Annotated in this window: 421 protein-coding genes, 5 tRNA genes, 6 pseudogenes and 1 riboswitch (2 of these 433 cut by a window edge); of the genes and pseudogenes, 215 read left to right on the top strand and 217 right to left on the bottom strand. The window is 59.5% G+C overall.

The window, feature by feature from the left end:
• Positions 1 to 1,661: the 3' portion of a DUF805 domain-containing protein gene (locus tag ACM6JQ_RS15690; RefSeq protein WP_414894149.1), read on the top strand. Its footprint begins 1,042 nt before the window's first position; only the last 1,661 of its 2,703 coding nucleotides appear in the window; its start codon lies beyond the left edge, outside the window; the stop codon is at positions 1,659 to 1,661.
• On the opposite strand, the gene ACM6JQ_RS15685 is transcribed toward ACM6JQ_RS15690, so the two are convergent.
• From ACM6JQ_RS15685 to ACM6JQ_RS15675, 3 genes are all read right to left on the bottom strand, one after another.
• Entirely contained in the window at positions 1,658 to 3,349 is a 1,692-nt protein-coding gene (locus ACM6JQ_RS15685; protein ID WP_414894148.1) for an Hsp70 family protein, read from the bottom strand. The genes ACM6JQ_RS15690 and ACM6JQ_RS15685 overlap by 4 nt on opposite strands.
• Before the next feature lie 86 nt (positions 3,350 to 3,435).
• A complete protein-coding gene (locus ACM6JQ_RS15680) occupies positions 3,436 to 6,714 on the bottom strand; it encodes a PAS domain S-box protein (protein WP_095111755.1) in 3,279 nt (1,092 codons plus the stop codon).
• 74 nt (positions 6,715 to 6,788) lie between these two features.
• Positions 6,789 to 7,673 carry a LysR family transcriptional regulator gene (locus tag ACM6JQ_RS15675; RefSeq protein WP_007913442.1) on the bottom strand — a complete coding sequence of 295 codons (885 nt, stop codon included), beginning with the start codon at positions 7,671 to 7,673 and terminating at the stop codon, positions 6,789 to 6,791.
• 140 nt (positions 7,674 to 7,813) lie between these two features.
• On the opposite strand from ACM6JQ_RS15675, the gene leuC reads away from it, so the two are divergent.
• The 23 genes from leuC to ACM6JQ_RS15560 all read left to right on the top strand — a co-directional run bounded on the left by leuC (position 7,814) and on the right by ACM6JQ_RS15560 (position 32,994).
• Positions 7,814 to 9,232 carry a 3-isopropylmalate dehydratase large subunit gene (gene leuC / locus ACM6JQ_RS15670; RefSeq protein ID WP_007913443.1) on the top strand — a complete coding sequence of 473 codons (1,419 nt, stop codon included), beginning with the start codon at positions 7,814 to 7,816 and terminating at the stop codon, positions 9,230 to 9,232.
• Positions 9,233 to 9,243: 11 nt separating this feature from the next.
• Positions 9,244 to 9,888, top strand: coding sequence for a 3-isopropylmalate dehydratase small subunit (leuD, locus tag ACM6JQ_RS15665; protein ID WP_007913445.1), 645 nt, complete (start codon positions 9,244 to 9,246; stop codon positions 9,886 to 9,888).
• 132 nt (positions 9,889 to 10,020) lie between these two features.
• On the top strand, positions 10,021 to 10,788 hold the full coding sequence (locus ACM6JQ_RS15660) for a class I SAM-dependent methyltransferase (protein WP_414894147.1): 768 nt from the start codon (positions 10,021 to 10,023) through the stop codon (positions 10,786 to 10,788).
• Between the two features lie 54 nt (positions 10,789 to 10,842).
• Positions 10,843 to 11,925 (top strand): 3-isopropylmalate dehydrogenase, encoded by a 1,083-nt coding sequence (leuB, locus tag ACM6JQ_RS15655; protein WP_123374813.1) that lies wholly within the window; start codon positions 10,843 to 10,845, stop codon positions 11,923 to 11,925.
• A 66-nt stretch (positions 11,926 to 11,991) separates the two neighbouring features.
• On the top strand, positions 11,992 to 13,104 hold the full coding sequence (asd, locus tag ACM6JQ_RS15650; RefSeq protein ID WP_007913448.1) for an aspartate-semialdehyde dehydrogenase: 1,113 nt from the start codon (positions 11,992 to 11,994) through the stop codon (positions 13,102 to 13,104).
• A 276-nt stretch (positions 13,105 to 13,380) separates the two neighbouring features.
• Complete coding sequence (locus ACM6JQ_RS15645; RefSeq protein ID WP_095111752.1) at positions 13,381 to 14,391, top strand: aspartate-semialdehyde dehydrogenase; 1,011 nt, start codon at positions 13,381 to 13,383, stop codon at positions 14,389 to 14,391.
• A gap of 208 nt (positions 14,392 to 14,599) precedes the next feature.
• Positions 14,600 to 17,245, top strand: a complete 2,646-nt coding sequence (locus tag ACM6JQ_RS15640; RefSeq protein ID WP_414894146.1) for a FimV/HubP family polar landmark protein — start codon at positions 14,600 to 14,602, stop codon at positions 17,243 to 17,245.
• A 244-nt stretch (positions 17,246 to 17,489) separates the two neighbouring features.
• On the top strand, positions 17,490 to 18,314 hold the full coding sequence (truA, locus tag ACM6JQ_RS15635; RefSeq protein WP_034152768.1) for a tRNA pseudouridine(38-40) synthase TruA: 825 nt from the start codon (positions 17,490 to 17,492) through the stop codon (positions 18,312 to 18,314).
• A gap of 65 nt (positions 18,315 to 18,379) precedes the next feature.
• Complete coding sequence (locus ACM6JQ_RS15630; protein WP_414894144.1) at positions 18,380 to 19,000, top strand: phosphoribosylanthranilate isomerase; 621 nt, start codon at positions 18,380 to 18,382, stop codon at positions 18,998 to 19,000.
• 227 nt (positions 19,001 to 19,227) lie between these two features.
• Positions 19,228 to 20,148, top strand: coding sequence for an acetyl-CoA carboxylase, carboxyltransferase subunit beta (gene accD, locus ACM6JQ_RS15625; RefSeq protein ID WP_007913458.1), 921 nt, complete (start codon positions 19,228 to 19,230; stop codon positions 20,146 to 20,148).
• A complete protein-coding gene (folC, locus tag ACM6JQ_RS15620; RefSeq protein WP_414894143.1) occupies positions 20,145 to 21,452 on the top strand; it encodes a bifunctional tetrahydrofolate synthase/dihydrofolate synthase in 1,308 nt (435 codons plus the stop codon). The genes accD and folC overlap by 4 nt, the downstream gene beginning before the upstream one ends.
• Positions 21,436 to 22,086 carry an SPOR domain-containing protein gene (locus ACM6JQ_RS15615; protein ID WP_007913460.1) on the top strand — a complete coding sequence of 217 codons (651 nt, stop codon included), beginning with the start codon at positions 21,436 to 21,438 and terminating at the stop codon, positions 22,084 to 22,086. Before folC ends, ACM6JQ_RS15615 begins: the two co-directional genes overlap by 17 nt.
• Before the next feature lie 98 nt (positions 22,087 to 22,184).
• Positions 22,185 to 22,745 carry a CvpA family protein gene (locus ACM6JQ_RS15610; RefSeq protein WP_007913461.1) on the top strand — a complete coding sequence of 187 codons (561 nt, stop codon included), beginning with the start codon at positions 22,185 to 22,187 and terminating at the stop codon, positions 22,743 to 22,745.
• Positions 22,746 to 22,786: 41 nt separating this feature from the next.
• Positions 22,787 to 24,292 (top strand): amidophosphoribosyltransferase, encoded by a 1,506-nt coding sequence (gene purF, locus ACM6JQ_RS15605; RefSeq protein ID WP_007913462.1) that lies wholly within the window; start codon positions 22,787 to 22,789, stop codon positions 24,290 to 24,292.
• A 73-nt stretch (positions 24,293 to 24,365) separates the two neighbouring features.
• Complete coding sequence (locus ACM6JQ_RS15600; protein WP_414894142.1) at positions 24,366 to 25,577, top strand: O-succinylhomoserine sulfhydrylase; 1,212 nt, start codon at positions 24,366 to 24,368, stop codon at positions 25,575 to 25,577.
• Positions 25,574 to 26,350, top strand: coding sequence for an SDR family oxidoreductase (locus ACM6JQ_RS15595; protein WP_007913464.1), 777 nt, complete (start codon positions 25,574 to 25,576; stop codon positions 26,348 to 26,350). The genes ACM6JQ_RS15600 and ACM6JQ_RS15595 overlap by 4 nt, the downstream gene beginning before the upstream one ends.
• Before the next feature lie 216 nt (positions 26,351 to 26,566).
• A tRNA-Val gene (locus tag ACM6JQ_RS15590) sits at positions 26,567 to 26,642 on the top strand.
• A gap of 56 nt (positions 26,643 to 26,698) precedes the next feature.
• Positions 26,699 to 26,775 (top strand) — tRNA-Asp (locus ACM6JQ_RS15585).
• Between the two features lie 94 nt (positions 26,776 to 26,869).
• Positions 26,870 to 26,946: transfer RNA gene (locus ACM6JQ_RS15580), tRNA-Asp, on the top strand.
• A gap of 473 nt (positions 26,947 to 27,419) precedes the next feature.
• Positions 27,420 to 30,251 carry a xanthine dehydrogenase family protein molybdopterin-binding subunit gene (locus ACM6JQ_RS15575; RefSeq protein ID WP_414894141.1) on the top strand — a complete coding sequence of 944 codons (2,832 nt, stop codon included), beginning with the start codon at positions 27,420 to 27,422 and terminating at the stop codon, positions 30,249 to 30,251.
• Complete coding sequence (locus tag ACM6JQ_RS15570; RefSeq protein WP_007913466.1) at positions 30,244 to 30,783, top strand: (2Fe-2S)-binding protein; 540 nt, start codon at positions 30,244 to 30,246, stop codon at positions 30,781 to 30,783. The genes ACM6JQ_RS15575 and ACM6JQ_RS15570 overlap by 8 nt, the downstream gene beginning before the upstream one ends.
• 2 nt (positions 30,784 to 30,785) lie before the next feature.
• Entirely contained in the window at positions 30,786 to 32,021 is a 1,236-nt protein-coding gene (locus ACM6JQ_RS15565; RefSeq protein WP_414894140.1) for a c-type cytochrome, read from the top strand.
• Between the two features lies 1 nt (position 32,022).
• Entirely contained in the window at positions 32,023 to 32,994 is a 972-nt protein-coding gene (locus ACM6JQ_RS15560) for an XdhC family protein (RefSeq protein WP_007913468.1), read from the top strand.
• A 42-nt stretch (positions 32,995 to 33,036) separates the two neighbouring features.
• On the opposite strand, the gene ACM6JQ_RS15555 is transcribed toward ACM6JQ_RS15560, so the two are convergent.
• Complete coding sequence (locus tag ACM6JQ_RS15555; RefSeq protein ID WP_414894139.1) at positions 33,037 to 34,320, bottom strand: NAD(P)/FAD-dependent oxidoreductase; 1,284 nt, start codon at positions 34,318 to 34,320, stop codon at positions 33,037 to 33,039.
• Positions 34,321 to 34,503: 183 nt separating this feature from the next.
• Between ACM6JQ_RS15555 and ACM6JQ_RS15550 the strand changes: the two genes are divergently transcribed.
• Both ACM6JQ_RS15550 and ACM6JQ_RS15545 read left to right on the top strand, forming a co-directional pair.
• Positions 34,504 to 34,580, top strand: a tRNA-Val gene (locus ACM6JQ_RS15550).
• Between the two features lie 579 nt (positions 34,581 to 35,159).
• A complete protein-coding gene (locus ACM6JQ_RS15545) occupies positions 35,160 to 35,615 on the top strand; it encodes a DUF2214 family protein (RefSeq protein ID WP_414894138.1) in 456 nt (151 codons plus the stop codon).
• 218 nt (positions 35,616 to 35,833) lie between these two features.
• On the opposite strand, the gene csrA is transcribed toward ACM6JQ_RS15545, so the two are convergent.
• Positions 35,834 to 36,028, bottom strand: coding sequence for a carbon storage regulator CsrA (gene csrA, locus ACM6JQ_RS15540; RefSeq protein WP_003179932.1), 195 nt, complete (start codon positions 36,026 to 36,028; stop codon positions 35,834 to 35,836).
• A 250-nt stretch (positions 36,029 to 36,278) separates the two neighbouring features.
• On the opposite strand from csrA, the gene ACM6JQ_RS15535 reads away from it, so the two are divergent.
• Both ACM6JQ_RS15535 and ACM6JQ_RS15530 read left to right on the top strand, forming a co-directional pair.
• Positions 36,279 to 36,647 (top strand): hypothetical protein, encoded by a 369-nt coding sequence (locus ACM6JQ_RS15535; protein ID WP_007913471.1) that lies wholly within the window; start codon positions 36,279 to 36,281, stop codon positions 36,645 to 36,647.
• A gap of 16 nt (positions 36,648 to 36,663) precedes the next feature.
• Positions 36,664 to 36,895, top strand: a pseudogene (locus ACM6JQ_RS15530) (SIP domain-containing protein); the annotation flags it as partial.
• A 57-nt stretch (positions 36,896 to 36,952) separates the two neighbouring features.
• On the opposite strand, the gene ACM6JQ_RS15525 reads toward ACM6JQ_RS15530, so the two are convergent.
• From ACM6JQ_RS15525 to ACM6JQ_RS15515, 3 genes are all read right to left on the bottom strand, one after another.
• Positions 36,953 to 37,642: an endonuclease gene (locus ACM6JQ_RS15525; RefSeq protein ID WP_095111733.1), complete on the bottom strand. Its 690-nt coding sequence runs from the start codon at positions 37,640 to 37,642 to the stop codon at positions 36,953 to 36,955.
• A gap of 4 nt (positions 37,643 to 37,646) precedes the next feature.
• A complete protein-coding gene (locus ACM6JQ_RS15520) occupies positions 37,647 to 37,916 on the bottom strand; it encodes a DUF1654 domain-containing protein (protein ID WP_090282667.1) in 270 nt (89 codons plus the stop codon).
• Between the two features lie 198 nt (positions 37,917 to 38,114).
• Positions 38,115 to 39,203, bottom strand: coding sequence for an asparaginase (locus tag ACM6JQ_RS15515; protein ID WP_095111732.1), 1,089 nt, complete (start codon positions 39,201 to 39,203; stop codon positions 38,115 to 38,117).
• Between the two features lie 348 nt (positions 39,204 to 39,551).
• On the opposite strand from ACM6JQ_RS15515, the gene ACM6JQ_RS15510 reads away from it, so the two are divergent.
• From ACM6JQ_RS15510 to ACM6JQ_RS15475, 8 genes are all read left to right on the top strand, one after another.
• Positions 39,552 to 40,001, top strand: a complete 450-nt coding sequence (locus ACM6JQ_RS15510; RefSeq protein WP_007913475.1) for a hypothetical protein — start codon at positions 39,552 to 39,554, stop codon at positions 39,999 to 40,001.
• A gap of 201 nt (positions 40,002 to 40,202) precedes the next feature.
• The gene (locus ACM6JQ_RS15505) at positions 40,203 to 41,159 is read left to right on the top strand and encodes a sugar ABC transporter substrate-binding protein (protein WP_007913476.1); all 957 of its coding nucleotides are present in this window, start codon (positions 40,203 to 40,205) and stop codon (positions 41,157 to 41,159) included.
• A 56-nt stretch (positions 41,160 to 41,215) separates the two neighbouring features.
• Positions 41,216 to 42,769 carry a sugar ABC transporter ATP-binding protein gene (locus tag ACM6JQ_RS15500; RefSeq protein WP_414894137.1) on the top strand — a complete coding sequence of 518 codons (1,554 nt, stop codon included), beginning with the start codon at positions 41,216 to 41,218 and terminating at the stop codon, positions 42,767 to 42,769.
• Positions 42,766 to 43,743, top strand: a complete 978-nt coding sequence (locus tag ACM6JQ_RS15495) for an ABC transporter permease (RefSeq protein WP_007913478.1) — start codon at positions 42,766 to 42,768, stop codon at positions 43,741 to 43,743. Before ACM6JQ_RS15500 ends, ACM6JQ_RS15495 begins: the two co-directional genes overlap by 4 nt.
• 3 nt (positions 43,744 to 43,746) lie before the next feature.
• Positions 43,747 to 44,766 carry a LacI family DNA-binding transcriptional regulator gene (locus ACM6JQ_RS15490; RefSeq protein WP_007913479.1) on the top strand — a complete coding sequence of 340 codons (1,020 nt, stop codon included), beginning with the start codon at positions 43,747 to 43,749 and terminating at the stop codon, positions 44,764 to 44,766.
• Positions 44,767 to 44,790: 24 nt separating this feature from the next.
• Positions 44,791 to 45,708: a ribokinase gene (gene rbsK / locus ACM6JQ_RS15485; RefSeq protein WP_414894136.1), complete on the top strand. Its 918-nt coding sequence runs from the start codon at positions 44,791 to 44,793 to the stop codon at positions 45,706 to 45,708.
• Positions 45,705 to 46,109, top strand: coding sequence for a D-ribose pyranase (rbsD, locus tag ACM6JQ_RS15480; RefSeq protein ID WP_007913481.1), 405 nt, complete (start codon positions 45,705 to 45,707; stop codon positions 46,107 to 46,109). Before rbsK ends, rbsD begins: the two co-directional genes overlap by 4 nt.
• A gap of 32 nt (positions 46,110 to 46,141) precedes the next feature.
• Complete coding sequence (locus tag ACM6JQ_RS15475; RefSeq protein WP_007949847.1) at positions 46,142 to 47,170, top strand: nucleoside hydrolase; 1,029 nt, start codon at positions 46,142 to 46,144, stop codon at positions 47,168 to 47,170.
• A gap of 32 nt (positions 47,171 to 47,202) precedes the next feature.
• Here the strand turns inward: ACM6JQ_RS15475 and ACM6JQ_RS15470 are convergent, their stop codons facing one another.
• Positions 47,203 to 47,415: a hypothetical protein gene (locus tag ACM6JQ_RS15470; protein ID WP_007913484.1), complete on the bottom strand. Its 213-nt coding sequence runs from the start codon at positions 47,413 to 47,415 to the stop codon at positions 47,203 to 47,205.
• 131 nt (positions 47,416 to 47,546) lie between these two features.
• Between ACM6JQ_RS15470 and ACM6JQ_RS15465 the strand changes: the two genes are divergently transcribed.
• Together ACM6JQ_RS15465 and ACM6JQ_RS15460 are read left to right on the top strand one after the other, a co-directional pair.
• Complete coding sequence (locus tag ACM6JQ_RS15465; protein WP_007913485.1) at positions 47,547 to 47,852, top strand: hypothetical protein; 306 nt, start codon at positions 47,547 to 47,549, stop codon at positions 47,850 to 47,852.
• A 169-nt stretch (positions 47,853 to 48,021) separates the two neighbouring features.
• Positions 48,022 to 48,339: an I78 family peptidase inhibitor gene (locus ACM6JQ_RS15460; protein WP_007913486.1), complete on the top strand. Its 318-nt coding sequence runs from the start codon at positions 48,022 to 48,024 to the stop codon at positions 48,337 to 48,339.
• 72 nt (positions 48,340 to 48,411) lie between these two features.
• On the opposite strand, the gene ACM6JQ_RS15455 is transcribed toward ACM6JQ_RS15460, so the two are convergent.
• Both ACM6JQ_RS15455 and ACM6JQ_RS15450 read right to left on the bottom strand, forming a co-directional pair.
• The gene (locus ACM6JQ_RS15455) at positions 48,412 to 48,624 is read right to left on the bottom strand and encodes a cold-shock protein (protein ID WP_003179963.1); all 213 of its coding nucleotides are present in this window, start codon (positions 48,622 to 48,624) and stop codon (positions 48,412 to 48,414) included.
• 288 nt (positions 48,625 to 48,912) lie between these two features.
• The gene (locus tag ACM6JQ_RS15450; RefSeq protein WP_095111728.1) at positions 48,913 to 49,215 is read right to left on the bottom strand and encodes a hypothetical protein; all 303 of its coding nucleotides are present in this window, start codon (positions 49,213 to 49,215) and stop codon (positions 48,913 to 48,915) included.
• Positions 49,216 to 49,586: 371 nt separating this feature from the next.
• Between ACM6JQ_RS15450 and thrS the strand changes: the two genes are divergently transcribed.
• The 10 genes from thrS (at position 49,587) to ACM6JQ_RS15400 (ending at position 58,021) form a co-directional block, all read left to right on the top strand.
• A complete protein-coding gene (gene thrS, locus ACM6JQ_RS15445) occupies positions 49,587 to 51,509 on the top strand; it encodes a threonine--tRNA ligase (RefSeq protein ID WP_007913488.1) in 1,923 nt (640 codons plus the stop codon).
• Positions 51,509 to 52,060, top strand: coding sequence for a translation initiation factor IF-3 (gene infC, locus ACM6JQ_RS15440; RefSeq protein ID WP_171057393.1), 552 nt, complete (start codon positions 51,509 to 51,511; stop codon positions 52,058 to 52,060). Before thrS ends, infC begins: the two co-directional genes overlap by 1 nt.
• A gap of 60 nt (positions 52,061 to 52,120) precedes the next feature.
• Positions 52,121 to 52,315 carry a 50S ribosomal protein L35 gene (rpmI, locus tag ACM6JQ_RS15435; RefSeq protein WP_002553160.1) on the top strand — a complete coding sequence of 65 codons (195 nt, stop codon included), beginning with the start codon at positions 52,121 to 52,123 and terminating at the stop codon, positions 52,313 to 52,315.
• Between the two features lie 28 nt (positions 52,316 to 52,343).
• Positions 52,344 to 52,700 (top strand): 50S ribosomal protein L20, encoded by a 357-nt coding sequence (rplT, locus tag ACM6JQ_RS15430; RefSeq protein WP_007913489.1) that lies wholly within the window; start codon positions 52,344 to 52,346, stop codon positions 52,698 to 52,700.
• Positions 52,701 to 52,809: 109 nt separating this feature from the next.
• A complete protein-coding gene (pheS, locus tag ACM6JQ_RS15425; protein ID WP_003226365.1) occupies positions 52,810 to 53,826 on the top strand; it encodes a phenylalanine--tRNA ligase subunit alpha in 1,017 nt (338 codons plus the stop codon).
• Positions 53,827 to 53,852: 26 nt separating this feature from the next.
• Positions 53,853 to 56,231 (top strand): phenylalanine--tRNA ligase subunit beta, encoded by a 2,379-nt coding sequence (gene pheT / locus ACM6JQ_RS15420; protein ID WP_414894135.1) that lies wholly within the window; start codon positions 53,853 to 53,855, stop codon positions 56,229 to 56,231.
• A 3-nt stretch (positions 56,232 to 56,234) separates the two neighbouring features.
• Positions 56,235 to 56,537: an integration host factor subunit alpha gene (gene ihfA / locus ACM6JQ_RS15415; protein ID WP_002553164.1), complete on the top strand. Its 303-nt coding sequence runs from the start codon at positions 56,235 to 56,237 to the stop codon at positions 56,535 to 56,537.
• Positions 56,518 to 56,874, top strand: a complete 357-nt coding sequence (locus tag ACM6JQ_RS15410) for a MerR family transcriptional regulator (RefSeq protein WP_003179985.1) — start codon at positions 56,518 to 56,520, stop codon at positions 56,872 to 56,874. Before ihfA ends, ACM6JQ_RS15410 begins: the two co-directional genes overlap by 20 nt.
• Before the next feature lie 89 nt (positions 56,875 to 56,963).
• A tRNA-Pro gene (locus tag ACM6JQ_RS15405) sits at positions 56,964 to 57,040 on the top strand.
• 519 nt (positions 57,041 to 57,559) lie between these two features.
• Positions 57,560 to 58,021 carry a hypothetical protein gene (locus ACM6JQ_RS15400; RefSeq protein WP_007913491.1) on the top strand — a complete coding sequence of 154 codons (462 nt, stop codon included), beginning with the start codon at positions 57,560 to 57,562 and terminating at the stop codon, positions 58,019 to 58,021.
• Between the two features lie 336 nt (positions 58,022 to 58,357).
• On the opposite strand, the gene ACM6JQ_RS15395 is transcribed toward ACM6JQ_RS15400, so the two are convergent.
• Entirely contained in the window at positions 58,358 to 58,633 is a 276-nt protein-coding gene (locus ACM6JQ_RS15395; protein WP_007913492.1) for a hypothetical protein, read from the bottom strand.
• A gap of 154 nt (positions 58,634 to 58,787) precedes the next feature.
• On the opposite strand from ACM6JQ_RS15395, the gene ACM6JQ_RS15390 reads away from it, so the two are divergent.
• On the top strand, positions 58,788 to 59,117 hold the full coding sequence (locus ACM6JQ_RS15390) for a hypothetical protein (protein WP_007913493.1): 330 nt from the start codon (positions 58,788 to 58,790) through the stop codon (positions 59,115 to 59,117).
• A 57-nt stretch (positions 59,118 to 59,174) separates the two neighbouring features.
• Here ACM6JQ_RS15390 and ACM6JQ_RS15385 read toward each other — a convergent pair whose 3' ends face one another.
• On the bottom strand, positions 59,175 to 59,588 hold the full coding sequence (locus tag ACM6JQ_RS15385; protein ID WP_007913495.1) for a VOC family protein: 414 nt from the start codon (positions 59,586 to 59,588) through the stop codon (positions 59,175 to 59,177).
• 223 nt (positions 59,589 to 59,811) lie between these two features.
• Between ACM6JQ_RS15385 and ACM6JQ_RS15380 the strand changes: the two genes are divergently transcribed.
• Positions 59,812 to 61,623, top strand: a complete 1,812-nt coding sequence (locus ACM6JQ_RS15380) for an ABC transporter ATP-binding protein (RefSeq protein ID WP_007913497.1) — start codon at positions 59,812 to 59,814, stop codon at positions 61,621 to 61,623.
• On the opposite strand, the gene ACM6JQ_RS15375 is transcribed toward ACM6JQ_RS15380, so the two are convergent.
• The 3 genes from ACM6JQ_RS15375 to ACM6JQ_RS15365 form a co-directional block, all read right to left on the bottom strand.
• Positions 61,620 to 62,564: an alpha/beta hydrolase gene (locus ACM6JQ_RS15375; protein WP_038364802.1), complete on the bottom strand. Its 945-nt coding sequence runs from the start codon at positions 62,562 to 62,564 to the stop codon at positions 61,620 to 61,622. The genes ACM6JQ_RS15380 and ACM6JQ_RS15375 overlap by 4 nt on opposite strands.
• Before the next feature lie 112 nt (positions 62,565 to 62,676).
• Positions 62,677 to 63,675, bottom strand: a complete 999-nt coding sequence (locus tag ACM6JQ_RS15370; protein WP_414894134.1) for an NAD(P)H-quinone oxidoreductase — start codon at positions 63,673 to 63,675, stop codon at positions 62,677 to 62,679.
• A 61-nt stretch (positions 63,676 to 63,736) separates the two neighbouring features.
• The gene (locus ACM6JQ_RS15365; RefSeq protein ID WP_414894133.1) at positions 63,737 to 64,936 is read right to left on the bottom strand and encodes a YbfB/YjiJ family MFS transporter; all 1,200 of its coding nucleotides are present in this window, start codon (positions 64,934 to 64,936) and stop codon (positions 63,737 to 63,739) included.
• 111 nt (positions 64,937 to 65,047) lie between these two features.
• On the opposite strand from ACM6JQ_RS15365, the gene ACM6JQ_RS15360 reads away from it, so the two are divergent.
• Together ACM6JQ_RS15360 and ACM6JQ_RS15355 are read left to right on the top strand one after the other, a co-directional pair.
• Positions 65,048 to 65,923, top strand: coding sequence for a LysR family transcriptional regulator (locus ACM6JQ_RS15360; RefSeq protein ID WP_007913506.1), 876 nt, complete (start codon positions 65,048 to 65,050; stop codon positions 65,921 to 65,923).
• Between the two features lie 177 nt (positions 65,924 to 66,100).
• A complete protein-coding gene (locus ACM6JQ_RS15355) occupies positions 66,101 to 66,565 on the top strand; it encodes a hypothetical protein (RefSeq protein WP_259740552.1) in 465 nt (154 codons plus the stop codon).
• 49 nt (positions 66,566 to 66,614) lie between these two features.
• Here the strand turns inward: ACM6JQ_RS15355 and ACM6JQ_RS15350 are convergent, their stop codons facing one another.
• On the bottom strand, positions 66,615 to 67,337 hold the full coding sequence (locus ACM6JQ_RS15350) for a pirin family protein (RefSeq protein ID WP_007913508.1): 723 nt from the start codon (positions 67,335 to 67,337) through the stop codon (positions 66,615 to 66,617).
• Between the two features lie 215 nt (positions 67,338 to 67,552).
• Between ACM6JQ_RS15350 and ACM6JQ_RS15345 the strand changes: the two genes are divergently transcribed.
• Complete coding sequence (locus ACM6JQ_RS15345) at positions 67,553 to 68,503, top strand: GlxA family transcriptional regulator (RefSeq protein WP_007913509.1); 951 nt, start codon at positions 67,553 to 67,555, stop codon at positions 68,501 to 68,503.
• 90 nt (positions 68,504 to 68,593) lie between these two features.
• Positions 68,594 to 70,051, top strand: a complete 1,458-nt coding sequence (locus tag ACM6JQ_RS15340; protein WP_414894132.1) for an ATP-binding protein — start codon at positions 68,594 to 68,596, stop codon at positions 70,049 to 70,051.
• Here the strand turns inward: ACM6JQ_RS15340 and ACM6JQ_RS15335 are convergent.
• Together ACM6JQ_RS15335 and ACM6JQ_RS15330 are read right to left on the bottom strand one after the other, a co-directional pair.
• Complete coding sequence (locus ACM6JQ_RS15335) at positions 70,028 to 72,916, bottom strand: ATP-binding protein (RefSeq protein WP_414894131.1); 2,889 nt, start codon at positions 72,914 to 72,916, stop codon at positions 70,028 to 70,030. The genes ACM6JQ_RS15340 and ACM6JQ_RS15335 overlap by 24 nt on opposite strands.
• A gap of 125 nt (positions 72,917 to 73,041) precedes the next feature.
• Positions 73,042 to 73,473, bottom strand: coding sequence for a helix-turn-helix domain-containing protein (locus ACM6JQ_RS15330; RefSeq protein ID WP_414894130.1), 432 nt, complete (start codon positions 73,471 to 73,473; stop codon positions 73,042 to 73,044).
• A 249-nt stretch (positions 73,474 to 73,722) separates the two neighbouring features.
• Here ACM6JQ_RS15330 and ACM6JQ_RS15325 point away from each other — a divergent pair, with 249 nt between their 5' ends.
• The 7 genes from ACM6JQ_RS15325 to ycaC all read left to right on the top strand — a co-directional run bounded on the left by ACM6JQ_RS15325 (position 73,723) and on the right by ycaC (position 80,423).
• Complete coding sequence (locus ACM6JQ_RS15325; protein WP_414894129.1) at positions 73,723 to 74,706, top strand: MBL fold metallo-hydrolase; 984 nt, start codon at positions 73,723 to 73,725, stop codon at positions 74,704 to 74,706.
• Positions 74,707 to 74,760: 54 nt separating this feature from the next.
• Entirely contained in the window at positions 74,761 to 75,684 is a 924-nt protein-coding gene (locus ACM6JQ_RS15320; RefSeq protein WP_095111654.1) for a LysR family transcriptional regulator, read from the top strand.
• A gap of 515 nt (positions 75,685 to 76,199) precedes the next feature.
• A complete protein-coding gene (locus ACM6JQ_RS15315; protein ID WP_414894128.1) occupies positions 76,200 to 76,559 on the top strand; it encodes a DUF6124 family protein in 360 nt (119 codons plus the stop codon).
• 255 nt (positions 76,560 to 76,814) lie between these two features.
• Positions 76,815 to 77,228, top strand: a complete 414-nt coding sequence (locus ACM6JQ_RS15310) for a DoxX family protein (protein ID WP_007913538.1) — start codon at positions 76,815 to 76,817, stop codon at positions 77,226 to 77,228.
• Complete coding sequence (locus tag ACM6JQ_RS15305; protein WP_123374833.1) at positions 77,221 to 77,847, top strand: antibiotic biosynthesis monooxygenase; 627 nt, start codon at positions 77,221 to 77,223, stop codon at positions 77,845 to 77,847. The genes ACM6JQ_RS15310 and ACM6JQ_RS15305 overlap by 8 nt, the downstream gene beginning before the upstream one ends.
• A 43-nt stretch (positions 77,848 to 77,890) precedes the next feature.
• A complete protein-coding gene (locus ACM6JQ_RS15300; protein ID WP_414894127.1) occupies positions 77,891 to 79,729 on the top strand; it encodes an amidohydrolase in 1,839 nt (612 codons plus the stop codon).
• A 70-nt stretch (positions 79,730 to 79,799) separates the two neighbouring features.
• Positions 79,800 to 80,423 carry an isochorismate family cysteine hydrolase YcaC gene (ycaC, locus tag ACM6JQ_RS15295; protein WP_007913541.1) on the top strand — a complete coding sequence of 208 codons (624 nt, stop codon included), beginning with the start codon at positions 79,800 to 79,802 and terminating at the stop codon, positions 80,421 to 80,423.
• A gap of 326 nt (positions 80,424 to 80,749) precedes the next feature.
• Here the strand turns inward: ycaC and ACM6JQ_RS15290 are convergent, their stop codons facing one another.
• Positions 80,750 to 82,177, bottom strand: a complete 1,428-nt coding sequence (locus ACM6JQ_RS15290) for a mechanosensitive ion channel domain-containing protein (RefSeq protein WP_414894126.1) — start codon at positions 82,175 to 82,177, stop codon at positions 80,750 to 80,752.
• A gap of 108 nt (positions 82,178 to 82,285) precedes the next feature.
• Positions 82,286 to 83,305, bottom strand: a complete 1,020-nt coding sequence (locus ACM6JQ_RS15285) for an alpha/beta hydrolase (protein WP_414894125.1) — start codon at positions 83,303 to 83,305, stop codon at positions 82,286 to 82,288.
• A 235-nt stretch (positions 83,306 to 83,540) separates the two neighbouring features.
• On the opposite strand from ACM6JQ_RS15285, the gene ACM6JQ_RS15280 reads away from it, so the two are divergent.
• Complete coding sequence (locus ACM6JQ_RS15280; protein ID WP_414894124.1) at positions 83,541 to 84,440, top strand: LysR family transcriptional regulator; 900 nt, start codon at positions 83,541 to 83,543, stop codon at positions 84,438 to 84,440.
• Between the two features lie 266 nt (positions 84,441 to 84,706).
• On the opposite strand, the gene ACM6JQ_RS15275 is transcribed toward ACM6JQ_RS15280, so the two are convergent.
• The 3 genes from ACM6JQ_RS15275 to gspG form a co-directional block, all read right to left on the bottom strand.
• Positions 84,707 to 85,285 (bottom strand): hypothetical protein, encoded by a 579-nt coding sequence (locus ACM6JQ_RS15275; protein WP_414894123.1) that lies wholly within the window; start codon positions 85,283 to 85,285, stop codon positions 84,707 to 84,709.
• Positions 85,286 to 85,359: 74 nt separating this feature from the next.
• Positions 85,360 to 86,547, bottom strand: a complete 1,188-nt coding sequence (locus ACM6JQ_RS15270; RefSeq protein WP_414894122.1) for a type II secretion system F family protein — start codon at positions 86,545 to 86,547, stop codon at positions 85,360 to 85,362.
• A gap of 14 nt (positions 86,548 to 86,561) precedes the next feature.
• Positions 86,562 to 86,990: a type II secretion system major pseudopilin GspG gene (gspG, locus tag ACM6JQ_RS15265; protein ID WP_007913548.1), complete on the bottom strand. Its 429-nt coding sequence runs from the start codon at positions 86,988 to 86,990 to the stop codon at positions 86,562 to 86,564.
• Between the two features lie 206 nt (positions 86,991 to 87,196).
• On the opposite strand from gspG, the gene ACM6JQ_RS15260 reads away from it, so the two are divergent.
• The 22 genes and pseudogenes from ACM6JQ_RS15260 to ACM6JQ_RS15155 form a co-directional block, all read left to right on the top strand.
• Positions 87,197 to 87,805 (top strand): lytic transglycosylase domain-containing protein, encoded by a 609-nt coding sequence (locus ACM6JQ_RS15260; RefSeq protein ID WP_053119059.1) that lies wholly within the window; start codon positions 87,197 to 87,199, stop codon positions 87,803 to 87,805.
• A gap of 199 nt (positions 87,806 to 88,004) precedes the next feature.
• Positions 88,005 to 93,839 (top strand): manganese-oxidizing multicopper oxidase MnxG, encoded by a 5,835-nt coding sequence (gene mnxG / locus ACM6JQ_RS15255; RefSeq protein ID WP_414894121.1) that lies wholly within the window; start codon positions 88,005 to 88,007, stop codon positions 93,837 to 93,839.
• Between the two features lie 640 nt (positions 93,840 to 94,479).
• Entirely contained in the window at positions 94,480 to 96,402 is a 1,923-nt protein-coding gene (locus ACM6JQ_RS15250) for a YncE family protein (RefSeq protein WP_414894120.1), read from the top strand.
• Between the two features lie 14 nt (positions 96,403 to 96,416).
• On the top strand, positions 96,417 to 97,067 hold the full coding sequence (locus ACM6JQ_RS15245) for an SCO family protein (RefSeq protein ID WP_095111645.1): 651 nt from the start codon (positions 96,417 to 96,419) through the stop codon (positions 97,065 to 97,067).
• Positions 97,064 to 97,684: an SCO family protein gene (locus tag ACM6JQ_RS15240; RefSeq protein ID WP_414894119.1), complete on the top strand. Its 621-nt coding sequence runs from the start codon at positions 97,064 to 97,066 to the stop codon at positions 97,682 to 97,684. Before ACM6JQ_RS15245 ends, ACM6JQ_RS15240 begins: the two co-directional genes overlap by 4 nt.
• Before the next feature lie 9 nt (positions 97,685 to 97,693).
• Positions 97,694 to 99,244: an ABC transporter substrate-binding protein gene (locus tag ACM6JQ_RS15235; protein WP_414894118.1), complete on the top strand. Its 1,551-nt coding sequence runs from the start codon at positions 97,694 to 97,696 to the stop codon at positions 99,242 to 99,244.
• A gap of 15 nt (positions 99,245 to 99,259) precedes the next feature.
• A complete protein-coding gene (locus ACM6JQ_RS15230; RefSeq protein WP_007919377.1) occupies positions 99,260 to 100,021 on the top strand; it encodes a SurA N-terminal domain-containing protein in 762 nt (253 codons plus the stop codon).
• Positions 100,022 to 100,240: 219 nt separating this feature from the next.
• On the top strand, positions 100,241 to 100,771 hold the full coding sequence (locus tag ACM6JQ_RS15225) for a response regulator (protein WP_007919379.1): 531 nt from the start codon (positions 100,241 to 100,243) through the stop codon (positions 100,769 to 100,771).
• 81 nt (positions 100,772 to 100,852) lie between these two features.
• On the top strand, positions 100,853 to 102,559 hold the full coding sequence (locus ACM6JQ_RS15220) for a GspE/PulE family protein (RefSeq protein WP_414894117.1): 1,707 nt from the start codon (positions 100,853 to 100,855) through the stop codon (positions 102,557 to 102,559).
• Positions 102,540 to 103,343 carry a hypothetical protein gene (locus tag ACM6JQ_RS15215; RefSeq protein WP_414894116.1) on the top strand — a complete coding sequence of 268 codons (804 nt, stop codon included), beginning with the start codon at positions 102,540 to 102,542 and terminating at the stop codon, positions 103,341 to 103,343. The genes ACM6JQ_RS15220 and ACM6JQ_RS15215 overlap by 20 nt, the downstream gene beginning before the upstream one ends.
• A 1-nt stretch (position 103,344) precedes the next feature.
• Positions 103,345 to 103,890 carry a PilN domain-containing protein gene (locus ACM6JQ_RS15210; RefSeq protein ID WP_007919382.1) on the top strand — a complete coding sequence of 182 codons (546 nt, stop codon included), beginning with the start codon at positions 103,345 to 103,347 and terminating at the stop codon, positions 103,888 to 103,890.
• Entirely contained in the window at positions 103,877 to 104,425 is a 549-nt protein-coding gene (locus ACM6JQ_RS15205) for a GspMb/PilO family protein (protein ID WP_095111640.1), read from the top strand. Before ACM6JQ_RS15210 ends, ACM6JQ_RS15205 begins: the two co-directional genes overlap by 14 nt.
• Entirely contained in the window at positions 104,425 to 104,937 is a 513-nt protein-coding gene (locus ACM6JQ_RS15200; protein ID WP_095111639.1) for a hypothetical protein, read from the top strand. Before ACM6JQ_RS15205 ends, ACM6JQ_RS15200 begins: the two co-directional genes overlap by 1 nt.
• On the top strand, positions 104,934 to 106,781 hold the full coding sequence (locus tag ACM6JQ_RS15195; protein ID WP_007919391.1) for a secretin N-terminal domain-containing protein: 1,848 nt from the start codon (positions 104,934 to 104,936) through the stop codon (positions 106,779 to 106,781). The genes ACM6JQ_RS15200 and ACM6JQ_RS15195 overlap by 4 nt, the downstream gene beginning before the upstream one ends.
• Before the next feature lie 2 nt (positions 106,782 to 106,783).
• Positions 106,784 to 107,257, top strand: a complete 474-nt coding sequence (locus ACM6JQ_RS15190; RefSeq protein WP_095111638.1) for a type II secretion system protein — start codon at positions 106,784 to 106,786, stop codon at positions 107,255 to 107,257.
• A 5-nt stretch (positions 107,258 to 107,262) separates the two neighbouring features.
• Positions 107,263 to 107,637 (top strand): type II secretion system protein, encoded by a 375-nt coding sequence (locus tag ACM6JQ_RS15185; protein WP_007919395.1) that lies wholly within the window; start codon positions 107,263 to 107,265, stop codon positions 107,635 to 107,637.
• Complete coding sequence (locus ACM6JQ_RS15180) at positions 107,612 to 108,151, top strand: type II secretion system protein (protein WP_095111637.1); 540 nt, start codon at positions 107,612 to 107,614, stop codon at positions 108,149 to 108,151. The genes ACM6JQ_RS15185 and ACM6JQ_RS15180 overlap by 26 nt, the downstream gene beginning before the upstream one ends.
• On the top strand, positions 108,148 to 108,540 hold the full coding sequence (gene csgE, locus ACM6JQ_RS15175; protein ID WP_095111636.1) for a curli production assembly/transport protein CsgE: 393 nt from the start codon (positions 108,148 to 108,150) through the stop codon (positions 108,538 to 108,540). Before ACM6JQ_RS15180 ends, csgE begins: the two co-directional genes overlap by 4 nt.
• On the top strand, positions 108,537 to 108,968 hold the full coding sequence (locus ACM6JQ_RS15170; protein ID WP_007919401.1) for a curli assembly protein CsgF: 432 nt from the start codon (positions 108,537 to 108,539) through the stop codon (positions 108,966 to 108,968). Before csgE ends, ACM6JQ_RS15170 begins: the two co-directional genes overlap by 4 nt.
• A gap of 29 nt (positions 108,969 to 108,997) precedes the next feature.
• Positions 108,998 to 109,858 (top strand): CsgG/HfaB family protein, encoded by an 861-nt coding sequence (locus tag ACM6JQ_RS15165; protein WP_095124770.1) that lies wholly within the window; start codon positions 108,998 to 109,000, stop codon positions 109,856 to 109,858.
• A 905-nt stretch (positions 109,859 to 110,763) separates the two neighbouring features.
• Complete coding sequence (locus ACM6JQ_RS15160) at positions 110,764 to 111,135, top strand: DUF6124 family protein (protein WP_414894115.1); 372 nt, start codon at positions 110,764 to 110,766, stop codon at positions 111,133 to 111,135.
• A gap of 156 nt (positions 111,136 to 111,291) precedes the next feature.
• Positions 111,292 to 111,477, top strand: a pseudogene (locus ACM6JQ_RS15155) (antitoxin); the annotation flags it as partial.
• Between the two features lie 160 nt (positions 111,478 to 111,637).
• Here ACM6JQ_RS15155 and ACM6JQ_RS15150 read toward each other — a convergent pair.
• From ACM6JQ_RS15150 to ACM6JQ_RS15120, 7 genes are all read right to left on the bottom strand, one after another.
• The gene (locus ACM6JQ_RS15150) at positions 111,638 to 112,066 is read right to left on the bottom strand and encodes a hypothetical protein (protein WP_081265249.1); all 429 of its coding nucleotides are present in this window, start codon (positions 112,064 to 112,066) and stop codon (positions 111,638 to 111,640) included.
• Positions 112,067 to 112,210: 144 nt separating this feature from the next.
• Positions 112,211 to 112,504, bottom strand: coding sequence for a type II toxin-antitoxin system RelE/ParE family toxin (locus tag ACM6JQ_RS15145; RefSeq protein WP_414894114.1), 294 nt, complete (start codon positions 112,502 to 112,504; stop codon positions 112,211 to 112,213).
• Positions 112,485 to 112,691 carry an antitoxin gene (locus ACM6JQ_RS15140; RefSeq protein ID WP_081265247.1) on the bottom strand — a complete coding sequence of 69 codons (207 nt, stop codon included), beginning with the start codon at positions 112,689 to 112,691 and terminating at the stop codon, positions 112,485 to 112,487. Before ACM6JQ_RS15140 ends, ACM6JQ_RS15145 begins: the two co-directional genes overlap by 20 nt.
• Positions 112,692 to 112,999: 308 nt before the next feature.
• Positions 113,000 to 114,451, bottom strand: coding sequence for a curlin (locus ACM6JQ_RS15135; protein WP_414894113.1), 1,452 nt, complete (start codon positions 114,449 to 114,451; stop codon positions 113,000 to 113,002).
• 26 nt (positions 114,452 to 114,477) lie between these two features.
• On the bottom strand, positions 114,478 to 114,942 hold the full coding sequence (locus ACM6JQ_RS15130) for a curlin (RefSeq protein WP_007919411.1): 465 nt from the start codon (positions 114,940 to 114,942) through the stop codon (positions 114,478 to 114,480).
• A 73-nt stretch (positions 114,943 to 115,015) separates the two neighbouring features.
• Complete coding sequence (locus ACM6JQ_RS15125) at positions 115,016 to 117,244, bottom strand: Ig-like domain-containing protein (RefSeq protein WP_414894112.1); 2,229 nt, start codon at positions 117,242 to 117,244, stop codon at positions 115,016 to 115,018.
• 35 nt (positions 117,245 to 117,279) lie between these two features.
• On the bottom strand, positions 117,280 to 118,626 hold the full coding sequence (locus ACM6JQ_RS15120) for a hypothetical protein (RefSeq protein WP_038364907.1): 1,347 nt from the start codon (positions 118,624 to 118,626) through the stop codon (positions 117,280 to 117,282).
• 424 nt (positions 118,627 to 119,050) lie between these two features.
• Between ACM6JQ_RS15120 and ACM6JQ_RS15115 the strand changes: the two genes are divergently transcribed.
• The 5 genes from ACM6JQ_RS15115 (at position 119,051) to ACM6JQ_RS15095 (ending at position 127,683) form a co-directional block, all read left to right on the top strand.
• A complete protein-coding gene (locus ACM6JQ_RS15115) occupies positions 119,051 to 120,499 on the top strand; it encodes a sensor histidine kinase (RefSeq protein ID WP_414894111.1) in 1,449 nt (482 codons plus the stop codon).
• 280 nt (positions 120,500 to 120,779) lie between these two features.
• A complete protein-coding gene (locus ACM6JQ_RS15110; protein WP_007950081.1) occupies positions 120,780 to 123,587 on the top strand; it encodes a multicopper oxidase domain-containing protein in 2,808 nt (935 codons plus the stop codon).
• Positions 123,584 to 124,687: an SCO family protein gene (locus ACM6JQ_RS15105; RefSeq protein ID WP_414894110.1), complete on the top strand. Its 1,104-nt coding sequence runs from the start codon at positions 123,584 to 123,586 to the stop codon at positions 124,685 to 124,687. The genes ACM6JQ_RS15110 and ACM6JQ_RS15105 overlap by 4 nt, the downstream gene beginning before the upstream one ends.
• 94 nt (positions 124,688 to 124,781) lie before the next feature.
• Entirely contained in the window at positions 124,782 to 126,272 is a 1,491-nt protein-coding gene (locus ACM6JQ_RS15100; protein WP_414894109.1) for a sensor histidine kinase, read from the top strand.
• A complete protein-coding gene (locus ACM6JQ_RS15095; protein ID WP_123374851.1) occupies positions 126,241 to 127,683 on the top strand; it encodes a sigma-54-dependent transcriptional regulator in 1,443 nt (480 codons plus the stop codon). Before ACM6JQ_RS15100 ends, ACM6JQ_RS15095 begins: the two co-directional genes overlap by 32 nt.
• A gap of 146 nt (positions 127,684 to 127,829) precedes the next feature.
• On the opposite strand, the gene ACM6JQ_RS15090 is transcribed toward ACM6JQ_RS15095, so the two are convergent.
• Positions 127,830 to 128,177, bottom strand: a complete 348-nt coding sequence (locus ACM6JQ_RS15090) for a hypothetical protein (RefSeq protein ID WP_322846658.1) — start codon at positions 128,175 to 128,177, stop codon at positions 127,830 to 127,832.
• 258 nt (positions 128,178 to 128,435) lie between these two features.
• Between ACM6JQ_RS15090 and ACM6JQ_RS15085 the strand changes: the two genes are divergently transcribed.
• Positions 128,436 to 129,233, top strand: coding sequence for a class I SAM-dependent methyltransferase (locus ACM6JQ_RS15085; RefSeq protein WP_123374854.1), 798 nt, complete (start codon positions 128,436 to 128,438; stop codon positions 129,231 to 129,233).
• Positions 129,234 to 129,358: 125 nt separating this feature from the next.
• On the opposite strand, the gene ACM6JQ_RS15080 is transcribed toward ACM6JQ_RS15085, so the two are convergent.
• The 16 genes from ACM6JQ_RS15080 to ACM6JQ_RS15005 form a co-directional block, all read right to left on the bottom strand.
• On the bottom strand, positions 129,359 to 130,051 hold the full coding sequence (locus tag ACM6JQ_RS15080) for an N-acetyltransferase (protein WP_414894108.1): 693 nt from the start codon (positions 130,049 to 130,051) through the stop codon (positions 129,359 to 129,361).
• Positions 130,048 to 131,238 (bottom strand): GNAT family N-acetyltransferase, encoded by a 1,191-nt coding sequence (locus tag ACM6JQ_RS15075; RefSeq protein WP_414894107.1) that lies wholly within the window; start codon positions 131,236 to 131,238, stop codon positions 130,048 to 130,050. The genes ACM6JQ_RS15080 and ACM6JQ_RS15075 overlap by 4 nt, the downstream gene beginning before the upstream one ends.
• A gap of 4 nt (positions 131,239 to 131,242) precedes the next feature.
• Positions 131,243 to 131,932, bottom strand: coding sequence for a GNAT family N-acetyltransferase (locus tag ACM6JQ_RS15070; RefSeq protein ID WP_414894106.1), 690 nt, complete (start codon positions 131,930 to 131,932; stop codon positions 131,243 to 131,245).
• A gap of 68 nt (positions 131,933 to 132,000) precedes the next feature.
• The gene (locus ACM6JQ_RS15065) at positions 132,001 to 133,920 is read right to left on the bottom strand and encodes a hypothetical protein (RefSeq protein WP_414894105.1); all 1,920 of its coding nucleotides are present in this window, start codon (positions 133,918 to 133,920) and stop codon (positions 132,001 to 132,003) included.
• Positions 133,917 to 135,224, bottom strand: coding sequence for an oligosaccharide flippase family protein (locus ACM6JQ_RS15060; RefSeq protein WP_007919435.1), 1,308 nt, complete (start codon positions 135,222 to 135,224; stop codon positions 133,917 to 133,919). The genes ACM6JQ_RS15065 and ACM6JQ_RS15060 overlap by 4 nt, the downstream gene beginning before the upstream one ends.
• A complete protein-coding gene (locus ACM6JQ_RS15055; protein WP_007919436.1) occupies positions 135,221 to 136,222 on the bottom strand; it encodes a polysaccharide deacetylase family protein in 1,002 nt (333 codons plus the stop codon). Before ACM6JQ_RS15055 ends, ACM6JQ_RS15060 begins: the two co-directional genes overlap by 4 nt.
• A gap of 13 nt (positions 136,223 to 136,235) precedes the next feature.
• Positions 136,236 to 137,372 (bottom strand): glycosyltransferase, encoded by a 1,137-nt coding sequence (locus ACM6JQ_RS15050; protein WP_007919437.1) that lies wholly within the window; start codon positions 137,370 to 137,372, stop codon positions 136,236 to 136,238.
• Positions 137,365 to 138,333 (bottom strand): glycosyltransferase, encoded by a 969-nt coding sequence (locus ACM6JQ_RS15045; protein WP_414894104.1) that lies wholly within the window; start codon positions 138,331 to 138,333, stop codon positions 137,365 to 137,367. Before ACM6JQ_RS15045 ends, ACM6JQ_RS15050 begins: the two co-directional genes overlap by 8 nt.
• Positions 138,330 to 139,697, bottom strand: a complete 1,368-nt coding sequence (locus tag ACM6JQ_RS15040; RefSeq protein ID WP_414894103.1) for an O-antigen ligase family protein — start codon at positions 139,695 to 139,697, stop codon at positions 138,330 to 138,332. Before ACM6JQ_RS15040 ends, ACM6JQ_RS15045 begins: the two co-directional genes overlap by 4 nt.
• On the bottom strand, positions 139,694 to 140,785 hold the full coding sequence (locus ACM6JQ_RS15035; RefSeq protein WP_414894102.1) for a glycosyltransferase family 4 protein: 1,092 nt from the start codon (positions 140,783 to 140,785) through the stop codon (positions 139,694 to 139,696). The genes ACM6JQ_RS15040 and ACM6JQ_RS15035 overlap by 4 nt, the downstream gene beginning before the upstream one ends.
• The gene (locus ACM6JQ_RS15030; protein ID WP_007919472.1) at positions 140,782 to 142,374 is read right to left on the bottom strand and encodes a GumC family protein; all 1,593 of its coding nucleotides are present in this window, start codon (positions 142,372 to 142,374) and stop codon (positions 140,782 to 140,784) included. The genes ACM6JQ_RS15035 and ACM6JQ_RS15030 overlap by 4 nt, the downstream gene beginning before the upstream one ends.
• Before the next feature lie 16 nt (positions 142,375 to 142,390).
• On the bottom strand, positions 142,391 to 143,413 hold the full coding sequence (locus ACM6JQ_RS15025; RefSeq protein WP_007919474.1) for a polysaccharide biosynthesis/export family protein: 1,023 nt from the start codon (positions 143,411 to 143,413) through the stop codon (positions 142,391 to 142,393).
• Positions 143,414 to 143,434: 21 nt separating this feature from the next.
• Positions 143,435 to 144,082: a CpsD/CapB family tyrosine-protein kinase gene (locus ACM6JQ_RS15020; protein WP_095111617.1), complete on the bottom strand. Its 648-nt coding sequence runs from the start codon at positions 144,080 to 144,082 to the stop codon at positions 143,435 to 143,437.
• Positions 144,082 to 144,828 carry a sugar transferase gene (locus tag ACM6JQ_RS15015; RefSeq protein ID WP_007919478.1) on the bottom strand — a complete coding sequence of 249 codons (747 nt, stop codon included), beginning with the start codon at positions 144,826 to 144,828 and terminating at the stop codon, positions 144,082 to 144,084. The genes ACM6JQ_RS15020 and ACM6JQ_RS15015 overlap by 1 nt, the downstream gene beginning before the upstream one ends.
• An 18-nt stretch (positions 144,829 to 144,846) precedes the next feature.
• The gene (locus ACM6JQ_RS15010; RefSeq protein ID WP_007919479.1) at positions 144,847 to 145,884 is read right to left on the bottom strand and encodes an NAD-dependent epimerase; all 1,038 of its coding nucleotides are present in this window, start codon (positions 145,882 to 145,884) and stop codon (positions 144,847 to 144,849) included.
• Complete coding sequence (locus ACM6JQ_RS15005; protein ID WP_095111616.1) at positions 145,881 to 147,233, bottom strand: UDP-glucose dehydrogenase family protein; 1,353 nt, start codon at positions 147,231 to 147,233, stop codon at positions 145,881 to 145,883. Before ACM6JQ_RS15005 ends, ACM6JQ_RS15010 begins: the two co-directional genes overlap by 4 nt.
• A 386-nt stretch (positions 147,234 to 147,619) precedes the next feature.
• Between ACM6JQ_RS15005 and ACM6JQ_RS15000 the strand changes: the two genes are divergently transcribed.
• The 7 genes from ACM6JQ_RS15000 (at position 147,620) to ACM6JQ_RS14970 (ending at position 154,982) form a co-directional block, all read left to right on the top strand.
• Positions 147,620 to 149,317 (top strand): sulfatase-like hydrolase/transferase, encoded by a 1,698-nt coding sequence (locus ACM6JQ_RS15000; RefSeq protein WP_414894101.1) that lies wholly within the window; start codon positions 147,620 to 147,622, stop codon positions 149,315 to 149,317.
• 199 nt (positions 149,318 to 149,516) lie between these two features.
• On the top strand, positions 149,517 to 150,170 hold the full coding sequence (locus ACM6JQ_RS14995) for an ABC transporter ATP-binding protein (protein WP_414894100.1): 654 nt from the start codon (positions 149,517 to 149,519) through the stop codon (positions 150,168 to 150,170).
• Positions 150,167 to 152,638 (top strand): FtsX-like permease family protein, encoded by a 2,472-nt coding sequence (locus tag ACM6JQ_RS14990; protein ID WP_414894099.1) that lies wholly within the window; start codon positions 150,167 to 150,169, stop codon positions 152,636 to 152,638. Before ACM6JQ_RS14995 ends, ACM6JQ_RS14990 begins: the two co-directional genes overlap by 4 nt.
• Positions 152,628 to 153,695 (top strand): lipocalin-like domain-containing protein, encoded by a 1,068-nt coding sequence (locus ACM6JQ_RS14985; RefSeq protein ID WP_414894098.1) that lies wholly within the window; start codon positions 152,628 to 152,630, stop codon positions 153,693 to 153,695. Before ACM6JQ_RS14990 ends, ACM6JQ_RS14985 begins: the two co-directional genes overlap by 11 nt.
• A 166-nt stretch (positions 153,696 to 153,861) precedes the next feature.
• A complete protein-coding gene (locus ACM6JQ_RS14980; protein WP_414894097.1) occupies positions 153,862 to 154,104 on the top strand; it encodes a hypothetical protein in 243 nt (80 codons plus the stop codon).
• A gap of 10 nt (positions 154,105 to 154,114) precedes the next feature.
• The gene (locus ACM6JQ_RS14975) at positions 154,115 to 154,312 is read left to right on the top strand and encodes a hypothetical protein (RefSeq protein ID WP_007919492.1); all 198 of its coding nucleotides are present in this window, start codon (positions 154,115 to 154,117) and stop codon (positions 154,310 to 154,312) included.
• Positions 154,313 to 154,397: 85 nt separating this feature from the next.
• On the top strand, positions 154,398 to 154,982 hold the full coding sequence (locus ACM6JQ_RS14970; RefSeq protein ID WP_042704991.1) for a hypothetical protein: 585 nt from the start codon (positions 154,398 to 154,400) through the stop codon (positions 154,980 to 154,982).
• A 341-nt stretch (positions 154,983 to 155,323) separates the two neighbouring features.
• Here the strand turns inward: ACM6JQ_RS14970 and ACM6JQ_RS14965 are convergent, their stop codons facing one another.
• On the bottom strand, positions 155,324 to 156,127 hold the full coding sequence (locus ACM6JQ_RS14965; protein ID WP_102902789.1) for a glycosyltransferase family 2 protein: 804 nt from the start codon (positions 156,125 to 156,127) through the stop codon (positions 155,324 to 155,326).
• A gap of 224 nt (positions 156,128 to 156,351) precedes the next feature.
• On the opposite strand from ACM6JQ_RS14965, the gene ACM6JQ_RS14960 reads away from it, so the two are divergent.
• Both ACM6JQ_RS14960 and ACM6JQ_RS14955 read left to right on the top strand, forming a co-directional pair.
• Entirely contained in the window at positions 156,352 to 157,170 is an 819-nt protein-coding gene (locus ACM6JQ_RS14960) for a VanW family protein (protein WP_414894096.1), read from the top strand.
• Positions 157,171 to 157,221: 51 nt separating this feature from the next.
• Positions 157,222 to 158,196 (top strand): tetratricopeptide repeat protein, encoded by a 975-nt coding sequence (locus ACM6JQ_RS14955; protein ID WP_414894095.1) that lies wholly within the window; start codon positions 157,222 to 157,224, stop codon positions 158,194 to 158,196.
• Positions 158,197 to 158,266: 70 nt separating this feature from the next.
• Here the strand turns inward: ACM6JQ_RS14955 and ACM6JQ_RS14950 are convergent, their stop codons facing one another.
• The 16 genes and pseudogenes from ACM6JQ_RS14950 to ACM6JQ_RS14875 all read right to left on the bottom strand — a co-directional run bounded on the left by ACM6JQ_RS14950 (position 158,267) and on the right by ACM6JQ_RS14875 (position 178,144).
• A complete protein-coding gene (locus ACM6JQ_RS14950; RefSeq protein ID WP_007919497.1) occupies positions 158,267 to 159,292 on the bottom strand; it encodes a hypothetical protein in 1,026 nt (341 codons plus the stop codon).
• Positions 159,293 to 159,416: 124 nt separating this feature from the next.
• Positions 159,417 to 159,791, bottom strand: coding sequence for an SMI1/KNR4 family protein (locus ACM6JQ_RS14945; protein WP_414894094.1), 375 nt, complete (start codon positions 159,789 to 159,791; stop codon positions 159,417 to 159,419).
• 235 nt (positions 159,792 to 160,026) lie between these two features.
• Positions 160,027 to 160,314, bottom strand: coding sequence for a barstar family protein (locus tag ACM6JQ_RS14940; RefSeq protein WP_081498759.1), 288 nt, complete (start codon positions 160,312 to 160,314; stop codon positions 160,027 to 160,029).
• A 6-nt stretch (positions 160,315 to 160,320) separates the two neighbouring features.
• Positions 160,321 to 160,587, bottom strand: a pseudogene (locus ACM6JQ_RS14935) (hypothetical protein); the annotation flags it as partial.
• A gap of 257 nt (positions 160,588 to 160,844) precedes the next feature.
• Positions 160,845 to 161,156: a hypothetical protein gene (locus ACM6JQ_RS14930; RefSeq protein WP_414894093.1), complete on the bottom strand. Its 312-nt coding sequence runs from the start codon at positions 161,154 to 161,156 to the stop codon at positions 160,845 to 160,847.
• 140 nt (positions 161,157 to 161,296) lie between these two features.
• Positions 161,297 to 161,716: a HEAT repeat domain-containing protein gene (locus tag ACM6JQ_RS14925; protein ID WP_007919503.1), complete on the bottom strand. Its 420-nt coding sequence runs from the start codon at positions 161,714 to 161,716 to the stop codon at positions 161,297 to 161,299.
• 13 nt (positions 161,717 to 161,729) lie between these two features.
• Positions 161,730 to 166,523, bottom strand: coding sequence for an RHS repeat-associated core domain-containing protein (locus tag ACM6JQ_RS14920; protein ID WP_414894092.1), 4,794 nt, complete (start codon positions 166,521 to 166,523; stop codon positions 161,730 to 161,732).
• Positions 166,523 to 167,260, bottom strand: coding sequence for a DUF4123 domain-containing protein (locus tag ACM6JQ_RS14915; RefSeq protein WP_414894091.1), 738 nt, complete (start codon positions 167,258 to 167,260; stop codon positions 166,523 to 166,525). The genes ACM6JQ_RS14920 and ACM6JQ_RS14915 overlap by 1 nt, the downstream gene beginning before the upstream one ends.
• The gene (gene tssI / locus ACM6JQ_RS14910) at positions 167,250 to 169,292 is read right to left on the bottom strand and encodes a type VI secretion system tip protein TssI/VgrG (RefSeq protein ID WP_414894090.1); all 2,043 of its coding nucleotides are present in this window, start codon (positions 169,290 to 169,292) and stop codon (positions 167,250 to 167,252) included. The genes ACM6JQ_RS14915 and tssI (ACM6JQ_RS14910) overlap by 11 nt, the downstream gene beginning before the upstream one ends.
• A gap of 131 nt (positions 169,293 to 169,423) precedes the next feature.
• On the bottom strand, positions 169,424 to 169,939 hold the full coding sequence (locus tag ACM6JQ_RS14905) for an Hcp family type VI secretion system effector (protein WP_007919523.1): 516 nt from the start codon (positions 169,937 to 169,939) through the stop codon (positions 169,424 to 169,426).
• 430 nt (positions 169,940 to 170,369) lie between these two features.
• Positions 170,370 to 171,749 (bottom strand): VOC family protein, encoded by a 1,380-nt coding sequence (locus ACM6JQ_RS14900; RefSeq protein ID WP_414894089.1) that lies wholly within the window; start codon positions 171,747 to 171,749, stop codon positions 170,370 to 170,372.
• Positions 171,750 to 171,837: 88 nt separating this feature from the next.
• Entirely contained in the window at positions 171,838 to 173,058 is a 1,221-nt protein-coding gene (gene glcF, locus ACM6JQ_RS14895; protein WP_123374873.1) for a glycolate oxidase subunit GlcF, read from the bottom strand.
• Between the two features lie 2 nt (positions 173,059 to 173,060).
• Positions 173,061 to 174,110 carry a glycolate oxidase subunit GlcE gene (gene glcE / locus ACM6JQ_RS14890; RefSeq protein ID WP_414894088.1) on the bottom strand — a complete coding sequence of 350 codons (1,050 nt, stop codon included), beginning with the start codon at positions 174,108 to 174,110 and terminating at the stop codon, positions 173,061 to 173,063.
• Positions 174,110 to 175,609: a glycolate oxidase subunit GlcD gene (glcD, locus tag ACM6JQ_RS14885; protein ID WP_414894087.1), complete on the bottom strand. Its 1,500-nt coding sequence runs from the start codon at positions 175,607 to 175,609 to the stop codon at positions 174,110 to 174,112. The genes glcE and glcD overlap by 1 nt, the downstream gene beginning before the upstream one ends.
• Before the next feature lie 132 nt (positions 175,610 to 175,741).
• On the bottom strand, positions 175,742 to 176,668 hold the full coding sequence (locus ACM6JQ_RS14880) for an alpha/beta fold hydrolase (protein WP_007919529.1): 927 nt from the start codon (positions 176,666 to 176,668) through the stop codon (positions 175,742 to 175,744).
• 21 nt (positions 176,669 to 176,689) lie between these two features.
• Positions 176,690 to 178,144 (bottom strand): flavin-containing monooxygenase, encoded by a 1,455-nt coding sequence (locus ACM6JQ_RS14875; protein WP_414894086.1) that lies wholly within the window; start codon positions 178,142 to 178,144, stop codon positions 176,690 to 176,692.
• Between the two features lie 177 nt (positions 178,145 to 178,321).
• Here ACM6JQ_RS14875 and ACM6JQ_RS14870 point away from each other — a divergent pair, with 177 nt between their 5' ends.
• From ACM6JQ_RS14870 to ACM6JQ_RS14860, 3 genes are all read left to right on the top strand, one after another.
• Positions 178,322 to 179,395: a diguanylate cyclase gene (locus ACM6JQ_RS14870; protein WP_414894085.1), complete on the top strand. Its 1,074-nt coding sequence runs from the start codon at positions 178,322 to 178,324 to the stop codon at positions 179,393 to 179,395.
• A gap of 210 nt (positions 179,396 to 179,605) precedes the next feature.
• On the top strand, positions 179,606 to 180,844 hold the full coding sequence (locus ACM6JQ_RS14865) for a M20/M25/M40 family metallo-hydrolase (protein ID WP_414894084.1): 1,239 nt from the start codon (positions 179,606 to 179,608) through the stop codon (positions 180,842 to 180,844).
• Between the two features lie 613 nt (positions 180,845 to 181,457).
• On the top strand, positions 181,458 to 181,760 hold the full coding sequence (locus ACM6JQ_RS14860; RefSeq protein WP_038369113.1) for a hypothetical protein: 303 nt from the start codon (positions 181,458 to 181,460) through the stop codon (positions 181,758 to 181,760).
• A gap of 132 nt (positions 181,761 to 181,892) precedes the next feature.
• Here the strand turns inward: ACM6JQ_RS14860 and ACM6JQ_RS14855 are convergent, their stop codons facing one another.
• From ACM6JQ_RS14855 to ACM6JQ_RS14820, 8 genes are all read right to left on the bottom strand, one after another.
• Positions 181,893 to 182,762 carry an isocitrate lyase/PEP mutase family protein gene (locus ACM6JQ_RS14855; RefSeq protein ID WP_007919546.1) on the bottom strand — a complete coding sequence of 290 codons (870 nt, stop codon included), beginning with the start codon at positions 182,760 to 182,762 and terminating at the stop codon, positions 181,893 to 181,895.
• 167 nt (positions 182,763 to 182,929) lie between these two features.
• Complete coding sequence (gene astA, locus ACM6JQ_RS14850) at positions 182,930 to 183,964, bottom strand: arginine N-succinyltransferase (protein ID WP_095111593.1); 1,035 nt, start codon at positions 183,962 to 183,964, stop codon at positions 182,930 to 182,932.
• A 61-nt stretch (positions 183,965 to 184,025) separates the two neighbouring features.
• Entirely contained in the window at positions 184,026 to 185,042 is a 1,017-nt protein-coding gene (locus ACM6JQ_RS14845; RefSeq protein ID WP_414894083.1) for an arginine N-succinyltransferase, read from the bottom strand.
• 118 nt (positions 185,043 to 185,160) lie between these two features.
• A complete protein-coding gene (locus ACM6JQ_RS14840; protein ID WP_007919552.1) occupies positions 185,161 to 186,510 on the bottom strand; it encodes an APC family permease in 1,350 nt (449 codons plus the stop codon).
• A gap of 81 nt (positions 186,511 to 186,591) precedes the next feature.
• Positions 186,592 to 187,344, bottom strand: a complete 753-nt coding sequence (locus ACM6JQ_RS14835; RefSeq protein WP_007919554.1) for an N-formylglutamate amidohydrolase — start codon at positions 187,342 to 187,344, stop codon at positions 186,592 to 186,594.
• Positions 187,328 to 188,659, bottom strand: a complete 1,332-nt coding sequence (locus ACM6JQ_RS14830; protein WP_414894082.1) for a glutamine synthetase — start codon at positions 188,657 to 188,659, stop codon at positions 187,328 to 187,330. Before ACM6JQ_RS14830 ends, ACM6JQ_RS14835 begins: the two co-directional genes overlap by 17 nt.
• On the bottom strand, positions 188,656 to 189,300 hold the full coding sequence (locus tag ACM6JQ_RS14825) for an isochorismatase family cysteine hydrolase (protein WP_007919558.1): 645 nt from the start codon (positions 189,298 to 189,300) through the stop codon (positions 188,656 to 188,658). The genes ACM6JQ_RS14830 and ACM6JQ_RS14825 overlap by 4 nt, the downstream gene beginning before the upstream one ends.
• A gap of 2 nt (positions 189,301 to 189,302) precedes the next feature.
• Entirely contained in the window at positions 189,303 to 190,157 is an 855-nt protein-coding gene (locus tag ACM6JQ_RS14820) for a MurR/RpiR family transcriptional regulator (protein WP_007919561.1), read from the bottom strand.
• A 329-nt stretch (positions 190,158 to 190,486) separates the two neighbouring features.
• On the opposite strand from ACM6JQ_RS14820, the gene ACM6JQ_RS14815 reads away from it, so the two are divergent.
• Positions 190,487 to 191,056, top strand: a complete 570-nt coding sequence (locus ACM6JQ_RS14815) for a histidine phosphatase family protein (RefSeq protein WP_414894081.1) — start codon at positions 190,487 to 190,489, stop codon at positions 191,054 to 191,056.
• Positions 191,056 to 191,811 (top strand): precorrin-6A synthase (deacetylating), encoded by a 756-nt coding sequence (gene cobF, locus ACM6JQ_RS14810; protein WP_123374884.1) that lies wholly within the window; start codon positions 191,056 to 191,058, stop codon positions 191,809 to 191,811. Before ACM6JQ_RS14815 ends, cobF begins: the two co-directional genes overlap by 1 nt.
• A gap of 223 nt (positions 191,812 to 192,034) precedes the next feature.
• On the opposite strand, the gene ACM6JQ_RS14805 is transcribed toward cobF, so the two are convergent.
• Genes ACM6JQ_RS14805 through ACM6JQ_RS14795 form a run of 3 tightly spaced genes read right to left on the bottom strand, consistent with a single transcriptional unit; the run spans position 192,035 to position 194,615 of the window.
• Positions 192,035 to 193,216: an acetyl-CoA C-acetyltransferase gene (locus ACM6JQ_RS14805; protein ID WP_007919564.1), complete on the bottom strand. Its 1,182-nt coding sequence runs from the start codon at positions 193,214 to 193,216 to the stop codon at positions 192,035 to 192,037.
• An 11-nt stretch (positions 193,217 to 193,227) separates the two neighbouring features.
• A complete protein-coding gene (locus tag ACM6JQ_RS14800; protein WP_007919566.1) occupies positions 193,228 to 193,893 on the bottom strand; it encodes a CoA transferase subunit B in 666 nt (221 codons plus the stop codon).
• A gap of 23 nt (positions 193,894 to 193,916) precedes the next feature.
• A complete protein-coding gene (locus tag ACM6JQ_RS14795) occupies positions 193,917 to 194,615 on the bottom strand; it encodes a CoA transferase subunit A (protein ID WP_007919568.1) in 699 nt (232 codons plus the stop codon).
• Positions 194,616 to 194,855: 240 nt separating this feature from the next.
• Here ACM6JQ_RS14795 and ACM6JQ_RS14790 point away from each other — a divergent pair, with 240 nt between their 5' ends.
• Positions 194,856 to 195,743, top strand: coding sequence for a LysR family transcriptional regulator (locus ACM6JQ_RS14790; RefSeq protein WP_007919570.1), 888 nt, complete (start codon positions 194,856 to 194,858; stop codon positions 195,741 to 195,743).
• Between the two features lie 332 nt (positions 195,744 to 196,075).
• Here ACM6JQ_RS14790 and ACM6JQ_RS14785 read toward each other — a convergent pair whose 3' ends face one another.
• Together ACM6JQ_RS14785 and ACM6JQ_RS14780 are read right to left on the bottom strand one after the other, a co-directional pair.
• Positions 196,076 to 196,918, bottom strand: a complete 843-nt coding sequence (locus ACM6JQ_RS14785; RefSeq protein WP_414894080.1) for an NAD-dependent protein deacetylase — start codon at positions 196,916 to 196,918, stop codon at positions 196,076 to 196,078.
• 54 nt (positions 196,919 to 196,972) lie between these two features.
• Positions 196,973 to 198,019, bottom strand: coding sequence for a class I SAM-dependent methyltransferase (locus ACM6JQ_RS14780; protein WP_414894168.1), 1,047 nt, complete (start codon positions 198,017 to 198,019; stop codon positions 196,973 to 196,975).
• A gap of 402 nt (positions 198,020 to 198,421) precedes the next feature.
• Between ACM6JQ_RS14780 and ACM6JQ_RS14775 the strand changes: the two genes are divergently transcribed.
• On the top strand, positions 198,422 to 199,261 hold the full coding sequence (locus ACM6JQ_RS14775) for a DUF692 domain-containing protein (RefSeq protein ID WP_414894079.1): 840 nt from the start codon (positions 198,422 to 198,424) through the stop codon (positions 199,259 to 199,261).
• On the top strand, positions 199,254 to 200,006 hold the full coding sequence (locus ACM6JQ_RS14770; protein WP_414894078.1) for a DUF2063 domain-containing protein: 753 nt from the start codon (positions 199,254 to 199,256) through the stop codon (positions 200,004 to 200,006). Before ACM6JQ_RS14775 ends, ACM6JQ_RS14770 begins: the two co-directional genes overlap by 8 nt.
• 1 nt (position 200,007) lies before the next feature.
• On the opposite strand, the gene ACM6JQ_RS14765 is transcribed toward ACM6JQ_RS14770, so the two are convergent.
• From ACM6JQ_RS14765 to ACM6JQ_RS14750, 4 genes are all read right to left on the bottom strand, one after another.
• Complete coding sequence (locus tag ACM6JQ_RS14765) at positions 200,008 to 201,036, bottom strand: NAD(P)/FAD-dependent oxidoreductase (protein ID WP_414894077.1); 1,029 nt, start codon at positions 201,034 to 201,036, stop codon at positions 200,008 to 200,010.
• Entirely contained in the window at positions 201,023 to 203,206 is a 2,184-nt protein-coding gene (locus ACM6JQ_RS14760) for a hypothetical protein (RefSeq protein WP_414894076.1), read from the bottom strand. The genes ACM6JQ_RS14765 and ACM6JQ_RS14760 overlap by 14 nt, the downstream gene beginning before the upstream one ends.
• A gap of 240 nt (positions 203,207 to 203,446) precedes the next feature.
• A complete protein-coding gene (locus tag ACM6JQ_RS14755) occupies positions 203,447 to 204,754 on the bottom strand; it encodes an ATP-binding protein (RefSeq protein ID WP_414894075.1) in 1,308 nt (435 codons plus the stop codon).
• A complete protein-coding gene (locus tag ACM6JQ_RS14750) occupies positions 204,751 to 205,491 on the bottom strand; it encodes a response regulator (protein ID WP_007919579.1) in 741 nt (246 codons plus the stop codon). The genes ACM6JQ_RS14755 and ACM6JQ_RS14750 overlap by 4 nt, the downstream gene beginning before the upstream one ends.
• Positions 205,492 to 205,788: 297 nt before the next feature.
• Between ACM6JQ_RS14750 and ACM6JQ_RS14745 the strand changes: the two genes are divergently transcribed.
• The 3 genes from ACM6JQ_RS14745 to ACM6JQ_RS14735 are packed head-to-tail and all read left to right on the top strand — an operon-like array spanning position 205,789 to position 207,585.
• The gene (locus ACM6JQ_RS14745) at positions 205,789 to 206,052 is read left to right on the top strand and encodes a DUF2790 domain-containing protein (RefSeq protein WP_095111580.1); all 264 of its coding nucleotides are present in this window, start codon (positions 205,789 to 205,791) and stop codon (positions 206,050 to 206,052) included.
• A 29-nt stretch (positions 206,053 to 206,081) separates the two neighbouring features.
• The gene (locus ACM6JQ_RS14740) at positions 206,082 to 206,336 is read left to right on the top strand and encodes a hypothetical protein (protein ID WP_007919581.1); all 255 of its coding nucleotides are present in this window, start codon (positions 206,082 to 206,084) and stop codon (positions 206,334 to 206,336) included.
• A gap of 37 nt (positions 206,337 to 206,373) precedes the next feature.
• Positions 206,374 to 207,585 carry a cytochrome c biogenesis protein DipZ gene (locus ACM6JQ_RS14735; RefSeq protein WP_414894074.1) on the top strand — a complete coding sequence of 404 codons (1,212 nt, stop codon included), beginning with the start codon at positions 206,374 to 206,376 and terminating at the stop codon, positions 207,583 to 207,585.
• Positions 207,586 to 207,602: 17 nt separating this feature from the next.
• Here the strand turns inward: ACM6JQ_RS14735 and ACM6JQ_RS14730 are convergent, their stop codons facing one another.
• Positions 207,603 to 208,064 carry a GNAT family N-acetyltransferase gene (locus ACM6JQ_RS14730; protein ID WP_414894073.1) on the bottom strand — a complete coding sequence of 154 codons (462 nt, stop codon included), beginning with the start codon at positions 208,062 to 208,064 and terminating at the stop codon, positions 207,603 to 207,605.
• Positions 208,065 to 208,289: 225 nt separating this feature from the next.
• On the opposite strand from ACM6JQ_RS14730, the gene ACM6JQ_RS14725 reads away from it, so the two are divergent.
• Both ACM6JQ_RS14725 and ACM6JQ_RS14720 read left to right on the top strand, forming a co-directional pair.
• Complete coding sequence (locus ACM6JQ_RS14725) at positions 208,290 to 208,562, top strand: DUF4242 domain-containing protein (protein WP_095111577.1); 273 nt, start codon at positions 208,290 to 208,292, stop codon at positions 208,560 to 208,562.
• Positions 208,563 to 208,595: 33 nt separating this feature from the next.
• Positions 208,596 to 209,408, top strand: coding sequence for a class I SAM-dependent methyltransferase (locus ACM6JQ_RS14720; RefSeq protein ID WP_414894072.1), 813 nt, complete (start codon positions 208,596 to 208,598; stop codon positions 209,406 to 209,408).
• Between the two features lie 124 nt (positions 209,409 to 209,532).
• On the opposite strand, the gene pcsA is transcribed toward ACM6JQ_RS14720, so the two are convergent.
• Entirely contained in the window at positions 209,533 to 210,255 is a 723-nt protein-coding gene (gene pcsA, locus ACM6JQ_RS14715) for a phosphatidylcholine synthase (RefSeq protein WP_007919592.1), read from the bottom strand.
• Positions 210,256 to 210,514: 259 nt separating this feature from the next.
• Between pcsA and ACM6JQ_RS14710 the strand changes: the two genes are divergently transcribed.
• A complete protein-coding gene (locus tag ACM6JQ_RS14710) occupies positions 210,515 to 211,288 on the top strand; it encodes a tellurite resistance TerB family protein (protein WP_414894071.1) in 774 nt (257 codons plus the stop codon).
• 92 nt (positions 211,289 to 211,380) lie between these two features.
• Here the strand turns inward: ACM6JQ_RS14710 and ACM6JQ_RS14705 are convergent, their stop codons facing one another.
• The gene (locus ACM6JQ_RS14705) at positions 211,381 to 211,839 is read right to left on the bottom strand and encodes an REP-associated tyrosine transposase (RefSeq protein ID WP_007919594.1); all 459 of its coding nucleotides are present in this window, start codon (positions 211,837 to 211,839) and stop codon (positions 211,381 to 211,383) included.
• 244 nt (positions 211,840 to 212,083) lie between these two features.
• On the opposite strand from ACM6JQ_RS14705, the gene ACM6JQ_RS14700 reads away from it, so the two are divergent.
• Genes ACM6JQ_RS14700 through ligD form a run of 3 tightly spaced genes read left to right on the top strand, consistent with a single transcriptional unit; the run spans position 212,084 to position 217,034 of the window.
• Positions 212,084 to 213,460, top strand: a complete 1,377-nt coding sequence (locus ACM6JQ_RS14700) for an iron-containing redox enzyme family protein (protein ID WP_414894070.1) — start codon at positions 212,084 to 212,086, stop codon at positions 213,458 to 213,460.
• A gap of 11 nt (positions 213,461 to 213,471) precedes the next feature.
• The gene (locus ACM6JQ_RS14695) at positions 213,472 to 214,425 is read left to right on the top strand and encodes a methyltransferase (protein WP_095111574.1); all 954 of its coding nucleotides are present in this window, start codon (positions 213,472 to 213,474) and stop codon (positions 214,423 to 214,425) included.
• 17 nt (positions 214,426 to 214,442) lie between these two features.
• Positions 214,443 to 217,034, top strand: a complete 2,592-nt coding sequence (ligD, locus tag ACM6JQ_RS14690) for a DNA ligase D (RefSeq protein WP_414894069.1) — start codon at positions 214,443 to 214,445, stop codon at positions 217,032 to 217,034.
• Here the strand turns inward: ligD and ACM6JQ_RS14685 are convergent, their stop codons facing one another.
• The 3 genes from ACM6JQ_RS14685 to sodC form a co-directional block, all read right to left on the bottom strand.
• Entirely contained in the window at positions 217,035 to 217,436 is a 402-nt protein-coding gene (locus tag ACM6JQ_RS14685) for a hypothetical protein (protein ID WP_176472264.1), read from the bottom strand.
• A gap of 80 nt (positions 217,437 to 217,516) precedes the next feature.
• The gene (locus tag ACM6JQ_RS14680) at positions 217,517 to 217,831 is read right to left on the bottom strand and encodes a DUF2388 domain-containing protein (protein ID WP_007919602.1); all 315 of its coding nucleotides are present in this window, start codon (positions 217,829 to 217,831) and stop codon (positions 217,517 to 217,519) included.
• Between the two features lie 160 nt (positions 217,832 to 217,991).
• The gene (sodC, locus tag ACM6JQ_RS14675) at positions 217,992 to 218,513 is read right to left on the bottom strand and encodes a superoxide dismutase family protein (RefSeq protein ID WP_123374893.1); all 522 of its coding nucleotides are present in this window, start codon (positions 218,511 to 218,513) and stop codon (positions 217,992 to 217,994) included.
• Positions 218,514 to 218,757: 244 nt separating this feature from the next.
• Between sodC and ACM6JQ_RS14670 the strand changes: the two are divergent.
• Positions 218,758 to 219,513 (top strand): annotated as a pseudogene (locus ACM6JQ_RS14670) (MCP four helix bundle domain-containing protein); the annotation flags it as partial.
• A complete protein-coding gene (locus ACM6JQ_RS14665) occupies positions 219,508 to 220,371 on the top strand; it encodes a methyl-accepting chemotaxis protein (protein WP_371857955.1) in 864 nt (287 codons plus the stop codon). The pseudogene ACM6JQ_RS14670 and the gene ACM6JQ_RS14665, both read left to right, overlap by 6 nt.
• 178 nt (positions 220,372 to 220,549) lie before the next feature.
• On the opposite strand, the gene ACM6JQ_RS14660 is transcribed toward ACM6JQ_RS14665, so the two are convergent.
• Positions 220,550 to 220,981 (bottom strand): nuclear transport factor 2 family protein, encoded by a 432-nt coding sequence (locus tag ACM6JQ_RS14660; protein WP_007919605.1) that lies wholly within the window; start codon positions 220,979 to 220,981, stop codon positions 220,550 to 220,552.
• A 470-nt stretch (positions 220,982 to 221,451) separates the two neighbouring features.
• On the opposite strand from ACM6JQ_RS14660, the gene mqo reads away from it, so the two are divergent.
• The gene (gene mqo, locus ACM6JQ_RS14655; protein WP_007919606.1) at positions 221,452 to 223,098 is read left to right on the top strand and encodes a malate dehydrogenase (quinone); all 1,647 of its coding nucleotides are present in this window, start codon (positions 221,452 to 221,454) and stop codon (positions 223,096 to 223,098) included.
• Between the two features lie 164 nt (positions 223,099 to 223,262).
• On the opposite strand, the gene ACM6JQ_RS14650 is transcribed toward mqo, so the two are convergent.
• Complete coding sequence (locus ACM6JQ_RS14650) at positions 223,263 to 223,694, bottom strand: nuclear transport factor 2 family protein (RefSeq protein ID WP_007919607.1); 432 nt, start codon at positions 223,692 to 223,694, stop codon at positions 223,263 to 223,265.
• Between the two features lie 98 nt (positions 223,695 to 223,792).
• Between ACM6JQ_RS14650 and ACM6JQ_RS14645 the strand changes: the two genes are divergently transcribed.
• Both ACM6JQ_RS14645 and ACM6JQ_RS14640 read left to right on the top strand, forming a co-directional pair.
• Positions 223,793 to 224,032, top strand: a complete 240-nt coding sequence (locus ACM6JQ_RS14645) for a hypothetical protein (protein ID WP_007919609.1) — start codon at positions 223,793 to 223,795, stop codon at positions 224,030 to 224,032.
• Positions 224,026 to 224,293 (top strand): annotated as a pseudogene (locus ACM6JQ_RS14640) (NUDIX hydrolase); the annotation flags it as partial. The gene ACM6JQ_RS14645 and the pseudogene ACM6JQ_RS14640, both read left to right, overlap by 7 nt.
• Before the next feature lie 36 nt (positions 224,294 to 224,329).
• Here the strand turns inward: ACM6JQ_RS14640 and ACM6JQ_RS14635 are convergent.
• From ACM6JQ_RS14635 to tssI (ACM6JQ_RS14620), 4 genes are read right to left on the bottom strand one after another with little or no spacing between them, the layout of a single operon-like run.
• The gene (locus ACM6JQ_RS14635) at positions 224,330 to 225,091 is read right to left on the bottom strand and encodes a PoNe immunity protein domain-containing protein (protein WP_414894068.1); all 762 of its coding nucleotides are present in this window, start codon (positions 225,089 to 225,091) and stop codon (positions 224,330 to 224,332) included.
• Between the two features lie 14 nt (positions 225,092 to 225,105).
• Positions 225,106 to 226,047 carry a PoNe immunity protein domain-containing protein gene (locus tag ACM6JQ_RS14630; RefSeq protein WP_414894067.1) on the bottom strand — a complete coding sequence of 314 codons (942 nt, stop codon included), beginning with the start codon at positions 226,045 to 226,047 and terminating at the stop codon, positions 225,106 to 225,108.
• Between the two features lie 7 nt (positions 226,048 to 226,054).
• Complete coding sequence (locus ACM6JQ_RS14625; RefSeq protein WP_414894066.1) at positions 226,055 to 227,605, bottom strand: hypothetical protein; 1,551 nt, start codon at positions 227,603 to 227,605, stop codon at positions 226,055 to 226,057.
• A complete protein-coding gene (gene tssI / locus ACM6JQ_RS14620; RefSeq protein WP_414894065.1) occupies positions 227,602 to 229,893 on the bottom strand; it encodes a type VI secretion system tip protein TssI/VgrG in 2,292 nt (763 codons plus the stop codon). The genes ACM6JQ_RS14625 and tssI (ACM6JQ_RS14620) overlap by 4 nt, the downstream gene beginning before the upstream one ends.
• A gap of 130 nt (positions 229,894 to 230,023) precedes the next feature.
• On the opposite strand from tssI (ACM6JQ_RS14620), the pseudogene ACM6JQ_RS14615 reads away from it, so the two are divergent.
• Positions 230,024 to 230,278, top strand: a pseudogene (locus ACM6JQ_RS14615) (helix-turn-helix domain-containing protein); the annotation flags it as partial.
• Between the two features lie 184 nt (positions 230,279 to 230,462).
• On the opposite strand, the gene ACM6JQ_RS14610 reads toward ACM6JQ_RS14615, so the two are convergent.
• On the bottom strand, positions 230,463 to 230,654 hold the full coding sequence (locus tag ACM6JQ_RS14610) for a hypothetical protein (RefSeq protein WP_007919624.1): 192 nt from the start codon (positions 230,652 to 230,654) through the stop codon (positions 230,463 to 230,465).
• A gap of 291 nt (positions 230,655 to 230,945) precedes the next feature.
• Between ACM6JQ_RS14610 and ACM6JQ_RS14605 the strand changes: the two genes are divergently transcribed.
• The 3 genes from ACM6JQ_RS14605 to ACM6JQ_RS14595 all read left to right on the top strand — a co-directional run bounded on the left by ACM6JQ_RS14605 (position 230,946) and on the right by ACM6JQ_RS14595 (position 234,004).
• Entirely contained in the window at positions 230,946 to 232,442 is a 1,497-nt protein-coding gene (locus ACM6JQ_RS14605) for a helix-turn-helix transcriptional regulator (protein WP_095111564.1), read from the top strand.
• Positions 232,443 to 232,578: 136 nt separating this feature from the next.
• Positions 232,579 to 232,836, top strand: coding sequence for a DUF1652 domain-containing protein (locus ACM6JQ_RS14600; RefSeq protein WP_007919628.1), 258 nt, complete (start codon positions 232,579 to 232,581; stop codon positions 232,834 to 232,836).
• A 1,003-nt stretch (positions 232,837 to 233,839) separates the two neighbouring features.
• Positions 233,840 to 234,004, top strand: coding sequence for a hypothetical protein (locus ACM6JQ_RS14595; RefSeq protein ID WP_414894169.1), 165 nt, complete (start codon positions 233,840 to 233,842; stop codon positions 234,002 to 234,004).
• Positions 234,005 to 234,127: 123 nt separating this feature from the next.
• Here ACM6JQ_RS14595 and ACM6JQ_RS14590 read toward each other — a convergent pair whose 3' ends face one another.
• Together ACM6JQ_RS14590 and ACM6JQ_RS14585 are read right to left on the bottom strand one after the other, a co-directional pair.
• Positions 234,128 to 234,895, bottom strand: a complete 768-nt coding sequence (locus tag ACM6JQ_RS14590; protein ID WP_414894064.1) for an SDR family oxidoreductase — start codon at positions 234,893 to 234,895, stop codon at positions 234,128 to 234,130.
• Positions 234,896 to 234,917: 22 nt separating this feature from the next.
• Positions 234,918 to 235,985 carry a phosphotransferase family protein gene (locus ACM6JQ_RS14585; RefSeq protein ID WP_007911073.1) on the bottom strand — a complete coding sequence of 356 codons (1,068 nt, stop codon included), beginning with the start codon at positions 235,983 to 235,985 and terminating at the stop codon, positions 234,918 to 234,920.
• 190 nt (positions 235,986 to 236,175) lie between these two features.
• Between ACM6JQ_RS14585 and ACM6JQ_RS14580 the strand changes: the two genes are divergently transcribed.
• On the top strand, positions 236,176 to 236,571 hold the full coding sequence (locus tag ACM6JQ_RS14580; protein ID WP_007911072.1) for a DUF4280 domain-containing protein: 396 nt from the start codon (positions 236,176 to 236,178) through the stop codon (positions 236,569 to 236,571).
• 217 nt (positions 236,572 to 236,788) lie between these two features.
• Here the strand turns inward: ACM6JQ_RS14580 and ACM6JQ_RS14575 are convergent, their stop codons facing one another.
• From ACM6JQ_RS14575 to tssB, 12 genes are all read right to left on the bottom strand, one after another.
• The gene (locus ACM6JQ_RS14575; RefSeq protein WP_007911071.1) at positions 236,789 to 237,331 is read right to left on the bottom strand and encodes a toxin-antitoxin system YwqK family antitoxin; all 543 of its coding nucleotides are present in this window, start codon (positions 237,329 to 237,331) and stop codon (positions 236,789 to 236,791) included.
• 12 nt (positions 237,332 to 237,343) lie between these two features.
• Positions 237,344 to 239,353 (bottom strand): type VI secretion system tip protein TssI/VgrG, encoded by a 2,010-nt coding sequence (tssI, locus tag ACM6JQ_RS14570; protein ID WP_414894063.1) that lies wholly within the window; start codon positions 239,351 to 239,353, stop codon positions 237,344 to 237,346.
• A gap of 57 nt (positions 239,354 to 239,410) precedes the next feature.
• Positions 239,411 to 239,911 carry a hypothetical protein gene (locus tag ACM6JQ_RS14565; RefSeq protein WP_414894062.1) on the bottom strand — a complete coding sequence of 167 codons (501 nt, stop codon included), beginning with the start codon at positions 239,909 to 239,911 and terminating at the stop codon, positions 239,411 to 239,413.
• A 17-nt stretch (positions 239,912 to 239,928) separates the two neighbouring features.
• Positions 239,929 to 240,462 (bottom strand): hypothetical protein, encoded by a 534-nt coding sequence (locus ACM6JQ_RS14560; protein ID WP_414894061.1) that lies wholly within the window; start codon positions 240,460 to 240,462, stop codon positions 239,929 to 239,931.
• A gap of 84 nt (positions 240,463 to 240,546) precedes the next feature.
• Entirely contained in the window at positions 240,547 to 241,161 is a 615-nt protein-coding gene (locus tag ACM6JQ_RS14555; RefSeq protein ID WP_414894060.1) for a hypothetical protein, read from the bottom strand.
• A gap of 28 nt (positions 241,162 to 241,189) precedes the next feature.
• A complete protein-coding gene (gene tssH / locus ACM6JQ_RS14550) occupies positions 241,190 to 243,730 on the bottom strand; it encodes a type VI secretion system ATPase TssH (protein ID WP_414894059.1) in 2,541 nt (846 codons plus the stop codon).
• A 2-nt stretch (positions 243,731 to 243,732) separates the two neighbouring features.
• Positions 243,733 to 244,758, bottom strand: coding sequence for a type VI secretion system baseplate subunit TssG (gene tssG / locus ACM6JQ_RS14545; RefSeq protein ID WP_007911053.1), 1,026 nt, complete (start codon positions 244,756 to 244,758; stop codon positions 243,733 to 243,735).
• Positions 244,722 to 246,515: a type VI secretion system baseplate subunit TssF gene (gene tssF / locus ACM6JQ_RS14540; protein ID WP_095111560.1), complete on the bottom strand. Its 1,794-nt coding sequence runs from the start codon at positions 246,513 to 246,515 to the stop codon at positions 244,722 to 244,724. The genes tssG and tssF overlap by 37 nt, the downstream gene beginning before the upstream one ends.
• Positions 246,499 to 246,942: a type VI secretion system baseplate subunit TssE gene (gene tssE / locus ACM6JQ_RS14535; protein WP_042704864.1), complete on the bottom strand. Its 444-nt coding sequence runs from the start codon at positions 246,940 to 246,942 to the stop codon at positions 246,499 to 246,501. Before tssE ends, tssF begins: the two co-directional genes overlap by 17 nt.
• Positions 246,943 to 246,957: 15 nt before the next feature.
• On the bottom strand, positions 246,958 to 247,455 hold the full coding sequence (locus ACM6JQ_RS14530) for an Hcp family type VI secretion system effector (protein ID WP_007911046.1): 498 nt from the start codon (positions 247,453 to 247,455) through the stop codon (positions 246,958 to 246,960).
• A 102-nt stretch (positions 247,456 to 247,557) separates the two neighbouring features.
• The gene (tssC, locus tag ACM6JQ_RS14525) at positions 247,558 to 249,039 is read right to left on the bottom strand and encodes a type VI secretion system contractile sheath large subunit (protein WP_007911038.1); all 1,482 of its coding nucleotides are present in this window, start codon (positions 249,037 to 249,039) and stop codon (positions 247,558 to 247,560) included.
• Between the two features lie 31 nt (positions 249,040 to 249,070).
• Positions 249,071 to 249,613, bottom strand: coding sequence for a type VI secretion system contractile sheath small subunit (gene tssB / locus ACM6JQ_RS14520; RefSeq protein ID WP_414894058.1), 543 nt, complete (start codon positions 249,611 to 249,613; stop codon positions 249,071 to 249,073).
• A 227-nt stretch (positions 249,614 to 249,840) separates the two neighbouring features.
• Here tssB and ACM6JQ_RS14515 point away from each other — a divergent pair, with 227 nt between their 5' ends.
• Genes ACM6JQ_RS14515 through tssA form a run of 5 tightly spaced genes read left to right on the top strand, consistent with a single transcriptional unit; the run spans position 249,841 to position 257,347 of the window.
• Positions 249,841 to 250,290, top strand: coding sequence for a type VI secretion protein (locus ACM6JQ_RS14515; RefSeq protein WP_414894057.1), 450 nt, complete (start codon positions 249,841 to 249,843; stop codon positions 250,288 to 250,290).
• A 45-nt stretch (positions 250,291 to 250,335) separates the two neighbouring features.
• Positions 250,336 to 251,667 (top strand): type VI secretion system baseplate subunit TssK, encoded by a 1,332-nt coding sequence (gene tssK / locus ACM6JQ_RS14510; RefSeq protein WP_007911031.1) that lies wholly within the window; start codon positions 250,336 to 250,338, stop codon positions 251,665 to 251,667.
• Between the two features lie 18 nt (positions 251,668 to 251,685).
• On the top strand, positions 251,686 to 252,450 hold the full coding sequence (locus ACM6JQ_RS14505; protein ID WP_414894056.1) for a DotU/TssL family secretion system protein: 765 nt from the start codon (positions 251,686 to 251,688) through the stop codon (positions 252,448 to 252,450).
• The gene (locus ACM6JQ_RS14500; protein WP_414894055.1) at positions 252,447 to 256,268 is read left to right on the top strand and encodes a type VI secretion system protein; all 3,822 of its coding nucleotides are present in this window, start codon (positions 252,447 to 252,449) and stop codon (positions 256,266 to 256,268) included. The genes ACM6JQ_RS14505 and ACM6JQ_RS14500 overlap by 4 nt, the downstream gene beginning before the upstream one ends.
• The gene (tssA, locus tag ACM6JQ_RS14495) at positions 256,265 to 257,347 is read left to right on the top strand and encodes a type VI secretion system protein TssA (RefSeq protein WP_414894054.1); all 1,083 of its coding nucleotides are present in this window, start codon (positions 256,265 to 256,267) and stop codon (positions 257,345 to 257,347) included. The genes ACM6JQ_RS14500 and tssA overlap by 4 nt, the downstream gene beginning before the upstream one ends.
• Here tssA and ACM6JQ_RS14490 read toward each other — a convergent pair.
• From ACM6JQ_RS14490 to ACM6JQ_RS14470, 5 genes are all read right to left on the bottom strand, one after another.
• Positions 257,344 to 258,312 (bottom strand): 2-hydroxyacid dehydrogenase, encoded by a 969-nt coding sequence (locus ACM6JQ_RS14490; protein ID WP_007911024.1) that lies wholly within the window; start codon positions 258,310 to 258,312, stop codon positions 257,344 to 257,346. The genes tssA and ACM6JQ_RS14490 overlap by 4 nt on opposite strands.
• A 171-nt stretch (positions 258,313 to 258,483) precedes the next feature.
• Complete coding sequence (locus ACM6JQ_RS14485; protein ID WP_038366244.1) at positions 258,484 to 258,912, bottom strand: hypothetical protein; 429 nt, start codon at positions 258,910 to 258,912, stop codon at positions 258,484 to 258,486.
• 15 nt (positions 258,913 to 258,927) lie between these two features.
• The gene (locus ACM6JQ_RS14480) at positions 258,928 to 259,410 is read right to left on the bottom strand and encodes a DUF4822 domain-containing protein (protein WP_095111555.1); all 483 of its coding nucleotides are present in this window, start codon (positions 259,408 to 259,410) and stop codon (positions 258,928 to 258,930) included.
• A gap of 344 nt (positions 259,411 to 259,754) precedes the next feature.
• Complete coding sequence (locus tag ACM6JQ_RS14475; RefSeq protein ID WP_007911018.1) at positions 259,755 to 260,279, bottom strand: cysteine hydrolase family protein; 525 nt, start codon at positions 260,277 to 260,279, stop codon at positions 259,755 to 259,757.
• Positions 260,280 to 260,497: 218 nt separating this feature from the next.
• The gene (locus tag ACM6JQ_RS14470) at positions 260,498 to 260,881 is read right to left on the bottom strand and encodes a tautomerase family protein (protein ID WP_007911017.1); all 384 of its coding nucleotides are present in this window, start codon (positions 260,879 to 260,881) and stop codon (positions 260,498 to 260,500) included.
• 973 nt (positions 260,882 to 261,854) lie between these two features.
• Between ACM6JQ_RS14470 and ACM6JQ_RS14465 the strand changes: the two genes are divergently transcribed.
• Positions 261,855 to 263,135, top strand: coding sequence for an HAAAP family serine/threonine permease (locus tag ACM6JQ_RS14465; protein WP_007911014.1), 1,281 nt, complete (start codon positions 261,855 to 261,857; stop codon positions 263,133 to 263,135).
• A gap of 303 nt (positions 263,136 to 263,438) precedes the next feature.
• Here the strand turns inward: ACM6JQ_RS14465 and acnB are convergent, their stop codons facing one another.
• Positions 263,439 to 266,048 (bottom strand): bifunctional aconitate hydratase 2/2-methylisocitrate dehydratase, encoded by a 2,610-nt coding sequence (gene acnB, locus ACM6JQ_RS14460; protein ID WP_038366279.1) that lies wholly within the window; start codon positions 266,046 to 266,048, stop codon positions 263,439 to 263,441.
• A gap of 468 nt (positions 266,049 to 266,516) precedes the next feature.
• Between acnB and ACM6JQ_RS14455 the strand changes: the two genes are divergently transcribed.
• Positions 266,517 to 266,987 (top strand): DUF1289 domain-containing protein, encoded by a 471-nt coding sequence (locus ACM6JQ_RS14455; protein WP_038366489.1) that lies wholly within the window; start codon positions 266,517 to 266,519, stop codon positions 266,985 to 266,987.
• 87 nt (positions 266,988 to 267,074) lie between these two features.
• Here the strand turns inward: ACM6JQ_RS14455 and ACM6JQ_RS14450 are convergent, their stop codons facing one another.
• A complete protein-coding gene (locus tag ACM6JQ_RS14450) occupies positions 267,075 to 267,938 on the bottom strand; it encodes a universal stress protein (protein ID WP_007911011.1) in 864 nt (287 codons plus the stop codon).
• A 159-nt stretch (positions 267,939 to 268,097) separates the two neighbouring features.
• Between ACM6JQ_RS14450 and ACM6JQ_RS14445 the strand changes: the two genes are divergently transcribed.
• The 3 genes from ACM6JQ_RS14445 to ACM6JQ_RS14435 all read left to right on the top strand — a co-directional run bounded on the left by ACM6JQ_RS14445 (position 268,098) and on the right by ACM6JQ_RS14435 (position 270,946).
• Positions 268,098 to 268,706, top strand: a complete 609-nt coding sequence (locus tag ACM6JQ_RS14445; protein WP_007911009.1) for a tRNA-(ms[2]io[6]A)-hydroxylase — start codon at positions 268,098 to 268,100, stop codon at positions 268,704 to 268,706.
• A 245-nt stretch (positions 268,707 to 268,951) separates the two neighbouring features.
• Entirely contained in the window at positions 268,952 to 269,659 is a 708-nt protein-coding gene (locus tag ACM6JQ_RS14440; RefSeq protein WP_095111551.1) for a response regulator, read from the top strand.
• Positions 269,660 to 270,946, top strand: a complete 1,287-nt coding sequence (locus tag ACM6JQ_RS14435; protein ID WP_414894053.1) for an ATP-binding protein — start codon at positions 269,660 to 269,662, stop codon at positions 270,944 to 270,946.
• Between the two features lie 184 nt (positions 270,947 to 271,130).
• Here the strand turns inward: ACM6JQ_RS14435 and ACM6JQ_RS14430 are convergent, their stop codons facing one another.
• The gene (locus ACM6JQ_RS14430; protein WP_007911003.1) at positions 271,131 to 271,619 is read right to left on the bottom strand and encodes a GFA family protein; all 489 of its coding nucleotides are present in this window, start codon (positions 271,617 to 271,619) and stop codon (positions 271,131 to 271,133) included.
• Between the two features lie 138 nt (positions 271,620 to 271,757).
• On the opposite strand from ACM6JQ_RS14430, the gene glsB reads away from it, so the two are divergent.
• On the top strand, positions 271,758 to 272,666 hold the full coding sequence (gene glsB / locus ACM6JQ_RS14425; protein WP_034152462.1) for a glutaminase B: 909 nt from the start codon (positions 271,758 to 271,760) through the stop codon (positions 272,664 to 272,666).
• A 199-nt stretch (positions 272,667 to 272,865) separates the two neighbouring features.
• Complete coding sequence (locus tag ACM6JQ_RS14420) at positions 272,866 to 274,368, top strand: aldehyde dehydrogenase family protein (protein ID WP_414894052.1); 1,503 nt, start codon at positions 272,866 to 272,868, stop codon at positions 274,366 to 274,368.
• A gap of 122 nt (positions 274,369 to 274,490) precedes the next feature.
• Here the strand turns inward: ACM6JQ_RS14420 and ACM6JQ_RS14415 are convergent, their stop codons facing one another.
• The 3 genes from ACM6JQ_RS14415 to cynS all read right to left on the bottom strand — a co-directional run bounded on the left by ACM6JQ_RS14415 (position 274,491) and on the right by cynS (position 275,948).
• Positions 274,491 to 275,150, bottom strand: a complete 660-nt coding sequence (locus ACM6JQ_RS14415) for a carbonic anhydrase (protein WP_093437106.1) — start codon at positions 275,148 to 275,150, stop codon at positions 274,491 to 274,493.
• 12 nt (positions 275,151 to 275,162) lie between these two features.
• A complete protein-coding gene (locus tag ACM6JQ_RS14410; RefSeq protein WP_007910995.1) occupies positions 275,163 to 275,399 on the bottom strand; it encodes a DUF2790 domain-containing protein in 237 nt (78 codons plus the stop codon).
• An 81-nt stretch (positions 275,400 to 275,480) separates the two neighbouring features.
• The gene (cynS, locus tag ACM6JQ_RS14405) at positions 275,481 to 275,948 is read right to left on the bottom strand and encodes a cyanase (protein WP_095111546.1); all 468 of its coding nucleotides are present in this window, start codon (positions 275,946 to 275,948) and stop codon (positions 275,481 to 275,483) included.
• A gap of 121 nt (positions 275,949 to 276,069) precedes the next feature.
• On the opposite strand from cynS, the gene cynR reads away from it, so the two are divergent.
• Positions 276,070 to 276,957, top strand: a complete 888-nt coding sequence (gene cynR / locus ACM6JQ_RS14400; protein WP_414894051.1) for a transcriptional regulator CynR — start codon at positions 276,070 to 276,072, stop codon at positions 276,955 to 276,957.
• A 536-nt stretch (positions 276,958 to 277,493) separates the two neighbouring features.
• Here cynR and ACM6JQ_RS14395 read toward each other — a convergent pair.
• From ACM6JQ_RS14395 to ACM6JQ_RS14385, 3 genes are all read right to left on the bottom strand, one after another.
• Positions 277,494 to 277,823, bottom strand: coding sequence for a hypothetical protein (locus ACM6JQ_RS14395; protein WP_007910633.1), 330 nt, complete (start codon positions 277,821 to 277,823; stop codon positions 277,494 to 277,496).
• Positions 277,824 to 278,333: 510 nt separating this feature from the next.
• On the bottom strand, positions 278,334 to 278,837 hold the full coding sequence (locus tag ACM6JQ_RS14390; RefSeq protein ID WP_123374914.1) for a GNAT family N-acetyltransferase: 504 nt from the start codon (positions 278,835 to 278,837) through the stop codon (positions 278,334 to 278,336).
• A gap of 48 nt (positions 278,838 to 278,885) precedes the next feature.
• Positions 278,886 to 280,829, bottom strand: a complete 1,944-nt coding sequence (locus ACM6JQ_RS14385; protein ID WP_414894050.1) for a DNA topoisomerase III — start codon at positions 280,827 to 280,829, stop codon at positions 278,886 to 278,888.
• A 277-nt stretch (positions 280,830 to 281,106) separates the two neighbouring features.
• Here ACM6JQ_RS14385 and ACM6JQ_RS14380 point away from each other — a divergent pair, with 277 nt between their 5' ends.
• Together ACM6JQ_RS14380 and ACM6JQ_RS14375 are read left to right on the top strand one after the other, a co-directional pair.
• Positions 281,107 to 282,513: a serralysin family metalloprotease gene (locus tag ACM6JQ_RS14380; protein WP_414894049.1), complete on the top strand. Its 1,407-nt coding sequence runs from the start codon at positions 281,107 to 281,109 to the stop codon at positions 282,511 to 282,513.
• A 676-nt stretch (positions 282,514 to 283,189) separates the two neighbouring features.
• The gene (locus ACM6JQ_RS14375; protein ID WP_414894048.1) at positions 283,190 to 283,558 is read left to right on the top strand and encodes a DUF427 domain-containing protein; all 369 of its coding nucleotides are present in this window, start codon (positions 283,190 to 283,192) and stop codon (positions 283,556 to 283,558) included.
• Between the two features lie 55 nt (positions 283,559 to 283,613).
• Here ACM6JQ_RS14375 and ACM6JQ_RS14370 read toward each other — a convergent pair whose 3' ends face one another.
• The gene (locus ACM6JQ_RS14370; RefSeq protein WP_007910646.1) at positions 283,614 to 285,236 is read right to left on the bottom strand and encodes an MFS transporter; all 1,623 of its coding nucleotides are present in this window, start codon (positions 285,234 to 285,236) and stop codon (positions 283,614 to 283,616) included.
• 170 nt (positions 285,237 to 285,406) lie between these two features.
• On the bottom strand, positions 285,407 to 287,053 hold the full coding sequence (locus ACM6JQ_RS14365) for a GMC family oxidoreductase (RefSeq protein WP_095111541.1): 1,647 nt from the start codon (positions 287,051 to 287,053) through the stop codon (positions 285,407 to 285,409).
• A 133-nt stretch (positions 287,054 to 287,186) separates the two neighbouring features.
• Between ACM6JQ_RS14365 and ACM6JQ_RS14360 the strand changes: the two genes are divergently transcribed.
• From ACM6JQ_RS14360 to arsH, 6 genes are all read left to right on the top strand, one after another.
• Complete coding sequence (locus ACM6JQ_RS14360) at positions 287,187 to 288,092, top strand: LysR family transcriptional regulator (RefSeq protein ID WP_414894047.1); 906 nt, start codon at positions 287,187 to 287,189, stop codon at positions 288,090 to 288,092.
• 75 nt (positions 288,093 to 288,167) lie between these two features.
• Positions 288,168 to 288,638: a GNAT family N-acetyltransferase gene (locus tag ACM6JQ_RS14355; RefSeq protein ID WP_007910652.1), complete on the top strand. Its 471-nt coding sequence runs from the start codon at positions 288,168 to 288,170 to the stop codon at positions 288,636 to 288,638.
• A 53-nt stretch (positions 288,639 to 288,691) separates the two neighbouring features.
• A complete protein-coding gene (locus ACM6JQ_RS14350) occupies positions 288,692 to 289,039 on the top strand; it encodes a metalloregulator ArsR/SmtB family transcription factor (protein ID WP_007910655.1) in 348 nt (115 codons plus the stop codon).
• A gap of 23 nt (positions 289,040 to 289,062) precedes the next feature.
• A complete protein-coding gene (locus tag ACM6JQ_RS14345; RefSeq protein ID WP_414894046.1) occupies positions 289,063 to 290,346 on the top strand; it encodes an arsenic transporter in 1,284 nt (427 codons plus the stop codon).
• A 28-nt stretch (positions 290,347 to 290,374) separates the two neighbouring features.
• Positions 290,375 to 290,845, top strand: coding sequence for an arsenate reductase ArsC (locus tag ACM6JQ_RS14340; RefSeq protein ID WP_007910659.1), 471 nt, complete (start codon positions 290,375 to 290,377; stop codon positions 290,843 to 290,845).
• Positions 290,846 to 290,854: 9 nt separating this feature from the next.
• On the top strand, positions 290,855 to 291,550 hold the full coding sequence (gene arsH / locus ACM6JQ_RS14335; RefSeq protein ID WP_414894045.1) for an arsenical resistance protein ArsH: 696 nt from the start codon (positions 290,855 to 290,857) through the stop codon (positions 291,548 to 291,550).
• A gap of 28 nt (positions 291,551 to 291,578) precedes the next feature.
• Here the strand turns inward: arsH and ACM6JQ_RS14330 are convergent, their stop codons facing one another.
• Entirely contained in the window at positions 291,579 to 292,505 is a 927-nt protein-coding gene (locus tag ACM6JQ_RS14330; RefSeq protein ID WP_095111538.1) for a universal stress protein, read from the bottom strand.
• Positions 292,506 to 292,754: 249 nt separating this feature from the next.
• Here ACM6JQ_RS14330 and ACM6JQ_RS14325 point away from each other — a divergent pair, with 249 nt between their 5' ends.
• Entirely contained in the window at positions 292,755 to 293,828 is a 1,074-nt protein-coding gene (locus ACM6JQ_RS14325; protein WP_134173893.1) for an NAD(P)-dependent alcohol dehydrogenase, read from the top strand.
• A gap of 48 nt (positions 293,829 to 293,876) precedes the next feature.
• Here ACM6JQ_RS14325 and ACM6JQ_RS14320 read toward each other — a convergent pair whose 3' ends face one another.
• The 8 genes from ACM6JQ_RS14320 to ACM6JQ_RS14285 all read right to left on the bottom strand — a co-directional run bounded on the left by ACM6JQ_RS14320 (position 293,877) and on the right by ACM6JQ_RS14285 (position 300,940).
• The gene (locus tag ACM6JQ_RS14320; protein ID WP_414894044.1) at positions 293,877 to 294,440 is read right to left on the bottom strand and encodes a GNAT family N-acetyltransferase; all 564 of its coding nucleotides are present in this window, start codon (positions 294,438 to 294,440) and stop codon (positions 293,877 to 293,879) included.
• A 157-nt stretch (positions 294,441 to 294,597) separates the two neighbouring features.
• Complete coding sequence (locus tag ACM6JQ_RS14315; RefSeq protein WP_414894043.1) at positions 294,598 to 296,013, bottom strand: ATP-binding protein; 1,416 nt, start codon at positions 296,011 to 296,013, stop codon at positions 294,598 to 294,600.
• A complete protein-coding gene (locus tag ACM6JQ_RS14310) occupies positions 296,010 to 296,672 on the bottom strand; it encodes a response regulator (RefSeq protein ID WP_007910671.1) in 663 nt (220 codons plus the stop codon). Before ACM6JQ_RS14310 ends, ACM6JQ_RS14315 begins: the two co-directional genes overlap by 4 nt.
• An 11-nt stretch (positions 296,673 to 296,683) precedes the next feature.
• Positions 296,684 to 297,328, bottom strand: coding sequence for a tetratricopeptide repeat protein (locus tag ACM6JQ_RS14305; protein ID WP_414894042.1), 645 nt, complete (start codon positions 297,326 to 297,328; stop codon positions 296,684 to 296,686).
• Positions 297,325 to 298,134 carry an SDR family oxidoreductase gene (locus ACM6JQ_RS14300; protein ID WP_095111533.1) on the bottom strand — a complete coding sequence of 270 codons (810 nt, stop codon included), beginning with the start codon at positions 298,132 to 298,134 and terminating at the stop codon, positions 297,325 to 297,327. The genes ACM6JQ_RS14305 and ACM6JQ_RS14300 overlap by 4 nt, the downstream gene beginning before the upstream one ends.
• On the bottom strand, positions 298,121 to 298,795 hold the full coding sequence (locus tag ACM6JQ_RS14295; protein ID WP_095047431.1) for a TenA family transcriptional regulator: 675 nt from the start codon (positions 298,793 to 298,795) through the stop codon (positions 298,121 to 298,123). Before ACM6JQ_RS14295 ends, ACM6JQ_RS14300 begins: the two co-directional genes overlap by 14 nt.
• Entirely contained in the window at positions 298,792 to 300,273 is a 1,482-nt protein-coding gene (locus ACM6JQ_RS14290) for an AMP-binding protein (protein ID WP_414894041.1), read from the bottom strand. The genes ACM6JQ_RS14295 and ACM6JQ_RS14290 overlap by 4 nt, the downstream gene beginning before the upstream one ends.
• Positions 300,263 to 300,940 (bottom strand): thermostable hemolysin, encoded by a 678-nt coding sequence (locus ACM6JQ_RS14285; protein ID WP_414894040.1) that lies wholly within the window; start codon positions 300,938 to 300,940, stop codon positions 300,263 to 300,265. The genes ACM6JQ_RS14290 and ACM6JQ_RS14285 overlap by 11 nt, the downstream gene beginning before the upstream one ends.
• Before the next feature lie 209 nt (positions 300,941 to 301,149).
• On the opposite strand from ACM6JQ_RS14285, the gene ACM6JQ_RS14280 reads away from it, so the two are divergent.
• From ACM6JQ_RS14280 to ACM6JQ_RS14235, 10 genes are all read left to right on the top strand, one after another.
• Positions 301,150 to 301,698 carry a cytochrome b gene (locus tag ACM6JQ_RS14280; protein WP_007910700.1) on the top strand — a complete coding sequence of 183 codons (549 nt, stop codon included), beginning with the start codon at positions 301,150 to 301,152 and terminating at the stop codon, positions 301,696 to 301,698.
• Positions 301,699 to 301,921: 223 nt separating this feature from the next.
• Positions 301,922 to 302,134, top strand: coding sequence for a DUF4287 domain-containing protein (locus ACM6JQ_RS14275; RefSeq protein ID WP_414894039.1), 213 nt, complete (start codon positions 301,922 to 301,924; stop codon positions 302,132 to 302,134).
• 13 nt (positions 302,135 to 302,147) lie between these two features.
• Positions 302,148 to 302,651, top strand: coding sequence for a GNAT family N-acetyltransferase (locus tag ACM6JQ_RS14270; RefSeq protein ID WP_414894038.1), 504 nt, complete (start codon positions 302,148 to 302,150; stop codon positions 302,649 to 302,651).
• Positions 302,632 to 303,450, top strand: a complete 819-nt coding sequence (gene dapF, locus ACM6JQ_RS14265; protein ID WP_414894037.1) for a diaminopimelate epimerase — start codon at positions 302,632 to 302,634, stop codon at positions 303,448 to 303,450. Before ACM6JQ_RS14270 ends, dapF begins: the two co-directional genes overlap by 20 nt.
• Before the next feature lie 568 nt (positions 303,451 to 304,018).
• Positions 304,019 to 304,381: a DUF6124 family protein gene (locus tag ACM6JQ_RS14260; protein ID WP_095111527.1), complete on the top strand. Its 363-nt coding sequence runs from the start codon at positions 304,019 to 304,021 to the stop codon at positions 304,379 to 304,381.
• A gap of 169 nt (positions 304,382 to 304,550) precedes the next feature.
• The gene (locus ACM6JQ_RS14255; protein WP_176472262.1) at positions 304,551 to 305,057 is read left to right on the top strand and encodes an excinuclease ABC subunit C; all 507 of its coding nucleotides are present in this window, start codon (positions 304,551 to 304,553) and stop codon (positions 305,055 to 305,057) included.
• Between the two features lie 391 nt (positions 305,058 to 305,448).
• On the top strand, positions 305,449 to 305,811 hold the full coding sequence (locus ACM6JQ_RS14250) for a DUF6124 family protein (protein ID WP_016982978.1): 363 nt from the start codon (positions 305,449 to 305,451) through the stop codon (positions 305,809 to 305,811).
• A 138-nt stretch (positions 305,812 to 305,949) separates the two neighbouring features.
• The gene (locus ACM6JQ_RS14245) at positions 305,950 to 307,491 is read left to right on the top strand and encodes a phospholipase effector Tle1 domain-containing protein (RefSeq protein WP_095111525.1); all 1,542 of its coding nucleotides are present in this window, start codon (positions 305,950 to 305,952) and stop codon (positions 307,489 to 307,491) included.
• Complete coding sequence (locus ACM6JQ_RS14240) at positions 307,491 to 308,150, top strand: DUF2931 family protein (protein ID WP_095111524.1); 660 nt, start codon at positions 307,491 to 307,493, stop codon at positions 308,148 to 308,150. Before ACM6JQ_RS14245 ends, ACM6JQ_RS14240 begins: the two co-directional genes overlap by 1 nt.
• A gap of 31 nt (positions 308,151 to 308,181) precedes the next feature.
• Positions 308,182 to 308,838: a DUF2931 family protein gene (locus tag ACM6JQ_RS14235; RefSeq protein ID WP_095111523.1), complete on the top strand. Its 657-nt coding sequence runs from the start codon at positions 308,182 to 308,184 to the stop codon at positions 308,836 to 308,838.
• Between the two features lie 189 nt (positions 308,839 to 309,027).
• Here ACM6JQ_RS14235 and ACM6JQ_RS14230 read toward each other — a convergent pair whose 3' ends face one another.
• From ACM6JQ_RS14230 to ACM6JQ_RS14215, 4 genes are all read right to left on the bottom strand, one after another.
• Positions 309,028 to 309,990 (bottom strand): hypothetical protein, encoded by a 963-nt coding sequence (locus ACM6JQ_RS14230; RefSeq protein ID WP_218222320.1) that lies wholly within the window; start codon positions 309,988 to 309,990, stop codon positions 309,028 to 309,030.
• 10 nt (positions 309,991 to 310,000) lie between these two features.
• The gene (locus ACM6JQ_RS14225; RefSeq protein ID WP_095111521.1) at positions 310,001 to 310,918 is read right to left on the bottom strand and encodes a hypothetical protein; all 918 of its coding nucleotides are present in this window, start codon (positions 310,916 to 310,918) and stop codon (positions 310,001 to 310,003) included.
• A gap of 480 nt (positions 310,919 to 311,398) precedes the next feature.
• Positions 311,399 to 312,505, bottom strand: coding sequence for a DNA alkylation repair protein (locus tag ACM6JQ_RS14220; RefSeq protein ID WP_414894036.1), 1,107 nt, complete (start codon positions 312,503 to 312,505; stop codon positions 311,399 to 311,401).
• A 2-nt stretch (positions 312,506 to 312,507) separates the two neighbouring features.
• Positions 312,508 to 313,113 carry a glutathione S-transferase gene (locus tag ACM6JQ_RS14215; protein ID WP_414894035.1) on the bottom strand — a complete coding sequence of 202 codons (606 nt, stop codon included), beginning with the start codon at positions 313,111 to 313,113 and terminating at the stop codon, positions 312,508 to 312,510.
• 364 nt (positions 313,114 to 313,477) lie between these two features.
• Here ACM6JQ_RS14215 and ACM6JQ_RS14210 point away from each other — a divergent pair, with 364 nt between their 5' ends.
• Positions 313,478 to 314,704, top strand: coding sequence for a hypothetical protein (locus ACM6JQ_RS14210; RefSeq protein ID WP_007910721.1), 1,227 nt, complete (start codon positions 313,478 to 313,480; stop codon positions 314,702 to 314,704).
• A 56-nt stretch (positions 314,705 to 314,760) separates the two neighbouring features.
• Here the strand turns inward: ACM6JQ_RS14210 and ACM6JQ_RS14205 are convergent, their stop codons facing one another.
• Positions 314,761 to 315,669, bottom strand: a complete 909-nt coding sequence (locus tag ACM6JQ_RS14205; protein ID WP_414894034.1) for a MurR/RpiR family transcriptional regulator — start codon at positions 315,667 to 315,669, stop codon at positions 314,761 to 314,763.
• A gap of 401 nt (positions 315,670 to 316,070) precedes the next feature.
• On the opposite strand from ACM6JQ_RS14205, the gene ACM6JQ_RS14200 reads away from it, so the two are divergent.
• The 3 genes from ACM6JQ_RS14200 (at position 316,071) to ACM6JQ_RS14190 (ending at position 318,624) form a co-directional block, all read left to right on the top strand.
• The gene (locus ACM6JQ_RS14200; RefSeq protein ID WP_003225981.1) at positions 316,071 to 316,475 is read left to right on the top strand and encodes a TraR/DksA family transcriptional regulator; all 405 of its coding nucleotides are present in this window, start codon (positions 316,071 to 316,073) and stop codon (positions 316,473 to 316,475) included.
• A 227-nt stretch (positions 316,476 to 316,702) separates the two neighbouring features.
• Positions 316,703 to 318,307, top strand: coding sequence for a methyl-accepting chemotaxis protein (locus ACM6JQ_RS14195; protein WP_414894033.1), 1,605 nt, complete (start codon positions 316,703 to 316,705; stop codon positions 318,305 to 318,307).
• A gap of 113 nt (positions 318,308 to 318,420) precedes the next feature.
• Positions 318,421 to 318,624 (top strand): hypothetical protein, encoded by a 204-nt coding sequence (locus ACM6JQ_RS14190; RefSeq protein ID WP_095111516.1) that lies wholly within the window; start codon positions 318,421 to 318,423, stop codon positions 318,622 to 318,624.
• 7 nt (positions 318,625 to 318,631) lie between these two features.
• Here the strand turns inward: ACM6JQ_RS14190 and ACM6JQ_RS14185 are convergent, their stop codons facing one another.
• Positions 318,632 to 318,868: a DUF2789 family protein gene (locus tag ACM6JQ_RS14185; protein WP_007910733.1), complete on the bottom strand. Its 237-nt coding sequence runs from the start codon at positions 318,866 to 318,868 to the stop codon at positions 318,632 to 318,634.
• A 48-nt stretch (positions 318,869 to 318,916) separates the two neighbouring features.
• A complete protein-coding gene (locus ACM6JQ_RS14180) occupies positions 318,917 to 319,168 on the bottom strand; it encodes a hypothetical protein (protein WP_127926808.1) in 252 nt (83 codons plus the stop codon).
• Positions 319,169 to 319,568: 400 nt separating this feature from the next.
• Between ACM6JQ_RS14180 and ACM6JQ_RS14175 the strand changes: the two genes are divergently transcribed.
• From ACM6JQ_RS14175 to ACM6JQ_RS14165, 3 genes are all read left to right on the top strand, one after another.
• Positions 319,569 to 320,039, top strand: a complete 471-nt coding sequence (locus ACM6JQ_RS14175) for a hypothetical protein (protein WP_038366424.1) — start codon at positions 319,569 to 319,571, stop codon at positions 320,037 to 320,039.
• Positions 320,036 to 320,230 carry a hypothetical protein gene (locus ACM6JQ_RS14170; RefSeq protein WP_007910742.1) on the top strand — a complete coding sequence of 65 codons (195 nt, stop codon included), beginning with the start codon at positions 320,036 to 320,038 and terminating at the stop codon, positions 320,228 to 320,230. The genes ACM6JQ_RS14175 and ACM6JQ_RS14170 overlap by 4 nt, the downstream gene beginning before the upstream one ends.
• Positions 320,231 to 320,360: 130 nt before the next feature.
• Positions 320,361 to 321,377 carry an ABC transporter substrate-binding protein gene (locus ACM6JQ_RS14165; protein WP_007910744.1) on the top strand — a complete coding sequence of 339 codons (1,017 nt, stop codon included), beginning with the start codon at positions 320,361 to 320,363 and terminating at the stop codon, positions 321,375 to 321,377.
• A gap of 115 nt (positions 321,378 to 321,492) precedes the next feature.
• On the opposite strand, the gene ACM6JQ_RS14160 is transcribed toward ACM6JQ_RS14165, so the two are convergent.
• Together ACM6JQ_RS14160 and ACM6JQ_RS14155 are read right to left on the bottom strand one after the other, a co-directional pair.
• Positions 321,493 to 323,625 (bottom strand): TonB-dependent receptor, encoded by a 2,133-nt coding sequence (locus ACM6JQ_RS14160; RefSeq protein WP_414894032.1) that lies wholly within the window; start codon positions 323,623 to 323,625, stop codon positions 321,493 to 321,495.
• Positions 323,626 to 323,718: 93 nt separating this feature from the next.
• Positions 323,719 to 324,108: a DUF2946 domain-containing protein gene (locus ACM6JQ_RS14155; RefSeq protein WP_095111513.1), complete on the bottom strand. Its 390-nt coding sequence runs from the start codon at positions 324,106 to 324,108 to the stop codon at positions 323,719 to 323,721.
• A gap of 94 nt (positions 324,109 to 324,202) precedes the next feature.
• Here ACM6JQ_RS14155 and ACM6JQ_RS14150 point away from each other — a divergent pair, with 94 nt between their 5' ends.
• Positions 324,203 to 324,643 carry a DUF3995 domain-containing protein gene (locus tag ACM6JQ_RS14150; protein ID WP_077573349.1) on the top strand — a complete coding sequence of 147 codons (441 nt, stop codon included), beginning with the start codon at positions 324,203 to 324,205 and terminating at the stop codon, positions 324,641 to 324,643.
• 96 nt (positions 324,644 to 324,739) lie between these two features.
• Here the strand turns inward: ACM6JQ_RS14150 and ACM6JQ_RS14145 are convergent, their stop codons facing one another.
• The 7 genes from ACM6JQ_RS14145 to ACM6JQ_RS14115 form a co-directional block, all read right to left on the bottom strand.
• Entirely contained in the window at positions 324,740 to 325,102 is a 363-nt protein-coding gene (locus ACM6JQ_RS14145; protein ID WP_016982998.1) for a Na+/H+ antiporter subunit G, read from the bottom strand.
• The gene (locus ACM6JQ_RS14140; RefSeq protein ID WP_007910754.1) at positions 325,099 to 325,377 is read right to left on the bottom strand and encodes a K+/H+ antiporter subunit F; all 279 of its coding nucleotides are present in this window, start codon (positions 325,375 to 325,377) and stop codon (positions 325,099 to 325,101) included. The genes ACM6JQ_RS14145 and ACM6JQ_RS14140 overlap by 4 nt, the downstream gene beginning before the upstream one ends.
• Entirely contained in the window at positions 325,374 to 325,862 is a 489-nt protein-coding gene (locus ACM6JQ_RS14135) for a Na+/H+ antiporter subunit E (protein ID WP_095111511.1), read from the bottom strand. The genes ACM6JQ_RS14140 and ACM6JQ_RS14135 overlap by 4 nt, the downstream gene beginning before the upstream one ends.
• Positions 325,859 to 327,538, bottom strand: coding sequence for a monovalent cation/H+ antiporter subunit D (locus tag ACM6JQ_RS14130; RefSeq protein WP_007910761.1), 1,680 nt, complete (start codon positions 327,536 to 327,538; stop codon positions 325,859 to 325,861). The genes ACM6JQ_RS14135 and ACM6JQ_RS14130 overlap by 4 nt, the downstream gene beginning before the upstream one ends.
• Entirely contained in the window at positions 327,535 to 327,879 is a 345-nt protein-coding gene (locus tag ACM6JQ_RS14125) for a Na+/H+ antiporter subunit C (protein WP_007910763.1), read from the bottom strand. The genes ACM6JQ_RS14130 and ACM6JQ_RS14125 overlap by 4 nt, the downstream gene beginning before the upstream one ends.
• Entirely contained in the window at positions 327,879 to 330,797 is a 2,919-nt protein-coding gene (locus ACM6JQ_RS14120; RefSeq protein ID WP_007910764.1) for a monovalent cation/H+ antiporter subunit A, read from the bottom strand. The genes ACM6JQ_RS14125 and ACM6JQ_RS14120 overlap by 1 nt, the downstream gene beginning before the upstream one ends.
• Positions 330,798 to 331,038: 241 nt before the next feature.
• Complete coding sequence (locus tag ACM6JQ_RS14115) at positions 331,039 to 331,980, bottom strand: DMT family transporter (RefSeq protein WP_414894031.1); 942 nt, start codon at positions 331,978 to 331,980, stop codon at positions 331,039 to 331,041.
• 85 nt (positions 331,981 to 332,065) lie between these two features.
• Here ACM6JQ_RS14115 and ACM6JQ_RS14110 point away from each other — a divergent pair, with 85 nt between their 5' ends.
• Complete coding sequence (locus ACM6JQ_RS14110; protein ID WP_150794648.1) at positions 332,066 to 332,629, top strand: helix-turn-helix domain-containing protein; 564 nt, start codon at positions 332,066 to 332,068, stop codon at positions 332,627 to 332,629.
• Entirely contained in the window at positions 332,630 to 334,030 is a 1,401-nt protein-coding gene (locus ACM6JQ_RS14105; RefSeq protein ID WP_414894030.1) for an FAD/NAD(P)-binding protein, read from the top strand.
• Positions 334,031 to 334,082: 52 nt separating this feature from the next.
• Here ACM6JQ_RS14105 and ACM6JQ_RS14100 read toward each other — a convergent pair whose 3' ends face one another.
• The gene (locus ACM6JQ_RS14100) at positions 334,083 to 335,024 is read right to left on the bottom strand and encodes a polyprenyl synthetase family protein (RefSeq protein WP_095111508.1); all 942 of its coding nucleotides are present in this window, start codon (positions 335,022 to 335,024) and stop codon (positions 334,083 to 334,085) included.
• A gap of 347 nt (positions 335,025 to 335,371) precedes the next feature.
• On the opposite strand from ACM6JQ_RS14100, the gene ACM6JQ_RS14095 reads away from it, so the two are divergent.
• On the top strand, positions 335,372 to 336,343 hold the full coding sequence (locus ACM6JQ_RS14095; RefSeq protein ID WP_221178395.1) for a terpene synthase family protein: 972 nt from the start codon (positions 335,372 to 335,374) through the stop codon (positions 336,341 to 336,343).
• Between the two features lie 58 nt (positions 336,344 to 336,401).
• Here ACM6JQ_RS14095 and ppnN read toward each other — a convergent pair whose 3' ends face one another.
• Positions 336,402 to 337,775, bottom strand: a complete 1,374-nt coding sequence (gene ppnN, locus ACM6JQ_RS14090) for a nucleotide 5'-monophosphate nucleosidase PpnN (protein WP_007910770.1) — start codon at positions 337,773 to 337,775, stop codon at positions 336,402 to 336,404.
• Between the two features lie 223 nt (positions 337,776 to 337,998).
• Between ppnN and ACM6JQ_RS14085 the strand changes: the two genes are divergently transcribed.
• Positions 337,999 to 338,526, top strand: coding sequence for a DUF3087 domain-containing protein (locus tag ACM6JQ_RS14085; protein ID WP_414894029.1), 528 nt, complete (start codon positions 337,999 to 338,001; stop codon positions 338,524 to 338,526).
• Between the two features lie 20 nt (positions 338,527 to 338,546).
• Here the strand turns inward: ACM6JQ_RS14085 and ACM6JQ_RS14080 are convergent, their stop codons facing one another.
• Positions 338,547 to 339,434: an NAD(P)/FAD-dependent oxidoreductase gene (locus ACM6JQ_RS14080; RefSeq protein WP_414894028.1), complete on the bottom strand. Its 888-nt coding sequence runs from the start codon at positions 339,432 to 339,434 to the stop codon at positions 338,547 to 338,549.
• 133 nt (positions 339,435 to 339,567) lie between these two features.
• On the opposite strand from ACM6JQ_RS14080, the gene ACM6JQ_RS14075 reads away from it, so the two are divergent.
• On the top strand, positions 339,568 to 340,008 hold the full coding sequence (locus ACM6JQ_RS14075) for an Rrf2 family transcriptional regulator (RefSeq protein ID WP_414894027.1): 441 nt from the start codon (positions 339,568 to 339,570) through the stop codon (positions 340,006 to 340,008).
• On the opposite strand, the gene ACM6JQ_RS14070 is transcribed toward ACM6JQ_RS14075, so the two are convergent.
• A complete protein-coding gene (locus ACM6JQ_RS14070; RefSeq protein ID WP_007910777.1) occupies positions 340,005 to 340,388 on the bottom strand; it encodes a DUF2784 domain-containing protein in 384 nt (127 codons plus the stop codon). The two genes, ACM6JQ_RS14075 and ACM6JQ_RS14070, sit on opposite strands and share 4 nt — an antisense overlap.
• 186 nt (positions 340,389 to 340,574) lie before the next feature.
• Between ACM6JQ_RS14070 and ACM6JQ_RS14065 the strand changes: the two genes are divergently transcribed.
• The 3 genes from ACM6JQ_RS14065 to ACM6JQ_RS14055 are packed head-to-tail and all read left to right on the top strand — an operon-like array spanning position 340,575 to position 341,784.
• Positions 340,575 to 341,273 carry an AzlC family ABC transporter permease gene (locus tag ACM6JQ_RS14065; RefSeq protein ID WP_016983007.1) on the top strand — a complete coding sequence of 233 codons (699 nt, stop codon included), beginning with the start codon at positions 340,575 to 340,577 and terminating at the stop codon, positions 341,271 to 341,273.
• Entirely contained in the window at positions 341,273 to 341,584 is a 312-nt protein-coding gene (locus tag ACM6JQ_RS14060) for an AzlD domain-containing protein (RefSeq protein WP_176472272.1), read from the top strand. The genes ACM6JQ_RS14065 and ACM6JQ_RS14060 overlap by 1 nt, the downstream gene beginning before the upstream one ends.
• 53 nt (positions 341,585 to 341,637) lie before the next feature.
• The gene (locus ACM6JQ_RS14055) at positions 341,638 to 341,784 is read left to right on the top strand and encodes a hypothetical protein (RefSeq protein ID WP_007910783.1); all 147 of its coding nucleotides are present in this window, start codon (positions 341,638 to 341,640) and stop codon (positions 341,782 to 341,784) included.
• A 47-nt stretch (positions 341,785 to 341,831) separates the two neighbouring features.
• Here the strand turns inward: ACM6JQ_RS14055 and ACM6JQ_RS14050 are convergent, their stop codons facing one another.
• The 4 genes from ACM6JQ_RS14050 to ACM6JQ_RS14035 form a co-directional block, all read right to left on the bottom strand.
• Positions 341,832 to 342,104 (bottom strand): hypothetical protein, encoded by a 273-nt coding sequence (locus tag ACM6JQ_RS14050; RefSeq protein WP_414894026.1) that lies wholly within the window; start codon positions 342,102 to 342,104, stop codon positions 341,832 to 341,834.
• 331 nt (positions 342,105 to 342,435) lie between these two features.
• Positions 342,436 to 343,116, bottom strand: a complete 681-nt coding sequence (locus tag ACM6JQ_RS14045) for an SOS response-associated peptidase (RefSeq protein ID WP_414894025.1) — start codon at positions 343,114 to 343,116, stop codon at positions 342,436 to 342,438.
• A gap of 29 nt (positions 343,117 to 343,145) precedes the next feature.
• Positions 343,146 to 343,988, bottom strand: a complete 843-nt coding sequence (locus ACM6JQ_RS14040; RefSeq protein WP_095111505.1) for an ABC transporter permease — start codon at positions 343,986 to 343,988, stop codon at positions 343,146 to 343,148.
• A gap of 60 nt (positions 343,989 to 344,048) precedes the next feature.
• Positions 344,049 to 345,029 carry an aliphatic sulfonate ABC transporter substrate-binding protein gene (locus ACM6JQ_RS14035; protein ID WP_007910797.1) on the bottom strand — a complete coding sequence of 327 codons (981 nt, stop codon included), beginning with the start codon at positions 345,027 to 345,029 and terminating at the stop codon, positions 344,049 to 344,051.
• Positions 345,030 to 345,323: 294 nt separating this feature from the next.
• Here ACM6JQ_RS14035 and ACM6JQ_RS14030 point away from each other — a divergent pair, with 294 nt between their 5' ends.
• From ACM6JQ_RS14030 to ACM6JQ_RS14020, 3 genes are all read left to right on the top strand, one after another.
• Positions 345,324 to 346,271 (top strand): ABC transporter substrate-binding protein, encoded by a 948-nt coding sequence (locus ACM6JQ_RS14030; protein ID WP_095111504.1) that lies wholly within the window; start codon positions 345,324 to 345,326, stop codon positions 346,269 to 346,271.
• Between the two features lie 131 nt (positions 346,272 to 346,402).
• Positions 346,403 to 347,302 (top strand): polysaccharide deacetylase family protein, encoded by a 900-nt coding sequence (locus ACM6JQ_RS14025; protein ID WP_095111503.1) that lies wholly within the window; start codon positions 346,403 to 346,405, stop codon positions 347,300 to 347,302.
• A 107-nt stretch (positions 347,303 to 347,409) separates the two neighbouring features.
• The gene (locus ACM6JQ_RS14020; protein WP_007910802.1) at positions 347,410 to 347,652 is read left to right on the top strand and encodes a DUF1652 domain-containing protein; all 243 of its coding nucleotides are present in this window, start codon (positions 347,410 to 347,412) and stop codon (positions 347,650 to 347,652) included.
• A 4-nt stretch (positions 347,653 to 347,656) separates the two neighbouring features.
• Here ACM6JQ_RS14020 and ACM6JQ_RS14015 read toward each other — a convergent pair whose 3' ends face one another.
• Entirely contained in the window at positions 347,657 to 348,019 is a 363-nt protein-coding gene (locus ACM6JQ_RS14015; RefSeq protein WP_007910803.1) for an NUDIX hydrolase, read from the bottom strand.
• A 225-nt stretch (positions 348,020 to 348,244) separates the two neighbouring features.
• On the opposite strand from ACM6JQ_RS14015, the gene ACM6JQ_RS14010 reads away from it, so the two are divergent.
• Positions 348,245 to 348,442 carry a hypothetical protein gene (locus ACM6JQ_RS14010; RefSeq protein ID WP_007910804.1) on the top strand — a complete coding sequence of 66 codons (198 nt, stop codon included), beginning with the start codon at positions 348,245 to 348,247 and terminating at the stop codon, positions 348,440 to 348,442.
• 66 nt (positions 348,443 to 348,508) lie between these two features.
• Here the strand turns inward: ACM6JQ_RS14010 and ACM6JQ_RS14005 are convergent, their stop codons facing one another.
• Positions 348,509 to 348,748 (bottom strand): hypothetical protein, encoded by a 240-nt coding sequence (locus ACM6JQ_RS14005; RefSeq protein WP_007910805.1) that lies wholly within the window; start codon positions 348,746 to 348,748, stop codon positions 348,509 to 348,511.
• A gap of 185 nt (positions 348,749 to 348,933) precedes the next feature.
• Here ACM6JQ_RS14005 and ACM6JQ_RS14000 point away from each other — a divergent pair, with 185 nt between their 5' ends.
• Positions 348,934 to 349,269, top strand: coding sequence for a hypothetical protein (locus tag ACM6JQ_RS14000; RefSeq protein WP_007910806.1), 336 nt, complete (start codon positions 348,934 to 348,936; stop codon positions 349,267 to 349,269).
• A gap of 200 nt (positions 349,270 to 349,469) precedes the next feature.
• Positions 349,470 to 350,075, top strand: coding sequence for a DUF6338 family protein (locus ACM6JQ_RS13995; RefSeq protein WP_414894024.1), 606 nt, complete (start codon positions 349,470 to 349,472; stop codon positions 350,073 to 350,075).
• A 139-nt stretch (positions 350,076 to 350,214) separates the two neighbouring features.
• Here ACM6JQ_RS13995 and ACM6JQ_RS13990 read toward each other — a convergent pair whose 3' ends face one another.
• Positions 350,215 to 351,114, bottom strand: a complete 900-nt coding sequence (locus ACM6JQ_RS13990) for a LysR substrate-binding domain-containing protein (protein ID WP_095111500.1) — start codon at positions 351,112 to 351,114, stop codon at positions 350,215 to 350,217.
• Positions 351,115 to 351,231: 117 nt separating this feature from the next.
• On the opposite strand from ACM6JQ_RS13990, the gene ACM6JQ_RS13985 reads away from it, so the two are divergent.
• Positions 351,232 to 352,599, top strand: coding sequence for an MFS transporter (locus tag ACM6JQ_RS13985; protein ID WP_095111499.1), 1,368 nt, complete (start codon positions 351,232 to 351,234; stop codon positions 352,597 to 352,599).
• 30 nt (positions 352,600 to 352,629) lie between these two features.
• On the top strand, positions 352,630 to 353,904 hold the full coding sequence (locus ACM6JQ_RS13980; RefSeq protein WP_414894023.1) for a glucarate dehydratase family protein: 1,275 nt from the start codon (positions 352,630 to 352,632) through the stop codon (positions 353,902 to 353,904).
• A gap of 97 nt (positions 353,905 to 354,001) precedes the next feature.
• Here the strand turns inward: ACM6JQ_RS13980 and ACM6JQ_RS13975 are convergent, their stop codons facing one another.
• Entirely contained in the window at positions 354,002 to 354,886 is an 885-nt protein-coding gene (locus ACM6JQ_RS13975) for a LysR substrate-binding domain-containing protein (protein WP_414894022.1), read from the bottom strand.
• Positions 354,887 to 355,043: 157 nt separating this feature from the next.
• Here ACM6JQ_RS13975 and ACM6JQ_RS13970 point away from each other — a divergent pair, with 157 nt between their 5' ends.
• Positions 355,044 to 358,070 carry an FAD-binding and (Fe-S)-binding domain-containing protein gene (locus ACM6JQ_RS13970; RefSeq protein WP_414894021.1) on the top strand — a complete coding sequence of 1,009 codons (3,027 nt, stop codon included), beginning with the start codon at positions 355,044 to 355,046 and terminating at the stop codon, positions 358,068 to 358,070.
• On the opposite strand, the gene ACM6JQ_RS13965 is transcribed toward ACM6JQ_RS13970, so the two are convergent.
• Positions 358,003 to 358,689, bottom strand: a complete 687-nt coding sequence (locus tag ACM6JQ_RS13965) for a paraquat-inducible protein A (RefSeq protein ID WP_007910821.1) — start codon at positions 358,687 to 358,689, stop codon at positions 358,003 to 358,005. The two genes, ACM6JQ_RS13970 and ACM6JQ_RS13965, sit on opposite strands and share 68 nt — an antisense overlap.
• The gene (locus ACM6JQ_RS13960; protein WP_414894020.1) at positions 358,686 to 359,282 is read right to left on the bottom strand and encodes a paraquat-inducible protein A; all 597 of its coding nucleotides are present in this window, start codon (positions 359,280 to 359,282) and stop codon (positions 358,686 to 358,688) included. Before ACM6JQ_RS13960 ends, ACM6JQ_RS13965 begins: the two co-directional genes overlap by 4 nt.
• 219 nt (positions 359,283 to 359,501) lie before the next feature.
• Here ACM6JQ_RS13960 and ACM6JQ_RS13955 point away from each other — a divergent pair, with 219 nt between their 5' ends.
• Positions 359,502 to 360,671 carry a DUF1624 domain-containing protein gene (locus ACM6JQ_RS13955; protein ID WP_007910823.1) on the top strand — a complete coding sequence of 390 codons (1,170 nt, stop codon included), beginning with the start codon at positions 359,502 to 359,504 and terminating at the stop codon, positions 360,669 to 360,671.
• 3 nt (positions 360,672 to 360,674) lie between these two features.
• Here ACM6JQ_RS13955 and ACM6JQ_RS13950 read toward each other — a convergent pair whose 3' ends face one another.
• Positions 360,675 to 361,565 carry a LysR family transcriptional regulator gene (locus ACM6JQ_RS13950; RefSeq protein WP_414894019.1) on the bottom strand — a complete coding sequence of 297 codons (891 nt, stop codon included), beginning with the start codon at positions 361,563 to 361,565 and terminating at the stop codon, positions 360,675 to 360,677.
• A 130-nt stretch (positions 361,566 to 361,695) separates the two neighbouring features.
• On the opposite strand from ACM6JQ_RS13950, the gene ACM6JQ_RS13945 reads away from it, so the two are divergent.
• Positions 361,696 to 362,526 (top strand): oxidoreductase, encoded by an 831-nt coding sequence (locus ACM6JQ_RS13945; RefSeq protein ID WP_123374965.1) that lies wholly within the window; start codon positions 361,696 to 361,698, stop codon positions 362,524 to 362,526.
• Between the two features lie 132 nt (positions 362,527 to 362,658).
• The gene (locus ACM6JQ_RS13940; protein WP_007910826.1) at positions 362,659 to 364,203 is read left to right on the top strand and encodes an MFS transporter; all 1,545 of its coding nucleotides are present in this window, start codon (positions 362,659 to 362,661) and stop codon (positions 364,201 to 364,203) included.
• Between the two features lie 249 nt (positions 364,204 to 364,452).
• Here ACM6JQ_RS13940 and ACM6JQ_RS13935 read toward each other — a convergent pair whose 3' ends face one another.
• Positions 364,453 to 365,844, bottom strand: coding sequence for an aldehyde dehydrogenase family protein (locus tag ACM6JQ_RS13935; RefSeq protein ID WP_095111491.1), 1,392 nt, complete (start codon positions 365,842 to 365,844; stop codon positions 364,453 to 364,455).
• 103 nt (positions 365,845 to 365,947) lie between these two features.
• On the opposite strand from ACM6JQ_RS13935, the gene ptrR reads away from it, so the two are divergent.
• A complete protein-coding gene (gene ptrR, locus ACM6JQ_RS13930) occupies positions 365,948 to 366,826 on the top strand; it encodes a putrescine utilization regulator PtrR (protein WP_007910829.1) in 879 nt (292 codons plus the stop codon).
• Between the two features lie 27 nt (positions 366,827 to 366,853).
• On the opposite strand, the gene ACM6JQ_RS13925 is transcribed toward ptrR, so the two are convergent.
• Both ACM6JQ_RS13925 and ACM6JQ_RS13920 read right to left on the bottom strand, forming a co-directional pair.
• Positions 366,854 to 368,419, bottom strand: coding sequence for an aldehyde dehydrogenase (NADP(+)) (locus tag ACM6JQ_RS13925; protein ID WP_414894018.1), 1,566 nt, complete (start codon positions 368,417 to 368,419; stop codon positions 366,854 to 366,856).
• Entirely contained in the window at positions 368,416 to 369,054 is a 639-nt protein-coding gene (locus ACM6JQ_RS13920) for an isochorismatase family cysteine hydrolase (RefSeq protein WP_123374968.1), read from the bottom strand. Before ACM6JQ_RS13920 ends, ACM6JQ_RS13925 begins: the two co-directional genes overlap by 4 nt.
• Positions 369,055 to 369,152: 98 nt before the next feature.
• On the opposite strand from ACM6JQ_RS13920, the gene ACM6JQ_RS13915 reads away from it, so the two are divergent.
• On the top strand, positions 369,153 to 369,650 hold the full coding sequence (locus ACM6JQ_RS13915) for a winged helix-turn-helix transcriptional regulator (RefSeq protein WP_007910834.1): 498 nt from the start codon (positions 369,153 to 369,155) through the stop codon (positions 369,648 to 369,650).
• A 6-nt stretch (positions 369,651 to 369,656) separates the two neighbouring features.
• Here the strand turns inward: ACM6JQ_RS13915 and ACM6JQ_RS13910 are convergent, their stop codons facing one another.
• Complete coding sequence (locus ACM6JQ_RS13910; protein WP_414894017.1) at positions 369,657 to 370,280, bottom strand: glutathione S-transferase family protein; 624 nt, start codon at positions 370,278 to 370,280, stop codon at positions 369,657 to 369,659.
• Positions 370,281 to 370,379: 99 nt separating this feature from the next.
• Positions 370,380 to 371,795: a purine-cytosine permease family protein gene (locus tag ACM6JQ_RS13905; protein ID WP_007910838.1), complete on the bottom strand. Its 1,416-nt coding sequence runs from the start codon at positions 371,793 to 371,795 to the stop codon at positions 370,380 to 370,382.
• Positions 371,796 to 372,030: 235 nt separating this feature from the next.
• On the opposite strand from ACM6JQ_RS13905, the gene ACM6JQ_RS13900 reads away from it, so the two are divergent.
• The gene (locus ACM6JQ_RS13900; RefSeq protein ID WP_095111486.1) at positions 372,031 to 372,942 is read left to right on the top strand and encodes a LysR family transcriptional regulator; all 912 of its coding nucleotides are present in this window, start codon (positions 372,031 to 372,033) and stop codon (positions 372,940 to 372,942) included.
• 18 nt (positions 372,943 to 372,960) lie between these two features.
• Here ACM6JQ_RS13900 and argE read toward each other — a convergent pair whose 3' ends face one another.
• The 6 genes from argE to ACM6JQ_RS13870 form a co-directional block, all read right to left on the bottom strand.
• Positions 372,961 to 374,109, bottom strand: coding sequence for an acetylornithine deacetylase (gene argE / locus ACM6JQ_RS13895; protein WP_414894016.1), 1,149 nt, complete (start codon positions 374,107 to 374,109; stop codon positions 372,961 to 372,963).
• Positions 374,106 to 374,783, bottom strand: a complete 678-nt coding sequence (locus tag ACM6JQ_RS13890) for a DUF1028 domain-containing protein (protein WP_414894015.1) — start codon at positions 374,781 to 374,783, stop codon at positions 374,106 to 374,108. Before ACM6JQ_RS13890 ends, argE begins: the two co-directional genes overlap by 4 nt.
• Positions 374,784 to 374,937: 154 nt before the next feature.
• Complete coding sequence (locus tag ACM6JQ_RS13885; protein ID WP_007910844.1) at positions 374,938 to 375,354, bottom strand: RidA family protein; 417 nt, start codon at positions 375,352 to 375,354, stop codon at positions 374,938 to 374,940.
• A gap of 58 nt (positions 375,355 to 375,412) precedes the next feature.
• A complete protein-coding gene (locus ACM6JQ_RS13880; RefSeq protein ID WP_414894014.1) occupies positions 375,413 to 376,732 on the bottom strand; it encodes a flavin-containing monooxygenase in 1,320 nt (439 codons plus the stop codon).
• 207 nt (positions 376,733 to 376,939) lie between these two features.
• A complete protein-coding gene (locus ACM6JQ_RS13875) occupies positions 376,940 to 377,206 on the bottom strand; it encodes a FecR/PupR family sigma factor regulator (protein ID WP_414894013.1) in 267 nt (88 codons plus the stop codon).
• A gap of 63 nt (positions 377,207 to 377,269) precedes the next feature.
• Positions 377,270 to 378,088 carry an alpha/beta fold hydrolase gene (locus ACM6JQ_RS13870; RefSeq protein ID WP_007910848.1) on the bottom strand — a complete coding sequence of 273 codons (819 nt, stop codon included), beginning with the start codon at positions 378,086 to 378,088 and terminating at the stop codon, positions 377,270 to 377,272.
• 180 nt (positions 378,089 to 378,268) lie between these two features.
• On the opposite strand from ACM6JQ_RS13870, the gene ACM6JQ_RS13865 reads away from it, so the two are divergent.
• A complete protein-coding gene (locus ACM6JQ_RS13865; protein ID WP_007910850.1) occupies positions 378,269 to 378,718 on the top strand; it encodes a winged helix-turn-helix transcriptional regulator in 450 nt (149 codons plus the stop codon).
• A 71-nt stretch (positions 378,719 to 378,789) separates the two neighbouring features.
• On the opposite strand, the gene ACM6JQ_RS13860 is transcribed toward ACM6JQ_RS13865, so the two are convergent.
• Positions 378,790 to 379,833, bottom strand: a complete 1,044-nt coding sequence (locus ACM6JQ_RS13860; RefSeq protein ID WP_007910852.1) for an LLM class flavin-dependent oxidoreductase — start codon at positions 379,831 to 379,833, stop codon at positions 378,790 to 378,792.
• A gap of 152 nt (positions 379,834 to 379,985) precedes the next feature.
• The gene (locus tag ACM6JQ_RS13855) at positions 379,986 to 380,471 is read right to left on the bottom strand and encodes a flavin reductase family protein (protein ID WP_007910854.1); all 486 of its coding nucleotides are present in this window, start codon (positions 380,469 to 380,471) and stop codon (positions 379,986 to 379,988) included.
• Between the two features lie 324 nt (positions 380,472 to 380,795).
• On the opposite strand from ACM6JQ_RS13855, the gene ACM6JQ_RS13850 reads away from it, so the two are divergent.
• Positions 380,796 to 382,202 carry a purine-cytosine permease family protein gene (locus ACM6JQ_RS13850; RefSeq protein ID WP_414894011.1) on the top strand — a complete coding sequence of 469 codons (1,407 nt, stop codon included), beginning with the start codon at positions 380,796 to 380,798 and terminating at the stop codon, positions 382,200 to 382,202.
• A 249-nt stretch (positions 382,203 to 382,451) separates the two neighbouring features.
• On the top strand, positions 382,452 to 383,552 hold the full coding sequence (locus ACM6JQ_RS13845) for a polyamine ABC transporter substrate-binding protein (RefSeq protein ID WP_007910859.1): 1,101 nt from the start codon (positions 382,452 to 382,454) through the stop codon (positions 383,550 to 383,552).
• A 116-nt stretch (positions 383,553 to 383,668) separates the two neighbouring features.
• Here the strand turns inward: ACM6JQ_RS13845 and ACM6JQ_RS13840 are convergent, their stop codons facing one another.
• Positions 383,669 to 384,643, bottom strand: a complete 975-nt coding sequence (locus tag ACM6JQ_RS13840) for a TerC family protein (RefSeq protein ID WP_007910861.1) — start codon at positions 384,641 to 384,643, stop codon at positions 383,669 to 383,671.
• 164 nt (positions 384,644 to 384,807) lie between these two features.
• Here ACM6JQ_RS13840 and ACM6JQ_RS13835 point away from each other — a divergent pair, with 164 nt between their 5' ends.
• Complete coding sequence (locus ACM6JQ_RS13835) at positions 384,808 to 385,752, top strand: Dyp-type peroxidase (RefSeq protein ID WP_038368027.1); 945 nt, start codon at positions 384,808 to 384,810, stop codon at positions 385,750 to 385,752.
• On the opposite strand, the gene ACM6JQ_RS13830 is transcribed toward ACM6JQ_RS13835, so the two are convergent.
• Positions 385,753 to 386,541, bottom strand: a complete 789-nt coding sequence (locus ACM6JQ_RS13830) for an AraC family transcriptional regulator (RefSeq protein ID WP_414894010.1) — start codon at positions 386,539 to 386,541, stop codon at positions 385,753 to 385,755.
• 84 nt (positions 386,542 to 386,625) lie between these two features.
• On the opposite strand from ACM6JQ_RS13830, the gene ACM6JQ_RS13825 reads away from it, so the two are divergent.
• Entirely contained in the window at positions 386,626 to 387,624 is a 999-nt protein-coding gene (locus tag ACM6JQ_RS13825) for a bile acid:sodium symporter family protein (RefSeq protein ID WP_414894009.1), read from the top strand.
• Between the two features lie 93 nt (positions 387,625 to 387,717).
• On the opposite strand, the gene ACM6JQ_RS13820 is transcribed toward ACM6JQ_RS13825, so the two are convergent.
• Positions 387,718 to 388,317 carry a LuxR C-terminal-related transcriptional regulator gene (locus ACM6JQ_RS13820; protein WP_414894008.1) on the bottom strand — a complete coding sequence of 200 codons (600 nt, stop codon included), beginning with the start codon at positions 388,315 to 388,317 and terminating at the stop codon, positions 387,718 to 387,720.
• Positions 388,318 to 388,432: 115 nt separating this feature from the next.
• Here ACM6JQ_RS13820 and ACM6JQ_RS13815 point away from each other — a divergent pair, with 115 nt between their 5' ends.
• Positions 388,433 to 390,061 (top strand): hybrid sensor histidine kinase/response regulator, encoded by a 1,629-nt coding sequence (locus tag ACM6JQ_RS13815; protein WP_007949861.1) that lies wholly within the window; start codon positions 388,433 to 388,435, stop codon positions 390,059 to 390,061.
• 116 nt (positions 390,062 to 390,177) lie between these two features.
• On the opposite strand, the gene yecR is transcribed toward ACM6JQ_RS13815, so the two are convergent.
• The 4 genes from yecR to ACM6JQ_RS13795 form a co-directional block, all read right to left on the bottom strand.
• The gene (yecR, locus tag ACM6JQ_RS13810) at positions 390,178 to 390,486 is read right to left on the bottom strand and encodes a YecR family lipoprotein (RefSeq protein ID WP_123374976.1); all 309 of its coding nucleotides are present in this window, start codon (positions 390,484 to 390,486) and stop codon (positions 390,178 to 390,180) included.
• A 32-nt stretch (positions 390,487 to 390,518) separates the two neighbouring features.
• The gene (locus ACM6JQ_RS13805; protein ID WP_414894007.1) at positions 390,519 to 390,833 is read right to left on the bottom strand and encodes a hypothetical protein; all 315 of its coding nucleotides are present in this window, start codon (positions 390,831 to 390,833) and stop codon (positions 390,519 to 390,521) included.
• Between the two features lie 234 nt (positions 390,834 to 391,067).
• A complete protein-coding gene (locus ACM6JQ_RS13800; protein ID WP_414894006.1) occupies positions 391,068 to 391,214 on the bottom strand; it encodes a hypothetical protein in 147 nt (48 codons plus the stop codon).
• Between the two features lie 18 nt (positions 391,215 to 391,232).
• The gene (locus ACM6JQ_RS13795; RefSeq protein WP_414894005.1) at positions 391,233 to 391,526 is read right to left on the bottom strand and encodes a hypothetical protein; all 294 of its coding nucleotides are present in this window, start codon (positions 391,524 to 391,526) and stop codon (positions 391,233 to 391,235) included.
• Here ACM6JQ_RS13795 and ACM6JQ_RS13790 point away from each other — a divergent pair.
• A complete protein-coding gene (locus ACM6JQ_RS13790) occupies positions 391,525 to 391,851 on the top strand; it encodes a hypothetical protein (protein WP_414894004.1) in 327 nt (108 codons plus the stop codon). The two genes, ACM6JQ_RS13795 and ACM6JQ_RS13790, sit on opposite strands and share 2 nt — an antisense overlap.
• A 570-nt stretch (positions 391,852 to 392,421) precedes the next feature.
• Here the strand turns inward: ACM6JQ_RS13790 and ACM6JQ_RS13785 are convergent.
• The gene (locus tag ACM6JQ_RS13785) at positions 392,422 to 393,594 is read right to left on the bottom strand and encodes a cystathionine gamma-synthase (RefSeq protein WP_007918059.1); all 1,173 of its coding nucleotides are present in this window, start codon (positions 393,592 to 393,594) and stop codon (positions 392,422 to 392,424) included.
• Entirely contained in the window at positions 393,591 to 394,967 is a 1,377-nt protein-coding gene (locus tag ACM6JQ_RS13780; protein ID WP_095111476.1) for a pyridoxal-phosphate dependent enzyme, read from the bottom strand. The genes ACM6JQ_RS13785 and ACM6JQ_RS13780 overlap by 4 nt, the downstream gene beginning before the upstream one ends.
• A 422-nt stretch (positions 394,968 to 395,389) precedes the next feature.
• Between ACM6JQ_RS13780 and metE the strand changes: the two genes are divergently transcribed.
• Both metE and ACM6JQ_RS13770 read left to right on the top strand, forming a co-directional pair.
• Positions 395,390 to 397,678 (top strand): 5-methyltetrahydropteroyltriglutamate--homocysteine S-methyltransferase, encoded by a 2,289-nt coding sequence (gene metE, locus ACM6JQ_RS13775; RefSeq protein ID WP_414894003.1) that lies wholly within the window; start codon positions 395,390 to 395,392, stop codon positions 397,676 to 397,678.
• 217 nt (positions 397,679 to 397,895) lie between these two features.
• On the top strand, positions 397,896 to 398,447 hold the full coding sequence (locus ACM6JQ_RS13770) for a GNAT family N-acetyltransferase (RefSeq protein ID WP_414894002.1): 552 nt from the start codon (positions 397,896 to 397,898) through the stop codon (positions 398,445 to 398,447).
• On the opposite strand, the gene ACM6JQ_RS13765 is transcribed toward ACM6JQ_RS13770, so the two are convergent.
• The 4 genes from ACM6JQ_RS13765 to ACM6JQ_RS13750 all read right to left on the bottom strand — a co-directional run bounded on the left by ACM6JQ_RS13765 (position 398,386) and on the right by ACM6JQ_RS13750 (position 402,490).
• Entirely contained in the window at positions 398,386 to 399,150 is a 765-nt protein-coding gene (locus ACM6JQ_RS13765; protein ID WP_414894001.1) for an ABC transporter ATP-binding protein, read from the bottom strand. The genes ACM6JQ_RS13770 and ACM6JQ_RS13765 overlap by 62 nt on opposite strands.
• Positions 399,147 to 400,151: a FecCD family ABC transporter permease gene (locus ACM6JQ_RS13760; protein ID WP_176472269.1), complete on the bottom strand. Its 1,005-nt coding sequence runs from the start codon at positions 400,149 to 400,151 to the stop codon at positions 399,147 to 399,149. The genes ACM6JQ_RS13765 and ACM6JQ_RS13760 overlap by 4 nt, the downstream gene beginning before the upstream one ends.
• A gap of 8 nt (positions 400,152 to 400,159) precedes the next feature.
• The gene (locus ACM6JQ_RS13755) at positions 400,160 to 401,173 is read right to left on the bottom strand and encodes an ABC transporter substrate-binding protein (protein WP_414893999.1); all 1,014 of its coding nucleotides are present in this window, start codon (positions 401,171 to 401,173) and stop codon (positions 400,160 to 400,162) included.
• 144 nt (positions 401,174 to 401,317) lie between these two features.
• Positions 401,318 to 401,512, bottom strand: a riboswitch (cobalamin riboswitch).
• Between the two features lie 42 nt (positions 401,513 to 401,554).
• Positions 401,555 to 402,490: a Ppx/GppA family phosphatase gene (locus ACM6JQ_RS13750; protein WP_095111471.1), complete on the bottom strand. Its 936-nt coding sequence runs from the start codon at positions 402,488 to 402,490 to the stop codon at positions 401,555 to 401,557.
• A gap of 8 nt (positions 402,491 to 402,498) precedes the next feature.
• On the opposite strand from ACM6JQ_RS13750, the gene ACM6JQ_RS13745 reads away from it, so the two are divergent.
• The 3 genes from ACM6JQ_RS13745 (at position 402,499) to map (ending at position 403,915) form a co-directional block, all read left to right on the top strand.
• On the top strand, positions 402,499 to 402,777 hold the full coding sequence (locus ACM6JQ_RS13745) for a hypothetical protein (RefSeq protein WP_414893998.1): 279 nt from the start codon (positions 402,499 to 402,501) through the stop codon (positions 402,775 to 402,777).
• 122 nt (positions 402,778 to 402,899) lie between these two features.
• Positions 402,900 to 403,127 carry a ParD-like family protein gene (locus ACM6JQ_RS13740; RefSeq protein ID WP_007918027.1) on the top strand — a complete coding sequence of 76 codons (228 nt, stop codon included), beginning with the start codon at positions 402,900 to 402,902 and terminating at the stop codon, positions 403,125 to 403,127.
• On the top strand, positions 403,124 to 403,915 hold the full coding sequence (map, locus tag ACM6JQ_RS13735; protein WP_414893997.1) for a type I methionyl aminopeptidase: 792 nt from the start codon (positions 403,124 to 403,126) through the stop codon (positions 403,913 to 403,915). The genes ACM6JQ_RS13740 and map overlap by 4 nt, the downstream gene beginning before the upstream one ends.
• A gap of 208 nt (positions 403,916 to 404,123) precedes the next feature.
• On the opposite strand, the gene ACM6JQ_RS13730 is transcribed toward map, so the two are convergent.
• Together ACM6JQ_RS13730 and ACM6JQ_RS13725 are read right to left on the bottom strand one after the other, a co-directional pair.
• On the bottom strand, positions 404,124 to 405,017 hold the full coding sequence (locus ACM6JQ_RS13730) for an alpha/beta fold hydrolase (protein ID WP_123374983.1): 894 nt from the start codon (positions 405,015 to 405,017) through the stop codon (positions 404,124 to 404,126).
• A gap of 31 nt (positions 405,018 to 405,048) precedes the next feature.
• A complete protein-coding gene (locus tag ACM6JQ_RS13725) occupies positions 405,049 to 405,846 on the bottom strand; it encodes a crotonase/enoyl-CoA hydratase family protein (RefSeq protein WP_122600158.1) in 798 nt (265 codons plus the stop codon).
• A gap of 148 nt (positions 405,847 to 405,994) precedes the next feature.
• On the opposite strand from ACM6JQ_RS13725, the gene ACM6JQ_RS13720 reads away from it, so the two are divergent.
• Both ACM6JQ_RS13720 and ACM6JQ_RS13715 read left to right on the top strand, forming a co-directional pair.
• Positions 405,995 to 406,570 (top strand): TetR/AcrR family transcriptional regulator, encoded by a 576-nt coding sequence (locus tag ACM6JQ_RS13720; protein WP_123374984.1) that lies wholly within the window; start codon positions 405,995 to 405,997, stop codon positions 406,568 to 406,570.
• Between the two features lie 81 nt (positions 406,571 to 406,651).
• A complete protein-coding gene (locus tag ACM6JQ_RS13715) occupies positions 406,652 to 407,377 on the top strand; it encodes a transporter substrate-binding domain-containing protein (protein ID WP_095111466.1) in 726 nt (241 codons plus the stop codon).
• Positions 407,378 to 407,648: 271 nt separating this feature from the next.
• On the opposite strand, the gene ACM6JQ_RS13710 is transcribed toward ACM6JQ_RS13715, so the two are convergent.
• The 5 genes from ACM6JQ_RS13710 to ribBA all read right to left on the bottom strand — a co-directional run bounded on the left by ACM6JQ_RS13710 (position 407,649) and on the right by ribBA (position 413,183).
• On the bottom strand, positions 407,649 to 408,803 hold the full coding sequence (locus tag ACM6JQ_RS13710; protein ID WP_099758787.1) for an ABC transporter ATP-binding protein: 1,155 nt from the start codon (positions 408,801 to 408,803) through the stop codon (positions 407,649 to 407,651).
• Between the two features lie 17 nt (positions 408,804 to 408,820).
• Positions 408,821 to 409,630 carry an ABC transporter permease gene (locus tag ACM6JQ_RS13705; RefSeq protein WP_007918021.1) on the bottom strand — a complete coding sequence of 270 codons (810 nt, stop codon included), beginning with the start codon at positions 409,628 to 409,630 and terminating at the stop codon, positions 408,821 to 408,823.
• A gap of 6 nt (positions 409,631 to 409,636) precedes the next feature.
• A complete protein-coding gene (locus ACM6JQ_RS13700) occupies positions 409,637 to 410,584 on the bottom strand; it encodes an ABC transporter permease (RefSeq protein ID WP_414894167.1) in 948 nt (315 codons plus the stop codon).
• Positions 410,581 to 411,606 carry an ABC transporter substrate-binding protein gene (locus tag ACM6JQ_RS13695; protein WP_007918009.1) on the bottom strand — a complete coding sequence of 342 codons (1,026 nt, stop codon included), beginning with the start codon at positions 411,604 to 411,606 and terminating at the stop codon, positions 410,581 to 410,583. Before ACM6JQ_RS13695 ends, ACM6JQ_RS13700 begins: the two co-directional genes overlap by 4 nt.
• A 467-nt stretch (positions 411,607 to 412,073) precedes the next feature.
• Positions 412,074 to 413,183, bottom strand: a complete 1,110-nt coding sequence (gene ribBA / locus ACM6JQ_RS13690; protein ID WP_414893996.1) for a bifunctional 3,4-dihydroxy-2-butanone-4-phosphate synthase/GTP cyclohydrolase II — start codon at positions 413,181 to 413,183, stop codon at positions 412,074 to 412,076.
• 68 nt (positions 413,184 to 413,251) lie between these two features.
• Here ribBA and ACM6JQ_RS13685 point away from each other — a divergent pair, with 68 nt between their 5' ends.
• Positions 413,252 to 413,548 carry a DUF1330 domain-containing protein gene (locus ACM6JQ_RS13685; protein WP_414893995.1) on the top strand — a complete coding sequence of 99 codons (297 nt, stop codon included), beginning with the start codon at positions 413,252 to 413,254 and terminating at the stop codon, positions 413,546 to 413,548.
• Between the two features lie 153 nt (positions 413,549 to 413,701).
• Here the strand turns inward: ACM6JQ_RS13685 and ACM6JQ_RS13680 are convergent, their stop codons facing one another.
• The 7 genes from ACM6JQ_RS13680 to ACM6JQ_RS13650 all read right to left on the bottom strand — a co-directional run bounded on the left by ACM6JQ_RS13680 (position 413,702) and on the right by ACM6JQ_RS13650 (position 419,029).
• Positions 413,702 to 414,265 (bottom strand): NUDIX hydrolase, encoded by a 564-nt coding sequence (locus ACM6JQ_RS13680; RefSeq protein ID WP_038368092.1) that lies wholly within the window; start codon positions 414,263 to 414,265, stop codon positions 413,702 to 413,704.
• Position 414,266: 1 nt separating this feature from the next.
• A complete protein-coding gene (locus tag ACM6JQ_RS13675; RefSeq protein ID WP_007918001.1) occupies positions 414,267 to 415,019 on the bottom strand; it encodes a GntR family transcriptional regulator in 753 nt (250 codons plus the stop codon).
• A 42-nt stretch (positions 415,020 to 415,061) separates the two neighbouring features.
• On the bottom strand, positions 415,062 to 415,466 hold the full coding sequence (locus ACM6JQ_RS13670) for a carboxymuconolactone decarboxylase family protein (protein ID WP_008088075.1): 405 nt from the start codon (positions 415,464 to 415,466) through the stop codon (positions 415,062 to 415,064).
• A gap of 131 nt (positions 415,467 to 415,597) precedes the next feature.
• Positions 415,598 to 416,083, bottom strand: coding sequence for a flavin reductase family protein (locus ACM6JQ_RS13665; protein ID WP_414893994.1), 486 nt, complete (start codon positions 416,081 to 416,083; stop codon positions 415,598 to 415,600).
• A gap of 12 nt (positions 416,084 to 416,095) precedes the next feature.
• On the bottom strand, positions 416,096 to 417,577 hold the full coding sequence (locus tag ACM6JQ_RS13660) for an aldehyde dehydrogenase (protein ID WP_123374988.1): 1,482 nt from the start codon (positions 417,575 to 417,577) through the stop codon (positions 416,096 to 416,098).
• Positions 417,574 to 418,407 carry an alpha/beta fold hydrolase gene (locus tag ACM6JQ_RS13655; RefSeq protein ID WP_414893993.1) on the bottom strand — a complete coding sequence of 278 codons (834 nt, stop codon included), beginning with the start codon at positions 418,405 to 418,407 and terminating at the stop codon, positions 417,574 to 417,576. The genes ACM6JQ_RS13660 and ACM6JQ_RS13655 overlap by 4 nt, the downstream gene beginning before the upstream one ends.
• A 31-nt stretch (positions 418,408 to 418,438) precedes the next feature.
• Positions 418,439 to 419,029 (bottom strand): amino acid synthesis family protein, encoded by a 591-nt coding sequence (locus tag ACM6JQ_RS13650; protein ID WP_007917992.1) that lies wholly within the window; start codon positions 419,027 to 419,029, stop codon positions 418,439 to 418,441.
• Between the two features lie 439 nt (positions 419,030 to 419,468).
• Between ACM6JQ_RS13650 and ACM6JQ_RS13645 the strand changes: the two genes are divergently transcribed.
• Both ACM6JQ_RS13645 and ACM6JQ_RS13640 read left to right on the top strand, forming a co-directional pair.
• Positions 419,469 to 420,512 (top strand): WD40/YVTN/BNR-like repeat-containing protein, encoded by a 1,044-nt coding sequence (locus tag ACM6JQ_RS13645; RefSeq protein WP_007917990.1) that lies wholly within the window; start codon positions 419,469 to 419,471, stop codon positions 420,510 to 420,512.
• A complete protein-coding gene (locus ACM6JQ_RS13640; protein WP_095111456.1) occupies positions 420,509 to 422,893 on the top strand; it encodes an efflux RND transporter permease subunit in 2,385 nt (794 codons plus the stop codon). Before ACM6JQ_RS13645 ends, ACM6JQ_RS13640 begins: the two co-directional genes overlap by 4 nt.
• A 277-nt stretch (positions 422,894 to 423,170) precedes the next feature.
• Here ACM6JQ_RS13640 and ACM6JQ_RS13635 read toward each other — a convergent pair whose 3' ends face one another.
• Positions 423,171 to 423,890 carry a FadR/GntR family transcriptional regulator gene (locus tag ACM6JQ_RS13635; RefSeq protein WP_064392969.1) on the bottom strand — a complete coding sequence of 240 codons (720 nt, stop codon included), beginning with the start codon at positions 423,888 to 423,890 and terminating at the stop codon, positions 423,171 to 423,173.
• 153 nt (positions 423,891 to 424,043) lie between these two features.
• Positions 424,044 to 425,780, bottom strand: coding sequence for an IlvD/Edd family dehydratase (locus tag ACM6JQ_RS13630; RefSeq protein ID WP_007917984.1), 1,737 nt, complete (start codon positions 425,778 to 425,780; stop codon positions 424,044 to 424,046).
• A 193-nt stretch (positions 425,781 to 425,973) separates the two neighbouring features.
• Here ACM6JQ_RS13630 and ACM6JQ_RS13625 point away from each other — a divergent pair, with 193 nt between their 5' ends.
• The 8 genes from ACM6JQ_RS13625 to ACM6JQ_RS13590 all read left to right on the top strand — a co-directional run bounded on the left by ACM6JQ_RS13625 (position 425,974) and on the right by ACM6JQ_RS13590 (position 432,840).
• Positions 425,974 to 427,296, top strand: a complete 1,323-nt coding sequence (locus ACM6JQ_RS13625; RefSeq protein WP_007917982.1) for an MFS transporter — start codon at positions 425,974 to 425,976, stop codon at positions 427,294 to 427,296.
• 145 nt (positions 427,297 to 427,441) lie between these two features.
• Positions 427,442 to 428,434, top strand: coding sequence for an AraD1 family protein (gene araD1, locus ACM6JQ_RS13620; RefSeq protein ID WP_414893992.1), 993 nt, complete (start codon positions 427,442 to 427,444; stop codon positions 428,432 to 428,434).
• 9 nt (positions 428,435 to 428,443) lie between these two features.
• Positions 428,444 to 430,024, top strand: a complete 1,581-nt coding sequence (locus ACM6JQ_RS13615; protein WP_414893991.1) for an aldehyde dehydrogenase (NADP(+)) — start codon at positions 428,444 to 428,446, stop codon at positions 430,022 to 430,024.
• 179 nt (positions 430,025 to 430,203) lie between these two features.
• Entirely contained in the window at positions 430,204 to 430,515 is a 312-nt protein-coding gene (locus ACM6JQ_RS13610; RefSeq protein WP_414893990.1) for a DUF5629 family protein, read from the top strand.
• Positions 430,502 to 431,677: a lactonase family protein gene (locus ACM6JQ_RS13605; protein WP_414893988.1), complete on the top strand. Its 1,176-nt coding sequence runs from the start codon at positions 430,502 to 430,504 to the stop codon at positions 431,675 to 431,677. Before ACM6JQ_RS13610 ends, ACM6JQ_RS13605 begins: the two co-directional genes overlap by 14 nt.
• A gap of 156 nt (positions 431,678 to 431,833) precedes the next feature.
• Positions 431,834 to 432,013, top strand: a complete 180-nt coding sequence (locus tag ACM6JQ_RS13600) for a hypothetical protein (RefSeq protein WP_095111451.1) — start codon at positions 431,834 to 431,836, stop codon at positions 432,011 to 432,013.
• A gap of 360 nt (positions 432,014 to 432,373) precedes the next feature.
• Complete coding sequence (locus ACM6JQ_RS13595; protein ID WP_007916539.1) at positions 432,374 to 432,586, top strand: hypothetical protein; 213 nt, start codon at positions 432,374 to 432,376, stop codon at positions 432,584 to 432,586.
• On the top strand, positions 432,583 to 432,840 hold the full coding sequence (locus ACM6JQ_RS13590; RefSeq protein WP_007916537.1) for a hypothetical protein: 258 nt from the start codon (positions 432,583 to 432,585) through the stop codon (positions 432,838 to 432,840). Before ACM6JQ_RS13595 ends, ACM6JQ_RS13590 begins: the two co-directional genes overlap by 4 nt.
• Before the next feature lie 134 nt (positions 432,841 to 432,974).
• Here ACM6JQ_RS13590 and ACM6JQ_RS13585 read toward each other — a convergent pair whose 3' ends face one another.
• The 3 genes from ACM6JQ_RS13585 to ACM6JQ_RS13575 are packed head-to-tail and all read right to left on the bottom strand — an operon-like array spanning position 432,975 to position 438,438.
• Positions 432,975 to 433,559, bottom strand: a complete 585-nt coding sequence (locus ACM6JQ_RS13585) for a glutathione S-transferase (protein WP_414893987.1) — start codon at positions 433,557 to 433,559, stop codon at positions 432,975 to 432,977.
• Positions 433,556 to 437,197, bottom strand: a complete 3,642-nt coding sequence (locus tag ACM6JQ_RS13580; protein WP_414893986.1) for an AAA family ATPase — start codon at positions 437,195 to 437,197, stop codon at positions 433,556 to 433,558. Before ACM6JQ_RS13580 ends, ACM6JQ_RS13585 begins: the two co-directional genes overlap by 4 nt.
• Positions 437,194 to 438,438, bottom strand: a complete 1,245-nt coding sequence (locus ACM6JQ_RS13575; protein ID WP_414893985.1) for an exonuclease SbcCD subunit D C-terminal domain-containing protein — start codon at positions 438,436 to 438,438, stop codon at positions 437,194 to 437,196. Before ACM6JQ_RS13575 ends, ACM6JQ_RS13580 begins: the two co-directional genes overlap by 4 nt.
• A 331-nt stretch (positions 438,439 to 438,769) precedes the next feature.
• On the opposite strand from ACM6JQ_RS13575, the gene ACM6JQ_RS13570 reads away from it, so the two are divergent.
• Positions 438,770 to 439,162, top strand: a complete 393-nt coding sequence (locus ACM6JQ_RS13570; RefSeq protein ID WP_163030195.1) for a hypothetical protein — start codon at positions 438,770 to 438,772, stop codon at positions 439,160 to 439,162.
• A gap of 178 nt (positions 439,163 to 439,340) precedes the next feature.
• Here ACM6JQ_RS13570 and ACM6JQ_RS13565 read toward each other — a convergent pair whose 3' ends face one another.
• From ACM6JQ_RS13565 to ACM6JQ_RS13535, 7 genes are all read right to left on the bottom strand, one after another.
• The gene (locus ACM6JQ_RS13565; protein ID WP_007916503.1) at positions 439,341 to 440,978 is read right to left on the bottom strand and encodes a BatD family protein; all 1,638 of its coding nucleotides are present in this window, start codon (positions 440,976 to 440,978) and stop codon (positions 439,341 to 439,343) included.
• The gene (locus tag ACM6JQ_RS13560) at positions 440,975 to 442,714 is read right to left on the bottom strand and encodes a tetratricopeptide repeat protein (RefSeq protein ID WP_414893984.1); all 1,740 of its coding nucleotides are present in this window, start codon (positions 442,712 to 442,714) and stop codon (positions 440,975 to 440,977) included. Before ACM6JQ_RS13560 ends, ACM6JQ_RS13565 begins: the two co-directional genes overlap by 4 nt.
• The gene (locus ACM6JQ_RS13555) at positions 442,711 to 443,790 is read right to left on the bottom strand and encodes a vWA domain-containing protein (RefSeq protein ID WP_007950106.1); all 1,080 of its coding nucleotides are present in this window, start codon (positions 443,788 to 443,790) and stop codon (positions 442,711 to 442,713) included. The genes ACM6JQ_RS13560 and ACM6JQ_RS13555 overlap by 4 nt, the downstream gene beginning before the upstream one ends.
• The gene (locus ACM6JQ_RS13550) at positions 443,783 to 444,280 is read right to left on the bottom strand and encodes a DUF4381 domain-containing protein (protein ID WP_007913911.1); all 498 of its coding nucleotides are present in this window, start codon (positions 444,278 to 444,280) and stop codon (positions 443,783 to 443,785) included. Before ACM6JQ_RS13550 ends, ACM6JQ_RS13555 begins: the two co-directional genes overlap by 8 nt.
• Complete coding sequence (locus tag ACM6JQ_RS13545) at positions 444,277 to 445,221, bottom strand: DUF58 domain-containing protein (protein WP_095111444.1); 945 nt, start codon at positions 445,219 to 445,221, stop codon at positions 444,277 to 444,279. The genes ACM6JQ_RS13550 and ACM6JQ_RS13545 overlap by 4 nt, the downstream gene beginning before the upstream one ends.
• Before the next feature lie 5 nt (positions 445,222 to 445,226).
• Positions 445,227 to 446,186 carry an AAA family ATPase gene (locus ACM6JQ_RS13540; protein WP_007913915.1) on the bottom strand — a complete coding sequence of 320 codons (960 nt, stop codon included), beginning with the start codon at positions 446,184 to 446,186 and terminating at the stop codon, positions 445,227 to 445,229.
• Positions 446,187 to 446,505: 319 nt separating this feature from the next.
• A protein-coding gene (locus tag ACM6JQ_RS13535; protein ID WP_007913918.1) for a hypothetical protein crosses the window boundary here: on the bottom strand, positions 446,506 to 446,645 show its 3' end. The gene runs 214 nt beyond the window's last position; the window shows 140 of its 354 coding nt (coding positions 215-354); the start codon falls outside the window, past its right edge — the gene reads right to left on this strand; its stop codon occupies positions 446,506 to 446,508.

Below are 446,645 nucleotides of genomic sequence, written 5' to 3'. Positions count from 1 at the left end.
ACCGTTGGCTGGGTGTCGGACGGTTGAAGCTTGAGAGCCTTGCGCAAAGCTTTGTCGATTGGCGCATGAGCGGTGATGAACTGCCATTGCTCGCGCAATTGCTCGGCGAAAATGCCGACAGCCGATTGCTGCATCTGTACCGCCACGCCTGGGCGTTGCATCGGGGTGATTCGGCGTTGTTGCAGCAGATTGTGGATGCACCGCTGCCGATCGATGCCCTCGAAAGCCTGGTGATGAGCGGATTCAAATATCAGGCCGCGCAACACCTGCGTTGGCTGGGCGGGGCACCGATTGCGCTGGCCATGAGCGCGTTCAGCGACGCAAATTCGGTTTCGCAGGCATTGCCGCAGGTACTGACGGAGGGCGAGCCGCACAAGGTCTGTCGTTTGTGGTTGCGTCGCTTGCGGCCTTACAGCGACGCTGCGCTGGAACGACTGGCAGACGCGTTCACGCTGGCCGCGGTCAAAGATGATTGCGACTTGTCCGAACTCGACTTGATTCTGCAGTTGAGCCGGCGCGGGATTCAGTTGCCGCCGGTCGGGCTCGGTGGGGTCACTTGGGAGTGGCACGCGCAGACCCTGTTTTTGCTGGCATTGCTGGAACAACCCGAACGCTGGCTGCAGATGATTGACGCGCAGTGCGTGGAGCGCCTGCCTTTCAATCCGGCCCATCCGTTGAGTCGCCTGCAACCGTTGTTGCGGCGCTTGCAGCGTGAGCAAGGCCATTGCGCCGGTTTGCTCGGATGGCTGCAAGGCAATGACCCGGTGCACGGTTTGTTGGTGCAGCAATTGTTCAGCGTGCAGCAGGCACTCGACAGCGTGCGGTTGCCGGCCAATAGCCTGCTTTACACCTGTCTCGAAAGTGATCGTGCTGCCTGCGGCGACGATTTGCTGGGTTTGATGATGTTCTGGGGCGTGCTCTATCACGATCCGAGCCTGAGTGCCGAGCAGCATCGCGCATTGTTGCAATCGATCGCGGCGATCAGTTGTGAGGACGATTGGTTCGAAGGCTTCCGCGACGGTTTGATCAAAGGCGAACCGGTGTGGCCGCCGCGCAAAGTGCTGACCGATTTTGGTGTCGACAAACTGCTGGCGTATGAAGCACTGGATGCACTCAAGGGCTTGATTCGCTATGGCGCTGCCGGGGTGCCGAAAACGCGCGTCCTGCGCCAACTGCAACAGGGCAAGGACGATGTGCAGAACAGCATCGGGCTGCGCCTGGCCTTGTGCGCATTATTGTCCTGGTCGGAACGATTACTGCTGGCGAAAAGCGATGTTCAGCCGGTACCGGCGACAGCGATCTGGCGTCTGGGATCGCGGTTGGGGCGTAAGGCTTTTATCGCTCAGGTCTTGGCCTGCGTGGTGATTGCGCCGGTGGCAGGGCTGATCAGTGGCACTACGGGCGCAGGCATTCTTATCCTGCTATTGGCTGTGCTGCTGTTGTTCGGCGCCATTCTGCGCCGTTTGCACGACATGGGCCGGGGCATTCCGACGTTGCTGATCTTCATGGTGCTGACGCCGGTTCTGCCATTCCTGCCTTTGGTGCTGTTCGGCTTTCCCGGTGACAAGTTGCCCAACCGCTATGGTGTGCCGCCGGACAGCGGCGATTCCGAAATGCTGTCCGGCGGCTTGCAGGCTGCCTTGCGGCGGCTCAACGGTTAGAGGCGCAGTTGATCCAGCGCCTTGTTCAGCTCTGAGCGATGGCTGGCAATCTCCGAGGGTTGCTGGCCGGCGAGCACGGTAGTGAAGTTGTGCAGCCATTCGGCAATGTGCTCGCGTTGCGTGCCGAGGCTTTGCATCCATGCCCGCTCCAGACGGGCGAGCAACGTGCGGTTGGGCAGCGCGTCGCGTGGATGGACTTTCAGAGTGGACAGCCGGTTATGGCTGTCTCGGCGTGCTTGCTCATCCAGACCCGTGGGGCTGCGGTCGATGCTGTGACTGTGACGCTCGCCGGTTTCGAGCAGGGTGACGTCGACTTCGAGCAGACCGTTGATGTCATAACTGAAGCGCACGTCCAGTTCCTGGATGTGTTCAGTGGGCGTCAACGTGACATCGAAAGCATCAATCAGAATGTTGTCGCAAACCCACGGCCGCTCACCCTGATAGACGGCGATGCGCAGCAGCGATTGCTTAGGCTGGGTGGTGTAATAACGCTCCACCCTTGACGTCGGAATGATGGTGTTACGTTCGATGATGGGCGAGAAGGCACCTTTGATGTCTTCTCCACGCATGGTCGCAATCCCCAGCGTATACGGGCAGACATCCGTCAGAATCAACTCTTCAACCGCCCCGTCACGCGCCTTGCACGCCGCTTGCGTCGCCGCCCCCAGCGCAACAATCGTGTCCGGATCAAGATGCCGGTAAGGCAGGCGCCCGAACAGCGTGGCAACCATTTGCTGCACCGCCGGCATGCGCGTGGCGCCGCCGACCAGCACCAGGCTGTCGAGGTCACGGGGCTTGAGGCGAGCGTCGCGCAGGGCTTGTTCGATCGGCGCGCGTAAACGGGCCAGCAACGGTTCCCAGATCTTTACTGCGGCGGCTTCGTCCAATGACCATTCGAAGGTCTTGTCGGCGTGGCGCCAGCTCAGGTGTTGAGTGCCTTCGCCCAGTTTGCATTTGAGCTGCTCAAGGGCATCACCGAGGCTGGCCATGCTTTGCGCATCGACCATGGCCGGGGTCAGTTGCCAGTGTTTCAGGCAGGCCTGCAACAGGGCGGCGGTGAAGTCTTCGCCGCCGAGAAAGTTGTCGCCGGTGGAGGCGTGCACTTCGATCAGTGGCAACGCGTATTCCAGCACCGTGACGTCGAAAGTACCGCCGCCCAGATCGAAGATCAGCGTGCGTTCGAATTTCTGTTCATGCAGCCCGTAAGCCATCGCCGCAGCGGTCGGCTCGTTGATCAGGCGTGTCACCGAGAGCCCGGCCAATTCGGCGGCAAACAGCGTGCGTTTGCGTTGCTCGTCACTGAAATACGCCGGCACGGAAATTACCGCTTCCGACACCGGGTGGCCGAGAAAGGCTTCGGCGTCCTGCTTGAGCGAACCGAGGACCAGCGCCGACAATTCTTCCGGGCTGAACTGACGTGCACCGAGCTGGACGCGTTTATCGCTGCCCATAAAACGCTTGAACGCTGCAGCGGTGCGCTCCGGGTGCGTGGTCAGGCGGGCGCGGGCGGCTTTGCCGACCAGAATCGTGTCGTCTTCATCGAGGCTGACCACCGAGGGCGTCAGCACATCGCCCAGAGCGTTGGGAATCAGGCGGGCCTGACCGTCCTGCCAGACGGCGATCAGACTGTTGGTGGTGCCAAGGTCGATGCCCAGCAGAGCCGGGCGGAGGAGGGTTGCATCCTGCATGAAAGATCTCGAAACGGCGCAAAAAACGCGACCCTACAGGTTGCCGCAAACCGTGGCAATTGCGCGTCTGTTGCAACGTGCACCGGTTATGGCAGGAGCTTTTTCAGATCCTCCAGTGCAACCGGTCGACTGTGCAGATAACCCTGATACAAATGGCAGCCCAAGCCTTGCAGGAACGCCAGTTGTTCCGGGGTTTCCACGCCCTCGGCAATCACCTCCAGCTCCAGACTGCGCGCCATGGCGACGATCGCGCGGATAATCTCGGCATCGTTCGGATCGGTCGTCGCATCGCGGATAAACGACTGATCGATTTTCAGTGTGTCCACTGGTAGCCGCTTGAGGTAAGTCAGTGACGAATAACCGGTGCCAAAGTCATCCATGGCGAAGCTCACACCGAGCTTTTTCAGCCGGCGCATTTTGCTGATGGTGTCTTCCAGATTCTGGATGACAATGCCTTCGGTGATTTCCAGTTTCAGCAGCGAGCAGGGCAGGCCGTGGCTGCTCATGCTGTGTTCGATGCGCTCGACGAAGTCATTCTGACGGAACTGTCGTGGGCTGATGTTCACGCACAGGCTGAAATTCAGCGGGTCGACCCGTTTCTGCGCGATCAGTTGTTTGAAGGCATTGCAGGCCTCATCCAGAATCCAGGTGCCGACTTCGAGAATCAGGCCGCTGTCTTCCAGTACTTTGATGAACTCGGTGGGTGACTGCGCGCCCAGTTCCGGGTGATTCCAGCGCACCAGGGCTTCGGCGCCGATGATGCGGTTGTCGCGGGCATCGACCTGCGGCTGAAAGTGCACGTTGAATTCACCGCGCGACAGCGCCAGGCGCAGGTCGGTCTCCATGCGCAGCCGCTCGCTGGCGGCTTTCTGCATGGTGTTGTGATACATCTGCGTGGTGTTACGCCCGGAATCCTTGGCCCGGTACAGAGCAATGTCGGCGCGTTTGAGCAGATCGGTCGGCGTCGAGCCATGATCGGGAATCAGCGCCACGCCGATGCTCGGCGTCACTTGCAGGCGCTGGCCGTCGAGGAACATCGGTTCCGAGAGCAATTCGCGCAGGGTGTCGGCCAGATTGCGCACTTGCGTGCTGACTTCGTTGCGCGAGCCTTCGAGACCGCTGAGCAGCACGACAAATTCGTCGCCGCCGAGGCGTGCGACCGTGTCTTCCATGCGCACACTGGCTTCGAGCCGCGCGGTGATGATCTTCAGCACCGTGTCGCCGACCGGATGGCCGAGGGAGTCATTGATGTGCTTGAAGTGATCGAGATCGAGAAACAGCAACGCGCCGCGCAGGTTGTGACGCTTGAGCAGGGCGATCTGCTGGCTCAGGCGATCCATCAGCAAGGCGCGGTTGGGCAGGTTGGTCAGCGGGTCGTGATAGGCCAGATGGCGAATTTGCGCTTCGGCGTTTTTCAACAGGCTGACGTCGCGCGCGGTCAGCAGCAGGCACGCCGTTTCATTGAGGGTGATTGGCTCGACCGAGACTTCCACCGTCAGCATCTCCCCGCGCTTGTTGCGCCCGAGCATTTCCTGATGGTGCACGCGACCCTTGATCTGCAATTCGGCGAGTAATGCCGAGCGCTGTTTTTCCTCAGCCCAAATCCCGACCTGATAAACCGTTTTGCCCACGACTTCTTCAGCGCGATAGCCAGTGAGACGGCAAAAACCGTCGTTGACCTCCAGATAACGCCCGGTGTCGCGCTCGGTGATGGTGATCGCGTCGGGGCTGGAGTGAAAGGCCTTGGCGAATTTCTCTTCACTGGCTTTCAGCGCCGCTTCCGAACGCTGTTGTTGGGTGATGTCACGCAGGGTGGTGACGATGCACGGTTGATCGCCGACGCTGATCTGCCGGCTGGAAATCACGCAGGTCAGTGATTGGCCATCCTTGTGCTGAACGATGATTGCGACGTTGCTCAGGCCCTGTTCGCGAATCACTCGTTCGATGCGTTGCAGGCTTTTCGCCGAGGCGTCCCACAGGCCGATTTCTTCGGCGGTGTGGCCGATGACGTCGGCGGCGCTCCAGCCGAACGTCTGGGTAAAGCTGTTATTGATTTCGATGAACTCGCCACTGTCCTGGCGGGTGACGCAGATCGGGTCCGGGCTGACTTGGAACAGCGTGGCGAATTTCTCTTCCGAGGCCACCAGCCGCTGTTCGCGTTCGACCTGATCGGTGATGTCGAGCAGCGTGCCGGCCATGCGCAGCGGCGCGCCGTTGTCGTCGCGGTAGAGGCGGGCGCGGCTTTCCAGATAGCGCGAGCTGCCGTCCGGCAGTTGCACGCGATAGGTCAACTGATAATTGCCCGCCGGGCCTTCGCGCAGGCTGCGGTAGGCGTCGCGCATGCTGTCGCGTTCCTCACCGGGCACGCCTTCGAAAAACTCTTCGAACGACTCATGAAACGGTTTCGGCTCCAGACCGTGCAGTTGCGCGGCCCGCGCCGAGCCGTAGAGCATGCCGCTGGGAATGTGCCAGTCCCAAGTGCCGAGCTGCGCCGAGTCCAGCGCCAGATCGAGGCGTTCCTGGCTGTCCTTCAAGGCGTGTTCGGCGGCTTTGCGTTCGGTGGTGTCGAGGAAGGTGCTGAGCAGATAGGGCTGACCTTCGAGTTCGACCTTCTGTGCGCTGAGAATGCCGTCGTGAATCTGCCCGTTACTGGCGCGAAACTGCACCTCCATGCTGATCAATTCGCCCTTGGTGTTGGTCTTCTTGACCAGTTCGCCGCGTTGCTCCGGATGCACCCACAAACCCAGCTCCAGAGTGGTGCGGCCGATGGCGCTCTGCACCGGCCAGCCGAACAGGCTTTCGAAATACTGATTGGCTTCGCTGATCAGGCCGTCTTCCTGACGGGTCAGCAGGACCATGTTCGGGCACAGGTGAAAAAGTGTCGCGAAACGTTTCTCCGAACTGCTCAGGGCCTGTTCGCGTTGGCGCTGGTGGGTGATTTCACGAATCACCCCGATCATTCGGGGGCGGCCGTTTTTATCCGGCAGCAGGCTGCCGCTGATCTCCAGCCAGTGCAGGCTGCCATCAGGCCAGCGGATACGGTGGTGCATCGCTTGTTCCAGCGGCGCCCCGGCAATCACCGCGTGGAAGGCGCGAACGGTTTTCGCCCGGTCTTCCGGCGGCAGCAGGTCGAGGTATTCCAGATCTTCGGGCAGCGGTTGCCGAGGATCGAAGCCGAACAAGGCCTGGGTGCCACGCGACCAACTGATCTGCCCGCGCTCGATGTCCCAATACCAGGCGCCGAGCCGCGCGCCGTTGAGCGCCGCCAGCAATTGCGGCGCGCTTTCCCAGCTCTGCTCGGAATGACGCGGGTCAATCGCCTGAATACGCGGCATCGGCGGAATTCGGTCAACAGATTTCGGCATCGTGGACAGGCCTTGAGCTGATGGTGGCGTTAGGCACAGGGGCAGCGGCTCTATAGGAGTAGCACAAGTTGGCCTCAAGTCCCTGGCAGATCGATTTGTGCATCCAGTAAGGCCATAAAGGCCCGTGCCGCATTCGAGAGCGTCCGTTCAGTGTGCAGGATATAGCCTAGCTGGCGACTGAGCTGTATGCCCGGCAATACGATGCTTGCCACCTGCTCATCGAGCATGGTGCGCGGCAAAACGCTCCAGGCCAGGCCAATCGAGACCATCATCTTGATGGTTTCCAGATAGTTGGTGCTCATGGCGATATTCGGCGTCAGGCCTTGGGCCTCGAACAAGCGTTGGACAATGTGGTGGGTGAAGGTGTTGCCACCGGGGAAAACCGCCGGATGACCGGCAATGTCCGCCAGATTGACCGGGCCATTGCTGATCAGCGAATGCTCCGGGGCAACCACGAAATCCAGCGGGTCGTCCCAGACGGGCGTGGCTTTGACCAGTGCGTGAGGTTCCGGCGCCAGGGTGATGACCGCCAGTTCGGCGCGGCCATGGAGAATTTCTTCGTAGGCCACTTCCGAATCAAGGAACTGAATATCCAGCGCAACCTGTGGGTAACGACGGGTGAATTCGCGCAATAGCGGCGGCAAACGGTGCAAACCGATGTGGTGACTGGTGGCCAGTGTCAGGCGCCCGCTGACTTCGCCGGTCAGATTGGTCAGCGCGCGGCGAGTGTCATCGAGCACGTTGAGAATCTGATAAGCCCGCGGCAGCAGGGCGCGGCCGGCCTCGGTCAGGCCGACTTCACGGCCCAGCCGATCAAACAACCGCACCTTCAACTGCTGCTCCAGCCCGGCGATGCGTTTGCTGATCGCCGGCTGCGTCAGGTGCAGGCGTTCGCCGGCGCCGGAGAAGCTGCCGGTCTCGGCAATCGCGATAAAAGCGTTGAGGTTGGCCAGATCCATGTTCGTATTCCAGTTGGTTATCCAAAGCATAAAAAATATGAATTTGAGTTATTTAATCTAACCCCATAGGATCGGCCTCACAAGCCAAAGGGTTATTGATAAGCCCAGGGCATAGAAACAAGCTGATGAGGAACCGTCTGATGGCCGGCAAAACGCTCTACGACAAGCTCTGGGATTCGCATTTGGTCAAGCAGCGCGACGATGGCTCGGCGCTGATCTATATCGATCGTCACATCATCCACGAAGTGACTTCGCCGCAAGCCTTCGAAGGCCTGCGTCTGGCCGGGCGCAAGCCTTGGCGCATCGATGCCAACATCGCGACCCCGGACCACAACGTACCGACCACGCCAGAGCGCAAGGGCGGCATCGCAGCCATTGCCGATCAGGTCTCGCGTTTGCAGGTTCAGACCCTCGATGACAACTGTGATGAATACGGCATCGTCGAGTTCAAGATGAACGACGTGCGCCAAGGCATCGTCCACGTCATCAGCCCGGAGCAGGGAGCGACCTTGCCGGGCATGACCGTGGTCTGCGGCGACTCGCACACCTCGACCCACGGCGCGTTCGGCGCTCTGGCCCACGGTATCGGCACTTCCGAGGTCGAGCACGTGCTCGCCACCCAGTGCCTGGTCGCGAAGAAAATGAAGAACATGCTGGTTCGCGTTGAAGGGCAATTGCCGTTCGGCGTGACCGCCAAGGACATCGTTCTCGCGGTGATCGGCAAGATCGGCACCGCCGGCGGTAACGGTCACGCCATCGAATTCGCTGGCAGCGCGATCCGCGACTTGTCCGTCGAAGGCCGCATGACCATCTGCAACATGTCCATCGAAGCCGGTGCCCGTGTTGGCCTGGTGGCAGCGGATCAGAAAACCGTCGACTACGTGAAGGGCCGTCCATTCGCACCGAAAGGTGAGCAGTGGGACATGGCCGTCGAAGCCTGGAAAGATCTGGTCTCCGACGCCGACGCCAAGTTCGACACCGTGGTTGAACTCGACGCTGCGCAGATCAAGCCGCAAGTCAGTTGGGGCACTTCCCCGGAAATGGTTTTGGCCGTTGACCAAAACGTGCCGGACCCGGCCAAAGAAATGGATCTGGTCAAACGCGACTCGATCGTCCGCGCCTTGAAATACATGGGTTTGACTGCCAATCAGGCGATCACCGACATTCAGCTGGATCGCGTATTCATCGGTTCCTGCACCAACTCGCGGATCGAAGACTTGCGCGCTGCGGCGGTAATCGCCAAGGGCCGCAAAGTCGCCTCGACCATCAAGCAAGCGATCGTGGTGCCGGGCTCGGGTCTGGTGAAGGCTCAGGCAGAAGCCGAAGGTCTCGACAAGATTTTCCTCGAAGCCGGTTTCGAATGGCGTGAGCCGGGGTGCTCGATGTGTCTGGCGATGAACCCGGACCGTTTGGAGTCCGGCGAACATTGCGCCTCGACCTCCAACCGTAACTTCGAAGGCCGTCAGGGCGCCGGTGGCCGTACCCACCTCGTCAGCCCGGCCATGGCGGCGGCGGCAGCGGTGAACGGTCGTTTCATCGACGTTCGTGAATTGATCTAAAGGAGCGCAGCATGAAAGCTTTTACCCAGCACACTGGTCTTGTCGCGCCTTTGGATCGTGCCAACGTCGACACCGACCAGATCATTCCGAAGCAGTTTTTGAAGTCGATCAAACGCACCGGTTTCGGCCCGAACCTGTTCGACGAGTGGCGTTACCTCGATGTCGGGCAACCGTATCAGGACAACTCCAAGCGCCCGTTGAACAAGGATTTCGTCCTCAACGCCGAGCGTTATCAGGGCGCCAGCGTATTGCTCGCCCGTGAGAACTTCGGTTGCGGCTCCAGCCGTGAGCACGCGCCATGGGCGCTGGAAGAATACGGTTTCCGCAGCATCATCGCGCCGAGTTATGCCGACATCTTCTTTAACAACAGCTTCAAGAACGGTTTGTTGCCGATCATCTTGAGCGACGCTGAAGTCGATGAGTTGTTCAAGCAGGTCGAGGCCGAGCCGGGTTATCAACTGCAGGTCGATCTGCAAGCGCAGACCGTGACCCGTCCGGATGGCAAGGTGTACAGCTTCGAGATCGATGCGTTTCGCAAGCACTGCCTGTTGAACGGTCTGGACGATATCGGTTTGACCTTGCAGGACGGTGATGCGATTGCGACGTTTGAGGCCAAACATCGGGTTAGCCAGCCGTGGTTGTTCCGCGACGCGTGATTTACCTATGACGAATGACGCCATCACGAGCAGGCTCACTCCCACAGGGGAACGCATTCCAAATGTAGGAGTGAGCCTGCTCGCGATGAGTCCCTCAAAAGCAACACAAGGCTTAAACAAAAGGATGTCCTCATGACCAGCTCCGCCCAGCACGCTCAGGTCGTACAGAAGCAATTCGGTGAACAGGCCGCTGCCTACCTAAGCAGCGCCGTTCATGCTCAAGGCACCGAATTCGCTCTGCTACAAGCTGAGCTGGTCGGGCAGGGCGACGCCCGGGTGCTGGATCTGGGTTGTGGCGCCGGTCACGTCAGTTTCCACGTGGCACCGCTGGTCAGGGAAGTGGTGGCTTACGACCTGTCGCAGCAAATGCTCGACGTGGTCGCCACCGCTGCTGTTGATCGCGGTTTCACCAACATCGCCACGGTCAACGGCGCCGCTGAGCGTTTGCCGTTTGCCGATGGCGAGTTCGACTTCGTGTTCAGCCGGTATTCGGCGCATCACTGGAGCGATCTCGGTGTGGCCCTGCGCGAAGTGCGTCGGGTGCTGAAGCCGGGCGGTGTGGCGGCATTCGTGGATGTGTTGTCACCGGGCAGTCCGTTGTTCGACACTTACCTGCAAAGCGTCGAAGTGCTGCGCGACACCAGTCATGTGCGCGATTATTCCGCCGCTGAGTGGCTGCGGCAGGTCAGCGAGGCCGGTTTGCATGTGCGCAGTACCACGCGTCAGCGCCTGCGTCTGGAATACACCAGTTGGGTTGAGCGCATGCGCACGCCTGAAGTAATGCGCGCGGCGATCCGCCAGTTGCAGCAGTCGATGGGCAATGAAGTGCGCGAATATTTTGAGATTGATGCCGATGGCTCGTTCAGTACAGATGTAATCGTGCTGATGGCCGAGCGATAAGAATTTTTCCGGGCGCGCCTAAGGTGGCGCACCGACTGAAGACACGAGGAAAGCATGAGCAAGCAGATTCTGATTCTCCCAGGTGACGGTATTGGTCCGGAAATCATGGCCGAAGCGGTCAAGGTGCTGGAGCTGGCCAACGACAAGTACAACCTGGGCTTCGAGCTGAGCCATGACGTGATCGGTGGCGCCGCCATCGACAAGCACGGCGTACCGCTGGCCGATGAAACCCTCGACCGCGCCCGCGCTGCTGACGCCGTATTGTTGGGCGCCGTCGGTGGCCCGAAATGGGACACCATCGAGCGCGACATCCGCCCTGAGCGCGGCCTGCTGAAAATCCGTGCGCAACTGGGCCTGTTCGGCAACTTGCGTCCGGCGATCCTGTACCCGCAGCTGGCCGACGCGTCGAGCCTGAAGCCGGAAATCGTTGCCGGTCTGGACATTCTCATCGTTCGTGAGCTGACCGGCGGCATCTACTTCGGCGCGCCGCGCGGCACCCGTACCCTGGAAAATGGCGAGCGTCAGTCCTACGACACGCTGCCGTACAGCGAAAGCGAAATCCGCCGCATCGCCCGCGTCGGTTTCGACATGGCCATGGTCCGTGGCAAGAAGCTCTGCTCGGTGGACAAGGCCAACGTGCTGGCGTCCAGTCAACTGTGGCGTGAAGTGGTCGAGCAAGTGGCCAAGGATTATCCGGAAGTCGAACTGAGCCACATGTACGTCGACAACGCCGCCATGCAACTGGTGCGCGCACCGAAGCAGTTCGACGTGATCGTCACTGACAATATGTTCGGCGACATTCTGTCCGACGAAGCGTCGATGCTCACCGGTTCCATCGGCATGCTGCCGTCGGCCTCGCTGGATTCCAACAACAAGGGCATGTACGAGCCTTGCCACGGTTCCGCTCCGGACATCGCCGGTAAAGGCATCGCCAACCCGTTGGCGACCATTCTGTCGGTGTCGATGATGCTGCGTTACAGCTTCAATCTGCATGACGCGGCCGATGCCATCGAGAAAGCCGTTAGCGTTGTGCTCGATCAAGGGTTGCGCACTGGCGACATCTATTCGGCCGGTTGTAGCAAAGTCGGTACGCAGGAAATGGGCGACGCAGTAGTCGCCGCGCTGCGGAATCTGTAATCTCTCGGGCCCGCTGCGAAATTCAATACAAAGCAGCGGCCCACTTTTCAAGAAGGTGTAGTTGCGATGAAACGTGTAGGTCTGATCGGTTGGCGCGGGATGGTCGGTTCCGTGCTCATGCAGCGGATGCTGGAAGAGCAGGATTTCGATCTAATCGAGCCGGTGTTTTTCACCACGTCCAACGTCGGTGGCCAAGGTCCGTCCGTGGGCAAGGACATTGCTCCGCTCAAGGATGCTTACAGCATTGATGAGCTGAAGACCCTCGACGTGATTCTGACCTGCCAGGGCGGCGACTACACCAGCGAAGTGTTCCCGAAACTGCGCGAAGCCGGCTGGCAGGGTTACTGGATCGACGCGGCCTCGAGCCTGCGCATGAACGATGACGCGGTGATCATTCTCGATCCGGTCAACCGCAAGGTCATCGACCAGCAGCTCGACGCTGGCACCAAGAACTACATCGGCGGCAACTGCACCGTCAGCCTGATGCTGATGGGCCTGGGCGGCTTGTTTGAGGCCGGTCTGGTCGAGTGGATGAGCGCCATGACCTATCAGGCGGCTTCCGGTGCCGGCGCGCAGAACATGCGTGAACTGATCAAGCAAATGGGCGCGACCCACGCCGCTGTCGCTGATCAACTGGCCGATCCGGCCAGCGCGATCCTCGACATCGACCGTCGCGTTGCTGATGCCATGCGCAGCGAAGCGTACCCGACCGAAAACTTTGGTGTACCTTTGGCCGGCAGCCTGATTCCGTGGATCGACAAGGAACTGCCGAACGGCCAGAGCCGCGAAGAATGGAAAGCTCAGGCTGAGACCAACAAGATCCTCGGCCGCTTCAAGAGCCCGATTCCGGTCGACGGCATCTGCGTGCGCATCGGCGCCATGCGTTGCCACAGCCAGGCGCTGACCATCAAGCTGAACAAAGACGTGCCGATCGCTGATATCGAAGGGCTGATCAGCCAGCACAACCCTTGGGTCAAACTGGTACCGAACCAGCGCGAGATCAGCATGCAGGAGCTGAGCCCGACCAAGGTCACCGGCACCCTGAATGTTCCGGTGGGTCGTCTGCGCAAGCTGAACATGGGTTCGCAATTCGTCGGTGCCTTCACCGTTGGCGATCAACTGCTGTGGGGCGCGGCCGAACCGCTGCGTCGCATGCTGCGGATTTTGCTTGAGCGTTGATCGTTTGCAGCAATGAAAGAGCCCGCGCCTTGTGAGAGGTGCGGGTTTTTTTATGCCTGTGGTTTCTCGGGTGTCTGGATTGGCCCCATCGCTGGCAAGCCAGCTCCCACAGGGATTTGTGGAGTACATAAAATCTGTGAATCGCACCGCCCATTGTGGGAGCTGGCTTGCCAGCGATGAGGCCGGTGCAGGCGCCGCAAATCCTCGGCAGAAATTGCCTGCATGGCGGTCACCCGGTAAAGTGCCGCTCCCCCCGTTTCGCCAGAGGCTCGCACCATGACCCAGACCCTAGATATTGCCGTGATCGGCGCCACCGGTACTGTCGGCGAAACCCTCGTACAGATTCTCGAAGAGCGCGACTTCCCGGTCGGCAACCTGCACCTGCTGGCGAGCAGCGAATCTGCTGGCAGTTCGGTGCTGTTTCGCAACAAGAACGTGCGCGTTCGTGAAGTCGATGAATTCGATTTCAGCAAGGTCAAACTGGTGTTCTTCGCCGCCGGCCCGGCCATCACCTTGAGCTACGCCGCGCGTGCCCACGCCGCCGGTTGCTCGCTGATTGACCTGTCCGGTGCGCTGCCGGCCGATCAAGCGCCGCAAGTGGTGCCGGAAGCCAACGCCGCAGTACTCGCCAGTTTGAAAGCACCGTTCCAGGTCAGCAGCCCAAGCCCGTCGGCCACTTCGCTCGCCGTGGTGCTGGCGCCGCTGCTCGACCTGATCGATCTGCAATATGTGAATGTCACCGCCAATCTGGCCGTTTCCGCCCAAGGTCGTGAAGCCGTGACCGAGCTGGCGCGACAGACCGCCGAGCTGCTGAACATGCGCCCGCTGGAACCGACCTTCTTTGATCGGCAGATGGCCTTCAACCTGCTGGCGCAGGTCGGCACGCCTGACGCGCAGGGCCACACGCTGCTGGAAAAACGTCTGGTGCGCGAGTTGCGTCAGGTGCTGGCGCTGCCTTTATTAAAGATTTCCGCAACTTGCGTTCAAGCCCCGGTGTTTTTTGGCGATAGCTTTAGCGTGACCTTGCAGTCAGCGTCGGCTGTCGACCTGGCAAAAGTCAACGCTGCACTCGAAGACGCGGCCGGTATCGAGCTGGTCGAAGCCGGTGATTACCCGACCGCAGTCGGTGACGCGGTAGGGCAGGATGTTGTCTATGTCGGTCGCGTGCGCAGCGGTGTTGACGACCCGGCGGAACTTAATCTGTGGCTGACGTCAGATAACGTACGCAAGGGCGCGGCCCTTAACGCTGTGCAGGTGGCTGAGTTGTTGATAAAAGACCTGCTGTAAAAGATACTTGGCAACAATTTGTCGACTGATTCTAGGTGAGCGCTATGCTTGCCCAGATCGCTTGATAACGTGTCACCCTCCGGGACATTCCGGGGCATCAAAGAAATGATCGCGCGCGGCATCTGTCGTCGTCGCGCGCAATGCCTTACGGCAGCGGTATTCAACATCTTCTCGCTGGCCGAGGAACGTTCAAACAAAGGATGAGGCTATGGTTCAAGTTCGCAAACTGGTGTTAGCAATAGCGGCCGCCTCGGCGCTGTCCTCCGGTATGGCGCATGCCCTCGGGCTCGGGGAGCTGACCCTGAAGTCGACCCTGAACCAGCCGCTGGTGGCTGAAATCGAGCTGCTCGACGTCAAGGATCTCACCGCTGCCGAAGTGGTGCCGAGCCTGGCTTCAACTGAAGACTTTGCCAAGGCCGGCGTCGATCGCCAGGCCTTCCTCAATGATCTGACCTTCACCCCGGTGCTCAACGCCAGCGGCAAAAGCGTGCTGCGCGTGACCTCGAGCAAACCGCTGTCGGAACCGATGGTGAAATTCCTCGTCCAGGTGATGTGGCCGAACGGCCGTCTGCTGCGCGACTACAGCGTGCTGCTCGATCCCTCGAAGTTCTCGCCGCAGACCGCTGATGCCGCCGCGCAACCGGCGCCGTCGCAGACCATCACTGCGCCGACCACGGGCGCCACGCACTCGACGCAATACACCACCACGCCGCGCGACACCCTGTGGGAAATCGCTGCGAAAGCGCGTACCGGCGGTTCGGTGCAGCAGACCATGCTGGCCATTCAAGCGCTGAACCCGGATGCGTTCATCGGTGGCAACATCAACCGCCTGAAGACCGGTCAGGTGCTGCGCCTGCCGGATTCCGTGCAAAGCACTGCGTTGCCACAGTCGAAGGCCATTGCCGAAGTCGCTGCGCAGAACGAAGCCTGGCGTCAGGGCCGTCGTTATGTGGCCAAACCGGGCACCGGTCAGCAGCAGCTCGATGCGACCAATCGTGGTCGCGGCAATACCGGTGCTGCGCAGAACGCTCAGGACAATCTGAGTCTGGTTTCTGCTGAAAGCGCCAAGTCCCGCGGCAAAGGCCCGGCGGGTGATGCTAAAGCCTTGAGCAACAAGCTCGCGGTCACTCAGGAAAGCCTCGACACGACCCGTCGTGATAACGAGGAACTGAAAAGCCGCATGTCCGATCTGCAAAGTCAGTTGGACAAGCTGCAAAAACTGATCGAGCTGAAGAACAATCAGCTGGCAAAACTGCAGGCCGAAGGGGCGGGCGCTGCGCCGGCCGCCAACGCTGCTGCACCGGCGGTGCCTGCGATCACGGCTGAACTGGCTGCCACGCCGCCAGCCACTCCGGCAGAAGCGGCGCCGACGCCAGAGTCCGCCATTGCGCCACCGGCTGAAACGCCAGTCGTCGAGCCAGTGGTGACGCCGAAGCCGCCTGTCGATGACGAGAAAACCTTCAATGAGCTGCTGACCAATCCGATCCTGTTGGGTCTGGTCGGTGGCGGTGTAGTGGTTCTGCTGCTCCTGCTGTTGTTGCTGGCACGTCGCCGCAAGGCCCAGCAGGAAGCCGAGAAACATCTGCGCATGGCCCGCGCTCTGTCGGAAGAGCAAGAGTTCTCCGCCGAGCAGGATCTGCCGGAAAGCAGCTTCGAAGGTCTGGAAACCCCGGCGGCGAGCGTCAAGCTCAACACCCCGGCACCTGCTCCGGCACCCGTAGTGGCTCCGGTAGTTGCCCCGATCGTGATGGCTGAACCGATTGCGGCGCCGCTGGTGGCGCCGGCCGCCGAGCGCTCGGATGACGTGCTCGACAAGGCGCAGTCGCACATCAACGCCGGTCGCCTGAATCAGGCTGCTGCACTGCTGGAAGAGGGCGTCAGCCTGGAGCCGCAACGCAGTGATCTGCGTCTGAAGCTGATGGAAGTCTACGGTCAGCAGGGCGACCGCGATGCGTTCGTCGGTCAAGAGCGTCAACTGGTGGCCAATGGTGACAACTTCGCCAAGGTCGAAGAGCTGAAAAGCCGCTTCCCGGCAATGGCCGTCGTCGCTGCGACAGGTCTGGCCGCTGCTGCCGTGGCCGCCGAACTGGACGCGCAATACGTCAAGGATTTGCTGCTGGATGAGCCTGAAGCACCGGCGCCAGCGCCTGTGGAAGACGATCTGGACAGCGCGTTTGATCTGAGTCTGGACGATCTCGACAACATCACGCCGGTTGAGCCGGCGCCGGTGGTTGAGCCTGAAGCGCCGGTCGAGCTGGATGAATTCCCGGCGGACGACGACCTGAGCTTCGAATCGGTGCTGCAACAGCAGACCGATATCAAAGAGAACCTGGATGATCTGTCGGACTTCGACCTCGATCTGGACCTGGGTGCCGAACCGGCGCCTGCGGTTGACCTGGCGGACGATGACTTCCTGCTGGATCTGGACGAAGGCGTGAAGGATCTGCCGCCAGTCGAACCGCCGGTGGTGGCTGACGTGCCACAAGATGATCTGGAGCTGCCGGCCGATTTCGATCTGTCGCTGGCCGACGAAATGGACAGCAATCCTGCGGCTGAGCCGGATGCGTTCGCTGCCGAACTGGATGACGTCAACGCCGAGCTGGATCGTCTGTCGCAAACCATTGCCGAGCCGACCTTCACCGAAGCCGATGCGGCAATCGGTGGTGATCTGGGTGAAGACGATTTCGACTTCCTCGCTGGCACTGATGAAGCCGCTACCAAGCTTGATCTGGCTCAGGCCTACATCGACATGGGCGACAGCGACGGCGCACGCGACATCCTCAACGAGGTCGCCAGTGAGGGGAGCGAGGCACAGAAAAAAGAAGCTCAGGAAATGCTTTCGCACCTGGCATAAATCCAGCGGTAAACAAAAAACGGCAGCCCTTTGAGGCTGCCGTTTTTGTTTGTCTTTTTTGAATCAAAAGATCGCAGCCTTCAGCAGCTCCTACAGGGGAACGCCATCTCATGTAGGAGCTGCCGAAGGCTGCGATCTTTTGATCTTGAAACTGGTATCCCCGGTCCACAGCCTTATAATGCCCGCCTTTGCACAAACAGCAGGCTGTCCCACCTTGGCAAACATAGATAACCCGGTCGCCGAAATGGCTCCCGACGGCTTTTACCGCGTCGCGTTGGGCGTTGAGTACAAAGGCTCGCGTTACAGCGGCTGGCAGCGTCAGTTGACGGGTGTGGCGACGGTGCAGGAAGAGCTGGAAAAAGCCCTGTCGAAAGTCGCCAACTCACCGGTTTCGCTACAGTGCGCCGGACGCACCGACGCCGGCGTGCATGCCTGCGGACAAGTGGTGCACTTTGATACAACGGTCGATCGTTCGCTGAAAGCCTGGGTCATGGGCGCCAACATCAATCTGCCCCATGACATCAGCGTCAGTTGGGCTCGGGTGATGCCGGCGCATTTCCATGCGCGGTTCAAAGCCATCGCCCGGCGCTATCGCTACGTGATCTACAACGATCAGATTCGCCCGGCGCATCTCAATGAAGAAATCACCTGGAATCATCGCCCGCTGGATGTCGAGCGCATGGCCGAGGCCGCGCAGTATCTGATCGGCACTCACGATTTCAGCGCGTTCCGCGCCGGTCAGTGCCAGGCCAAGTCGCCGATCAAGAAGATGCATCACCTGCGTGTGACCCGTCACGGCAAGATGATCGTGCTCGATATTCGCGCCAATGCCTTCCTGCATCACATGGTGCGCAATATCGCTGGCGTGCTGATGACCATTGGTGCTGGCGAGCGTCCAGTGGAGTGGATGAAGGAAGTCCTCGAAAGCCGCGAGCGCCGCTCCGGTGGGGTGACCGCGCATCCGTACGGCTTGTATCTGGTACAGGTCGAGTACCACGACGAATTTCCGTTGCCCGAGCGTTTTATCGGGCCACATTTCCTTACGGGTTTCTCCGAACTTGACGGCTGACGCCCTCGAACGCTTTTGTTACCATCCGGGACTTTCTCGGATTTTGCCTCGGAGTTTTTCTCGATATGTCAGCCGTTCGCAGCAAGATCTGCGGGATTACCCGCATAGAAGATGCGCTGGCCGCCGTTGAGGCCGGGGCCGATGCGATCGGGTTTGTGTTCTATGCCAAGAGTCCGCGTGCGGTAACCGTACAGCAGGCGCGGGCGATTATTCAGGCATTGCCGCCGTTTGTGACTAGCGTAGGGCTGTTCGTCAATGCCAGCCGTTGCGAGTTGGGTGAAATCCTCGACGCCGTGCCGCTGGATTTGTTGCAGTTTCATGGTGATGAAGTCGCTGAAGACTGCGAAGGCTGGCATCGTCCGTACATCAAGGCGTTGCGGGTCAAGGCCGGTGATGACATTGCGGCGGCGGTTGATGCCTATCCGAGCGCCAGGGGCGTGCTGCTCGACACTTATGTCGAAGGTGTGCCCGGCGGAACCGGTGAGGCGTTCGACTGGTCATTGATTCCGCAGACGTTGAGCAAGCCGTTGATTCTCGCGGGTGGTTTGACCCCGGAGAACGTCGCAGATGCCGTGGAACGGGTAAAACCGTATGCGGTGGATGTCAGTGGCGGGGTGGAAGCGAGCAAAGGCATCAAGGATCACGCAAAGATCCGCGCGTTCATCAACGCCGTAAAAGGAATGTAGGAACCTGCCGGTTCCGATATTGATGTGACGGCTGGCAGTCTGCCGCCGTCCATCAATGCACTTGCACAAAGCAGGCGCGGCTGAGGGTTTCTGGATCGCACGCAGGTCATGTTTCGCGCTGATCGTGGCAGTCCGGCAACCATCGCCACACACATGAATTTAGCTGAAGGGCATACGCGGGGCTGCGAACCAGAGCGTTCGGGCCGCCGGTACTGGAGAAAGAAAGCATGAGCAACTGGTTAGTAGACAAACTGATCCCTTCGATCATGCGTTCCGAGGTCAAGAAGAGCTCGGTCCCTGAAGGTCTGTGGCACAAATGCCCGTCTTGCGAGGCGGTGTTGTATCGTCCGGAGCTGGAAAAGACCCTGGACGTGTGCCCCAAGTGCAACCACCACATGCGCATCGGCGCACGTGCGCGCATTGACATTTTCCTCGATGCCGAAGGTCGCAATGAACTGGGCGCCGATCTGGAGCCGGTTGACCGTCTGAAATTCCGTGACGGCAAGAAGTACAAGGATCGCCTGACCGCTGCCCAAAAGCAGACTGGCGAAAAAGACGCGCTGATCTCCGTCAGCGGTACCTTGCTGGGCATGCCAGTGGTGGTTTCGGCCTTTGAATTCGCCTTTATGGGCGGTTCCATGGGTGCCATCGTTGGTGAGCGCTTCGTGCGCGCCGCCAACTACGCGCTGGAAAATCGCTGCCCGATGATCTGCTTCGCCGCCTCCGGTGGTGCGCGCATGCAGGAAGCGCTGATCTCGCTGATGCAGATGGCCAAGACTTCGGCTGTGCTGGCGCGTCTGCGTGAAGAAGGCATTCCATTCATCTCCGTACTGACCGACCCGGTCTACGGTGGTGTTTCGGCGAGTCTGGCGATGCTTGGCGACGTGATCGTCGGTGAGCCGAAAGCCCTGATCGGCTTCGCCGGTCCGCGCGTTATCGAGCAAACCGTGCGTGAAAAACTGCCGGAAGGCTTCCAGCGCAGCGAATTCCTGCTGGAGCACGGTGCGATCGACATGATTATCCACCGTCAGGAACTGCGCCCGCGTCTGGGTAACCTGCTGGCACAGATGACTGGCAAGCCGACGCCGAAATTCGTCGCCGCGCCAATCGAGCCAATCGTGGTTCCTCCGGTACCTGCTGGCCTATGACCGAGCGCACCCTTGGCGAATGGCTCGCCTACCTTGAGCAGTTGCATCCGTCGGCCATCGACATGGGTCTGGAGCGTTCGCAACAGGTAGCGTCCCGCATGGGGCTGGGCCAGCCGGCGCCTCGGGTGATCACGGTCACTGGCACCAACGGCAAGGGTTCGACCTGCGCTTTCGTGGCTTCATTGCTGCGGGCGCAGGGCCTGAGCGTTGGTGTCTACAATTCCCCGCACCTGCTGCGTTATAACGAGCGGGTGCAGATCAATGGCGTCGAAGCTACTGACGCACAGCTGTGTGAAGCCTTCGCGGCGGTCGAGGCCGGGCGCGGCGATACTTCGCTGACTTACTTCGAAATGGGCACCCTCGCGGCGTTCTGGCTGTTTCAACAGGCCGGGCTTGATGCGGTGGTGCTGGAAGTCGGTCTGGGCGGGCGTCTGGATACGGTCAATGTGGTCGACGCCGATATCGCGCTGGTCACCAGCATTGGCGTCGATCATGCCGACTATCTGGGCGACACCCGCGAGTCCGTGGCTTTCGAGAAGGCCGGAATTTTCCGTCAGGGCAAACCTGCTTTGTGCGGCGATCTGAATCCTCCGCAACCATTGCTGGACAAGGCGCGTGAACTGGCCTGTCCGTTTTTCCTGCGTGGGCGTGACTTCGACCTCGGTATTACTGATCAGCACTGGCAATGGCGCGGCACCGATGCGCAGGGGCAAGTGGTTGAACTGCGTGACTTGCCGCTGCTCGATCTGCCGATGGAAAACGCCGCACTGGCGTTGCAGGCGTATCTGCTGCTCGGTTTGCCGTGGGATTCGCAACAGATTGTGGCGGCATTGCAGGCGACGCGCGTGGTCGGTCGACTGGATCGTCGCTCGTTCGAGTGGAACGGCAAGCGTCTGAATCTGTTGCTGGATGTTGGGCACAATCCGCATGCGGCCGAGTATCTGGCCCGCCGGCTGGCCTCGCGACCACCGGTCGGCAAGCGCCTGGCGGTGTTTGGTCTGCTGGCGGACAAGGATCTGGATGGTGTTGTCGGCGAGTTGAATGCTAGTGTCGAGCATTGGGCGGTAGCGCCGCTGGATTCACCGCGCGCTCGGCCGGTGAGTGAGTTGCATGCGGCCCTGCAGAACCTTGGCGCGTCCGTCACGTCTTATGACAGTGTCGCCGCCGCGCTGGAAGGGCAGTGCGCGGTAGCCACCAGCGACGACGAGATTCTGTTGTTCGGATCATTTTATTGTGTCGCCGAGGCCCTTGAATGGTTAGCCCGGCGCTCCACGGAGGAAGCGGCAAATGGCTTTGCTGGATAAAGCGTACAAGCAGCGCATGGTTGGCGCTTTGGTGCTGGTTGCGCTGGCGGTGATCTTCCTGCCGATGCTGTTTTCCCGCCAGGACGAGCAGCGTCAGGTAACCGTTGAGGCGCCGGCAGCTCCGCAAGCGCCGGCCATGCCGCAAGTGCAAATGGAAACGGTGGCCGTGCCTGAGCCGCAAGCCTTGCCGCAGGAGCCAGTGCCAACGGATGAAGAAGTCGCCGAAGACACAGCGCCTGCTGCGCCCGTCGCACCGGCGCCAACAGCGCCTATCATGATCACCAAGCCTGTTGCGCCGCCCGCGGTGGCCAAGCCGATTCCGGCACCTGCTCAGCCGATCACTGCATCCTCGAGCAAGCCGGACACCACGCAAAGCCGCGTCGATGCCAACGGCCTGTCGGTGAGCTGGTCGGTGCAACTGGCCAGTCTGTCGAGCCGCGCCAGCGCCGAAAGCCTGCAGAAAACCCTGCGCAGTCAGGGCTATAACGCCTACATCCGCTCGGCCGATGGCAAGAATCGGGTGTTTGTCGGCCCGCTGATCGAGCGTGCCGAGGCTGATCGTCTGCGTGATCTGTTGGGTCGTCAGCAGAACCTCAAGGGTTTTGTTGTACGCTTCCAGCCTGAGCGCGGTTGAAAACTATCACCTCGATTGAAATGCACTGACAATCGCAGCTTACCGAGAGGCATGCGCTCTGCTAAAATGCGCCGCCTTATCCGTCTGTAGGCTGCACTGTGCCATTTACCTGGGTTGACTGGGCGATCGTTGCAATCATCGCCATCTCCGCTTTGATCAGTTTGAGCCGCGGCTTCGTCAAGGAAGCATTATCGCTGGTGACCTGGATCATCGCAGGAGTCGTCGCCTGGATGTTCGGTGGCTCATTGTCCGAGTACCTCGCCGGATACATCGAAACCCCATCGGCTCGCGTGATCGCGGGCTGTGCCATCATGTTTGTCGCCACACTGATCGTGGGCGCAATGATCAATTATCTTATCGGCGAGTTGGTACGCGTCACCGGGTTGTCCGGGACCGATCGATTCCTCGGCATGGCCTTCGGCGCAGCGCGTGGCGTGTTGCTGGTGGTCGTGGCGGTCGGGCTGTTGAGCCTGGGGCCGGTACAGCAGGACGGGTGGTGGAAAGAATCACAGCTCGTACCAAAATTTCTATTGGTCGCTGATTGGTCCAAAAACCTGATTCTCGGGTGGAGCAGTCAGTGGCTTGCCAGCGGAATCAGCGTACCCGCTGATATTCCGTTCAAGGAGCAACTCTTGCCGTCGGCGAAAACGCCTCAGTGAGTGTTGTTCAGTTCAGATCCATTAAGTAGGGGTTGCGTCGCATGTGTGGCATCGTCGGTATCGTCGGTAAGTCGAACGTCAATCAGGCGCTGTATGACGCGCTAACCGTGCTCCAGCACCGCGGCCAGGACGCTGCCGGTATCGTGACCAGCCATGATGGCCGGTTGTTCCTGCGCAAGGACAATGGCTTGGTGCGTGACGTGTTTCAACAGCGTCACATGCAGCGTCTGGTCGGCCACATGGGCATCGGTCACGTCCGTTACCCGACCGCGGGCAGCTCGACTTCGGCCGAAGCCCAACCGTTTTACGTCAACTCGCCTTACGGCATCACCCTGGCGCACAACGGTAACCTGACCAACGTTGAACAGTTGGCCAAAGAGATCTACGAATCCGACCTGCGTCACGTCAACACCAGTTCCGACTCGGAAGTGCTGCTCAACGTGTTCGCCCATGAGCTGGCCCAGCGCGGCAAGCTGCAACCGACCGAAGAAGACGTGTTTGCCGCCGTGACCGACGTGCACAACCGTTGCGTCGGCGGTTATGCGGTAGTGGCCATGGTGACCGGTTACGGCATCGTCGGTTTCCGCGACCCGCACGGCATCCGTCCGATCGTGTTCGGCCAGCGTCACACCGACGAAGGCGTCGAGTACATGATCGCCTCGGAAAGCGTTTCGCTGGACGTGCTTGGTTTCACCCTGATTCGCGACCTGGCACCGGGCGAGGCGGTCTACATCACTGAAGACGGCAAGCTGCACACCCGTCAGTGCGCGACCAACCCGTCCCTGACTCCGTGCATTTTCGAACACGTCTACCTGGCGCGTCCGGATTCGATCATCGACGGCGTTTCGGTCTACAAGGCCCGTCTGCGCATGGGTGAGAAGCTCGCTGAGAAGATTCTGCGCGAGCGTCCAGAGCACGACATTGACGTGGTTATCCCTATTCCGGACACCAGCCGTACCGCGGCACTGGAACTGGCCAACCACCTGGGCGTGAAATTCCGCGAAGGTTTCGTCAAGAACCGTTACATCGGCCGTACCTTCATCATGCCGGGCCAGGCTGCGCGCAAGAAGTCGGTACGCCAGAAGCTCAACGCCATTGAGCTGGAGTTCCGCGGCAAAAACGTGATGCTGGTCGACGACTCGATCGTGCGCGGCACCACTTGCAAGCAGATCATCCAGATGGCCCGCGAAGCCGGCGCGAAAAACGTCTACTTCTGCTCGGCGGCTCCAGCGGTTCGCTTCCCGAACGTCTACGGCATCGACATGCCGAGCGCGCACGAACTGATCGCGCACAATCGCTCGACTCAGGACGTGGCGGATCTGATCGGTGCTGACTGGCTGATCTATCAGGATCTGCCTGACTTGATCGAAGCGGTCGGTGGCGGCAAGATCAAGATCGAGAACTTCGATTGCGCAGTGTTCGACGGCAAGTACGTCACCGGCGACGTCGACGAGGCGTACCTGAACAAGATCGAACAGGCGCGTAACGACTCCTCGAAGATCAAGACCCAGGCGGTCAGTGCGATCATCGATCTGTACAACAACTGAGTTTCTACCGGCCCTGAGGGGCCGGTTTTGTATCTGACTTTCAATTTTCGCGAACAGGGCAAGGAGTGACAGCATGAGTCAGGAATGGGATGCCGGTCGGCTGGACAGCGATCTCGAAGGCGTAGCGTTCGATACCCTGGCCGTACGTGCCGGTCAGCACCGTACGCCGGAAGGCGAGCACGGTGATCCGATGTTCTTCACCTCCAGCTACGTGTTCCGCACCGCCGCCGATGCGGCCGCAAGGTTTGCCGGCGAAGTGCCGGGTAACGTTTACTCGCGTTACACCAACCCTACCGTGCGTGCGTTCGAAGAGCGCATTGCTGCGCTGGAAGGCGCCGAGCAAGCCGTTGCGACCGCCACCGGCATGGCCGCCATCATGGCGGTGGTGATGAGCTTGTGCAGCGCCGGCGATCACGTGCTGGTTTCGCGCAGTGTGTTCGGTTCGACCATCAGTCTGTTCGAGAAGTACTTCAAGCGTTTCGGCGTTGAAGTCGATTACGTACCGTTGGCCGATCTGTCGGCCTGGGATGCGGCGATCAAGTCGAACACCAAACTGCTCTTCGTCGAATCACCATCCAATCCTTTGGCGGAACTGGTCGATATCACCGCACTGGCTGAAATCGCTCACGCCAAAAGCGCGATGCTGGTGGTCGATAACTGCTTCTGCACGCCCGCTTTGCAGCAGCCGCTGAAAATGGGGGCTGACATCGTTGTGCACTCGGCAACCAAGTTCATCGACGGCCAGGGCCGTTGCATGGGCGGCGTGGTTGCCGGTCGCAGCGAGCAGATGAAAGAAGTCGTCGGCTTCCTGCGCACTGCCGGGCCGACCTTGAGCCCGTTCAACGCATGGATCTTCCTCAAAGGTCTGGAAACCCTGAACCTGCGGATGAAGGCGCACTGTGCCAATGCCCAGGAGCTGGCCGAATGGCTGGAGCAGCAGGACGGCATCGAGAAGGTCCATTACGCCGGTCTCAAGAGTCATCCGCAGCACGAGTTGGCCCGGCGTCAGCAGAAGGGCTTCGGTGCGGTGGTGAGTTTTGAGGTCAAGGGCGGCAAAGAGGGCGCGTGGCGCTTTATCGATGCAACCCGCTTGATTTCGATCACGGCCAACCTCGGTGACAGCAAAACCACCATCACGCACCCGAGCACCACGTCTCACGGCCGCCTGGCGCCGCAGGAGCGTGAAGCTGCGGGCATTCGTGACAGCCTGATTCGCATCGCGGTCGGTCTGGAAGACGTAGTCGACCTGCAAGCCGACCTGGCGCGCGGTCTGGCGGCGTTGTGATCGAGTTGTCCACTCCGTCAGCGGGTACCCATGGCCGCGTTGCGCTGGTCACGGGGGCCGCGCGTGGCATCGGTCTGGGGATTGCGGCGTGGTTGATCAGCGAAGGCTGGCAAGTGGTGCTGACGGATCTGGATCGTGCGCGCGGTTCGAAAGTGGCGAAGGTGCTGGGCGAAAATGCCTGGTTCATCGCGATGGACGTTGCTGATGAGGCTCAGGTTGCGCTGGGTGTCGCTGAGGTGTTGGGACAGTTTGGTCGCCTCGATGCACTGGTGTGCAATGCGGCGGTCGCTGACCCGCACAACATCACGCTCGAAAGTCTCGACCTGGCTTACTGGAACCGCGTGCTGGCGGTAAACCTCAGCGGGCCGATGTTGCTGGCCAAGCATTGTGCGCCGTATCTGCGTGCGCACAACGGTTCGATCGTCAATCTGGCCTCTACTCGTGCGCGGCAGTCGGAAGCGGACTCCGAGGCGTATGCGGCGAGCAAGGGCGGTTTGTTGGCGCTGACGCATGCGCTGGCAATCAGTCTGGGGCCGGAGATTCGCGTCAACGCCGTCAGTCCGGGCTGGATCGATGCGCGCGATCCTTCTGCACGTCGAGCGGAGCCTTTGGCGGATGCTGATCATGCTCAGCATCCGGCGGGCAGGGTAGGGACGGTCGAGGACGTGGCGGCCATGGTCGCCTGGTTGCTGTCGAGGAATGCCGGGTTTGTCACCGGGCAGGAGTTCGTCGTCGATGGCGGCATGACGAAAAAGATGATCTACAGCGAGTAGATCGCCTTTTTCTCTGAATTTGCGTTGAATCAACTGACGCCTTCGCGAGCAGGCTCGCTCCCGCATTTGGAATGCAGACCCCCTGTGGGAGCGGGTTCGCTCGCGAAAGCGGTTTTGCAGGATGGAAACAATTTCGTCTTTTTCAGAAAAACTTCAATCCTGCTATTGACTTAGGTCTGCTACCTGCGTAAATTTCGCGGCCTCGGAGATGCAAACGGGTGATTAGCTCAGCTGGGAGAGCGTCTGCCTTACAAGCAGAATGTCGGCGGTTCGATCCCGTCATCACCCACCACTCCCCGAGAAACTTGCGTAAGCAAGAACGTAGGCTGAAAGTGCCTGCACCGACGCGCAGCGGTAGTTCAGTCGGTTAGAATACCGGCCTGTCACGCCGGGGGTCGCGGGTTCGAGTCCCGTCCGCTGCGCCATATTTTACGAGTCAGGCATTGTCTGGTTCGCGATTGCAAGGCTCCGAAGCCTGCAGTCAAAACGAGTTACTTGAGCGCAAGCTCAAAGCGATACGCAGCGGTAGTTCAGTCGGTTAGAATACCGGCCTGTCACGCCGGGGGTCGCGGGTTCGAGTCCCGTCCGCTGCGCCATATCTGCTTCAAGGACCACTGAACGCCTTGAAGCACCGAAAGCAACCTTTGGTTGATTCGGAATCGATAGCAAAGACCCTGGTCGAAAGACCGGGGTTTTTTGTGTCTGAAATTTGCCTTCCGCTCCCATCACGCAACCCGGCTCCCTGTAGGAGCTGCGGCACGCTGCGATCTTTTGATCTTGATGGTAAAAAACAGGATCAAAAGATCGCAGCCTCGTTTCACTCGACAGCTCCTGCAAGGGATGCCTGTAAACATCCTGCGGTGCCACGTCGCATTGATTTTTTGATTCTTTAGTCAAATTTTCGTAACTGGTTGTTTGCTGCGAGCGCAGAAACCTTTAAAGTTAACCCTTCGGTCAGCTTTGCACTGTCAACACGCCCTTTGTTTCGCCAGAAAGGGCTTCTGCAAGACTCGAGATTCCCCAGTAGATAACCAGAAGGGCGGACACATAACCGCCCAGAGGATGATCCATGTCCAACCGTGAAATATCCCGGCGCTCGTTCCTCCAGGGCGGGCTGGTGGCGGGTGTGAGCGTCACGCTCACGCCGCTCAGCAGTCAGGCGCTGGCTGCCTTGATGGAAAACAGCGTCACCGTGCCGTCCGAGAAATGGCTCGGCAACAATGGCAAGGCGCGTCAGCGTAACGACGCACTGTCCAAAGTCTGCGGCAGCAAAGTCTTTGCCCGCGACATCCGCTCCAAGGACATGCCGGGCTGGCCCGAGCAGCAAGGCCACGCCATGCTGCTGAAAACCATCAAGGCTGACCGCATCTACGCCGGTTACGACCTGTCGTGGCTCGGCGCCGATTTGCAGCCTGATCGCATCGTCACTGCCGCAGATCTGGACAAGGACGGCATCGTCTTCCCGGAAGAGCACGCCCCGGATCCACTGCTGCCGGAAGGCAAGGTGCCGATGTTCATCGGTCATCCTGTGGCGATCCTGATCTGGAACGACTTCGAGCGTTTCCGTCAGGCCAAGAACAAACTCAAATTCAATGACAAAGCGATTCGTTACGGTGCAAAAGTGCCGTTCTACGAAGGCGATCCGTATGGCAGCTTCCGCTACGTACGTGTGGGCGGCGCGACCTCGGCAGACGAAGACGAATTCGCCAGCCTCAAGGACTCGATCCTGTTCCCGATGCTGAAAAACCGTCGTCCGGTATGGAATTCCCAGCCGAACCTGCACGGCAACCTGACCGAGCGTGGCCTGTTTTACGCCGACCGCATGAAGCAAGAGATCGATACGCCGCCGGACAACTGGCTGGTGTTCGACGAGCGCTACAAAACCCCGTCGATCGAACCGGCCGCCATGGAGCCGGACAACGGCAACGGCTGGTACGATCCGAAAACCAAGACTCTGCACTTCGTGGTAGCCACCCAGTGCCCACTGGAAGCTGCGACCGAGACCGCGAAAATGATCGCGCCGTCGCGTTTCGGCCTCGATAACCTGAACATGCACCCGGGTTACACCGTCGGTTACGGTTCCAAAGACCACAACATCTTCGTCTACTACGCAGCCCTTGCTGCGCTGTACGGCGCCGGTGTGCCAGTGCGTCTGGCCAACGACCGCTACGAGCAATTCCAAAGCGGTATCAAGCGTCACCCGTTCGACATCCGCTACCAATTGGCCGTGGACAAGAACGACTACAGCTTCAAGATTTTCCGCGCCGAAATGAGCGTCGACGGTGGTGGCCGGATCAACTACAGCCCATCGGTAGCCGCAGTTGGCGCCACGGCGGCGCAGTCGATCTACTACATGCCGCAGAACGACCTGCAAGTTACTGCCTACCACTCGCGTGGTGTTGAGGCCGGTTCGATGCGTGGTTACGGCACCCTGCAAAGCATGGCGGCGACCGAGATGATGGTCGACGAAATCGCCAACCGCCTCGGTGTCGATGCCATCGACTTGCGTCGCAAGAATGCTCTGCGTTCCGGTATGAAAAACACCCAGGGCGCGATCCCGGCCGGTGCCTTGCGTCTGCACGAAATCCTCGACAAAGCCTCGGTGCACGAAGTCTGGAAAAACCGCGACGCGATCAAGAAACAGCGCGAAGCCGCAGACCCGGATAACTGGTACGGCGTCGGTTTCGCCATCTGCCAGAAGGACTTCGGCACCGGTTCGGAAGCGCCGATGGCCAGTATCGAATTCACTGCTGACGGTCGCATCACCCTGCGCCATATCGGCATTGAAATCGGTACCGGCATGTCCACCTCGCAAGCCTTGGTCGTAGCTGATTTTCTTGGCAGCCCGGCGCACGAAGTGAAGACTGGCGAAACCGAATGGAAGGAAATGCAGCTAATCACCAGCGGCAACCCTTACATCATGAGCCAGGCCGAACAGGACAATCTGCTGCGCAACCCGCGTTGGGTCGGCAAATTGGCTTCGGCCTCGTCGGCGACCAACTCGGCGTACTACTTCAGTCACGCCACCCGTGAAGCGGCGCGAGTGCTGTTCAACAATGGTTTGTGGCCGGCGGCCATGGAAATCTGGCGTCAGGGTCCTTACGGCGGTCAAGCCAACCCTTACGTTGTGCGTCGCGAAGATGCGCATTGGGTCGACGGCAAACTCACGGCTAACGGCATGCAGCCGCTGAGCTTCGAAGAGCTGGCCAAGCGCGCTCACGAGCGTGGTCTGGTGACTGGCGCCACCGTTCACGCGTTCAACCGCTGGAGCTGGGCCGAGGCCGAATACAGCATCGATGGCGTGCGCGAGCGTCTGCCGCTCGATGGTCTCGCCGTGAAATACGGTGACGGCGCGCCGAAAGCGAAGAAAGCGTTGATGGCCACGTCTGGTTTCCACCTGCTGGATCGCCAGAACATCAATTACCCGGTTGTGCAGTTGAACAACGCTGCCGTGACTTATTACAGCCCGGTCGCCACGCTGGTCGAGCTGAAGGTCAACAAAGGCTCGGCGGAAGTCGAAGTGCTCAATCACCATTCGTGGGTCGAGTGCGGTCGTGTGCTGGTCGAAGAACTGGTCAAGGGCCAGCTCGAGGGCGGTATCGCCATGGGCATCGGTCACGCCTTGATGGAGGAGATGCCGCTGTACGAAGGTGGGCCGGGGGAGGGTGACTGGAACTTCAACCGTTACCGTCTGCCGATGGCGCGCCACGTTGCGGTGTGGAAGCAGACCGCGGAGATTCTGCCGCCGCTGTCGCCAAGCGATCCGTCCAAAGGCATCGCCGAAGTGGTGATGATCCCGATCGTCGGTGCCATCGGTAACGCCGTGGCGCACGCCATCGGTAAACGTGTTCGCGATCTGCCAATCACTGCTGCGCGCATCAAGGAGGCCCTCAATGGCTAACCGTCCGTTTCAACTGACCCTCAATGGTCAATCCGTCGGCCCGGTGGACATCCCTGATGACCTGCCGATGATCGACTACCTGCACGAATACAAAAACCTCACCGGTTCGCGTCTGGGCTGCGGTCAGGGTATCTGCCACGCCTGCGTGGTGATCGTCGACAACCCGGACGGCACCAGCGAGGAAGTGCGCACCTGCATCACCGGCGCGCATTACTTCGAAGGCAAGACAGTCCGCACCATCGAATCCCACGCCAAGCGTGACGAATCGGGCCAGGTCACCGAGCTGAACCCGATCCAGCAGCGCTTCGTCGACGAGTTCGCCTTCCAGTGCAGCTACTGCGCACCGGGCTTCGTCAACGCCGCGACCGTGCTGGTCGAAAAGCTGCAACGCCAGCCGACCGTGCAGAGCAAGCTCGAACAAGTCATCGAGGACAGCCTCGGCCATCACGTTTGCCGTTGCACCGGGTACGTGCGTTATTACAACGCCACCCGCAACGTGCTGACCGATCTCGGCCTGGTCAAGGAGGGTTAAGCATGAAGCTCTTTCTGACCCGCCTGACCCTGGCGGTCGGCCTCGCTGCGCCAGTGTTGTTTGCCCACGCCGATGATCAGGTCAAGCGCGGCGAGTATCTTGCCCGCGCGGCCGACTGCATGGCCTGCCACACGGCAGCGGGCGGCGCACCGTTTGCCGGTGGTCTGCCGATCGTTTCACCGTTCGGCACGATCTACGGCACCAACATCACACCGAGCAAAGAGCACGGCATCGGTCTGTACAACGATGACGAGTTCTTTGCTGCGCTGACTGAAGGCAAGCGTCGTGACGGCGCCAACCTCTATCCGGCGATGCCGTACACCTCGTATCACCTGATGCCGCGTGAAGATTCGGACGCGATCCATGCGTACCTGAAAACCATCGAGCCGATCGAGCGCGCAGCACCGGTCACCAGCCTGAGCTTTCCGTTCAACGTGCGTCCGGGCCTGATCGGCTGGAACATGATGTACGGCAAAGCGCTGAAGCTGGAGTCGGCCGAAGGCAAAAGTGAAGCCTGGAAGCGCGGCCAGTACATGGTCGAAGTGCTCGGTCACTGCGGCGAATGCCACACGCCACGCGGCCTGCCGGGCGCGATGCAATTGGATAAACGCCTGACCGGCGGCATCCTCAATGGCTACCTGGCGCCGAGCCTGCTGGCCACTGATCTGGCCGCGCGCGGCTGGAACGAGCAGGATCTCAGCACGTTCCTCAAGCACGGTATGAGTGCGCAAGGGACGATGTTCAACGAGATGTTCCCGGTGTTCCACAACAGCACGCAGGGCCTGAACGATACCGATCTGGCGGCGATGGCGACGTTCCTGCTCGGCGACAAACCGCCGGCAGCCAAAGCGCTGGTTGAAGTGCCGGTAGAGAAACTCAGCGCCAGCGCTCAGCGCGGCCAGCAGGAATACCTGAACGTCTGCGCCGGTTGTCATGCGGTCGGTGGCGAAGGCAAGCCGCACATTGCGGTGGCCATGCGCGGCAACACCACGCTGCGCCTGGAAGACCCACGCAACCTGTTGCGGGTGATCGAGGACGGTATCGGCGAGCAGAAGTTCTCCGGCTTCGAGCACATGCAACCGATGCCGGGTTTCGCCGGCAAGCTAAAGCCTGAACAACTGACCGACCTGCTCAACTACTTGCGTCAAGGTTGGGGCGGTCAGTCGGCTGAACTGGCGGTGAGCGATGTGCAGAAACTGCAGGCCGACGCACCGTCCATCGAGCACAAGGCGCACTGACATGCAGCATCTCGATCTACAAGTAGTGCGGCGAGCGCTGGAGTGGTCGGTGGCAGGGCGGCGCATCTGGCTCTGCACCGTGCTGACCACTTACGGCTCGGCACCGCGCGCGCCGGGTTCGCTGCTGGCGGTGAACGATGGCGGACAGTGGATCGGCTCGCTTTCGGGTGGTTGCGTCGAGGAAGATTTCCTTGAGCGCGTCGCCGAAGGTGCGTTTCTCGATGCAGTCAATGTCGTGCGTTACGGCGAAGGCGACGATCCGCGCTCGCGGGTCAGTCTGCCCTGTGGCGGCATTCTCGATGTGCTGGTAGAGAAATTTGACGCTGGCTGCGAGGTGCAGGCGCATCTGCGCGAATTGGAGTCGGCGCTGCTTGGTCAGCGTCGCTTGATTCGCGAGGTTGATCTGGCCAGTGGTGCGCGCACTTTGTTCGCTGATCGCGAGCAAGGTGCGCGGATCGAGCGCGAGATTGATCGGGTGCGCATTCGTGTCGGCGCGGCCCAGCGTTTGTTGCTCGCTGGGTATTCCAGTGTGGCGCAGGCGTGTGCCGAGTTTGCCGTTGGCCTCGGGTTTGAGGTGATTCTCTGTGATCCGCGCGATGAAGTGCTGGAAGGCGTGGTGCTGGATGGCGTGGAAATTCGTCGGCAATTGCCGTCGGTGTTTATTGCTGATGGTGGCTGTCATCGTGATACGGCGGTGGTGGCGCTGACGCATGACCCGCGCATCGACGATCTGGCGATGATGGAGGCGGTGCGCACCGAAGCGTTCTACATTGGCGTGATGGGTTCGCTGCAGACCTCGCAGAAGCGCTTCGAGCGGTTACGTCGGATTGGCGGCTTGGGCGAGGCTGAGCTGGCGCGGATTCATGCGCCGATTGGTCTGAACCTCGGCAGCAAGACGCCGGCGGAAATTGCCTTGGCAGTGTTGGCGGATATCTTGCGCATCCGCAGCGGGATTGCTCGGGATCAGCTCTGAGTGCTGTGTTCAATAAATAGGGCCGCGATCAGCGGCCCTTTTTTACATCCCGAATTTATCGCGTAGCCCGTAATACCATGCGCCCAGTGCGGCAAACGGCGTGCGCAACAGTTGTCCGCCGGGGAACGGGTAGTGCGGCAAGTCAGCAAATGCATCGAAGCGCTCGGCCTGACCGCGTAATGCTTCGGCGAGGACCTTGCCCGCCAAATGCGTGTAGGTCACGCCATGGCCGCTGCAGCCTTGCGAATAATAGATGTTGTCGCCCAGGCGCCCAACCTGTGGCAAGCGCGACAGAGTCAGCAGGAAATTTCCGGTCCAGGCGTAGTCGATCTTCACATCCTTGAGTTGCGGAAAGGCCTTGAGCATTTTCGGGCGGATGATCGATTCGATGTTGGCGGGATCGCGCGCGCCATACACCACGCCACCGCCGAAGATCAGGCGCTTGTCGCCCGTGAGGCGGTAGTAGTCGAGCAGGTAATTGCAGTCTTCAACGCAGTAGTCCTGCGGCAGCAGCGCTTTCGCCAGCTCGTCACCCAGCGGCTCGGTGGTGATTACTTGTGTGCCGCACGGCATCGATTTGGCCGCAAGCTCCGGCACCAGATTGCCGAGGTAAGCGTTGCCGGCGACGATAATGTACTTGGCCCTGACCTTGCCCTGCGGCGTGTGCACCACCGGGTTGGCGCCGCGCTCGATGCGTACGGCGGGTGACTGTTCATAGATCGTGCCGCCGAGTGACTCGACCGCCGCTGCTTCGCCGAGCGCAAGGTTCAGCGGATGAATATGGCCGCCACTCATGTCGAGCATGCCGCCAATGTACTGATCGCAGGCAACCACTTCGCGGATGCGGCGTTGATCGAGCAACTCGAGTTGCGTATGGCCGAAACGCTCCCAGAGGCGTTTCTGCGATTCCAGATGGCCCATCTGCTTGGCGGTAAGGGCTGCGAATACGCCGCCGTCCTTCAGGTCGCACTGGATGTTGTACTTGGCCACGCGCTCGCGAATGATCCTGCCGCCTTCGAACGCCATCTGCCCGAGCAGTTGCGCCTGTTTGGGGCCGACGCTGCGTTCGATGACGTCAATGTCACGGCTATAGCTGTTGACGATCTGTCCGCCATTACGCCCGGAGGCGCCGAACCCGACCTTGGCCGCTTCCAGTACGGTGACGCGAAAACCGTTCTCCAGCAGAAACAGGGCAGAAGACAATCCGGTATACCCGGCGCCGATCACACAGACGTCCGTCTCCACATCATCCTGCAAGGCAGGGCGGGGCGGTACGGCGTTGGCCGACGCAGCGTAATAGGACTCTGGGTAAAGGGTGTTCGCCATCCTGCAGCCTCTGTTTAATATATTTTACGAGTGCGTCGATCCTACCCGAGTTGAAAAACCTCCGCCAGCCACCGGAAAATCTTCGTCGGAGCCCCGAAATTAAATATTTTGCATATTCATAGGGTTAGGTGAAAAAAAGGTGTTGACACCCCTCCGGAATTCCGTAGAATGCCGCCTCACAGCAGGCACGTAGCTCAGTTGGTTAGAGCACCACCTTGACATGGTGGGGGTCGTTGGTTCGAGTCCAATCGCGCCTACCAAACAAAATCCGCTCTGCTGGGCGGTCTAGAAGGGCTCACCGAAAGGTGGGCCCTTTTTTGTTGTCTGCGATTTGCAAAACTTTTGCAAAGCCCTCATCAGGGCGCCTGCTCGACTTCGCGTTTAGACGATCTCAGGGCATTCGAATTTCCATAAGTAGACCTTCTCGGTTCTTACTGCTTCGCCAACGGTTCCTACGCCGAGGCAGGTTTTGCTTTTGGTGCAAATGATTCCGTCGGGCGCTTGAAAAATCGCCACTCGTCGCATGCATCCTTTGAAAAAGTGTGGATATTGAACAGCTTACGAGTGTTACTAACCAGCCAGTTATCAAAAAAACGTTGTTACTGTCCGTTGAATTAAGTAACATCCGCCCCGCGTTCACCACCACGGTTTATGCATTTTTAAATCCCAAGCTTCCATCAGCTGCTTGGGATTTTTTTTGCCTGCGATTTACCTCAACTGGCTGAAATCTCTCCTTTCGATCTCTCCTGAAAGCCTGGCGACACCCCGCAGGCAAATCCTTGTTTTTTCAACTACTACTGACTGGCCGATTTTCAACTCTTTCTGATGAGGGTGTATCGATGCTGGTTCATTGGTTTCTTGCAGCTGTTCATCTGCTGGCATTTGCCTTGGGTTTTTGGGCGGTACTGACGCGTGGGACGGCGTTCAGTCGCCTGGCGGCCGGGACGGGGGAGGCCGGTCGGATTCTGCTGGCTGACAATTTCTGGGGGATTTGCGCGCTGATCTTGTTGATCACAGGCGGGATGCGAGCCTTTGGCGGTTACGAAAAAGGCACTGACTATTATCTTCATCAGCCGCTGTTTCACCTGAAGATGACGCTGTTCGTTCTGATTCTGTTGATGGAGCTTGCGCCGATGATCACGCTGATCAAATGGCGGATCGCCAAGGCGCGGGGGACGGTACTCGATACTGGGAGAGCAAAGTTGTTTGCACGCATCAGTCACGTCGAAGCGCTGCTAATGGTGCTGATGATGGTTGCAGCCACAGGCATGGCACGTGGTGTGACGTTCGGGTAGGAGGGCGAATTCCCTTCGCTCTATCGGAAATGTCCGACAGCCAGCCTTGAGAATGCTCGGTAGTATCGATCAGCAGAAAGGGCGGGAGGATAGCGCGGAAGGATCATGTGTCAGGCGCCGTGCCCAAGGAGCTTGGGAAGCGGATGGCAAAACGGCGCGTGAATCTCTAGCCAGTCATTCCACGAGGTAAACGGACTGGCTACTGACTGCGATGCGGCTCAGGGAGTTTGTGGCTTGTCCGGGGCGGTCAGGCCAGCCTGAATGCGCTGGTAAATCTCTTCACGGTGCACGGCAACGTTTTTCGGAGCGTTGATACCAATGCGGACCTGTTGGCCGCTTACGCCCAGAATGGTGATCGTAATGTCATCACCAATGTTTATGCTTTCACCGACTTTGCGGGTGAGTATCAGCATGGTCTTCTCCTTGATTGCTTTGTAGGGCACCTGATTCAGACAGTGCAGAGGTCGGTGGTACGTATAGATTAGTGCGAAGTCTCACGGTTTGGGTGCCTCTTTCTGACGCGCAGAAGCGGCATTAATTCCCAGGGCGTAACTATACAGAGGCTGCAACCATCAATCTCGTTGTTTTGTGCCCATTTTGCGGGCCTCGCGAAGTATTTATGAATGATAAGATCGCGGCTTTGAGAATTTCGAGGAAAGCGTTGTGCGCAAATTGGTTTGGGTAGTCGCGGCACTGGTATTGGCAGGGTGTGGTGAAGGCAAGAGTGTAGACGCACCAAAACCACAATCGGCTGCAGTAACGGCGCCGTCGGCGGCTGTGGCACCACAATGGGATCTCGAAGTGCGCGGCGAAACGCCACAAGCTGTCAGCGACCTGAGTGGCTGGCTGATCGAGCACGCCTTTGTGCCTACGGTGATCAAGGACAGCAGCGGCAAAACGCGAATTCTGATTGGTCCGTTCAACTCTCAGGCTGAAGCTGAGGCGCGTAAGGTGCAGGTGGATGCGGCTTTGGTGAAGGCCAAGAAGCAGAACGTTGAATCGGTGTTGGTCGAGCATCCGCTCGCGCCGTAAACGTGCGCGCGTGTTTCTGCCCGTTCATGCGTCTTCAGCGGGACAAACGATTGAATTGGCTGACGTCGACATAGAAAAGGACATTCTCTGGGAAATCGCCGACACCGCCACTGAAGGCTTTTACGGCTGGATTGCCGGAGAGTCGGCAGCCGTGATGAGCTTGCGCAGATACCAGATCAAAGAGCGCGTTCATACCTCGTGAGACACTTAATCTGATGGGTTACTGGCGGCACAATAAGACGGCCAGCCAAGCACAAAATAAAAAGGCCTCGAACGTTATGTTCGAGGCCTTTTTCGTGCTGCAATCAACCGCAGGCTTTCATGTTCACCGGCCCGACAAATTCGTTGCCGCGCCCCATCACGCACGCCACGCTTTGATTGCGCTGACGCTCCCAGTCCTGCACCGGGTAAGTCTTGTCCCATGCCTCGTACAATTGTCGATCCTGTTTCGACAGGCGCAAGCCGTACTGCTTGCTCATGTAAAAGTAAGTACGGGCGATCATGCCGCGAATCGAAGGGCGGGGCATGACCTTCTTCGCCTTGAAGTCGACCTGGGTCAGGCATGAGCCGTATTGCCCGGATTGCACCGGCAACCAACCGTAGCTGAAGTTGCTGCGGTCTCCGTTGACCTCGCCAATGCTCGGTACCAGGTTATGCAAGTCTGCTTCGGCTTTCTGATAGCTTGGGTCGTAACGGGTGCAGTTCTTTCGTCCACCTTCCTGCCAGCACTGACGCTGATGGCCGAACTGCCAGGCCGGCACGATGTGCTCCCATTCGATGCGCGACGCACGCTTGGCGTTCTTGCGCGGTACGTAACCGCAGGCTTTCAGATCAACCTTGTTGCCGGTGTACTTGCACCCGCAATAAAACTCTGTGGACTGTGGCGCGTACAGCTTCCAGGCGACCTTCTTGGCTTCGGTAAATGTGCGGGGTGCACCAGCCTGGGCACCCATGGTGATGAACAGCAGCAGCAAAGCAAAACAACGGACACTCATTGAATCAATCTTCCTTCGGCACAACCCAAAAAATCTGCACGCCACCGTCGTCGCGATAGGCGAGGGTGACGTTGTCGTTCTCGTCGATTTCCTCGAGCAGGCGCTCCCAGTCGTCCATCGGCTCGTCGGGCAAGCGGAAGATCAGTGCGGCTTTGGCTTTTTGAGCGGTGGGCGAATTGATGATTTTTTGAACGCGCATACCCATGCGTTCGTAAGCGTCAGGAGCATCTGGGGAAGTGGCCACGAGGTTATCCTTATTAAGCTGTACGTGCATACAGTATTTAACTGTAAGCATTTTCGCAACTGCTTAAAATTCAAGAAAATCCTCTGACAGCGGTTTTCAGAATTTGGTGTAGGCCGTGTCGATTTTTTTGTGGGAAAAGTGCGAGAGAGTTGTAAGCGATGCACCACCCGCCCATTGGGCGAGTAGTGCGCAGGGTGCCCGATCGAGAATTGATCGGGCGAAGGTCAATCAGTATTCCCAGAACATCCGTTGCAGCTCTTTGCTGTCGTTGGTTTTGGTCAAAGCGACCATTGCCAGGATGCGGGCCTTTTGCGGGTTCAGGTCGTGTGCAACAACCCAGTCGTACTTGTCGTCAGGCTGCTCGGCGTTACGCAGAACGAAGCCGCCAGCGTTGACGTGGGACGAACGAATGATTTGCACGCCATCCTTGCGCAGTGCTTGCAGGGCTGGAACAACGCGGGAGGACACCGAGCCGTTACCGGTACCGGCGTGGATGATCGCCTTGGCACCGGACTGTGCGAGGGCCTTGTAGGCGGTATCGCTGACGTTGCCGTAGGAATAAGCGATTTCTACGTCAGGAAGGCTCTTGATATTTTTGATGTCGAATTCCGAATCCATGGTGTGACGCTTGGCTGGCAAGCGGAACCAGTAGGATTTGCCTTCAACCACCATGCCCAATGGACCCCAGGCGCTTTTGAACGCTTCGGTCTTGATGTTGATCATTTTGCTGACGTCGCGACCGGACTGGATTTCATCGTTCATGGTCACCAGTACGCCTTTGCCGTGCGCTTCTTTGCTGCTGGCCACGGCCACGGCGTTGTAGAGGTTGAGCATGCCATCGGCGGACATCGCCGTGCCCGGACGCATCGAGCCGACGACGATGATCGGCTTGTCGGTTTTTTCTACCAGGTTGAGGAAGTAAGCGGTTTCTTCCAGGGTGTCGGTGCCGTGGGTGATGACGATGCCGTCGACGTCTTTGCTGTCAGCCAGTTCGGCCACGCGACGACCCAGTTGCAGCAGGTTTTCGTTGGTGATGCTTTCCGAAGCTATCTGCATGACTTGTTCGCCACGCACGTTCGCCAATTTGCTCAGCTCGGGAATGCCGGCGATCAATTGTTCGACGCCAACCTTTGCCGCCTGATAGGTGGCGCTATTGGCGGCGCTCGCGCCGGCACCGGCGATGGTGCCGCCTGTTGCAAGTACCACGACGTTAGCGAGCTTGGTCTGGGTTTCGACTTCTTTCGCCTGAAGGGCGGAAGGCAAGAGCAGAAGCAGGGCCAAAGCGCCCGGAACCAAAGTGTTGAAAGCAGATTTCATTATTTTTCTCTCTAGTAGTGAGACGGTGCTGATGCAGGTTCATCTAGATGCGCCCCAAGCCGATCTGAATGCCTGGGGTGCGGTGAGGGGAGCAGGATCTGTACCAGCCGTACTTTGCGTCAGAGAAATGTTTAACTTGATGATTTACATCAAGATTTTATGGGTTTGAAAATATCGGGGTGAATCGTTTATCCGGTTTTCCGAACGATGGACACTTTCGCGTTCGGCTCTCCGAAAAGGACTACTGCTTTTGTCGAGTATTTCGAGTGGCCGGTTTCGGCTTTTCTGCTAAAGAAACTTTCGCGGGGGCCGATGGTTGTCCAAGGAAACAGAATCTACGGAGTTCACATGTCACTGACGGTCGGTTTATCTAATCCTGCGGCAGTCACCATCGGCGGCAAAACCGCAGCGACTATCAATGCATTGAGCGAGGCGGGAGCGGAGGCTTCCACCGAGGCGCTGGGCACTGAGAAGGAATCGAACAATCAGGTCAGGACCGGTGGCGCCGCCGCGCCAGAAGACAGCAAGGCTGAAAGCGGCGACAACCTGAGCGTCACGGTCAAGATGCTGCTCAAGCGAATGCAGGAACTGCAAAAGCAACTTCAGGAGCAGCAACAACAACTGGCGGCCGCACAAGCCAAGACCTATCCGACGCCTGAGGCCAAATCGCAAGCGGTGATGTCCATTCAGGGGCAAATCGCGCAAACCAGCGCTGCGATGGCAGAAGTGGCCGGTGCACTGGTCAAGGAAATGACGAAGAGTTCCACCAGCGGTAATCTGGTCAGCACCACGGCATAAGCAGTGAAGGGGCGAGTCCGACGATTCGCCCTACAACAAATGACGATTTCTGATTGTTGACAAATGTCGGCGGGATTCGCATAGTTCGGTCTACGCAAACGTTTGCGCGGCTTTCACGGCGCTGTATGGCCCGCAAGAAAGCCATGTAGCTTACGTCAGCGCAAGCGTTGCTCACAATAATCATAAGATCGGAGTGAACCCATGAAGCTGCCATTCGCTGGACGTCTTCTTGCTGTCGCTATGCTGGCTGCCACAGCCGCCGCACTACCTGTCTCTTCGGCATTCGCCGAATCTGCCGAGAAACCCAAAGTCGCGCTGGTCATGAAGTCACTGGCCAACGAATTCTTCCTGACCATGGAAGATGGCGCCAAGGCCTACCAGAAAGAACACTCCGCCGATTTCGACCTGATCTCCAACGGTATCAAGGACGAAACGGATACTGCCGGCCAGACTCGCATCGTCGAGCAGATGATCCTGGCCAAGGTCAACGCGCTGGTTATCGCCCCATCTGACTCCAAAGCCATGGTGCCGGTGATCAAGAAAGCCGTCGATGCCGGCATCACCGTGATCAACATCGACAACCAGCTCGATCCGGCCATCGTCAAAAGCAAAAACATCAGCGTGCCCTTCGTAGGTCCGGACAACCGCAAAGGTGCGCGTCTGGTCGGTGAATATCTGGCCAAGCAGCTCAAGGCCGGTGACGAAGTCGGCATCATTGAAGGTGTGTCCACGACCACCAACGCCCAGCAGCGCACCGCTGGCTTCAAGGATGCGATGGACGCTGCACAGATCAAGATCGTTTCCCTGCAATCCGGTGATTGGGAAATCGACAAAGGCAACAAGGTTGCCGCTTCGATTCTCAGCGAATACCCGGACGTCAAAGCGCTGCTGGCCGGCAACGACAGCATGGCAGTAGGCGCTGTCTCTGCTGTGCGTGCCGCCGGCAAGGCTGGGCAGGTGAAGGTCGTCGGTTACGACAACATCAATGCCATCAAGCCGATGTTGAAAGATGGCCGCGTGCTGGCCACCGCTGACCAGTTCGCTGCCAAACAAGCTGTGTTCGGTATCGAAACCGCGTTGAAAATCATCAAGGGCGAGAAAGTCGACAGCGGCGCCAATGGTGTGATCGAAACACCGGTCGAGCTGGTCACCCAGTAAGTCTTCTGGCGACACAACGGCGCTCGTCCGTCCGGGCGAGCGCATGGAGAGTTTTTATGTCAGTTTCCGCCCCGAACGCTGTCCTCTCGGTCAGCGGTATCGGTAAGACCTATGCGCAACCGGTGCTTACCGGCATCGACTTGACGCTGATGCGCGGTGAAGTGCTGGCGCTGACCGGCGAGAATGGCGCCGGCAAAAGTACCCTGTCGAAAATCATTGGCGGACTGGTCACACCGACCACCGGCCAGATGCAATTCCACGGCAAGGACTATCGTCCGGGCAGCCGTACCCAGGCTGAAGAGCTCGGCGTGCGTATGGTCATGCAAGAACTCAATCTGTTGCCGACCCTGTCGGTGGCGGAGAACCTGTTTCTCGACAACCTGCCAAGCAACGGCGGCTGGATCAGCCGCAAGCAGTTGCGCAAAGCCGCGATCGAAGCCATGGCGCAGGTCGGTCTCGACGCGATCGATCCGGATACGCTGGTCGGCGAGTTGGGTATCGGGCATCAGCAGATGGTAGAAATCGCCCGTAACCTGATCGGCGATTGCCACGTGCTGATTCTCGATGAGCCGACCGCGATGCTGACCGCACGTGAAGTCGAAATGCTCTTTGAGCAGATCACCCGCTTGCAGGCACGCGGCGTCTCGATCATCTACATTTCCCACCGTCTCGAAGAACTGGCCCGCGTCGCGCAACGGATCGCCGTGCTGCGTGACGGCAATCTGGTCTGCGTCGAGCCGATGGCCAATTACAACAGCGAGCAACTGGTCACGCTGATGGTCGGTCGCGAACTGGGCGAGCACATCGACATGGGCCCGCGCAAGATCGGTGCTCCGGCGCTGACTGTCACGGGTTTGACTCGCTCTGACAAAGTGCGCGATGTCTCGTTCGAAGTGCGTGCCGGCGAGATCTTCGGGATTTCCGGACTGATCGGGGCAGGGCGCACAGAACTGCTGCGCCTGATTTTTGGTGCGGACGTTGCCGACAGCGGCACCATCGCGCTCGGCTCCCCGGCCAAAGTGATCAGTGTGCGCTCGCCGGTCGATGCGGTGCGCAACGGTATCGCGTTGATTACCGAAGACCGCAAGGGTGAAGGCCTGCTGCTCAGTCAGTCGATCAGTGCCAACATCGCACTCGGCAACATGCCGGAAATTTCCAGTGGCGGTGTCGTCAACAACGGCGACGAGATCGCTCTGGCGCAGCGTCAGATCGACGCCATGCGCATCCGCAGCTCGAGCCCGACACAATTGGTTTCAGAGTTGTCCGGTGGCAACCAGCAAAAGGTCGTGATCGGCCGCTGGCTGGAGCGCGACTGTTCAGTGCTGCTGTTCGACGAACCGACCCGTGGCATCGACGTCGGCGCCAAGTTTGACATTTATGCCCTGCTCGGCGAACTGACGCGCCAGGGCAAAGCGCTGGTGGTGGTGTCCAGTGACCTGCGTGAGCTGATGCTGATCTGCGACCGGATCGGCGTGCTGTCCGCCGGGCGGCTGATTGACACTTTCGAGCGTGACAGCTGGACCCAGGATGACTTGCTTGCCGCCGCGTTCGCCGGCTACCAAAAACGTGATGCGTTGCTCAACGAAGCGGCGCCTAGGGATCTCCCATGAAAACTGCATCTCCTGCCGGCAAACGTAGTGGCAACTTCTATGGTCTGGGCACTTATCTGGGCCTGGCCGGTGCCTTGCTGGCGATGATTGCGCTGTTCTCGGTCTTGAGCAGCCACTTTTTGTCCTATAACACCTTCAGCACCCTGGCCAACCAGATTCCTGACCTGATGGTGCTGGCGGTCGGCATGACTTTCGTGTTGATCATCGGCGGCATCGACCTGTCGGTGGGCTCGGTGCTCGCATTGGCCGCTTCGACCGTCAGCGTCGCGATTCTCGGCTGGGGCTGGGGCGTTTTGCCGTCGGCATTGCTCGGCATGGCGGTGGCGGCACTGGCCGGTACCGTCACCGGTTCGATTACTGTTGCGTGGCGGATTCCATCGTTCATCGTCTCTCTGGGTGTGCTGGAAATGGCTCGGGGTCTGGCGTATCAGATGACCGGATCGCGCACCGCGTACATCGGTGATTCGTTCGCCTGGCTGTCGAACCCGATCGCGTTCGGCATCTCGCCATCGTTCATCATTGCCTTGCTGGTGATCATCATTGCTCAAGCGGTTTTGACCCGCACCGTATTCGGTCGCTATCTGATCGGCATCGGCACCAACGAAGAGGCGGTGCGTCTGGCGGGGATCAATCCGAAACCCTACAAGATTCTGGTGTTCAGCTTGATGGGCCTGCTGGCCGGTATCGCCGCGCTGTTTCAGATTTCCCGTCTGGAAGCCGCTGACCCGAACGCCGGTTCCGGTCTGGAGCTGCAAGTGATCGCTGCTGTGGTCATTGGCGGTACCAGTTTGATGGGTGGGCGCGGCTCGGTGATCAGCACTTTCTTTGGTGTGTTGATCATCTCCGTGCTGGCGGCGGGTCTGGCGCAGATCGGCGCGACCGAGCCGACCAAACGTATCATCACCGGTGCGGTGATTGTGATCGCGGTGGTGCTCGACACTTATCGCAGTCAGCGCGCCAGTCGCCGGGGCTAAAACATGGCAACGATCAAGGATGTGGCAGCCCTCGCGGGAATTTCCTACACGACGGTGTCGCATGTGGTGAACAACACCCGGCCGGTCAGTCAGGAGGTGCGGCTGAAAGTCGAGGCGGCGATCAAGAGCCTCGACTATGTGCCGAGTGCGGTAGCGCGCTCGCTGAAGGCCAAGACCACTGCAACCATTGGCCTGCTGGTGCCGAACAGTCTCAACCCGTACTTTGCGGAACTGGCGCGGGGTATCGAGGATTACTGCGAGCGTAACGGCTACTGCGTGATCCTCTGTAACTCCGACGACAATCCCGAAAAGCAGCGCAGCTATTTGCGTGTGTTGCTGGAGAAGCGCATCGACGGTTTGATCGTCGCTTCCGCTGGCGGTGACAGCGGACTGGCGCAGGGGCTGGCCGGGGTGAAAACGCCGATGGTCATCGTCGACCGTGGTCTGGACGGTGTCGATGCCGATCTGGTGCGTATCGACCATGAATACGGCGCTTACCTCGCGACCCGGCATTTACTGGAATTGGGGCATCGCGACATCGCCACCATTGGCGGTCCGGCGAGTACCAGTGTGGCGCAGATGCGTCTGGCCGGATATTGCCGAGCGCTGAAAGAGGCGGGCGTTGAAGTCCGCCCGGAGCGCATGCTGGAAAGTGATTTCACCAGTACGGGTGGATACAGTGCAGCGGCGATTCTGCTTGAGGGTAACCCGCCCAGCGCAATCTTTGCCGGTAACGACATGATCGGTATCGGCGTGCTGCGCGCCGCGGCAGAGCGCAATGTTCGTGTGCCGAGCGAGTTGTCGGTGATCGGTTTCGACGATATCCAGATGAGTCGTTACGTGTATCCGGCACTCACCACTGTGGGGCAATCGATCCTGCAGTTGGGCGAGATGGCGGCCGAAGTACTGCTGCGAAGGATCGCTACGCCGAATCTGGGCACTGATCAGCGGATCGTGACCCCGAGTATTGTTTTGCGCGAATCGACCGCACCGTTGTCCGGCGTGTTCACCGAATATCGCTGAAACCGAATTGACGAGTAATGATGTATGCCAGCAAATGTAGTGGTAATAGGCAGCCTGAACATGGATCTGGTGACCCGGGCGCCGCGGCTGCCCGTCGGCGGTGAAACGCTGATCGGTCATTCGTTTGCCACGGTTTCCGGCGGCAAGGGTGCCAATCAGGCGGTGGCGGCGGCGCGTTTGGGTGCTCAGGTCGCGATGGTCGGTTGCGTTGGCAATGACGACTATGGCGTGCAATTACGCAACGCCTTGTTGGCCGAGCAGATCGATTGTCAGGCCGTCAGCACAGTCGCTGATTCCAGTGGTGTGGCGTTGATCGTGGTCGATGACAACAGTCAGAACGCCATTGTCATTGTCGCCGGCGCCAATGGCGCCATGACGCCCGCAGTGATCGACCGTTTTGATGCGGTGCTGCAGGCCGCCGACGTGATCATCTGCCAGCTCGAAATTCCGGATGCGACAGTGGGGCATGCGCTCAAACGTGCGCGCGCGCTGGGTAAAGTTGTCATCCTTAATCCGGCGCCAGCCAGTCGTCCACTGCCGGCAGACTGGTTTACCGCGATCGACTACCTGATCCCCAACGAGAGCGAAGCGACCGTGTTGAGCGGATTATCGGTGGACTCGCTGGAAAGCGCAGAAAGTGCCGCCAGCCAGTTGATCGCCATGGGGGCGGGCAAAGTCATCATTACGCTCGGTGCTCAAGGTTCGCTGTTTGCCGATGGCCAACGCTTTGAGCATTTCCCGGCACCGAAAGTGAAGGCTGTCGACACCACTGCCGCCGGAGACACTTTTGTCGGTGGTTTTGCGGCGGCGCTGGCCAATGGCAAGTCCGAGGCCGAGGCGATTCGCTACGGACAGATTGCCGCCGCGCTGTCGGTAACCCGCGCCGGTGCGCAACCGTCAATTCCAACCCAGTCCGACGTACAGGCGTTTAAACCCGCATGAAAAAGACTCCTCTGCTCAACGTCGCATTGTCGCGGCTGATTGCTTCTCTGGGCCACGGCGACATGGTGGTCATTGGTGACGCCGGGTTGCCGGTGCCGCCTGGTGTCGAGCTGATTGATCTGGCGCTGACCCATGGCGTACCGGATTTCGTCAGCACCCTGAAAGTCGTGCTCAGCGAGATGCAGGTGGAAAGCCATGCACTGGCCAAGGAAATCTTCGACAAACAGCCGACCGCGTTGAATACGCTGGATGCGTTGAATGAGGAAGGTGCTCTCGGTCGTCGTGATCTGCTCAGTCACGAGCAATTCAAGGTTCTCAGCCGACAGGCTCGGGCGATTGTTCGTACAGGCGAATGCCAGCCGTACTGCAATATCGTGCTGGTCGCCGGAGTTACGTTCTGATTTTTCGATTCCACATGCACAAGGAATGCGCCATGCAACGCTATGCTCAGAAACTGCATCAATTCATCCGGAGCTTTCTGCTTTTGTCCGTAATCACTGCCACCGGCGCCCAAGCGGCGGAGAAAATCGACCTGATTATCGACACCGACCCGGGTGCCGATGATGTGGTTGCCTTGCTGTTCGCCCTGGCTTCGCCGGACGAGCTGAACATTCGCGCGCTGACCACCGTGGCCGGCAATGTGCGCCTCGACAAGACGTCGCGTAACGCACGACTCGCTCGCGAGTGGGCAGGGCGCGAAGATGTACCGGTTTATGCGGGTGCGCCGAAGCCGCTGATGCGCACCCCTATCTACGCCGAGAACATCCATGGCAAGGAAGGCCTGTCGGGTGTCACCGTGCACGAACCGAAAAAGGGTCTGGCTGAAGGTAATGCCGTCAACTATCTGATCGATACCCTGAAAAAAGCCAAGCCGCACAGCATCACCATCGCCATGCTCGGGCCGCAGACCAACCTGGCGCTGGCGCTGATCCAGGAGCCTGAAATCGTTCAGGGCATCAAGGAAGTGGTGATCATGGGCGGTGCGCACTTCAACGGAGGCAACATCACCCCAGTGGCCGAGTTCAACCTGTTTGCTGACCCGCAAGCGGCTGAAGTCGTGTTGAAAAGCGGCGTGAAACTGACTTACCTGCCGCTGGACGTGACCCACAAGATTCTCACCAGTGATGCGCGCCTGAAACAGATCGCTGCACTGAACAACAACGCGAGCAAGATTGTTGGTGACATCCTCAACGAGTACATCAAAGGCGATATGGAACACTACGGTATTCCGGGTGGCCCGGTGCATGACGCGACCGTTGTGGCTTATCTGCTCAAGCCGGAACTGTTCACCGGTCGTTCGGTGAATGTTGTGGTGGATAGTCGTGAAGGGCCGACTTTTGGTCAGACCATCGTCGATTGGTACGACGGCCTGAAGGCACCCAAGAACGCTTTTTGGGTTGAAAATGGCGATGCTCAGGGTTTCTTTGACTTGCTGACCGAGCGTCTGAAGCGTCTGAAGTAAATCATTCGCCCGCAGGTGCCAGCCTGCGGGTTTTATCCCTTCTCTGCGTGTTTATGCGCGACCTGTTCGGTCGGGTAACGCTCGAAAATCTGCTTGATGAAGTGCTTGGCCGCTTCAGTGCCCAACTCCTTGACCAATAGATCGATACCAATCAGCGCAAGCTCCTCGGTGGTTCCCGGGCTGTAAGAGCTGTGTCCGTCTGTCCATTTGGCATTAATGGCGGCGTCGATGCTGATGGTGGTCATGAGAGCGCTCGAAAAGTCGGAAGATCATGGATTCGAGTTAACCATTTTGTCGGGCATTTGGCACTGCGACTTAGGCATGAACGGAGCGCTATGCGACACTTGGTATTTCAAGGCTTTCCAAGGACCGTTCTGTGCAGATCGATTTGAATACCCCTGACGGCCTCACGCTCGATGCGGTGCGCCAGTTGCTCGCTTCGGCCAGCGATGACGAACACACGCAACTGCGCGTGACCAAGGGCGGTATCGCTTACATTTCTTCCGGCGTTACCGGTGGGCAGGATATCGACGGTTTGCTGTTTCGCCTGGAAACCTGGGCCAAGGGTTCAGGGTATGTGGGCAATGTCGCGGCCAGTGATGAGGTGTGGGTGATGCAGATTTTCAACGCGCTGAAGGACAACTGGCCGAATCCACCGTATGACTACATCGACGTCTACTGAGCGCCGTTAATATTCAGTCACGATTGATTGATGAATAGACGCATGCCGCTCAGGCACACTCGGCGTTTTTCCAATCGTGGGGCAGGGTGATGGCCTTGGCCGTGAAACCAAACGCCGGAATGGCGGTCGCACGATCTCAGCTTAACCATTTTGAAAACAAGGAGGCTTCATGCCTTTGAAGTTCGCGACACTGGGTGCACTTATGGCCGCCGCCATGTTGGCCGGTTGCAGCACGACCTCCAGCGAGTCGGCAAAGGAATCTGCGGCGACCGAAGCCGGTCACAGCCGCTGTGAAGCCACGGCGGCGGAGTTCGCCATTGGCAAGAAAGCTTCGCCAGAGCTGCTGGAGCAGGCGCGCAACAAAGCCGGGGCGCAGAATGCCCGCTTCCTCAAGCCGAATGACATGATCACGCTCGAGTACCGCTCGGATCGCTTGAATCTGAACACCGACAACAACCTGGTGATCACACGCGTCAACTGCGGCTGATCAGCGAAGGCTTTTGTTGCAGGCATAAAAAACCCCGTCACATGGACGGGGTTTTTTTAGTGCGCGCAGAAATTACTCTGGGCGAACCTGTGCAGCTTGCATACCCTTTTGGCCTTTCTCAGCCACGAAAGAGACGGTCTGGCCTTCTTTCAGGCTTTTGAAACCGTCGGATTCGATAGCTTTGAAGTGTACGAACAGGTCGTCACCGCCACCTTGAGGAGTGATGAAGCCGAAGCCTTTTTCATCGTTGAACCACTTAACGGTGCCGGTTTGGCGATTAGACATGGTGTATCTCCAAGAAACATATATTTTTCAGTACTGTGCTGCTCAGGCCAACTGGGCACACCCGGGTATCATAGTCGAAATGTTCGCTTTGGTAGCCCCCCGGACGTGCTGTTTGCCAATCAGTCGTGTTTTCTTTACTGCCTGATTCGGCTGAAAGCCCCGGTTTACAAGGCTTTTGGCAGAACGTAAAGACAATAAAAAAACCTGTAAAACCTGCATAAATCGTCTGAAAAGGCTCAAAATCAGCCCGTTTCAGGGGCGCTGAGCCGGGTCAGAAAGGTGTTTTGATCACTTTTTCGCCGGTGTATTTGCCTTGCATTTGGCAATTTGACCCAGTGCTTTTTGCTGCAGTTCTGGGGAGGCCTTATTGTCCATCAGCGCCTGAATGTCGGCGGCAGGATAGGACTTGATGGCATCAGCACCACAAGCACAGTGCGATTTGGCTGCAGCAGCGCCAATTTGCGGAGTTGCCGCTTGGGTGCACTGCGCCATGTACTTCTCACGCTCGCCCTTCGGCCAGTCGGCGTGGGCGCTCAGCGGTAGCAGCATAACGATAGGGGCGACGACGGCGAACAGGGTATTCAGACGCATGCGAGGATGCTCCTTGTGGGTCAATGTCTTGTTATCTGAGGGCTGAAGGGGCCATCAAGTTCAGCACTCTGGCATAAAAACGGACGATTTGCCTTCTGGCAAAACAGAGGCATAAGTGACCGCTCATCTGTGCTAGCATGCCGGGCTCAAGCGTTCTCAGGCTCCGGCAGACCTTCAGTCCCGGCAGCGGTCAACGTACGAATATTTCGATTTGAATCCCAGTCACTCTGGTTCGGTTTTCCGGTTGGCCGCAAGGCTCCTGCCGCTGTAAGGCAGGCGTTCGTCATTGAATGGCCTGGATCGGATCTTGTACTGGCTCATCCCAACCCACGTGACCTTTGGTAGGGGTCACCACTAGGAGAGGAGGCGCCATGCCAACTATTACTCTTCCCGACGGCAGTCAACGTTCATTCGATCACCCGGTTTCCGTAGCCGAGGTCGCCGCATCCATTGGTGCCGGTCTGGCCAAAGCCACTCTGGCCGGCAAGGTCAATGGCCAACTGGTCGACGCCAGCGACATCATCAGCAGCGACGCGACCCTGCAAATCATCACGCCAAAGGATGAAGAGGGGCTGGAGATCATTCGTCACTCTTGCGCCCACCTGGTTGGCCACGCGGTCAAGCAGTTGTACCCGACTGCGAAGATGGTCATCGGGCCGGTCATCGACGAAGGCTTCTATTACGATATCGCCTTCGAGCGTCCTTTCACGCCGGACGACATGGCTGCTATCGAGCAGCGCATGCAGCAGCTGATCGAGAAAGATTACGACGTCATCAAGAAAGTCACTCCGCGTGCTGAAGTGATCGAAGTGTTCAAGGCCCGTGGCGAAGACTACAAGTTGCGCCTGGTCGAGGACATGCCGAACGAGCAGGCCATGGGCCTGTACTATCACGAAGAATACGTCGATATGTGCCGCGGTCCGCACGTGCCGAACACCCGCTTCCTGAAATCCTTCAAGCTGACCAAACTGTCCGGTGCCTACTGGCGCGGCGACGCCAAGAACGAGCAGTTGCAGCGCGTTTACGGCACCGCTTGGGCAGACAAAAAGCAGCTGGCGGCTTACATCCAGCGCATTGAAGAAGCTGAAAAACGCGATCACCGCAAGATCGGCAAGCGTCTGGGCCTGTTCCACACCCAGGAAGAATCCCCGGGCATGGTGTTCTGGCACCCGAACGGCTGGACTCTGTACCAGGTGCTCGAGCAATACATGCGCAAGATCCAGCGCGATAACGGCTACCTTGAAATCAAGACTCCTCAAGTCGTTGACCGCAGCCTGTGGGAGAAATCCGGGCACTGGGCCAACTACGCCGACAACATGTTCACCACCCAGTCGGAAAACCGCGACTACGCCATCAAGCCAATGAACTGCCCATGCCACGTGCAGGTGTTCAACCAAGGCCTGAAGAGCTACCGCGAACTGCCGATGCGTCTGGCCGAGTTCGGTGCCTGCCACCGCAACGAGCCGTCGGGTGCGCTGCACGGCATCATGCGCGTACGTGCGTTCACTCAGGACGACGCCCACATCTTCTGCACTGAAGAGCAGATGCAGGCCGAATCCGCAGCGTTCATCAAGCTGACCATGGACGTTTATCGTGACTTCGGCTTTACCGATGTCGAGATGAAACTGTCCACTCGTCCGGAAAAACGCGTCGGTTCCGACGAACTGTGGGATCGCGCTGAAGCCGCACTGGCTGCAGCCCTTGATTCTGCGGGCCTGCCGTACGATCTGCAGCCGGGTGAGGGTGCATTCTACGGTCCGAAGATCGAATTCTCGCTGAAAGACTGCCTCGGCCGCGTCTGGCAATGTGGTACTCTGCAGCTCGATTTTAACCTGCCTGTCCGTTTGGGCGCTGAATACGTCTCTGAAGACAACAGCCGCAAACACCCAGTGATGTTGCACCGTGCGATCCTCGGTTCCTTCGAGCGTTTCGTCGGGATTCTGATCGAGCACTACGAAGGTGCGTTCCCTGCCTGGCTCGCGCCAACGCAGGCGGTGATCATGAATATCACTGATAAACAGGCAGATTTTGTTGCAGAAGTTGAAAAAACTCTCAACGAAAGCGGATTTCGTGCCAAGTCCGACTTGAGAAATGAAAAGATCGGCTTTAAAATCCGCGAGCATACTTTGCTCAAGGTTCCCTATCTTTTGGTTATCGGAGATAAGGAAGTCGAGATGCAGACTGTCGCTGTGCGTACTCGTGAAGGTGCTGACCTGGGCTCGATGCCCGTCGCCCAGTTCGCTGAGTTTCTCGCGCAAGCGGTTTCCCGGCGTGGTCGCCCAGATTCGGAGTAATTATTATTAAGCGTGAAATGAGACAAGATAAACGAGCTGCACCGAAAGCCCCGATCAACGAGAATATCTCGGCACGCGAGGTTCGGTTAATTGGCGCTGATGGCGAGCAGATTGGCATCGTCTCGATTGATGAAGCGCTTCGTATTGCTGAAGAAGCAAAGCTTGATCTGGTGGAAATCTCCGCAGACGCAATCCCACCGGTTTGCCGTGTGATGGATTACGGCAAATCGATCTTCGAAAAGAAGAAGCAGGTTGCCGCGGCGAAGAAGAACCAGAAGCAGATTCAGGTAAAAGAAATCAAGTTTCGTCCAGGGACGGAGGAAGGGGATTACCAGGTAAAACTGCGCAACCTGGTACGTTTCCTGAGTGATGGGGACAGGGCCAAGGTATCCTTGCGATTCCGCGGCCGTGAGATGGCCCACCAGGAGCTGGGGATGGAACTCCTCAAGCGGGTTGAAGCTGACCTGCTCGAGTACGGTTCGGTCGAACAGCATCCTAAGATGGAAGGACGCCAGCTGATCATGGTCATCGCCCCGAAAAAGAAGAAGTAATCAACAGGGCACGGCAGGCCTTCTGATTATGTTTATCAACTGAATGCGGAGTATCCGAACATGCCAAAAATGAAAACCAAAAGTGGTGCTGCTAAGCGGTTTCTGAAAACTGCTAACGGTATCAAGCACAAGCACGCTTTCAAGAGCCACATCCTGACTAAAATGTCGACCAAGCGTAAGCGTCAACTGCGCGGTAGCAGCTTGCTGCATCCGTCTGACGTGGCAAAAGTCGAGCGCATGCTGCGCCTTCGTTAATTTTAGTCAAGAATAGAGGAAGTAACTCATGGCTCGTGTAAAGCGTGGCGTCATTGCCCGTAAGCGTCACAAAAAAATTCTGAAACTTGCTAAAGGCTACTACGGCGCACGCTCCCGCGTATTCCGTGTTGCCAAGCAAGCGGTAATCAAGGCAGGCCAATACGCCTACCGTGACCGTCGTCAGAAAAAACGTCAGTTCCGCGCTCTGTGGATCGCTCGTATCAACGCTGGTGCTCGTGTTAACGGTCTGTCCTACAGCCGTTTCATCGCTGGCCTGAAAAAAGCGTCCATCGAGATCGACCGTAAGGTTCTGGCTGATCTGGCAGTGAACGAAAAAGCGGTGTTTGCTGCGATTGTCGAGAAAGCTAAAGCCACCTTGGCTTAAGTACCCCCGACAATCACCCGGCCTCACTTCCGTGGGGCCAGGTGGTAAACGTCTTAAATAGGGGAAGAGCCTTCAAGCTCTTCCCCTATTTTGTATCTGGAGTCTGTACATGGAAAACCTGGATGCGCTGGTCTCTCAAGCACTAGAGGCTGTGCAAAGCGCTGAAGATATCAATGCCCTGGAGCAAATCCGGGTTCAATACCTTGGCAAAAAGGGTGAATTGACTCAGGTGATGAAGACCCTGGGGAATTTGCCGGCAGAAGAGCGTCCGCAAGTCGGTGCGCTGATCAACGTTGCCAAGGAACGTGTTACAGGCGTTCTCAATGCGCGCATGGCTCTGTTTGAAGAAGCCGAACTGGCTGCCAAACTGTCTGCCGAATCCATTGACGTGACATTGCCGGGCCGTGGTCAGACCTCCGGTGGTCTGCATCCGGTGACCCGGACTCTGGAACGTGTTGAACAGTTCTTCACCCGCATCGGCTACGGCATTGCCGAAGGCCCTGAGGTCGAAGACGACTATCACAACTTTGAAGCGCTCAACATCCCAGGCCATCACCCGGCCCGGTCGATGCATGACACCTTCTATTTCAATGCCAACATGCTGCTGCGCACCCATACCTCGCCGGTACAGGTCCGCACCATGGAATCGAAGCAGCCGCCGATCCGCATCGTCTGCCCAGGCCGCGTGTATCGCAGTGACTCCGATATCACTCACTCGCCGATGTTCCACCAGGTCGAAGGCCTGCTGGTTGATCGCGACATCAATTTTGCCGATCTCAAAGGCACCATCGAAGAATTCCTGCGGGTGTTCTTCGAAAAAGAGCTGGCCGTACGTTTCCGTCCTTCGTACTTCCCGTTCACCGAACCATCCGCTGAAGTCGACATGGAATGCGTGATGTGCAGCGGTAAAGGCTGCCGTGTCTGCAAGCAAACCGGCTGGCTGGAAGTGATGGGCTGCGGCATGGTTCACCCCAACGTGCTGCGCATGTCCGGCATCGACCCGGAAGAGTTCTCCGGCTTTGCTTTCGGCATGGGCGTCGAGCGTCTGGCCATGCTCCGTTACGGCGTGAACGACTTGCGTCTGTTCTTCGACAACGACTTGCGGTTCCTCGCGCAATTTCGCTAGTCGTAACGAATTCTTAGGAGAGCAGGATGAAATTCAGTGAACAATGGCTGCGTGGCTGGGTTAGCCCGCAGGTAAATCGCGACGAGCTGGTTGCTCGTTTGTCGATGGCTGGTCTGGAGGTCGATAGCGTGACTCCGGCTGCCGGTGTTTTCAGCGGCGTGGTCGTGGGCGAGGTGCTGAGCACCGAGCAACACCCTGATGCCGACAAGTTGCGCGTGTGCCAGGTCAGCAATGGCGCGGAAACCTTCCAGGTCGTGTGCGGTGCGCCAAACGTGCGTCCGGGCCTGAAGATTCCGTTCGCCATGATTGGCGCTGAGCTGCCGGGCGACTTCAAGATCAAGAAAGCCAAACTGCGCGGCGTCGAGTCCAACGGCATGCTGTGCTCGCAAGCCGAGTTGCAGGTCGGTGAAGGCAACGACGGTCTGATGGAGCTGCCGGCTGATGCGCCGGTGGGCGAAGACTTCCGTGTGTATCTGGATCTGGAAGACGCCAGCATCGAGGTCGACCTGACCCCGAACCGCGGCGACTGCCTGTCCCTGGCCGGTCTGGCTCGTGAAGTCGGCGCGCTGTACGACGCGCCGGTGACCCGTCCGGTGGTCATGGCCATTCCTGCCGTGCACGACGAAGTGCGTTCGGTAGAAGTGCTGGCGCCTGCCGCGTGCCCACGTTACCTGGGCCGCGTTATCCGCAACGTTGATCTGTCCAGGCCGACGCCGCTGTGGATGGTTGAGCGTCTGCGTCGCGCCGACGTGCGCAGCATCGACGCTGCCGTCGACATCACCAATTACGTGATGCTCGAACTGGGTCAGCCGCTGCACGCCTTCGATCTCGCCGAAATCAATGGCGGCATCCGTGTGCGCATGGCGGAAGAGGGCGAGAAGCTGGTGCTGCTCGACGGTCAGGAAGTCAGCCTGCGTAGCGATACGCTGGTGATCGCTGACCACACTCGCGCGCTGGCGATTGCCGGTGTGATGGGTGGTGAGCACAGTGGTGTTTCCGCGACCACTCGCGACGTATTTCTGGAAAGTGCGTTCTTCGATCAGATCGCAGTGGCGGGCAAGGCCCGTTCCTATGGCCTGCACACCGATGCTTCGCACCGCTACGAGCGTGGCGTCGATTGGCAACTGGCCCGTGAAGCCATGGAGCGCGCCACTGGCCTGCTGCTGGAAATCACTGGCGGTGAAGCCGGCCCGATCATCGAGACCGTCAGTGCGCAGCATCTGCCGTCGATCGCGCCGATCACTCTGCGTTCCCAGCGCATCACTCAGATGCTCGGTATGGAAATGGATTCCGCCCAGGTTGAGCGTTTGCTCGGCGGCCTGGGTCTTGGCATTGCTGCCGACGGTGAAGGCCAGTGGCGAGTAGAAGTGCCAAGCCATCGCTTCGACATCAGCCTGGAAGTCGATCTGATCGAAGAGCTGGCCCGTCTGTACGGCTACAACCGTCTGCCGGTTCGTTACCCGCAAGCGCGTCTGGCGCCGCAAGCCAAGGCTGAAGCGCGTAGCGATCTGCCGGAACTGCGTCGTCTGTTGGTAGCGCGTGGTTATCAGGAAGCGATCACTTACAGCTTCATCGATCCGCGTCAGTTCGAACTGTTCAACCCGGGCGTCGAGCCGCTGTTGCTGGCCAATCCGATCTCCAATGACATGGCCGCCATGCGTTCGTCGCTGTGGCCGGGTCTGGTCAAAGCGCTGCAGCACAACCTCAACCGCCAGCAAGATCGCGTGCGTCTGTTCGAAAGCGGTCTGCGCTTCGTTGGTCAGCTGGAAGGTCTGAAGCAAGAGCCGATGCTGTCCGGCGTGGTTTGCGGTAGCCGTCTGCCGGAAGGCTGGGCACAAGGTCGCGACACCGTCGATTTCTTCGATGTCAAAGCTGACGTGGAGGCCGTACTGGGCTTTGCCGGTGCACTGGATTCGTTCACCTTCGCACCGGGCAAACACCCGGCGCTGCACCCGGGTCAAACCGCGCGCATCGAGCGCGAAGGGCGTGAAGTCGGCTTCATCGGTGCCATCCACCCGGAATTGTCGAAAGCCTTGGGTCTGGATCGTCCGGTCTTCGTTTTCGAACTGGTTCTGGCAGAAGTGGCACTCGGTAAAATGCCGAAATTCCATGAGTTGTCGCGCTTTCCTGAAGTGCGTCGTGACCTTGCACTGATTGCGCACAAAGACGTCGCGTCTGCAGCCGTACTGGACGTAATCCGTGAAAATGCAGGCGAATGGCTCACAGATCTCAGGCTGTTTGACGTGTATCAGGGTAAAGGTATTGATCCTGATAGAAAAAGCCTTGCAGTTGGCTTGACCTGGCAGCATCCATCGCGCACTCTTAATGACGATGAGGTGAATTCGACGACGCAAAATATCCTCACCTCGCTCGAACAAAGGTTGAACGCCACGTTAAGGAAGTGACGTATGGGGGCTTTGACGAAAGCTGAGATGGCGGAACGTCTGTATGAAGAGCTGGGCCTGAACAAGCGGGAAGCCAAGGAATTGGTAGAACTGTTTTTCGAGGAAATCAGGCACGCTCTTGAAGACAACGAGCAGGTCAAATTGTCCGGTTTCGGCAATTTCGACCTTCGGGACAAACGCCAGCGGCCTGGCCGCAACCCGAAAACGGGGGAAGAAATCCCGATCACGGCTCGCCGTGTGGTCACCTTTCGTCCAGGGCAGAAGTTGAAGGCCCGAGTTGAGGCTTATGCTGGAACCAAGTCATAACGACGAACTACCCGTCATCCCGGGCAAACGCTACTTCACCATCGGTGAAGTCAGCGAGCTGTGTGCCGTAAAGCCACACGTGCTGCGCTACTGGGAGCAGGAGTTTCCTCAACTCAACCCCGTCAAACGCCGCGGAAACCGCCGGTATTATCAGCGCCAGGACGTGCTGATGATCCGGCAGATCCGCGCGCTCCTTTACGATCAGGGTTTCACCATCGGCGGCGCACGCCTGCGTTTGTCCGGCGACGAAGCCAAAGACGACACGACCCAATACAAGCAGATGATTCGGCAAATGATTGCCGAATTGGAAGATGTACTGGTGGTTCTCAAGAAATAAAAAGCAGCGTTTGAATACTTCCAGTTTTCAAACGCTTGCGCTATATTCTTGAGCGTTCTTCGAGATGAAGAACGAGTTGCAAGACCAGTCGGGGCGTAGCGCAGTCCGGTAGCGCACTAGCATGGGGTGCTAGGGGTCGAGTGTTCGAATCACTCCGTCCCGACCATATAATTCAATGACTTAGCCCAATCTGAAAAGGTTGGGCTTTTTCATGCGTGGGGAATTTGCGGGGGGCATCTCGTTTTCTCCTCAAGATGATCAGAGCCGGTCCTCGCGAACTGATTGACCTCGATGCCGACTCAGCCAAAAGCTGCGACATCGGGTTGCGTGGGTCATGCGGTCGTATTCGCCACGACTGCACCAATGCATGCTCAGCGAGTAACCTCATCACCAACGCGGACATCCGCAGACTCATTGCGCTTCAGGCAGGCAAGATGTCGATGAAAGCCATTATTTCCGATGTCAGACGACATTACTTCCAGCGTGTCGCGTCTTTTGGGGGTAATCAAGTCTCTTGCTTTAACAACTTAACACTTTCGAAATAGCGCCATAGTGCTGATGTTGCTTTATAGCTCTGGTATATAGAAGTGTATAGGTCGTAAGTTTATTTGACGCCAAAAAATATCGAACTATAGTTTTTTTGCTGCAGGCAGAATTCTATTCTTTGTTGATGAGGTGTTGCTAAATGGAAAGTAAAATTCATGCGAATAAAGGCTGGCAACGTATCGGGAAAATCCCTTCGGCAGGCAATCTTTATGCAGATGGTACATGGTGCTTCAATACTCGCGAGCGAGACGCCAGAACCTGTGATGCTAAAGGATATGGTGTAGGCAAGGGCAACTACTACATTATGAATATTGATAAGGGGGACAAGAAATATCCTTATAGCGGCGAGAAGGCAATAGTGGGGCAGGCAATATTCAGAGTCGGTGAGCATGGATCGCCAGAGGCGCTGGGTCTGCGAGGGGCGTTCAGCGGTGGTGAGGATGTGTGGATGATGATCAATGACACGTTTGACGGTCTTGATGACAATGACGGTTCCCTCCAACTTAGGTTTGTTTCTGCAGGAGGACGGACACTAACACCGACAAATTCTCTTGGTGATCCCATTGGTACTCAATATACAAAGGACAAGTTCACGAACTAAGAGTGGTTCTTGGCGTTTCTATTTGTGCGGGATTATGATGGTCTCATGTTTCGTTCGATTTTAATTTTGGCAGCTGTGCTGTCGGTGGGTTTTTCTGGTACTACAAATCAATAAAGGGTGGGGCTTGGGGCGAGCACAAACAGGAGGTGCCACTGGGCGACTATCAGAGTTACTCTGTCCCGGTCGTATAATTCATTTAAAAAGGCCAATGCATTCAGTATTGGCCTTTTCAGTACGTGTCCCTTTATGCGATGCCAGCGCGGCTAGCGTGTATTCATGGTGCCAGGCTCGCTAGTTGCAATGTTTGGAGCTCACCGCGAGACGGAAAAAGAGCGGCTATTGTGCAGGCTTCTTCTTGATGTCATCCGAGTCACTCGAAGTCGCAGCGTCCTTTTCCGTTTCGTGCGATTGCGCGCCTGCGTTGCCGCCTGACGATTCCTCGCCTTTCTTGTTCGCCTTTTCTTCATTGGATTGTTTGCTGCCGGAATTGACTCCTGGCAGGGCGGTCGGCGGGGCAGCAGACCCAGCGTTAGTCTCCTCGGCAGCCAATGTGCAGGCAGGGCCAATGAGCAGCAGACTGGCGAGGGACAGGGCAGCAATATTCTTGTTCATTATCTGTACGCTCCACTGAGGGGTGTTCAGTTTGGAAGTGCTGAGAGGCGAAAGGTGCGGGCCACCGGACGAGTGGCGAGAAGGCAAATTGCTGGCCCCCGGACTTTCGCTTCCCCGGCAAAATCGCCTTTTTTCAAAAGGTTAGGTTGGCTATATGCGGACGATTGTCATAACCGTTGCAACGCTTTCCCTGGCTGTCATCGCCTGTGGGGTTCAGGCGAAAGAGTTGAGCAAGAGTCATCGTTTTGCCTGTGTATGGGGTTCGGACATCGCCGCCGGCGCGCAGCAGTCGAAGCTTGCGGGGATTTCGCTGTATGGCGCGCGCAAACGCCTGCAGGTGCGCAAGTTCCAGCAGCCGTGGATGCGCATGACTGCGATGGGGATCACCGAGCAGACCTACGACAGTCCATCAAAGCTCAAACCCGCAGCGGTCAAGCAGACCTATTATGAACAATGCGTACGCCACGAACTGGCCCAGCGCTGAAGCAAAAAGCCCAACCTGAACCGGTTGGGCTTTTTCATGCCTGGCGAAAAGTTTGTCTCATTTTTCGCTTTCGCAATTGACCATCCACGATACGCCAAAACGATCCACCAGCATGCCAAAGCGCACCGCCCAGAAAGTCGCCTCCAGCGGCATATCGATGCGACCGTCCTTGGCCAGAGCGTTAAACACCTGCTCAGCTTCAGCGATGCTGTCGACATTCAGCGAAATCGAGCAGCCGCTCATGCCTTGAGTCGGGCGGTCGGGTGTGGTGTCCGAGGCCATGATCATCTGATCACCCACTTTCAGACAGGTGTGGATGATCAGATTGTGGTGTTCTTTGGGCACATGTTCGGCGGCGGGTGTCTCGCCGAATGTCATCATCGCTTCGAGCTTTCCTTGCAAGGCTTGCTGGTAAAAGGTGAAGGCCTCGCGGCAGTCACCGTTGAAGATCAGGTACGGGTCGATTCTCATGTCTCTGCTCCCGGCAGTCAGGCGCGGAGCATGGCGGGTGTTCGCCGGGTTCCGCGTTAGGCGGTTAAAACATAGCAGAGCGTTGGACGCCGGAAAGGCCTGAGTCTTCCAGATGTTTTTGTTCTGAAAAGCGCTTCGACGATAACGCGGTCGTTGTGTGAAATTCAGTCCAAGCGCTGGAGTACCATGACGCATCACCATCACCTGCAGAGTCCAACGCCCCATGCCTGATCTATCACGCTTCACGTCCTTGTTCGATCAGGCGCAGCGCGCCTTGCGCCTGGTCTGGGGGACATCGCGTGGCTTGTTTCTGGGGCTGGTGCTGGCAACGTTGGTGGCCGGGCTGCTGCCGGCACTGGCGGCGTGGTTGGGGCAGCGAATTGTCGATGCCGTGGTCGCAGCGATGCAGTTGCACGCGCAACACGGCAGTGCGCCGTTGTGGCCGGTGTTGCGTTACGTTTTGTTGGAGGCCGGGGTGTTGGCGCTGTTGTCCGGCACGCAACGGGCGCTCTCGGTGCAGCAGTCGCTGTTGCGGGTGCAGCTAGGGCAGAAGGTCAATACGCTGATCCTGGAAAAAGCACAGACCCTGTCACTGGTGCAGTTCGAAAACTCCGAGTTCTACGACAAACTGGTGCGTGTCCGTCGCGAGGCTTCGACCCGGCCATTGGCGCTGGTCATGAAGTCGTTGGGCTTGATTCAAAACCTGATCATGCTGATCAGCTTTGGTGTGCTGCTGGTGCACTTTTCCCCTTGGGCGCTGGTGCTGCTGGTGGTCGGAGCATTGCCGGTGTTCTTTGCCGAGGCGCATTTTTCCGGTGACGCCTTTCGCCTGTTCACCCGCCGCGCGCCGGAGAGTCGGCAGCAGAATTACATCGAAACCTTGCTGTCCCACGAAACCTATATCAAAGAGGTCAAGCTGTTCGGTTTTGCACCACTGTTGCTGCAACGCTACCGCGACACGTTCGCCAGGTTGTATGCCGAAGATAGACGCCTGACGTTGCGGCGCGACGGCTGGGGTTTCGGCCTCGGTCTGCTCGGTACGGCGGCTTTTTACGTGGCCTATGCCTGGGTGGTGATTGATGCTGTGCATGGCCAGATCAGTCTTGGCCAGATGACCATGTATCTGGTGTTGTTCAAGCAAGGCCAAAGCGCGGTGAGCAGCAGCCTGAGTGCAATCAGCGGCCTGTACGAAGACGGCCTCTACCTGACCAGTCTTTATGAATATCTAGCCGAACCGGTTCAGGTCGATAGCGGCCACCTGACGGTCGGTGCCTGCCCGGGCGATGGTTTGCGTTTCGAAAACGTCGGTTTCCGTTATCCGGGTGCCAGTCGACCGGCACTGGAAAATATTGACCTGCAACTGGTGCCAGGCCAGAGCATGGCGTTGGTCGGAGAGAACGGTTCAGGCAAGACCACGCTGATCAAGTTACTGACCCGGCTCTATCGTCCTGATCAAGGGCGCATCCTGCTCGACGGCAGTGATTTGCAGGATTGGCAGGAGACCGCGTTACGTCGACGTATTGGCGTGATTTTTCAGGACTACATCCGCTATCAGTTCAGCGTCGGAGAAAACATCGGCGTCGGCGATACCTTGGCGTTCAACGATTCGCAACGATGGAAAGAGGCGGCTGCCCAAGGGATGGCGGCGCCCTTTATCGAAGGACTGGACAAGGGATATGCCACGCAATTGGGACGCTGGTTTGCCGGTGGCCAGGAATTGTCTGGCGGGCAGTGGCAGAAAATTGCCTTGTCCCGCGCGTACATGCGCCGTGAGGCCGACATTCTGATCCTCGATGAGCCGACTTCCGCCCTTGATCCGGCGGCCGAAGCGGCGGTGTTCGAGCATTTCAGCCAGCACAGCGAAGGGCGCATGACCTTACTGATTTCCCATCGTTTTTCCAGCGTGCGCAATGCCGACCACATCATCGTCCTGCAACAAGGCCGGATTCTGGAGCAGGGTGGCCACGATCAACTGGTCGCCGCTGCGGGGCATTACGCGCAACTGTTCGATTTGCAGGCGCGCGGTTACCGTTAAGTGTCCCGCCCGCTGCGCACGGTCGCCGGTCCGGCCATCCGCGGCGCTGGTTTGCTCTGCATCAGGCTGTCGAGCGCCTTGCGATAATTCTGCCCGCCGAGCGCCATGCTGTTGTTGTGCGTCGCTCCTGGCACCAACAACAGGCGCTTGGGCTGTTGCGCGGCGTTGAACAGTTGCTCGCTGAAGCGCGGAGGAACGAAAGCATCAGCCAGACCGTGAACCACCAGCAGCGGCATGTGAATGTCGGCGATCTTGTCGATCGAATCGAATTTTTGCGACAGCAGCCAGCGCACCGGCAGTGAAGTATTGGCCACGGAGGCGGCGACATCGGCCAGCGTGGTGAAAGTCGACTCGATCACCAGCCCGCGCACCGGTAACGCGGAATGATCGCGGGCGGCGGTCTGCCCGAGTTCTGCGGCCAGATCGATCGCCACAGCACCACCGAGGGAATGCCCGTAGATCAGGCGTTTGGCCGGGTCCGGTTGCAGCAGTTTGAAGCGCTCCCACGCCACGCGTGCGTCTTCGTAGACACTGCTTTCCGATGGCAGATCACCGTGACTCTTGCCGAAACCGCGATAGTCGATGGCCAACACCGAATAACCCGCCGCGCGCAATTGTTCGATGCGGAACAACTGCCCGGTGAGGTTCCAGCGCACGCCATGCAGATAGAGAATGGCCGGCGCATTGGCCTTTTCCGCCGGCCACCACCAGGCATGAATGTTTTCCCCGGCCTTGAAGCTCTTCGGTTGCAGGTCGAGTTCCTGCACGCTGCCGGGCAAGCCGCGATACCAACCGGCAGTGCCCGGTTCGATGCGAAACAGCAGTTTGCGTTCGGTGTGTTCGAGTACGGCACAACTGGTCGGCACGCCGATAATCAGCGCGGCCATGCAGGCAAACGCCAAACGGCGGCGTCGCAGACGCGTCATGAAGGACAGGAACATTAAACGTTTCACCCAGGCGCAGACAAAGAAGGCTTTTTACCAGATGCCTCGGTCTGCGCGTGAGTTTTTCGACCACCGCCCCGGCGCAACGATTACCAAATGCTGCAAAGACTTACACGACCTGCAGCACGATCTTGCCGATATGGTCGCCAGCCTCCATGTGTGCGTGAGCCTGAGCCGCGTCGTTGAGTGAATAAACCTTGTCGATCATCGGCAGGCAGCGCCCGGCAGACAGTGCTGGCCATACGTGCTCGCGCAGTTGATCGGCAATCGCGGCTTTTTCGGCAGCGGTACGGGCACGCAAGAGGGAGCCGGTGATCACCGCGCGTTTGGCCATCATTGCCAGCAGGTCAAAGTCGTTGGCCCGTGCGCCGCCGAGGAAACCGAGCATGACCAGACGGCCATCCATCGCCAAAGAGCTGACGTTATCGTTGAGATACGAGCCGCCCATGATGTCGAGGATCACATTGACGCCCTGGCCTGCGGTTTTATCGGCGATGACCTTGGCGAACTCCTCCTCGCGATAGTTGATCGGCAAGCCGCCAAGGTTGCTGATCGCTGCGCATTTGTCCGGGCTGCCGGCGGTGGCAAACGCTTCTATGCCGAATTCTCGGCACAGCATCAGTGCGGTAGTACCGATGCCGCTGGTGCCACCATGAATCAATGCGCGTTGACCACGGCTGGCGCCACCGAGGCCGAACAGGTTGGCCCATACGGTAAAGAAGGTTTCCGGGATCGCGGCGGCGTGCACCCAGTCCAGGCCGTCGGGAATCGGCAGGGTCTGGCCGGCGGGGACGGCGCAGTATTCGGCATAACCGCCGCCATTGGTCAGCGCGCAGACTTTGTCGCCCACGGCGAACTGATTGACACCCGCCCCGAGCGCCACGACTTCACCGGCGACCTCCAGCCCGGGAATCGGGTTCATGCCGGGTTTCATCGGGTATTTGCCGGCGCGCTGCAAGGCGTCCGGCCGGTTGATTCCGGCGGCGTGTACGCGGATCAACACCTCGCCCTCTGCGGCGACTGGCAGCGGTACGCGGCGGGGTTGCAAGACCTCGGGTCCACCGGGCTCGGTGATTTCGATTCGGGTCATTTCGCTGGGCAGGGACATATCGATTCCTCTTGGCTTGAGTTGTGTAAGTGGGAGCGTGCTGCGCAAGCAATGATTCCCTTCAATTTGCGCAGCAGCGCGGCTCAACCGGGGCGGGCAGCCATTTCATGGCTTGCTCCAGCAGCAGCGCCACGACGATCGCGCCAGCGGCAATAACGAACAACAACGCGTGATGCCCGCTGCTGGCATTGAACAGCGCCGAATAGGCAAACCCGGCCAGCGCCTGAAACGTGGCGAATGACACCGTGGCACGGCTCCAGGCGATTTGCTGGCGATGGTGCTCCGGCACCAATTCATGCACCCGAGCCAGCGCCAGCGGCACAATGCCCGGCGGAAATGAACCGAGAATCACCGCCAGCAACGCCAGCGCGAGAAACGAGTGGGAGATCGCCAGCAGTCCTAGGGCAATCGCCTGCACCACCAGCACCAGACGAATGCCGGACCGTGCGCCCAGTTGATCGGCGAGAAAGCCATAACTCACCGGGCCGACAATCGCGCCCAAGCCGTACATCACCCAGATCAACGCGCCGATATGCGCCCCGGCACCGAGTCCACGCGCCACGTAATCCACCAGAAACACCATGGCGGGCACTAGGCCGGCTGCCATAAAAGCGTATTGAGCGAACAGCAAGTACACACCACGCGGTGTTGGTTCTACGGGCACTATTTCTTGCGCAACGACCGGGTGCAGGAAATCAGACGGCCAGGCAAACCAGCTCAGCACCGTCAGCAACAAGGCCAAAGCCCCCAGGCCCAGCCACGTTGCCTGCAAGCCAAGGCTCAACAGCGGTGGCACCAGTGTCCCGGAACCGGCAATGCCGAGACCGATACCCAGAAAAATCGCGCCACTGGCCAGCCCTTTACGCGCCGCCGGGACATGCGGCAGTACTGTCGCGGCCACTAGAACCATGATCGCGCCGCCGGCAATCCCGGACAGCAGCCGCCAGCCGAAGAACCAGCTCACCGACAACGGAAACGCGCAGGCAAAAAATGCCGCCGTGACCACCAGCATCATCAGCCGCAAGGCATTTTTATTGCCGAGTTGGCGTGCTGCAGGCCGGCCGAGCAGGGCGCCGATCAGATAACCCACCAGATTGGCGGCTCCGAGGTAGACCACATCATTGGTGCTGAACCACTGCGCCTCAATCAGCGAAGGGATCAACGGGGTGTAAGCGAAACGCGCCAGTCCGATGCTGACCAGGCTGGCGCAGAGGCCAGCGAAGATCGACAGCCAGATGCCGGTGGAGGTTGAAGTGCGCATGATAGCGATCTCGCGGAAGGTTTATGGCGTTCAGCATATCGGCTATCGTTGCTGCGTTAATGCAGCGATTAAGCGGCACGCTGATGCGAATTTGCATCGCCTGGAGACAGCATGAATTGGGATGACGCACGGGTATTTCTTGCCGTTTGCCGCGAATCGACGCTGCGCGGTGCAGCGAGGGTTTTGGCGGTGGATCAGGCAACCGTCGGGCGGCGCATCACGGCACTGGAAAAGTCCCTGAGCGCGACGTTGTTCCTGCGCACCTCTGACGGGTACGCGTTGACGGCGGTCGGCGAAGCAGCGCTTAAAAGCGTGGAGAAAATGGAGCATTCGGCGCTGGAGCTGGAGCGGCAGATTCAAGGCTTGGACGATCGTCTGACTGGCACGGTGCGCGTCAGCACCACGGATTCGCTGGCCATCGATTTTCTGATTCCGGCGATTGCCCGCTTGCACGAGCAGCACCCGCACGTGCGCGTGCAACTGGATGCGTCCACACAGATTCTCAGCCTGGCCAAGCGTGAGGCGGATATCGCCGTGCGCAACACCCGGCCGGACAACCCTGACCTGATTGCCCGGCGCATTGCCCGATGGCCGGTGGGGCTGTTTGCTTCCCAAGCCTATATAGATGCCAATGGAGTGCCGCCGCCGGGCACGGCATTTGAAGGGCATGATCTGGTGGTTTATCAACCGTATCTGCAAGGCAAAAAGGACCTGACGTTGGTATCGGAGCCGTTGAGTCGCGGTCGGATCGTCGCCAGCCTCAGTTCCAGTTTGCTCGTCCGTCGTTCGATTGCAGCAGGGTTGGGTGTAGGAGAAATCCCGGTATACATGGGTGAGCGCGATGGCTTGATCAGGCTATGGCCGGAGCGCACTACGCCGCTCCCGTATGAGGTATGGCTGGTAACCCACGCGGACCTGCGCCACACCGCGCGGGTGAGGGCGGTGATTGAGCAGATTGTCGATGTGTTCGCGTCGGAGAATGAATAGGTAGATGCTGTTTTGGCAGGGCTACAACCTCTGACGAAACGGCCTACACCAGAGGCAGAATCGCCCGGCTTGTCAGCATTCTGGATGGGGCCTATCGTTTCTTCAGCTCGGTGAGGGGCGTTGGAAACTCACCGACTTAATACCAGGGACGGTATGTAGACCCAGGAAGGTGTCGAATTGAAAACCTCGGAATTCAGTCAAAATCCAATCAGTGATCTATCGAGTAAAACCCGGAATACTCAAGCCATGAACGCAATAAGCCGTGAAGAATTCAATGCCCGGATCGAAACCATTGAGACCAGGATGGACGCTCGGTTCGAGGGTGTGTCGGCAAAAATCGATGCTTATCTTTTGACTCAGGCGGAGAGGGACAAACGATACGATTTGATGTGGGACGGTGTACAACAAATCGCCGAAGATTCAAAAGAAGCCATCAAACAAGCCTCGACAGTGAAGGCGCATTACTGGGCGACGACAGCCGTCCATTTTCTCGGAATGATCACCATCGTCGTGGGGGCGCACTTCGCCAATCAGGCAGCGGTGTTAACCACCTTGCAGACGACACTCGCGGCGATCCAGGTAGGTAAAGATATAGGCGCACCCAGACCTGCTTCGCAACAAGCACCCGAATCAGCACAATAGAAAACGGCCTTCAAAGAAGGCCGTTTTTCGTGAGTATTGAAACACCGCGTCATGGCATCTCTGGCAACTCCTGCGGCCGCAAGTCGAACACCAGCACTTCGGCATCGACACCGTTGCTCAAGGTCAGCAACTGTTCTTCGCGAACCCGGACGCCGTCACCTTCGTGCAATGGCTGGCCATTGAGTTCAACGCTGCCACGCGCGACATGCACATAGGCATAGCGGTTGGCAGCCAGTTCCAGTGTGGCGCTTTCCTTGCCGTCGAACAGCCCGGCGAAGACCCGTGCATCCTGACGCACCTTGAGCGAACCGTGCTTGCCGTCCGGCGAAATGATCAACTGCAGGCGACCGCGTTTTTTCTCGGCGCTGAAATGCTCTTGTTGATAGCGCGGTTTGGCTCCGGCAACCTCCGGCACAATCCAGATCTGCAGGAAGTGCACCGGTTTGATCGCTGAATGGTTGAACTCGCTGTGCGCCACGCCGCTGCCTGCGCTCATTAATTGTACGTCGCCTGGACGAATGACCGAACCGGTGCCCAGCGTGTCCTTGTGTTCCAGCGCACCTTCCAGCACATAGGAAAAGATCTCCATGTCGCGATGCGGGTGCTGGCCGAAGCCTTTGCCCGCGGCAACGCGGTCATCGTTAATCACCAGCAGGTCGGAAAAACCCTGTTCGCGAGGGTTGCGATAGCTGGCGAAGGAAAAGGTGTGAAAGGACTTCAACCAGCCATGATTGGCGAGGCCACGATCGGAGGCTTTGCGAAGAGTCAGCATGATGAAATCTCCTTGCGGGACGTGAATTCGTCCGAGTGAGGAGAAGGTTACTGTTTACTGGATTGCGCAATAAGTAGATGAAAATTGAAAGACTGTCCCTTTCAGGTTGACAGTTTTGCGATAGCCGTCACACAAAACTTTTGCGCTCAAACGGCTACAGTTGGCCATAATGTCTGGCCTGTCTCATGTTTCTTTGATTGAAGTGATGTCCTCCCATGAAAACCGTGGCAATGGTGCTGTTCCCCGACTTTCTCCTGCTCGACATGGCCGGGCCATTGGAGGTTTTTTCGGTTGCCAATCGGTATCTGAAACCCGATGCGCATTATCAATTGATCACGCTTGGCACCGAAGATGGACCGCTGCGGGCCTCCAATGGTGTGATGGTGCAGGCGGACCGGACCATTGGCGGCGACACCGAACGTTATGATTTGCTGCTGGTGCCGGGAGGCCCCGGTGCCTACAACCAGCAGTTTCCGTCGTTGTTTGCCTGGCTCAAAGACGCCGTCCGGCGCGTTGAATATTACGGTTCGATCTGCACCGGCGCGTTTGTGTTGGGGCATGCCGGATTACTTGATGGCTACCGTGTGACCACGCACTGGAACTACACCGAACGCCTGATCAAGGGATTCCCCAAAGCCCATGTCACGACCGATCAGATCTATGTCGAGGATCGCAATCTGATCACCTCGGGTGGCGTCACTGCCGGCATCGATATGGCGCTGGCCGTGATCGCCCGCGATCACGGCAAAAAACTCGCCCAGGATGTCGCCAAAGTCCTGCTGGTGGTGATGAAGCGGCAGGGCGGTCAAGCGCAGTTCAGTCCGCTGATGGCTGCCGTGGCGCCACAGGAAACGCCGATCACCCGCGCACAAAGCTATGTGCTGGAGCATCTCGACGAAGCCTTTACGGTCGAGCGCATGGCCGCCATTGCCAACATGAGTGCGCGGCATTTTGCGCGGGTGTTCACCCGCGACATCCACATGACGCCGATGGAGTTTCTGCAAAGTGCGCGCATCGACTGCGCGCGCAATCTGCTGGAAACCAGTGATCTGCCGCTTAAAACCGTGGCTTACAAAAGTGGGTTCGGCAGTGTGCGGCACATGCGTTCACTGTTTGCCGAAAAGCTCGGCCTGACTCCCGCGCAATACCGCGAACAGTTCAGCTAGAGCGCTTGTGTCCGTCTGGCGCACTCGGATGTCCGTGCTGCGCCTCGTGTAGCGGTTGTCGCGTCATCTGAGGCTGCCAAGATAGTTGGCATGGATAGCCTCAACGATTTGAACACGGCGTCGGTGCTGCATTTCGGCCCTTACGCCTTCCATCTGCGGCAACGGCTGATACTCGATGGAGATCGGCCCTTGCGCATGGGCGGTCGCGCGCTGGACATTCTGCAAGTGCTGGTCGAGCGTGCCGGTCGAGTGGTCAGAAAGGAGCAGTTGATCGCGCTGGTATGGCCGACGTCGGTGGTCGAGGAGATCAACCTGCGCGTGCACATTGCGGCGCTCAGGCGAGCGTTGGGTGACGGCGAGAACGGTCAGCGTTACATCGTCCATGTACCACAATGCGGTTACAGCTTTATCGCCCCGGTCCGCTGCGACAGCGCCGCGCAAGTGGTTTTCGAGGGCTTGCAGACACCCCAGCATAATTTGCCAGCGCGACTGACCTCGGTCACCGGTCGTGACTCGCTGGTTGGCGGGTTGGTGCGACAGATGCCGCTGTGTCGGTTGATGACCATCACCGGAGCGCCGGGCGTAGGTAAGTCCACCGTGGCGCTGCGGGTCGCGGAACTGCTTTTGCAGTACTACAGAGACGGTGTATGGCAAGTAGATCTGAGCTTGATCGACGACCACACGCCGCTGCTCGACCATGTGCTGCGCACCCTGAAGAGCGATTTGACCGGGCTGTCGACTCGCCATGCGTTGCTGCTGCTGGATAACTGTGACCACCGCCGCGATGCTTGCAGATTAGCGGTTGAAACGTTGCTCGAAGCCGCGCCTCGACTGTCGATCCTCGCCACCAGTCGTGAAGCCTTACAGGTCAGTCTGGAAACCCTGCAGCGTGTTCCAGCGCTGGCCATTCCGAAGCGCTCGGCAGCCAATTGCATCACTGAAGCCATGGGACATTCCTCGGTGCAGTTGTTCGTCAGCCGTGCGCGGGCGCGACAGCATGATTTCCGCTTGCGCGAGCAGGATGTCAGTGCCGTGCTTGAGATCTGTCGTCAACTCGACGGTTTGCCGCTGGCGATCGAACTGGCGGCGGCGCAGATCGATGCGCTGGCGCTGGTAGGTTTGCAAGCGCAAATGGCCAACGGCCTGCAAGTACTCAGCCATGGCCGGCGCACTGCAGTGGCGCGGCACCAATCCATGCAGGCGGCACTCGACTGGAGCTATCAATGCTTGAGTGAGCAGGAACAACGCGTGCTGCAACGCCTATCGGTGTTCAAACTGGCGTTTACGCTGGAGGCTGCGTTGGCGGTGATCAGTTGCCCGCGACTGGCTGTGTCGGAGTTGGCCGCGATCATCGAAGGCCTGGCGCAGAAGTCTTGGCTGTCACTGGAACGCGGCGCGAGTGCAGGCCGGTACCGGATGCTCAATACCACCCGGTGCTATGCCCGCACGGAACTTGAGCGCAGTGGTGAGGGGATTGATCTTGAACGCCGGCATGCACGTTACATCAAGCGGATTCGCCGGGCTTCAGAAGTGCGCGCTCTCGCGTAATTCGTCGATCAGCAAGTGCACCTTGCGCAGGTCCGGGGTCGCGTAGCCCTCGGTGAAACGTTGATAGATCGGACTGAGCAAATCCAGCGCCTCGCGACAGCGTGACTGACGCTGCCAGAGTTGCGCCAATGAAGTGGCGCTGCGCAGTTCCCAGGCGAGCGCGCCTTGAGTGCGGGCGATGGTCAGGGATTGTTGCAGGAGTGCTTCGGCTTCCTGAATGGCCCCTTCGCGAGCAAGCTCGCTCCCACAGGAATTCTGGATGTACTCGGAACCAGTGTGGGAGCGAGCCTGCTCGCGAAGAGGCCCGCCCAGACAAACCATCCCTCCCTTCAATAACGTATCCGCCCGAGCCCGCAGAATCTCCGCCGTGCTCCACCCCGCATCACCACTCTGCGCCCGCTCAAGCAGCGCGTCGTCGACAAAACGGTCATCCAGAGTCACCATGATTTCCCCGATCAGCCCGCCGCTGCCTGTCGACACAGGCGCACTGACTTGTGGTTCGATCACCTGCGCGTAGTGCCGCGCCCAAGTGTTGAACAGCAGCACCGAATGTTTCTGCGACTGCTCGAGCAGCAACTGCAATAGCGCCCGGGCGTTTTGCTGATCGCCGTTGTAATGAGCGATCAGGCAACTGGCCAGCGCCAGGGTGTAGCAAATCGAAGTGCCATGGTCGATTTGCACGGCAATGTCCAGTGCCTGCCGCGCCGTGCGCCACGCTTGCTCTGGCAGACCCTGCATCCACAACACCCGTGCCAGCACCGTCAGCGACGCGACGCTTTGGTCGTACTGCACGCCAAAGCCATGAGTGAAGCGGTTGACATGACCACTGTGCGCCATGCGCTGGAGGACCTGTTCGGCGTGGATGCGCGCCTGCAATTGGTCGCCGGCATAATGCAGAGCCAATACGCGCAAGCGGTGGGTACTCAGTGACAACAGCGGGTCGCCGTGCAGGCCGAGGCGGTCGAAGTGCTCGCTCTGTGCCAGCGCCATGCGGTAGTGCCCGCAACTGAGGTTGACCGCCATGTGCCCGGAGACTGCGCGCAATTGTCCGGCAACGTCGTCGTGCTCGTGGGCCAACTGGCGGGCTTCGGCGAAGGCCTGGATGGTTTCCGCCGTGCCACCCCACGTGTGGTAGCAGGCACTGCCAAGGGCCAGTTTGAGGGCGACTTTCAGGCGCGGGCAGGGTTCGTGCAGTTCATCAAACAGGCTCAGCGCCCGGCGCACATAGGCGCCGTACTCCTTGAGCAGCGACAACTCCTGCCACAAGGGTGCCGACGCCGCCGTCAGCCGAATCCCCAAACCACCAGGGCCGACACCGTTCAGGCTCCAGTCCAGTGCTGCGCGCAAATCTTCCAGCCCTCGGGCGTAGCGATCGATCCATAACAAGGTCGGCGTGTTTTCCCAATCGTTCTGCGCCTGCTGCATCAACGCCAGACAGCGTTCGGCATGGCGTTCGCGGGTTTCCTCGCATTCGGCGGCGTGATCGAGTTTTTCCAGCGCGTAACGTCGGGTGGTGTCGAGCAAGCGGTAGAACACGTCCTCGTCACCGACCTCGACGGCGAGCAGGGATTTGGCCACCAGTTGCGTGATCGACACAAACACCATGCCGGGGTCGATCTGCTGACCGACGATAACGGCTGCCGCCGACTCGAGGGTAAAACCACCACGAAACACGCCCAGACGACGCAGGCAGGTTTGTTCGCAGCGATCGAGCAGATTGAAACTCCAGTCCAGCGTTGCGCGCAGAGTGAGATGACGCTCCAGACTGCTTTGATTGCCCGCTGCCAGCGGCGGTAAACGGCCTTGCAGTTGGCTCAGCAGACCATCCAGTCCGAGTTCGGTGACCTGCGCTGCCGCCAGTTCCAATGCCAGTGGAATGCCGTCGAGCCGATGGCAGATCTCGATTGCCTGTGGCAACTGGGCATCGTTCAGTTCGAAGCTTTCCTGCGCGGCCGTCGCTCGTTCGACGAACAACTGCAGCGCCGAAAAATTCAGCGTTAGCTCACGATCCAGCATCGTCGTCATCGGCGGGTATTCGAGGGAGTCCAGACGCTGTACGTACTCGCCTTCGGCCCGCAGACTTTCGCGGCTGGTGGCGAGGATATGCACGTGCGGCGCCCCACGCAGAATGCTTTCACTAAGCGCTGCGACGGCATCGATCAAATGCTCGCAGTTGTCGAGCAACAACAGCATCTGCCGTTGTTGCAGGCCTTTGACCAGTGCTGTCTGCGGGTCGCCTTCGAGAAGTGCCAGATCAAGCAGGGCGGCCAGGTGTGAACAGATCAGCCGGGGATCGCTCAGAGGTGCCAGATCCACCAGACGAATGCCGTCGCGATAGTGCCCGATCAACTGTTCGGCTACCCGCAGGGCCACCGTGGTTTTACCGATCCCGCCGGGGCCGACCAGGGTGATGCAGCGTTGGCGCGGCAGTTGCGTCATCAAGCTGTCGACCAGCGGCTGGCGGCCGATCATCCGCGTGCGCCGCAAGGGCAGATTGTGTCGACCGCCAGCATTGCCCACAGGGCGCTCCTCCATGGATTTCAGCAAAACCGGTGCGACGAAACTGTAACCCCGCTGCGCCACGGTGATGATGTAACGCTGGCCGGCCTGACCGTCACCGAGCGCCTTGCGCAGCGCCGCCATGTGCACACGCAAGTTGATGTCTTCAACGACAGTGTCCGGCCAGACCCCTGCCATCAATTGTTGCTTGCTCACCACTTCGCCGGCATGCGCCAGCAGAATCAGGAGGATGTCCATCGCCCGTCGGCCCAGACGCAACGGCTGCTCGCCTTCGAGTACCAAACGTTGCCCGGGATGAATCCGATAAGGGCCAAAACCGAGGGCCTGATTCGGTGAAAGACTCAACGGCTCACTCCTGCGGTGCTGCGGCGGACAGAGCGGAGTAGTGCCGGGCGCGTGCGCAGGCCTTCTAATCCGGGGTGTCCCGGCATAATCCTCAGGTTTGAGCGTCAGTGCAACGGGGGCCGCGATCAAAACACGGCAGGCTGTGCACGGTGAGCTTTGGGTTCACGCATGATCTGGCAGCGCCAGGCAAACGGATTGATGCCTTCGCTGCGGGTGAACATATGGCAGAAATGCGCCTGATCGCAGAAGCCGCATTCCAGGCTGATTTGCGTCAGGCTCAGGTTGGTGTGCTGGATCAACAGCTTGGCCCGCGCCAGGCGCTGGGTGCGAATCCAGTCCTGCGGCGACAACCCGGTGCTGCATTTGAAGGCGCGGGAAAAGTGACTGCGCGACAGCGAGCAGGCGCGGGCCAGTTCGGTCACTTCCAGGCTTTCGCCCAGGCGTTCGAGGATCAGTTGTTTGACCTGCCGTTCGCGCTGCGGACTGAGCCCGCCGATCCCGGTCTTGCGTGGTTCGTTGGCAGGGGCGAGGGCGACGCTGTGCTGTAAATGAGCCATGGCCAATGTCCGTGTCGATGGGGAATGCACGGTCGGCGCATCCCCTCAGGTCAAAAAAACAACGCTGCGCAGAGAGTTTCATTGTTGGGCGATAGCGGCAGGCTGACGAGTTAATCGTTGTTAATTCCCGCGCATTGATCTGAACTCAGCACATCTCTGCAAGTCTGCGCCCCACGGTTTGCGGCACGATGACAGCAAGCGTGGCGAGCCGATGGGGGCGCCGCAATCGGCAGGTCCAAGGGGAATCAGATGAAAGGCATTTTCAACGCAGCAGCGGCGCTGACGTTCGCGCTGGTCACTTCCAGCGCCATGGCACAGGCACCCCAGCAGGGCACTCAGGCGCCGGGCTATTTCCGCCTGGCCTTGGGCGATTACGAGGTCACCGCATTGTTCGATGGGTACAACGACTTGTCGCCGAAACTGTTGCAGGGCATGAGTCAGGCGCAGATTCGGGCACTGCTGGCACGCCGTTCGATTGAAACTCCGGGGGTTCAGACGGCGTTCAATGCTTTCTTGGTCAATACCGGCAAGCAACTGATTCTGGTCGATAGCGGCGCCGGGCAATGCATTGGCGCCACCGCCGGACAGCTTCTGGCGAATATGCGGGCGGCCGGCTACCAGCCAGAGCAGGTCGATACGATCTTGCTGACGCACCTGCACCTCGATCATGTCTGTGGTCTGGTCGATGCACAGAAACAAGCGTTGTTCACGAATGCCACGGTGTACGCGGCCAAGGCTGAAGCGGATTACTGGCTCGATCCGGCCGCGCTGGCCAAAGCTCCGGCCGGCGCCAAAGAGTTTTTCAAGATCGCCCAGGACTCCACCGCGGCCTACGTCGCCGCCGGGCGCTTCAAGACTTTTGCCGCTGGCCAGTCACCGTTGCCGGGATTAGTCGAAGCGACACTCGAAGCCGGCCATACGCCGGGCAGCACTACCTACCGTTTCACCTCGCAGAATCAGAGCATCGTTTTCATGGGGGATCTGGTGCATAACCTGGCTGTGCAGTTTGAGCATCCAGAAGTGTCCATCGGCTTTGATGTCAACAGTGCGCAAGCGATCAACGCGCGTCAGGCAGTCTTCAGCGCGGCGGTGGCGAGCAAGACGTGGGTGACGGCGGCGCACCTGCCGTTCCCGGGCATCGGTCACATCACCGCGCAAGGCAAGCACTTTCAGTGGGTGCCCGTGGAATATGGCCCGTACAAGCGCGCGGCCAAAGTGCCGTTAATCGAGTAAAGTGCGCGGCGCCCACCCGCAAAAGCAGCAGACACCGAAAAGGAAAACATGCCTATGAACCGTAACGATCTGCGTCGCGTCGACATGAACCTGCTGGTGATTTTCGAAGCGCTGATGTTCGAAAAGAACCTGACCCGCGTCGCTGAAAAACTGTTCATGGGTCAGCCTGCAGTCAGCGCGGCGCTGGGCCGGTTGCGCGATCTGTTCGACGATCCGTTACTGCTGCGTAACGGTCGGGGCATGGAGCCGACCGCGCGGGCGCTGGCGATTCTCAAGGAGTTGCAGCCGGCGATGGACGTCATCTCTGGTGCGGTGAGCCGGGCCAAGGAGTTCGAACCGGCGAGCAGTTGCGATGTGTTTCGCATCGGCCTGTCGGATGACGCCGAATTCGGCCTGTTTCCACCGCTGCTGCGCCAGCTTCAGCAAGAGGCGCCGGGGATTGTCGTGGTCGTGCGCCGTGCCAACTACCTGCTGATGCCGGCACTGTTGGCCTCCGGGGAAATCTCCGTAGGCGTCAGTTACACCACTGAATTGCCGGCCAACGCCAAGCGCAAAAAACTGCGCGACATTCCCTGTAAAGTCCTGCGCGGCGATGACCGCCCAGGCCCGCTGACGCTGGACGAATACTGCGAGCGGCCGCACGCGATGGTGTCGTTCTCCGGCGACTTGAGCGGCAACATCGACATGGACCTGGCCAAGGTCGGACGCAGCCGCCGCGTCGTCCTCGGCGTGCCGCAATTCAGCGGCTTGCGCGCCTTGCTGGCCGGCACCGAGATGATCGCCACCGTGCCGGATTACGCCGCCTGCGCGTTGGTTGAAGGTTGTGCCTTGCGTGCCGAAGATCCGCCATTCCCGATTGATGCAGCGCAATTGTCGATGGCCTGGAGCGGGGTGCATGACAACGACCCGGCGGAAAAATGGCTCAGAGCGCGGATCAGCCAGTTCATGGCGGCGCCGCTGGATATCCCGGCTAGCTGAATCCCTGCGCAAATCTCAAATACAGCACTGATCCCCTGTGGGAGCGAGCTTGCTCGCGAAGGCGTCGTGTCAGTCGATAAATACTTCGAATGACACACCGCTTTCGCGAGCAAGCTCGCTCCCACATTGGGACGGCGTGATCCCTGAGTTGTTGGTGGTTTAAACATCGCCGTTTAAGCAACACCCACAGACACTCTTTCAGGCTACGCAACCTTGCGCCTTTGCCTACAGCTACGCCAGAATCCGCCGGCTTGTGCGCTTTTGGTCGGGTCTCTATCGTTTGGTGGTCGCTGAAAACTCAGCGATCGGGTTTAGCGACTCGGACCAAAAAAAGTGCATCAGCGCTCCATGCTTCGTTGCAGGCTATCGTCTGCACTTCGCTATGGCGGCTGTATGCGGGAGACCTTCGGGTCTACCGGGTTGCCTTTTACCGGTTCGCTAACCTGCATACGGTCGCCCCCCATCCTGTTTAGCGACAGGACGTGGTGATCTCGGCTCTAAAAAGGAGATTCACCATGTTCAAAGTCACACCCAACCCGCCTGACATCGACCCCACATCGCCCTACGAATCCATCGACTCCCGAAAACTCCACGAAGCTGCCGACCGCGCCCTCGACCATTACCTCCTGCCACCCGGCTCCACGCCACCGCCACGCAGAACTCGCGGCATGTATGCCGTAACCGCCGACACCAAAGCCGAAGAACTGCTGACCGATGCCAGCGAAACACTTGCCTCGGCCAAAACCATCGCCCAGGACGTTGCCCACCTGTTGCCCGCGCCGCAGCGTCGGGCGTTGTTGGGGATTGCGCAGTTGATCATGCTCGGCGAGTTGGCGGTGAATCGGGTGCTGGATAACCTGGAGTTTCCAGGCTAACCCGGACCACTGATCGTTCCCACGCGGAACTTGGGGCGCTCAGAAACCCTGTGGGAGCTGGCTTGCCAGCGATGGCGTCAGCTCAGCCAACAGCGACGTCGCCTGACACTCCGCTATCGCTGGCAAGCCAGCTCCCACAGAGTTCTTCGGCGTTCCCGGCAACCTGGTTGATCGCAAGAACTGAGCACATCTATCCAATTTCCTCCCGACCATCATTGGCATGATTCCAGCCAATGACATTTCAAGGGTCGGGTCATGAATGCCTCAACAGATGAACAGGCACGCGACATCGGTTTGCTGTTCCTGCGGGTCAGTGGCGGGTTGTTTCTGCTGTGGGTCCACGGCTTGCCCAAGCTGCTCGACTTCACCGCGCAACTGCAACTGATCGAAGACCCGTTCCACCTCGGATCTCACCTCACTTTGATCCTGGCGATCTTCGCCGAAGTCCTCTGCCCACTACTGATCGTCGCCGGGTTACTGGCACGATTGGCCTGCGTGCCTATTCTCTTTGTGCTGCTGGTGGCGTTGCTGGTCGTGCATCCGCAATGGAGTGTGGCCGAGGGGCAGTTCGGCTGGTTGCTGCTGATCCTGTTTAGCACTGTGTTGATCGCCGGGCCGGGACGGCTGGCGATTTCTGTTCGTTTGCCCGGAGTGTTGCGTTATGCCTGAAGTCCTCAATCCACAGTCACCGGGGGCCGATGAGACGGTCACGTTGATCATCAAACACCGGGTCAAGGCCGGTTTCGAGTCAGCGTATGAGGCCTGGCTGCGCAATATCGTCCGCGTGGCGGGGCAGCGTGAGGGGCATTTGGGTGTGGACGTGGTGCGCGGCAAGCGCGGCCGCCTCGACTTCTACACCTGTGTGCTGCGTTTCAGCAGCACCGAAGCGATGCAAGGCTGGCTGGAATCGCCGCAGCGTCAGGCACTGGTCGCCGAAGCGGCGCCGATGCTGGCTGACGGCGATCAGACTGAAGTCGCGCCGATCAATGAATTCTGGTTTACGCCACTGGCCGATGCCGCTTCGCCGCCGCCGCGCTGGAAGCAAGCGGTGGTCACGCTGCTGGTGATTCTGCCGCACACCTTGCTCGTGCCACTGATCTGGGGGCCGCTGCTGGCGCTGCATCCGCTTCTTTCCAACTATGTGGTCGCTACTTTCCTGATCACCCTGACCATCGTCCTGTCGGTGGTGTACGTGGTGATGCCGCCGGTCACCCGTTTGTTTTCGCCATGGCTCGAAGCCAGCCAGGCCCATGAACACCTCGATTCCCAAGACACCTCGCCGCGTTGAGCGCGCGAGGTTCGCTCCTTTTCACTTTGCTTGAGGAACTGCGATGAGCGCCGATCTGATTTTATTCAATGGCCAGTTTCATACCGTAGACCGCACCAAACCGCTGGCCAGTGCCGTGGCCATCACCGACGGCCGCTTTGTCGTCGTCGGCAACGACAACCAGGCCATGGCCCTGCGCGGGCCGAACACGCAAGTGGTCGATATGCATGGCCGCTGTGTCATCCCGGGTCTCAACGACTCGCACTTGCACCTGATCCGTGGCGGTTTGAACTACAACCTCGAACTGCGCTGGGAAGGCGTGCCGTCGCTGGCCGACGCGCTGCGCATGCTCAAGGATCAGGCTGACCGTACGCCGACCCCGCAATGGGTGCGCGTGGTCGGTGGCTGGAACGAATTCCAGTTCGCTGAAAAGCGCATGCCGACTCTGGAAGAAATCAATCAGGCCGCGCCGGACACCCCGGTGTTCATCCTGCACCTGTATGACCGTGCGCTGCTCAATCGCGCCGCACTGCGCGTCGCCGGTTACACCCGCGACACGCCGAACCCGCCGGGTGGCGAGATTGTCCGCGACAGCAACGGCAACCCGACCGGCATGCTCGTTGCGCGGCCTAACGCGATGATTCTCTACTCGACGCTGGCCAAGGGGCCGAAGCTGCCGCTGGAATATCAGGTCAACTCGACCCGCCAGTTCATGCGCGAACTCAATCGCCTCGGCCTGACCAGTGCGATCGATGCCGGCGGCGGTTTCCAGAACTACCCGGACGATTATCAGGTGATTGAGCAACTGGCCAAAGACGACCAGTTGACCGTGCGCATCGCCTACAACCTGTTCACCCAGAAACCGAAAGAAGAGCTGAGCGATTTCCAGAACTGGACCGGCAGCGTCAAGTTGCATCAGGGCGACGACTTCCTGCGTCACAACGGCGCCGGCGAGATGCTGGTGTTCTCGGCGGCGGACTTCGAGGACTTCCTCGAACCACGCCCGGACCTGCCGCAGACCATGGAAGAAGAGCTGGAGCCGGTGGTGCGCCACCTGGTCGAGCAGCGCTGGCCGTTCCGTTTGCACGCGACCTACAACGAATCGATCAGCCGTATGCTCGACGTGTTCGAGAAGGTTAACCGTGACATTCCGTTCAACGGCTTGCCGTGGTTCTTCGACCACGCCGAAACCATCACCCCGCAAAACATCGAGCGGGTGAAAGCGCTGGGCGGCGGCATCGCGATCCAGGATCGCATGGCGTTCCAGGGTGAGTACTTCGTCGACCGCTACGGCAAACATGCCGCCGAGGCGACCCCGCCGATCAAACGCATGCTCGCCGAAGGTGTGCCGGTCGGTGCGGGCACCGATGCCACGCGCGTTTCCAGTTACAACCCGTGGACTTCGCTGTACTGGATGGTCAGCGGTCGCACCGTCGGCGGTCTGGCCTTGTACGAAGAAGGTCTGCCGCGCACCACCGCACTGGAACTGTTCACCCACGGCAGCGCCTGGTTCTCCTCGGAGCAGGGCAAGAAGGGCCAGATCAAGGTCGGGCAACTGGCGGATCTGGCGGCGCTGAGCGCGGACTTCTTCCATGTCGAGGAAGAAGCGATCAAGTGGATCGAATCGGTCATGACCGTGGTCGGCGGCAAAATTGTTTACGCCGCCGGCGACTTCGAAGACCTCGGCCCGCGCTCGATTCCGGTGTTGCCGGACTGGTCGCCGGTGGTGAAAGTCCCGGGCCACTGGCGGCCGAATTCGCCGTTGCAGGCGCAGGTGCACCAGTGCAGCGGCCCGTGCGCGGTGCACACCCACAGCCATGAAAAGGCGCGGATGTCGAACGCGCCGGTCAGCGACTTCGCCGGTTTCTGGGGCGCGTTCGGCTGCTCCTGCTTCGCTTTCTGATTTCCCCTGAAGCGCCGGTCATCCGGTCGGCGCTCAACGCTTCATCCATCCGTCCATCAGGAGTTTTCCCATGAGCGTTCCTTACACACGTCTGAACAAAGATGATGCGGTCGTACTGCTGGTCGATCACCAGACCGGTCTGATCTCGCTGGTCCAGGATTTCACCCCGAACGAATTCAAGAACAACGTGCTGGCGCTGGGCGACATCGCCAAGTTCTTCAAGCTGCCGACCATTTTGACCACCAGTTTCGACGCAGGTCCCAACGGCCCGATCGTCCCTGAGTTGCGCGAGCAGTTCCCGGATGCACCGTTCATTCAGCGCCCGGGCCAGATCAATGCCTGGGACAACGAAGATTTCGTCAAAGCGATCAAGGCAACCGGGCGCAAGCAACTGATCATTGCCGGTGTGGTGACGGATGTTTGCGTAGCGTTCCCGACCTTGTCGGCGATTGCTGAAGGCTACGAAGTGTTTGTGGTGACGGACTCGTCGGGCACCTTCAACACTACCGTGCAGCAAGCGGCGTGGGCGCGGATGTCGGCGGCGGGTGCGCACCTGCTGAACTGGTTCTCGGTGGCGTGCGAGCTGCAGGGTGACTGGCGCAACGACATGGAAGGTTTGGCGCATCTGCTGTCGGAGCGTCTGCCTAACTACCGTAACCTGATCAACAGCTATACCAAGTTCACTGCCAAGTAATCGGCTGATCCTGAAAAGCCCCTCATCGGAACGCCGCCCGCCTAACCCTCTCCCGGAGGGAGAGGGAACTGACCGAGGGGCTCTTTCGAGGTACGCCGACGTGCAATACCGAGCCGAACCCGGGTCATGAAAAGCCCGAAGATCGGCTCCCTTTCCTTTCGAGGTCTTGGGGATAGGGAACTGACCGAGGGTGTCTTTCGGAATACACCGACCTGGGGAATCGAGTCGAACTCCGGACTTGAAGCAAACGGAGATCGGCTCCCTTTCCCCCTCGCCCCCCTGGGAGAGAGGGCTGGGGTGAGGGGGAGGCTTTTGATCTTGCCGCTTCAACGTTTCTGCAGCCAACCGAGAAACCCACCTTTCCTCACCGCCACCGGTTTGGCCATCAACGCGAGGCGACTGTTCTGCTGACGCACCGCCTGCAACTTGTTCAACGCCCGGCCCACCTCCGTGCGCTGTTCCATGCACTCACGAGTGAGATTCTTGTCGAGCCGATAAATGATGCTCGACGTCAACGCCGTGAACGTCGCCTGCGACGGCGTATCCGCCAGAATGCTCTGTTCACCCATGACCTCACTCGGCCCCATCCGCCCGGCCTCGACCTTGCTGTCGCCATCCGCCACAGTCGCACTGACGACGCCGGTGGCAATCACGAACAGACTGTCCGGCACTTCATCCAGATCCAGCACCACCTGGCCTGCGGTGTATTGCTGCGCAACCATCGATTCCGCCAGGCGATCACGCTCCTCACTGCTCAGCGAGCGGAAGATTTTCACTTCATCGAGCAACGCGCGGGCGCGGGTCGACGGTTCGATCACGCCGTCCGGATGCCGCGAAATGCCGGCTGCTTCGAGATGCCGGTGGGCGAGGTCGAACAGTTGGTTGCGCACTTCGCTTTTCTTGCCGAGCTCGGCGATGAAGCCGCTGGCGACGTATTCCGACATGGTTTCACCGGCCTCTTTCAACACGGCTTTCGGCGCCGGGCTGAGGAGCAAACTACTGCTGCCTTGCAAGGTGCGATCAAGCGCATCCAGAACACGACGCGGGCGGATGTGATTCGGTACCTGAATGCTGATCGACACGCCATGCATGTTGTTCGGGCGACTGAGGTTGACGATCTTCGCCTTGGCCGCGACCGAGTTCGGCACCACGGCCATGGTCCCGGCGCTGGTCAGCAGGTGGGTGGCGCGCCAGTCGATGTCGAAGACTTTGCCTTCAACGCCGTCGATCACCACGAAATCATCCACCTGATACGGCTTGGTGGTGTTGAGCACGATCCCGGAAAACACGTCAGCCAGGGTGCTTTGCAGCGCCAGACCGACAACGATGGCCACCACCCCCGAAGTCGCCAGCAAGCCTTTCACGGGCAGTTCCAGCACGTAACCGGCGGCCGCAACGATGGCCACCAGAAACACCAGTGCACCAATGACGTCCTGCAGCAAACGACCGCTGTGGCCGATACGGCGCATCAGCGCCAGCCCGATGACTTCGGTCAGCACCCGCGCCGCGTACAGCCACCAGAGAATCCCCAACGCCGTCGCACCCAACTGCGCCACGCGGTCATCGGCAAATTGTGCTGCTTGCAACGGACTGACGCCGGCGTTGATCACCAGCGCGGTGAACGCCAGAAACAGCACCAGCCGCACAGCGACTCTCGGGGCACGATGGCTGAAGGGCGAGAAGTGCCAGAGCACGGCGTCGAGCAACAGCAGGGCGGCGCTCCAGGACAGCAGATGGGTGTAGAAAAATGTCATGACCTTGGCTCCGTGGTGTCTGCAAGTGAAAAGATCGCAGCCTGCGGCGGCTCCTACAGGAGAACGTATTCCAATGTAGGAGCTGCCGCAGGCTGCGATCTTTTGCCGTTATGGATTCAGATGAGTTTTCAGCTCAGCTGCCGCCTGACGCACCGCCGCTTTCACCTCAGGAATCTGACTCAGCGGATTGAGCAAACCGAAGTCATGAATCATCCCGTTGTAGCGCACCGAGGTCACCGCTACACCGGCCGCATCAAGGTGTCGCGCATAACCTTCGCCTTCGTCACGCAGCACGTCGAATTCGGCGGTCTGCACCAGGGCGGCGGGCAAGCCTTTGAGCTGTTCGGCGCTGGCATTCAGCGGCGAGGCATGGATCTGCGCACGTTCGGCCGGGTTGGTGGTGTAGTTGTCCCAGAACCACTGCATCATGCCTTTGGTGAGGAAATGGCCCTCGGCGAATTGCTGGTACGAACCGTCGTCGAACTGCGCGTTGGTCACCGGCCACATCAGCAACTGGAAGCGCAGCGCCGGGGCTTTCTGTTCCTTGGCCATCAACGCCACGACCGCTGCCATGTTGCCGCCGACGCTGTTGCCCGCTACTGCCAGGCGCTTGCCGTCGACACCGATATCTTTGCCGTGCTCGGCCACCCATTTGGTTGCGGCGTAAGCCTGGTTGATCGCGGTCGGGTACTGCGCTTCCGGCGACGGCGTGTAATCGACGTACACCGCGACGGCGCCAGAGCCCACCACCAAGTCGCGAATCAGCCGTTGGTGCGTCGGGAAGTCGCCGAGCACCCAGCCGCCACCGTGGAAGAACATGAACACCGGCAACTCGCCCTTGACCTGGGCCGGACGCACCACTTTCAGGTTGATGGTCTGGCCATCGACCTTGATCGCCTTGTCGCTGACTTCAACACCCGACAGATCTACTTTTACCGAAGCCTGCGCACCGGTCAGCACCGCACGGGCGTCTTTCGGGCTCAGTTGCTCCAGCGGTTTGCCACCACCGGCGGCGAGGGCGTTGAGGAAGGCTTGGGTGTTGTGTTCGACACCGGAGGTCTCGGCGGCGAATGCGTTGCCGATGGACAGGGCGAGGAGGGAAGCGGTCAGGGTTTTCTTGATGTTCATGTTCAATTCCATTTTTTGATTGGTATTCAGTTGTGTAGGAGCTGCCGAAGGCTGCGATCTTTTGATCCTGTTTTTGCCTTTTTCCCGCGTCACCTCAGATCAAGATCAAAAGATCGCAGCCTGCGGCAGCTCCTACTTGTTCAGGGTTGTTTTCAAACCGTGAGCACAGATTAATGGGCTGCTGAAAAGTGAAAAAGCGGCTATAAAGCGTTTAACTGTCCACCAGAGAGTGACAATGAACCCGTTCGAAGACATGCGTATTTTTTGCCAGGTCATGGACTCCGGCAGCTTCACCTCAGCGGCCGATCAATTGGGCCTGTCCAAGCAGTTCGTCAGTCGGCGCTTGATGCAACTGGAAGAGCGCCTCGGCGTGCGCTTGTTGAACCGCTCGACGCGGCGCCTCGACGTCACACCGCTGGGGCAGAGTTATTACGAATCGGCGTTGCGCCTGTTGGGCGAAGTCGAACAGGTCGAGCAGGGCATCGCCGGGCAGACCGCCGAGCCACGCGGGACGATTCGCCTGAGTGCGCCGCTGTCGTTTGCCGTGGCGCATCTGGGGTGTCTGCTGCCGATGTTTTTGCAGCGCTATCGCGAGGTCACGGTCGAGGTGGATTTGAGTGACCGCCCGGTGGATTTGCTCGGTGAGGGCTACGATCTGGCGCTGCGCATTGGCGTACTGGAAGACTCGACGCTAATTGCCCGGCGTATCGCGTCGATCGAGCGGGTGTACTGCGCCAGCCCGGTGTACCTCGCCGAGCGTGGCACGCCGCAGCAACCCGAAGACCTGCACAGCCATGACTGCCTGCCGTATGGGCATGGGCGTTCGGTGCAGTGGCGGTTCAATGCGGGGCAGGGCAAGCCTGTGTTGGTCAACGTCACCGGGCGCATGCGCGTGAACAACGGCGAGTTGCTCAGGGATGCGGCGGTGCAGGGGATGGGCATTACTTATCTGCCGACGTTCATTGTCGGCGCGGCGTTGAAGGATGGCCGGCTGGTGCCGGTGCTGGATGATTTGCGGCCGGAACCGCTGACACTTTCAGCCGTTTACCCACAGCATCGCCAGGCCTCGAGACCGGTGCAGGCGTTGGTCGAGTTTTTGCGCGAACGCCTGAACGAGAGCCACGTCGCCCTCTGAGCCGTACGCGAATCAAACTGTAGGAGTGAGCCTGCTCGCGATAGCATTCTGTCTGTCACAGCTTCAGTGTCAGAATGACCGCTATCGCGAGCAGGCTCACTCCTACATTGGGATTATGGTTGTCTGCGGAATATGTAAACGCCACAAAACCCTGTGGGAGCTGGCTTGCCAGCGATGGCGGTGTGTCAGGCAATACAATTTTGCCTGACCCGGCCTCATCGCTGGCAAGCCAGCTCCCACAGGGGGTGTGGTGTTTTCAGGATGGATCAGTTGGCGCGCTTGTCATCGCCCGGCTCGCCGCCGACATGTACGCCACGATCATCGCCGACTTCGCCTGCAGCATGCACGCCACGATCATCACCGACTTCGCCCGCGCGGTGGACCCCGTGGTCATCACCGACTTCACCAGCGCGGTGGACGCCATGGTCATCTCCTGCTTCAGCATGGGCGCCGCTGCGACCGGATGAGCCGCTGTCGCCCGAGTGCCCCGAGCCGTGATCGCTGCCGCTGTGGCCACTGTTGCCACCGCCACTACCACTGTTGCCGCCCCCGCCGTGACTGCCTCCGCCCCCACCATTTCCACCACTGCCCCCACCATTTCCACCACTGCCACCGCTGCCACCGTGACCGCCGCCGCCCCCGCCACTTCCTCCGCCTCCGCCTCCACTTCCGCCTCCACTTCCGCCGCCGCCCCCTCCGCTACCACCCCCACTGCCTCCACCACCACTCCCACCATCCTTGGCCTGAGCACTGGACACCCCGGACAAACTGTCCGGAATGAGGACCGTAGACGCCGACAGAACTGCGCCGATGGCCATTGCGAGCACGAGCTTTTTAACGTGCATATCGTTCTCCGTCTTTGTGGTTTTGTTGGGAACGTAAAAGTGCGTTTTTGCAGGGATCGGACCCGTTCCCGGAGTCAGTGAATACTCGAAGCCAGTTCGAAAATCGGGATGTACATCAGGATCACGATGACCCCGATGAGCAGGCCGATGAAGGTCATCAGCAGCGGTTCGAACAACTTCACGAACCACTCCAGCCAGCGACTGATTTCCTCGTCGTAGAAATCGGCGCTGCGTTCCATCATTTGCCCGAGGTTGCCGGACTGTTCACCGGCCCGCAGCAGTCGTAGCGAGACCGGCGTGACCAGGTGATTGAGCTCCAGCGCGGTAGACAGCGACTGTCCCTCGCGCACCCGCTCGCAGGCCTGATCCAGCCGCGTCCGCGAAGCGACGGTGAGCAAACCGCGCACCATGGCCATGGCGGTCACCAGCGGAATCCCGCCTTGCAGCAGAATCCCCAATGAGCGGTAAAACCGCGCCAGCTCATACATGAAAATCCGTTGATGCACGGCCGGCAGTTTTTCCACCAGTCGATCCAGCCCACGGCGAAACGCCGGTTGCTTTTGCAGCACGGCAAGGGCGATGACCAGCGCTGCCAATGCACCGAAAAATTCAGCCTGATGCGCATGCAGAAACATCCCGCTGCTCATCAACACCTGCGATAGCCATGGCAGGTTATTGCCCAGCCCTTCAAACACCAGACTGAAGCGCGGCACCACATAACCCATCAGGAACAGCACCACGCCACCGCCGACGATCAGCAACAGCATCGGGTAGATCGAGGCGCTGATGATCTTCTGCCGCACCTCGTCCATGCGCTGGCGATAACTGACGTAGCGCCCCAGCGCATCGCCGACCGCGCCGGTCTTCTCGCTGGACTGTACCAACGCCACGTACAGCGGCGGGAACACCGCCGACAACTGGCCCAACGCCTGCGAGAAGGATTTACCCTCGTAGAGCAGGCGCACCAGCTCACTCAAGGTTTTCCGGGCCGCGGGGGCGGTTTCTTTTTCGGCGAGGCTTTCCAGCGCATCGATCAGCGGTAGGCCGGCATTGAGCAGCGTGGTCAGTTCCTGGCTGAATAACACCAGGTTGAAGGTCTCGCGTTGGCGCAGTTTCAGCGAGCGCCAATGCTTGTAGGCATGCGAGCTGAGCACCCGCAAACCTTGATCCTCGGCGATCCGCCGTGCTTCGCTGTCGCCGGGTGCTTCGACGCTCAAGGACACCACCCCAGCCTTGCCGACCGCTTTCAAATGAAATCGCATGGGCCGCGCTCCGCTTACTGCCAGTTGGTCACTTCAGCGTTTTCACCTTCGCCACCGGGCTGGCCGTCCTTGCCCATCGACAGCAGGTCGTACTCACTGTTTTCGCCGGGATAGCGGTAGGCGTAATTACGCCCCCACGGATCCTGCGGCAGCTTTTTCTGCAAGTACGGCCCGGTCCATTTCGCCTCGTCACTCGGTGCGGTGACCAAGGCTTGCAAGCCCTGTTCGGTGGACGGGTAGTGACCGACTTCCAGTCGATAGATATCCAGCGCTTTGCTCAGTCCTTCGATCTGTGCCTTGGCCACCTTCACTTCGGAGCGACCGAGTTGGGCGAAGTATTTCGGCGCGACGATCCCGGCCAACAGGCCGAGCACCACCAGCACCACGAGCAATTCGAGCAGGGTAAAACCGCGTTGGCCACGCGGACGAAATTGCAGCTTCATGATGACCTCCCGTGAGTGGCAGCCGTGTCGCCTGAAGGGCTTATGCAATTGCCATGCTCAGGCCCCACTGAAAACCCGCTTGTACGCTGAAACCCTTGAAATACGGGCCTCTCAAGAGTCGGCACAGTGCTTGCGTATGGCTCAAACGTGATCGGCCATTGGGGCATTTCCCCCAATTTATCGGGGTCGATCCGGGGAGGCCCGACATGAAATTCCTTGCCAGCGGATTGCTCGGTTGTGTGCTGCTCAGCGGCGCCGCGCAGGCCGATGTATTCATCTCGGTGGACGCCAAGGGCAGCTATGTACTGTCCAACGTTCACCGGCCCGGACGTACCTACGAGCGGGTGATCCACGAGGCTGAAATGCCTGTGGCAAGTCTCGATCAACAGCCGCAAATGATCGCCAACCAGCCCTACGCGGAACTGGTCTCGGCGGCAGCCAAGGTCAATCAATTACCCGAAGCGCTGTTGCATGCAGTAATCAACGCCGAGTCGCATTACAACCCCGGCGCCACGTCCCCCAAAGGTGCCGGCGGGCTGATGCAGTTGATGCCCGACACCGCGCGCGAGCTGGGTGTGACCGACGTCTACGACCCCAAGGCCAACATCCAGGGCGGGGCCAAATACCTCAAGCGCCTGATGACCCTGTTCGACAACGACATCGCCCTTGCCGTGGCGGCTTACAACGCCGGGCCCGACGCGGTGCTCAGCCGTGGCCGGGTGATTCCGCCGTTCGCCGAAACCCAGCGCTACGTGCCGAACGTGTTGCGTCAGTACCGGCGTCTGCAAGGCCTGGCGATGGATGCGCCGTTGTGACCCCAACCCGGTTTCCCCACTTTCGGGGCAAACCGGATACACCCGAAAAGTGGGGAAAAGGGGTGGGGAATATTCCCCGGATTCTCAAGTGGTCGCGGTAACTGATTGAACACTAATGCAATTTTTTGTGGCACGCGGATTGCTCCGAGGCATTTGTCGAGAAGTGTTCCCACGAACACCCACTACGAGGTTCCTGATCATGGCTGGCTTTCCTCACGCTCCGTCCCTGATTAACTGGCTGCTGATTCTGGCCTCGATGCTCAGCGTCGAGCTGGCCGGCGCGGCCGTACGTTGCGAGCGCAACCTGGTGGCTAACGTCGTCGCCTTCGATCAACCGCTGATGTTCAACCGCCTCGGCGCGCAGAACATCAACGGCATGATGTTCGCCCTGCGCCGCGATGTCGTTGATGAACATGAGCAGTCGCTGGCTTACGGCGGCGCCGCAGTGCCGGGCAAAGTCTCGTTGCGCCCGGACAAGCGTCCACGGCCATTGGTGTTGCGCGTGGCCGCCGGCGATTGCCTGACGATCAATTTGCAGAACCTGCTCGACTATCAGGCCAACCCGAACAAGCACTTTGAAAACGAGGGCGAAGAGGAGGGCGTGGAAAACGCCAACGGCGCCGAAGACTTCAAAGTCGACGAGCAGGTCGCCGACCGTCACGTCGGCTTTCAAGTCAACGGCCTGCAAGCGGTAAACAGCATCGATGACATTTCTTCGTTCACCGGGCGCAACGCCAACACTCTGGTGCCACCCGGCGCGAGCCGCTCCTACACCTTGTTCGCCGAACGTGAAGGCGCGTTTGCCGTGAGCAGCCGTGGCGCAACGTTTGGCGGCGAGGGCGCGGCCGGCAACGTTGCCAACGGACTGTTCGGCCAGGTCGTCGTCCTGCCCAAGGGCGGTCGCACCTATCGCAATACCCTCACCGAAGAAGAAATGCGCCTGGCCACTACGGGCCGCGCACCCACCGGTCAACCCATCGTCGACTACCAGGCGCGCTACCCGCAGCGCGAACCGTGGTTGCGTGAAGGCAAGGCTGGCACGCCGATCATCGGCATGGTCGATGGCAATGAAATCATTTCCAGCGAAAGCGACGCGATTGTCATGGGCAGTAACGCCGACGGCAGCTTCCCGTCCAGCACCTACCCGTTGGAGTCGGTGGGAAAACGTAACCCGGCAATTCCCAACCGCCTCGAAGCGTTCCGCGATTTCGCTTCGCAATTTCAGGATGAAACCGCCGCCACCCAAGCGTTCCCAGCGTACTGGGCCGACCCGGTGATGGCCCATGTGCTGGAGCCGACCCGCGACTCGTTCATGATCAACTACGGCTCCGGCGGCATGGGCGCCGAAGTGGTCGCCAACCGTTTGGGCGTGGGGCCGATGCACGACTGCCTGTCGTGTGCCTATGAAGAATTCTTCCTCAGCTCGCACACCGTCGGCGATGTGGCGATGCTGGTGGATGTGCCGGCCAACACCGGGCTTGAGAACATCGCCCCGGGCCAGACACCGCGCGCCGATCAGATCGGCGTGAAAGCGACCATGGCCCTGTATCCGTCGGAGCCGTCGAACGTCAACCACAGCTACATCGGTGACTTCGTCAAATTCCGCAACACCCACAATGGCCACGAGCAGCACATCTTCCACCTGCACGGCCATCAGTGGCTGTTCAACCCCAACGACGACAACTCCGATTACGTCGACGCCCAAGGCATCGGTCCAGGCGCCGGTTACACCTATGAAATCGCCAACGGTGGTTCGGGCAACCGCAACCGCGTGGCCGGCGATGCGATCTATCACTGCCATTTCTATCCGCACTTTGCCCAAGGCATGTGGGCCATGTGGCGGGTGCACGATGTCTTCGAAGAGGGCACCCGCCTGGATGTTTCGCAACAGGGCGCCGACGGCTATCACAGCGAACCGTTTGCCTTGCGCAGCGGCAAACCGGCGGCGGGTGCACGGGCCTTGCCCGATGGTGAAATCGTCGCCGGTACGCCGATTCCGGCCATCGTGCCGCTGCCCGGCAAAGCCATGGCACCGATGCCGGGCAAAGTCGTGGTGGTGCCGAAAATCGGCGAAACCCTGGTCGCCGGCAATGATGACGACGATGACGAAGAAGAGGGCGATGACGACGGCGAGCACCATGGCGGCAACGCCGGCGGTCAAGCCATCGGCTCGCTGGCGCTGGTCGATCGCAGCGAAGCCAACCGCAATGCCGACGGCAGCCTGAAAAACCCTGGCTATCCGTTCTGGATCGGCGGCATGGAAAGTTCGGTCGGCCAACGGCCACCAACTCCGCCACTGGACATGCTCGACGCGGCCACCGCGCAATCGCTCAAGGCCAGCGGCAAAGCGCTGTGGGCCAACCTCGACCCGGCGCAGTCCGGCGGCTGGGATGGCGGCTTGCAACGGCACGCACTGGATGGCGTTGCGGCGGGTGGCGAAGCGCACACCGTGACCACTTCGCTGGATTTCTCCAAGGAAGTCACTCGCGCCAAACCTATTTACCTGCCGGAAGAAGGCACTGAAGTCGAACAGGCCGCGATGGCCTTCCACGCGAAAAAAGATCACCCAAGCTACGCCTTGCTGCCCGGCAATCAAGTGGTGGCCAAGGCGTTCCGCACCAACGGTGCCTTGCCGATGGCCGGCGCGCCGTACTACGAACCGTGCATGGATGACCGGCAAAAACGCCTGACCGCCAGCGCCGGTAGTGGTGAATTCGCCAGCGGTGAACGCATCGACGGCATGTCCTTCGTCGGCGCCTCGAGCTTCACCGCCGACCGCCCACGGATCTACAAAGCCGCCAACATCCAGTTCGACGCGGTGTACAACAAGGTCGGTTATCACTTTCCGCAGGCGCGCATTCTGGCGCTGTGGGAAGACGCCTGGCCGGTGATCACCAAGCAGCGTCCGCCAGAACCGCTGGTGATGCGCATGAACACCTTCGATTGCGTGCAATACCAGCAAACCAACCTGGTGCCGGCCACCTACGAGATGGACGACTATCAGGTGCGCACGCCGACCGATGTGATCGGCCAGCACATTCACCTGCCGAAGTGGGATCTGACCTCGGCGGACGGCTCGTCCAACGGCTGGAACTATGAGGACGGCGTGCTCTCGCCCGGCGCCGTGCAGGAACGCATTCACGCGATCCGCGAGTTCAACCAGTGCGCCGGTACTGATCCGCGTGACGGCACTCAAGCCTGCCCGAAAGCCAAGAACCATCCGTTCTTCGGCCAGTACGGCCGCGCCGACTGGCTGGGTGCGCGCACGGCGATGCAGCGCTGGTTCGTCGATCCGGTGGTCAACGCCAAAGGCGTCGATCGCGGCCTCGGCACCATCTTCACCCACGACCACTTAGGCCCATCGACGCACCAACAAATCGGTCTGTACGCGACTGTGCTGGCGGAACCGGCCGGTTCCACCTGGTTCCACGCCGAAACCGGCGAGCCTCTGTACAGCGGCGCGCGCCAGGACGGCGGACCGACGTCGTGGCAAGCGGTGATCAACACCGGCGACCTCGACGGCGATGGCAAGAACGACAGCTTCCGCGAGTTCTTCCTCGAATACAGCGACTTCCAGCACGCCTATGAAGCCGGCGTCTACGTCGGTGCCGGCCCTAACGGTGTGCCGAATGCGCAAGCGTTCCCGGCCACCGCCGACAGCTTCCGCTACGCAATCAACCCGCCAGTGCGCAACAACGCCAGCAACTTGCTTGAAGGTGTACTGGAAGTGCAGGGCGGTCAGGTACCGGGCTGCCCGAGCCGGCCATGTCCGCAGGCGATTTCGGTGGATGATCCGGGCATGTTCGTCGTCAACTATCGCAACGAACCGCTGGCCCTGCGCGTGTACGACCCGAACAAGGTCGGCCCCGACGGCAAGCGCGGTATGCAGGCCGACGGCCTCGGCGGCGATCTGTCGTTCGCCATGCAAAGCCGTACCGACCGGGCGATCCCGGCGATGAACCTGGCGCCGAATCTGCTCACCTCGGCGACCGGCCCTACCGGCGGCACCACGCTGTTCCCGCCGCACATCAACAAGGGCGGCGCCGAACCGGGTGATCCGTTCACGCCGATGCTGCGCACTTACACTGGCGACAACGTGCGGCTGCGGGTGCATGCCGGCGGCCATGAAGAAGAGCACAACGTCACCCTGCACGGTGTGAAATGGCTGCAGAGCGGTTCCGGTTTCGGCAACAGCTCCAACTCTGGCTGGCGTGCGTCGCAGATGATCGGCATCTCCGAGCAGATGGGCTTTATTGCGCCGGTGTCGATGCTGTCCAGTTCGGCGGCGACCACGGGCGATTATCTGTACTCGATGGACGCTTCGATCGAAGGCTACTGGAGCGGTATCTGGGGCGTGATGCGCAACTACACCGCCAAACGCGCCGACCTGTTCGCCATCCCGAACAACCCGAGCCCGGCGGGCATGCGCAACACCGTGGCGTTCGAGGGCAGTTGCCCGCGCTATGGCGCCAACCCTAACGGCATTGGCACCCGGCCCACTGTGCAGCGCAACTATGAAGTGGTCGCGGCGCTGGCCAACGACATCCTCGGCAATACGCTGGGCCTGACCATCGGTGATCCCGAAGGGCTTGGTCAACATGTCGGCGGGCCGCTGAACCCGGCGGGCGGCACCCTGGTGCTGAACTCGCGCACGGTGAGCATTCCACAAGTCACCGTGACCGATCCGGAGGATGGCGAAACCATCACCATTGGCGGACAGAGCGGGCCGCTGCATGACCCGACCGCGATCCTCTATGTGCGTAAATCCGATCTCGATCCGGTGAGTGGCAAGCTGAAACCCGGCATTCCGGTCGAGCCGCTGGTGCTGCGTGCAGCGGCGGGGGACTGCATCAACATCACCCTGGAAAACCGTCTGCCGAGCGTGATGCCTGACCTGACGCAAACCGCTGTGATGCAAGGCATGGTCAAGCGTGATCGCAACAGCGGTCTGGGCTCGACCACCTTCAGCAACAACCTGATGCGGCCGTCCAGCCACGTCGGCCTGCACGCGCAATTGCTGGCGTATGACATCACTAAATCCGACGGTGCCAACGTCGGCGCCAACCCGATCCAAACCGTGCCACCGCGTGTCGGCAGCAGCGGCGCGTACCCGACCCGTACCTATCAGTACTACGCCGGGCATCTGGAGCGTGAAGGTAAACCGGTGACGCAACTGGGCCGCAGCGTCGACAACATTAACGCCACCGCGGTGGAGTTCGGCGGTTTGAACATCACCCCGGCGGACGTGATCAAGCAGCCGCAAAAAGGCCTCGGTGGTGCGATGAGCATTCTGCCGATCGGCGCGACCTGGGTTGACGATGCACGCAAGGTCAACGCCACGGTGACGGCGCCAGGGCAAACCAGCTACCGCGACTTCGCGATGGTCTGGCACAAGGCGCTGAACACCCGTTGGGCCAATGGCCGGCCGGTGGAAGGGATTGCCGCCGAAGGCTTCGGCGTGCCGACCGATCCGCAGGACAACTCGAGCATGGCGATCAACTACAAGACCGAACCGCTGTGGTATCGCTTCGGCCTCGCTCCGGATGCACCGTTCGGGCATGCCGACGGCGCGGGTTACGGCGACATGACCAATGCGCACATGGCTTACAGCAATGCGCTGGTCGGTGGCGATCCACAGACGCCGGTGCTGTATGCCAAACCGGGGCAACCGTTGCGCACGCATATTTTGATGCCGAGCGGTGGCAGTCGCGGCACCACGTTCCAGCTCGACGGGCATGTCTGGTCGGTGAATCCGTTCCAGGCCGAGAAGAGCGATGTCGGTGGTTATCCGATGGGCTCGCCGGGCGTGGGCTCGGTGCGCTTCGGCTACAACCCGATGTCGATGTACATCGGCGCCCACGAAAGCATCCTGCCGGCCGCGCACTTCAGCTTCATGATCCCCAGCGCCGGCGGTAGCAATGCGATCCCGGGGGACTACCTGTTCCGCGACTACGGCGCCTACGGCAACACCTCCGGGTTATGGGGATTGCTGCGGGTGACCAACGAACCGGAACCGGCGCCGCAGGGGCAGTAGAAGCAGGTGCAACGACAACATGCCTGTGGATGCAAATCCTTGTGGGAGCTGGGGTGCCAGTGAGTTTGACGGGCTGGATAAAAAACCTGTGGGAGCTGGCTTGCCAGCGATGACGGCGGCGCAGGCGCAATTGATGTGACAGGAAGGACGCCATCGCTGGCAAGCCAGCTCCCACAAAGGGCCAGGTGTGGCAATGAGATTGCGGCATGAATGCAAAACCTGTGGGAGCTGGCTCTCCAGCAATGACGGCGGCACAGGCGCAATTGATGTGACAGGAAGGACGCCATCGCTGGCAAGCCAGCTCCCACAAGGGGCCAGGGGGGCCAGTGAGATTGACGGGATGGATACAAAACCTGTGGGAGCTGGCTTGCCAGCGATGACGGCGGCACAGGCGCCATTGATGTGACGGAAAGGACGCCATCGCTGGCAAGCCAGCTCCCACAGGGTCTGCGGTGGGCAGTGAGGTTGGCGGGATGAATGCAAATCCCATGTAGGCCTTCGCCTGCTCGCGATCGGGACAACTCGGTTTCGGATGGTGAGGCGGATGACGCCATCGCGAGCAGGCTCACTCCTACAGAGGGGTGAGGGTAGGCAGTGAGGGCAGCAGTGGTTGGAAGTGAATGTTACAGGGGAGGGTGGTATGAACAGGATCATCAACATCGTCGGTATTTGCACCCTGGCCATGGCCGGGGCGTTGTTGACGCTGAGTGAGATTGCGCTGGCGCAAACCGCTGGCGAGCAGACGCTGAACCGTGACGGCGTGGCGGTGGATTTCGACCTCAAGCCGCTGGCCGCCGACGGCAAGCTGCGCGAAGGCGAATTCGCCGATGTGCAGTTCCGCGTCACCGACAGCGCTTCCGGCCAGCCGTTGTCCGGGGTGGCGCCGGGCGCCTGGGTCGATCCGCAGACCCTCGCCGCCGATCAAGCCCAGGGCCGCGACCAGAGCTGCAAAGCCCGGGTCGGGGTGTTCCTCAAATCCAACATCGGCGCGCGGCCGTTGCTCGACCTCAACAGCTATTTCCTGCTGGTGATGAACCGCGACGCCAGCATCGCCGTGGTCGATCCGTCGGTGTCAGTGGGCGGCATCACCAGCACCCTGGCGCGCATCGAACTCAAGCAACCACCGATGGATTGGGTCACGCCCAAAGACAACAAACGTGTGTTCGTCTCGATGCCAACGGCGGGCGAAGTGGCCGTCATCGACAGCGAGCAATTCAAAGTCCTCGACTCGATCGCCGCCGGCAGCCAACCGGTGCGCGTGGCACTGCAACCGGATGAACGCCTGCTCTGGGTCGGCAACAACGCCAGCAAAGCCGAAGACTCCGGCGTGACGGTGATCGACAGCCAAAGCCTCAAACCTCTCAAACACTTGCAGACCGGGCGCGGCCACCACGAAATCAGTTTCAGCAAGGACAGCCGTTTTGCTTTCGTCAGCAACCGCGACGACGGCACCGTCAGCGTGATCGACATCGCCAGCCTGAACATCGTCCAGCAGATCAAAACCGGCTCGCATCCGCTGTCAGTCGCCTATTCGGCGCTGTCCGGCGCGGTCTACGTGGCCGATGGTAAAGACGGCACCGTCACCGTGATCGACGCCAGCAGCCACGCCATCCGCCGGGTGATCAAACTGCAACAAGGCCTCGGCCCGATGGGCTTCAGCGCCGACGGCCGCTTCGGTATTGTGCTCAACACCTTGGAAAACCGCGCCACGGTTATCGACGCCTCCACCAACAGCGCGATCCACGACCTCGACGTCAGCGCCGAACCCTACCAAGTGGTGTTCACCCAGGCCTACGCCTACATCCGCGGACTCGCTTCGCCGAAAGTCACCATGATCAACCTGTCTTCCCTCGGCGAAGGTCGCCAGCCGATCAGCCAGGGTTTCGAGGCCGGCCCGCAAGCGCCGCGCCTGGCCGGGGATTTGCCGCTGGCCTCAAGCCTGGCGGTGTCGCGTGACGACAACGCGGTGTTCGTGGTCAATCCGGTCGACAACACCACCTATTTCTACGCCGAAGGCATGAACGCGCCGATGTCCGGTTACCCCAACCGTGGCCAGATCGCCCGCGCCGCCATGGTCATCGACCGCAGCCTGCGCGAAGTCTCGCCGGGCCTCTACAGCGCGCGGGTGAAGCTGCCGGCAGCGGGGCGTTTCGACGTGGCGTTCCTGCTCAACCAACCGAACATCATTCACTGCTTCACTGCGCAGATTGAGCCTGACGGCAAACCGCAAAAACACCTCGGCCAGCCGAAAGTCGAGTTCCTCCTCGACAAGACTGCCGTGGCACTCAACGACCCGTACGTCGTGCGTTTCCGCATCGTGCAAGGCAAAGACAAAAGCCAGCGCAGCGGCGTGAAAGACGTGCAACTGCGCTACTACCTCGCGCCCACTTCGCACCCGCGTGAAGTGGCGGCGCTGGAAGTCGCCGACGGCGTGTACGAGGCGCCAATCACCCTCGACCGCAGCGGCGCCTGGTACCTGCATGTGCGTGCGGCCTCGCTGGGCGCCGGTTTCGATGACAAGACCTTTGCCAGTGTTCGGGTCACCCCCGGCCAGGCCCGTTGAAGAGGAGTTTCGACATGAACCGATTTGCATCCAGTGGCCTGCTGACCCTGTGCCTGTTGAGCTTTGGCATTCAACAAGTCCACGCTCATTCGGCCGACGAACACGCCGGGCACAAAGCCCCGGCCAGCAACACCCAAGAGCATGCCCAAGTGAAATTCGCCAATGTGCCGCTGCTCGATCAGAACGGTAAAACCGTGCGCCTCGAACAAGACCTGGTGCAGGGCAAAATCGTCGTTATGAGCTTTATCTACACCAGTTGCACCACGGTGTGCCCGGTGGTCTCGTCGATCATGGGCAAGGTGCAGAAGCAGCTCGGTGCGCGCGTCGGCGAGGAAGTGCAACTGGTGTCGATCAGCATCGACCCACAGCGCGACGACCCGAAACGCCTGCAGGATTATGCCCGCACCTTCCAGCGCGGGCCGGGCTGGAGCTGGTTGACCGGTTCGCCGCAGTCGATCAATGAAACCCTCAAGGGCCTCGGCAGTTTTAGCGGCGACCTGAAGAGTCATCAACCGCTGATCCTCGTCGGCGACGGCGACAGCCGCCACTGGATGCGCTACTACGGCTTCACTGATCCGGCGCTGCTGGCCAAGGAAGTGGAAAAACTCAGCGGCCTGCGCACCCACGCCAAACACACCGCCATCGCCATGGAGCAACAGCCATGAGACTGCTCGACTGGATCTCCCTGACCGTGTGCTTCTGGATTCTCGGTAACGTCGCGTTCGCTCACGAAGGCCATGTCTCCGAGCCGCCAGTCGCTGTGGCTGCCGCGCCGGCCAAAGGCACCCACGACGCGAAAACCTGGTTCACCGACACGCCGTTGCAGGATCAGAACGGCGAGACCCTGCGCTTCTACAGCGACGCGCTGCAAAACCGCATAGTGCTGCTCAACGTGATCTTCACCAGTTGCAACGACGCCTGTCCGCTGATCACCCAAAAGCTCAAGGAAGTCCGCGAGCTGCTCGGTGACAAGGCGCAGGACATCACCTTTATTTCCCTTACCAGTGACCCGCTGCGCGACACGCCAGCGGTGCTCAAGGCTTACACCTTGAAGCAGGGTTCCGATGACCCTCATTGGCTTTTTCTTACTGGCGACAAAGCGCAGATGGACCTGGTATTGAGCCGCATCGGCCAGATCGTGCCGACGCCCGAGCAGCATTCCACGCAGTTGATCGTCGGCGATGTCGCCAATAAACGCTGGAGCAAGATCCGTCCCGACGCCCCGGCCGCCGCCATTGCCCAGCGCTTGCAGTTGCTGACAATGCCCGTGGCTGGCCGTTGAGTCCGCGCCATGAACCTGAGCCGCGTCCTCGCCCTGATCCTGCTCGCTGGCGTCAGCCTTGGCGCGAGCGCTGCGCCGCTGAGCCCGGAAGAGGCGGCGGGCAAGCGCCTGTACCGCCTGGGTCTGTCGGCCAGTGGCGAGGCGATCATGGCGCGGGTCGGTGCGGCAGATGTGTTGCTGCCGGCAACCAGCCTGCCGTGCGCCAATTGCCATGGCGCCGATGGCCTCGGTCGACCGGAAGGCGGGGTGCGTCCGCCGCCGCTGAACTGGGCGCGACTGACCAGCACGTATGGCCAGCAACAGGTCAATGGGCGCAGCTATCCGGCCTACACCGAGAGCAGTCTGGCGACCGTCATCGAGCAGGGCCGCGACCCCGGCCACAATCGCCTCGACCCGAGCATGCCGCGCTTTCTGTTGTCGATGAAGGATCAGCGCAACCTCACCGCCTATCTCAAACGCCTCGCCGATGAACGCGACCCCGGCCTCGATGCCGAGACTTTGCACCTGGGCACCTTGCTGCCCAGCCAAGGCCCTTTGGCCGAGGAGGGCGCGACAGTGGCAGCGGTGCTCAACGGCAGTGTCGAGCGGATCAATCAGGCCGGTGGCATACACGGCCGGCAGTTGCGCTTGACGGTGATCGATCCCGGCCCGGACCGCGCCAGTGCCGAGCAGGCGTTGCAGCGTTTGATCGAGCAGGAGCAGGTGTTCGCCCTGATCGCGCCGCTGGCGCCGGCCCTCGACAGCGAACTGGCAAGTCGACTGGAGCAGTCTGGCGTACCGCTGATTGGCGCCTTGTCATTGCTCGGATCGATGCAGGCCAGTCCGCAGATTTTCGAACCGTTGCCCGGCCTGCGCGAGCAACTGATCGCGCTGGCCGACTACGCCACGGCGAGTTTGCGCGTGCTGCAAGGGCCGACGCTGATTGCCTATCCCGATGATCCTGCACAAACGCTGGCTGCGCAAAACCTCGGCCAGTATTTACAGGATCACGGCTGGCAAAAAGTCCAACTGCAAGCCTACGACCCGACGGCGGATGCGCTACCGCTGGGTTCGCGCTCGGTGTTTTATCTGGGTACTGGCGGCGGTTTCAGTCGTTTGGCGACGCGGCTGCAAAGCGCCGGGCAGGTGCCGTATCTGTTCGCCGCCTCCAGCCAGGTGGCCGGCGATCTGCTGCAAGTCCCCGACGGCTTTACTCGGCGGGTGTTTCTCGCCTATCCGTTCGTGCCCAGCGACTGGACCCAGACCGGGCGCATGGCCCTGACGCTGCTGCGCGAAGGCCAGGGCCTCGGCGCCCAGCATGCGGTGCTGCAAGTCGGCGCCTACGCCTCCATGTTGCTGCTCAGCGAAGGCATGAAACAGGCCGGCCGCGACGCCAGCCGCGAAAAACTGGTGACGGCGCTGGAAGGCCTGCACGACTTCGACACCGGCCTGACCCCGCGCCTGAGTTTCGGCCCCGGACGACGCCTGGGTCTGAGCGGCGCCCATGTGGTCACCGTGGACTTGCCGGATCAGCGCTTTTATCTGGTCGCCCCCTATAAACCGATTGTTGCCAGCCCCTGAATGGAGGGCCCGATCATGAAGCTCACAACGCTGATAATGCTGCTGACCTGCTGGCTGCCGCTGGCGTGGGCCAATAACGAGCCGGCCGTGGCGCGAGTCAACGGCGAGGAGATTTCCGGGTTTCGCTTTGAGCGCTTCTTCGCCGAATACCTGGAAGATCAGGGTCGCGCCGTGGCGAGCATTCGTAATCCCAAAGCCTATAAACAGCTGCGCCAGGCAGCACTGCAAGCGCTGATCGACAAAGAGCTGCTGTGGCAGGAAGCGCAAAAGCGCGGGGTGCAGATCGACGATCAAGTGGTGCTTCAGCAAGTCGAGCAGACCCGCAGTGCCATCGGCGGCACGGATAAATTCGTCCGGCGCTTGCAGGACGCCGGTTTCGACGAAGCGTCCTTCACCGAGTACACCCGCCGGGAAATGGCGGCGCAGCAGATGTTTGCCGAGCTGATCCGCGCCAATACCTTGCAACCCCGCCACCTGCTGATCCGCGTGCCCGCGCAAGCGGATGCAGCCACAGTGGCCGCAGCGCGTCTACGCTTGATGCAGATGCGCGCGCCGATTGCCGAGGCCGCGACGTTTGCCAGCCAACCGGTGCGCTCACCGTTCGGCTGGCATGTGATTTATTTGCCGAACCACCTGGAGGCCGCCGATGTCCCAGATTTGCAGGGGCTGGATACAGTCAGGGCAGAGCTCGCCCGACAGCAACAGACCCAGGCTCGTCGTCAGGTGCTCGCGCAATTACGGGTGCAGAACAGGATCGAACGAATTGACGACGACTGAAGGTTCCCCCCCAATAGTGGGGAATGGCTTCGATGCCCATTCAGGTGCTTCCCCGTTTCTGGGGAACGGGGTACCGGGACGAGCGGGCATTGTCATTAAATTCAAGGACATGAAGAGATAAAATTACCGGCGCTCAGCCTGGCATGAAGTGTGCGTTACCCCTGGTAAGGCGCACTCTCAGGGCGGGGGCATCGGACCTGCTGTTTCAAGGAGTCGACCTTGGTTAACAAAGTACTGGTTGTCGAAGACGAACAGCTGCTTGCACAGAACCTTCAGGATTATCTGTCGGCGCAGGGGCTGGACGTCCGGATTGCACATGACGGAGCGACGGGTATCGGTTTGGCCGAAACGTTTGCCCCCGACGTGCTGGTGTTCGATTACCGCTTGCCCGATATGGAAGGCTTTGAGGTGCTCGACGCGGTCCGCCAGAACAGGACGTGTAATTTTGTGCTGATAACAGGTCACCCCACCGCTGAAGTCTGTGAGCGGGCGCGGCAACTGCAAGTCAGCCACATCCTGTTCAAACCGTTTCCATTGGCGGAACTGGCCCGAGCTGTCTGCGACCTTCTGGGCATCAAGCGCGAAGCGAAACCCGGTGCGAGCCCTTCCGAGGGCTTCGTCGAACGACGCCAGAGCAGGACCGAGAGCTTCCCGTTGCAGTTGTACGATGGCAGTTGGGTGTTGGCGGATCGGCGACGGCAGTCGCAATCCATGGCGCCGGACGACGATCAAATGCTCACCGGGGAGTAATGGCGCGATCAGACGTTCCGGCACTTGCCGTCAAGGTTTGCCGCGCCGACAGGGCACTGAGCCCCGGTTGGAGAGCAAGCCATGGAACGTCTGTCCGTTGTCGTCGAACCTCTGCTGGCGCCGAGCGCGCCGGAACGCTTTTCCAGTGAACAGCTTGCCCAGGCCCGGGCGCGGGCCGCCACCTCCGGCGAACGCGTGCTTGAAGCCCTTGGCGTACTCTGTGAACTGGCGCCGATGCCGTTCATTCACACCCTCGGCGCCACCCTGCATTACCCGGTGCTCGACACCGACAGCCTGTTTGCGGCGACGCCGGTGTTCGACCGCGTCACCCTCGCACAATGCCTGAAACGTGAATTCATCCTGCTGCGCCACAACGACGAAGTCATCGGCGTATTTGCCGACCCCTTCGACCCGGCGCGGCTGGCCTGGATCGATGACTGCCTGCACGGAGCGCCGCTGCATCTGGTGCACGCCGATGACCTCAAGGCCTATCTGGCCCGTCACGAAGAAAGCTTCCACGCCGTCGAATCGCTGAACGCCCAAGGCGATACCCACCACGAAATCGACACCCTGCAAAGCCTGTCGCTGACCAGCATCAGCGAAGATGCCAGCAGCGTGGTGAAACTGGTCAACTCGACCCTCTACGACGCGCTGAAAATGCATGCCAGCGACATCCACCTCGGCACCACCGGCCACGGTCTGGTGATCAAGTACCGCATCGACGGCGTGCTCAACAACATCAGCAAAGTCCAGGGCAACGAGTTCGCCGAGCAGGTGATTTCGCGGGTCAAGGTCATGGCTGAACTGGACATCGGCGAAAAACGCGTGCCGCAGGACGGTCGTTTCAAGATCGGCATCAGTGGCCGTCAGATTGACTTCCGTGTGTCGATCATGCCGAGCATTTTTGGCGAAGACGCGGTGCTGCGTGTCCTCGACAAACAGGATCTGGCTGACAAGGTCTGCGGCGTGCAATTGCAGGCGCTGGGCTTTGAAGACGAAACCCTGCGTCAGTTGCGCCGGCTCGCCGCCGAACCCTACGGGATGGTCCTTGTGACCGGCCCGACCGGCAGCGGCAAGACCACCACGCTGTACGCGATGATCACCGAGATCAACCACGGCGTGGACAAGATCATCACCATCGAAGACCCGGTCGAATATCAACTGCCGGGGGTGCTGCAGATCCCGGTCAACGAGAAAAAAGGCCTGACCTTCGCCCGGGGTTTGCGCTCGATCCTGCGCCACGACCCGGACAAGATCATGGTCGGCGAAATCCGTGACCCGGACACCGCGCAGATCGCCGTGCAATCGGCGCTCACTGGCCACCTGGTGTTCACCACCATCCACGCCAACAACGTTTTCGACGTGATCGGCCGCTTCACCCAAATGGAAATCGACCCGTACAGCCTGGTCTCGGCGCTCAATGCGATTCTCGCCCAGCGCCTGATTCGGCTGGTGTGCAGCAGTTGCAGCGCACCGGTCAATCCGAGTGATGAAGAGCTGCGCGCCTCGGGCCTCGATCCGCAGAAAGTCGATCACTACCACTTCGTCCACGGCAAAGGCTGCGGCCACTGCCGGGGCAGCGGCTATCGCGGGCGCACGGCGATTGCCGAGCTGCTGCACCTCGATGACGAACTGCGCCAGATGATCGTCGAGCGCCAACCGATCAAACAAATCAAAGCCCTGGCCTGTGCCCGTGGTTTGCGCCTGCTGCGCGAATCGGCGCTGGAGTTGGTGGAACAAGGTCGCACCACGCTGGAGGAGATCAATCGTGTCACATTTATCTCGTGAGCGTTTTGTCGCCGTGCTCGGCGCCAGCGGTGTTGGCCTCGGTCAGCGGCGCGGTAGCGACACCCTGTGGCTGGGCAGCGTCGGCTACATCGACGAAGGCTTCCAGAGCTACGCGGTGGCGCTGGACACCCTCGATCGCCTGCTCGGTGAACACGCCCGCGCGGGTGCCGAATTGAACGTGGTCATCTCCGGCCATTTCAGCCGCTTCTGCCTGGTGCCGTGGAGCGCGCAAATCAGCAGTCCTGAAGAGCTGCGCGGCTTTGCCCAACTGTGTTTCGAAGACTTGTTTGGCGCGCCGACTCAGCCGTGGAGTCTGGTGTTGTCTGCTGAGCCTGCCGGTTACGACCGCATCGCCAGCGCCTTGCCGCAGGACTTGCTCGAACGCCTGCGCACGCTGGTCAGTGGTCGTGGTTTGCGTTTGCGCTCGGTGCAGCCGTACCTGATGGCGGCGTTCAATCGCTTCGACAAAAGCCTCGATGCCGGCGACTTCCTCTTTGTCGTCGCCGAGCCGCAACGCAGTGTGTTGTTGCTGGCGAGGGAAGGGCGCTGGGCTGGCGTGCGTTCGGTGGGCGGCAGCGACAGCGACGCGGCGTTGAATGCCCTGATCGGTCGCGAACGGCAGCTGCAAGCCTCGACCAGCGAACGCGCCTTCAACGTTTATCTGCATGCACCGGCGCGCCTCGATGCGCATCCGGACGTGGCGGGCGTGCAACTGCGCACCCTTGAAGACGACTCGATGACCGTGCGTGACGGCTTGTACGTCATGTCCCGGGCGGTGGCCTGACATGCGCGCCCTTAACCTCGATTTTCAGCCACGGCCACGTTCCGGCCCATTGGGTTGGAGTTTGCTCGGTGGCGGTGTGCTGCTGGCGCTGCTGTGCTTCGGCGTGCAACAGCACCTCGGCGCGCACACCGAACAGCAACAAGGCCACCTGCAAACCACCCAGCGTCAGCTCACCGGCGACAGCGGCGCAAAGTCCACCCTGAGCCCGGCGGAAACCCGCGAGCAAGCGGCAAACCTCGCCGAAATGCGCAAGGTCTCGCAGCAACTGCGCCGGCCGTGGGAACGCCTGTTCGCCATGCTCGAAGCGATGCCGCGCGATGACGTCGCACTGCTGAGCCTGACCCCGGATGCCCGTAAAGGTCAGGTACGCATCAGCGCCGAAGCGCGAGATCTGCAAGCGATGCTCGACTTCCACAAACGTCTGGAAGCCAGCGACGAGCTGTCGGACGTGTCGCTGCTCAGCCACGAAATCGTCGTCAAATCGCCGGAACAACCGGTGCAATTCAACCTGTCGGCGACTTGGGAGATTGGCGATGCGAATCCCTAGACTGATCGTCCACGAATACCTGCAAGGTCTCGGTGTTCCGGGCCTCGCCGGGCTGGCGCTGCTGCTGATCGCCGTGGCTTGGGCACTCGGTGGTTTGCTGCCGGGTTGGCAATCATTGCAGCACCTGAGCCTGCAGACTCAGGAAGCCACCGCGTACTTGGCCAAGGTTGAAGACGGCAGCATCGCGCCACCGGTGGTGCCACAGCGTCAGCTCGACGACTTCCGCAACAAACTGCCGGCGCAGCCGCAAGCCACCGTCGCCATCGATCGCATCTACGCCCTTGCAGCCCAGGAGCACATCACCCTGGCGCGCGGTGAATATGCCCTCGGCGTCGACCCGAAAACCCATCTGGCGCGCTATCAGATTCTCCTGCCAGTGCGCGGTAGCTACCCGCAACTGCGCCGCTTTCTGCATGCCTTGCTCGGCCAATTGCCGGCGGTGGTGGTGGAAGACCTCGAGTTGCAACGCAAAAAGATTGGCGACACCGACCTCAACGGCCGGATCCGTATGACCCTTTACCTGTCGAGGTCGTGATGAATACCAAGCGCGTGACAGGTTGGTTGGCATTCTTCGGCGTAGCGGCCGCGCTGGCGTGGTTGCCGGAATATTTCTCGCCAAGCGAAGACGCCGATTCCAACGAAGTGGCCGTCGCTACGCCGGGGAAAACCCGTGGCGCGCTGCCGGCCAGCACCGCCAAGGCCAAAGACGCCCCGATCAAGGATTTGAGCCCGGCCGGCGACCTGTTTGCCGCCAAATCCTGGAAGGCCGCGCCGACTCTGGCCACGGTCACCGAAATTGCCATCAATCCAGCAACAGTGGTGCAAGCCCCGAGCCTGCCACCGGTGCCGTTTCAGTTCGTCGGCAGGCTGCATGACCGCAGCGACCTGCAAGTGTTTTTGCAGAACGGCGAAAAGATCTACGTCGTGCGCAATGGGGATGTGATCGACGACACCTGGAAGATCACCGGCATTTCCGATCTGGAACTGAGTCTGGTCTACCTGCCCTTGCATTTGTCGCAGACCCTGTCTGTGGGGAGTACGCAATGAACCGTTCCCGTTTGCTGATGAGCCTGGGCCTGTGTGCCGGGCTGGCCGCGTGCAGTTCTGCACAAGTGGCCAACAAGGAAGCCGCCGACCTGATTGAACAGGGTCAGTACGAAGCGGGGCTGGCCCGTGTCGAGGAAGGTCTGCGCGAAAACCCACGGGACACCGAGCTGCACTTGCTGCTCAACAGCGGTCGGGCCAAGGCCATCACGGCGTTGCTGACGACCGGCGACACCGACCGTTCGCGCCGCGATTTCGCCTCGGCGCGGGTGGCCTACAACCGCGCGCTGACCATCGAGCCGAACAACCGCCGCGCTCAGGATGCCCTGAAGCAGATGGACTACCTGCGCAGCATGGACGAAAAACTCGAACTGGCCCGTGGCGACCTGCGTCGCGGTGACATCTACGGCGCTGATCGGCAGGTCAAACAGATCCTCGAACTCGACCCCAACAACGAAGGCGCGCTGGCGCTGCAAGGCAACATTCGTCTGGTGCAGAGCCGCAACGTGATTGCTTATCCGCAACTGCGCACCAAGCTTGATCGGCCGGTGACTCTGGAATTTCGCGACGCCAACCTGAAGACCATTTTCGAAGTGCTGTCGCAGGTCGCCGGACTGAACTTCATCTTCGACAAAGACCTGCGCCCGGACATGAAAGCGACGATCTTCGTGCGTGACGTGCGCATCGAAGACGCCGTGACCCTGCTGCTGCAACAGAACCAGTTGCACCAGAAAGTGGTGAACGAAAACACCTTGCTCATCTACCCGGACTCGCCACAGAAAGTGAAGGATTACCAGGAACTGGTGATGCGCACGTTCTACCTGACCAGCATCGACGCCAACACCGCGCTGAACATGGTCAAAACCATGCTCAAGACCCGCGACGTGTTCGTTGATGAGCGCCTCAACACCCTGACCATGCGCGACACCGAAGACGCCGTGCGCATGGCCGAGAAACTGCTGCAGTCGCAAGATCAGTCCAACCCGGAAGTGGTGCTGGAGGTGGAAGTGATGGAAGTCGCCACCCAGCGCATTCTCGACCTAGGTCTGCAATGGCCGAACACCTTCGGCGTGGTCAACAGCGACGGTTCGGCGGTGACTCTGCTTGATCAACTGAAAGGCATCAATTCCAGCCGGATTTCGATCTCGCCGTCGCCGCAAGCCAAGATCAACGCCCAGGACAATGACATCAACACCCTCGCCAGCCCGGTGATTCGTGTGAGCAACCGTGAGCAGGCGCGGATCCACATCGGTCAGCGCGTGCCGATCATCAGCGCGACTTCGGTGCCGTCGACGCAAGGCCCGGTGATCACTGAGAGCGTCACTTATCTGGACGTCGGTCTGAAACTCGAAGTGCAGCCGACCGTGCACCTGAACAACGAAGTGGCGATCAAGATTGCTCTCGAAGTGAGTAACGCCACGCCGCTGGAGCCGACCCGTCAGGGCACGATCCCGGTGCAGGTCGACACCCGCAACGCACAAACCTCACTGCGCCTGCACGACGGCGAAACGCAGATCCTCGCCGGCCTGATGCGCAATGATCACGGCGCCACCGGCAACAAGATTCCGGGCCTCGGCGATATCCCAGGGATTGGCCGGCTGTTCGGCAGCAACAAGGACACCGTCGGCAAATCGGAACTGGTGCTGTCGATCACCCCACGGATCGTGCGCAACCTGCCGTACCAGAGCCCGTCGGACATGGAGTTCTCCACTGGTACCGAAACCAGCATGCACATCCAGGCACCGGATCGTTCGCAGAGTTACGTGATGCCGTCGCCTGCCGCGCAGCCGCGTACCGTCGGTGAGTCGGCCGTGGCCACCACCCGTGTCACCGTCGAGAAGCCTTGATCATGAACGCCTGCCAACGCGGTTTCAGCCTGATCGAAGTCGTGGTGACGCTGGCCCTGATCGGCCTGTTGGCGAGCATGGCCGCGCCGCTGACCGAGACTTTGGTGCGGCGTGGCAAGGAGCAGGAATTACGCAACGCGCTGTACCAGATTCGCGATGGCATCGACGCCTATAAACGCGCGTTCGATGCCGGCTACATCGAGAAGTCGCTGAACAGCAGCGGCTACCCGCCGAACCTGACAGTGCTGGTCGAAGGCGTGCGCGATGTGCGCAGCGCCAAGGGCGCCAAGTTCTACTTTTTACGCCGCATCCCACGCGATCCGCTGGTGCCGGCCAAACGTGATGACGAAGGGGGTTGGGGCGTGCGCGCCTACAACAGTTCGGCTCAGAACCCGCGCGATGGCGAGGACGTGTTCGACGTCTACTCCCACGCCCGGGGCAAGGGCCTCAACGGCATCGCCTACCGCGAGTGGTGAACCTCATGCGCCGGGAAAAAGGTTTTACCTTGCTGGAGCTGATGGTGGTGATGGCGATCATCGCCACGCTGATGACCATCGCGCTGCCGCGCTACTTCAACAGCCTCGAAGCGTCGAAGGAAACCACCTTGCGCCAGAGCCTGTCGGCAATGCGCGAGGCGCTGGATCACTTCTACGGTGACACCGGCCGTTATCCGGATTCCATCGAGCAACTGATCGAACAACGTTACCTGCGCAATGCGCCACTCGATCCGATCACCGAACGCAAAGACCAGTGGGTGCTGATTGCGCCACCGGACGGCGTCGCCGGTGGTGTGGCCGATATCAAGAGCGGTGCTACCGGGAGGGCGCGTGATGGCAGCCAGTATTCCGAGTGGTAACCGTGCGCAGCAGGGTGGCTTCACTTACCTGGGCGTGCTGTTCCTGATCGTGGTGATGGGCATGGGCCTGGCCAGTGCCGGCGAGTTGTGGTCGACCGCTTCGCGTCGTGACCGTGAACGCCAGTTGCTCTGGGTTGGCACTCAGTACGCACAGGCGCTGCGCAGCTACTACCGCAGTTCGCCGGGGCTGGCGCAGTACCCGAAAGAGTTGGCAGACCTGCTTGAAGATCAGCGCTTTCCAGAGGCGAAACATCATCTGCGTCAGCTCTATCCAGACCCGATCGGTCAGGGCGAGTGGGCACTGCAACGCGGTTTCGATGGCCGCATCACCGGCCTCAACAGTCCCTCGACCGAGCTGCCGTTGAAGCAGGCGGACTTCCCGACACAGTGGTCGGATTTCGACGGCATGCAGCGTTATTCAGACTGGCAGTTCGTCGCCGAAAAAGCCTTCCTCGACGGCACCAATGGCCCGGCGAAAGGCCAGTCGAATCTGCCGCAGGCGTTGCAGCCATGACTCGCCACTGGTGGTGCGCGCTGATGCTCACCGTGGCGGCGTGCTGCGCGCAGGCCGGTGAGGAAGACGAAATGATGGGCTTCATCGTCGATGACACGATCTCGCACATCGGCCACGACTTTTACTACTCGTTCAGTGAACGCCTGCGCGACACCAGCCCGATGGATTTCAACCTGGTGGTGCGCGAGCGGCCCGACGCGCGCTGGGGCAGCCTGGTGACCGTGGAATATCAGCAACGCCTGGTTTATCGGCGCTTCCTGCCGCCGAACACCGTGGAACTGAAGGACGAGGCCTACGCGGCCGCCGACTGGGTTCGACGCCAGGTTGTCCAGCGCAAGCTGGAGGCTCTGTTGCAGGACACCACCGACCTTGAGAAGGACGAACTATGAACAGCACAACGTTCTCACGGCGCAGCGGATTGTGGATCTCGGGGTTGTTGATCGGGCTCGCCAGCGCTGCCGCTGTCCAGGCCACTGAACTGGTCTACACGCCGGTCAATCCGTCGTTCGGCGGCAATCCGCTGAACGGTACCTGGTTGCTCAACAACGCTCAGGCGCAAAACGATCACGACGATCCGGACATCCAGAGCCGCTCGGCAGTGGCCGGGACGTCGGCGCTGGAGCGCTTCACCAGTCAATTGCAATCGCGGCTGCTAGGGCAGTTGCTGGACAACATCTCCACCGGCAACACGGGGAGCCTGTCCACCGACTCTTTTATCGTCAACGTCATCGACGACTCCGGGGCACTGAGCATTGAAGTGACCGATCGAGCGACCGGTGAGGTTTCGGAAATTCAGGTGAACGGCCTCAACCCATGACGGGCTGACGGTTCCGGGGAGTGACGGACATGAAAAAGATCATCGCGTTAGGGCTGCTGTTGGCGACATTACAAGGGTGCAGTCTGCGTGAGCCGATGTCGGCCGAGCAGGACACCGAAACTCCGACCCTGACTCCAAGGGCCTCGACTTATTACGACTTGCTAAAGATGCCGCGACCCAAGGGGCGGTTGATGGCGGTGGTGTACGGGTTCCGGGATCAGACCGGGCAGTACAAACCGACGCCGGCGAGTTCGTTTTCCACCAGCGTGACCCAGGGCGCGGCGTCGATGTTGATGGACGCGATGCAGGCCAGTGGCTGGTTTGTGGTGCTGGAGCGGGAAGGGCTGCAGAACCTGTTGACCGAGCGCAAGATTATTCGTGCGTCGCAGAAGAAGCCGAATACGCCGGTGAATATTCAGGGTGAGCTGCCACCGTTGCAGGCGGCGAACATGATGCTTGAGGGTGGGATCATCGCTTATGACACTAACGTGCGTAGCGGTGGGGAAGGGGCGCGGTATCTGGGGATTGATTTGCAGCGTGAGTATCGGGTGGATCAGGTGACTGTGAACTTGCGTGCGGTGGATGTGCGCAGTGGGCAGGTGCTGGCGAATGTGATGACCAGCAAGACGATTTACTCGGTGGCGCGCAGTGCGGGGATTTTCAAGTTTATCGAGTTCAAGAAGTTGCTTGAGGCTGAGGTTGGGTATACGACGAATGAGCCGGCGCAGCTTTGTGTGTTGTCGGCGATTGAGGCGGCGGTGGGGCATATGGTGGCGCAGGGGATTGAGCGGCGGTTGTGGCAGGTGGCGGGGGACGCTTCTGTGCCTTCGCAGGATGATGTTTTGAATCGGTATTTGAGCCAGAACAAGGTGGATCCGGAAGCGGAGTGAACGTGGCGGCCTTCGGGCCGACCAGGTTCTGGTTGGGCGGGTGCATATCCGTTGCTGCGGTAACGGCTGCTTAGGGTTCCGCCCTTACGGCGGGTCACCTTTTCCAAACGCCGAAAAGGTAACCGAAAAGGCTTGCTCCTGCGTGCGGCCCGCTCGCTAAAGCTCGGGGTTCCTTCGCTCCGGGATCGATCCGGGCGCAGCGCCTACGGTTTGCTTCGCTGCACCTCCTCTCGATGCATTTGGCTGCGCCAAACGGTCGCTGCGCTCCCACCCCCGGATCAATCCCTCCACTCAGCCTTCCGACGTCGCCCGTGGATCAAGATCAAAAGCAGGCGAGCTGACACTCGGCCTATTGAGTGGTGAGGAGCACAGCGTGGTCGGCTTTGGATTTGTGGTGGATTCCGCCCCTCATCGGAACGCCGCCCGCCCAGCCCTCTCCCGAGGGAGAGGGAGCCGATTTTTGGGCCTTTCAAAATCTGAGTTCAACGGGGTATCGCACGTCGGCGTACATTTCCCAAACACCACGGTCAGTCCCCTCTCCCTCCGGGAGAGGGCTAGGGTGAGGGCTGCGATCTGAAGTGTGTTTAAAGAAGTGTCTGAATCAGCGGAACCTTCCCACAAGGTTTTCAGGTTGTCCGTCGGACGTCCGGTCTCTAGCCTGTGTTCGTCGCTGCCAATTCAGCGACCGGGCATGGAAACCCGAAGACACGAGAGAGCAGATACGCCTTTCATAACGTATGCTTGCGCACTTTCATTGTGTGCACTCTGTTATGGCGGTTGTGCGCGGGAGACATTCGTGTCTGCCGGGTTGCTCTCTCCCGGATTTCCAGCCTGCGTACAGCTGCCACCCATTTTTCCTGGAAGTCGAATGGGCCAGCTGAAACTATCAATGAGAGAGAATTACCATGAAAAAACCAACACCCAACCCCCCAGAATCAGACACCAACACCACATCCCCCTACGCCTCAGTCGACAGCAAAAAACTCCACGAAGCCGCCGACCGCGCCCTCGACTTCTACCTCAACCCCACCGCCCACATCATGTCCAGCGCCAACGAGCCGGAATCCATGTACCTCGCCAATCCCAGGTACAACACCGAATCCCTGCTCGCCAACGCCAGCGAAACCCTCGGCTCGGCCAGCGAAATGCTCATCAACTTCGCCGCCTCGCTGGAAACCTCACAGCGCAAAACCGCACTGGGCATCGCTCAAGTCGTCATGCTGGGCGAACTGGCGGTGAATCAAGCGCTGGATCACGTCGAGTTGAAGGATGGCTGATTGATCGTTCCCACGCGCAGCAAAGGAATGCAGCCCTTGACGCTCTGCGTCAAATTCGCGAGTTGGAACGCGGAGCGTCCCGAGAGGCGTTCCCACGCAGAGCGTGGGAACGATCAATAACAGAGATTGCGTTTTTACCCTCGGTCCGGAGGCACCATGGATCCACTGTTTTCCACAACCATTGCAGAGTTCGAAAACGAAGAGCAGGCCGCCAGCTACGACCGCTGGTTCCGTGCCAAAGTCCAGAAATCGCTCGAAGACCCGCGCCCCAGCATTCCGAATGAGCAGGTAATGGCAGATATGAAGGCGTTGATGGCCGAGCTGCGGATCAAACATGAGGCTCGTGAGGCTTTGCGCGAAGAAGCCCCGACGCCCCACATTGATCGTTCTCACGCTCTGCACGGAAACGATCAAAACCCGAGACCTCGATCACGTAGAACTGCACGCTTAAGCGCCCTTGCCGCACGCTGGAACTCTTTTTACAGAAAATGACTGCAGGTTCTTAGAAAGAAACGCAGGTTCCAAAGTAAACCTCGTCATTGATCATGTAATTGAATGGCTTTTTTTCACCATCCACAAACTCCATTACATTCAGGGCAGTGACGAGTGTCCCAGGAAATTTTTGAGAGGCTGTAATTGCAGAGACAACCTTGAAGGAGTTTTCAGAGCTTCCGGGATCGATAACCTTTGGTTTTGAGTTCAATGAGTTTTTCAGGGTGCCGATGGTTACTCCTGAGGCTCGATCAACAGTGAATTGTCGACCTACGAAGACTTTGTTGAGTAGTTCGTAAGTAGATCCGACATCACCTGTGGCCTGCGAAACCCGCTCTATCGTGCAGATATAATCATCCGTATCAGTTCCGGCGTTAGCGTTGCTGCTCAGTGAAAATAGGAGCAATGGACAGAGTAGGGTGAGTAGAGGCGCTCTCATCTTTGCTCCTTAATATTTGGTTTGACGAGAATAGATCACCCAACCATTCCCCGTTTCCTTTTGAAAAGTAGCTGCACAACATTATCTGTTCCCAATAAAAAACCGCGCTCCTGAAGGCAGCGCGGTTTTTTGTTGATGAATGACTTAGAAAGAATCGCGTCTCGGATACTCCTGACGCGCATGCAGAACGTTCACGATTTCGATCCGATCTGTCACTCGATAAATGATCAGATAGCTGGAATTTACGACGATCTCCCGAGTGCCGGTGATCCGGCCTGATCGATAGAGATAGGGATGATCAGGAAGATAAGCTATGGCCTTTCCAACTGCCTTGAAGATCTCCTTGGCTGCTCCAACATTCCTTTCGACTATGTATTCGAGCACTGTTACCAGCTTCGCCCGCGCTTCGGGCCTCCACTCAATCGGCCTCGAAACCATTGTCTTTTGCCTTGATCAAGGCATGTATCTCGGCCATTACGTGTTCATGCGAAAGATTCGGGCGCGGATCATCGAGAGACGCTTGTACTTCCGCCCTGAACCAGCGGTCATAGCTCGCAGCCTGTTCTTCAGGATCAAGATCCGAGACGACTGGGCACAGCGGGTCAATCATCTTCGGGTCGATCATGGCACCTCCGGGATCAATGCCTGGAAGTCTATTCGGTAAGGGGAATGTTGTCGTGGTTGTCTGGATGAGTTGCACGTCGGTCGAGCTCCGTAGGGTTCAGGTTGTCCCAAAAAATCCTAGTCCTTGCACTTCCGACGGCCAACCGCCAGACGTGGTAGGAAAACGTGCAGCTTTTCCAGAAATCATTCCTTTTTCTGTAGGACGTGCCGGGTCTGAAGCTTTAAAGAGCGCGTGTCGTTGATCGGTCCTACGGAAAAAAAACCGCGACCCCCCTCACCAGAGAATCGCGGCCCATCAACACCCAACCCCTACTGCTGCAAAACCGTCGCCTGGTTAGCCGACCCGAACTGCTGAATATTCGCCGTCTGCGTGACCCCGCTCTGATCGACATTGGCAATGTTCCCCGTGCCGCCCTGGGTCACATACGCCACGTTCATCGTATCCGCTTGTTTCACGGTGATCATGTTGTCACTGCCATACAGCTGCGCGGTATACGCCTGGTTGCCAGTCCCGGATTGATCGAACTCAGCACTGTTGCCGGTGCCATTCGAAGAACCCTGAATCAGGTTGGTCGTCCCGCGTTGATCCGATATCAAAATGTTGTCGCTACCATTCTGATCAAAGTACAGCTCGTTATACGACTCAGCCTGACTGACCGTGGTCTTGTTGCCCGTGCCAGTCTGATGCGTGGTCATGACCTGCCCGACGCCATCCTGAGTGAAGCTGGCGATGTTGCCATTCCCCGCCTGAGTCACAGTCGCACGCTGGCCGCTGCCGAACTGGCCGCCGGATTGCGGGCCTTTCCAGTTGCTGGCGTAGACCTTGTTGTCGTTGCCCACGGAGGTGGCGTTGAGCACGTGGCTGTCGCCGTTCTGGTAGGTGAAGTGCACGTTGCCGTTACCGACCTGATACAGCGCCAGTGTCGAGTTGACCGATTCGAACTGGTCGGCGTAGATCGCGTTGGTGTTGCCGACCTGGGTGACGGCGGCGGTGTTGTTTTCGCCGAAGCTTTGATCGACCACGGTTTCGTTGCTGTCACCGTACTGGTTGACGGTGGCCTGGCTGGCCAGTTGCGCGTCCTGCCAGATTTCAGTGCCGTTGAGGTTGCCGAACTGGTTGATGGTGATGTTGCCGCCAGTGCCATTGCGCTGGTCGCCGTAGGCGTAGTTGCCTTCGCCGGCCTGGTTGATGCCGATCTGGCCGCCGTTGTGCAGCACTTGTTCGGCGGTGCCGTAGTTGGCCGTGCCGTATTGGGTAATCACTGAACTGTTGCCGCTGCCTTCATAGAGTTGTTCGATGTTGGCTTCGTTACTGTCGCCGAACTGGAAGGTTTTGCCTTCGCTGCCGTTCTGCGAATCCTGATAGATGAACGAGAAGTTGCCGGTGCCTTGCTGCTGTTGCAGCGCGTTGTTCGGTGCGCCGAAGCCAAGCGACTGGCTGGCGTGGGCGGTGTTGAAGGCGCCGATTTGTTGCTGGGTGATGGTGGCGTTGTCTTCGTAAAGCTGTTCGGCGTAACCGGCGTTGTAGTCGCCGACCGCGTCCTGGATGATCACGCTGCTGGCGTGGTCTTGCACGGCGGCGGCGTCGTTGCCCTGGCCCAGTTGGGTCTGGGTGGCGGTGCTGAATGGAGCTTGGGTCTGTTTCACATCCGCGATGTTGGCGGTACCGACCTGGCTCTGGTTGGACAGGCTGTCGTCGGCCATGGCCTGGGCACTGATCATGACCAGGATGGCGGCGGTGAGGGGCGTCAGTTTGAACATGATGAACTCTCCGATGATTGCAGTGCTTAGCGATATTGCTTGACCGAAACGCTCATGCCGTTGCCCGACTGGGTCACGGCGCTTTGCAGCCCCGCGCCGGCCTGCTCGATGCTGGCGTCGTTGTTGTTGCCGTTTTGCGAAATCTGCGCGCGGTTGTGGCTGCCGTTCTGAGTGATCGAGGCGGCGTTGCCGGAACCGTTCTGGTTGATCAGCGCCATCAGGTCGCTGCCCTGTTGCAGGATGTACGCCTCCTGATTGCTGCCCGACTGCACGATCTGCCCGAGCAGCGACTGACCGTTCTGTTGCAGCAGGGCGACGTTGGCCTGGCCGAGCTGGTCGATCAGGGCTTGCTGACCCACGGGTGGGGGCAGTTCGCCGAGGTCGCTGCTGGTCGCAACCAGGTCGTCGTTTTCCATCAGGTCGTCGGCGCGCACGCCTGCACTGCTGCACAGCAGGAGCAGGCAAAGCAGGGCGGCGGTCGACGTGTTCATGGTGAAAATCCTGTGTGGCGTTATCCGGTTGCGAAGCACGCCCCAGCCACCCGCAAGTGGCTGGGGCGCAGGCCTAGAGCGTGGTCACCGAGACCGTGCGCACGGTGCCCTGGGACGAGCGGATCGTCGCGGTCGGGTTGGCCGATGGCACCACCAGCGTGTTGTTCAGCGTCAGCCGCCAGCGTCCGGTCAACGGCACCGTGGTGGTGCCAAGGGTGACCAGCCCGGAAGGGGTGGTGACCTGCACGGTGATGGTGTTGCCGGTGGTCACTGACGAGGTGCCGGTGAAGTCCCAGTTGAAGCGTCCGCCAGAGCGTGCCTGCACCGTTGAAGCGGTGACGGCGAACGTTTCCGCTGCTGGCCGTGGCGACACTTGCACCGTGACTGTGGCCGGCGTCGACAGGGCACCGAAGGCGTCCCGGGCGATGTAGGTGAAGGTCGTGGTGAACGCCGTGGTCACGGTGGCCGGTGGGGTGTAGGTGATCACCGTGCCGTTGCTGCTAACCGTGCCTCGGCCGGCGGCCGGTTGGGTCAGGCTGTTGACGGCCAGTGGCACGTTACCTTCCGGATCGGTGTCGTTAGCCAGCACGTTGATCGGGATTGCCACACCGAGCGTGGCGACAGCGTCCGCGACGGCGGTCGGTGCCTGGTTTGGCGCGACGGTAATCGTCACGGTTGCCGGGTTGGCCGAGGCCAGGCCTTTGGCGTCCTGCGCTTTGTAGGTGAAGGTCGTGGTCAGTGGCGCGTTGACTACCGCTGGCGGCGTGTAGACCACCGATGTGGTGCCATTGAGCGCGACAGTGCCTTGGCCGGCGGCCGGTTGAGTCAACGCGGTGATGCCCAGCGGATTGTCACCATCAGGATCGCTGTCGTTGGTCAACAGACTGAGGGTGATCGGCACGCCGAAGCTGGTGCTGCCGCTGTCGGCGTTGGTGATTGGCGCCTGGTTTTCACCGGTGTCTGGCGCGCTGCCGACCACGACGACTGCCTCGGTGTCTCCACCGCCAGCGGCAGATTTCACTGTCACGGTGGCCGGTGGCTGGGTCAGGTCGGCGACGGTGATGCGCTGCAGGGTGCCGGTTTTCGACAGACGCCCGTAGCCCTGGGCAACCATGTCGGGGATCGCCACTTCATCGCTTGAGGTGGCCTCGATCAGCAGGCTGTGGTTGGCCCAGTTGTAGCGCGCGGTCTGCACTTTCACCACGTCGGTGAGCTTGGCTGATACGGCCGTCGGACGCGTGGTGCCGGCGGGGTTGGTGGCGGTCACGACGACTACCGGAGGTACCGCGCCAGTGCCCAAGCGGTGGCCGAAGAACAGACCATTGTTGTCGCCCAACAGACTGGTCTGGCACGGCGTCTGCGGTGGGCCAGGCAGCAGCGCCACGGTTTCACGGAAGCACAGGGTCGAGCTGTTACTGGCCTTGGCAAACACTTCGGCACGCACGCCAGCGGCGGTGCGGCGATAGGTGGCGCGGTCGATTTCAACCTGGGTTTGCTGACGGTTGTCGAGCACTTTGCCGGACAGGCTGAACACGTTCGACTGGATCGTTCCGGCAGGCCCGGTGATGCGCAGGAAGTTGGTGTTGAACGGGCTGCCGGTCACCGCTTCGTTGAGGTTCGGGTCACCGACGAAAGTTTCCGTGGCGCCGGTGTCGGGGTTCACTTCGGTGTACGGGCCGTTGACGCTGCGCAAAAACGGTCCGATGGCGCCATTGACGGCACCGGTGAAATTGCCCGGCGCGCCGATGCCGATGTCGCGGGTGATATTGATCGCGCGGCGCCCGGGTGCGGTGACATTGACCGTCTCGACGCCATACGGGTGCGTGATGGTGTAGGTGCCGGCAACGGGTACGTTTACCCGGATGCGAATCCGCGCAAAGCTTTGCTGATCACCGTCCGCCGGATTTTCCGAGGCGAATGCCGCTTCGATCCCGGCGACATAAGCGTCCACACCATAACCGGCAGCGTTGTCGGCAATCGTGGTTTCGGCCAGGAACCAGAAGGCTTCCGGCGGCCAGTTGTCTGGGAAAATCATCGGCTGGGCATCGTCGTAGATGCCTGGCTCGGCCAAGAGAATGCACATGTAGGCCGGCGGTGTGGTCGCGGCAACGCGCGAACTGGCGGCGCGCGACTGGCACAGTTCCATCGACAGCAGATTGTTGTCCTGATACCACATCGGGAATTTCCCGGTGGCGAAGGTGTAAGGGCCGGGGTCGACGGCGGCGAGTTGCGCATAGGCACTGCCGGTCAGCGAGAGAGCGAGCCCGAGCGCGTTTAGCGCAAAGCGTGGCCACTTGTTCATGATGCCTCCTGATGCGGATCTGGGCATGTGAGCGTTCATTGCACGATGACCACTTCTTCGGTATCGCTGCCGCCGTTGGACGACGTCACCCGAACCTTGGCCGGCGGTATCGGCGAGATCCCGGTGGCCAGGGTTTTCACCGCGCCGTCGCCACCGAGCGCGCCGATGGCGGCGCCGCTGCCGGAGGTGGCGGTGAGTACCGGCGGCGAGGTTTCGTCACTGGTCGAGGCGACCACGGTCAGTTGTCCGGAGCTCAGGCTGTATTGCGCGCTCTGGATTACCACCAGGTCGGTCAGGGTCATGGGCAGAGTGGTCGGCGTGCTGCTGGCGATGGCCAGGTGGTTGTCGGCGGTCACTTGCAAGGTGGTTGGCAAGGTCGGGTTGACCGAGGACTGTGCGTACCAGCTGCCGGTGCTGTTGGCTTCGGTCATGTTCAGCACCGGGGTGCTGCTGGTAACGGCGACGGTGCCCGGCGCTGGCGGCGCGAGGACGAACACATCCTGCTGGGCGACCGGCGCACTGGTTCCCGCAGTACGCGAGTAAGTGCTGCGCTGGGTGATCATTGGTGTAGGCCGGACCACCGTCGACAACTTGCCCGAAACGGCGAACACGTTCGTCCGCAGATCGAGGCCGTTAGGGCCTTCGATGCGTACGTAGTTAGTGTTGAACGGGCTGCCGGTGACTGCCTCGTTGAGGTTCGGGTCGCCGACGAATTGTTCGGCGGCACCGGTCAGCGGGTTGGTCTCGGTGTAGGGACCGTTGACGCTGCGCAGGAACGGTCCGATGTCACCCTTGAGCGCGCCGTCATAGGTTTTCGGCGTGCCGATACCAATGTCGCGAGTCATGTTGATCGCGCGCCGCCCGGGGGTGTCGATGTTGAACACGTCGACCCCATACGGGTGGGTGATGACATAGGTGCCGGCGGTCGGTACATCGACGCGAATACGGATACGGGCGAAGCTGACTTGATCGCCTTCAACCGGTTCCTCGGCAGCGAACGCGGCTTCGATGGCGCTGACGTAGCCCAGATCAATTCCCCGTGCGGCGTCGACGAGGGCCGTTTCGCCGGTGAACCAGAACGCTTCGTCGGGAAAGTTTGTCGGGAAGACAATCGGTTGCGCGTCATCGAACACGCCGGGGGTTGGCAGCAGCGAGCACATGTACGACGGCGCGCCGGGGGCGCTGGGTACTCGGGAGCTGAGCGCTTTGGACAGGCACAGATCCAGGGTGCGACCGTGTGAGTCCTGATACCAACTGGCGAAACCGCCGTTGGCCGGCGTGTACGGACCCGGATCAACAGCAAACAAAGCGGCCTGGGCGATGCCCTGGGCCAATGCGCTCACGACTAGGACAGTCGCGGTTTTGGACAGTAAAGGGTGCATGAGTTAATCCCTCTATCAAAGTACCTGCCCCTTGGGGATGGGTCAGTTGCACAGGGCCTGTACACCTTCCATGCCAAGGTGTAGTGGATGGGCGGGAGAGGGCCGGGGTAGAGGGCTTGACGCGCAGAAGGGTCAGGTTTTTGGCCAGCGGGAAAAGGGCGTCATTCCCCAGAATCGGGGACGGTGGGGATGCTCTTAGTGGCCCGTCGTACGCAGAACCCCTGTAGGAGCTGCCGCAGGCTGCGATCTTTTGATCTTGATTCACAAAAGCAGGATCAAAAGATCGCAGCCTCGTTTCACTCGACAGCTCCTACAGGGATTTGTGGTGGTTTGAGAGGTGTATATCGGGGCGATATCCCCGCAACCGGGCAAACCCCCACCCGTGGGCTATAACCCTATAGGGATGTATCGGGAAGTCGCCGCCATGAACATGCAGTCGAAATCGCTTCCGGTCGAGGAGGGCAATCTGCGCTTGGGCTCGCGCAAGCAGTCGTTCAACCTGCTGCGCTGGTTTTCGCTGATCAGCATGGCGGTGATCGGTACCGTGGCCATCGCGCTTGGCGCGGTGTCGACGCGGTTCGTGATCGATGAAAGCGTGCAGCGCGATGCCTTGCTCACCGCCCAGTTCATACAGGCCATCGCTTCGGCCGAGGTACGTCACGTTTCCATTCCCAATATCCGCACGATGGGTGAATTGCTCGACCCACGTCAGGACACGAATTTTCCCGACGTCAGTCCGCAAGCCCGGGCCGATGCAAGGGGCGAGTTTCTCGACCACATCGAACACCTGCCGGACGTGATTCTCGCCAACATCTACGCGCCGGACCGCCAGGTCATCTGGTCAACCAATCCCGCGCTGATCGGTACCAACATTCATGCCGATGAAGACCTCGATCGCGCCTTTAACGAAAAAATCCCCGTTTCTGCCAGTTACCACGATGTCGACAAGGCCCGTGAAGAACAGAAATTCATCACGCCGCCGGACTACATCTTCATCGAGAACTACATCCCGCTGTTCGACGCTGAGGGCAAAAACGTCACGGCGATGGTCGAGATCTACAAGGAGCCCAAGGATCTGATCGCACGCATGGAGCGAGGATTGGTTCTGATCTGGCTGGCGACTGCACTGGGTGGCGGGCTGATTTATCTGGGCCTGTACTGGATCGTACGGCGCGCGGCGATTCTGCTCGCGGCCCAGCAAAAACAACTGATCGCCAACGAAACCTTTGTCGCCTTGGGCGAGATGTCTTCGGCGGTGGCGCACAGTTTGCGCAATCCGCTGGCGACCATCCGTTCCAGCGCCGAACTGGCGCTGGAGTTCGATGCCGGCCCGGCAGAGAAGAACATCAAGGACATCATCGGCCAGGTCGATCGCATGTCGAAGTGGGTGCGCGAGCTGCTGCAGTCACTGCGTCCGCTCAACGATGATCCGGAACCGGTGAATCTGGTGGCAGCGCTGCACGAAAGTCTTGTCGCGTTTGAGCAGCAGATCACCAGAGCCGGCGTGCAGGTGGTGTTTCATCCGCAGCACACGCCCATGGTGCTCAGCCAACCGGTGCAACTGACACAGATCCTCAACAGCCTGCTGGCCAATGCGCTGGAGGCGATGGACAAGGGCGGCACGCTGACCGTCAGCCTGGAACCGAGCGAAGACCGTGGCGTGTGCGTGGTGCTCAGCGACACGGGTAAAGGCATGAACGAAGAGCAACGGACCATGGCGTTCCGGCCGTTTTTCACCACCAAGTCTGGCGGCCTCGGAGTCGGTCTGGTGCTGGTCAAACGCATCATGGAGCGCTTCGGCGGTGGCGTGACCCTCGACAGCCGCGAAGGTGAGGGCACCACCGTTCGTCTGGCCTTTCAACTGGTCCCCTGATTCGTCCATTCCTGCCGAAGCCTGCGATCTATTGACTGATCGTTCCCACGCAGAGCGTGGGAACGATCAGTCAATAGATCGCAGGCTTCGGCAGCTCCTACATGAGGTTTGCATTACCTCAAAAGATTTATGAACTTCCCCCATCACTGGGTGTCAGGCCCCGGTCACCGGGGAGTGGGGGAACCCACAGACTTTCCAAGTCCCTGTTACAACTAGAAATAATTTCTTGGCGCAGTAGTTGCAAAACACCATCACCCCTTCCTTGATGAGGCGGCTGGTGATGGACAGAGCAACGCGTGACCCAAGCAACACTTTCCTGCTGACGCCTCTGAGCGTCTTTCTGATGTTGACCCTCGGCAGCATGGCCGGCGTTCGCGCCAGTCCCATTGATGACGAGCGACAGCCAGAAGTCTCCGATCCCTCGGCGTACTACGACGAACCGACCGACCGCGCCGGCGCGCTCAATAACATCCTGACCCTGCCCGAGGCCAACGAAGATTCCTTCGACTTGCCCGACGGCGTGAAAGGCAGCCGCGACTCGACCCGCACGGAAAACATTCTGCCGCCGACGGTGCAGACCAGTTTCAACTACCCCACCAACGGCAAGCCGAGCCCGCTCTATGGCGCGCAACCGTTCACCCAGCAGTTGACCCTGTTCGAAGAGTTTGGCCCGGAAAAGCTCGACCCGACCACCCCGGCCGCGCCGTTGCCATTTCCGCCGGCCGCGATCGGCCCGGCACCGGCTCAGGACCCGAACAACGTCGCCCGCAGCGCGCCACCCGGCAGCGCCCTCGACGCGTTCCTGCGTCAACCGGGGCTGACGCCATTCCCCAGCCAGTTCGCCAATGTCGTCGACCGTAACCCGTGGCAGGCGCAGATCGAAGTGTTCCTCAACCGCCACATCGGCTCGTCCGCCGAAGGTCGGCCACCCGGAAAAGGCTGGGCGCACCAGCGCTGGAACGAGTTCTACCCGCAAGTCGCTTACAAAACCGTACAGACCGGCGCGCGCCTCAACGGTGGCCTGCGTGACAGCGTGCAAATGCACCATTACGCGGTGGGCGAATTCGGCCCCGGCGGTCTGTACCACAACGTCGCCGGTGTACCGCTGACCGACGGCACCTCGAAGGGCGTCGACCCGCGTTTCCATCCGGCGATGCCGGCGCAAAACCACAACTCGGTGTGGACCTTCGACGGCACGTTGCCGCCGAAACTGTTGATGGTGCGCTACGGCCAACCGGTGATGATGCGCCACTACAACGGCTTGCCGATCGATCCGTCGGCCAACCGTGGTTTTGGCCTGCACACCATCAGCACCCACGAGCACAACGGCCACGCGCCAGCGGAAAGCGACGGCTATGCCAACGCGTTCTTCTTCCCTGGGCAGTTTTACGACTATCGCTGGCCGATCCAGCTCGCCGGTTACGACAGCATCAACACCAAGGCCGAAGACCCGCGCGCGGCGTTCCCCTGCGCACCGGGCGAAACCCTGTGGGTCAACGACCTCGCACCGGCGAAGAAGACCTGCGACAACGGCACCATCAAGATCCGTGGCGACTGGCGCGAAACCATGAGCACCCACTGGTTCCACGATCACATGCTCGATTTCACCGCGCAGAACGTCTACAAGGGCAACGCGGCGATGATGAACTACTACAGCGCGCTGGATCGCGGCAACGAGTCGGTGAACGACGGCGTCAACCTGCGTCTGCCCAGCGGCAGCGCTTTGCCGTGGGGCAACCGCGACTATGACGTCAATCTGGTGCTCGCCGACAAGGCCTGGGATCAACAAGGCCAGTTGTGGTTCAACCCCTTCAACACCGATGGCTTCATCGGCGATCAGGTGCTGGTCAACTGGCAGTGGAAACCGACCCTTGACGTGCGTGCGCGCAGTTATCGCTTCCGCATTCTCAACGGCTCGGTGTCGCGCTACTTCAAACTGGCCTTGGTGCGGGAAATCAAAGGCAGTGGCGGCGAGTTTCAGGGGCCGAAAAACTCGGGTGTGACGTACAGCCGCGTGCCGTTCCACATGATCGCCAACGACGGCAACATCATGGAACACAGCGTGCCGTTCGACGGTTCGATGGACCTCGACGCCGATGGCGATAAACAGAACCACAACGCGATCCTGCCGACGCAAGGCATCGCCGAGCGCTTCGACATCATCGTCAATTTCTCGAAAAACGGTATCAAGCCCGGTGACAAGCTGTTCTTCCTCAACCTGCAGGCGCAGGACGACGGCAAAGGCCCGAAAGAAATGATTCCGCTGGCTGACGTACTTTCGGAGAAATACCTGCCAGTGATCAAGCAGACCAGCAATGGCCCGCAGTGGGACCGGGGAGATCCGGCGGTGGGCAAGGTCTTGCAGCTCAACGTCAAGGCCTACACCGGTCAGGATCTGGCGATGAACCCAGCGGCGTACGAGCCGGCCAAACCGGGCAAGGCTGAAGGGCTGGTGATGATCCCGCTGAAACTCCATCGCGACAACGCCGCCGATAAAGTCGTGCTGGCCAAGGCCCGCCACCGCACTTTCACCTTCGGCCGCTCCGACGGCACCGATGAGGCGCCGTGGACGGTCAAGACCGATGGCGGCTTCGGCTTCCACATGGACCCGCGTCGCTTGAATGCTTCGACTCAGCTGTCCAGCGGCCCGACCGATGCCGGTGTCACCGGGTTCGGCACCCTCGAAGTGTGGAACATCAAGGCCGGCGGCAAGGGCTGGAGCCATCCGGTGCATGTGCACTTCGAGGAGGGGATCATCCTCAGTCGCGGCGGCAAGGCCCCGCCAGAGTGGGAAAAATGGGCACGCAAAGACGTCTATCGCATCGGCTCCGAAGCCGATGGTCTGGACAGTGTGGAAATGGCGATCAACTTCCGCGAGTTCGCCGGGACCTACATGGAGCACTGCCACAACACTCAGCATGAGGACAACTCGATGCTGCTGCGTTGGGACCTGGAGAAACCCGGGCAACTGCAGTTGATGCCAACCCCACTGCCAAGCTGGGACGGTGTGCGCTACGTCAACTCCGCCGCGCTGCCAACTTTCCGCAGCGGCGACGGTATGGGCCCACAAGTGGTGGTCAAGCCATGAACCGCCGCCACGGTGACAGCCAACCCGTGCATACCCCGCGCTCCCGGGCGCTGGGCATGCACCTGGTGCTGATGCTGGTGGTCTGTGTGCTCGGCAGCCGCGTGCTGCTGGCACATCAGGCCAGTGTCAGCGAGCCGTCAGCGGCCAGTGAATCCGCCACCCCGTGGGGTGGCGACTATTTCCCCAACACCTTGCTGACCGATCAGGACGGTCAGCAGGTGCATTTCTTCGATGACCTGATCAAAGACAAAGTGGTGGTGATCAACTTCATCTTCACTTCGTGCAGCGATTCCTGCCCACTGGAAACCGCGCGCTTGCGCCAGGTGCAGAAACTGCTGGGGGATCGGGTCGGGCAAGACATTTTCTTTTACTCGATCAGCATCGACCCGCTCAGCGACACGCCCGAAGTGCTCAAGGCTTATTCGCAACGCTTCAAGGTCGGCCCCGGCTGGAAGTTTCTCACCGGCGAGTTCGAAGAGGTCACCGACCTGCGCAAAAAACTCGGGTTGTTCATCGAAGGCGTCGACAATGGCCGCAGCAAGGATCACAACCTCAGCCTGATCGTCGGCAACCAGAGTACCGGGCGCTGGATGAAAGCCTCACCGTTCGAAAACCCGTGGATCCTCGCCGATCAACTGGCCAACACCCTGCAGAACTGGAAACAGCCGAGCATCGAGGAAAGTTACGCCAACGCTCCGGACATTCGCCCGCCGAGCAATGGCGAAGAATTGTTCCGCACCCGTTGCGCCTCGTGTCACAGCCTCGGCCCGCAGGATGGCCAGGGCCTTGGCATGCGCAGCATCGGCCCTGACCTGATCGGCGTAACCCGCCACCGCGATCCCGAGTGGTTGAATCGCTGGATCCGCGAACCGGATCGCTTGCTCGCGGAAAAAGACCCGATTGCCCTGCAACTCTACGAACAATTCGAGCGAATCCCGATGCCCAATCTGCGCCTCGATGAGCAATCCGCGCAGTCGATCATCGACTTTCTCAGCGATGAAACAGAGCGTCAGCAACCGTCCACTGCGGCCATGACCGACGGTGCTTTGACGCCAGTAAAACCGGGCGATCCAGCCGCGACGGTGAGTCAGATGCGGTAGCGGCGAAATAGCATCATTGAACCGTGTGTCGCGGTCAGAGCCACCTACACTGATGGCTGTAAGCAGCGCGATATAAAACTCCAGGGCCACTCCCATGCAGCGACTGGAAGCACAAAAAACCTCTGCACCGAACGCATCGGTCGCATGCAAGGGCTGGCGCGAGCAGTTCAATTTGCTGCGCTGGTTCTCGCTCGCGAGTTTTTTCATCATCGCCGCCGTGGCGTTGGGGCTAGGTTATATCTCCACACGCTTCGTGGTCACCGAAAGTGTCGAGCGCGATGCGCTGCTGACCGCGCAATTCGTTGAGGCCATTGGCGCGGCGGAAATGCGTCACGCCAAAATCAATCCGAACCGGACGATGGGCGAAATGCTCGACCCGCGCCAAGACAACCAGTACCCCGATGTTGACCCGGCGTTACAGGCTTCGGCACGCACCGAGTTTCTCGATCACGTCGAACACTTGCCGGATATTTTGCTCGCGACCGTTTATGCGCTGGATCGCACGGTGATCTGGTCGACCAACGCTGAGCTTATCGGTGTGCACATCAAGGATGACGATGAGCTCGATGAATCATTCGAGATGAAAGTGCCGGTGTCTTCCAGCTACCACAAGATCGACGATGAGAAACCCGAGCAACAAATGCTGCGGGAACCGAAATACCTGTTCATCGAGAACTACATCCCGATGTTCAACGCCGACAAAAGCAAAGTCGTCGCCATGGTTGAGGTCTACAAGGAGCCGGCGGATCTGGTTGATCGCATCGACCGTGGTTTCGCCTCGATCTGGGCGGCGACCTGTTTTGGAGGCGCGGCGATATTTCTGGCGTTGTTCTGGATCGTCCGCCGCGCGGCGAAACTGCTGCAGAGCCAGCAGCAACAGTTGATCAGCAACGAAACCTTCGTCGCCCTCGGCGAGATGTCCTCGGCGGTGGCGCACAGCCTGCGCAATCCGCTGGCGACCATTCGCTCCAGCGCCGAACTGGCCCAGGAAGTCGCCAGCCCCGGTGCCCAGCGCAATATTGGCGACATCATCAGCCAGGTCGATCGCATGTCACGCTGGGTGCGCGAGTTGCTGGTGTCGCTGCGGCCGATGAATGACGACGGCGAGGCGGTGGACCTGGTGATGGCGGTCGAAGACACCGTTGGCGCCTTCGAAGCATTGATCAAACGCTGCAACGTCGAAGTGCGCTTCACTGCGCAGAATTGCGCGCCGGTCGTCAGCCAGAAGGTGCTGCTCACGCAAATCCTCAATAGCCTGTTTGCCAACGCTCTGGAAGCCATGCCCAAGGGCGGTGTGCTCAGTGTCGAATTCGAATCGCCGCAGCCCGACAGCGTGCGCCTGACCGTGAGTGACACCGGCAAGGGCATGAGCGCGCAGCAGCAACTGTTGGTGTTCAAGCCGTTTTTCACCACTAAACAGGGCGGCCTCGGGGTTGGCCTGGCGTTGGTCAAAAGAATCATGGAGCGTTTTCAGGGCTCGGTCGTTTTGACCAGCAAAGAGCAGGAGGGAACCCGCGTCAGTCTCAACTTCAAAGTGGCATCGGGAGGGGAATATGGAACACAGCATTCTGCTGGTCGAGGATGACGAACTGTTGGCCGAAAATATTCAGACCTACCTGGAGCGCAAAGACTTCGAGGTGACGGTCTGCCATTCGGCCGAAGACGCGTTAGGGCAACTGGAAACCTTCATGCCCGACATTGTGCTGACCGACAACTCGCTGCCGGGCATGAGTGGTCACGACCTGATCCAGAAGCTGCGCATCAGCGCGCCGGATCTGAAAGTGATCATGATGACCGGTTACGGCAACGTTGAAGATGCCGTGGTGGCGATGAAGGAGGGCGCCTTTCATTACGTCACCAAACCGGTCGCGCTGACGGAGCTCAAACTGCTGCTCGACAAGGCCCTGGCCACCGAAAGGATGGAGCGCACGCTGTCGTTCTATCAGGAACGTGAAGCGCAGAAATCCGGGGTGCAGGCGCTGATCGGCGACTCGGCGCCGATGCAGTATTTGAAGAACACTATCGGCCAGTTGCTCGATGCCGAGCGACGCATGGCCAACACCGATCTGCCCCCGGTTTTGGTGGAAGGCGAGACCGGCACCGGCAAAGAGTTGGTGGCCCGGGCGTTGCACTTCGACGGCCCGCGCAGCAAAGGTCCGTTCATTGAATTCAACTGTGCGTCGATCCCGTCGAATCTGGTCGAGTCGGAGCTGTTCGGGCATGAGAAGGGTGCGTTCACCGATGCCAAGGATCGCCGGGTCGGACTGGTGGAGGCGGCGGATGGCGGCACGCTGTTTCTCGATGAGATTGGCGAGATGGATCTGCTGTTGCAGGCAAAGATTCTGAAGTTGCTGGAGGACCGCACCATTCGCCGGGTTGGCTCGGTGAAGGAGCGCAAGGTCAACCTGCGGGTGATCAGCGCGACCAACTGCAACCTGGAGCAAATGGTGCAGCAGGGCAAATTCCGCCGCGATCTGTTTTTCCGCTTGCGGATCATTTCGATCAAGGTGCCGCGCCTGTACGCGCGGGGCGACGATATTCTGCTACTGGCCCGGCACTTCCTTGCCAGTCATGGCAAACGATACGGCAAACCGAATCTGCATTTCAGTCAGCAGGCGGAGGAGTTGCTGCTCAGTTACACCTGGCCGGGCAATGTGCGCGAGTTGCGCAATATGCTCGAACAGACCGTGCTGCTGGCGCCGAGTGACACGATTGCCGCGCATCAACTGAATGTGTGCATGAGTCTGTGCGACGAGCTGCCGCCGCAGCATCAGCATCAACATTACGAGGCTGCGCCGCACTATGAACCGCGTCCGGCGAGCAATATGGAGTCGATGAACCTGCCGGAAGTCGAACGCGACATGGTGCGCAAGATGCTCGACAAGACCGACTGGAACGTCACCAAGTCCGCGCGCCTGCTGGGCCTGAGCCGCGACATGCTGCGCTACCGCATCGAAAAACTCGGCCTCGCCCGGCCGGATAAACGGCAGTGGTAACCCCACCGCAAATCCCCTGTAGGAGTGAGCCTGCTCGCGATAGTGGTGAGTCAGCCAATAAACAGGTCGACTGACACACCGTAATCGCGAGCAGGCTCACTCCTACAGGGGATCGAGGGTGCAGCAGATGTTGTGGGCAACCCGGATCAATGCTGCTGCCGACTCAAACACTCCAGCACACAACCCGGATCCAGCACCTCGTCATTCACATAAATCCCACGCTCGGCATCGTAGGTGCGGATAAACACCCGCACCGTCGCATCCGCCACCGTCGGCAGTTGTGAATCGTAGAATTCATGGTCACCCGGAAGTACCACAAAATCCTGCGGCGCCGTATCGTCGTAAGGCTTGGGCGGCGTGGAACCCAGCGAATACGGAGCAGGGTGGGCGAAGGGCTGGTTGGGCCCGTAATAATTGAAATTGCTGTCCAGCGCTTGCGCCTGAGTGGCAGCGAGCAGACAGCCGGTCAACAACAGCCGATCGAGCATTAGCATGGCGGCACCTGCGAGTGCGGTATTCCCCAAGGCTATTAACTATAGCTGCCCACGCCCCCAACGCTCGATCCACATCGGATCCCTGTAGGAGCTGCCGCAGGCTGCGATCTTTTGATCTTGACCTTTAAAAACAAGATCAAAAGATCGCAGCCTGCGGCAACTCCTACACGAATTGGCTTACAAGTTTGCAACAACCGCAATTGAAGAGCTGATCTAGACTCGGATCCGCTCAATCACGAGCATCGTCCGGAGTGCGCCATGGAAGTGCCCAACAATAAAACCGCCATCGAGAGCAATCGACAGGCGTGGAACGATTCCGCTCGCCATCACCAGGATTCGCCTGGCTGGCAGGCTTTGCTCGGCGAGGTTGCGCAGGCGGATTTCTCTTGCCTTGATGAGACCTTGAGCGGGTTGCTGGAGGTTGACGGCAAAGAGGTGATTCAACTGGGCTGCAACAACGGCCGTGAGAGTCTCTCGCTGTTTGCGCTGGGTGCCAGAAGCGTGGTCGGTGTCGATCAATCGGCGGCGTTTCTTGAACAGGCCCGCGAGCTGAACAAGCGTTCACCGCACAACGCCGAGTTCATCGAAAGCGATATCCATCATCTGCCGACGTCGTTGCAGAACCGCTTCGATGTGGCGTTGATCACCATTGGTGTTTTGAACTGGATGCCGGACATCGGCGAGTTCTTCCGCCATGTCGCTTCAACGCTGAAACCGGGTGGCCAACTGGTGATCTATGAAACCCATCCGTTTCTGGAAATGGTCGATCCGGAGGCGGAAGATCCGTATCGCCTCGCCAGTTCGTACTTTCGCGCCGAGCCGTTTGTCCAGGAAGAGCCAATTGTCTATGGCGGCAAGGTTGAGCAGCAGTCGGCGAAGTCGTATTGGTTTGTGCATAACCTTGGCGCCATCTTCAGCGCTGCCATTGCGGCGGGGCTGAATATTGCGCACTTCAAGGAGTATGCGCATTCGAACCGGGAAGAGGTTTATGACCGGTATTTGAATCAAGAGGCGCAGATGCCGATGTGCTTTACCCTCGTCGCCACCAAGGCGTGATTGATCGGTGCGGCAACCGGCCTCATCGCGAGCAGGCTCACTCCTACATTTGAAATGCATACCCCTGTAGGAGTGAGCCTGCTCGCGATGGCGGCATCAAAGCCGCCACAAATATCCAGACTGAATCAAGCCTGCGCCGCCGCCGTCACTACCGGTCTTTCCGGCTTGCGCAGCGCCTCCAGTCTCGAGTTGCTGTAGTTCGATTCGCGGAAGAAACGCCAGTGCCCGAACAGGTCGTAAACATGCGTGATATGCCCTTGTTCCTGATAGCCCAAGCGAATATGCATCTTCAGAGCCTGTACATTGGCGTTGTCGCAGATATCCACGACTTTTTTAAAGCCTCGGGCAGACATGACTTGCCAGAGTGCGGTCTGTGCATCGACGGTCAAGCTACTGCCGAAATACTGCCGGGTAATTTCGGCACCGAACTGGAAGTATTCACCGGGCTTGACCGGGAACGTGCAGCGGTAGAAGTGGCGGTCGTAATAGTCGCGAGTACTGGCCCAGACGAACCCGACGGTGTGATCGTCCTGATCCAGATACATGTGCCCCGTATGCCCTTCAGCGGCCAATTCGGCCATGGTCTCCACACGGTCACCAAAGTACTTGCCGAATGCCTTGGCGTTGTCCTCGGTGATGTCGACTCTGCGCAAACCTTCGCAGGGGCGCAGTTTGTTCGGGGCAATCGGCGTGACCAGGTCGCGCTCCATCCACAGCAGTTCACGATGAGCGAACACGTAACGTTTCCACAGCGCGCCAAGGGTGCGGCGCAGGCCTTTTTGTTTGATGCGCAGAAGCAGATTTTCGATGACGCTCATGATGCCCTCCGAGGCGCTAGCCCAGGTGTGTTGGATGGTGTTGCCGGTTGAATTTCGGATGTGTTCGCCGCCGTCGAGTTGCCGGCACGCTGTGCGCGCCATTTTTGCAGGGCCGGTTTGACGTGGTGCCAAAGGCGTAGCCCCAGGCCCAGTAGCAGACCGCTCGGGCGCCACGAGTAGAAACTCCAGCGCCAGTGTTCCAGTTGCCCGGTCATGCGTTCGTGCAGTTGATGGCTGGAGTTTTCCAGGCTGACCCGCGACGCATCGATCCAGCGCCAGTGCTCTTCCAGCCCCCAACGAATCCATTCCTCCAGCAACACCCGCCCGCTACCGAGGTCGGCGTACTGCGGCAAAAACGCCAGGTTGTAATCGTAGAGCCGGCCCTGTTCGAGCAGGCCGAGGCGATAGCTGATGCAGCGGCCGTTCAGCTCCAGCGTCACGACCCGCACCAGGTCTTGAGCGGCGAGGGCGGTGAAAGCGCTTTGCATCCACTGACGACTGCGTTCGGTGGCGAAAATCCCGACGCCCTCGTCACCTTTCCAACTGACCGCCTCGACTTCCTGCAGCGCTTCTAAAATCGTAGGCATCGACAGCGTATCGGGAGTGATTCGCCGCACTTGCGCACCGCATGCGGCAATCCGTTTGCGCGCCCGACGCAGCTTGTAGCGCGGGTCGCCGGAGATCTCCTGATGATCGGCGTCGCTGATCAGATGCACCGGCACCCGGCAACTCAGGCGTCGTTCAGCCGTGGAACTGCGCGCCATCCATTCGGTGAGCGCACTTTCTTCACCGGCAGGTTCCGACAGTTCGTTGAGTTGCAGCAGCGCATGGGGCAGATGTTTACGGATCAGCACCAGTGCCTTGTGCATGTCTTCGCTGCCGAGCAACGACAGCAAGGCCAGGCGATCGGCCATTGGATAACCCAAGTGATGCAAAACGCGAAACGGTACGCCAGCGAAGCGTTCGCGGCTGGCCACCAGTGGCAGGCACAGCAGCAATTGCTCGGCTTCCCAGCCGAGCAGAATGTGCAGGCGCTGATCCTCGTCCAGGGCCTGCTCTGCCGCGCACAACCAGCCAAGATTGTTGAACGGCGTGTGGTCAGCTACGCGCAGGCGCAGTGCTTCGTAGGCTGTTGCCGGGAAGTCGGCAGCGCACAGCGATGTGCGCCATTCGAATCGCATCACCATAGGTTCAGGCCGCCGTTGCTGTGACAGGTGGACGGGAAGTTTTACCCAGCGCCGCCAGACGCGAGCCGCTGTAGCGGGTTTCGCGATAGAAGCGCCAGCGGCCGAACAGCGTGTAGATATTCATGATCCGCTGTTGTTCGGTATAGCCCATGCGCAGGTGCAGCTTGAGCGCCGGGACGTTGCTCGAGTCACAGACATCGACCACTTTGCGGCAGCCTTGGGCGGCCATGGCTTTCCACAGACGCAGTTGCAGATCTACCGACAATTCGGTGCCCCAGTAGGCACGGGTCAGTTCGCCGCCGAATTCGAAAAACTCGCCGGGTTTAACCGGAAACCGGCAGCGGTAGTAATGCCGATCGAAATAGTCGCGCGGCGTGCCCCAGATAAACGCCACGGCATCGCCTTTGTCGTCGACATGCATATGCCCGGTGTGACCGTCACTGGCCAGATCGGCCATGACACCGACGCGGTTGCCGAAGTAGCGGGCAAAGGCGCTGACGTTGTTTACGGTGATCTTCAGCATGCGCAGCGGCGGGTAGGGTTTGAGATTGTGCGGCGGCACGGGGCTGACCAGATCGCGCTCCATCCACAGCAGTTCCTGATGGGCAAAAATGTACATTCTGCGGATCTTCGCCAAGGTCGCTCGCAGGCCTTTACGACGGATATGTCCGCTGAGTTTTTGCAAAACATCCATGGTCTCTTCTCCTGTTGAGAGTCCCACGCACAGCAAGAAGCTCGCGGGGCAGAACATCGAAGGGCGGTTCATGAAGCGCTCCAGTTCAGGGCAAACAGGGTTTGCCCCGGCAATTCAAAACGCACGCGCCCGTTTTCACAGGAAAACGATGCGTCGCGGCTACGATTGTCAGCGCCGAAGAAACGCAGGGCGCTTTGGTTCAGCGGGCACCGGGCACCGCTCAGATCAACCCGTTGCAGGCGCGTGCCTTTGTTCACCCCGAGCAGGGCGCGCTGCTTGTCGCCGGCCATCGCCAGGACATCCACCTCAAAAGCGTCGTTATCCAGTTGCAGCACTTGCGGCAGCCAATGCCGGGCGATGAATTGTTGGGCAAGGCCCACCGGTTTCAGCTCGAAGCGACCATCGTCATGTATGCGCACCATGCCTTTGCCGTAGGGCGGTTCGTCGGCGGCCTGAAACCAGTTGAGCATGCTCAGCAGGCCATCCTGAGAGGCGTTGATGACCACCGAGGCCCACCACAGCGCGGTGTAATGGGTTTCCTGATCGTAGGGGCTCAGGGCTGAGCCACTGGACAGATTGGTCTGATCCAGCAGCAACGCTTTGCGTGGCTGACCTTTAGCGTCCAGCCCCACCAGGTCTGCTGCGCGGCGTACGCTGTCGCGGTAGACCCGGGTCGCCAGCAAGTCGCGAATCATCCATTCATGCCAGGCCAATGCATCGACTTGATCGGCGGATTCACTGAGTAGACGCCGCGCCCAATCGATGCCGCGCTTGTCTGCTGCGTTTTCGGTGAACGGCCCGTTGACCAGCCGCGAGCTGGCCGGCATTGCGATGCGCACGCCGGCCTTGGCGTTGGTTGGGTCGCTGCGCACCTGGCGGGCCATGCTGACAAAAATCGCCCGATAATCTTCGTAGCTCGAATAGTTCAGATTCGGTTCGTCGGCGAAGCCGATGTAATGCGTGCCCTGACCCTCCAGGGCACGAGTGCCGGCGAGCCATGCCTCAAGGCCGTTGTTGCTTTGCACATCGGCGCGCAGATTGGCCTGACGCCCGGTGCCAGCGAGCAGGGTGATGTCCTGGCGGATGGCGAAGCGAGTCTGATAGAGCTGACGAACCGGGTCTGCGAAACGGGTATTTTTCGAAGTGACGTCAACGTAGCTGTAATAACTCGCCGCACTCGGTTTCAAGGCATCCAGTGCGGCATGACTGGCCGCGGGCGGCATGAGATTGGGCAGGGCAATGCCCAGATCGGGGGTGCGACCGAGCACCTTATCGTGCAGGGTCAGGCGTACCTGGCCCGGCTCTTCACGCAAGGGTTGGAGCTGCTGCGGATTTTGCGCAAACAGATTGGCCGTGCCGTCGAGCCAGAAGGCCGCTTTGCCGCTGCCCTGCAGGCGCAAGCGCCAGACCTGGGGCTGGTCGCTGACCGGTAAGGCCACTTGATCGAATTGCCAATAGGCGCGGTAGGGCTTGAGGGCCAACGACAGTTGTTGTCCATCATCCATGCGCTGGGCTTGCAGCGCGTTGACTCCGCCATGGTATTTGCCGTTCAGCACCGCGTGTTCTCCCGGTGCCACTTGGAAAAACAGCTCATCGCCATTGCCGGTTTCGACACTGAAATGCACTTTGGCCGGACTGAACAGCGCTACTGTTTTATCGTCATGCTCGACGCGATAACTGCGGAAGCTGTAGCCGGGAATCTCCAGGCGATAACTGGCAGCGCCGGGCAGCAACGGCCAGCTCTGCGAACCGCGAGTTTCGCTGGCTTTGATCAGCCGTTCGCCCTGCAGCTTGCCCTGACCGTCGAGTAGATAAATATGCTCTTCATTGGCCTCGGCCTGCCATGCCGGCACCCATCGCACTGTTACGGTGTCCGGGCGATCCGCTTGCAGGTACAGACTGCCGTCGCGCAGGTCACCCCACTGCATCGGCGCCGCGAAACCGTTCAGCGTCAGGCCGAGTCCTAACAGCAGGGCCAGGCGTTTCATGCTGTCTTCCGACGTTGCAGCATCAACCACATCGGGGTGATGTCGCTGGGCAGGATGATCAAGGTTTGCCAGAACGGCACGTTGCTCAAGCGGCAATAAAGCACCAGCATCGCCACCGTCACCGCCAGATAGGCGATTGATGAAGCCGCCGCTGCACCGACAATGCCGAAGGCAGGAATCAACAGCAGATTCAGCGCCAGGTTGAGCAGAGCGCCGATGCCCATCAGCAACGACACCGTGCCCGGGCGATCCTTGCCAATCAGATCCAGGCGCAGAATGCTCGCATAGCACAGGCCCAGCAGGCCGGGCAGTAACGCGAGCAGCGCCGGATACGCCGGTTGATACGCCGCACCGAACAGCGTGACGATCAACCATTCGCCGATCACTGCCATGGTCAGGCAGGCGCCGAGCATCACCGTGGCGGTCAGGCGTAGGGCCAGCGGCGTGACCTTGTCCATGCCTTTGTCCTGTTGCAGCAGTCGCTTCATCAGCGGTGTGGTGACTGCCTCCGGAACGATCAGCAACAGTTCGGCGGCGGCACTGGCCATGGCGTAGTGGCCGAGCGCGGTACTGCCCAGCAGGGCGCCGATAAACAAGTAGTCTGAGCGCAGAATGATCTGTTGAAACAGCAGATCCGGATGGCTGCGCGCACTGAAGCGCAGCAACTCGTTCTGGCTCGCACGGTCCCATTGCAGTTGCAGCGGCTGTGCGCGTTTGAGCCACATCCAGCCGACCAGCACCACCAGGCTGATGCCGGCCAGCCAACTGATCAGCGCGGCTTCGAGTGCGGCCTCTTTCCACATCCAGAACAGCGCAACAAACAACAGCAGCGGCGCGAGGGATTCGATCAGACGCAGAACATTGAAGGCGACCACGCCGCCCGACGCGTTGTGCAAGGTCAGCAAGCCGCTTTTAAGGACGGTCAACGGCACCGCAAGCAGCAACAGCCACGCCAGCAGACCGAGCTGCATCGTCACATCGAGTTCGCTGCCGAACTCACGGGCCAGCGCGACCACCAGCAAGGTCAGCAGCCCGGCCAGAACACAGCCGAACACCAACACCTGAGCGAGCAACAAGCCCATTGGCCGCTGATTGGCCGCTTGATAACCGACTGCCGAATTCAAGCCGCCGCTGGTCGCCGCGCTGATCAGATCCGGCAGGGTGCTGAGCAGGGCGAACAAACCGCGTTCACTCGGGCCGAGAATCCGCGCCAGCAACACATTGCGCAGCAGGCGCAAGGCAATCATTGCCAGTTTGGTGCCCATGCTCAGGGCCAGATGCTTGAGGTAGCTACCGCGACTCATGACCTTGCCCCGCGATAAATGCGCCACGACAACAACGCCGGATTGCAGGCGATGCGCTGACTGACGCCGAAGCGCGGCAGGTTCAGCGGGTCGCCTTCGCCGCGATAAATGCCGGTGCCGGTGCCGAGGGCGAATGGGTAGTCGTGATTGGCGATCTGCTCGCGCACGCGTTCATCGTTGTCGCCGTTGGGGTAGCAATACACCGGCAGCGGGCGGTTGCAGCTGTTGTACAAGGCATCGCGGCTGCGGCTGATTTCTTCGTTCAGGCGCTGATCATCAAGGCCGGTGAGGATGGCGTGGCTGGCACCGTGCGGGCCAAAGCGCACCAGACCGGAAGCCTCCAGCGCGCGCACTTGATGCCAGTCCAGCGCTTGCGGCTGTGATTCGGCTGGGCACTCATCGGTGAGTTTTTCCAGTTCCTGCGGGTCAAGCGTCTTCAACCCTTGGAGGAAATGCAGCAGCGCCAGGCTGCGGCGGTCGACATCGATGTCATCGAGCAGTACCGGCAATGGGTGATGCATGAACTGCAGGCACTCGATCAAGTGCATCCGCGCTTTTTCACCGTGGCTGCCCCACAGGGTTTCGCCAAGGCTTTCCCACCAGAAACGCTGACGGCTGCCGATGAAATCGGTGGAGAGGAAAATGCTCGCCGGTACCTGATGTTTCTGCAGCAGCGGGAAGGCGTTGACGGCGTTGTCGCGCCAGCCGTCATCAAAGGTCAGCGCCACCCGTGGGCGCTCGCTGCGCAGCGAATTGGGCTGGAGGATTTCCATCAGCGGCACGCAATCGAAATGCCGACGCAGCCACAGCAGTAAATGCTCGAAGGCCTTGGGCCCGACGCACAATTCATTGCGGTGCGGCAGGTTGGCGGCACGGTCGTTGGCCAGCACCCGATGCAGCATCAAAATGACCCCGGCACCGTGCAACTGGTTGCGCCCCACTGACGAGTTGAGATAGAGCCAGCCGCTGGTGCGTTTTAGCAGTTGTTTGATCGCCATGGCATGAGTCCTCTCAACGATTCTGGTCAGGATTCCACTGTGCGTAACGTTGCCCGCGCAGGAACTGCCACAGACCGACGCTCATGCCGGCCAGCGTCACGAGAAGGAACGCCGCGAGGCGGAACGGCTTCGGTAAACGGTGTTGCGAATCCAGCAGGCCGGCGATGGCAACCGCGTAGCCGAGCAATTGCGCAATCAGGCTCAGGCGATAGAAACCGTGCTCGTTCCACAGCCAGAAATTGCTCAGCAGCAGCGGCAGCAAGAGAATCGGCGCGAGACGGCGGATCAGTTTGTGGCTGATCAAGGCAATGGAATAAAGGCCGTACTTGAACGGGTTCAGCAGTGCGCTGCGTTGCGCCAGGCTTTGCAGGCCACCAACCGTGACCCGCTGGCGGCGGCGCCATTGCTTGCCCGCTTCATCAACGCCCTGGTCGATCACTTGCGCCTGGGGTACGTAAACGATGCGTTTGTGCGCCACCGGCGCGCAGGTACTGATGAAGAAGTCGTCGTTGACCTCGGCCGGTACGTTCTGGAACAGCTCGCGGCGCAAGGCGAGCAGGGCGCCGTCGGCGGAGACCATGCAGCCGGTGCGATTCTCGACCCGGCGCAACCAGCCTTCGTAATGCCGATAGAGGCTGTCACCAATACTCAGGCCACCACCGGTGACCGGGATCACCATGTGCCCGGCGCAGGCACCGACCTGCGGATCGCTCAACGGCGCGAGCAAATGGCCGAGGGTGTCGCGCGACCATTGGTTGTCGGCGTCGGTGAACACCAGAATGTCGCCGCTGCTCACAGCGACGCCGGCATTCAGTGTGGCGGCTTTGCCCTGGCGCGGCAGGTCGAGGACGGTGATGCGCGGATCGATCACTTTGTGCGCGCAGGCCACGGTGTCATCGCTCGAGCCGTCGCTGGCGAGAATGATCTGCAGCGCTGCGGGCTGATAATCCTGGGCCAGCAGGGTGCGCAACTTGTGCTCGATGTGTCGCGCCTCGTTGTGCGCGGCGATGACGATGCTGACGTTCAGCGGCGGTGCCGGCGCGTGCCGCCAGGCCGGGAACAGCGGCGCCAGCAAGGTCAGCAGCAGCGGATAGCCGATGTAGGCGTACGCCGGCAGCACAAGGCACAGGCAAAAAATGAATTCAGCCACGGGCGGGCCTCCTGGCGTTCCAATGACACAGACTGAGAATAAGTGCCGCGCTGGGCAGATGCAGGCGTAACCAGTGCAGACCCCACAGTTGCAAGGTGAGGCGAGCATTGTGGTGCTTGATGCTCTGCCGCACGCTGAGCATCAGACTCGGCAGCAGGGTCAGCACCAGCAGGATCATCGCGAGCTGCGCGAGGCCGGCGAGCAAGGCAACGATCAATAGAAAATCCGTCATCCAGACCAGCAACGACAGCAGCGGAAAACGCAGCAGGCGCAGGCTCATGCCATGGGTGCGCAGCAACTGCAGATGGCTGCCCTGGCGCCACAGCTCCTTGCCCATCCACTCGCGCCAGTTCATTTCGTAGCCCCAATGCAGGGCGATGCTGTTACTGGTCGACAGCAGCCGAGCGCCCTGTGTGCTCAGACGCAAGGTGTATTCCTTGTCTTCGCCGGTGCGCAGGGTTTCGTTGAATCCGCCGACGACGTCAAACCAGCGTTTGCGCATCAACAGGTTGGCGCTGGGCAGCCAGTCCACGGTGCGACTGGCGTGCGCTGATGGACGCAACATGCGCCGTTGCCAGGCGGTCGCGTACCACGGCGCGGCGGCGGGGGTGTGCAGATCCAGGCCAAAGATGTCGCCCTGATTCTGCGCTTCGAGAGCGAACAATTCGTTCAGCCAGTCTTCGGGCATTTCGATATCGGCATCAATGAACGCCAGCCATTCACCGCTGGCAACCGTTGCGCCACGATTGCGCAAGGCGCCGATCAGCAGGCCGGGGAGCACCAGCACCTGTGCGCCGAAGGCGCGAGCGATCTGTGGCCCGTCATCAGTGGAACCGTTGTCGACGACGATCAGTTCACAGTCGATGTCGGCGGCGTTCGCGGCTTTGCGGGCGGCCAGGAGGGTGCGGCCGATGTGCCGTGCCTCGTTGTACATCGGAATGACGATGCTGATCCGGCTCATGCTCTGGCCTCCGTCAGCGGTGCTTGCTCGGCTTTCAGGCGCAGTACCCAGGTCAGTGCAAGCATGATCCACAGGTACTTCAGGTTCGGCGCGCTGAGAAACATCAGAAACAACGTCAACGACAGGAAACTCATTCCAAGATGGGTCATCAGGTCCGCTTGCTGCCACTCGCGCCGTTGCAGCCATTCGCGTCGTGCGCGGATCAGGTTGTAGAAACCCTGCACGAGCAAGCCGACAAACAGCAGGCCGGCGGGAATCCCCAATTCGCTGAAGATCTCCAGATAAGTGTTATGCGCCCGGCGATAGAGATCGCCGATCTTGCGGTTGGCCGAGAATGCCTTGGCATAACCGGTGGTCGCATAGTGCAACGGGAAGGTTCCGGGGCCCGAGCCGAGCAGCGGATGCTCGCGGATGATCTGGCTGCCGACGACAATGTACGAGGCGCGACGGCCGAGGGATTCATCCTGAGCCTTGGCCCCGGCGCTCAAGATACTCAGCGACTGGATGCGCGCCAGATAACCGGCAGGCATCGCATAAATCGCCAATGGCAGCACGATGGCGGCGCCGAGCATGGCGAATCCGAAGTGCCGCGGACGGATACGGTTGAGGTGCTGGCGGTAATGCCAGACCCCGATCGCCAGACTCAAGGCCAGTACCACCAGGCCTGAGCGCGACTCGGTTTTGGTCATGCCGCCCAGCAGCAACAGGCAGCAGCCCGCCCAGAACAATCGTTGCAGCAGGTTCGGGCTGCGAATCACCAGCAGCAGGCCCAGCGGCACGGCGAAGGCAATCAGCAGCGCAAAGGCATTCGGGTCATCGAGCAGGCCGGCGGCGCGGCCCTTGTCCTGGAATCGGCTGGAAAACATCGCCATCGCGCAGGTGGCGCTGACGCTGAGCGTGACCAGCCGGGCGAACAGATCGAGGTTCAGCTCGCGGCCGATCAACAAAGTGATCACGAACAGAATCAGGCCCACGCTCAGTTCACGCAGATGACTCTGTGACATGCCCATGTTGTCGGTGGCGATCAGGCTCAACAGGTACAGCGTCATGAAACCGATCAGGTAGCGCCACAGATTGCTGCGCAGGCGCTGCGATGGAATCTGGTGCAATGCCAGTTGCAACGCCAGGATCAGCGCCAGCGAAGCACCGAGGAATTTGCTCCCGGAAAACGCGCTGTCCTTGAAGAACCCTTCAAATGGCACCAGCGCGGCAATACCCAGCAGGCCCCAGGCCGGTTTGCGGTACAGCACCGTGAAACCCAGCAGCCCCAGCACTGCCCCCGGCGCCAGATACGGATAAGGACTGACCAGCAAAGCCATGCAGACCAGTGCCAGCAGGCTGACGATCGAGAGCGGGAAAATCATGCGCGTGCCTCCCGTGCCGTGTGGATATACAGCTGCGACCAGTGTTCAGCCAAAGCCTTGAGGTCGTAGCGTTCCTGTTGTGTGCGTCTGGCGTTGTCGCGTAGTTGTGCGGCCAGCTTCGGTTCGGCCAGCAACGTGTCGAGCTGACGGGCGAGGGCGGCGGTATCGGTCGGTGCGGCGAGCAGGCCGTTGTGGCTGTCCTGCAAGACATCGGGAATGCCACCGACCGCGAACGCCACCACCGCCACACCGGCCTGCATCGCTTCGAGCAGAATCATCGGCGTACCCTCGGTGCGCGAGCTGATCACCAGCGCATCGAGTTGCTGCCACCAGCCTTGCATCGCCGTCTGATAGCCCGGCAAGCGAATCCGCTGTGGTAAACCGGCAGCGTCGATACGCGCCTGCAAGGCCTCACGTTCCGGACCGTCACCGAGCATCACGGCGTCCAGTTGCGGATGCTGGTGACACAACGCAATCAGCGCATCGAGAAACAGATCCGGGCCTTTTTCGCTGCTCAACCGACCGACGTAACCGACCAGCCAGCGTTGTCGTTCCAGCGCCGGCGGCAGTGCTGGCGCCGCTGGCAAACCGTTGGCAATCACCTGCAACTTCTCTGCACGGACGCCGGCCTCACGGTGCAGCGCAGCGATGCTTTGCGCTACACAGATCACCCGCTTCACCGAGGCCGTGCGGCACAATTGCAGGCTTAGCCAGGTGTAGAACTTCTGCTTGCGACTGCGCGGGGTGAAACCGTGCTGGGTGATGACCAGCGGCAGGCGCAATAGCGTTGCGCCGACCCAGCCAAACAGTTGTCCTTTGAAGTTGTGCGTGTTGAGCAACGGCTTGTCACTACGGCGCTGATGCAAGTGCCGCAGTAGTCCGCCGAGCCCGGCACAGCCGCGGGCGTCCACCCCGGCCTGACGAAAGCGCTCGATCAGCTCGGCTGGCGCGTCGAGGAACAGCACCTGATGCTGCCCCGGCGTCGCCAGGCAATGATCCAGCAACATCCGCTCGGCTCCGTAGAAGCCGCCGCTGCTGAGCAAATGAATGATCGGCAGGGCGACGCACGGGGTGGACGCCGCGTTCAATTGCGCACCCAGTGAACCAGGCTGGGCATGGTCCAGTTCTTGTGCGGATTGCCAGGCTGCGACGTTTCTTCATTGATTACCAACAGCACCGGCAGGCCCAGTTCATGACTGATTTGCGCCGGATGTTTGAAGCGGTGATCGAAGAACTCACGCACATAGACGAAGGCAATGGCCAGCAGCAGACCGGTGAGCAAACCAAACGGAATGATCAGCATCGGCTTGGGAAACGCCGCCTCGGTCGGTTCATACGGCGGACTCAAGACACGGGCGTTGGACAAGTCGTTGTCCAGCGCGCGGGTCGTGCTGCTTTCGGCAAAGCGTTGCGCATAGGTTGAAAACGCTGCGTGCAATGCGCCGATCTCGGTGTCCATCTGGCGCAGCTTGCTTTGGGTTTGCTGCAATTGATGGATGCGATTCTTGAATTCGGCAATGCGCGCAGTTTTCTGCTCGATGACCTGGCTGACTACCGACAGGTCGATCGTGCGTTCCTGGATGCGGTTGTTGACCACTTTGAGGAACTGCTGGCGGGTGCGGGCAATTTGCTCGCGGGTCAGCAACATCGGTTCGCTACTGGGTTGAAATACCGCGAGGTCATTCATATAGCGGCTGACCTGAGTGGTCAGTGCCTCGCCCATCTGCCGGATCTCACGGTCTTCGAACGCGATGTTGTCCACCGTAGTGGTAAAGGTGAACGGGAAGGTGTAGTCGTTGAGCTTGTTGGTGTTGGCGGCGGCCAGGCTGGTTTTCAGGTAATCGAGCCAGCGCTGGCTTTGCAGCAAGCGATCGCGATACAGGTTGAGTGCCTGCTCTTCAGTGTTGATCGCGTTGAGGCGAAAGGTGATTTCCTCTTTCGGATCGGACGAACCGACACTTTCCAGCAGGCTCAGCCGTGCGCCTTCCAGACCATCGAGCCGCACCTGATATTGATGCTTCTTGGTCTCGTAGAACGAGTGCGGCAGCTCGATCGATTGCAGCGCCTGACGATCGACCAGATAGTTGCGCAGCAACGTGGCAACGAACGTTGTGCCCTGGGCAGGATCAGGGAAGCTGTAGACGATTGAGATCACATTGGAACCCGGCAGGGTTTCGATCTTCAGATTGTCGATGGCTTCCTGGGTCAAGCCATCCAGTGCCGTGTCGCGCACCGGATCGGTTTCCATGCCCAGTGCATCACGCAGCGGATTGATCACGTATTCGCGCAGCGGCGTGCTGACGTAATTCTTGAACGGTTCGCCGAGCAGCTTGCTGAGCATCCCCGGCGGCGGGTTGTACTGACCCTGATCGCGCAGTTCGCTGATGGTCTGACGGATCAGCGCCGGCGAACGGAGGATATTGCTTTCGGTTTCCATATCCGCCAGCGATGGCGGAATGAAGGTGGCGTTGTCCTGGGTCAGCGAGGTGGTCGCATCGCCCTGAGACAGTTTTTTCGACTGCACGATCACCTGTGCGGTGATATCGAAGCTCTGTTTGAGCAACAGCGGCAGCAACAGCGCGATCACTGCAAAGATCAGGAAGATGCGCTTCACCAGTTGCTTGTTGGCGAAGAAAATCCTGAAGAACTCGTGCAGGTAATTTTCTTTTGGGTTCATGTCGTTCACCTGAGAGTCAGTTGTCACTGCCTTTGTTGTCGACGCGGTAGCCGAAGCTGAAACCCACGCCCTGGAACAGCACCACATCGGCCAATTGGCGGGCGAGTTCGCCGGCGCTGGCCAATTTGGTTTTCGGTACGTAAAGCATGTCGTCCGGTTGCAGGTAGGCGATCTGTGGCGCATCGCCCGACAGTGCTTTCTCCACGTCGTAGTTCATGGCCTGCACCTGATTGCCGTTGCGCCGCATGATCACCACCGAATCGAGACGCGCCTTGACATTGGTACCGCGCGCCAGGGTCAGCGCCTCAAGCACCGACACCGGCCGGCGGATCGGGTACGAGCCCGGTTGAGCGACTTCGCCGAGTACGTAGATCTCGTTGCCGGCGGTGGATTTCAGCAGCACATCCACAGTCATCCGTCCCGGCAATTGCGCGTACTTGCTATTGAGGAAGGTTTCCAGTTGATTGACCGTCATGCCTTGCAGCGGCACAGCGCCGATTTCCGGAAAACTCGCATAGCCATCGGTGCCGACGGTGATTTCGCGGCTCATGCCGGTGGCCGGGTGGTTCAGCGCGCTTTTGAGGTTCTGCTCGTTGCTCAGCGGGCTGAGAATCTGCACCGAGAGCTGATTGCGGTTGGGCTGGAACAGCTGCTTGCGTTGATAGGCGCGCTGGATTTCCTGCCGCGCCTCGTCGCTGGTCAGCCCGGCGATTTTCACCGAGGTGTTGGCGCCCGGCAGTTCGATGGTGCCGTCAGGCAGCACCAGTTGCGTGCCGTTGAGCTGACTGGCGGCGGTGAAGTTCAGGCCGATCTGGTCACCCGACTGCACGCGGTAAGCGTCCGAGCCACTGGTACTGATGTGGAAAATCACATCCAGCACATCTTTCGGGCGCAGGGTCTGCTCGACCCTCGGCATGTCAGTGGCCTGCGCGTTGGCCGGTGTGGCGGTGAGGATATTCACCGGCATGTTGCGGGTTTCGGAATTGCTGGTGCAGCCTGCAAGCGGCAGCAACAGCAGGACAAGCATTTTGGCGTTCATGGCGTCATCCTTTGCGTTCGCTTACAGGTTTTTGTAAAGCCATTTGGGCATGTAGTACTTGCGCCGGTTGAACACGCTACCGACCACTTTTGCCCCGGCCTGGGTCAGGCGTTGCACGGCGGCCTGGGCGACTTCCCAACGGGTGTCTTCGGCGCGTACCACAAACACCACGCCGTCGACCTGAGTGCTGATCACCAGCGTGTCGGCGGCGGAGTACACCGCGTCGCCGTCGATCACCACGAAGCGGTACTGGCTGCCCAATTGATCAAGCAACGGGCTCAGACGCTCGGCGGTCAGGTGCTCCAGGGTGCGGATTGGCCGGCCGTTGGGCAGCACGTGGAACGGCAGGCTCGAGACCTGCACCACACAGTCCTGCAACAGCGGCGGTTTGTCGGGGTTGAACAGCAAGTCGCGCAGGCCGCGCTCCTTGCTCAGGTTCAACTGCTGGGTGAGGTTGTCGGCCGACTGGCTGGCGTCGACCAGCAGCACTTGGCCGCTGCTCATTTGCGCCAGTTGGCTGGCCAGCGCCAGGGCACTGGTGGTGGTGCCGGCGCCGGGGTTGGCGGCGGTCAGGAACAGGATCCGCAGATCGAGATCCAGCACGGTCGAGGTCAGGTTCGATTCGCTGGGGGTGGCGATGCTCAGGCTTTTATTGGTTGAACCGTCCATTAGCTTGCTCCGTGGCCGCTGAATACTTTGAAGGGGGTTTTCAACAGAATCTTCAGATCAAGCAGAAGGCTCTGCTCGGCGATGTAGCTGAGGTCCAACTCAACGCGCTGGTCGAAGTCGATATTGCTGCGTCCGGAGATCTGCCACAGGCCGGTCATGCCGGGGTAGATCGCCAGACGCGCGAGGTGGTTGTCCTTGTAGCGGTAAGCGTTGAACGAGGTCGGACGCGGCCCGACCAGGCGCATGTCGCCGGTCACTACATTGATCAGGTTGGGCAATTCATCGAGGCTGGTGCGCCGCAGGAAACCGCCGATGCGGGTGATGCGCGGGTCGTGGTCGATCTTGAAATCGATCGCGTCGGCACCGTGTTTGTTGAGGTGACGCAGCGACTCTTTCAGTTCTTCGGCGTTGGCCACCATGGTGCGAAATTTGAACATGCCGAATTTGCGGCCGCGATATCCGGTGCGTTTCTGCACGAACATCACCGGCCCGGGGCTGGAGAATTTGATGACCAGCGCCAGACCCAGCAACAGCGGCGAGATCAGCACCAGGATCAGCAGCGCCCCAAGGCAGGCGACCACCCGATTGGTGCGTGACAGTTGCCATGGCCGACCGCCGTCGCGGCCCGTAAACCAGCCGCGACCCTGGCGATGAATCGCCGCGTCGAGACGCATTCGGTGCTCGGGATCCACGCGCTTGTCGCGGCGCATTTCTTGGATCGCTACACTTTTCTCATGTCCAGTCATGGAGTCCTCCACATTCATTCAGCCGCGAACGGCGCGTGGGCGATAGGCAGTGGGGTAGTAGTCGCGGAACCAGGCGATAAAGCATCCGAGTCCCTCATCCAGCTCTATCCGGGGCTGAAATCCGGTGGCCTGAGCCAGGTCGCTGGCCTCGGCGCAGGTGTTGAGTACGTCGCCCGGTTGCAGCGGCAGCAGCTCGACAATGGCTTTCTGGCCGAGGTGCTTTTCCATCAGCGCCAGATAGGTCTTGAGTTCAACCGGATGCTGCCCGCCGATGTTGAACAACCGCCACGGTGCCATGCTGCTGGCCGGGTCGGGTTGCTTGCGATCCCATTGCGGATCGGCGTGCGGCGGGCGGTGGGTGAGGCGAGCGATGCTTTCGATGATGTCGTCGATGTAGGTGAAATCGCGCTGGTGTTCGCCGTAGTTGAACAGCTTCAGCGGCATCCCTTCGCTGATCGCCCGGGCGAACTGGATCGGCGACATGTCCGGCCGGCCCCAAGGCCCATACACGGTGAAAAAGCGCAGGCCGGTGCAAGGAATGCCGAACAGGTGGCTGTAACTGTGCGCCATCAGTTCATTGGCTTTCTTGGTCGCGGCGTACAGCGACAGCGGATGATTGACGCCGTCCTGCACCGAGTACGGCGTGTGCTGGTTGGCGCCGTACACCGAACTCGACGAGGCGTAAATCAAATGCTCGACCGGGTGATGCCGGCAACTCTCCAGAATGTTGAGGAAACCGTTCAGGTTGCTGTCCAGATATGCCCGTGGATTTTCCAGCGAGTAGCGCACCCCGGCCTGCGCCGCCAGGTGAATCACCACTTGCGGACGTTCGCGGACAAACAGCGCTTCGATGGCCGAGGCATCGGCCAGGTCAACCGTGGCGAGCTGGAAATCGCCGACCTGCTCACGCACCCATTGCACGCGATCGTGCTTGAGTTGCGGGTCGTAGTAGGCGTTGAAATTATCCAGACCGACCACCGAGTGTCCGTCGCGCATCAGCCGCAGCACGCAATGGGCACCAATGAAGCCGGCCGCACCGGTGACCAAGACCTTCATGGCCGTAGTCCTTCAGGCGCAATGTGACGTAGACCGATGCCGCTGTAATGCAGGCCGGCGGCCGCCACTTGTTCCGGGTTGTAGAGGTTGCGGCCGTCGATGATCACCTTCGAACGCAGCTTTTCGGCGAGCAACTCGAAATCGACCACGCGGAAGTTTTTCCACTCGGTGCAGATCACCAGGGCATCGGCGTCTTCCAGGGTGTCGTCGCGGGTGGCGCACAGGTGCAGGTCATTGCGGTAACCGTAGAGGCGCCGGCATTCGGACATGGCTTCCGGGTCGTAGGCCTGCACACTGGCACCCTCGGCCCACAGCGCATCCATCAGATAACGGCTCGGTGCTTCGCGCATGTCATCGGTGTTTGGTTTGAACGCTAGACCCCATACAGCAATCGATTTACCCGCCAGGCCTTGCGGGAACTGTGCTTTGAGTTTGCTGAACAGGATGTGCCGCTGCAGGTCGTTGACGTCGGTGACGCTGCGCAGCAGTTTCAGCGGCATGCCGTTGTGTTCGGCGGTGTGCAGCAGGGCGCGCAAGTCTTTGGGAAAGCACGAGCCACCGAAGCCGCAGCCCGGATAGATGAAGTGGTAGCCGATGCGCGGATCCGAACCGATGCCTTTGCGCACCGCTTCGATGTCGGCACCGAGCAGTTCGGTGAGATTGGCCAACTCGTTCATGAAACTGATGCGCGTGGCGAGCATGGCGTTGGCGGCGTACTTGGTCAGTTCGGCGCTGCGGTTGTCCATGAACATCAGTTTTTCGTGGTTGCGGCAGAACGGTGCGTATAGCTCGCTCATCTGCTCGCGGGCCGCGTCGTCGCGGGTGCCGACGATGATCCGGTCCGGACGCATGCAGTCGGCGAGGGCGCTGCCTTCTTTGAGGAATTCCGGGTTGGACACTACCCGCACTTGCAGATCAGTCTTGCCGCGGCGCAGCAGTTCGCTGTTGGCGGTAGCCAACACCTGATCAGCCGTGCCCACCGGTACCGTGGATTTGATGATGAGGGTGCGGTCAGCTTCCATATACGAAGCGATTTGCCTGGCGACGTTGAGCACGTGGCTGAGGTCGGCGGAGCCATCCTCATCGGCCGGGGTGCCGACGGCGATGAAAATCAGCTCGGCATGCTCGACCGCGTCGCTGGCCTGGGTGCTGAACAGCAGACGGCCGGCCTTGATGTTTTCCTCAAGCGTGCTGGACAAACCTGGCTCGCTAATGGGCGGCACCGCTTGTTGCAGTTGTTTAATCTTGTTTGGGTCAATGTCCACGCATAAAACGCGATGACCGACATCTGCAAGTGCGGCGGCTTGTATAAGTCCGACATAGCCAGTGCCAAATACGCTCACGTCCATCTGCGCACCTCAATAACACCAAAAGTTAACTACGGAATGAGATTGTTAAAGGGGTATAGCGCAGCGTTTGAAAAGCGTGTCAGCAAAATGACATGTTGCATCTGTATAACACTTGAGCATTTTTTGGCGATTGGCCATCAAGTCATTGCTGCGATTGAATTTGTTGCTTTTGTGCAGATTTGTTCAGATTTTAAATAAGCGATAAACGGTCGTAAGCCGCTAATTTAAAGGCTTGTAGCGTCTTGGTTGTGTCAGATTTGAGTCACCGTTTTTTTGACGCTTTCTATAAAAAACAGTCAATTCTTGCGCTTTGATGGCCGGGTGCTAGTGTCAGGTTCTGACTGACAAACCTTTGACTCCCTGCCGTTTGCCCGATCGGTATCGCCATGTTCAGATATGCCAAAGAATTGTTCTTAATTGTTTATTTGTTGATTTATTCCGAATATTACATTGATCGGTTAAATGCTATCGGCTTCAGTTTTGCTGTACTTCTTTTTGGCGCGATGTTTTTGGCGCTTACTTTGGCGTTATATCTAATGGCGTATATAAGGCAGACTCTCATTCGCCACGTGTTCGCATTGGCAATGTTTGTCTCGGCAGTGTTTTTCGATGTCTATACCCGGGTCACGGCGGATTACCTGACCTACAGCGGTTTCGTCTCATTGGTTTACTCCGGCGGTTTCATCCAGGAAGCGGCGTACCAGTACCGGGACGCGCTCCTGCGTGGCGTGCTCAGTGGTTTGCTGTTGCTGTTCGGCATCGGTCTGAAGCCCCGCCATGGGTTGGCGGTTCCCAACGCTTTGCGTGTGGCGGCGCCACTGTGTGGTGTGCTGCTGCTCAGTGCGGTGCTGTTTTTGCGTGCGGGTGAGGGCGCGCGCGGCTTGCCGATCATGTACACGCCGCTGGCCTACCTCAATCTGTTTGCCTATGAAGCGCTGCACAACACCGTCGGCCCGCGCGAACCAGTGACGCTGGCGCGCACCTCACAAGCCGTCGGGCATGACATCGTGCTGATCATCGACGAAAGCATCTCCGGCAATTACCTCGACATCAACGCGCCGTTCGGTGTGCACAGCAACCTCAAACAGGCGCGTCCCGGCGTCGATGTCTTCAATTACGGCTACGCGGCGTCCATCGCCAATTGCAGCGCCGACACCAACGTGACCCTGCGCTATGGCGGCACCCGCGCCGACTACATGCGCATCAACAGCACGCTGCCGTCGATTTGGCAGTACGCCAAGAAGGCCGGTCTGCGCACCGTGTACATCGACGCCCAGCGCACCGCCGGCAACCTGCAGAACCTGATGACCGAAACCGAGAAGAAGGACATCGACCAGTTCGTGCAATTCGACCAGACCAGCGTGCGCGATCGCGACATGGCGGCGGCAGCGAAGCTGATCGAATTGCTCAACGATGACCAGCCGGAGCTGGTGGTGATCAACAAGGTCGGCGCGCACTTCCCGGTGCATGACAAATACCCGGATGCGTTCATGGCCTACCGCCCGACCTTGCCGCGCGGGCAGTTCACCGAGGTGGCCGATACCGGCGAGCGCAACGGTTTCAATGGTCAGCCTGATGATTGGGTGCTGTACCGCAACGCCTACAAGAACACCGTGTTGTGGAATGTCGGCGAGTTCTTTGCGCGGGTCTTCGCTCAGGGCAATCTGAACAATGCGTTGCTGATCTATACGTCTGATCATGGCCAGGATTTGCATGAGCGCGGTAATCCGGGCTTGAACACTCACTGCGGTGGCGATCCAGTGGAGGAGGAAGGATTGGTGCCGCTGGTGGTGATTCAGGGCAGCGATCTGAAAACGCTGGACTGGTCGGCACAACTGGCGGCGAACAAGGATCGTTCCAGTCACTACAACATTTTCCCGACGCTGTTGCAGTTGATGGGCTATGACCTGACGGGGATCGAAGCTGTTTATGGCAAGCCACTGAGTGTCGCGACGGCGGATGAATTTACCTTCAACTACCGCTTCAATGCGCGGCTGGGGGCCAAGCCTGAGTGGAAGCACATTGATCTGGGCAGCATTGTCACGCCATCGCAGGCGCCGGCGAGTGTCGCGGCTGGTCAGTAAGTTTAGAGTTGGCAGGACTGGCCCCATCGCTGGCAAGCCAGCTCCCACAGTGTTTTAGGGTGAATTCAATATTTGTGAACAACCTCATTCCCTGTGGGAGCTGGCTTGCCAGCGATGAGGCCATAGAGTTCACCGCAAGATGCAGCTCTGTCACCGGCATCCGCTATCCTTGCCCCACACTGACCGATCAGGTGGCGGCATGCTTCGTGTTGAAAACGTCTTCAAAAGCTATCTCACCCCGCAAGGCCCATTGCCGGTGCTGCAAGGCGTCGACCTGACGCTGGAATCCGGCAGCAGCCTGGCACTGATGGGCGAATCCGGCAGTGGCAAAAGCACCTTGCTGCACCTGGTGGCCGGCCTCGACAAAGTCGACAGCGGCAGCATTCGCAGCGGCGAGCATCGATTGGAAACGATGAACGAGGCGCAACTGGCGAATTGGCGGCGCAGCGAAATCGGCCTGGTGTTCCAGCAGTTCAACCTGATCGGCAGCCTGCGCATCGAAGACAATCTCGCTTTTCAAGCGCGCCTTGCCGGGCGTCATGAGCCGCGTTGGCAGGCGCATCTGGTGCAGCGTTTGGGCCTGGGTGATTTGCTCAAGCGTTATCCCGAGCAACTTTCCGGTGGTCAGCAGCAGCGGGTCGCGTTGGGCCGGGCATTGGCCTCGCAGCCGAAATTGCTGTTGGCCGATGAGCCCACCGGTAGCCTCGACGAAACCACCAGCGACGAAGTCCTGCGGCTGTTGCTGGAATTGCTCGATGACACGCCAACCACTTTGTTGATGGTCACCCACAGCCCGCGAGTCGCGGCCCGATTGGCGCAGCGAGTGGTGTTGTCCAGTGGACGGCTGACGTGATCGTCTTTGCGCAAACGCTACGCGCGTTGCTCAGCCATTGGCGGCGTCATCCGGTGCAGTTTTTCAGTGTGCTGACCGGGTTGTGGCTGGCGACCAGTCTGTTGACTGGCGTCGAAGCGTTGAACAGTCAGGCGCGCGACAGCTACGCGCGGGCCAGCCAATTGATCGGCGGTGAACCGCAGGCCAGTCTCAGCACACCGAACGGGGCGACTTTTGCGCAGCAATGGTTCGTTGATCTGCGTCGACAGGGCTGGCCTGTGTCACCACTGCTGCAGGGTCGGTTGCTGCTCAAGGGCCATGAAGATCAGCGCCTGCAACTGATGGGCATCGAGCCGGTGTCATTGCCGGCCGATTCCGCAGTGGCCGGGCAGGCGCTGCCGATTGAGCGTGTCGTCGAGTTTTTCACGCCGCCGGGCAGTACCTGGATTTCACCGGAAACCTTGCAAGCGCTGGGTCTGCGCGAAGGCGACACGCCGCAAACGGCTAATGGTCTGCGATTGCCGCCATTGCTCGCGCAAAAGGACATGGCGCCCGGCCTGTTGCTGGTCGACATCGGCGTCGCGCAGACCCTATTGGAACAACCCGGGCAATTGTCGCGGCTGTTGTTGCCCAAGGATTTTCACGCCGAGTTACCCGCCGTGTTCAAGGGGCAGTTGCAGCTCAAAAGCAGCGGCGAGGAAAACAATCTGGCGCGACTGACCGAAAGCTTTCACCTGAATCTCGATGCGCTGGGATTTCTCTCGTTCGTGGTCGGCTTGTTCATTGTCCACGCCGCCATCGGCCTTGCTTTGGAGCAACGGCGCGGCTTGTTGCGTACGCTGCGCGCCTGTGGGGTCAGCGCGCGAATGCTGATTTTTTGCTTGATCGTTGAGCTGGGTGTGCTGGCGCTGATCGGCGGGCTGTTCGGCGTGATCAGCGGTTATTGGTTGGCCAGTGTCTTGCTGCCGGATGTCGCCGCCAGCCTGCGCGGTTTGTATGGCGCCGAAGTGGCGGGGCAGCTGCGCCTCAGTCCGTGGTGGTGGTTCAGCGGCATCGGTTTGAGCCTGCTCGGCGCGTTGCTTGCCGGGGCCAACAGTCTGTTGCGCGCCGCCCGTTTGCCGTTGTTGGCCGTGGCCGATCCGCAAGCCTGGCACCAGCAATATGCTCGGTGGTTGCGTCGACAAGGCTGGCTGGCGGCAGGGTTGGTTTTGATTGCGTTGGCGGCGTTGATCTGGGGCGACAGTCTGGCCAGTGGTTTTGTCCTCATGGCCGGGTTGCTGATCGGCGCGGCATTGGCGCTACCGGTGTTGCTCAGCGCGTTGTTGAATCAGTTGCTCGGGCGCAGTCGCTCGGTGCTCGGTCAGTGGTTTCTCGCCGATTGCCGCCAGCAACTGCCGGCACTGAGTCTGGCGTTGATGGCATTGCTTTTGGCGCTCGCTGCCAATATTGGTGCGGGCAGCATGACCGCCGGTTTTCGCCAGACCTTCAACGACTGGCTCGAACAACGCCTGAGCGCCGAGCTGTATATCAACCCGAGCAATCCGGCGCAGTCGCGGGAAATGTACAGCTGGCTCAAGCAGCAGCCGAATGTTGCGGCGATTCTGCCCAACTGGCAGGTCGCGGTGACGTTGCAAGGCTGGCCGGCGGAAGTGTTCGGCATCATCGATCACGCGCATTATCGCCAGCACTGGCCGCTGCTTGATGCGATGGGCGACGATCCGTGGGCACATCTGGCCACGGATGATGCGGTGATGCTCAGCGAGCAAATCGCCCGGCGCCTGAAATTGCACGTGGGTGAAAATGTGGCGATTCCGACACCCAACGGCACTTGGTCGCCGCGCATCGTCGGCATCTACGCCGACTACGGCAATCCCAAGGGGCATTTGCTGGTCAGTATCCACCACCTGCTGCGCGGCTGGCCGCAACTGACGCCGAACCGTTTCAATCTGCGCATCGAGCCGCAGAGCATCCCGGCGTTGTTGATTAGCTTGCAGGCGCGCTTTCAACTGGAGGACAGCCGCATCGTCGATCAGGCGCGGCTCAAGGGCTGGTCGGTGCAGGTTTTCGAACGCACCTTTGCGGCGACAGCGGCGTTGAACAGTCTGACCCTGGCGGTGGCGGGTGTCGCGCTGTTCATCAACCTGCTGACGCAGAGTCAAAGCCGCCTCGGCCAACTCGCACCGCTATGGGCGTTGGGCGTAACGCGGCGGCAATTGATGCTGCTCAATCTTGGTCAGACCTGGCTGTTGGCGGTGCTGACGCTGGTGTTAGCGTTGCCGCTGGGGATCGCGCTGGCGTGGTGCCTGGATGCGGTGATCAACGTGCAAGCGTTTGGCTGGCGGCTGCCGTTACGGGTGTTTCCGTGGCAATTGCTGCAGTTGATGGGGTGGGCGTTGCTGGCGACGTTGCTGGCGTCGGCATGGCCGCTGTACTCGCTGTACCGCACGCAACCGGCGGACCTGTTGAGGACGTTTGCCCATGAGGATTAACCTCGTTGTGCTGATGGTTTTGTTGTTGCTCGGTGGTTGCGATCAACCGGCGCCGGAGCAAAAGGGCTTCGCCGGGATGGGCGATCAGGCGTTGGCGTTTACGCCGGTGGTGCCGGGCCGGGTGTTCAGTTTTCCGGCGGATCACGCTGTGCATAACGGTTTTCGCATTGAGTGGTGGTACGTCACCGCCAATCTCAAGGATCAGCAGGGTAACGAATTCGGCGTGCAGTGGACGCTGTTTCGCAGTGCATTGAAACCAGTGGCGGAGCAGGCTGGGTGGGCTGATCAGACGATCTGGCTGGGGCACGCGGCGGTGACTTCGAGCACGGTGCATCACGCCGCCGAACGTTACGCCCGAGGTGGAGTAGGGCAGGCGGGTGTGCGGCTGGCGCCGTTCGAGGCGTGGATTGATGATTGGCGGTTTGCCAGTCAGGCGCAGGATCCGTTGAGCGACCTGCAACTCAGCGCTCGCGACAAGGGTTTCGCCTATCAACTGCACCTGACGTCCAGTCGTCCGTTGGTGTTGCAGGGGGACAAGGGTTTCAGCCAGAAATCCGAAGAAGGTCAGGCGTCGTATTACTACAGTCAGCCGTTTTTCCAGGCCAGTGGTACGTTGCAGATCGACGGCCAGAGCTACACCGTCAGTGGCCCCGCGTGGCTCGATCGGGAATGGAGCAGCCAGCCACTGACCGCCAATCAAACCGGTTGGGACTGGTTCTCCCTGCACCTGGACAGCGGCGAACACGTGATGCTTTACCGCATGCGCCAGAAGGACGGCGCGCCGTATCTCACCGGTACCTGGATTGCTGCCGATGGCCACACGCAAACCCTGAATAGCTCGCAGATCCAGCTCAACCCGCAAGACACCGCGAAAGTCGCTGGCCGGGTTATGCCGGTGAAATGGACGATCAGCATCCCCGACAAACACCTCGACATCAGCCTCGACGCGCTCAACCCCAACGCCTGGATGAACCTGCGTATCCCGTACTGGGAAGGCCCGGTGCACACCAGCGGCAGCCATCCCGGCCGGGGCTATCTGGAAATGACCGGGTACTGAAAGGTATCCGCAAATCCCTGTAGGAGCTGCCGAAGGCTGCGATCTGTTGAGGTTGCTTTTAAGACCAACATCAAAAGATCGCAGCCTTCGGCAGCTCCTACAATGGATCGGTTTGAACTCGGCTTACTGTGTTGTCCTCTACAGAAAAACCTGTCGAGGATTTGCCATGAGCGACGACCTGCAACCCCCAGACATGACCACCTGGCAGCGTCTGTTTGATGACCGGACCTACTGGCAGCAATCCCCCGACGCGCATTATTTCGATCTGCAACGCATCGCCGATGACCTGCTCGGCCAGGGCGCCATCGATCTTGAGCAATGGCAGATCCTGCGCGCCAAAGCCGACGACCTGCACAAGGATTCCCCCGCGATCAACGTCACCCGTGAACTCGACGACCCCAAAGCCTGAGGACACCCCAATGAAACCGATCACCCAAGGCGAACACCCCGACGAACCCCGGCCACCGGGCGAAACCGAACGCGACAACGACGCCCTGCGCCCCACCGACCCGAAACAGCGTGAAAACACTGGCAAAGGCACACCCAGCGGCGAGTCCACCGCGCAGGACACCGCCAAACAACAGACCTCCTCGACACAAACCAAAGCCAAGCCCTGAACAGCGTCTATGCTCAGTGGCACGTTCGTCGCCGAAGCCAATTCGGCGCCGGGCGCTGCCATTCATCACAGGGAAAGTAATGCATATGAAGCTCGACGCACTGGCCAAGGCCATCACCCTCGCAACCGTACTGTCCGCCACCAGCTTCGGCGCCCTGGCTGCCGATATTCCGCTGTCCGCCACTGTTGAAGCCGATCAGGTCACCACCAAGGTGATCTCCGTCGATGCCGCCAACCATCAGGTTGTGCTCGAAGGTGCCGAAGGCAAGCCGGTTCATGTTCAGCTCAGCGACAAGGCGAAAAACCTCGCCAATCTCAAGGCCGGCGATCAGGTCAACATCCAGGTACAGCGTTCCGTCGCCGCCTACCTCGACACCGATGTGGATAAAGGTCTGCCTGGCACCACCGAACGTACCGGTGAGTTGCGTAAGGCCCCGGGCAGCGATAACCCCGGTGGCGAGGCGTATCGTCAGGTTCAGGTGCAATTGAAAATCACCAAAATTGATTTGAAGACAAATCAGGTGACCCTGCAAAACCCGGCGGGCGTGTCGAAAGTTCTCGACGTGAAAAAGCCTGAAATTCAAGCCAAACTGAAAGATCTGAAAGAAGGGCAGAGCGTTATTGTCACTTACACCGATATCTTGAAAGTGACCAGTCAACACGAAAGTTGAGTATTAGCTCTACAGAATGATTGTTCTTGTACAGGTTTATGTATGAGAACAATCATATAAAAAAGTCTGTCGGAAGTTTCCCGGTAAATATCGGTGGTACACACTTTTTAACTTTCTGGTACATAAATTTCATGTTTAAGCATGAGGACATATCTGCCAACTTCCATTAAAATCCCTCCCGTTCGCCCAGTGTCAGGGCTCTTTACCGGTGCATGGATTGCCAGGCCATTACACTGGGCGAACACCTCTACGGAGTAGTTGTATACAATTTCTGCAAACAAAAAGGGCGACTTTAAAAGTCGCCCTTTTTGTTTGCGGTGGATTAAACCGAGATTTGCACGTCAGGCTTGCTGCTCTTGAAAGCGCTTCAGCGTGGCCTGATACATTTTTGTCCTGCGGTGATTTTTCCCGTAGGTGCCCGCCGCCGCGACGGTGCCTGCCTGGATGTGATCCAGATAGCTGAAAATCTTGCGCGGTGATAGAAACTTGATGCCATAGCCCAGGCTGCTCATTCGATCTTGCAACGTGTAGCCGGGCACGAGGTCATCCATGCAGAAGTGCAGGCCTTGGGACTTCATCAAGCGCGCATTCCACAATGTGCAGAAACTTTTCAGATGCGTTTCTTTGTACGGCCTTGGCATTTTCGAACGCATACCCAGACGCACTTTCGCTTTACGAACATAGTGCTTGCAGAAACGCGAAGTTAAACGCCAGGTATCACGCACAATCCCGCGATTGAGTTGTTCGACACAACCGACTGCAGCCATGTCCGGCGTTTTCGTGCACTCGCGCATCATCATGGCAAACACTTCCTTGTCATAGACAAAGGTGTCGGTGTGCAACAGAAACAGATAATCGGTGTCGACTTTTTCCAGTGCCAGATCCAGTGCTTTACCGTGCGCAATATGGCCAGCTTCCTTGCCCGGCGAAGGCCGTTCGATCAAGTTGATCCAGTCGAGCGAACGCAAGTAATCGAGACTGGCATCCGCCGAATCGTTATCCACCACCCACACCGGAATGCGTTGCTCCTGAACGTGCTCACGCAAAAGCTCAAGGCACATTCGGGTGATGTCCGGGGTTTTGTAATTTACCAAGACAAGGCTGAAATTCGACGCTGGCTGGGTTGGTAAATCAAACGCTTTCATGTCGGAAGGGCTCATCTGCGATTCAAAGGCAACAGGGTTTCTTGGCCGCGATCGTAGCGAGGCAACCTTAGTCGAACCTTAATTTGCGGATGTGACGGTAGATGTATGCCGAAGGGAGACCGCTGGTCTTATGAAATGCATGGGGTGCTGCCGGTCATTACCGGATAAAATGCGCGCCCCTCTCACGGTTCAAGGAAGAAACGGCGCACGCCGTTGTGTCACGGATGAAACCACTCTCCCTCTACCACCCGGCCTTGTACTGGCTGCGCGTGTGGCAAAAAAGACTGTTCCGCCAGATTGCCTGGCGCTGTTCCAGCAAACGCTACGCACGCCCCGTCGCCACGGCCGAGCGCATGCCATATCGCTACCTCAAACACACCTCGAAACTCATCCGCAAACTCGGCGACTCCGACCTCGCTCTGCAACACAACAAAGTCATCAACCTCAAACTCGCCATCGCCGCCATTGACGGCGTCATCATCGCCCCCGGCGAACACTTCTCCTTCTGCCGCCTCGTCGGCCGTCCGACGTTGAAGCGCGGCTACGTTGAAGGCATGGAACTGTCCTTCGGCGAGGCACGACGCGGGGTAGGCGGTGGCATATGCCAACTGAGCAACCTGATCCACTGGATGGCCATTCATTCACCGCTGGTGGTGGTCGAGCGCTCCAACCACAGCTTCGACCCGTTTCCGGATGAGGGGCGGGTACTGCCGTTCGGGTCAGGGGCAGCGATTTTCTATAACTACGTTGATCTGGTGCTGCATAACCCGACGGATCGGAGCTTTCAGTTGAAGCTGAACGTGGGCGAGACACAACTTGAAGGGGAGTTGTTGTGTGATCGGGTGAGGGAGTATCGGTATCACGTATTCCAGGAGGCGCATCGGTTTGTGCGGGAGGGCGCGCGGGTGTATCGGGAGAATGAGATTTGGCGAGAGGTGCGGGAGAAGGGGCAGGTTGGGGAATTGGTGGAGAGGGTGAGGCTGTATCGGAATCGGGTGGTGGTTAAGTACGACGTGGACGAGCGGATGTTCGAAGCGAGCTAGTATTTTCCGCAAGGTTTTCGTTGGATTTTTTAAGCCACAAGGAAGTAACAAATGATCAAGCGTTTCAAAATTGTCGGTACGGCGGGCACGGCACTTTTTTCAATGTTCATCGCCTGTAATACGTGGGCACAAGCGCCGCGTGATTACTACGACGGCATGAAGGCAGGGAAGTGCGCGCCAAATTCTGAGCGGCTGCACGAACAAGCGGTCGCAGGTGATCTTGACGCGCAGACGCAGTTTGGCAAAGCCATTCAAGAGAACCTCTGCGGGGTGGTTGAGCAGTGGTCACCGGGCATGCCGGAAGTGTGGTTTCGCAAAGCTGCGGAGCAAGGTAATGCTGAAGCGCAAGTCGGATTGGCTGAGGAACTTCGTTGGGATCGAAGCGTTGAGGGTGAAGACGCAAGTGTTTACTGGGATTTGAAAGCTGCGGAACAAGGTAACGCCAAAGCCCAGTTCAGTTTGGCGCAGATATACCATCGCGGTGGCCGATCGATCAAAAATCTCAAGGACATGGACAAAGCATTAGCGTACTACCACCAATCCGCCGAAGGTGGGTATCCCTCAGCCTACATGCTGCTGGCAAGCCTCTATGAGAAGGGTGACGGAGTTACACAGGACGATGTCGTTGCCGCTCAGTGGTATCGCAAACTGGCTGAAACCGGTGACGATTACGGACAGCTGAACCTCGCGGAGATGATTGCCGCAGGACGAGGTGTGGACAAGGATGAAGCGCTGGCATTTTCCTGGTTTGGCAAGTCGGCCGCGCTCGGCAATAAGTACGCGCAGTATGAAATGGCGCAAATGCTTGAACAGGGGCGAGGCACCGTAAAAAACCAACGTGAAGCAGCCAAGCTTTACCGCAAGTCTGCGGATGCCGATTTTGGCAACGCGCAGTTGGCGCTTGGGAAAATGTACGCGCAAGGACGTGGCGGTTTGCCAAAAAGCAAATCCAAGGCCGAGTACTGGATGCTCAAAGCAATTGATCGTGGTGCTCCGGGAGCTAAAGAAGAGCTGCAAAAGCTTTGATTTAAACGGGGAGAATATATTGATTTAAAAGAGGGCGATCATGGGGTCGCCCTTTTTTTATTTGGATAAATCAGACTTCTTGTCGCCAAGCAGAGAGTGTGATCACTGTGCCTTCGTCTTTTCTATTACTGATTTCAATCTTGTAGGTTCCGCCACCAATATAGCCTTCAACGAGTGCCTTTCTCTGGTTGCCGCTGATTTCGGCATCCTTCGCATGCTGCTGATAGAAGTCGATGACGTCTGCGTACTCTGTAAAAGTCCGGAGAATGACTTCGAACTCATGTCGTGGACGGCCGGCTATTTTGTCCCAATCACCTTCAATCGGCGTGCCCTCCATCCCCGGCGTCGTGAAAACACCGTGGGCGCCAGCACCTATCAGGTGAGCCCGCTGCGGAAGCATCGCCAGCATGGCTTTGGGAAAGTCGGAAGGTAACTGTGCCGCTGTCCACGCTCCCTGTTCCGGTTTGGTTGCAGCGTATTCAACGCTGGCAATTTTCTGCGCGTTGGCTCGGCGTTCCGGATCATCACTTTCCGCCCATATCGCCATCATCGGAGGCAGTTGTTTACTCCAGCCGATCAAAGATTCGGCATCAGCTTGTTTAGCGCCTTGCGGTTGGAAAATGGTCAGCACGGTTTGCGGGGCATCATTACAGGTCAAAGCTTCCTCACGCGACTTGACCGTGCAGTGGCCATTGACCAGCCCGACAGCGACCAACTGGCCCTTGTCGTTAAGCAACAATGCGCCGCGCTCAAACCCATTGTTGCCATCATCCATGGCAGTAATCATTTTGCTGCCGGCAGGCACACCGTCCGCAAACGTCGACATTTCCGAATCAAGCGCTTCCAGAACTTGCTGCACAATCATTGTGTTGTCGTTGGTATAGCTACCGGTCTGATAGCCAAAAAAATCAACCAGTGCAGAGCGCACCGCGGGATCCTGATTGAGCTTTGGCGCGCGTTCTGCGGCGGGTTCGTTTGAAAGTAACAGGGCAGTGGTGCCGTCGGGGCGTTGTTCGGAGCGAAGGGACAGTGCATTCGCATTGAGGGAGAAGGTGAGGGCGAGGAGGATGGAAAATGGGCGATTCAGGCGTTTCAAGGCTACAGTCCTTTGATTGTTCAGTCCGGGGGAGTAGAGGTTAAACAACGAGATTTCTCAGGGGCTGCCTGCGGTTCTCTCGTTTTTTCTAAAGCAAATACCAGGCTTGTCGGGATTAAAGTTTTTAGTCCTCGTTGAGCCACTCGGCATTTTGCACCATGGCTTCTTCTAGCCACTTATCGAAGCTAGCGTAAGTGGCGTGAAGTTCCCAACCCTCTGACGCATAAGCATGAATTATCAACACATGGGGCTGCCCAGAAAAATCATCCCCATCAAAACATGCGATGTCATCATTCGCGTTGAATTTGGCAAATGGGATCAATGTGCGTTCTGGATAAAGCTGTTTGAGTGTTTTGTACCAGTTGTTGATTGTACCTTCGTTGTATACCAGCAGCCACCAAGGCTCGATGTCTGTTTCTGGTTCAATGGATGCAAAATGCAGGAAGTTTGTAGGGTATGGGTAGGCTGGTAGGCCTTCGATGTTAAGATGGATTTGCATAAGTAATTAATCAGGAGAAAACCAGGTTTAGAATGCGGAAAGATTGATGGCCGTTCGGGGTAGACCACCGTCAGACAAAATAAATCTGTCCCCTTTTTTGTATTGTCACTTTGTCTCTTGTGGTCCCCTTTTTACAGTGGGTTCCGTCGAAAGAATTAGAGGCTCTCTATGTTATTCAGGGACAGACCACTTTCAGACAAAATAAAACGTGGTCTGCTCCCCGTTTACAGCTTTACTATTTCAGTTGGTAACTAAATTTCTCATCCAGTCCAAAGTTTTCATCTTGAGTTTTGACTCGATCAAGAATAATTAATATTTTTCTATATGAGTCGCCCATTCGTTCTTCTGAATGTTTTGATTTTGTCCAAATTAATTCAATTGGGCGCTCTACATCGGTGCTGAGTAGATCCCAAAGCGCATTAAGATTATTTCCATAGTATTGAGTAACAGAAAAAGCAGACGCTATCCGCTTATGGAACTCTTGCTCAGATGAGATGGACAATCCATCAAGCTCAACTATCATTTTGATTTACTTCCACTTTCCAATAGGGGTAACAGTTTCGTAATGATCACTAGTTATGTAAAGGAGTCCGTCATCTGAGTAGAGTTGCCTGGTCCCCGGCTGATTGCTCCGCGACATCGTGTTATTGAGACCGACGTCAGCTTCATACCAGGTTCGGCCGGGGGCTGAAGGAAGTACGTTTGTATCGTTGTAAAAAACATCACCGCCTAGCTGCCCGCCAGGAACGCTATTGTTGACTGCTTTACCTTTTTTCCATCCGCTTTGTGTTGCCTGAGCTTTTGTAACTTAATTTGGGGGAAGATCACCAGTAATGGTACAGGGACAGATCACGTTAAATAGCGAGAAAGAGGAGAGTTTCCAAAGGGCAGATTATAGATGCAAAAAAAAGAAACCGTGGTCTGTCCGCCGTTTACGCATTGGTAGGCGTTGGCAGATTTCACATAGACACGATTGTTTTCCTGCTTGGATTACACCATCACTTCGATGCCAGTTGAGCCCTGCCTGCTGGTGTAATACCGAACTCGAGTTGGTCAAAACATTATTGTATCTACGTTGCCAATGTGTGCTGTTAATTTTTCACGGAAATCCGTTTCGCTGGTGAAGTTAGTGTTGTCAATCATGTTAAGGAACCAAGTCGCGTCTAAAGCTGTGAATATTTCAAGCCATTCTGGTCTTTTAGCTTTCGAATCAGGCATGTCGTTCGCGGCAAAGCCGTGGCCTTTGCCTTCGGATAAATAAAGATAGTTATCTGCGAAGGAGTAGCCTATAACCTTTGGCCAGTTTGAGCTATGCGGGAGGTTTGGCTCCATATCCTTGCTAGCAATCACATGAAAAGTTCTCATTTTTTTTCCGGAAGTACGTCGAGTTTGTAGAAGTTTACTTTTTGCCTATCTAGATGGAGTTGTTGTGCTCCGCCATCGCCATATTTTCCAGATTACCTTCAGAAAAAGAAAACGTGGTCTGTCCCCGATACAATTGGTATTTAATCATGGTTCTTGGTTTTTTTTAGTAGGCTTGCAAGCTCTGGATAAGAATCCACCTCTTCCGGTGGAAGTAGATCTATGATTTTTTGTATTTTCCCCGCGTATTCTTGTTCAATCGCTGCTTCTGTCCAGTCTAATTCCGATGCCGCAGCGATAGTTACCTCGGGAAAATTCGAGTCAAGGAGTGCTTTTAAAATCTCTATTGCATCATGAGATCGTAGTTCTCCGAGCGCAGCAGTACTTCGTTCTTGCCAATACTCCTCTTTTGAAAGAATAGTTTCTCGAAGAAGTTTCCAGTCTTCGGAGTCAAATTTTCGCAAAACCCCCTGGGCTACCTGCTCGGTAATGTACTCATTCCAATTCGAGTCTTCATTCTGGCCAAGCCAGTAATTGTATTCATCGTAAGTCTTGCTAGTCATTTTTTATCTCTACTTAGATCGGTGGTGACATAGGTGCGTCGCCCGCCGGGAATGAAGATGTCACGACGCCATTGTCTTTCAACACCTGCCACTGAACACCATCAACCGTTTTGGTGTGTAGAGTGGTCGTAACTCCGTCAACATCGCGCATGAGTACACCCGGTGTTGCGGCTACTTCATCCGTAACCCAAAGTATCTTATCGTTACTCCAAGTTTCCGGCGCTAGTGTGTGTTTCCCTCCTTTTTTGGCCGACATGCCGACGGTACCGTCTTTTCGTTCAAGAATCATTTTGAAATCTTCGACTTTTATCGTGCCGTCCGGGTTTTTCTGCAATACGGTCATCTGGTGCTTAGGGGACTTCAGTACTTCAGAGGAGTGTCCGCCAATTGGTTTATTACTGTTCGGACTACGTGTGCCGAACAGAATCTTGTCTTGCATCTGGGCGGGCAGTGCTCCAGCGTATGGGCGATTATATGGATCAGGTGGTGCTCGACCTTCGTCGTGTTCAGCCTTTTCCGAATCATCCGCCTTCTTACCTTTAGTTTCATCTCCAGGCGGGCAAGAATTCAACCCCAACGGATCCACCCACCCCGTAGGGTTCGGCACGTACTGGTAGCTATTCAACCCACCCGCAAGTTTGATCGGATCCGGCGTCAAAAACCGTCCAGTCCCCGGATTGTAGTAGCGGTGGCGGTTGTAATGTAACCCCGTCTCGGCATCGAAATACTGACCCTGGAACCGCAACGGGTTATCGATCTCGCTGACGTCCAGCGCAGCGAGATTACCGTAGGCTCGGTACTTCGCCGACCACATGATTTCACCGCTGTAGTCGGTGAGCTCCTGCGGTGTGCCGAGGTGGTCGAGTTGATAGTAAAACGGCGTAGCCTTGCGCGGGCCTTCGCCATCGAGCATCGCCAGTGGACGGAAGCTGCCCGGTTCGTAGATGTAGCTGCGATAGCGGTTTTCAGCGCTTTCTGCGATCAGGCGTTCACCTTGCCAGAGGAATTCGGTGGTGTGCCCGTCGACGGTTTTTTCGATACGGCGGCCAAAGGCGTCGTATTTGTAGCTCGCGATGCTTCCACCCGGCAGGCTGACACCGACGAGGCGGTGCTGACAGTCGTAGCGGTATTCGGTGACGAGTTTCTGGCCGGCGCCGCGACGCTCGCGAATCAGATTGCCGTAGGTGTCATAGTCGTAATGGCGGTCACCCTGCATCAGCAGGCGGTTGCCTTTGACGTTGGCGAGGTTTGCTGTGCCTTCATTGCTTTGGCCCAGCAGGTTGCCCGCCGGGTCATGGGCGAAGCTTTCCGGAGTAGCACCGCGCACGCTGACGAGTCGATCGAGCGGGTCGTAGTGGTAGCTGCGGTTGCCTTTGCGGCTGTCATCGATACCCGCGAGATTGCCATTGGCGTCGTAGTTATAACGACGCTGGAAGAGGCTCTTGTCTCGCTGGCCGACGGTGTGTGCTTGCAGGCGGCCTTGCTCGTCATACTGGTATTGGCTGAGCAACAAACCTTGCTGACGTTTTTGTTCGCGCCCAGCACTGAACTGGTGAGAGGTCAGGCGTGAGCCGTTGAGGTCGATGCTGCTCAGTTGCCCGCCGGGTTGGTGACGGTAATCGAGTTTGCTGCCGTCAGGGAGGCGGCAGTGTTTGAGCTGGCCGACGCTGTCGTATTCATAGCGCAGGGTGCCCCAGCCTTGGTGTTCTTCGATGAGGCGGTCTTGCAGGTCGTATTTGTAGGCGAGCGGCCAGTGGCCGTCGTCGACGTTAACGAGGCGACCGAGGGCGTCGTAGCTGTAATGGATTTCTTCGCCATCGGCCAGGGTTTTCACCAGCAGCCGGCCAGCAGCGTCGCGCTGATACTCAGTGACCAGTTCACTGCCATCGTCGCCGAACTCGGTTTTCTTCAGCAGTTGACCGTTGAGATCATACTCGTAAGCCGTACGACGACCGTCGAAACCGGTTTCCTGCTGGATCAGGCCGTTGGCGAAGTAATCGAGGCGGTATTGCTCGCCGCGCTCGTTTTCGATTTCAGTCAGCAGCAGACGCGAGTTGTCATAGCGATAGCGCAGTTGGCTGCCGTCCGGATTGATGCGGCGGCTGACCAGATGCAGGTTGTCGGCGTATTCGTACCGAGTGATGCGGCCGAGTTCATCGCGTTCAGCGGTGACATTACCGTAGGCGTTATAGGTAAACGCACGGGTTGCACCGCCCGGCAGTGTGACTTGGGCGAGGCGATTGGCTGCGTCCCACTGGTATTGGGTTATGGCGCCGGACTCTTCCTGGCGGGTGATCTGCCGACCCAGCGCGTCGTAGCGATACTTGCGCTGACCGCCATCGGGCAGGCGTTCTTCCAGCAACTGGCCGAGGTTGTTCCAGCCGAGTTGATGGCGACTGCCGTCCGGGTGGCGAATCTCCAGCAGACGGCCCTGAGGATCGTAGCTGTAGAGCGTGGCATTGCCGTCCGGATCGATTTGCCGGGTGATATCGCCCTGACGGTTGCGTTGGTACTTCCAACTGGCTTTTCCGCGATGAACATCACTGACGAAGCCGTTGATGTATTCGTACGTTGTGGCTTCGTCTTCCGGCGGGATGACGGCAGTCATCAAGCCGTTGTCGTCGTACCGGTATTCGGTGACGGCGCCCAACGGGTCCTTTTCCGCGATCAATTGGCCTTTGTCGTTGTAGGCCTTGAGATGCTCGGCACCGTCCGGGTCGATCTTGCTGATCAGTCGCGCCTGATCATCGTGGGTGTACACCTCCTCGCTGCCGTCGGCGTTAGTGACAGTCACGCTGCCTTTGTCATCCCAGGCGTAGTGCGCTTCCATCTGCGAGAAGTTGGCCCAGTGATGTGTGCAACGAGACAGTTTGCCTTCGTTCTCCCACTCCCAGTAGAAAGCAGCGCCGCCCGCCAGTTGCCGCTCGAGAATGACGTGCTGTTCGTTGTAGCGATAATGTTCGGCTTCACCGGCTGCGTTCTTCGCCTCGATCAGACGATGCTGGGTGTCATAGCAGTAGGTGACCAGCGTCTGCACCGTATTCCAGGCGTCTTCCAGATTGTCCGCGGGCAGGAACTGCTGATAGTCGACCGCGACAATGTGTTTGCGGTCGTAACGTAGAAGCAGGGCGCGACCGGCGCCATTGTCGAGGCGTTTGATACGACCATGGATATCGCGTGTGACGTGCAGTCGATTGCCATAGTTGTCGCTAATGGCGATCAGCGTGGCGCCTTTGCTGTTAAAGCGGAAGTGGTAGAACGATGGACGCTTGCCGGCTTGGGCTAGAACTAGTTCCGATGGGTCGTCACCGAGAAAAATGGCGGCTTTTGAAAGGCTGTTGGTGATCGCGGGACGTTGTTCACTCGGGAGCGGGAAGGGCGTTGCGCGGTTTTCGTGGTCGGTCCAGATGACTTCATCGCCATTGATATCAATACGATGAGCCAAGGCATGGCTCCAGCCATAACCCAGCCCGCAATCAATTTCCACGGCACTGGTTCTGTAGAGACGCGTCCACTCAAACGGCAGTAGCCCGTCGAGTTGACCGTCGGTCAGCGTCAACAACTCTTCACCGGTCACCATCGAAACCGGGCACCCGTTAGTGCAAGTCTCGGCGGCAGCCTCTGCACTTTTGTCGGCAGGTGTCTTCGCTTGCTTGGAAGCATCGTCAGCTATTTTGCCATCCGCGAGTTTCGCGTTTTTCTTCCCATCAAAACGCAACTCGGAAATTCCGTTTCTCACCTTGGCTGTCACACCCCGCGCCGCAACAGCGGTGTATTTCGCGACGTATTCCATAAAGCCATTGATGATCTTGAACAGCGACTTCACAAAACCGACGACGGCGTTGATGACAAGTTCACCGTATTTCTTCAGTCGGGCAGCGAGGTAGAGAACCCCGGTACCTTCAGCCGCAATGGTCAATACCACGCCGATGACGATGTCGATGGCGATACCGACGACCATTGCCGTGGTCATCTTCGCGATGTCGCCTGCCATCTTCATTGGCGGCAACCCTGCGAGCCAGATCACGGCGCTTCGTACCAGCAGGAACAATGCTGCTTCATCGCTGGCCAGTAACATGGCCTTTTTCATGACGTCCGGTGTGCTTTGGGCGATATCGATTAGCTTTTGTGCGCCAGCACCGAGATCATCTTTGAATTTTCCCGGGTCCTGTAGGATGTCGAGCACCTGATTGATGCCATCCCACACACCCTTGATGGCCTCCCAGCCACCTTCAAGAATGCCGGTACCAATCGCCATTGCAGTGCCCGAGGTGGAAAGGTTCGACCATTGCGGTTTGAAACCTGCCCATTCCTTACGCAGAAAACCTTCCAGGTCAGCTGTCACGCCGCTGTAAGAGCTGAACAGCGCATCGATCTGCGCTGGTGTTACTTCGTTATGAACGCGGATCTCGTAGAACTTGCCCGGGATGCCTCCGGTCCAGGAGGCTTTGCCTTGTGCGTCGAGTTTGACCTTGCTGACTGCACCACCTTCCACGGCCACGATTTCGACTTCGATATCGCCTACCGGAATGTCGTAAACCGACTCGAATTTACTCTCGATCAGCAACGGTCCCTTGAGCGGGCACTGAGCCACGTTCGAAGTGAAATTACCGTCGGTCATGCTCACCGCTTTGCTGGTGCCACCAACCTTGATCACTCGCTCCATACCTAGCAGGGAGGGCAAGTCAGCGGCTCGACTGGCCTTGTCGGCAGCCCGCGCATACCAGGTTTTGGTTTGTTCCTGATACAGCTTCAGACTGTCCTTGAAGGTGTTCAGTTGGTTGTCAACAAAGGCAACGCGATCCATCAGCCTTGCTCCAGAATCAGGTGATTTAACAGTGCTTCTTTAAGGTTTTTTGGTGCGTCCGGACGGCGCACGAAACGGCTGATCTTCAGCTTCAGGTTGTTCTCTGGCCAGGCGGTATAAATGTCTGGTCGGTCTTCTTCCAGCCACTGCATCAAGTTGTTGATCAGCGTCGTCGGATTTTCCTTGGCCAAGCCATCCAGTAACGGCTTCGGCACCTCCCACCACGGCCAATCCTTTACCTTCGGCACAACCCGCGTCCCAACCTCCAGCGACTGCCCATTAATCAGATACCGCTCAAACATCGGCAGCACTTCCCCAGCCTTCTCCCCCAACCCATGCAGAATCGGATAGATATGCCGCCCATCCCAAAACCGGAAAAACACCTCGGTCCCATCCGGCATCTTCACCTGCGTCAGGCTGCGCAGATGCTCGAACACTTCGTTCGGTTCCGAACGCGACACCGCCAGCCAGCCCCAATCGAGGGCATCGGTTTCAGCGATCCACGGCAGGAACGCCGAGTTCGGTTTGAGCTCGGTGACGTAGGGCATCACCGGTTGCCAGGTGGAGTAGGGCGTGCCGCCCCATATCGGCAGGAGCTGGGCGGTAGGCTCGGTCAGGTAGAGATTTTTCAGCGCGTCGGAATCACTCGCCGCACTAATAACCAGATACAAACGCTCGCCAGTCTGCAACGGCTGTTGCGCCAGCCAATCCTTGGGCGTAATTCGATCAGATGGCACAGGCACCTGCCTTGCATTTTTCGCATTCTTCGCAGAACGGCGCGTTACGTTTGAGGGTGTTGATCTGGGCCGGGGTCAGGACCTGGCCAGCCTTGTCGGCGTCGGCCTGTTTCAGGATGCCGGGCATCAGCGGGGCGGCGCCGGTGCCGCTGCCGGGGCTGCCGCCGGAGTTCATGTTGATCACCGGGCCGCTCAGGGTGACGCCGCCGGCGTCGATCTTGATGAAGCTGCCGCCGCCGATCAGAGTCAGCTCGCTGCCGGCTTCCATCACCACCTTCATGCCGCTGCTGAGGTGGATTTCCTGGCCGGCGTCGATGAACTGGCCAGTACCGATCTTGATGTGCTGATTGACGCCCACGGTCAGGTGGTCGTTAGCGCGGGTTTCGACTTTGCGGTCGGCGTAGACGGTGTGGTGTTCTTCGGCCTTGAATTCCGTGTAGCTGTTCTTTTCGACGGTGTCGTGGCGTTCGTTGCCGACGCGGATTTTCTGGTCGTGCTCGATGTTTTCGTCCCAGTCGCGCTGGGCGTGCAGGTAGATCTGCTCCTGACCTTTTTTGTCTTCGATGCGCAGTTCGTTGTAGCCGCCACCGCCCATTGAGCTGAGGGTCTTGAAGGTGCTGCGGGTCTTGTTCGCCGGCAGCTCATACGGGACGGTGTTTTCCTTGTGGTACAGGCAGCCGCTGATCAGCGGTTGATCGGGGTCGCCTTCAAGGAAGGTGACCAGCACTTCCATGCCGATACGCGGGATGGCGATGCCGCCGTACTGGGCGCCGGCCCAGGCGCTGGAGACGCGCAGCCAGCAACTGGTCTTGTCGTCGGCCTGGCCTTCGCGGTCCCAGTGGAACTGCACTTTGACACGGCCGTACTGGTCGCAATGGATCTCTTCGCCTTTCGGGCCGGTGACCACGGCGCTCTGGCTGCCGAGGATGCGCGGTTTCGGGTGGCGCAGGGGCGGGCGGTTCGGCACGTCCCACGGCGTGGCCTGGAAGCGGTTGCGGTAGCCCTGGTGAAAATCGTCTTTCAGCGCGGTGGTGTCGCTGGTCACCGACTCTTCGAGCACTTGCGGCTGCTTGCCTTCGTGGAGGACTTCGGTCAGCAACCAGAGGTCATTCCATTTGGCTTTCGGGTGCGCGGTCAGGGCGAGGAAGTGGCCGCTGACCAGCAACGGTTGATCACTCTTGCCTTCAGCCAACTGGAAGTCGCTGCGATGACGTTCGAGGGCGCGTTTGGCCAGGTGTTTGCCGCGCTCGCGGTCGACGAAGCGGCCCGGGTAGTCGTAATCTTCAAGGTCGGGCAGGGCGTCGCCACGGTTCTCGCTTTCGAGGGTGAGGCGCGGTTTTTCGAAGTCGTAATCGCGGCGGGTGGTGCGGCTGGTGCGGGTTTCCAGGCGCAGGTCGAAACGCTTGATCACCGGGTCGCTGGCGACCATGCCGGAGTCTTGCTGATAGGCCACAGGCTTGAGTTTCGGGAATACCGTCTGGTCATCGCCGAACACCAGTTTGTGCGCCGTCGCCGTGTGCTGGAAGTGGTAGTGAATACCTTCTTCCTCGCACAGGCGCTGGATGAAATGCAGGTCCGATTCATCGTACTGCACGCAGTAGATGCGCTCGGGATAGATCGAACCAGTCTTGAACTCGTAGGCGTTGCTTTGAATGCCGTGCTCTTCGAGGACCATGCCGATGATTTTCGGTACGGTGAGGTTCTGGAAGATGCGTTGGTTGACGCGATGCGCGAGGTAAGACAATTGCGGACGCAGGGTCACTGAATAACGGGTCAGGCGTTTGCCCGAGTCACCTTGCGCGGCGCGGTAGATCTGGCCGTGGATGCCGCTGCCGTCGGGCGACAGTTGCAGGAAGGCCGGTTTGTGCAACAGGGTTTCGAGGTCCAGCGACGGCTGCTCACTGACCAGCTCCACCTCGAAGACAAAAGGCTGGCTGATGGCTTCCCGACCGGTGAGGGTAAACACCTGGAAATCGGCGGAAAGACCTTCGATGGTCAGGGCAAAGTGGGTTTCATTGGCCGGCGCGAACATCCCTTGTTCCTCGTGCTGTACAGCGGCGTTCGTCGACGACCGCAAAGCGGCTCAACGTACGCGAAATTCTGGAGGGGCGTAAACAACATCGACCAGCAGAGCTGGCCGATGCTTGTAACGATCAGCCGTAATTAAACGACTGGAGCACGCCAGTCATCGGAACCCGAAGTACCGGATACTTCGTGGGTCCAGGTGATTTTGCGGTAGGTGAACTGCACTTCTTCCAGGTGGGTGAAGTGCGAGTTGCCTGGATCCTGGCAGTTGTGCATTTTGTTGTTGATGGCGACGATGATCGCGTCTTCCAGTTTGGTGGTGTAGTAGTGCTCTTGGGTGCCTTGAGCAGAAGTACGGAACCACTGGATAACGATTTCGCTCATGCGCTCGCCGGAGGTCAGAGCGGCTTGCAGCAGAGGCGAAGCTTTGTCGTAGACCTTGGTGATCACAACTGGCTTGTGAACGCGCTGACCGGTTGGCTGACCGGATTGTGGGTCACGCGGGATGATCACGTCGTGGCTGAAAGCCTGAACCATAACCTGGTCTTCGTGGCCTTCCTGGTAGGTGTTGCCTACGGAGTCAGCGGTGAAAGCGCCTGCAGTGATCAGGCCTTGTTTTTCGCCGGTAACCGACATGTACGCTGGTGTTGCCATGGGGTGCTCTCCTTGCGGAATAATTTAAGGTGCCCGGGAGGCGAAATCGCCCGGTGGGTGCCTGACTGTTATCAAGGAGCGTGCCAACAATTGTGGCAGCCATACGGGCCGGGGTGTTTGACTGATTTTTCAGGCGCTTGTGCGAAATAAAGCGCTCGCCCAATGCAAAAGTGCGCAAGAAGTTGCGCAGTACTGCGCAACTTCTTGCGCACTTGGCTGCAGGCCTTGTGCGACGTGGCTCTCAGCGGTTTTATCAGGCTTTTTTACAAAACAAGTGCGCAACTTCTTGCGCACAATGGCCACACGCCATCATTTGGTCGAGGCGGCTGCTTAAAACTTTTAGATCAAAAGATCGCAGCCTTCGGCAGCTCCTACATTTGGAATGCATTTTCCCTGTAGGAGCTGCCGAAGGCTGCGATCTTTTGATTTTTCAACGCGCGAATTGGATGAGGCATTCCTCGATCGAACGCTGCTGCGTCGCGGCATACAACCCCAACTCATCAATGGTTGCGCGCCCCAGAGCCTGTTCGAAGGCCTGCCGATTGGAGTGCTCGCCATAGTGCGCCTGCGCCGCGTCCCCAAGGTTCGACTGAAAAATCCCCGCCGCACTCACCGGCAGGAAATCTTCGTACACCAACGGTTCCGCTTTCACATAACCATCGCGTAACAAGTCCTCCAGAGACGACTGCCCAAGTCCTCCAGCAGCCAGACCTTTTTCCGTGGCGAAATAGCGAAAGTACGCCAACTCTTGTTCACGCATGCCTTCGACACTGTCAGGAAATTCGCCAAAGTGTTGAGCCATCAGCGCGTTGTAGCGTGCGCCATTGCCCTCGTTGGGGAAGTCACCGAGTTCATCGCGCGCGGCGTTGAGCAAGCGGTCGTACAGCGTCCGGCCTTTTGGCGTGAGTGCCGCGCCGCGCTGTTCGATTTCGCCGAATCGCGCGCTGTGGCTACCACGGGTTTGGTTTTGATCAGTGAAGGCGATCGGCTCGTCCAGCGCCTTGAAACTGGTCTGGCGCAAGAGGATCGGGCATTGCCGGCGCGGCGGGCCTTCGATGACCGCTTTCGGGGTGATGCCATGGGCCGGCATCTGTTCCTGCACGCGGTCGATGTCCAGCGTGCGCGGCGTCAGGTGGTTGATGTGCGGGCCTTTGAACGCCACCACGTCGGCGATCAAGCGGTGTTGGGCGCTTAAAGTCTGGTATTGCGCGGCAGTAACCGTGGCGCTGTGATGCCAGCGAAAGGTTTCCAGTGCCTGCAGGACGAATGCCTCGGCCTCGCTTTCATTCAGTCCGCCTGCGGTTTCAGCTTGCGCGATCAAGCGTAATGCCTCCGGGGTAAAGATCGAACGCTGGGCCAGCACGGATTCGGCGAAGGCGCGTAGCTGCGGATCTTCAATCAACTCCAGGCGCAACAACGACGTAAACACTCGAAACGGGCTGACTTGCAGCGCGTCCTCATGCACTGCGCGAAAAGCCGTGGAATGCACCGGTACGCCCGCCGGGGTCAGGTCGTAATAACCCACCGGCTGCATGCCCATCACCGCAAACAAGCGGGCGAGGGTGGCCAGTTCGGTGGCGGTGCCGACGCGGATGGCGCCATGGCGCTCCATGTCCAACCGTTGGATTTCGCCGGTGCTGTCGAGCTGCCGGGCGATATCCGGTTGACGTGCAAGCACTTCGCGGTTGGTCTGTTCCACCAACTCCATCAGCGCGCCGTACAACGGCACTTCTTCGCGGTACATGTCGGACATCGCTTTGGAGAAGCGTTGGCGGATCAGGTTGGGGCTGACGAACGGCTGCACGGTCATGAAAAAAATTCCTGCCACGGTCACGGAATGGATGAGTGAAAAGATCGCAGCCTTCTCGCACGCGGGCAAACGAAGAATCCTACGAACTTCATTCTGCCAACGACTGATCCACCAGTTCGATCCAGTGCATCACCCGCGTGCGTCCGGCACTGGCCAGATGGCTCTGGCAGCCAACGTTGGAAGTGACGATCAGCTCAGGGCGGCCACTCTCCAGCGCATTGAGGCGGTTGTCGCGCAGTTGCCGGGCCAGCACCGGTTGCGTCAGCGAATAGGTGCCCGCCGAGCCGCAGCACAAATGGCCGTCGGGCACGGCGGTAAGATTGAAACCCAGGCGCGTCAGCACAGCTTCCACTGCGCCGCCCAGTTTCAACGCGTGCTGCAAAGTGCATGGGCAATGCACGGCAATCCGCCGTTCAGTGGCGGCGCAGATCTGTTCGAGCGGTTCCTGCGCGAGTACCTGCACCAGATCCAGCGTGCGCTCGCTGATTGCCCGGGCCTTGGCCGCATACAGCGGATCGTCTGCCAGCAAATGTGCGTAATCCTTGATGAATGCGCCGCAACCGCTGGCGGTCTGCACAATTGCTTCTGCACCGTTTTGCAGGTGCGGCCACCAGGCATCGATGTTCTGCCGCGCGCGGTCGAGGCCTTTGGCTTGCGCGTCGAGGTGATAGTCCAATGCGCCGCAACACCCGGCCTCGGCCACCGGGGTGACACTGATGCCCAAGCGATCCAGCACCCGCGCCGTGGCGTCATTGGTATTTGGCGACAACCCCGGTTGTACGCAGCCTTCAAGCAACAACACCCGCCGGGCATGCCGAGGGGCAGGGCGCGAGCCGTTAACCGGCAAGTGCTGCGGCAATTTGCTTTCAAGCAAGCGCGGCAACAGCGGCCGAAACGTCGTGCCCACCCGCAACAAGCCTTTGAACAACCCTGAATTCGGCGCCAATGCGCGCAAACCCTCGCGCAACAGACGTTGCGCCGCCGGACGTGGCACCGCGTGATCGACCACCGCGCGGCCAATGTCGAGCAGGTTGTGATAGTCGACGCCGGACGGGCAGGTGGTTTCGCAGTTGCGGCACGACAGGCAGCGGTCCAGATGCAGTTGCGTCTGTGCCGTCGCCGGTGCGCCTTCGAGCACTTGTTTGATCAGGTAGATGCGCCCGCGCGGGCCATCCAGTTCATCACCGAGCAATTGATAGGTCGGACACGTCGCGTTGCAAAAACCGCAGTGCACGCAGGTGCGCAGAATCTTTTCCGCCTCGGCGGCACGGGGCAGTTGTCGCGATTGTTCGCTGAGGGTGGTTTGCATGGCTAGAACTCCGCGTACATCCGCCCGGGGTTGAACAGCCCTTGCGGGTCGAGTTGCACCTTGAGTTGTCGGTGATAACGCAGCAGTGTCGCGGGCAATGGCTGAAACGGCGAATTGCTGGCGCCATGGCTGAAACAGGTAGCGTGGCCGCCCAGTTCCTGCGCGAGAATGTGGATGTGCGCCGCGTCGGATTTCAGCCAGCGTTGCGCGCCGGCCCAGTCGATCAGTTGCTCGCCGGGCAGATCCAGTGGCCCGAGATTGTTCGGCAACGACAAGCGCCACAGCGGCAAACCTTCGTTGAAAAACGCTAGACGTTGTTCATTCAGATCCCGCCAGAACCCTGAATCTAGCGGCTCACCACCGAGTCGTTGATGCGCCGCCGTCACTGAACCTTCGCCGCCCTCAAGCCGCAGATACAGGCTCTGGCCATCGTGACAAGCGGCACTGATCGGTAGCGGTTGCTGACCCCATTCGGCAAGCTTGGCCAGTGCCCTCGCGCAGTCCATGTCGAGGCGAATGCTCAGGCACTGCCGTGGTTTCGGCAGGACTTTCAGCGACACTTCGGTGAGCACGCCGAGGCAGCCGTAACTGCCGGCCATCAGCCGCGACAGGTCATAACCGGCGACGTTTTTCATCACTTCGCCGCCGAAACGCAGGTGCTGACCGAGGCCGGTGATCACCCGCGTGCCGAGGACAAAGTCGCGCACCGAGCCAGACCACGGCCGCCGAGGCCCGGACAACCCCGTGGCGATCATGCCGCCGACGGTGGCGCCTTCGCCGAATGCCGGCGGCTCGCACGGCAGCATTTGTCCGGCAGCGTCCAGCACCGCCAGCAGCTCGGACAGAGGCGTGCCGGAGCGCGCCGTGATCACCAGTTCGGTCGGCTCGTAACGGACGATGCCGCAATGGGCGCGGGTGTCGAGTACTTCGCCGGCGACCTCGCGGCCGAGAAACGCTTTGCTGTTGCCGCCCTGAATTTTCAGCGGCGTGGCATTGGCCCGCGCTTCGTTGACCTGATCAAGCAGGGCGCTGGCGGCGTCGACATCGGCCATCAGAAACGCTCCAGTTCGGGGAATGGCAATTGCCCGGCGTGAATATGCATCGCGCCGAATTCGGCGCAGCGGTGCAGGGTCGGAATGTTCTTGCCGGGGTTGAGCAGGCCTTTTGGGTCGAACGCAGCTTTTACAGCATGGAACAGGCTTAGTTCGTCGCTGTTGAACTGCGCACACATCTGGTTGATTTTCTCGCGGCCGACGCCGTGTTCGCCGGTGATGCTGCCGCCGACCTGCACGCACAGTTCGAGGATCTTGCCGCCCAAGGCTTCGGCGCGGTGCAGCTCGCCCGGTTGATTGGCGTCGAACAGAATCAGCGGGTGCATGTTGCCGTCGCCGGCATGGAACACGTTGGCCACGCGCAAACCGTATTCTTCGCCGAGGCGGGCGATACCTTGCAGGACCCCGGGCAATTCGCGGCGCGGGATGGTGCCGTCCATGCAGTAATAGTCCGGTGACAAACGGCCGATTGCCGGGAAAGCATTTTTGCGCCCGGCCCAGAACCGCACGCGCTCGGCTTCGTCGCTGGCCTGACGCACTTCGGTGGCGCCGGCCGCGGTCATGACCTCGCGCACCCGTTGGCAATCGTCGTGGACATCGGCTTCGACACCGTCGAGTTCGCACAGCAGAATCGCCTCGGCATCGACCGGGTAACCGGCGTGAATGAAGTCTTCGGCTGCGCGAATGGCGAGGTTGTCCATCATCTCCAGACCACCGGGAATGATCCCCGCCGCAATGATTTCGGCGACCGCGCGGCCGGCCTTTTCCACTGAATCGAAACTGGCCAGCAGGACTTTCGCGACTTGCGGTTTGGGCAGCAGTTTGACCGTGACTTCGGTGATGATCCCCAGCAGACCTTCGGAACCGGTGAACAACGCGAGCAAATCGAAACCCGCTGAATCGAGGGCATCCGAACCAAGGGTCAGGCGTTCGCCTTCGATGGTCAGTACTTCGATTTTCAGCAGGTTGTGCACGGTCAATCCGTACTTGAGGCAATGCACACCGCCGGCGTTTTCGGCGACGTTGCCGCCGATCGAGCAGGCGATCTGCGACGATGGATCCGGCGCGTAATACAGGCCGAAGGTTGCGGCCGCTTGGGAGATCGCCAGATTGCGCACTCCCGGTTGAACCCGCGCAGTGCGGGCGGCAGGGTCGATGTGCAGAATATTATTGAAGCGCGCCATCACTAACAGCAGGCCCTGTTCCAGCGGCAAGGCACCGCCGGACAACCCGGTGCCGGCACCACGGGCAACCACCGGGACGTTTTTCTCATGGCAGAGTTTGAGCAGGGTTTGCACTTGCTCAAGTCGACGGGGCAGGGCAACCAGCATCGGCGTGGTGCGGTAGGCGGAGAGGCCGTCGCATTCGTAGGGTTTGAGTTCTTCTTCGCGCCACAAAATGTCGAGGTCAGGCAGCGCTTGCTGCAGGGCCTTGAGCAACTCAGTCTTGTTCACCTGCGGCAACGGGCCGTCGAGGCGTTCGTCATAAAGAATATTCATCTAAACCTCAGACCTCGTCACTTTGTAGGAGCTGTCGAGTGAAACGAGGCTGCGATCTTTTGATCTTGTTTTTAAAAAGCAAAATCAAAAGATCGCAGCCTTCGGCAGCTCCTACACAGGATGTGTTGCGTATCATTTCTGGCTTCCGAGGAATTCCCGATACAGGCGCGCAGTATTCCCCGGCTGTTCAACCATCGGCATGTGCCCGACGTGATCCCAGACATCCACACGCAAATTGGCGATACCCTTGCTCCACACCGGCACGCTGCTGACATCGATCAGCCGATCCTTGCGCCCCCAGAGCAACAGCGCCGGGCATTTGATGTCGGGCAGTTTCGGCTCCATCGGCGGGCTGGCGCGAAAATCGCGGAAGATCTCTTCCAGTTCATCGCGTTGTTGTTCGTAGCGCTGGGCGATGGCGTCCAGCACCAGGTTCGGCACCCACGGTGGCGACTCCATGGTCATCGCGTAAAACTGGCGAAATTCTTCCCGCGAGTTGATCAGAAACGGGTTATGCCCGCGCGCCAGATGCCGCTCCATGTCGCTGACCTCGGGCGCGGTGACGCCCGCCGGGTCGATCAATGCCACCGAAGCGATGCGGTCGGGATAAGTCGCCGCCAGCCACGCGGCGATGTAGCCGCCCATCGAGTTGCCGATCACATGGACTTTCTCCACGCCGCAGACGTCGAGCAACTGGATCATGCGCTTGGCCTGCAACGGAATGTCATAACCGCCGCCAGCCTTGAAGCCGGTTTCACCATGGCCGGCGAGGTCCGGGATGATCACCCGATACTGGCGCACGAAATGCCGGGAAAAGCGCAGCCACAGGTTCTTCTCGGCGCTGTAGCCATGCAGCATCAGAATCGCGCTGGCCGCTTCGTACGGCCCGCCCTGCCAGGTCGAGACAGTCATCTCGGCGATCGGCACTTCGATCTTGTGCAATTTGTACAACTTGGCCTCGATGGCCATGTTCAGGTCGTACAGCCAATGACCGACCGCCGGATAACTCAACCAGCTCCAGGCCACGAAAACCGCGAGGGCGACAAACAGCAAAAGCATCGACGTCTTCCTTTTACGTGTTCAGGACAGAATGTGGTCGGCCGGTTTCAGCGCCCGGGTCAAGCGGTGATAGCTGAAACTGAAGCCGGGAAACATCGCGATCACATGACCGCTCTTGCTTTGATACCAACTGTGGCAACCACCGGACTTCCAGACCGTGCGCTGCATCTCCCGATGAATCATCTCAGTGTAGGTACGTTCCGCTTCACGGCGCACTTCAATGCTGCGCAGGCCTTTGGCCTGCACGGTGCGGATGCAGTCGAGGATGTAGTTCATCTGTGATTCGATGATGAACAGCGCCGAGGTATGCCCGATGCCGGTGTTGGGGCCGGTGACGATAAACAGGTTGGGGAAGTCCGGCAGGCTGGTGCCCAGATACGCGCGCGGGTATTGCGCCCAGACATCTCTGAGTTGCACGGCGTTTTTTCCGCTGACCGGGTAGGAAATCACCCCGTCGGTGGCGTCGTAACCGGTCGACCAGACGATCAGATCAACGTCGATGTGCTGACCGTCCTGAGTGTTAATCCCGGTTTCGTCGATGGACGCAATGCCTTGCTCGCGGGTATGCAAGGTGACATTGGCGCGACTCAGCGCCGGGTAATAGGTGCTGGAAACCAGCACCCGTTTGCAGCCAATGGTGAAGTCCGGGGTGAGTTTTTCTCGCAGCAGCGGGTCCGGCACCTGGCGTTTGAGAAAACGCAGGGCGTGCTGCTGGACCATGTGAATCGCCGCTTTTGAATATTTGAAGGCGATGACCCGGGTTTCGAATTGCCAGTAAATCAGCCAGCGCAATAATTTGTAGGCGGGTTTCAGACCGAGCAGCCAGCGTTGCAGCGGTCCGAACTGACGATCGGCGCGGGGCAGCACCCAATGCGGTGTGCGTTGAAACACGTGCAGTTGCTCGACCTGTTCCGCAATGGCTGGAATCACTTGCACCGCACTGGCACCGCTACCAACGATGGCCACGCGTTTATCGCGATAGTCGTAGCTGTGATCCCAGTTGTTTGTATGAAAAGTCTTGCCTTGAAAGCGATCCTGGCCGGGAAAGTGTGGGATGACCGGTTGGCTCAATGGCCCGGTGGCATTGATCAGGAACTGCGCATAAAAGGTGCCTTTGCTGGCGGTGTGCACGGCCCAGCGTTTTTCCGTGTCGTCCCATTCGACACGCTCGACATCGGCTTGCAACTCTACGCGCTCGCGCAAACCGAATTGCTCGATGACATGCTCGGTGTAGCGCTGCAGTTCGGCCTGCCCGGCGAACATCTGCGACCAGCGGTACGGCGCGAACGACAGCGAATACAGCGGCGACGGCACGTCCACCGCCGCGCCGGGGTAGGTGTTCTGGCACCAGGTGCCGCCAAAGAAGTCCCGTCGCTCCAGCAGGCGAAAATCGTCGATTCCGGCTTTTAGCAGGTTGACCGCAGCACATTGACCGCCAAAACCGCTGCCGATGATCAACACGAGATAGGTGTGCATGGGCCTCCTTCTTATAGTTGTTTTTCCATTTTGCTCCTTTCATGTATAGCCAAATATTTGCACTGTGCGCGGCCCTGATGTCGCTCTATTCAGCCCGCTGGCCGGTGATGGCTATTTAACGTCGCCCTGTTAGACTTCCAGCACATCCGTCCTGCGGTGTGCGTGATCGAGGTCCTTATGGGAAATACCGGAGGAAAGGGACTTTCATTGGCCAGGAGGCTTTATACATCGCGCATCCTCGGGTTGATTCTGGGGCTCGTGTGCGTGAGCGTGGCGATGTACTCGCTCGATCCGCCGCTGTGGGTCTGGGCACTGATGTTCTTCAACGGCCTGGTCTGGCCGCATCTGGCGTTTCAATGGGCACGCCGCGCCCGGGTTCCTTACCACGCTGAACACCGCAATCTGTTGATCGACGCCTTTTTCGGCGGCTTTTGGCTTGCCGCCATGCATTTCAATCCGTTGCCCACTGCCACGACCATTTCGATGATGGCGATGAACAACGTCGCCATCGGTGGTTCACGTTTTCTATTGGCAGGCACTGCGGCGCAGTTGCTCGGGGTCGGCGTCGGGCTGGTGGTGTTTGCTCCGGCATTCATTCCGCAGACCACCCCTGCGCAAATGTACGCCTGCTTCCCGTTACTGCTGCTGTACCCGTTGGCGCTGGGCTGGATCTGCTTTCGCCAGGCCTACACCCTCGGTCGACATAAACGCGAACTGCTGGCCCTGAGCCGCACCGACAGCCTGACCGGGCTGCTTAACCACGGCGCCTGGAAGGATCAACTGGAGATTGCTTTTCAGCGCTGCAAGCGGCAGAAGCAGGGCGCGGCGATTGCGCTGATCGACATCGACCACTTCAAGGCGATCAACGACACTTACGGCCACGTCGCGGGCGACATCGTGTTGCGCCAGTTGAGCAAGTTACTTAAACAAAACCTGCGGGCGACAGACGTTGCCGGGCGTTATGGCGGTGATGAGTTCTGCGTGATTTTGCCGGATCTGCCGCTGTTCAATGCCGCGCAGGCGATGGAGGCGTTGCGCGAGCGCTTCGCAATTCTCGGTTATGAGCAGAACCCGGCGTTGAAGGTCAGCTTGAGCATCGGCCTGGCGGCGTACGATCCGGCGCATGCCGACGCGACACGCTGGCTCAATGATGCCGATCAGGCGTTGTACGAGGCCAAGGCGAGCGGGCGTAACCGGGTGATTTGCAATTGCGATGACAAGCCGCGGCGGACATTGCTGGATTCGGTCTGAGCTTTGACCCCAATCCCCTGTAGGAGTGAGCCTGCTCGCGATAGCGTTGTGTCAGTCACCATCAATGTCACTGACAGAGTGCTATCGCGAGCAGGCTCACTCCTACAAATTTGTTCGGTGTCGGTCTGGGAGATGTCGCATTCGGTGTAGAGCCTCGCGCCGATGTCGGGTACGGTTAAATCCCCTCCGACGCGAAACAAGGATCGCTTCATGACGTTCTCATTTTCTCGCTCCCTGCTGGCCGCCAGCCTCGGCCTGTCTCTCGCTTTCTCCGCTGCCCACGCCTTCGCCGAACCGCATAAACAAGTGCTCGCCGATGCCGAGCAATACCAGCCAGAAGCGCTGAAACTGCTGGAGCGACTGGTCAATATCGACTCCGGTTCCGGCTATGAACCGGGCCTCAAGCAAGTCAGCGACATCGCCATCGATGAACTGAAAAAACTCGGCGCGACCATCGAACTGGTGCCGAACACGCCGGAAAAATCCAACCATGTACTGGCGACGCTGAAAGGCACCGGCAAGGCAAAAATCCTGCTGATGGCGCACATGGATACGGTGTTCAAGGAAGGTTCGGCGGCCGAGCGGCCATTCCACATCAAGGACGGTCGCGCTTACGGGCCGGGGGTGATGGATGACAAGGGCGGCATCGTCGCCGGGATCTATGCACTGAAAGTCCTGAAAAACCTCGACTTCAAAGACTATGCGCAAATCACCTTCCTGCTCGACGCCAGCGAAGAAACCGGCTCGGAAGTCGCCACCGACCTGATCAAGAAAACCGCCAAACAGCACGACGTGACCCTCAACCTTGAGCCGGGCCGCCCGGCTGATGGCTTGGTGGTGTGGCGCAAGGGCAGCGCGACGGCGCTGGTCGAGGTCAAGGGCAAAGCCGCGCACGCCGGTGTCGCCCCGGAACTGGGGCGCAATGCTGCGATGGAGGCTGCGCACCAGATTCTGCAACTGGGCAAACTCGGCGATGAGGCGAAGAAAACCACCATCAACTTCACTGTGCTCAAGGCCGGTGACCGCACCAACGTGATTCCCGATCAAGCCACGGCCAAGGCTGACGTGCGCGCGGCGGTGCCGGAGGAGTTCGACCGGATCGAGAAGGATCTGGCGCGGGTGTCGCAGGACAAGCTGATTGCTGAGACGGAAGTGAAGACTTCGTTGCAACGCGGGCTGCCACCTATGCCGCAGACGCCTGAGTCGGACCGTCTGATGGCCATGGCCCAAGGGATTTACGGCGAGATTGGCCGCAAGTTGACGGAGGAGGGCAGTGGCGGCGCGGCGGATGCGAGTTTGTCCGCCGGGGTTGGCACGCCGACGCTGGATGGCTTCGGGATTGTTGGCGGCAATATTCACACGCCGGAGGAGTACGCCGAAGTGGCGAGTGTGGCGCCGCGGATTTATTTGTTGTCGCGGATGATTATGGAGTTGGCCAAGCCGCGGTGAAGGGGGGATCGTTCCCACGCTCTGCGTGGGAATGATCATTAAGCCGCGGTGAGGTGGTTTGCGGTGTGATGAGGTCGGCGGGGTGCCAGATAAATCGGCCCCTCACCCTAACCCTCTCCCAGAGGGAGAGGGGACTGACCGTGTTGTTTGTGATTAACACGGCGGCCTGAAAGATCAGCTTGAACTCAAAGTCGGATTCAGCGCGGTCTCTCACGTCGGCGTAAATCCATGGCATCCCCCAATCAGTCCCCTCTCCCTCTGGGAGAGGGCTAGGGTGAGGGGCTTTTGTGGGAAAAGTGGAAGGCGCGGACGGCGTACAACTTTCCAAGACGTTTCCTACAACGTACCCTGTTGCCGCATTTCGGTATCGACCCCTATAGTTCGGGCTCGCGGAAAAACACCGCGAACGACCTTGGCCGGTCGATACAGAGACGTACAGTCTGCCCAACATATTCAGTCGATGTTTGTCTGTGATGTTGTGTTATGGCGGCTGTGCGTGGGACACCTTCGGGTGTGCCGGTTCCTGTATCCGGTCGGCCAACCCGCGTACGGCTGCCACCTTCCTCGTTTGGCCGCGACTGGTGGTAGCTCTCTCAATACAGGAGTTATACCAATGTGTGATCAAGTAATGCCCCGCTTCCTCCCCATCGACACCTACGACGCCGAATCCCCGGTGCTCTTCCTCAATACCCACTCAGAACTCAGCGACATGGCCGCCTGTGCGATGCACCGGTTTGTGGTCGTGCGCGATCTGGCCGACACCTTTGCCAGTCTCAACCTCAAGGGCATTTCCGATTGTGATCTGACACGGGTGACCAGCGCGGTGCATCTGTTGATGCGCGAGGGCTGTGCGATTCTGAATGTGATTCAGGCGCGGGCGGTGCAGCGGGAGGAGGCTTACAAGACGCCGGTTTAGCGGTGTAGCGGCTGTTGCTATCGCGAGCAGGCTCACTCCTACAGTAGATCTTCAGTGCACACAGTATTTGTGTTCAACACTATCAATTGTAGGAGTGAGCCTGCTCGCGATGGCGTCAGCCCGGCCAACCCATCACTCCTTGACGCTCATGTATTCCTTGGCCCAGAGAATGTATTCCTCCGGCTGGGTATAGGTGTGCGTCAGTTCAGTAGCGCTTAGATCTGAAGCCTGGGTAAAGATCTGCCGCTGTTCGCGCAGGCTGTCATACGTCGCTTTGATCGCCGCAAAATAAGCACCATGGCCATCGATGGTCACACGCACACCGAGTTCGGCCAAACGTTTGTCATCGCGCAACGCCGGGTTGCCGTAGGTCACCAGCATCAGCGGCACGGTCAGGTGTTCGGCGATTTGTTCAAGCTGATCGAAATCCTGAATTCCGACCATGCAGATGCCGTCAGCCCCGGCCGCCTGATATTGGCGAGTGCGGCTGATGATTTCCTGATTTGGCAGGATGCCGGCGTTGGTACGGGCGATGATCGCCATTTCCGTATCAACCCGGGCTTCCAGCGCCGCGCGGATCTTGCCGACGCCTTCGGCAACGGTGATCAAGTCGGTGGATTTGCGCCCGAATTGGGCCGGCAGCAAGGTGTCTTCGATGGTCAGGGCGGCGACGCCGGCGCGTTCCAGTTCAACGATGGTGCGCATCACGTTGAGGGCGTTGCCGTAGCCGTGGTCGGCGTCGGCGATCACTGGCAATTGGGCGACGCGGCCGATGCGGGTGGCCTGTTCGGCGAACTCGCTGAGGGTGATCAGGGCAAAGTCCGGGGCACCCAGCACCTGCAACGAGGCCACGGAACCGCCGAGGATCCCCACTTCAAAACCGAGGTCAGCGGCAATCCGCGCGGACATCGGATCGAACACCGAAGCCGTGTGATAGCAGGTGTCGGAAGCCAGCAGTTGACGGAAGTTACGGCGCAAATCTTGATGGGAAAGCCTGGTCATACGAGTTCCACCAATACAAAGGAATGGAAAGGCTTGAACAAAGGTGTCAACGCCGAAGAATGAAAAGGCTATCACGCGAATGGGTCAATGATCATGACGAATTTGCAAGGGACAGGATGTCGCGGACGCTTTTGCTGAAAGGATTTACCTTTTTGCGGTGGTGACCGTCAGGCCGCCACCGCCTGTTGCTGTTGATTGGGCAGCATCGCCGCCCGTACCGAATTGCCCGGTTGCAGTTGCAGGCGCTTGGCGGTGAGGCGGTCGATCACCAGGCTGCTACCGACACGGCGGGCGCGGGCGACGGTGATGCGGCAGTTTTCCAGACGGCGGTTGTGAATCAGCCACAGCGGCGCCTGTTCATCCGGACTTCCGAGGCTCAGGGTCAACTCGACGCTTTCGCGCACGGTGCGAATACTGCGCACCGGCGCTTCGATTACCGGGCCGCCGTCGAAGATGTCGATGTAGCCTTTGTGGGTGAAGCCTTCGGCCTGGAGGATTTTCAGCGCCGGCTCGGTATTCGGGTGTGCCTGGCCGATCACCGCCTGGGCCTGTTCGGTGAGCATGCAGGTGTACAGCGGCTGGCGCGGCATCAGTTCGGCGATGAACGATTTGTTGCCAAGTCCTGACAAGTGATCGGCATGGCTGAAGTCCATTTGAAAGAAATGCCGGCCCAGGCTGTCCCAGAACGGCGAACAACCGTGTTCATCGGCACTGCCGCGCAGTTCGGCAATCATCTTCTCGCCGAACAGGTGCGGGAACTCAGCAACGAACAGCAACCGCCCCAGCGACAGCAGGCGGCCATTGCTGCCGTGGCGCTGATCATGGCCGAGAAACAGCGAGCACAGCTCCGATTGGCCGGTCAGTTCGTTGTTGAGAAACAGTGTCGGGATCTGCCGTTGAATGCCCAGATCCGGCGCCGAACTCACGGTCAACCCGACCCGATAGTTGTACCAGGGCTCGCGCAGGCCGACCGCCCCGGCCAGGGCGCTGACGCCGACCACGCGCATGTCGTCGTCCTCGAGTACAAACAGATAGTCCGCGTCGGCTCGTTCGACTTGTTCGGCGAACGCCCGCTGTGCCCAGCGGACCCGGTGGGACAGGCGATCTTCGTTGGCCGGCAGGGTGGTGAACCCCGGGCCGGCCTGTTGCACCAGCGCCATCAAGGCTGGCAGGTCGCTGACTTTGACCGGGCGGACAATCATGCTGGAACTCCTTCTGCGCGCCTGTTCGGGCACTGTCGTTGGCTGCGCAACCGCGCGGGTTTCACAGGGCAATCAGCCGGATCGGGCTGCCATCGGTCACGTTCAGCGCCGCGCACATTGCGGGGGTGAGGGCCAGCGGTTGATCGGGTTGATAATCGAGTTCGGCCATGATCGCGCGAAAGCCGTGCAGTGCGTCGTTGCTCAGCAGGTACCGGCCACGGCCATCGATCTGTGGCTGCTGTTGCACAGTTGCAGTCTGGCTGCGCGCTATCGAACGAATGTTGGCGGTACGCGCATACAGGGTCGGGCCGGCGTCGAACAGGTCGATGTAGCTGTTGGTTTCGAAGCCTTCACGCGCAAGGATGTCGAATGCTTCCTGACCGTCCGGGTGAATGCGACCGATGCAATCCTGCGCGGCTTGCGGCAGCATTGGCACGTAAATCGGGTATTGCGGCATCAGTTCGGCGAGAAAGGTGCGGCTCTGCAACCCGCACAGCCGTTCGGCTTCCGCGTAGGGCAGGTCGAAGAAGTGTTTGCCCAGTGCATCCCAGAACGGCGAATGGCCTTCCTCGTCGCTGTAGCCGACGATTTCGGTAATCACCGCCTCGGCAAAGCGCGGCGCATGGGCGGCGATGAACAACAGCCGCGCCCGTGACAGCAATTCGGAGAACGGCGTGCGCACCAGCGCGGCGTCGATGTGAAAGCCGCGCAGCAGCGTGTGGTCGTTGAGGTCGTGACACAGCGACAGCGCGGGCACGCCGTGTTCGATGTTCAGCTCGCGGGAAGCGCTGGTGAAATGGCGGTTGCGCAAGCTGTAGAACGGCTCGTCGAAGCCCGCAGTGGCGAGAATTTCCGAGCAGCCAACCAGCCGCTGGCTGTCCAGATCCTCCAGAACGAAGAAGTAGTTCTCCGGGCCGTTAGCCTCTGCCGCACTGGCGAACGAGGCACAGGAACCGGCGATTTTCTCGCGCAGGCGTTCGCTGTCGTCCGGCAGGGAGGTCACGCCCACCAGACTGTCGCGGGCCAATTGTTGTAGCTGGGGCAGATCAGTCTGTTCGACTGGGCGTAAGACCAGCATGGATATACTCCTGTATCAAAAGGTTCGGCAAAGTCGCCGAACCTGACTATCACTGTCGGTTTCCACGCGATAAATCGGCGGTCGCCTGATTTGTTGTCAGACGCCGCTCTTTTTCTTGTCAGCCGTTGCTCGGGTCAGGCAGCGCGGTACTGGCGCCGAGCTTGTTGAGGAAGAACAGGTACACCAGACCCAGGGCAATCCAGATCAGGCCGAGTTTCTGCGCATCGACGCCCATGTTGTACATGATGGCCGCGACGATGATGAAGCCGACCACCGGGCAGATCAGGTGACGCACGACCTGACCGGACTTTTGCCGACGCCAGTAGTAGTTGATCACTGTCAGGTGCAGCAGCATGAAGCCGCTGAGTGCGCCGAAGTTGACCAGCGAGGTCAGGGTGTCGACCGAGTTGATGAACAGGTAGCAGATCACCAGCGACAGCACCGCCACCAGATAAATGCTCAGGTACGGCGTGTTGTGTTTCGGGTGCACCTTGGCCAGCACTTTCGGCAGTTTGCCGTCGCGGGCCATACCGAACAGCAGGCGCGAAACCGCGGCTTGCGAGGTGATTGCCACGGCCACGCCCCAGGCCAATGCCGTGGCAACAGCAGTCAGGGTCGCCAGCCAGCTGCCGGCGGCGATTTCGGCGATTTCATAGAACGCAGTGTCGGCGGATTTGAAGCCCATGCCGGCCGCCAGATCGGTGGCAATCCAGGTTTGCGCAACGAAAATCACCCCCATGACCACCAGCGTAATCAACGCTGCTTTGCCGACGCTTTTGCCCGGATCACCTTTGATTTCTTCGGCGAGGGTAGAGATCGCATCGAAGCCGAGGAATGACAGCACGGCAATCGACACCGCTTGCATCAGCAGGGCGAAGTTGAAGGTTTCCGGGTGATACAGCGGCGCCAGGGTCAGCTCGCCATTACCGCCACCGTTGTGCAGGGCATTCCACGCATAGAACAGGAAGATCCCCAGCACCACCAGTTGCGCCAGCAGGAAGATGATGTTCATCCGTGCGGTGAAAGTGATGCCGCGCAGGTTGACGAAGGTCGCGCTGACCAGAAACGCCAGAATGAAGCCGACTTTCGGGATGTCCGGGTACAAATGGTTTAGCGCCATCGCCGCATAGACGTAGAGCAGCGGCGGGATCAGCAGGTAATCGAGCAGCATCAGCCAACCGGCGATGAAGCCGACGTGCTGATTAAGGCCGCGTTGCGCATAGGAATACACCGAACCGGCGATCGGAAAAGCCTTGGCCATGCTGCCGTAGCTCAGCGCGGTGAACAGCATCGCCACCATGCCGATGATGTACGCCAGCGGCACCATCCCCGGGGCCTCGGCGTTGACGTAGCCATACACACCGAACGGGGCGATGGGGATCATGAAGATCATCCCGTACACCACCAGGTCGGTCAGCGTCAGGCTACGTTTCAACTCTTGCTTGTAGCCGAATTCTTCAATTTCCATGAAGCGCAACTCCTTGTCAGCCAGTCGGTCGTTTTAGTTGTTATCGGTCCATCGTTTACAGCGTCAGCAGTCTTTCATTCATTACAGCAATGGCGCGAAGTAGCCGGCCCAGCGCGATACGGCTTCGGGGCTGCGCAGCAAGTCATTGCGCACCTCGATCAGCACCGAGTCGAGGCCACGGGCATCGCCGTGCACCGGCACGGTCATGTCTCCCAGCGGATCGATCTTGTACGGCTGATTGCCGGCGACTTTCAGCGGGTGTTCGCCGAGGCCGTCGAGCAGGCGTTGCGCGTAGGCCTTGGCCTGACCGAACAACACGCCGGCCTCCAGCGGTCGCGGCTGGCCGTAATACACCGGGGTGAAACTGTGAATCCCCACCACACGCACCGCTTGGCCCTTGGCAACACGTTCGTCGATCAGCGTTTGCAAGCGCGCGTGAAACGGCTTGAACAAGGTCTGGCGGCGGTATTCGCGGGTGGCTTCGTCGAGTTCACGGTTGCCCGGCACCTGATAAATCTCGCTTTGCGCCGGAATGCTGTCCGGGGCGTGGCGTGGCCGGTTCAGATCGATCAGCAGCCGCGAATAATTGGCGCTCAACAGGGTTGCGCCGAGCATCTCCGATAACTGCTCGGCCAGTTGCAGCGCGCCAATGTCCCAGGCGATGTGTTCAGCGGCGGCGGCAGCGTCCAGGCCCAGATTGTTCAGAGCTTCGGGGATGTAGCGGCTGGCGTGTTCGCACACCAGAATCAACGGGTGCGTCGAGTCGGCGCGGCTCAGGTTGTAGGCCGGTCGGGTGTATAACCCCAGCTCGGCGGATTCAGTACAGGCGTGCATAGTGCTCACACAAGTCAGCGGGCGAGAGCTGTTCCGTCAGCGCCAGTTCCTCGGTTTTCAGGGCGTAATAGGTGTCGAGCAGCGGCTTGGGCAGCCATGCAGTGAAGGCGCCACTGTTGCGCAGGCAATCCAGCGCCTGGGCCAGCGAGGCGGGCAGGGCGACGATGCCCCGGGCCTGGCGTTGCTCGTCGTTGAGTGAATCGGGAATTTCATCGGTGATCGCGTTCAGTGCCAAGCGTTGTTCGATGCCCAGCCGACCGGCGATCAACAGCGCGGCCATGGCCAGATGTGGCGAGGCGGTAGCGTCCATGGCGCGGAATTCGAGGTTGAACTGGTTGGCCACGGACTTGCCACCGAGGGTCACGGTCGGACAGATGCGCAGCGCTGCTTCGCGGTTCTGTTGGCCGAGACAGGCGTAGGAGGCGCTCCAGTGATGCGGCTGCAAGCGCTCGTACGACACAGGCGTCGGTGCGGTGAAAGCACAGAGTGCCGGCAAGTAGTGCAGGATCCCCGCCGCCCAATGCTGGCCGAGACTCGACAGACCGTTGCTGGTGCCGGCGTCGTAAAGCATCGGCAGACCGCCCAGATCAAGCAGGCTGACATGCAGGTGCACGCCGTTGCACACCGCGTCGGCGGCGGTCTTCGGCGCGAAGCTCAAGTCCAGGCCCATTTGCCGGGCGATCTCGCGGGTGATCTCGCGCACGTTGACGGCGCGATCGGCTGCCGCCACGCCGAGCGTCGGGCGGCAGGTTATTTCGTATTGGTGCTTGCCGTATTCCGGCAGAAACATTTCCGGCTCGACTCCGCCGGCGCGCAGGGCGCTGAGCAGCCAGCCGCCGAACGCGGCGCCCTGACGCTGGGCTTCGAGAGAGAACGCCAGGTGCTCGGCGAAACCGGCGTGCAGGTTGAATTCGTGCTCGAACGCGGCGTTGACCTGCAAGCCCAACCCATCGCGATAACGTTCGATTTCATCACGCAACAACGTGCGCGGGCAGGCGCCCCACGGGCGGCCATCGGTTTCGCGGATATCGCCGTGGATGAAATCCAGCGCCGGGGCATCGGCGTCCGGGCCATTGCCGACGGTGACGCGGCTGCTCAGATCGGGAATCAGTCGCAGGTCGCCATAGGCGCCCCACGGATTGGTCGAGGCAATGATGTCCTGCGGCGTCAATGCGCTGTTGGCCGGCACCCAGCCGCACCCGGCGGCTTGATAATGCTCAAGCTCATCAGTGGGAAACGAGCGGCCGCGGGTGATGGCGATCAGGTCGGTGGTGACCAGCGTGGTCATCGGTAGCGGCGTCAGGCGCGAGCTCATGACCGCATCTCCTGCAGGCGGGCGAGCACGGTGTCGGTGTCGGTGATCCAGCAGTAACCCTTGATCGCATTCAGGCAGGCGTGATGGCGTTCGGCGCTGTAGGTGGCGCAGGCGTCCTCGACCAGCGTGACCAGATAGCCGCGATCGGCGGCGTCGCGCACGGCCATGTCGACGCACTGGTCGGTGACGATGCCGGCAATGATCAGGTGACGGGTTTGCAGGTTACGCAGCACGTAGTCGATGTTGGTCGAGTTGAAGACGCCCGAAGACGTCTTCGGCAGGACGATTTCGTTTTCCACCGGGGTCAGGTCTTCAATGATCCTGGCCTGCACGCTGCCTTTGGGCAGGTGCATGTCCGAGAGTTTGTGGTCGAGCGAGCGGTCGCGACCATCAGCGGTGAGGCTCTCGATAATCGTGTGCAGCACGTTCTGCCGCGCCTCGCGAAAGGCACTGAGCAAACGACGTTGGTTGGGCACCACCTGCATGTGCGCACGGGTCAGGAAATACTCGGCGTCAGGCCCATTGAGGTGCGCGTCGAACTGCGGTTCGAGCCAGGCACGCTGCATGTCCACCAGCAACAATGCGGTGTGGTCAGTGACAAACGGCAGATCCCGTGGCGAGCGGTGGGGAAGGCTGAACATCCTTATTTATCCTCCAGCAGGTGGGTGTTGAAGTCGTTGCGCAGGGCATCGATGCCTTCCAGGCGATCGGCGAGGTTTTCGGTGCGCAAGGTCAGGCAGGCAATCAGTGCTTCGACCTGAGCCAGCGCCGGCACCATGGTGTCGAACGGCGAGGCCGACTCCACCGGCGCGCTGATGATCAGGTCGGCCAGCTCGCGCAGCGGCGAGGCATAGATATCGGTGAACAGCACCACGCGCGCGTTGTTGTTCTTTGCCGCGCTGGCGACCCGCAGGGCCTGAGTCTGGTAGCGGCGGTAGTCGAACAGCAGCACGACATCCTGGCGTTGCAGATCAAACAGGCGATCGGGCAATTGCGCGTTGTCTTCCAAAGCGAAGCAACCGGGGCGCAGCAGGCGCAGGTGATTGAGCAGGTAAGTGGCCATCAGGCTGCTGAAGCGCCCGCCGAAGCAGTACACCTGATGCCGGGCATCGAGCAGCCAGTCGGTGAGAATGCGCACGTCTTCGGGTTGGGTCAGCGATTGGGTTTCGACCAGCAGGCGATGGCTGTCGCCCAGATAGTGGCTCCAGGCGTCGTCCTTGTGCTGATGGGCGCGCGGTTGCAACAGCGTGCGCGGCGAGCGCAAGCGGTGGTCCATGTCGCTGAGCAGTGCTTCCTGGAATTCGGCATAACCGCCGAAGCCGAGTTTTTTCACCAGCCGCACAATGGTCGGATCGCTGACCCCGGCATGTTCGGCCAGACGCGCCATCGGCCCCAGACCGTTGCGTGGGTACTGATCAAGCAAGGCGCGAACGACTTTGCGCTCCGACGGCGTAAGATCCAGGCCGGGATCGGTGATCAGGTCTCTGAGAGGGGGCATCCGGGCTCCTGCTGGATGAGGGTGTTGAATTCGCTTCATAATCCGTTAAAACAGTATTTATGTAACTGACGTTACATGTCTAGTGAATTTTTCAGTGTGTTGAAAAGGCTCCGGAATGAAGCGAGATGCCCGTGTAACAAGGGCTACACGTAATTCGATCGGGCTTGTAGTCCATCGCCCACGGCAGTGTCAGAAATCGCCGTATTTGTGCTTTTTTCTGCTGTGACCGAGGCGATCCGGCAGCCCTGCAACCCTCGGTTTACGGCACAATTAACGACAGAATGGCTTTGCGCCGCTGATTTTCATGAAGGCCCACCGGAGCGATACCTGTGCAGACCACTCGTTTGACATTGATTTGCCATGCGCGAACCGTCGCACAGAAATTGGCGTGTTTTCCTACGAATGAGCCTGTTGAAAATATCGGGCTGGCATCGGGCGGATTGTCCGAGCGTTTCGACGCCGCGCGACGTTTGATTTGCGCGCCGGAGTTGCGCACGCGCCAGACTGCGGCGTGGTTTGGCGCGGATGCGCAGGTTGATGAGGCGCTGCGCGATTGTGACTGGGGGCGCTGGCATGGGGTATCGATCAAATCCCTGCAAAACGCTGAAGGCGCGGCGTTGCACGCCTGGCTCGAAGATCCCCATGCGACACCTCACGGCGGTGAATCAGTGACGCAGTTATGCGAGCGCGTGGCGGTATGGCTGAGCAGTCTGCAAACCACACCAGAACATGTAGTGGCGGTGACGCATCCGTTTGTCATCCGCGCCGCGCTGATCCACGTGATGCGCGGTTCGGCGTTTCATGACATTGATGTCGAACCGTTCTCCGCGGTCGAATTGCGCTTCACCGGGCGCTGGCGCTTGCGTCTTCCGGGCCTCGACGTTCAAGGAGCACTTTGATGAAACAACTGCTGGTGATCGGCATCGGTGCCGGTAATCCCGACTACATCACGATGCAGGCCGTGAAAGCGCTGAACCGGGTCGATGTGTTCTTTCTGATGGATAAAGGCCAGAGCAAGGACAAGCTGATCGACTTGCGCCGCGAGATCTGTGAGCGCTACATCGACGACCCTGACTATCGCTTTGTCGAAGCCCACAGCCCGGAACGCGAACGCGGTGATGTCGACTATACGGCCAGTGTCGATGACCTGAACCGTGCCAAGCAGCAGACCTTCGAACGCCTGATCAATGACGAATTATCTGACGGCCAGTGCGGTGGTTTCCTGGTGTGGGGCGACCCGGCGTTGTACGACAGCACCGTGCGTATCCTCCAGGCCATCCTGGCCTCGGGCACCTGTGCCTTCGAGTTTGAGGTGATTCCCGGGATCACCAGCGTTCAGGCGTTGGCGGCGCAGCACAAGGTGCCGCTGAACACCATCGGTCGTTCCATCGAAATCACCACCGGGCGGCGTTTGGCGGCAGGGCAGGTGAGTGATACGGACAGTCTGGTGGTGATGCTCGATGCTGAGGATTCGTATCACCGGGTGGCCGATCAGCAGACCGAGATTTACTGGGGGGCTTACCTGGGCACGCCGGATGAGATTCTGATTAGCGGCAGGCTGGCGGATGTCGCGGATGAGATCGAGCGGGTGCGCAAGAAGGCGCGGGCGGAGCATGGCTGGATCATGGATACGTATTTGCTGCGCAAGCCTTAGATTGTTGGTGCTTGGACTGGCCCCATCGCGAGCAGGCTCACTCCTACAATTGAATGGGTTCACAATTCCAATGTAGGAGTGAGCCTGCTCGCGATAGGGCCGGAACATTCAACGTACATTTTGAACAGGCAAAAAAACACCCGGTGCAACGCAAGTCGCACCGGGTTTTTGTTGCCAGCAAGCGGCGGATGTCGTGGATCCGCCATTCACTGTTGAACTCTGGTTATGCGCGTTCCAGCGCCAGCGCCACACCCTGACCGCCGCCGATGCACAGGGTCGCCAGACCCTTTTTCGCATCACGCTTGATCATTTCATGCAGCAGGGTCACCAGCACGCGGCAACCCGATGCACCGATCGGGTGGCCCAAAGCGATGGCGCCGCCATTGACGTTGACCTTGTCCAGATCCCATTGCAGATCCTTGGCCACCGCCAGCGATTGCGCGGCAAACGCTTCGTTGGCTTCGATCAGGTCGAGCTGGTCGATGTTCCAGCCAGCCTTGTCGAGGCAGCGGCGGGTCGCCGATACCGGGCCGATGCCCATGATCGCCGGGTCGACACCAGCGTTGGCATAAGCGGCGATGGTAGCCAGTACAGGCAAGCCGAGGGATTTGGCTTTTTCCGCGCTCATCAGAATCACGGCGGCGGCGCCGTCATTCAGCGACGAAGCATTACCAGCGGTGACGCTGCCGTCCTTTTTGAACGCCGGACGCAGTTTCGCCAGGGATTCGGCGGTGGTGTCGCCACGCGGTTGCTCGTCGACCTTGAAAGCAACAGGATCGCCTTTGCGCTGCGGGATCAGGATCGGGGTGATCTCATCGACAAAGCGCCCAGCCTCAATCGCGGCGGCGGCTTTCTGCTGAGAAGCAGCGGCGAAAGCATCTTGCTGCTCACGGCTGATCTCATATTTGTCGACGAGGTTCTCGGCAGTGATGCCCATGTGGTAATCGTTGAACGCATCCCACAGGCCATCGCTGATCATGGTGTCGACGATCTGCGCGTGGCCCATGCGCAGACCGGTGCGTGCGCCCGGCATCACGTAGTTGGACAGGCTCATGTTTTCCTGACCGCCAGCGATGATCACATCAGCGTCGCCGCAACGGATCGCCTGCGCACCCAAGTGCAGAGCTTTGAGGCCCGAACCACAGACCTTGTTCAGGGTCAGCGCTGGCACAGCGTGAGGCAGGCCAGCCTTGATCGCCGACTGACGCGCCGGGTTCTGGCCGGCGCCGGCGGTCAACACCTGGCCCATGATCACTTCATCAACCTGTGCACCGTCCAGCCCGGTCTGCTCGAGCAACTGGCGGATCACCGCCGCGCCCAGATCCACCGCGGAGACGCTGGCCAGCGAACCCTGGAAACTGCCGATCGCGGTACGCGTGGCGGCAACAATTACGACGTCTTGCATTTTCGAATTCCTCACTGGGCAGCGAACTGCATTTCCGGTACGTGATCCGGGACGATCAGTTTACCAGCGGTTTTGGCGACGATTTCCTCGACGCTGACGCCAGGTGCGCGTTCTTTGAGGACAAAAGCGCCATTTTCGATTTCCAGGTAGGCGAGGTCGGTCAGCACGCGCTTGATGCAACCGGCGCCGGTCAGCGGCAGGCTGCATTTGGCCAGAAGCTTGGACTCACCATCCTTGGAGGCGTGGGTCATGATCACGATGATGTTGTCGGCGCCGGCCACCAGATCCATCGCGCCGCCCATGCCCTTGACCAGTTTGCCGGGGATCATCCACGAAGCGATATTGCCTTCGACGTCGACTTCGAACGCGCCGAGCACGGTCAGGTCGACATGACCGCCACGGATCATCGCGAAGGATTCGGCGGAGTTGAAAATCGACGCGCCGATGCGCGCGGTCACGGTCTGTTTGCCGGCGTTGATCATGTCGGCATCGATGGTCTCTTCAGTCGGGAACGGACCCATGCCGAGCAGGCCGTTTTCCGATTGCAGCATGACTTCCATGCCTTCAGGAATGTAGTTGGCGACCAGGGTCGGAATGCCGATGCCGAGGTTCACATAAAAGCCGTCCTGCATTTCGCGGGCGACGCGCTGAGCCATTTGTTCGCGGGTAAGTGCCATTTTTTATTCTCCGTCAGCCTGAATTATTTGCGGATGGTGCGCTGTTCGATGCGTTTTTCGAACGTGCCGCAAATGACCCTATCGACGTAGATGCCCGGGGTGTGGATCTGCGAGGGGTCGAGTTCGCCGGGTTCGACGATTTCTTCGACTTCAACCACGGTGATCTTGCCGGCGGTGGCGGCCAGCGGGTTGAAGTTCTGCGCGGTGTGACGGTAGACGACGTTGCCGAAGTGGTCGGCTTTCCAGCCTTTGACGATGGCGAAGTCGCCGGTGATGGATTCTTCCATCAGGTACTTGCGACCCTTGAATTCGCGCACTTCCTTGCCTTCGGCGACCGGAGTGCCGACGCCGGTGGCGGTGAAGAAGGCCGGAATGCCGGCGCCGCCTGCGCGCATCTTCTCAGCGAGGGTGCCTTGCGGGGTCAGGATGACTTCGATGTCGCCCTTGAGCAGTTGCTCTTCGAACAGCTTGTTCTCGCCGACATAAGAGGCAATGACTTTGCTGATCTGACGGTCGGTGAGCAGCACGCCGAGGCCGAAACCGTCGACGCCGCAGTTGTTGGAGACGACGGTGAGGTCGCGGGTGCCTTTGCGCTTGATCTCGGCGATCAGGTTTTCCGGAATGCCGCACAGACCGAAGCCGCCGGCGATGACGGTCATGCCGTCCTCAAGCCCGGCCAGGGCTTCCTCGTAGGAACTCACGCGCTTGTCGAAACCTGCCATATGCACCTCTTTTATTATTTGCGGGCGGCTGGCTAGCCGAATGGTTGGAGTGTCTCGCTGGAAGATATATTTGTTAAGTTGATTTTTAAGGTTGATTGATAGATAAAACTCAATAAATGCATCTGCCCCCTGTAGGAGCTGCCGAAGGCTGCGATCTTTTGATCTGATAAAACCAAGATCAAAAGATCGCAGCCTCCGGCAGCTCCTACCTGACCGAGTTTCATGTTCAGAGGTTTGAGTATGACCATCAAACAGATCCGCGCCTTCCTCGCCGTGGCCCAGAGCCTCAGCTTCGCCGTGGCCTGCGAGCGCCTGCATCTCTCGCAATCAGCGTTGAGCCTGACCATCAAAGCGCTGGAGGAGGGACTGGGCGGGCGCCTGTTCAGTCGCAACACCCGCAATGTGGCGCTGACCGCAGAAGGTGAGTCGCTGCTGCCACTGGCCCGGCGCCTGATCGCGGACTGGGACAACGCCGAAGACGAGATGCGTCAACGCTTTAGCCTGCAACGCGGGCGGGTGACGTTAGCGGCGATGCCGTCGTTTGCCGGCAACCTGTTGCCGCCGATCCTCAAAACGTTTCGCGCGCGCTATCCGAACGTCAACGTCACGGTCAATGACGTGATCAACGAGCAAGTGCTGGAAATGGTCCGTGATCGTCAGGTTGAGCTGGGGGTGGCGTTCGAGCCGATGCAAAACACCTCGATGACATTTACGCCGCTGTACAGAGATCGCTTCGTCGCGGTGGTGTCGAAGGATTCGCCATTGGCGCAGCGCAGCGAGATCGATTGGCAGACGTTATTGCAGGAGCCGTTCATCACCTTGCAGCGGCCCTCGACGGTGCGGGTGATGCTCGAAGAGCACTTGCAGGCGCGGGGCATGAAGTTGCCGGTGGAATTTGAAAGCCATCAATTGGCCACGGTCGGGCGGATGGTCGCCAGCGGGCTGGGCGTCAGTGCCGTGCCGGCGTTGTGCGCCGGGCAGATGCAGGAATTGGGCGCCCATTGCCTGACGCTGGATGACTCGGTGGAGCGAGCCATCGGCGTGCTGACCGAACCGGGCAATGAACTGTCGGCGGCGGCGCAGGCGTTGTTCGATATTCTCAAGGCTGAAGATCTCGGGCTACTGTGAGATCTACCCCCTCACCCCAACCCTCTCCCCCAGAGGGGGCGAGGGGGAAGGGAGCTGATCGGGGGCATTTCAAAAAATGGGTTCGACTCGAAATTTACAGGTCGATGTATCGCTAGCAACAACTCGGTCAATTCCCTTTCCCTTGGGCGAGGGCGAGGGCGAGGCCTAGTGTTCGGGGAAAGGGAGCAGATCGTGGTTATTCAGATTGTGAGCTCGACTCAGCATTTTCAGGTCGCAGTATTCAGCCCAGACAACTCGGTCAGTTCCCTCTCCCTTGGGAGAGGGCTAGGGTGAGGGGCTTGGGTCCTGAGTCGAGCACAAAGTGCAGCAACTCACCGATCCAGCACTTCAACCAACAACGGCAAAAGCTGTTCACACGACGCTTCAATCTTCAAATCCAGCAAATCATCCGCCCGGGTCTTGCCCAGATTGATCGCAATCAACGGTTTCCCGCGATCGGCGATCACCCGGCACAGGCGAAACGCCGAATACGCCATCAACGAAGACCCCACCACCAACATCCCCGCGGCATTTTCTGCCGCCGCCATCGCCCGTGCCGCCGTGTGCTGCGCAACGTTTTCGCCGAAAAACACCACGTCCGGTTTCATCCGCTCGCCAAAGCAATGCGGGCAGTGCGGCACCTGAAAACGCGCCTCGAACGCCGGGTCGAGCAGGGTGTCGCCATCCGGTGCCTGCACCGCGTCGATCCCGGCCAGATACGGATTGTGCAATTCCATCAGTTGTTGAATCGCATCGCGCTCGCTGCGCTGACCGCAGTCCAGGCACAACACCCGATGCAGGCTGCCGTGCAGTTCGATCACGTCGTGGCTGCCGGCCTGATCGTGCAGGGTGTCGACGTTCTGGGTGATCAAGTCGCGGATCAGCCCACCGTGCTGCAAATCGGCCAATGCCTCGTGAGCCGCGTTCGGTTGCGCCTGACGCACCCTTGGCCAACCGAGCATGGCCCGCGCCCAATAGCGGCGGCGCGACTCGGGGGCGGCGAGGAATTCCTGGTACATCATCGGTTGTCGGCCACGGCGTACTCCGTCGCTGTCGCGGTAGTCCGGAATGCCCGACGGCGTGCTGATGCCGGCCCCGGTCAGTACGATGAAGTCGCCATCAGCCATCACCTCTTGCAGGGTGTCGAGGTGTTCGCGGGTCGGGCTGTCGAGCATGGTCAGCGCTCCGAAGTGGGCAGTGCCAGCAGGTTAGCACGCGACCCGCATGGCTTACTTGCGCGCCTCCAGAATCAGGTTGAACGGTGTCTGCGTGGCCCGACGGAAGTGCTTGAACCCGGCCTCGGAAAACACTTTGCGCAAACGCATTTCCCCGGCTTGCGCGCCCAGGCCGAGGCCGACTTCCTGCGACAGCGAGTTGGGTGTGCAGATAAACGTCGAGGCGGCGTAGAACAGCCGTCCGACCGGGTTGATGTTGTCGTCCAGCGTGTCGTTGGCGAATGGCTCGACCAGCAACACCGTGCCGTCGTCTTTCAACGAGTCATAAGCGTGACGGGCGGCGCCGACCGGGTCGCCCATGTCATGCAGGCAGTCGAAATAGCAGATCAGGTCGTAGTCATCGCCGGGGTAACTCTTTGCCGAGCCCTGGAAGAACTTCGCCCGGCTGCTGACGCCACCTTCCTCGGCGCGCTGGGTGGCGACAGTGATCGAGGGCGCGTGATAGTCGTAGCCGACGAAGCGCGAGTTGGGAAAGGCCTGGGCCATGATCACCGTCGAGGCGCCGTGACCGCAGCCGATGTCGGCGACTTTGGCGCCTTCCTCCAGTTTCGCCACCACGCCGTCCAGCGCCGGCAGCCATTCGGCGATCAGGTGACCTTTGTAGCCGGGCCGGAAGAACCGCTCGGTGCCGGTGAACATGCACGGATGATGATCGCCCCAAGGCAGAGCGCCATTGCCGCGCATGGCTTTGACCAGTTTGTCTTTGTCGTGGAAAAACGACGCCACCACCCCGAGACCGCCGGCGACGTAGACCGGCGAGTCCTCGACGGCCAGGGCCAGCGCCTGTTCTTCCGGCAGACGGAACTGGCCGTCGTGGTGCTCCATATAGCCGGACGCCGCGTGAGCGCTGAGCCATTCGCGCACCAGACGCGGATTACAGGTGGTTTTGGCGGCGAGGGCATCGGCGCTGATTGGCTCACTGTCGGCCATCGCCCGGTACAAACCGAGTTCTTCGCCGACGATGACATTGGCCAGCATCGCCGCGCCGCCCATGTCGTTGACCAGTTTGCCCATGAATTGGTTGAGCTTCGCCTCGTCCATCATGTGTGCTCCTGAAACAGGATCACGGTCCGGCGGCGTCGAAGGTCGAGGCGTGCGCCACCGGGCGGTGGTCACGGAGTTGGGCAGGGCACGGCTGACGTCCTGCGTCCCCCTCGACTGGGTAATAAAGGAGTCTAGCCCCGGTCCGGGCGTGTCGCTGGATTTGTGAGCAACGAAAACCTGTGGGAGCGAGCCTGCTCGCGAAGGCGGCATTTCAGGCAATTCTGATCTTGTCAGTGCCGACGCTTTCGCGAGCAGGCTCGCTCCCACATTAGGCAGGTGTGTATCCCTGTGTATCGAGATGGCGGCGGGATACACACGGCTGCAAAAGTCCGGTCGTTGCACACAGCCGTGATACAGCCGGCGGTTCAACTGGGAAAAACCTACTGCAGAGGTATACCCATGCAAACGCCTCCCTTATTGACGCAACCCAGTGTTGGCCTCGGCCTGCGCCGTGGCCTGCTGAAAGACTTGCAAGCTGCGCGCAGCGGCGCTTTCGATTTTCTCGAAGTCGCCCCTGAGAACTGGATCGGCGTCGGCGGCGCCCACGGTGCAGCATTGCGTGAACTGGCCGAACGCTACCCGTTGTCCTGCCACGGTTTGTCGCTGTCACTCGGCGGGCCGGCGCCGCTGGATGTCGGGTTTTTGCAGGAAGTGCGGGTATTTCTCGACCATTACAACGTGCCGCTGTACAGCGAACACCTGAGTTATTGCAGCGATGACGGGCATCTGTATGACTTGCTGCCGTTGCCGTTCACCGAAGAGGCGGTGCACCACGTCGCCGCGCGAATCCGTCAGGCCCAGGACATTCTCGGCCGGCGTCTGGCCGTGGAAAACGTTTCCTACTACGCCGCGCCACGTCAGGACATGGACGAGGTGAGCTTCACCAATGCCGTGCTGCGCGAGGCCGATTGCGACCTGCTGCTGGACGTCAACAATGTCTACGTCAACGCGATCAACCACGGATTCGAACCGCAAACCTTTCTCGCCGGCATTGAGCCGGGCCGGGTGGTCGGCATGCATGTGGCGGGGCATTTCGATGAGTCCGACACGCTGAAAATCGACACCCATGGTGCCTCGGTGAAGCCGGCGGTCTGGGCATTGCTGGCGGAGGCCTACGCGCGATTCGGCGCTAAGCCAACGTTATTGGAGCGGGACTTCAACTTCCCGGCATTTTCCGAACTGATTGCCGAGTTGCAGACCATTCGCCATTTACAAGCGGGGGGCAGCCATCGTGGATAACCTGCTACAGCAACAGCAGGCGCTGACCCGGTATTTGCGTGATCCCGAACATCAGTCGCCGCCCGTCGACATGAATGTGCAACGGGTTAACGTCTACCGGGACCTGGTATTCAACAACCTGTCACAATTGTTGAGTGGCACCTTCCCGGTGTTGATTCGAATCATTGGGGAAAAACGCTGGGGCTGGCTGGTGCGAGGATTCTTGCGCGACTGGCGGGCGCAGACACCCAGGTTCGGTGAGATCGCCGAAACTTTTCTCGACTATCTTGCTGCGCAACCGCAGGTGTTGCGCGAGGGTGAGTGGCCGGCGTTTCTGCTGGAGCTGGCGCATTACGAATGGGTCGAAATGGTCTTGCAGCAATCTGATGCTCAAGCGCTGCCGTCGACGGATCCGGCGTTGTTGCTGCAACGCCCGCTGCTGATCTCGGCGTTGGCCTGGCCGCTGGCGTATATATGGCCGGTGCATGAACTCGACCCGGACAATCAGCCCGCCACGCCACCGGCTCAACCGACCTTGTTACTGGTGCGACGCACGGCTGACTGGAACGTGAAGTTTTCCGAACTGAGTCCGCTGGCCTGGCGGTTGCTGCAGCGCATCGACGAATATCCCGCCCTTGATGGCCGTCAGCAGTTGCAAGGTTTGGCGGTGGAGGCGGGGGAGACTGCAACCGTTGCATTCATGGAAAACGGATTGATGTTGATGCGGCAAATGCATGAAGACGCCGTGCTCTGCAGCATCGTTTGAATCAATGGGCAGGCAACCACGACGGCGGGCAAGGATGCTGACGATAGAAGTTGCGCAGTTGCGCCACATCGCGTGTGAACCCATCGATGAGCCATTGCCGATATTGCATTTGGGCAGGCACTTGCAAGGCCGGTTGGCGCAGAAAATCCGCCACGGCTTGCGCGGCTTGAATGCCGCTCATCAGCGCTTTGAGTACGCCGTGGGACGCCGCCGGATCAAGCCGGTTGGCGGCATCGCCTACCAGGAAATAACCGGCCCCGGCGGCGGCCGGAGTGAGGCGCCAGGTCACATCGGCGCCGCGCACGGCACCCACCGCTGGTAATGATTGCAGGGTGGAGGGGAGCATCACCGACCGAGTGTTGCGTTCGAAGGTCAGGCGCGTCCAGTGCAGCAAACGATCCTCAACCTGGGCGATCCACATCCACCCATCTGGGTCGGCCAGCAAGTGTGCCGTCGTGGCATAGGCTGCGTTAGAGCCTTGCAAGTAGCCGTAACGAGCCACCAGTGGCGCGGAGCAACTGTGAGTCGTCAGGCCGAGTTGGCGGCTGAGCCAGTCGCGAGCGCCACTCGCATCGATCAGGCATTTTGCGTAAAGGCAGCCGCTGTCGGTGTCGACGCCGATCACTCGGTTAGCCTGCGTCAGCACCCGCCGTGCCCGGCTGGGCTGGATGACCTCTACGCCCAAAGAAGCGGCTTGCGCCAGCAACGTTGCGTCCAATTGGGCTCGCTCGAGATGAAAGCCTTGCCAAATGCCGCTGTCATCGGTGCCAAAACCGTTGAAATGCGGCGCGCCGTTCCACGTTACCCAGTGACCGTCAAAGCGCCGGGCCGCTCGGCCACACAAGGGCTCGGCAACCCCCAGCAGGCGTAACAACGGTTCGATGCCCGGATGCAGGCTTTCGCCGGGGCGAAATCGTGGGAACGCCTGCCGTTCGATCAAAGCCACGTGCAAGCCACGCCGGGCGCAACTGATTGCCGTTGCGCACCCCGCAGGGCCGGCGCCGACGATCACGACATCAAAATTCTGCATGGGCGACCTGCCACGGCAGCGCGTCAGTTTTGATCAGGATCGCATCGGCGTCGAGCAACAGAATCACCAGCGCTTCGACTTCGACGTCGCGCAACCTGAAATCGCTTTCAGCGATCCGCACGGCACCGCGTCTGTACAGCAAAAAGCGCTGCACCCAGCCGTTGAGGACCTGCCCGGATTCCGCCTGTGCGGTGTCCAGTTCGGCATTCGGCCGCTGCACTTCAATGAACGACAACAGCGGCCATGTATTGCGCAATTGTTTGTCGTTGGCGGCGCCAAGCACGCGGTACACGCGATACATCGATAGCACGCGTTGCTGATACGCCGTTTGCGAGGTGTGACCGGTCATGCCCAGGGAGAACAGGTTGTCGAGAGCCACTTGGGTGTAGTCGGCATGGGCGTACGCGTGGTATCGGGCGATCAATCGATTGTCATGCGTGATCAGTTGCGGGCCGCGCTGATTATCCCAGGCCACACCGCCGCCCATGCCGATGTCCTCATCGGTCAGGGGAATGATGCTGTGCAGGGTCGCGCGCGGCTCGAAGACCCGCGCTGAGTCGGGTGCCACGCCGGGCCAGAAAGACCCCAGCGCCGCACAGATTTTTGCATCCTCGGGAAACGGGCTGGCCATCTGATAGCCGGCGAGAACGTTGATCCATTCTTCGTCCACGGTGCGCTGACGAACCCAGCCGACCTCCCAGCCTGGCCCGAACACCCCGGCGGCGCCGTCGGGCAGTGAGGTAGGCCGTGATGGCGGCGGTAGCGGGGCTTCGGATTGCACAATGTCGGATTGATCGGCGAGGGCGACGATGGCACTCACCCCGCGATCGGCGGGGGAGAACAGGTGATCCTGCAAGTGCAGGTTGGCGCAGTAGCGGACATTGGAAAGCGCTTCCAGTCGGGCGTGCCAGAGACCGGTACTCGGCAATGACGGCTCGTCGCTGACCCAGCGTAGCAGGTTGCGCTGGCTGCACAGCGGATAGAAGTCCGGTGGGCCGATCACCGAGTAGGCCGCGACTGTCGGCAAACTTTTTTCCAGCGCCGGGCACCGTGGCCGCACCCAGCCATCGGCGGTGCTGTCCTGATAGTGCAAGGCGCGGTAACCCCCCTGGCGCAGCAATTCTTCGACATTTTCATACTCGTTCAAGTCTTCGATACTGCCATCCGCCTCGACCCGGTGACGCCCGTGAATCATGCCGCCACTGTTGGCCGGCATCACAAAGGACAACGGTTGACCCTGGTACGCGGCCGGCTCGACCAGCCGCGGTTTGGCCACGGGTAGCAGCAGCCCCGGGCCGCCATCCGTCACTGTTGCCCAATGCGCCAGGTCGGCGGTAACGACGAAGGGCGGCTGGCTGATCTGCGGTTCCTGCCAGCCGGTGCCGCTGTGGCGTAAATGGATATGCCGCAGTTTTTCGTTGATCTGGTGGTTGTCCAGCGTCACCGTCAGGTTCATGCCCTCCAGGCACTGTGCGCCGTTGAACAGCTTGTGCAGCGGCACCCAGAAATCCAGTTCGGGATCGAGCTCCACCTGAAAATCCATCGGTCCGAAGCGCGTGGCATCGCCTTTGAGTTTGACGGCGATGTAGGCGCTGTAGCGCACCGGCATGACTCGGATGCGGTAAGGGTCATCGTCGACGAAGGGCAAAAAGCTGCGCAGTTTTGCGTCATAGCGCGCGGGTACGGTGCCGACCCGGGCGATACCGGTGCGCGAGAAACACAGATCGGCATGCCGGCCATGCACGGTGTCGGCCGCGCAACGATATTCACTGGCGAACGCGACCATTGCCAACGGTGCGCCCAACGCTTTGCTGCGCAAACTGTCGAGCGTGGGCGGGCTGACGCTGTAGACATAGTCGAGCACTGTTTCGATTTCAGCAGGTGTGGGAAACAGCTGTAGTGTCTGGCCGTTTTCATCGCTGATGACCCGTGGCGAAGCCAATGCGTGATACAGCAGGCTGCGTGACGGTACGCCGGCTTCGATTGCGCGGCTGCCGGCCCGAGCGAAGTCGGCGAATCCGGGTAGTGAACGGTCGACGTTCAACGGTTTGCCCAATTCCGCCGCCAGCGGTTCGGCGAGCAGGTCCAGGCCATGCGCGAGCATCAGCGAATGCCAGCCGCCGGGCGCCAGTCGCCTGCACACTTGTGTGACGGATTCGAGCAGATTCATATTGCGCCTCGACAGGTTGGGCCAATCGTCATGGAACCGCAGCCCGGCGCTGACTCGCCACTGTCAGATCTGACAGTCGCGACCAGTGGTGATCAGTGCGAAACGGGCAGCACAACGATAAGCGCAACGACCAAGGCGCACAGTCGGTGGATTCTGATGAGGTTGTAGGCATTGGCGCTGCGATGCGCAGGCTACCGACCGGCGCCGGTTGGTAGCATTTAAACAACGCCGTTGAAAGGTTCAGGGGTGCAGCGGCAACTTCAGCTCAGCACACAACCCGCCGCCTTCGCGGTTGCTCAAGGTCAGCGAGCCGCCTAACGCCATGGCCAGTTGCTGGGCGATCGCCAACCCCAGGCCGGTGCCGCCGGTATCGCGATTACGCGAGTTTTCCACGCGGTAGAACGGTTGCAGCACCTGCGCCAGTTCGGCGTCGGCGATGCCCGGGCCGCGGTCCATGACGGTGATCGCCAGGCTGCCTTTGTTGGCTTCGACCCAGACTTCGGCGGCGCCGGCGAATTTCAGCGCGTTGTCGGTCAGGTTGACCAGAACACGGCGCAAGGCATGGGGCCGAGTATCGATGACCGCCGCGCTCTTGCCCACCAGGTTCACTTGCTTGCCCATGTCCTGATAGTCGAACACCAGGCTTTCGAGGAAGGAGTCCATGTTGGTGCGGCGGCTTTCCTCGGTCGAGCCATGGATGCTGCGCGCATAGGCAACGCCTTCGCGCACCAGATGTTCCATCTCGCTGAGGTCATTCCACAGCTTGTCTTTCTCGGTGCAATCGTCCATGAGCTCGGCGCGCAGTTTCATCCGCGTGATCGGCGTTTGCAGGTCATGGGAAATCGCTGCCAGCAATTGCATGCGCTCCTTGAGGTAGGCAGCGATGCGCGCCTGCATCGTGTTGAATGCACGCGCGGCGTAGACCACTTCGGTGGGGCCGCTTTCATCGAGGTTGATCGGGTGGGCGTTGGGGTCGAGGGTTTCCACGGCGTTGGCCAGCCGGGTCAAGGGGCGGACCGCGATGCGTACGGCCAGCCAGGTGCAGGCGATCATCAGCGCCAGTTGGCCGAGTAATACCGCCGGCAACCAGGGTGACAACGGGACCATCGCGGGGCGAACGTCGATGGTCACCGGGCTGCCGTCGCTCAGGCGCAGATGGCCCTGAAAATGTTTCTTCGGCCCGGGAATGTCGGTGAAGGTCAGCGGATAGCGTTCACCGATTGCGTCAGTGATCGAGGTGACGGCCACCGGCACATCACCGGGCTCGATCGGCGTGCCCGGATCGCCCTCGCTCAACAGGTAGCCATAATTTTTTCGCGCCAGCCGCTCGAGCCAGGCAGGGCGTTCTTCGCCAGGCAGGCGATCGAGGATTGCAATCGAGGTCGAAACGTCGGTTTGCAGATTGCCGAGCATGGTGTTTTTCGCGCTTTGGTAACGCTCGTAATACTGCGCGCCGAACGACAGCGCCTGCGCAAGCAGCAAGCCGATCAGGAAAATCAGCGACAGGCGTGAGGCGAGGGTGCGCGGCCAGTGCAGATTGACGCTCATGCCGGCGCCCCGAGAATCTCGACCGGCAGCGAGAACACGTAGCCCTCGCTGCGCACGGTCTTGATGTAGGCCGGCTCGCGCGCATCATCGAGCAGACGCTGACGCAAACGGCTGACCAGCAAATCGATCGAGCGGTCGAACAGATCCGCGTCACGGCCCTGGGTCAGGTTGAGCAGTTGATCGCGGCTGAGCACCCGTTGCGGGTGATCGAGGAACACTCGCAGCAAGCGGTATTCGGCGCCGCTGAGGGCGACCATGGTGCCGTCCTTGTCGAGCAGATGACGGGCCGAGGTGTCCAGTTGCCAACGGCCGAAAGCCAGCAAGCGCCCGGCCTCGGTGACCACCAGATTCGGCGGTAGCATCCTTGTGCGGCGCAGCACGGCGTTGATCCGCGCGAGCAATTCGCGGGCGGCGAACGGTTTGGTCAGGTAATCATCGGCGCCCATTTCCAGGCCGATGATGCGGTCGGTTTCATCGTTACGCGCGGTCAGCATCAACACCGGCGTGGCCTTGTGTTTGCCCACCCGCAGTTCGCGGCACAGCTGCAGACCATCGTCACCGGGCATCATGATATCGAGCACGATCAGGTCGACGGTATTGGCTTCGAGAAAACTGCGCATCTGCCGGCCATCGGCGACCACGGTGGTGCGCAGACCGTTTTTCTTCAGGTAGTTGCCCACCAGTTCACGGATCTCGCGGTCGTCGTCGACGATGAGAATGTGATCGACATGATCCATCGGTTCAAGCCTCAGTCGGAAGGGGAATGCCGTGCAGTCTATAGAGCCTTCAATGACTCGCCTGCCTGCCTTTGTATTGCAGTGTATCTGCCGTGTCGGCGGATACACGGGAACGCAAAAACGCGAATTTTCCAGGGTTTGTATCGCTGTGTATCCCCCGATGGCAGGGATACACAGCGATTGAAACGCGCCTGTTCCTGACACAGACGCGATACCTCGCGAGCCTCAAATAGGCTCCATCGAGGCCCACACAGATCGCCTCGGCTCAAACCCCACTGAAGCCTTGAGGAAAACGCCATGAACAACAAATCCGTCATTGCCGCCTGCCTGTTTGCCGCCCTGAACATCTGCACGCTGTCGGCCCGCGCCGAAGCCGCTGCCACCCCGCAAACCTACACCTACGGCACCCACCTGGATATCCAGAAAGTGCTCTCGCTGAAACAGGACAACTCGGTGTCCTGCGGCATCGTCGAGGCACGCATGACCTACCTCGATTCGGCCGGTCAGACCCGCGTACTCGATTACAGCAAATTCGCCGACGGCTGCAACAACGACAACTAATCCATCACTCTTTTTAGAAGGAAACAGCCATGAACAACGTATCGCGCTTTTTGACCGCCATTGCCTTCTCCCTGGCCGGCGTCGCCGCCCATGCCAACGCCGCGGTTGAACAGCATAGCTGCCACAGCAGCACCTGCTTCCAACTGACGCCGGTGGCCAAGCAGGGCAGCGATGGCTTGATTGCTGCGGACGGTTCCAGCCGCACGCCGCAGGGCCAGATGTTTGCCGAGAACGGCGCCAGCCGCACGCCGCAGAGCCATTGGCTGGACAGCCAGAACGTCTGAATGGCTCGTCACATTCATTGATCAAGGGTGACTCACTATGTACCTCATCGCATTCCTCGGCGGTCTGCTGACCGTGCTCAGCCCCTGCATCCTGCCGGTGGTGCCGTTTCTGTTTGCCGGCGCCCAACGCAGTCGCGCTTCGATACTGCTGACCTTAGGTGGCATGGCCCTGACCTTCGCGCTGATCTCAAGCCTTGCCGTGGTCAGCAGCGAGTGGGTGATCCAGGCCAGCAACAGCGGACGTTACGCCGCGCTGATCGTGATGAGCGTGTTCGCCCTGTCGCTGATCTCGGCGCGCATCGGCGACTGGCTGACACGACCGTTCGTGATGCTCGGCAACCGTCTCGACCCGGACACCCGGAAAAAGGCCGGGCCGATGGGTTCGATCATGCTCGGCGTGGCCACGGGGTTGTTGTGGGCACCCTGTGCCGGGCCGATTCTCGGGGTGATTCTCACCGGTGCCATGCTGCAAGGCGCCAACGCGCAGACCAGCCTGTTGCTGCTGGCCTACGGCGCTGGCAGTGCATTGTCGCTGGGCACGTTGATTTTCACCGGGCGCGGTTTGGTCAATCGCCTGAAACCGTCGATTCCGTTTACTGGCTGGTTGCGCCGAGGTGCCGGGGTTGCGGTACTGGCAACGGCAGCGGTTATTGCTACCGGCTTCGATAAAACCTTGTTGGCGAAGACCTCCTCTGAAAGCGTCGCCAGCGTCGAAAAAAGCGTGTTGGAGAACGTGCCGAAAGTGGTCGACTACTTCATCAGCAAAGTCCGCGCAGACTCGCCGATGGAGGAGGGCAGAGGCGCGATGCCGTCACTGGGCGGCGCAGTGCAATGGCTGAACTCGCCCGAGCTGAGCGCTGAATCCCTGCGCGGCAAAGTGGTGCTGGTGGACTTCTGGACCTACGACTGCATCAACTGCCAGCACACCCTGCCGTACGTCAAAGACTGGGCGAAGAAATACGAGAAGGACGGTCTCGTGGTGATCGGCGTCCACACCCCGGAATACGGTTACGAACGGATCATCGACAACGTCAAGGAACAGGTGAAAAAACTCGGCATCACCTACCCGGTGGCCATCGACAACAACTACGCGATCTGGCGCAACTTCGATAATCAATACTGGCCCGCGCATTACCTGATCGACGCCAAGGGGCAGGTGCGTTACAGCCACTTCGGCGAAGGTCGCTACGAAGCGCAGGAGCAGATGATCCAGCAGTTGCTGCAGGAGGCGAAGGCGCCGGCGGCCTGATCAGCAACACCAATGGCTCAGAGGTCGCGGACCATGAGCCATTGTTCGTTGTCCCAGGCGCGAAAACGCTCCAGGACTTGCCAGCCGCGCTTGGCGTAGTAGTCCTGCTTGTTCTGCGTGTGCAGATACAGGCGCGCAAAGCCGCAGTCTTTCGCCTCCTGGCAAATCCCTGCAATCAAACGTTCCGCCAGCCCTTGCCCGCGTGCTTCAGGGCTGACGAACACGCAGGCCAGCCAAGGCCCGAGATCCGGGCGCAGGGCGAGGTCATCGCGTGCCAGCGCGGCGCCGCCGAGCAGACGCTCACCGTCCATGGCGATCAGGCAGGACCAGTCACCATTGCCTTGGCCCAGGGCAAATTCACGCTGCCATTCGGCCAGTGGTTGGTCGACGTATTCGTAGGGAAATTGTTGGTGAATCCATTGGGCATAGTGGTCGCTGTGGTGCATGTGATGCGCGAGCCAATCAATTTTCAGTGACATCTGACGAATCCGTTCCAGAAGCGAGCGAGCATCAGAAACCAATCCCCCAACCTTGGCAATCCTCAAGGTGTTCCAGACGCTTTACAGATTTCCACCGCTCATCGGCAAACCCCTGGTTTTACAGGGTTGCCAGACGATTGGCAGGGACGCCGCGCGGTCTCGGCGCGATAGTGCGTGAGCAGGGTCACTGCCGGCCTTGCCCTATAACAAGAGCGCGAGGTTGCCATGCCTAAATTCGTGATTGAACGCGAGATTCCAGGGGCCGGGAAGCTGTCGGAAGCAGAACTCAAAGCCGTGTCGCACAAGTCCTGTGACGTATTGCGTGAACTCGGTCCGCAAGTGCAGTGGCTGCATAGTTACGTCACCGCTGACAAGATCTATTGCGTGTACATCGCGCCTGACGAAGAGCAGGTGCGCGAACACGCCAGGCTCGGTGGATTCCCTGCCAACAGTGTGGCGCGTGTGATGACGGTCATTGACCCGACTACGGCCGAATAATCACTGATCCAATTTGTAGCGGAGCGCACTGTCATGAGTACCCCGATTGATCTGACTGCCTTGAAGGAACGCCAGAAAGTCGCGTGGGCCAGTGGCGACTACGCCGTGATCGGCACGACGTTGCAAATCGTCGGTGAAAACCTCGCCGAAGCCTGCGACCTGCGTTGCGACGAAGAGGTACTGGATGTCGCTGCCGGCAACGGTAATGCGACGCTGGCGGCGGCACGGCGCGGTTGTCTGGTCACCTCGACCGATTACGTCGCGGCATTGCTGGAGCGCGGGCAGGATCGGGCCCGGGCGGAGCATTTGGACGTGACGTTTCAAGTTGCCGATGCCGAGGCACTGCCGTTCGCTGATGAGAGTTACGACGCGGTGCTGTCGACCTTTGGCGTGATGTTCGCCCCGGATCAGGACAAGGCCGCTGCTGAACTCGGTCGGGTTTGTCGCCGTGGCGGTCGCATTGGTCTGGCCAACTGGACGCCGGAAGGTTTTATTGGCCTGATGTTCAAGACCCTTGGCCGGCATCTGCCACCGCCTGCCGGTGCCCAGCCGCCCTCCAATTGGGGCTCCGATGCCTGGCTGCACAAGCATTTCGATGACCGTGATTTTCTGCTGCGCGTGACGCGGCGCGAGTTCAACTTTCGCTATCGCTCGGCCGCGCATTTCATCGATATTTTCCGCCATTGGTACGGGCCGGTGCACAAGGCCTTTGCGGCATTACCGCCGGAGAGCGGGCAGGCGCTTGAGAGTGATCTGGCGGATTTGCTCAATCGGTTGAATCGGTCGGGGGAAGGTTCGCTGGTGGTGCCGAGTGAGTATCTGGAGGTGGTGATCACTAAACGCTGAATGAAGATCCCTGTAGGAGTGAGCCTGCTCGCGATAGCGGTCTGTCAGCTGAATATTTTCGACTGATACACCGCTATCGCGAGCAGGCTCACTCCTACATTGGATGTGTGTTTGGCTCTGGGGTCTATTTCACCTGCGGCCGATCAAACCATTCCAGCGCCGTACGCCAGATGCAGATCCCCAGAAAGTACGCCGACATCAATAACCACAAGCCCATCACCAACGGGTTGATCACCGGGTGGTTGAGCACCAGCGACAGGCTGCACAGCAGCCAGATTGCCGTCACCGCAATGTTGATCGGCATGAACCGGCGTACGCGGAACGGGTGCAAGAACTTCATCCGCGTCACGGTCAACAGCGCCAGACCAATCACCGTCAGAAAAGTGATCCACGGCCCCGGCCCGATGATGTACAGGCACAGCGCGACGACATTCCACGCCGCCGGAAACCCGACAAAGTAGTTGTCCTTGCTCTTCATGTTGACATTGCAGAAGCAGAACAGCGACGACACCAGAATCAGCGACACGGTCAGCAGCAGGGTGTAGTCCGGCAGCGGAATGTAGCGATAGATGAACAATGCCGGAATGAATACATATGTCAGGTAATCGATCACCAGATCAAGGATCGAACCATCGAAGCTCGGCAGCACTGATTGCACGTTGACCTTGCGCGCCAGTGCGCCGTCGAGGCCGTCGACAATCAGCGCCACGCCCAGCCACATCAGACAATGGGTCGGCTGGTTTTCCAATAAGGCGAGGGTGGCCAGAAAGGCAGTGACCACGCCAGTCGCAGTAAAACCATGGGCGCCCCATGCTTTGAGCCTGGCGATGTGTACGGTCGATATCACGGGGGCGTTCTCCAGAAAGTGAAGCAAGCCGGGTATCACCCTTGAGTAGCAGGGCGCCGGCAAACCGGGTCGGGGTTGCAGCTATCGACCGGTCTGGCCGGGATAAGGTTCACCATTGATCAATCTTAGCTGGCCGGCGAAAAAATACGCGGGCGAAATCCGCCAGGCGCTTGAGTGTCAGCCAAACGGTGCTGGCGCTATGGCTTGAGGGGGCTATCGTTGCCAGACGCAGTCACTGTCAACGCTTGAGGATGACGTCATGAACACCAGCGATTTGCTTGAACAACTGCTGCGAGGCCAGGCCTCGGCAGGTCAACAATCTTCAGCGTCTGCCGGCGATGGTTTGGGGGGTTTAGGCGGGTTGCTGGGTGGCCTGCTCGGCGGCGCGGATTCCACCGGCACACGTGGTGGCTCTGCAGCCGGGGGGCTGGGCGGATTAGGTGGTTTGCTCGGTGGTTTGCTCGGCGGCGGTGCCGGTGGCGGTCTGGGCGGCGCATTGGGTGGGGCACTGGGTGGCGGTGGCAGCACGCAAAGCCGCTCCGGCGCGAGCAATTATGCGGCGCTGGCGTCGTTGGGCATGATGGCGTTCCAGGCGTATCAGGCCTGGCAACGCAGCCAGGCCAGTTCGGCACCGCAACAGATCCCGCAGACGGCGAATCTCCTTGCCGGTCCGGAAGTCGAGGAGCACAGCCATGCTGTGTTGCGCGCGTTGATTGCGGCGGCCAAGGCTGACGGTGAGATCGACGCCCGGGAACAACAGATGATCAGTGGGGAAATCAGCAAACACACCGACGACCCACTATTGCAGCAATGGTTTGAGGACGAAGTCTCGAAACCGCTGGACGCCAACGAAGTCGCGCAGGCGGCCAAAGGCGATCCGGCCATGGCCGCTGAGATGTATCTGGTCAGCGTGATCCTCGTGGATGACCAGCGCGACGCGGAGCGCAGTTATCTGGACGAGCTGGCAGCAGCCTTGCAGATCGACCCGAGTTTGCAGGTGCATCTGGAACAGCAGGCCAAAGGTCAGGCCTGAAAGCAACATCAAAAGATCGCAGCCTTCGGCAGCTCCTACAGGGTGTACATCATTCCATGTAGGAGCTGCCGAAGGCTGCGATCCTTTGATCTTCAAAGCCAGATTGCATCCCACAATGGGTAGTCCCCCACACGCCGAACCAATCCGGCGCGCAACGGGTTCATGATGATGTATCGGGCCGCCGCTTTAAGGTCTTCGTCGCGACGCAACGCCCGGTCGTAGTAACCGCGTTGCCATAACCGTCCCTGACTGCTGCGCTTGAGATTGATCGAACGACAACTGCGCGATTTCACGCGGCACATGAGCGCTGCCAATGAACCTTGTTTCAATTCAATCAGCCAATGCAGATGATCCGGCATCACCACCCACGCCAGCGACTGAACCATTCCCTCGTCATTGGCTGCACGCATTTGCTCAATCAGCAGTCTTCCCAAACGCCAATCCGAAAATACTGAATGACGTTCGTAAACGACGGCGGTGAGCAGATAAATACGTCCAGCCTCGCTATAACGTCCCTTGCGTAATCCACACGCCTTTGCAGCAACAGGCATTCCTTTGCCCTCCCAAAAACATCGTCCCTGAACGTTAGCCATCTCTCGCCCTTACGCGAACTCAATCCGTTGCACGATGTAACCCTGTAGGAGCCTTCGGCAGCTCCTACACGGTGTTTCAGTGCTTTTGACGGCCGTCCGTCCGGGCAATTTTCACGTCGATTGAATTTTTCACAGGCGCCGCCTCTCTGCTGCTGTAGAGGCGTGTGGAACAGCGTCCTGCCAACCGACCGAGAATTTTGCCATGACTGTCCTGACACACCTGCAAGCTGCGCCTGGCCAACCGCATGCGATGAACGCCGCCGGGAACATCCGGCAAGTCTATGAAACGCTGTTGCGCGATGACGATTGCCAGGACCTTGCGCGGGCGTTTTTGCAGGAGCAACTGCAACTCGCCGCGCAACTCACCGATTCCCTGCCCGAAGATCCGACGACGTGGCACGCTTGGGTGGCCGAGCATTGCGCCGATGTGGCCCGGCAATACGCCGACTACCTGCAACAACGCAAGGCCGGCGGGCCTCGGCAATTCTTCCGTGGCAAGGCGCAGGCACTGTATTTTCTGCAAGCGGTGGCACCGACCAAACTGGTCGACGGTGCCTGGCTTTCTGGCCTGTTACCGCGCTGGCGGGACCCACGTTTCCAGGGCCTGCTGCGGACCTTTCTGGAAGAATTGGGCGAAGGCAATCCGGCGCAAAATCATGTGGTGATTTACCGCAAACTGCTCGCCGAACACGATTTGCAGGATGGCAGTGCCATCGACGATGAACGCTACCTGCAAGGCGCGATACAACTGGCACTCGGCATCTGCGGTACTGATTATTTGCCCGAAGTGATCGGCTACAACCTCGGCTATGAACAACTGCCGTTGCACCTGTTGATCAGCAGTTACGAACTCAGTGAACTGGGTATCGATCCGTACTATTTCACCTTGCATGTGACGATCGACAACGCCAGCACCGGCCATGCGCAAAAAGCTGTACAAGCGGCGCTTGATTTAATGCCCCTCGAGGCTGATCGTGCCGAGTTCTTGCGCCGGGTCTCGTTGGGTTATCGGCTCAACGACCTCGGGCAGGGCAGTCGCGCGATCATTGAAGGTTTCGACCTTGAGCACGAGTTACTGGCGATGCTCGAGCGCAAGTGTCCCTTCGCCCAGCACATGCACTCCGATTACTGCCGCTTCGAAGGGCAGACCGTCAATCAGTGGCTGGCCGCACCGGAGCAATTGCCCGGGTTCCTCCAGGCATTGCAGAACAAAGGCTGGATCAAACGCCATGAAGACCCGCAGGCCAGTCGCTTTTGGCAACTGATCGCGGGTGATGGTGCGGCGATGTTTGGCGTGTTCAATGCCTACGAAAAACAACTGGTGCACGACTGGATCGCCGGCGACTGGACGTCGTCAGACAAAGCGAAACCTGTTCGACGGCACAGTCAAACCGCAGCGCCCATCGAAGGGCTTGAACAGGATCCCGACATCCAGGCGCTCAACGCGGCGCTGCAAGGTCAGGATGCCTTGTCGCAGATGGCAGTTCTGATCCCCTGGCTCGCCCCAGCCCGGCATGCACATCCCGCCGGGCTGCTCGCCACCCGCCGCTTTATCGAACTCAAATCCCGCTTGCCTTAAGGACCTTGCCGATGAATCAGGAAGAACAACTCTGCCCCAACGACCTCGTGCTGCTGCACCTTGGCCGGCGCTTGTTGGCAGACGGATATCGGTTCACCACTCCGACGCCGTTGACCCATCAACGGGTCAACCAGCGTGACGAGGGCCAGATGGCCGACTCTTTGCGCGACGTGTTCGGTTGGTCGCGTCCGTTCGCGCCGGGGTTGTTGTCGGCCGATGAACAGCGGCAACTGCAAGACGCGCAGGTCATTGATAGTTACGAAGGCCAGCTGAAGAGTCGGGTGCGCTGGTCGAGCCTGGATGATTTGCTGTTCGTGCATTCGGCATTCCCCACCGAAGCGGCGGATGCGGTGTTTTTCGGCCCCGACACCTACCGTTTCGCGCAACTGATCCACGCCCACCTGCAGCAGAACTTTGCGCCAATCCATCGCGCAGTGGACATCGGTTGTGGCGCTGGCGTCGGTGCGATTTTGATCGGCCGCGCCCGCCGCGAGGCGCAGGTGCTGGCGCTGGATATCAACCCTGCGGCGCTGCGTCTGACTGCGATCAATGCGGCGCTGGCGGAAGTCGCCAACGTTGAAGTGCGCGCCAGTGATCTGTTGCAGGGCGTCGACGGCGAGTTCGACCTGATTGTCGCCAACCCGCCATACATGGCCGACCCGGCGGAACGCGCTTATCGCCATGGTGGCGGAACGCTGGGGGCAGGGCTGTCGTTGCGCATCGTCGAACAGGCACTGAATCGACTGGCTCCCGGCGGCTCGCTGCTGCTCTACACCGGTGTGGCGATGGTCGATGGTCGCGACCCGTTTCTCGACACCGTGCTGCCACGACTGGACGAGCAGCGCTTTGGCTGGACGTACCGTGAACTCGATCCGGATGTCTTTGGCGAAGAATTGCTCAACCCCGGTTATCAACGGGTCGATCGCATCGCAGTGGTGGCGCTGACCGTGACCCGACTGGGCTGAAACAAGGCAGGTGCACGATGAACAGGAACTTCGACGACTACAACCGCATGCGCGATTTTTCGGCGACGTCGGAACCGGCCGCCGTCAAGCGCTCAGGGCGTAAAACCGGCGCCGATCACGCGTTGCAGTTCTGCATCCAGAAGCACGATGCCTCGCACCTGCATTACGACTTTCGCCTGGAGCTCGATGGCGCACTGAAGAGTTGGGCGGTGCCGAAAGGGCCGTCGCTCGATCCCAAGGTCAAGCGTCTGGCGGTGCATGTCGAGGATCATCCGCTGGATTACGCAACATTCGAGGGCAACATTCCGGAAGGGCATTACGGCGCCGGTGATGTGATCGTCTGGGATCGTGGCGTGTGGATTCCGTTGGAGGATGCGCACAAGGCCTACGAAAAGGGCAAGCTCAAGTTCGAACTGCAAGGCGAGAAGCTTGCCGGCATCTGGAATCTGGTGCGCACGCACATGCCGGGCAAGAAGGAACAATGGTTTTTGATCAAGCATCAGGACGCTGCTGCGCGGCCGCAGGATGACTACGACGTGCTGGTGGCCGAGCCGGACAGTGTGTTGAGCGAACGCACGCTCGTGAGCAAGCCCAAGCTGGCCGCCGAGCACAGCAAACCGCTGAAAAAGCCCGCGGCGAAGACGCGCAAAACCGCTACCGGCAAGCTGACGGGGGCGCACAAGGCCAAACTGCCGACGCAACTCAAGCCGGAACTGGCGACACTGGTCGACAGTGCGCCCGAAGGGCAGTGGAGTTACGAGATCAAATTCGACGGTTACCGGATCATGGCGCGCATCGATCATGATCAGGTGCAACTGTTCACTCGCAACGGTCATGACTGGACGCACAAGTTGCCGCAACAGGCCGCCGCCCTGGCCGCGCTGGGATTGGAGTCAGCATGGCTCGACGGTGAAATGGTGGTCGCCAATGAGCACGGCGTGCCGGACTTTCAGGCCCTGCAAAATGCTTTTGAAGCTGGAAGCAGCGGCAATATTCTCTACTACCTGTTCGACCTGCCGTATCTCAACGGTGTCGACCTGCGTGAAGTGCCGGTCGAAGAGCGCCGCGCCGCGTTGGCCACGGTGCTCGGCAATCATGAACACCCCTTGTTGCGCTTCTCCGAAGCCTTCGACGAAACCCCCGATGCACTGCTTAACAGTGCCTGCCAGATGCAGATGGAAGGCCTGATTGGCAAACGCCTTGGCTCGCCGTATGTGTCGCGGCGTAGTGGCGACTGGATCAAGCTCAAATGCAAGCACCGTCAGGAGTTCGTGATCGTTGGGTACACCGATCCGAAAGGCGCGCGCAGTGCTTTCGGCGCCTTGCTGCTGGGGCTGCATGATCGCGACAGTGGCGAGTTGCGCTACGCCGGCAAGGTCGGCACGGGCTTCAACGAGTCGACGTTGAAAAGCATTCTGGAGCAGCTCAAACCGTTGCAGGCGAAGAAGGCAGCGGTGGTCAACCCACCCAGCGGCTTCGAGGCCAAAGGCGTGCACTGGCTCAAGCCGAAACTGCTGGCGGAAGTCGCGTTCGCTGAAATGACCAAGGACGGTTCGGTGCGCCACGCCGTGTTCCATGGCTTGCGCAATGACAAACCGGCCAAAGCCATCACTGAGGAGCGAGCGAAACCGGTGAAGACTGCAGAGAAGAAAACCGCCAGCAAGAAAACGCCGAAAAAAGCCCCGGCGAGCAATGCCGACACCGCGCCGTCACAGCTAGGGCTAGCCAACGGCAAGGTGCGCATCACGCACCCGGACCGGGTGATCGATGCGGTCAGCGGCACGACCAAGATGCAACTGGCCGAGTATTACGCCAGCGTCGCCGAATGGATTCTGCCGCAACTCAAGGATCGCCCGGTGGCCCTGGTGCGCGCGCCGGACGGCATTGCCGGCGAACTGTTCTTCCAGAAAAACGCCGAACGCCTGGCGATCCCCGGCATCACCACGCTGGACAAGGACGTCACCGGACAACCGGTGATGCTGATCAACAACGCCGAAGCGCTGATCGGCGCGGTGCAGATGAGCACCGTCGAACTGCACACCTGGAACGCGACCACGGTCGATCTGGACAAGCCCGATCGCTTCGTCCTCGACCTCGACCCGGATCCGGCGCTGCCGTGGAAAAGCATGGTCGAAGCGACGGCGCTGACATTGACCGTGCTCGATGAACTGGGCCTCAAGGCGTTTCTCAAAACCAGCGGCGGCAAGGGTATTCATCTGGTGGTGCCGCTGACCCGCAAACTTGGCTGGGACGAGGTCAAGGATTTCAGCCACGCCATCGTCAGTCATATTGCCAAACTGTTGCCGGACCGCTTTTCTGCGGTGTCGGGGCCGAAAAATCGCGTCGGGCGGATCTTTATCGATTACCTGCGCAACGGTCTGGGCGCCACCACCATTTGCGCTTACGCCGCACGTACCCGCGAAGGTTTGCCGGTGTCGGTGCCGCTGTTTCGCGAAGAGGTCGCCGAGATCAAGGGCGGCAATCAGTGGAACGTGCATAACGTTCACGAGCGGCTGGCCGAAGTCGGTGACGCGCCGTGGGCTGACATGAAGAAAACCCGCCAAAGCATCACCGCCGAGATGCGCAAACGCCTTGGGCTGAAAAAGTGATCAGGTGTCGCGCAGCAAGTCGTGGGCGTTGAGCAATTCGAAGGCGATTTCCGGGTGGTTTTCCAGGCCGCGACGGATGGCCGCGGGAATTGCTGCGCGAGTCTTGCGGCACAGGCCCGGTAACTCGCCGATCTGAATGGCGATACCACGCATGGTGCGCACTTCGTTGAAACCGGGGGCGACATCGACACGAATGCCCAATTGCTCAAACATCCGCTGTTGCAGATGTTTGAGGTCATTCAGGTCTTTGAGCATTTCGAGGCGCGCGAGCAGGCGTTTTTCTTCCTCTCGGGTCAGACGCAGGATGCGCAAATCCGCGCCAGGTGTCTCCAGCAACGGGTCGCGCCCGCAAATGCAGGCGCCGGGCGGGCAGGGGGAGCGCAAGGGCACAGAAGTCGTCATGGCCTCCATCATAGAGGCCGTCGGACAGTTTTGCCTATGCGCCTTCAGCGGCCATCCATCGGCTGCTTTTTCCGTGACGGCTACTGATTCAGGCCTTCGTAATGCACCAGAATCGCGTTGGCCAGATCTTCATCGCTGGCGTTGAGGCCAGGATTGTCCTGGCGAGCCTGCTGCAGTACCGATTCAAGATAAACCCCACGAATGGCCCCGCCACTGGCGACAAATGCAGACAAGTCGTCACGGGCCGGAATCACCATTTTGTGATCCTTGAAGGTCGAGTACAGCGACGCGGAGACACCGGCCGAGGTGGCGACATCGCCCGCATCAACACGGGCCAACGCCGAACCGACAGGCAGGCATAAGAGTAAGGAAGAAATGAGCACTAACTTGCGCATGACGGTGTTCCTCCACAAGCGCGAAGCAAAAAGGGAAGGATTACATAATGTGAGAGGGGCGCACGCGGCGGGAGTTCCGTGGCGCAGCAAAGTCTGCGTTATTGCAAAATAGACGCGGGCAACGCCATGGCGGGTTGCCCGACTTTCAAGCTGCGGTGAGTCAGATCACCCCGCAGGCCATGCGATCGCCGCCACCGCCCAGCGGTTTCGGCATGTCGGCGTGGTTGTCGCCCCCGGCGTGGATCATCAGCGCGTGGCCCTTGATCTCGGAGATGTTTTTCAGGCGCGGCGCCAATACCGGGTAGTTGGCGATGCCGTCAGCGCTCACGTAAACCGCTGGCAGATCACCCAAATGACCGTCAGCGTAAGGGCCGAGATGCTTGCCGGTTTTTTGCGGATCGAAATGTCCGCCTGCGGCCAGTGCGGCGCCTTTCACGCCGTCCTTCATGCCGGCTTCACAGCTACCGTTTTCATGCACGTGGAAACCGTGAACGCCGGCCGGCAAGGATTTCAGATCGGGCGTGAACAACAGGCCATACGCCGTCTCACTGATAGTGACCGAGCCGATCGCTTGCGGCGCGCCGTCGGCGCTGACCAGATTGATGGTGACTTTTTCCGTCGCCGCTTGTGCGGTACTGATGGCGAAGGAGCCGAGCAAACCCAACCACAATGCGCGTTTCATAGCGTTTCCTTTTGCTGCATGAGAATTCAGAACGACGGACTCAATAGCCTGCTGGCATTAACCGGTGATGAAGGCGTTGGCCGTGCGCGTTGAAAAGTGAGACTTGCCGCGCAATCCGAAAGTTTTGCTGCCTTTGGCCAGCATGCCGACACCTGCCGACACGCTCTGGCGCGGCAGACCTGCGCAAATAGGCTTAACTGAAGGCTGACAAGCGCTTACGGGCGTAACGAGAGAGGAAAATCCGGTGTCGATCAAACTGCGTTTAGTGTTGCTGATTGTGACAAGTCTGCTGACGGCGTTGATCGTGAGTCTGGTCAGTTACGTCGGCAACCAGCGGATGGCCTCGGCGGTGAGCGATAACGCGGTCAGCATGAGCGCGCTGCGCAACCACATGGAAGCCGACATGATGCACGACGCCCTGCGCGCCGATGTCTATTCGGCGATGCTGGTGGGTTTGGGCAAAAGCACCAGCACGGCGAGCGAAGTGCGCGATTCGATCAACGAGCATGCCGGGCATTTTCGTGAGGTGCTCGAGGAGAATCTCAAGCTGCCGATCAACCCGACATTGCGCACGGCGCTGGAGCAGATCAAACCGAGCCTCGATACCTACATCAACGCGGGCGAACGGATTGTCGGGTTGGCGCTGGACAATCCTGATGCCGCTCAACAGGAACTGGGCACCTTCAACACGGCGTTTGGCCAGTTGGAAGAGCAAATGGCCGCATTGAGCGAGTTGATCGAGTCCAATACGCGGCAGACCAGTGCAGGTACCGAATCAGCCATTCGCAGCGCCAATGTCGCGCTCGGCGTGGTGTTGATCGCCAGTCTTGTACTGCTCCTGATTCAGGGGCGCTGGGTGATTCTGAGCATCATGGGGCCATTGAAGACCGCCAGTCGCATCGCCGAGAGCATCGCCCACGGCAACCTCAGCGAGCCGATCGCCGAGCCGTCCGGCAAGGACGAAGCCAGTGTTCTGATTCGGACGCTGGCAACCATGCAGCGCGATTTGCGCAACATGATCGATGTGGTGCGGCGCAATGCTCATGGCGTCAGTGGCATGAGCGAACAACTCAGCCAGGGCTGCCATCAGGTCGCCGACAGCAGCCAGCAACAAAGCGTCGCCGCCGGCACCATGGCCGCAGCCGCCAGCCAGATGACCGCGAGCATCGAAGAAATCACCCGTCACGCCGAACGGGCCCTGAGCATGGCTAATCAGGCCGAAACCCTGGCGAAAGAGGGCGGCGGTGTCATTCATCAGGTGGTCAGCGACATGGACGATATCGCCCGATCAGCGCAGCAGTCGGCCCAGGTGATTCGTACGCTGGATCAGGAATCCGAAGCCATTTTCAACATCATTCAGGTGATCAAGAGCATCGCCGATCAGACCAACCTGCTGGCGCTCAATGCCGCCATTGAAGCGGCCCGCGCCGGCGAGCAGGGCCGGGGTTTCGCCGTGGTGGCTGACGAAGTGCGCAGTCTGGCAGCGCGCACCAGCGCCTCGACCCAGGAAATCGCCGCGATGGTTGCACGCATTCAACACAGCACCCGCGAGGCGGTCAGCAGCATGGAGGCGGGGGTCGCGCAGGTCGACAAGGGCATGGCGGTGACGGCGGATGTCGAGCGGGCGATACGTGAAATTCTCGATGCTACGCTGAGCACGACGCAACTGGTCAACGACATCACCCGCACGATTGGCGAGCAGAGCCAAGCCAGCAACGAGATCGCCCATCAGGTGGAAATGATTGCCGGAATGTCCGAAGGCAATAGCCGGGTGATCGGGCAAACGGCGAATACCACCGATGAGTTGTCGAGCCTGGCGGGGCAGTTGGCGCAGTCGGTGGATCGGTTTCGGTTGTGATAGCGATTGGAACAATTGCACTTGTGGTGTCTGAATTGGCCTCATCGCTGGCAAGCCAGCTCCCACAATGGGCGGTGGTGTAAACACAATTGCATTTACAACATCGAACCCTGTGGGAGCGGGCTTGCCCGCGATGAGGCCAGCCCGGTCAATATTCATTCAGGCTAGATAGCCCCCCTCAAAACTTGAACGCCTGCCGCCCCACCAGCAACCACTTGCCATGCTGCTTCTGCCAGATCTGAAAATTCTCGATCTCCGTCGGCACCACCTCGGTCCCCTTCAACGCCTGAGCAGAAAAGTGGTGGCGCACCAGCGCGGTATCGCCGGACAGGGTAATGGTCTGATTCTGCATTTCCAGGGTCTTGAACGCGCTCTTGCCGGTTTCGATGTCGGCGATGAACTCTTTCTTGTCCTGAATCTTGCCGCTGGAATGACCGTAGGTCAGGTTGGGCGCGGTGAGGGCGTTCAGTTCGGCGATGTCCTTGTGCAGCATCGCCTGGGTCAGATGGTCTACCGCTTGGGCGACGTCTTTTTCTGCCGGGGCAGGGGCGGCCATGGCGTAACCGTTGAAGGCACAGAGAAAACCGATCAGCAGTCGGGTTTTGGTCATGAACGTATTTCCTTGTTGTTATAGAGGGATGACTGATTCGTCAGTCATCGTACAACCTAGCAGATTATTTTCAGATAAGGCACTGCTTCAACGCGATGATCGTCGGGGTCATGTTCAGCCTTCGTCGGCCGATAGTGTCCTGAGCGGAAAAAGACTCTCAAGTCGGGAACAGACGCGCGGGTTTGCCCTGACGTGATATTCTTCGCGCCAACTTGGTTTGACCTTATTCAGTTTGCTTGCCTTTGGGCGGGCCGACGGAATCCCTGTCGCTCAAGTAGCTGAGCCAATAATGATAAGAAGTCAGTTCAGAAGGGACATTAACTGAGGTCGATGCAGCATGTCGGCCTTGTGTGCCCACCCGTCAAAATTGAAGTGTGCCGGAATCTGCGACGCTAGCCTGAGCGTCATCAAAGCGGATCGCATACTGATAACAGCGGCGGGCGGAAGGCGTTTTATCATAGGTGCAACAGATGTTTAAAAAAGTGAACACAGCCCTGCTGGGTCTGGCTTTGGCGATGGGGATGACATCCGCCAATGCTGACGAAGCAAAGAAAGTCGACGTCCTGCTGATCGGCGGCGGCATCATGAGCACCACCCTCGGTGTGTGGATCAATGAGCTGGAGCCAAGCTGGTCGATGGAAATGGTCGAGCGCCTCGACGGCGTCGCCCTCGAAAGCTCCAACGGCTGGAACAACGCCGGTACCGGTCACTCGGCGCTCGCCGAGCTGAACTACACCCCGGAAGACGACAAAGGCAACGTGACGATCCCGAAAGCCGTCGAGATCAACGAAGCGTTCCAGGTCTCCCGTCAGTTCTGGGCCTGGCAGGTTCAGCAAGGCGTTCTGAAGAACCCTCGCTCGTTCATCAACACCACTCCGCACATGAGCTTCGTGTGGGGCGATGACAACATCAAGTTCCTGAAAAAGCGCTACGAAGCCCTGCAAGCGAGCCCGCTGTTCGCCGGCATGCAGTACTCCGAAGACCCGGCTGTGATCAAGAAGTGGGTTCCGCTGATGATGGAAGGGCGTGACCCGAACCAGAAAATCGCGGCCACCTGGAGCCCGCTGGGTACCGACATGAACTTCGGCGAAATCACCCGCCAGTTCGCCACGTACCTGCAGACCAAGCCTAACTTCGATCTGAAACTGTCGAGCGAAGTCCAGGACATCACCAAGAATGCCGATGGCACTTGGCGCGTCAGCTACAAAAACCTGAAAGACGGCACTAAAACCGAAACCGACGCCAAGTTCGTCTTCATCGGCGCGGGCGGCGGTGCACTGCACCTGCTGCAGAAGTCGGGCATTCCTGAAGCCAAGGAATACGCTGGCTTCCCGGTAGGCGGCTCGTTCCTGGTGACCGATAACCCGGCCATCGCTGAACAGCACCTGGCCAAGGCCTACGGTAAAGCGTCGGTTGGCGCCCCACCGATGTCCGTTCCGCACCTGGACACCCGTGTCCTGGACGGCAAGCGCGTTATCCTGTTTGGCCCATTCGCGACCTTCAGCACCAAGTTCCTGAAAGAAGGCTCGTACCTGGACCTGCTGACCAGCACCACCACCCACAACATCTGGCCTATGACCAAGGTCGGCATCAAGGAATACCCGCTGGTCGAGTACCTTGCTGGCCAGCTGATGCTGTCGGATGAAGACCGTCTGAACGCGCTGAAGGAATACTTCCCGAACGCCAAAGCCGAAGACTGGCGCCTGTGGCAAGCCGGCCAACGCGTGCAAATCATCAAGCGTGATGAAGCCGCTGGCGGCGTGCTGAAACTGGGCACCGAAATCGTTGCTGCACAAGACGGCTCCATCGCCGGCCTGCTGGGCGCATCGCCAGGCGCGTCGACCGCTGCACCGATCATGCTGAGCGTGCTGCAGAAAGTCTTCAAAGACAAAGTGGCTACCCCTGAGTGGCAAGCCAAGCTGCACCAGATCGTGCCAAGCTACGGCACTCAGCTGAACAGCGATCCAGCCAAAGTGGCTGCGGAGTGGGCTTACACCGCCAAAATCCTCGAACTGCCGACGCCTCCGGTGATTGGTCAGGTTGCTGCTCCGGCTGCACCTGCCGCTGGAAAAGCTGAAGCACCGAAGGAAAACGCTGCACGTGACATGGCGCTGTAACTAAACGCCTGACACACAAAGCCCACTGAACCGGCGACGGTCAGTGGGCTTTTTCATGGCAAATAGTTTTGTAGGAGCTGTCGAGTGAAACGAAGCTGCGATCTTTTGATCTTGATCTTGCTTTTGAAAGATCAAGATCAAAAGATCGCAGCCTGCGGCAGCTCCTACAGGGCTTTGGCGGACGCCAGATAAGCACCGAGCCGCCGGCCCATCTCTTCGCCCAAGGCTTGTAGACCGCTCAGCGGCCGCACCATCACCTCAAACTCGACAATCTTGCCGTTCTCGTCAAAGCGAATCATGTCGATACCTTTCAGCTCCTTCGAACCCACCTTGGCGCTGAACTCCAGAATCACATTCAAGCCATCGGCAGTCGCCAGTTCGCGGTGGTAGGTGAAGTCTTCAAACACTTCAAACACGGTATTGAGGATCATCGACACCACCGGCGCACCCGGGTAAGGCGTGTGGGCCATCGGCGAGCGGAACACGGCTTGCGGGTCGAGCAGGCCGGGCAGGGCGCTGAGGTTACCGGTGCGGATCATTTCGTGCCATTTGCCTAGCGATGCGGCGACGTTGGGTTGCAGATTCAGGTCGGTCATGTTCACTCCAGGTTTTTCTTGTTGTTGTCGCGACGGCAATGACTCTAGATCAACCACGCCAAAATTGAACCCTTGTGCCGCGATCTGAATGTCGGCCCATGGCCCATGCGTATCTGATCCGTATTTTTTCGCTGGATCTGCCTCTGTTACCGGCTCAGTCAGCGGCTCAAAATAGCCCCACGGTTCGGCACTCGCGGCAGTCCTTCATTTCGAAGCGCCCAGTGCACCGCAAGCTCAGCATTGAGGAGAGCAACATGAACAAGATGGCGATTTTTCTGGGTGGCTTTCTGACACTGACCATTCTGATCGGCCTGCTCGCAACGATTTCTCCGGTTTGAGGCGACCGGATATACGCCTGCTCGGCACATTCGAAATGTCTTTTCGCTTCCAACGGCAAACCCGGGCATGAAATTGTCCAGGTATACGGCGCGACGTTTGTCGATCCGGACGTATACGACCACGCACAGATCGATAGCCATGAAAGCGACGGCGCGCCCTTCACCGCGCGCTGGCATGACAGCTCAAGCTTCAGCGAGCAGGCGCCGTTGGTGCCGAAAGGCTTGCAAGAACTGCTGAGGGACGCCGGGTTGCTCGGCTGAGTTCAACCGCTGGAGACGAATACCGGCGCTATCGATTCATCGACTTCGCGCGTACTCGACGAGATCTTTGGGGTAAACCCAGTGATCGACATCACGATCATCAAGCCCGTAAAGAAAAGCAATCGCCGCAGCTTCGAATGCCCAGTAGCCGACGTAGTTGCCGTCTTCGCCCTGTAGATGAGCGTCGTGCCAAGGCGCTTGTTCGAAGGCTGGATACCAAGTCTGGCAATACTCCTTGAGCAGCAGGGACGCCTCTTCGCGGGTGTCGGCATAAATTGCCTGTACGAGAGGGGTGTAAACGTCGTGATACCACTGATCGACGTTTTGCCGATCAGGCAGGACTTTCTTCAGCAGATCTTCATAGAGCGTGTCGTCTCCGGCGTAACCAGCGTCGTCCAGAAGTTTGACGAATCGTATGAGCAGGTCGTTGCGGTCGAGCAGAATGCACAGGCTGATCACTTGAACGGCTTCTTCATATTCATCTGGCCAATCATCAATGGCGAGGGGGGAGATCTGCGGTACATCTTCGTAGGCGGCCAGCCTCTGCTGGCGCAGTTCATACTGATCGAGCAAGTCTTCAAGTAACGGGAGGAGGGCTTCAATAGGCTCGCCGACCGTATAAGTCGCAAGCAACTTATCAAGCGCCAGTCTCTGAAAGAATGCCGCGCGCAGGCTCGCTTCTTCGTCATCAGAATCTGATTGGAAGCGATTGGTCTTGAAGAACTCCACGACAGTATCGTGTTCCCCGAGAAAGTGTGCGTAGTGGCGTCTGCTGAAAAAGAATTGGCGTTCGCTCACTCGTGCTCCTGCACTCACGCTTCACCTGACCAATACCAAAGTGTGTCACCCCAGCGGGAGTCATTGATCTTCGGCATGAGTTCACCCTGTTGGAAATGACGACGGGAGTTCGCCTGAGCGGGCGTGAACCAGTAGCCGGTTCGGCTGCATGCATCGCCGGCAACGATTCGGCCGACTTGTGTCATTCGTGGGCTTTGATGATTTCTCGCGTAGTCGACCAGATCTTTCGGGTAAACCATATGGTCGACGGCGTGATCATCGATGCCATACAAAAATGCGACGGCGCCAGCTTCAAACGCCCAGTAGCCCACGTAGTTCCCGTCCTCTCCCTGTAGATGAGCGTCGTGCCAAGGCGCATGCCGGAATGCGGGATACCATTGTTTGCAATAGGTCAGTAGCAGTTCGGAAGCTTCTTCTTTTTCGTCTGCGTAAATCGCCTGTATCAACGGCGTGTAGGCATCGTGAAACCACTCATCAACATCGTCTCGATCAGGCAAAACTTTGCAGAGAAGATCTTCGTAAAGTGCGTCCTCTCCCTTGAAGCCCGCATTGTCCAACAAGCTTGTGAACCGCTTCAGAAGATCAGTGCGGTGGAGCAGGACACACAAACTTATTACTTGGACGCATTCCTCATATTCGTCAAGCCAGCTGTCGATAGCCAGTGGAGAGATGTTCGCGATCTGTTCGAACGCTGCCAGTTTTTGCTGACGTACTTCATATTTTGAAATCAGGTCTTCAAGCAGGGGTTCTAACTCTGGAATATCGACGCCGGCGGTGTAGGAGATCAGCAGCTTTTTTAACGCAACTGTCTTGAAGTGATTCGCCCGCAGAGAGGCTTCCTGTTCCGGAGAGTCAGATTCAAAGGTGTTGTTTCTCCAGAATTCCTCGGTGTCAACGCTGTAGGCGAGAAACTCCACATATTGAGCGTCGCTAAGGAATTTTTGTCTTTTCTTCATGGCCGCTCTACTCAAGATTCAAGGAAGGTTGCGCCCCGTATTTCGCGGCAAGAGATTTTTTGCGCTTGTTTACAAAAGCTTTTACTTCCGAGTCCTTGTAATGAAATGCCGAGTGGTTTCTATGGGTTTGCTCATCACTGTTCTTCAGACGAGCTTCCGCATGTTCTTTAGGACCCCATTTCGGATGGAAGAGCGGCGCATAAAAAAGATGACGACTATATGAGGCAGAGACTTGATCTACCAGTCGCAGCGGAACGGCGTTTCCAATGTTTTTCTGGATCCACTCCTTGCTCATTTGAACAAGAATTTCCGTACTTCTCGCGGCTGTTGGTTTGGGTTTCTTATCTGCCGAGGGGGTCGGTTGTTTCGTTTTAGCCCGTTTACCTCTGCTTTTTTCGGCGGGAGCAGCCTGTACCGGATCTTGCGGTTCAAGCAGTGTATCCGTGTCGGGCAGTCCGGTTGCGCCAAGCTTTGAGGAGATGCCGGGAGTGCGAGTATTGTTCGGTTTACGCATGAACTTGGGGCCATCCTCATCACGACTGGCTTTCGCTTCAACAATTGCGAATGTCTTCCCCTGATTATTGGCCGGGTCTGCGCGCCAGACGGAATCAATCCCCGTACCATTGGCTCCGTCTGTGAGTTTGTAGAGAACATGCCTGGCTTTCGGACTTCCACCTTTCGACAGTTTTCCTTTTTTCGTGGCACCCGGCAGCCCCTCCAGCCATTTGCCATCCGCCCCCTTGTCATGTCCATCCCAATCTTTGCCCCAACCGAATTCGACTGCGCAGATGTAATCGGCGATATGTTCGCCGCTGACGCCCAAGCCTTCATTCAAAATGCTCGAAGGCGCATGAACGCCGACCTTGGAGGATTCGACACGGTTGGAGTGGGTGCCGCTGGCGCCGTCCTTGCCTTGAGTGCCGACGGAGGAATCGCGGTTGGCGGGTTTTTCCGCGCGCCGTGGGTGACTGGTGCCGGACGAGGCGGCGGAGCTGTTGCGCTGCATGCCTTTCCATTTGATCAGGCGTTTTTCGACAATGCCAAGCATCGCCGGCATGTTGTCTCGGGCGGTAGCGAGGACGGTCACCACGGCGGTTTGAACCCAACCCGGCGAGCCCTTGTAAACAGAGGAACTTCTGATCGCGGAAATGATGTCGTCCATTTCCGCACGCAGTTTGCCGGCGTTGAAAATACGTGACAGGAGTTCTTCCGGACTGGTCTTGATGCCGCATTCCTGCAGAACGAACCGCAGCAGATCGAACAAAACCGGGGCGAATCGTTGAGGGTTGCGGTTGACGATACGCATGCTTTTTTTCAAGCCGTCACCTGCGCCGGGTATCCAGCCGATCACTGCCAGGAGCAAGTCGAACTGGGCATCTTCCTTGGCTCCGGGCGTGTCCGATTTGTACAGCAGAACGGCGGATTCAATGGTGTCGTACACGTCAATGGCCTGGCCCAGAAATGGCACCGCACCCATCGCAATGCCTTTGCCCAGTTCGATAGCCGCTTCCTGATAAGCCCCGGTGCGGTCGTCGTTGCTGCTTGTTTGTTCGCTCATGCCAGCCTCCCTGCGGCTTTTTCGACCAATGCCTGTAGATCAACGGTGGCGGGGTCAAGACCCAGTTTTCGCAGATCTTCGTCGATTTTATCGTCAGAAGCGTCAACCACGGCCACTGCCGGACGATCATAGGGACGAGGGTCTTCACCGTAATAGACTTTCGCGGGGCCTTTTGGCACGTCTTCCAGCCGGGCGAATCCGTCGCTGTCGAGCACACCTTCGCGAGTCGAACCATCGGCGAATTCAACGCGATAAGACGCGCCGGGTACGGGTTCGAGATTGTCGTAGTGCAGGTTCAGTTCAAGCCAGGTGGGATTGGTTTTGGCCCGTTCCATCAAGTTGCCGGCCGTGTCAGTCGCCGCCAGTCCGGGAATCAGCGGAGCAAGAATGGCAATCCCGGTCCCCACGCCAGGCGCGCCGCCGGTATTCACCTTCACCTCAGACCCGCTGATGGTCACGCCACCCGCATCGACCTTGACGAAACTCCCGCCAGCCTTGGCCGTGAGTTCCATGGCGCCTTCGACCACAACCTTCTGGCCGGCGTAGTAATGGATTTCTGACCCAGCCTCAACAAACTGCGCCGTCCCCACCTTCACATGCTGCGTCACCGCAACCGTCAGGTGATCATCCGCGCGCATCTCGCTGATTCGATCCAGATGCGTAATCCGGTGCTCTTCAACCTTGAACTCGCTCAGCGTGTTGGCTTCGACGGTGTCGTGCCGTTCGTTGCCCACCCGAATCTTCTGGTCGTGCTCAATGTTCTCGTCCCAATCGCACTGGGCGTGGATGTAGATCTGCTCGGCGCCTTTCTTGTCCTCGATGCGGAATTCGTTGTAGCCCTTGCCGCCCGGTGAACTCAGGGTTTTGAAGGTGCTGCGGGTTTTGTTTGCCGGCAGGTCGTAGGGGACGACGGTTTCCTTGTGGTACAGGCAACCGGTGACCAGTGGCTGGTCGGGATCGCCTTCGAGGAAGGTGACGAGGACTTCCATGCCGATGCGCGGGATGGCGATGCCGCCGTACGCCGCGCCGGCCCAGCCGCTGGCGACGCGCATCCAGCAGGTGGTTTTGTCGTTGGACTGACCGTCGCGGTCCCAGTGGAATTGCACTTTGATACGGCCGTACTGGTCGCAGTGGATTTCTTCGCCTGCGGGGCCGGTGACGACGGCGGTCTGGCTGCCGAGGACTTTTGGTTTCGGGTGTTCGAGGGCAGGGCGGTAGTTCGCGTCCCATGGGGTGGCGAGGAAGCTGTTGCGGTAGCCCTGGTGGAAATCGCTTTTGTGGTCGGTGACGTCGCTGGTGACGTTTTCGCCGAGTACTTGCGGTTGTTTGCCTTCGTGGAAGACCTCCAGCAGCAGCCACAGATCGTTCCACTCGGCGCGCGGGTGTTCGGCGAGGGTGAGGAAATGGCCGCTGGTGAGGGTTGGTTCGTCACCTTTGCCTTCGGCGAGTTTGTAGTCGCTGCGATGGCGTTCGAGGGCGCGGGTGGAGAGGAACTTGCCGCGCTCTCGAGTAGTGAAGCGGCCGGGGTAGTCGTAGTCCTCGAGGTCCGGGGCGAACTCGGTTTTGACCGCGCCTTCGGGGAGGATCTTTGGTTTTTCGAAGTCGTAGTCGCGGCGGCTGACGCGGGTGGTGCGGGTTTCCAGACGCAGGTTGAAACGCTTGATCACCGGTTTGTCGGCGGCCATGCCGGAGTCTTGCTGGTAGCTCACCGGTTTCAGCTTGCGGAACACGGTCTGGTCGTCGCCGAACACCAGTTTGTGGCCGCTGCTGCTGTGCTGGAAGTGGAAGTGAATGCCTTCCTCTTCGCACAAACGCTGAATGAAATGCAGGTCGGATTCGTCGTACTGCACGCAGTATTCGCGTTGCGGGTATTCGGCGCCGAGCTGGAAACTGTAGGCGTCGGCGAGGATGCCGCGATCTTCCAGGACCTGAGCGATGATCTTCGGCACGGTCAGTTGCTGGAAGATCTGCTGATCGTGGTTGTGCCGCAGGTAGGCCAGTTGTGGCACCAGGCTGAGGCTGTAACGGGTCAGGGTTTTGCCGGAGTCGCCTTGCTCGATGCGATAGACCAGACCGTGGATCTTGCCTTCGCCGGTCGGGCCGAAAGTCAGGACGCCGGGCTTGTGCAGCAGCTCTTCGAGTTTGAGGTCGGGGCGGGCGCTGACGAGTTCGAGGTCGAAACGGAACGGTTGGTTGAGGGCTTCGCGACCGGTGAAGCTGAGGACTTGCAGGTCGGCGTTGGCGCCTTCGACAGTGAAGGTAATGTGGCTAGCGTTTGCATCCAGCATGCTCGACTCCATCCATTGGAAAAGCTGTGCCGATGTTGCAACAACTGAAACAGCCGATCAAGCGTCCAAGCGCGCCATAATCAGCGATCAGACTCAGCTCACGATTCAGCCATCGAGGGACGGACGAGCCATGGATTCGCTGATCAACGCCGCCGGCCGCGCGCTGTCTGCTGGTGACCCGCTAGGCGCGTTGAACCAGGTCGCTCTGCGTGAGGACCCGCCGGCGCTGGCGCTGCGCGCAATTGCCATGGCTCAGCTCGGTGATCTGTCCCGCGCCAAGGCGTTGTTGCAAAGGGCGATAAAGGCGTTCGGCAGCAATGAGCCGCTGTCACGGGCGCGTTGTGTGGTCGCCGAGGCCGAGGCCGAGGTGGCGCTGGCAGCGCGGATCGCTTTTATTGCGGTGGCGGCGACAGTGGACGGGTGAGAGCGGTGCGTCGGCCTCAATGATCAAGGCATCTTTGCTGGCCCCTTCGCGAGCAGGCTCGCTCCCACAGTGATTGCGGGTGAACACAAGCTTTGTGAGTTACCCAAAACCCTCTGGGAGCGAGCCTGCTCGCGAAAGCGCAGTGTCAGGCACCGCTGTTTCGTCGACGTTCAATACCCTCCGGGCCGCCGATGTCCAGCAGCCTTCTTTCCACCAAGACATTCTCCAGGGCCTGACGCTCGACTGGCGCCATTTGGTGCTCACGTTTTTTCAACTCCAGCAGAATCGGGTTGGACCAGGTGCGGTAGGTCTGTTCGATGGTGCGACGCGACGTCATCAGTCTCTCCTTGATCAAGAGCCCTGTGTTGCGGGCAGGGGCTCAATCCGATGAGGTATTAACGTTAGTCGACAAAGCAGGAAGTCGCGAATGCACCGTCATCCCCAGTAGGAGTGAGCCTGCTCGCAATAGCGGTGTGACAGTCAATATAAAAGTCAAATGACACACCGCTATCGTGTGCAGGCTCACTCCAACAAAGGGATTTGTGCCGTTGCGAACATTTATGCTCGGCACGATCAGAGGCCGCCGCGGTCGTACTCTTCACATGGGCGTATCACTTGTGGAGATCCAATGAGCCAGGAAGTCCTGACCACCGAAACCAACCGCCGCCAGTTGCAGCAGATCATCGCCGGGCTGTCCGACGGGGTGATTTTGCTGGAGCTGGATCAGAGCATTCTCTGGGCCAACGAAGCCGCGCTGGCCATGCACGGTGTCAAGCGGATCACCGATCTGGGCCACAATGCCGACGAATACGCCAAGAAGTTCAACCTGCGCTATCGCAATAATCATTCGATCACCGCCGAAAACTACCCGATCAGCCGGGTGGCGCGCTGTGAGAGTTTCAATGACGTGCTGATTGAGGTGTCGCCGACCGACGACCCGGAACGTATCTGGGTGCACAGCGTGCGCAGCATGATTCTCACGGACCGCGAAGGGCAGCCCGAGTCGCTGGTGCTGATCATGAGCGACGTCACCGATTGGGCCAACGCCGAGCAGCGCTTCGAAAGGACGTTCAACGCCAACCCGGCGCCGGCGGTGATCTGTCGGCTCAGTGATTTGCGTTACATCAAGGTCAATCCGGGGTTTCTGGAAATGACCGGGTACACCCGTGAACAGGTGATTGGCACTTCCTCTTATGAAATCGACATTTTCGAGCAGGCCGAACACCGGGATCTGGCGATTCAGCGCCTGCGCGACGTTGCGACCATCCCGCAGATGCAGGCTGAACTGCGCCTGCCTGACGGCGGCAGCAAGCAAGTGATCGTCGCCGGGCAGCCGCTGACGCTCAACGATGAGGATTGCATGTTGTTTTCCTTCGTCGACATGGAGATGCGGCACAAGGCCGAGGTGGCGTTGCGTCAGAGTGAGGAACGTTTTGCCAAGGCGTTTCGCCTGACACCGGTGCCGATCCTGATTTGCAGTGCCGACGAGCAGCAGGTGATCGACGTCAATCAGGCGTTCCTTGAGGCCTTGGCCTTCGACAGCGAGGACGTGCTCGGTAAAACCGTGACGCAGTTGGATTTCATCGATGACAGTGGTGCACGCACGCAGTTGCTGGCGGCGCTGGCGAAAAACGGTCGGGTGGATCGGGTCGATGTGCGGGTGCGCAAGAAGGATGCGGACCTGCTCGAATGTGCGCTATCCGCCGATACCGTGAATATTCAGGACACGCCGTGTTATTTGCTGGTGCTGATGGACATCACCGAGCGCAAGCGCACCGAGCTTGAGTTGGTGGCGGCGATTGAGGAGGTGATGAAGGACGCTTCCTGGTTCAGCCGTACGTTGATCGAGAAACTGGCCAATGTGAAGAAGGTCAACTCGCCGCAACTGCCCAGCGTTTCGTTCACTGATCTGACGGCGCGTGAGCGTGATGTGCTGGGGTTGATCTGTGAAGGGCTGGCGGACAAGGAGATCGCGGCGCGGCTGAAACTCGCTCCGAATACGGTGCGAAATCATGTGGCGACGGTGTATTCCAAGCTTGATGTGCACAGCCGCAGTGAGGCGATTGTCTGGGCGCGGGAGCGTGGGCTGTTTGCAGGCGAATCGAGCGCCAAGGGTCAACGATAGGGTGCAAATGCACTAGTTGGCCTGGTGCAAATTGAGGTGTTGGCGGGTGAGGTCTGTTCTTAGTCTGGTGGGGGTGCGATACGAGGTTTTTTGGCTCGGGATCGCGGCCCTTCGCAGTCGTTATAGGAACAGTCTGATGATGAATCTTGCGCAGTTGCGCACGCAGCTTGAACGCAGTTTTTCGCCGCTGGCGTGTGAGTGTCTGGTGGACGGCGATCATTCGCTGACGGTGAAGCTTTATCACCCGGTGTCGGGGCAGGTGGATCTGGTGATCAGTGGGCTGAAACTTAATGCGCTGCGGACGCCTGAGTCGGTTGATGCTTTGATTGAAGAATTGCGGTATGAGCTTGAGAGCAATTCTTTGCGTTCGTTTCGGGATCCGGATTTGGCTTAGCGCCGCCCTTTGGTTCTTGGCGGCCTTTGGGCCGACCATGCTGTTGGGGGGTGGGGGTAGATCCGTTGCTGCGGGTGTTGCCGCTGGCGGTTTCGCCCTTACGGCGAGTCCCTTTGGCAAACGCCCCAAAGGAACCAAAGGTCTGCGCCCTGACGTTCGGCCCGCTCGCTGGGGCTCGGGGTTCCTTCGCTCCGGGATCGATCCGGGGGCATCGTCTACGGTTTGCTTCGCTGCACCTCCTCTCGATGTGTTCGACTTCGTCGAACGGTCGCTGCGCTCCCACCCCGGATCAATCCCTCCACTCAGCCTGCCGACGGGCTCCCAGGTCAAGATCAAAAGCCGCAGCCGAGCTAACGCTCATCCTGTTGAGTGGTTAGGAGCAGAAGCGGTGTGTGGGTTGCGCTGTTTGCTTCTGCTTCTGCTTCTGCTTCTGCTTTTCTGTGGGAGCGAGCCTGCTTGCGAAGGGGCCTTGTCTGGCAATGTGCGTTTCACTCTGCTAACTCGCTCAAACCCCGACGCAAAATCGACAGCCATTACCACCCAATCGGGCCAATTCACTGGCGCTTGCAGGGCGCTCGGCTATAAAGAATGAGTGGTCAGGTCTTCCGTGGTCGGTTGGGTCGCGGAAGTTGCTCTTCCATTCATCGCGGGTCGTCCTATGAACAATCTTGGGAAACGCGTGTTGCCGTTGACTTTTTTTGCCGTTTTGCTGGCGGGTTGTGCCAGTCCTCCACCCCCTCCACCGGTTGCGCCACCTCCGCCACCGGAACGTACTTGCCAGGTGCTCGAAAATACTGAAGTCGCCGGTGACGTGTACGCCGACGGGCAGGTTACTCGACACATCACCACTACCCGTTGTGTCACGCAGTAGCGCCGGCGGGGCGCAAGTCTCGGGTTGAGCGGGTTGTGCTGGTCGCCGTCCTGGCCGGTACGGCGGTGGTTGCCGTGGAAGGCGCCATTGCGGCGATGCACAGTCAGCCCGACTTGTTTGGGGTGATGGTGATTGCGTTTATCGTCGGCCTCGGCGGCGGGGGTGGCGCTGGTTGCCGTTGCGTGCAGGCTGGGCGTTTCACCGGTCGCGGCGGCGTTGCTGGCGGGGGCGGTGTGTCTGGCTCTGCGTTTGCTGTCGGTGCATTACGGCTGGCAATTGCCGAAAGTCATTGCCTGATGCACAACCCTTGCAGGAGTGAGCCTGCTCGCGATAGCGGTGTGTCAGTCAACATTTATGTATCTGACACACCGCTATCGCGAGCAGGCTCACTCCTACAGGGGGTTAATCATTTACCCGGGATCAGGACAGGAAACCACCGTCCACATTCAGCGCTACTCCGGTGGTGTAGCTCGACGCATCGCTGGCCAGGTACAACACCGCACCGGCCATTTCACTCGGATCCGCCACGCGCTTGAGCGGAATCTGCGTCAGTGCCTGCTTGAGGATCGCATCGTTTTTCACCAGTGCCGAGGCGAACTTGGTGTCGGTCAGGCCCGGCAGCAGGGCGTTGCAGCGGATGCCGAACTGCGCGCATTCCTTGGCAAAGACTTTGGTCATGTTGATCACCGCCGCCTTGGTCACCGAGTAGATGCCCTGGAAGATCCCCGGCGAAATGCCGTTGATCGACGCGACGTTGATGATGCTGCCGCCACCGTTTTCGCGCATCAGTTTGCCGGCTTCCACGGACATGAAGAAGTAGCCACGAATGTTCACATCGACAGTCTTCTGGAACGCGCCCAAGTCAGTGTCCAGCACGTTGCAGAACTGCGGGTTGGTCGCGGCATTGTTGACCAGAATATCGAGGCGGCCGAACTGTTCCTTGATCCCGGCAAACACTTGGGCAATCTGCTCCATTTCACCGATGTGGCAGGCCACAGCGGTGGCTTTGCCGCCAGCAGCGATGATCGCATCGGCCACGTGTTGGCAGCCGTCCAGTTTGCGGCTCGAGACAATCACGTGGGCGCCTTGCTGGGCGAGCAGTTTGGCGATGGCTTCACCGATGCCGCGGCTGGCGCCGGAGACGAAAGCGATCTTGCCGTCGAGGTCGAACAACTGAGTATTGGACATAAGGGTTCCTGGGTGTGGGCCGTCAGAGGCTCGATTTCGCAATGACCTGCAAGCTCATCTGCTCCAGCAGTTTGTTCATGTGAATGAACTGCGCGAAGCGTTTGTCCTGGGTCTGGCCGTGGTAGAAGCGGTAGTAGATCTGCTGCACGATGCCGGCCAGGCGAAACAGGCCGTAGGTGTAGTAGAAGTCGAAATTGTCGATCTGGATGCCCGAACGTTCGGCGTAGTAATCGACGAACTCGCGGCGGGTGAGCATGCCCGGTGCGTGGCTCGGCTGACGGCGCATCAGTTGCACCGGCGCCGGGTCGTCCGCCTGAATCCAATAGGCGAGGGTGTTGCCCAGGTCCATCAGCGGGTCGCCGAGGGTAGTCAGTTCCCAATCCAGCACACCGATGATCTGCATCGGATTTTGCGGGTCGAGAATGACGTTGTCGAAGCGATAGTCGTTGTGGACGATGCTTGAGGTTGGGTGGTCAGCCGGCATCTTGTCGTTGAGCCAGGCTTTGACCTTTTCCCAGTGTGGCGCGTCGGGCGTCAGGGCCTTTTCGTAGCGTTCGCTCCAGCCTTTGATTTGGCGTGCAACGTAGCCCTCCGGCTTGCCCAGATCACCGAGGCCACAGGCGTTGTAGTCGACGCGGTGCAGTTCGACGAAGCGGTCGATGAAGCTTTTGCACAAGGCTTCGGTTTTCGCTGAGTCGAGGCCCAGTTCCGGCGGCAGCTCCGAGCGCAGGATGATGCCGTTGACCCGTTCCATCACATAGAACTCGGCGCCGATCACCGATTCGTCGGTGCAGTGCACGTAGGCTTTCGGGCAATACGGAAAACCGTCGCGCAATTGATTGAGGATGCGGAATTCGCGGCCCATGTCGTGGGCAGACTTGGCTTTGTGGCCAAACGGCGGGCGGCGCAGGACGAATTCCTGTTCCGGGTATTCCAGCAGGTAGGTCAGGTTCGAGGCACCGCCGGGGAACTGGCTGATCGCAGGCAAGCCGCTCAGGCCCGGAATGTGCGCCTTAAGGTACGGATCAATCAGGCTGGCATCGAGTTCTTCGCCAGAGCGGATACGGGTGGACTGGTCAGTAAGCGCCATGCTTATCCCTTCTGCTTATTTTGGAGGCCAGACATCATTGGCTAATCTAATGGTGCGCTCGGGCAGTCACAAGCGCAGGTCGGTCTTATAGGTTAGCGTGTTGCCGGATAATCACCTTTGAGAATGTGCGCGACGGGCCGCAGCAGACTAAGGTTTAGCGGGTATGCCATGGGCAAAAAGGAGCTTTGAAATGGGCTGTCCGCAAGTCTGTGCCACGGCCACTTTGCAATGCAGCTTCGGCGCCGCGCCGTCGATGCTCAATGTGTTGCCGGTGAATCGCACGCTGACCGGCGGGATGCCGGCGGCGAACATCATGGATCACATCCCGCTGGTGAATATCCTGCCGTTCGGGGTGTGCATGAGCATGGCCAATCCGATGGTCGCCGCTGCAACTGCCGCCGCCCTGGGGGTGTTGACGCCGATGCCGTGTATTCCGGCGACGGCCACACCGTGGATTCCCGGCGGGGCGCCGACGTTGTTGCTGGGCGGGATGCCGGCGATCGATGCCAACTCAACGTTGATGTGCAACTGGGCGGGGGTGATCAAGATTGTGGTGCCGGGGCAGATGCAGATGCTTATTCCCTGAGTTTTTTACTTGGCGTGAAATCCAAACCCCTCACCCCAGCCCTCTCCCAGGGGGAGAGGGAGCCGATTGGGGGGGATTGATTAGCTCCGCCGACGTGAAAGTCTAGCTGTGAATCCATAATCGACTCGGTCTTACAGGTCGATGTATGAAGCAAGACAGCTCGGTCGGTCCCCTCTCCCTCTGGGAGAGGGCTAGGGTGAGGGGCTCTTCCGGGTTTTCAGGTCTGCTGCGGATCCGCCCATTGCCGATACCACCAGCGCACCCGCGAAATCGGCTTGCCATCCGCGCCTAACGGCCGTCCATCCTCGGCAAATCCTTGTTCCGGCTCCAGCAACTGGCCATTCACATAGCGCGCCTCCACCGCCGGTTTGCCATTGGGGTGAAAGCGCTGATAGCGCCCCTCACGCACACCATCGCGATAAAACTCAGCCTCCGCCACTTGTCCGTCGGCAAAGTAATTGAACGCCTCGCCATGCAACAAGCCGCGGCGATACGTCGCTTTACGTTGCAGAAAACCCTCGGGCGCATAAAAACTGGCAACGCCCTGCAACTTGCCGCGTACAAACGGCATCTGTGCAGAGACCTTACCGTTGGTGTGATACAGCAGTGAGGTGCCGTGCAATTCGCCCTGGTTGTAATTCAGATCCGCCTGTTTGCGCCCGTCATCCTTGATGTTCAGCGGGCCATCAAGCTGACCGTCCTGCAGGCGCCCCTTGAGCTGCTTGTCATCCTGCTGCAGATCCAGCGGTGTGATCGCCATGGTTTCTCCTTGTCAGTTGACCTGCACCAGACCGCCCTTGATGGTCAGCATGCCACCGCCGTCCACGGTCTGTGAGGCTGCGCCCTTGTTGGTCAGACTGATCCCGGCGTCGTTGGTCAACGTCGTCCCGGCCTTGTTGTCCAGTGAAGTACCGGCCTGATTGGTCAAGGCAGTGCCGGCCTTGTGCGTGATCGAGGTGCTGGCCGAGGTCGCCAGATCGGCGCCGCTCTTGATCGTGAAGCTGCCGCCACTTTGCAGGGTCAGGGTGCCGCTGACTTTAATCGTCAGGTTGCCATCCACGGTCAGGCTGTAATCACCGCTGACCTTGTCGGTGTAGTTGCCGCCGGTGCTGTGGTTCTGATCAGCGCCGACCTTCACCGTGCGGCTGTCCTTTACATCGAGGCTGTCGCTGCCGGTCTGAATCGTGACGCTGCGTTTGCCTTTTTCCAGCGTCACCGTCTCGTCGCCGTCCTTCACTGTGCGGGTGCGCGCGTTCTGCACGGTGAGGGTTTCGTCGTGGCCGACGGTGGCAGTGGTGTCATTGAGTACGTTGATGTTGAAATCCTTCTGCGCCTGCAAGAACACCTCCTCAGCGTCCTTCTTGTCCTCGAAGCGCAACTCGTTGAAACCGCCACCGCCCTTGGACGATTGGGTTTTGATCCCCGATTGCGTCTGATTGGCCGGCAACGCGTAGGGCAGGGCGTTGTCGCCGTTATAGACGCAACCGGTTACCAGTGGCCGATCCGGATCGCCATCGATAAACGTCACGATGACTTCCTGGCCGATGCGCGGGATGAACTGCATGCCGAAGCCCTTGCCACTCCACGGCAACACCACGCGCACCCAACAGGAACTGCTTTCATCATTCTTGCCGTCGCGATCCCACGGGAACTGCAACTTGATCCGGCCGTACTCGTCGGTCCAGATTTCCTCACCGGACTTGCCCACGACAATGGCTGTCTGCGGATGCATGCGCGGTTTCGGAGTGGTGCGTTGCGGACGAAACGGCGTGGCTTTGGGGATCGCTTCGAAGCGGTTGCGATAGCTTTCATGGCTGACGTCATGGGTGACCCGCGTCACCACCCAATCGATGTTCAGACTGGCATCGTCGTGCCCTTCGAGAGTGAACCAGTGCCCCGGAATCAACCAACGGCAGTCGCTTTCGCCGACAAAACGTTTCTCCTCGCTGCGCAAGCCATCGACCCGTTGCTTGGTCAACGCATCACCGCGCGCCTTGGCGTTGTAGCCGCCCGGATGCTCGTAGATCGAACGCGGCCCGGCGACGGCTTCGGCCTGGCCGTAGAGCGAAGTGGTTGGCGTGGTGAACTCGTAATCCGTCGCCCGATAGACCCCGGCCACCGCTTGCAGACACACCCGCCCGGAGCAGATCCCATGCAGTTCACGCTCGCCCAATCCCTGGCCCAGGTACTTGACCGTCGGCCCGTTGGGTATCTGTACGAAGGCATCGTTGCTGTCGCCGAGCACCAATGTGTGCTTGCCTGCATCGTGGGTGAAGAACCAGAAGATGCCTTCCTCTTCCAGTAGCCGCGAGACGAAGGCGAAATCGGTTTCTCCGTACTGCACGCAATATTCGCGCGGGGTGTAACTGCCAGTCAGCGAGAGTTTGAAATCGGTGAAGCTGTGAGCCTTGAAAATCGTCGTGACGATGTCTGAAGTGGCGAGGTTCTGGAAGACGCGGTTGTTGCTGGCTAGCGTCAGCCACCATAGCCACGGTCTCAAAACCAACTGATAGCGTTCGGCGGTCGCATCGGCAGGCAACTGGCGGATTTCGGCGACCAAGGCGTCGAAGGGGCGCAGTTGCGCATTGTTGTGCAGGGTAGTGGTGACATGGGTGGCGACGGCAGTGGTCAGGGTGAGCGAAGCGCCATCGTTGAGGCCACTGAGCATTTGCGAACCGAGTTCATTGAGCGCTTCTTCACCGGACAGAAACTCAGGATAAAGCGCCGACAGCGAAGTGGCGGTCAGGGAGAACGAGGTGTTGCTGTCAGTGGATCGTGGCATCGAACATCCTCAATGGCCGTGTCAGGTTGTGCATTTACGCTCACGCCTGTCTGTGCATCACCAGTTGGCCATGGTTCGGACTGGAAGGTTGTCCAGAGTGACAAGAAAGTACGTCGTATAGTGGTCAGGCGTGTAAAACAGTAAGTCTCTGGCATATTCAAGTAATAACCTTCCGCCTCCTGTTCCGCTGAACTCGACGAGAGTTGGAATTTGGTTATTTGCGTGCCCTGTCGCCGCTGCCTCGGAGTAACAGAGCCAGCAAAGCTTGATTTTCTTCTTGTTCATGGTGTTCGATTGATAGAGGTTTCCGATTGAACCTCTATTAGGGTACAGCGTTCTTAAAAATCCAATGTTCTGGACACTTACATTGAAACTGCCGATTCCGTGAGCGCTGCGTATGCCATGAAAGCCAAGTGAAGCCGAAGCTCCCGGATTATTGAAATCAATGTTGCCCACATGACCCGCAATATCGTCATTGACCGCTTGGATGCGAGCGATCACCCCTCTTTCAACGTCCGAAAGCGCAAGTGTTTCGCGAATACCTGCAACGTTAGCCATAACGTTCTCCTTTTGTATCAGTGGTACCAGTTGCCGAAGTGATATTCATATTTGGTGGGGAGTATGAAATGGTTCTGTTGCTCGTAATAATCATATTCCAGTGTCATCGACGTTTGTGATGTGTTGTGAATGATGCTGCTCATTGATTGCCTGAGCCCCTCTTCAATATAGGAAAGGTCGAACAAGCAGATATTTCCCTGGCGGTGTTCCTTGTCCAGGCTTTTATCCATTACATCTATCAAACTATCCAGAAGCGTCCCGAAACCCTGGCGGGACTCATAACTCGGATAGATGGTTTTGATATCGGCCTGATACAAAATGCCTGCGATCAAGACCCCGACGTCATAGCTGTCGTCGGTGGGGGCAATGCAACTCAGGTCCATTTTTGACGGTCTGTTGGCTTCAAATAACTTTGCAATCGCCACGAACTCACGACTTTTCGCGTCGCCCACGGGCTCTCCCACAATAGCGAGTGTTTTCTTAGCCGCTGCCGCACTGACATTGACTCGGGCTATGACTTTTCCGTCGAACTTTACCTCGTGAATGGACATTGTTTTTCTCCAGTTGGTTGTCTGCGTACACCGCCATCCACGCCAGAAAATGTTTCAGGCACTGATCACATCCCCTGCAGCTTTCTAGTTACGTGTTTCATTTGAGCTCACATAAATGAGTGCATTCAGATCCACACCCAAAATATCGTGGATGCTGAGTGTCCTTCTTCCATTGGAGTCTCTGTCACGCATCGGGTAGGGGTCGAAAATGCCAACGTTGAGTTCTTTGGCAACATCATTGTAGAAAACGTCAGTGATGACCACGGAATGGCCTAGCGTGGAGGGGTTGCCAGGGGGTTGAGTGCTGGCAAGGATCAACCCGTTTTGCAACGGAAACATCAACTTTTCCAACTCGACTCGATTAATCAACATGCTGCTGTCGAGATTCATTCGTTGAGCAAAGAAGCCGTGTTTTTTAAAAAGATCGATGGCCGCCTTAGTCTCAAGGGCTGGTTGCAGTCCATCGATGTTACGGCTGCGATACTCTGCACATCGCTCCAGCAAAAAATCGTTTACACCAGAAATGGAAGCAATTTTTTGCTTTGCCAAATGATTGAGGATGGTGGCGATAGAGGCCCGCGTACAGTCATTGGTATTGACCTGTTGCGTTACGATCAAATCGCGCGAGGTGTGAAAGTTTCTCGCCATGGTTCCCGGTCGAAACAAGGATTTGGCGATGTATGGGCTTCTTGTGAACATACGATTCCCTTTTTTAGCGTTTCCTGATTTATTCCAACACCCACTCTGCCAACTTCCCCGTCACCTGCGTCATCAACACATTCTCGACATCCCGCGCACCGGCCGCGCTGCACTTGGCGAGCACCGCTTTGACAATTCCCGAATCAAACTCGAATTGTTTGCCGGTCGCTGCCTTGTAGCGGCCACGCAACTTCTCAAGCTTGGCCAACACAATCCCCTCCAGCGTCGCCTCATCCAGCGGCCGATACGCAACCACGGTCATGCGCGCCAGAAATGCCGGGCGGAAGGCTTGCAGGAGGACTTTATGCAGGGCTTCGTTGAAGGCGTCAGAACCGAGTTGCGCGACGGGTGTGTCGAGCAGCAGCTCAGCGCCGACGTTGCTGGTGGCGAGCATCACGGTGTTCTTGAAGTCCACCACCAACCCGGTGCCGTCCTCCATCAAGCCTTTATCGAACACGTTGTAAAACGCCTCGAGCACATCCGGGTGCGCCTTTTCGATCTCATCCAGCAACACCACCGAATACGGTTTGCGCCGCACCGCCTCGGTCAGCACGCCGCCGCTGCCATAACCGACGTAGCCGGGTGGGGCGCCCTTGAGCTGGCTGACGGTGTGGGCTTCCTGATATTCCGAAAGATTGATGCTGATCAGGTTGCGTTCGCCGCCATACAACGCATCGGCCAATGCATAAGCGGTTTCGGTTTTGCCGACACCGGTAGGGCCGACGAGGAGGAACACACCCACCGGTTTTTGTGGGTCGGTGAGTCCGGCGCGGTAGGCCTGCAAACGTTGGGCGATGGTATTGAGCGCGGTGCTTTGGCCCATCACGCGTTGCCCCATGCGCGTGCCGAGGGTGCGCACGGCGTGGGCTTCGTCGGCGAGCATTTTGCCGACGGGGATGCCGGTCCAGCCGGCGATTACCGCAGCGACGGTTTTAGTGTCGACCTGTTCGGGCACCAGCGGATCGTCCTGGCGGATGGCGTCCAGTCCGGCCTCAAGGCGCAGTAATTCAGCCGCGAGATGATCAATGCGACTGTCGGTGGCTTCATCGGGTTTGTCGCTGTCGGCGCGCTCGCTCAAGGCCAGCAACTCACGACGGGTATCGAGCAGCTCGCGCACCGCGACGCGTTCCTCGCCCCAGCGGGTTTCCAGTTCGCGGATGGCCTGCACATTTACGCTGGATTCAGTTTCCAGCAGGGTGATGCGCTCACGGTGATCCAGCCCTGTGGCCTGTTCGCGACGCAGGCGCTCGACTTCGTCCTTGAGGCTGTTTTGCCGATGACGCAGGCTCTCCAGCGGCGGCGGTACGTCGTGCTGGCCGAGGGCGACCCGGGCGCATGCCGTGTCGAGCACACTGATGGCTTTGTCCGGTAACTGGCGGCCGGAAATGTAACGATGCGAGAGCTTCACCGCTTCATGAATAGCCGCATCGAGCACCTGCACGCCGTGATGCTGTTCGAGTTTGGCAGCCACGCCACGGAGCATTTCCACGGCAGTGATTTCGTCCGGCTCTTCAACCTGCACCAGTTGAAAGCGGCGGGCGAGGGCCGGGTCTTTCTCGAAGTATTTTTTGTATTCCATCCATGTCGTGGCGGCGAGGGTACGCAGCTCGCCCCGCGCCAGCGCCGGTTTCAGCAGGTTGGCCGCATCGCTGCCGCCCTCGGCGCCGCCAGCACCGATCAGGGTGTGGGCTTCGTCGATAAACAGAATGATTGGCTTGTCAGCATTGCGCACCGCGTCGATCACGCCTTTCAAACGCTGTTCGAATTCACCTTTGACCCCGGCACCGGCCTGCAGCAGACCGAGGTCAAGCACGCGCAGACTGACCTCTTGCAACGATGGCGGTACATCACCGGCGGCGATGCGCAGGGCCAGGCCTTCGACCACGGCGGTTTTACCCACGCCCGGTGCACCCACCAGAATCGGATTGTTTTGTCGGCGCCGCAGCAGGATATCGATGCACTGGCGAATCTCGCCGTCGCGGCCAACGATCGGATCAATGCGCCCGGCATGAGCGTCGGCCGTCAGATCCTGAGTGTATTGATCGAGTAGCGAGTCTTGGCGCGGTGCTGAATGGGCGGGTGAACCTGTGCGCGGACCGACATGTTCACGAGAGTTTTCCGTCCACTCCAGCAGGTTCGCGCGCAGCGCTTCTTTGGGAATCCGCAGCAACGACGAGGCACTGTTGAGCAGCAGACTGCGGCGCTCATCGCGATCAACCAACGCCAACAACAGCAAGCCGGAACGAATGCTGTCGAGTCCCAACACACTGGCCTGCACCACCGCATCTTCGAGCAAGCCGAGGGTGTGCGACGACAGTGCCGGTGTGCGCGTACTGCCTGCCTTGAACAGGTCCAGCGCCTTGTTGATCTCGGCCGTCAGCGCATCACGTTCGAGGCCGAAACGCGGTAGCAGAAAAGCCAAGTCGCCACCCTCGATATCGAGCAGTTCCAGCAACAGGTGTTCGATCTCGACAAAGTGATGCCCGCGCTGCAAGCAGCGCTGCGCGGCGCGTTCGAGGGCGCGACGGTTGTCCGGGTTGAGGCGTCCGATCAGGCTGGCCAGTTCCATGTTCAGGTAATCTCCAGCTGACGCAGTCGGGTTTCGATGGTTTGCACGCCGAGGCTGGCCTGACGCTGCAACCCACCGTTCCAGCTCAACAGTGCCGGAGTCTGGCGAGCGAGTTTCAGCGGCCCGGCACCGCGTACCCGCAGCACCAGTTTGATGTCCAGATCCGGGCCGAAATACAGTGCCGCGAGACTGGCCAGTGCCGGGTGTGCTTCGCCATCCGGCAGAAAGCGCGCCGCTTGCGTCGACGGCAATGGTCCGAGGGTCAGGCGAATGCCGGCGTGCTCATCCCAGACCCGCGTGCCGGCCACGGCGCTGCGGCCCAGTTGCAGATTGCGTCCGCCGGGCTTGATTACGCTGCGGCTGGCGGACGGGATCTGCCGCCAGGCACCTTCGTAGGCGCTCAACTCGACCGGCACGGCAAACTGCTCGCGCACGATCGCGGCAAATCCCGCCAGTGAGCGACGGCCATCGGCAAACAACGCCGTACAGGCAAGAACGGCGCAGTCGGGAGCAGCCTGGCGCTCCTGCAACGCCTTGGGCAGCAAACCGGTCAGCGCGCGCAATTGCGCCTGTACCGGCGACGCCCCCGGCGTGACAAAGCCTAGCGCCACCCGGTGTTTGCGCATCACTTTGTACAGCAGGCTGAGCAAGCGATGCTGGAACAGATCGAGAAACGCGGCCGGTGCATGATCTTTGGCCCGCGCCCGTTGTTGCAGCCAATCCTGATAGGCGTAGGGGAGAGGGCCATCCGGGCCGCCGAGTCCGAATATCGGTGTGTCGAGTGTCAGCGGTTCGCCAGGCGCTTCGTGCAGGGCTTCAATCTGGCTGGCGGCAAACGCCGGCGTCAGTGGTCCGCGCAGTTTCAGCGCTTCGGTCTGCGGCGAGGTGCCGCTGCCGAGTGGGTCGGCCTGCGGCTGCTCGCGTTCGAGCAACAGCAACGCCTGCAACCATTCGAAGGCCTGCGGCTCACGGCGCAGGCGCTGGCTCAGGGTCAGAGCGACAGGGGCATGCCGGCTTGGGGTTGCCATGCCTTGACCTCCTTGTCGGACTGCATCAGGACGGTGCGCACAAAGCGGTTGGCCGTGGCGTACAGGGAAAAGAACTGCGCCAGCACCGCCGAAAACAACACCGCGCTGCTGCCGACAAAATGCTGCGGATCAAGCTGCAACTGCACTTCCAGACCATTGCGCCAGCCGCGCCAGGCATCAGCGCCAACATGGCCGATTACCCGTTCGCAGCTGAGGTGCAGCAGGCCTTCGATCTGCCTCAAGGCGCTGGCCTCATCGCGCAGGTTGTGCAGATGCAGAATCTCTTTCAGTGCATCCAGCGCCTGCGGGCCTTCAACCAGCGACAGATGATTGAGGGTCAGTTGCGACACCAGGCGCCAGCGCGAATCACCGTCCAGCCGCGGCTGACTTTGTGCACTCGGCGGATTGCGCAGGCGGGCCCAGGCAACCGGGCCGGGGCGCTCGAAACCCAGCGGCGTACCGGCCGGCAGGGTTTGCGCCAGATGACGGTTGGTGCAGAGCAACTCGGCGGTAAGGCTGTAATCAGGCAGATCGGTTTGCGGTTCAAAACGGGTGTCGACCACGCTCACCAATAAATCGCTGCCGAGCCGGTTTGGCGTCATGCCGTTGACCCGTCGCGCATGCCAGTAGCGCTGCTGGTCGCCGCCGCTGTGCTGGCTGCCGTAATACGCCGGCAGGCGCTGCACACCGGTGCGAGTACTGGCGCGCATGCCGCGAATGCTGTGGATTTCGACACTGTTCTCGCGGTGGCTGTCGGCGATCAATCGATACTCGCTGCGCGTGCCGTCGGGACGCAGCGGCTCGGAAGTCCGCGGGAACAGGTTGATTACCGGTGCGCAGCCCAAGGCGATATCACTGGCCTGCAAGTGCAGGCGGCTAGCAGGGACACGGTCGAAAACGATATACAGATAGAGGGCCTGACTGTCGCTGGAAACACCGCTCAAGGGCAGATCGAAAAAGTGGAATTTATCCGGGAAAGCAAAATACTCGGCCAGCAAGCGCATGCCCGGATGGACACCGTCTTCATCCGGCAACAGTGCTTCGTCATCGCTGAAACCGACGATGTTCGGCAAACCTTTCAGCGCCGTCGGAACGCTGCCCGGCGATCCCGCCAATACCTGCATCGCATGCGCGCCAAGCAGGTCATACAGGCAAGCATTGACCACCGGGGAAGCGGCCAGGTGGATGCGCAATTGCTCAATGCCCAGATCAGCCCACTGGCTCTCGCCCAGGCAGCGCAGACTCAAACGCAATGCCGAGCGCGACTGCGCGACACCGGTCAACGCCTGGGCTTCATCGCTGCCCAGCAACAGCGCTTCGGTGACTTCGATCGGCCATAACCGAACGGCGGCCGAGGTGCGAAAGTGAATGCTCTCGCCCTTGCTGGTGGTGACGAATAATGGCGTATCGCGGGGCAGGGGATAGCCCTCGTCGAGTTTGCCTTTGCCTGGGTCTGGCTCGAACTGCACGATGGCGCAGGACGGCAACGGCCGCATCGCCAAAGGATAAAGTTGCTCGAGCAGCGCATCGCTGAACTCGGCGTAGTCGTCATCCAGACGTCGTTGCAGGCGGGCGGCGAGCAGGGCGAAACCTTCCAGCAAACGCTCGACGTGCGGATCGGGGCATTCGCCCGGGGACAGTTCCAGACGCCGCGCGACTTTCGGGTATCGTTCGGCAAATTGGCTGCCGGCATGCCGCAGCCAGGTCAGTTCGCGTTGGTAGTAATCGAGCAGTTGCGGGTCAATCGAGTCGCTCATGGCGCACCTCCAGCCCTTCGCCGCCAGGCTCGATGACAAAGGCTACCGGCCAGTGCTGCTGGCCGCTGCGTAATTCGCCGAGCAAGCGAATGCTCATGCGCTGCGGGTGTTCGGGCAAGGGATTGACCTGAACTTCGCCCAGCAGCAGGCGCGGTTCAAAATGCATGATCGCTTCGCGGATGTCCCGCGCCAGCCGCCGCCGATCATCGCTGCGTTGCTGTTGCAAGGCGCTCCAGTCGGCGATGCCGTAGTCGATCACACTCGCTGGCGTGGTCCGCGTGAGTGGACCACGGCGGGTGTTGAACAGGCGCCCGAGCTCGGCGTGCACCGAGTCGAGCAAGTCCTGCCGATCGAACTCGCGCGTGCTCTCGGCCTCGCTGGACGCGAGGCGTTCGAACAGCGGTGCGCGCATGCCGGTGCCTGCCATGGCCAGGACGCCGGGTTAGCTGACAAGCTTGTTGGCGGCCATGTCCCAGGTCGACGCGGCCGTGCCTTCCTTGGTGCCGTCGTCTTTCTGCGCGGTGAGTTCCCATTTGATCTTGGTGAAGTTCAGCGACACGGTTTCCACCGGTTTGCCACCGGTACCGCCGCTGACGCTGACGTTGGACAGCACCACGTTGGTGAGGGTGTAGACGATAAAGGGCATCAACTGCCCACTGCCCTCGGCGGCGTTGCGGCCGATGGTGATGATGGCTTCGGGGATCGGTTTGCCGGCGCAGCAGTATTCGTTGAGTGACGGTGTCGAGCTGTCGATAAACTTGGTCACCGTGAACTCGCCGACATGGGGTTTGCCGGAGGTGCGCTCCGAGTTGCTGACGTCGTTGGTGACTTGCATCGCCACGTTGTGGCTGTAGGACATGACTTCGATCTTGTCCGCAAAACCTTCGAGCAGGCTGTCGCCTTTGATGTCGCCGCCGAGGTCGAGAATGATTGCATCCATCGCTTGAAACTCCTGAAGAAATTCACATTAGGCAAATGGGCTGAACACGGAGCCCGTGGCGAGGGGATAAATCCTCTCGCCATCAGGGTTTTCTCTGGAGCTTTAAGCGGCAACCGGTGGCGGCAAGGTTGCCACCAGACGGATCGATGCAGTCAGTTCCTCAAGCTGGAAGTGCGGCCGCAGAAACACCGTCGCGCGATAGGCACCGGGTTTGCCGGCGACTTCGGTGACGTCCACGCGGGCTTCACGCAACGGGTACTGCGCCTTGATTTCCTGCGGCGCGTTGTCGTTGATCAGCACGTAATCGGCGATCCAGTTATTGAGGTAGGTCTGCACGTTGTCGCGGGTCATGAAACTGCCGACCTTGTCGCGCATGATCACCTTCAGGTAATGGGCGAAACGCGAGGCCGCGAGCACGTACGGCAACATCGCCGAGATCCGCGCGTTGGCGTTGGCCTCATTGGTGTTGTAGACCTTGGACTTGTTGGTGGTCTGGCCGCCGAAGAACACCGCGACGTCGCTGTTCTTCTTGTGGCACAGGGCGATGAAGCCGAGGTCGTTGAGTTCCTTCTCGCGGCGGTCGGTGATCGCCACTTCCGTCGGGCATTTCAGCGACAGGTCGCCGGAGCTGGTGCGGAAGGTGTGCGCCGGCAAACCTTCGACCGCGCCGCCGCCTTCAGCGCCACGAATTGCCGCGCACCAGCCGTATTTGGCAAAGGCTTCGGTGATGCGTTGCGACAGCGCCCACGCGGCGTTGCCCCACAGGTATTTGCTGTGGTCGGTGCCATTGACGTCTTCGACGTAGTTGATGCCTTCCACCGGCGAGGTGTCGGGGCCGTAGGGCAGACGCAGGAGGAAGTGCGGCAGCACCAGCGATACGTAGCGCGAATCCTCACTCTCGCGGAATGAGCGCCACTTGATCAGCTCCTGGCTCTCGAAGACCTTGGACAAATCACGCGGCACCGCCAGTTCGGTGAAGCTGTTCATGTCGAACAGGCGAGGACTGGCGGCGGCAATGAACGGCGCGTGGGCCGCGGCGGCGACGTTCGACAGTTTCTCCAGCAGGCCGATGTCCTGCGGGTGCCGGCCAAAGGTGTAGTCACCGACCAACAGGCTGAACGGGTGGCCACCGAAGGTGCCGTATTCCTCTTCGTAGATCTTTTTGAACAGCGCGCTCTGGTCGAACTCGACGGCTTTTTCCAGATCGTTCTGCAACTCCTTCTGCGTGACGTTGAGCAGGCGCAGTTTCAGTCGGGTGCTGGTTTCGGTGTTCTGCACCAGCAGGTGCAGACCGCGCCACGAGGCTTCGAGTTTTTGCAGGTCGGGGTGGTGCAGGACCTCGTTGAGTTGGGCGCTGATCAGCTCGTCGATCTGGCTGATACGGTCGTTGATCATCGCCACGGTGTCCTTGTCGATGGCCATGCCTTCGTCGAGGACCTGGGTGGCGAACTCCGCGAGCATGTCGCGGGCGTAATCCTGCTGACTGTCATCGTGGGCCATGCGGCCGTCGAGAATGATCTGGTCAAGCAGGGAAAGTGTCTCGGTCGTACTGTCGCTGGCTTGTTTCTGAGCTGAAGCGGGCATGGCGAATTCTCCCCTCGATGTAAGTGGACGATCAGGATTGCGGTTCGGCCGGCGCCTCGGCATCAGCTGCCGGGGTAGCGTTGTCCGGGCGGGCCGATTTGATTTCCTGCAGGCCTTCGGTGTTGGCGATGACGTCGCGCAACAGCTTGTCCAGGTCATCGTTGCCGTCGAGTTTGGTCAGCAGATCGCGCAGACGCTGGCGGGCCTCGAACAGGCGGCGCAGCGGTGTGACTTGTTCCACCACCTTGACTGGGTCGAAGTCGTCGATGTGTTTGAAATTGAGTTCGATGTTGAGCTTGCTGTCGTCGCCGCTGAGGGTGTTGTTGACCTGCAGCGTGGCGCGCGGGCCGATCGAGGCGAGCACTTCGTTGAAGTTGTCGCGGTCGATTTCGGTAAAACGCCGGTCAGTCAGTTTTGCCAATGGTTCGAGCGGCTTGCCCGACAGATCGGCAAGAATCCCGACCACCAGTGGCAGTTCCTTTTTCTCGATGGCGTTGCCGATTTCGACGTCGTAGGTGATTTGCACTCGGGGCGGGCGCACCCGGTCGAGCTTGTGCTGAGTACTTTCTGCCATGACGGCGGACTCCGATGCGATGAGCGGGCGCAATGCATCGGGGAGGCCCGTTCATCGCTTTCCCTTGCTGGACCGTAGGTTAGAAAGGGAGGCAGATGACCTGTCGTTCCTTTGACAAACCTTCTTGATTCGGCTGTAGGAACCGAACTACCCAAGACGCTAGAACAGGTCTATAAAAAAGCAAGCAAAAACATTTTTGGACAGGTTCGCGAAAAGGAAAATTCATTTTGCGTAGACGACTTTTTCTAACACTGCTGTTTGCGTCCCTGGCCGCTTGCTCCCTCTTCGGGCCGAAGGTGGACCTCGACAGCCTGACCCTCGACGTCGCTCCGAAAGCCAACGACGACACGCCGATTGCCGTGGACTTCATTGCAGTCGCCGACCCGGATCTGCTCAAGCAGTTGTCAGGCATCAGTGCCAGCCAGTGGTTCGCCGGGCGCGAACAGTACCAACGCGACTATCGTCAGTTGATGAGCGTGTGGGGACTGGAGCTGGTGCCGGGGCAATTCATCGACCGCCAACCCTTCCCGTTGGGGGGCAAGAAGGCTGCTGGACTTTTAGTCTTCGCCAGCTATAACACACCCGGAGCACACCGCTTGCGGCTCGACGATCAGAGCGAGGCGTGGCTGAAATTCGACAGCCGCGAGATGAGCCTGGTCAACGCCACCGAACACTGAAACACCACCGCTGCCGCCGGATCGCGGCTTGTCGAAGGGAGTCGTATGAGTCTGCTACCTGACGCGGTTTGTTGGCACGAAGGCATGCAATTGCTGCCGCAGCATTTTCAGTTGCAAGGATTGCGGGCCGAAGCGCTCGGCGCGCATCTGGCGCAAGCGTGCAACCCGTGGTTCTGGGGCGTCAGCCACATGGAATTCGATCCTTCGGCGCTGAGCGCTGGCGTGGTGCGCGTCTTGTCGCTGCAGGGGACGATGCCCGACGGCCTGCCGGTAGATTTGCAGGCCGGGATCGGGCCGGCGCTGGAACTGGATGTCGGCGCGGCGATCGATGCCACCGACGACGCCACCGTTACCGTTTACCTGGCGATCAGCCCGATGTGGCGTGCCGGTCAGTTGCTGCCGCTCAAAGGGCGCTTGCAGTCGGTGGTGGGCGACGCGCTGCCGGATCTCACCAGCGGTGAATTTCCTGAATCGATCACCGTGTGGCGCCCTAATCCACGCCTGTGCACGCAATTGAACAAGGCCGATTCGATCTGCCTGCCGCTGCTGAAAATCCGCAAGGAGGGTGGCGGTTTTCTGCCGCTGTCTTACACGGCGCCGACGCCGATCCTGTTGCCGGAGTCGGCGCTCGGTCGACGCATCGCCGGTCTCTGCGCGCGGTCGCGGGAGAAGTGTCTGTTTCTCGGTGGCCGTTTGCGTCAGGCGCAGCAGGCCGGCAATCAGGACGATGCGCTGGAAATCCGCCGCCAGTTGACGGCGTTGTGGGCGCGTCTGCCGGAAGTCGAAGGCGCGCTGAACAGCCGTATTGCTCATCCACAAACCCTCTATGTGCAATTGCTCGGTCTGGCCGGCGCGTGGTCGGCGCTCGATCCGCTGGCCGGCGTGCCGGCGTTTGCAGCGCTGGATTTTGTCGAATTGCAGCGCGGTTATGACGCCGTGCTGCAATGGCTGGAGATCACCCTCGAACTGATCCGCGCCGGCTATCGCAGCCTGCCGTTCGAGCGCGGTGAGCACAGCTTTTCCATTCAACTGCCGGACGAGCAGCCGAGTCAGCGTCTGGTGATCGGTCTGCGCATGCCCAACGGCGCCAGCGAACAAGCGGCAATTGACTGGTTGCGTGGCGCGATCATCGCCTCGGCACCGCACATTGCGCTGCTCAGTCGCCAGCGCATGAGCGGTTTGTCGCACCAGGTCATGAGCCGCAGCGAACAGGTGGCCTACAGCGTTGGCGAGGACACGCGGCTGTTTGTGATCACCGCCGAAGGTACGTGGTTCGACGCGCAACTGCCGCTGATTATCGCCGCGCCGGCGACGAAACTGACCAGCAGCCCGTGGCAAGTGGTGCTGTTTGTCGCCCAGAACAGTGAAAGTGCCTGATCACACAAGGAACGCCGTATGTCGCAAGGAAGTGCCGCAAGCCTTGGGTTGCAGGACGCACCGTTGAGCAGCGCGTTCCGCCAGACGTGGCAGCAATGGCAACAGGACTGGGTGCAATTGCCCAAGGACAGCGAGGACGAAGCGGCGCTGGTGGAGACCGTGGTCGAACTCTCGACACAGGCCTCGCAGCGATTGTGGCGCACCGCTTATGCGCGGGTCGGTGATTCGGCGACCGAGCAGGTCAAGGCGTTGGTTTACGCGTTCGTCGCACTGGTCGATGAAACCCTGCTGTTCACCCCTTGGCCTGGACAATCAGCGTGGCAGGACAAACCTTTGGAGTCGCGTCTGTATGCCAGTCGTCAGGCCGGCGAACAAGTGCCGGCGGCGATTCAAGCTTTGCTCGATGAACAGCAACCGACCACGCGCGATCTGGCCAACGTGTATCTGCAATGCCTGATCCTCGGTTTCCATGGGCGTTTGCGCGGAGAACACAGTCAGGCGCAATTGGAGAAGTGGCGGCTGGCGCTGTACACCTTTGCCTGGCAGGGCGAGGCCAGTTATGTCGATGTCAGTCAGCGTCTGACGCAGCCGTCGCTGACCACGCCATTGCAACTGCCGGTGCGCACGGCGCTGCCGGATGGCTTTCGCCTGGCGTTGGGGATTCTGGCGATGCTGCTGTTGCTGACCGGGCTTGGCCAGTTGCTCTGGCGGGACATTCGTTCGGAACTGGACCCGGTGCTGCAGATCATCGACTCGGTGGTGCCTGCGGAGCAAGACTCATGAGCACCCTGACGATGGTTGCGTGGGTTGTCGCGCTGCTGCTGGTCGTGGTGATCATCGCCGTGGCCGTGTGGTGGTTGCGCACCCAGAGTGGCGCAGCGATCCGCAGTTTTTACGCAGCCGTGCGGCAAATGGAGCAAGAGCAGGGCAGTCATGACCGCTATCAGATGCCATGGCTGCTGATGCTCGGTGACGAAACCCAGGGCACGCAACTGGTCAGTGAATGGCGTCTGCAACCGACCGACAAACCCGCCTGGTTCGGTCGCTGGTGGTCAGATCCCGAAGGCGCCGTGCTGGTGGTGCCGCAAGCGCTGTTTCTGCCCGACGACGGTATGCACTTGCAGCGTGGCGGTTGGTGGCGATTACTTGGTTTGATCCTGCGAATGCGCAGCAAGCGGCCGCTGGACGGGGTGGTCTGGCTGGTGCCGGTCAGTCGTCTGAGCAATCTGGAACAGGCCGCCAGCCTCGGTCTGGCCGCGCGCCGGCGCTTCATCGACCTGTTGCAACGGTTTGGCCTGAGTGTGCCGGTGTACGTGATCATCACCGGACTCGAAGAACTGCCGGGATTCCAGGAACTGATCAGCGCGCTGCCCGACGAGGCCCGCGAGCGTACCCTGGGCTGGTCGTCACCTTATTCACGCGATGCGGTTTGGCAAGGGCAGTGGAGCGATCAGGCACTCGATCGCATCCATCGCGCCATAGCGGAAGCCATCATCGAAATCGGCACCTTGTCCGGTCAGTTGAGCGCCGATCTGTACGCCTTGCCAGAGCGTCTGGAAACCTTGCGCCGCGGTTTGCAGAGTGTTCTGGAACCGGTATTTCAAGGCAACGCCCAGGGGGAAGCGCCGTGTTTTCGCGGTGTCTATTTCAGCGCCAGTCAGGCCTCGGAGGATGCCAAAGATGGATTTTCCGCTGACGACAGCGGCTTGCAGCAGAGTGTGTTTGTGCGCCAGTTGTGGCGTCAGCGCTTGGTCGGCGAGCGCGGGTTGGCGCAAGGCGTGCCGCGCCTGCTGCGTTTGCGTCAGCGTTGGCAGCGGCTGACGGCCGGCGTGGCGCTGGTGGTCGGGGTGATCTGGGCCGTGGCGATGCTCTGGGTCTGGCAGGTGTCGGTCAAGGATGCCCACGAACTGGCGCGGCAGATGCAAGGCGCGCAAAAGGGCTACGTGGCGATCAGCGACGAGGCGCAACGGGTCGACTCGACCCGACGCAATGTGCAGACCTTCTGGCGCGTGCTGGAGCGTGCGCCGCACTGGAACTACGTTTCTCTGGTGTTCCCGACGTCGTGGTTTTCCTCGCTCGACAATCAGCTTGAGCAGCAAGTCTTGCAGTCCACCCAGCGCCACATCATGGTGCCGCTGCATGACCTGTTGAGTGCGCAACTGGCGCAGATCAAGGCGATCCGCAGCACCGACCGACGCAGCAGTGTCGAAAGCGACGACCCGGCGCAGTGGCAGAACTACCTGAAGGCGAACGATCTGGTGGATCGGGCCTTGCGTCTGGAACAGCAGAACCAGTTGTTCAATCAAGTGCAGAACAACCCGCGTGCGCCGCTGGATGACTTGGTGCAACTGAGCAACAACGCGCTGTCGCTGAACCTCAACACCGGCACCTTGCCCTACGTGGCGTTCTACAATCGGCTGCTCGTGGCCGCGGAAGACGGCAGCTTGCAGGCGCTGGATCTGAGCGTCGACCGGCCACTGATCGTCAGCAACTTTTCCGGATTGATGCAGCGCTGGCTGGATCAGTATTTTCTCGCCGACAACTTTGTCAGCAAGGCCGGTTATCTCAAGTTGCACCTCGATCAATTGGAGGCCGGCAGTGGCAACAGCCTGCGCGAGCTCGAAGAGCTGACCGCGCTGGTCGACGATCTGCAAGCGGCAATTGCCCTGACCAATGCAACGTGGAGCCGTGGCAAAGGCCAGGAATTGGTGCCGGGTTATGGTGACTTCCTCGCCAAAGTGGGCAAGAGCACATTGTTGGGCGCGCAAGTCCAACAAGACCTCGACACGCAAGCGTCACGCTTGCAGCAGAGTTTCCGCGATCAATGGATCGCACAGGTTGGTTCGCGGGACAATTTGCTGGTACAGCAAGTCAGCGGGCAATTGGCGTTGCAAGACCAAGTGGTGAAACTCGATAACGCGATACAGGCGCTGTTCAAGCGCGACTTCGTTTCGGTCGCCCTGCGTGCCAGCGAAGACAACGTCAATATGCAAGGCCAGACCGTGGACGGTGATGACCTCAATGAATCGCTGAAGTATTTCGCCGACTACAACAGCTACATCGCCGAAGAACTGCCACGCATTCCACCGGACTATCGCGTTGCGGTGCTCAAAGCCGCCGAGCGTGCCGCCGCCCAGGCGATGTGGTTGAGCCTCAAGGATCACAACGATCAGGCGCATCCTTACGCTGTGTTCAATGTGCAGGCCGAGCAAGCCATGGCCCTGCAAAAGGCTTTCGTCGAGGTGCACCGCGCGGATCTCGCCACGCGTCTGCAAGCGGCGCTCAACCGCCGCGCCATGGCGCAGCTTATTGGTGGTCTGGATGAAATCACCGCGCAACCACTGTTCGGCGGACGGGCCGAAATCAGCCAGTGGGACGGTTCGAAAAACCTTGGTCTGGAACTGTTCGGCGCCAGCGACGTGCAGGATCTGAAACTGAGCCTCAAGCAGCAGTTCAACACCATGCTCGGCATCACTGAGCGGCGCACGTCTTCGTTGCAGTGGCTGACAACACAGCAAGCCAATCTGTCGGCCCTGGATTACGAACGCGTGACGCAGTTCAGTGCGCTCAACGACGAACTGCGCAAATACAAAGAGGCCAACCCGGCCAGTTCGCCGGCACAGATCGAGCAACTGGTCAGCCGCGATTTCGTCGAGATGGACGTCAATTCCTGCCTGCAAATGCTGCAGACCGCCAACATCGCCGGCGGACGCGGCACGTTGGCGATGCGCGCGGTGGAGCTGCAACAGGAAGCCATGCAGCGTTGCCAGATGCTGCAAGTGCAACAGGCCGCTGCGGCATGGAATGAGCTGGCCAACTACTTCAATCAATATCTGGCGGATCGCTTTCCGTTCGCCAACGGCGTGCAGATGCAGGACGCCGATCCGGCGCGGGTTGAATATTTTCTGCAACTGATCGACAAAAAACTGCCGGTCGCGCAGGCCGGCCTTGCCACCAACCAGACCCCGGAACGCCTGGCCGCGGCGGATTTTCTCAACCGCTTGAAGCAAGCCAGCAGTTGGCTGACGCCGCTGTTCGTGCGCGACAAGAGCGGCATCCTTGGCGTCGAGCTGGACGTGCGCTGGCGCACCGATCGCGATGATGAGCTGGGCGCCGATCAGGTGATTGCCTGGGGCTTGCTCGCCGGCAATCAGCAAATCAACTATCCGGCAGCCGAGCAACCGAATCTGCGCTGGATGGTCGGCCAGCCTGTCCGCCTGACCCTGCGCTGGGCGCGAAACGGCAAGGAGCGTCCGGTCAACGACCCGCTGCAACCGAATCTGGTGGTGCGTGATCTGGAGGCCGGTTGGGAGTACGGCGGGCCATGGTCGCTGCTGCGCCTGATGCGCGCGCATTTCTCGGTGCAGCGTCAGCCAAACGTGGATTACACCGATTTCCCGCTGACGTTGCGTTTACCTGTAACCGGGGCGCCGGACAGCGTCACCAGCGAATTCACGCGGATGTTCGTGCGTCTGTCGCTGATGAGCCAGGGCTCGAAACTGCCGCTGTCGATCGCGCCGTTGCCCACCCGTGCGCCGCGCTCACCGTTTCAGGTGACCGGCAGCACCGTCGCCCTTGAATCGCAGAAGGAAGATTTGTGAACCTGCCATCGGCCGCTGTGCCAGATCTGATTGATCAATTGCTCGCGCCGATCAGCGCGGATGCGCCCTGTGGCGTCGATTTGCGCTATGAGCGTGAGTTCGATCAGTTGCGCGACTTGCGCCGCGAGGACGATGCCAGCCTGCCGACCGGCGTCTGGCAGTCGACACTGAAGCGGGCGAACTGGTCGGAAGTCGAGAAGCTCTCCACTGCGTTATTGCTCGAGCGCAGCAAGGACTTGATGCTCAGCGCGTGGCTTGGCGAAGCCTGGCTGCACCTGCAAGCGTTGGACGGTTTGCCCGGCAGCCTGGCGCTGATCGCCGGTTTATGTGAGCGTTTCCCCGAGCACTTGCACCCACAAGCCGAGGAGGGCGATCAGTCGTGGCGCGTGATTCCGCTGGAATGGCTGGTGCGTCGCTACAGTGAAGTCTTGCTCACTCGCGTGCCGCTGTTCGGCACTCGCAACAGTGATTTCGAGGTTTATACGCTTGAAGTCTGGCGGCGTTTAAAGATTCAGCAGGTGCAGGCCAACGACAGCAAGAATGCCAAGAGCTCGGCAGAAACCGCGCGCAACGAACAGAAAAAACTCAGCGATCAGATCCGCGCCACGCCGCAGGCGTTCTGGTTGCGCACCCAGGGCAATCTGCTGCTGAGCCTGCAACATCTGCAGCGGCTCGACAGCTGGAGCAATGCTTATCTAGGGGATCAGGGCCCGGGATTGCGGCCCTTGCAGGACATTATTCAAGCGCTGCTGACGTTGGTTCAGGAGTTTATCGCCATGCACCCACAACAACCGGCTTCACCGGCACCGGTGGTCGAAGCCCCCGTCGCCTTGCCGCAACCAGAAGAACCTGCACCGGCTACCCAGGTATTTCGCGAACCGGGCAGTCGCGAAGAGGCTTACCGACAATTGCTGCTGATCGCCGAATACCTTGCCCGCACCGAACCTCACAGCCCCGTGCCGTATCTGATTCGGCGCGGCGTCGAGTGGGGCAACAAACCGCTGAGCGAGTTGCTCGGTGAGTTGATCAGTGCCGATGCGGAATCGCGGCGTTTGTGGACGTTGCTTGGGGTGCTTTAGTGCACGCGTTGATTGTTGAGTTTTGGCGGCAGCGCGATAGGCGTCAGCACAGGCTCGCCCGAGAAGAACGCCACGAGGTTTTTGCCCACCAGCTCCACCGTGCCTTGCGTCGCTTCCGGTGACAGCCCCGCGACGTGGGGTGTCAGCAACACGTTGCTCAGGGTTTTCAGCGCATCCGGCACTTGTGGCTCGTGGTCGAACACATCCAGCGCGGCGCCGGCAATTTTGCGTTGTTCAAGGGCGGTGATCAGATCCGCCGTGGCGATCACACTGGCGCGGGCAATATTGACGATAAACCCTTTCGGACCGAGCGCATCGAGCACCGCGCGGGTAATCAGATGCTGTGTGCCGATACCGCCGGGCGTGGCGACGATCAGGAAGTCCGACGCTCGCGCCAGTTCGGTCGGCGTCGAGCAGAACGCGTACGGCACATCGTTGCGCACCTGACGGCTGTGATAGCTGATCTGCATGTCGAAACCGAGGTTCGCGCGTTTGGCGATCGCCATGCCCACTGCGCCCAGTCCGAGAACCCCCAGGCGTTTGCCGGCCAGCGACGGGCGCATGATCTTCGGCCATTCACCCCGGCGCACTGCGGCGTCGCAACGTGGTATATCGCGCACCAGTGCCAACAACATTGCCAGCGCATGGTCGGCCACCGATGAGGCGTTGACTCCGGCTCCGTTGGTCACGGTAATGCCACGGTTGCTGGCGGCTTGCAGGTCGACCTGTTCGTAACCGGCGCCGATGACCGTAATGATCTTTAACGCGGGCAGGGCGGCGATCTCATCGGCTGTCAGACCCAGCGGGCCACGGGTCAGCACCGCGTCGATGCGGCTGCCTTGGGTGGCAATGGCTTGCGCACGTTCAGCGGGCGTGGGGGCAAGGATCAGGTGGAAGCCCTGATGTTCGAGAATCGGCAAGTAGTCATTGATGGTTTCAACCAGTACCAGAACGGTGGCGGGCATTGCGCGGCTCCTGTGAACGTCGGCGGGTTGGTCGCGAAAGTCGTTTCAGAGTGCTGAATCCGCAGCGACTTGGCAATCGTTGTCATTGGCGCAGTGGTGCTTTGATTCTGGACGGCTTCGGGCAAGAAGCAAGGTTAGGCAGCACACCGGTGATCCGCTGTGCTGTCGACATCATTGGGCCGCTTGGGCTTTGGCTTGCTCAGCCATCGCGAGCGGCTTGATATCGTAGGTCGGATAGAACTCGGTGCGGTAACTGCCCCATGCGGTGTTTTCCAGCGCCAGGTTAACTTCCGCCAGACGCGAGACAGGAAAGCGCACGGTCACGACCTGGCCGATCCCCATCATGATGTTCCAGCTCACCACCTCGACTCCGGCCGGGGGGAACGTTTTATGGAAACCCTGTTGCGCAAGCTGAGCCTTTAGTTCACTTAACGGTCGGGTTTGATCATGTTTCAGAAACACGGTCAGCATCATCGCGTTGTCGGCGGTGGCGACGGCATTTTTTGCGGGCTGGGTGGCAGCTTGTGCGCTGACCCCGGCGCAATAGACAGAAGAAATCAGTAACGTCGACATCAGCAGGGTTTTAATTGACTTTTGCATAGCGAACTCCTGGTTTTATTGTTTGATGGCGGACTTGGTTTCTATCGTTCCGGTATAGGGCGCGTGAACGACATGAATGCGCACAAGAGGATTGTTGTCGACCATGTCGCGAGGGACTTCCCGAGAATAAGTGAACTCACGTTTGTTCAGTGTTTCCAAACGCCTGACCCATGTTTTGGTCGGGCCGATATCCGGCACAAGAATGTGCTGTTGCTGATCGCCGGTGACAAAGAAATACCCGCCACCGCCATTGTTGTACTTTGATTCGCCTGTATCGGTGTAAAAGAATTCGTATCGATTGCGCTCGGGATCCCACGTCGATATACCAACGACGCCGGGGTACTTCGCTTTGACGTCGGTTTCAGGGGCGCCGTCGATATAGACCTTGGTGGTCAGCCATCGTGGCGAAGAAGCCAGCTCGCGGACATCGGCGTTGGCGCTGGCGAGCGGCGCAAGCAGTGCGGCCAACAACAGGCCGGTCATCATGTTCTTGTGCATGCTGTGTCCTCTTGATCACACTTGAATTATTAGCCTTCGAATTCGGAGCGATAAAAATATAGACCTGCCATGGAATATTGTTCAATGGCTGGGTAGTTGTTTGTAACAAATGGCCGGTATTCGATTTTAAGTAATATTTTGTTATGAGTATTTGTGGCTGTTTAACTTGTAGGATTGTTCTGAAAGTTTGTTGGTTGATTGGTTTATTTGTTGGCGTTTTCTGTGGTTAACGTCGCTGGCGTCATTAACTGATTACACGAAACCGTAGGACAAGGGATGCCGTAACAAATGTCTGGTTGACGCAACCGCAGCAAGTGAAGTTGCGTCTATTTCGGGAGGCTTCCTTAGAACTTCACTTCAGCACTGTCGATTAACCGTGCGAAAGCGGCACCGAGGGTGGCGTTGTGATGGTTGATGATCGCTTCGGCCGATAGCGCAGCAGTGTCCATGCAGGTGTGGGCGTCGCTGACCAGCAGTGGTCTGAAGCCCAGATCGGCAGCGCTGCGACAGGTGCTGTCGATGCAGAACTGGCTTTTCATGCCGACCACATAGAGGTCTTCTACCTGTGCGGCTTTGAGTTGCTGTGCGAGGTCAGTGCCATGGAAAGCATCGGGGCGGGATTTGTCGAAGAGGGTGTCGATATCAGCGTCCAGTTCAAGCGCTGGCAACAATTGCCAGAATGGACTGCCAGCGGCAATCGGTGAACCATCCGGGCCGGTGTGGCGCACGGCGAAGATCGGCACTTGAGTCGCGCGGGCCTGAGCGACCAGGCGCCGGATGTTGGCCAGAATCCGTTCGCCCTGATAGGGCTTTTCCGGTCCGTGGAACAGACCGACCTGCATATCGATGATCAACAGTGCTGCGGGCATGGTGTTTATCCTTGGGTGCTGCAGATGCCGCACGGACGGGAGAAACAACAAGGCCCCGTCCATTGCTGGCGGGGCCTTGGGTTTGCTGCGCTGGGGTTACCTCAGACAGAAACACCACGACCCGCCGGTGGCGGTCGTGGTGGTACGGGTGAGTTGCAGCGCGCGAATGTTCATGGGCCGATCATGCTGGCGCTGATAACGGGCTGTCAATGAGCGGGTCAAGTGACGTACTGCGCGACGCCATTGCCGAATGACCAGTTCTCTTTTTTTACCTCGACCAGATTGATGAACACGTCTTCCAGGCGCACCGCCAATTGTGTGTGCAGGCTTTCGGCGATGGTTTTGAACAGCAACTGCTTTTTCTCCACCGTGCGCCCTTCGCTGATGGTGATTTGAATGAACACCACGCCATCGCTGCGCTGGATCCCCAGATACTGCGGGTCGTAGACGAGGTGTTGGTCATCATGCTCGGTGAGGATCTGGAAGTTGTCGTGCTCGGGCACATCGATACAACTGCGCAGGGCCGCGTAGATCTGCTCGCCGATGCGTTTGGCGAAAGTGGGGTCGGGGTTATGTCTGATGTCGACACGAACCAGTGGCATGGGGAAGGCTCCGCAGGGCAGGGGACTCATCTCACGCTAGATCATGTGGGGCAAATTGAAAGGATTGGGGGCTTGAAATCGACGCAGTTCCTTAAAAGTCACCGTATGAGGCTGCCTACTTTACTCACGGATTTTGCCTACGAAACCGCCAGACTCGTCCGCTACCCGGCAGGTGATCAATGCGAAATCATGAGGGTACAAAGCAGCCAAGGTAACGGCTGCCAATAGCCAAGGAAGGCGCATGCTTCAGAATGATCGGGAAAATCTGGAACTCGAAAGACTACAAAACGAATCACGCAAGCTCATTGTCGAGAGGCGCAAGCTTATGGCTGAGGAAAACAAATTAAAGCGAGAAAGGTTCTGATACCCGGTAGCGGTAGGCACGGGGCTGCTGACTGCGATTACAGCTGTATTCGGGATATTGACCAAGCTCCAAATGAAGCGCTTCACACATCATTGCTTGTGTTCAAGCGTTCCGGATGCTTAACAACGGTTTACATAACAGATTGGTCTCGTGACCTCGCAAAGGACAATAAACATGTACATAGAGGACCCTAAAGCCAGAGCTGAACGACTTCGACGAGAGGACGCCGAGTTCGCTGAAGAGGCCAGAGGTCTGTCCCCGGCTGAGATTCGCTCAGAATTATTCAGGTTCAGTATGGGGGCAATATTTGCGCTGGTCGTCATCACCATCGGGACGATAGTGCTTCGTTCAATCTGAAATGTTTTCCAGAGACCGCTTAGCTTGGATGCGCGCTAAAAGCGACATTCAACTTAGCTGGGGGCGACAGCTATTAATCCGAAAACGACATCCCGCTGATCTGCTCCGCACAACCATTCCTCAGCTAAGTCTTTGCTTCTGCTCATTTATCACGGAGAATCGCGCCCTTGTTTCGGCCGGAGCATGTCTGTCGGTTTTTTCCGACGCGTCCTGACCGAGTGGCAAGTGACCGGAATGCGGAGATCCGACCGGATGAATGATCAGGCCAATAGCGTCGAAGAGCGCTTTGATGCAGCAGCACCCGCTGAACTTTCGAGCTGGAATCGCCAGGACACCACCTGGATGTTGGGACTGTTTGGGACGGCCATCGGCGCCGGCACACTGTTTTTGCCGATCAACGCAGGGCTGGGTGGTTTCTGGCCGCTGGTGATCCTCGCGCTGCTGGCGTTCCCGATGACGTTCTACGCCCACCGTGGCCTGACCCGCTTTGTGCTTTCCGGTCGCGAAGGCGCCGACATCACTGAAGTGGTCGAGCAGCATTTCGGCATCAAGGCCGGTGCGCTGATCACGCTGCTGTACTTCTTCGCCATTTTCCCGATCCTGCTGATTTACAGCGTCGGCCTGACCAACACGGTCGCCAGTTTCCTCGAGCATCAACTGCACATCACACCGCCACCGCGCGCGCTGCTGTCGTTCGTGCTGATCCTCGGTTTGCTGGCGGTGGTACGTTGTGGCGAGCAGGCGATCGTCAAGGCCATGAGCCTGATGGTCTATCCGTTTATTGTCGCGCTGTTGTTTCTCGCCGTTTATTTGATTCCGCACTGGAACGGCGGCATCCTCGCCACCGCTTCGCACGTGCCGGCACCGTCTGCGTTGCTGCACACGCTGTGGCTGGCAATTCCGGTGATGGTGTTCTCGTTCAACCATTCGCCGATCATCTCGGCGTTTGCAGTCGATCAGAAGCGTCGTTACGGCGTCCACGCTGAAGAGCGCAGCTCGCAGATTCTGTCCCGCGCACACGCGTTGATGGTGCTGATGGTGCTGTTCTTCGTGTTCAGTTGCGTACTGACGTTGTCGCCAGAGCAATTGGCGGAAGCCAAAGAGCAGAATCTGTCGATCCTGTCTTATCTGGCCAACCATTTCAGCAACCCGACCATCGCCTTTGCGGCGCCGCTGATTGCGTTCGTGGCGATCTCCAAATCGTTCCTCGGTCACTACATCGGTGCCAGTGAGGGCCTGAAAGGCTTGATCGTGAAGAGCGGCAAGCGTCCGAGCGCCAAGGCACTGGATCGTATCGTGGCGGCGTTCATGCTAGTGATCTGCTGGATCATCGCGACGCTGAACCCGAGCATTCTGGGCATGATCGAAACTGTAGGCGGCCCGGTAATCGCGGCGATTCTGTTCCTGATGCCGATGTATGCGATTCGCAAGGTTCCGGCGATGGCACGCTATCGTGGTCAGGCGTCTAACGTGTTTGTGACGGCGGTAGGTCTGGTAGCGATTTCGGCACTGGTTTACAAGCTGACGATGTAACACGGCTTCAATCGATAAAAACCGCTGTGCCTGCCCGGGCACAGCGGTTTTTTTTGGCTCGGGAGCTGAGCTTGCTCGCGAAAGGGGTGAGTCATTGGCAACGATGTCGACTGACACTCCGCCATCGCTGGCAAGCCAGCTCCCACAGGGTCATGTGTAAAACTCAGCCTCTTGAAAACGCCATAAACCCCTGTGGGAGCTGGCTTGCCAGCGATGAGGCCCGAACAGACAACCACCCTCCATCAGGCATAAAAAAACGCCGCTCATCTCACGATGGGCGGCGTTTTTCATTGCGTTGCAGCGTTAGGCTTGAACGACCGGGATGTTGGCGTTCGCAGCAGCTTCACGGAACTCGGCGATCTGGTCGAAGGACAGGTAGCGGTAGATATCGGCCGCCATGCTGTCGATCTTGCCAGCGTATTCCATGTACTCCTCGACGGTCGGCAGGCGACCCAGGATCGAAGCAACGGACGCCAGCTCGGCCGAAGCCAGGTAGACGTTCGCGCCGTCGCCCAGACGGTTCGGGAAGTTACGGGTCGAAGTCGACACCACGGTGCTGTTCGGCTCAACGCGTGCCTGGTTACCCATGCACAGCGAGCAGCCTGGCATTTCCATGCGTGCGCCAGCCTTGCCGTAGATGCCGTAGTAGCCTTCTTCGGTCAGTTGGTGGGCGTCCATCTTGGTCGGCGGCGACAGCCACAGACGGGTTGGCAGCTGACCCTTGACCTGATCCAGCAGTTTACCGGCAGCGCGGAAGTGACCGATGTTGGTCATGCACGAACCGATGAACACTTCGTCGATCTTCTCGCCTGCAACGCTGGACAGCAGACGGGCGTCGTCCGGGTCGTTCGGCGCGCACAGTACAGGCTCGCTGATGTCGGCCAGATCGATTTCGATGACTTCGGCGTATTCGGCGTCGGCATCGGCTTCCATCAGTTCCGGGTTGGCAACCCAGGCTTCCATCGCTTGAGCACGACGTTCCAGGGTACGCGCATCGCCGTAGCCTTCGCCGATCATCCAGCGCAGCAGGGTGATGTTGGAGTTCAGGTACTCGGTGATCGATTCTTTCGACAGCTTGATGGTGCAACCGGCAGCCGAACGTTCGGCCGAGGCGTCGGACAGTTCGAACGCCTGCTCCAGGGTCAGACCTTCCAGACCTTCGATTTCCAGGATGCGGCCGGAGAAGGCGTTTTTCTTGCCTTTCTTCTCGACGGTCAGCAGACCGTTCTGGATGGCGAAGTACGGAATCGCATGAACCAGGTCACGCAGGGTGATGCCAGGTTTCATTTTGCCTTTGAAGCGCACCAGGATCGATTCCGGCATGTCCAGCGGCATAACGCCGGTGGCCGCAGCAAACGCAACCAGACCGGAGCCGGCCGGGAACGAAATGCCCATCGGGAAACGGGTGTGCGAGTCACCACCGGTACCGACGGTGTCCGGCAGCAGCATGCGGTTCAGCCACGAGTGGATGATGCCGTCGCCCGGACGCAGGGAAACGCCGCCGCGGGTCATGATGAAGTCAGGCAGGGTGTGGTGGGTGGTCACGTCGATCGGCTTCGGATACGCCGCGGTGTGGCAGAAGGACTGCATCACCAGGTCAGCGGAGAAGCCCAGGCACGCCAGGTCTTTCAGTTCGTCACGGGTCATTGGACCGGTGGTGTCCTGAGAACCTACGGTGGTCATCTTCGGTTCGCAGTAGGTGCCAGGACGAACGCCTTGGCCTTCTGCCAGACCGCAAGCCTTGCCGACCATTTTCTGCGCCAGGGTGAAACCCTTGGTGCTTTCAGCTGGAGCTTCCGGCTTCTTGAACAGATCGAACGGAGGCAGACCCAGTTCGGCGCGAGCCTTCTCGGTCAGGCCACGGCCGATGATCAGCGGGATACGGCCGCCAGCGCGAACTTCGTCCAACAGCACCGGAGTCTTCATCTCGAAGGTGGTCAGGACTTCGTCGGTGCCGTGTTTGCAGACTTTGCCAGCATGCGGGTACAGGTCGATCACGTCGCCCATGTTCATGTTGGAAACGTCGAACTCGATTGGCAGTGCGCCGGCATCTTCCATGGTGTTGTAGAAGATCGGAGCGATTTTGCTGCCGAAGCAGAAACCGCCAGCGCGCTTGTTCGGCACGTAAGGAACGTCGTCGCCGAAGAACCACAGTACCGAGTTGGTCGCCGATTTACGCGAGGAACCGGTACCGACCACGTCACCGACGTAGGCGATCGGGAAGCCTTGACCGCGCATTTCTTCGATCTGCTTCATCGGGCCGATGGCGCCCTGCTGATCAGGAACGATGCCGTCACGGGCCATTTTCAGCATGGCCAGGGCGTGCAGCGGGATGTCTGGACGCGACCAGGCATCAGGAGCAGGGGACAGGTCGTCGGTGTTGGTTTCGCCGGTAACCTTGAAGACGCGCAGGCTGATCTTGTCGGCCAGGGTCGGACGGTTTTTGAACCACTCGCCGTCAGCCCAGGATTGCAGCACGGCTTTAGCGTGAACGTTGCCGTTCTTGGCTTTTTCCGCGACGTCGTGGAACGCATCGAACATCAGCAGGGTGTGCTTGAGTTGCGCGGCAGCGACTGGCGCCAGCTCGGCGTCGTCCAGCAGGTCAACCAGAGTCACGATGTTGTAGCCGCCCTGCATGGTGCCGAGCAGTTCTACAGCGCGCTTTTTGTCCAGCAGAGGGGAGGAAACTTCGCCCTTGGCCAGTGCAGACAGGAAGCCGGCTTTGACATAAGCCGCTTCGTCCACGCCTGGTGGAATGCGATTGGTGATCAGGTCAACGAGAAATTCTTCTTCGCCAGCCGGAGGGTTTTTCAGCAGCTCGACCAGGCCTGCTGTTTGTTCGGCGTTAAGCGGCTGGGGAACGATACCCAGGGCTGCACGCTCTTCGATATGTTTGCGGTAGGCTTCAAGCACAGTTATTACCCTCATCAGTGGTCCCAAATGGGTGTCCGGGACGCTCATCCCGAAATTGCCGTACTCATGCTCCTCACGACGTTGTGGGTCGTTCGGCCAGAATTACCGGCAATTCCTTACAGAAGCTGCTTTCAAAGTTTTACGCCTGCAGAACGGGGAGCTGATGAGGGTTGGCGGTGGATTTTTCCCCGCTGGAAAAATCCCTCGCCAACACCGCTCTGAAGGAACGACTGTGCTCGTGACGCTTTGAAAACAGCTTCTAACGGACATTGGCGCCTTAAAAGGCTGGCTGATTCTACGGCAAAAAAAATTTAAAGGTAAGTCGCGCTCTATTGGACTTTCGTGGCAATGCGCGTGGCCGGGGCAAATGCCGCGCGCGGCTGTGACCCTGATGTTTGAGGGGTGATCAATGCCCGACAAAGGGCTAACATGCCGACCTGTTCCGCGTTTCAGTGTTTTGCCTATCTTATGCCCAATCAGACCATCAAGACCCCCTGCGTCGGCCTCTGCTCCACTGTTTACGGTGATCTGGTGTGCCGTGGCTGCAAGCGTTTCCACCACGAAGTGATCCACTGGAATGGGTACAACGAGGAGGAAAAGCGTGCAGTGTGGCTGCGTCTGGAGCAATTGCTGTCACAAGTGATGGCGGGCAAGGTCGAGATTTTCGATTCGGCGCGCCTGCGCGAGCAGCTGGAACAGCGCAAGATCCGCTTCGTGCCGCATCAGTCGGAGTATTGCTGGGCGTATCAGCTGATCGCCCGTGGCGCGCGGGTGATCATTAATCTGGAAGCCTACGGGATGGTGTTGCTGCCGGAGTTTCGCGACTGGAACCTGCCGGAATTGCGTGATGCCATTGATCGGGAATTCTTCTTGCTGTCGGAAGCGCACTATCAGCGCTACATCGCCCCCGGATTCCTCAAAGACGCCTTTGGCGCCTGAAGGTCAAAAGATCGCAGCGTGCCGCAGCTCCTACATGGGAATGCGTTCTACCTGTAGGAGCTGCCGAAGGCTGCGATCTTTTGATCTTTAATGCTTCACCGCCAACTCCACCAGATGATCTTCAACCTCCTGCGGTTTGAGCACCAGCACATCGCTCTCCAGTGCATCGAGCACAACTTCCGCCGTATTGCCGATCAATGCCCCGGACAACCCGGTACGCGCCACCGTGCCGATCACGGTCACCGCCGCCTGCAGCTTGTGCGCCATAAACGGGATCAACACATCCGCCGGGCCTTCCTCGATGTGCAGATGTTCATCATCGACATCGAATTCCGCCTGAAACGCCCGGCATTGCTCGCGATAACGCGCCTCGATCGTTTCACTCAGTTGCAGCGTCGGGTCCGCCGCCGACAGCATCGGCGATGGATGTGCCGCGATCACATGCAAATGCGCCTTGGCCAGACTGGCAATGTCGTAGCCATGATCAATGATCGTCGTGTGCAAATGCCGGTGCTCACCATCGGCATTGCCCACGTCCACCGCCGCCAGAATCACTTTGTCCTTCCAGGAACCTGCGGTTTTCACCAGCAACACCGGGGTAGGGCAGTGGCGCAAGAGCTTCCAGTCCGCCGGGGTCAGCAGGGCTTTTTTCAGTGAGCTGTCGGGGAAATGCTGCTTGATCACCAGCCCGCAACCCTCGGCTTGCTGCACATCGATGATGGTTTCGTGCAGGCTTTCATTCCATGCCTGTTCGGTGGTCACGCTGTAGCCGTCGGCCACCAGCGCAGCCTTGAGTACGCCAAGCATGCCGGCGTGGTCGTGTTTCCTGTCGCACACCAACAGGTGCAGGTGGGCCTGGGTTACGCCGGCGATCAACTTGGCGCGCTTGAGCGCCAGGCTTTCCGAATGTTCGGGTTCGATGACCACCAGAATGCTGCGAATGGCTTGCATGAGCGGAGTCTCCAGCAAAGAAAAGGCACGGCGTTGCACAACTATAGTTGCTGCTCGATCGTGCGCGACTTGATGCATATCAACGCCAGCCGCTGGTGGTCTGCGGACAGGCCGGTATAATCGGCGCCCTTCGCTCGAACACCTTTTACCGTGAGCCCCATGATCCTTCCCGAAATCCACGAATTCCTTGGCTGCCGCACCCCCGACGCCTGGGTTCAGGCCGCCCTGGCCGATCAGGAAACCCTGCTGATCGACCACAAGAACTGCGAGTTCAAGGCTGCCAGCACCGCCCTGAGCCTGATTGCCAAGTACCATTCCCACGTCGACCTGATCAACATGATGTCGCGTCTGGCCCGGGAAGAACTGGTGCACCACGAGCAGGTCATGCGCATCATGAAGCGGCGCAAGATCGAACTGCGTCAGCTCCACGCCGGTCGTTACGCCTCGAGCTTGCGTAAGGTGGTGCGCAGCCATGAGCCGGTGAAACTGGTGGATACGCTGGTGGTCGGCGCGTTTATCGAAGCGCGCAGTTGCGAGCGGTTCGAAGCGCTGGTGCCGCATTTGGACGAAGAACTCGGCAAGTTCTACTTTGGCCTGCTGAAAAGTGAGGCGCGGCATTTTCAGGGTTATCTGAAACTGGCCTATCAGTACGGCGATGCGAAGGATATTGCTCAGGTCATCGAGAAAGTCCGCGCCGCCGAGCAGGAATTGATCGAGTCGCCGGACGAAGAGTTCCGCTTCCACAGCGGTGTGCCGGCCACCGCATGACTCCGTGTAGGAGTTGCCGAAGGCTGCGATCTTTTGCTTTTGACGAAGCCGGATCAAAAGATCGCAGCCTTCGGCAGCTCCTACAGATGTAGCGATCAGTGCATGAATGTTAAAAACTCTTAAGAGTATGAAACATCACCGAAAACCGGCCCAAGCGGCCGGTTTTTGCTGCCTGAAACAAACGCCTGCGCCATGAAAGCCGCCATAATGCCGACCACTTCACACAAGGGCGGCAGACGGGCGTTATGGATAACCTGGGTTTTGGCAAAGTCCTGTTGGTGGAAGACGATGAGCGTCTGGCGGCGTTGATCGCCCACTTTCTCGAACAACACGGCTACGAGGTGCGTACGGTGCATCGTGGAGACCTGGCCGTGGCTGCCTTTCTGGAATTCAAGCCGAAAGTCGTGGTGCTCGACCTGATGCTGCCGGGGCAGAGCGGTCTGCACGTATGCCGGGAAATTCGCAGCGTGTCGGACACACCGATCGTGATCCTGACCGCCAAGGAAGACGATCTCGACCATATCCTCGGTCTGGAGTCCGGCGCCGATGATTACGTAATCAAACCAATCAAGCCACCGGTGTTGCTGGCCCGGCTGCGCGCGTTGCAACGGCGGCAGGTGCCGGACAGCAACGTGGTGAGTTATATGGAGTTTGGCCAGTTGAGCGTTGACCGCAGTTGCCGTGAAGTGCGGCTGGCGGGCGAGGTCATCGAAATGACCACCATGGAATTCGAGCTGCTGTGGTTGCTGGCCAGCGCCGCCGGCAAAGTGCTGTCGCGCGACGACATCCTCAATCGCATGCGCGGGATTGCCTTCGACGGCCTCAACCGCAGCGTCGACGTGTACATCAGCAAATTACGCAACAAACTCAAAGACAATCCCCGCGAGCCGATGTGCATCAAAACCGTGTGGGGCAAGGGTTATCTGTTCAATCCGTTCGCGTGGGAGTTGTAGATGCTGCGGTTATTTCTCGGGCTGTTTCTGGTCATGACGTTGGGTCTGGTGCTGGCCTTGCAGACGGTCGAGCGCACCTTTGATGCTTTGCTCGATTATCAGATGCAGGACTACAACCGTGAGGCCGTGCGGGGACAGGCATGGACATTGGGCCAGCAGTTGCGGGATCTCGACGGCCCGGCCCGGGAAAAGCAGCTGGAAACGATTCGCCCGCATTACGGTTTGGGGCTGACGCTGGTCGATACCTCTGAACTGGCCCTCAGCGACGAGGAAAAAGCTGAGCTGGCCAAAGGGCTGCTGGTGATCCGCGACAAGTACACCCAGTACATTTCCGCGATTGATGAGGGGCCGCAACTGCTCAGCATCCGCTTGCCGGCCGAGCCGAGTCTGATGCCGTTCTACATCGCCGGTGCCTACCTGATGATTGCCGTGATGATCGGCATCGTCCTGTTTTTCTGGGTGCGTCCGCACTGGCGTGATCTGGAGAAACTGCGTCTGGCCGCCGAGCGTTTCGGCGATAACGATCTGTCGGTGCGCATTCAATTGTCGAAACGCTCGAACATCCGCGATCTGGCCGAGCACTTCAATCTGATGGCTGCACGCATTGAAGGGTTGATCGCTAACCAGCGTGAGCTGACCAACGCCGTGTCCCACGAACTGCGCACGCCGATTGCGCGGCTATCGTTTGAACTCGACCAGCTCAAACAGCAGCCGGACGCCAGCCAGAACCGCGAGCTGATTGCCGACATGTACGCAGACCTTGGTGAACTGGAGGAGATGGTTTCCGAATTGCTCACCTACGCCAGCCTTGAACGTGGCGCGACGGTGATCAAACGCGAAAACATCCAGGCTGCCAATTGGCTTGATAGCGTGGTTGGCAGCGTGGCGCTGGAGGCCGAAGCGGCGGGGGTGCAGTTGCTGATCGGTGATTGCCGGCTCGACACCGTGCGCATTGAGCCGCGATTCATGGCGCGGGCGGTGATCAATCTGCTGCGCAACGCGATTCGTTATGCCGAGCAACGCGTTGAAGTGTCGCTGGTGCGCACCGGCGATTATTACGAAGTGCGGGTCAACGACGATGGACCGGGGGTACCGGTGGACGGGCGCGAGAAGATCTTTGAACCGTTTTCGCGACTGGATGCCAGCCGGGATCGTCGCACCGGTGGGTTTGGTTTGGGCCTGGCGTTGGTGCGCCGGGTCTCGCAGTCGCATGGCGGGCAGGTTGAAGTGGGGGATTCTCCCTGGGGTGGAGCGTCGTTCCGGATGACCTGGGCGCATCTGGATTAGTTCTGTGGCTTGTGCCGGCCCCTTCGCGAGCAGGCTCGCTCCCACATTGATTTATGGCGCCGATTGGATTTTTGTCACACACAAAACCTGTAGGAGCTGTCGAGTGAAACGAGGCTGCGATCTTTTGATCCTGATCTTCAACGTCAAAACACCGCAGTTTCTATAGGGCAGCGCAGGTGGCGATCTATCGGGTCAAACCGAGGCGTTCATGCCACTGGGCGATGGATTCTTCGGGGTAGACGTCGAACTGTTTGTCTTTCGATTTAGCGTCTACTTCTACCCAAGGCGCTTTCGAACCGAGCATCAGATGTGTGTGCTCCGGCGGCACCGGCAGCGGTGTGTCGATGGCCGAGGCGAACGGGTGAATCAGCTCTGGCCACTCCGGGCTGAACAGCCACAAGCCGCTGCCGCACAGTGAACAGAAATGCCGTTCAGCGGTGCTGCGATGGGCGCGCTGGTCGTCAGCGTCCTTCATCTTCGCGTGATAGACGCTGATGTGTTTGCGCCCGCGCACCTTGAGGCTGGTCGCGTCGCCGCCGAGGTTGATCGCATAACCGCCGCCGCCCTGAGTCTTGCGACAGATCGAGCAATAGCAGCGTTGATAAGGGTAGGGGTGGGCGCTGGTGAGACTGAACGTGACCTCGCCGCAATGGCAGGAGCCTTCGAGCTGCATGGTTGCTCTCCCGTTTTTGAATGTGCGCTTGAGCCTAGAACATTCAGTGCGATGGTGGCCGGTGTGATTCGACGGGCGGGCGCAGCGTCTAGCCCCAGTGTCCCCGCAATCCCATGGGGCGAGACTTCGGAACCCGGCATGCAAGCGCTGTTGAACGAGATTCTTGACGCTGTCCGCCCGTTGATCGGGCAGGGCAAGGTGGCTGACTACATTCCCGCCCTCGGCACCGTGCCGGCCAATCAGCTGGGCATCGCCGTGTACGGCAACGACGGCGAGATGTATTGCGCCGGTGACGCCGAGACGCCGTTCTCGGTGCAGAGTATTTCCAAGGTGTTCAGCCTGGTGCAGGCGATCGATCATTCCGGCGAAGCGATCTGGGAACGCCTCGGTCACGAGCCGTCCGGGCAACCGTTCAACTCGCTGGTGCAGCTGGAATTCGAGCGCGGTCGGCCGCGCAACCCGTTCATCAATGCCGGCGCGCTGGTGATCTGCGATATCAACCAGTCGCGCTTCGCCGCACCGACCCTGTCGATGCGCGATTTCGTCCGCCGACTGTCGGGCAATCCGCAGATCATGATCGACGGCAAAGTCGCCGACTCGGAATACCAGCACCGCGCGCGCAATGCAGCGATGGCGTATCTGATGCAGTCGTTCGGCAATTTTCACAACGATGTCGAAGCGGTGCTGCGCAGCTATTTCAGTCACTGCGCGTTGCGCATGAACTGCATCGATCTGGCGCGGGCGTTCTGCTTTCTGGCCAACGACGGTTTCTGCAAACACAGCGGCGAACAGATCCTCACACGTCGGCAAACCCAGCAGGTCAACTCGATCATGGCCACCAGCGGGCTGTATGACGAAGCGGGTAACTTCGCTTACCGCGTCGGCTTGCCGGGCAAGAGCGGCGTCGGTGGCGGGATTGTCGCGGTGGTGCCGGGGCAATTCACGGTGTGCGTGTGGTCGCCGGAGTTGAATGCGGCGGGGAACTCGCTGGCGGGGATGGCGGCACTGGAGATGCTCAGTTCGCGGATTGGCTGGTCGGTGTTCTGATCCGATCACACAGACACCACAAAACCCTGTGGGAGCTGGCTTGCCAGCGATGAGGGTCTGTCAGTCACTATAAATTGACTGAACCACCGCTATCGCTGGCAAGCCAGCTCCCACAGGTTTCTTAAGTGTTTGAAGAGGTGTATTTCATCGAGTAATCCGCTACATTTTCCGGCCGCTCCCTGCATGGTGAATCCGCTTCATGTCTCTTGCGCTCGAACGTCTAGTCGCTGGCACGCCGATCCCTTTCGCTGGTAACCGCGTCACCGTGGTCAGCCCCGAACTGGCCGCGCGCTTTCAACCCGGTGACCACCTGCTGGTCGAGCAGGTCAGTGGCGAGCTGTTGTTGATCCCCGTGGCCGATCAACAAGCAGCGTCCGTGGCGATCGAGCGTGCGGCAGCGGCATTCACCGCGCTGTCGGCGGTGTCCGATGAGGCCATCAGCCAGTTTTTCGACCTGTTTGCGCAACGACTGGAAACCCCGGCGTGCTGGGCGCACATCGAAACCGCCAACCGCGCGGATATCGAGCGGGCCAAGGCACGCGGCCGCTCCACCACCCGACTGCTCGCCGATGAGCGCATGCGCGGTGACATGATCGCCGGCCTGCGCGCCTGGCGTGATGCCGCCGCCACGCGCGGCAAAGTCATCAGCAGCGTCGAGCACGACGGCTGGAAGGTTGAACAGGTTGTCTCGCCATTGGGCATCGTCGCGTTTGTCTTCGAAGGACGCCCTAACGTGTTCGCCGACGCCGCCGGTGTCTTGCGCACCGGCAACACCGCCGTGCTGCGCATCGGCAGCGATGCCTTGGGCACCGCGCAAGCCATCGTCACTCACGCGTTGAACCCGGCGCTGGCCGACGCCGGTCTGCCGGCCGGTGCGGTGTCGTTGGTGGAAAGTGTCAATCATGCCGCCGGTTGGGCGATGTTCGCTGATCGGCGTTTGTCGTTGGCCGTGGCGCGCGGTTCGGGTCGTGCGGTCAGTCAGTTGGGCAGCATTGCCCAGCAAGCCGGCACCGCCGTCAGCCTGCATGGCACGGGTGGCGCGTGGTTGATCGCCGATCGTGCAGCGGACGCCACACGCTTTGCCGCCGTGGTGCGCAACTCGCTGGACCGCAAAGTCTGCAACACGCTCAATGTCTGCCTGATCCAGCGTGATCGCGCGGCGGAACTGGTGCCGTTGTTTCTCGACGCGCTGCAACAGGCCGGTACTGCGCGTGGCCAGGGCTGCAAATTGCATATCGTCGAAGGTAGCGAAGGCTGCTTGCCGAGTGAGTGGCAGAACGCGACGGTCGAGGTTTATCGCGCCGAGGGTTATCAGACCGAAGCACTGGCAGAACCCTTGGCGGAATCCGCATTGGGCTGTGAGTGGGAATGGGAAGAAACCCCGGAAGTCAGCCTGATGATCGTTGACGATCTGGATCAGGCGATCGCCTTGTTCAACCGCTACAGCCCGCAGTTCACTGTGTCGTTGATCAGTGAGGATGCGCAGGTGCAGGAGCGCTTTTACAACGCGGTCAACGCTCCGTTCGTGGGCAATGGCATTACCCGTTGGGTCGATGGGCAATATGCGTTGAACAAGCCGGAGCTAGGCCTTTCGAACTGGGAGAGCGGGCGCTTGTTTGCGCGCAGTGCGATTCTTTCAGGGGATGGCGTATTCACTGTTCGTAGCCGGATGAGCCAGATCGACCTCACCGTAAAACGCTGATCTCGTAGTCAGTGATCGTTCCCACGCTCCAGCGTGGGAACGCAGCCCGTGATGCTCCGCGTCACTGGACGCATAGCGTCCCCGGAGGCATTCCCACGCAGAGCGTGGGAACGATCAGTTGCTCAGGCAGCATGGGTGGTTTGTGCATGGATCGCGCAAGTCGCCGGTTGCTCGGCCAGCGGCACAAACGTGCGGCGGTCGGCGGACAGCGCATCGATCGAGCCCGTCTCGATGTCATACACCCAGCCGTGCAGGTTCAGCAGACCTTTCTCCTGTGCCAGACGCACGCTCGGGTGGGTCTGAATGTTCGCCAGTTGCGCGATCACGTTCTCGCGCACCATCGAACTCAATTTCGCCGCGTCATTGGCATGCGGCCGCGACTCGTTAACCACTTTCGCCGACTCGGCATGCTGCAACCAGCCGCTGACGGCGGGCAGGTGATCCATGCATTTACACTTGGCGATCGCGGTCATCGCGCCGCAGTCAGAATGCCCGCAGATCACAATGTCGGTCACCCCAAGCACCGCCACCGCGTACTCCACCGTCGCCGAAACCCCGCCCGGATGCGGGCTGTAGGACGGCACGATATTACCGGCATTGCGGATCACGAACAGCTCGCCAGGTTCTTGCTGGGTCAGCAGTTCCGGCACGACACGGCTGTCAGAACAGGTGATGAACAAGGTGCCGGGCTGTTGCGTGGTCGCCAGGTGTTTGAACAGTTCGGTGCGTTGTGGAAACGCTTCGTTCTGGAATTTCAGGAAGCCATCAATCAGGTTTTTCATGGTGTTGTCCTCTCAGTTCGAGCAACCGCTGCCGAATTCGCTGTATTGAAGAATGTGTTTGCCGCCGCTGCTGTCCAGATACGTCATCTCCACCGGCACCACGCCACACACATCGGCAACCGGGGTAATGCTCAGCACGTGGGCGATGTCCAGTTGCATGCCGTAGCGGTAGGCAACGGCCTCGTCAGCGGCAGATGCCTGGGCGCAAATGCCGCCGAGCAGGGCCAGAATCAACAGAATTTTTTGCATGGGGCAGCCTCCAGATGTGTTTGGTGACGGGTAGCCATTTGAGGTGTGTTGGCCCGCACGCAGGGTGCGGGCCGGTGCGGATCAGAACGGACGCAGGGGCAGGAACTTGCCGTCGAGGGTGACCACGGCGCGGGAACCGCCTTCCGGGTCTTCGACTTTCTTGATGTCGAGTTTGAAGTTGATCGCGCTGATGATGCCGTCGCCGAACTGTTCGTGAACCAGCGCTTTGAGGGTGGTGCCGTAGATCTGGATCATCTCGTGGAAGCGGTAGATGGTCGGGTCGGTCGGCACACCGCTGAGGCTGCCACGCAGCGGGATGATCTGCATCGCCGCGACGTCTTCAGCGCTCAGTTCGAGCTTGTCACCGACCACTTGGGCGGCGTTTTCCGGCAGCGGGTGCTGGCCGAGCAGGGCGGCGGTGACGTACGCCAGGCTCAGACCGGTGTCGTCAGCGAGAGCCTGCCACGACAGATCTTTGCGTGCCTTGGCATCGAGAATGCGGGTAGTCAGGGCCAGGCTGGTGTCGTTGTAGGCGTGGGACTGTTGCATGGTGTCACTCCTTTCAGGGGTTGGCTTGCTGTGTGGGATTGATCTTCTGCTGATTGATCCATAGCGTCCAAGACCGATATACAATGCTTGGCATAAGCCCTGCCTATAGATGGTGTTTCCCATGCTGCTGCGACATCTGCGTTATCTGCTGGCCGTTGCCGATCACGGCGGCTTCACCCGTGCTGCCGAGGCATTGCATGTGTCGCAGCCGACCCTGTCGCAGCAGATTCGCCAATTGGAGGAAACCCTTGGGGTGAGCTTGTTTGATCGCACTTCGCGTACGGTCAAACCCACCGATGCCGGCGAGGCCTACATCGAATGCGCGCGGCGGGTGCTGGTGGAGTTGGAGGCGGGTAAACGCGCGTTGCATGACGTGAAGGATTTGTCTCGCGGGACGTTGCGTCTGGCGATGACGCCGACGTTCATGGCCTATCTGGTCGGGCCGTTGGTGCGCGATTTTGCGGCGCGATATCCGGGGATTCATCTGCAGATTTTCGAGCTGTCGATGGACGACATCGAGGCGGGGCTGGCGGATGACTCGCTGGATATTGCGATTGCGTTTACGCCGGTGCGTAACGTCGATATCGAATGTATTCCGGCGTTTACCGAAACGCTGGGGATCATGGTTGGGCGGGAGCATCCGCTGTATGACAGTGTGGCGGTGCTGACACCGGAGGATATCGCTTCATTGGATTTCGCCTTGTTGGCGCCGGACTTCATTACGCGGTTATCGGTGGATGAGTATTTCCGCCAACACGGGATTACGCCGCAGGTGCGGATCGAGGTGAATTCGGTGAGCACCTTGCTGGAAGTGGTGCGTTGTTCGCCGCTGGCGACGATGTTGCCGCAGGCGATTGCGACGGAGGATCGGGCATTGCGCCGGTTGCGGGTTGAAGGTGATGCGCCGGAGCGTGGAGCGGCGTTGTTGCGGCGGCGCAATAATTATCACAGTGCGGCGGCAGTGGCGTTTGTGGAGTTGGTGTTGGGCATGGGAAGCCCCTCACCCTAACCCTCTCCCAGTGGGAGAGGGGACTGACCGAGTTGCTTGTGCGATCTACGCCGACCTGAGAAACCTGCGTCGAACTCAGGTTCTGAAAGCACCATAAATCGGCTCCCTCTCCCTAGGGTGAGGGGACTGACCGAGGTGCTTGTGCGATTTACGCCGACCTGAAAGTTTTGAGCCGAACTAAAATTTTGAGCGCAGCACAAATCGGCTCCCTCTCCCTTGGGAGGGGACTGGCCGAGGTGTTCGTGCGATTTACGCCGACCTGAAAGTTTTGAGTCGAACTAAAATTTTGAGCGCAGCACAAATCGGCTCCCTCTCCCTGGGGAGAGGGATCTGACCAAGGTGTTTGGGCAAATTACGCCGACCTGAGAAGCTTGAGCCGAACTTGGATTCTGAAAACACCATAAATCGGCTCCCTCTCCCTCGGGAGAGGGCTGGGGTGAGGGGCTACAATTCCAGTCACGCCAAATCAATGCAAGCGAACAAAAAAGGCCTGCTTCCTTTAAGGAAGCAGGCCTTTCAATTATTTAATGACTAACTCAGCAGAACCGATCAATCACCCGAACTTCATTGTTGTTCTGCATCGAATCCCACGCCTGTTTCAGCGTTTGCAGAACATTACCGATGAAGTCCTTGTCGGCCGCAGCCTTCTTGCCAACATAACCGTGGCCACGGCGGTACATCTTCAGGCGGGCCAGCAGGTTCTGATGATTGCGGTCGAACTCGTCTTCGTCAGCATGGGTCGCCAGGCAGTCGATATGCACCTGCCCCGACTTGCTGATCCAGAGAATATGGCTGTCGTGGCTGTCTTTCTGCGCAGCGAACATACGAGCCAGTTCTTCGATAGTAGGTTGATTGTTCAGATTCATGATATTGCCCCTTGACCAGTCTGGTGATCTTTCAAAGTTGATTCGCTAATACAGGTAGCCCATCGGTTAGTTGATCCCTGGCACCGAAACCAGGACGTCAGCGCTCGCCCGTGTGAAGTACGGGGTCGTGCATCTGTTGCATGTAGTCGTGTTGAATAACTGCTACGCAATAGCGTCACAACGAGGAGAAGCAGCGAAAACCGGGAGGCTCCTTGACGACATTTACCGTGTCGACCACAAGCGTCTTGAGAATTTTCGCCAGCGCTTCTCGTCCTTGTACTGGACGTTCAGGCCAGGTCAGCTTCTTCAATCTGCCTTGTGGGCAGCGTGTATCCGGAAAAAACAACTCGGCGGTCAGACGAGTTTGCTCAAGCGTGTTACCGATGTTCCCGATCGGGGAACGTCTTCATCATGCAAAAGCAAAACGACGCCGTCAACGGTTTTGTAGTGATTATTTTTGCTCACTACATATTGTCGGACAAAGCTGTTTTGGAATGAGAAAGAATCCGTTCAGGCAACGGAAAAAGGCGTGTGCAGACGGTAGAACGTGCACGGATAGCCTTCCACTTCGCGCTGCTGGCGGGTGAACTCGCCGCCGCTCAATTGCGGGATGAGCCCAGCCCAGAAGCGCTGTGCCGGCAGGTTGGCGTCGATATGGAAAATCTGCCATTGACCGGGGATCTGGCTCAAGAGGGCAGAGACGACAAACTGCGCGACGCCTTGGCCACGAAAGCGTCGCGCGATGAAGAAGTAGCCGATGTTGTGTTCGGCGCCGGGGATATGGATTTCGTTATCGACGGTCACGAAACCGGCGAGTTCGCCGTCGACCTGGATCAGGAATGGTCGAGTGGCCGGGTGGCGCCAGTAGTCGATTTTCGGCTGGATGGAAAAGAAGCCGTGTTCGGCGAGCTTCAGCGGCAGCCATTCGCTGAAGTCGTACATGTAGAACTGCATGAGGTTTTCGATGATATCCAGCTCATCGCGCTGAGCAGGGTGCAGTTCGATATTGGCCATGCGCCGGGTTCCTGAAAGTGCTGAGCCTTGCAGAAACACTAGCGGGTTTTATTTGCCTGACGGTTTCGCTGTGCGTTTTGTCGTACCCGTGGTTTTGCTGCGGGTCGATTTGCGTTTCTTCTTCCACGGTGCCGCCGCTTTACCAGCCGGTGGCGGGCCGCTGATGGTCAGGCTGAGGCTCGAGCAGCGTGTCACCTGTTTGCTCATCCACGCCGCTTGTTTGGTGACGAATTCTTCCAGACTCATTTCGCCGCTTTGCACCATGTCCAGCGCCTGCTCCCAGATCGCCGTGGTGCCGGGGTCGGCAATCGCACGGGGCACCGCATCGATCAGGCTGAACGCGGCTGGGGTGGCGGCGAGGGCCTTGCCGTTTTTCACCAGATAGCCACGATCCAGCAACCCTTGAATGATCGACGCGCGGGTGGCCTCGGTGCCGATGCCGGTGGTGTCCTTGAGTTTCTGTTTGAGCAGCGGATCCTCGACCAGTTTGGCGACGTTTTTCATCGCCTTGATCAGATCGCCCTCGGTGTAGGGTTTCGGTGGTTGCGTCCACAGGTCCTTGAACTTAACGTCAGCCACCGCGCACTCCACGCCTTGCGTAAGTGCCGGCAAGGTTTGCGGCGCGGGCGCCTCGCGGCCCTTGGCCGCTGCCAGTGCTTCGGGCAATGCGCGTTTCCAGCCCGGTTCGATGATTTGTTTACCGACTGCGCGCAACGCCTCACCGGCGCAATCGAAATCGGCCTGGGTGCGATCGTATTCATGATTGGGCAGGAACTGCGCCAGATAGCGTGCGCGAATCAGGGTGTAGACCGCGCGGTGTTTGCCGGTCAGGCGTTCAAGATTTTTCGCCGCTGCGGTGGGAATAATGCCGTGGTGAGCGCTGACCTTGGCGTCGTTCCACGCGCGGGATTTGCGTTGTGGCTCCAGAAACCCCTTGAGCGCCTCAAGACCCGGATCGGCCTGACGCAACGCGGCGAGAATCCCCGGTGCCTCGCTGTGCTGGCTCAGCGGCAAGTAGCCGCAATCGCTGCGCGGGTAAGTGATGACCTTGTAGGTTTCGTAGAGCGCCTGGGCGATGTCGAGGGTTTCCTGCGCGCCTAGGCCGAGTTTCTTTGAGCAGACTTCCTGCAAGGTGCCGAGATCGAAGGGCAGGGGTGCCACCTCGCGCATGCGCTCGGTTTTCAGCTTGACCACCCGCGCACTGGCAGCGCTGCTGATCGCAGCCGCGGCTTGCTGGGCCAACGCCTGATTGAGGCAGCGATCCTGATCGTCACAGGCATCCGCCGGCGCCCGCCACTGTGCGGTAAACGGTGTGCCGTTGTGCAGCAGATCGACATCGATCGCCCAGAATGGCACCGGTACGAAATCGGCAATGCTGCGATCGCGATCGACCACCAGCCGCAAGGTCGGCGTCTGCACGCGACCCACCGGCAACACCCCTTGATAACCCGATTGACGCCCCAGCAGTGTGAACAGCCGACTCATGTTCATGCCGATCAGCCAATCCGCCCGCGAGCGGCCCAGCGCCGAGTGATACAGGCTGAACGTCTCGGCTCCCGGTTTCAAAGCGGCCAAGGCCTTGCGGATCGATGCTTCATCCAGCGCCGACAGCCACAAACGGCGGATCGGCCCGCGATAACGACAATGCTCGACCAGTTCCCGGGCGATCATCTCGCCCTCACGGTCGGCGTCAGTGGCGATGATCAGTTCGCTGGCTTCACCCAGCAGGCGCTTGACCGCTTTGTACTGGCTGGCCGTGCGCGGCTTGACGGTCATTTTCCACTCGTCCGGAATGATCGGCAGATCAGCCAGCACCCAGCGCTTGTAGCGAGCGTCATAAGCATCCGGTGGCGCGGTTTCGAGCAAGTGGCCGATGCACCAGGTCACCGTGACGTCCGTTCCCAGCCAGCAGCCGTCGCCCCGACGTTTGGCGCCGAGCACGGCCGCAATGTCTTTGGCCTGGGAGGGTTTTTCACAGAGGTACAGCCGCATAACCACCATCGTCGATCAAGGTCCGAACAGGTGCACAGAATGGCCGGACTTGGCCTCAGGGGCAACTTTTATCTGTATGGATATACAGATAAAAAACATTGCAGCACGTGACGGGTAATACCGGGACGCAGGCCGGGCTATCGAGAAATTGATTAGCGCCCGGCTGGCGCCTGTGTCAGGTTTTTCGCCGATTCAAACACGCGAGTGACAGGACGATCTCGCCAGAAGATCGCCGTGGTCTGTCGACACTGACTACTCAGAAACAAGGAAGTCCATCATGGCTCAAGCCAAATCGAAAACCAGCAGCGCCTTCGACGAAATCAATACGTTCAGCCACCTGTATGACCGTGGCGTCGGGCTGGTCAATGGCAAACCTTCATTCACTGCCGATCAGGCTGCGGATGAAATCCTGCGTAAAGGCCTGTCGTGGGGCGACAAGAACGCTGACGGCAAGATCGACCTCAGCTATACCTTCCTGACCGAGAAACCGGCGAACTACAACGTCAAACTGGGCAACTTCAGCGAATTCAGCGCCCAGCAAAAAGCTCAGGCCGTGCTGGCCATGCAATCCTGGGCTGACGTCGCCAATGTCACGTTCACTGAAGGCAAGGGCGGCGATGGCCACATGACTTTCGGCAACTACGATGTCAGCACCGGTGGTGCGGCCTTCGCTTACCTGCCGAGCGGCGGCAGCTATGACGGCCAGTCGTGGTACCTGATCAACGATCAGTATCAGGTCAACAAAACCCCGGACACCAACAACTACGGGCGCCAGACCCTGACCCACGAGATTGGCCATACCTTGGGCCTGTCACACCCGGGCGCGTACAACGCCGGTAATGGCAACCCGACCTATAACGACGCCAAGTACGCCGAAGACACTCGCGGCTACAGCCTGATGAGCTACTGGAGCGAAGCCAACACCGAGCAGAACTTCAGCAAGGACGGCAGCGGTGCGTATGCTTCGGCGCCATTGCTGGACGATATCGTCGCGGTGCAAAAACTGTATGGCGCCAACTACGCGACCCGCGCCGATGACACCACCTACGGTTTCAACTCCAATGCCGAGCGCGACTTCTACAGCGCCACTTCGGCGTCTTCCAAAGTGGTTTTCTCGGTGTGGGATGGCGGCGGTAATGACACGCTGGACTTCTCCGGCTTCAACCAGAACCAGAAGATCAACCTCAATGAAGGTTCCTTCTCCGATGTCGGTGGCCTGGTGGGTAACGTCTCCATCGCTCACGGCGTGACCGTGGAAAATGCCATTGGTGGTTCAGGCAATGACCTGCTGATCGGCAACGCCGTTGCCAACGAACTGGTCGGTGGTGCCGGTAATGACATCATTTACGGTGGTGGCGGTGGCGATACCTTGTGGGGTGGTGCAGGTGCAGACACCTTTGTATTTGGCGCTGCCAGCGACTCGACCATGACCGCGCCGGACTGGATCATGGATTTCACCAGCGGCCTGGACAAGATCGACCTGTCGGGGATCGCCGGTTTCGCCACCGGTGCGGCGTCGCTGAACTTTGTCAGCGGTTTCACGGGGCATGCGGGCGACGCGATTCTGACTTACTTCGCGCAGACCAATCAGACCAGCCTGATGGTTGATCTGACGGGGCAGGGTTCGGTGGACTTTGCTGTGGGCGTGGTGGGGCAAGCGGTGGCGACTGATATTGTTGCGTGATGCTTGGAGCGGCCCTCACCCTAACCCTCTCCCAGTGGGAGAGGGGACTGACCGAGTTGTCTGGCGAAATCCATCGACCTGAAAAATCGAGTCGATTATGGATTCAAAGCGAATCGTTCAAGTCGGTGAATCTCGCCAGTATCCCCAATCGGTTCTCTCTCCCAGTGGGAGAGGAGACTAACCGAGTTCTCTGGCGACATACATCGACCTGAAAAATCGTGTCGATTATGGATTCAAAGCCAATCGTTCAAGTCGGTGAATCTCGCCAGTATCCCCAATCGGTTCTCTCTGCCAGTGGGAGAGGAGACTAACCGAGTTCTCTGGCGACATACATCGACCTGAAAAATCGGGTCGATTATGGATTCAAAGCCAATCGTTCAAGTCGGTGAATCTCGCCAGTATCCCCAATCGGTTCTCTCTCCCAGTGGAAGAGGAGACTAACCGAGTTCTCTGGCGACATACATCGACCTGAAAAATCGGGTCGATTATGGATTCAAAGCCAATCGTTCAAGTCGGTGAATCTCGCCAGTATCCCCAATCGGTTCCCTCTCCCTCAGGGAGAGGGCTAGGGTGAGGGGCTTCTGAGGTTGATGGGCCGTTCGGCTGTAAACCCACCCTAACCAGAACCGATGGGCTATACCTGAACCGGTCTCTTCGCCGTATTCAGGAGAAACCCATGAAAAGCCCCGGTCCCAGTCCCGTCATTGCCCTCGAACAACTTCCCGGCTGCCTGATAGTTAAATTCCACGGCATCCAGGTCGCCGCTTCTTCCCACGTCATGATTCTCAACGAAGCCAATTACCCGCCGGTCTATTACATCCCCCGCGAAGACATCGACGAAAAGTACTTCGCCCGCACCGATCACACCAGTTATTGCCCGTACAAGGGCGATGCCAATTACTTCAGCCTGCAAGTGCCGGGGCATGAAGGGGCGAACGCGGTGTGGACCTACGAGAATCCGAAAGTGTCAGTGGCACCGATCCGCGACTACGTGGCGTTTTATCCGGATCAGGTGAAGTTCGAAGTGATCAAGGCAGATGCCTGAGCAAAAAAAACGGCGAGGGTCAAAGCCCTCGCCGATTGATTTTTCTGGTTGAGTTTCAGTTCTTGTCGAGGTCGATATTCTTCGTCTCACGCAGACAGATCATCCCCACCACCAGGCTCACCCCGGTAATCAACACCGGGTACCACAGCCCATAAAAGATATCCCCGGTGTACACCACCAGCGCGAACGACACCGTCGGCAAGAACCCGCCAAACCAGCCGTTGCCGATGTGGTACGGCAGCGACATCGAGGTGTAGCGAATGCGCGTCGGGAACAGTTCGACCATCAGCGCCGCCAGCGGCCCGTAGCACATGGCCGAGATGATGATCAGTGCCACGATCAGGGCGACGATCATTGGCTTGTTGATCTGCTGCAGATCGGCCTGTTGCGGGTAGCCGGCCAGGGTGATCGCGCCGCGCAGGGCAGCCTCATCGAAGCCGTCGAGTTTGACGTCGCCGACGCTCACTTGCACGGCGCTGCCAGCCGGGGCGGCGGCGCTGGAGTAGGGCAGGCCTTGCTTGACCAGGAAGGTTTTGACCTTGTCGCACGGGCTGTCGAATTTGGCTTTGCCCACCGGATCGAACTGGAAGGTGCAAGTCGCCGGATCCGCCAGCACGGTGATCGGTGCCTGACGGCTGGCCTGATCGATCGCCGGGTTGGCGTAGTGGGCGAGGGATTTGAAGATCGGGAAGTACAGCGCTGTGGCCAGCAGCAGGCCGAGCATCAGTACCGGTTTACGCCCGACCTTGTCCGACAGCCAGCCGAAAAAGATAAAGAACGGCGCGCCGATGACCACGCTGATGATCAGCAAGGTGTTGGCCACTGCCGGGTCCATTTTCAGGAACTGGGTCAGGAAGAACAGCACGTAAAACTGCGCCGCGTAGAAGGTCACCGCTTGCCCGGCGTTGATGCTGAACAGGGCGATCAGCACGACTTTGAGGTTCTCCCATTTGCCGAAGGATTCGCGGATCGGAGCTTTCGAGGTTTTACCTTCCTCTTTCATTTTCAGGTACGCCGGCGACTCGTGCAGGCTCAGGCGGATCCAGGTGGAGATGCCCAGCAGCACGATCGACAGCAAGAACGGAATACGCCAGCCCCAGACTTCAAACTGATCGCCGGTGAAGTAGCGGCAACCGAGCACCACCAACAGTGACAGCAACAGACCGAGGGTGGCGGTGGACTGAATCCAACTGGTGTGGAAGCCGCGTTTGCCGATTGGCGCGTGCTCGGCCACGTAGGTCGCAGCGCCGCCGTATTCGCCGCCGAGCGCCAGGCCCTGCAGCATGCGCAGCACCACCAGAATGATCGGCGCGGCGATGCCGATGCTGGCGTAGGTCGGCAGCAGACCGACGCAGAACGTTGCGACGCCCATCAGAATGATTGTCGCGAGAAAGGTGTATTTGCGCCCGATCATGTCCCCCAACCGACCGAACACCAGCGCCCCGAAAGGCCGCACGATAAACCCTGCAGCGAAAGCCATCAGCGCAAAGATAAACGCCGTGGTGTCGTTGACCCCGGCGAAAAACTGCTTGCTGATCACTGCCGCGAGGGCGCCGTAGAGGAAGAAGTCATACCACTCGAACACCGTCCCCAGTGATGAAGCGAAGATGACTTTGCGTGTATCCGGGCTGGTCTCGACGCTGCGCACGGCGTCCAGCGGCTGAACGTGTTCTGACATATCGGTATCCCTCACAGTGATTGTTTTTGTTGTTCCACTGGTGTTGCGTGTCCGGGTGATGCCTTGAATTAAACGCGGTTCTTTGTAGGAGCTGCCGCAGGCTGCGATCTTTTGATCTTGCTTTTGATCTGGAAAATCCAAAGTCAAAAGATCGCAGCCTTCGGCAGCTCCTACAGGGTTTGGGCCAGCTCCAATTTCGGGGTGCTGCTCCTGGTGTTGGGGTTGAGGATCAGTTGTGCGGCTTTCTCGGCAATCATCAGCGTAGGCGAACAGGTGTTGCCCGAGGTAATGCGCGGCATGATCGACGCATCGGCAATGCGCAACCCGGGCACGCCGTGGACGCGCAGCTGTGCGTCGACCACCGCATCACCGTCATTGCCCATGCGACAGGTGCCGACCGGATGGAAAATCGTCGTACCGATCTTCGCCGCCGCTTCCTGCAGTTCCTCTTCACTTTGCAGGTTGGCGCCGGGCAGATACTCGACCGGTTTGAACGCTTGCAGGGCAGGGGCACTGACGATGCGCCGGGTCAGGCGAATCGCATCCGCTGCCACGCGCAAATCTTCAGGATGGCTGAGATAGTTGGGCTGGATCAGCGGCGCTTCCTGTGGATCCGCCGAACGAATGTCGATGCGTCCCCGACTCTGCGGACGCAAGTCGCAAACTGAGGCGGTGAAGGCGGGAAAGCTGTGCAACGGTTCGCCAAAGCGCTCCAGCGACAAAGGCTGCACGTGGTACTCAAGATTCGCCGAGGTCTGCTCCGGCCCCGAACGCGCAAACGCGCCCAACTGACTCGGCGCCATCGACAGCGGCCCGCTGCGGTCATACAGATAACGCAGGCCCATGCCCATCTTGCCCCACACGCTGCCAGCGATCTGGTTCAGCGTGCGCGCATTTTCCAGTTTGTAGATCAGGCGCAATTGCAGGTGATCCTGCAGGTTGCCACCAACGCCGGGCAACTCATGAATCACGCCGATGCCCAAGCGCTCGAGCAACGGTCGCGGGCCAATCCCGGAGCGTTGCAGAATGCTCGGCGAGCCAACGGCGCCGGCGCACAGGACAATCTCTCTGCGCGCCTTGAACTGTTTGATCTGGCCTTCGTGGCGCGCACTGACTTTCGAGGCGCGACCGTCCTCCAGCAACACGCGATCCACCTCAACCCCGGTCAGCACCGTCAGGTTCGTCCGATCACGTACAGGCTTGAGAAAAGCCTTCGCTGCGTTCCAGCGCACGCCGGATTTCTGATTGACCTGAAAGTAGCCGCAACCCTCGTTGTCGCCCTGATTGAAGTCATCGATGCTGGCGATGCCGCTTTGCTCGGCGGCACTGCGAAAGGCATCCAGAATCGGCCATGACAGCCGCTGTTGTTCGACCCGCCATTCACCCTTGGCGCCGTGGAATTCAGCCGCGCCGGCAAAATGGTTTTCGCTTTGTTTGAACAGCGGCAGCACGTCGTTCCAGGCCCAGCCCGGATTGCCTTCGGCCGCCCAGCCATCGTAATCGTTGGCCTGGCCACGCATGTAGATCATGCCGTTGATGGACGAACAACCACCGAGCACTTTGCCGCGCGGATAGCTCAGCGCGCGGCCGTTGAGGCCCGGTTGTTCTTCGGTCTTGAAGCACCAGTCGGTGCGCGGGTTACCGATGCAGAACAGGTAACCGACAGGAATGTGAATCCACGCATAGTTGTCGCGCCCGCCGGCTTCGAGCAACAGCACGCGCTGCTGCGCATCTGCCGACAGCCGATTGGCCAGCAAGCACCCGGCAGGGCCGGCGCCGACCACGATGTAGTCGTATTCATCGAGGGAAGTCTGCATTCCCTGACCTCGCTTTTTGTTTTTATTGTCGGACACTCTAGTTGTTAGCTTTCGTTAAAAGAATGTTAGTTTTTGCGCAGCCGCTGTGCGTTTTCAAACAGCCTGCATAGACCTTAGCCGACAAGGACACGCCATGTTCGACTGGAACGACCTGCGGTTTTTTCTCGAGCTGCAACGCAGCGGCCGCCTGCTCACCGCCGCCCGCCGCCTCAACACCACCCACGCCACCGTCGCCCGCCACATCGAAGCCATCGAGAAAAGCCTCGGCACCGCGCTGTTCGTCCAGCACGCGCAAGGCTACGAAATGACCCCAGCGGGGGAGGCGCTGCTTAAGCATGCTGAAGCGATGGAAAACGTGGCGTTGCTGGCGCAGGAAGAGATCACCCAATCCACCGCGCCACTGGGCAAGATTCGTGTGGGGGTGACGGAAGGGCTGGGCATCAAGTTTCTCGCCAGCCGCATGATCGGCTTGTTCGAACGCTATCCGGGATTGGAAGTGGAACTGGTCGCCGTGCCGCGCTTCGTCAGCATCCTCAACCGTGAAGCGGAAATCAGCATTCACCTGGAGCGCCCGGCGGCGGACATGCTGGTTACGCGCAAACTCACCGACTATCGACTCGCGCTCTACGCCAGCCAACGCTATCTCGATAAGGCGCCGTCCCTGCACAGCCGCGAGGACCTTGGGCGGCATGCGTGGATCGGTTATGTCGACGATTTGCTGTTCAGCCAGGAATTGATGTTTCTCAACAGTTTCTGTCGCAGCCCTCGGGTTGTGTTTCACAGCACCAGTGTCATTGCGCAGCAGGAAGCGGCGCGGTCGGGATTGGGCATTGCCGTATTGCCTTGCTACATGGCCGAGTCGGATCCTGAGTTGGTGCCGTTGCTGCCGGATGAAAGCATCGAGCGCAGCTACTGGATCAGCACGCGGCGCGAGTTGCACAAATCGGTGCGGCTGCGGGTGGTCTGGGATTATGTGGTGGGGTTATGTGAAGCGGAGCAGGGCTTGCTGCTGGGCAGATCGCAGGCCGGCATCCGTTAATCCTCTTTGGCTGTGCTGCTGTTGGCGCCGCTTTTGCTTGAACTGCGCCAAAGCCTTTGGCAATGGAGAGCAGCAATGAGGGAATGGCTTAGCGTTCGCGACATCAATGCGGACACCTTGAAGGCCATCAGTGACGGCGTCTTACGCCATGGCCGAGCCTTGTCTGAGGCGCGCGGCGGGCAAGCTGAAGCCATCGCCTGTGCGCTGATGGAGGAGGGAACACTGATCGGCGGCGCTACCGGTAGAACCGAATTCCGGCGTCTGTTTGTCAATTACCTGTGGATCGACGCGCAATGGCGCGGAACCGGGCTGGGTACTGAGGCGTTGCACAAGCTTGAGGCGCTGGCCGTTGAAAGGGCGTGCGTGGATGCCTTGATCGAAACGCTGGATGACAACGTCGCCCGGTGGTACATCCGCTGCGGATATAGATTGATCGCGCATGTGCCTGAGTACTGCGGCCCGTGGAGTCGTCATTCGCTGTTGAAAACGCTGGTGACGACAGGTGCTCCCACAGGGTTCTTTGGTCGATGGCATTTGCCGGGTTGATTTATATATGGATATCCGTATATTCGGATTTCCGTATGTGATGAGCCCGTCCCATGATCACACCCACCGAAGTCTTCAAGAGCCTCGCTGACGAAACCCGCGTGCGCGCCATGCTGCTCATTTCCGATCAAGGTGAACTCTGCGTTTGCGAGCTGATGTGTGCGCTCGACGACAGCCAACCGAAAATCAGCCGCCACCTCGCGCAACTGCGCAGTAATGGGTTGCTGCTTGATCGCCGTCAGGGCCAGTGGGTCTATTACCGTCTCAACCCGGATCTGCCAGCGTGGGTGCGCGAAATCCTGCAAGTGACGTCCCTGGCCAATGCTGATTGGCTAAAGGACAACGTCGCCCGCCTGCAGAACATGGACGGGCGTCCGGTGCGCGAAGCCGCCTGCTGCTGAATCCGGATTTAGAGAGTTCTGAAATGTTGCTGGCTTTCGCTGTTTTCGTCTTCACCCTCGTACTCGTCATCTGGCAGCCCAAAGGATTAGGCGTCGGTTGGAGCGCCACGTTCGGCGCCGTGATCGCCCTGGCCGTCGGTGCCGTTTCGCTGCAGGACATCCCCACGGTGTGGGCCATCGTCTGGAACGCCACCGCCACGTTTATCGCGGTGATCATCATCAGTCTGCTGCTGGATGAAGCCGGCTTCTTTGAGTGGGCGGCACTCCACGTTGCACGATGGGCAAAGGGCAGTGGTTATCGATTGTTCGCGTTCTGCGTGTTGCTCGGCGCGGCGGTGGCGGCGGTGTTCGCCAACGACGGTGCGGCGCTGATCCTTACGCCCATTGTCATGTCGATGTTGCTGGCGCTGCGCTTTTCACCGGCGGCGACGTTGGCATTCGTCATGGCCGCCGGGTTTATTGCCGACACGGCCAGCCTGCCGCTGGTGGTGTCCAATCTGGTCAACATCGTCTCCGCCGACTACTTCGGCTTGGGCTTTGCCGAATACGCATCGGTGATGGTGCCGGTGAGTCTGGTCAGTGTCGCGGCGACGTTGCTGGTGCTGTTTGTGTACTTCCGGCGCGATGTGCCACAGCGCTACCCGGTTGAGGCGCTTCAGGAGCCCAAAACAGCGATTCGCGACCACGCCACCTTCGTGGTCGGCGGCTGGACACTGCTGATATTGCTGGTCGGACTGTTCGCACTGGAACCGCTGGGGATTCCTGTCAGTGCCGTTGCGGCAGTGTGTGCGGCGATCCTTTTTGCGGTCGCTGCCAAGGGCCACAAGATCGCTACCCGACGGGTTTTGCGTGATGCGCCGTGGCAGATCGTGGTGTTCTCGCTGGGCATGTACCTGGTGGTGTATGGCCTGAAGAATGCCGGGTTGACTGACCTGCTGGCCGTCGTCCTCGACCGCTTGGCCGAGCAAGGTTTATGGAGTGCCACCCTCGGCACTGGCCTGCTGTCCGCGCTGTTGTCATCGGTGATGAACAACATGCCCAGCGTGCTGATCGGTGCGTTGTCGATCCAGGCCAGCGACGCCCAAGGGCTCGTTCGCGAAGCGATGATCTACGCCAACATCATTGGCTGCGACCTCGGCCCGAAAATCACCCCCATCGGTAGCCTCGCCACGTTGCTCTGGCTGCATGTGCTGGAACGCAAAGGTCTGCGCATCACCTGGGGCTACTACTTCAAGGTCGGCATTCTGCTGACCCTTCCGGTTCTGTTGATCACTCTTTCGGCCCTGGCACTGCGCCTGAGCCTTTGATGTCCGCCAAAAGCGGTAGGAGCAATCCATGCGAGTTCTGTTCATGTGCACGGCCAACAGCTGCCGCAGCATCCTCTCTGAAGCCATGTTCAATCATCTGGCACCAGCGGGATTCGAAGCGGTGAGTGCCGGCAGTTTTCCCAAAGGTCAGGTCTTGCCGCGCAGCCTGTCGACGCTGCAACAGGCCGGCATCGCCATTGATGGTTTGCACAGCAAAGGCAACGACGCTTTTGAAAGCAACCCGCCGGACATCGTCATCACCGTGTGCGACAAAGCCGCTGGCGAGACTTGCCCGGTGTATTTCGGCCCGGCGCTGAAATCCCACTGGGGGCTGGAAGATCCGTCCGAAGTGAAGGGCGACGAAGCCACTGTCGACGCGGCTTTTCACGCCACCCTTATGCGCATCGGCCAACGCTGTCAGGCCTTCCTCGATCTGCCTTTCCACTCGCTCAGCCGCGATCAACTCAAGGCTGAGCTCGACCGCATCGGCGCGCTTTAAGGAGGATTTATGTCCGAACTGCCCAACCTCGATCTCAATCTGTTCGATAACGCCAAACCGTCGCAACCGGGCGCGCACAAACCGCGGATCCTGCTGCTCTACGGCTCGACCCGCGAACGCTCGTTCAGCCGTTTGCTGGTAGAGGAGGCCGCGCGCCTGCTCGAACACTTCGGCGCCGAAACGCGCATCTTCAACCCGTCCGGTCTGCCACTGCCCGACGACGCTCCGGTCGACCATCCCAAGGTGCAGGAACTGCGCGAGCTGGTGCTGTGGTCGGAAGGCCAGGTCTGGTGCTCACCAGAACGGCACGGCGCAATGTCTGCCGTGTTCAAGGCACAGATCGACTGGGTCCCGCTGGAACTCGGCGCGGTACGCCCGACCCAAGGCAAGACCCTCGCCGTGATGCAGGTCTGCGGCGGTTCGCAGTCGTTCAACGTGGTCAACCAGTTGCGCGTGTTGGGCCGCTGGATGCGCATGTTCACCATCCCCAACCAATCCTCGGTGCCGAAGGCCTACATGGAATTTGACGACACCGGGCGAATGAAAGCGTCGCCGTTCTACGATCGTGTGGTCGATGTGATGGAAGAGCTGGTGAAGTTCACCGTGCTGCTGCGCGATCAACAGGCGCATCTGGTCGACCGCTACTCCGAGCGCAAGGAAAGCGCCGAGCAACTGATGGCGCGGGTCAACCAGCGTTCGATCTGAGGCCGTCCCTCGAGAGGGACGGCTGCGTTCAGTCGACCAGTACTTGCGGCGACACCACCCAGGCGCTGCAGGGCATTTTGTACAACAGCTGTTCCACCGTGCTACCGATCAACCGACCCAGGCCGCGATGGCCGATACGGCCCATGACGATCACATCGATGTCATAGGCATCGGCGTAGCTGCACAGCACGTTGGCCGGATTGCCCATGATCATGTGCTGGCGTTCCGGCGCAATGCCGTTGCGCTCGGCCAGTTCGCGGAATGCATCGCCTTGCGCATCGAACAGCGTTTTCGCCTTGCCCTCGGTGAAAAACGTCGAGGCGTTGCCAAAGCCGAACTCGTCGGCGCTGATTGATGACAGGTCGTAGGCATAGACCACATCCAGTTCGGCATCGCAGAGGCTGGCCAGTTTCGCGGCCTCGCGCAGGATACGGTCGTTGAAGTCGGCGTATTGCTCGTCGCGATGAAACGGATCAATCGCCGCGACGATCCGCCGGGGCCGTGCGTGCTGGACATGGCTGACGAAGTGCAGCGGTACCCGGCATTCGCGCAGCAAATGAACATCGAGCGGGGTGAACATCAACCGCGACATGAACGAGGCGTGCTGCAGATCCTTGATCAGCAGGGCCATCGGCTGCTCCTTGAGGTGAATCTGGATTTCATGCAACGGATTGTCGACCCACACCACTTCCGTGGTCACGGTCACGCCGAGGTGGCGCATGGGCCGCGCCTGGTCCTCTAGCCATTGATGGTGGCGCTCTACATAACCCAGGCGCATCTGTTCCAGGGCCTGCTCGTTGACCAATCCGGCGGTCGCCAGCCCTTCGAGGTAATCGAATGCCACGATGTGCAGCGCCGCCCCGGATGCCTTGGCCAGGGCCGCGGCCCGATCGAACGCAGGGCTGTGTTTCATCAGCGGTGAAGCTACCAGCATGAAACGTGCTTGCTCGGACATGACGAATCTCCTGTGGGTAGCGGCATTGGCCGGCCAGACGCAACGGCGTCAGTTCATGTTGCTCCGTGCCGCCGGGCGTGGCTTGATCTTTGTCAATGACGCGGCCCAATAATGCCCGCGTCCGACGTGCGGCATCGGCGATGCGCAATCCTGCATTGATTGATCGTTATCAACCTTGTGTCGGTCAGTTCGGCGCAGCCTTGGAAAGGTGCTGAACTCACTGCAAACACCTGCACAGGAGTCTTGATCATGGCCATGATGAAAGCGGCGATATTCGTCGAAAAGAATCGCATCGTGCTGGATGACAAACCGATCCCCGAGGTTGGCCCGTTGGACGCACTGGTGCGGATCACCACCACGACGATCTGCGGCACCGACGTGCATATCCTGCGCGGCGAGTATCCAGTGGCCAAAGGCTTGACCGTCGGTCACGAACCGGTGGGCGTGATCGAGAAGCTCGGCTCACAAGTCCGCGGATTTTTCGAAGGCCAACGGGTGATCGCCGGCGCCATCACCCCCAGTGGTCAAAGCTACGCCTGCCTGTGCGGCTGCGGCTCCCAGGACGGGCCGGACACCCGTCACGGTTTTCGCGCCACCGGCGGCTGGAAATTCGGCAATATCATCGATGGCTGTCAGGCGGAGTACGTTCTGGTGCCCGATGCCTTGGCCAACCTGTGCCCGATTCCCGACGGGCTGAGCGACGAACAAGTGCTGATGTGCCCGGACATCATGTCCACCGGGTTCTCCGGCGCCGAACGCGGCGAAGTCAGTATCGGCGACAGCGTTGCGGTATTCGCGCTGGGGCCGATCGGCCTGTGCGCGGTGGCCGGGGCGCGGCTCAAGGGCGCGAGCGTGATCATTGGTGTCGACGCGGTGGCCGAGCGCATGAGTGTCGCGCGGCAGTTGGGCGCGACCCATGTGGTCAATTTCAAGGACGGCGACGTGGTCGAGCAAATCATGGCGTTGACCGACGGGCGCGGCGTGGATGTGTCCATCGAAGCCTTGGGCACCCAGGGCACGTTCGAGTCTGCCTTGCGGGTGTTACGCCCGGGCGGACGCCTGTCGAGTCTGGGGGTTTACGCATCGGACCTGCGCATTCCCTACGATGCCTTCGCGGCAGGGCTGGGCGATTACAGCATCGTCAGCACCCTGTGCCCCGGCGGCAAGGAACGCATGCGCCGGCTGATGGCGGTGGTGCAAAGCGGTGGCGTCGATCTGTCGCCGCTGGTGACCCACCACTTCAAACTGGACGATATCGAAGCCGCGTATGAACTGTTCGCGCATCAGCGCGATGGGGTGATGAAGGTGGCGATCACGCCGTAACGGCAACGCGCCCCGCAACGTTTAAAGGTGCGGGGCGCAGGAATGTCGCTACAGACTCAGGCGATGAATGACCTGGTGCGGATCATCAGGATCGCTGTGGGTTTCAAAGCCCATTGATCGGGCGAGGTCGCGCATGCCCGTGTTGCTGGCCGAATCCACCGAATACAGATGTTTGAAACCGTTGTGCCGGGCAGCCTTGATCAAATGTTCCATCAGCAACGTGGCCAGGCCGAGGTGCATCCACTCATCGGCGACCGTGACGGCGCATTCACAGTCCTGCTCGCCCGTGGCGGCGTAGCGGCTGATGCCGATCTCGATCAATTCGCCATTTTCGTGAACCAGTGCGATGAAGGCCGCGCGTTGTTTGTAATTGACGTCCATCAACTGATCGAGCAACGCGGTGCCCGGCTCACTGATCTGTGCGAGAAAGCGCAGGTGTCGGGACTCGGGCGACAAGCGCTTGATGAAGGCATATTCGCGTTGGCGATCCTTGGCGGCCAGGGCACGGACCAAGACGTGGCGGCCATCCTTGAGCGACTCGATCCAGTATTCACCTTGGTGCGCGGCATAGGCCGGCGCCGCGCGGTCATTGTGGTCTTTGACAGTGAGCATGAGATGAGCCTCCATCGGGGCTGAACGAGCAACGCGCAGGAGAATGCGCTGAGTCTGTTCTACACCGATGTCAGCCCCGGGAACTGATCTGGATCAGATTCCGACACGCGGCCACTGTTTTTCAGCGGGCGATGGTGCTTCTGTTTCCGCAACAGGCTCAACTCTGCGGCGGTTCGCGGGTGCTGCGTTGCGATGCGGGGCGCGGATGCCCGTCGGGAATCGACAAGGTCGCGCGTAAACCACCTTCGGCGCGGTTGGCCAACGTGATTCGTCCGCCCAACTGCGTGGCGATGGTGTTGACGATAGTCAGCCCCAGCCCCGCGCCGTGGGCATTGCCGCGACTGTAGAAGCGCTCGAACAAGCGCGCCCGGTCCGCTTCATCGATGCCCGGCCCCTGATCTTCAACGCTCAAGTGATAGAAACCCTCGGCCTGACTGAGCAGCACGGTGATCACGCCGTGTTCGGGGGAGAAGTTCGCAGCGTTGGTGATCAGGTTGTTCAGGGCAATGTCGATCGTGCCGGGGCTGGCCATGATGTTGAACGGTTCAGCGCTGTCTTCAAATGCCAGTTCCAGGTGTTTGCTCAGCAACCATGGCGTCAGTTGCACCAGGCTGTTGCGCACGGTTTCGCTGAGGTCGATGGGTTGCAGCGGCGGTGGATTGGGTTTCGGCTCCAGGCGCGCCATGGTCAGCAACTGGTTGACCAAGCGACTGGTGCGGTCGACCCCGGCGATCAGAAACGCCAGCGATTCGCGGCGCTCCTGTTCGGTGCCAGCCTCCTGCAGATTCTGCGCATGCACCCGCAGCACCGCCAGCGGCGTGCGCATTTCGTGGGCGGCATCGGCGATAAAGCGCCGCTCGCGGCCAAGCACTTCCTGGATCTGCGCGAGCATGCGGTTGAGCGCCGCCTGCATCGGCTCCAGCTCACTGGGCAGCGGCGCCAGTTGCAACGGTTCCAGCGAACCGCTGTGGCGGGCGCGCAAGGTCTCGGCCATGTTCGCCAAGGGCTTGAGGCCCCAGCCGATGGCCAGCCAGACCATCGCCGCGAGCAGCAAGCTGCCGACCACATTCGGCCACAGGGTGTGGCGGACGATGCGGTCGACCAGATCGGCGCGCACATCGTCACGCTCACCGACCCAGATGCGCAGGCCGTTCTGTTTGTCTTCAAGGAGAAAGGCGCGCCAGTGCCGATTGTTCAGATCCACCACATCGCTGAAGCCGGGCTGAGTCGGCGGCGCCCTGAAGGACGGTGCGCTGGCGGTGTGCACCAGCACATCACCGGCAGGATTCCACACCTGAAAAGCGATTTTGCGTTCGTAAGGATGACCTTCGCCGCGCGGCACCGCTTCGCCCAGCGCCGAGTTGAACGCCTGGTACAGTTCGGCGTGCTGTTTGCTGGCCAAGGGCATGCGCATCACGCCTTGCAGCAGGCGCGCGTTCTGCGCCAATTGCGCGTCGTAGACTTCGGCGATTTCGTGGTTGCTGTCGTGCAGGTTGAAGGTGCTGAGCACCGCGAGGCCGGCCAGCAACAGGCCGATGATCAAGGTCAGCGTGCGGCGGCGGATCGAGGTCATCGACGCTCCTCCACCAGATAACCCACGCCGCGAATGGTGCGGATCAGGTCGGTGGAAAACTTCTTGCGCAGGTGGTGGATGTGCACTTCGAGAGTGTTGCTTTCGGCTTCTTCATTCCAGCCGTAAAGCAGCTGCATCAGTTGATCGCGGGTCATGACCCGGCCCGGCGGCGACAGCAGTTCGTGCAGCAACTGATATTCCTTGGGCGTCAGGGCCACGGGCTGGCCCTGATAGCTGACTTGCTGGGTGCCGGGGTTGAGGCTGATGCCGGCATGTTCGATCAACGCCTGGGCGCGCCCGGCACTGCGGCGCAACAAGGCGCGCAGGCGTGCCTTGAGTTCGTCCAGGTCGAACGGTTTGATCAGGTAGTCGTCGGCCCCGGCGTCGAGCCCGGCGATGCGATCTTCGGTAGCGTCGCGCGCGGTAAGAATCAGCACCGGCAGATTCGAACCGCTGTCGCGCAGGCGGCGCAGCACCTGCAGGCCGTCCATGCGCGGCAGACCGAGATCGAGCACGGCGACATCGAAGGTTTCGCTGAGCAGCGCATGCAACGCGCTGCTGCCGTCCTTGAGCCAGTCGACGGTGTAACCCTCGCGGCCCAGCGCCTGATGAATGCCTTCACCCAGCGCCACGTCATCCTCAACCAGTAATAAACGCACGCGGACTCCTGTCAGTCGAGTTTCTTGTTCACGTCCACCAGCAGGGCGGCGATCTCTTTGCGGCGCCCGGCATCGGCACTTTCGCGGCCCGGGCGCGGCGCGGCTTGCTGGGCTTTGAGCAGCGCAGCTTTGGCTTCAGCGTAGCGCTTCTGACGGTAGAGGTGATCGCCCCAGAAGTACAGACTGTCGATGCCGTTGGGGTTGAGTTGCAAGGCTTGCTTGAGCAGTTGCTCGGCCTTGTCGCTGTCGCCGAAACCGATGGGCCAGCCGGGCACGCGGTCATACAGTGCGGCGAGGCTGGTGTAAGCCGAGCCTTGCAGGGCTTTGGGGTCGAGGGTCAGGGATTTCTCCAGGTCAGCCTTGGCGTCCTTGGCTTTGCCCAAGGCACCGAGGCCGCCCTCGGCACCGGCCCAACTGCTGGTGACGATGCCTTTCCAGATCCACGCTTCGGCCACCGCCGGGCGCTGCGTGGTGAACGCGTTGGCCTCGCTGGCCAATTGTTCGAACGCGGCGGCGCGCTGTTTTTCCGCCACTTCATATTGAATGTGCGCCCAGCTCTGCTGGATGCCCTCGAGGCGTTGCTGGTCGGCCGGTTCCAGCGCCCAGACGCTTTGACTGAGGGCGGCGAGCAACAGGCATGCGGATAGTTTTTTCATGGCTTTGGCGACTCGTGGTCAGGTTTTTCACTGAGACGGCGGATCAACGGCAACTGCTTGCGCAGGCCTCGATCCACCAGATGCGGGAGCAGATTGTTCAGGCGGACGAAGAAGCGTTCCGGCCAGCCCAGGTAAAGGTCGCGGCGATCACCGGCAATCGCATGGATCACCGCTGAGGCTACGGTTTGCGGATCGTCGACGTTGGCCTTGAGTGCGTCGTTCAGTGCTTGCGCGGCGGCGCTGTTCATCGAGGTGCGCGTGGCGCGCGGCGCGACGTACAGCACGCTGACCCGGGTGTCGGCGAGCTCCCGGCGCAGTGCCTCGGAAAATCCGCGCAAAGCAAACTTGGTCGCGCAATAACTGGCGTAACCCGGGTAGCCGATCGAGCCGTAGGTCGAGCCGACGTTGACCACCATGGCGCTGTCGGCCTGCTTGAGCAGCGGCAGCAGCAGTTTGGTCAGGCACATCGGTGCACTGATGTTTACCGCCAGCATCGCGTTGATATCGCTGTCATCGAGCTGTTCGAGCATGGCGAAGTGATTGACCCCGGCGGCGTTGATCAGCAGGTTGATACCACCGATGGCTTCGGCGGCGACCAGCACTTTGCGCCGGTCGCTGAGGAAGGTCAGGTCAGCGGCGACCCAGCACAAAGACTCGGGGTAGCGCTTGAGCAACGGCAGCAGTGCTTCCTGATGCCGCGCCACCGCGAGCACATGGGCACCGGCGGCGCACAAGGTTTCGGCGATGGCCAGGCCGATGCCGCCACTGGCACCGGTCAGCACCACCCGCGCATCACGCAGCTGCATGTTGAGCCTCCGCGTCACGCGGCAAGCCACGGAACATGTCGGTGTACAGGCGATAAACGACTTTCGAGGCATGGATCACGGCGGCTTGATCGGCAGGATCTTCCAGCTGATTCATCAGGCGCCGATAGGTTTGCATGTGCTCGATGTCGAGCGAACCGTGGGAACTCAGGTAACTGAACGCGGTTTCCGGCAATGCCAGACGCTCGCGAATGCTGCCCGCCGCGTGGGTGGCCAAAGCGATGCTGGTGCCTTCGAGCACGTTGACCATGCCGAACAGACCCACCGGATTGCCCCGGGCGATCAGGTCATAAAGGAAGCTGACCATCAGCTCGATCGACAACGACGGCTGACCGTCGCGCACCGCATCACGATCACCACCACACGCGGCGATGTCATTGAGTACCCAGTGCTCGTGGCCGTATTCGTCTTCGATGTACTCGGCCACCGCTTTGCGCAGCCATTCCAGACGCGTCGGCAGGCGTGCACCGCAAGCCATCATCAGCGGCACGGTGTGACGCACGTGGTAATACGCCTGCGCGAGAAACGCCCGATAACTGTCGAGGCTGACCTTGCCTTGCAGGGCATCGACGATGATCGGCAGGTTGAACAGTTCGTGGCGTTCCTGTTGCGTGGCTTCTTGCAGGGTGTCAAAAAAACTCATGATGCGGACTCCTCGGAAACAGCGGATTCGGTCAATTGGTTGTGGTACTGCGCGACGATGGCATCGCGGCGCGGGCGGCCATTGGCGGTGAGCAGGCCATTGGCGGCGCTGAAGGGTTGCGGCAAGCGCGTCCACTGATGCACCTGGGCGTAATCGGGCAAAGCCTCGTTGGCTTCGGCGACGGCAGCGGCCAGTTCGGCATCGGTGCAGTCCGGACGATGTGGCCAGAGCAGGGCGTGGTTATGCGGCAAGGCCTCGCCGTAAACGAACGCCTGGGCGATATGGCGGCGCTGGGTCAGCTCCGACTCGACCCATTCCGGGTTGACGTTGCGCCCGAAACTGGTGACGAACTGGTGCTTCTTGCGGCCCTTGAGATAGAGAAAACCTTCCGGGTCGAACTCGCCCAGATCGCCGCTCGGCCACCACTCATCGGCGTACGGCGCGTCCCCCAGATAGCCGAGCAACGTCGAGCCCTTGATCAGCACTTCGCCGTCCTCGGCCAGCCGCACTTCGACATGCGGCAACGGCCGGCCGACGCTGCCGGGGCGGCGCGCGCCGGGGCGATTGAGGCACACCACCGAGGCGCATTCGGACAGGCCGTAGCCTTCGTAAACCGGCAGCCCGACCCGTTGCGCGCGGTGCAGCAGATCCTCCGAGACGCGCGCACCGCCGACAGCGGCAAAGCGTAGGGTTTGCGGGTCGAAGGCTTTTTGTTCGGCGGCGCTGACCAGTAACAACAGCAACTGCGGCACCAGGATCAGACTCTGCGGCGCACGGCTGGCCAGATAACCGAGCAAGCGCGGAATCTCGACGCCACTGGCGCCCTGAATGCCGAGGGTTTTCTGGCTCGGCAAACTCAGTGTCGCGCCGGCATACAGCGCGGCGTAGCAGCCGAGGTTCTCCAGCAGAATCGCCAACGGCAACAGCGCCAAGTGATGCTGCGGGCCGGTGGCTTCGCTGGCCTGATCCAGCTCCCGCGCGACCCGCAACAGGCTGTCGGCGCTCAGGCACACACCTTTCGGCGTGCCGGTGGTGCCGGAGGTGAAGGTGAGTTTTGCGGTACCGGCCGGCATGCGACTGGGGCCACTGAAGGAGCGGCACCAGAACTCGCCACGTTGTTCATAACCAGCCGCGAGCAATTCGGCGCCCAGCTCCGGCTCGGCGATCACCCGTTCGGCCTGGCTCTGTTGCAGACAATGGGCGCGCTGCGCCGCACTGAAAAACGGCGGCAGCGTCACGCAGGTCAGGCCTTCGAACAGCACGGCCAGATCCCAGAGCATCGCGTCGACGCCGTTGTCCAACGCCAGCGCAATCACTTGCGCCTGCTCGTCGCGCAGGCGCTCCTGGCGATACAACACTTCGGCGTACAGCGTGGCGTAATCGAGTTTCAGCGTGTCGCCCCACAGGGCCGTCGCGTGGTCATTGTGCCGGGCATGGTCGCGCAGGGTTTCCTGGAAGCGTTGCAGTTCAAGCGACATGACAGGCTCCTTCAATCGAACCCGGCAAACCCAAACGGGTAAACAGGCCGATATTGCGCAAATGGACGAACCCGGCGCGGATGTTGCCGACGTGCACCCAAGGTTTGCTTTCGTAATAACTGCCCCAGTGTTGACGCTCGTCACCCAATCGTTCCGGGTCAGCGGCGCACAATGTCACTGGCTTCAAACCCAGGCGATGGAAGCTGTTGACCAGGCCGATGTTGCCGGTGAACGTCACCCATTCCAGGCCGCCCATGGCCAGCAGATAGGTGATGGCGATGATGCTCAGGCGCGCGCTGCCGGTGTCGCTGGCGGCGAGATTGCCGACTTCGACGATGGCGCTGCGCTCGACAGCACGATCCGCCGCCGCGCTGATTAGCGGCTCGATCGGCTCATCCAGATAGCGCTCAAGGAACAGTGATTCCAGATGCGCGCGACGCACCCCGGCCACGGCACACAACTCGCCATCGCCGTTGTGCATGCCGAACAGCTCGGGCATGAAGTGACGGATATCGGCGCCATGGGCTTTGCGAAAGCGTTGCTGGATAAAGCTTTCAAACGTCGCTCGGAGAGTGTCGTCGGGCAGCGCGCCGGTCAGTGTCATCTGCGGTGTTTCGGCTTGACCGAAGCGCAGGGGCAGGGCGATGTTCCAGTCAAAATCGGGCATGGGCAGAACGCCTCCCTCAATAGGTTTGAGGCGAGTATCGGAGGCATTTCTTAACGAAGTCTGAAGGTGAAAAAAGGTTAACGTGAGGGTCTGTCTTCAGACTCTCTTAAGACTGGGCGGGCAGGGTAACGCCGTCGGTTCGCCCAACAACCGGAGCGAGGCGGTCGAACGAATCGGCCGTCACTCACGACAATCACGAGGCGCAGCTTATGACCCGCGACACCGCCGTAACCCGTTATGGAAAACTCTCAATCACCCTGCACTGGCTGATGCTGGCGCTGTTTGTCGGCGTCTACGCCTGCGTCGAAATCAAGGGCTACCTGCCCAAGGGCAGCGAAGCACGCGGCTTGCTGATGGGCTTTCACGGCCTGTTCGGCGCGAGCATCTTCGCCCTCGTGTGGATCCGCCTGCTCGGCCGCCTCAGCCCACGCCCACCGATCACGCCCAAACCCCCTGCGTGGCAGACCGGCATCGCGCACCTGACACACCTGGCGCTGTATGGGCTGATGATCGCCACGCCGATCCTCGCCTGGCTGATGCTCGCCGCCGCCGACAAACCGTTCCCGTACTTCGGCTTCCACGTCCCCGCGCCAGTGGCCATCGACCCGGACTTCGCCAAACAACTGAAGTACTGGCATGAACTGATTGGCAGCACGGGTTACTGGCTAATTGGGCTGCATGCGTTGGCGGGGTTGTTTCACCATTATTGGGTGCGGGATAACACCCTGGTGCGGATGCTGCCGGGCCGCACCGAATAACGCAGATATCACTGTAGGAGTGAGCCTGCTCGCGATAGCGGTAGTCCAGTCAGTGTCGGTGTTGACTGAACAAACGCCATCGCGAGCAGGCTCACTCCTACAGGGTTTTTCTGGTGTCTGGCAGAGCGGGGCAGTTGCCGGAACCGCACTTCGCGTCCACTCTATGCCATGCCGACAAGGAGCGTCCGCCGACCCTCCGTCGTGACCACAGGGAGCTTGCAGCATGAGCGAAGACAACAAGGTAAAAGGCTCGGCGTCATACTTTCCCTCCATCGAAAAAAAATACGGCCAGCCCATCGATCACTGGCTGAACCTGCTCGCCGGCATCAGCGACAAGAAACACATGGAACTGGTGGCATGGCTCAAGGACGAACACGGCATGGGCCACGGTCATGCCAACGCCTTGGTTGCGCATCATCTGGCGGGTAAAAAGTGAGGGCAGGGCAGCGATGAACTTCACCCACCGGCCAGTGACGGCCGACGACGTCAACACCCTCTGCAGCTTTCCCCAAAGCGAACAAGAGCTGTTCTTCATGTTCCCGAAAGCAAACTTCCCGCTGACGGAAGAGCAGATGCACAGCGCAATCAGCCAGCGCTTCGACTCCACGGCTTTTCTGGCCAACGGCGAGTTCGTCGGCTTCGCCAACTTCTACCGCGCTGAGCACGACGGCATCTGCTGCATCGGCAACGTCATCGTCGCGCCATACGCCCGAGGCCAAGGTGTGGCGCGGTACATCGTCGAAACCATGACCGCGCTGGGTTTCGAAAAATACCAGGCCAAGGAAGTGCAACTGTCCTGCTTCAACGAAAATACCGCCGGCCTGCTGCTCTACCCGAAACTTGGCTTCGTGCCGTTCTCCATCGAAGAACGCCCGGCGCCGAATGGTGGGCGCTCAGCGCTGATCAACATGATGCGCACCAGAGGCGCAGCGCATGCCACTCACCTTCCATAAGATGCACGCCAACGGCGATGACTTCGTCGTGATCGACTCACGTAACATTGCCAACCCCGTCACCGGCCAACTCGCCCGGAGCCTGGGTGATCGCCATCGCGGCATCGGTTTCAACCAACTCGCCGTGGTCCTTGATTGCGCAGACGCCGATGCGCGCGTGGAGTTCTGGAACGCCGACGGCTCAGCGCTCGACGTGTGCGGCAGCGCCACCCGTGGCGTGGCGGACAGGTTGATGCGCGAAGCCAGCCGAACATCAATCACCCTGCGCACCAACCGTGGCTTGCTCACCTGTGAACGCACGCCCAGCGGACTGATCGCTGTCGACATGGGCGAACCGTTGTTCGACTGGCAAGACATCCCTCTGGCGCAAGAACTCGACACGCTATTTCTAAAGCTCGCCGGCGCCCCAACCGCGTGCAACATGGGCAATTCGCACTGCACGTATTTCGTTGATGACCTCAGCGCCGTCGACATCACCGCCCTCGGCCCGAGCCTCGAAACCCATCCGTTATTTCCGCAAAAAACCAACGTCCATTTCGTGCAAGTCATCGACCGCCAACACATCCGCCTGCGCATCTGGGAACGCAACGGCGCCATCCCGCTCGGCTCCGGCTCCTGCTCATGTGGCGCAGCGGTCAACGGCATACGCCGAGGCCTGCTCGACCACACCGTCAAAGTCGAATGCGACGGCGGCCCCGTCACCGTCCACTGGAATGGCTCAGGCTCCGTAACCCTGAGCGGCCCGGTAGAACCCACTTTCTCCGGCACAATCCCCGACAGCCAACTCGACCTCAAGTGAACACAATCCCCCTGTAGGAGTGAGCCTGCTCACGATGACGCCAGCCCAACCACCACCAATCGCAACCCAACCACATAACCCTGTGGGAGCTAGCCTGCTAGCGAAGGCTCCAGCCCAGTCACCGCAAATCCCAAACCCACCACAACTTCCCTGTGGGAGCGAGCCTGCTCGCGAAGTCGCCCACCCAATCACCCCATCAACCACTGACCGAAATAAACAGTAAAAACCACCACTGTTTAAACGAAGCCTCAAGCAACCACCGAAACCCTACAACGCCTTGCGCCGTTACCTACGACTAAGCCAGAATCCGCCGGCTTGTGCGTCTAGGTCGCGGGTTCTATCGTCTGTCGGTCGCTGAAAAACAGTGATCGGGTTTGGTAGCCCGCCATAACTAGTCGCATCGCGAACCGTTCGCAGACCTCATCAGGTCTCTGCTCAATGGTGGCCATGCGCAGGACACCTTCGGGTGTGCCGGGTCCTAGTTACCGGTCTACCAACCCGCGTATGGCCGCCACCTTCGTTTGGTAGCGAATGTGAAGGCTCCTTTTTACTAACTAGGAGTTTCACCATGATCAAACCAACACCCAACCCACCCGAAACCGACCCCACATCCCCCTACGAATCCCCCGACTCCAAGCGATTCCACGAAGCCGCCGAACGCGCCCTCGACCACTACCTCAAACCTGCCAGCCAAATCATGGCCAGCACCCAACAACCCGAACGCATGTACCTCGCCAACCCGAAGTACAACAGCGAATCCCTGCTCGCCAACGCCAGCGAAACCCTCGGCTCCGCCAGCGAAATGCTCCTCAACTTCGCCGCCATGCTCGACACCTCCCATCGCAAAACCGCACTGGGCATCGCCCAAGTTGTGATGCTCGGCGAAATCGCCGTCAACCAAGCGCTGGATAACGTCGAAATCGCCAGCTAGATGTTAACGATCTCTGTAGCGATTCCTCTGTTCTTCGCTACAGAGATCTATGTTCAGGAGTCGCTTTAAATAGACATGTGTCACATCGCTTGTAATGGCCTAAGTTGACGCGATAGCGTTGGCATCCATCTCTCGACCGAGCGGTTCTCCAATGGCGTTACACGAATGCATGCACACATTTGAAGAGTTAGCCCAAACGGTTCTGCCCGGCCATATGACCAGAATGAAAAGCTCTCTCGAAACTCCGCGAGAGATGAAGGACTTTTCAGTGCCCGGTGTTGGCGTTAAATCGTTGCTGAAGCAGTTCAAACTGGCGCAAGATTTTTCGGGTTGCTACGTGCTGATCGACAACGGCGTGCCTATCTACGTTGGTATTTCAAGAAGCGTGATCAGTAGGCTTCGTCAGCACGTCTTCGGTAAAACACACTTCGACGCTAGCCTGGCATTTCGAATTGCGATGGCAAAACATCCAGATCAAACGATTTCCAAGCTGACGCGCGCGAAGGCAATGGATGATCCTCTATTCGGTACATCATTCGCAGAGGCTCAGTCCTATCTCAAGTCACTCCAGGTGGCAGCGATTGATATTGAGAATCCGCTTGTGCTTTACGTTTTCGAACCCTACTGCGCGCTGGATCTTGATACTCACCAGTGGAATTCGTTTGAGACCCATTGATTCGGAATTCTCTGCATCTCAACTGACCTGTTAAACAGATGATTTACATGTTTGTTTAATAGGTGTCTCTCGTTGCTGGCTACGCCCTACAACTCCTTGCGCCATCGCCTACGACTAAGCCAGAATCCGCCGGCTTGTGCGTCTGGCACTCCCTCCGTACCTTGATTCCCGTCACTGCTCATCAGTGATCGGGTCTGCAAGCCCGCCGGAAAAACCAGTCGCACAGCCAGCCAAAGGACACCCGTTCGTGTCCGCTCAATGGCAGCTTTGTGCGGGAGACCTTCGGGTCTGCCGGGTGCCTGGTTTCCCGGTCTTGCAGACCCGCACATAGCTGCCACCCATCATCTGCAAGTGATGCTGGTAGCTCCTAATGAAAACCAGGAGCACAACCATGATCAAACCAACACCCAACCCACCCGAAACTGACCCCACATCCCCCTACGAATCCCCCGACTCCAAGCGATTCCACGAAGCCGCCGAACGCGCCCTCGACCACTACCTCAAACCCGCCAGCCAAATCATGGCCAGCACCCAACAGCCCGAACGCATGTACCTCGCCAACCCGAAGTACAACAGCGAATCCCTGCTCGCCAACGCCAGCGAAACCCTCGGCTCCGCCAGCGAAATGCTCCTCAACTTCGCCGCCATGCTCGACACCCCACACCGCAAAACCGCACTGGGCATCGCCCAAGTCGTGATGCTCGGCGAAATCGCCGTCAACCAAGCGCTGGATAACGTCGAGATCGCCAGCTAACCAACCCATCCCGACGAGGGGAAACCCTCGTCGAACCCCGCTGTCACACCCTGGCTGGCACACGGCCACGGCTTGCGCGCACCAGCCTCGGCTGTCAACCTTCGGGCCGTTCTCAAGGATCAGAACCAGGAATCACGGATGAGTGGCTACGTACCCAACCCCCCGAAAAATTTTCGTTACGAAGAAGCCAAACCCGTCGATATTCACGCCCAGCGTTGGGCGGAATATGAGAAACACGGGAAAGAACCCGCGCGCGAACCTGAGAAAATCGGGATCGCGTTGAGGATTGGAGTTTTCTTTGATGGCACTGGGAATAATGCGAATAACACGGCGGCGGGATTGCTGTGTGGGGCGCAGCATCCGATTGCGCCGGAAGATATTCCTGCTAGTTGTCAGCCCTATATGAAGGATCCGGACAGCAGCTACGCCAATAGCACCACCAATGTTCAGAAACTGAGCGAACTGTACTTCGCACCTCAAAGGGCCGAAGGGGATAGTTCGCAGAAGCAAGCGTTCCGGATGATTTACATCGAGGGAATAGGAACTGAGTCAGGCAAAAAGGACAGTACGTTAGGTGGTGGTACTGGCCGAGGCGAAACAGGCGTGGCGGGCCGTGTTCAGTTGTCGTTTGCAGAGATCAAAACGCGTATCAAGGACGTGTTGGACAACAATCCCAATAGTGAAATTACGTCCCTGACCTTTGATGCATTCGGCTTCAGCCGCGGTGCTGCTGCAGCAAGACACTTTGCCAACGAGGTCGTACGTGGAAAGCAGGGGCCACTCGGGGAAGTGTTGCGCAGCAACGCCTACGCCCTCAGCCGGACCTTCATCGAAGAGTACAAAAGCAGCATCAACATGGGTTTTATTGGCCTTTTTGATACGGTGCCATCCATTGCTGGCTGGTCGAATCTGGGGGATATCAAAAGTCCCATCGCCACAGGAATCAAACTTTACCTCGACCGCCGTTTCTTCACTGATGTCGTGCAGTTATCCGCGCGTGACGAATATCGGGCCAACTTCGCTTTGAGCCGCGTTAAAGCGGATCACTTGGAAATAACTCTGCCCGGGGTTCATTCCGACATCGGCGGTGGCTACCGCGACGAGGTCCAAGAGTGCGTACTCATCAGTCCGATGCAAACGCTTGTGGTGTCGCAATTTACCGACGTCTCCACTACTTCGATCTACCGCGATGCCGTGACGGTGAAGGCGCAGTGGCTCGCCAAAGGATGGCCAGAAGAGATGCTGGAGATCGTCACGCCTGATGCCCTTCTTCTGCCAATTGATCGGCAGGAACGGCTCAGCCCACGTATGAAGCGCGTATATGCCGCAGTGCAACTCAAACGTCCTGTGAGTGGCTTGCTCTCCAGGGTATATCTACGAGTGATGCACCGATTGGCAAAAGAGAAGGGCGTTCGGTTTCAAGACATTCCCGATACGCCTGAGTTGGCAGTGCCCGCAGAGCTTCAAGCGCTGTGTGATCGATTTCTGGCGGGTAGTTACGACACCTCAATCCAAGAAGACCAATTTCTGAAGCTGAAGTACATTCACATGTCTGCAAATTGGAACCATCCTCTCGGGCGCAGAGATGGCAGTGGCGTCCGTGCCGTTTACATCAATGCCCCGACGCCGGACTCGATACGCGTACAACACCCTCATGTAGCTGACTGGAAACTTTGGTGATGAAAGTACTTTTTACCCTGCTATGCGCGCTGTTCATTACTGGGTGCCAGTCCGCGGATCCACTTTCAGCAAAAAATGACCCGAAATCCGAGTGGTGGGAGTTGGCGTTTACCGAGCCGGACTACATGAAAGTCTGGGTAGAGAACAGTTCTGTTCAAGACATTAACGGCAGGATTTTCTATAAAACCGGCGGCGGCACCGCTGCGGGGGGAGAGCCTGAAGATGGAACGGAGTCCGCCCGAGGTTGGACAGGTGGGGTAGGCGGCAGCGGAAGGAGAGTGGTGGGAGCAGATTTACCTGTTCGCATCTGGGTCCGTTGGCAATCGATTGTCGAACAGAAAACGTGGCAGGCATGGGTAGAAATCCCAGAGGAAGCCAGGCAGTTGATGGTGGCGTCCGTCAATCAACGTTGCCCGCAGACGCCTGATCAGGAAGCGAGATTTATGGCGTCGGTTTATTTAGGGTTGGCCCCCGGTGGTGTTGTGCAGGTTTGGGTAAGAGACTCTTGCCACCACCCGGTTAAAGTCGCTCGAGCGCAGGCTGAAATTGAGCCACTGGGGCCGAGCCAAGGTAAGAACGAAGGGCGTTACGCTTATCCGGTGAGTGAAAAGGCAAAGCGGTATATCGATAAATATGGCATTCCATACGGAAGTTGGTAGTCGCGACACTTAACTGAATGGATCTTTTGTAATGAACGCAAGGATTGCGCTGCTGGGCACTTTATTGATATCTGGCTGCCAAATCGGAGGCCCAGAAACCGGCGAAAATGACCCTAAATATCCATGGTGGGAGTTAGTGTTCGTTCAGCCGAATTACATGAAGGTCTGGGTAGAGGACAGCTCCGTCCAAGACATCAATAACAGAATTTTCTTTCGCGCTGGCAAGAGCACTGCTGCTAGCGGTGAGCCCGATATCCGCACAGAGTCTGCTCGTGGTTGGGGGACAATATCGGGTACCGGGATGCCTGTAACGGGCGCTGATCTTCCAAAACAAATCTTTGTCCGCTGGCAATCCATAACGGAGCAAAAAACCTATCAAGGTTTCATCGAAATTCCGGAGGAAGGCAGGCAACTGATGGTGAAGTCAACACACCAGCGTTGCCCGGAAACACCGGAGAAAACCGCGCGGTTTATGGCGTCGCTGTACGTGGGGCTCGCTCCGGGCGGCGTACTCCAGGCATGGGTTAGAGACTCATGTCGAAATCCGATTGAGGTCGCCCGTGGTCAAGGTGGGATAGAAGCTTTGGGGCCGGAACAAGGGAAACACGGTGGTCGTTATGCCTATCCGGTAAGTGAGAAAGCTAAGCGATACGTCGAAAAGTACGGCATTCCGTATGGAAGTTGGTAGGAAACAGGCAGGAGACGCGTCTTCTGCCTTTCTGTTGTTTTGAGTTATCATTTTTGACAGCTGTCGCGTCAACGCTGAATTGACAAGGGATCGCTTCCGGCCATTTACGGAAAGACGATATTTAGGTTAAGTAGCGGACTTTAGCCCCTCCCAGCGAGTGAGACGAGAGGCTGAGAACCTTATTATGTATCATTGATTATCTAGGGCGAGAACCCATTGAATACCGCTCAGCTCCCTGAACACGCTCATGGAGACAACGGAAAATAGCAGTGGGAATCTATCAATGCCTGCCTCGACATAAATATTTAACTCACGCGTATATGCTGCGCCAAAAACTGAATCCCGTAGGGCAATATTCCGCACTGTATTTGCAACTTCGATTATGCTCTCTTGGTTGTTAATGCTTTTGTTACCCTTGAAGGCTTCAAGCTGATGCAGCAAATCAAATCGCTCCATGGGTTCTGGTTCGCTACAAGCAATGGAATATGTTCCCGCTTTGATATAGGTGTTTCGATGATGCCCAGTTAACTCAGATGCGGGTCTAAAATTGGTATTTTCGATCAGGCATTTACGCTGTTTAGCGTCTACAAGGTCGTTCACATCCTCTAGGGCAGGAGATGCATAAAGAATAAGCGCCTTGGTTCCAAATTTGGATGCTAAATGTTGTAGTAGATCTTGTTGTTCTTGATAAATGTCGTATCTGAAATAATTTTGGTGCCAGTGTGACCACTCCAAGCCAAATTTTGAGGTGATCAATTCTGGTCTTTTATACTGAAAAAAAAGATTCGCTTTAATATTGGGGATGTTTTTAATTTCTCGGCCAATATAGATTTCCATCTCGTCGGCAGCTTCGCGGAGATTTACCCCTTCAAATGGCATGCGTAAAAAATAAGGATTGCCAAGACGCCACCAAAGCCAGCGACTCCGAGAGAAACCTGAGGCATCTGCACCAATGCCTCCTTCTTGCACTTGTCCAAAAGGAAAGTAAATTGAAGCTCTACGATCAAGTTCAGTATTGAAATAGCTCTCGAATGTTTTTTCTTCGTATTTTGGCTGCATAATCAAACTCGGTGATGGCTGTGAAATATAATATTTGGTTGAGGGGCTGGCTTTAGCCCGCCCCGAGTAAGCGAAGCGAACGACTTGAGCCACTGTTGAGTCATCAATTGTCTAGACCTAGTTCATTCCTTAATTCACTCAAAATAGTGGAGGAGTTAATCACAATGTGCTCGCTGACAACTGGCTCGGCGCCATGAATTATCGAGTTGCGAAGAGTTATTAGAGCTCTGATCTCACCATATAGTGACTCGCTGATTTTCTCGTTTCGGAAGAGTATTTCGGATAGTTTTGCATTGGAAATATTCCGACGAGGTCGACTGGCATGTTCCATGGAAGAGGTTGTTTGATATACAGATCCATACTTGGCAATGATTTCTTCAATTTGATTGTAATTTTTCAAGAACTCTTCAAGGCTTCCTTTGTTTGTTTCCTCTCTTACAGGGTCCACCTGGCTCTGAAGCTTCCTACTTTCTCGTTCAATGCGTTTGGGTGATATAACTTCAAAAATGAAATAGGTGACAGCCAGCAGAGTGGTTACAAATGCAGATTGCGCTGAGTTTATAATTATCGTGCCAAGCGATGTTCCTGTGCTTTCGTAGGATATAGCCAGATTTGAGAGCAGTAACGTAATAATAGAAGATAGTGTTACAAATATTAGTAAAGTGAAGTATCTGCTTTTAAGGCTATCTATTGCCTCGACTAAAGTTTCATCCTCGATCTCCTCGCGACTAAGCTCGTTGCGGAAAAATATGAAGCCTGTGAGAGTTAGCCCGTAGACCCCGGCTAGCACTTGCGCTGAAGTTGAAAACAGATAAAGAACTTGGTTTTCGTTCAATATTAATATTGGATTGATTATGCCTGCATAGCTTGTGGTTGCCGCCAAGACAACAAAGGCAATGCCGAACAGGCCAATAATTCTTGATGGTGCCCAGTAATTTTGCATTTTAACCCTAACTGTTAAGTGGGCGACAAAGTTGGGTGACTTTTTGCGCCATTTGTGTCGATAACATTCCTTGTTCATGCATAACCCTTGATCAGCTTGAGTGGCGTGCTAGCAAACACGACATATAGCGGGGGAGGTAGAGATGACATGACTTCTACGTACATTACGGAGTTGCGGGCGCGTTGTCTACGACCAGCTTACGGCTTTCTATGGGTCAATTTTTTGCCTGTCAAAAGAGTTGCTGGCCTACCCGGTCCTTGGAATGCAGACAATTGTGCAATATTCTTCGAGACTGCCATCCGGAAGCCATCCAGCAAGAATTGGGTGAAGAATTCAAGGTGGTTTGCGAAAACTTTAGTAGTCAGTGTGAGCCTGCGGCCTAGTTCTAATAAAGAAGGAGAATGCACCTATAAATCGGTATCTTACCTTCGCGACAGGCCACTACCGACCACATCAGTTAAAAGCGTGCACTTGAGTGACTATTGGCCAAAGGCAGCCCCGTCCGTAATTCCATATAAATCAGTGTTTCTGCCAGATCAACGGATTCTATACGTGACGTCATCCGGCGACGATTTCGAATACCGTGCTAGCCAAAACCTCCCCATTAACCATCACCCGAACCCCATGCCGCCCCACAAAATGCTTCCGCGTCGTAAAATCCTTAATCACCTGCCGCCTCTCCACAACCACACTCTCAAACCCCGCCAACACCACCGTCTTCAATTTAAAAACCTTCCCCGAAACCCCGCCATTCGCCTTCACATAGTCAATCGCATAATCAATCACCAACCGCTGTTCATGCGCCACCGTCGACCTCACTACAAACGACAACGTAATCGCTTCCCCCAACCTCACCACCGCCGGCTCAACCCGCACATCCAACAATTCAACCTCAGCCTTCGCTCCCGCACCAATCACCGTTAACGCCCGCAAATCCCCCTGCTTGATCAAACTCCGCAACGCATGCTTCGCAATCCACGCCGTGTGTTTGTTCTCCAACGACCAACCTTCAATCGTGTCCAACACCCACTCCGGATGCACCTTCGTCACATCATTCAAATGATTCGCCACGGACTTGCGCACGTACAAACTCTCATCGGCCTTCAACCTATCCAGTATCCCGGCCGCCAACTGCGGATCCGCCTGCACCGCTTCCAACCGAAACGACCAAGGCAGGCGAGGGCGGCTGCCTTCGCTGGCGAGGCGTCGAACGTGGTGGTTTTCGTCTCGGGTCCAGTCGTGCATCAGCTCCAGCGATCGTTCCAGGTCGCTGCGCAGAAAGTGGCGGATGGCGAATTCGGAGGAGCCGAAGGTGGTGAAGTACTTCAGGGCGTCCATGGAGGTGTCGAACGCGTGCCCGCCGTAGCTGGCGACGTAGTGCGGCAAACACATGCTGACGAATCCGCTGTTCAGCCTTGGCGCGAGTTCGAAAAGCACTTCGAGGGAATCTTCGTAGTCCAGCGGCAATACGGCGTGCAGGCTTTCGCTGACACGTGCCATGCGTTGCATCACTGATAGTTCAACGAGTCCGTCCTGGGCATGTTTGAGAAACGCTTTGGCCTTGAACGCCGGGTACACGGCGCTCATTTCTCGGGCGATGTGCTGCAAGCGCTCGGCGTTGAAGATTTCCTTTAACGCCGGGGCGGCGGTTTCGGTGGTGCTCATGGTCAGGTCATCGGGGTGCTGACGAACGCTTCGAGGGTTTCGGCGTAGGCGGTGTATTGGGCGATGTGCGGGTAGCGGCAGGTGTCGATCTGGTCGGGGACGACGAGGTCGGTGAAGCTCCAGGCGACGGCGAGGCTGATGCCGGCCTGGGTGAGGGTGCCGTCGGTGGGCAGGCCGGTTTTTTCCAGTTCTTGCTCGAGGGCGGTGAAGGCGGCGGCGAGTTGGCCTTCGACGCGTTCGACCCACGGCTGGTATTGAATGTCGGCCGGGCGCAGGTTGCGTTCGTAGTAGAGCTGCACGGCTTTTTCGCAGGCGGCGAGGCTGAGGCCGATCAGGCGCAGGGCGTGGGCGCGTTGTTTCAGGTCGGTCGGCAGCAGGCTTTTGCCGGCACTGGCTTCGAGGTAATCGAGGATGAGGGTCGAGTCCATCAGGACTACGCCGTCATCGAGGAGCAGTGTGGGGGCTTTGACCACCGGGTTGATCTGCTGGAATTGCTCGAAGTGGCGGAACACCGAGACCGACTCGTGTTCGAGGTCGATGCCAAGGCGTTTGGCGGAGATGGCTACGCGGCGCACGTAGGGTGAGTCGAGCATTCCGATCAGTTTCATGTGCAACTCCTTTGGCAAATCACGACCTGACGATGGGGATCGAATGTAGCGGGAAAAGCTGTTGGTTGACTACCGGGAAAAAAGTTTTGGCCTTCTGTAATAGCCGTGAAACAGAAACTGTTACATCGGTGAAACATCCGGAAATAAAGGCTTTCATTGACCTTGCGAGGTGTTTTGGCGGATCTATAGTCAAAGTGCCAGCACCGTCCAGGGATGGAAAAGTTAAGCGAGCTCAGGCCCTCTGATTCAGTACTCGTTTGTATTACTCCCTTGCAGTCCATCAACCCTAGAGCGATGAGGCACTGCCGTGCGCGCAGTAAGAGTGCGCGCCGTCGGTCACATAAAAGGGTCCGAGGGGCATGTCATGAACAATTTTCATCGTTTGACGATTTGTGCGTTGTGTATTGGGTTGGTCGCTTGCAGTAGCCGCCCGGAGCGCGGGGCGGTCGTGCAGCAGTGGTCGGCGAATACGGAGCAGTTGAACTTCAAACCGATATTTCCGCCGCGTGGCAACTTTGAAGTAGGCGATTTTTATGTGGTAAGAGCCGCGAAGGCCGGTAACAAAATGAAAACCGCTGATTACTACATGAGTTCGGTCTGGTTTGATCGGATGAGGCTGGATGAGGAACTGAAGAAGGCCGCGCCTTACATCACCGCGCAGAAAACTCCGGTGGACAAATCCGGACTTGTGACGGCGACCAGTGTTCCGGACCTTTTTGTACCGAACACCAACGTGAAAATGAATGCACTGGTGGCCTTTCCCGGTTTCACCTTCGCCTCACTGGCTGAGAGTGATATCGGGCTAGGGGTCAGCAATAGCGCGATCGGCGCATTTTTTGGGGGCGCGCGCAAGTCGGGATATTCGGTGGCGTACTCGGTGCCATTGGCGGAAACGTATGGGGTGCTGTATAGCGATGCCCATCTTGCGGCCGACAAATATTTAGGCAAATACACCGACGCTCAACGCAACAAGCTGACAAATGCGGTGGTTTCGCTGAAAAACGATGCGAAGGTCAACGACAAGAATGACACGACGTCTGTGCTTGTACTGGTAACCCAGGTCTATCTGGCGCGCTCGTTGGATGTGGTGGTTTCCTCGACCGAAAGCAACGGTGCGCAGTTGGCTGCGGTTACACGGGCACTGACAGATCTGGATGAGCGCAAAACGGCTATTGAGAACCAGCTTCGCGCGCTAAAGCCAACTGCCAAGGGGGATGGCGCGGCAGACGGGAAGTCCGCAGTGGCCAAGGCAGGCGATACCAAGGCGGCTGCCGACAAGCCAGCGGCCGTCGTGCCGGCGACCAATCAGGCGCTTGTTAAACAGAAAGAGGCGGAACTGGCACAGGTCAACGCTGATATCCGTAAACGTGTGGAGTCCGTAACACCTGCGATGCCGGGTGTGACCGGTTCAGTGGTGAAGTCCTCCGCGACGAGTCTGACGTTGCGTCAAGTTTTCGATACACCGGTGGCTATCGGTTATTCGGGCATCAACATTGATATCGACACGTTGATCAAGGATCGCAAAGTCGTCGAAGCGTCGAATATTGATACCTTTCCGTTGAAACAGATCATCAAGGTCAATCTCGAGTAGGTGGCAGCAAATCACAGCGTCGATCTGCTCGGGCAGGTCGTCGCTGTATTGGGTTGTCAGTCGTCAAACCCCGCCTGTTCGTGAATCTCATCAACATTCAGTTCCAGCCGATACGCCACCGCGACAAACAACGCCTGGCACAAACACAACGTCGCACTCAGCGAACGAAAGGCGAGGGCGCTGCCTTCGTTTATCAGCAATACGCTGTCGGCGAGTTTCGCCAGGGGCGAGAGGTGGCTGTCGGTGAGTATCAGGGCGTTGGCCTGCTGTTGTCGGGCGAAGCGCAGGCAGTGCTGGGTTTCCTTGGCGTAGGGCACGAAGCTGATGGCGATGACCAGATCGTTCGCACGCACGCTGCGCATTTGCTCGCGATAGCTACCGCCCAGCCCCGAAACCAGGTGAATGCGCTTCTGAGTGTGTTGCAAGTTGTAAACGAGGTAGTCGGCGACGGCGAAGGAGCGGCGCACGCCGACGACATAAATGTTGTCGGCGTTGACGATCAGGTCGACGGCTTTTTCGAACGCGGCGTCGTCGAGTTCACGGCCCAGGCGTTCGATGCCGGAGCGGGTGGCGTCGATGCATTCGCGGGCGAGGTCGCCGGCGCTGGCTTGCTGCGACTGGTTGGCGATCATGCTGCGGATGCGTTGCTGGTAGTTTTGCACCGGTGAGGCTTTGTGCGTGTAGGCGCTGCGGAACAGTGCCTGCATTTCGCTGAAGCCGCTAAAACCGAAGCGTTGCGAGAAGCGCACGATGGCGGACGGGTGGACTTCGCACTCGCGGGCGATGTCGCTGATGCGGTCGACCATGATCCGGTCGCTCTGCTGGCTGATGTAGCTGGCGATGCGTTTAAGTTGACGCGGCAGGGCGTCGTATTCGTTGGTGATCAGTTGCAGCAGGCGCTCGGCATTGATCGGGGGGCTGGCGAGTGAAACCTCGTCGGTGGCCGGCAGATCGGGGCGGGGCATAGGTCATCCTTCAGGCTGTTTGATCACACGGTGGGCCTGATAGTAGGGGGGCTTTTGCGGTTCTGCTTTGCTGAAACGATGCAGTGCGTGGTAAAAAATTGCGTCTGGGCGCTGTGTGGTTAGCCGTTTGTCTTCTATATACAGCCGCTCGACTGAATTTCTTGCTATAAACGCACTCCGATGGCCGTGTGAACGCTGTGTCAGAGCACTTTCCGGACGTTGTCGGACAAATTCCCTGTATTTACAGTTGCTGAGGCCTCATTCGGGCCTTAGACTGCCGCCCCTCGTAAATTGAGTGCCGGGTGGCATTTGCAATAAACGATGCCTTTTCGCCGACCGCTCGCGGTTCGCCGAAACGCTCCCTAATTCGCCTTAATGCACGTTTTTTTATAGAGATATCAATGACAAAGGACAAGTTGCTGGCCATGCCGGCAGATGACTACATGAATGCAGAGCAGCACGCTTTCTTCACTGAGCTGTTGCAGAACATGAAAGTCGAAACCCACGAGCGCATTGAGCAAAACCGTATCGCCATCGAAAGCCTGGACACCCCGGCTGACCCGGCAGACGCGGCTTCGGTTGAAGAAGAGCGCACTTGGCTGGTAAACGCGATCGATCGCGACCAGCGCATGCTGCCGCAACTGGAACAAGCCCTTGAGCGCATCAAGGAAGACAGTTTTGGCTGGTGCGATGACAGCGGCGAGGCCATTGGCCTGAAGCGTCTGCTGATCAGCCCGACCACCAAGTACTGCATCGAAGCTCAAGAGCGTCACGAGCAGATCGACAAGCACCAGCGTCAGGCCTGATTCTGTGGGGTGACCCTTTCAACAGGGCACCTTGAAAAGATCGCAGCCTTCGGCAGCTCCTAAATGGGCGTTGCTGAAGGCTGCGATCTTTGTTTTTGCTCGTCTGCAATAAGCCCGCGCCGTTCCATTGACCTGCCACAGACCCCACGACTAACGGACCATGGATAATGGCGTTGTAGTGGCGTTTAATGCAGTCACAATAACGAGAACAAGCGTGGGGTGTTGATATGACGAGAGACGGATCTCTGGTTGGGGCTTTGCCTGCACCAGTGCTTTTGCCGAAAAACCGCTGGATCGTACCGACCTTGCAAAGCATCGCCCTGATGCTGTTGCTCGCCGGCATGAGCCTGGCCGAATGGTCGCTGTACATTGGCATGCCGTTGGCGGTGCTGATTGTCTGGCTACCGCGCTTGCGTTCTCGCGCCATCCCCGATGTCCCGCCTGCCGACAGTGGCAGCGCAATGTCCGAACTGACCCGCGACCTTTCCTACACCACCAGCCATAACGCGTTGTCGGCGGCCGGCGTGGCGTTTTCGGTCAAGGAACTGGCGAGCAAACTCGAATCGCAACTCGATGCGGCGGCGCAGATTGTCAGCAATGCCGAGGTGATGATCGCGACCGAACACGCCACTTCACAACTCAGCCGTGCCGCGCTTGAGGCGGCCAGTCAGGCGCATCACAGCAGCGCAGCGGGGCGCACGGAGCTGGTGGATTCGATCGCGCGCATGCATCAACTCAGTCAGCGCGCCAATGCCAGCCGTGAACTGATCGAAGCCTTGAGTCTGCGCAGCGATGATATTCAGCGCGTGACGCTGGTGATTCAGTCGATCGCCAGTCAAACCAATCTGCTCGCATTGAACGCGGCGATCGAAGCGGCGCGAGCCGGTGAGCATGGTCGCGGTTTTGCCGTGGTGGCGGATGAGGTTCGCGGATTGGCGGCGCGCACGGCGTCGGCCACCGGTGAAGTGGGTGAGATGGTCGCTGACATTCAACAACGCACGGCGCAGGTGGTGGAGCAGATTCGCCAGCTGTCGAGTGATCTGCAGACCGGTGTCGAGCAGGTCGAGCACACCGGTCAGCATCTGGAGAACATCGCGCGACTGGCAGCCGGGGTGGAAAATCAGGTCGGTGAAATTGCTCAGGGCGCGGAAACCAATCGCGAACAACTCGACAGCCTGTTCAAGGCGATCGAGCAGATGCGTAGCGATCTGGCGATCAGCGATCAACAGACTCGCCGCCTCGCTGAAGCCGCAGTGCAAATGGAAGGGCAGGCGGAAACCATCAGCGAGCGTCTGGCCGAGGTCGGGCTGGATGACTATCACCAGCGCATCTACGATCTGGCCCGCGAGGGCGCGAGCCAGATTGCTGCGCGTTTCGAGGCGGATGTCGAGCAGGGCCGGATCAGCCTTGAGGACCTGTTTGATCGTCAGTATCAGCCGATCCCGAATACACAACCGGCGAAATTTCAAACCCGTTTCGACCGCTACACCGATCAGGTGCTGCCGGCGATTCAGGAGCCATTGTTGCCGCGTCACGAGGGGTTGGTATTCGCCATTGCCTGTACGCAACAGGGTTATGTGCCGACGCACAATCAGCTGTTCAGTCAGCCGTTAACCGGCGATGCGCAGGTCGACGCAGTGAACAATCGCACCAAACGCAAGTTTGCTGACCGCACCGGTATTCGCTGCGGCAGCCATCAACAACCGGTGTTGTTGCAGACTTACACCCGCGACACCGGTGAGCTGATGCATGATTTGTCGGTGCCGATCATGATCAAGGGCCGGCACTGGGGTGGATTGCGTCTGGGCTATAAGCCGGAAAAACCGCGTTGAGCGATTGTTACTTCTGATGCAATGAATCTGTGCACGGAGCTTGCTGTTTCCGCTCGAAGGAAACCATTAATCTGACGACTTAGTTAGGTTGCTAATGATTTCGGGAGGGCTGCATGCAGTGCAGAGTTGATGTCGCGGTGATGATCGGCAGTGGCGTACCGGCCGGACTGCGCGCAATGGGGCGCAGCATTTGCTGGGTGGTATTGCTCAATGGCGAGCGTCGCGGCACCGCGTTTGCCAGTCGCGACGAGGCCGAGGAGTGCAAGGCTGCATGGCTCGCGCAGTTGCAAGCCGAACCATGTGACAGCCTTCACTGATCCAGAATTACTTGCCGCGGTGCAAGCGCACATTCAGTTCATCGACCATCACCGCTTCTTCGCCATCGGCCCTTAGCCATTCCTTGAGTAGTTGTGCCTGTTGCGGTGACCAGAAATCGGCGTCGATCAGTTTGGTGTTTGCATCCAATGGATGCGCCTCGATGAAATCGTCGATTGCGTTACCTTCTGAAGGCAACCCCAGTTGATCGAACAGGGTTTTCAGATCGTATGCTGGCAGTTCCATCGTGTACTCCTTCAATGGGCGCCGTTACGGCGCGGTGGATCGCTCTCTTTATCTGAGGCAGCCACTCGCCAGGAGTTCGATCTTTGACTCCAGTGAGCGGGCGAGGGCGCAGGCTTCGTTGTGATCTTCACGGAAACCTCTTACACGGCCGGTCGATGTTTCCTTTATGTGGAAGAAGGCGTTGCCGGCCGGTACGACTTGAAAGCGTGGGCAATGGTCGTTCATATCAGTGGCACGCAGGATCAGCGGTGATTCGATCCGGGCGTCTGTGGTCATGGCAAAGTGAGTCCGAGTGCACATATGAAGTCCTTTTCATCAGTTGGCCGATATTTACAGGCCGTTGCGGGTAGTCGGAATGAGCATCGCTGCTCTAGAATCGCCAGTACCCGTTGGCGACAGGGCTTATCTAAAGCAATTTTTCGCCAGCGATATGTCGGAAAAGTGCTTTTTTTCGTGAGAATTTTCCCTAAAGTTCGTAGTCAGACTGCTCTTGCCAACGGTGAGGATTTTTCCTTCAAGCTTTGGCGACTTCGGGATGAGTTTCGCGAGTGACAATCCGGTAGTCTTACCAGCCTCGTGTTGAATGAGCACTCTGCTCGATTCGGGCTTTATTGATTTATTTGGCAGTGACATCGGCCTGGCCGTTTTTTTGCCGTGCGCGTTTTCCGTGTGCGGTTTTTTCAGATGTGGGGATGTTTCTTTGGCAGTCAGTAATCTCGATATGCATGCTTTGTTCGTGTTGGGTGATTTGCGTGCAAAGCTGGTCAAGTTGTTCCAGTCGCGTTTTGTTTACATCACCGAGCAGAACGCCGAAGGCATTTACGTGGCCGAGATCGACACCGAAAGCGCCTTGGTGGTTGATGACAAGCCGGGGCTCAAGCTCAAGGTCGGCGATCATTTCAGTGCATCGGTCTTGCCCAGCCGTGAAGGCGGCAAGATGGATATCCGTTTTCGCGAAATCAAACTCACGGTCTATGGACTGGGCGATTACGCTTTCGTCGAGACCGCTGACGGGCACGCGATCCTGTTCAAGGAAGGCCACAGCGTGGTGACCGTGTTCGCCGCTCATCAGCAATTGCAGGAAGGCCTGACCAAAACGCTGAAAGCCGTGACCGCCAAAGCCGCCAAGTGGCGCAAGGGCGAACTGGTGACGTTCAAGGCCAGCGAGTGAGCCGCGCGGATTTCCATTCGCAGAACCTCGACACTGCACGCGAGGAGGCCCAGCGCTTGTTCGCCGCCAAGGCTGAGCTGCAAGGCGCCTGGCTGAATTGGCTGGCTGCGCAGATCTACCAGTTGCGCCCTGCGGAATACGCCAGCATGGTCAGACGCGAGCTGCAACGCTTGCAGGAAAAGTCTGATTGATAACCTCGTCCGCAGCATGACCCGGAAAAAGCAGGAACCTCGGCTACAGTCAGTTGACTGAGTATTCAGAGGCTTGCGGTCTTCTGTCAGGCCATCCTGCCATTGCTGTGAACAGCACGAGGTGCAATGCATGAACGGATTTCGACGGTTATTGGCCGCCAGCGTGGCCACGTTCGGTTTGCTGACATCAGCGCCATCGGTGATGGCCGCCCAGGCGCCGATCCATTTTGCCGACCTGAACTGGGAAAGTGGCAGCCTGATTACCGATGTCCTGCGGATCATCGTCGAGAAGGGCTATGGTTTGCCGACCGACACCTTGCCTGGCACCACCATCACGCTGGAAACCGCACTGGCCAACAATGACATCCAGGTCATTGGCGAGGAGTGGGCCGGTCGCAGTCCAGTGTGGGTCAAGGCCGAGGCCGAAGGCAAAGTCGTCAGCCTGGGCGATACCGTCAAGGGCGCTACCGAGGGCTGGTGGGTGCCGGAGTACGTGATCAAAGGCGATCCGGCCAAAGGCATCAAGCCGCTGGCACCGGAGCTGCGCAGCGTCAGTGATCTGAAAAAGTACAAGGACGTGTTCAAGGATCCGGAAACCCCGGGCAAGGGGCGCTTCCTCAACAGCCCGATCGGCTGGACCTCGGAAGTGGTCAACAAGCAGAAGTTGACGGCTTATGGGTTGCAGGACGATTACACCAATTTCCGCAGTGGTTCGGGCGCGGCGCTGGATGCCGAGATCAGTTCTTCGATTCGTCGCGGTAAACCGGTGCTGTTTTACTACTGGTCGCCGACGCCGCTGCTGGGCAAATTCAAACTGGTGCAACTTGAAGAGCCGCCGTTTGATGCCGAGGCGTGGAAGACGCTGACTGATGCTGATAATCCCAATCCAAAACCGACCCGTTCGCTGGCGTCGAAGCTGTCGATTGGCGTGTCTACGCCGTTCCAGAAGCAATATCCGCAGATTGCCGAGTTCTTCAGCAAAGTGGACTTTCCAATTGAGCCGTTGAACAAGGCGTTGGCGGACATGAGCGAGAAACACACCGCGCCGCGGGATGCGGCCGTGGCATTCATGAAGGCGCACCCGGACGTGTGGCAGGCCTGGTTGCCGAAGGATGTGGCGGAGAAGGTTTCGGCTGATTTGAAATAGAGGCTGTAGCGCCCGGCCTCATCGCGGGCAAGCCCGCTCCCACAGGTATTGTCGTCGAATGCAAATTTTATGTACGACACCAAACACTGTGGGAGCGGGCTTGCCCGCGATGCTTTTAAAACTTCGTCTGCACGGCCAGTTCGAAGGTGCGCGGTGTCCCCAGGTAATACGCCGGCGAAACATGCGCAAACTCGGCATACACCTCATTGGTCAGGTTACGCACGCGACCGGTCACGGTGGTGTGCGAATCCACCTTGTAGCTGAGGAAGCTGCCAAACAGGGTGTACGACGGCACCGTCATCGTGTTGGCGGTGTCCGCGTACACCGACGCCACATATCGTGCATCAACCCCACCTTGCCACTGCGGCGAGAAGTCATAGGTCAGCCACAGATTGCCGACTCGATCCGGCACGTTAGTCGGCGTGTTGCCCTTGCGCGACACCACCACCCCGGCAGCATTCTTTTCGGTGAAATCATCGTACTGCGCATCGACCCAGGCGAAGTTACCTTCGGCCAATAACTTGTCGGTGATCCGCAGCGAACTGGCGATTTCGATGCCTTTTGACGTTTGCTGGCCGACCGGAATGCTGCTGGTCGGGTCCAGCGGATCGGTCACCGCGAAGTCCTTTCGCTCAATGGTGTAGGCGGCAATCGTCGCCGAGCCACGCCCATTCAGATAATCGAATTTGCTGCCAATCTCCCACTGTTTGCCGGTCGAAACGTCGAAGTCCTGCGTACCGTTCGGCTGCTCGGCGGCGGTGCTGTATTGCACGTAGACGTTGGCCGATGGAATGAATTGGTAGGTCAGGCCGGCGCGGCCTGTGACTGGCTCCCAACTGCGCTTGAGGTGCTTGGGGTTAGCGGCGGTTACAGTGCGATGGTTGGTCACGTCGAGATCAATGTCGTCATAACGCAGACCGGTGAGCAGCGACAGCTTGTCGGTCAACGCCAGCCGGTTTTCCACGAACAGCGCTTTGGTGGTGACCTCGTTGGTCTTGTCGCTGATCAGTTTGGGGTTGGTGCCCGGGATGTCGTAGAAGTGCCCCGGACGATAGTTGTTCGGATCGACCGTGCTCGCGCCTTTGACGTTCAGTGGCGAGTTGGTGGTCTGGTTGACCTTGTATTCGAAGCCCCCCGACCACGTCGTGTCGAGACCGAAAAGCGTGTTGTCGTGGCGCAGTTCGAACTGGTTGCCGTTCTGCTCGCCCTGATGGCGTACCTGATAGGCTGTCGAACGGTTTACCGCCGTGTTGTCGGCGTTGTACTGGTAAGTTTCGAGGTTGCGGTAATCGCGTTGGCTGTCGAGGTGATACAGCGTGTTGCGCAGGGTGGTGTTGTCGTTGATCCGGTAGTCGATGATCGAGCGCACCCAAATTGTCCGCTGCTCGTAGCGACCGTCCTCGACGTTGTAGTTGTTGAAGCGATTGTGTTTGTCGATCTTCAATTCGCCGGCCTTGGGATTGAGTACGGGCGTGCCCCAGTACGGACTGTCTTCGTGTTCGTCTTGATATTCCAGCGCCAACGTGTGCGACAGGTCGGGCGTGAGATCGCTGAGCAGTGAGAACGCCACGCTCCAGGCATCGCGCTCCTGGCGGTCGATGTAGCCGTTGCTGGTGTTGTGGCTGACGTCGAGTCGCGCGTAATGCTGGACGTCGGCGCTCGGCTCGGTCAGTGCATGATTGAGGCCGAAAGCGGTTTCGGTGGTGTCGTAGGTTCCGTAGCTGACCCGGCCTTCAACGGCCTGTTCATCGCGGGTCGCCAGTTTGGTCACGTAGTTCAGCGAGCCGCCAACGGAGCCCGCACCATTGATCAGCGATGACGGGCCGCCGACCAGTTCCACACGATCATAGATCCACGAATCGACAGGCCGCGCGAGGCCGCCGGAAACGTTGATGCCGTTGAACATCTGGGTGATCTGGCTGCTGGTGAAGCCGCGATAGGAAACGAAACCGCCAAATCCCGGCGGCGCACTGGCGTTGACCCCGGGCAAGGTGTTGGCGGCGTCCTGGAAGTTCTGCGCGCCATGGCGTTCGATATCGTTGCGCTTGGCGATGGCCACCGAGGCGGGTGTGTCGCGCACGCTCAAGCCGAGGCGCGAGGCCATGCCGCTGGATTGGTCGAGGCTCAGGCCCGGTTCCCTGCCGGACTCGCCATCGATGGTGATTGGCGCCAGATCCACGGTGGATTGCGCCCAGACGTTAATGGACAGGCAGCCGCATAGGCTCGCCAGCAAAGTGAGTTGTTTCATCATTTGAATCCTGAATGCTTGTCTAGGAGTCAGCGCACAGGCGAACGCCGCGCGTTGGCGCAGTGGGCTGACAAATCAAAAAGGCAAAGACACTCAGGCGAGCGGTGGGGCGCGAGGGTTGGCTGAAGGCCAGGTGAAGCGGGCAGGGAGGTCGGCGCTGACGATGGGCGCCAGCGGCGGACTGTGGTGTTCGGGCAGGATCGCCAGCGTGAGGCTGGAGTTGAACGCTGGGCCCATGCCGCCGCCAACCGAGCACAGCGGGCAGCCAAATGCCTTGGACAGGGTCGGCAGTTGTTCTTCGGTGGGGTTGCTGGCGAGCGGCGCTTGAGTGGCCGGGTCGACTGTACAGAACTGGCCGCCGATACCGTTGAGCTGCATGCCGACCATTTGTCCGTGACCGATGCTGCAGGCGAACACGTTGAACAGGACGCAGCAATAGAGCATCCAGGCCAGCAGTGAGCGATCGGAACGGGAGAATTTCATGGGGCGGCACTTTACCGTACCGCCGATCGGTCGTGCACTTGAAAAAAATCCGACTAGGATGATTTGTTCAAATCCCTTTCCAAGGATTTCAACCATGACCTTTGTGTTGGCTCAATGGCTGGTGACAACGTTTGCGGTGATCGCCTTGATGCACGTGTATTGGGCGTTGGGCGGGCAGTGGGCGGCTGCGGTGGTGGTGCCGCAGGTGCCGGTGCGCGGATTTGTCGCAACGGTGCGGCCGGCGTTCAAGCCGTCTGGCTGGCTCACGTTGATTGTGGCGGCGGCATTGTTGGTGATTGCGGTGTTGGTGTGTATGCGGGTGGGCTGGGGCATGCCGGCGGTGACGCACAAGGCGTTGCAATGGGTGATCAGCGCGATTGCGCTGTTGATGTTTGCCCGGGCGATTGGTGATTCGAACCTGGTCGGTTTTTTCAAGGAAGTGAAGGATTCGCGGTTTGCGCGGCTGGATACCTGGGTGTATTCGCCGTTGTGTGCGGTGTTGGGGGCGGGGTTGTTGGCGGTGGCTTGGGTCTAGAAAAGCAAGATCAAAAGATCGCAGCCTTCGGCAACTCCTACAGGGGGGAGCGCATTCCAATGTAGGAGCTGCCGAAGGCTGCGATCTTGTAACGGTTCAGCTACCGCTCTCGGTGCGTCGGCTACTGACCTCGGCCGGCACATCATCCCCGGCCATGCGCTTGCGGAACAACGCCGCCCGCGCCAGCAGCAAGGTCGTCACCGGCACAGTGATCGCCAGCAAAATCGGAATCAGCCAGGCATGTATCACCGGCCCGGATTTCAGCGCCGAGAAGCAGATGATCGACGCCAACGCCACACACCACGCCCCCAGCGTTGAGGCCAGTGCCGGCGGGTGCATGCGCTGGAAGTAATCCTTCATGCGCAACAAACCGATCGCGCCGATCAGCGCAAAAAGGCCGCTGAGCACCAGCAGGATCGCCACCGGAATCTCGACCCACAGAGACAATTCAGCATTCATTCGATCACCTCGCCACGCAGCAGGAATTTCGCCAGGGCAAACGAGCCGACGAAGCCGAACAGCGCAATCAGCAGCGCCGCTTCGAAGTAAGTGTCACTGGAATAACGAATACCCAGGGTCAGCATCATCAACATCGCGACGATGTACAGGTAATCCAGCGCCAGGACTCGATCCTGTGCCGACGGGCCTTTGAACAAACGCACCAGCGTCAGCACCATGGCCAGCGAGAACAGGAACAGCGTCAGCAGGATGGCGTTCGACAGTAATGGGCTCATTCGAAAATCTCCATCAACGGCCGCTCGTAGGTGGACTTGAAGTGCTCGATGAATTGCGCTTCATCATCCAGATCCCAGACGTGCAACAACAGAATGCTGCGATCCAGCGACAGTTCCGACCAAACCGTGCCGGGCACCACCGTGCAGATCATTGCCAGGGTCGCGAGGCCATGGGCATCGCGCAGGTCGAGCGGCACTTTGACAAAGCCCGAGCGCAGCGGGCGACGACCGGCGTTGAGCACGCCCCACGCGACAATCAGGTTGGACACCACCACGTCGCGACCGACGAGGAAGAACAGGCGCAGGATTGTCCCGGGGCGGCGAATGCGTACCTGTTTCGGACGCAGTTTGCGCATCATCAACGGTGCAGCAAAACCCAGCATCGCGCCGAGCAGCAGATTGCCCGGGCTGATCGACAGGTTCAGGGTCAGCCACAGAACGCACAATGCCAACGACAACAACGGTGCAGGAAACACGCGCTTCATGGCTGCACCTCCAGCATCGCCGATTTGGCTTCCGGACTCGGAACAGCGCGGGTGCCGAGCACCGCCATGACGTATTGCTGCGGGTTGTTCAGCGCCTCGGCGGTAGCTTGGGTGTAGCGCAGCAGCGGTTCAGCCTTAAAGGTCAGGACGATACTCAGCCCCAGCAACAGGAAGATCGGCGCACATTCGAGTTTGCGCAGCAGCGGCGAAGGGCGCTCCTCCGGCGTCCAGAAGCGCTGGATGCCGAGGCGCGAGAACGCCATCAACGACGCGAGGCCGGTGAGGATCAGCAGCGCCAGCAACGCCCATGCAGCGATGGAAATCGGCGCAGCGGTGCCCAGGCCCAGCGGATTGAGCAATGCGCCGATCAGGCTGAGTTTGCCGATGAAGCCAGACAGCGGCGGCATACCGATGATCAGCAGCGCACAAGCAATAAAGCTCAGGCCGAGAAACGCCATGGTCCACGGAATGACCTGACCGACCACGGCTTTCTGCTCGTCATCGAGGTTGATGCCTTTGGGTGGTTGCAGGGATTCCTGCGGGCGCGGCAGCAGTTCGCTTTCATCCTCTAGCGGGATCTCATTGGCGGAACGAGAACGTTCGATCAGCTCGGCCAGCAGGAACAGCGCGCTCAATGCCAGCGTTGAGCTGACCAGATAGAACAGCGCTGCGCCGATCAGATTCGGTTGGGCGAAGCCTACGGCGGACAACAGGATACCGGCCGACACCAGAATGCTCAGGCTGGCCATGCGCTCCAGGCGTTGCGCGGCGAGAATCGCCAGCGCCGCGCAGGCCATGGTCGCCATGCCGCCGTAGATCAGCCAGTCGCCACCGAAGAATGCCGACGCTCCGGCCTGCCCGGAAAACAGAAGGGTCCACAGGCGCAGCAGGGTGTAGACGCCAACCTTGGTCATGATCGCGAACATCGCCGCGACCGGCGCACTGGCCGAGGAGTAGGCCGGCACCAGCCAGAAGTTCAGCGGCCACATACCGGCCTTGGCCAGGAACGCGACGGCGAGAATCCCGGCGCCGGCATGCAGCAAGCCACGGTCAGCTTCCGGCACCAGCGGAATCTTCAGCGCCAGATCGGCCATGTTCAACGTGCCCGTGACGCCGTAGATAAGTGCCGCGCCAATCAAAAACAGCGAAGAGGCCAACAGATTGATCGAGATGTAATGCAGCCCCGACGAGACCCGCGCCCGACCCGATCCATGCAACAGCAAGCCATAAGACGCGGCCAGCAGCACTTCGAAGAACACGAACAGGTTGAACAGATCCGCCGTCAGGAACGCGCCGTACAGGCCCATCAATTGAATCTGGAACAACGCGTGGAAGCTCGAACCGGCGCCATCCCAACGTGCCATGGCGAAGAGCAGGGCGCTGACGCCGATGATCCCGGTCAGCACCAGCATCAGCGCCGACAGCCGATCGACCACCAGCACGATGCCGAATGGCGCCTGCCAGTTGCCCGGCAGGTACACGCCGATGGAACCGGGTACGCCGGTGGTTTGCGTCCATTGCAGCAACAGCACCGAAATGAACAGGCCGACGACGCTGGAGAACAGGTTGATTTTCGCCTTCAGCGGTCGGTGCCGCTCGCCGAGCATCAGCATGATGGCGGCGGTCAGCAGCGGCAACAGAATCGGTGCTGCGATCAGGTGAGTCATTGCCATCATTCTTTAGGCTCCCGGCCGTCGACATGGTCGGTGCCGGTCAGGCCGCGCGAGGCGAGCAGCACGACGAGGAACAGCGCGGTCATGGCAAAGCTGATGACGATCGCGGTGAGTACCAGGGCCTGTGGCAGCGGGTCGGTGTAGTGCAGCAAATCCTGGGTGACGCCGTCCTTGATCACCGGCTCCTTGCCGATGAACAGGCTGCCCATACTGAAGATGAACAGATTGACGCCATACGACAGCAGGCACAGGCCCATGACCACCTGGAACGTCCGTGGCCGCAGGATCAGCCAGACGCCGGACGCGGCGAGCACGCCGATGGCGATTGCGATGACTTCTTCCATCAGACGGCTCCTTTGCTGGCGACGGACTTGGGCAGCGATGCGGTCTTGTGACCCCGCACCGATTGGTGGGCGAGGGCGGTGAGGATCAACAGCGTCGAACCAACCACCACGCCGTACACGCCGATATCGAAGAACAATGCGCTGGCGATATGGATGTCCCCCAGCACTGGCAAGCTGAAATGCCAGGTGTGGGTGGTCAGGAACGGATAACCGACGACCATCGCCCCGAGGCCGGTAGCGGTGGCAAACAGCAACCCGGTGCCCATCCAGCGCAGTGGCCGCAGGCTCATTTGCGCCTCGACCCACTGTGTACCGGCGACCATGTATTGCAGGATGAACGCCACCGACATCACCAGACCGGCGACAAAGCCGCCACCCGGTTGGTTGTGCCCGCGCATGAACAGGTAGAACGACACCACCAGCGCAATCGGCAGCAACAGGCGCACCAGCACGGCCGGCACCATCATGAAGCCGAGCGCGGTGTCGCTCGCCGAGCGCGGGTTGACCAGATCGGTGACCACGTCCGGCGCCAGCAAGCGTTGCTGGGCAGGCAGTTGCAGGCTTTCTTTCGGTGGGCGGAAACGCCGTAGCAGGGCGAATACGGTCAGCGCCACGGCGACCAGCACGGTGATTTCGCCGAGGGTGTCGAAGCCGCGGAAGTCCACGAGCATCACGTTGACCACGTTGCTGCCGCCGCCCTCAGGCATGGCGCGGCTGAGGTAGAACGAGGAGATATCGTTCGGCGTCTGCCGCGTCAGCATGGCGTAGGACAGCAGCGCCATGCCGCCACCGACGGCAATCGACAGCAGCAAGTCGCGCAGACGACGAATGCGTGCCTTGCGCAGGCTGCTTGGCAGTGGCGAAACTTCTTCGATACGGCGTGGCAACCAGCGCAGACCGAGCAGGATCAGCACGGTGGTGACCACTTCGACTGCCAGTTGCGTCAGCGCCAGATCCGGTGCGGAGAACCAGACGAAGGTGACGCAGGTCATCAAGCCGCAGACGCTGACCATGGTCAAAGCAGCGAGACGGTGATACTTGGCCTGCCACGCGGCGCCGAGGGCACAGGCAATCGCCAGCAGCCACAGGGTGACAAAGACGATGGAGCCGGGAATCTTTGGCCGGTCGCCCCAGCTCAGGCTGCTGTGCAACATCGGGATCAGGCCGGCGAGCACCGCCGCCAATACCATCAGGAACAATTGCATCTGCAGACGCTTGGTGCCGAGTCGCCGCTCCAGACGTCGGGCCAGGCGCATCATCACCACGAGGCTGCGTTCGAACAGGCGCTTGCCGTTGAAGCGGCCAACCAACGGCGGGTATTTGAAGCGTCCGCGCTTGAGCTGATTGCGCAGCAACAAATAGACAATGATGCCGCCGGACATGGCGATCAGGCTCATGATCATCGGTGCGTTCAGACCGTGCCAGATCGCCAGGCTGTATTCCGGCAGTTCGCCGCCGACGACGGGCAATGCCGCTGCCGCTAGCAATGGACCGACGATCTGCGCCGGGAAAATCCCCACCAGCAAGCAGGTGAATACCAGCAACTCGACCGGCGCACGCATCCAGCGTGGCGGCTCGTGCGGAGTGTGCGGCAGGTCGGTAGCCGGTGGACCGAAGAACACATCGACGGTAAAGCGCAGCGAGTAGGCAACGCTGAACGTACCGGCAATGGTCGCGACAATCGGCAGTGCCGCTTCGACCCACGCCGTGGCGTTGATGAACACGGTTTCAGCGAAGAACATTTCTTTCGACAGGAAGCCGTTAAGCAATGGCACACCCGCCATCGAGGCGCTGGCAACCATGGCCAGCGTTGCGGTAAAGGGAATCAGTTTGATCAGGCCGCTGAGTTTGCGGATGTCACGGGTGCCGCTTTCGTGGTCGATGATGCCCGCAGCCATGAACAGCGAAGCTTTGAATGTCGCATGGTTGAGGATGTGGAATACCGCCGCCACGGCAGCCAGTGGACTGTTCAGGCCCAGCAACAATGTGATCAGGCCGAGGTGGCTGATGGTCGAGTAAGCGAGCAGACCTTTGAGATCGTTCTGGAACATCGCGCAATACGCACCGAGCAACAGCGTACAGGCGCCAGCCCCACTGACGATGTAGAACCATTCTTCGCTGCCGGACAGCGACGGCCACAAGCGTGCGAGCAGAAAAACCCCGGCCTTGACCATGGTGGCCGAGTGCAGATAAGCCGAAACCGGTGTCGGCGCCGCCATCGCGTGCGGTAGCCAGAAATGGAAAGGGAACTGGGCGCTTTTGCTGAGTGCGCCGATAAGAATCAGAGGAAGGAGAATCGGGTAGAGGGCGTGTGCACGAATCATGTCGCCGGCGGCCAAGACCTTGTCGAGGTCATAGCTGCCGACGACATGGCCGAGAATCATGACCCCCGCCAACAGGCATAGTCCGCCGGCACCGGTGACCATCAACGCCATATAAGCGCCGCGACGGGCGTCGGCGCGGTGGTGCCAATAGCCGATCAGCAGGAACGAGAAGAGGCTGGTCAGCTCCCAGAAGAACACGATCTGAATCAGGTTGCCGGAGATCACCAGGCCAAGCATGGCGCCCATGAACGCCAGAAAAAACGCGAAGAAACGCGGCACCGGATCGTCCGGCGACATGTAATAACGGGCATATAAAGAGACGAGGGTGCCGATGCCCAGCACCAGCATCGAGAACAGCCAGGCGAAGCCATCCATGCGCAGAACGAAGTTCAGACCGAGGCTGGGCAGCCACATGAATTCTTCGCGGATCACGCCGCCGTGGGCAATTTGCGGGTACAACATCGCGACCTGGACGGTGCCGATCAAAGCGACCAGACCTGCCAACAGGGATTCGGTATTACGCGCGTTGTGTGGCAGCACCGCTGCCAGACAGCTGCCAATGAATGGCAGAAGCAGTAGAACTATCAGGGACATAGGCTTCTAATCTGCGGAAGTTTGTGAAGCATCATACGTGCCAGCTCCCTGATCACCAAACGCCAGGATGTCTCAGAATCCTACAAAGTAGTCTGGAATTTTCTGTTTGGCATTGTTTCAGGTGAAGGGACGGCGCCTGTGATGGCCCCATCGCGAGCAGGCTCACTCCTACAGGGGAACGCGTTTGTAGGAGTGAGCCTGCTCGCGATAGCTATAGCCCAGGCACTAAGGACATTGCAGATTAACCTTGGGTTTCCCGCGCCTGCTCAGCGTCGGCTTCTGCTTCGGCAACCTTACCCTTGGTCTTCAATTCACTGACAATCACCGCCGCCACAATCAACCCCGCGCCCACCAGCGCAATCGCTGGCAACCGCTCCCCGGCAATCCGCCCGACGATCCCGGCCCATACCGGCTCGCCCGCATAGATCAACGTCGCCCGGGTTGGCGAAACACTTTTCTGCGCCCAGTTCATCGCCACCTGAATCGCCGCACTCGCCGCGCCCAACCCCAGGGCGGTCACCAGCAGCGTCCAGGAGAAATCCGGAATCATTTCCCCGGTAGGCACCACCAGCAGGAACGACAGCACCGATGTGGTTGCCAGTTGCACAACAGTCACTCGGCGCACATCGACCTGGCCGGCATAGGTGCTGATCAGAATGATTTCGGCGGCGATGGCGATAGCGCTGATCAGCGTGGCGATTTCGCCAGGGCTGAAATTCAGCGCTGCACCGGACGGGCCTGACAGCAGCATCAAACCGGTGAACGCTAACATGATGCCAATACTCGGCATCAAGCCCGGACGACGCCCGAGCACCAGCCACTGCAGCAACGGCACGAACGGCACATACAACGCGGTGATGAACGCCGACTGACTGCTTGGGATTGTTTGCAAACCGACCGTCTGCAAGCCGTAACCGAGCATGATCGCCACGCCGATGAAGGCGCCGGCCTTGAGTTCAAACAGGGTCAGTTCGCGCAGATGACGCCACGAGAACAGCGCAACGATACAAGCCGCCGCCGCAAAACGCAGACCGACAAAAAACATCGGGCCGCTGACGGTCATCGCGTGCTGAACTAGCAGGAAGGTACCGCCCCAGATCATGGTGATCAGCACCAGCACGCACTCGGCTTTGCTGAAACGAGAGAAACGGAGAGGAGTGGAGGAGCTGTTCTGCGACGTCATGACCTTGCGCACTTTAAAAAGGAGGCCGCACAATGCGCCCAACGTTGCGCAGTATACTGCCCAACCTCACCGAGTGAGCAATATAGTGCACAAAGATTCAACGCAGCGGGCGTCCGTTCTGCAACACGTCAGCCTGAATGTGCGGCGTCTACGGCATGCCGCCGATATGAGCCAGACCGCGCTGGCAGAAAAGTCCGGGGTCAGCCGGCGCATGCTGGTGGCGATCGAGGCGGGCGAGAAGAATGTCAGCCTGACCACCCTCGATCGCGTTGCCGAAGCGCTGGATGTGGCGTTCAGCGATCTGATTCAAGCGCCGGATGCCCGCGACCCGAGCCGCATCAACGAGGTGGCCTGGGCAGGAACCCACCCGGGCAGCAAAGCGGTGTTGCTCTCCAAAGCCACGGCGACTCGTGAAGTCGAGCAATGGGAATGGTGTCTGCAACCGGGTGAGGTCTACCCGTCGCAAGCAGATGCCGAGGGCTGGAGCGAGCAGATTTTCGTCTTTGCAGGCTGCCTTACCCTGATGCTCGGGGATCAGCCGCAGCACATCGGCACCGGTGAGTTTTTTATGTTTGCCAGCAACCAGCCGCATTCCTATCGCAATGATGGGGATGTTGCGGCGCGGTTTGTTCGCAATGTGGTGATTTGAATGAGTCAGAGCGCAGACATCCTGATTATCGGTGGTGGCCTCAGCGGCACGATGCTGGCGGTGCAATTGCTACGTCTGCCTGGCCGGCGCAAGGTCCTGATCATTGAGCCGCGTGCGGAACTGGGACGGGGCGAGGCGTACAGCGCGGTCGAGTTGGGACACACGCTCAACGGCAACGCCGCACGTATGAGCGTCGATCCGGATAATCCTGATGATCTGACGCAATGGCTGACCGAGCACATTGCCGGCGGTGGCTGGCCTGAATCGGCCGAGCAGGACGTGCCGGTCAGCGAACTGTTTGCGCCGCGTGGATTGTTCGGCGTCTATGTGCAGCAGCGTCTGGCCGAAGCCCGTAAAGTCGGGGCGCAGACTGGCTCAAGCGTTGAGCACATTCGTGCGGAAGTCGTCGACCTGCAAGTCGATGCCGGTTCGGTGCAGCTCACGCTGAGCAATGGTCAGGCACTGCGCGGTGGCTACGGGGTTTTGGCGACCGGAATGTTCCCTGCCGCGCGAACCCCGCAGAAAACCTCCAGCGGCCTCAACGCCGCCGCGCTTGATCCGTGGGATGTCGCGGCGATGCGTCAACTCGACCCGCAATCGACCGTGTTGATCATCGGCTCTGGCCTGACCATGGTCGATGCCCTGGTGTCGCTGGAGCAGGCCGGGCATCGCGGGCCAATTGAAGTGTTTTCCCGGCACGGCTTGTTGCCCCATGTGCGCCGACAACCGCCGGCCTGGATGGATTTTCTTGGCAGCGATCACAGCATTCGAACGCCACGACAGCTGCTGCGCGAATTGCGTCGGCAATGCGAGGCAGCCATTGCACAAGGCATCGATTGGCAGGCGCCACTGGACACGGTTCGGGTGCATATCGCTCGTTTGTGGAGTCAGGCGACTGACACGCAGCGTCGACAATTCGTACGGCATGTACGGCCGTGGTGGGAAAGTCATCACCACCGTTCGCCACCGTTGGGTGCGGCGCTGGTTGAGCGTCTTTATAAAGAAGGGCGATTGCGTATTCAGGCAGCTTCGTTCAAAGGGCTTGAGACAAGTCCGGACGGTGGCGTCCGTATTCGCATTCGGCGGCGCGGTGAGTCGCAAACCTGCGTGGTGCAAGGCGCCGCATTGATCAATTCCAGCGGTATCGAATACGACTGGCGCCGAGTGGCGCGACCGTTGCCGCAGCAACTGCTGGCGCGCGGTCTGGTGCGGTCGGGGCCGTTGGCGTTGGGGATTGCGGCGGCAATCGATGGCGCGGTGCTGGATGCCGAGGGATGTGCGGCTGAGCAGTTGTTTGCTATGGGGCCGCCATTGCGCGGGATGTGGTGGGAGAGTACGGCGGTGACGGATGTGGCATTGCAGGCCAAGGCTTTGGCATTGCGCCTGTCAGGCCTTGGTTGAGGCAGTTCTGCTTGTAGTACACCGCGACATGAATTTTCGAAGAGGCGATTTCTCAAGTATTCAATTGAAGGGATGCATAGAAATCATCCACCGGTTTTTGTTGGAAGTGCACGGTATCGAGAAATTTATGAAGTTGGCTGAAGTCCAGTTCATTGCACTGTTGCTGTGCGCGTTGGAGAAAGCCTGGCAGGATTGCATAGCTGTCTTCCATGATCTTCAAGGCTTTGCAAAATACATCAGCGTTTCCCCAATTAATTATTATCTGCCGTTTCTGTATTTCGCTTCTATTGCTCTTGGGTAATGGCTGGTTTGCAATAATCATCAGGAACGATTTGGGGCCTGCTTCAAGATCGGGCGCAAACCCTTTTTTTGCATAATGCGGAATGTGATTGATGTCGCAGTAATCGTTAACAAAGCGATAGTAGACGGCAAGTTCAAGCAGCATTGATTTCAGTGATCGGTAACATTGCTGGGGTAGGGGCTTGAGTTGTTGGCAGGCTCTAAGAATGAATATGAAAAAACACCCGGTATTCAGTTGAGCAACATAGCGGTATTGCTCCATGGTGGGTAAGTCCGTTCCCTCGCTGAGCAAGGTGTCGAGGTACTGGCCGATGTGCAATTCCTCCAGGCTATCGAGGCCTGCTTGAACCAATGTCATGCGTCCTGATTCACTGAGCGATTTCAACCCTTGAATGTAACCATACATGCCTGAAATCAGTGCTGCGGCCACTCCGTATCTGACCCACACGGAGTCGGCTCCACGACGAATCCGGTCTTGATCGATAATGTCATCGTGTATCAGCGAGGCCGTGTTGAAACGTTCGACACAGTCACAAATTATTCGGGTTTTATCGGAAGAGAGTCGATATACATTCGCCAAGGCCCGTGTCAGGTCTGTTCTGACCTTCATGCCCGCATGCTGCTCCTGATACTCGAACGCAACAACCCAGCTTTTTTTGGCAGCCGCATATTGCTCAGGGTTTGAAGGAAACATGGCAGTTTACTCCCGGTGTCAATCAGAGCGGCGTTTGAATACCTGGTTGCCAGGGTGTCACAGTCAACGTCTCTAGAAAGTAGCGTAAAGAGTGTTGGGTGTTTGGTTTTTTTAGGACTTATTAATTATAAAGTTTTCGCGATTGCGTTCTATATCAGGTTGGCCGTGATAGTCGATGGACGGTAAAACGGAGAGTTGAAACCTTGTTTTGCTGAGCTAGGGTTAGTGGGACTGTCTGAGCTCGCTGCGCCTGGAACAATGTTGTTTCTCTAATATGACGTTATGTTTATTCCGGTCTTCTTCAGCACGCTGCGTGATATTTCACTCGATAATCATGGAGTTGCCGCATGAGTTACTCACTGCCACCGGCCTTGCAATTGATTGATGTCGCACCAAGTCCTATGGCCGACCAGGCCGAACAACAGACGCGTGCCTGGCTTGAAAGTCTGGGGCTGACAGATTCCGAACGGGCGATACACCAGTTGGATATTTATCTACCAGGCAAATACGCTGCCTTCATGTGGCCCCATGCGAACGCGCAAACGCTGAATGTACTCTCTGATCTGACCGGGTGGTTCAGTTGTCAGGATGATTTGGCCGATGAGGATCTGAGTTGCTCTCCTGATGCTTTGGAGAGGGCGTTGCGACAAGTGCACGAAGTTGCGAGCGAGCGTGGCGCAGGTCAGTGCGCAGGACTGCCCGGGGGATTGAGAGACATTATACGTCGCGCAGGGGCGTCAATGCCTGAGCAGTGGGTACGAAGAACACTGGATCAATACAGCAGCTATCTGTTTTGCTGCGTCAGTGCTTCGACGCATCGCCTCGGCGGAACCCAGCCTGGACTGGCCGATTATGAAAGTGTGTGGCGCAATGCCGGAGGTTTTCAGGTGTGCTTTGAGTTTACGTACTTTGCCCATCAGATAAATCTTCCCGCAACGGTTTATTACTGTTCGCTATGGCAGGAATTGCGCAGGCTATCACTGAATTTAATGAAAGCGGTCAACGATGTGCTGTCGTTCTGCATCTTGGCTAATCCAGATGAGGACGTTTACAACCTCCTGACTCACCTTCGACATCATCATGGACTGAGTCCGGATCAGGCAGCGACTGAAGTGAATCAGAGAATTGAGGTGTGGATGCGACAGTTTCTCGAACTGCAGTCGCGACTACCCGACGAGCTTGATCAAATTGGGTGTGAAACCGACGTGCGCGAGCAAGCATTGCGCTGCGCCGAGGCATTCAGAGTGCAATGGCTTGGCAACGTCGGCTGGCATCTGTCGGTACCGCGCTATCGGGAAATACGTTTCAGGCCAAATTGAACAGGTCGAACCGCCACGAAGACCCGAAGCATCATCTTCGGATCTTCATGCTTGTAGGTTACGCCACCACTCGATAGCACGGCACATACGCCGCGCCACCCGGCAGTTTCATCCGGTGCTGGGCGACGAAGGCTTTGAGCAGTGCGTCGAGCGGTTGCATGATCGCGGCGTCACCACGGATCTGGTACGGCCCGTGTTCTTCGATCAGGCGAATGCCTTTGTCCTTGACGTTACCGGCGACAATGCCGGAGAACGCCCGACGCAGGTTGGCCGCCAGTTCATGCGGTGGCTGGTCGCGGTGCAGTTTCAGATTCGCCATGTTTTCGTGGGTCGGATCGAACGGTCGCTGGAAGCCTTCGTCGATTTTCAGCAGCCAGTTGAAGTGGAACGCATCGTTGCGCTCGCGGCGGAACTGCTTCACCGCTTTCAGACCTTGGGTCATCTGCCGCGCCACTTCGGCCGGGTCGTCGATGATGATCTCGTAGTGCTGCTTGGCCGCTTCGCCGAGAGTGGCGATGACGAAGGCGTCGAGCTGTTCCAGATACGGCGCGGCGTGCTTCGGCCCGGTGAGGATCACCGGGAACGGTAGCCCTTTATTGTCCGGGTGCATCAGGATGCCCAGCAGGTAGAGGAATTCTTCTGCCGTACCGGCGCCGCCCGGGAAAATGATGATGCCGTGGCCAACGCGCACGAAGGCTTCCAGACGTTTTTCGATGTCCGGCAGGATCACCAATTCGTTGACGATCGGGTTCGGCGCTTCGGCGGCGATGATGCCCGGCTCGGTCAAACCCAGATAACGCCCGCCATGAATACGCTGTTTGGCGTGGGCGATGGTCGCGCCCTTCATCGGGCCTTTCATCACGCCGGGGCCGCAACCGGTGCAAATGTCGAGGCTGCGCAGGCCCAGTTCGTGGCCGACTTTCTTGGTGTATTTGTATTCTTCGGTGTTGATCGAGTGGCCGCCCCAGCACACGACGATTTTCGGCTCGACGCCCGGGCGCAGGGTGCGTGCGTTGCGCAGCAGGTGGAAAACGTAGTCGCTGATACCTTGCGAGGTGCTCAGGTCGATACGTTGGCTGTCGAGTTCGTTTTCGGTGTAGACGATGTCGCGCAGGGCGCTGAAGAGCATTTCGCGGGTGCTGGCGATCATTTCGCCGTCGACGAACGCATCGGCCGGAGCGTTCAGCAGCTCCAGGCGCACGCCGCGATCCTGTTGGTGAATGCGGATTTCGAAGTCCTTGTAGGCTTCGAGGATGGTCTTGGCGTTATCGACATGGGCGCCGGTGTTGAGGATGGCCAGGGCGCACTGGCGGAAGAGGGTGTAGGTGCTGCCGGATCCGGCTTCGCTCAGTTGCTGAACTTCACGTTGAGAAAGGGTTTCCAGGCTGCCTTTCGGGCTGACCGAGGCATTGATTACGTGTCGTTGGGTCATGCAATGATCCTTAAAACGATGTCATCACGAAGCTGAGCAATGGCATCCGAATAGTGTGTATCCATGAATGAAGATGGCACGATCTGCGCTATACCGCCATGTTCCCGTTGGACGCTGAAAAGATGAAAAGGAGCCCCAGCATAGCTAAATCCGCGGTAGAGGCGATAATGCGCCGGCCGGTTTTTTCAGTTAGCCCTTTTGTCGCTCAAGGAAGTCATTTGTGATGTTCGAGATTCAGCCGATGGATGCCGCCACTTTTCGCCAGCAGACGCGACGCAGCACGATCATCATCGCCGTGCTGTTCCTGGTGCTGGCGATGCTGTTTTCCAGTGTGGCAGTGGCGCTGTTTGGCGAGCCTGGCGGCGATAACCTGCGCTTCAATGTCGGTGGGGTGTTTGTGGCATTTCTGCTGACGGCTGCGTTATTGCGCGGGCGTTTCTGGAATCAGAGCTGGATGGCGCCAGCCGTGTACAGCTGGCGACTCAAGCGCAACCTGATGAGCATCACCAATGTGATGCATCAGGTGACGGCGGCGGTGGAGAAGAGCGATGCGACGGCCATGAAAGTGCTGCGTTTCTATCATCTTGGGTTGACGCAGATGCATGAGCTGGACGGTAACTCCAGCGATCATGGGCAGCTGTGGCGCGAAGTCGAGGCGCACAAGGAGCGGATGCAGGCGCTGGGACTCGATACCGAGCAGACGCGCCTGGATCCGGCCTGGCTGGAGGCGTTGAAGCCGACTTCGCGCTGAGACGCCCGCAGTATTACGTATCAGCCAAAGACCAGTGAGCGATGAGTGCCTGCACCGGCGCGGGCCCCATCGCCAACAGCCAGCGCTACCGAACCGGCAGCCAATGCCGCATCTCCGCAGGCAAATACGCCGGCGACGCTGGTTTGTTGTGTCGCGTCAGTCTGAATAAACGGCCCCATCGGGCCATCCTCGAATGTACATCCCAATTGTTCAGCCAGCGGGCTGGCCATGCGTGTGCGTGGCATGGCGAACAGGCCTGCAACGGCGATGACCTGGCCATCGCTGAGCACCACGTCCGCACGCTCGCCACGGATGTGACTGACCGGCCGGGTTTCCAGGGTTACACCGCGTCGATCCAGTTCCACCAATTGTTCGGCATCCGGCTCGAAGACTGCGTTGGTGAAGAACGTGGTCGGTCCCCAATCCGGCAGTAGCAGGGCGTGATGAATCGACATGGGTGACGTTGCCAATACGCCGATCGCGCCTTGATTCAGTTCATAACCGTGGCAGTACGGGCAATGAAAAACGCTTTGGCCCCAGCGTTGCCTGAGGCCGTCGATGTCCGGCAATTCGTCGACGACGCCCGAGGCCAGGATCAGTCGCTTGGTGCTGAGCCGCTGTCCGCTCTCGGTGCGCAAACCGAATCCGTTGTCAGTCCGAGTCGCTTCAGTCGCTGTATCCGTTAGCCATTGCACGCTGGGGTAAGCCAGTAATTGTGCCCGTGCTTCGTCAGCAATTTGCTCCGGTGCACGCCCATCCTGGCCGAGGAAGCCGTGGGATGTTTCGGCAAAACGGTTGCGTCGCAGGCCCGAATCGAGCACCAACACATTGCGTCGGGCGCGGGCCAGTTGCAGGCCGGCGGACAGCCCGGCATAGCTGCCGCCGACGATGATGACGTCGTACACCATGAGCGAATCTCCTCTTGAGTTTTCAGGGCACACCGTAAGTTACGAGAAATATTGCTGTCAATAGTCTCGTAACTTCAGACCTTGCAAGCGATACTCGGCGCATCTTCGCAACGGCTTGAAAAAAGGATCATCGATGAGAAACGACACGCGGTTATCGCGCATGCTCCATGTGTTGATTCACATGGCCCGCCATGAAAAGCGCGCGACCTCGGAAACCATCGCCGGCATGCTTGGCACCAACCCGGTGGTAGTGCGGCGCACCATGGGTTTGCTCAAGGAGCAGGGTTTTGTGACGTCAGAGAAGGGTCATCAGGGAGGCTGGGCGCTGGCCAAACCGCTGGCGCAGATCACCCTGCTGGATATCCATCAGGCGTTGGGCACGCAGTCGATTTTTTCCATCGGCTTGTCGACGGATCACCCGGAGTGTCTGGTCGAGCAAGCGGTGAACGCCGCACTGACCCGCACCTTCGATGAGGCGCAGGCGCTGTTGCTGTCGCGGTTGGGCGGCATCACCCTGGCGGACCTGGCAGCGGATTTCGAGGCCCGCTACAAGTCAATCGACGAGGGTGATTAAAGCTGCGAGGCGGCGCGACGATGTTTCCATGAGCGAATGGCCCGCCCATACACCAACAGGTTGATCGCCAGCACCACGCTGCCGAGCGCCAGTTGAATCTGCGGGGTGAGCCCGGCCGGGTAGATGATCGGCCAGATGTAATGCTCGATGAAGCCGCCGGCATATTCGGTCTGCCCGGCAGCGTGGCGCATGAGATTTTCCCAGTAGGTCAGCGGGCAGGTCAGGTGCAACACCTCGACCGCCACGCCCCAGGCGGCAGCCGGCAAATGCAGCCACATCAAACGTGGCCATTTGAGCACCAGCAGCCCGCCAAACAGCACGAACAGAATGAAGCACAAATGGAACAGCACCAGCCCGTCGGCTGCGATTCGGTACAGCATGTCGTCTCCCTGACGCGATTGTGAATGGCGCTATGTTACGCCGCTCAGGGCATTAGAGGTCAGTGCGAAAATCAGCGAATTGCGCGCGCATCCGGCCGATTTCCCACAAGTGCGCAAGATTGTTCAAGCCAAAAAGACGAAATGGCTGGCACAGTCTGCGACCGTTTTCCTGGTTGAAGAACGTTTATGTCCGACTCACTTATGCCGCGCAGTGCGTTTCTTCGCGGCGCGGCGGCGATCATGCCATTGTCTCTGGCCACCGCGCCGTGGGGACTGCTGGCCGGTTCCATGGCGATTGAAGCTAACCTCACGCCGTTGCAAGGCCAAGGCTTGTCGAGCATCGTGTTTGCCGGTGCGGCGCAATTGGTCGCGATCGGCATGCTCAAGGGCGGCGCGGGGATTTTCTCGATTTTGTTGACCACGCTGCTGCTGACGTCGCAGCACTTGCTGTATGGCATGAGCATGCGTTCGGTGATTTCGCCGCTGCCGGGGCGCTGGCGCATAGGGCTGGGTTTTTTGCTCACTGATGAGTTGTTCGCGTTGACCAGTCAGCATGATCGCCAGCAATTCAATCGCTGGTATGCGCTGGGCGTCGGCCTGACGTTCTACATCGCCTGGAATCTGTTCACCCTCGCCGGCATTGTCCTCGGCAGCAGCATTCCGGGGCTTGAACACTTGGGGCTGGACTTCTCGATTGCTGCCACCTTCATCGCCCTGATTACACCGGTGGTACGCAACGTGCCGACGGTGGTTTGCGTGGCGGTGTCACTGTTTTGTTCGGTGCTGTTCAGTTACTGGCAATGGGGTTCGGCGCTGGTGTTGTCCGGGTTGGCCGGAATGACTGCCGGGTTTATCTGCAACAAGCTGTATCGGGAGCGCACATGATGGTTTGGGCGGTGATTTTTGGCATGGGGATTCTGGTTTTTCTCAATCGCTATGTATTTCTCGAGCCGCGATTGCCCGTGCGTTTGAGCAGCAATGCGCGGCAGTTTCTCGGGTTTGCGGTACCGGGGATGTTGACCGCTATCTGTGGGCCGATTGTCTTCATGCCGGACAAACAGCTGAATCTGCAGTGGGATAATCCGTATTTGCTTAGTTCGCTGGTGGCGATCGCACTGGTGATATACACGCGCAATACTTTGCTCAGCATGCTGTTGAGCATGGCGTTCTTCTTTTTGCTGCGCTGGTGGTTGTAAGTTGTCTGTTCTACGCTTCAGGGATGCAGGTTTACTGATAACGGGAGGTGCACATGGCGACTGAGCAGAAGCTTCCGGAGACGGATGAGCAAGAGACGGATGAGCCGACTGAAGAGGAAATAGAGCGGGAGAAGCATAAGGAACAAACCTGGAAGCACGATGACGGCAGAGAGCTTTCAGACCCCGATCGCAAGTTTTGAGTGATTTCTACGAAAAAGCCCCGCGAATGCGGGGCTTTTTTATGGTTTCAGAGATCGTCCAACTGCGTGAAATCGGGGTGTGTGGCCCGATATCCCAAGGTTCGATCAATCCACGCATTCAGCTCGTTGACCATCACCGGCGCGTGGCCGGGATACCCTTCAAGTGTGGTGCGCAGGACGCGTTCGATATCGAGTACGGCACGCAGGTTTCGGGTCTTGATGTAGTGGCCGATAAAACAGTCGAGTTCAAAGCGTTCTGTCATCGACAGATAAATACACTCCAGGTCGCTGACCTGTTTGATTGCAAAATCGTCGCGCAACTTATTTCTCTGCAAGGCTTGTAGACGTTAGGGGATTCCTGGTTTGTTGACTCTTTGGTCAACTGGTATGCCAAATGGAAATGCGGCGCGCATGCTATCCGTAGTGCATCTAAATGTATGTATGACGGTTGAAATGTCAGACAGGCGGTTAGTTCATTCGAACGTGTGTTTTATGTGCGCCGTCTCAAAAATGAAACAGGGTTTGTAACGGCAGTGATTCGCTTTATGAGTTGCTAAAATTTGCAATGGGTTTATCTCATATAGCGCTGCGTCAAAAGAGCGCAGCCTTCGACAGCTCCTACATTGATAGACGCGTGAAGTCGGCAAATGTTTAAGTCTGCTCAATAATCAAACTGGCCCCCTGATTGCGCACGTTACCGACGGCTTTGCCGACTTTGTACCACTCGAACACTTCACTGCCTTCACCTTCGAACAGCAACATTTGCTCAGCGCGTTCAACGGGTGTCGCCGGGTCGAGCCATTCGCGCACCAACTCTGCGCGGAATACCACCGGTCGGCGATCGTGGACGTCGAGCAGGCCGCCGGCGGCGTCGGCGGTGATAATCACGAAACCGTCGTCATCCCGGGCCGCCGTTTCGGTTGTCGGAAATTGTCCGATGGCGGCGCAGAAAACCGCTGCATGATCCGCGCGACGAATCAGCCAGGGTTGCCGGGTTTTGTCGCCGCTGTCGACCCATTCAAACCAGTTGTCCACGGGCACAATCAAGCGATGTCGCCAGATCGCCCGGAAGAACGGACCACGGGCGACTTTCTCGACCCGGGCATTGATGGGGGGCGGGCGATCCTTGGCCCAATGCGGGCGCCAGCCCCAGCGCAGATTGTCGGCCTGCAGGTGCCGTCCTTGTTGATGCAGGACGGCCAGCGCGGTGGTCGGCGCCGCGTTATAGCGATCAAGCGGCGCATCGCCAACATGATTGATCAACGCGTCGGGAATGCTCAGCACCGCGACGAAGTCATGAATACCTCGGTACTGCGAGAGTCTTCCGCACATGGGCTGAATCTCCGGTTGGAGATTTCAGCTTAGTCGCTGGCACCTTGGCCGGTGAACGTGTCGCGCCAGCTCAGCCAGCGGCGTTCGAGCATGGCCAGCAAGCCGTCGCTGAGTTTACCGAGCAAGGCGAGCACGATGATCGCAGCCAGCACGATGTCCGGCCGCGAGGTTTCCCGGCCGTCACTGAGCAGATAGCCCAGGCCCTTGGTGGCCGCGATCAACTCTGCTGCCACGAGAAACATCCACGCCAGGCTCATGCCGCTGCGCAACCCGGTGAACAGGCCGGGCAGGGCGGCGGGCAGCAATATTCGTCGCACCAGTTGCAAGCGGCTGAAGCCATAGATGCGGCCGACTTCCACCAGTTTGCGATCAATGTTGCGAATGGCCGCGACCACGTTGACGTACACCGGAAAGAACGCGCCGATAGCGATCAAGACAATTTTCGAGGTCTCGTCGATGCCCAGCCACAACAGCAGCAGCGGCACCCAGGCCAGGCTCGGAATGGAACGCAGCGCTGCAAAAGTCGGTTCCAGATAAGCCTCGGCTTCGCGGCTCAAACCGACCCAGGCAGCAAACGCCAGCGCGAGACTGGCGCCAATGGCAAAACCCAGCAACACGCGAATCAGGCTGGCGCCGATGTGTTTCCACAGTGCGCCTTCAGCGAGGTCGGTGAGGGTCAGGGCGATCTCGCTCGGCGCCGGCATCTGGTAGGACGGCAGCCAGCCAATGCGTACGATAATTTCCAGGGCGATGATGATCAGCAGCGGCACGGCCAAGCCTTTGAAACGGCGCTGCCACGCCGGACTGAAACCCGCCGGGCGCTGGCGCGACACGGCAAGTGGCGCGGGCAAGTCTTTGCTGTGAGTGGTCATGGTTGAGCTCCGCTCACGACACATCCGCGACAGCAGCGGATGTGTCGTGAGACTGATCGATTACTGGTGGGCGACGGCTTGCTGCACGCCGCTGTCGAGCAATTGATCGATGACTTGATCGACATTCACCCCACGGCGCACCAGTTCCTCGGAGACCAGAATCGGCGCCGCTGCCTTGGAGGCACTGATGTCCTGTTGGGTCAGTTGCGGGCTGCTCAGATCGGTACGCGACAGTTGCAGCTTGGCTACGTCCAGTGGCAAGCCGGACTCTTTGGCGAGAAGGGCGGCGAACTCATCGGGATTTTTCAGCGCCCAGTCGCGGGCCTGTTCGTAGGCTTTGATCACGGTGTCGATGGTTTGCGGATGTTCTTTGGCGTATTGCTCGGTGACGCTGACCACGCCGTAACTGTTGAACGCCGGGTTGCGATAAAGCAGGCGCGAACCGGCCTGGACCTGACTGGCGGCCATGTGCGGATCGAGTCCGGCCCAGGCGTCAACATCGCCCTTTTCCAGCGCAGTGCGACCATCCGGGTGTTGCAGGTGGACCAGTTCCACGTCGTCTTTTTTCAGCCCGGCCTGTTGCAGGCTACGCAGGGTGAACAGATACGGGTCGGTACCTTTGGTGGCGGCGATCTTTTTGCCCTTGAGGTCGGCGATGGTCTGATATGGCGAGTCCTTGCGCACCACCAATGCTGTCCATTCGGCACGGCTGTAAACGTAGACCGATTTGATCGGGCTGCCGTTGGCGCGGCTCAGCACCGCGGCGAGGCTGGCGCTGGAAGCGAAATCCACGCCGCCACTGTTGAGGTATTCCAGCGAGCGGTTGCTGCCCTGGCTCAGTACCCAGCTGACCTTGGTCTGCGGCAAGGCTTTTTCGAGGAAGCCGAAGTGCTTGAGCACCAGGCTGACTGGCGAGTAATAGGCGTAGTCGAGATGCACTTCTGCCGGCGCGGTTTCAGCCGCGTGGGCGAGCGGTTGCAGGCTCAGTACCATGGCGCTGGCAGCCAGCAGGGTTTTGAGTCGAGGAAAGAACGATGTCATGGGGCGCTCCGGCAAAGGCACAGATTTCTTATGTCCAAAAAGATATTTTTATCGAATGCTTCCTGCATGAATGGAATATTGCAGGCTCTGTGCCATGTACTTGAAAGCGCCGTTTTAAAAGGGCTTGAGGGGATGTTGCAGGATTCCAGCTGTTGCTTGAGCAACACTGTGATTCGTCACTGTTGCCAAGCAAACAGCCGTGATCAACGGTGATGAGCTTATGCGTTAATCGAATTTCAAAACCAGGAAATAACAGCGTTATGGTCTATGCAATTTCCCTTTGCAGGTCAGCCCATGAAGCTTTCTCGTTTCCTGCGCAGTGCGCTAATCACCGCACTGTTTGCCTCGCCGCTTTCCCATGCAGATGAGCCATTGGTCCTGCATGTCGGCGATCAGAACTACTACAACATCCGTGCCTCGGTGGAGGCCTCCGGCGTGTTGAAAGACGCGCCTTATACCGTCGACTGGAAACACTTCCAGGCCGCTGCACCTTTGGCGGAAGCCTTGCAAACCGGCTCGCTGGATCTGGGCTTTTTGGGCGATTCCGGTTTTCTGTTTCTGGCCGCCAAGCAGGCGCCGGTAAAGCTGATCGGCGTTTCGCGGCAAAACCCGGACACCATCGCGCTGCTGGTGCCGAAGGATTCGCCGGTAAAAACCATCGCCGACCTGAAGGGCAAGAAAGTTGCCTACTGGCCCGGCGCCTGGAGTCAGCAGTTGACCTTGCGCGCCCTGGAGCAGGGTGGTCTGCCGGAAAACTACGTCGAGTTCGTCAAGTTGATGCCGATTGATGCCGCCGCAGCCCTGCCACAGGGCAGCATCGACGCCTTCCCGGTGTGGGAACCGTACATTTCCCAGCAGATCGTGTTCTCCGGCGCGCGGCCGATCCTGACCGCAAAAAATCTGATGCCGGGGCTCAGTGCAATCGCTGCGTCGACGCCGTCGATCGACAGCAAACGTGCGGCCATTGCGGATTTTCTCGGTCGTTTGAAACAGGCACGGGCGTGGGTTGATAGTCATACGGATGAGTACGCCGATCTGTGGGCGAAGAAAGCCAATCTCGATCAGCAGGTGTCGCGCCACTGGTTACGTCAGGCGCACATGACGGTGGGACCGGTCGATACGCAAGCGGCGACGGACCTGCAAAGCACCGCCGACTTCCTGTTCAAAGTCAAAGCGCTGCCGGCACCGTTGGCCACCGCCGGGATTATCGACACGTCTTTTCAACAGGCATTGGCGCACTGAGCGAGCGCCGGAACCAAACCCTGTGTACCTTATCCAACCTCCGCTCGCGTATCGGAGCGCAAGGATGGATAAGGGCGAGGGAGTTTTGCCAATCGACAACATGACGGCCGTCGCCGTGCTCAAGGCAAAACATGACATCCGGATTCAAGATTCTCTGTGCTGCGCTCATCGCCCTCGGGTTGGCCGGTTGTATCGCCGCCCCGATAGAAATGACTGCGCAAACCGAATCACGCCTGAAAACCCAGGCACCGGTGCGCTTTCTGTTGACGTTTGACGATGGCCCCAGTGCATCCAGTTTCTGGAATCCGTCGGCGACGGTGCTCGACAGCCTCAAGGACAATCCGCTGTTGCCGAATATCAAAGCGGTGTTCTTCGTGCAGACGCGCGCGCCACGAGCGGGCAACAGTGACATCGGTCGCGCCATCATGCGGCGTGAGCATGACGAGGGGCACATACTGGCGTTTCACACGGCCACCCACTGGCACACCAATCATCGCTTGCTCGACCCGCAAGAACTCGAAGAGTCACTGACCAACGGCACGGCTGATATCGCAGCCATCACCGGGGCGCCGCCGACGTTGCTGCGCCCGCCGTTCTGGAATTACGACAAACGCACCTTCGCCGCCTATCAACAGCACGGTTTGCACGTGTTGCTGACGGATTTAAGTGCCAACGACGGCAAGATCTGGGGCTTCAATGCCAGCCCCCGGCGTCGGGCAAACATGCTGCGGCAGTTATCGGAAGTCCGTGAACGTATTGCCCTCGGCGAGTTGCCGACTGTGGACGGGGTGATTCCGGTGGTGGTGACGTTTCATGATCTCAACCGCTATACCGCGCGGCACACGCGCGAATACCTGCAGATTCTGCTCGATAGCGCCGCCGCGACAGGCGTGAAGCTGGCGGACAAGCCTTTCTACGATGATCACGCCGAACTGGAGAAAGCTGCGCTGGCGCGTACCGTGGATAAAAGCTCGGAGCCAGTGAATTTGCCGGGAATGTGGAACTGGATTTGGGATCACGATGCGCACTGAGGGCAGGGTGGAAAGTTGTGATCGGGTTGGCATTTTGTACCGGGCGGGTCACACATTGCTCATCTATGCTCAACCAGTCGATCGACCCGCCTGCGAGGCGTTCACTCATGCTTGCCATTGACGATATCTGCCGGATTGTCGAATCCGGCTTTCCTGCGTTCAAGTGCGATTGCATTCCGAGTTCGCAAGGCCTTTTGCAAATCAAGGTGTACGAGCCGGACAGCGGACGCGTCGAATTACTGTTGAATGGCGTTTCCCCGGAGCACCTCGTCACGATCCGTGACATTTCCAATTTCATCGGTGAATTACGCACCGAAATGAGCGCTGGTCGTCGAGCCTTCGCCGGCTAATGCCTCATAAACGCCGTTGGAACGCTTGAACGATGCGCAGCGTCGCCTCGCTGGTGTGCAGATTGCGCACTGAATCCAGCGGATGCCAGATGCAATCGATGATCTCGTTTTGCGGGCGCACTTGCTCAAAGTCCGGCACGGACGCCTCGTAGACATGGTGCTGCGTGCTGCCGCTGTGCAGTTCCATCAGGTACAGCACGGCGTCGGCATCCAGGCCGGTTTCTTCCTGTAATTCACGTACGGCGGCCTGCGCTCGCGTTTCTCCGGGCTCGACCTTGCCACCGGGCAATGTCCAGCGGCAGTGGGGTTTGCGTACCAGGAGAACGTGGCGATCCTGCTCGCATATAACGGTTGCGCGTACTTTCATCTGTTACCTGTTTACCGCTTGTCACAAAATAGAAATAAAACTGCAATATTTGAGCCGAAGCCTGCGGCAAAGGTTTCATTGAAGTTTGGAGCGTTCGCAGCGGCGAAAAGTGCCGACACCGTGACTGTCGCGGCTTGCGACACTCGGTCGGTATTTCGTGCGAATCAAGGTGTAAGGTAAAAGCGTGAAGCTGGATCTGACCGTTAGCAAAAAATGGAGGTGTCCATGAGCATGCCGATGTTGAACAAGATGCACATGAACGGCTATGACGTGCTTAGCGTGAACAATGGCCCATGGCGGGTTTGTACTCAGGGCGATCGGCTGGCGTCGTTTGGCAGCCGGGAGGAAGCGCTGGCCTACGCCGCCGCCCTGCCTGGCTACAAAAAACGCTCGGCGCGCGCGCAAAGTCACAAAACCCACTGACAGGCTGGCTGTAATGAAAGAGCCCCGGCAATTGTCGGGGCTTCTGTTTTTTGGGGGGAGGGTGGCTTAGTGGACCTTGGTCCGGCTGATGGCGCGGGCTTTCACTTCCCTGGCATAGAGTTGCAGCCGTTCTTCATCGCTTTGCAGCACCTCACAGGATCTCAGCACGCTTTGCGCATCTGCCTCATTGCCGGATTTGCGCAGTTGTTCTGCGATACGTTTCAGGTCGACCGCCGACCATCTCAAGTCCGATGCAACGCTTTGCAGGTCGCGTTGAAGTTCGTGTTCGTATTCATTGAGCCGCATGATCACCTCCAGAACATTCTCGGTAGAAAAGAGTAGTCGCATTTTTCGTCGATGGGCAAAGCCTGTTCGTCAGCACGCTGAACGGTTGTGAAAAGTTGTGCAGATTGCGCCGAGGGCGCGGTGCCACGATGGATGTAGCGCCGCTTACACGCTACATTCACTTTTTTTCAGATCAGGAATACACCATGCGGATATGGATCGGGAGTCTGGCGTTGACCCTGTTGGCAGGCTGCTCGTTGCCGGCGTCGCTGGTGCCGGGTGAGCCGAATATCAGCAAAACCAGCGCCAAGTCGCCCAAAGACTATGCTGCGTGTTTATTACCGTTGTGGCAGAAGGATGTAGCCAAGACTTATCAGACATCGATTTCCAACGGCTACCGCATCACTGCGCCGAGCATCATCACGGCGGACGAGATTCTCGACATCGTCAAATACAAGGACGGCAGCCGGGTTTCGTTGTATCAGGGCCCGCCGTGGGCCAAGTCCGGGTCGTTGCGCCAATCGGTGCGTGACTGCCTGTAACGACGCCTGCAGGGGCAAAAAAAGCAGAAGCCGTATCGTCGGTTTCTGCTTTTTTTTGGCTGCCTGGAGGCTGAAAGGTGTGGATTTGATTCGCGAAATGAACGGTGACAGTTGCGCACGAAGGGTTTTTTCCGTGTGCACTAGGCTTTTGAGGGGCGGTCGATAGTCAGATCGGCCGGTCTTCCAAGGAGTCGCGGATCATGGATGATCTGGTCAAAGAAGTTATCCCGTTGTTGCAGTACTTGATTCCCGGGTTTTTGTCGGCGTGGATTTTTTACTCGCTGACGGCGTTCAAGCGACCGGATACGTTCGGGCAGATTGTGCAGGCGCTGATTTTCACGTTTGTGATTCAGGGCGCGGTATTGGGGATTGGGGCAATTTGTCTGTGGGTGGGTTCGAAAGGCTTTTCTGTAGGGAAATGGGATGCTCGGGCGGAGGCATTGTGGGCATTTATTGTTTCAGTATGTCTCGCCGGGCTTTTCTGTTATCTGGCTTCAAACGGGATGTTGCATGTGTGGCTACGCAAGCGACACCTGACACGCAAAAGCTCCCATCCTAGCGAGTGGTACAGCGCCTTTGAGCGACAGGATCGCCTTGTCACTTTGCAACTGAATGACGAGAGGCGATTGTTTGGCTGGCCTTTGGAGTGGCCCTCCGGTCCCTCGGAAGGACAATTCATCTTGCTGAATCCACAATGGCTTGGCGATGGTGGCGAGGTGCTCACTTTTGGCGCCGAATTAATGGTGATAGATTCCTCAAAAGTTCAGTGGGTCGAATTCAATTCTGTCGAGGAGGTTGTTTCATGAGCGCCAAAGCACCCAATCCCATGCCACCTCACGTGGCGCGTCTCTTCGTGGGGCCAGACGGCAAGCCATTGGCAAAACCGCTCGTCAAAGGGCCAAGTGCGCCCCCTCCACCAAAGCGCTGATCAGCTCCGTCATCCTTTCACCCCCAACCCTCAGCCACCGCCCGGCGAATCGCTTCCAGCAACATCGCAAACGCCGGGTTGTCGTTGTTCTCCCGCCAGATCAGATGCAGCTCGCTCTGCACCCCTTCGCCCAAATCGATATCGCGAAACACTACATTTTTGAACACCACACTGGTGGCGCAACGCGGCACCAGCGCCAGGCCCATGCCCGCATTGACCAGTGCCAGAATCGTCAGCGACGACCCCAGCCACTGCACATAATCCGGCGCAACCCGCGCTGAGCGCAGCATGCCGGTCAGCAATTCGTTGAACGGCGGATAAGCTGCGTGTGAATACATCAGGAACGGTTGTTTATCCAGGTCACTGACCGCCACTTCAGCCGCCGTCGCCAAGGGATGACCGCTCGGCACTGCCAGCACAAACGGCTCGCGCACCAGGCATTCAGTCGCGTAGCCCGGCTCCAATAATGGCGCACGGGCGATGCCCAGATCGATGCGACGCGCGCGCAGGGCTTCGTGCTGCTGGTAAGTGTTCATCTCCGTCAGATCGATTTTCACCTGCGGCTGTTTCAGTCGCGCCTCGGCGATCACCTTGGGCAAAAACTCATACACCGCGCTGCCGACAAAACTGATGTTCACTGAACCAATGTCGCCTTCGGCAAACCGCCGGGCGGTGACTGCCGCTTGCTGCGCGCGTTCCAGCAGGTTCTGGGCTTCGATGAAAAAAGCACGGCCGGCGGCGGTCAGCGCGACGCTGCGGGTGCTGCGGGTGAACAGCTCGACGCCGAGGTGATGTTCGAGCAACTGGATCTGCCGGCTCAGCGGCGGCTGCGTCATGTTCAGCCGTTCGGCGGCGCGGCGAAAGTTGAGTTCGGTGGCGACGGTGGTGAAGCAGCGCAGTTGGGTCAGTTCGAACATTGATCTAATCCGGGTATCAATCGAATGCCAAGTTAGATTAGACGGGATCAATGACCCCGTCCATGATCGGCTCAACGCTTCACGCCATCCCTAAAAAAACAAGATCGGGAGTCGCCCTTGAAAACCCTCCAGAGTCCGCTGGACGTCACGGTGCTCGCCCGTGCCGCCGCCAAGGTCAAGCGCCACGTGCTGCCGCTGTTCGTGGTGATGTTCATCGTCAACTACATCGATCGGGTCAACATCGGTTTCGTGCGCAGTCACATGGAAACCGATCTGGGCATCGGCGCGGCGGCTTACGGCCTCGGCGCCGGATTGTTCTTCGTTGGCTATGCGCTGTTCGAAGTGCCGTCCAACATGCTTCTGCAACGTTACGGCGCGCGAGTCTGGTTGACGCGGATCATGTTCACCTGGGGCGCTGCCGCCATGGCCATGGCCTTCGTCAAAGGTGAAACCAGTTTCTATGTGCTGCGCTTTATTCTCGGTGCGGCCGAGGCGGGGTTCTTTCCGGGGATCATTTATTACTTCACCCAATGGCTGCCAGCCTCCGAGCGCGGCAAGACCATGGCGGTGTTTCTCAGCGGTTCGGCGATTGCCTCGGTGATCTCCGGTCCGGTGTCCGGTGCGCTGCTGCACATCAGCGGCTTGGGTCTGCACGGCTGGCAGTGGATGTTCTTGATCGAGGGCGCAGCCTCGGTGGTGCTTTGCGCGTTTGTCTGGTTCTGGCTGCAATCGCATCCGCGTCAGGCCAAGTGGTTGAGCGAGGAGGAACGTGAGGCGTTGGTGGCGGCGATTGCCGAGGAGCAGCGCGCTCGTGAGGCGGTACAGGTAGCCAAGCCGTCGATGTTCAAGCTGTTGGCGGACCGGCAGATTGCGCTGTTCTGCTTCATCTACTTTTCCATTGCCCTGACCATTTACGGCGCGACGTTCTGGCTGCCGAGCATGATCAAGAAAATGGGCAATCTCGGCGACTTTCAGGTTGGCCTGCTTAATTCGATCCCATGGATCATTTCGATTGTCGCCATGTACGGTTTTGCGGCGATGGCCGGCAAGTGGAAATTCCAGCAGGCGTGGGTGGCGTTGACGCTGGTGATCGCGGCGATCGGCATGTTCATGTCGACCATTGGCGGGCCGATCTTCGCCTTCGTTGCCATCTGTTTCGCCGCCATCGGCTTCAAGGCTGCGTCGGCGTTGTTCTGGCCGATTCCGCAAAGCTATCTGGATGCGCGTATCGCCGCTGCGGTGATAGCGCTGATCAACTCCATCGGCAACCTCGGCGGCTTCGTTGCGCCGACGGCGTTCGGCTTCCTCGAAGAAACCACTGGCTCCATCGAGGGCGGACTGTATGGCCTGGCGGCGACGTCGCTGATCGCTGCGGTAGTGATCTTTTTCGCCCGCACCGCGCCGGGTGCCAAGGGTAAATCCCTGGCAAAGCCCCATGACGAGACCGCCGTTGTTGTGACGGCCAGCCCGGCCGCGAGCCATTGAATTGATTGTTGATCTGTCAGGAGCGTTATCTTGAAAATCACCCGAGTCACCGTGACCCCGATTGCCTTCCGTGATCCGCCGCTGCTCAACGCCAGCGGCATTCATGAACCCTTCGCCTTGCGCTCGATCATCGAGATCGAAAGCGACAACGGCTACATCGGCCTCGGCGAAAGTTATGGCGATGCCCCGGCGCTGGCGATCCAGCAGCAATTGCAGGCGCAACTGATCGGCCTCGACCCGTTCAATCTCAACCAGTTGCGCGCCATCGTCCAGGCGACCGTTGCCGCGAACAAACCTGCCAGTCTCGCCGGTGCCGAACTGGCCCCCGGTTCCCACGCCAGTAAAGCGGTGAGCAATGCCTATTCGGCGTTCGAAGTGGCTTTTCTCGATTTGCAGGCGCATTACCTGAATGTGCCGCTGGTGGACCTGCTCGGCGGCGCGATTCGCGATGAGGTACCGTTCAGCGCCTATCTGTTCTTCAAGTACGCGCAGCATGTCGATTCGCCCTATAAACCGGACAACTGGGGCGAAGCACTCAGCGAACAACAGATTGTTGCGCAAGCTGCGCGGATGATCGAGGCGTACGGCTTCAAGAGCATCAAGCTCAAGGCCGGTACGTTGCCGCCGGAGCATGAAGTGGCGTGCATCAAGGCGCTGAAAAAAGCCTTTCCCGGCTACCCGCTGCGCATCGATCCGAATGGCAACTGGTCACTGGAAACCTCGATTCGCATGGCCGAATTGCTCGGCGATGATCTGCAATATTACGAAGACCCGACCCCGGGCCTCGACGGCATGGCCGAACTGCACAAGCGCACTGGTCTGCCGCTGGCGACCAACATGGTGGTCACCGATTTCGCCGAGTTCCGTCGCAGCGTTGCGCAGAACAGCGTGCAGATCGTCCTTGCTGACCACCATTACTGGGGCGGCCTGCGCGACACGCAAACGCTGGCGAAGATGTGCGATGTATTCGGCGTTGGTGTGTCGATGCATTCCAATTCGCACCTGGGCATCAGCCTGATGGCGATGGCGCATGTCGCGGCGGCGGTGCCGAATCTGGATTACGCCTGTGACACCCATTACCCGTGGCAGGAACCGGACGAAGAAGTGATCAAGGGCGGCAAACTGCCGATTGTCGATGGCTGCGTGAAGATCACTCGGGCGCCGGGGCTTGGGCTGGAGCTGGACCATGATCAGTTGGGCAAGCTGCATGATCAGTACCTGACGTGCGGGATTCGCCAGCGTGATGATGTGCGGCAGATGCAGCGTTACAAGCCGGATTGGAAGGCGATCAAGCCGAGATTTTGAGGTGTCTGAATTGACGCCATCGCGAGCAGGCTCACTCCTACAGGGAAACGCATTCCAACTGTAGGAGTGAGCCTGCTCGCGATTGGCGTCCTCATGGTTACAACGTTTCTAGCAGCCAATCCCGAAACGCTTTCAGCGACGGCAAATTCTCATTGCGCGGCGGATACACCAGGTAATAGCTGCGTCGACTGGTAATCGGCTCACCCAGTTGCAGCAACTCACCGCTGAGCAACTCATCCTCAACCAGAATTCGCGGCACCAGCCCCACGCCAATATTGGCCCGCACCGCTTGAATCAAGTGCGAGGTCATTTCAAAACTCGGGCCGATGCGCATGCTGCGGTGCGGCAAGCCGTGATGACTGAACCACTCCGCCCAGGCCTGAGCATTGCTGCTGACATTGAGCAGCAGTTGCCCGGCGATGTGCTGTTGGGCGTCATCGCGTTCGGCGTCGGACAACTGCGCGCTGGCGATCACTACCAATTCTTCGGTATGCAGGGGCAGGGCGGTCAATCCCGGCCAGTCACCGCCGCCAACACAGATCGCCGCATCGATTTCGCTGGTATCGAAGTCAATCGTTGCGATACGCGAATGCAAATGCACGGTCATGCCCGGGTGCGCGGTGTAGAAATCCTTCAACCTTGGCAGCAACCATTTCGAGCCGAAGGTCGGCAGCGTCGCCAGGCGCAGACTGTGAATGCCAGAGCCAAACGCCATCGCCTGCAATGTCGCACTACGAATCTGCCCAAGCGCTTCGGCGAGTTCGCGCTGATACATCCGTCCGACATCGGTCAGTACCACTTGCCGGCCTTCGCGGCTGAACAAACGCATGCCGAGCATTTTCTCGAGAATCTGCACCTGACGGCTGACCGCACTCTGCGTCAGCGACAGTTCATGGGCGGCGCGGGTGTAGCTTTCGTGGCGCGCGGCGGCCTCGAAAGCCAGCAATAACGACATGGAAGGGGTGAGCGTGCGCGGATTCATTCGTAAAAGTCATCAATAGCGGGTCGAATTTACGGTTGTCCCGGCGTTCGCCAGCAATGAACATGGGCACCATGAGATGGCGGAGCCTGACGCAATCATTCGTTGCGTACAACTGTTCACCGCCACACGGCCCGATTTGACCGAGATAACCTGACCGATGATTGCCCAGCTGTCCCCCGCGAAAGTCCTGACCAGCGATTACCAACAGTTCCTCAACACCCTGAAGAACAGCGGCTTTCGCGGTGAAATCAGCGCCGATTACGCCAGCCGCGTGGTGCTGGCGACCGACAACTCGATCTATCAGCGCCTGCCGCAAGCCGCGGTGTTTCCGATGGATGCCGATGACGTGGCACGGGTCGCACGACTGATCGCCGAACCGGCGTACCAGCAAGTGGTGATCACCCCTCGCGGCGGTGGCACCGGCACCAACGGCCAATCGCTGACCGATGGCATCGTCGTCGACCTCTCGCGGCACATGAACCGCATCCTCGAAATCAATGTTGAGGAGCGCTGGGTGCGCGTGCAGGCCGGGGTGGTCAAGGATCAGCTCAACGCTGCGCTGAAATCCGCCGGGCTGTTTTTCGCCCCGGAACTGTCGACCTCCAACCGCGCCACCGTCGGCGGCATGATCAACACCGACGCCAGCGGTCAGGGCAGTTGCACCTACGGCAAGACCCGCGACCATGTGCTCGAACTCGATATGGTCCTGCGCGGTGGCGAGCGCCTGCACGGTTTGCCCCTTGAGGAAACTGAGCTTGAAGCGCTGTGTGCCCGCGACGATCGCGTCGGTGAAGTCTACCGCTGTGCCCGGCAAATCATTGATGAGCAGGGTGAACTGATCAAAGAGCGTTTCCCCGATCTCAACCGCTGCCTGACAGGTTATGACCTCGCGCACCTGCGTGAGGCGGATAACCGTTTCAACCTCAACAGCGTGCTGTGCGGTGCTGAAGGCTCGCTGGGGTTTGTCGTCGAGGCGCGGCTGAATGTGTTGCCGATCCCCAAACACACGATGTTGGTGAACATCCGCTACGCCGGGTTCATGGACGCGTTGCGCGACGCCCGCGCCTTGATGGCGCTCAAACCGTTGTCGATCGAAACCGTCGACTCGAAAGTCTTGCTGCTGGCGATGCAGGACATCGTCTGGCACGGCGTCGCCGAGTATTTCCCGGAAAGCGCCGAGCGCCCGACCCTGGGCATCAATCTGGTGGAGTTCTGCGGCGACGATCCGGAGGATTTGCAGCGCCGGGTCGAAGCATTCGTCGAACACTTGAGCAGCGACCGCACGGTTGAGCGTTTGGGCCACACGCTGGCGGTCGGCCACGCAGCGGTGAACAAGGTCTACGGCATGCGCAAACGTGCGGTAGGCCTGCTCGGCAACGTCGCCGGTGAAGCGCGCCCGCAACCGTTTGTCGAAGACACTGCGGTGCCACCGCAGCACCTGGCCGAGTACATCGCCGAGTTGCGCGACCTGCTCGATAGCCACGGTTTGCAGTACGGCATGTTCGGTCATGTCGATGCAGGCGTGCTGCACGTGCGGCCGATCCTCGACATGAAAGACCCGCAGCAAGCGGCGCTGGTGCGTCCGGTGTCCGATGGCGTCGCCGCGTTGACCCAACGTTACGGCGGCCTGCTGTGGGGCGAGCATGGCAAAGGCTTGCGCTCGGAATACGCGCCGGCATTTTTCGGTGAGCTGTATCCGGCCCTGCAAGCCTTGAAAGCCGCGTTCGACCCATTCAACCAGTTCAACCCGGGCAAAATTGCCACCCCGGCGAACACCGGCGCGGCGCTGCTGAAAATCGACGAAGTGACTTTGCGCGGTGAACTGGATCGGCAGATCGACGAAAAAGTCTGGCAGGACTACGGCGCCGCCATGCATTGCAATGGCAACGGCGCCTGCTACAACTTCGATCCCGATGACGCGATGTGCCCGTCGTGGAAAGCCACCCGTGAACGCGCGCAGTCGCCCAAGGGCCGCGCCTCGTTGATTCGCGAGTGGCTGCGTTTGCAGGGCGAGGCAGGTGTCGACGTGTTGTCCGATGCCATTCGCAAACCGGCGTTTTTCAGCACCTTGTGGCAGCGCTGGCGCAACAGCCGTGCGCAGGCCGAAGACTTCTCCCACGAAGTCTACGACGCCATGGCCGGCTGCCTGGCGTGCAAATCCTGCGCAGGGCAGTGCCCGGTGAAGGTCAATGTGCCGGAGTTTCGTTCGCGCTTTCTCGAGCTGTATCACAGCCGTTATCTGCGTCCGGCGCGCGATTATCTGATTGCTTCGCTGGAATACAGCATTCCGTACATGGCGCGGATTCCGGCGCTGTACAACGGCTTGATGGGCGCTTCATTTGTTCGCAGCAGCTTGGAACGGGTCGGCGGCATGATCGACGTGCCGTTGCTCAGTCGTTTTGATTTCCATGCGGCGATGCGCCGTTGGCAGGTGCAACCGGCGACGGTGTCGAGTCTGTCGGCGCTGACCGAGGCGCAACGCGAGCGCAGCGTGGTCATCGTGCAGGACGCCTTTACGCGCTACTTCGAAGCGCCACTGTTGGCCGATCTGGTCGAGCTGATTTCGCGCCTTGGCTATCAGGTGTATCTCGCACCGTTCAGCGCCAACGGCAAGCCATTGCATGTGCAGGGCTTCCTCTCGGCGTTCAACCGCGCGGCACTGCGCAATGCCCGACAGTTGCGCGAATTGGCCGATGTGGGCGTGCCGTTGTTGGGCCTCGATCCGGCGATGACGCTGGTGTATCGCCAGGAATACCTGAAAGTCCCCGGTATGCAGCAATGCCCGGAAGTGGCGCTGGTGCAGGAGTGGTTGCTCAAGGTGATGCCGGAGCAGGCGGCGCAGGATAAAACCGTAACGTTCCGACTGCTCGCCCATTGCACCGAGAAAACCAACGCCCCGGCCGCGACCCGTCAGTGGGAGCAGGTGTTCGAACGCGCTGGTTTGCAGCTGGCCACACAATCCACCGGTTGCTGCGGCATGTCCGGCACTTACGGCCACGAGGCGCGCAATCGCCAGACCTCGGCGGTGATCTACGAGCAGTCGTGGGCCCGTCAGGTCGACGCGCCGGCGGAGCAGGGCGAAGCACTGGCGACCGGTTATTCGTGCCGCAGTCAGGTCAAGCGCCAGTCGGATCAGGCACTGCGTCATCCGTTGCAGGTGTTGCTTGAGGTTCAGCGTCGCTGAGGGTGTCGCCCGTGTCCTTGTCCCAGATCAGGCGCGGATCGAAACTCATCGCCGCGAGCATGGTAAACACCACGACCAGGCCGAAAAACAGAATGCCCGGTCGTGGTTCGATATCGCCCAGCGCCTGAAACTTCACCAATGCTGCGACCAGCGCCACCACCAGCACGTCGAGCATCGACCAATAGCCGATCAGCTCGACGAAGCGGTACAGCTTCGAGCGCTCCTTGCGCGCCCAGGCGCTGTCGCGTTGCACGGTCATCAACAGCAGCGTGAGGGCGACGAACTTGACTCCCGGCACGGCGATACTGGCGATGAAAATGATCAGGGCGATGTCCCACGCGCCGTGCTCCCAGAACTCCAGCACGCCGCTCATGATCGTGCTGTCGGCGCCGCTGCCGAGCATGGTGGTGTTCATCACCGGCAGCAGATTGGCCGGCACGTAAAACGCCAGCGCCGCGAGCATGTAGGCCCAGGTGCGGGTCAGCGAGTTGGTCTTGCGTCGGTGCAGCGGCGCATCGCAACGCGGGCACTCGTGCGGCTCGTCAGTCATGTCGCAGGCCAGTCCGCAGCTGTGGCACAGGCACAGATTGAGTTCGCTGGCGGTCGGTGGCCGTTTCATAAAATGTCCCAGAGGTCGCGGATGTCGCGGCCGGCAATCCTGATCATCATCAAGCTCAGCACGGCCAGCGCGAACAGGCCGATGCCGGGCAACACGTCGAGCAATCCGGCCAGTTTGAACACCGCCACCATCGCCCCCAGCAGGCACACTTCGAGCATGCTCCACGGCCGCAGGGTTTCCAGCCAGCGCATGCATAGCTTGAAGCCCGGCGCGCGTCGGGAGGACAACGCGAAGCTCAGCACCCAGACCAGCAGCACCACTTGAAACGCCGGGGCAATGATGATCGAAATCGCCGCGACCATCGCCATGAAGGTGATCGGTCCCTGACTCAGCGCCAGCACCGAATCCCACAGCGTCGCACTGTTTTTCAGGCCTTTGAGGCTGATGCTCATCACCGGATAGAAGTTGGCGAACAGCCACAGCATCGCCGCCGTGAATGTCAGGGCCAAACGCTGTTCGACGCTCAGACCGTTGAAACGCTGGAGGACGCCGCCGCAGCGCACGCACAAGGTTTTCTGGTGTTTGGCCAGCACGGCTTTTTCGTACACGCAGTCGCAGTGCTCGCAAATGATCAGGTGTTCGGTGTTGACCATGGACAACGCTCGACAGCAGGCCGCAAGGGCAAGGGAGACCTGATCACTATAGAAGCCTGAGGCTATTGGGCAAATGGCGCGGCGCGATCAGCTGGGTTTTTTCCGAATATCGCGGTCGATCCGGGTTTGGATTTTGTTTTTTGATGTTATAAGGTAACGCAAATTTTAAGGGCTAGCCCTTGTGGCCCCTGTTGTTTTCCTTTCGATTGCGAAACGCTTATGACGATTGTGCTCCCTCGTTCTGCCCCATTGACCACTGGCCGGCTGCTGTCCATTGACGCCCTCAGAGGCTTGGTGATTCTGTTCATGCTGCTGGATCACGTGCGCGAAACCTTTTTGCTGCACCGCCAGGTCAGTGACCCGATGGACATTGCCAGCACCGAGCCGGCACTGTTTTTCAGCCGCACTCTGGCGCATCTGTGCGCGCCGGTGTTTGTCTTGCTGACCGGGTTGTCGGCGTGGTTGTTCGGTGAAAAGTACGCGGGCAAGGCCGATGTCAGTGCGTTTCTGTTCAAGCGCGGTCTGTTTCTGGTGGTGCTGGAATTCACGCTGGTGAACTTCGCATGGACGTTCCAGTTGCCGCCGAGCGTGATCTATCTGCAAGTGATCTGGGCGATCGGCTTGAGCATGATCGCCTTGTCGCTGCTGGTCTGGCTGCCGCGCTGGCTGTTGCTGACGTTGAGCCTGATGATCATTGCCGGGCACAACCTGCTCGACGCCGTGCATTTCCCCGTGGAGTCGGCGCTGCATGTGCCGTGGGCGATTTTGCATGATCGCGGCTGGATCGACGTCAGCGACAACCTGCGTTTGCGTACCTCCTATCCGTTGTTGCCATGGATCGGTGTGATCGGTCTCGGTTATGCACTGGGGCCGTGGTTTGCTCGCGGCGTTGAAGCGGGGTTTCGTCAACAGCATCTGCTGATTGCGGGTAGCGCCGGACTGCTGGGTTTTGTCGGGTTGCGGTTGATAAACGGTTATGGCGAGAAACCATGGGCCGTGGGTGACACGCTGCTGCAAACCCTGATGAGTTTTTTCAACATCACCAAGTACCCACCGTCGTTGCTGTTTATCGCACTGACGGTGAGCGTCGGGCTGTTGCTGCTACTGGCGTTCGAGCGGTTACAGGATCGTCGCTGGATTCGCTGGCTAACCGTTTTCGGTTCGGCACCGATGTTTTTCTACCTGCTGCATCTGTACGCGTTGAAGGTGTTGTACCTGATCGGCGTGGCCCTGTTCGGGCTGAATCAGGGCAGCTATTTCGGTTTTTCGTCCGTCTCGGCGATCTGGCTGGCGGCCGTTTTTCTGGCGATTGCGCTGTTCCCGGCGGTGCGCTGGTTCTCGGCGTTGAAGGCCCGTCGCCGCGACATCGCCTGGCTGAAGTACCTGTAAGCGCTAGTGCCGGTTGCGCACGAAGTCGATAAACGCCTTCAGCGCCGCCGGCACATGACGGCGGCTCGGGTAGTACAGGTGCAGACCTGGATAGTACGGGCACCAGTCAGCCAATACTTGCAGCAGCCGCCCGCTGGCCAGGTGTTCGCTGACCATGTCTTCGAACACATAAGCCAGACCAAGCCCTTGCAGCGCTGGCCCGACCATCAGGCTGACATCGCCGAGGGTCAGCGGGCCGTTGACTTCGATTTCCTGGGCAATGCCACCGCGCTCAAGCTCCCAGCGGTACATCGAACCGCTGGGGTAGCGGTGGCGGATGCACGGCAGTCCGTGCAGGTCCTCGGGTTTTTGCGGTGCCGCGTAGCGTTGGAAAAACGCCGGTGAGCCGACCACCACTGAACGCATTGTCGGGCCAATCGGCAGCGACACCATGTCGGCCTCCAGGCGATCGCCGAAGCGCACCCCGGCATCGAATCCATTGGCGACGATATCCAGCAGCGCATCGCTCTCGACCACTTCCAGACGAATGTCCGGATACACCTGCAAAAACTCACTGGCAATCGGCAGCAACACCAATTCGCAGGCTTGCCGCCCGCAGGTGATGCGCAAGTTACCCGAGGGTTTGTCGCGGAAATGGTTGAGGTCTTCCAGCGCATCGTCGATATCGCGAAAGGCCGGTTTCAATCGCGCGTACAGGCGCTCGCCAGCCTCGGTCAACGCCACGCTGCGGGTGGTGCGATTGAACAGACGCACGCCCAGGCGATTTTCCAGCGCCTTCACTGAATGGCTAAGAGCGGAGGGGCTCAGGCCGAGTTCGATGGCCGCTTTGCTGAAGTTCAGGTGCTGCGCGGTGCACAGGAAAACGCTGAGATCCGCCGCCGAAGGTGATTTCATCTGTGAATGCCTTTCACAAAGTCATGCAAAATTGTTGGGATTATCGCATCAGTAGCATGGCTTTAAAGTCGCTTCAACTTATCAAACAGGCCCGGCACCCATGTCAGGGTTTCTAACAGGAGAAGTTGTTATGCGTACCTGGTTCATTACTGGCGCTTCCCGTGGTTTTGGCATTCTCATCGCCGAGCAGGCCTTGCGTTCCGGTGACGCGGTCATCGCTACCGCGCGCAACCCGCAAGACATCACTGACCGCCTCGGCGAGCAACCGAACCTGCTGGCGGTGCGCCTCGACGTCACCCGCGAGGAAGAAGCGCACCAAGCGGTTGCTGAAGGAATCAAGCGTTTTGGCCGTATCGATGTGCTGATCAACAACGCCGGTTTTGGTGTGCTCGGCGCCGTCGAAGAAACCAGCGCCAGCGAGACCGAGCGCTTGTTCGCGACCAATGTGTTCGGCCTGCTCAACGTCACCCGCGCGGTGTTGCCGCATATGCGAGCGCAACGCAGTGGCCGGGTGATCAACATCTCGTCGATCGGCGGCTACCAGGCTTATATGGGCTGGGGCGTTTACGGCTCGACCAAATTTGCCGTCGAAGGCATCACCGAAGCGTTGCATCAGGAACTGGCGCCGCTGGGCATTCAAGCCACGGTGGTCGAGCCGGGTTTCTTTCGCACGGATTTCCTTGATGAGCAGTCCCTGATCAAAACCCGGCTTGAGCTGGCGGACTATGACGAAACCGTTGGCAAGATGCGTGCGTTCGCCGAGGCGGCCAACCATGCGCAACCGGGTGATCCGCAGAAGTTTGCCGAGGCGATGCTGGCGCTGGTCAATGCACCGACCCCGCCGCAACGCCTGGCGCTGGGCAGTGACACGGTGGCGCGGATCGAGGCGAAGAATCGGTTGGTGGCGCAGGAGTTGGCCGAGTGGAATGAGCTGGCGCTGTCTACCGATTTCGCTAACTGAACGCCGGAGCTGTGAGAGCGAGGCTGCTCGCTCTCATCTTTTTCGTGCGCAAACTTCGGTGGATTTTTCTGTGTATTTCGCGCCTTATTCGCTGCGCAGCGCAGCTTTGTGATTTCTCAAAGGATGGAACGAATGATTTCTATGACTCAGCCGCACGGAGCGCGCGACAAGTTGCTCATACTCGCGGCCGTGTGCCTCTCGGCTCTGGTCCTGCCCCTCAGTTTTACCGGCGGTGCGGTGGCGACACCGGCCATTGGTCGCGATCTGGGCGGCAGCCCGGTGGCGCTGACCTGGATCACCAACGCGTTCATGTTGACGTTCGGCAGTTTGCTGATGGCCGCCGGCGCATTGGCTGATGTTTACGGACGCAAACGCCTGTTCACCTTCGGCATGTTGCTGTTCACCGCTGCCTCGTTTGCGCAGAGTCTGGCGCCGTCGGTGTTCTGGCTGGATGTGTTGCGCGCCGTACAAGGTGTGGCTGGGGCGGCGGCGCTGGCCAGCGGTTCGGCGGCGTTGGCGCAAGAGTTCGAAGGGCATGCCCGGACTCGCGCGTACAGCGTGCTTGGCACGACGTTCGGCATTGGTCTGGCATTCGGGCCGTTGGTGGCGGGTGCGCTGATCGAGGCTTTCAACTGGCGGGCGATTTTTGTCTTTACGGCGTTGATCGGCATGATTGCGATGGTCTTCGGTCTGCCGCGCATGCGCGAAACCCGCGACCCCGATGCCAAGGGGCTGGACTGGCCGGGCACGCTGCTGTTCAGCGCAATGCTGGCGTTGTTCACGTTTGGCCTGATCCAGGCGCCGGACAGTGGTTGGGACAGTCCTTTGGTGATCACTTTATTAGGCGCTTCGGCGTTGTTGCTGGCAGCTTTTGTGATCGTCGAAACGCGTGTCGAACGGCCGATGCTCGATCTGACCCTGTTCCGTTATCCGCGATTCATTGGCGTGCAGATGCTGCCGATCGGCACGTGTTTCTGCTACATCGTGCTGGTGGTGATGTTGCCGCTGCGCTTCATCGGCGTTGAGGGCTTGAGCGAAATCGACGCCGGTCTGCTGTTGCTGGCGTTGTCCGCACCGATGCTGGTGGTGCCGATGCTGGCGGCCTCGTTGGCGCGTTTTGTTTCCGCTGGCATCTTGTCTGGCGCGGGGTTCCTGATTGCTGCCGTGGGCCTGCATTGGCTGAGTCTGTACAACGTCGGTGACGCGAAATTTGCGCTGGTGGTGCCGATGCTGCTGATCGGCATTGGCGCCGGTTTGCCGTGGGGGCTGATGGATGGTTTGTCGGTCAGCGTCGTGCCGAAAGAGCGCGCAGGCATGGCGGCGGGCATCTTCAGCACCGTGCGAGTGGCGGGTGAGGGGATTGCATTGGCGATTGTCGCGGCGATGCTGGCGTCATTGCTTCACGCTGATCTGTCGAGTGCCGTACACGCGGTGACAGGCAGTGCCGAGGCGTCGCTGATTGCCGAGACCGCGCACCGGGTGACCACGGGTGATATGGCGCATGCGATCAATACGGTTCCGGGGCTGGCCAACGGGCGTCTGGTGGAAGGGTATGCGTCAGCGTTCCAGTATCTGCTGCACATCCTGACGGTCATCACGTTGGTGTCGGCGGCGGTGGTGCTGGGGTTGTTGAGCAAGGATCGCAGCGTCACAGAGCCACAACAGGCTGCCGCATAAACCCAATGTGGGAGCGAGCCTGCTCGCGAAAGCAGACTATCAGTTGGCATAAATGTCGACTGATGCACCGCGATCGCTGGCAAGCCAGCTCCCACAGGGTTCCAGGGTGTCTGCAGCATCAGTGGTTACACCGCAGTCATTGTGGGAGCTGGCTTGCCAGCGATGGGGCCGGTGCATTCAACATCTTCATCGCTTGATGCACCGCTATCGCGAGCAGGCTCGCTCCCACAGGTTTTTCCGGTGTCTGGGTTATTTGCGATCCAGCCACACGGTCTGCGCGTTGCAGAATTCGCGCACGCCGAAGTGCGACAGTTCACGACCGAAGCCACTCTTCTTCACGCCGCCAAAGGTCACCCGTGGATCGCTGGCGGAGTAGCCGTTGATGAACACGCCGCCGGTGTCCAGTTCGCTGGTCAGTTGCTGCGCCAGTGCCACGTTGGCGGTGTAAATGGTTGCGGTCAGGCCGAACTCGCTGTCATTGGCCAGGGCCACAGCATGCGCGCAATCGCGGGCGGTGATGATCGAAGCGACCGGGCCGAACAGTTCCTGTTTGAACGAGGTCATGCGGTCGGTGACATCGGCCAGTACGGTCGGCTCGTAGTAGTTGCCCGGGCCTTCTGGCTTGCCGCCGCCGAGCAGCAAGGTGGCGCCTTCTTCCAGGGTGTCGCGCACTTGCTGGTCGAGTTCATCACGCAGGTCGAAACGCGCCATCGGGCCAATGTAGGTCTCGGCGGACAATGGATCGCCGACCTTCAACTTACGCGTAGCCTCGACGAACTTGCGGGTAAATTCCTCGACCACACCTTCTTCGATGATCAGGCGTTTTGCGGCGGCGCAAACCTGGCCGGAGTTCTGGTAGCGACCGATCACAGCGGCTTGCACTGCTTCATCCAGATCGGCGTCGTTGAGCACGATAAACGGATCGGAGCCGCCGAGTTCCAGCACGCATTTTTTCAATGCGGCACCGGCCTGAGCGCCGATGGCCATGCCGGCACGTACGCTGCCGGTCAGGGTCACGGCGGCAATGCGCGGGTCAGCGATGGCCGTGGAAACGCCTTCCGGAGTGACGTTGATCACCTCAAAAACACCTTCGGCGAAACCGGCGCGGGTGAAGGCATCGCGCAACAGATAGGCGCTGCCCATCACGTTCGGCGCATGTTTGAGCACGTAAGTGTTGCCAGCGATCAACGCCGGAACGGCACCGCGCAGCACTTGCCAGATCGGGAAGTTCCACGGCATGACCGCGAGGATCGGGCCGAGCGGACGGTACTCGATGCGCGCCTTGCCGCCTTCAACCTGGGTCGGCTCAGCGTCGAGCATCGCCGGGCCATTCTCGGCGTACCACTCGCAGAGCTTGGCGCATTTTTCGATTTCGCCACGGGCCTGAGCAATGGGCTTGCCCATTTCCTGGGTGATCATCGTCGCCATGGCATCGCTGGTTTCACGCAGCGCAGCGGCCAGCGCGGTCAACAAGCGCGAGCGATCCTGCAACGGCTTGCGCTTCCATTTGCCGAAGCCGAAAGCTGCGCGGGTCAGCGCGGCGTCGAGGGCGGCGGCGGATTCAAACGCGTAGTGGCCGATCTGCTCGCCGGTGGCGGGGTTGATCGAGATGGCGTGGGTCTGGCTGGAAATCTGGCTCATGGCTTCGTCCTGCATGTTCGTCGGATGAGCCTAGAGTAGGGTGGTGTTTGTTTTCTGGAAACTGAATAATAAAGATCGTTTCTTTCACGAATGGAGAATGACTATGGATCTGGTGCAGCTGGAAATCTTCAAAGCGGTTGCCGAGCACGGCAGCATCAGCGCCGCCGCGGCGCAGATCCATCGCGTGCCGTCGAACCTGACCACGCGGATCAAACAGCTTGAGCAGGATCTGGGTGTTGATCTGTTTATTCGCGAGAAAAGCCGTTTGCGTCTGTCGCCGGCGGGGTGGAGTTTTCTCGAATATGCACGGCGCATTCTCGATCTGGTGCAAGAGGCGCGGGCGACGGTGGCGGGGGAGGAACCGCAGGGCGCTTTTCCCTTGGGTTCGCTGGAAAGTACGGCGGCGGTGCGCATTCCCGAATTGCTGGCGGCGTACAATCAGTTGCACCCGAAAGTCGACCTCGACCTGTCCACTGGGCCGTCCGGCACAATGATCGACGGCGTGCTCTCCGGGCGCCTGGCCGCAGCGTTTGTCGACGGCCCGGTGCTGCATCCGACGCTGGAAGGCGTGCCGGCATTCGAAGAAGAGATGGTCATCATCGCCCCGATCAATCACGCCCCCGTCGAGCGCGCAGCGGACGTAAACGGCGAGAACATTTATGCCTTCCGTTCCAACTGCTCCTACCGTCACCACTTTGAAAAATGGTTCAGCACCGACGCGGCGGTCCCGGGCAAGATCTTCGAAATGGAGTCGTACCACGGCATGCTCGCTTGTGTCAGTGCGGGTGCCGGGCTCGCCTTGATGCCGCGCAAAATGCTCCAGAGCATGCCCGGCAGTGCGACCGTCAGCGTCTGGCCATTGGCGGCGGACTTTCGTTATCTGACCACCTGGCTGGTGTGGCGGCGGGGCACGGTGTCGCGCAGTTTGAGCATGTTTGTGCGCTTGCTGGAAGAGCGCGGGGTGGTGCGTGCAGATGCTTGATCGCAGCTGCCGCGCACCGGATCGCCGTTATTGCCCGTCGACGCTGCGCGGCAGATTCAGCGGATTCCCTTCGCGCAACACCTCTGGCAACAACTCATCGGGAAACCCCTGATACGCCACGGGCCGCAAGAAGCGCTCGATCGAGGTCATGCCGACCGACGTGAAGCGGCTGTCCGATGTAGCCGGAAACGGCCCGCCGTGTACGGTGGCGAAGGTCACCTCCTGTGGGTGGGCGAAGGCGTTGACTACGATGCGTCCGGTGCGCCGTTCGAGAATCGGCAGCAGGCGCCGCGCCACTTCCAGATCGATACTTTCAAGGTGAATCGCCGCGCTGAGCTGACCCTTGAACGAACGGGCGACGGCCAGCAGCTCGGCCTCATCGTTGACAGCAACCAATAGCGCCGACGGACCAAACACTTCGAGGGCCAACTCTGGTTCGGCGAGCAATTGGTGTCCCTCGATTTCCAGCAACGCAGCACGTCCGGCGAGCGTGGCATCCGCCGGTATGCCTGCCGCGATCACCTGCGCGCCGGCGTGCTCCATCGCCATCAGACCCTCGACGTAGGCACCATGAATGCCCGGCGTCAGCATCGTCCGCGCCGGCGCCTCACTGACCCGTTTACGCATGGCGTTGCGCAGTTGATCAAACCCCGCACCGCGGATGGCGATCAGGATCGACGGACACAAACAGGCCTGGCCGACGTTGACCAGCATGCGTTCGATAAAGCCATCACCGATCTCGGCGCCGCGAGCCGCCAGTGCCTCGGGCAGGATGAAGGTCGGGTTGACGCTGGTCATCTCGGTGAACACCGGGATCGGCTCGGGACGCAATTGCGCGCGGCGATAGAGCGCCATGCCACCCGGTTCGGAGCCAGTGAAGGTCACGGCTTTGATCAGCGGATGATCGACCAGCGCTTGGCCAATGGCATTGCCGCCACCGCGCACCATCGAGAAAACACCTTCGGGCAAGCCATGCGCCTGCACGGCTTTACGAATGGCGCGGGCCTGGATTTCCGAGGCACCGGGATGCGCGTTGTGTGCCTTGAGAATCACCGTTGCCCCGGCCGCCAGTGCCGACGCGGTATCGCCGCCCGCCACCGAATAGGAAATCGGGAAGTTGCTCGCGCCGAAAATCGCCACCGGGCCGATGGCGATTTTTTGCAGGCGATGATCCATCCGTGGGCGCGGCTGACGTTCGGGTTGCGCCGGGTCGATGGCCAATTGCAGAAAGCGGCCCCGGCGCACCACATCGGCGAACTGGCGGAACTGGGTCGCGGCTCGCAACGCTTCGCCCTCAAGCTGAGCTTCGGGCAGTCCGGTTTCCAGTGCCGCGCGTGCCGCCAGTTCGCTGCGTACTGCGTCGAGGTTGTCAGCGATGCTCTCGAGAAATGCCGCGCGTTCGGCCAACGAGGTATGGCTGTAGCGGTCGAACGCCGCCTCGGCGAGTGTTACTGCCTGATCAACCTGTTCCGCACCGCCGAAAGCGAAGTCCGGTTCGATCAAATGTTCAGTGGCCGGATTCAGGGCTTTCATCGTGCCTTCGGTGGCGGCGACATCCGCCGCGCCGATCAGCAAGTGGCCGGTCAGATTCATTGCGCTTCACCCTGGGCTTTGAGTCGAGCAATCAGTTCGTCCGTGCTGGCAATCACGTGCGCGAATGTCGGGCCGTTGAGTTCGTGGGCGGCATGCATCATTTCCGCTTTGAAGGCCGCCGTTGCATCGCGGACCAGGGTGACGTGGTAGCCCAGTTCCGAGGCATAGCGCGCGGTGGCTTCGATGCAGGTGTTGGCCAGCAAACCGACGATGATCACGTGGGTGACACCTTGCTGCTTCAGGCGAAAATCCAGGTCGGTGTTGGCAAAACCGCTGGAACCCCAGTGCTCCTGAACCACGATATCGCCGTCCTTCGGCGCAAAATCCGGGTGCCATTCACCGCCCCATTCGCCCCGGGCAAAATGATGCATGTGCATGATTTTGCATTGCGTGGGAGTCGGGTGATCCCAGTTTTCGTAGTCGCCTTTTTCCCAGCGGTGATGGGGTACGATGACCACCGGAATGTTCAGCTCGCGCACCGTGCGGTCGAGTTTGCGCAGGTTGTCGAGCAGGCCGTTCTGTTCAGCCATCGGTTTGATCAAAGGGAAAATCTTGCCGCCGTCCGATAGAAAATCGTTGTATGGATCGACCAGCAGATAGGCGGTTCTGTCCAGCGGGTAGGCGGTATTCGACATGGCGGCTTGCTCCGGCAATGGGATTATCGGTGCACAGGGCTTGTCCCGGCATCGTGTGGATATGATAATCATAGTAACTGTAAAAGAGGCAAGCCCTGATGGCAGTAAACGATAGTCTTCCCGACACGCTGTGCCCGATTTCCCGGGCCGAAACGATCGTCGGCGACCGCTGGACGGTGCTGGTTTTGCGCGAGTTGTTCATGGCCAATCATCGCTATGACGAGATTCAGGCGCAGACCGGCGGTACGCCGCAAATGGTCGCCGCGCGTCTGAAATGTCTGGAAGCGGATGGGCTGGTCGAGCGCCGCTTGTACAACGAGCGACCGAAACGCTACGAGTACCACCTCACCGCGAAGGGCGAGGCGTTCTATCCGGTGATCATTGCGTTGCGGGCGTGGGGAGAAACCTGGTGCAAAACACCGGAAGAGGGGCTTGCAGTGAACATGACCCACAAAAGCTGCAACCACAACGCCGGCCTCGGGCCGCTGTGCGAGCACTGCGGCGAACCGTTGCGTCGGGAGGATCTGATCAGCCAGCCACAAGCCGCCTACGCCGCCGAACGGCAGGCGCGGCGTGAGGCGTTCAAAAGCAAATAACCTCGATCACGGCGTGCCGTTGCGACCGTGCAGTACGTAGCCGGGGCGCAGGTTCAAGCGATCGTAGTAGGCTTTCACCGCGGCAAAATCCGGGTGAGCCAGTGGGGTTTCGAACCAGCGGTTCACCGACAGTCCGATGGGAATGTCCGCCAGGGAAAACTGTTCGCCGCTGACGTAGGCGCCGGTCTTTTCCAGTTGCCGGTCGAGGATGGCCATGGTCTTCGACCATTGCTCAATGCCGTTCGCCAGCGCGGCATTGTCCTGATAATCGGGCGACTGGCGCACCAGCGACATGAAGGCGTACGACCACGAGCGATTCAGCTCCGACGCCTGCCAGTCTATCCACTGATCGATCCGCGCCCGGGTTTGCGCGTCAGTCGGATAGAGGTGCGAACCGTCATACCGTGCGGCCAGATAACGAATGATCGTGTTCGATTCCCACAGCGTGAAATCACCGTCCTGAATCACTGGCACCATGGCGCAGGGATTGAGCGCGAGAAACGCCGAATCGTTGGTCGATTTGAAGCCCGACCCCCAGTCTTCGCGCTCGAAAGGAATGTGCAATTCAGCGCAAGTCCACAGCACTTTGCGCACGTTGATCGATGAGGCTTTACCGAGTATTCGCAGCATTGGATGTCCCTTACCCAATTGTCGTCAGACCTACAGAAATACCACAGCGCAACGGAGAAGGCCCGCACAGTGCGGGCCTTCTTTTTCAGCGCATCAATCTCACAGACTGCTCGCCAGTTTCCCGCCCATCATCCGCCGACGATAAGACGTGTCGCGGTTGGCCAGCCAGAAATACAGCGGCGAGGTCACCAGCAGTCCCACCAGCCAGGACAGATCCGCACCGTTGATGTGCGCCGACACCGGGCCGACGTACAGCGGCGTGTTCATGAACGGAATTTGCACGGCGATGCCGATCGCGTAAGCCAGCAACGCCTGCGGGTTGTAGCGGCCGTAGATGCCACCGTCGACCTGGAAGATCGACTGAATGTCGTACTGGCCTTTGTGGATCGCATAGAAGTCGATCAGGTTGATCGCCGTCCACGGCACCAGCACTACCAGCAACACCAGCACCATGTCGACGAAGTGGCCGATGAAGTCTTTCGAGGCGCCGACGGCGGCAAAGCAGCAGGCCAGCAGCACGATAATCGAGATCACTGCGCGGCTCTTGGCGGTGGGGATCCAGCGGTAGGCGAAGGTCTGCACCAGAGTGATCAGTGACAGCACCGCGCCGTACAGGTTGAGGGCGTTGTGGCTGATCACGCTGAGCAGGAACAGCACCAGCATCAGCGGGCCAATGGAGCCAGTGGCGAGTTTGACCGCGTCCATGGTGTCCATGCCTACCGGCGTCGCCAGCACGGCGACGGCACCGAAGATGAACGCCAGACTCGAACCCAGCGCTGAACCCAGATAGGTGGTCCAGAATGTCGACGAGACTTTTACGTCCGCCGGCAAGTAACGCGAATAGTCGGACACGTACGGCGCGAACGCGATCTGCCACAACGCGGCCAGCGACACGGTGGCCAGCCAACCGGAGAGGTTGAAACTGCCCCGGGTGAGGAAGTCGTCAGTCTGGATGTGAGTGAAGATGTAGCCGAAACCGACGACGATGCCGATCCCCAGCACCCAGGTGCCGATGCGATTGAGCACGTGGATAAAACGGTAGCCGATGATGCCGATGATCCCCGAGCCGACTGCGCCAATGACGATGCCGACCGGCACTGGAACGCTGTCGACCACACCGTGCAGCGACTTGCCGGCCAGCACGATGTTGGAGGCGAAAAAGCCGATGTACATGACGCCGGCAATCAACACCACCAGCAATGCGCCGAGGGAGCCAAACTGCGCGCGGCTCTGGATCATTTGCGGGATGCCCATTTGCGGGCCTTGCGCCGAGTGCAGCGCCATCAGCACGCCGCCGACCAGATGGCCGACGAGAATCGCGACGATGCCCCAGAGCAGATTCAAGTGAAACAACTGCACGCCCAGTGCACCGGTAACGATGGGCAACGGTGCGATGTTGCCGCCGAACCAGAGCGTGAACAGATCCCTGACCTTTCCGTGGCGATCTTCGGGGGGCACGTAGCCTATCGTGTGTTTTTCAATCAGCGGAGCGGAGGATGCTGCAGGGGTAGCCATGACGAACTCCAAGGCAAGGATGAGTACGTGGACGTACTTCGGCAAGCGCCGGCACGGGCGGCGCATTTCTTGTTGAAGTGATCATGTGCAAAGCATCGGCATAGATAAATTAGTAAGTTTGTTGCTTCAGACCTTAAAAAAAATATGCTTCGGCTGGCGCCGGCGTCCGGTATGTTCAAGCTTGATCGTGCGCCAGGGAAACAGGGCGAACACCTGCGCTCTTTGGGAGACTCACATGGCCGCCTACAACCTGCGCCAGCTCAAATATTTCGTTACCACGGCTGATTGCGGCAGCGTCGCCGAAGCCTCGCGCAAGCTCTACATCGCGCAACCCTCGGTCTCCACGGCCATCAAGCATCTGGAGGAAAGTTTCGGCGTGCAGTTGTTCATTCGCCATCACGCCCAAGGCGTCTCTCTGACGCCCAGCGGTTCGCGGTTCTATCGCAAGGCGCTGGAGTTGCTGCGGGTGGCCCATGAGTTTGAGCAGAACGCCCTGGCCGACAATGATGTGGTCGCGGGGCAGATCGATATCGGCTGTTTCGAAACCGTCGCGCCGCTGTACCTGCCGCGCCTGATCGCCGGGTTCAAGGCGCGCTGGCCGGGGGTGGAAATCCGCATTCGTGATGGCGAGCAACAAGAGCTGGTACAGGCTCTGACCGCTGGCAGCATCGACGTCGCGATGATGTTCGAGCACGATCTGGACAGCACCATTGAAACCACGCCGCTGATGCCGCCGCAGCAGCCTTATGCGTTGCTGCCGGCCAGCCATCGCTTTGCGCAACAGGCGAAAGTCTCGCTGCATGATCTGGTGCTGGAACCGATGATTCTGCTCGACGTGGTGCCGAGCCGCACCTATTTCGTGAGCATCTTCGAAGAGCGCGGGCTGACGCCGAACATCGTCTTCAGCTCGCCATCGATCGAGATGGTGCGCGGCATGGTCGGCAACGGTTTCGGCTTCTCGATTCTGGTGACCAAACCGTTCAGCGACTACACCTACGACGGCCAGCAAGTCGTCTGTGTGCCGCTGGCGGAAAACGTCACCGGGTCGGGCTTGTCGGCGGCCTGGTTGCGGCGGGTGCAACTGACCAAACCGGTGCAGTTGTTTGTTGACCATTGCCGCGTAGAAATGGCCCGACTGCACTCGTGAGTGCCGTCGAGCCGCTGGTCAGAGGCTGATAAACGCCAGCATCCGTTGCAGTATGGCATCGCACGCCTGCAACTGTTCGAGGGCGACAAACTCGTCGGGTTTGTGGCCCTGATCCATGCTGCCGGGGCCGCAGACCACCGTGGGAATCCCTACGGCATCAAACAGTCCGCCTTCGGTACCAAACGCTACAGTGCCGAAATCCTTTGAACCGCAGAACACTGAAATCAGCTCGGCGGCCTGACTTTGTGCATCGGTGGCCAATCCCGGATACGCCGACAAGGCGCTGAAGCGGATATCACTCTGCGCACTGACCGCGCGCATACGCGGCAGCACTTCGCGTTCGGCATAGGTTTGCAGCGCTTCGGCAACGAGCGCCGGATCCTGCGAGGGCAGGGCGCGGATTTCGAAATCGAAACGGCAATCGGCGGGCACGATGTTCAAGGCCTTGCCGCCGCTGATCACCCCGGTTTGCACCGTGCTGTAGGGCGGGTCGAAGCGCGCATCGTGATGCTCCGGCGCTTTCAGTTGCTGACCGAGACGACCCAGCTCAGCGATCAGTTCGGCGGCGTATTCAATCGCATTGACGCCGAGCGGCGCGTACGCCGAATGGCACGGATGGCCGTGCACGTCGCAGCGCATTGCCAGTTTGCCTTTGTGGCCAAGCACCGGTTTCAGTTCGGTCGGTTCGCCGATGATGCACAGCAATGGCTTGATCGGGCGTTGCTGCAAGACCTTGAGCAACGAGCGCACGCCGAGGCAGCCAACCTCTTCGTCGTAAGACAGGGCAATGTGCACCGGCAGGCGCAGCGGCGTTTTAACCAGCAATGGCACCAAGGCCAGCACGCAGGCGATATAACCCTTCATGTCTGCGGTACCACGCCCAAACACCTTGCCGTCGCGTTCGGTCAGTTCGAACGGCGGCAGCGTCCACGGCTGGCCATCGACCGGCACCACATCGGTGTGCCCGGACAGCACGATGCCCGGTTGATCCACCGGGCCGATCGTGGCGAACAGGTTGGCTTTGCTGCGCTCGTCGTTGTAAATCAGCGCACACGGGACGTCGAAACCTTCGAGGTAATCGCGGACGAATTCGATCAGCTGCAAGTTGGATTCTCGGCTGGTGGTGTCGAACGCCACCAGCGCCTTGAGCAACTCGACACTGTTCATCGATCATCCCCGGCCACGCCATAACCCGGTGCCTTGGCCGGATCGAGGGCGCGGTCGATGTAGTCCTGAAGCTGCGGCTCGTAAGCGTTCCAGAGTTTTTGCAGCTGGCCGATCGGGTCTTCATCGGCCCAATCCACGCGCAGGTTGACGATCGGCCAGGTCTGCTCGCCGACCACCACAACGGCGGCCGAATGCACCGGGCCGGCTTCACCGCCGAGCGCTTGTGCGGCGTGCAGGGCTTTGAGCAGGCGATCAGCCAGTTGACCTTCGCCATCCTCGAAGGCGCTGACCATCGCTTCGATGACCGAACGCCCAGCGAGCATGTTGCCGGCGGCGACGCACTGTTCGCCGGTCACGGCGTTGTGCACGCCGAGGGTTTGCGCACCGCTGAAATGCGCGGTCTGGCCAAGGTAGTTGATCGCGGTGATCTGGCGGTACTGGCTGTAGCCGTTGCGGGTGAGGACTTTGTCCAGCGCATCGTCCGGCGTCAAACCTTGCTCCATCAGCGCAAGGACTTCCGGGCCGAGGGACGGCAGGGTGATGTTCTGGCTCGACACCGCGCCGACCCCCGGCAGCAGCCACGGACAGCGGGCGCCGACGGCGATGCTGGAGGAGCTGATGGCGACACCGAACTGGCCGGTTTCGGCGCAGCGGGCTGTGATTGAAAAGGTCATCTGCTTATTCCTTTCTAGGAAGATGTTGTCCTTGAGGGCCTCATCGCTGGCAAGCCAGCTCCCACAGGGTTTTGAGTTAAGCCCAGATGTTGTGATCAACCCGATACCTGTGGGAGCTGGCTTGCCAGCGATGGCCATAACGCGGTGTGATGCCTTACTCAGGAATCACCGCAATCACATCAATCTCCATCAACCACTGCGGCTGCCCCAGCGCCGACACCACCAGCCCGGTGGAAATCGGGAACACGCCTTTGAGCCACTTGCCGACTTCGCCATACACCGCCTCGCGGTAACGCGGGTCGATCAGATAGGTGGTGGTTTTGACGATGTGGCTCATGTCGCTGCCGGCTTCTTCCAGCAGTTGCTTGACGTTGCGCATCGCTTGTTCAGCCTGCGCACGCGGGTCGCCGAGACCGACCAGATTGCCGTCGAAATCCGTGCCGACCTGACCGCGCACATACACGGTGTTGCCGGCGCGCACGGCTTGGCACAGATCGTTGTCCAGCGTCTGGTTGGGGTAGGTGTCTTTGGTGTTGAACATGCGGATGCGAGTGTGGGTGGGCTGGCTCATGAAAGGCTCCTGAAGAAGGTTGGCCCGGCGCAATCGGCGCCGGAGCGAAAAAAGGCAATCAAGCGTCGACGGTATCGGCGGCTTTGTTGTGGCTGCTCGAATGCAGTGCGGCTTCACGCTGCTCGGCATCGCGGTAGTCCAGATACTTGCGCTGGGTGGCGATGTGATCGGCAACATGCTTGGCGTCGTGCCACACACCCCAGATGAACGACGACCCCCGGCGTGACTGCCATGGCAGCCCGAGGAAATACACCCCCGGTTCGCTCGACACGCCGCGCTGATGCACCGGTTTGCCCTTGTCATCGAATGCTTTCACTTGCAGCCAGGAGTAATCCACGGCAAACCCTGTGGCCCAGATAATCGAGGTGACGCCAGCCTTGGCCAGATCCAGATCGGCCAGCGGATTCTTCACGCACTCAGGGTCCGGATAGGTTTCGCGCGCCTCCGGTTCTTCCGGCAGGTCGAGGCCGTTGCGCTCGATGTAAGCATCGGCGGCATCCAGCAACGCCAGATAATTTTCGTCGCCGCGAGTGAGGTTGCCGAGCAGATCTTGCTTGAAAGTCACCACGCCGTTATTGAACGATTCGGTGACGCCGACCAGGGTCATGCCGCGATGGGCCAGACCACGGAAATCGATGGTGCGACCGCCATGGGCGCCGCTGACGGCGATGGTCACGTGCTCGCGCCCCGGTTTCATCGCCGCCTGATCCCATTCGCCGAGCACGCCCAGCCACCAGCAGAAATCCCGGTTGCGATAGGCGCGAGGTGGGCGGTCATGGGCGCCAACGGAGAGGTAAACCTGCTTGCCGGAACGTTGCAGTTCATCGGCGATCTGCACCCCGGAAGAACCAGCGCCGACCACCAGCACTGCGCCTGCCGGCAGTTGCTGCGGGTTGCGATAATCAGCGGAATGGATCTGCAACAGACGTTGGTCTTGCGGAGCAATCGCCGGGATCACCGGTTTCTGGAACGGGCCAGTCGCGGCGACCACGCGGTTGGCTTCGATCACACCTTCGGATGTCTCGACGGTGAAACCCGGGCGACCGACATTGCGCACCACGCTTTTCACCTCAACGCCGGTGCGGATCGGCGCATTGAATTTCTTCGCATAGGCTTCGAAGTAATCCGCCACACGTTCTTTCGGGGCAAATCCGTCGGGATCGACGTCATCGAATTCCAGTCCAGGGAAGCGGTCGTGCCACGCCGGGCCGTTGGCAACCAGCGAGTCCCAGCGCCCGGTGCGCCAGCGTTCGGCAATGCGATCGCGCTCCAGCACCAGGTGCGGCACACCGAGTTTGCTCAGGTGCTCGCTCATGGCCACGCCCGCTTGGCCGGCACCCACGATCAGCGTGTCTGTTTTTATTATTTCAGGGGTCATCTCTACATCCTTCCTAGCAAGGCAGTGGGATTCGGGCCGCTGTTGGCTTGTCCGTTTGGCTTGAGGTCAGACTAGGGAGAGGGGGGATATCGGTAAAATATTATTAAGCTGGGATGTGAAGATAAAATTCTGATGCAGAGCGGCGAAAGCCTTTAACAATGCGGGCTGCAGCTCTGGCCGCGGGAAGGGAAGGGCAAAACCTGGCGGCTAGATTTCACGCTTGCGCTCAGGCGCTACCCCATGACCGGTGAGGAGTTTTTTCGCCGTCTCGGGTTCATCCGGCAATTGACCGCTGAGATCCCAGATCTCGAGCATTTTGGCGTACTCGAAAGCGTGGCGCGGGTTGCGCTGTAACCAGCGCTTGAAGCGCTGGCGTACGGCCGGCGGACAATCGTCATCGTGCAGACGCATGCACCAATCGGCGGCTTGCACAGAGATGTCTTCGTCCATTGCGTTGAGGTCGGAAGGGGTCATTTGACGAGGGTAACAAAAAAGTCCGTCAAGCCGATGCCGACGGACTTTTTTAATGGCGAATTTTCAGCGTTTGAGAAACGCTAGCAAATCCTCATTCAACGCCTGCGCATGGGTCACCGCAAAGCCATGTGGCGCTCCTGCGTAGACCTTCAACTCGGCGCCTTTGATTTGTGCGGCAGCCTGTTTGCCGGTGGTTTCGAACGGCACGATCTGATCGCCGTCGCCATGGATCACTAGCGTCGGCACATCGATTTTGGCCATGTCCGGGCGGAAGTCGGTTTCCGAGAATGCGGTAACGCAATCCACCGTGCCTTTGAGTGACGCCAGCAGGGCGACATTCAGGGTTTGCGTGAGCACGCCGGCAGAGACTTTCTGGCCTTGGTTGGTGCCATAGAACGGCGCAGCGAAATCGGCGATGAACTGCGCGCGATCCTGCAGCAGGCCGGCCTTGATGCCATCGAACACCGAGGTGTCGACGCCCTGTGGAAAGTCGGCTTTCTTGCCGAACAGTGGCGTCACCGCGCCCAACAACACCAGACCGGCAACCCGCTCACTGCCATGCCGGGCGATGTAGCGGCTGACGTCGCCGCCGCCCATGGAGAAGCCCACCAGGGTCACGTCGCGCAGGTCCAGATGATTGATCAATTGCGCGATGTCATCGGCGAAGGTGTCGTAGTCGTAACCGGTCCACGGCTGGTCGGAACGGCCGAAACCACGGCGATCGAACGCAATGGTGCGATAGCCACGGCTGCTCAGGTATTCCATCTGGTATTCCCACATGTCGGCATCCAGCGGCCAGCCATGGCTGAACAGCACGGGTTTGCCGCTGCCCCAATCCTTGTAGTAAATCTCGGTACCGTCTTGCGTGGTGAATGTACTCATGGAAACTCCTGCTTCGGGGTTCAGTGCCGAAATGGCGGCATTCACTATCAGCGCAAAGCGCGCCGGCTACTTGTATGCAGGTGCTGGTTTTGCGTCGGTACAGTCGTGGATCTGCTGCAGAGTTGTATGATGCAACCCAAAGCCGCACGGTCGGCCACTGATACGAGGGAGTACGTCTAAGTGAAACGCAAAAGTTTGCAGGGCAACGCCTGCCCCGTTGCCCGCACGCTGGACCTGATCGGCGACTGGTGGTCACTACTGATCATCCGCGATGCGCTGGACGGAATTCGCCGTTTCAATGATTTTCAGAAGAGTCTGGATATCGCAAAAAACATGCTCAGCGCGCGCTTAAAGGGGCTGGTGGAGCAGGGCATCCTGCAAACCGCGCCGGCTGCTGATGGCGGTGCCTATAAGGAATACGTGCTGACAGATCGCGGCAAAGCCTTGCAGACCGTGATTGTTGCGCTATCGCAGTGGGGGGGAGAGTTCATGTATGGGCCGGGTGAGCCAGGTTCGGTGATGGTCGATGCAAGGGACCGCCAGCCGATTCGCAAGCTGGAATTGCAGTCTGCCGATGGCCGAACGCTTGGCCCCGCAGATGTGGCGACGCGGCTTGGCGTAGAACACTGATTCAGTGTGGCGAGGGAGCTTGCCCCCTCGCCACAGATGACGTGTTTCAAGTCTTTCCGATGCCAGGTTACTTAGCGAAACGCCGGCACCACATGCTTGATAAACAGCTCCAGCGATTTCTTCTTCTCTTCATGCGGCAAGCTGTTGTCACACCAGAAACTGAACTCATCCACGCCCAGTTCCTGGTAGTACTTGATCCGCGGAATGATCTCTTCGGGCGTACCAATCATCGCCGTCTTGTGCAGGCTCTCCAGCTCAAATTCCGGACGCCCGGCAAACTTCTCTTCCGGGCTTGGCGCGAGGAAGCCATTGACCGGGGTTTGCTTGTTGCCGAACCACGCATCGAAGGTGCGGTAGAAACGCGAGATCGCTTTCGCGCCGACTTTCCAGCCGTCCGGATTATCAGCGGTGTGCACGTGGGTGTGGCGCAGCACCATCAATTGCGGACGCGGCACGTCTGGGTTGTTATCCAGTGCGGTCTGGAACTTGTTCTTCAGGTCGAGGACTTCTTCGTCGCCCTTCATCAGCGGCGTGACCATTACGTTACAGCCGTTGGCCACGGCGAAGTTGTGCGAATCCGGGTCGCGGGCGGCGATCCACATCGGCGGATTCGGCTTTTGGATCGGCTTCGGTACGCTGGTCGAGGTGGGGAATTTCCAGATGTCACCGTCGTGGGCGTAATCGCCTTGCCACAGGGCGCGGACCACCGGGACCATTTCGCGCAATGCCTGGCCGCCGCTGGAGGCAGGCATGCCGCCGGCCATACGATCGAATTCAACCTGATAGGCGCCACGGGCCAGGCCGACTTCCATGCGACCGTTGCTGATCACGTCGAGCAACGCGCATTCACCGGCTACCCGCAACGGGTGCCAGAACGGCGCGATGATGGTGCCGGCGCCGAGGTGGATGGTGGTGGTCTTGGCGGCGAGGTAGGCGAGCAGTGGCATCGGGCTTGGCGAGATGGTGTATTCCATCGCGTGGTGTTCGCCGATCCACACGGTGCTGAAACCGCCGGCCTCGGCCATCAGGGTCAGTTCGGTGAGGTCTTCGAACAGTTGGCGGTGGCTGACGCTTTCGTCCCAGCGTTCCATGTGGATGAACAGGGAAAATTTCATGACGCTTCCTCGGATTTTTTGTTGTTGAGGCTACAAAACTTGTAGGAGTGAGCCTGCTCGCGATGGCGGTGTGTCAGAAAACATATCGACATCGGATAAATCGCTATCGCGAGCAGGCTCACTCCTACAGTTGAATTGTGCGGGGCTGACGATCAGGCCAGGACGGGCAGGGCGCCCATCTTGCCGTGGCAGTACACCAGCGGCCCGCTAATTTGCTCGGGGACGATCAGATTCTTCACCGCGCCGACCATGATGGCGTGGTCGCCGCCTTCGTATTCGCGCCACAGTTCACATTCGATGATAGCCGTCGCGTTGGCGAGGATCGGGTTGCCCAGTTCGCTCAAGGTCCATTCGATGCCTTGGGCCTTGTCCTTGCCTTTGCGGGCAAAGGCGTAGGCTTCGCTTTGCTGGCCGCCGGACAGAACGTGGATGGCAAAACGCTTGTTCTTGATCAGTACCGGGTAGGAATCAGAGCTGTAGTTGGGGCAGAACAGCACCAGCGCCGGGTCCATCGACAGCGAGCTGAACGCACTGGCAGTCAGGCCGACAATCTGACCGTCATCGTCCAGGGTGGTAATAACGGTTACGCCGGACGGGAACGAGCCCATGACTTGTTTGTAGATGGCGGCATCGATCATTGGTCGGTCCTCGGGTGTGGTGCTGCTGTTTTTATGTGTTTGTTGGTCTGATGGTATACCAGTATTCAATCTTTGCAAGGGCTTTTAAGCTGAACCGATAAACGTGCCGCGTTCGTCGGAAACTCAGCATTTACGGGGCTTTCGGCTGGTCTGCAGGCCACGGATTCAGCGAGCATGGCATATCAGATAGCGCCGCAAACTGCGGATCAGTCTTGTGAATTGTTTGGAATACCATAATATGGTCTGCATCTGAGGGGCGACCATAGAGTCCTCCCGGTTTGGCTTCATACAACGATAAGAACAGACAAACTCGAGTTCATGCATATGTCCCAGATGTCCCGGCAAGATCCGTTGATCGAGAACCATACGGTCGACTACGTCCCACTCGCGGAACGCCACGGGAAGGCCCGCGACCTATTCACCCTTTGGTTCAGCACCAACATTGCGCCACTGCCCATCGTCACCGGCGCCATGGTGGTTCAGGTATTCCACCTCGATTTGCTTTGGGGGCTACTGGCGATTGCGCTGGGGCACATGATTGGCGGCGTGGTGATTGCGCTGGCGTCGGCGCAAGGCCCGCGCATGGGCATTCCGCAGATGGTCCAGAGTCGCGGCCAGTTCGGCCGTTATGGCGCGCTGTTGATCGTGTTCTTCGCCGCGCTGATCTACATCGGTTTCTTTATTTCCAACATCGTGCTCGCCGGCAAGTCCATCGTCGGCATTGCGCCGTCGGTGCCGGCGCCGCTGAGCATTCTGATCGGCGCACTGGCGGCCACGGCGATCGGGGTGATCGGCTACAACTTCATTCACACGCTGAACCGCATTGGCACCTGGGTGATGGGCAGCGCGTTGCTCGCCGGTTTCATCTATATCTTCGCCCATGACTTACCGGCGGACTTTCTCACTCGCGGCAGTTTTAACCTGTCGGGGTGGCTGGCGACGGTGTCGCTGGGGATCATCTGGCAGATCAGTTTCTCGCCGTATGTGTCCGACTATTCGCGTTACTTGCCGGCGGATATTGGCATTGCCAAACCGTTCTGGGCGACTTATCTGGGCGCGACCCTGGGCACGATTCTGTCGTTCAGCTTCGGCGCGGTGGCCGTGCTGGCGACCCCGGAAGGCACTGAAGCGATGGTCGCGGTCAAGCAGTCGACGGGTTGGCTCGGGCCGATTCTGATGGTGCTGTTTCTGCTCAATATCATCAGCCACAACGCGCTGAATCTGTATGGCGCGGTGCTGTCGATCATTACCTCGATCCAGACTTTCGCCAGCCAATGGACGCCGAGCATCAAGGTGCGCGTCGTGTTGTCGAGCGTCGTGCTCGCGGGTTGCTGCGTGGTTGCGCTGGGCGCGTCGGCGGATTTTATTTCCGAGTTCATCGGTTTGATTCTGGCGCTGCTGCTGGTGCTGGTGCCGTGGGCGTCGATCAACCTCATCGACTTCTATCTGATCAAGCGCGGCTGCTACGACATTACCTCGATCTTCCGCGCCGATGGCGGGATTTACGGGCGCTTCAATCTGCACGCGATCATTGCGTACTTTATCGGCATCCTCGTGCAGTTGCCGTTCGCCAACACCTCGCTGTACGTCGGACCGTACGCCAATCTGGTTGAGGGCGCGGACTTGTCCTGGCTGGTCGGCCTGGTGGTGACCGTTCCGTTGTATTACTGCCTGGCGACACGCGGCCAGACTCAGCATAGCAGGGCGGCCAGGTTGGGTTACACCGACTGACCTGATCTGCTTCAGCACAATGCCCGGCCCTTCGCCGGGCATTGTTGTTTCCGCATCCCGGCGGTCAATCAAATTGGCCACATCGATCCCCTTTTGGCCCATCCCCCACTGTGCTCCAGCTACGCTGTCAGCAAGAATCAAAACCACAACGAGACGCTCGACCCTTTTTACCCTTGGCTACCTTTACAGCCGCTGCCGTGTACAGAACATAAAAACCATCGAACTCACGCTGCCTTTTGGGGAACAACCATGGTCACGATGAAACGCATTCTGGGTGCCACTGTGTGTGGGCTGTCGCTGTTGGCCGGCGCGGTCCAGGCTGAGCAACGCGAACTGCGCGTGTACAACTGGGCGGATTACATCCTGCCGTCCGTGCCCAAGGATTTCGCCGCAAAAAGCGGCATCAAAGTGACTTGGGATACCTTCGACACCAACGAATCCCTCGAAGCCAAACTGCTGACCGGCAACTCCGGCTACGACCTGGTGGTGCCGTCGAACCAGTTCCTTGAAACGCAGATCAAGGCAGGCGTGTTTCAGAAACTGGATAAATCCAAACTGCCGAACTGGAGCCACCAGGACCCGGAACTGTTGAAACTGCTGGGCAAGAACGATCCGGGCAACCAGTACGGCGTGCCTTACATGGTCGGCACCGTGCTGATCGGCTTCAACCCGGCCAAAGTCAAAGCGGCACTGGGCGACAACGCGCCGGTGGACAGTTGGGATCTGGTGTTCAAGCCGGAGAACATGGAAAAGCTCAAATCCTGCGGCGTGGCGATGCTTGATTCGCCGACGGAAATCCTGCCGCTGGCCCTGCATTATCTGGGCCTCGACCCGAACAGCCAGAACCCCGCCGACTATGAGAAAGCCAAGGAGCTGATGCTCAAGGTTCGCCCGTACGTGACTTACTTCAACTCGGCCAAATACATGACTGACATCGCCAACGGCGATATTTGCGTGGCCATCGGTTATTCCGGCAGCTTCTACCAGTTCGGCAATCGCGCCAAAGAGGCGAAAAACGGCGTGGTGGTCGACTGGCGCTTGCCGAAGGAAGGCGCGCCGATCTGGTTCGACACATTCGCCATTCCGAAGAGCGCGAAGAACGTCGCCGAGGCGCATGAATTCCTCAACACCTTGCTCGACCCGAAAGTGATTGCGCCGATCAGCGACTTCCTCGGCTACCCGAATGCGAACAAGGATTCGATGCCGCTGATCAACAAGGAAATCACTGATAACCCGAACCTGACACCGACCCCGGAAGCGCTGAAAAACCTCTACGTCGTGCAGCCGTTGCCGCAAAAACTTGAGCGTGTACGCACCCGCGTGTGGACCAACATCAAGTCCGATAAGTAACACCGCTCCCCCTGTAGGAGTGAGCCTGCTCGCGATAGCGCCAGATCAGTCAACATCGCGTCGTTTGACAGACCGCTATCGCGAGCAGGCTCACTCCTACAAGGTTTTGTGGTGTGTCATTCCGTGCTGCGTTCGGTTTCTCTAGTCATCACCAGACTCAGCAGAACCGAACTCAGGATGACCCCGCCCACCACCGCCAACGACCATTCCACCGGCATGTGCAACCACGGCATCAACACCATCTTGCCGCCGATGAACACCAGCACAATCGCCAGCCCGTACTTGAGCAAGTGAAAGCGGTCCGCCATGTCCGCCAGCAGGAAGTACAGCGCGCGCAGGCCCATGATCGCGAAGATATTCGAAGTGAACACAATGAACGGATCAGTCGTCACGGCGAAAATCGCCGGGATGCTGTCGACCGCGAACATCAAGTCACTGGCCTCGATCAGCACCAGCACCAGAAACATCGGCGTGGCCCAGCGCACGCCGTTCTGCAGGACGAAAAACCGTTCGCCGTGAAAACCACTGGTGATGCGCATATGCCCGCGCACCCAGCGCAGCAGCGGATTCTTGTCCAGGTCCGGCTGGTGGTCGGCAAACACCAGCATCTTGATCCCGGTGAAGATCAGGAACACGCCGAACGCATACAGCAGCCATTCGAACTGCGACACCAGCCACACCCCGGCAAAAATCATCACCGCGCGCATCACGATCGCGCCGAGCACGCCGTACAACAGCACCCGCCGTTGCAGCTCCGGCGGCACGGCGAAGTAGCTGAAGATCATCACGAAGACGAACATGTTGTCGATCGACAGCGATTGCTCGATCAGATAACCGGTGAGGAATTCGAGGGTTTTTTCCCGGGCAATCTCGGCGCCGAACGCGCCGTGCAGATACCACCAGAGCAGGGCGGCGAAACTCAGTGCCAGCAGGCACCAGGCGATGACCCAAGACAAGGCTTCGCGCACTGAGACCCGATGCGCCTTGCGCCCACCGAAGACAAACAGGTCCAATGCCAGCATGGCAAGTACGAAGACGATGAAGGCGCCCCACATCCATGGTTCGCCGATATTGATGTTGGTGGCTGGCATGTCACGCTCCCTGTCTATTCTTGGATTGGGGTCAGACGAGGCCATGCTAGCGACCAGTTTGCGGCAAAGAAAAATCGTTTATTTCTGCGCAACAGTTCGTTAAAAACGAACTATCCGCCCTCGTTAACTGCTCGGGCACTTTTTACGGAGCAATGTTTCCAGCGATGAATACCGACATTCTCGAACCTCAAGCGGTGTGCAGTCCGATCACCAGCAGCGCGATTTTCATCGTTGCGACGCTGAATGCGGGGGCTGATGCCGCGCAAACCGTCAAAGACTGGTGCGGCGATGTCGCCGGGCTGGTGCGCTCGGTTGGCAAGCGTGTCCCGACCGGCAACCTGACCTGCATTTGCGGCTTTTCCTCGAACGCTTGGGATCGCCTGTTCGGCCATCCGCGTCCGGCGTCGCTGCACGGGTTTCGCGAGTTTGGCGGGGAGGGCCGACATGCCCCGGCAACCCCGGGCGATCTGCTGCTGCACATTCGCGCCGATCAAATGGACCTGTGTTTTGAACTGGCCACGCAAATCATGGCGGTTCTCGGCGATGCGGTGACGGTGGTCGACGAAGTGCAGGGTTTCCGCTATTTCGACATGCGCAGCATCATCGGTTTCGTCGACGGCACGGAAAACCCGGTCGGACGCAAAGCGGTCAATTTCACCATCGTCGGTGACGAAGATCCGGGCTTTAGCGGTGGCAGTTATGTGCTGGTGCAAAAGTACCTGCACAACATGACCGCGTGGAACGGCCTGAGCGTTGAAGCGCAGGAGCGCGTCATCGGTCGCACGAAACTGTCCGATATCGAACTGGACGACGCGGTCAAACCGAGCAACTCGCACAGTGCGCTGACCACCATCACCAATGCAGCCGGCGAGGAAGTGAAAATCCTCCGGGACAACATGCCGTTCGGCCGTCCTGGAGCAGGGGAGTTCGGCACGTTCTTCATCGGTTACGCGCGCTCGCCGGAACCGATGGAGCAGATGCTGGAAAACATGTTTGTCGGCAAGCCACCGGGTAATTACGACAAGTTGCTGGATTTCAGCACGGCGGTCACCGGTAGCCTGTATTTCGTGCCGTCGGCGGATTTACTGGAAGAGCTGGCGGATCGCTGATCAACGAAAGAACTCCCCCGGCGTTTCACCGAACTGCTGACGAAACGCCGCGATAAACGCCGATGTCGAGTCGTAACCGCAGGCCAGCGCGACGTCGGTGACGCGTTCACCCTTCTCCAGCGGTGTCAGCGCGCCGAGCAGGCGCAAGCGCTGGCGCCAGGCGCGGAAGGTCAGGCCGGTGTCGCGCAGAAACAGGCGGGTCAGGGTCTTCTCGGTGACGCCGAACTTCTCGCTCCAGTGGCTCAGCGTGGTCTGTTGTTCCGGGTGTTGTTCAAGGCTCTGGTAGATCTGCTTCAAGCGCGCGTCTTGCGGCAGCGGCAGCATCAGGTCGATCTGCGGCGCTTCGGCCAGTTGATCGAGGATCACTTGCGCCAGACGTCCATGCGGGCCGCTCTGGTCGTACTCCACCGGAACCTGACTGAACGCGCGGATCAGCTCCCTGAGCAGATCGCTGACGCCGAGTACATGGCAGCGCTGGAGCGCCCACCCGGCGACGCTGCAATCGATGTACAGGCTGCGCATTTCCGTGTGCGGCGAGCTGAACACCCGATGCGGTACGCCCGCCGGAATCCACACGGCGCGCTCCGGCGGGGCGACGAAGCGGCCGGCGCTGGTCTGGATTTCCAGCACGCCCTGAATCGCATAGGACAACTGCACCCACGGGTGGCTGTGGCGCCGGGTCAGGGCGCGATTGGGCAGCGATTCGGTGCGCCCGTACACTGGACGCGGCAGGCTGGGCAGCCCGGGAATGCTGCGCCGAACGCTTTTGTCATGTCCTTTAGGCGGCATCTTGTGGCCCTTCGGCGTTAGTCGGTAATTCGCAGTCACGTTAGAGTCGTCGGCACGCCCTGGCAACCCCCGGATGAACCGACCATGACTCGCCCACGCTTTTTGCCCGACAACTTCACCCTGACGCTGATCGGCGTCGTACTGCTGGCCAGTTTCCTGCCGGCCAGCGGCCAGGTCGCCGTTGGCTTCGGCTGGCTGACCAACATCGCCATCGCGCTGCTGTTTTTCCTGCACGGCGCCAAACTGTCCCGCGAATCGATCATCGCCGGTGCCGGGCACTGGCGCCTGCACTTGCTGGTATTTGGCCTGACCTTTGTGCTGTTCCCGATTCTCGGGCTGGTGCTGAAACCGCTGCTGTCTCCGTTGATCGGCGACAAGCTGTATATGGGCATGCTTTACCTGTGCGCACTGCCGGCAACGGTGCAATCGGCGATCGCCTTCACTTCGCTGGCGCGCGGTAATATTCCGGCGGCGATCTGCAGCGCGGCAGCTTCTAGCCTGTTCGGGATTTTCCTCACGCCATTGCTGGTGACGCTGCTGCTCGACGTCCACGGTGATGGCGGATCGACGCTGGATGCGATTCTGAAAATCAGCGTGCAGTTGTTGCTGCCATTCATTGCCGGGCAGATCGCCCGTCGCTGGATCGGCGCGTGGGTGGGGCGCAACAAGAACTGGCTGAAGTTCGTTGATCAGGGTTCGATTCTGTTGGTGGTCTACGGCGCATTCAGTGAAGCGGTCAACGAAGGCATCTGGCATCAGATCCCGCTAGTCGAACTGCTCGGGCTGGTGGTGGTTTGCTGCATCCTGCTGGCGCTGGTCTTGCTGGCGTCGACGCTGCTCGGCAAGGCGTTCGGTTTTAGCCAGGAAGATCGCATCACCATTTTGTTCTGCGGCTCGAAAAAGAGCCTGGCCACCGGTGTGCCGATGGCGCAGGTGTTGTTTGCCGGTAGCACGATTGGTGTGTTGATTCTGCCGTTGATGCTGTTCCATCAGATTCAATTGATGGTCTGCGCGGTGCTCGCTCAGCGTTATGCGAAACGGCCGGAATCGGTGCCGGAGCTGATGGCGCAAGTCGATCCATAACGCACCGCCCCGTGTAGGAGCTGCCGAAGGCTGCGATCTTTTGATCTTGTCTTTTAAAAAACAAAGTCAAATGATCGCAGCCTTCGGCAGCTCCTACAGAGTTCCGGCGTATTTCACGGCAGCCGCCCGTGAGGGCACGTTCAGTGTGCGTAATAAAGAAGACACATGAATCCGCACCGTGAACGGGGAAATATCCAGTTCACGGGCGATTTCCTTGTTGGTCTTGCCTTGCGCGATCAAGCGCAGGACGTCTTGCTGACGAGGCGTAAGGGCGCCGCCGGTTTCCAGCGGCAGCAAGCCGGACGGCGCAAACTTCACCAGCACCTCACCTTCACGAATCGCCAGAATCGCCTGACCGATTTCATCGGGGGCAATGTTTTTGCCGATAAAACCGTCAATGCCAGCGGTCATGACTTCGCTGATCAGCGACTCATCATCGACCATCGACACCACAATCAGCGTGGTACGCGGCAAGCGTCGACGCAGTTCGGCGAGCTGGCTCACACACGTGAGCCCGGGGAAGCGCAAGTCGAGAATCAATGTGTCCGGCTCGCCCAAAGGCAGCAGCGCCAATACGGCGTCGAGATCGCCCGCTTCTTCGATAACGGCTTCGGGCAGCAACCGCTGCACCGTGCGCAGCATCGCCTCGCGAAACAGCGGGTGATCGTCGGCTATGATAATTCGGCAGGTCATGGCATGACCCTCCCTAGGTCAGGCGTTACTCAAGGCTTGCACCTTAGCACCGGGCGCGAAGGTTGCCTGTAGGCTGATTCGGAAACTGACGATTGCCGCACAAGGACGTTTAACCATGAAGTTCGAGAAAAACACCGAACTCGATCAGGCCAACCTGCGCATCATCATTGCCAGTATTGCCGTGGTTTACATGCTGATACTGGGTTTTTTGCCAGGCCAGCGCTTCGATACATACCTGCCGATCATTACCTACATCATTGTGTTTTTGTTGGCCTCGATCGCCCTGCGCCAGGCGATTGCGCGCTGGCCAGGGCATTACCCGGCGCGACGGATTTTCGCCATGATCCATGATTACACCGGTACCTGCTTTGGTCTGGTGGTGGGCGGCGAGATGGCGTTGCCGCTGTACGCGGTGATCATCTGGGTCAACCTCGGCAATGGCATGCGCTATGGCTCGCGCTATCTGGCGATTGCCACGGCGCTGGCGCTGCTGGCATTGCTGTGTGTTTATCGCCTGACGCCGGTGTGGCAGGCGCAACCGTTCATGGTGTTGATGCTGATGCTCACCAGCACGGTGATTCCGTTCTATGCGCACTTGTTGCTGGAGCGCACGCGTAAGGCCTCCGAAGAGGCGGTGGCGGCGAATCTGGAAAAGTCGCGGTTTCTCGCTCAGGCCAGTCATGATTTGCGTCAGCCGATTCATTCCATCGGTCTGTTTACTGCCTGTCTGCGTGAGTCGAGACTGGGCGAGGAGGAACGGCGCTTGGTCGACAATATCGACCGTTCGTTGCTCAACGTTTCGCAACTGTTCCGCTCGATTCTCGATCTGTACACCCTTGATAACGGCCGGGTTCTGCCCAAACTGCAAACCCTCAATTTAGGGGAATGGCTCGCGGATCTGATTCGCCAGAACGCTGAAGCCGCGCGTTGGGCCGGCGTCGAATTGCATGTGCGCCCCTGTGAATATTGGGTGCGCACGGATCCGGCGTTGCTCGCGACCATGGTGCAGAACGTACTGTCCAACTGCTTCAAATACGGTGCGCATCGGCCGGTATTGATCGGTGTGCGTCGGCACGGGGCAGGGCTGTCAATCGTGGTTTATGACCGTGGCAACGGTATCGCCGAGGAGCATCAGGCCAAGGTGTTCGAGGAGTTTTATCGGGTACGGCAAGTGCGCGATAAAGACGTCGAAGGCGTGGGCTTGGGGCTGTCGATCGTCAAGCGTCTGGGTGAGTTGATTGGTGTCGGCGTTACTCTGCGTTCGCGGCTTGGGCGCGGAACGGCGGTGACTTTGTACGGGTTGCCGATCGCCGCGCCAGCGCCGTTAACGGTCAATCGGAATGAGGCGCGCCAAGTCGGTTTGCTGACCGGGCTGAAGGTGTGCCTGGTGGAAGATGACCGCAATGTGCTGCTGGCGACTTCAGCGTTGCTGGAGCGCTGGGGCTGTGTGGTTCAGGCCGAGTTGACGGCTCAGGATCTGGTCACCGACTGCGACATCATCGTCGCCGACTATGACCTCGGCACCCATGCCACCGGCATCGAATGTATCGATGATGTGCGCAGGCAGCGCGGTTGGGCGGTACCGGCGATGATCATCACCGGGCATGACGTCGAGAAAATCCAGGCAGCCCTGCACGACCGCGACATCGCCATCCTGTCCAAACCGGTACGCCCGGCCGAACTGCGCGCGACCTTGCGAGCCCTGCGCGATCGCCAGCCCGAACCCACCGAAAATGCCTTGTAGGTGTCCATGGGGCTGTAGGAGCTGCGGCACGCTGCGATCTTTTGATGCTGATGAGAAGAGCAAGATCAAAAGATCGCAGCCTCGTTGCACTCGACAGCTCCTACAGGGTCAAGCGTCTAGCGTTTGCACAGGTAATCCTGGGTGATGGTGGTTTGCAGGCAGTTGTATTGGCCCATGGTGCGGCAGATGTTTTTCTCCGAGCCGGTCACTTCGGCGTTCTTGTAGCCCCAGGTCTTGCAGCGTTGTGCGGCGACGGTCAGGCCTTGTTCGGCGCTGGTCTGGCCGCTTTCGAATTGGCCCAGTTCATAGGAGACCTGGACGATGCCATCGTTTTTGCTGCCGCCAGTGGCTTCCCATTGTTTTGGCGTGGCGCAGCCAGTGAGGAAAAGGGCGCTGAGGGTGAGTGTCGCGATCAAGATTTTCATGAGCAAACGGAGTCCTTTACCGGGCGGAGAAGTTATTGCAGCGGGATTGGCGAGGCGCCTTTCGGCAGGCACGACAGCGGCGGCGACATCATGCCCATGCTGGCCACGGCGATGATTACGCCGCTGGGCAATTCACAGTTGTATTCCCCGGCTGGGGTGTACGCGGTGTAGTAGGTGAGGGTGCTGTCGTTGCGGATGTTGTCGATTTTCGACACCGGTTTACCGATCACCGTCTGAGCGCGTTCTTTCATGCTCGCTTCAGTCGGTTTCACGGTCTGGCAGGCGGCCACGCTGAGCAGCACGGCACCGAATACGGCGATTTTGGTGAGGTTTGCAGGGAGTTTCATGGTGTTTCTTCCTTGGTGTTGTTCTGATTTCCAGGCACAACGATCCCGCACGCTGCGAACTGGCAACGTTGAGGAACATCGGGGGTTGCGGGGGAATATAACGCCAGCGGACAGGCCGGTCGATTAGCACAAATGTGCTAGTGCGGCGCTCAACAGGCAGCTCGCTAAAACCGCCTGTTGCGCCGAAGGAGGATTACTGGGGACTGTTGAACTGGTCGGAATAACTGCCGGTCATCAGTGCGGAGGCGACGCGATCAGAACCAACGCCGACACGAGAATAGGCAAACCGGTTGATGCCGGTGCGATCGGCGCCATCTGCCGCCAATGCGCCTGCACCGACATGATCGGCACCATCAGAAGCGACTGCGCCCGCACCGACATGGTCAGCACCGTCGGAAGCTACAGCGCCTGCCCCGACATGATCGGCACCATCTGAAGCGACTGCGCCTGCACCGACATGATCGGCGCCATCAGAGGCGACCGCACCCGCGCCAACATGATCGGCACCATCAGAAGCGACCGCGCCTGCCCCGACATGATCGGCACCATCAGAAGCGACTGCGCCCGCACCGACATGATCGGTACCATCAGAAGCGACTGCGCCCGCACCGACATGATCGGCACCATCAGAAGCGACTGCGCCCGCACCGACATGATCAGCACCATCAGAAGCGACTGCGCCAGCGCCGACATGGTCAGCACCGTCGGAAGCTACAGCACCCGCGCCGACATGATCAGCACCATCAGAAGCGACCGCACCCGCGCCGACATGATCAGCACCATCAGAAGCCACGGCGCCTGCACCGACATGATCAGCACCGTCGGAAGCTACCGCGCCTGCACCGACATGGTCGGCGCCGTCGGAAGCCACCGCACCTGCACCGACATGATCGGCACCATCAGAAGCCACCGCTCCGGCCCCGACATGATCCGATCCATCGGAAGCCAACGCCTGCGGTTGTGCAGCCCAGACATTGGGCACCACCACGGTCGCCACGACCGCCAGAAGCACGCCTGACAACAGCTTGTGTTTCATAGTTTTCTCCATGACCCGGCAGCCACAAAGCGATAAGGCATCGTCCGCCGCTTGTTCGCTGGCGTTATGACTCATTGGCCTGGGTCAGTCTGGTGGGCGAAAGGCACGGGCACACCGTCAGGCGTGCGGGTGTCGACAGAATCATGATCGAACTGATTGAGTATAGATCGCGATAGCGAGGCGGTAGGGCGGGGGGATCGGCGGCCTTTAGGCGCTTATCTTCCTGCCCGTTTTGAGCAAAGCTCAAATCAGTCTAAAAACTCTGATTCAAGTCCACGAGGCTTTGCTAGGCTCAAAGGTGTAGGCGAAGACGCAGACTGATGCGCAATCGGATAGCAAGGGGGCGTGGGGCGCGCTCCGAAAGGTACACGGTTAGAAAGATCTCCGCGCTGAGATCCAGCCCTTATGCCGTGTGAAGCAGCCGAGGCACTAACTTTCAATTTGACCCGGTACTGTGGGAAGCCCGATAAACCTTGTAAGCCAGAGACCAGCACTGGCCGCCTACTCGAACACCAAAGCCCGCTTCGTGCGGGCTTTGTCGTTCTTGCCAGGTCAGATCGATTGCAGCGCTTGCGCCAGGTCGGCGCGCAGGTCTTCAACGTCTTCAACGCCCACCGACAGACGCACCAGGCCATCGCCAATCCCCAGTTTTGCGCGGGTATCAGCCGGAATGGTCGCGTGGGTCATGATCGCCGGGTGCTCGATCAGGCTTTCCACGCCGCCGAGACTTTCCGCGAGGGCGAAGATCTTCACGTTCTCAAGGAAACGGCGTGCACCGTCCAGATCACTGTTCAGGTCGACGGAAATCATCCCGCCGAAACCACGCATCTGGCGCTTGGCCAATTCATGCTGCGGATGCGAGGCCAGCCCCGGGTAGTAAACACGTTTAACCTGCGGCTGCTGCTCCAGCCACTGCGCCAGATCCAGCGCATTGCTGCAATGACGCTCCATGCGCAGTGCCAGCGTCTTCACCCCGCGCAGGGTCAGAAACGCATCGAACGGCCCGGCAATCGCACCGACCGCGTTCTGCAAGAAGCCCAGCTTCTCGGCCAGTTCCTGGTTCTGGCCGACCACGGCGATCCCACCGATCACATCGGAGTGGCCGTTCAAATACTTGGTGGTCGAGTGCAGCACGATGTCGAAACCCAACTCCAGCGGCCGCTGAATATATGGGCTGGCAAAGGTGTTATCGGCCACGCTGATGATCCCGCGAGCGCGGCAGATACGGGCGATAGCGGCGAGGTCCGACAGGCTCAGCAGCGGGTTGGTCGGTGACTCGACAATCACCAGGCGTGTGTCGTCCTGCAGCGCCGCTTCGAACGCCGCCAGGTCAGTCAGATCGACATAGCTGAAACGGTGTCCGGCACTGCGCTGACGGACCTTGTCGAACAGGCGGAACGTACCGCCGTACAAGTCATTGCCGGAGATGACGTGCGAACCGGCATCGATCAGTTCGAGCACCGTGGAAATCGTTGCCAGCCCGGAAGCAAAGGCAAACGCCTGGGTGCCGCCTTCCAGGTCTGCCACGCAGCGTTCCAAGGCAAAACGCGTCGGGTTGTGCGAGCGGCCGTAATCGAAACCCTTGTGCACGCCGGGGCTGTCTTGCAGGTACGTGGAGTTGGCGTAGATCGGCGGCATCAGCGCGCCGGTGGTCGGGTCCGGCGTCTGCCCGGCGTGGATCACCCGGGTCGCGAAGCCTTGGGATTTATCGTCATGCTGACTCATGCGAGGGATCTCCGTAATTGGTTGAGCATGTCGGTGCGAGTGATCAGGCCATGGAAGCCCGATGCATCGGCAATGATCGCGACGAGACCACGGCTGAGCACCGTTTCCAGCTCAGCAAGGCTGGCGCCAGGGGCAAGGGTTTGCAGTTTGTCGGTCATCACGCTGGAGACGGATTGGCTGAAGCGCGCGGCGTCTTCGTGCACCGCCAGCAGGATGTCGGATTCGTCGATCACGCCGACCAGTTGCTTGCCCTCCACCAGCACCGGCAATTGCGAAACATCCGCCAGGCGCATGCGCTGGAACGCGGTCAGCAGGGTGTCGTCAGGGCCGACGCTGATCACGCGGCCGTCCTCGAAGCGGCGGGCGATCAGGTCACGCAAATCACCGTAACCCTTGCGCTGCAACAGGCCTTGATCGGTCATCCACTGGTCGTTGTAGACCTTCGACAGATAGCGCGTACCGGTGTCGCAGACAAAGCTGACCACACGTTTCGGCTCGGTCTGTTCGCGGCAATAACGCAATGCGGCGGCGAGCAGGGTGCCGGTCGAGGAGCCGCCGAGAATGCCTTCGGCCTTGAGCAACTGACGGGCGTGGTCGAAGCTTTCTTCATCGCTGATCGAGTAGGCGTGGCGCACGCTGGAGAGGTCGGTGATCGATGGAATGAAGTCCTCACCGATGCCTTCCACGGCCCATGAGCCGGGCGTCGGCAGCGAGCCATCGCGGCTGTATTGCGCCATCACCGAACCGACCGGGTCGGCGAGGACCATTTCCAGATCCGGCTGCACGCGTTTGAAGAAGCGGCTCAGGCCGGTCAGCGTGCCGGCCGAGCCGACACCGACGACGATGGCATCCAGATCATGTTCGGTCTGCGCCCAGATCTCCGGCGCGGTGCTGCATTCGTGGGCCAACGGGTTGGCCGGGTTGTTGAACTGGTCGGCGAAAAACGCGCCGGGAATGTCTTTTGCCAAACGGGCGGCGACGTCCTGGTAATACTCGGGATGACCCTTGCCGACGTCGGAGCGGGTGATGTGCACTTCGGCGCCCATGGCCTTCAAGTGCAGGACTTTCTCGGTGGACATTTTGTCCGGTACCACCAGCACCACGCGATAGCCTTTGGCGCGGCCTACCAGGGCCAGACCCAGGCCGGTGTTGCCGGCGGTGGCTTCGACGATGGTGCCGCCGGGTTGCAGACGACCATCACGCTCGGCGGCGTCGATCATCGCCAGACCGATGCGATCCTTGATCGAACCCCCAGGGTTCTGCGATTCAAGTTTGAGAAACAGTGTGCACGGCCCGGTATCAAAGCGGGTGACCTGCACAAGCGGAGTGTTGCCTATCAGCCCAAGTACGGCAGGGCGTGATTCCTTTGACATTTCTTCACCTCTTGGTGGTGTTGATCGCGTTCCAATCGCGGGGAAAAGACTCGCGTGCAACATAGGCTCAGACATCAGCTGTCGCAACCTTTAGTCGGTCGCCAATTCAGCCATTTCGATCTAACGATAGATCGAAATCAAAGACCTGCCGGGGCGGGTTCGAGAGCGTTTACACAGAGGCGTCATCGAGTTTTCAAAGGGCGTCTTCATGGCGACGAACAGCTTGAATTGCCGACAAGTTTCCTGCCGCAAAAAACCTTCAGCCGTGCCAAACGCTCTCATCTCGGAGTGTTTTCAGGAGACAGACTGCGATCATTTGATCATGAGGGAAACTTGTGTTGATCAAGATTAAATTGAGTTTGTCTCACTAGCGACCACTGCCGACAATGGCCGCCATCAACAGAACACTGGAGTTGTTTGTTATGGCACTGGCCCATTCCCTTGGATTTCCGCGCATCGGTCGCGACCGCGAACTGAAGAAAGCGCAAGAGGCGTTCTGGAAAGGAGAACTGAACGAGGCAGGCCTGCGTGAAGTCGGTCGCGAGCTGCGCAAGGCCCACTGGGACTTGCAGAAAAACGCTGGCATCGAATTGCTGCCGGTCGGCGATTTCGCCTGGTACGACCAGGTGCTGACGCACTCGCTGATGTTCGGTGTGATCCCTGAGCGCTTCCGCCCGCACGATGGCAAAGCCAATCTGCAGACCCTGTTCGCCATGGCCCGTGGCGTCAGCGACAGTTGCTGCGGCGGGGCGCACGCCCAGGAAATGACCAAGTGGTTCGACACCAACTACCACTACCTCGTCCCGGAATTCAGCGCGGATCAACAGTTCCAGTTGGGTTGGGATCAGTTGTTTGAAGAAGTCGAAGAAGCCCGTGCGCTGGGCCACAACGTCAAACCGGTGATCATCGGCCCGTTGACGTATCTGTGGCTGGGCAAGGCCAAGGGCGCCGAATTCGACAAGCTGGAATTGCTTGATCGCTTGCTGCCGTTGTATGGGCAGATCTTCGCGCGCCTCGCTGCTCAAGGTGTCGAGTGGGTACAAATCGACGAACCGATTCTGGTACTCGACCTACCGCAGGAATGGAAGAACGCGTTCGAGCGTGCCTACAACCAGATTCAGCGTGATCCGCTGAAAAAACTGCTCGCCACGTACTTCGGTGGTCTGGAAGAAAACCTCGGTCTGGCGGCGAACCTGCCGGTCGACGGTCTGCACATCGATCTGGTGCGCGCACCGGAGCAGTATCCGACCATTCTCGATCGTCTGCCGGCCTACAAAGTGTTGTCCCTGGGCGTGGTCAACGGGCGTAACGTCTGGCGTTGCGATCTGGAAAACGCCTTGGCGACGTTGCGCCATGCCCATGAGCGTTTGGGTGATCGCTTGTGGGTGGCGCCGTCCTGCTCGCTGCTGCACAGCCCGGTGGATCTGGGCCGCGAAGACAAGCTCGATGCCGAGTTGAAAAGCTGGTTGGCCTTCGCTGTGCAGAAGTGCGAAGAAGTGGCGATTCTGGCGCATGCCGTCAATGAACCCGAAGCGCCGAAAGTGCTGCGCGCACTGACCGAAAGCCGTTCGGTGCAGGCTGCGCGTGCCGCTTCGCCGCGCATTCACAAACCGGCTGTTCAGGCCCGTGTCACCGCGATTACGGCCAAGGACAGCCAGCGTCAGTCGCTGTTTCCCCAGCGCATCGCCAAGCAGCGTGCCGGTCTGGATCTGCCGCTGTTCCCGACCACGACGATCGGTTCTTTCCCGCAAACCGCATCAATCCGCCTCGCTCGCCAGTCGTTCAAACAAGGCAAGCTGACCGAAGCCGAATACACCGAAGCCATGCACAGCGAAATTCGCCACGCGGTGGAAATCCAGGAACGTCTGGGCCTCGATGTGCTGGTACACGGTGAAGCCGAGCGCAACGACATGGTCGAGTACTTCGCCGAGCAACTCGACGGCTACGTATTCACCCGGTTTGGCTGGGTGCAGAGTTACGGTTCGCGTTGCGTCAAACCGGCAGTGATCTTCGGCGACCTAAGCCGCCCGAAAGCCATGACCGTGGAGTGGATCCGTTATGCGCAGGGCCTGACCGACAAGGTCATGAAAGGCATGTTGACCGGGCCGGTGACCATGCTGATGTGGTCGTTCCCGCGTGAAGACGTCAGCCGTGAAGTGCAGGCGCGGCAACTGGCGCTGGCGATTCGTGATGAAGTGGTGGATCTGGAAGCCGCCGGCATCAAGATCGTGCAGATCGATGAAGCGGCGTTCCGTGAAGGTCTGCCGTTGCGTCAGGCGCAGTGGCAGCATTATCTGGACTGGGCGACAGAAGTGTTCCGCCTGTGCGCCTCTGGTGTGCGCGACGAAACGCAGATCCACACGCACATGTGCTACAGCGAGTTCAACGATGTGATCGAGTCCATCGCGGCGATGGATGCCGACGTGATCACCATCGAAACCTCGCGTTCCGACATGGAATTGCTGGAGGCCTTCGAAGCGTTCGCTTACCCGAACGACATCGGCCCAGGCGTCTACGACATCCACTCGCCACGCATTCCGGATGCTTCGGAAATGGCTAATCTGCTGCGCAAGGCTGCCAAGCGTATTCCGGCCGAGCGGCTATGGGTCAACCCGGACTGCGGCCTGAAAACCCGTGGCTGGCCGGAGACGGAAGCGGCGCTGGTGCATATGGTCACCGCCGCCCGGCAATTGCGTAAAGAGCTGGCCTGACACCTTAACCACCTGAATAAACACGACCCCTTGTAGGAGTGAGCCTGCTCGCGATAGCGGTGTGTCAGTCAAATCATCGGTGACTGACACACCGCTATCGCGAGCAGGCTCACTCCTACAGGGGTTGTGTATGTATTTTCAGAAACGGGAATTCTCATGGCATCGCTGAAAAGCTGTTGCTACTGTGCCCAGCCGCATCCTAGGTATTTGCCGCTACATGAGTGATCAACCCGTTATCCAAACCGTGTCCGACGCAGACATTCCCGAGGTGCTGGATTTTGTTCTAAGCGCCCGTGCCGAGCTTTTCCCCAAGCTCAGCGCGACCGGCATGCCCGACGATCTGGCGCGGTTTGCCGAGGTTTATCTGCGTGGGGCAGGGCGCTTTCTGATCGCTCGGCATGCAGGGCAGATCGTTGCCTCGATTGGCTATCTCCCTTACGACCGGCGCTTCGCGAACCTTGATTATCCCGACCGCAACGTGGTGGAAATCGTCCGCCTGTTCGTCGTGCCTTCACAACGGCGTTCCGGGCTGGCCGGCGCGTTGTACCGATCACTCAAAGACCTGGCACTCGCCGACGGAGTCGAGGTGATTTATCTGCACACCCATCCGTTTTTACCGGGCGCCATCGCGTTCTGGCAACGCCAAGGCTTCGACATTATCGATGTTGACGCTGACCCGGTCTGGCAGACGACGCACATGCATGCCGTCATGAGTGGAATCGAAGAATCTGCGCCCCATCAAACGGGTCCGTCAGGTAATGCGCCCTGACCCCGAAAGTGTCCTGTAACCGCTGCGGTGTCAGCACTTCCAGCGGCGCGCCCAGCGCCACCAGCCGCCCGCGCTCCAGCACTGCCAGACGATCACACTTCAACGCCTGATTAAGATCATGCAGCGCGATCAACGTGGTCACCGGCAACGCCTGCACCACGTTGAGAATGGTCAGTTGATGCTGAATGTCGAGGTGGTTGGCCGGCTCGTCCAGCAACAGAATCTGCGGTCGCTGCGCCAGTGCCCGAGCGATATGCACTCGCTGCCGCTCACCACCCGACAGGCTGCGCCAGAGACGCGTGCGCAGGTGCGTCGCGTCAACGTCGGTGAGCGCCTGCTCGACGATGGCATCGTCCGCCGCCGACCACGGTTGCAGCGCCGACAACCACGGCGTGCGCCCCAACGCCACGGCATCGAACACGCGAATGCCGTCGTCGGTGTCGGCCTGTTGTTCGACCACCGCCAGCTTCTGCGCAATGCTGCGCCGGGCCATTTTGCCGAGACGCTGACCTTCGAGCAGCACCTCGCCGGCGCTCGGTTCACGCAGCCCGGCCAGCAACTTCAACAGGGTGGATTTGCCCGAGCCATTTGGCCCGACGATACCCAAGGTTTCGCCGCGCCGGACGTCAAGGCTGACACCGTTGAGCAACTCGGCGCCGCGTACCTTGAAGCTCAGACCAGAACAACTCAGAACACTGTTCATCGCGCAGACCTGCGGCCAACCAGAATCAAGGCGAACACCGGCGCACCGACCAGCGCGGTAATCACCCCGACCGGAATCACCTGACCCTTGATCAGCGTGCGCGACAGCACATCAGCAGCAATCAAAAACACCGCACCGCCCAAGGCACTGGCCGGCAGCAACCGCGCATGACCCGTACCGAGCAACAGCCGCGCGGCGTGGGGAATCACCAGCCCGACAAAGCCGATTGAACCGACAATCGACACCATCACCGCCGTCACCAGCGCCGCGCAGCCAATCAGCAGAATCTGCACGCGCCGCACCGGAATGCCGAGGGATGCCGCCGAATCCGCGCCAAAGGTAAACGCATCCAGCGCCCGCCGATGCCACAGACACACAACCAGTCCCAGCACGGCAACCGGCACTGCCAGCCATACCGATGGCCAGCGCACGCCACCGAGATTGCCCAGCAGCCAGAACATGATGCCGCGCGCCTGTTCGGAGCTGGCCGAACGAGTAATCAGAAACGCCGTCAGCGCATTGAATAACTGCGAACCGGCGATCCCGGCAAGAATGATCTGCCCGGTGCCGCTGGCCGAACCGCTGACTCGCGCCAGCAGAATCACCAGCACGAACGCCGTGACAGCGCCGGCGAAGGCACCGACTGACAATGAGATCATCCCCGCGCCAACGCCAAGCAGCGCGACCATCACCGCCCCGGTCGAGGCGCCGGCAGAAATCCCCAGCAAGTAGGGATCGGCCAACGGATTACGCAGCAGCGACTGCAAAATCACCCCGCACGTCGCCAGACCGGCACCGCACGCCGCCGCGACCAGTGCGCGGGTCAGGCGGTAGTTCCAGACGATGCCTTCATCGATAGGATCCAGCGCGTATCCGGCGCCCCACAATTTGTTCGCCAACACTTGCACCACCACGCCCGGTTCAATCGAGGTTTCACCGATGGCCACGCCCGCAACCACTGCAATCAACAGCGTCGCCAGGGCCAGCAACGTACGGATCAGGCTGGCACTCATTGCGACAGGTCATAGCCGTTGATGGCCGTGGCCAGTTGCTCGATGCCGTCGAACATGCGCAGGCTTGCCTGCATGGCCATGGCGTCGAGAATGATGATGCGGTTGTGTTTCACCGCGTCCATGTTGCGCGTCACCGGGTCGCTGCGCAGAAAGGCGAGTTTCTTTTCATAGTCGTCAGCGGGGAAGCGTCGACGATCCATGCGCGCGATCACAAGGAAAGTCGGGTTGGCCTTGGCGATGGTTTCCCAGCCGACTGTTGGCCACTCTTCATCGGACTGCACGACGTTGCGCACGCCGAGGGTGCTGAGCATGAAATCGGGAACGCCTTTGTGCCCGGCCACAAATGGCTCGATGTCCATTTGTGCGCTGGAGAACCACACAAGCGCGCTGGCGTCCTTGAGCTGTTTACCTTGGGCGGTGGCAATCGACTTGGCGAGGCTGGCCTTGAGTTGATCATTGAGTTGCTGGCCACGATCCTGCACATCGAAGATTTGCGCCAGTTGGCTCACGCTCTTGTAAATCGTCTCGATGCGAAACGGTGCGAGCCGCGTGCCGTCGGCGCCGACGAGGTTGTCCTTGGCTTCGCAATCGGAGGGCAGCAGGTAGGTCGGAATCTTCAATTCATGAAATTGCTCACGGGTGCCGACCGCGCCTTGCGGGCCGACCATCCATTCCAGCTCCACGGCGACCAGTTCCGGGCGCTTGCCGATTACCGATTCGAAACTCGGTTCGTTATCGGCCAGACGCTCGATCTTGTCGTTCTGTGCCTTGTATTTGTCCAGCACATTGTTGAACCACAGCGAAGTACCGACGACTTTCTCGCCCAGGCCCATGGCGTAGAGCATTTCCGTGCCGGCCTGGCCGATGGTCACCGTGCGCGTCGGTGCGTGTTGGAAATTGAGGGTGCTGCCGCAGTTTTCGACCGTCAGCGGATAGACCGTCGGGGCCGCTTGCGCCATGGCGCCAAGGCTCAGGCAGGTGATGAGGGTGGCGATGCGAGGCAGCAGCATGGGGCAGTCTCCGAGGGAACCGTACGGGGAGCGGGGCGGGTACGGATTGGAAACACACCATCGAACGCGGTCAGGGAAACTGCGCAAGGCCGGTCATCAAAAGAAGAAGTACACGGCACGATGTCCTTCCCGGACACCCCGCCGGTTAGTAATCACTGTGCCGGCAGGTCTCCTGACTGATGCGTCATCGCCTGGCTCCGGCCTTCCCGGGATTCACCCAGTGGCAGTTGTGGAGCAGGCTCGGCACCTACAGTTGCGGGGGCAGTTCCGGTCAATGCTGTGCAAGCACCCCGGATTCCCTATTAGTCCCGTTCGGGAACCAGCGGCGGCATGGTAGTCGATCAAGCCGCTGAAGGGGAGACGAATCTGTTGCGGCGAGGATTAGTGCTGGCTCATTAAACCGTGCAAGACGCCTAAACGCAGGCCCGGTTCGGAGGGCAGCATTTGCGCGATGCCGAACACCTTGAACGCCGCCAGCATCAGCACCAGACCGCCGGGCAGAATGCTCTGGCGGTGGGGTTGCAGGCCGGCGAGCTTGAGCTGTTGCACGTTGTTCACCTTCAACAGCAGCAGCGACAGGCGCAGCAGTCCGCCGTAGGTGATGCCGTCCTGGCCGAAGTCGTTGAGGCGATTGGCCTTGAGCACTTTGGCCAGCATGCGCGCAGTGCCGGAAGAGCCGATGGTCTGCTGCCAGCCTTGCGCGCGATAGCGCTTGGCGACGTGTTCAAACTGCAGGATGGCGAAGCGTTCGGCCTCCTGTAGCGCGCCGGCGGACACATCGCCGCCGCGAAAGAATCGCGTGCTCAAGGTGCCGCTGCCGATGGCGATGCTTTCGGTTAACAACGGTTGTGAGCCCTGGCCGAGGATCAGCTCGGTGGAGCCTCCGCCGATGTCGACCACCAGGCGCAGGTCGTCGGCGCTGGGCAAGGCGTGAGTTACGCCGGCGTAGACCAGCCGCGCCTCTTCATGGCCGCAAATGACGTCGATGGGAAAGCCCAGATGCCGCTCGGCACTGGCCAGAAACAGCTGCGCGTTATCCGCTTCACGTACCGCACTGGTCGCCACCGCACGCACCCGGCCGGCCTCGAAACCGCGCAGTTTCTTGCCGAACCGCGCCAGCGCTTGCCAGCCGCGATCCAGGGCCAATGCATCCAGCGCACCGCCATCAAAGCCTTCGGCAAGCCGCACCGGTTCGCGCAAGGTTTTCACTTCCTGAATCTGCAAGCCCTTTCGACTGCGCACCGACTGGCCGATCATCAGGCGAAAGGCATTCGAACCCAGGTCGATGGCGGCAAACAGCGAGGCGTCGTCTTTCATGGGAATCCTTGCAGAGCATCCGTCGCGAGGCTCAAGACGGTTTGCGAGGATTCTGCCGTGATCTTGATGACATCCTGATGACGGGGCAGGGGCGGTTCAATGAATTTGCGGCTGTCATGACACTGTCATTATCCGGCGTCTATGCTGAGGCCAATACATCGTGTGTTCTTAAAGTTTTTGCTGCCGAATTTGGCAGCTTTTTTTTGCCCGCGATCTGGCAATGCCGCGAACTGATCGTTCCCACGCTCCGCGTGGTAATGCCTCTAGGGACGCTCCGCGTCCAGTGACGCGGAGCGTCACGGGCTGCATTCCCACGCAGGAGCGTGGGAACGATCAGCGTGTGTGTTTGCAATTTTGGTGGATGCTTGGCTAATATACGATCCATATACACATCGTATCGGATTCATATATGGGCATCGTAAAGATTTCAGAGGACATGCACGAGAACCTGCGCATCTCCAGCAATGCGCTCAGCCGCTCGATCAACGCGCAGGCCGAGCACTGGATGCGCATCGGCATGCTCGCCGAACTGCACCCCAACCTCGACCACAGCGCCATTTGCCGCTTGCTGATCCGCGCCGAACAGAACGGCGGGCTGGATCTGCAACAACTGACTCAGGAAGCCGTCAGCGCATGAGAAACCAGATCAAGATCAACACCCCGGCCGACATCGCGCAATCGCGTGCTGCCGGCAAACTCGCCGCCGAGGTACTGGCAATGCTGGTGCCGCACGTCAAGGCGGGCGTCACCACTGATCAACTCGACAAACTGTGCAACGACTACATCGTCAATGTGCAAAAAGCAGTGCCGGCCAACGTCGGTTATCACGGTTTTCCGAAAACCGTCTGCGCCTCGGTCAACGATGTGGTGTGCCACGGCATCCCGTCGGGCACACCGCTGAAGGATGGCGATATCGTCAACCTCGACATCGCGGTGATCAAGGATGGCTGGTTCGGTGATACCAGCCGCATGTACGTGGTCGGCGAGGCAACACGTGAAGCGCAGCATCTGATCAAGACTACCTATGACGCCATGTGCGCGGGTATTCGCGTGGTCAAGCCGGGCGCCACCTTGGGCGATATCGGCCACGCGATCCAGACGTTGGCGGAAAAGGAAGGCTTCAGCGTCGTGCGTGAGTATTGCGGGCACGGGATCGGCAAGGTCTATCACGATGAACCGCAAATCCTGCATTACGGCTTTCCCAATCAGGGCATGAAGTTGAAGGCGGGGATGATTTTTACCGTGGAGCCGATGCTCAATGCCGGCAAGCGCCATGTGAAGAACATGCCGGATGGCTGGACGGTGCTGACCAAGGATGGCTCGTTGTCGGCGCAATGGGAGCACATGGTTGCGGTGACGGAGACGGGGTTCGAAATCCTCACGGCCTGGCCGGACGAAATCGAAGGCTATTCCCCGATCACCTAAACACCATAAATCACCTGTGGGAGCGAGCTTGCTCGCGAAGAGGCCGTGTCAGTCAACATCAACATTGAATGACACAGCGCATTCGCGAGCAGGCTCGCTCCCACAGTTGGAATGCATTCCTGTAGGAGCTGTCGAGTGAAGCGAGGCTGCGATCTTTTGATCTTGTTTTGAAGCAAGATCAAAAGATCGCAGCCTGCAGCAGCTCAGGTTATGTGGTGTGTGCAGGGGCGCTTTGCAGCCAATCAAGCACCTCATCCCACAACGGCTGTGCGCTTTCGCGGAAGTAACCCATGTGCCCGTACGGTTTGCTGCCCAGTGGCGGCTGCAGATCCAGCAATGTCAGCGGTGCATTCACCATGGCTTTGACAAACGCATCGCGCGAACGCGGCGGCGCCCACGGATCATCGACCGACGTGGCGAAAACGCATGGCGTTGTGACCTCGGCGTAGAGTGCATGCAGATGGCTCATCTCGGGGTCGTCGAAGTAGTAGTGGGGGAATTTGCACCAGCGTTTCCAGTCGTTATAAACGCCCAGCGGCAAATCATCGCCCATGCCCAGCATGCTCCAGGCCATGTAGCCTTTGCGGGCGACAATCACCGGCAGCACAAACGTCCACATCAGACGGATTTTCCAGGCCTCGGCTCTGGACATCCAGCCGCTCCATCCCGCACCACTGCCCAAGGTGTAGCAAGCCGTCAGGGCGTGGTGATTGGGCAACAGACCAATCGCGTGACCACCAAACGAATGGCCGACCCAATACAACGGCAACGCTTCCTGGCTTAGCAGATCCACTGCCGCCGCCAGATCCTGATAAGCCCAATCCAGATAAGACATCTCAAAGCCTTTGAGGGAAGCCGGTTTCGACTCACCGATGCCCCGGTAATCGAGGGTCAGCACGTGAAAGCCCTGGCGCGCCGCGTGCTCGGCAAAACGCCGATAAAAGCGCTGTTGCACCCCGGTGGCGCCGGCCATGATCAGGTTGCCTTTGACCGCGCCCGCCGCGCTGTAGCGCTTGGCTGACAATGGATAACCATCGCGGGCAATGAGGGCGATGTCCTGTCTCTGGATCGATTCGGCAAAGGCTGCGGCCATGGTGTTCATGAAATTGTTCCGAGTGAGTTGAGCAAAGCCTTCAGCGACCTTTGAACTGCGGTTCGCGCTTCTGCATCATCGCCATGACGCCCTCGCGGACATCCTCGGTTTTGATCAGGGCCAGCAGTTGTTCATCAAGCTTCGACAATGCCGCATCGTCTCCCTGATCCTGCGCCAGAAACGCCGATTGCAGCGTCGCCTGAATCGCCAGAGGCGCAGCCTTGGCAATGCGTTCGGCGTATTCGATGGCGCGTGCCAGAGTCTGACCGGGCTCGACTACTTCGGTCAGCAGGCGCATGTGCAGGGCGGCAGTGGCATCGAACTCTTCCCCCGTGAGCATGTAGCGCATGGCGGCGGTCCAGCCCGCTGCGCGGGTGAAGCGCACGGTGGAACCGCCGGCGGGTGAGATCCCGCGCAACACTTCCAGATGAGCGAAACGGGCATTGGTGGCGGCAATGCTGATGTCGGCGTTGAGCATCAATTCGATGCCCGCCGTCCAGCAAATGCCTTCAATGGCAACCACCACCGGTTTACGCCTGCGCGGTTTGGAAACGCCCCATGGGTCGATGCCTTCTTCAGGATACTTGAAGGCGCCAGACGCCAGTTTTGGCGTCAGTTCCATCAAGTCCAGACCCGCAGTGAAGTGCTCGCCATGCGCGAACAGCACGGCGCAGCGCAGTTCGTCATTGCGCTCATACTCGCCGATGGCCAATGCCAGGTCCGTCAGCATTGCACTGTCGAATGCATTGCGTTTGCCGGCGCGATCCAGACCGATCAAAAACAGCTGGCCGTGTTGTTCGCGGGTGACTCTGCCGGGGCCACTGTTGGCTTCGTTCATCTCTGCTCTCCTTGAATTCTATTGGTCGCCAGTTACTGACCATTTGTTTGGTAAACAGAAACTAAACGAACAGTTGGTAACCGTCAAATTGAGAAGGGCAGGCTTATGTCATAGAATCACCGCCAGTTATCCGGATCAGGAAATACCCGTGCGACCGTTGAAAATCCCCCGTGAAGAATTGCTTCTGCGGTGCGCCAATACCTTCAAGCGCCTTGGCTATCATGGCACCACCATGGACGTGCTTGCTGCCGCCTGCGGCTTCACCAAGGCGTCTTTCTATCACCACTACCCGAATAAGGAAGCCTTGCTGCGTGACGTGCTGGACTGGACGCATCAGGTAATTAACCAGACCCTGTTTGCCGTAGCTTTTGATGAAAAACTCAGCCCCGAAGAACGCCTGACAAAAATGGGGCGTAAGGCGGCGAGGCTGTTTCAGGATGACTCGATCGGTTGCCTGATGGGTGTGGTGGCGGTCGATGCGGCGTACGGCAAAAGTGAACTGCTGGAGCCGATTCGCAGCTTTTTCGATGCATGGGCCAAGGCGTTTGCGCATTTGCTGGAAGGCCAGGTCGATGAAGTCCAAGCCTTGCTGACCGCTCGACAATGGGTGGCGGATTACGAGGGGGCGATTCTGCTGGCTCGGGTCTATGGTGACGCGGCTTACATCGATGCGGTGACGCGTCGGGCGCTGGAACACTTGAGTGCCTGTCAGGCAACGACATAAGGCTTACGCGCTGTGTGTTGTGTCCTCGACAGTGTCAGCCACGACGCACACTGACTTTTTATCCAATCAGGGAGCAACACCATGAGTCCAATCACCCCGGCCGTGATGGCCGATCTCGCGCCCGACGGCGTGCTGCATGCCGCGATCAACTTCGGTAACCCGGTGCTGGCGCAGCGCAGGGCGGATGGTGCGCCGCAAGGTGTCTCGGTGGCTTTGGCGATAGCGCTGGCTGCCGAGTTGGGTGTCGAGTTGGAGATGCGTACGTTTGATGCGGCGGGCAAGGTTTTCGCGGCGCTGGAGGAGGGCGTGTGGAACCTGGCATTCCTCGCCATCGAGCCGGTGCGTGAGGCGCAGATTGCGTTCAGCGAGCCGTACGTGATCATCGAGGGGACTTATCTGGTCGAGGTGCAGTCGGCGTATCGCCAGGTCGAGGATCTGGATCAGCCAGGATTGCGACTGGCCGTTGGCAAAGGCGCAGCCTACGACCTGTTCCTCAGTCGCACGCTGCAGCACGCACAATTGGAGCGTGCCGAAACCTCGGCGGGTGCCGTTGACCTGTTTATCGAGCAACACCTGGATGCCGCCGCCGGTGTCCGTCAGCCATTGCAGAAAGTCGCGGATGCCGACGCGCGTTACCGCGTGCTGGACGGCGCATTCACGGCGATTCGCCAGGCCATGGCGGTGCCCCGTGGGCGGGAGGCAGGCGCAGCGTATGTGCGGGCGTTCGTCGAGCGCAAGAAGGCTGAAGGGTTTGTCGCTGCAGCGCTGGCCGAGAGTGGACAGGGCGATGTGACGGTGGCGCCTTGAGACAAAAAAAAGAGCCACCGCAGCCCGACGCTGGGGTGGCCCTGAGGGGGACATTCTTGAAATGACGGCAGACCCTGTGGGAGCGAGCTTGCTCGCGAATGCGGTGTGTCATTCAACATTGTTTGTGACTGACACGGCCCCTTCGCGAGCAAGCTCGCTCCCACATTTGGAATGTATTCCTGTAGGAGCTGCCGCAGGCTGCGATCTTTTGATCTTGCTGTTAAAAACAAGATCAAAAGATCGCAGCCTGCGGCAGCTCCTACAGGGGATTTCAGTGAGAACCGGCGGCTTTGTTGAGGTCGCTGTCGGTCCATTCGGTGTAGACGCAGGCATCAGCGGTGGCCCAGCGTACTTGCACTGGGTCGCCAGCCTTGAGCGGCATGCCGGCGGCTGACAATGCTTTCACCGTCATCGACGTGCCGCCCGAGGTGACTACGCTACAGGTCTGGCTTTCACCGAGGAACAAAACCTCCACAACCTTCGCTGAGACCTCATTCCAACCCGACGGCAACGGTTCGCTGATCGCCTGCGCCACGCTCAACGCCAGTGCCTTTTCCGGCCGCACCATCAGCAGTACATCCTGATCCGTATGCAACCCGGCCGTCAGCCGAATCGACAACGACTGCCCCTCAAAACTCGCCGCCGCATTGCCCTGCGCCTTGAGTTTGAGGAAGTTCGAGTTGCCGAGGAACGAGGCGACAAACGCATTCGGCGGATTCTGATAAAGGTCATAACCGCTACCCAGACCAACAATCTTGCCGTGACTGAAAATCGCGATACGTTGCGACAAGCGCATGGCTTCTTCCTGGTCGTGGGTCACGTAAACAATAGTGATGCCCAAGCGCCGATGCAGTTGGCGCAATTCATCCTGCAAATCCTCGCGCAGCTTTTTATCCAGCGCACCGAGCGGTTCGTCCATCAGCAGAATGCGCGGTTCGTAAACCAGTGCCCGGGCGATGGCGACTCGTTGCTGCTGGCCGCCAGACAGTTGCGAAGGACGGCGATGGGCGAACTGCTCAAGCTGCACCAGTTTCAACATGGCATCGACGCGCTTGTCGCGCTCAGCCGCCGCCAGTTTGCGAATTGCCAACGGGAAGGCGATGTTGTCGCGCACCGACAGATGCGGGAACAGCGAATAGCGCTGAAACACCATGCCGATATCACGCTTGTGCGGCGGCACATTCACCAGCGACTGACCGTTGACGAGGATCTCGCCACTGCTCGGCGTTTCAAATCCGGCGAGCATCGACAGCGTGGTGCTTTTACCCGAGCCGCTGGAGCCGAGGAAGGTCAGGAACTCGCCGTCCTTGATGTCCAGCGAAATGTTGTCGACGGCGGCAAAGTCACCGTAGTGCTTGTTCAGATTGCGCAGGCTGACCAGGGGTTTGTCATTCTGCTGGGAAGCGTCTTTGATCACGGCACTCATGTCGTACTCCTGGGCGCTCAGGCGCTGATTTCGTTGCGCCGGCGCAGCGCGGCGGCGATGACCATGACCAAAACAGACAAGCCGATCAGCAGCGTCGAAGCGACGGCGATCACTGGCGTCAGGTCCTGGCGCAAAGTGGTCCACATTTTCACGGGAAGGGTTTGCAAGGTCGGGCTGGCCATCATCACGCTGAGTACCACTTCGTCCCACGAAACGAGGAAGGCGAAGAGGGCGCCGGCGACCATGCCCGGGCGAATCGCCGGGAACGTCACCTTGAACACCGCTTGCAGGCGTGAAGCGCCGCAGATCACCGCGGCGTCTTCAATCGACTGATCGAACAGCTTCAGCGAGTTGATGATCGAGATGATGGTGAACGGCAGCGCGACGATCACATGGCTGACGACGAAGGCGAACATCGTCCCCGTGTAACCGAGCTTGAGGAACAGCGCGTACACCGCCACGGCAATGATCACCAGCGGCACGATCATCGGCAGGGTGAACAGGCCGTAGAGCATTTCCCGGCCGGGAAAGCGCCCGCGCACCAGTGCGAACGCAGTCGGCAAACCGAGGGCCACTGCGCAAATCGTCGTTAGCACGGCAACCTTGAGGCTGGCCGCAGCGGCGTTCATCCAGTCGGGGTTGGAGAAGAACTGGCCGTACCATTTCAGCGTCCAGCCCGGTGGCGGAAACACCAGCCACTGCGAGGAGCCGAAAGACAGCAGCACGATGAAGACGATCGGCAACAGCAGGAACAGACCGATCAGCCCGGTGGTGGCGTAGAGACCGAAGCGCATGCGCCGGCTCATCGCATTGGGAGTCAGGAGCATGTCGGCTTACCTCGCGTTACTGGCGCCAACCGGGGATTCCGGTTGAAGCTTCAGGTAGAAGTAGAACAGCACCAAAGTGATCGCGATCAGCAACGCGGCGCCGGCACTGGCCAGGCCCCAGTTGAGGAACGATTGCACCTGTTGAATGATGAACTCCGGCAGCATCATGTTCTGCGCCCCGCCCAGCAGCGCCGGGGTCACGTAGTAACCGAGCGACATAACGAACACCATCAAGCCACCGGAGGCCAGACCCGGCCGGCACAGCGGCAGGAACACCCGGAAGAAGTTGGTCCATGGACTGGCGCCGCAGATCGAACCGGCCTGCAGGATCATCGGATCGATGGCCTGCATGGTCGCCTGCAACGGCAGGACGATGAACGGGATCATGATGTAGCTCATGCCGATCACTACGCCGGTGAGGTTGTGCACCATCTCCAGCGGCTGATCGATGATGCCCAGCGCCATCAAGGCCTTGTTGATCACACCGGACGCTTGCAGCAACACCAGCCACGAATAGGTGCGGGCGAGCAGGCTGGTCCACATCGACAGCAGCACGATGTTGAGGATCCAGCGCCCCCAGCCACGCGGCACCAGGGTGATCGCCCAGGCCAGCGGAAAGCCCAGCAGCAGGCTGAACAGGGTCACCAGTCCGGCCACCGAAAAGGTGTTGAGCAGCACCCGGGCATACGCCGAGTTGGCGAACAGTTGCTCGTAGTTGCCAAGGCCTGGCGTCGGTTCGAGCACGCCGCGCAACAGCAGGCCAATCAACGGCGCGAGAAAGAACAGGCCGATGAACAGCAACGCCGGGGCGAGGTTGCCGGCGCCGCGCCAGCGTTGTCTGAGGGACGGGGTTTGCTGCATCGCAACCGCCTGGGTTCCGTGGGCCGAACCGGCAGCGCCGTTGGCGCTCCCGGTGGCAGTGGAGGGACGGGACGCGGTGGCCGCCATTTTCATTTGACCAGCCATTCGTTCCACCGTGTCGCGATGGCCTGGCCGTTTTTGGCCCAGTACGCGAAATCAAGAGTGATCTGATCCTTAGCGTAGGCAGTCGGCAGGTTGGGGGCCAGCGTCGAATCCAGACGCTCCACACTGTCGAGGTTGACCGGGGCGTAGGCGGTCAGGTTGGAGAAGTCGGCCTGGCCTTTGGCGCTACTGGCGGCGGCCAGAAACTTCATCGCCGCGTCCTTGTTTTTCGAGCCTTTAGGGATGACCAGAATGTCGGCCATGACCAGGTTCTGTTTCCAGCTCACGCCCACTGGCGCGCCGTCTTCCTGCAGGGCGTGGATACGGCCGTTCCAGAATTGGCCCATGCTCGCTTCACCGGACGCCAGCAGTTGCTGCGACTGCGCGCCGCCGCCCCACCAGACGATGTCTTTCTTGATGGTGTCGAGTTTTTTGAAGGCGCGATCCAGATCCAGAGGGTACAGCTTGTCGGCCGCTACGCCGTCGGCCAGCAGCGCCAGTTCGAGCACGCCGGGGCTTGGCCATTTATAGAGGGCGCGTTTGCCGGGGTAGGTTTTGGTGTCGAACAGGGCGCTCCAGTCCTGCGGCTTGTTGGCGCCGAGTTTGCCCTCGTTGTAGCCGAGAACGAAGGAGAAGAAGAACGAGCCGACGCCGTGATCGCTGACGAAGCGCGGGTCGATCTTGTCGCGCTGAATGACTTTGAAATCGAGGGGTTCGAGCAGGCCTTCAGCGGCGGCGCGCAGGGCGAAATCGGCTTCGACATCAACCACGTCCCATTGCACGTTGCCGCTCTCGACCATGGCTTTGAGTTTGCCGTAGTCGGTCGGGCCGTCCTGCACGACGGTGATGCCGCTGGCCTTGCTGAAAGGATCAGCCCAGGCCTGTTTCTGCGCATCCTGGGTGCTTCCGCCCCAGCTGACGAAGTTCACGCTTTCGGCAGCCATTGCAGCCTGGCCGGTGACGCTGAGCAGTCCCGCAAAAAAGATCGCGGTTGCAGCTTTGTTCAACACCATTTTTACGCCCTCATTGTTGTGTTTTTGAGCGGGCTTGCGTTGTTGCCCGCCTGTCGGGAGCAGTAGCTGGACGTTCGTTGGAGTGTCCGGTCTATGGAATATCATATTATGGTATTCCAAACTTTGTGCAAGCACTTTGCCTTACCGGTTATCTGGCGGTTGATGGTTTTCACTTGAGAGATGTGTAGAAATTTCAGATTCAGCCCCTCACCCCAGCCCTCTCCCAATGGGAGAGGGGGAAAGGGAGCAGATTTTCATGCTGTTCAAAACCGAGTCCGACCCGGTATTGGAAAGGGAGCCGATTTTTGTGCTGTTCAAAACCGAGCTCGATTGGGTATTAGAAAGGGAGCAGATCTTCATGCTGTTCAAGGCCTGAGTTCGACTCGGAATCTCAGGTCGGCGTATAGCGACTAAACAACTCGGTCGGCTCCCTCTCCCTCCGGGAGAGGGCTGGGGTGAGGGCAGCTTTATTCAGTGAACGGAATGCTTTCGACCACTTCCAGGTCATAGCCGGTCAGCCCTGCATATTTGAGGGGAGGGCCCAAGTGACGCAGTTTGCCAACCCCCAGATTCTGCAGAATCTGCGCTCCAGTCCCCACTTCCGAATAAATCCGCGATTGCGAGCGACTGAACTGCCTTGGCGGCTGGGTCAATTGCGGCACCCGCTCCAGCAACGCCTGCGAAGATTCATGATTGGCCAGCACCACAACAACCCCATGTCCCTCAGCCGCGACCCGTTGCAGCGCCGCCCACAGCGTCCAGTTCGTCGGCCCGCTGTATTCGGCGCCGACCAGATCACGCAGCGGATCGATCACATGCACACGCACCAGCGTCGGTTCCTCACGGCGCAAATCACCCATGACCATCGCCATGTGCACGCCGCCCTCGATGCGATCCTCAAAGGTGATCAAACGGAAGGTGCCATGCACCGTCGGCAGCTCGCGTTCGCCAATCCGTTCGATGGTGTGTTCGGTGCTCAGGCGATAGTGGATCAGGTCGGCGATGGTGCCGATCTTGATCCCGTGTTTGCGCGCAAACATTTCCAGATCCGGGCGACGGGCCATGGTGCCGTCGTCGTTCATCACCTCGACAATCACCGAGGCTGGGGTGAAACCGGCCAAGCGCGCCAGATCACAACCCGCTTCGGTATGCCCGGCGCGGGTCAGCACGCCACCTTCCTTGGCGCGCAACGGGAAGATATGGCCGGGCTGCACCAGGTCTTCCGCACGAGCATTTGGCGCGACGGCAGCGGCAACGGTGCAAGCGCGATCCGCCGCCGAAATGCCAGTGGTCACGCCAACCGCCGCTTCAATCGATACGGTAAACGCGGTGCTGAACACGCTGCCGTTGGCCGGCACCATTTGCTCAAGACCCAAACGCTGGCAATGTTCGTCAGTCAGCGTCAGGCAAATCAGCCCGCGTGCTTCACGGGCCATAAAGCTGATCGCTTCTGGCGTGCAACGGTCGGCGGCCAGCAACAGGTCGCCTTCGTTTTCGCGGTCTTCGTCATCGACCAGCAAAACCATTTTGCCGAGACGATAATCTTCGATGATTTCTTCGATGCTGTTGAAGGCCATGCTGGACTCTCAGGGTTCGTTGGAAATATATTGGTATACCATAATACAAAATCAACAAAGAGGTCACTATGAAGGCGTACTGGATTGCTCATGTGGATATAGCCGATGCCGATCACTACAGCCAATACACCCAGCGCGCGCCGGCGGCTTTCGCTGAATTCGGCGCGAAATTTCTGGCGAGGGGCGGGCGCAGCGAAGCGATGGAAGGGCGCAAGACGCCGCAGCGCAGCGTGGTGATCGAGTTCGAGAGCTATGAGAAGGCTGTGGCGTGCTACCACTCGGCGGCGTACCAGGAAGCGAAGAGTTATCGCGAAGAATGGGCGAGGGCGGAAATCATCATCGTTGAAGGCATCGCCCCACTGTGAAGCCCACGGTAATGATCGTTCCCACGCTCCGCGTGGGAATGCCTCTTCGGACGCTCCGCGTTCGGCTGTGAAAGGGACGCGGAGCGTCCCGGGCTGCATTCCCACGCGGAGCGTGGGAACGATCAGATGGGGCACCGGCAAGGGGGGATGTGATCAGCGGATAAAGTGGATCTTGCCGCTGTCATCATTGCCCATGTAAATCCCATACACCCCAGCCTGACGCTCTTCGATATAGCGCTCAAGAATCTGCCGGATCGCCGGGTAATAGATCTGTTCCCACGGAATCTCTTCAGGCGCGAAGAATTTGTAATCCATGGTCTCCGGCCCGTATTGCCCGGTGATCTCCAGCGCGATCGCGCGGAAGATGATGTACACCTCGCTGATCTTCGGCACGCTGAAAATCGAGTACGGCGAGACGATTTCCGCGCGCACGCCGCTTTCTTCCCAGACTTCGCGGACGGCCGCTTGCTCGGTGGTCTCGCCGCTTTCCATGAAACCGGCGGGCAGCGTCCAGGTGCCCGGGCGCGGGGGAATCGCCCGTTGGCACAGCAGGTATTTGCCGTCCTGCTCGATGATGCAGCCGGCAATGATTTTCGGATTGATGTAGTGGATGTAACCGCAGCCACGGCACATCAGGCGCTCGTGCGTATCGCCCGCCGGTATCTGCTGACCGAGGTCAGGGCCACCGCATTTCGGGCAATAGCTCGGGCTGAACATATCAGTGACCTATACGCGGTTCTTTCAGCGCGATGGGCAGGGTCATGGCCGGGGTTGCGCCGGTCTCTTCCTGCTTGCGCTTGAGATAGTCGAGCGCTACCGCAGCGGCAGCGCGAACGTGATCAACACAGGCCTGATGCGCCACCAGCGGATCACCGCTCTTGATCGCTTCGACCATTTTCTCCATTTCCTGATTACTCGCGCCGCGCCGGTTTTCCTGCGACACCGAAGTCGCACGCAGGTAGCTGATGCGTGCCTGCAACTGACGCAGTTGAGTCGCCGCAACATGGTTGCCCGAGCCTTCGAGCAGCACGTCGTAGAAGCCCTGCACCGAGTCGATCACCTGTTGCAGTTCGCCGTCCTTGAGAGCCTTGCGGTTCTCGTCGAGGGCTTTTTCCAGGGCTTTGATGTCCTTGGCCTTGGCACGCAGGGTGAACAGCTGGACGATCAGTCCCTCAAGCACGCAGCGCAATTCGTAGATATCGACGGCATCGGCAAGGGTGATGATCGCTACGCGCGGGCCTTTGGCATCGGCAAACTCGACCAGACCTTCGGATTCCAGGTGACGCAAGGCTTCGCGCACGGAAGTACGGCTGACGCCCAGACGATCACACAGATCGCGCTCGACCAGACGATCGCCGGGCATGAGCTGGAAATTCATGATCGCGCTACGCAGTTTATCCAGCACGATTTCGCGCAGAGTAACGGGGTTGCGATTGACCTTGAAGCTGTCGTCGAGTGGCTGGCGTTTCATGGGGTCCGCTCTTTCGGTTGGCTGTCCATGCCAGACGGGCATCTAAACAGCCGAGGGGTTAACTGGGGCTTCGGCGTCGGCTTCGGCAAAGGCTTCACGGGCCAGCCGGAAACTGTCCACGGCCGCCGGAACGCCGCAATAAATGCCGACCTGAAGCAGAATTTCGCGTATTTGCTCACGACTCAGGCCGTTACGCAAGGCGCCACGCACATGCAGCTTGAGTTCGTGCGGACGGTTGAGCGCCGAGATCATCGCCAGGTTGATCATGCTGCGCTCCTTGAGCGACAAACCTTCGCGACCCCAGACATGGCCCCAGCAGTATTCGGTGACCATTTCCTGCAGCGGACGGGTGAAGTCGTCGGCGTTCTCTATAGAACGCTGCACGTAGGCTTCGCCCAATACCTGAGTGCGGATTTTCAGGCCTTTTTCGTACTTTTCGTTACTCATATTCTTTGCCTCACCTCAATCCCTGTGGGAGCTGGCTTGCCAGCGATAGCGGACTATCAGCCAACATCAATGTTGAATGTTAAGCCCTCATCGCTGGCAAGCCAGCTCCCACAGGGTTCTGCATTGTCGCTTCAGGCCAGGGTTGGCAACGGCCCGAGCTTGCCTTTGTGGTAGATCATCGGTGTCACCGGTTGCGCCGGCAGGATCAGGTGCTTCACCGCGCCAACAATGATCGCGTGATCACCACCGTCATATTCCCGCCACAACTCGCACTCGATGATCGCCGTGGCTTTAGCCAAGATCGGGTTACCGAGTTCGCTCAAATGCCACTCGATGTCCTTGGCCTTGTCCTTGCCTTTACCAGCAAACGCATAGGCCTCAGCCGTCTGGTCAGCCGACAGCAAATGGATCGCGAACTTCTTGCTGTCACGCAGCACCGGGTAAGTGTCGGAAGCATAATTGGGGCAGAACAGCACCAGCGCCGGGTCAATCGACAGCGCACTGAAGGCGCTGGCGGTGATGCCGACGATCCCGCCTTCGGGGTCAACGGTGGTGACCACCGTAACGCCGGACGGGAACGAGCTCATGACGTCTTTGTAAATGCCGGGTTCGATCATTTCGCAGGACTCCTAGCGCATCACAAACGGATCAGGCATCGGTGCCTGGGAGAGGTTGATCCACACCGTTTTCAGTTCGGTGTAGGCCAGCACCGAATCGATGCCGCTTTCGCGTCCATAGCCACTGTTCTTGAAGCCGCCGATCGGTGCCATCGCTGACACCGCACGGTAAGTGTTGACCCAGATAATTCCCGAGCGAACATCGCGAGCGAGGCGATGAGCCCGGCCCAAATCACGCGTCCAGATGCCAGCGGCGAGGCCGAACTGCGAGTCGTTGGCGATCGCCAGTGCCTCGGCTTCATCTTTGAAGCGAATCACCGAAGCCACCGGGCCGAAGACTTCTTCCTGCATGATCTTCATCGAATTGCGGTCGCATTCGAACAGCGTCGGCTCATAGAACCAGCCTTCGCCGAGATCGGTCGGGCGCTTGCCGCCGGTACGCAAGCGCGCGCCTTCGGCGATGGCATCCGCGACCAGACCTTCGACAACCGCCAGTTGCTGCGCGGTGGCCATCGGGCCCATCTCGCTGTTGTCTTCTTGCGGGTTGCCGATGCGAATGCGCTGGGCGCGTTCGACCAGTCGGTTGACGAACTCGTCGTAGATTTCGTCCTGCACCAGCAGGCGCGAACCGGACACGCAACTCTGCCCGGAGGCCGCGTAGATCCCGGCGATCGCGCCGTTGATCGCGCTGTCCAGATCGGCGTCGGCGAAGATGATATTCGGTGACTTGCCGCCCAGTTCCAGCGACAGCTTGGCGAAGTTCTCGGCGCTGCTGCGCACCACATGCCGCGCTGTGGCTGCGCCGCCGGTGAAGGCGATTTTGCGGATCAGCGGATGGCGGGTGAGGGCGGCGCCGGTGCTCGGGCCGTAACCGGTGACGACGTTGACCACACCCGGCGGAATCCCCGCTTCGAGGGCCAGACGCGCCAGCTCGAGAATAGTTGCCGAAGCATGCTCGGACGGCTTGATCACGATCGTGTTACCGGCGGCGAGGGCCGGGGCGAGCTTGATCGCTGTCAGGTACAGCGGGCTGTTCCACGGAATGATCGCGGCGACCACACCCATTGCTTCATGCACGGTGTAGGCAAACAGATCGGGCTTATCCAGCGGCAGGGTGCCGCCTTCGAGCTTGTCGGCAAGGCCGGCGGTGTAGTGGAAGAACTCCGGCAGATAGCTGACCTGACCACGGGTTTCGCGGATCAGCTTGCCGTTGTCGCGGCTTTCCAACTGCGCCAGTTGTTCTTTGTTTTCGGCGATCAAGTCGCCGAGACGGCGCAGCAGTTTGCCGCGAGCAGTGGCGGTCAGGCCGCGCCACGCCGGGCTGTCGAAAGCAGTCTGTGCCGATTGCACGGCGCGTTCGACATCCGCTTCATCAGCGTCAGGCAATTCGGCCCAGGCTAGCGCGGTGGCCGGGTTGAGACTTTCGAAGGTCTTGCCGGAGAGGGCGTCGACCCATTCTCCGCCGATGCACATCTGGAAGCGTGCGAGTGTCATGCAACGATCCCCTTTATATGGTTTTGTCGGGAGTGTGCGAATTGGAGAAATTCCAGCAGCGTCTGATTGACCAGACGCGGCGACTCTACGGGCATCATATGCCGTTGCTCAGACAGCACGGCAACCTTCGCACCGGGGATGCGTCGGGCCAGTTGCTCGGCCATTTCCGGGGTTGAACCCGGATCGAGTTCACCAGTGGCAATCAGCGTCGGCGCCTGAATGCTGCCAAGGTCGTCGGCGCGGTACATGTCTTGGGTGGCGAACAATTCGTAGGTGGTCAGATAGCCTTGCGGATCATTGCCGGCCAGGGTCTGGCGGATCGCAGCGATCTGCGCCGGATTGGCCGCCTGATATTCGCGGCTGAACCAGCGTGACAGCGCCGCTTCGGCATTGGCGTCCGGGCCATGTTCGGCGGCTTGCGCGGTGCGAGCGATGACGCCGGCACGCTGTTCTTCACTGCGGTTGAACACGCTGTTCAACACCACCAGGCTTTGCAGGCGCTCCGGGTAATGCAGGGCAAAGGCCCGCGCGACCAGACCGCCCATGGAGAAACCGATCACCGCTGCCTGTTGCAGATTCAGATGATCGAGCAGCTCCAGCAACTGATCGGCGTAACCGAGCAGGGCGGTGCCGCTGGCCGGTCGCGGGCTCGCGCCATGGCCGAGCATGTCGTAGGCGATCACCTGGTACTGGCTGGACAGGCCGACAATCTGCCCGCCCCACATTTCTTTGTTCAGGCCCACGCCGTGGATCAAAACCACGGGCTGGCCTTGGCCGGTCGCCAGGTAACTGGTGCCAGCCGGGGTGAGTTCAGCGGTGAGCCGAATCATGGAGCGCTCCTGCAGTGCCTTTTTATTGTGATTACTGGGCTTTTTCGGCGGCCAGTTCTTCCAGATCGATGTAGCGGTTACCGATGCGCGGGTGCAGGCGACCACCGTCGGCGCAACCCAGCACGACGACGATTTCGTCGGCACGCGGCGCGTCTTCGATCTGCATTTCCAGGGTGATGTAGTGCGAACGCTGACCTTCGTCGTCCTTGTGCATCATCGGGATCTGGATCGACGTGCCCGGGCCGCCGCGCTTGTTGGTGAAGCTCAGGTAGCTCTTGGCGTTGACCGCTTCGCGGTAGTGGTTGCCGAAGCGCAGGGTGTGGATCACGGCGGAGGCGTGTTCGATCTCGCCATCAGCACCGACCACGGCGGCTTTGCCGTAGGCCTCGATCTTCTCGGCACCGCCGATGATGCCGACCAGACGCTCAACCATCAGCGCGCCGAGGTCGGAGCAGTTGGCGCGGATCTGCGGCTTGAGGTCTTCCACGAAACCGTTGCCCACCCAAGGGTTTTTCATCACCACGGCGAGGCCGACCATGGTCACTGGCTTGTCGGTGGCCTTGCCGCCTTCGATGAAGGTTTCTTCGACATAGCTGACGATCTTGCGAATTTCGAAACTCATGAGCTGCTCCGTTGGGGGATTGAGAGTGTCTGTGCGTCTGATGGTATACCATAATACCGATCGTGCAAGTCCCCCCGGTAACTTTTGCCGCATCACCCCGGCGAATGGTCATGTATTCAAATCCCAAAGCCCCCACGACCCCCTGTAGGAGTGAGCCTGCTCGCGATAGCGGTGTGTCAGTCAATGAATTCTTACCTGATACACCGCTATCGCGAGCAGGCTCACTCCTACAGGGTGAAATTCGTCAGCAATGCGGTTAACAAAAGATAACGTGGCGCCGATTGTCAGACGTTTCGAAAGCCCGATAGGATGAGCCAGCTTCCGAAGTGGCTCTGGATTGCGGGTTTCAGGACTATGCTTCTGACCAGCCATCAGCGGAGCACACTTGCGGCGCCCTTGAAGGCCAGATGGCCTAACAATAATAAATAGGGGAAGGTCTATGAGTCGTTGCCGCCCGCCGGCGTTACGCAACACCGCGTTGCTGGCCACAGCACTCTCTCTGCTGGGCTTTGCCACGTTATCGGCACCTGTGATTGCCGCCGAGGCCCCGGCTGACGTGGTCTATGCCACCGAATCTGCGAAAGCCGCGAAAAGTCTGATTCTCGATGTCGTCCACGCTGGCGCGCGCCTGGTCGCGGTCGGCGATCGTGGGCACATTCTCTATTCCGATGACCAGGGCAAAACCTGGACCCAGGCCAAAGTGCCGACCCGGCAACTGCTGACGGCGGTGTACTTTGTCGACGACAAGCACGGCTGGGCGGTCGGCCACGACGCGCAAATCCTCGCCAGCGCAGACGGCGGTCTGACCTGGACCAAGCAATTCGAAGACCTCAAACGTGAGTCGCCGCTGCTCGACGTCTGGTTCAAGGACGTCAACAGTGGCCTCGCTGTGGGCGCGTACGGCGCGCTGCTGGAAACCACCGACGGCGGCAAGAACTGGGAAGACGTCAGCGACCGCCTCGACAACGAAGATCAATTCCACCTTAACGCCATCGCCGCGGTGAAAGACGCCGGGCTGTTCATCGTTGGCGAGTCGGGCAGCATGTTCCGCTCCGCCGACGACGGTCAGACCTGGGAAAAACTCGAAGGCCCGTACGAAGGTTCGCTCTTCGGCGTGATCGGCACGGCCCAACCGCAGACCCTGCTGGCCTACGGCTTGCGCGGCAACCTCTACCGCTCCACCGATTTCGGCAGCACCTGGGAGCAGGTCGAACTGAAAGCTGCGCGCGGTGCGCTGGAGTTCGGCCTCTCCGGTGCGACGCTGCTCGAAGACGGCTCGATCGTCATCGTCGGCAACGGCGGTTCGGTGATCAGCAGCAGCGACAACGGCGAAACCTTCAGCGTGTTCAACCGTCCGGACCGCATCTCGCTGTCATCGGTCACCGCTGCCGGCGACGGCAACTTGATTCTGAGCGGGCAGGGTGGGCTTCACACCACGCAGCCAAACGGTGCCGAGATCAATAACAAGAAGGCGGGGCTATGACTTCCTTGATCACTCCTCAGCAGGACAAGGCGACGTTTCTTGAGCGCCTGATTTTCAACAACCGCCCGGCCGTGATCCTGATCTGTCTGGTGGTGAGCATTTTCCTGTTCTGGCAGGCCACGCTGATCCGGCCATCGACCAGTTTCGAAAAAATGATCCCGCTCAAGCATCCCTTCATCGAAAAGATGATGGAGCACCGCAACGATCTGGCGAACCTGGGCAACACCGTGCGCATTTCGGTGGAAGCCAAGGACGGCGACATCTTCTCCAAGGAGTACATGGAGACCCTGCGCCAGATCAACGACGAGGTGTTCTACATCTCCGGCGTCGACCGCTCCGGGCTGAAGTCGCTGTGGAGTCCGAGCGTACGCTGGACCGAAGTGACCGAAGAGGGTTTTGCCGGCGGTGAAGTGATCCCGCAGAGCTACAACGGCTCGCAGGACAGCCTCGATCTGCTGCGCAACAACGTGCTCAAGTCCGGCCAGGTCGGGCGTCTGGTGGCCAACGACTTCAAGTCGAGCATCGTCGACATCCCGCTGCTGGAGTCCTACCCGGACCCGGAAGACCAGGGCAAGTTGCTCGCGCTGGACTACCGCAAGTTCTCCCATGAACTCGAAGACAAGATCCGCAACAAGTTCGAAGCGCAGAACCCCAACGTCAAAATCCACATCGTCGGTTTCGCCAAGAAGGTCGGCGACCTGATCGATGGTCTGGTGATGGTCGTGCTGTTCTTCGGCATCGCCTTCGTCATTACCCTGATTCTGCTGCTGTGGTTCACCAACTGCGTACGCAGCACCATTGCGGTGTTGAGCACGACGCTGGTGGCGGTGGTCTGGCAGCTCGGTCTGATGCACTTCTTTGGCTTCGGGCTTGATCCGTATTCGATGCTGGTGCCATTCCTGATCTTCGCCATCGGTATTTCCCACGGCGTGCAGAAGATCAACGGTATCGCCCTGCAATCCAGTGAGGCCGACAACGCGCTGACCGCAGCGCGGCGGACCTTCCGGCAACTGTTCCTGCCGGGGATGATCGCGATTCTGGCGGATGCGGTGGGTTTCATCACGCTATTGATCATCGATATCGGCGTGATCCGTGAACTGGCCATCGGCGCCTCCATCGGCGTGGCGGTGATCGTCTTCACCAACCTGATTCTGCTGCCGGTGGCGATTTCCTATGTCGGCATCAGCAAGCGCGCGATTGCCAAGAGCAAGAAAGACGCGAACCGCGAACATCCGTTCTGGCGGCTGCTGTCGAATTTCGCCAACCCGAAAGTCGCACGCATTTCGGTGGTGCTGGCGCTGATCGCCTTCGGTGGCGGCCTCTGGTACAGCCAGAACCTGAAAATCGGCGACCTCGATCAGGGCGCACCGGAGCTACGTCCGGACTCGCGCTACAACAAGGACAACAACTTCATCATCAGCAATTACTCCACCAGCTCTGACGTACTGGTGGTGATGGTCAAGACCAAAGCCGAAGGCTGTTCGCGTTATGAAGCCATGGCGCCGATCGATCAGTTGATGTGGAAGATGCAGAACACCGAGGGCGTGCAGTCGGCGATCTCGCTGGTGACCGTGTCCAAACAGATGATCAAGGGCATGAACGAGGGCAACCTGAAATGGGAAACCCTGTCGCGCAACCCGGACGTGCTGAACAACTCGATTGCCCGTGCCGATGGCTTGTACAACAACAGTTGCTCGCTGGCGCCGGTGCTGGTGTTCCTCAACGATCACAAGGCCGAAACCCTCGATCGTGCGGTGCACGCGGTGCAGGAATTTGCCCAGGAAAATAACAAGGACGGCCTGGAATTCATCCTTGCTGCCGGTAACGCCGGGATCGAAGCGGCCACCAACGAAGTCATCAAACAGGCTGAGCTGACTATCCTGGTTCTCGTGTACATCTGCGTGGCGGTGATGTGCATGATCACCTTCCGTTCGTGGGCGGCGACCCTGTGCATCGTCCTGCCGCTGGTGCTGACCTCGGTTCTCGGCAACGCGCTGATGGCGTTCATGGGCATCGGCGTGAAAGTCGCAACGTTGCCAGTGGTGGCGCTGGGTGTGGGGATTGGTGTCGACTACGGCATCTACATCTACAGCCGTCTGGAAAGTTTCCTGCGCGCCGGCCTGCCGCTGCAGGAAGCCTATTACCAGACGCTGAAATCCACCGGTAAAGCGGTGCTGTTCACCGGCCTGTGCCTGGCGATCGGCGTGTGCACCTGGATCTTCTCGGCGATCAAGTTCCAGGCCGACATGGGCCTGATGCTGACCTTCATGCTGCTGTGGAACATGTTCGGTGCGCTGTGGCTGCTGCCGGCACTGGCGAAGTTCCTGATCAAGCCGGAGAAACTGGCGGGGCAGAAGGGTAATTCGCTGTTTGCGCATTGATCTGAAGGGCTGAAACGACAAAGCCGCAACCTTTGGGTTGCGGCTTTTTTTGTGGCTGAAGATCAAGAGCCCCTCACCCTAACCCTCTCCCCGAGGGAGAGGGGACTGACCGAGTGGTGCGGCTTGATACATCGACCTGAGATACCGAGTCGATTATGGATTCACAGCAAATCGTTCAAGTCGGCGTAAATCTCGAATATCCCCCAATCGGTCCCCTCTACCTCTGGGCGGTCCGACGTTTCGGGAGGGCTAGGGTGAGGGCAGAGGATCTCAAGCGTTAAGTGAGTTCAGCGCCAAGCACAACACTCAAAGCACTACGCGCATCATCCAGCTGCACCAACGTCGCATGCCGAGCACCGAGGGCATCACGATTCTCGATGGCCGTAAGAATCGCCTTATGCCGAGGCAACGCCAATTCATGCAGATTCGGCCGCTGATTCGAATGCTTCAACGCCTCTGCAATCGCCACCGACAACATATTGCACAGGTTCGCCAGCAAATCATTGTGCGTCGCATCAGCAATCCGGCTATGAAAATCCAGATCCGGTTGCAACAACGCTTCCGGCGTCGGCGCCGCTTCCATGCGCTGATACGCCTCACCAATTGCGGCAATATCCGCCTCGGTCGCATGTTGAGCGGCGAGGGCGGCAGCCGCCGGTTCGATAATGCTGCGCACACTGGTCAGCACATTGAAGAATTCATTCTGCGGGCTGCTTTGCATCAGCCAATGCAGTACATCGGGATCGAGCATGTGCCACTCGCGGCGTGCTTTGACCACCGTGCCCACGCGTGGCTTGGAATACACCAGACCTTTGGCTACCAATACCCGTGTGGCTTCACGCAATACCGGCCGGCTGACCGCGTACTCCTCGCAGAGCAAGGCTTCGGCGGGCAGTTTGTCGTCGGGCAAAAAGCGTCCGGAGACGATCTGCATGCCCAGTTCCTGGACGATGCGCGAGTGCATGCTTTTACGGTCGGAGGGTTTGCGGTAATCCATGGGGAGTGGCGCGATCCTGAGCGATGGAGATGCCGCGCATCATAGCAGGCACCAGACAATCTTGAGGCGGGTAATGATCGTTCCCACGCGGAGCGTGGGAACGATCAAATGCATTCCAATGTAGGAGCTGCCGAAGGCTGCGATCTTTTGATTTTAATGGGAATGGCGCGGCACTTCAGCCCCTCGGCAACCGACAAGGAAATCGAAGTCACAGCCCTGATCCGCCTGCAGCACATGGTCGATGTACAGCTGACGATAGCCGCCCACCAACAACTGCTGCGGTGGCTGCAGATCCGCCATGCGCGCCGCCAGTTCGGCATCCGGAATATCCAGGTGCAAACGCCCGGTGGCGCAATCCAGCTCGATCCAGTCGCCTTCCTTCACTGTCGCCAGAGGCCCGCCGGCCGCCGCTTCCGGCGCCACGTGCAAAACTACGGTGCCATACGCCGTGCCGCTCATCCGTGCATCGGAAATGCGCACCATGTCCGTCACACCCTGCGCCAGCAACTTGGCCGGCAAACCCATGTTGCCGACTTCGGCCATGCCCGGATAACCCTTCGGCCCGCAGTTCTTCATCACCAGAATCGAATCCTTATCGACATCCAGTTCCGGATCGTTGATCCGCGCCTTGTACATGTCGAAGTTTTCAAACACCACCGCACGGCCGCGATGCTGCATCAATTCCGGGGTCGCGGCAGATGGCTTGAGCACCGCACCCAGTGGCGCCAGATTGCCGCGCAATACGCAGATACCACCGTCGGCGCGAATCGGATTGTCGAGCGTGCGGATCACCTCGTCTTCGCCATAGATCGGCGCGTCCTTGGTGTTCTCGCCGATCGACTTGCCGTTCACCGTCAGTGCATTCGGATTTGGAATCAGATTGGCCTCACCGAGACGACGCAGCACCGCTGGCAAACCACCGGCGTAATAGAACTCTTCCATCAGAAAACGCCCCGACGGTTGCAGGTCGACAATGGTCGGCATGCCGCGCCCGATGCGGGTCCAGTCGTCCAGATCCAGTTCAACACCGATGCGCCCGGCGATGGCTTTCAAGTGAATCACCGCGTTGGTCGAACCACCGATGGCAGCGTTGACCCGGATAGCATTCTCGAAGGCTTCTTTAGTGAGGATCTTCGACAGTTTCAGATCTTCGCGAACCATCTCTACCGCACGCATGCCGGACATGTGCGCCAACACATAACGCCGCGCATCCACTGCCGGGATCGCCGCGTTGTGCGGCAGCGAAGTGCCGAGTGCTTCAGCCATGCAAGCCATGGTCGATGCGGTGCCCATGGTGTTGCAGGTGCCCGCCGAACGCGACATGCCGCCCTCGGCTGCAAGGAAATCGTCAATCGTGATGGTGCCGGCCTTGACCTGTTCGCTGAGCTGCCAGACCACCGTGCCCGAGCCGATGTCCTTGCCCTTGTGCTTGCCGTTGAGCATCGGCCCGCCGGTCACAACAATCGCTGGCACATCGCAACTCGCCGCGCCCATCAGCAGCGCTGGAGTGGTTTTGTCGCAACCGGTCAACAGCACCACGCCGTCGATCGGATTGCCGCGAATCGCTTCTTCAACGTCCATGCTTGCCAGGTTGCGGGTGAGCATGGCGGTCGGACGCAGGTTCGATTCGCCGTTGGAGAACACCGGGAATTCCACTGGAAAACCGCCAGCCTCGATCACCCCGCGTTTGACGTGCTCCGCGATCTGGCGGAAGTGCGCGTTGCACGGGGTCAGTTCCGACCAGGTGTTGCAGATGCCGATGATCGGCTTGCCGTGAAACTGGTGGTCGGCGATGCCCTGATTCTTCATCCAGCTGCGGTACATGAAGCCGTTCTTGTCGGCCGTGCCAAACCATTGGGCGGAGCGCAGGGTGGGTTTCTTATCAGACATGATCGATTCTCTTATTGTATGACTATAGTGTTCCAGCTACGGCTTAATCTAAGCGCAAAATCCTAGGTTTGGAAGTGTTGTTGGTGAATTAGTATTACTATATAGTCGTTTTCGACGGAGGGATGGCCCTGACGGTTTTCCGTGAGAGGCGTCCCCCGAGGTTCTATAAAAACAACAATCGGAGACCGATCTCATGAGCCAGGAACTGCGGCTGATACGGCGCATTACGCTGAAACTGATTCCCTTCCTGATCCTGCTGTACCTGATCGCCTATGTGGATCGCTCCGCCGTCGGCTTCGCCAAGCTGCACATGGGCGCCGACATCGGCATCGGCGATGCGGCTTACGGCCTCGGCGCCGGGCTGTTCTTCATTGGTTACTTCCTTTTCGAAATCCCCAGCAACCTGATGCTCGAACGCTTCGGTGCGCGGCGCTGGTTTGCGCGGATCATGATCACCTGGGGCGCGATCACCATCGGCATGGCCTTCGTCCAGGGCCCGCACAGTTTCTACGTCATGCGCTTTCTGCTCGGCGCGGCCGAGGCGGGGTTCTTCCCCGGCGTTCTCTACTACATCACCCAATGGTTCCCGGTGCGCCATCGCGGCAAGATCCTCGGCCTGTTCATCCTCTCCCAACCGATCGCGATGATGATCACCGGTCCGGTGTCCGGCGGCTTGCTTGGCATGGACGGCGTCCTCGGGCTGCACGGCTGGCAGTGGCTGTTCATCGTCATCGGCACTCCGGCGATCCTGCTGACCTGGCCGGTGTTGCGCTGGTTGCCGGATGGCCCGCAGCAAGTGAAATGGATGGATCAGGCCGAGAAAGACTGGCTGACCGGTGAGCTGAAAAAGGATCTGCAGGAATACGGCCAGACCCGTCACGGCAATCCGCTGCATGCGCTGAAAGACAAACGCGTGTTGCTGCTGGCGCTGTTTTATCTGCCGGTGACGTTGAGCATTTATGGTCTCGGTCTATGGTTACCGACGCTGATCAAACAGTTTGGCGGCAGCGATCTGGTCACCGGTTTCGTCTCGTCGGTGCCGTACATCTTCGGGATCATCGGCTTGCTGATCGTGCCGCGCAGTTCTGACCGCTTGAATGATCGCTACGGGCATCTGGCCGTGCTTTATGTGCTGGGCGCGATTGGCCTGTTCCTCAGTGCCTGGTTGTCGTTGCCGGTGGCGCAACTGGCGGCGCTGTGTCTGGTGGCGTTCGCGCTGTTTTCCTGCACGGCGGTGTTCTGGACCTTGCCGGGACGGTTCTTTGCCGGCGCGAGTGCAGCGGCGGGGATTGCCTTGATCAATTCGGTGGGGAATCTTGGCGGGTACATCGGGCCGTTTGTGATTGGGGCGTTGAAGGAGTACACCGGCAATCTTGCGTCAGGCCTGTATTTCCTCTCGGGGGTGATGGTGTTTGGCTTGATTCTGACCGGCATCGTCTACCGCGTGCTGGAGCGCAAACACGTGCTCCCGGTTGACCAATTCGCAGCAAGTGCACGCGGTGCCACCCGTACCTGACAGACCCACACCGGTCCCCTGTAGGAGTGAGCCTGCTCGCGATAGCGGTCTATCAGTTGACAACTTTTTGGCTGACACACCGCTATCGCGAGCAGGCTCCCTCCTACAAGGATCTGCGGTGTTTCGAATAACACAGGAGAAAATCATGCATCTGGTTCAATTCGAATTAAGCAACCGCGAACGCCGCGTCGGCGTGGTCGACAACGGTCTGGTGCGCGAAGTGCAAGACGCGCGTTCCGTGCGCGATCTGGCCCTGGCCGCCATCGAGGCCGGCAACACCCTGAAGCAGCAAGTGCAAACCCTCGGCCTCGGCATCAGCCACGATTACGCCGAGCTGCTCGCACAACTGCGCGTGCTGCCGCCCCTCGATCACCCGGACCCGGCGCACATGCTGATCAGCGGCACCGGCCTGACGCATCTTGGCAGTGCCTCGGCGCGGGACAAGATGCACCAGCAGGCCGGCGACGAAGCGGCGATGACCGACACCATGCGCATCTTCAAATGGGGCGTGGAGGGTGGCAAACCGGCGGCGGGGCAGGCCGGTGTGCAACCGGAGTGGTTCTACAAGGGCGACGGCAGCATCGTCGTTCGCCCCGGTCAACCCTTCCCGGTGCCGCCGTTTGCCGAAGACGCTGGCGAAGAGCCGGAGATGGCCGGCCTGTACATCATTGGCCACGACGGCAAGCCTTACCGTCTCGGTTTTGCGGTGGGCAACGAGTTCTCCGACCATGTCATGGAACGCAAGAATTACCTGTACCTCGCCCACTCGAAATTGCGCAGTTGCAGTTACGGCCCGGAACTTCGCACCGGTGAACTGCCTCAACATCTGGCCGGCACCAGTCGCATCCTGCGTGACGGCGAAGTGCTCTGGCAGAACGAGTTTCTCAGTGGCGAGGCGAACATGTGCCACAGCCTCGCCAACCTCGAATACCACCACTTCAAATACAGTCAATTCCTGCGTCCCGGTGACGTGCACATTCACTTCTTCGGCACCGCGACCCTGTCGTTCGCCGATGGCATCCGCACCCAGCCGGGCGACGTCTTTGAAATCAGCCAGGCCGAATTCGGCGCGCCACTGCTCAACGGCATCGTCCCGGTCCCAGCGGTTTATGAACCGGACAGCATCGGCACCCTTTAAGGAGATCCCATGACTCAGATTCTCGGTCACAACTACATCGGTGGTCAGCGCAGCGCCGCTGGCGACGTCAAACTGCATTCGGTCGACGCAACCACGGGCGAACAATTGCCGCACGATTTCATTCAGGCCACGGTTGAAGAAGTCGACGCGGCAGCCAAAGCTGCCGCTGCCGCCTACCCCGCTTATCGCAGCCTCAGCGCCGAACGCCGCGCGCAGTTTCTCGATGCGATTGCTGATGAGCTGGATGCGCTCGGTGATGACTTCGTCGCTGTGGTCTGCCGCGAAACGGCGTTGCCGGCCGGACGCATTCAAGGCGAGCGCGGACGCACCAGCGGGCAGATGCGTCTGTTCGCCAAAGTCCTGCGCCGAGGTGATTTCTACGGTGCGCGCATTGATCTGCCGTTAGCGGATCGCCAGCCGTTGCCGCGCCCGGATTTGCGTCAATACCGCATCGGCCTAGGCCCTGTCGCAGTGTTCGGCGCGAGCAATTTCCCGCTGGCTTTTTCTACGGCTGGCGGCGATACCGCTTCGGCACTCGCCGCCGGTTGCCCGGTGGTGTTCAAGGCCCACAGCGGCCACATGGCGACAGCGGAACTGGTTGCTGATGCGCTGATCCGCGCTGCCGAAAAAACCGCGATGCCGGCCGGCGTATTCAACATGATCTACGGCGGTGGCGTCGGCGAATGGCTGGTCAAGCATCCGGCAATTCAGGCAGTGGGTTTCACCGGTTCGCTCAAAGGCGGTCGCGCTCTCTGTGACATGGCCGCTGCGCGCCCGCAACCGATCCCGGTGTTCGCCGAGATGTCGAGCATCAACCCGGTGATCGTTCTGCCGCAAGCCCTTGCCGAGCGTTCGGAAACCGTTGCTCGTGACCTCACTGCATCTGTGGTGCAGGGCTGCGGTCAGTTCTGTACCAATCCCGGTCTGGTGATCGGTATTCGTTCGCCGCAGTTCAGCGCGTTCGTGCAGCAAGTCGCTGGTTTGATCGGTGATCAACCGGCGCAAACCATGCTCAACGCCGGCACCCTCGGCAGTTACGGCAAAGGCTTGCAGAAACTGCTGGCGCATCCCGGCATTGAGCATCTGGCCGGCAATCCACAGCAGGGTAATCAGGCGCAACCGCAATTGTTCAAGGCCGATGCGAGCCTGTTGATCGATGGCGATGAAGTGCTGCAGGAAGAAGTGTTCGGCCCGACCACGGTGATTGTCGAAGTGGCGGACAAGGCGCAACTCAGCGCCGCACTGCATGGCCTGCACGGGCAACTGACCGCGACGATCATTGGCGAGCAGGCGGATTTCGAACGTTTCCCTGAGCTGACGCCGTTGCTGGAGCAGAAGGTCGGGCGGATCCTGCTCAACGGTTATCCGACCGGTGTCGAGGTCTGTGATTCGATGGTGCACGGCGGGCCGTATCCGGCGACGTCCGATGCCCGTGGCACGTCGGTGGGCACGCTGGCCATCGACCGTTTCCTGCGCCCGGTGTGCTTCCAGAACTACCCGGACAGCTTGTTGCCCGAGCCACTGAAAAACGCCAACCCGCTGCGCATCCAGCGCCTGGTTGATGGCAAACCTAGCCGCGAAGCCCTCTGAAAAACACCCCTGTAGGAGCTGCCGAAGGCTGCGATCCTTTGATCTTTTTTTTGATCGTTCCCACGCTGAGCGTGGGAACGATCAGACATCAAAAGATCGCAGCCTTCGGCAGCTCCTACAGGGCGAGTGTGCTTCTTGAGCTATCATTGCCGATTTCCCCCCTGAAAGACTTTACTGCCATGACTGCCCAAATCCTTCTCAACGCCCTCGAACACTGCGGTATGGTCGAAATCGACGGCCTGCACGCCTTCGAATTCGCCCTCGACGAAGATGACAACCTGCACATCGAATGCATCGATGGCCGAGCGGCCAAGCATTGGAAATTCACTCCGGCTCAGGTTGCAGCGGCAACATTTGATGACTCACTGCAAAGCTGGCTGATCGTCGGTTATTTCAATGAGACCAAAGCGATCGGCGAACACCGCCTGGTCTGCCATGGCGACGTAGTCAGCAGCAGCGATGATGAGGAAGAATCTGATGAAAATGCGTAAATTCTGGCCGCTGCTGATGGCCGGCAGCGTCGGCGCCATGGGGCTGTCCACGGCCTCTGCCGAGAACTTCCAGTTGCTGGTCGGCTCCTACACCGCCGGCACCAGCCAGGGCATCTATCGCATGAACTTCGACAGTGCCACCGGCCAGATCGCCGCCAAGCCGCTGCAAGTGGTCAAGAGCGAAAACCCGTCATGGCTGACCCTGTCCAAAGACCAGAAACGTCTGTTCGTGGTCAACGAAAACGGCCCGGGTCAGAAAGACCCGGTTGGCCGTGTCAGCAGCTATTCGATTGATCCGAAAACCCACGCCCTGAACCTGATCAGTCAAGTGCAGAGCCTGGGCAATGAGCCGACCCATTCGAGCCTCAGCGGTGACACCAGCCACCTGTTCGTCAGCAACTATTCGGTGGTGGAAGATCCGGGCGGTACGCTGGCGGTATTGCCGGTCGGTGCCGACGGCAAACTCAAACCGGTGGTGCAGATGAGCGCGCACCCGGCCAGCCGGGTCAATCCTGAGCGCCAGGCCTCCAACCACGTGCACTCGACGGTTTCCTCGCCGGACGGTCGCTACGTGTTCTCCAACGACCTGGGTGCGGACAAAGTCTTCATCTACCAATTCGACCCGAAAGCCAACCCGGAACTGCCGTTGACCCCGGCGAAAACCGCCTCGGTCGCCTTGCCCGCCGGCAGCGGCCCACGTCATTTGCTGTTCAGCGCCGATGGCAAACACGCCTGGCTGACCATGGAAATGAGCGCACAGGTTGCGGTGTTCGACTACAACGACGGCGTGCTGACCCAGACGCAACTGGTCGATCTGGCCGCCGGCCAGCCGACCTCGGACAAAGCCGCTGCAGCGCTGCACGCCTCGGCGGATGGCAAGTTCCTCTACGTCAGCAACCGTGGCACCGCCAATCAACTGGTGGTGTTCGCGATTGATCCGGCAACCGGCCAGCTCAAAGAGCTGCAAAAACGTTCGGTGGAAGGTGATCACCCGCGCGAATTCAGCCTCGACCCTAGTGGCAAATTTCTGCTGATCGCCAACCAGAAAAGCAACGAAATTGTCGTTGTCGAGCGTGATGGCAAGACCGGTCTGCTCGGCAAAACCGTGCAGAAACTGCCGATGGACGCGCCGAGCGACGTCAAGTTTCTAGTGCGACAATAAGCCACAGGCCCCGGTTTGCGGGGCCTGTCTCTTTGTATTAATCGCGCTGATATCCGGTAATGCTACAAAGCATTTCAAGCGATCAACCCTCGAGCGTTAAGTTTGCATCACGGCCCAACCGGGCAAGCAAGCCAACCGAACACGAGGGTTACCGCCATGAACTTCAATCTTTTCTCCGTGATTGCCGCTTCCGCCATCTCCGCCACCGTGGTGCTGCCAGCCAGTGCCAACGTTGAAATCACCAGCAAAAAATCCCACACCCAAAGCTACACCCAGAAATACCTGCAACAGAGCGCCAACTTCTACGCCGCCCTGGATCACAAAGCCCAACACTGAAATGCCCGTTCTGCACAACTCCCTGTAGGAGCTGCCGAAGGCTGCAGTCTTGATCTTGCCCTTGGGATGATCGTTCCCACGCTCCGCGTGGGAACGCAGCCCGTGACGCTCCGCGTCACTGGACGCAGAGCGTCCCAAGAGGCATTCCCACGCTGAGCATGGGAACGATCAGATCGCAGCCTTCGGCAGCTCCTACGCGTTTGCGTGTGTTTTTCGCAGCACGATAGGTTTCTTCAAACCCGCAAATAGACTGGCTAAATAATCAACGAAGCTGATGTTTACTATGGCAAACCCTGAGTGGTTAGCGCGGCTTTTTTGATTGATTCTGTGGACATCGAAACATGCCCACGGGAGAACACCATGGCCAGCGCAATCCTTCATTCAGCCAAACGCGGCGCCTATCTGGTCATCGGTCTGTACCTGGCCGTGGTGCTGGTCGTCAGCATCGCCTCGCAGATGGAACACAGCTTCGACGCGCCGATTCAAGTCGCCCATCCCGGCGTCCAGTTCGAAGTCCGCTCGCAAAGCGTGATGGTCGATCGGGCCGAACTCGCGGGAGTCGGCGGCGCATGAAAGGCTACAGACTTTGGGTCATTGCCAGTCTGGCAATCATGACCAACGGCGCTTCATTGCTGGGAATAGGTCAAGGCTCGGTTGGAGCTCTGGCACGGGCCATAGAGGCCAATCACACCATCGCGCACAACATCGAACGGGCGAATACTCTGGGGCTGATGGCCGGCAATCCACCGGTGAAGGTCTCGGCCGATTTTCTCGGCCCGTTCGAGATAGATTGCATGGCACTCGGCATGTGCAACGCACTGGCTTGACCCTGTAGGAGTGATCGTTCCCACGCTCCGCGTGGGAACGCAGCCCCGGACGCTCCGCGTCCGATTGGAACGCAGAGCGTCCCTTGAGGCATTCCCACGCAGAGCGTGGGAACGATCAACGCAGGAAGGTAAGGTTATTTCTTCATGATCGAGGTGAACAGTTCGGATTCGAGGAAACGCTGCAACCAGGCCTGTAAGCGAACATAAGGCGTCTGCGCAAACCACTCGCGGTCAACATGGGCAAACTGCCGAACGAAGGGCAGCAGGGCGATATCCGCCAGGCTCGGATGATCGCCCAGCAAATATTCGCGACCTTCAAGCAGCTCCTCCAGCCTCTGCAAGTACAGCGCCCCCTCAGCCCGATAAATCTCCATCGGTTGCTCCGGGTAACGCTCGGCGTACTTGTAGCGATTCAAATGCACTTTGAACCCTTGATCATTCTCTTCGATCAATTCAGCAATCCGCGAGTCGCCATCAAGCAACCAATCCTGCGGATCATTCTGCGCCAACGCCCAGCGCATGATCTCCAGACTCTCATCAATCACCCGCCCACCGGCATCCAGCACCGGCACCGTGCCCTTGGGCGAGATCGCCAGCATCTCAGCCGGCTTGGCCTTGAGACTGACCTCAACGATCTCCACCGGCACGTTCGAATAACGCAGCGCCATCCGCGCGCGCATCGCGTACGGGCAGCGGCGGAAGGAATACAGCGTGTTCATTTCACCTCCAGCGTGCTCAAACCATTGCCCTGACGCTGCACCTGAATCTGCACCGGAATCCGCTCGTGCATTTCCTGCACGTGGGAAATCACCGCCACTTTGCGGCCCTGTGCCTGCAAACCGTCCAGCGCATCCATCGCCAGTTGCAGCGACTCCGGATCGAGGCTGCCGAAACCTTCATCGATAAACAGCGACTCGATCTTCAGCGTACTCGACGCCATTGACGCCAAGCCCAGAGCGAGGGCCAGCGACACCAGGAACGTCTCGCCGCCAGACAACGAATGCACCGAGCGCAGTTCGTCGCCCATTTCCGTGTCCATCACCAGCAAACCGAGCATGCTGCCGCCGCGTTTCAGGCGGTAGCGTTTGACCAGTTGGCGCAGTTGCACGTTGGCGTGATGCACCAGCAGGTCGAGGTTGTAGGCCTGGGCGATCTTGCGGAAGGTGTCACCGGTGGCCGAGCCGATCAAGGCACTCAGGCGCGCCCAGCGTTGATACTCGGCATACGCCGAGGCAATCTGCTGCGCCAGCGCCTGATTGGCGTTTTGCCGGCGCTGGTCTTCGGCCTGTTCGGCACGCAATTCGGCGCACTGTTGCTCGCTGAGGTTGAACTGGTTTTGCAGCTCGGCGAGGGCACTGGCGAGTTGTTCGGCATCGAGGTTGCCGTTGTGCTGCGCCTGATGATCGAGCAGACGCTGGTCACGCTCCTGCAACAACACCTTGGCTTGTTCGATGGCTTTTTCATTGTGTTGCAGACGCTGACGCAGCTCGGCGACTTGCGCATCGTCAACCCGCAACAGGTCTTCGAGGCCACCGTCGTCCAGTTCAGGATGGCGGGCGCGCCAGTCGGCAATCTTGCCGGCCAGATCCTGCTCTTCGTTTTCCAGGGCCTGCAAACGCTCCTGCTGCGCCTTGAGCTCGGCAGCGATCTGCACAAGTTGCGTGCGCACGTTTTGCAGTTCCTGCGCGGTAGCGGTTTCGGTATTGCGCGCCTGCTCGACCGCTTGCTCAAGTTGCTGCTGCCAGTGTTCGGCGCTGCTGTGTTCGCCGAGCAGTTGCGCGAGTTTCTGCTGGCAGGTGTGCTGCTGCTCGGTCAGCGCCGTGAATTGCTGTTCGACGCTGAGCAACTGCTGCGCGCGGGTTTGTTGGCGATCCTGTTCCTTCTCCAGCGTTTGTTGACGCTGTTGCTGCTCGGCCTGTTCTTCCTTCTGCTGATCGACCTGCGCCAAGCGCTCGGCGATCTGCCGGTCAAGTTGCATGAAGGTTGCTGCCGGCTCCTGGCGCAAAGCTTCGAGGGTGTCGGCCGGTAGTAGATTGCCGAACGCGGTGAGTTCTTCGTCGAGGCGCTGACGGTCGCTGCTCAGCTCGCGCTGCTGATTGCTCAGGTGCTGCGCCGCTTGCTGATGCGCGGTTTCGGCCTGACGCAATTGCTGGGTCAGACGCGCGGCGTCCTGTTGCAGGGTGAGCAGGGCGCTCTGGCGTTGTTCGTCCTGAGTGATGCTCTGGTTCAGTTGCTCGTTTTGCCGGGCGAGCCAGGCATCGCGCTTGTCAGCATCCTGATTGAACAACTGCGCGGACAGCGGATGCGCGTCGAGGCTCGGCGCCAACGCTTGCTGCTGGGCGGCCAGTTGTTCTTGCTGTTGCAGCAGTTCTTTCTGCTGAGCAATGACGCCAACAACTTCGGCCCGCAGCTCAGTGAGTTTTTCCTTGAGCTGATCGACCACCTGCTGGGCGTTGGCCTGCTCGCTTTCGTCGTGGCGACCGAGGCTTTGCAGCAGCGCTTCGGGCTGATGATACGGGTGCTCGCTGCTGCCACAGACCGGGCACGGCTGATCGTCCTGCAACTGCGCGCGCAACTCTTCAACGCTGGCACTGCGCGCCAGGCGCTGGCGTTCGAGCAGCTCGCGGGTGACATTGAGGGTTTGTTCGGCGACGGTCAGCTCGGCTTTGCTTTTCACGCCGTCCTGCGTCAGGCGTTCGCGTTCCTGCTGGGCGCTGAGCTGACGCTGTTGCAACTCACTGCTGCGCTTGTCCAGATCCTGTTGCGTGGCCCATAGACGCGACAAGTCTTCGAAGGCGCGCAGTTGCTTGCGGTTGTCCTGCAGCAGCGTGCCGAGGAGACCGATCTGTTCGGCGACGGCATCGGGTTCGGCGCCAGCCTCTTTGAACAGCACTTCGAGTTGCTGTTTCTGCGTGGTCAGTTCTTCAGCGCTGCGGGTGGCGTTTTCTTCAAGGCTCGCCAGTTCGGCCTGGCCTTTGTTCAAGCGGTTGCCGATCAGCATCAGCTGTTGCAGGCGATCGCGGTAGGCATTCCACGCGTCGCTCAGCGGCGCCAGATGAGCGCTTTGCTCAAGCTCGGCGGCAATGCGCTGCAGGCGCTCGGCGACCTGCGTCTGTTTTTCCAGCAAGGCTTGAATGGCGTTCTGGCCTTCGGTGCAAGCCTGCTGCGCATTGAGCCTGGCTTCGCCACTTTGCGCGACATCCTTGGCCAGACGGGCGAGGGTGCTTTGTTCTTCAAAGGCCTGACGCAACAGCGGCGCGTTTTCACTTTGCCGTTGCTGTGCTTCGCTCAGGGCGACTTTTGCCGCGTCGAGATCCTGCTCCAGTTGCGTCTGGCGCTCAGTCAGTTCGGCGTGTTGCCGGGTGTGCGCGGCTATCTGCGCGGCCAGTGGCGTCAACAGGGCATCGAGTTCGCTTTTGCGCGCGAACTGGTGCCGTTGTGGTCCGAGTTGCTCCAGGCGTGTCAGCTTGACCCGCTCGCCAGCCAGACCTTGCGATTGCTGCTGTGCGCTGTGCAATTGCTCGGTGGCGGCCTGTTGCGCGTCCTGCAACACACGCAAATCCTTCAGCCAGGCGTGCTGCTGCTCAAGTTGTTTGAGCTGCGCCTGCTGCAACTTCATTTGCTGTTGCGCAGCATTGAAACGCTCATCCAGTTCAGCCCGGGCTTCGGGCGCCAGTGGCGTGACGCCGGTGGCTTGATCCTGCAACAGCTTGTGCGCTTCGCGGGCCTCTTTGGTCTTGTCGAAGGCGCGGCGGCCGAGGCGGGTGTACAGCGCGGTGTCGGTGAGTTTTTCCAGCAGTTCGCTGCGGTCGTTGTCGTCTGCCTTGAGGAATGCGCTGAACTCGCTCTGCGCCAGCAGCACGGCGCGGGTGAACTGTTCGAAGTTCAGGCCGAGCGCAGCTTCCAGTTGAGTTTTGTATTCGCCTTTCTGACTGGCGAGCAGTTGATCCTGATCGATATCGCGCAGGCTCTGCCGGCTGGCCTGCAACTTGCCGCCGGCCTTCTCGCGGGCGCGGTTGGCCTCCCAGCGCGCCCGATAACGACGGCCATCGACACCGACGAAATCCACTTCGGCATAACCTTCGCCAGTACCGCGACGCAGCAAGGTGCGCGGGTCGCCGGTGGCGATTTCGCCGTCGGCATCCGGGACTTTGGCGTCGCGGCCAGTGTTGTTCAGACGCGGCACGGCGCCGAACAGCGCCAGGCACAAGGCATCGAGCAAAGTACTTTTACCGGCGCCGGTCGGGCCGGTAATCGCGAACAACCCGGCGCTGGCCAGCGGTTCAGCGGTGAAATCAATCTCGAACGGCCCGGCCAGCGAGGCTAGGTTCTTCAAACGAATGGCGAGAATCTTCATGGCTGCTCGCCCTCCAGTTGTACGTCCTGCAGCAGTTCGGCGAAGTCCTTCAGCGTTTGTTCGTCGACCTCACTGCCATAGTTGTCGAGCCAAGCGCGGCTGAACAGTTCCTGCGGGGTGAGCTGGTCGAGTTCGATCAGCGCGCTGCCGTCCTCCGAACCGTCAGCGCCACGGTTGCCAGCGTATTCGGCGGCGATGCGTACCAACCGCACGGCTTTGCCTTGCAGGGCGCTTTCAACTTGATGGCGCAGATCCGGCTGCGGTTCATCGAGGGTTACACGCACTTCCAGCCATGGCTGGCGTTGGGTTTCGGCGAGCAGATCGATGTTCGGCAGATCGGCCAGTTGCAGCAGAATCTCGGCCAGCGGTGCCGGACCGATGCGCTGCAAGTTGACCGAGCGCGGGATCAGTTTCGGCTCGACACTGACCAGGGTTTCGCCATCAAGGGTGACGTCGAGAATCTGGTGCTGATAGCCAATCTCCGAGAACGACAATGGAATCGGCGAACCGCTGTAGCGGATGCGCTCTTCAGCGTTGACCTTCTGCGGCTTGTGCAAATGGCCGAGGGCAACATAGCTGATGCTCGGGCCGAACAGGCTGGCGGGCAGGGCCTCCGCGTTACCGATGATCAGGCTGCGCTCAGAGTCTTCCGACACTGAACCGCCGGCCATGTGCGCGTGGCTGATGGCAATCAGCGCCTGACCGGGTTGGCGTTTGGCGTTGGCCGCTTCGATCAGCCATTCGTGCACCTGACCGATACCGCGCAAATAGTTGTCGCCCAAGTGTGCGCCAGTCACCTCCGCCGGGCGCAGGAACGGCAGCGCCAGGCACCATGCAGCGACTTCGCCGGTTTTATCCGGCAACGGCAGCAGCAGGCGTTCGGCATCCAGTTGGCCGTCATCCAGCCACAACACCCGCCCCAGCGCATGGGTGCGCAAACGGCGCATCAGCGGCGCGGGCAGTTCGATCCGCGAGCCGGAATCGTGGTTGCCGGCAATCATCACGATGGTCAGCAACGGCTGCTGCTCGTGGGCGCTGACGATGAAGTCGTAGAGGCGTTCCTGAGCTTTGACCGGAGGATTGACGGTGTCGAAGATGTCCCCGGCGATCAGCAGCACATCCGGCTGCGCCAGTTGCAGTTGGCGCAGCAGCCATTCGAGGAAGCACGCATGCTCGAAATCGCGCTCCTGGCCGTGCAGGTTTTGCCCAAGGTGCCAGTCGGAGGTGTGGAACAGACGCAAGGTGGACTCCGCAACAATTAAATAGGTGATGGCCGCGAGGAAATGAAGGGCGGCGAAAGAGGGGAGAGTTTACAGATTATTGCGGCGGGAGGGCTTTTCGGGGAGGGCGCGCGCGATCGCGTCGATTTCAAAAATTGACCCCCTGACACCCACTGCCTACCATCGTGCCATTATATTGATATCGTTTTCGCTGCGTGCGAATCACCGCTGGTTGACCCGGAGGAGAGCGGAAAGGCGCGTTGAAGGTTTGTTCTTGTGCATGCATTTGAAATGACGACACAAAGCGCGTTGGGTAATGCTACGTGACGCTATTGTGATGGGGGGAGTAGTAATGAATATTGGCGCTTGTGTTGACTTGCAAGGGTGGCTGGTAATTGTAAGTCATAAACTATTCCTTATTCCGGAAGCCTATTCCGAAAACTATGAGGATGGTGAACGCTATGAGATTTCAAGGCCGGAGATAATATTTGCTGTTGCAGAGTTGGTTCTTCCGCTTGGCGGTGGGAAAAGCTTTATATTTCACAGGTCAAAATTGTCGGGAGTTGTGGTCGGCGATTCGCCGATCAAAATAGATCCAGTGTTTCTGTCTGTTGAGGAGAGAGGACGTGGATATATTTCCATAGATGTTGCAGCTGCTTCTCTAGATAAATACAGAGAACGCTATCAGGCTTTTTTTGAAAAGGGACGTTCGGGTAATTCAAATGACTGGTTGGACTATTTATAAGGATGTAATCGTCTGCCCTCTGGAAATGGCAGGTGAACTTTAAACCTGCGCATCAATCTGCGTGCCGCCGATTGCCTTTAGCCTTTTTTAATTTTTAGCAAAATCAAAAGATCGCAGCCTTCGGCAACTCCTACACATACCCTCTGTAGAAGCTGCCGGAGGCTGCGATCTTTTGCTTTTACTTCGGATAAAGCGGCGGTAACCCGCTATCACCCACCGGATCCTGCACCCGTTCCGCCGCGGGAATCGTGCGGATCGCCCGCCACAAATCCTCACCCTGCCAATGCTGCCCCGTCTCGCTGTACAGCGCACCATTCAACCCATCCAGCGCATCCGACAACGGCACAAACCGCGCTGCCATATCCGCCAGTGTCTCCGGCTGCTGACGCGCCCACGCATCCAGCGCCTGCCGCGTCGCTTGCGGATCATTCGCCTGGCTCGCCCGTTTGATGTCGTCCATCAACGTGCGCGGGCTCGGGCCGGTTTGGGCGGCGCGATGTACCGCTGGTTGCCAGCGGGCGCGCCACCACAGGCCGAAGCCGAGGAGGGTGGTGCAGGCGAGGATCAGGGTGCTGAGTTTCCACCACCACAACACATCGTTATCGACGACGCTCGGTTGCAAATTGCCGGTCGGGGTGTCGACTTGCAGGCTTGGGTTATTGGCCACTTGCAGGGTGCGCGCCGGCAGGCTGCTGTGTTCCAGGTGATCTTCAAAGGTGTTCCACCAGACCACGTCCACCGTCGGCAAATCGATGGCGCCGCTGCGGCTCGGCACCAGCGCTTCGCGTTCTTCGCGGCTGCCGACAATGCCCCGGTCAGTGCTCTGGTTGCTCAGCACCGGTTGGTCGGGGTAGCGGCGCAGGCCGTTGACGTCGGTGGCGGGCAGCGCCGGCAATTGCGAGGCGGCCAGGCCTTCGACTTTCAACGTCAGGCTGCGGGTCAGAGAATCGCCGACCTGAGTGTGTTCCGGTTCCGGGTTCCAGCTTTCGCTGAGGCTCAGGCTGCGTGCGGGCAGCCACGGCGCGTCGACCGGGTAGGTCAGGGGTTTGGGTTTCACGGTCAGGGGGATTTCGGCGGAACTGACGCGCATCAGTTTGCCCGGCTTCGGCCCCTGCGCATTCGCGTCCTGTGACGGCTGCGTATCGACCAGTGTCGCGCTGAAGGTCTGCGGCGCAATGGTCAGCAAACCGCTGTGTTGCGGGTAGATTGCATAGCGCATTTCGATCACGCCATGGCGCACACCGTTGAGGTCTTTTTCGTAGGTGCGCGTGTCGCCCAGTTGTTCGATGCGCGCATCGGCGATTTGCAGCGGCGTCAGGCTGCTGTCGTCGTACAGCGACACCGAATGGTAGATGCGCAAAGTCAGGATCGCCTGCGCCTGCACATAGACGCTGGACTGATCGAGGCTGGCTTCGATGAACACCGGATCAAGGCTGTTCTGGTTCTCGCGGGTGTCGCTTTCGACCACTTGTACGGTGATCGGCTGGCTCTGCGCGTCGCCCAGTTGCAGCGGCGGGATCACCACGCTGCCGTTCTCTTTCGGCAGCAGGGTGATGATCCAGCGCGTGGTCGCGCGGTTGTCGCCATTGAGGGTATTGAGCTGGTTGACCTGCCGCGTGCCACGCACTTCGAACAATGCCTCCAGCGCGGTCAGATCGGGTTTGCCGAACTGGGTGACGTCGCTGGTTTCGAGGGTGAGTTCGACCGTCTCGCCGGAGTTCAGGCGACTGCGATCCACACTGGCGGTCAGCTCGGCCGCCTGGGCGGTGGCCGTGCAGAGCAGCAGGGGCAGCAAGAGAGCGGTGAAGCGGGTCATCGAGTGTTTTCCTGATCCTGATGTTGTTGCTGTTCGTACCAGAATTTGCGTCGCAGCAATTCGCCCGGATCATCCGGGATCTTGCCCAGCCATTGCTCCAGTGCCTGACGCTGCTCGCCTTGGAGGTTGTCCTCGCTCGGGCGCAGCGTCGGCACGGTGTCCGTTTGTTCTTCCTCGTCGCTGCCCGGCACTTCGTTGGGGCCTGGCTGCGGCGGCGTGGTCGTTGGCGGTTCGCTGGCCGACTCGACAGGCTGCGACGGGCTCTGGGTTTCACTTTTCACGGCGGGCGGCGGCGTGGTCGCGGGCGCTGGTTCGTCGCCCGGCAGACTTTGCTGTTCGCTCGGTTTGGTGTCCGGCTCGGCGGGCGGCGGTGTGTTTTTCTGCTTGAGCAGGTTTTCCACCAGCGCCTTGTTGGTCTGCGCCGGACGTAAATCCGGTTGCAGTTCCAGGGCCTGTTCATAGGCGTCGATTGCCGCTTCCAGCTCACCGCTTTTCGCCAACGCGTTGCCACGATTGTAATGGGCGCGGGCATCGCTGCCTTCGGCAAAGCGCTGGGCGGCGCCACTGTAGTCGCCGGCCTCGTACAACGCCACCCCTTGCCATTGGTGATCGTCAAAATGCTGTGCGGCTTCGGCCGGGCGCTTCTGTTTGAGCAGGTGCAGGCCCTGTTGATCGGGGCGCAGCCACAAATCCTCAAAGTCAAAAGCGTAGCTCGGCTGCGGCAGACACAGCAGTAACGGCAGGCAGAACAACCAGCCACGACGCCCGGCGCAGGCGGCGAGCAACAACAGCGGCAACAGCAGCCAGTAACCCTGATCGGCCCAAGTATCGAGGCGCACGGTCTGGCCATCGTCGCGCAGACTGCGTGGACCGTTGAGCAGGCCGAGCGCGCCTAGATCCGCTTCGTCGAGTCGGGCAGGGTGGTATTCGCCGCCGATGCTATTGAGGAATGCGCTCAGGCCCGGACTGTCGAGTTGCGGTACGCGAATCGCGCCTTGCTCGTCCTTGAGGAAACTGCCGTCCTCCTGAGCAATCGGCGCGCCTTCAGCGGTGCCGATGCCGAGCATCAACAGTTGTGCCGACTCACCGTTGAGGGCACGCCGAATGCCCTGGCGCTCCTCTTCGTTCAATGAGGAGCCGATCAGCAAAATCCGCCCCTGACCGAGCGCGCCCTGTTTCAGCAGGGCCAGCGCTTTACTCACGGCCAGATCGGCGCGATGGCCGCTTTCCGGCATCAGCGAAGGCTTGAGCGCATCGAGCAGATTGCGACTGGTCGCCAGGTCATCCGACAGCGGCACCAGCGTGTGCGCGCTGCCGGCGTAGACGACGATGGCGGTCTGCGCATCGCTGCGTGCCTGCAACAGGTCGAAGAGCTTGCGCCGCGCTTGTTCCAGTCGCGTTGGCGGCGAGTCGGTGGCGAGCATTTCCGGGGTCAGTTCCAGCACCACCACCAAGGGATCGGCGGGCTTCTGGCTGGTCTGTTCGACGCGCTCCCAACTCGGCCCGAGCAGCGCCAGAATCGTCAGCAACCACGCCACGCCAAGGGCGATCCACGGCAGTTTGCTGTCGCGACCACTGCCGCCACTGAGCAGGGTGGCATGAAAGGCCGGCGGCAAAATCATCTGCCAGCGCCCGGCGCGTTTCTGCCGGTGCCAGAGTTGCCAGATCAGCCAGCCGAGCAGCGGCAGCAACAGTAACCACCACGGACGGAACCAGTGCGGCCAGAGCGCGATCATCGGCGCCTCCGCAGACGCAGGCGCTTGAGGCGCTCGCGCCAGTCAGGCAGTGGACTTTGCAGATACAGTTCCTTGGTGAACAGGCGTTGCAGCGGGTTGTCCGGCCACAATTCACGGGCGACCAGCAACAGGCTCAACCATAACGCCAGCGCCAAAGGCCAGTGGTACAGGGCTTGTGCCGGGCGGGCCTGGGTCGGTTGTTGAGTCACTGGTTCGAGTTGATCGAGGGTGTCTTTGATGGCTTGCAGTTCTTTGCCATCGTGGGCGCGGAAATACTGGCCGCCGGTGACTTCGGCGATGGCTTTGAGCGCCGGCTCGTCGAGGTCCAGGCTCGGATTGACGCCCAGCAGACCGGTCGAGCCGCTGTCCTCTGGATTGGCACCGATACCGATCGGGTAGATTTTTACGCCTTCGCTGGCGGCCAGTTTTGCCGCCGTCAGCGGGTCGATTTCGCCGCCATTGTTAGCGCCATCAGTGACCAGAATCAGTACGCGACTTTGCGCCGGACGCATGCGCAGGCGTTTTAGTGCCAGACCGATAGCATCGCCAATCGCGGTGTTCTTGCCGGCAATGCCGATCCGCGCTTCATCGAGCCAGACGCGCACGGTGTGGCGATCAAACGTCAGCGGCGCTTGCAGATAAGCCTGACTGCCGAACAGGATCAGGCCGACACGGTCGCCGTCGCGGCTTTCAAGGAAATCACCGAGCAGATGCTGCACCAGCGTCAGGCGACTGACCTCTTCGTCCTGCCATTGCATATCGGGGAAATCCATCGAGCCGGACACGTCCACCGCTACCAGCAGATCACGCCCGCTGGCAGCAATCGGCAGTGGTTCGCCGAGCCATTGCGGGCGGGCGGCGGCGGTCAATAGCAACAGCCACAACAGCATGAACGGTGCTTGCTGGCGCCACGCTGGCAGGTTGGCGCGGGCGCGGCGGCGGGCGAGGCCTTCCAGATCGGCGAGAAAACTCACTTTCAAGGCTGGCTCGCCACTGTCCGCCACTGGCAGCACCAGACGCATCAGCCACGGCAGCGGCACCAGCACGAAGATCCACGGCCAGGCGAACTCAAACATGTTTGCGAATCCACGTGTCGACAGCCTGGGTCAGGCCGGCGATGGCTTTGTCGTCGAGTTTGCATTCCGGTTTGTACGCGCCTTCGACCAGCACCATCCAGCGCGTCAGACCGGCCGCCGGACAACGGTTGTCGAGAAAGGCCAGCCATTTACGCCCGTTGAGGGTGTGGCTCTGGCTGTAGGGGTAATGGTTGCGGCACAGGCGTTTGAGCAGGCCGTTGAGTTGCTGCAGCCAGGCACCGGCCGGGGCGCCGTCGTAGGGTTTGGGCATTTGTGCGAGTTCAGCGAGGGCGGCGACGCGCACCGGGTCGAGCGGCTGCTCGGCACGGACGATCGGGCGTTTCCTCATGGGAATGAAGCGGCGCAGCTTCCACACGGCGAAACCGAGCAGCGGCAATAACAACAGGAGCAGCCACCAGCCTGGCGCCGGCGGCCAGAAGGCAATCGGTGGCGGCGAGATCAGCGGTTGCAGTTGTTCGAGGCCGTTCATCGACCTTTCCCCGGACGCTGCGGATTGAGGAATTCGCGCATCTGCTCGACCATTTCACTTTGCGTGCTCAGCGGCATCAGCAACACCCGCAGCTTTTGCGCGAGCAGTTCCCAGCGAGCGATGCGTGCTTCGGCCTGGGCACGATAGGTCTGGCGCAGCTCGAAGTTCAACGTGTCGAGTTCCAGTTGCGCACCGCGTTGTGCGAAGCGCAACAGCCCGGCGGCGGGCAGGGCGTGATCCAGCGGATCGGAAATCGGCAACATCAACAGGTCGCAATGACGCGATAACAGGCTGAGCTGTTGCTCGGCGCTGTCGGACAGTGCGCGTTCGTCACAGATCACGATGGCCAGGCTGCCTGGACGCAACACTTCGCGGGCACGGCGCAAAGCCACGCCAAACGCATCGCGATCCGGCTCACGCTCGCTGTGCAGCGACTGGTTGACCTTGACCAGACGGTTGAGCAATTGCAGCAGGCTCTGTTTGCTGCGCCGTGGCTTGATTTCGTAGTGCTCGTTGTCGCCGAACACCAGCCCGCCAACCCGGTCATTGTGGCCAAGTGCGGCCCAGCCGATCAGTGCCGCGACTTGCGCCGCGAGGACCGATTTGAACATCAGCCCCGAGCCGAAAAACAGCCGTGTGCTTTGCTCGACCATGATGAAAATCGGCCGTTCGCGTTCTTCATGGAACAGCTTGGTGTGGGGCTCTTGCGTGCGTGCGGTGACGCGCCAGTCGATGGTGCGCACGTCGTCGCCGGCCTGATAGACCCGCACCTGATCGAAGTCGACGCCACGGCCACGGAATTTCGAGTGATGCAGGCCGATCAGCGGGCTGCGCTGACTCGGCGTGGAAAACAGCTGCACCTCGCGCACACGGTGACGCATCTCGATCAGCTCGGCGAGGCTGACGCGGATGCCCGGTTCTGACGGCTGGGAGGCGTTCATGGGGGTCAAGCGACAGCTACGACGTCGAGAATCCGCTGCACCACCCGATCCTGATCGATGCCGGCGGCTTCGGCTTCAAACGACAGGATGATGCGGTGACGCAACACATCGAACAGCACCGCTTGAATGTCTTCCGGGCTGACGAAGTCGCGACCGGCCAGCCAGGCGTGGGCGCGGGCGCAGCGGTCAAGGGCAATCGAGCCACGCGGGCTGGCGCCATAGGCGATCCACTCGGCCATTTCCGGGTCGAACTTGGCCGGGTTGCGCGTGGCCATGACCAGTTGCACGAGGTATTCCTCCACGGCGTCGGCCATGTACAGACCGAGGATTTCCTTGCGCGCGGCGAAAATCGCCTGCTGGCTCACACGGCGCTCGGGCTTGGTCTCGCCGTTCAGCGCTTCGCCACGGGCCTGCTGCAGGATGCGACGTTCGACGGCAGCGTCCGGGAAACCGATTTTCACGTGCATCAGGAAACGGTCGAGTTGCGCTTCCGGCAGCGGGTAAGTGCCTTCCTGCTCGATCGGGTTTTGCGTGGCCATCACCAGAAACAGCGGCGACAGCTCATAAGTGCTGCGGCCGACACTGACTTGACGCTCGGCCATGGCTTCGAGCAGCGCCGATTGCACCTTGGCCGGGGCACGGTTGATTTCGTCCGCCAACACCAGGTTGTGGAAGATCGGCCCTTGCTGGAACACGAAACTACCGGTTTCCGGGCGATAGATCTCGGTGCCGGTGATGTCGGCCGGCAGCAGATCCGGGGTGAACTGAATGCGATGGAACTGAGCTTCGATGCCCTCGGCGAGTTCTTTGATCGCTTTGGTCTTGGCCAGACCCGGAGCGCCCTCGACCAGCATGTGGCCATCGGCGAGCAGGGCGATGAGCAAACGCTCGATGAGTTTTTCCTGGCCGAGAATCTGCGTTGAAAGAAAGGTTCGCAGCGCCAGCAGCGCTTCACGATGTTCCATCGGTGACTGTTCCTGGAAAGGGGTGGCCACAGGCGTTCGGATAACGCCGGGGCTGGGGGCGTTACTTTAATCCATCGCGGGGGGTGGCGACTAACGGCATTTTGTAGAAAAAGGCAAAAGATCGCAGCCTGCGGCAGCTCCTACAGGTGATTGCATTCCAATGTAGGAGCTGCCGCAGGCTGCGATCTTTTGGCTGTCGGTGAAGGCCTCATCGCTGGCAAGCCAGCTCCCACAGGGACCGATGTGTTGCATAGATCGCGTTCACACCGCTGATACCTGTGGGAGCTGGCTTGCCAGCGATGGGGCAGTCTGGACGCCATCAAACTTCGTTAATGAAGGTACCCGTCCCGTCAAGGATATTCGTCAAGGTCTCGACAACCTCATCCAGATCCACCATATCCGGGTTAAAGCTGATCTCCAGCACATCATCCCCATTCAACGCATCGGCATCCGCCGCCG

The sequence above is a fragment of the Pseudomonas sp. IT-232MI5 genome (assembly GCF_949767845.1).
GTDB lineage: Bacteria > Pseudomonadota > Gammaproteobacteria > Pseudomonadales > Pseudomonadaceae > Aquipseudomonas.
Note: the sequence above shows the minus strand (reverse complement) of the source record. Positions and strands in the feature narration are given on the sequence as shown.

What these genes read in the sequence shown, in the direction of transcription:
- ACM6JQ_RS14390 (WP_123374914.1), bottom strand. Translation starts at nt 278,837, where the DNA reads ATGGCCAATATCGAACTGCACCCTGCTCAGCGCGATGAGCTGGATATC.
- leuB (WP_123374813.1), top strand. Translation starts at nt 10,843, where the DNA reads ATGAGCAAGCAGATTCTGATTCTCCCAGGTGACGGTATTGGTCCGGAA.
- ACM6JQ_RS15560 (WP_007913468.1), top strand. Translation starts at nt 32,023, where the DNA reads ATGCAGCATCTCGATCTACAAGTAGTGCGGCGAGCGCTGGAGTGGTCG.
- ACM6JQ_RS14025 (WP_095111503.1), top strand. Translation starts at nt 346,403, where the DNA reads ATGACATCCGGATTCAAGATTCTCTGTGCTGCGCTCATCGCCCTCGGG.
- ACM6JQ_RS13670 (WP_008088075.1), bottom strand. Translation starts at nt 415,466, where the DNA reads ATGAGTAACGAAAAGTACGAAAAAGGCCTGAAAATCCGCACTCAGGTA.
- ACM6JQ_RS13545 (WP_095111444.1), bottom strand. Translation starts at nt 445,221, where the DNA reads ATGAACGCCTCCCAGCCGTCAGAACCGGGCATCCGCGTCAGCCTCGCC.
- ACM6JQ_RS14565 (WP_414894062.1), bottom strand. Translation starts at nt 239,911, where the DNA reads ATGGCTAACGTTGCAGGTATTCGCGAAACACTTGCGCTTTCGGACGTT.
- ACM6JQ_RS13750 (WP_095111471.1), bottom strand. Translation starts at nt 402,490, where the DNA reads ATGAAAGACGACGCCTCGCTGTTTGCCGCCATCGACCTGGGTTCGAAT.
- ACM6JQ_RS13855 (WP_007910854.1), bottom strand. Translation starts at nt 380,471, where the DNA reads ATGATCGATGCCGCCATCTACAAACAAGTCATGGGCTCGTTCCCGTCC.
- ACM6JQ_RS14720 (WP_414894072.1), top strand. Translation starts at nt 208,596, where the DNA reads ATGAGTACCCCGATTGATCTGACTGCCTTGAAGGAACGCCAGAAAGTC.
- ACM6JQ_RS14780 (WP_414894168.1), bottom strand. Translation starts at nt 198,019, where the DNA reads ATGGACGAGGCGAAGCTCAACCAATTCATGGGCAAACTGGTCAACGAC.
- ACM6JQ_RS14350 (WP_007910655.1), top strand. Translation starts at nt 288,692, where the DNA reads ATGATCACACCCACCGAAGTCTTCAAGAGCCTCGCTGACGAAACCCGC.
- ACM6JQ_RS13795 (WP_414894005.1), bottom strand. Translation starts at nt 391,526, where the DNA reads ATGTCGGCGCTGGCGCAGTCGCTTCTGATGGTGCTGATCATGTCGGTG.
- ACM6JQ_RS14985 (WP_414894098.1), top strand. Translation starts at nt 152,628, where the DNA reads ATGAGGATTAACCTCGTTGTGCTGATGGTTTTGTTGTTGCTCGGTGGT.
- ACM6JQ_RS14070 (WP_007910777.1), bottom strand. Translation starts at nt 340,388, where the DNA reads ATGCTGTACCGAATCGCAGCCGACGGGCTGGTGCTGTTCCATTTGTGC.
- ACM6JQ_RS14275 (WP_414894039.1), top strand. Translation starts at nt 301,922, where the DNA reads ATGAGCGAAGACAACAAGGTAAAAGGCTCGGCGTCATACTTTCCCTCC.
- tssH (WP_414894059.1), bottom strand. Translation starts at nt 243,730, where the DNA reads ATGGAACTGGCCAGCCTGATCGGACGCCTCAACCCGGACAACCGTCGC.
- metE (WP_414894003.1), top strand. Translation starts at nt 395,390, where the DNA reads ATGGCACTGGCCCATTCCCTTGGATTTCCGCGCATCGGTCGCGACCGC.
- ACM6JQ_RS15660 (WP_414894147.1), top strand. Translation starts at nt 10,021, where the DNA reads ATGACCAGCTCCGCCCAGCACGCTCAGGTCGTACAGAAGCAATTCGGT.
- ACM6JQ_RS15235 (WP_414894118.1), top strand. Translation starts at nt 97,694, where the DNA reads ATGAACCTGAGCCGCGTCCTCGCCCTGATCCTGCTCGCTGGCGTCAGC.
- ACM6JQ_RS14365 (WP_095111541.1), bottom strand. Translation starts at nt 287,053, where the DNA reads ATGCAGACTTCCCTCGATGAATACGACTACATCGTGGTCGGCGCCGGC.
- ACM6JQ_RS14075 (WP_414894027.1), top strand. Translation starts at nt 339,568, where the DNA reads ATGAGAAACGACACGCGGTTATCGCGCATGCTCCATGTGTTGATTCAC.
- ACM6JQ_RS15545 (WP_414894138.1), top strand. Translation starts at nt 35,160, where the DNA reads ATGCTGGTTCATTGGTTTCTTGCAGCTGTTCATCTGCTGGCATTTGCC.
- ACM6JQ_RS14300 (WP_095111533.1), bottom strand. Translation starts at nt 298,134, where the DNA reads ATGCAGCTGCGTGATGCGCGGGTGGTGCTGACCGGTGCCAGTGGCGGC.
- ACM6JQ_RS13860 (WP_007910852.1), bottom strand. Translation starts at nt 379,833, where the DNA reads ATGAAATTTTCCCTGTTCATCCACATGGAACGCTGGGACGAAAGCGTC.
- ACM6JQ_RS14585 (WP_007911073.1), bottom strand. Translation starts at nt 235,985, where the DNA reads ATGGCGCTTACTGACCAGTCCACCCGTATCCGCTCTGGCGAAGAACTC.
- ACM6JQ_RS15240 (WP_414894119.1), top strand. Translation starts at nt 97,064, where the DNA reads ATGAGACTGCTCGACTGGATCTCCCTGACCGTGTGCTTCTGGATTCTC.
- astA (WP_095111593.1), bottom strand. Translation starts at nt 183,964, where the DNA reads ATGATTGTCCGCCCGGTCAAAGTCAGCGACCTGCCAGCCTTGATGGCG.
- ACM6JQ_RS14975 (WP_007919492.1), top strand. Translation starts at nt 154,115, where the DNA reads ATGAAACCGATCACCCAAGGCGAACACCCCGACGAACCCCGGCCACCG.
- pheT (WP_414894135.1), top strand. Translation starts at nt 53,853, where the DNA reads ATGAAATTCAGTGAACAATGGCTGCGTGGCTGGGTTAGCCCGCAGGTA.
- ACM6JQ_RS14775 (WP_414894079.1), top strand. Translation starts at nt 198,422, where the DNA reads ATGCAAACGCCTCCCTTATTGACGCAACCCAGTGTTGGCCTCGGCCTG.
- ACM6JQ_RS15375 (WP_038364802.1), bottom strand. Translation starts at nt 62,564, where the DNA reads ATGTTCCTGTCCTTCATGACGCGTCTGCGACGCCGCCGTTTGGCGTTT.
- ACM6JQ_RS14015 (WP_007910803.1), bottom strand. Translation starts at nt 348,019, where the DNA reads ATGAAAGTACGCGCAACCGTTATATGCGAGCAGGATCGCCACGTTCTC.
- ACM6JQ_RS14880 (WP_007919529.1), bottom strand. Translation starts at nt 176,668, where the DNA reads ATGCTTTTGCTGTTTGTCGCCCTCGCGGTTTTCGTGGCCTGGAGCTGG.
- cynS (WP_095111546.1), bottom strand. Translation starts at nt 275,948, where the DNA reads ATGCAACAGTCCCACGCCTACAACGACACCAGCCTGGCCCTGACTACC.
- ACM6JQ_RS14280 (WP_007910700.1), top strand. Translation starts at nt 301,150, where the DNA reads ATGACCCGCGACACCGCCGTAACCCGTTATGGAAAACTCTCAATCACC.
- ACM6JQ_RS15340 (WP_414894132.1), top strand. Translation starts at nt 68,594, where the DNA reads ATGGATAGCCTCAACGATTTGAACACGGCGTCGGTGCTGCATTTCGGC.
- ACM6JQ_RS15475 (WP_007949847.1), top strand. Translation starts at nt 46,142, where the DNA reads ATGCAACGCTATGCTCAGAAACTGCATCAATTCATCCGGAGCTTTCTG.
- ACM6JQ_RS14125 (WP_007910763.1), bottom strand. Translation starts at nt 327,879, where the DNA reads ATGGAAGAAGTCATCGCAATCGCCATCGGCGTGCTCGCCGCGTCCGGC.
- ACM6JQ_RS15575 (WP_414894141.1), top strand. Translation starts at nt 27,420, where the DNA reads ATGTCCAACCGTGAAATATCCCGGCGCTCGTTCCTCCAGGGCGGGCTG.
- ACM6JQ_RS15000 (WP_414894101.1), top strand. Translation starts at nt 147,620, where the DNA reads ATGTTCAGATATGCCAAAGAATTGTTCTTAATTGTTTATTTGTTGATT.
- ACM6JQ_RS15070 (WP_414894106.1), bottom strand. Translation starts at nt 131,932, where the DNA reads ATGGATGTTTTGCAAAAACTCAGCGGACATATCCGTCGTAAAGGCCTG.
- ACM6JQ_RS14240 (WP_095111524.1), top strand. Translation starts at nt 307,491, where the DNA reads ATGAAAGTACTTTTTACCCTGCTATGCGCGCTGTTCATTACTGGGTGC.
- ACM6JQ_RS13920 (WP_123374968.1), bottom strand. Translation starts at nt 369,054, where the DNA reads ATGTCGAATACCGCCTACCCGCTGGACAGAACCGCCTATCTGCTGGTC.
- cobF (WP_123374884.1), top strand. Translation starts at nt 191,056, where the DNA reads ATGAAACAACTGCTGGTGATCGGCATCGGTGCCGGTAATCCCGACTAC.
- ACM6JQ_RS13935 (WP_095111491.1), bottom strand. Translation starts at nt 365,844, where the DNA reads ATGAGCCAGATTTCCAGCCAGACCCACGCCATCTCGATCAACCCCGCC.
- ihfA (WP_002553164.1), top strand. Translation starts at nt 56,235, where the DNA reads ATGGGGGCTTTGACGAAAGCTGAGATGGCGGAACGTCTGTATGAAGAG.
- ACM6JQ_RS15645 (WP_095111752.1), top strand. Translation starts at nt 13,381, where the DNA reads ATGACCCAGACCCTAGATATTGCCGTGATCGGCGCCACCGGTACTGTC.
- ACM6JQ_RS13685 (WP_414893995.1), top strand. Translation starts at nt 413,252, where the DNA reads ATGAAGGCGTACTGGATTGCTCATGTGGATATAGCCGATGCCGATCAC.
- pheS (WP_003226365.1), top strand. Translation starts at nt 52,810, where the DNA reads ATGGAAAACCTGGATGCGCTGGTCTCTCAAGCACTAGAGGCTGTGCAA.
- ACM6JQ_RS15285 (WP_414894125.1), bottom strand. Translation starts at nt 83,305, where the DNA reads ATGAACATCAAGAAAACCCTGACCGCTTCCCTCCTCGCCCTGTCCATC.
- ACM6JQ_RS14420 (WP_414894052.1), top strand. Translation starts at nt 272,866, where the DNA reads ATGTCTCTTGCGCTCGAACGTCTAGTCGCTGGCACGCCGATCCCTTTC.
- ACM6JQ_RS14395 (WP_007910633.1), bottom strand. Translation starts at nt 277,823, where the DNA reads ATGAATCTGAACAATCAACCTACTATCGAAGAACTGGCTCGTATGTTC.
- glcD (WP_414894087.1), bottom strand. Translation starts at nt 175,609, where the DNA reads ATGAATATTCTTTATGACGAACGCCTCGACGGCCCGTTGCCGCAGGTG.
- ACM6JQ_RS13995 (WP_414894024.1), top strand. Translation starts at nt 349,470, where the DNA reads ATGGATGATCTGGTCAAAGAAGTTATCCCGTTGTTGCAGTACTTGATT.
- ACM6JQ_RS15160 (WP_414894115.1), top strand. Translation starts at nt 110,764, where the DNA reads ATGAAAAAACCAACACCCAACCCCCCAGAATCAGACACCAACACCACA.
- ACM6JQ_RS15190 (WP_095111638.1), top strand. Translation starts at nt 106,784, where the DNA reads ATGAACGCCTGCCAACGCGGTTTCAGCCTGATCGAAGTCGTGGTGACG.
- tssF (WP_095111560.1), bottom strand. Translation starts at nt 246,515, where the DNA reads ATGAGCGACTCGATTGACCCGCAACTGCTCGATTACTACCAACGCGAA.
- ACM6JQ_RS13835 (WP_038368027.1), top strand. Translation starts at nt 384,808, where the DNA reads ATGAATACCGACATTCTCGAACCTCAAGCGGTGTGCAGTCCGATCACC.
- ACM6JQ_RS14650 (WP_007919607.1), bottom strand. Translation starts at nt 223,694, where the DNA reads ATGACCGACCTGAATCTGCAACCCAACGTCGCCGCATCGCTAGGCAAA.
- ACM6JQ_RS13850 (WP_414894011.1), top strand. Translation starts at nt 380,796, where the DNA reads ATGTCCCAGATGTCCCGGCAAGATCCGTTGATCGAGAACCATACGGTC.
- ACM6JQ_RS13645 (WP_007917990.1), top strand. Translation starts at nt 419,469, where the DNA reads ATGAGTCGTTGCCGCCCGCCGGCGTTACGCAACACCGCGTTGCTGGCC.
- ACM6JQ_RS13880 (WP_414894014.1), bottom strand. Translation starts at nt 376,732, where the DNA reads ATGACCCCTGAAATAATAAAAACAGACACGCTGATCGTGGGTGCCGGC.
- ACM6JQ_RS14845 (WP_414894083.1), bottom strand. Translation starts at nt 185,042, where the DNA reads ATGCTGGTCTTACGCCCAGTCGAACAGACTGATCTGCCCCAGCTACAA.
- ACM6JQ_RS15365 (WP_414894133.1), bottom strand. Translation starts at nt 64,936, where the DNA reads ATGCGCACTTCAACCTCCACCGGCATCTGGCTGTCGATCTTCGCTGGC.
- mqo (WP_007919606.1), top strand. Translation starts at nt 221,452, where the DNA reads ATGTTTAAAAAAGTGAACACAGCCCTGCTGGGTCTGGCTTTGGCGATG.
- ACM6JQ_RS13580 (WP_414893986.1), bottom strand. Translation starts at nt 437,197, where the DNA reads ATGAAGATTCTCGCCATTCGTTTGAAGAACCTAGCCTCGCTGGCCGGG.
- ACM6JQ_RS14490 (WP_007911024.1), bottom strand. Translation starts at nt 258,312, where the DNA reads ATGCCCGCCACCGTTCTGGTACTGGTTGAAACCATCAATGACTACTTG.
- ACM6JQ_RS15120 (WP_038364907.1), bottom strand. Translation starts at nt 118,626, where the DNA reads ATGCACCCTTTACTGTCCAAAACCGCGACTGTCCTAGTCGTGAGCGCA.
- ACM6JQ_RS14875 (WP_414894086.1), bottom strand. Translation starts at nt 178,144, where the DNA reads ATGCACACCTATCTCGTGTTGATCATCGGCAGCGGTTTTGGCGGTCAA.
- ACM6JQ_RS14340 (WP_007910659.1), top strand. Translation starts at nt 290,375, where the DNA reads ATGCGAGTTCTGTTCATGTGCACGGCCAACAGCTGCCGCAGCATCCTC.
- ACM6JQ_RS14000 (WP_007910806.1), top strand. Translation starts at nt 348,934, where the DNA reads ATGCGGATATGGATCGGGAGTCTGGCGTTGACCCTGTTGGCAGGCTGC.
- ACM6JQ_RS15565 (WP_414894140.1), top strand. Translation starts at nt 30,786, where the DNA reads ATGAAGCTCTTTCTGACCCGCCTGACCCTGGCGGTCGGCCTCGCTGCG.
- tssK (WP_007911031.1), top strand. Translation starts at nt 250,336, where the DNA reads ATGAGTCTGCTACCTGACGCGGTTTGTTGGCACGAAGGCATGCAATTG.
- folC (WP_414894143.1), top strand. Translation starts at nt 20,145, where the DNA reads ATGACCGAGCGCACCCTTGGCGAATGGCTCGCCTACCTTGAGCAGTTG.
- ACM6JQ_RS13890 (WP_414894015.1), bottom strand. Translation starts at nt 374,783, where the DNA reads ATGACCTTTTCAATCACAGCCCGCTGCGCCGAAACCGGCCAGTTCGGT.
- ACM6JQ_RS14005 (WP_007910805.1), bottom strand. Translation starts at nt 348,748, where the DNA reads ATGCGGCTCAATGAATACGAACACGAACTTCAACGCGACCTGCAAAGC.
- ACM6JQ_RS15680 (WP_095111755.1), bottom strand. Translation starts at nt 6,714, where the DNA reads ATGCCGAAATCTGTTGACCGAATTCCGCCGATGCCGCGTATTCAGGCG.
- ACM6JQ_RS14220 (WP_414894036.1), bottom strand. Translation starts at nt 312,505, where the DNA reads ATGAGCACCACCGAAACCGCCGCCCCGGCGTTAAAGGAAATCTTCAAC.
- ACM6JQ_RS13770 (WP_414894002.1), top strand. Translation starts at nt 397,896, where the DNA reads ATGAGTGATCAACCCGTTATCCAAACCGTGTCCGACGCAGACATTCCC.
- ACM6JQ_RS13950 (WP_414894019.1), bottom strand. Translation starts at nt 361,565, where the DNA reads ATGAAATCACCTTCGGCGGCGGATCTCAGCGTTTTCCTGTGCACCGCG.
- ACM6JQ_RS15140 (WP_081265247.1), bottom strand. Translation starts at nt 112,691, where the DNA reads ATGATCGACCCGAAGATGATTGACCCGCTGTGCCCAGTCGTCTCGGAT.
- asd (WP_007913448.1), top strand. Translation starts at nt 11,992, where the DNA reads ATGAAACGTGTAGGTCTGATCGGTTGGCGCGGGATGGTCGGTTCCGTG.
- dapF (WP_414894037.1), top strand. Translation starts at nt 302,632, where the DNA reads ATGCCACTCACCTTCCATAAGATGCACGCCAACGGCGATGACTTCGTC.
- ACM6JQ_RS14295 (WP_095047431.1), bottom strand. Translation starts at nt 298,795, where the DNA reads ATGAGTTTTTTTGACACCCTGCAAGAAGCCACGCAACAGGAACGCCAC.
- glcF (WP_123374873.1), bottom strand. Translation starts at nt 173,058, where the DNA reads ATGCAAACCACCCTCAGCGAACAATCGCGACAACTGCCCCGTGCCGCC.
- ACM6JQ_RS14645 (WP_007919609.1), top strand. Translation starts at nt 223,793, where the DNA reads ATGGCCCATGCGTATCTGATCCGTATTTTTTCGCTGGATCTGCCTCTG.
- ACM6JQ_RS14905 (WP_007919523.1), bottom strand. Translation starts at nt 169,939, where the DNA reads ATGGCAACACCAGCGTACATGTCGGTTACCGGCGAAAAACAAGGCCTG.
- ACM6JQ_RS13650 (WP_007917992.1), bottom strand. Translation starts at nt 419,029, where the DNA reads ATGAGTTTCGAAATTCGCAAGATCGTCAGCTATGTCGAAGAAACCTTC.
- ACM6JQ_RS13600 (WP_095111451.1), top strand. Translation starts at nt 431,834, where the DNA reads ATGAACTTCAATCTTTTCTCCGTGATTGCCGCTTCCGCCATCTCCGCC.
- ACM6JQ_RS13815 (WP_007949861.1), top strand. Translation starts at nt 388,433, where the DNA reads ATGAAGTTCGAGAAAAACACCGAACTCGATCAGGCCAACCTGCGCATC.
- ACM6JQ_RS14740 (WP_007919581.1), top strand. Translation starts at nt 206,082, where the DNA reads ATGAACAACGTATCGCGCTTTTTGACCGCCATTGCCTTCTCCCTGGCC.
- ACM6JQ_RS14455 (WP_038366489.1), top strand. Translation starts at nt 266,517, where the DNA reads ATGCCCAATCAGACCATCAAGACCCCCTGCGTCGGCCTCTGCTCCACT.
- ACM6JQ_RS15395 (WP_007913492.1), bottom strand. Translation starts at nt 58,633, where the DNA reads ATGAACAAGAATATTGCTGCCCTGTCCCTCGCCAGTCTGCTGCTCATT.
- ACM6JQ_RS13560 (WP_414893984.1), bottom strand. Translation starts at nt 442,714, where the DNA reads ATGATCGCGCTCTGGCCGCACTGGTTCCGTCCGTGGTGGTTACTGTTG.
- ACM6JQ_RS14820 (WP_007919561.1), bottom strand. Translation starts at nt 190,157, where the DNA reads ATGCCCCCTCTCAGAGACCTGATCACCGATCCCGGCCTGGATCTTACG.
- accD (WP_007913458.1), top strand. Translation starts at nt 19,228, where the DNA reads ATGAGCAACTGGTTAGTAGACAAACTGATCCCTTCGATCATGCGTTCC.
- ACM6JQ_RS14755 (WP_414894075.1), bottom strand. Translation starts at nt 204,754, where the DNA reads ATGAGCGTCAATCTGCACTGGCCGCGCACCCTCGCCTCACGCCTGTCG.
- ACM6JQ_RS14745 (WP_095111580.1), top strand. Translation starts at nt 205,789, where the DNA reads ATGAACAACAAATCCGTCATTGCCGCCTGCCTGTTTGCCGCCCTGAAC.
- ACM6JQ_RS15230 (WP_007919377.1), top strand. Translation starts at nt 99,260, where the DNA reads ATGAAGCTCACAACGCTGATAATGCTGCTGACCTGCTGGCTGCCGCTG.
- argE (WP_414894016.1), bottom strand. Translation starts at nt 374,109, where the DNA reads ATGAACAGTGTCGAGTTGCTCAAGGCGCTGGTGGCGTTCGACACCACC.
- ACM6JQ_RS14925 (WP_007919503.1), bottom strand. Translation starts at nt 161,716, where the DNA reads ATGACTAGCAAGACTTACGATGAATACAATTACTGGCTTGGCCAGAAT.
- tssG (WP_007911053.1), bottom strand. Translation starts at nt 244,758, where the DNA reads ATGGCAACCCCAAGCCGGCATGCCCCTGTCGCTCTGACCCTGAGCCAG.
- ACM6JQ_RS15200 (WP_095111639.1), top strand. Translation starts at nt 104,425, where the DNA reads ATGAATACCAAGCGCGTGACAGGTTGGTTGGCATTCTTCGGCGTAGCG.
- ACM6JQ_RS15045 (WP_414894104.1), bottom strand. Translation starts at nt 138,333, where the DNA reads ATGAGCCGGATCAGCATCGTCATTCCGATGTACAACGAGGCACGGCAC.
- tssB (WP_414894058.1), bottom strand. Translation starts at nt 249,613, where the DNA reads ATGGCAGAAAGTACTCAGCACAAGCTCGACCGGGTGCGCCCGCCCCGA.
- ACM6JQ_RS15055 (WP_007919436.1), bottom strand. Translation starts at nt 136,222, where the DNA reads ATGGCGATCAAACAACTGCTAAAACGCACCAGCGGCTGGCTCTATCTC.
- ACM6JQ_RS13665 (WP_414893994.1), bottom strand. Translation starts at nt 416,083, where the DNA reads ATGATCGAACCCGGCATTTACAAAGACGTCATGAGCTCGTTCCCGTCC.
- ACM6JQ_RS14485 (WP_038366244.1), bottom strand. Translation starts at nt 258,912, where the DNA reads ATGCAAAAGTCAATTAAAACCCTGCTGATGTCGACGTTACTGATTTCT.
- ACM6JQ_RS15370 (WP_414894134.1), bottom strand. Translation starts at nt 63,675, where the DNA reads ATGTCCCTGCCCAGCGAAATGACCCGAATCGAAATCACCGAGCCCGGT.
- ACM6JQ_RS13540 (WP_007913915.1), bottom strand. Translation starts at nt 446,186, where the DNA reads ATGGAACATCGTGAAGCGCTGCTGGCGCTGCGAACCTTTCTTTCAACG.
- ACM6JQ_RS13655 (WP_414893993.1), bottom strand. Translation starts at nt 418,407, where the DNA reads ATGATTCGGCTCACCGCTGAACTCACCCCGGCTGGCACCAGTTACCTG.
- ACM6JQ_RS14465 (WP_007911014.1), top strand. Translation starts at nt 261,855, where the DNA reads ATGAATGATCAGGCCAATAGCGTCGAAGAGCGCTTTGATGCAGCAGCA.
- ACM6JQ_RS13955 (WP_007910823.1), top strand. Translation starts at nt 359,502, where the DNA reads ATGACGATTGTGCTCCCTCGTTCTGCCCCATTGACCACTGGCCGGCTG.
- ACM6JQ_RS14270 (WP_414894038.1), top strand. Translation starts at nt 302,148, where the DNA reads ATGAACTTCACCCACCGGCCAGTGACGGCCGACGACGTCAACACCCTC.
- ACM6JQ_RS15400 (WP_007913491.1), top strand. Translation starts at nt 57,560, where the DNA reads ATGGAAAGTAAAATTCATGCGAATAAAGGCTGGCAACGTATCGGGAAA.
- ACM6JQ_RS13915 (WP_007910834.1), top strand. Translation starts at nt 369,153, where the DNA reads ATGGCAGTAAACGATAGTCTTCCCGACACGCTGTGCCCGATTTCCCGG.
- ACM6JQ_RS14045 (WP_414894025.1), bottom strand. Translation starts at nt 343,116, where the DNA reads ATGTGCGGAAGACTCTCGCAGTACCGAGGTATTCATGACTTCGTCGCG.
- ACM6JQ_RS14165 (WP_007910744.1), top strand. Translation starts at nt 320,361, where the DNA reads ATGAACGGATTTCGACGGTTATTGGCCGCCAGCGTGGCCACGTTCGGT.
- ACM6JQ_RS15390 (WP_007913493.1), top strand. Translation starts at nt 58,788, where the DNA reads ATGCGGACGATTGTCATAACCGTTGCAACGCTTTCCCTGGCTGTCATC.
- ACM6JQ_RS13800 (WP_414894006.1), bottom strand. Translation starts at nt 391,214, where the DNA reads ATGTCGGTGCGGGCGCAGTCGCTTCTGATGGTGCCGATCATGTCGGTG.
- ACM6JQ_RS14160 (WP_414894032.1), bottom strand. Translation starts at nt 323,625, where the DNA reads ATGAAACAACTCACTTTGCTGGCGAGCCTATGCGGCTGCCTGTCCATT.
- ACM6JQ_RS14225 (WP_095111521.1), bottom strand. Translation starts at nt 310,918, where the DNA reads ATGAACAAGGAATGTTATCGACACAAATGGCGCAAAAAGTCACCCAAC.
- ycaC (WP_007913541.1), top strand. Translation starts at nt 79,800, where the DNA reads ATGAGCGTTCCTTACACACGTCTGAACAAAGATGATGCGGTCGTACTG.
- ACM6JQ_RS14725 (WP_095111577.1), top strand. Translation starts at nt 208,290, where the DNA reads ATGCCTAAATTCGTGATTGAACGCGAGATTCCAGGGGCCGGGAAGCTG.
- ACM6JQ_RS13705 (WP_007918021.1), bottom strand. Translation starts at nt 409,630, where the DNA reads ATGCTCCTGACTCCCAATGCGATGAGCCGGCGCATGCGCTTCGGTCTC.
- ACM6JQ_RS14575 (WP_007911071.1), bottom strand. Translation starts at nt 237,331, where the DNA reads ATGGCGATCACACCGCTGGATCTGCAGCAGGATGACAAGCAGCTCAAG.
- ACM6JQ_RS15505 (WP_007913476.1), top strand. Translation starts at nt 40,203, where the DNA reads ATGAAGCTGCCATTCGCTGGACGTCTTCTTGCTGTCGCTATGCTGGCT.
- ACM6JQ_RS14245 (WP_095111525.1), top strand. Translation starts at nt 305,950, where the DNA reads ATGAGTGGCTACGTACCCAACCCCCCGAAAAATTTTCGTTACGAAGAA.
- ACM6JQ_RS13565 (WP_007916503.1), bottom strand. Translation starts at nt 440,978, where the DNA reads ATGACCCGCTTCACCGCTCTCTTGCTGCCCCTGCTGCTCTGCACGGCC.
- ACM6JQ_RS15325 (WP_414894129.1), top strand. Translation starts at nt 73,723, where the DNA reads ATGAAAGGCATTTTCAACGCAGCAGCGGCGCTGACGTTCGCGCTGGTC.
- ACM6JQ_RS15195 (WP_007919391.1), top strand. Translation starts at nt 104,934, where the DNA reads ATGAACCGTTCCCGTTTGCTGATGAGCCTGGGCCTGTGTGCCGGGCTG.
- ACM6JQ_RS15005 (WP_095111616.1), bottom strand. Translation starts at nt 147,233, where the DNA reads ATGGACGTGAGCGTATTTGGCACTGGCTATGTCGGACTTATACAAGCC.
- ACM6JQ_RS14630 (WP_414894067.1), bottom strand. Translation starts at nt 226,047, where the DNA reads ATGAAGAAAAGACAAAAATTCCTTAGCGACGCTCAATATGTGGAGTTT.
- ACM6JQ_RS15115 (WP_414894111.1), top strand. Translation starts at nt 119,051, where the DNA reads ATGAACATGCAGTCGAAATCGCTTCCGGTCGAGGAGGGCAATCTGCGC.
- ACM6JQ_RS14085 (WP_414894029.1), top strand. Translation starts at nt 337,999, where the DNA reads ATGTTCGAGATTCAGCCGATGGATGCCGCCACTTTTCGCCAGCAGACG.
- ACM6JQ_RS14480 (WP_095111555.1), bottom strand. Translation starts at nt 259,410, where the DNA reads ATGCACAAGAACATGATGACCGGCCTGTTGTTGGCCGCACTGCTTGCG.
- ACM6JQ_RS15010 (WP_007919479.1), bottom strand. Translation starts at nt 145,884, where the DNA reads ATGAAGGTCTTGGTCACCGGTGCGGCCGGCTTCATTGGTGCCCATTGC.
- ACM6JQ_RS13910 (WP_414894017.1), bottom strand. Translation starts at nt 370,280, where the DNA reads ATGCTGCGAATACTCGGTAAAGCCTCATCGATCAACGTGCGCAAAGTG.
- yecR (WP_123374976.1), bottom strand. Translation starts at nt 390,486, where the DNA reads ATGAAAATCTTGATCGCGACACTCACCCTCAGCGCCCTTTTCCTCACT.
- ACM6JQ_RS14235 (WP_095111523.1), top strand. Translation starts at nt 308,182, where the DNA reads ATGAACGCAAGGATTGCGCTGCTGGGCACTTTATTGATATCTGGCTGC.
- ACM6JQ_RS14035 (WP_007910797.1), bottom strand. Translation starts at nt 345,029, where the DNA reads ATGACATCGTTCTTTCCTCGACTCAAAACCCTGCTGGCTGCCAGCGCC.
- ACM6JQ_RS13870 (WP_007910848.1), bottom strand. Translation starts at nt 378,088, where the DNA reads ATGAGTACATTCACCACGCAAGACGGTACCGAGATTTACTACAAGGAT.
- gspG (WP_007913548.1), bottom strand. Translation starts at nt 86,990, where the DNA reads ATGAAGCTGCAATTTCGTCCGCGTGGCCAACGCGGTTTTACCCTGCTC.
- ACM6JQ_RS14685 (WP_176472264.1), bottom strand. Translation starts at nt 217,436, where the DNA reads ATGACGACTTCTGTGCCCTTGCGCTCCCCCTGCCCGCCCGGCGCCTGC.
- ACM6JQ_RS15220 (WP_414894117.1), top strand. Translation starts at nt 100,853, where the DNA reads ATGGAACGTCTGTCCGTTGTCGTCGAACCTCTGCTGGCGCCGAGCGCG.
- ACM6JQ_RS13925 (WP_414894018.1), bottom strand. Translation starts at nt 368,419, where the DNA reads ATGAATCTGACCGGCCACTTGCTGATCGGCGCGGCGGATGTCGCCGCC.
- ACM6JQ_RS15180 (WP_095111637.1), top strand. Translation starts at nt 107,612, where the DNA reads ATGGCAGCCAGTATTCCGAGTGGTAACCGTGCGCAGCAGGGTGGCTTC.
- ACM6JQ_RS14185 (WP_007910733.1), bottom strand. Translation starts at nt 318,868, where the DNA reads ATGGAACTGCCAGCATACGATCTGAAAACCCTGTTCGATCAACTGGGG.
- ACM6JQ_RS13755 (WP_414893999.1), bottom strand. Translation starts at nt 401,173, where the DNA reads ATGCTGCTGCCTCGCATCGCCACCCTCATCACCTGCCTGAGCCTTGGC.
- ACM6JQ_RS15350 (WP_007913508.1), bottom strand. Translation starts at nt 67,337, where the DNA reads ATGCTGACTCTTCGCAAAGCCTCCGATCGTGGCCTCGCCAATCATGGC.
- ACM6JQ_RS13740 (WP_007918027.1), top strand. Translation starts at nt 402,900, where the DNA reads ATGGGCATCGTAAAGATTTCAGAGGACATGCACGAGAACCTGCGCATC.
- ACM6JQ_RS14560 (WP_414894061.1), bottom strand. Translation starts at nt 240,462, where the DNA reads ATGTCCATTCACGAGGTAAAGTTCGACGGAAAAGTCATAGCCCGAGTC.
- ACM6JQ_RS14410 (WP_007910995.1), bottom strand. Translation starts at nt 275,399, where the DNA reads ATGCAAAAAATTCTGTTGATTCTGGCCCTGCTCGGCGGCATTTGCGCC.
- leuD (WP_007913445.1), top strand. Translation starts at nt 9,244, where the DNA reads ATGAAAGCTTTTACCCAGCACACTGGTCTTGTCGCGCCTTTGGATCGT.
- thrS (WP_007913488.1), top strand. Translation starts at nt 49,587, where the DNA reads ATGCCAACTATTACTCTTCCCGACGGCAGTCAACGTTCATTCGATCAC.
- ACM6JQ_RS15675 (WP_007913442.1), bottom strand. Translation starts at nt 7,673, where the DNA reads ATGGATCTGGCCAACCTCAACGCTTTTATCGCGATTGCCGAGACCGGC.
- ACM6JQ_RS13595 (WP_007916539.1), top strand. Translation starts at nt 432,374, where the DNA reads ATGGCCAGCGCAATCCTTCATTCAGCCAAACGCGGCGCCTATCTGGTC.
- ACM6JQ_RS14980 (WP_414894097.1), top strand. Translation starts at nt 153,862, where the DNA reads ATGAGCGACGACCTGCAACCCCCAGACATGACCACCTGGCAGCGTCTG.
- ACM6JQ_RS15040 (WP_414894103.1), bottom strand. Translation starts at nt 139,697, where the DNA reads ATGATTTTCCCGCTCTCGATCGTCAGCCTGCTGGCACTGGTCTGCATG.
- ACM6JQ_RS15080 (WP_414894108.1), bottom strand. Translation starts at nt 130,051, where the DNA reads ATGAGCGTCATCGAAAATCTGCTTCTGCGCATCAAACAAAAAGGCCTG.
- ptrR (WP_007910829.1), top strand. Translation starts at nt 365,948, where the DNA reads ATGGATCTGGTGCAGCTGGAAATCTTCAAAGCGGTTGCCGAGCACGGC.
- mnxG (WP_414894121.1), top strand. Translation starts at nt 88,005, where the DNA reads ATGGCTGGCTTTCCTCACGCTCCGTCCCTGATTAACTGGCTGCTGATT.
- ACM6JQ_RS15065 (WP_414894105.1), bottom strand. Translation starts at nt 133,920, where the DNA reads ATGAAACGCCTGGCCCTGCTGTTAGGACTCGGCCTGACGCTGAACGGT.
- ACM6JQ_RS14680 (WP_007919602.1), bottom strand. Translation starts at nt 217,831, where the DNA reads ATGCGCAAGTTAGTGCTCATTTCTTCCTTACTCTTATGCCTGCCTGTC.
- ACM6JQ_RS13635 (WP_064392969.1), bottom strand. Translation starts at nt 423,890, where the DNA reads ATGGATTACCGCAAACCCTCCGACCGTAAAAGCATGCACTCGCGCATC.
- ACM6JQ_RS14375 (WP_414894048.1), top strand. Translation starts at nt 283,190, where the DNA reads ATGAAAAGCCCCGGTCCCAGTCCCGTCATTGCCCTCGAACAACTTCCC.
- ACM6JQ_RS13605 (WP_414893988.1), top strand. Translation starts at nt 430,502, where the DNA reads ATGAAAATGCGTAAATTCTGGCCGCTGCTGATGGCCGGCAGCGTCGGC.
- ACM6JQ_RS15250 (WP_414894120.1), top strand. Translation starts at nt 94,480, where the DNA reads ATGAACAGGATCATCAACATCGTCGGTATTTGCACCCTGGCCATGGCC.
- ACM6JQ_RS14440 (WP_095111551.1), top strand. Translation starts at nt 268,952, where the DNA reads ATGGATAACCTGGGTTTTGGCAAAGTCCTGTTGGTGGAAGACGATGAG.
- ppnN (WP_007910770.1), bottom strand. Translation starts at nt 337,775, where the DNA reads ATGACCCAACGACACGTAATCAATGCCTCGGTCAGCCCGAAAGGCAGC.
- ACM6JQ_RS13680 (WP_038368092.1), bottom strand. Translation starts at nt 414,265, where the DNA reads ATGTTCAGCCCGAGCTATTGCCCGAAATGCGGTGGCCCTGACCTCGGT.
- ACM6JQ_RS14790 (WP_007919570.1), top strand. Translation starts at nt 194,856, where the DNA reads ATGACCATCAAACAGATCCGCGCCTTCCTCGCCGTGGCCCAGAGCCTC.
- ACM6JQ_RS14320 (WP_414894044.1), bottom strand. Translation starts at nt 294,440, where the DNA reads ATGCTCACTGTCAAAGACCACAATGACCGCGCGGCGCCGGCCTATGCC.
- ACM6JQ_RS15020 (WP_095111617.1), bottom strand. Translation starts at nt 144,082, where the DNA reads ATGGACGGTTCAACCAATAAAAGCCTGAGCATCGCCACCCCCAGCGAA.
- ACM6JQ_RS14140 (WP_007910754.1), bottom strand. Translation starts at nt 325,377, where the DNA reads ATGAGCCCATTACTGTCGAACGCCATCCTGCTGACGCTGTTCCTGTTC.
- ACM6JQ_RS14800 (WP_007919566.1), bottom strand. Translation starts at nt 193,893, where the DNA reads ATGGCACTTACCCGCGAACAAATGGCTCAGCGCGTCGCCCGCGAAATG.
- ACM6JQ_RS13615 (WP_414893991.1), top strand. Translation starts at nt 428,444, where the DNA reads ATGACTCAGATTCTCGGTCACAACTACATCGGTGGTCAGCGCAGCGCC.
- ACM6JQ_RS15495 (WP_007913478.1), top strand. Translation starts at nt 42,766, where the DNA reads ATGAAAACTGCATCTCCTGCCGGCAAACGTAGTGGCAACTTCTATGGT.
- ACM6JQ_RS14345 (WP_414894046.1), top strand. Translation starts at nt 289,063, where the DNA reads ATGTTGCTGGCTTTCGCTGTTTTCGTCTTCACCCTCGTACTCGTCATC.
- ACM6JQ_RS13570 (WP_163030195.1), top strand. Translation starts at nt 438,770, where the DNA reads ATGAATATTGGCGCTTGTGTTGACTTGCAAGGGTGGCTGGTAATTGTA.
- ribBA (WP_414893996.1), bottom strand. Translation starts at nt 413,183, where the DNA reads ATGGCCTTCAACAGCATCGAAGAAATCATCGAAGATTATCGTCTCGGC.
- ACM6JQ_RS14290 (WP_414894041.1), bottom strand. Translation starts at nt 300,273, where the DNA reads ATGTCGCTTGAACTGCAACGCTTCCAGGAAACCCTGCGCGACCATGCC.
- ACM6JQ_RS13790 (WP_414894004.1), top strand. Translation starts at nt 391,525, where the DNA reads ATGGTCAGCACCGTCGGAAGCTACAGCACCCGCGCCGACATGATCAGC.
- ACM6JQ_RS13675 (WP_007918001.1), bottom strand. Translation starts at nt 415,019, where the DNA reads ATGAAACGCCAGCCACTCGACGACAGCTTCAAGGTCAATCGCAACCCC.
- ACM6JQ_RS13970 (WP_414894021.1), top strand. Translation starts at nt 355,044, where the DNA reads ATGATTGCCCAGCTGTCCCCCGCGAAAGTCCTGACCAGCGATTACCAA.
- ACM6JQ_RS14660 (WP_007919605.1), bottom strand. Translation starts at nt 220,981, where the DNA reads ATGACCAAAACCCGACTGCTGATCGGTTTTCTCTGTGCCTTCAACGGT.
- ACM6JQ_RS13965 (WP_007910821.1), bottom strand. Translation starts at nt 358,689, where the DNA reads ATGAAACGGCCACCGACCGCCAGCGAACTCAATCTGTGCCTGTGCCAC.
- tssC (WP_007911038.1), bottom strand. Translation starts at nt 249,039, where the DNA reads ATGCCCGCTTCAGCTCAGAAACAAGCCAGCGACAGTACGACCGAGACA.
- ACM6JQ_RS14955 (WP_414894095.1), top strand. Translation starts at nt 157,222, where the DNA reads ATGATCAAGCGTTTCAAAATTGTCGGTACGGCGGGCACGGCACTTTTT.
- csrA (WP_003179932.1), bottom strand. Translation starts at nt 36,028, where the DNA reads ATGCTGATACTCACCCGCAAAGTCGGTGAAAGCATAAACATTGGTGAT.
- ACM6JQ_RS14870 (WP_414894085.1), top strand. Translation starts at nt 178,322, where the DNA reads ATGGGAAATACCGGAGGAAAGGGACTTTCATTGGCCAGGAGGCTTTAT.
- ACM6JQ_RS14860 (WP_038369113.1), top strand. Translation starts at nt 181,458, where the DNA reads ATGTGTGATCAAGTAATGCCCCGCTTCCTCCCCATCGACACCTACGAC.
- ACM6JQ_RS13840 (WP_007910861.1), bottom strand. Translation starts at nt 384,643, where the DNA reads ATGCCAGCCACCAACATCAATATCGGCGAACCATGGATGTGGGGCGCC.
- ACM6JQ_RS14960 (WP_414894096.1), top strand. Translation starts at nt 156,352, where the DNA reads ATGAAACCACTCTCCCTCTACCACCCGGCCTTGTACTGGCTGCGCGTG.
- ACM6JQ_RS14435 (WP_414894053.1), top strand. Translation starts at nt 269,660, where the DNA reads ATGCTGCGGTTATTTCTCGGGCTGTTTCTGGTCATGACGTTGGGTCTG.
- ACM6JQ_RS14760 (WP_414894076.1), bottom strand. Translation starts at nt 203,206, where the DNA reads ATGAATCTGCTCGAATCCGTCACACAAGTGTGCAGGCGACTGGCGCCC.
- ACM6JQ_RS14900 (WP_414894089.1), bottom strand. Translation starts at nt 171,749, where the DNA reads ATGACCGTGCAGCCGTTCGTCAGCCCCAACCTGATCCGCCAACGCTTC.
- ACM6JQ_RS14315 (WP_414894043.1), bottom strand. Translation starts at nt 296,013, where the DNA reads ATGACCTCGATCCGCCGCCGCACGCTGACCTTGATCATCGGCCTGTTG.
- tssI (WP_414894063.1), bottom strand. Translation starts at nt 239,353, where the DNA reads ATGCCACGATCCACTGACAGCAACACCTCGTTCTCCCTGACCGCCACT.
- ACM6JQ_RS14115 (WP_414894031.1), bottom strand. Translation starts at nt 331,980, where the DNA reads ATGACGTCGCAGAACAGCTCCTCCACTCCTCTCCGTTTCTCTCGTTTC.
- ACM6JQ_RS14080 (WP_414894028.1), bottom strand. Translation starts at nt 339,434, where the DNA reads ATGGTGTACGACGTCATCATCGTCGGCGGCAGCTATGCCGGGCTGTCC.
- ACM6JQ_RS14795 (WP_007919568.1), bottom strand. Translation starts at nt 194,615, where the DNA reads ATGGCAGGTTTCGACAAGCGCGTGAGTTCCTACGAGGAAGCCCTGGCC.
- ACM6JQ_RS14470 (WP_007911017.1), bottom strand. Translation starts at nt 260,881, where the DNA reads ATGCCACTGGTTCGTGTCGACATCAGACATAACCCCGACCCCACTTTC.
- leuC (WP_007913443.1), top strand. Translation starts at nt 7,814, where the DNA reads ATGGCCGGCAAAACGCTCTACGACAAGCTCTGGGATTCGCATTTGGTC.
- ACM6JQ_RS14105 (WP_414894030.1), top strand. Translation starts at nt 332,630, where the DNA reads ATGAGTCAGAGCGCAGACATCCTGATTATCGGTGGTGGCCTCAGCGGC.
- ACM6JQ_RS14945 (WP_414894094.1), bottom strand. Translation starts at nt 159,791, where the DNA reads ATGCAAATCCATCTTAACATCGAAGGCCTACCAGCCTACCCATACCCT.
- ACM6JQ_RS14920 (WP_414894092.1), bottom strand. Translation starts at nt 166,523, where the DNA reads ATGGATCGCGTTGCCTTTGTTGACAACCAACTGAACACCTTCAAGGAC.
- ACM6JQ_RS13900 (WP_095111486.1), top strand. Translation starts at nt 372,031, where the DNA reads ATGGCCGCCTACAACCTGCGCCAGCTCAAATATTTCGTTACCACGGCT.
- ACM6JQ_RS14100 (WP_095111508.1), bottom strand. Translation starts at nt 335,024, where the DNA reads ATGTTTCCTTCAAACCCTGAGCAATATGCGGCTGCCAAAAAAAGCTGG.
- ACM6JQ_RS15090 (WP_322846658.1), bottom strand. Translation starts at nt 128,177, where the DNA reads ATGCTAATGCTCGATCGGCTGTTGTTGACCGGCTGTCTGCTCGCTGCC.
- ACM6JQ_RS13960 (WP_414894020.1), bottom strand. Translation starts at nt 359,282, where the DNA reads ATGGTCAACACCGAACACCTGATCATTTGCGAGCACTGCGACTGCGTG.
- ACM6JQ_RS14600 (WP_007919628.1), top strand. Translation starts at nt 232,579, where the DNA reads ATGATGAATCTTGCGCAGTTGCGCACGCAGCTTGAACGCAGTTTTTCG.
- ACM6JQ_RS13715 (WP_095111466.1), top strand. Translation starts at nt 406,652, where the DNA reads ATGAGTCCAATCACCCCGGCCGTGATGGCCGATCTCGCGCCCGACGGC.
- ACM6JQ_RS14285 (WP_414894040.1), bottom strand. Translation starts at nt 300,940, where the DNA reads ATGCCCGATTTTGACTGGAACATCGCCCTGCCCCTGCGCTTCGGTCAA.
- ACM6JQ_RS14215 (WP_414894035.1), bottom strand. Translation starts at nt 313,113, where the DNA reads ATGAAACTGATCGGAATGCTCGACTCACCCTACGTGCGCCGCGTAGCC.
- ACM6JQ_RS15555 (WP_414894139.1), bottom strand. Translation starts at nt 34,320, where the DNA reads ATGGCGAACACCCTTTACCCAGAGTCCTATTACGCTGCGTCGGCCAAC.
- ACM6JQ_RS14700 (WP_414894070.1), top strand. Translation starts at nt 212,084, where the DNA reads ATGACTGTCCTGACACACCTGCAAGCTGCGCCTGGCCAACCGCATGCG.
- ACM6JQ_RS14145 (WP_016982998.1), bottom strand. Translation starts at nt 325,102, where the DNA reads ATGAATGCTGAATTGTCTCTGTGGGTCGAGATTCCGGTGGCGATCCTG.
- ACM6JQ_RS14500 (WP_414894055.1), top strand. Translation starts at nt 252,447, where the DNA reads ATGAGCACCCTGACGATGGTTGCGTGGGTTGTCGCGCTGCTGCTGGTC.
- ACM6JQ_RS13630 (WP_007917984.1), bottom strand. Translation starts at nt 425,780, where the DNA reads ATGTCTGATAAGAAACCCACCCTGCGCTCCGCCCAATGGTTTGGCACG.
- ACM6JQ_RS15270 (WP_414894122.1), bottom strand. Translation starts at nt 86,547, where the DNA reads ATGCGATTTCATTTGAAAGCGGTCGGCAAGGCTGGGGTGGTGTCCTTG.
- ACM6JQ_RS15095 (WP_123374851.1), top strand. Translation starts at nt 126,241, where the DNA reads ATGGAACACAGCATTCTGCTGGTCGAGGATGACGAACTGTTGGCCGAA.
- ACM6JQ_RS14060 (WP_176472272.1), top strand. Translation starts at nt 341,273, where the DNA reads ATGGTTTGGGCGGTGATTTTTGGCATGGGGATTCTGGTTTTTCTCAAT.
- ACM6JQ_RS14580 (WP_007911072.1), top strand. Translation starts at nt 236,176, where the DNA reads ATGGGCTGTCCGCAAGTCTGTGCCACGGCCACTTTGCAATGCAGCTTC.
- ACM6JQ_RS14825 (WP_007919558.1), bottom strand. Translation starts at nt 189,300, where the DNA reads ATGTTCAGCCTTCCCCACCGCTCGCCACGGGATCTGCCGTTTGTCACT.
- truA (WP_034152768.1), top strand. Translation starts at nt 17,490, where the DNA reads ATGGCTCCCGACGGCTTTTACCGCGTCGCGTTGGGCGTTGAGTACAAA.
- glsB (WP_034152462.1), top strand. Translation starts at nt 271,758, where the DNA reads ATGCAAGCGCTGTTGAACGAGATTCTTGACGCTGTCCGCCCGTTGATC.
- ACM6JQ_RS15520 (WP_090282667.1), bottom strand. Translation starts at nt 37,916, where the DNA reads ATGCACGTACAGCTTAATAAGGATAACCTCGTGGCCACTTCCCCAGAT.
- ACM6JQ_RS15315 (WP_414894128.1), top strand. Translation starts at nt 76,200, where the DNA reads ATGTTCAAAGTCACACCCAACCCGCCTGACATCGACCCCACATCGCCC.
- ACM6JQ_RS15630 (WP_414894144.1), top strand. Translation starts at nt 18,380, where the DNA reads ATGTCAGCCGTTCGCAGCAAGATCTGCGGGATTACCCGCATAGAAGAT.
- ACM6JQ_RS13805 (WP_414894007.1), bottom strand. Translation starts at nt 390,833, where the DNA reads ATGAAACTCCCTGCAAACCTCACCAAAATCGCCGTATTCGGTGCCGTG.
- ACM6JQ_RS14415 (WP_093437106.1), bottom strand. Translation starts at nt 275,150, where the DNA reads ATGAAAAACCTGATTGATGGCTTCCTGAAATTCCAGAACGAAGCGTTT.
- ACM6JQ_RS15320 (WP_095111654.1), top strand. Translation starts at nt 74,761, where the DNA reads ATGAACCGTAACGATCTGCGTCGCGTCGACATGAACCTGCTGGTGATT.
- ACM6JQ_RS13830 (WP_414894010.1), bottom strand. Translation starts at nt 386,541, where the DNA reads ATGCCGCCTAAAGGACATGACAAAAGCGTTCGGCGCAGCATTCCCGGG.
- ACM6JQ_RS14475 (WP_007911018.1), bottom strand. Translation starts at nt 260,279, where the DNA reads ATGCCCGCAGCACTGTTGATCATCGATATGCAGGTCGGTCTGTTCCAC.
- ACM6JQ_RS13725 (WP_122600158.1), bottom strand. Translation starts at nt 405,846, where the DNA reads ATGAACGAAGCCAACAGTGGCCCCGGCAGAGTCACCCGCGAACAACAC.
- ACM6JQ_RS14380 (WP_414894049.1), top strand. Translation starts at nt 281,107, where the DNA reads ATGGCTCAAGCCAAATCGAAAACCAGCAGCGCCTTCGACGAAATCAAT.
- ACM6JQ_RS15205 (WP_095111640.1), top strand. Translation starts at nt 103,877, where the DNA reads ATGCGAATCCCTAGACTGATCGTCCACGAATACCTGCAAGGTCTCGGT.
- ACM6JQ_RS15275 (WP_414894123.1), bottom strand. Translation starts at nt 85,285, where the DNA reads ATGCACGTTAAAAAGCTCGTGCTCGCAATGGCCATCGGCGCAGTTCTG.
- ACM6JQ_RS14505 (WP_414894056.1), top strand. Translation starts at nt 251,686, where the DNA reads ATGTCGCAAGGAAGTGCCGCAAGCCTTGGGTTGCAGGACGCACCGTTG.
- ACM6JQ_RS15290 (WP_414894126.1), bottom strand. Translation starts at nt 82,177, where the DNA reads ATGACATTTTTCTACACCCATCTGCTGTCCTGGAGCGCCGCCCTGCTG.
- ACM6JQ_RS13875 (WP_414894013.1), bottom strand. Translation starts at nt 377,206, where the DNA reads ATGACCCCTTCCGACCTCAACGCAATGGACGAAGACATCTCTGTGCAA.
- ACM6JQ_RS15165 (WP_095124770.1), top strand. Translation starts at nt 108,998, where the DNA reads ATGAAAAAGATCATCGCGTTAGGGCTGCTGTTGGCGACATTACAAGGG.
- ACM6JQ_RS13825 (WP_414894009.1), top strand. Translation starts at nt 386,626, where the DNA reads ATGACTCGCCCACGCTTTTTGCCCGACAACTTCACCCTGACGCTGATC.
- ACM6JQ_RS14385 (WP_414894050.1), bottom strand. Translation starts at nt 280,829, where the DNA reads ATGCGGCTGTACCTCTGTGAAAAACCCTCCCAGGCCAAAGACATTGCG.
- ACM6JQ_RS14625 (WP_414894066.1), bottom strand. Translation starts at nt 227,605, where the DNA reads ATGAGCGAACAAACAAGCAGCAACGACGACCGCACCGGGGCTTATCAG.
- ACM6JQ_RS15490 (WP_007913479.1), top strand. Translation starts at nt 43,747, where the DNA reads ATGGCAACGATCAAGGATGTGGCAGCCCTCGCGGGAATTTCCTACACG.
- ACM6JQ_RS13975 (WP_414894022.1), bottom strand. Translation starts at nt 354,886, where the DNA reads ATGAATCCGCGCACGCTCACCCCTTCCATGTCGTTATTGCTGGCTTTC.
- tssI (WP_414894065.1), bottom strand. Translation starts at nt 229,893, where the DNA reads ATGCTGGATGCAAACGCTAGCCACATTACCTTCACTGTCGAAGGCGCC.
- ACM6JQ_RS15310 (WP_007913538.1), top strand. Translation starts at nt 76,815, where the DNA reads ATGAATGCCTCAACAGATGAACAGGCACGCGACATCGGTTTGCTGTTC.
- ACM6JQ_RS15410 (WP_003179985.1), top strand. Translation starts at nt 56,518, where the DNA reads ATGCTGGAACCAAGTCATAACGACGAACTACCCGTCATCCCGGGCAAA.
- ACM6JQ_RS14710 (WP_414894071.1), top strand. Translation starts at nt 210,515, where the DNA reads ATGAACACCAGCGATTTGCTTGAACAACTGCTGCGAGGCCAGGCCTCG.
- ACM6JQ_RS14965 (WP_102902789.1), bottom strand. Translation starts at nt 156,127, where the DNA reads ATGAAAGCGTTTGATTTACCAACCCAGCCAGCGTCGAATTTCAGCCTT.
- ACM6JQ_RS14010 (WP_007910804.1), top strand. Translation starts at nt 348,245, where the DNA reads ATGAGCATGCCGATGTTGAACAAGATGCACATGAACGGCTATGACGTG.
- tssI (WP_414894090.1), bottom strand. Translation starts at nt 169,292, where the DNA reads ATGTTCGCGCCGGCCAATGAAACCCACTTTGCCCTGACCATCGAAGGT.
- ACM6JQ_RS15300 (WP_414894127.1), top strand. Translation starts at nt 77,891, where the DNA reads ATGAGCGCCGATCTGATTTTATTCAATGGCCAGTTTCATACCGTAGAC.
- ACM6JQ_RS14590 (WP_414894064.1), bottom strand. Translation starts at nt 234,895, where the DNA reads ATGTCCAATACTCAGTTGTTCGACCTCGACGGCAAGATCGCTTTCGTC.
- ACM6JQ_RS15015 (WP_007919478.1), bottom strand. Translation starts at nt 144,828, where the DNA reads ATGACTGGACATGAGAAAAGTGTAGCGATCCAAGAAATGCGCCGCGAC.
- ACM6JQ_RS14705 (WP_007919594.1), bottom strand. Translation starts at nt 211,839, where the DNA reads ATGCCTGTTGCTGCAAAGGCGTGTGGATTACGCAAGGGACGTTATAGC.
- ACM6JQ_RS13700 (WP_414894167.1), bottom strand. Translation starts at nt 410,584, where the DNA reads ATGAAAATGGCGGCCACCGCGTCCCGTCCCTCCACTGCCACCGGGAGC.
- ACM6JQ_RS14150 (WP_077573349.1), top strand. Translation starts at nt 324,203, where the DNA reads ATGACCTTTGTGTTGGCTCAATGGCTGGTGACAACGTTTGCGGTGATC.
- ACM6JQ_RS15170 (WP_007919401.1), top strand. Translation starts at nt 108,537, where the DNA reads ATGAACAGCACAACGTTCTCACGGCGCAGCGGATTGTGGATCTCGGGG.
- ACM6JQ_RS13610 (WP_414893990.1), top strand. Translation starts at nt 430,204, where the DNA reads ATGACTGCCCAAATCCTTCTCAACGCCCTCGAACACTGCGGTATGGTC.
- ACM6JQ_RS14610 (WP_007919624.1), bottom strand. Translation starts at nt 230,654, where the DNA reads ATGACGTCGCGTCGCACCATCGAACAGACCTACCGCACCTGGTCCAAC.
- ACM6JQ_RS15330 (WP_414894130.1), bottom strand. Translation starts at nt 73,473, where the DNA reads ATGGCTCATTTACAGCACAGCGTCGCCCTCGCCCCTGCCAACGAACCA.
- ACM6JQ_RS15110 (WP_007950081.1), top strand. Translation starts at nt 120,780, where the DNA reads ATGGACAGAGCAACGCGTGACCCAAGCAACACTTTCCTGCTGACGCCT.
- ACM6JQ_RS14970 (WP_042704991.1), top strand. Translation starts at nt 154,398, where the DNA reads ATGAAGCTCGACGCACTGGCCAAGGCCATCACCCTCGCAACCGTACTG.
- glcE (WP_414894088.1), bottom strand. Translation starts at nt 174,110, where the DNA reads ATGGCCGATGTCGACGCCGCCAGCGCCCTGCTTGATCAGGTCAACGAA.
- ACM6JQ_RS15085 (WP_123374854.1), top strand. Translation starts at nt 128,436, where the DNA reads ATGGAAGTGCCCAACAATAAAACCGCCATCGAGAGCAATCGACAGGCG.
- ACM6JQ_RS14155 (WP_095111513.1), bottom strand. Translation starts at nt 324,108, where the DNA reads ATGAAATTCTCCCGTTCCGATCGCTCACTGCTGGCCTGGATGCTCTAT.
- rplT (WP_007913489.1), top strand. Translation starts at nt 52,344, where the DNA reads ATGGCTCGTGTAAAGCGTGGCGTCATTGCCCGTAAGCGTCACAAAAAA.
- ACM6JQ_RS14360 (WP_414894047.1), top strand. Translation starts at nt 287,187, where the DNA reads ATGTTCGACTGGAACGACCTGCGGTTTTTTCTCGAGCTGCAACGCAGC.
- ACM6JQ_RS15125 (WP_414894112.1), bottom strand. Translation starts at nt 117,244, where the DNA reads ATGAACAAGTGGCCACGCTTTGCGCTAAACGCGCTCGGGCTCGCTCTC.
- ACM6JQ_RS15105 (WP_414894110.1), top strand. Translation starts at nt 123,584, where the DNA reads ATGAACCGCCGCCACGGTGACAGCCAACCCGTGCATACCCCGCGCTCC.
- ligD (WP_414894069.1), top strand. Translation starts at nt 214,443, where the DNA reads ATGAACAGGAACTTCGACGACTACAACCGCATGCGCGATTTTTCGGCG.
- ACM6JQ_RS14835 (WP_007919554.1), bottom strand. Translation starts at nt 187,344, where the DNA reads ATGCACGCCTGTACTGAATCCGCCGAGCTGGGGTTATACACCCGACCG.
- ACM6JQ_RS13845 (WP_007910859.1), top strand. Translation starts at nt 382,452, where the DNA reads ATGGTCACGATGAAACGCATTCTGGGTGCCACTGTGTGTGGGCTGTCG.
- ACM6JQ_RS15245 (WP_095111645.1), top strand. Translation starts at nt 96,417, where the DNA reads ATGAACCGATTTGCATCCAGTGGCCTGCTGACCCTGTGCCTGTTGAGC.
- ACM6JQ_RS14730 (WP_414894073.1), bottom strand. Translation starts at nt 208,064, where the DNA reads ATGTCACTGAAAATTGATTGGCTCGCGCATCACATGCACCACAGCGAC.
- ACM6JQ_RS14765 (WP_414894077.1), bottom strand. Translation starts at nt 201,036, where the DNA reads ATGCAGAATTTTGATGTCGTGATCGTCGGCGCCGGCCCTGCGGGGTGC.
- ACM6JQ_RS14135 (WP_095111511.1), bottom strand. Translation starts at nt 325,862, where the DNA reads ATGAAGCGCGTGTTTCCTGCACCGTTGTTGTCGTTGGCATTGTGCGTT.
- ACM6JQ_RS14735 (WP_414894074.1), top strand. Translation starts at nt 206,374, where the DNA reads ATGTACCTCATCGCATTCCTCGGCGGTCTGCTGACCGTGCTCAGCCCC.
- ACM6JQ_RS14830 (WP_414894082.1), bottom strand. Translation starts at nt 188,659, where the DNA reads ATGAGCTCGCGCCTGACGCCGCTACCGATGACCACGCTGGTCACCACC.
- ACM6JQ_RS14325 (WP_134173893.1), top strand. Translation starts at nt 292,755, where the DNA reads ATGGCCATGATGAAAGCGGCGATATTCGTCGAAAAGAATCGCATCGTG.
- ACM6JQ_RS14840 (WP_007919552.1), bottom strand. Translation starts at nt 186,510, where the DNA reads ATGGAAATTGAAGAATTCGGCTACAAGCAAGAGTTGAAACGTAGCCTG.
- ACM6JQ_RS13905 (WP_007910838.1), bottom strand. Translation starts at nt 371,795, where the DNA reads ATGGCTACCCCTGCAGCATCCTCCGCTCCGCTGATTGAAAAACACACG.
- ACM6JQ_RS15385 (WP_007913495.1), bottom strand. Translation starts at nt 59,588, where the DNA reads ATGAGAATCGACCCGTACCTGATCTTCAACGGTGACTGCCGCGAGGCC.
- ACM6JQ_RS15345 (WP_007913509.1), top strand. Translation starts at nt 67,553, where the DNA reads ATGAAAACCGTGGCAATGGTGCTGTTCCCCGACTTTCTCCTGCTCGAC.
- ACM6JQ_RS13625 (WP_007917982.1), top strand. Translation starts at nt 425,974, where the DNA reads ATGAGCCAGGAACTGCGGCTGATACGGCGCATTACGCTGAAACTGATT.
- ACM6JQ_RS13590 (WP_007916537.1), top strand. Translation starts at nt 432,583, where the DNA reads ATGAAAGGCTACAGACTTTGGGTCATTGCCAGTCTGGCAATCATGACC.
- ACM6JQ_RS15510 (WP_007913475.1), top strand. Translation starts at nt 39,552, where the DNA reads ATGTCACTGACGGTCGGTTTATCTAATCCTGCGGCAGTCACCATCGGC.
- ACM6JQ_RS14450 (WP_007911011.1), bottom strand. Translation starts at nt 267,938, where the DNA reads ATGCAAGCCATTCGCAGCATTCTGGTGGTCATCGAACCCGAACATTCG.
- ACM6JQ_RS14130 (WP_007910761.1), bottom strand. Translation starts at nt 327,538, where the DNA reads ATGATGGCAATGACTCACCTGATCGCAGCACCGATTCTGTTGCCGCTG.
- ACM6JQ_RS15380 (WP_007913497.1), top strand. Translation starts at nt 59,812, where the DNA reads ATGCCTGATCTATCACGCTTCACGTCCTTGTTCGATCAGGCGCAGCGC.
- ACM6JQ_RS14930 (WP_414894093.1), bottom strand. Translation starts at nt 161,156, where the DNA reads ATGAGAACTTTTCATGTGATTGCTAGCAAGGATATGGAGCCAAACCTC.
- ACM6JQ_RS14330 (WP_095111538.1), bottom strand. Translation starts at nt 292,505, where the DNA reads ATGTCCGAGCAAGCACGTTTCATGCTGGTAGCTTCACCGCTGATGAAA.
- ACM6JQ_RS15025 (WP_007919474.1), bottom strand. Translation starts at nt 143,413, where the DNA reads ATGAACGCCAAAATGCTTGTCCTGCTGTTGCTGCCGCTTGCAGGCTGC.
- ACM6JQ_RS13940 (WP_007910826.1), top strand. Translation starts at nt 362,659, where the DNA reads ATGATTTCTATGACTCAGCCGCACGGAGCGCGCGACAAGTTGCTCATA.
- ACM6JQ_RS15685 (WP_414894148.1), bottom strand. Translation starts at nt 3,349, where the DNA reads ATGCAGGATGCAACCCTCCTCCGCCCGGCTCTGCTGGGCATCGACCTT.
- ACM6JQ_RS14260 (WP_095111527.1), top strand. Translation starts at nt 304,019, where the DNA reads ATGATCAAACCAACACCCAACCCACCCGAAACCGACCCCACATCCCCC.
- ACM6JQ_RS15515 (WP_095111732.1), bottom strand. Translation starts at nt 39,203, where the DNA reads ATGAAATCTGCTTTCAACACTTTGGTTCCGGGCGCTTTGGCCCTGCTT.
- csgE (WP_095111636.1), top strand. Translation starts at nt 108,148, where the DNA reads ATGACTCGCCACTGGTGGTGCGCGCTGATGCTCACCGTGGCGGCGTGC.
- ACM6JQ_RS15030 (WP_007919472.1), bottom strand. Translation starts at nt 142,374, where the DNA reads ATGAACCCAAAAGAAAATTACCTGCACGAGTTCTTCAGGATTTTCTTC.
- ACM6JQ_RS14530 (WP_007911046.1), bottom strand. Translation starts at nt 247,455, where the DNA reads ATGGATGCAATCATTCTCGACCTCGGCGGCGACATCAAAGGCGACAGC.
- araD1 (WP_414893992.1), top strand. Translation starts at nt 427,442, where the DNA reads ATGCATCTGGTTCAATTCGAATTAAGCAACCGCGAACGCCGCGTCGGC.
- ACM6JQ_RS15135 (WP_414894113.1), bottom strand. Translation starts at nt 114,451, where the DNA reads ATGTTCAAACTGACGCCCCTCACCGCCGCCATCCTGGTCATGATCAGT.
- ACM6JQ_RS15470 (WP_007913484.1), bottom strand. Translation starts at nt 47,415, where the DNA reads ATGACCACCATCAGCATCGACGCCGCCATTAATGCCAAATGGACAGAC.
- ACM6JQ_RS13780 (WP_095111476.1), bottom strand. Translation starts at nt 394,967, where the DNA reads ATGTCAAAGGAATCACGCCCTGCCGTACTTGGGCTGATAGGCAACACT.
- ACM6JQ_RS15600 (WP_414894142.1), top strand. Translation starts at nt 24,366, where the DNA reads ATGAGTCAGGAATGGGATGCCGGTCGGCTGGACAGCGATCTCGAAGGC.
- ACM6JQ_RS14190 (WP_095111516.1), top strand. Translation starts at nt 318,421, where the DNA reads ATGCAGTGCAGAGTTGATGTCGCGGTGATGATCGGCAGTGGCGTACCG.
- ACM6JQ_RS14255 (WP_176472262.1), top strand. Translation starts at nt 304,551, where the DNA reads ATGCACACATTTGAAGAGTTAGCCCAAACGGTTCTGCCCGGCCATATG.
- ACM6JQ_RS14445 (WP_007911009.1), top strand. Translation starts at nt 268,098, where the DNA reads ATGATCCTTCCCGAAATCCACGAATTCCTTGGCTGCCGCACCCCCGAC.
- ACM6JQ_RS15640 (WP_414894146.1), top strand. Translation starts at nt 14,600, where the DNA reads ATGGTTCAAGTTCGCAAACTGGTGTTAGCAATAGCGGCCGCCTCGGCG.
- ACM6JQ_RS14120 (WP_007910764.1), bottom strand. Translation starts at nt 330,797, where the DNA reads ATGTCCCTGATAGTTCTACTGCTTCTGCCATTCATTGGCAGCTGTCTG.
- ACM6JQ_RS13885 (WP_007910844.1), bottom strand. Translation starts at nt 375,354, where the DNA reads ATGAGCCAGCCCACCCACACTCGCATCCGCATGTTCAACACCAAAGAC.
- ACM6JQ_RS14065 (WP_016983007.1), top strand. Translation starts at nt 340,575, where the DNA reads ATGTCCGACTCACTTATGCCGCGCAGTGCGTTTCTTCGCGGCGCGGCG.
- ACM6JQ_RS13990 (WP_095111500.1), bottom strand. Translation starts at nt 351,114, where the DNA reads ATGTTCGAACTGACCCAACTGCGCTGCTTCACCACCGTCGCCACCGAA.
- ACM6JQ_RS13730 (WP_123374983.1), bottom strand. Translation starts at nt 405,017, where the DNA reads ATGAACACCATGGCCGCAGCCTTTGCCGAATCGATCCAGAGACAGGAC.
- ACM6JQ_RS15145 (WP_414894114.1), bottom strand. Translation starts at nt 112,504, where the DNA reads ATGGTTTCGAGGCCGATTGAGTGGAGGCCCGAAGCGCGGGCGAAGCTG.
- ACM6JQ_RS14250 (WP_016982978.1), top strand. Translation starts at nt 305,449, where the DNA reads ATGATCAAACCAACACCCAACCCACCCGAAACTGACCCCACATCCCCC.
- rbsD (WP_007913481.1), top strand. Translation starts at nt 45,705, where the DNA reads ATGAAAAAGACTCCTCTGCTCAACGTCGCATTGTCGCGGCTGATTGCT.
- ACM6JQ_RS15615 (WP_007913460.1), top strand. Translation starts at nt 21,436, where the DNA reads ATGGCTTTGCTGGATAAAGCGTACAAGCAGCGCATGGTTGGCGCTTTG.
- ACM6JQ_RS15060 (WP_007919435.1), bottom strand. Translation starts at nt 135,224, where the DNA reads ATGAGTCGCGGTAGCTACCTCAAGCATCTGGCCCTGAGCATGGGCACC.
- ACM6JQ_RS13785 (WP_007918059.1), bottom strand. Translation starts at nt 393,594, where the DNA reads ATGAGTCAGCATGACGATAAATCCCAAGGCTTCGCGACCCGGGTGATC.
- ACM6JQ_RS15455 (WP_003179963.1), bottom strand. Translation starts at nt 48,624, where the DNA reads ATGTCTAATCGCCAAACCGGCACCGTTAAGTGGTTCAACGATGAAAAA.
- ACM6JQ_RS13695 (WP_007918009.1), bottom strand. Translation starts at nt 411,606, where the DNA reads ATGGTGTTGAACAAAGCTGCAACCGCGATCTTTTTTGCGGGACTGCTC.
- ACM6JQ_RS13710 (WP_099758787.1), bottom strand. Translation starts at nt 408,803, where the DNA reads ATGAGTGCCGTGATCAAAGACGCTTCCCAGCAGAATGACAAACCCCTG.
- ACM6JQ_RS14995 (WP_414894100.1), top strand. Translation starts at nt 149,517, where the DNA reads ATGCTTCGTGTTGAAAACGTCTTCAAAAGCTATCTCACCCCGCAAGGC.
- ACM6JQ_RS13765 (WP_414894001.1), bottom strand. Translation starts at nt 399,150, where the DNA reads ATGAACAGTGTTCTGAGTTGTTCTGGTCTGAGCTTCAAGGTACGCGGC.
- ACM6JQ_RS13585 (WP_414893987.1), bottom strand. Translation starts at nt 433,559, where the DNA reads ATGAACACGCTGTATTCCTTCCGCCGCTGCCCGTACGCGATGCGCGCG.
- rpmI (WP_002553160.1), top strand. Translation starts at nt 52,121, where the DNA reads ATGCCAAAAATGAAAACCAAAAGTGGTGCTGCTAAGCGGTTTCTGAAA.
- ACM6JQ_RS13555 (WP_007950106.1), bottom strand. Translation starts at nt 443,790, where the DNA reads ATGTTTGAGTTCGCCTGGCCGTGGATCTTCGTGCTGGTGCCGCTGCCG.
- ACM6JQ_RS15570 (WP_007913466.1), top strand. Translation starts at nt 30,244, where the DNA reads ATGGCTAACCGTCCGTTTCAACTGACCCTCAATGGTCAATCCGTCGGC.
- ACM6JQ_RS14430 (WP_007911003.1), bottom strand. Translation starts at nt 271,619, where the DNA reads ATGCAGCTCGAAGGCTCCTGCCATTGCGGCGAGGTCACGTTCAGTCTC.
- ACM6JQ_RS15360 (WP_007913506.1), top strand. Translation starts at nt 65,048, where the DNA reads ATGAATTGGGATGACGCACGGGTATTTCTTGCCGTTTGCCGCGAATCG.
- ACM6JQ_RS13660 (WP_123374988.1), bottom strand. Translation starts at nt 417,577, where the DNA reads ATGACACTCGCACGCTTCCAGATGTGCATCGGCGGAGAATGGGTCGAC.
- ACM6JQ_RS14020 (WP_007910802.1), top strand. Translation starts at nt 347,410, where the DNA reads ATGCTTGCCATTGACGATATCTGCCGGATTGTCGAATCCGGCTTTCCT.
- ACM6JQ_RS14805 (WP_007919564.1), bottom strand. Translation starts at nt 193,216, where the DNA reads ATGCAAGACGTCGTAATTGTTGCCGCCACGCGTACCGCGATCGGCAGT.
- sodC (WP_123374893.1), bottom strand. Translation starts at nt 218,513, where the DNA reads ATGAAACGCGCATTGTGGTTGGGTTTGCTCGGCTCCTTCGCCATCAGT.
- ACM6JQ_RS13640 (WP_095111456.1), top strand. Translation starts at nt 420,509, where the DNA reads ATGACTTCCTTGATCACTCCTCAGCAGGACAAGGCGACGTTTCTTGAG.
- ACM6JQ_RS14370 (WP_007910646.1), bottom strand. Translation starts at nt 285,236, where the DNA reads ATGTCAGAACACGTTCAGCCGCTGGACGCCGTGCGCAGCGTCGAGACC.
- ACM6JQ_RS15460 (WP_007913486.1), top strand. Translation starts at nt 48,022, where the DNA reads ATGCCTTTGAAGTTCGCGACACTGGGTGCACTTATGGCCGCCGCCATG.
- ACM6JQ_RS15500 (WP_414894137.1), top strand. Translation starts at nt 41,216, where the DNA reads ATGTCAGTTTCCGCCCCGAACGCTGTCCTCTCGGTCAGCGGTATCGGT.
- ACM6JQ_RS14095 (WP_221178395.1), top strand. Translation starts at nt 335,372, where the DNA reads ATGAGTTACTCACTGCCACCGGCCTTGCAATTGATTGATGTCGCACCA.
- ACM6JQ_RS14695 (WP_095111574.1), top strand. Translation starts at nt 213,472, where the DNA reads ATGAATCAGGAAGAACAACTCTGCCCCAACGACCTCGTGCTGCTGCAC.
- ACM6JQ_RS15305 (WP_123374833.1), top strand. Translation starts at nt 77,221, where the DNA reads ATGCCTGAAGTCCTCAATCCACAGTCACCGGGGGCCGATGAGACGGTC.
- ACM6JQ_RS14865 (WP_414894084.1), top strand. Translation starts at nt 179,606, where the DNA reads ATGACGTTCTCATTTTCTCGCTCCCTGCTGGCCGCCAGCCTCGGCCTG.
- ACM6JQ_RS14200 (WP_003225981.1), top strand. Translation starts at nt 316,071, where the DNA reads ATGACAAAGGACAAGTTGCTGGCCATGCCGGCAGATGACTACATGAAT.
- ACM6JQ_RS15260 (WP_053119059.1), top strand. Translation starts at nt 87,197, where the DNA reads ATGAAATTCCTTGCCAGCGGATTGCTCGGTTGTGTGCTGCTCAGCGGC.
- ACM6JQ_RS13945 (WP_123374965.1), top strand. Translation starts at nt 361,696, where the DNA reads ATGCGTACCTGGTTCATTACTGGCGCTTCCCGTGGTTTTGGCATTCTC.
- ACM6JQ_RS14785 (WP_414894080.1), bottom strand. Translation starts at nt 196,918, where the DNA reads ATGCTCGACAGCCCGACCCGCGAACACCTCGACACCCTGCAAGAGGTG.
- arsH (WP_414894045.1), top strand. Translation starts at nt 290,855, where the DNA reads ATGTCCGAACTGCCCAACCTCGATCTCAATCTGTTCGATAACGCCAAA.
- ACM6JQ_RS14210 (WP_007910721.1), top strand. Translation starts at nt 313,478, where the DNA reads ATGAACAATTTTCATCGTTTGACGATTTGTGCGTTGTGTATTGGGTTG.
- ACM6JQ_RS14750 (WP_007919579.1), bottom strand. Translation starts at nt 205,491, where the DNA reads ATGGATCATGTCGATCACATTCTCATCGTCGACGACGACCGCGAGATC.
- ACM6JQ_RS14855 (WP_007919546.1), bottom strand. Translation starts at nt 182,762, where the DNA reads ATGACCAGGCTTTCCCATCAAGATTTGCGCCGTAACTTCCGTCAACTG.
- ACM6JQ_RS14195 (WP_414894033.1), top strand. Translation starts at nt 316,703, where the DNA reads ATGACGAGAGACGGATCTCTGGTTGGGGCTTTGCCTGCACCAGTGCTT.
- ACM6JQ_RS14355 (WP_007910652.1), top strand. Translation starts at nt 288,168, where the DNA reads ATGAGGGAATGGCTTAGCGTTCGCGACATCAATGCGGACACCTTGAAG.
- rbsK (WP_414894136.1), top strand. Translation starts at nt 44,791, where the DNA reads ATGCCAGCAAATGTAGTGGTAATAGGCAGCCTGAACATGGATCTGGTG.
- ACM6JQ_RS13550 (WP_007913911.1), bottom strand. Translation starts at nt 444,280, where the DNA reads ATGAACGGCCTCGAACAACTGCAACCGCTGATCTCGCCGCCACCGATT.
- ACM6JQ_RS14040 (WP_095111505.1), bottom strand. Translation starts at nt 343,988, where the DNA reads ATGACCACTCACAGCAAAGACTTGCCCGCGCCACTTGCCGTGTCGCGC.
- ACM6JQ_RS15525 (WP_095111733.1), bottom strand. Translation starts at nt 37,642, where the DNA reads ATGAGTGTCCGTTGTTTTGCTTTGCTGCTGCTGTTCATCACCATGGGT.
- ACM6JQ_RS15185 (WP_007919395.1), top strand. Translation starts at nt 107,263, where the DNA reads ATGCGCCGGGAAAAAGGTTTTACCTTGCTGGAGCTGATGGTGGTGATG.
- ACM6JQ_RS14555 (WP_414894060.1), bottom strand. Translation starts at nt 241,161, where the DNA reads ATGTTCACAAGAAGCCCATACATCGCCAAATCCTTGTTTCGACCGGGA.
- tssE (WP_042704864.1), bottom strand. Translation starts at nt 246,942, where the DNA reads ATGGCAGGCACCGGCATGCGCGCACCGCTGTTCGAACGCCTCGCGTCC.
- ACM6JQ_RS15100 (WP_414894109.1), top strand. Translation starts at nt 124,782, where the DNA reads ATGCAGCGACTGGAAGCACAAAAAACCTCTGCACCGAACGCATCGGTC.
- map (WP_414893997.1), top strand. Translation starts at nt 403,124, where the DNA reads ATGAGAAACCAGATCAAGATCAACACCCCGGCCGACATCGCGCAATCG.
- ACM6JQ_RS15150 (WP_081265249.1), bottom strand. Translation starts at nt 112,066, where the DNA reads ATGAGAGCGCCTCTACTCACCCTACTCTGTCCATTGCTCCTATTTTCA.
- ACM6JQ_RS14665 (WP_371857955.1), top strand. Translation starts at nt 219,508, where the DNA reads ATGCAGCGCGATTTGCGCAACATGATCGATGTGGTGCGGCGCAATGCT.
- ACM6JQ_RS15075 (WP_414894107.1), bottom strand. Translation starts at nt 131,238, where the DNA reads ATGGTGATGCGATTCGAATGGCGCACATCGCTGTGCGCTGCCGACTTC.
- ACM6JQ_RS14940 (WP_081498759.1), bottom strand. Translation starts at nt 160,314, where the DNA reads ATGATAGTTGAGCTTGATGGATTGTCCATCTCATCTGAGCAAGAGTTC.
- ACM6JQ_RS14605 (WP_095111564.1), top strand. Translation starts at nt 230,946, where the DNA reads ATGAGCCAGGAAGTCCTGACCACCGAAACCAACCGCCGCCAGTTGCAG.
- ACM6JQ_RS15210 (WP_007919382.1), top strand. Translation starts at nt 103,345, where the DNA reads ATGCGCGCCCTTAACCTCGATTTTCAGCCACGGCCACGTTCCGGCCCA.
- ACM6JQ_RS14030 (WP_095111504.1), top strand. Translation starts at nt 345,324, where the DNA reads ATGAAGCTTTCTCGTTTCCTGCGCAGTGCGCTAATCACCGCACTGTTT.
- purF (WP_007913462.1), top strand. Translation starts at nt 22,787, where the DNA reads ATGTGTGGCATCGTCGGTATCGTCGGTAAGTCGAACGTCAATCAGGCG.
- ACM6JQ_RS14205 (WP_414894034.1), bottom strand. Translation starts at nt 315,669, where the DNA reads ATGCCCCGCCCCGATCTGCCGGCCACCGACGAGGTTTCACTCGCCAGC.
- ACM6JQ_RS14180 (WP_127926808.1), bottom strand. Translation starts at nt 319,168, where the DNA reads ATGTGCACTCGGACTCACTTTGCCATGACCACAGACGCCCGGATCGAA.
- ACM6JQ_RS15280 (WP_414894124.1), top strand. Translation starts at nt 83,541, where the DNA reads ATGAACCCGTTCGAAGACATGCGTATTTTTTGCCAGGTCATGGACTCC.
- ACM6JQ_RS13820 (WP_414894008.1), bottom strand. Translation starts at nt 388,317, where the DNA reads ATGACCTGCCGAATTATCATAGCCGACGATCACCCGCTGTTTCGCGAG.
- ACM6JQ_RS15130 (WP_007919411.1), bottom strand. Translation starts at nt 114,942, where the DNA reads ATGAACACGTCGACCGCCGCCCTGCTTTGCCTGCTCCTGCTGTGCAGC.
- cynR (WP_414894051.1), top strand. Translation starts at nt 276,070, where the DNA reads ATGCTGCTGCGACATCTGCGTTATCTGCTGGCCGTTGCCGATCACGGC.
- ACM6JQ_RS15450 (WP_095111728.1), bottom strand. Translation starts at nt 49,215, where the DNA reads ATGCGTCTGAATACCCTGTTCGCCGTCGTCGCCCCTATCGTTATGCTG.
- ACM6JQ_RS14305 (WP_414894042.1), bottom strand. Translation starts at nt 297,328, where the DNA reads ATGAAAAAACTATCCGCATGCCTGTTGCTCGCCGCCCTCAGTCAAAGC.
- ACM6JQ_RS14055 (WP_007910783.1), top strand. Translation starts at nt 341,638, where the DNA reads ATGGCGACTGAGCAGAAGCTTCCGGAGACGGATGAGCAAGAGACGGAT.